The organism is Microbacterium sp. NPDC055502 (assembly GCF_053643635.1).
This window is the reverse complement of record NZ_JBSHKJ010000001.1, coordinates 1279290-1730630: the sequence shown is the minus strand read 5'-3', so window position 1 is coordinate 1730630 and position 451341 is coordinate 1279290. Positions and strand designations below refer to the sequence as shown.

At 71.6% G+C, this 451341-nt stretch carries 422 protein-coding genes, 6 tRNA genes and 1 pseudogene (2 of these 429 running past the window's edge); 178 read left to right on the top strand and 251 right to left on the bottom strand.

All coding sequences use genetic code 11. The features are described from left to right. A protein-coding gene (locus tag ACWH95_RS08455; RefSeq protein ID WP_454120523.1) for an L-serine ammonia-lyase, iron-sulfur-dependent, subunit alpha crosses the window boundary here: on the bottom strand, positions 1-928 show its 5' portion. The gene continues 569 nt to the left of window position 1, outside the view; the window shows 928 of its 1497 coding nt (coding positions 1-928); the start codon lies at positions 926-928; the stop codon falls past the left edge of the window. Positions 929-1076: 148 nt separating this feature from the next. Here ACWH95_RS08455 and ACWH95_RS08450 point away from each other — a divergent pair, with 148 nt between their 5' ends. Continuing rightward, complete coding sequence (locus tag ACWH95_RS08450; RefSeq protein WP_136028985.1) at positions 1077-1436, top strand: hypothetical protein; 360 nt, start codon at positions 1077-1079, stop codon at positions 1434-1436. 63 nt (positions 1437-1499) lie between these two features. Here ACWH95_RS08450 and ACWH95_RS08445 read toward each other — a convergent pair whose 3' ends face one another. After that, the gene (locus ACWH95_RS08445) at positions 1500-3230 is read right to left on the bottom strand and encodes an L-aspartate oxidase (protein WP_136045092.1); all 1731 of its coding nucleotides are present in this window, start codon (positions 3228-3230) and stop codon (positions 1500-1502) included. A 71-nt stretch (positions 3231-3301) separates the two neighbouring features. Between ACWH95_RS08445 and ACWH95_RS08440 the strand changes: the two genes are divergently transcribed. Beyond that, entirely contained in the window at positions 3302-4246 is a 945-nt protein-coding gene (locus ACWH95_RS08440) for a LysR family transcriptional regulator (RefSeq protein ID WP_372490570.1), read from the top strand. Between the two features lie 71 nt (positions 4247-4317). Here ACWH95_RS08440 and ACWH95_RS08435 read toward each other — a convergent pair. Beyond that, positions 4318-4390: transfer RNA gene (locus tag ACWH95_RS08435), tRNA-Arg, on the bottom strand. 64 nt (positions 4391-4454) lie between these two features. After that, positions 4455-5039, bottom strand: coding sequence for an asparagine synthase (locus ACWH95_RS08430; RefSeq protein ID WP_136028978.1), 585 nt, complete (start codon positions 5037-5039; stop codon positions 4455-4457). A gap of 133 nt (positions 5040-5172) precedes the next feature. On the opposite strand from ACWH95_RS08430, the gene ACWH95_RS08425 reads away from it, so the two are divergent. Beyond that, a complete protein-coding gene (locus ACWH95_RS08425; protein ID WP_136028976.1) occupies positions 5173-6012 on the top strand; it encodes an SDR family NAD(P)-dependent oxidoreductase in 840 nt (279 codons plus the stop codon). A gap of 8 nt (positions 6013-6020) precedes the next feature. Here ACWH95_RS08425 and ACWH95_RS08420 read toward each other — a convergent pair whose 3' ends face one another. The 9 genes from ACWH95_RS08420 to ACWH95_RS08380 form a co-directional block, all read right to left on the bottom strand. Then, positions 6021-6884 (bottom strand): hypothetical protein, encoded by an 864-nt coding sequence (locus ACWH95_RS08420; RefSeq protein ID WP_454120522.1) that lies wholly within the window; start codon positions 6882-6884, stop codon positions 6021-6023. Continuing rightward, positions 6881-7126: a hypothetical protein gene (locus ACWH95_RS08415; RefSeq protein ID WP_136028972.1), complete on the bottom strand. Its 246-nt coding sequence runs from the start codon at positions 7124-7126 to the stop codon at positions 6881-6883. The genes ACWH95_RS08420 and ACWH95_RS08415 overlap by 4 nt, the downstream gene beginning before the upstream one ends. A gap of 94 nt (positions 7127-7220) precedes the next feature. Further along, positions 7221-7883: a GntR family transcriptional regulator gene (locus tag ACWH95_RS08410; RefSeq protein ID WP_136028970.1), complete on the bottom strand. Its 663-nt coding sequence runs from the start codon at positions 7881-7883 to the stop codon at positions 7221-7223. A 79-nt stretch (positions 7884-7962) separates the two neighbouring features. Continuing rightward, a complete protein-coding gene (locus ACWH95_RS08405; RefSeq protein ID WP_136028968.1) occupies positions 7963-8604 on the bottom strand; it encodes an NADPH-dependent F420 reductase in 642 nt (213 codons plus the stop codon). A 58-nt stretch (positions 8605-8662) separates the two neighbouring features. Beyond that, positions 8663-9097, bottom strand: a complete 435-nt coding sequence (gene sufU, locus ACWH95_RS08400) for a Fe-S cluster assembly sulfur transfer protein SufU (protein ID WP_136028966.1) — start codon at positions 9095-9097, stop codon at positions 8663-8665. Next, entirely contained in the window at positions 9094-10401 is a 1308-nt protein-coding gene (locus ACWH95_RS08395) for an aminotransferase class V-fold PLP-dependent enzyme (protein ID WP_454120521.1), read from the bottom strand. Before ACWH95_RS08395 ends, sufU begins: the two co-directional genes overlap by 4 nt. A gap of 48 nt (positions 10402-10449) precedes the next feature. After that, a complete protein-coding gene (locus ACWH95_RS08390) occupies positions 10450-11253 on the bottom strand; it encodes a DUF1206 domain-containing protein (RefSeq protein WP_454120520.1) in 804 nt (267 codons plus the stop codon). 67 nt (positions 11254-11320) lie between these two features. Continuing rightward, entirely contained in the window at positions 11321-11956 is a 636-nt protein-coding gene (locus ACWH95_RS08385) for a GyrI-like domain-containing protein (RefSeq protein ID WP_454120519.1), read from the bottom strand. Between the two features lie 96 nt (positions 11957-12052). After that, positions 12053-12916 (bottom strand): AraC family transcriptional regulator, encoded by an 864-nt coding sequence (locus ACWH95_RS08380; RefSeq protein WP_454120518.1) that lies wholly within the window; start codon positions 12914-12916, stop codon positions 12053-12055. A 183-nt stretch (positions 12917-13099) separates the two neighbouring features. Here ACWH95_RS08380 and ACWH95_RS08375 point away from each other — a divergent pair, with 183 nt between their 5' ends. Next, complete coding sequence (locus ACWH95_RS08375) at positions 13100-13612, top strand: hypothetical protein (RefSeq protein ID WP_454120517.1); 513 nt, start codon at positions 13100-13102, stop codon at positions 13610-13612. A 94-nt stretch (positions 13613-13706) separates the two neighbouring features. On the opposite strand, the gene ACWH95_RS08370 is transcribed toward ACWH95_RS08375, so the two are convergent. Beyond that, positions 13707-13798, bottom strand: a tRNA-Ser gene (locus ACWH95_RS08370). A gap of 158 nt (positions 13799-13956) precedes the next feature. Between ACWH95_RS08370 and ACWH95_RS08365 the strand changes: the two genes are divergently transcribed. Beyond that, positions 13957-14661 (top strand): potassium channel family protein, encoded by a 705-nt coding sequence (locus ACWH95_RS08365; RefSeq protein ID WP_136028680.1) that lies wholly within the window; start codon positions 13957-13959, stop codon positions 14659-14661. 17 nt (positions 14662-14678) lie between these two features. Here the strand turns inward: ACWH95_RS08365 and ACWH95_RS08360 are convergent, their stop codons facing one another. Then, positions 14679-15683: a LacI family DNA-binding transcriptional regulator gene (locus tag ACWH95_RS08360; protein ID WP_247638345.1), complete on the bottom strand. Its 1005-nt coding sequence runs from the start codon at positions 15681-15683 to the stop codon at positions 14679-14681. 147 nt (positions 15684-15830) lie between these two features. On the opposite strand from ACWH95_RS08360, the gene ACWH95_RS08355 reads away from it, so the two are divergent. From ACWH95_RS08355 to ACWH95_RS08325, 7 genes and pseudogenes are all read left to right on the top strand, one after another. Next, positions 15831-17348 carry a sugar ABC transporter ATP-binding protein gene (locus tag ACWH95_RS08355; protein ID WP_454120516.1) on the top strand — a complete coding sequence of 506 codons (1518 nt, stop codon included), beginning with the start codon at positions 15831-15833 and terminating at the stop codon, positions 17346-17348. After that, positions 17345-18364, top strand: a complete 1020-nt coding sequence (locus ACWH95_RS08350) for an ABC transporter permease (RefSeq protein WP_206251788.1) — start codon at positions 17345-17347, stop codon at positions 18362-18364. The genes ACWH95_RS08355 and ACWH95_RS08350 overlap by 4 nt, the downstream gene beginning before the upstream one ends. Beyond that, positions 18361-19470, top strand: coding sequence for an ABC transporter permease (locus ACWH95_RS08345; RefSeq protein WP_136036640.1), 1110 nt, complete (start codon positions 18361-18363; stop codon positions 19468-19470). The genes ACWH95_RS08350 and ACWH95_RS08345 overlap by 4 nt, the downstream gene beginning before the upstream one ends. Then, positions 19467-20501, top strand: a pseudogene (rhaS, locus tag ACWH95_RS08340) (rhamnose ABC transporter substrate-binding protein). Before ACWH95_RS08345 ends, rhaS begins: the two are co-directional and overlap by 4 nt. A 54-nt stretch (positions 20502-20555) precedes the next feature. Continuing rightward, a complete protein-coding gene (locus tag ACWH95_RS08335; protein ID WP_454120515.1) occupies positions 20556-20939 on the top strand; it encodes an L-rhamnose mutarotase in 384 nt (127 codons plus the stop codon). Beyond that, a complete protein-coding gene (gene rhaI / locus ACWH95_RS08330; protein ID WP_454120513.1) occupies positions 20936-22102 on the top strand; it encodes an L-rhamnose isomerase in 1167 nt (388 codons plus the stop codon). The genes ACWH95_RS08335 and rhaI overlap by 4 nt, the downstream gene beginning before the upstream one ends. A gap of 148 nt (positions 22103-22250) precedes the next feature. After that, positions 22251-23102 carry an alpha/beta hydrolase fold domain-containing protein gene (locus ACWH95_RS08325; protein ID WP_454120512.1) on the top strand — a complete coding sequence of 284 codons (852 nt, stop codon included), beginning with the start codon at positions 22251-22253 and terminating at the stop codon, positions 23100-23102. 22 nt (positions 23103-23124) lie between these two features. On the opposite strand, the gene ACWH95_RS08320 is transcribed toward ACWH95_RS08325, so the two are convergent. Further along, complete coding sequence (locus ACWH95_RS08320) at positions 23125-23853, bottom strand: SDR family oxidoreductase (protein ID WP_136028673.1); 729 nt, start codon at positions 23851-23853, stop codon at positions 23125-23127. Positions 23854-23999: 146 nt separating this feature from the next. On the opposite strand from ACWH95_RS08320, the gene ACWH95_RS08315 reads away from it, so the two are divergent. Continuing rightward, complete coding sequence (locus ACWH95_RS08315) at positions 24000-26150, top strand: nucleoside/nucleotide kinase family protein (protein ID WP_454120511.1); 2151 nt, start codon at positions 24000-24002, stop codon at positions 26148-26150. Between the two features lie 17 nt (positions 26151-26167). On the opposite strand, the gene ACWH95_RS08310 is transcribed toward ACWH95_RS08315, so the two are convergent. Beyond that, positions 26168-27151: a LacI family DNA-binding transcriptional regulator gene (locus ACWH95_RS08310; protein ID WP_454120660.1), complete on the bottom strand. Its 984-nt coding sequence runs from the start codon at positions 27149-27151 to the stop codon at positions 26168-26170. A gap of 69 nt (positions 27152-27220) precedes the next feature. Beyond that, entirely contained in the window at positions 27221-28129 is a 909-nt protein-coding gene (locus tag ACWH95_RS08305) for a hypothetical protein (RefSeq protein ID WP_454120510.1), read from the bottom strand. Positions 28130-28213: 84 nt separating this feature from the next. Between ACWH95_RS08305 and ACWH95_RS08300 the strand changes: the two genes are divergently transcribed. Next, on the top strand, positions 28214-29428 hold the full coding sequence (locus ACWH95_RS08300) for an HAD-IA family hydrolase (protein WP_452313475.1): 1215 nt from the start codon (positions 28214-28216) through the stop codon (positions 29426-29428). 18 nt (positions 29429-29446) lie between these two features. Here ACWH95_RS08300 and ACWH95_RS08295 read toward each other — a convergent pair whose 3' ends face one another. The 12 genes from ACWH95_RS08295 to ACWH95_RS08240 form a co-directional block, all read right to left on the bottom strand. Beyond that, complete coding sequence (locus tag ACWH95_RS08295; protein WP_454120508.1) at positions 29447-30460, bottom strand: 1-phosphofructokinase family hexose kinase; 1014 nt, start codon at positions 30458-30460, stop codon at positions 29447-29449. Positions 30461-30476: 16 nt separating this feature from the next. After that, positions 30477-31211 carry an SDR family oxidoreductase gene (locus ACWH95_RS08290; protein WP_136036972.1) on the bottom strand — a complete coding sequence of 245 codons (735 nt, stop codon included), beginning with the start codon at positions 31209-31211 and terminating at the stop codon, positions 30477-30479. Then, positions 31208-31963, bottom strand: a complete 756-nt coding sequence (locus ACWH95_RS08285) for a class II aldolase/adducin family protein (RefSeq protein WP_452313478.1) — start codon at positions 31961-31963, stop codon at positions 31208-31210. The genes ACWH95_RS08290 and ACWH95_RS08285 overlap by 4 nt, the downstream gene beginning before the upstream one ends. Further along, the gene (locus ACWH95_RS08280; protein WP_247638337.1) at positions 31950-33434 is read right to left on the bottom strand and encodes a rhamnulokinase; all 1485 of its coding nucleotides are present in this window, start codon (positions 33432-33434) and stop codon (positions 31950-31952) included. The genes ACWH95_RS08285 and ACWH95_RS08280 overlap by 14 nt, the downstream gene beginning before the upstream one ends. Position 33435: 1 nt before the next feature. Then, entirely contained in the window at positions 33436-34203 is a 768-nt protein-coding gene (locus ACWH95_RS08275; protein WP_454120507.1) for an SDR family oxidoreductase, read from the bottom strand. Positions 34204-34262: 59 nt separating this feature from the next. Next, positions 34263-35261 carry an ABC transporter substrate-binding protein gene (locus tag ACWH95_RS08270; RefSeq protein WP_136028622.1) on the bottom strand — a complete coding sequence of 333 codons (999 nt, stop codon included), beginning with the start codon at positions 35259-35261 and terminating at the stop codon, positions 34263-34265. A 51-nt stretch (positions 35262-35312) separates the two neighbouring features. Next, positions 35313-36395, bottom strand: a complete 1083-nt coding sequence (locus ACWH95_RS08265) for an ABC transporter permease (RefSeq protein ID WP_136028609.1) — start codon at positions 36393-36395, stop codon at positions 35313-35315. Continuing rightward, positions 36392-37237, bottom strand: coding sequence for an ATP-binding cassette domain-containing protein (locus ACWH95_RS08260; RefSeq protein WP_136037227.1), 846 nt, complete (start codon positions 37235-37237; stop codon positions 36392-36394). Before ACWH95_RS08260 ends, ACWH95_RS08265 begins: the two co-directional genes overlap by 4 nt. Positions 37238-37240: 3 nt before the next feature. Continuing rightward, positions 37241-38650, bottom strand: a complete 1410-nt coding sequence (locus tag ACWH95_RS08255) for an FGGY-family carbohydrate kinase (protein ID WP_454120506.1) — start codon at positions 38648-38650, stop codon at positions 37241-37243. Next, entirely contained in the window at positions 38647-39693 is a 1047-nt protein-coding gene (locus ACWH95_RS08250; protein ID WP_378822456.1) for a class I mannose-6-phosphate isomerase, read from the bottom strand. Before ACWH95_RS08250 ends, ACWH95_RS08255 begins: the two co-directional genes overlap by 4 nt. Beyond that, a complete protein-coding gene (locus ACWH95_RS08245; protein WP_206251804.1) occupies positions 39690-40766 on the bottom strand; it encodes a LacI family DNA-binding transcriptional regulator in 1077 nt (358 codons plus the stop codon). Before ACWH95_RS08245 ends, ACWH95_RS08250 begins: the two co-directional genes overlap by 4 nt. A 124-nt stretch (positions 40767-40890) precedes the next feature. Continuing rightward, positions 40891-41898, bottom strand: a complete 1008-nt coding sequence (locus tag ACWH95_RS08240; protein ID WP_454120505.1) for an aldose 1-epimerase family protein — start codon at positions 41896-41898, stop codon at positions 40891-40893. Positions 41899-42050: 152 nt separating this feature from the next. Here ACWH95_RS08240 and ACWH95_RS08235 point away from each other — a divergent pair, with 152 nt between their 5' ends. From ACWH95_RS08235 to ACWH95_RS08205, 7 genes are all read left to right on the top strand, one after another. Then, on the top strand, positions 42051-42890 hold the full coding sequence (locus ACWH95_RS08235) for a class I fructose-bisphosphate aldolase (RefSeq protein WP_136028615.1): 840 nt from the start codon (positions 42051-42053) through the stop codon (positions 42888-42890). After that, positions 42887-44041 (top strand): Gfo/Idh/MocA family protein, encoded by a 1155-nt coding sequence (locus ACWH95_RS08230; protein WP_454120504.1) that lies wholly within the window; start codon positions 42887-42889, stop codon positions 44039-44041. The genes ACWH95_RS08235 and ACWH95_RS08230 overlap by 4 nt, the downstream gene beginning before the upstream one ends. A gap of 31 nt (positions 44042-44072) precedes the next feature. Then, positions 44073-45101, top strand: a complete 1029-nt coding sequence (locus tag ACWH95_RS08225) for a LacI family DNA-binding transcriptional regulator (RefSeq protein ID WP_240753285.1) — start codon at positions 44073-44075, stop codon at positions 45099-45101. A 9-nt stretch (positions 45102-45110) separates the two neighbouring features. Further along, positions 45111-45872 (top strand): DeoR/GlpR family DNA-binding transcription regulator, encoded by a 762-nt coding sequence (locus ACWH95_RS08220; RefSeq protein WP_454120503.1) that lies wholly within the window; start codon positions 45111-45113, stop codon positions 45870-45872. 84 nt (positions 45873-45956) lie between these two features. Continuing rightward, entirely contained in the window at positions 45957-47993 is a 2037-nt protein-coding gene (locus ACWH95_RS08215) for a bifunctional aldolase/short-chain dehydrogenase (RefSeq protein ID WP_247638329.1), read from the top strand. A 13-nt stretch (positions 47994-48006) separates the two neighbouring features. Beyond that, entirely contained in the window at positions 48007-49416 is a 1410-nt protein-coding gene (locus tag ACWH95_RS08210) for a rhamnulokinase (RefSeq protein ID WP_247638328.1), read from the top strand. 200 nt (positions 49417-49616) lie between these two features. Beyond that, the gene (locus tag ACWH95_RS08205) at positions 49617-51143 is read left to right on the top strand and encodes an Ig-like domain-containing protein (RefSeq protein ID WP_454120502.1); all 1527 of its coding nucleotides are present in this window, start codon (positions 49617-49619) and stop codon (positions 51141-51143) included. Positions 51144-51287: 144 nt separating this feature from the next. On the opposite strand, the gene ACWH95_RS08200 is transcribed toward ACWH95_RS08205, so the two are convergent. From ACWH95_RS08200 to serS, 4 genes are all read right to left on the bottom strand, one after another. Beyond that, positions 51288-52517 carry an LCP family protein gene (locus tag ACWH95_RS08200; protein ID WP_454120501.1) on the bottom strand — a complete coding sequence of 410 codons (1230 nt, stop codon included), beginning with the start codon at positions 52515-52517 and terminating at the stop codon, positions 51288-51290. A 52-nt stretch (positions 52518-52569) separates the two neighbouring features. Next, positions 52570-52654, bottom strand: a tRNA-Ser gene (locus ACWH95_RS08195). Positions 52655-52696: 42 nt separating this feature from the next. Beyond that, the gene (locus tag ACWH95_RS08190; RefSeq protein ID WP_136036384.1) at positions 52697-53518 is read right to left on the bottom strand and encodes an HAD family hydrolase; all 822 of its coding nucleotides are present in this window, start codon (positions 53516-53518) and stop codon (positions 52697-52699) included. Further along, the gene (gene serS, locus ACWH95_RS08185; RefSeq protein WP_454120500.1) at positions 53515-54819 is read right to left on the bottom strand and encodes a serine--tRNA ligase; all 1305 of its coding nucleotides are present in this window, start codon (positions 54817-54819) and stop codon (positions 53515-53517) included. The genes ACWH95_RS08190 and serS overlap by 4 nt, the downstream gene beginning before the upstream one ends. Before the next feature lie 56 nt (positions 54820-54875). On the opposite strand from serS, the gene ACWH95_RS08180 reads away from it, so the two are divergent. Continuing rightward, on the top strand, positions 54876-55874 hold the full coding sequence (locus ACWH95_RS08180) for a diacylglycerol/lipid kinase family protein (protein ID WP_241115050.1): 999 nt from the start codon (positions 54876-54878) through the stop codon (positions 55872-55874). 25 nt (positions 55875-55899) lie between these two features. On the opposite strand, the gene ACWH95_RS08175 is transcribed toward ACWH95_RS08180, so the two are convergent. Beyond that, a complete protein-coding gene (locus ACWH95_RS08175; protein WP_136036068.1) occupies positions 55900-56559 on the bottom strand; it encodes a TetR/AcrR family transcriptional regulator in 660 nt (219 codons plus the stop codon). Positions 56560-56712: 153 nt separating this feature from the next. Between ACWH95_RS08175 and ACWH95_RS08170 the strand changes: the two genes are divergently transcribed. Beyond that, entirely contained in the window at positions 56713-57156 is a 444-nt protein-coding gene (locus ACWH95_RS08170) for a hypothetical protein (RefSeq protein ID WP_136036069.1), read from the top strand. A 596-nt stretch (positions 57157-57752) separates the two neighbouring features. Here the strand turns inward: ACWH95_RS08170 and ACWH95_RS08165 are convergent. From ACWH95_RS08165 to ACWH95_RS08155, 3 genes are all read right to left on the bottom strand, one after another. Beyond that, positions 57753-58499 (bottom strand): hypothetical protein, encoded by a 747-nt coding sequence (locus ACWH95_RS08165; RefSeq protein WP_454120499.1) that lies wholly within the window; start codon positions 58497-58499, stop codon positions 57753-57755. A 58-nt stretch (positions 58500-58557) separates the two neighbouring features. Continuing rightward, on the bottom strand, positions 58558-60018 hold the full coding sequence (gene cls, locus ACWH95_RS08160; protein ID WP_136029579.1) for a cardiolipin synthase: 1461 nt from the start codon (positions 60016-60018) through the stop codon (positions 58558-58560). An 86-nt stretch (positions 60019-60104) separates the two neighbouring features. Then, positions 60105-60278 carry a hypothetical protein gene (locus ACWH95_RS08155; protein WP_168387235.1) on the bottom strand — a complete coding sequence of 58 codons (174 nt, stop codon included), beginning with the start codon at positions 60276-60278 and terminating at the stop codon, positions 60105-60107. Positions 60279-60388: 110 nt separating this feature from the next. Between ACWH95_RS08155 and ACWH95_RS08150 the strand changes: the two genes are divergently transcribed. After that, positions 60389-61501, top strand: coding sequence for a DUF4192 family protein (locus ACWH95_RS08150; protein ID WP_247638324.1), 1113 nt, complete (start codon positions 60389-60391; stop codon positions 61499-61501). Positions 61502-61512: 11 nt separating this feature from the next. Here the strand turns inward: ACWH95_RS08150 and lysS are convergent, their stop codons facing one another. After that, positions 61513-63045 (bottom strand): lysine--tRNA ligase, encoded by a 1533-nt coding sequence (gene lysS / locus ACWH95_RS08145; protein ID WP_136029575.1) that lies wholly within the window; start codon positions 63043-63045, stop codon positions 61513-61515. Between the two features lie 80 nt (positions 63046-63125). Here lysS and ACWH95_RS08140 point away from each other — a divergent pair, with 80 nt between their 5' ends. After that, positions 63126-65039, top strand: coding sequence for a DUF2207 domain-containing protein (locus tag ACWH95_RS08140; RefSeq protein WP_247638323.1), 1914 nt, complete (start codon positions 63126-63128; stop codon positions 65037-65039). A gap of 6 nt (positions 65040-65045) precedes the next feature. On the opposite strand, the gene ACWH95_RS08135 is transcribed toward ACWH95_RS08140, so the two are convergent. From ACWH95_RS08135 to ACWH95_RS08075, 13 genes are all read right to left on the bottom strand, one after another. After that, on the bottom strand, positions 65046-65744 hold the full coding sequence (locus ACWH95_RS08135; RefSeq protein WP_206251817.1) for a DUF2520 domain-containing protein: 699 nt from the start codon (positions 65742-65744) through the stop codon (positions 65046-65048). Then, a complete protein-coding gene (locus ACWH95_RS08130; protein ID WP_378803349.1) occupies positions 65741-67894 on the bottom strand; it encodes a PH domain-containing protein in 2154 nt (717 codons plus the stop codon). The genes ACWH95_RS08135 and ACWH95_RS08130 overlap by 4 nt, the downstream gene beginning before the upstream one ends. Next, positions 67891-68472: a PH domain-containing protein gene (locus ACWH95_RS08125; RefSeq protein WP_136028521.1), complete on the bottom strand. Its 582-nt coding sequence runs from the start codon at positions 68470-68472 to the stop codon at positions 67891-67893. Before ACWH95_RS08125 ends, ACWH95_RS08130 begins: the two co-directional genes overlap by 4 nt. Further along, positions 68423-68905, bottom strand: a complete 483-nt coding sequence (locus ACWH95_RS08120; protein WP_136037237.1) for a DUF3180 family protein — start codon at positions 68903-68905, stop codon at positions 68423-68425. Before ACWH95_RS08120 ends, ACWH95_RS08125 begins: the two co-directional genes overlap by 50 nt. After that, positions 68902-69441, bottom strand: coding sequence for a 2-amino-4-hydroxy-6-hydroxymethyldihydropteridine diphosphokinase (gene folK / locus ACWH95_RS08115; RefSeq protein ID WP_206251820.1), 540 nt, complete (start codon positions 69439-69441; stop codon positions 68902-68904). Before folK ends, ACWH95_RS08120 begins: the two co-directional genes overlap by 4 nt. Beyond that, on the bottom strand, positions 69438-69833 hold the full coding sequence (gene folB / locus ACWH95_RS08110) for a dihydroneopterin aldolase (RefSeq protein WP_136028524.1): 396 nt from the start codon (positions 69831-69833) through the stop codon (positions 69438-69440). Before folB ends, folK begins: the two co-directional genes overlap by 4 nt. A gap of 33 nt (positions 69834-69866) precedes the next feature. Further along, positions 69867-70676, bottom strand: a complete 810-nt coding sequence (gene folP / locus ACWH95_RS08105; RefSeq protein WP_206251821.1) for a dihydropteroate synthase — start codon at positions 70674-70676, stop codon at positions 69867-69869. Continuing rightward, entirely contained in the window at positions 70676-71281 is a 606-nt protein-coding gene (folE, locus tag ACWH95_RS08100) for a GTP cyclohydrolase I (protein ID WP_168387203.1), read from the bottom strand. Before folE ends, folP begins: the two co-directional genes overlap by 1 nt. 1 nt (position 71282) lies before the next feature. Then, complete coding sequence (gene ftsH, locus ACWH95_RS08095) at positions 71283-73283, bottom strand: ATP-dependent zinc metalloprotease FtsH (protein WP_454120498.1); 2001 nt, start codon at positions 73281-73283, stop codon at positions 71283-71285. Between the two features lie 94 nt (positions 73284-73377). After that, the gene (gene hpt / locus ACWH95_RS08090) at positions 73378-73929 is read right to left on the bottom strand and encodes a hypoxanthine phosphoribosyltransferase (protein ID WP_136037241.1); all 552 of its coding nucleotides are present in this window, start codon (positions 73927-73929) and stop codon (positions 73378-73380) included. 56 nt (positions 73930-73985) lie between these two features. Further along, positions 73986-74513: a hypothetical protein gene (locus tag ACWH95_RS08085; protein ID WP_378803347.1), complete on the bottom strand. Its 528-nt coding sequence runs from the start codon at positions 74511-74513 to the stop codon at positions 73986-73988. After that, positions 74510-76447: an alpha/beta hydrolase gene (locus tag ACWH95_RS08080; RefSeq protein ID WP_454120497.1), complete on the bottom strand. Its 1938-nt coding sequence runs from the start codon at positions 76445-76447 to the stop codon at positions 74510-74512. Before ACWH95_RS08080 ends, ACWH95_RS08085 begins: the two co-directional genes overlap by 4 nt. Continuing rightward, a complete protein-coding gene (locus tag ACWH95_RS08075) occupies positions 76444-76710 on the bottom strand; it encodes a hypothetical protein (protein WP_136028531.1) in 267 nt (88 codons plus the stop codon). The genes ACWH95_RS08080 and ACWH95_RS08075 overlap by 4 nt, the downstream gene beginning before the upstream one ends. 134 nt (positions 76711-76844) lie before the next feature. Between ACWH95_RS08075 and ACWH95_RS08070 the strand changes: the two genes are divergently transcribed. Then, positions 76845-77441, top strand: a complete 597-nt coding sequence (locus ACWH95_RS08070) for a DUF937 domain-containing protein (protein WP_136028532.1) — start codon at positions 76845-76847, stop codon at positions 77439-77441. A 29-nt stretch (positions 77442-77470) separates the two neighbouring features. Here the strand turns inward: ACWH95_RS08070 and tilS are convergent, their stop codons facing one another. After that, complete coding sequence (gene tilS, locus ACWH95_RS08065) at positions 77471-78463, bottom strand: tRNA lysidine(34) synthetase TilS (protein ID WP_378803345.1); 993 nt, start codon at positions 78461-78463, stop codon at positions 77471-77473. Positions 78464-78537: 74 nt separating this feature from the next. Here tilS and ACWH95_RS08060 point away from each other — a divergent pair, with 74 nt between their 5' ends. Both ACWH95_RS08060 and ppa read left to right on the top strand, forming a co-directional pair. Beyond that, the gene (locus tag ACWH95_RS08060) at positions 78538-79194 is read left to right on the top strand and encodes a TMEM175 family protein (RefSeq protein ID WP_136028534.1); all 657 of its coding nucleotides are present in this window, start codon (positions 78538-78540) and stop codon (positions 79192-79194) included. Between the two features lie 43 nt (positions 79195-79237). Next, entirely contained in the window at positions 79238-79729 is a 492-nt protein-coding gene (gene ppa / locus ACWH95_RS08055) for an inorganic diphosphatase (RefSeq protein ID WP_096713254.1), read from the top strand. A gap of 60 nt (positions 79730-79789) precedes the next feature. On the opposite strand, the gene ACWH95_RS08050 is transcribed toward ppa, so the two are convergent. Then, positions 79790-81139, bottom strand: coding sequence for a M23 family metallopeptidase (locus ACWH95_RS08050; RefSeq protein WP_136028535.1), 1350 nt, complete (start codon positions 81137-81139; stop codon positions 79790-79792). A 211-nt stretch (positions 81140-81350) separates the two neighbouring features. Here ACWH95_RS08050 and ACWH95_RS08045 point away from each other — a divergent pair. The 3 genes from ACWH95_RS08045 to ACWH95_RS08035 all read left to right on the top strand — a co-directional run bounded on the left by ACWH95_RS08045 (position 81351) and on the right by ACWH95_RS08035 (position 81669). Further along, positions 81351-81423, top strand: a tRNA-Glu gene (locus ACWH95_RS08045). Between the two features lie 31 nt (positions 81424-81454). Then, positions 81455-81528, top strand: a tRNA-Asp gene (locus ACWH95_RS08040). Between the two features lie 68 nt (positions 81529-81596). Further along, positions 81597-81669: transfer RNA gene (locus ACWH95_RS08035), tRNA-Phe, on the top strand. Between the two features lie 44 nt (positions 81670-81713). Here ACWH95_RS08035 and ACWH95_RS08030 read toward each other — a convergent pair. Further along, on the bottom strand, positions 81714-82760 hold the full coding sequence (locus ACWH95_RS08030) for an alpha/beta fold hydrolase (RefSeq protein ID WP_378803344.1): 1047 nt from the start codon (positions 82758-82760) through the stop codon (positions 81714-81716). 149 nt (positions 82761-82909) lie between these two features. Between ACWH95_RS08030 and ACWH95_RS08025 the strand changes: the two genes are divergently transcribed. Beyond that, positions 82910-83500 carry an anthrone oxygenase family protein gene (locus ACWH95_RS08025; RefSeq protein ID WP_378803851.1) on the top strand — a complete coding sequence of 197 codons (591 nt, stop codon included), beginning with the start codon at positions 82910-82912 and terminating at the stop codon, positions 83498-83500. Here the strand turns inward: ACWH95_RS08025 and ACWH95_RS08020 are convergent. From ACWH95_RS08020 to ACWH95_RS08005, 4 genes are all read right to left on the bottom strand, one after another. Then, the gene (locus ACWH95_RS08020) at positions 83400-83816 is read right to left on the bottom strand and encodes a hypothetical protein (protein ID WP_454120496.1); all 417 of its coding nucleotides are present in this window, start codon (positions 83814-83816) and stop codon (positions 83400-83402) included. The genes ACWH95_RS08025 and ACWH95_RS08020 overlap by 101 nt on opposite strands. A 60-nt stretch (positions 83817-83876) precedes the next feature. After that, complete coding sequence (locus ACWH95_RS08015) at positions 83877-84722, bottom strand: transposase (protein ID WP_247638313.1); 846 nt, start codon at positions 84720-84722, stop codon at positions 83877-83879. A 26-nt stretch (positions 84723-84748) separates the two neighbouring features. Next, positions 84749-86074, bottom strand: coding sequence for an FG-GAP-like repeat-containing protein (locus ACWH95_RS08010; RefSeq protein ID WP_378803341.1), 1326 nt, complete (start codon positions 86072-86074; stop codon positions 84749-84751). A gap of 138 nt (positions 86075-86212) precedes the next feature. Further along, positions 86213-86473: a hypothetical protein gene (locus tag ACWH95_RS08005; protein ID WP_136029385.1), complete on the bottom strand. Its 261-nt coding sequence runs from the start codon at positions 86471-86473 to the stop codon at positions 86213-86215. Positions 86474-86642: 169 nt separating this feature from the next. On the opposite strand from ACWH95_RS08005, the gene ACWH95_RS08000 reads away from it, so the two are divergent. From ACWH95_RS08000 to ACWH95_RS07990, 3 genes are all read left to right on the top strand, one after another. After that, complete coding sequence (locus ACWH95_RS08000; RefSeq protein WP_136029383.1) at positions 86643-86948, top strand: DUF7882 family protein; 306 nt, start codon at positions 86643-86645, stop codon at positions 86946-86948. Between the two features lie 32 nt (positions 86949-86980). Next, positions 86981-87499 (top strand): hypothetical protein, encoded by a 519-nt coding sequence (locus ACWH95_RS07995; protein WP_378803339.1) that lies wholly within the window; start codon positions 86981-86983, stop codon positions 87497-87499. Positions 87500-87709: 210 nt separating this feature from the next. Next, entirely contained in the window at positions 87710-89113 is a 1404-nt protein-coding gene (locus ACWH95_RS07990; RefSeq protein ID WP_454120495.1) for a DivIVA domain-containing protein, read from the top strand. Between the two features lie 63 nt (positions 89114-89176). On the opposite strand, the gene ACWH95_RS07985 is transcribed toward ACWH95_RS07990, so the two are convergent. Then, positions 89177-89455 carry a hypothetical protein gene (locus ACWH95_RS07985; RefSeq protein WP_136029378.1) on the bottom strand — a complete coding sequence of 93 codons (279 nt, stop codon included), beginning with the start codon at positions 89453-89455 and terminating at the stop codon, positions 89177-89179. A gap of 477 nt (positions 89456-89932) precedes the next feature. Between ACWH95_RS07985 and ACWH95_RS07980 the strand changes: the two genes are divergently transcribed. Continuing rightward, entirely contained in the window at positions 89933-90547 is a 615-nt protein-coding gene (locus tag ACWH95_RS07980; protein WP_378803337.1) for a TetR/AcrR family transcriptional regulator, read from the top strand. Positions 90548-90559: 12 nt separating this feature from the next. On the opposite strand, the gene ACWH95_RS07975 is transcribed toward ACWH95_RS07980, so the two are convergent. Beyond that, positions 90560-91708 (bottom strand): low temperature requirement protein A, encoded by a 1149-nt coding sequence (locus ACWH95_RS07975; RefSeq protein ID WP_378803335.1) that lies wholly within the window; start codon positions 91706-91708, stop codon positions 90560-90562. A gap of 363 nt (positions 91709-92071) precedes the next feature. On the opposite strand from ACWH95_RS07975, the gene ACWH95_RS07970 reads away from it, so the two are divergent. The 6 genes from ACWH95_RS07970 to ACWH95_RS07945 all read left to right on the top strand — a co-directional run bounded on the left by ACWH95_RS07970 (position 92072) and on the right by ACWH95_RS07945 (position 101663). Further along, entirely contained in the window at positions 92072-93598 is a 1527-nt protein-coding gene (locus ACWH95_RS07970) for a sugar transferase (RefSeq protein ID WP_136029372.1), read from the top strand. Further along, positions 93598-94287, top strand: coding sequence for a hypothetical protein (locus ACWH95_RS07965; RefSeq protein WP_136044643.1), 690 nt, complete (start codon positions 93598-93600; stop codon positions 94285-94287). The genes ACWH95_RS07970 and ACWH95_RS07965 overlap by 1 nt, the downstream gene beginning before the upstream one ends. A 121-nt stretch (positions 94288-94408) precedes the next feature. Continuing rightward, on the top strand, positions 94409-98104 hold the full coding sequence (locus tag ACWH95_RS07960) for a fibrinogen-like YCDxxxxGGGW domain-containing protein (RefSeq protein ID WP_247638309.1): 3696 nt from the start codon (positions 94409-94411) through the stop codon (positions 98102-98104). Next, positions 98101-98805: a CDP-alcohol phosphatidyltransferase family protein gene (locus tag ACWH95_RS07955; RefSeq protein ID WP_247638308.1), complete on the top strand. Its 705-nt coding sequence runs from the start codon at positions 98101-98103 to the stop codon at positions 98803-98805. The genes ACWH95_RS07960 and ACWH95_RS07955 overlap by 4 nt, the downstream gene beginning before the upstream one ends. A gap of 16 nt (positions 98806-98821) precedes the next feature. After that, positions 98822-100162: an O-antigen ligase family protein gene (locus tag ACWH95_RS07950; protein WP_136029364.1), complete on the top strand. Its 1341-nt coding sequence runs from the start codon at positions 98822-98824 to the stop codon at positions 100160-100162. Further along, positions 100152-101663, top strand: coding sequence for a lipopolysaccharide biosynthesis protein (locus ACWH95_RS07945; RefSeq protein ID WP_454120494.1), 1512 nt, complete (start codon positions 100152-100154; stop codon positions 101661-101663). Before ACWH95_RS07950 ends, ACWH95_RS07945 begins: the two co-directional genes overlap by 11 nt. Positions 101664-101684: 21 nt before the next feature. Here the strand turns inward: ACWH95_RS07945 and ACWH95_RS07940 are convergent, their stop codons facing one another. From ACWH95_RS07940 to ACWH95_RS07930, 3 genes are read right to left on the bottom strand one after another with little or no spacing between them, the layout of a single operon-like run. Then, positions 101685-102251, bottom strand: coding sequence for a glycosyltransferase (locus ACWH95_RS07940; protein ID WP_247638306.1), 567 nt, complete (start codon positions 102249-102251; stop codon positions 101685-101687). Further along, positions 102248-102697, bottom strand: a complete 450-nt coding sequence (locus ACWH95_RS07935) for a glycosyltransferase family 28 protein (RefSeq protein WP_136029358.1) — start codon at positions 102695-102697, stop codon at positions 102248-102250. Before ACWH95_RS07935 ends, ACWH95_RS07940 begins: the two co-directional genes overlap by 4 nt. Positions 102698-102701: 4 nt before the next feature. Next, the gene (locus tag ACWH95_RS07930) at positions 102702-103613 is read right to left on the bottom strand and encodes a glycosyltransferase family 2 protein (RefSeq protein ID WP_168387168.1); all 912 of its coding nucleotides are present in this window, start codon (positions 103611-103613) and stop codon (positions 102702-102704) included. Positions 103614-103807: 194 nt separating this feature from the next. On the opposite strand from ACWH95_RS07930, the gene ACWH95_RS07925 reads away from it, so the two are divergent. From ACWH95_RS07925 to ACWH95_RS07915, 3 genes are all read left to right on the top strand, one after another. Continuing rightward, a complete protein-coding gene (locus tag ACWH95_RS07925) occupies positions 103808-104935 on the top strand; it encodes a Gfo/Idh/MocA family protein (protein WP_205814420.1) in 1128 nt (375 codons plus the stop codon). Beyond that, entirely contained in the window at positions 104932-105828 is an 897-nt protein-coding gene (locus ACWH95_RS07920) for a hypothetical protein (RefSeq protein WP_206251847.1), read from the top strand. The genes ACWH95_RS07925 and ACWH95_RS07920 overlap by 4 nt, the downstream gene beginning before the upstream one ends. A 119-nt stretch (positions 105829-105947) precedes the next feature. Then, positions 105948-107549, top strand: coding sequence for a family 16 glycosylhydrolase (locus ACWH95_RS07915; protein WP_454120493.1), 1602 nt, complete (start codon positions 105948-105950; stop codon positions 107547-107549). Positions 107550-107614: 65 nt separating this feature from the next. On the opposite strand, the gene ACWH95_RS07910 is transcribed toward ACWH95_RS07915, so the two are convergent. From ACWH95_RS07910 to ACWH95_RS07900, 3 genes are all read right to left on the bottom strand, one after another. After that, the gene (locus tag ACWH95_RS07910) at positions 107615-108541 is read right to left on the bottom strand and encodes a YveK family protein (protein WP_136044637.1); all 927 of its coding nucleotides are present in this window, start codon (positions 108539-108541) and stop codon (positions 107615-107617) included. Positions 108542-108640: 99 nt separating this feature from the next. Continuing rightward, positions 108641-109969 (bottom strand): phenylacetate--CoA ligase family protein, encoded by a 1329-nt coding sequence (locus ACWH95_RS07905; protein ID WP_168443160.1) that lies wholly within the window; start codon positions 109967-109969, stop codon positions 108641-108643. Positions 109970-110024: 55 nt separating this feature from the next. After that, positions 110025-111197: a glycosyltransferase gene (locus tag ACWH95_RS07900; protein ID WP_136037106.1), complete on the bottom strand. Its 1173-nt coding sequence runs from the start codon at positions 111195-111197 to the stop codon at positions 110025-110027. A gap of 167 nt (positions 111198-111364) precedes the next feature. Between ACWH95_RS07900 and ACWH95_RS07895 the strand changes: the two genes are divergently transcribed. The 3 genes from ACWH95_RS07895 to ACWH95_RS07885 all read left to right on the top strand — a co-directional run bounded on the left by ACWH95_RS07895 (position 111365) and on the right by ACWH95_RS07885 (position 119582). Further along, the gene (locus ACWH95_RS07895) at positions 111365-111820 is read left to right on the top strand and encodes an adenylyltransferase/cytidyltransferase family protein (protein WP_136029343.1); all 456 of its coding nucleotides are present in this window, start codon (positions 111365-111367) and stop codon (positions 111818-111820) included. A 237-nt stretch (positions 111821-112057) separates the two neighbouring features. Next, complete coding sequence (locus ACWH95_RS07890) at positions 112058-115675, top strand: fibrinogen-like YCDxxxxGGGW domain-containing protein (protein ID WP_454120492.1); 3618 nt, start codon at positions 112058-112060, stop codon at positions 115673-115675. Between the two features lie 40 nt (positions 115676-115715). Continuing rightward, positions 115716-119582, top strand: a complete 3867-nt coding sequence (locus ACWH95_RS07885; protein WP_454120491.1) for a fibrinogen-like YCDxxxxGGGW domain-containing protein — start codon at positions 115716-115718, stop codon at positions 119580-119582. A gap of 61 nt (positions 119583-119643) precedes the next feature. Here ACWH95_RS07885 and ACWH95_RS07880 read toward each other — a convergent pair whose 3' ends face one another. Continuing rightward, positions 119644-120036 (bottom strand): SIP domain-containing protein, encoded by a 393-nt coding sequence (locus ACWH95_RS07880; protein ID WP_136044633.1) that lies wholly within the window; start codon positions 120034-120036, stop codon positions 119644-119646. A gap of 115 nt (positions 120037-120151) precedes the next feature. On the opposite strand from ACWH95_RS07880, the gene ACWH95_RS07875 reads away from it, so the two are divergent. Genes ACWH95_RS07875 through ACWH95_RS07850 form a run of 6 tightly spaced genes read left to right on the top strand, consistent with a single transcriptional unit; the run spans position 120152 to position 126040 of the window. Further along, entirely contained in the window at positions 120152-120655 is a 504-nt protein-coding gene (locus tag ACWH95_RS07875; protein ID WP_247982738.1) for a type 2 periplasmic-binding domain-containing protein, read from the top strand. Beyond that, positions 120652-121629, top strand: coding sequence for a cation transporter (locus ACWH95_RS07870; protein ID WP_136029334.1), 978 nt, complete (start codon positions 120652-120654; stop codon positions 121627-121629). The genes ACWH95_RS07875 and ACWH95_RS07870 overlap by 4 nt, the downstream gene beginning before the upstream one ends. After that, entirely contained in the window at positions 121626-122525 is a 900-nt protein-coding gene (locus ACWH95_RS07865; protein WP_454120489.1) for an alpha/beta fold hydrolase, read from the top strand. The genes ACWH95_RS07870 and ACWH95_RS07865 overlap by 4 nt, the downstream gene beginning before the upstream one ends. 9 nt (positions 122526-122534) lie before the next feature. Continuing rightward, complete coding sequence (locus tag ACWH95_RS07860) at positions 122535-122798, top strand: glutaredoxin family protein (RefSeq protein WP_136029330.1); 264 nt, start codon at positions 122535-122537, stop codon at positions 122796-122798. A gap of 30 nt (positions 122799-122828) precedes the next feature. After that, positions 122829-124220, top strand: a complete 1392-nt coding sequence (locus tag ACWH95_RS07855; RefSeq protein WP_454120488.1) for an MFS transporter — start codon at positions 122829-122831, stop codon at positions 124218-124220. Between the two features lie 26 nt (positions 124221-124246). Next, positions 124247-126040 (top strand): aldehyde dehydrogenase family protein, encoded by a 1794-nt coding sequence (locus ACWH95_RS07850; protein WP_454120487.1) that lies wholly within the window; start codon positions 124247-124249, stop codon positions 126038-126040. A gap of 10 nt (positions 126041-126050) precedes the next feature. Here the strand turns inward: ACWH95_RS07850 and pip are convergent, their stop codons facing one another. Both pip and ypfJ read right to left on the bottom strand, forming a co-directional pair. After that, positions 126051-127025, bottom strand: coding sequence for a prolyl aminopeptidase (gene pip, locus ACWH95_RS07845; protein WP_378803324.1), 975 nt, complete (start codon positions 127023-127025; stop codon positions 126051-126053). A gap of 68 nt (positions 127026-127093) precedes the next feature. Further along, the gene (gene ypfJ, locus ACWH95_RS07840; RefSeq protein ID WP_447652706.1) at positions 127094-127978 is read right to left on the bottom strand and encodes a KPN_02809 family neutral zinc metallopeptidase; all 885 of its coding nucleotides are present in this window, start codon (positions 127976-127978) and stop codon (positions 127094-127096) included. A 51-nt stretch (positions 127979-128029) separates the two neighbouring features. Here ypfJ and ACWH95_RS07835 point away from each other — a divergent pair, with 51 nt between their 5' ends. The 4 genes from ACWH95_RS07835 to ACWH95_RS07820 all read left to right on the top strand — a co-directional run bounded on the left by ACWH95_RS07835 (position 128030) and on the right by ACWH95_RS07820 (position 131859). Continuing rightward, positions 128030-129019 carry a malate dehydrogenase gene (locus tag ACWH95_RS07835; RefSeq protein ID WP_136037099.1) on the top strand — a complete coding sequence of 330 codons (990 nt, stop codon included), beginning with the start codon at positions 128030-128032 and terminating at the stop codon, positions 129017-129019. A gap of 97 nt (positions 129020-129116) precedes the next feature. After that, positions 129117-131405, top strand: a complete 2289-nt coding sequence (locus ACWH95_RS07830) for a hypothetical protein (protein ID WP_136029320.1) — start codon at positions 129117-129119, stop codon at positions 131403-131405. Continuing rightward, positions 131405-131578, top strand: coding sequence for a hypothetical protein (locus ACWH95_RS07825; RefSeq protein WP_454120486.1), 174 nt, complete (start codon positions 131405-131407; stop codon positions 131576-131578). Before ACWH95_RS07830 ends, ACWH95_RS07825 begins: the two co-directional genes overlap by 1 nt. Further along, a complete protein-coding gene (locus ACWH95_RS07820; protein ID WP_136029318.1) occupies positions 131578-131859 on the top strand; it encodes a hypothetical protein in 282 nt (93 codons plus the stop codon). Before ACWH95_RS07825 ends, ACWH95_RS07820 begins: the two co-directional genes overlap by 1 nt. 18 nt (positions 131860-131877) lie before the next feature. On the opposite strand, the gene ACWH95_RS07815 is transcribed toward ACWH95_RS07820, so the two are convergent. Continuing rightward, the gene (locus ACWH95_RS07815; RefSeq protein WP_136044626.1) at positions 131878-132444 is read right to left on the bottom strand and encodes a hypothetical protein; all 567 of its coding nucleotides are present in this window, start codon (positions 132442-132444) and stop codon (positions 131878-131880) included. Positions 132445-132557: 113 nt separating this feature from the next. Between ACWH95_RS07815 and ACWH95_RS07810 the strand changes: the two genes are divergently transcribed. Next, positions 132558-133034 carry a dehydrogenase gene (locus tag ACWH95_RS07810; protein ID WP_454120485.1) on the top strand — a complete coding sequence of 159 codons (477 nt, stop codon included), beginning with the start codon at positions 132558-132560 and terminating at the stop codon, positions 133032-133034. 116 nt (positions 133035-133150) lie between these two features. Here the strand turns inward: ACWH95_RS07810 and ACWH95_RS07805 are convergent, their stop codons facing one another. From ACWH95_RS07805 to recQ, 17 genes are all read right to left on the bottom strand, one after another. Further along, positions 133151-133543 (bottom strand): hypothetical protein, encoded by a 393-nt coding sequence (locus ACWH95_RS07805; RefSeq protein WP_136037097.1) that lies wholly within the window; start codon positions 133541-133543, stop codon positions 133151-133153. Between the two features lie 239 nt (positions 133544-133782). Continuing rightward, positions 133783-134079, bottom strand: a complete 297-nt coding sequence (locus tag ACWH95_RS07800) for a WXG100 family type VII secretion target (protein ID WP_017204355.1) — start codon at positions 134077-134079, stop codon at positions 133783-133785. 98 nt (positions 134080-134177) lie between these two features. Beyond that, on the bottom strand, positions 134178-135143 hold the full coding sequence (locus tag ACWH95_RS07795) for an intradiol ring-cleavage dioxygenase (RefSeq protein ID WP_454120484.1): 966 nt from the start codon (positions 135141-135143) through the stop codon (positions 134178-134180). 104 nt (positions 135144-135247) lie between these two features. Then, complete coding sequence (locus ACWH95_RS07790; RefSeq protein WP_454120483.1) at positions 135248-139720, bottom strand: FtsK/SpoIIIE domain-containing protein; 4473 nt, start codon at positions 139718-139720, stop codon at positions 135248-135250. Next, a complete protein-coding gene (locus tag ACWH95_RS07785; RefSeq protein WP_372490605.1) occupies positions 139717-140433 on the bottom strand; it encodes a hypothetical protein in 717 nt (238 codons plus the stop codon). The genes ACWH95_RS07790 and ACWH95_RS07785 overlap by 4 nt, the downstream gene beginning before the upstream one ends. Positions 140434-140438: 5 nt before the next feature. Beyond that, positions 140439-142151 (bottom strand): serine/threonine-protein kinase, encoded by a 1713-nt coding sequence (locus ACWH95_RS07780; RefSeq protein WP_454120482.1) that lies wholly within the window; start codon positions 142149-142151, stop codon positions 140439-140441. After that, positions 142148-143551, bottom strand: a complete 1404-nt coding sequence (locus tag ACWH95_RS07775) for an FHA domain-containing protein (RefSeq protein WP_454120481.1) — start codon at positions 143549-143551, stop codon at positions 142148-142150. The genes ACWH95_RS07780 and ACWH95_RS07775 overlap by 4 nt, the downstream gene beginning before the upstream one ends. Further along, entirely contained in the window at positions 143551-144369 is an 819-nt protein-coding gene (locus ACWH95_RS07770; RefSeq protein WP_136031075.1) for a PP2C family protein-serine/threonine phosphatase, read from the bottom strand. Before ACWH95_RS07770 ends, ACWH95_RS07775 begins: the two co-directional genes overlap by 1 nt. Beyond that, a complete protein-coding gene (locus ACWH95_RS07765) occupies positions 144366-145727 on the bottom strand; it encodes an RDD family protein (RefSeq protein ID WP_454120480.1) in 1362 nt (453 codons plus the stop codon). Before ACWH95_RS07765 ends, ACWH95_RS07770 begins: the two co-directional genes overlap by 4 nt. Further along, entirely contained in the window at positions 145724-148135 is a 2412-nt protein-coding gene (locus ACWH95_RS07760) for a transglutaminase family protein (protein WP_136030102.1), read from the bottom strand. The genes ACWH95_RS07765 and ACWH95_RS07760 overlap by 4 nt, the downstream gene beginning before the upstream one ends. After that, a complete protein-coding gene (locus ACWH95_RS07755) occupies positions 148132-149394 on the bottom strand; it encodes a DUF58 domain-containing protein (RefSeq protein ID WP_247982729.1) in 1263 nt (420 codons plus the stop codon). The genes ACWH95_RS07760 and ACWH95_RS07755 overlap by 4 nt, the downstream gene beginning before the upstream one ends. Continuing rightward, a complete protein-coding gene (locus ACWH95_RS07750) occupies positions 149394-150365 on the bottom strand; it encodes an AAA family ATPase (RefSeq protein ID WP_136030098.1) in 972 nt (323 codons plus the stop codon). The genes ACWH95_RS07755 and ACWH95_RS07750 overlap by 1 nt, the downstream gene beginning before the upstream one ends. A gap of 37 nt (positions 150366-150402) precedes the next feature. Next, positions 150403-156453, bottom strand: a complete 6051-nt coding sequence (locus ACWH95_RS07745; RefSeq protein WP_447652696.1) for an Ig-like domain-containing protein — start codon at positions 156451-156453, stop codon at positions 150403-150405. A gap of 144 nt (positions 156454-156597) precedes the next feature. Further along, a complete protein-coding gene (locus ACWH95_RS07740) occupies positions 156598-157167 on the bottom strand; it encodes a DNA-3-methyladenine glycosylase I (RefSeq protein ID WP_136030094.1) in 570 nt (189 codons plus the stop codon). A 129-nt stretch (positions 157168-157296) separates the two neighbouring features. After that, positions 157297-158343 (bottom strand): NAD(P)-dependent alcohol dehydrogenase, encoded by a 1047-nt coding sequence (locus ACWH95_RS07735; RefSeq protein ID WP_136030092.1) that lies wholly within the window; start codon positions 158341-158343, stop codon positions 157297-157299. A gap of 134 nt (positions 158344-158477) precedes the next feature. After that, positions 158478-160544 (bottom strand): acyl-CoA dehydrogenase family protein, encoded by a 2067-nt coding sequence (locus ACWH95_RS07730; protein ID WP_136044762.1) that lies wholly within the window; start codon positions 160542-160544, stop codon positions 158478-158480. 137 nt (positions 160545-160681) lie between these two features. Then, positions 160682-162709: a DNA helicase RecQ gene (recQ, locus tag ACWH95_RS07725; RefSeq protein WP_454120479.1), complete on the bottom strand. Its 2028-nt coding sequence runs from the start codon at positions 162707-162709 to the stop codon at positions 160682-160684. 95 nt (positions 162710-162804) lie between these two features. On the opposite strand from recQ, the gene ACWH95_RS07720 reads away from it, so the two are divergent. Both ACWH95_RS07720 and ACWH95_RS07715 read left to right on the top strand, forming a co-directional pair. Then, positions 162805-163236: a GNAT family N-acetyltransferase gene (locus ACWH95_RS07720; protein WP_454120478.1), complete on the top strand. Its 432-nt coding sequence runs from the start codon at positions 162805-162807 to the stop codon at positions 163234-163236. Further along, complete coding sequence (locus ACWH95_RS07715) at positions 163233-164150, top strand: pirin family protein (protein WP_136036071.1); 918 nt, start codon at positions 163233-163235, stop codon at positions 164148-164150. Before ACWH95_RS07720 ends, ACWH95_RS07715 begins: the two co-directional genes overlap by 4 nt. 139 nt (positions 164151-164289) lie before the next feature. Here the strand turns inward: ACWH95_RS07715 and ACWH95_RS07710 are convergent, their stop codons facing one another. From ACWH95_RS07710 to ACWH95_RS07680, 7 genes are all read right to left on the bottom strand, one after another. Then, a complete protein-coding gene (locus ACWH95_RS07710; RefSeq protein ID WP_454120477.1) occupies positions 164290-165747 on the bottom strand; it encodes a sodium/solute symporter in 1458 nt (485 codons plus the stop codon). After that, entirely contained in the window at positions 165744-166166 is a 423-nt protein-coding gene (locus ACWH95_RS07705; protein WP_452313118.1) for a heavy metal transporter, read from the bottom strand. Before ACWH95_RS07705 ends, ACWH95_RS07710 begins: the two co-directional genes overlap by 4 nt. Next, complete coding sequence (locus ACWH95_RS07700) at positions 166163-166882, bottom strand: LytR/AlgR family response regulator transcription factor (protein ID WP_136030081.1); 720 nt, start codon at positions 166880-166882, stop codon at positions 166163-166165. The genes ACWH95_RS07705 and ACWH95_RS07700 overlap by 4 nt, the downstream gene beginning before the upstream one ends. A gap of 9 nt (positions 166883-166891) precedes the next feature. Beyond that, positions 166892-168088, bottom strand: coding sequence for a sensor histidine kinase (locus tag ACWH95_RS07695; protein WP_447652689.1), 1197 nt, complete (start codon positions 168086-168088; stop codon positions 166892-166894). A gap of 32 nt (positions 168089-168120) precedes the next feature. Further along, positions 168121-168366: a YbdD/YjiX family protein gene (locus ACWH95_RS07690; RefSeq protein WP_205812761.1), complete on the bottom strand. Its 246-nt coding sequence runs from the start codon at positions 168364-168366 to the stop codon at positions 168121-168123. Position 168367: 1 nt separating this feature from the next. Next, positions 168368-170653 carry a carbon starvation CstA family protein gene (locus tag ACWH95_RS07685; protein WP_136036760.1) on the bottom strand — a complete coding sequence of 762 codons (2286 nt, stop codon included), beginning with the start codon at positions 170651-170653 and terminating at the stop codon, positions 168368-168370. Between the two features lie 223 nt (positions 170654-170876). Beyond that, entirely contained in the window at positions 170877-174053 is a 3177-nt protein-coding gene (locus ACWH95_RS07680; protein ID WP_454120476.1) for a S8 family peptidase, read from the bottom strand. A 189-nt stretch (positions 174054-174242) separates the two neighbouring features. Between ACWH95_RS07680 and ACWH95_RS07675 the strand changes: the two genes are divergently transcribed. From ACWH95_RS07675 to ACWH95_RS07655, 5 genes are all read left to right on the top strand, one after another. Continuing rightward, the gene (locus ACWH95_RS07675; RefSeq protein ID WP_454120475.1) at positions 174243-174788 is read left to right on the top strand and encodes an ECF transporter S component; all 546 of its coding nucleotides are present in this window, start codon (positions 174243-174245) and stop codon (positions 174786-174788) included. Between the two features lie 78 nt (positions 174789-174866). Next, positions 174867-176666, top strand: a complete 1800-nt coding sequence (locus tag ACWH95_RS07670) for an ABC transporter ATP-binding protein (protein ID WP_454120474.1) — start codon at positions 174867-174869, stop codon at positions 176664-176666. Next, the gene (locus tag ACWH95_RS07665; RefSeq protein ID WP_206251874.1) at positions 176663-177496 is read left to right on the top strand and encodes an energy-coupling factor transporter transmembrane component T; all 834 of its coding nucleotides are present in this window, start codon (positions 176663-176665) and stop codon (positions 177494-177496) included. The genes ACWH95_RS07670 and ACWH95_RS07665 overlap by 4 nt, the downstream gene beginning before the upstream one ends. Before the next feature lie 10 nt (positions 177497-177506). After that, on the top strand, positions 177507-178382 hold the full coding sequence (locus ACWH95_RS07660) for a siderophore-interacting protein (protein WP_454120473.1): 876 nt from the start codon (positions 177507-177509) through the stop codon (positions 178380-178382). A gap of 152 nt (positions 178383-178534) precedes the next feature. Beyond that, complete coding sequence (locus tag ACWH95_RS07655) at positions 178535-179107, top strand: ECF transporter S component (protein ID WP_136033986.1); 573 nt, start codon at positions 178535-178537, stop codon at positions 179105-179107. Positions 179108-179154: 47 nt separating this feature from the next. Here ACWH95_RS07655 and ACWH95_RS07650 read toward each other — a convergent pair whose 3' ends face one another. Further along, positions 179155-180525, bottom strand: coding sequence for a DUF222 domain-containing protein (locus ACWH95_RS07650; RefSeq protein ID WP_454120472.1), 1371 nt, complete (start codon positions 180523-180525; stop codon positions 179155-179157). Positions 180526-180893: 368 nt separating this feature from the next. Between ACWH95_RS07650 and ACWH95_RS07645 the strand changes: the two genes are divergently transcribed. Beyond that, the gene (locus tag ACWH95_RS07645) at positions 180894-181784 is read left to right on the top strand and encodes a DUF1254 domain-containing protein (RefSeq protein ID WP_240745399.1); all 891 of its coding nucleotides are present in this window, start codon (positions 180894-180896) and stop codon (positions 181782-181784) included. Positions 181785-181808: 24 nt separating this feature from the next. Here the strand turns inward: ACWH95_RS07645 and ACWH95_RS07640 are convergent, their stop codons facing one another. The 11 genes from ACWH95_RS07640 to ACWH95_RS07590 all read right to left on the bottom strand — a co-directional run bounded on the left by ACWH95_RS07640 (position 181809) and on the right by ACWH95_RS07590 (position 192121). Beyond that, positions 181809-182744: a carbohydrate ABC transporter permease gene (locus ACWH95_RS07640; protein WP_136036765.1), complete on the bottom strand. Its 936-nt coding sequence runs from the start codon at positions 182742-182744 to the stop codon at positions 181809-181811. A 1-nt stretch (position 182745) separates the two neighbouring features. Continuing rightward, on the bottom strand, positions 182746-183651 hold the full coding sequence (locus ACWH95_RS07635) for a carbohydrate ABC transporter permease (protein WP_136033990.1): 906 nt from the start codon (positions 183649-183651) through the stop codon (positions 182746-182748). Between the two features lie 29 nt (positions 183652-183680). Next, positions 183681-185006: an ABC transporter substrate-binding protein gene (locus ACWH95_RS07630; RefSeq protein WP_136033993.1), complete on the bottom strand. Its 1326-nt coding sequence runs from the start codon at positions 185004-185006 to the stop codon at positions 183681-183683. A gap of 74 nt (positions 185007-185080) precedes the next feature. Further along, entirely contained in the window at positions 185081-185443 is a 363-nt protein-coding gene (locus ACWH95_RS07625) for a cupin domain-containing protein (RefSeq protein ID WP_136033995.1), read from the bottom strand. Beyond that, on the bottom strand, positions 185440-186330 hold the full coding sequence (lsrF, locus tag ACWH95_RS07620) for a 3-hydroxy-5-phosphonooxypentane-2,4-dione thiolase (protein ID WP_378803302.1): 891 nt from the start codon (positions 186328-186330) through the stop codon (positions 185440-185442). Before lsrF ends, ACWH95_RS07625 begins: the two co-directional genes overlap by 4 nt. A gap of 38 nt (positions 186331-186368) precedes the next feature. Then, positions 186369-187973 (bottom strand): FGGY family carbohydrate kinase, encoded by a 1605-nt coding sequence (locus ACWH95_RS07615; protein ID WP_454120471.1) that lies wholly within the window; start codon positions 187971-187973, stop codon positions 186369-186371. Further along, a complete protein-coding gene (locus tag ACWH95_RS07610; protein ID WP_454120470.1) occupies positions 187961-188980 on the bottom strand; it encodes an NAD(P)-dependent oxidoreductase in 1020 nt (339 codons plus the stop codon). Before ACWH95_RS07610 ends, ACWH95_RS07615 begins: the two co-directional genes overlap by 13 nt. A gap of 39 nt (positions 188981-189019) precedes the next feature. Then, positions 189020-189835 (bottom strand): GntR family transcriptional regulator, encoded by an 816-nt coding sequence (locus ACWH95_RS07605; RefSeq protein ID WP_168442883.1) that lies wholly within the window; start codon positions 189833-189835, stop codon positions 189020-189022. Positions 189836-190150: 315 nt separating this feature from the next. Next, entirely contained in the window at positions 190151-190522 is a 372-nt protein-coding gene (locus ACWH95_RS07600) for a type II toxin-antitoxin system PemK/MazF family toxin (protein ID WP_275090590.1), read from the bottom strand. Next, entirely contained in the window at positions 190519-190740 is a 222-nt protein-coding gene (locus tag ACWH95_RS07595; protein WP_136034005.1) for a ribbon-helix-helix domain-containing protein, read from the bottom strand. Before ACWH95_RS07595 ends, ACWH95_RS07600 begins: the two co-directional genes overlap by 4 nt. Positions 190741-190957: 217 nt before the next feature. Continuing rightward, positions 190958-192121, bottom strand: a complete 1164-nt coding sequence (locus ACWH95_RS07590) for an acyl-CoA dehydrogenase family protein (RefSeq protein WP_136036768.1) — start codon at positions 192119-192121, stop codon at positions 190958-190960. Between the two features lie 190 nt (positions 192122-192311). On the opposite strand from ACWH95_RS07590, the gene ACWH95_RS07585 reads away from it, so the two are divergent. Then, positions 192312-192494: a hypothetical protein gene (locus ACWH95_RS07585; RefSeq protein ID WP_136034009.1), complete on the top strand. Its 183-nt coding sequence runs from the start codon at positions 192312-192314 to the stop codon at positions 192492-192494. Between the two features lie 13 nt (positions 192495-192507). Here the strand turns inward: ACWH95_RS07585 and ACWH95_RS07580 are convergent, their stop codons facing one another. Next, positions 192508-193440, bottom strand: coding sequence for a M15 family metallopeptidase (locus tag ACWH95_RS07580; RefSeq protein ID WP_136034011.1), 933 nt, complete (start codon positions 193438-193440; stop codon positions 192508-192510). Positions 193441-193514: 74 nt separating this feature from the next. On the opposite strand from ACWH95_RS07580, the gene ACWH95_RS07575 reads away from it, so the two are divergent. Together ACWH95_RS07575 and ACWH95_RS07570 are read left to right on the top strand one after the other, a co-directional pair. After that, positions 193515-194603 carry an Rv2578c family radical SAM protein gene (locus ACWH95_RS07575; RefSeq protein WP_454120469.1) on the top strand — a complete coding sequence of 363 codons (1089 nt, stop codon included), beginning with the start codon at positions 193515-193517 and terminating at the stop codon, positions 194601-194603. 46 nt (positions 194604-194649) lie between these two features. Continuing rightward, complete coding sequence (locus tag ACWH95_RS07570; RefSeq protein ID WP_136034015.1) at positions 194650-195189, top strand: YaeQ family protein; 540 nt, start codon at positions 194650-194652, stop codon at positions 195187-195189. Between the two features lie 81 nt (positions 195190-195270). Here ACWH95_RS07570 and ACWH95_RS07565 read toward each other — a convergent pair whose 3' ends face one another. Continuing rightward, positions 195271-197538, bottom strand: coding sequence for a DEAD/DEAH box helicase (locus tag ACWH95_RS07565; RefSeq protein WP_454120468.1), 2268 nt, complete (start codon positions 197536-197538; stop codon positions 195271-195273). A gap of 264 nt (positions 197539-197802) precedes the next feature. On the opposite strand from ACWH95_RS07565, the gene ACWH95_RS07560 reads away from it, so the two are divergent. After that, on the top strand, positions 197803-198699 hold the full coding sequence (locus ACWH95_RS07560; RefSeq protein WP_136035254.1) for an aldose 1-epimerase family protein: 897 nt from the start codon (positions 197803-197805) through the stop codon (positions 198697-198699). A 93-nt stretch (positions 198700-198792) separates the two neighbouring features. On the opposite strand, the gene ACWH95_RS07555 is transcribed toward ACWH95_RS07560, so the two are convergent. The 9 genes from ACWH95_RS07555 to ACWH95_RS07515 all read right to left on the bottom strand — a co-directional run bounded on the left by ACWH95_RS07555 (position 198793) and on the right by ACWH95_RS07515 (position 208927). Then, entirely contained in the window at positions 198793-202002 is a 3210-nt protein-coding gene (locus ACWH95_RS07555; protein WP_136035253.1) for an efflux RND transporter permease subunit, read from the bottom strand. A gap of 16 nt (positions 202003-202018) precedes the next feature. After that, on the bottom strand, positions 202019-202606 hold the full coding sequence (locus ACWH95_RS07550; protein WP_136035252.1) for a TetR/AcrR family transcriptional regulator: 588 nt from the start codon (positions 202604-202606) through the stop codon (positions 202019-202021). A gap of 84 nt (positions 202607-202690) precedes the next feature. Further along, a complete protein-coding gene (locus ACWH95_RS07545; protein WP_205814302.1) occupies positions 202691-203872 on the bottom strand; it encodes a Gfo/Idh/MocA family protein in 1182 nt (393 codons plus the stop codon). Between the two features lie 42 nt (positions 203873-203914). Next, on the bottom strand, positions 203915-204970 hold the full coding sequence (locus tag ACWH95_RS07540) for a LacI family DNA-binding transcriptional regulator (protein WP_136031394.1): 1056 nt from the start codon (positions 204968-204970) through the stop codon (positions 203915-203917). A 3-nt stretch (positions 204971-204973) separates the two neighbouring features. Continuing rightward, positions 204974-205864: a carbohydrate ABC transporter permease gene (locus tag ACWH95_RS07535; RefSeq protein WP_205814301.1), complete on the bottom strand. Its 891-nt coding sequence runs from the start codon at positions 205862-205864 to the stop codon at positions 204974-204976. Then, entirely contained in the window at positions 205857-206819 is a 963-nt protein-coding gene (locus tag ACWH95_RS07530) for a carbohydrate ABC transporter permease (RefSeq protein ID WP_136031392.1), read from the bottom strand. The genes ACWH95_RS07535 and ACWH95_RS07530 overlap by 8 nt, the downstream gene beginning before the upstream one ends. A gap of 4 nt (positions 206820-206823) precedes the next feature. Beyond that, the gene (locus ACWH95_RS07525; RefSeq protein WP_454120467.1) at positions 206824-208086 is read right to left on the bottom strand and encodes an ABC transporter substrate-binding protein; all 1263 of its coding nucleotides are present in this window, start codon (positions 208084-208086) and stop codon (positions 206824-206826) included. Positions 208087-208196: 110 nt separating this feature from the next. Beyond that, positions 208197-208556, bottom strand: coding sequence for a fluoride efflux transporter FluC (locus ACWH95_RS07520; RefSeq protein WP_247638267.1), 360 nt, complete (start codon positions 208554-208556; stop codon positions 208197-208199). Continuing rightward, on the bottom strand, positions 208553-208927 hold the full coding sequence (locus tag ACWH95_RS07515; protein ID WP_378822414.1) for a CrcB family protein: 375 nt from the start codon (positions 208925-208927) through the stop codon (positions 208553-208555). The genes ACWH95_RS07520 and ACWH95_RS07515 overlap by 4 nt, the downstream gene beginning before the upstream one ends. A gap of 86 nt (positions 208928-209013) precedes the next feature. Here ACWH95_RS07515 and ACWH95_RS07510 point away from each other — a divergent pair, with 86 nt between their 5' ends. Continuing rightward, on the top strand, positions 209014-210540 hold the full coding sequence (locus ACWH95_RS07510) for an FAD-dependent oxidoreductase (RefSeq protein ID WP_136035249.1): 1527 nt from the start codon (positions 209014-209016) through the stop codon (positions 210538-210540). 3 nt (positions 210541-210543) lie between these two features. On the opposite strand, the gene ACWH95_RS07505 is transcribed toward ACWH95_RS07510, so the two are convergent. Both ACWH95_RS07505 and ACWH95_RS07500 read right to left on the bottom strand, forming a co-directional pair. Beyond that, positions 210544-211344, bottom strand: coding sequence for a nitroreductase family protein (locus tag ACWH95_RS07505; RefSeq protein WP_136031382.1), 801 nt, complete (start codon positions 211342-211344; stop codon positions 210544-210546). Positions 211345-211348: 4 nt separating this feature from the next. Then, the gene (locus ACWH95_RS07500) at positions 211349-211720 is read right to left on the bottom strand and encodes a hypothetical protein (RefSeq protein ID WP_378822413.1); all 372 of its coding nucleotides are present in this window, start codon (positions 211718-211720) and stop codon (positions 211349-211351) included. A gap of 229 nt (positions 211721-211949) precedes the next feature. On the opposite strand from ACWH95_RS07500, the gene ACWH95_RS07495 reads away from it, so the two are divergent. After that, positions 211950-212711 (top strand): dienelactone hydrolase family protein, encoded by a 762-nt coding sequence (locus ACWH95_RS07495; protein ID WP_447652670.1) that lies wholly within the window; start codon positions 211950-211952, stop codon positions 212709-212711. 56 nt (positions 212712-212767) lie between these two features. Here ACWH95_RS07495 and ACWH95_RS07490 read toward each other — a convergent pair whose 3' ends face one another. Then, positions 212768-213553, bottom strand: a complete 786-nt coding sequence (locus ACWH95_RS07490) for a MerR family transcriptional regulator (protein WP_136036066.1) — start codon at positions 213551-213553, stop codon at positions 212768-212770. A 150-nt stretch (positions 213554-213703) separates the two neighbouring features. On the opposite strand from ACWH95_RS07490, the gene ACWH95_RS07485 reads away from it, so the two are divergent. Continuing rightward, entirely contained in the window at positions 213704-214546 is an 843-nt protein-coding gene (locus ACWH95_RS07485; RefSeq protein WP_136029189.1) for a DUF4097 family beta strand repeat-containing protein, read from the top strand. Next, on the top strand, positions 214543-215169 hold the full coding sequence (locus tag ACWH95_RS07480; protein WP_136029187.1) for a PadR family transcriptional regulator: 627 nt from the start codon (positions 214543-214545) through the stop codon (positions 215167-215169). The genes ACWH95_RS07485 and ACWH95_RS07480 overlap by 4 nt, the downstream gene beginning before the upstream one ends. 205 nt (positions 215170-215374) lie before the next feature. Here the strand turns inward: ACWH95_RS07480 and ACWH95_RS07475 are convergent, their stop codons facing one another. Continuing rightward, the gene (locus ACWH95_RS07475; protein ID WP_447652669.1) at positions 215375-215917 is read right to left on the bottom strand and encodes a universal stress protein; all 543 of its coding nucleotides are present in this window, start codon (positions 215915-215917) and stop codon (positions 215375-215377) included. Positions 215918-216066: 149 nt separating this feature from the next. On the opposite strand from ACWH95_RS07475, the gene ACWH95_RS07470 reads away from it, so the two are divergent. Beyond that, positions 216067-216258, top strand: a complete 192-nt coding sequence (locus ACWH95_RS07470; protein WP_136029183.1) for a DUF3073 domain-containing protein — start codon at positions 216067-216069, stop codon at positions 216256-216258. Positions 216259-216313: 55 nt separating this feature from the next. Here ACWH95_RS07470 and ACWH95_RS07465 read toward each other — a convergent pair whose 3' ends face one another. Continuing rightward, positions 216314-216613: a hypothetical protein gene (locus ACWH95_RS07465; RefSeq protein WP_378822411.1), complete on the bottom strand. Its 300-nt coding sequence runs from the start codon at positions 216611-216613 to the stop codon at positions 216314-216316. 195 nt (positions 216614-216808) lie between these two features. Here ACWH95_RS07465 and ACWH95_RS07460 point away from each other — a divergent pair, with 195 nt between their 5' ends. Next, positions 216809-217081, top strand: coding sequence for a hypothetical protein (locus ACWH95_RS07460; protein ID WP_454120466.1), 273 nt, complete (start codon positions 216809-216811; stop codon positions 217079-217081). Between the two features lie 5 nt (positions 217082-217086). On the opposite strand, the gene ACWH95_RS07455 is transcribed toward ACWH95_RS07460, so the two are convergent. From ACWH95_RS07455 to ACWH95_RS07415, 9 genes are all read right to left on the bottom strand, one after another. Continuing rightward, the gene (locus ACWH95_RS07455; protein WP_454120465.1) at positions 217087-218400 is read right to left on the bottom strand and encodes an MFS transporter; all 1314 of its coding nucleotides are present in this window, start codon (positions 218398-218400) and stop codon (positions 217087-217089) included. Beyond that, positions 218397-219869 carry an amidophosphoribosyltransferase gene (purF, locus tag ACWH95_RS07450; RefSeq protein WP_136036062.1) on the bottom strand — a complete coding sequence of 491 codons (1473 nt, stop codon included), beginning with the start codon at positions 219867-219869 and terminating at the stop codon, positions 218397-218399. The genes ACWH95_RS07455 and purF overlap by 4 nt, the downstream gene beginning before the upstream one ends. Before the next feature lie 6 nt (positions 219870-219875). After that, positions 219876-220991, bottom strand: coding sequence for a phosphoribosylformylglycinamidine cyclo-ligase (gene purM, locus ACWH95_RS07445; protein ID WP_136036061.1), 1116 nt, complete (start codon positions 220989-220991; stop codon positions 219876-219878). 24 nt (positions 220992-221015) lie between these two features. Continuing rightward, positions 221016-221480, bottom strand: coding sequence for a BLUF domain-containing protein (locus ACWH95_RS07440; RefSeq protein ID WP_205812864.1), 465 nt, complete (start codon positions 221478-221480; stop codon positions 221016-221018). Further along, complete coding sequence (locus tag ACWH95_RS07435) at positions 221477-221746, bottom strand: hypothetical protein (RefSeq protein WP_136036060.1); 270 nt, start codon at positions 221744-221746, stop codon at positions 221477-221479. Before ACWH95_RS07435 ends, ACWH95_RS07440 begins: the two co-directional genes overlap by 4 nt. Before the next feature lies 1 nt (position 221747). Then, positions 221748-222089: a hypothetical protein gene (locus tag ACWH95_RS07430; protein WP_136029170.1), complete on the bottom strand. Its 342-nt coding sequence runs from the start codon at positions 222087-222089 to the stop codon at positions 221748-221750. Positions 222090-222215: 126 nt separating this feature from the next. Further along, on the bottom strand, positions 222216-222779 hold the full coding sequence (locus tag ACWH95_RS07425) for a DUF3618 domain-containing protein (RefSeq protein WP_136029167.1): 564 nt from the start codon (positions 222777-222779) through the stop codon (positions 222216-222218). Further along, a complete protein-coding gene (locus tag ACWH95_RS07420) occupies positions 222776-223198 on the bottom strand; it encodes a phage holin family protein (protein WP_454120464.1) in 423 nt (140 codons plus the stop codon). Before ACWH95_RS07420 ends, ACWH95_RS07425 begins: the two co-directional genes overlap by 4 nt. Beyond that, positions 223195-224067: a hypothetical protein gene (locus ACWH95_RS07415; protein ID WP_454120463.1), complete on the bottom strand. Its 873-nt coding sequence runs from the start codon at positions 224065-224067 to the stop codon at positions 223195-223197. Before ACWH95_RS07415 ends, ACWH95_RS07420 begins: the two co-directional genes overlap by 4 nt. Positions 224068-224219: 152 nt before the next feature. Here ACWH95_RS07415 and ACWH95_RS07410 point away from each other — a divergent pair, with 152 nt between their 5' ends. Continuing rightward, positions 224220-224825 (top strand): zinc-binding alcohol dehydrogenase, encoded by a 606-nt coding sequence (locus ACWH95_RS07410; RefSeq protein ID WP_136045920.1) that lies wholly within the window; start codon positions 224220-224222, stop codon positions 224823-224825. Positions 224826-224827: 2 nt separating this feature from the next. Here the strand turns inward: ACWH95_RS07410 and ACWH95_RS07405 are convergent, their stop codons facing one another. Next, on the bottom strand, positions 224828-225145 hold the full coding sequence (locus ACWH95_RS07405; RefSeq protein WP_136036057.1) for a potassium transporter Trk: 318 nt from the start codon (positions 225143-225145) through the stop codon (positions 224828-224830). Positions 225146-225242: 97 nt separating this feature from the next. Next, positions 225243-228362 (bottom strand): HtaA domain-containing protein, encoded by a 3120-nt coding sequence (locus tag ACWH95_RS07400; protein ID WP_454120462.1) that lies wholly within the window; start codon positions 228360-228362, stop codon positions 225243-225245. Positions 228363-228523: 161 nt separating this feature from the next. On the opposite strand from ACWH95_RS07400, the gene ACWH95_RS07395 reads away from it, so the two are divergent. The 3 genes from ACWH95_RS07395 to ACWH95_RS07385 are packed head-to-tail and all read left to right on the top strand — an operon-like array spanning position 228524 to position 231467. After that, complete coding sequence (locus tag ACWH95_RS07395; protein WP_454120461.1) at positions 228524-229624, top strand: heme/hemin ABC transporter substrate-binding protein; 1101 nt, start codon at positions 228524-228526, stop codon at positions 229622-229624. Continuing rightward, complete coding sequence (locus tag ACWH95_RS07390) at positions 229621-230694, top strand: FecCD family ABC transporter permease (protein WP_454120460.1); 1074 nt, start codon at positions 229621-229623, stop codon at positions 230692-230694. The genes ACWH95_RS07395 and ACWH95_RS07390 overlap by 4 nt, the downstream gene beginning before the upstream one ends. Next, positions 230691-231467 carry a heme ABC transporter ATP-binding protein gene (locus tag ACWH95_RS07385; protein ID WP_454120459.1) on the top strand — a complete coding sequence of 259 codons (777 nt, stop codon included), beginning with the start codon at positions 230691-230693 and terminating at the stop codon, positions 231465-231467. Before ACWH95_RS07390 ends, ACWH95_RS07385 begins: the two co-directional genes overlap by 4 nt. Here ACWH95_RS07385 and ACWH95_RS07380 read toward each other — a convergent pair. Then, on the bottom strand, positions 231464-231832 hold the full coding sequence (locus tag ACWH95_RS07380) for a sterol carrier family protein (protein WP_136032839.1): 369 nt from the start codon (positions 231830-231832) through the stop codon (positions 231464-231466). The two genes, ACWH95_RS07385 and ACWH95_RS07380, sit on opposite strands and share 4 nt — an antisense overlap. A gap of 53 nt (positions 231833-231885) precedes the next feature. Here ACWH95_RS07380 and ACWH95_RS07375 point away from each other — a divergent pair, with 53 nt between their 5' ends. From ACWH95_RS07375 to ACWH95_RS07360, 4 genes are all read left to right on the top strand, one after another. Then, a complete protein-coding gene (locus ACWH95_RS07375) occupies positions 231886-232560 on the top strand; it encodes an NUDIX hydrolase (protein WP_454120458.1) in 675 nt (224 codons plus the stop codon). A gap of 48 nt (positions 232561-232608) precedes the next feature. Further along, positions 232609-233886 carry a phosphoribosylamine--glycine ligase gene (gene purD / locus ACWH95_RS07370; RefSeq protein ID WP_247638243.1) on the top strand — a complete coding sequence of 426 codons (1278 nt, stop codon included), beginning with the start codon at positions 232609-232611 and terminating at the stop codon, positions 233884-233886. A 105-nt stretch (positions 233887-233991) separates the two neighbouring features. Continuing rightward, positions 233992-234471, top strand: coding sequence for a winged helix-turn-helix transcriptional regulator (locus ACWH95_RS07365; protein ID WP_454120457.1), 480 nt, complete (start codon positions 233992-233994; stop codon positions 234469-234471). Next, complete coding sequence (locus tag ACWH95_RS07360) at positions 234468-235775, top strand: MFS transporter (RefSeq protein WP_136037308.1); 1308 nt, start codon at positions 234468-234470, stop codon at positions 235773-235775. The genes ACWH95_RS07365 and ACWH95_RS07360 overlap by 4 nt, the downstream gene beginning before the upstream one ends. A gap of 36 nt (positions 235776-235811) precedes the next feature. Here ACWH95_RS07360 and ACWH95_RS07355 read toward each other — a convergent pair whose 3' ends face one another. From ACWH95_RS07355 to ACWH95_RS07325, 7 genes are all read right to left on the bottom strand, one after another. Next, positions 235812-236540 carry an amino acid ABC transporter ATP-binding protein gene (locus ACWH95_RS07355; protein ID WP_136032829.1) on the bottom strand — a complete coding sequence of 243 codons (729 nt, stop codon included), beginning with the start codon at positions 236538-236540 and terminating at the stop codon, positions 235812-235814. Further along, positions 236537-238015, bottom strand: coding sequence for an amino acid ABC transporter substrate-binding protein/permease (locus tag ACWH95_RS07350; RefSeq protein WP_136032827.1), 1479 nt, complete (start codon positions 238013-238015; stop codon positions 236537-236539). The genes ACWH95_RS07355 and ACWH95_RS07350 overlap by 4 nt, the downstream gene beginning before the upstream one ends. Before the next feature lie 120 nt (positions 238016-238135). Next, positions 238136-239221: an ABC transporter ATP-binding protein gene (locus tag ACWH95_RS07345; protein ID WP_378803272.1), complete on the bottom strand. Its 1086-nt coding sequence runs from the start codon at positions 239219-239221 to the stop codon at positions 238136-238138. A gap of 2 nt (positions 239222-239223) precedes the next feature. Then, entirely contained in the window at positions 239224-240117 is an 894-nt protein-coding gene (locus ACWH95_RS07340; RefSeq protein ID WP_136037310.1) for a carbohydrate ABC transporter permease, read from the bottom strand. Continuing rightward, entirely contained in the window at positions 240110-241036 is a 927-nt protein-coding gene (locus tag ACWH95_RS07335) for a carbohydrate ABC transporter permease (RefSeq protein ID WP_136037311.1), read from the bottom strand. The genes ACWH95_RS07340 and ACWH95_RS07335 overlap by 8 nt, the downstream gene beginning before the upstream one ends. A 10-nt stretch (positions 241037-241046) precedes the next feature. Further along, a complete protein-coding gene (locus tag ACWH95_RS07330; RefSeq protein WP_454120456.1) occupies positions 241047-242378 on the bottom strand; it encodes an ABC transporter substrate-binding protein in 1332 nt (443 codons plus the stop codon). Between the two features lie 75 nt (positions 242379-242453). Further along, positions 242454-243482, bottom strand: a complete 1029-nt coding sequence (locus ACWH95_RS07325) for a Gfo/Idh/MocA family protein (RefSeq protein ID WP_247638236.1) — start codon at positions 243480-243482, stop codon at positions 242454-242456. A gap of 134 nt (positions 243483-243616) precedes the next feature. Here ACWH95_RS07325 and ACWH95_RS07320 point away from each other — a divergent pair, with 134 nt between their 5' ends. Further along, a complete protein-coding gene (locus tag ACWH95_RS07320; RefSeq protein ID WP_136037314.1) occupies positions 243617-244834 on the top strand; it encodes an ROK family protein in 1218 nt (405 codons plus the stop codon). A 46-nt stretch (positions 244835-244880) separates the two neighbouring features. Here ACWH95_RS07320 and ACWH95_RS07315 read toward each other — a convergent pair whose 3' ends face one another. The 3 genes from ACWH95_RS07315 to ACWH95_RS07305 all read right to left on the bottom strand — a co-directional run bounded on the left by ACWH95_RS07315 (position 244881) and on the right by ACWH95_RS07305 (position 247351). Continuing rightward, positions 244881-246428 carry a DHA2 family efflux MFS transporter permease subunit gene (locus tag ACWH95_RS07315; protein ID WP_136032822.1) on the bottom strand — a complete coding sequence of 516 codons (1548 nt, stop codon included), beginning with the start codon at positions 246426-246428 and terminating at the stop codon, positions 244881-244883. Continuing rightward, positions 246425-247051, bottom strand: coding sequence for a PadR family transcriptional regulator (locus tag ACWH95_RS07310; RefSeq protein WP_136036709.1), 627 nt, complete (start codon positions 247049-247051; stop codon positions 246425-246427). The genes ACWH95_RS07315 and ACWH95_RS07310 overlap by 4 nt, the downstream gene beginning before the upstream one ends. Positions 247052-247138: 87 nt before the next feature. Beyond that, positions 247139-247351, bottom strand: coding sequence for a hypervirulence associated TUDOR domain-containing protein (locus ACWH95_RS07305; protein WP_136032818.1), 213 nt, complete (start codon positions 247349-247351; stop codon positions 247139-247141). A 104-nt stretch (positions 247352-247455) separates the two neighbouring features. On the opposite strand from ACWH95_RS07305, the gene ACWH95_RS07300 reads away from it, so the two are divergent. Beyond that, positions 247456-248331 carry a phosphoribosylaminoimidazolesuccinocarboxamide synthase gene (locus ACWH95_RS07300; protein ID WP_454120455.1) on the top strand — a complete coding sequence of 292 codons (876 nt, stop codon included), beginning with the start codon at positions 247456-247458 and terminating at the stop codon, positions 248329-248331. A gap of 149 nt (positions 248332-248480) precedes the next feature. Further along, positions 248481-249836 (top strand): uracil-xanthine permease family protein, encoded by a 1356-nt coding sequence (locus tag ACWH95_RS07295; RefSeq protein WP_136032815.1) that lies wholly within the window; start codon positions 248481-248483, stop codon positions 249834-249836. A 268-nt stretch (positions 249837-250104) separates the two neighbouring features. Here the strand turns inward: ACWH95_RS07295 and ACWH95_RS07290 are convergent, their stop codons facing one another. From ACWH95_RS07290 to ACWH95_RS07270, 5 genes are read right to left on the bottom strand one after another with little or no spacing between them, the layout of a single operon-like run. Next, positions 250105-251817, bottom strand: coding sequence for an acetyl/propionyl/methylcrotonyl-CoA carboxylase subunit alpha (locus tag ACWH95_RS07290; protein WP_454120454.1), 1713 nt, complete (start codon positions 251815-251817; stop codon positions 250105-250107). Then, on the bottom strand, positions 251814-253394 hold the full coding sequence (locus ACWH95_RS07285) for a 5-oxoprolinase subunit B/C family protein (protein ID WP_454120453.1): 1581 nt from the start codon (positions 253392-253394) through the stop codon (positions 251814-251816). Before ACWH95_RS07285 ends, ACWH95_RS07290 begins: the two co-directional genes overlap by 4 nt. Further along, the gene (locus ACWH95_RS07280; RefSeq protein ID WP_136036120.1) at positions 253394-254194 is read right to left on the bottom strand and encodes a putative hydro-lyase; all 801 of its coding nucleotides are present in this window, start codon (positions 254192-254194) and stop codon (positions 253394-253396) included. Before ACWH95_RS07280 ends, ACWH95_RS07285 begins: the two co-directional genes overlap by 1 nt. A gap of 1 nt (position 254195) precedes the next feature. Continuing rightward, positions 254196-254960 carry a LamB/YcsF family protein gene (locus ACWH95_RS07275; RefSeq protein ID WP_136032807.1) on the bottom strand — a complete coding sequence of 255 codons (765 nt, stop codon included), beginning with the start codon at positions 254958-254960 and terminating at the stop codon, positions 254196-254198. A gap of 4 nt (positions 254961-254964) precedes the next feature. Continuing rightward, the gene (locus ACWH95_RS07270; RefSeq protein ID WP_136036121.1) at positions 254965-256242 is read right to left on the bottom strand and encodes an NRAMP family divalent metal transporter; all 1278 of its coding nucleotides are present in this window, start codon (positions 256240-256242) and stop codon (positions 254965-254967) included. A 172-nt stretch (positions 256243-256414) separates the two neighbouring features. Here ACWH95_RS07270 and ACWH95_RS07265 point away from each other — a divergent pair, with 172 nt between their 5' ends. Continuing rightward, the gene (locus ACWH95_RS07265) at positions 256415-257071 is read left to right on the top strand and encodes a GntR family transcriptional regulator (protein WP_247638232.1); all 657 of its coding nucleotides are present in this window, start codon (positions 256415-256417) and stop codon (positions 257069-257071) included. 17 nt (positions 257072-257088) lie between these two features. Here ACWH95_RS07265 and ACWH95_RS07260 read toward each other — a convergent pair whose 3' ends face one another. The 6 genes from ACWH95_RS07260 to ACWH95_RS07235 form a co-directional block, all read right to left on the bottom strand. Next, positions 257089-257760, bottom strand: a complete 672-nt coding sequence (locus ACWH95_RS07260) for a TetR/AcrR family transcriptional regulator (RefSeq protein WP_247638231.1) — start codon at positions 257758-257760, stop codon at positions 257089-257091. A 158-nt stretch (positions 257761-257918) separates the two neighbouring features. Next, positions 257919-258917 carry a LacI family DNA-binding transcriptional regulator gene (locus ACWH95_RS07255; RefSeq protein ID WP_308194340.1) on the bottom strand — a complete coding sequence of 333 codons (999 nt, stop codon included), beginning with the start codon at positions 258915-258917 and terminating at the stop codon, positions 257919-257921. A 91-nt stretch (positions 258918-259008) separates the two neighbouring features. Continuing rightward, positions 259009-260475 carry a GH1 family beta-glucosidase gene (locus ACWH95_RS07250; RefSeq protein ID WP_247638229.1) on the bottom strand — a complete coding sequence of 489 codons (1467 nt, stop codon included), beginning with the start codon at positions 260473-260475 and terminating at the stop codon, positions 259009-259011. Between the two features lie 5 nt (positions 260476-260480). After that, positions 260481-261371: a carbohydrate ABC transporter permease gene (locus ACWH95_RS07245; RefSeq protein WP_136032796.1), complete on the bottom strand. Its 891-nt coding sequence runs from the start codon at positions 261369-261371 to the stop codon at positions 260481-260483. Next, a complete protein-coding gene (locus ACWH95_RS07240; protein ID WP_136036124.1) occupies positions 261368-262411 on the bottom strand; it encodes a carbohydrate ABC transporter permease in 1044 nt (347 codons plus the stop codon). Before ACWH95_RS07240 ends, ACWH95_RS07245 begins: the two co-directional genes overlap by 4 nt. Before the next feature lie 115 nt (positions 262412-262526). Continuing rightward, the gene (locus ACWH95_RS07235) at positions 262527-263837 is read right to left on the bottom strand and encodes an ABC transporter substrate-binding protein (protein ID WP_247638228.1); all 1311 of its coding nucleotides are present in this window, start codon (positions 263835-263837) and stop codon (positions 262527-262529) included. Positions 263838-263982: 145 nt separating this feature from the next. On the opposite strand from ACWH95_RS07235, the gene ACWH95_RS07230 reads away from it, so the two are divergent. From ACWH95_RS07230 to purQ, 3 genes are all read left to right on the top strand, one after another. Next, complete coding sequence (locus ACWH95_RS07230) at positions 263983-264516, top strand: adenine phosphoribosyltransferase (protein ID WP_136032790.1); 534 nt, start codon at positions 263983-263985, stop codon at positions 264514-264516. 71 nt (positions 264517-264587) lie between these two features. Continuing rightward, positions 264588-264836: a phosphoribosylformylglycinamidine synthase subunit PurS gene (gene purS / locus ACWH95_RS07225; RefSeq protein ID WP_136045686.1), complete on the top strand. Its 249-nt coding sequence runs from the start codon at positions 264588-264590 to the stop codon at positions 264834-264836. After that, complete coding sequence (gene purQ, locus ACWH95_RS07220; RefSeq protein WP_136032786.1) at positions 264833-265540, top strand: phosphoribosylformylglycinamidine synthase subunit PurQ; 708 nt, start codon at positions 264833-264835, stop codon at positions 265538-265540. Before purS ends, purQ begins: the two co-directional genes overlap by 4 nt. A gap of 72 nt (positions 265541-265612) precedes the next feature. On the opposite strand, the gene ACWH95_RS07215 is transcribed toward purQ, so the two are convergent. Next, entirely contained in the window at positions 265613-266899 is a 1287-nt protein-coding gene (locus tag ACWH95_RS07215) for a hypothetical protein (protein WP_240745333.1), read from the bottom strand. A gap of 230 nt (positions 266900-267129) precedes the next feature. Here ACWH95_RS07215 and ACWH95_RS07210 point away from each other — a divergent pair, with 230 nt between their 5' ends. The 4 genes from ACWH95_RS07210 (at position 267130) to ACWH95_RS07195 (ending at position 273369) form a co-directional block, all read left to right on the top strand. Continuing rightward, positions 267130-268026 (top strand): SDR family oxidoreductase, encoded by an 897-nt coding sequence (locus tag ACWH95_RS07210; protein WP_136032784.1) that lies wholly within the window; start codon positions 267130-267132, stop codon positions 268024-268026. 146 nt (positions 268027-268172) lie between these two features. Then, positions 268173-269837, top strand: coding sequence for a glycoside hydrolase family 13 protein (locus tag ACWH95_RS07205; RefSeq protein WP_136032782.1), 1665 nt, complete (start codon positions 268173-268175; stop codon positions 269835-269837). Between the two features lie 77 nt (positions 269838-269914). Further along, entirely contained in the window at positions 269915-270922 is a 1008-nt protein-coding gene (locus ACWH95_RS07200; protein ID WP_454120452.1) for a LacI family DNA-binding transcriptional regulator, read from the top strand. Between the two features lie 125 nt (positions 270923-271047). Then, positions 271048-273369 carry an arylsulfatase gene (locus tag ACWH95_RS07195; RefSeq protein ID WP_247638225.1) on the top strand — a complete coding sequence of 774 codons (2322 nt, stop codon included), beginning with the start codon at positions 271048-271050 and terminating at the stop codon, positions 273367-273369. A gap of 20 nt (positions 273370-273389) precedes the next feature. On the opposite strand, the gene ACWH95_RS07190 is transcribed toward ACWH95_RS07195, so the two are convergent. Then, positions 273390-275021, bottom strand: a complete 1632-nt coding sequence (locus ACWH95_RS07190) for an FAD-dependent oxidoreductase (RefSeq protein ID WP_454120451.1) — start codon at positions 275019-275021, stop codon at positions 273390-273392. Between the two features lie 250 nt (positions 275022-275271). Between ACWH95_RS07190 and ACWH95_RS07185 the strand changes: the two genes are divergently transcribed. Next, the gene (locus tag ACWH95_RS07185; RefSeq protein WP_136036129.1) at positions 275272-275538 is read left to right on the top strand and encodes a metal-sensitive transcriptional regulator; all 267 of its coding nucleotides are present in this window, start codon (positions 275272-275274) and stop codon (positions 275536-275538) included. A 32-nt stretch (positions 275539-275570) separates the two neighbouring features. On the opposite strand, the gene ACWH95_RS07180 is transcribed toward ACWH95_RS07185, so the two are convergent. From ACWH95_RS07180 to ACWH95_RS07150, 7 genes are all read right to left on the bottom strand, one after another. Next, the gene (locus tag ACWH95_RS07180) at positions 275571-276101 is read right to left on the bottom strand and encodes a flavin reductase family protein (RefSeq protein ID WP_454120450.1); all 531 of its coding nucleotides are present in this window, start codon (positions 276099-276101) and stop codon (positions 275571-275573) included. 78 nt (positions 276102-276179) lie between these two features. After that, positions 276180-278426 carry an exo-beta-d-1,3/1,6-glucosidase gene (locus ACWH95_RS07175; RefSeq protein ID WP_454120449.1) on the bottom strand — a complete coding sequence of 749 codons (2247 nt, stop codon included), beginning with the start codon at positions 278424-278426 and terminating at the stop codon, positions 276180-276182. Beyond that, positions 278426-279511, bottom strand: a complete 1086-nt coding sequence (locus ACWH95_RS07170) for an ABC transporter permease (RefSeq protein ID WP_447652663.1) — start codon at positions 279509-279511, stop codon at positions 278426-278428. The genes ACWH95_RS07175 and ACWH95_RS07170 overlap by 1 nt, the downstream gene beginning before the upstream one ends. A gap of 1 nt (position 279512) precedes the next feature. Next, positions 279513-280601 (bottom strand): ABC transporter permease, encoded by a 1089-nt coding sequence (locus tag ACWH95_RS07165; protein ID WP_378803265.1) that lies wholly within the window; start codon positions 280599-280601, stop codon positions 279513-279515. Then, positions 280598-281401 carry an ABC transporter ATP-binding protein gene (locus ACWH95_RS07160; RefSeq protein WP_136036133.1) on the bottom strand — a complete coding sequence of 268 codons (804 nt, stop codon included), beginning with the start codon at positions 281399-281401 and terminating at the stop codon, positions 280598-280600. The genes ACWH95_RS07165 and ACWH95_RS07160 overlap by 4 nt, the downstream gene beginning before the upstream one ends. Then, positions 281398-282222, bottom strand: a complete 825-nt coding sequence (locus ACWH95_RS07155) for an ABC transporter ATP-binding protein (RefSeq protein ID WP_378803263.1) — start codon at positions 282220-282222, stop codon at positions 281398-281400. The genes ACWH95_RS07160 and ACWH95_RS07155 overlap by 4 nt, the downstream gene beginning before the upstream one ends. Positions 282223-282331: 109 nt before the next feature. Further along, positions 282332-283993, bottom strand: a complete 1662-nt coding sequence (locus ACWH95_RS07150; protein WP_378803262.1) for an ABC transporter substrate-binding protein — start codon at positions 283991-283993, stop codon at positions 282332-282334. Between the two features lie 125 nt (positions 283994-284118). Here ACWH95_RS07150 and ACWH95_RS07145 point away from each other — a divergent pair, with 125 nt between their 5' ends. Together ACWH95_RS07145 and ACWH95_RS07140 are read left to right on the top strand one after the other, a co-directional pair. Then, the gene (locus ACWH95_RS07145; RefSeq protein WP_136045515.1) at positions 284119-284763 is read left to right on the top strand and encodes a TetR/AcrR family transcriptional regulator; all 645 of its coding nucleotides are present in this window, start codon (positions 284119-284121) and stop codon (positions 284761-284763) included. A 20-nt stretch (positions 284764-284783) separates the two neighbouring features. Next, positions 284784-286001, top strand: a complete 1218-nt coding sequence (locus ACWH95_RS07140) for an amidohydrolase (protein ID WP_136032758.1) — start codon at positions 284784-284786, stop codon at positions 285999-286001. Positions 286002-286059: 58 nt separating this feature from the next. On the opposite strand, the gene ACWH95_RS07135 is transcribed toward ACWH95_RS07140, so the two are convergent. From ACWH95_RS07135 to ACWH95_RS07125, 3 genes are read right to left on the bottom strand one after another with little or no spacing between them, the layout of a single operon-like run. Beyond that, entirely contained in the window at positions 286060-286386 is a 327-nt protein-coding gene (locus ACWH95_RS07135; RefSeq protein ID WP_378803261.1) for a hypothetical protein, read from the bottom strand. Between the two features lie 39 nt (positions 286387-286425). Further along, positions 286426-287130, bottom strand: coding sequence for a GTP pyrophosphokinase (locus tag ACWH95_RS07130; RefSeq protein WP_247638218.1), 705 nt, complete (start codon positions 287128-287130; stop codon positions 286426-286428). Between the two features lie 50 nt (positions 287131-287180). After that, complete coding sequence (locus ACWH95_RS07125) at positions 287181-287879, bottom strand: response regulator transcription factor (RefSeq protein ID WP_247638217.1); 699 nt, start codon at positions 287877-287879, stop codon at positions 287181-287183. A 418-nt stretch (positions 287880-288297) separates the two neighbouring features. Between ACWH95_RS07125 and ACWH95_RS07120 the strand changes: the two genes are divergently transcribed. After that, positions 288298-290196 carry a sensor histidine kinase gene (locus ACWH95_RS07120; protein ID WP_247638216.1) on the top strand — a complete coding sequence of 633 codons (1899 nt, stop codon included), beginning with the start codon at positions 288298-288300 and terminating at the stop codon, positions 290194-290196. Continuing rightward, complete coding sequence (locus ACWH95_RS07115; protein WP_247638215.1) at positions 290193-292250, top strand: ATP-binding protein; 2058 nt, start codon at positions 290193-290195, stop codon at positions 292248-292250. The genes ACWH95_RS07120 and ACWH95_RS07115 overlap by 4 nt, the downstream gene beginning before the upstream one ends. Positions 292251-292259: 9 nt before the next feature. Here ACWH95_RS07115 and ACWH95_RS07110 read toward each other — a convergent pair whose 3' ends face one another. Both ACWH95_RS07110 and ACWH95_RS07105 read right to left on the bottom strand, forming a co-directional pair. After that, positions 292260-293021, bottom strand: coding sequence for a hypothetical protein (locus ACWH95_RS07110; RefSeq protein ID WP_247638214.1), 762 nt, complete (start codon positions 293019-293021; stop codon positions 292260-292262). A gap of 130 nt (positions 293022-293151) precedes the next feature. After that, a complete protein-coding gene (locus ACWH95_RS07105) occupies positions 293152-294228 on the bottom strand; it encodes a VanZ family protein (protein WP_247638213.1) in 1077 nt (358 codons plus the stop codon). A 225-nt stretch (positions 294229-294453) separates the two neighbouring features. Here ACWH95_RS07105 and ACWH95_RS07100 point away from each other — a divergent pair, with 225 nt between their 5' ends. Then, the gene (locus tag ACWH95_RS07100; protein WP_378803850.1) at positions 294454-296409 is read left to right on the top strand and encodes an APC family permease; all 1956 of its coding nucleotides are present in this window, start codon (positions 294454-294456) and stop codon (positions 296407-296409) included. 156 nt (positions 296410-296565) lie between these two features. Next, a complete protein-coding gene (locus tag ACWH95_RS07095) occupies positions 296566-296736 on the top strand; it encodes a hypothetical protein (protein WP_168443057.1) in 171 nt (56 codons plus the stop codon). Between the two features lie 4 nt (positions 296737-296740). On the opposite strand, the gene ACWH95_RS07090 is transcribed toward ACWH95_RS07095, so the two are convergent. Beyond that, positions 296741-298147 (bottom strand): aminotransferase-like domain-containing protein, encoded by a 1407-nt coding sequence (locus tag ACWH95_RS07090; RefSeq protein WP_378803260.1) that lies wholly within the window; start codon positions 298145-298147, stop codon positions 296741-296743. Between ACWH95_RS07090 and ACWH95_RS07085 the strand changes: the two genes are divergently transcribed. Further along, positions 298146-299096, top strand: a complete 951-nt coding sequence (locus tag ACWH95_RS07085) for a DMT family transporter (protein ID WP_378803259.1) — start codon at positions 298146-298148, stop codon at positions 299094-299096. The two genes, ACWH95_RS07090 and ACWH95_RS07085, sit on opposite strands and share 2 nt — an antisense overlap. Then, positions 299093-299680 carry a GNAT family N-acetyltransferase gene (locus ACWH95_RS07080; protein ID WP_136032747.1) on the top strand — a complete coding sequence of 196 codons (588 nt, stop codon included), beginning with the start codon at positions 299093-299095 and terminating at the stop codon, positions 299678-299680. Before ACWH95_RS07085 ends, ACWH95_RS07080 begins: the two co-directional genes overlap by 4 nt. 9 nt (positions 299681-299689) lie before the next feature. On the opposite strand, the gene ACWH95_RS07075 is transcribed toward ACWH95_RS07080, so the two are convergent. Beyond that, positions 299690-300865 (bottom strand): SLC13 family permease, encoded by a 1176-nt coding sequence (locus ACWH95_RS07075; protein ID WP_454120448.1) that lies wholly within the window; start codon positions 300863-300865, stop codon positions 299690-299692. Positions 300866-301055: 190 nt separating this feature from the next. Between ACWH95_RS07075 and ACWH95_RS07070 the strand changes: the two genes are divergently transcribed. The 6 genes from ACWH95_RS07070 to ACWH95_RS07045 are packed head-to-tail and all read left to right on the top strand — an operon-like array spanning position 301056 to position 308808. Next, a complete protein-coding gene (locus tag ACWH95_RS07070; RefSeq protein ID WP_136032743.1) occupies positions 301056-301145 on the top strand; it encodes a potassium-transporting ATPase subunit F in 90 nt (29 codons plus the stop codon). Then, positions 301145-302821: a potassium-transporting ATPase subunit KdpA gene (gene kdpA / locus ACWH95_RS07065; RefSeq protein ID WP_136035460.1), complete on the top strand. Its 1677-nt coding sequence runs from the start codon at positions 301145-301147 to the stop codon at positions 302819-302821. The genes ACWH95_RS07070 and kdpA overlap by 1 nt, the downstream gene beginning before the upstream one ends. Position 302822: 1 nt before the next feature. Continuing rightward, positions 302823-304961 (top strand): potassium-transporting ATPase subunit KdpB, encoded by a 2139-nt coding sequence (gene kdpB / locus ACWH95_RS07060; RefSeq protein WP_454120447.1) that lies wholly within the window; start codon positions 302823-302825, stop codon positions 304959-304961. A 21-nt stretch (positions 304962-304982) separates the two neighbouring features. After that, positions 304983-305588, top strand: a complete 606-nt coding sequence (gene kdpC, locus ACWH95_RS07055; protein ID WP_247982668.1) for a potassium-transporting ATPase subunit KdpC — start codon at positions 304983-304985, stop codon at positions 305586-305588. Beyond that, a complete protein-coding gene (locus tag ACWH95_RS07050; protein ID WP_454120446.1) occupies positions 305585-308140 on the top strand; it encodes an ATP-binding protein in 2556 nt (851 codons plus the stop codon). The genes kdpC and ACWH95_RS07050 overlap by 4 nt, the downstream gene beginning before the upstream one ends. Further along, entirely contained in the window at positions 308137-308808 is a 672-nt protein-coding gene (locus tag ACWH95_RS07045; protein WP_136032732.1) for a response regulator, read from the top strand. The genes ACWH95_RS07050 and ACWH95_RS07045 overlap by 4 nt, the downstream gene beginning before the upstream one ends. Here the strand turns inward: ACWH95_RS07045 and ACWH95_RS07040 are convergent. Next, the gene (locus ACWH95_RS07040; protein ID WP_206251938.1) at positions 308790-309608 is read right to left on the bottom strand and encodes a tryptophan-rich sensory protein; all 819 of its coding nucleotides are present in this window, start codon (positions 309606-309608) and stop codon (positions 308790-308792) included. The genes ACWH95_RS07045 and ACWH95_RS07040 overlap by 19 nt on opposite strands. A gap of 163 nt (positions 309609-309771) precedes the next feature. On the opposite strand from ACWH95_RS07040, the gene ACWH95_RS07035 reads away from it, so the two are divergent. Beyond that, entirely contained in the window at positions 309772-311013 is a 1242-nt protein-coding gene (locus tag ACWH95_RS07035) for a glycosyltransferase family 4 protein (RefSeq protein ID WP_247638206.1), read from the top strand. A gap of 16 nt (positions 311014-311029) precedes the next feature. Here ACWH95_RS07035 and ACWH95_RS07030 read toward each other — a convergent pair whose 3' ends face one another. Then, entirely contained in the window at positions 311030-311596 is a 567-nt protein-coding gene (locus ACWH95_RS07030; protein ID WP_136032725.1) for a TetR/AcrR family transcriptional regulator, read from the bottom strand. Between the two features lie 96 nt (positions 311597-311692). On the opposite strand from ACWH95_RS07030, the gene ACWH95_RS07025 reads away from it, so the two are divergent. Further along, positions 311693-312535 (top strand): alpha/beta fold hydrolase, encoded by an 843-nt coding sequence (locus tag ACWH95_RS07025; protein ID WP_136032723.1) that lies wholly within the window; start codon positions 311693-311695, stop codon positions 312533-312535. Positions 312536-312662: 127 nt separating this feature from the next. On the opposite strand, the gene ACWH95_RS07020 is transcribed toward ACWH95_RS07025, so the two are convergent. The 12 genes from ACWH95_RS07020 to ACWH95_RS06965 all read right to left on the bottom strand — a co-directional run bounded on the left by ACWH95_RS07020 (position 312663) and on the right by ACWH95_RS06965 (position 325979). Next, positions 312663-314750, bottom strand: a complete 2088-nt coding sequence (locus tag ACWH95_RS07020; protein ID WP_454120444.1) for an iron ABC transporter permease — start codon at positions 314748-314750, stop codon at positions 312663-312665. Then, the gene (locus ACWH95_RS07015) at positions 314747-315778 is read right to left on the bottom strand and encodes an ABC transporter substrate-binding protein (protein ID WP_454120443.1); all 1032 of its coding nucleotides are present in this window, start codon (positions 315776-315778) and stop codon (positions 314747-314749) included. The genes ACWH95_RS07020 and ACWH95_RS07015 overlap by 4 nt, the downstream gene beginning before the upstream one ends. A 28-nt stretch (positions 315779-315806) precedes the next feature. Then, the gene (locus ACWH95_RS07010) at positions 315807-316646 is read right to left on the bottom strand and encodes an ABC transporter ATP-binding protein (RefSeq protein WP_136032718.1); all 840 of its coding nucleotides are present in this window, start codon (positions 316644-316646) and stop codon (positions 315807-315809) included. A 1-nt stretch (position 316647) separates the two neighbouring features. Then, the gene (locus ACWH95_RS07005) at positions 316648-317607 is read right to left on the bottom strand and encodes a siderophore-interacting protein (RefSeq protein WP_454120442.1); all 960 of its coding nucleotides are present in this window, start codon (positions 317605-317607) and stop codon (positions 316648-316650) included. Beyond that, positions 317597-318397: an ABC transporter ATP-binding protein gene (locus ACWH95_RS07000; protein WP_136032714.1), complete on the bottom strand. Its 801-nt coding sequence runs from the start codon at positions 318395-318397 to the stop codon at positions 317597-317599. Before ACWH95_RS07000 ends, ACWH95_RS07005 begins: the two co-directional genes overlap by 11 nt. Beyond that, entirely contained in the window at positions 318394-319467 is a 1074-nt protein-coding gene (locus ACWH95_RS06995; RefSeq protein WP_136032712.1) for a FecCD family ABC transporter permease, read from the bottom strand. The genes ACWH95_RS07000 and ACWH95_RS06995 overlap by 4 nt, the downstream gene beginning before the upstream one ends. Next, the gene (locus ACWH95_RS06990) at positions 319464-320507 is read right to left on the bottom strand and encodes a FecCD family ABC transporter permease (protein WP_454120441.1); all 1044 of its coding nucleotides are present in this window, start codon (positions 320505-320507) and stop codon (positions 319464-319466) included. Before ACWH95_RS06990 ends, ACWH95_RS06995 begins: the two co-directional genes overlap by 4 nt. 28 nt (positions 320508-320535) lie before the next feature. Beyond that, positions 320536-321561 (bottom strand): iron-siderophore ABC transporter substrate-binding protein, encoded by a 1026-nt coding sequence (locus ACWH95_RS06985; RefSeq protein ID WP_136032707.1) that lies wholly within the window; start codon positions 321559-321561, stop codon positions 320536-320538. A 188-nt stretch (positions 321562-321749) separates the two neighbouring features. Next, positions 321750-321953, bottom strand: a complete 204-nt coding sequence (locus ACWH95_RS06980; RefSeq protein WP_025104028.1) for a cold-shock protein — start codon at positions 321951-321953, stop codon at positions 321750-321752. Between the two features lie 75 nt (positions 321954-322028). Then, complete coding sequence (locus ACWH95_RS06975) at positions 322029-325007, bottom strand: helix-turn-helix transcriptional regulator (protein WP_454120440.1); 2979 nt, start codon at positions 325005-325007, stop codon at positions 322029-322031. Then, entirely contained in the window at positions 324974-325204 is a 231-nt protein-coding gene (locus tag ACWH95_RS06970) for a hypothetical protein (protein ID WP_454120439.1), read from the bottom strand. Before ACWH95_RS06970 ends, ACWH95_RS06975 begins: the two co-directional genes overlap by 34 nt. A gap of 163 nt (positions 325205-325367) precedes the next feature. Next, positions 325368-325979, bottom strand: a complete 612-nt coding sequence (locus tag ACWH95_RS06965; protein WP_454120438.1) for a TetR/AcrR family transcriptional regulator — start codon at positions 325977-325979, stop codon at positions 325368-325370. A gap of 94 nt (positions 325980-326073) precedes the next feature. Here ACWH95_RS06965 and ACWH95_RS06960 point away from each other — a divergent pair, with 94 nt between their 5' ends. Next, the gene (locus tag ACWH95_RS06960) at positions 326074-326715 is read left to right on the top strand and encodes a hypothetical protein (protein ID WP_454120437.1); all 642 of its coding nucleotides are present in this window, start codon (positions 326074-326076) and stop codon (positions 326713-326715) included. A gap of 21 nt (positions 326716-326736) precedes the next feature. Next, positions 326737-328344: an alpha/beta hydrolase gene (locus ACWH95_RS06955; RefSeq protein WP_454120436.1), complete on the top strand. Its 1608-nt coding sequence runs from the start codon at positions 326737-326739 to the stop codon at positions 328342-328344. Between the two features lie 68 nt (positions 328345-328412). On the opposite strand, the gene ACWH95_RS06950 is transcribed toward ACWH95_RS06955, so the two are convergent. Beyond that, on the bottom strand, positions 328413-329357 hold the full coding sequence (locus ACWH95_RS06950; RefSeq protein ID WP_454120435.1) for an alpha/beta hydrolase family protein: 945 nt from the start codon (positions 329355-329357) through the stop codon (positions 328413-328415). Between the two features lie 123 nt (positions 329358-329480). Here ACWH95_RS06950 and ACWH95_RS06945 point away from each other — a divergent pair, with 123 nt between their 5' ends. Continuing rightward, a complete protein-coding gene (locus ACWH95_RS06945; RefSeq protein WP_454120434.1) occupies positions 329481-330080 on the top strand; it encodes a TetR/AcrR family transcriptional regulator in 600 nt (199 codons plus the stop codon). A gap of 19 nt (positions 330081-330099) precedes the next feature. On the opposite strand, the gene ACWH95_RS06940 is transcribed toward ACWH95_RS06945, so the two are convergent. From ACWH95_RS06940 to ACWH95_RS06930, 3 genes are all read right to left on the bottom strand, one after another. Further along, a complete protein-coding gene (locus ACWH95_RS06940) occupies positions 330100-331149 on the bottom strand; it encodes a DUF998 domain-containing protein (RefSeq protein WP_454120433.1) in 1050 nt (349 codons plus the stop codon). 142 nt (positions 331150-331291) lie between these two features. Then, a complete protein-coding gene (locus ACWH95_RS06935) occupies positions 331292-331747 on the bottom strand; it encodes an SRPBCC family protein (RefSeq protein ID WP_136036678.1) in 456 nt (151 codons plus the stop codon). 102 nt (positions 331748-331849) lie between these two features. Further along, the gene (locus ACWH95_RS06930; protein WP_454120659.1) at positions 331850-332806 is read right to left on the bottom strand and encodes a manganese catalase family protein; all 957 of its coding nucleotides are present in this window, start codon (positions 332804-332806) and stop codon (positions 331850-331852) included. A gap of 135 nt (positions 332807-332941) precedes the next feature. Here ACWH95_RS06930 and ACWH95_RS06925 point away from each other — a divergent pair, with 135 nt between their 5' ends. The 6 genes from ACWH95_RS06925 (at position 332942) to ACWH95_RS06900 (ending at position 338867) form a co-directional block, all read left to right on the top strand. Then, positions 332942-333979 (top strand): FUSC family protein, encoded by a 1038-nt coding sequence (locus tag ACWH95_RS06925; protein ID WP_136032684.1) that lies wholly within the window; start codon positions 332942-332944, stop codon positions 333977-333979. A 19-nt stretch (positions 333980-333998) separates the two neighbouring features. After that, positions 333999-334667, top strand: coding sequence for a DNA alkylation repair protein (locus ACWH95_RS06920; RefSeq protein WP_454120432.1), 669 nt, complete (start codon positions 333999-334001; stop codon positions 334665-334667). 140 nt (positions 334668-334807) lie between these two features. Beyond that, positions 334808-335179: a hypothetical protein gene (locus tag ACWH95_RS06915; RefSeq protein ID WP_454120431.1), complete on the top strand. Its 372-nt coding sequence runs from the start codon at positions 334808-334810 to the stop codon at positions 335177-335179. 98 nt (positions 335180-335277) lie between these two features. After that, entirely contained in the window at positions 335278-335814 is a 537-nt protein-coding gene (locus ACWH95_RS06910; protein WP_136036682.1) for a GTP-binding protein, read from the top strand. Next, a complete protein-coding gene (locus ACWH95_RS06905) occupies positions 335814-336308 on the top strand; it encodes a roadblock/LC7 domain-containing protein (protein ID WP_136036683.1) in 495 nt (164 codons plus the stop codon). The genes ACWH95_RS06910 and ACWH95_RS06905 overlap by 1 nt, the downstream gene beginning before the upstream one ends. A 24-nt stretch (positions 336309-336332) precedes the next feature. Next, positions 336333-338867 carry a DEAD/DEAH box helicase gene (locus ACWH95_RS06900; RefSeq protein ID WP_454120429.1) on the top strand — a complete coding sequence of 845 codons (2535 nt, stop codon included), beginning with the start codon at positions 336333-336335 and terminating at the stop codon, positions 338865-338867. A 22-nt stretch (positions 338868-338889) separates the two neighbouring features. On the opposite strand, the gene ACWH95_RS06895 is transcribed toward ACWH95_RS06900, so the two are convergent. The 4 genes from ACWH95_RS06895 to ACWH95_RS06880 all read right to left on the bottom strand — a co-directional run bounded on the left by ACWH95_RS06895 (position 338890) and on the right by ACWH95_RS06880 (position 342285). After that, entirely contained in the window at positions 338890-339279 is a 390-nt protein-coding gene (locus ACWH95_RS06895) for a VOC family protein (protein WP_136032671.1), read from the bottom strand. A 41-nt stretch (positions 339280-339320) separates the two neighbouring features. Continuing rightward, positions 339321-340271 (bottom strand): D-alanine--D-alanine ligase family protein, encoded by a 951-nt coding sequence (locus tag ACWH95_RS06890; protein WP_136036692.1) that lies wholly within the window; start codon positions 340269-340271, stop codon positions 339321-339323. Then, entirely contained in the window at positions 340268-341314 is a 1047-nt protein-coding gene (alr, locus tag ACWH95_RS06885; protein WP_247638188.1) for an alanine racemase, read from the bottom strand. Before alr ends, ACWH95_RS06890 begins: the two co-directional genes overlap by 4 nt. Positions 341315-341631: 317 nt before the next feature. Then, positions 341632-342285: a M15 family metallopeptidase gene (locus tag ACWH95_RS06880; RefSeq protein ID WP_454120428.1), complete on the bottom strand. Its 654-nt coding sequence runs from the start codon at positions 342283-342285 to the stop codon at positions 341632-341634. Between the two features lie 87 nt (positions 342286-342372). Here ACWH95_RS06880 and ACWH95_RS06875 point away from each other — a divergent pair, with 87 nt between their 5' ends. From ACWH95_RS06875 to ACWH95_RS06865, 3 genes are read left to right on the top strand one after another with little or no spacing between them, the layout of a single operon-like run. Beyond that, positions 342373-343044, top strand: a complete 672-nt coding sequence (locus tag ACWH95_RS06875; protein ID WP_136035238.1) for a response regulator transcription factor — start codon at positions 342373-342375, stop codon at positions 343042-343044. A 10-nt stretch (positions 343045-343054) separates the two neighbouring features. Continuing rightward, positions 343055-344119 (top strand): sensor histidine kinase, encoded by a 1065-nt coding sequence (locus ACWH95_RS06870; protein WP_136033940.1) that lies wholly within the window; start codon positions 343055-343057, stop codon positions 344117-344119. A 53-nt stretch (positions 344120-344172) separates the two neighbouring features. Continuing rightward, positions 344173-344592, top strand: a complete 420-nt coding sequence (locus ACWH95_RS06865; protein WP_136035237.1) for a hypothetical protein — start codon at positions 344173-344175, stop codon at positions 344590-344592. Between the two features lie 13 nt (positions 344593-344605). Here ACWH95_RS06865 and ACWH95_RS06860 read toward each other — a convergent pair whose 3' ends face one another. The 6 genes from ACWH95_RS06860 to ACWH95_RS06835 form a co-directional block, all read right to left on the bottom strand. Next, positions 344606-346123 (bottom strand): SDR family NAD(P)-dependent oxidoreductase, encoded by a 1518-nt coding sequence (locus ACWH95_RS06860; protein ID WP_454120427.1) that lies wholly within the window; start codon positions 346121-346123, stop codon positions 344606-344608. A gap of 62 nt (positions 346124-346185) precedes the next feature. Further along, positions 346186-346944 (bottom strand): SDR family NAD(P)-dependent oxidoreductase, encoded by a 759-nt coding sequence (locus tag ACWH95_RS06855; RefSeq protein WP_136033934.1) that lies wholly within the window; start codon positions 346942-346944, stop codon positions 346186-346188. A gap of 18 nt (positions 346945-346962) precedes the next feature. Continuing rightward, positions 346963-348189: an ATP-NAD kinase family protein gene (locus ACWH95_RS06850; RefSeq protein ID WP_378803233.1), complete on the bottom strand. Its 1227-nt coding sequence runs from the start codon at positions 348187-348189 to the stop codon at positions 346963-346965. Continuing rightward, positions 348186-349769, bottom strand: coding sequence for an aminomethyl-transferring glycine dehydrogenase subunit GcvPB (gcvPB, locus tag ACWH95_RS06845; RefSeq protein ID WP_378803232.1), 1584 nt, complete (start codon positions 349767-349769; stop codon positions 348186-348188). The genes ACWH95_RS06850 and gcvPB overlap by 4 nt, the downstream gene beginning before the upstream one ends. After that, positions 349766-351148 (bottom strand): aminomethyl-transferring glycine dehydrogenase subunit GcvPA, encoded by a 1383-nt coding sequence (gene gcvPA, locus ACWH95_RS06840; RefSeq protein WP_136032989.1) that lies wholly within the window; start codon positions 351146-351148, stop codon positions 349766-349768. Before gcvPA ends, gcvPB begins: the two co-directional genes overlap by 4 nt. After that, positions 351145-353226 carry a beta-galactosidase gene (locus ACWH95_RS06835; RefSeq protein WP_454120426.1) on the bottom strand — a complete coding sequence of 694 codons (2082 nt, stop codon included), beginning with the start codon at positions 353224-353226 and terminating at the stop codon, positions 351145-351147. Before ACWH95_RS06835 ends, gcvPA begins: the two co-directional genes overlap by 4 nt. Positions 353227-353373: 147 nt before the next feature. Here ACWH95_RS06835 and ACWH95_RS06830 point away from each other — a divergent pair, with 147 nt between their 5' ends. Beyond that, a complete protein-coding gene (locus ACWH95_RS06830; protein WP_136036827.1) occupies positions 353374-354030 on the top strand; it encodes a GntR family transcriptional regulator in 657 nt (218 codons plus the stop codon). Between the two features lie 12 nt (positions 354031-354042). Here ACWH95_RS06830 and ACWH95_RS06825 read toward each other — a convergent pair whose 3' ends face one another. The 6 genes from ACWH95_RS06825 to ACWH95_RS06800 form a co-directional block, all read right to left on the bottom strand. Next, positions 354043-355734, bottom strand: a complete 1692-nt coding sequence (locus ACWH95_RS06825) for an amylo-alpha-1,6-glucosidase (protein WP_454120425.1) — start codon at positions 355732-355734, stop codon at positions 354043-354045. Continuing rightward, positions 355731-356678 (bottom strand): carbohydrate ABC transporter permease, encoded by a 948-nt coding sequence (locus ACWH95_RS06820; RefSeq protein WP_454120424.1) that lies wholly within the window; start codon positions 356676-356678, stop codon positions 355731-355733. The genes ACWH95_RS06825 and ACWH95_RS06820 overlap by 4 nt, the downstream gene beginning before the upstream one ends. After that, positions 356675-357637 (bottom strand): carbohydrate ABC transporter permease, encoded by a 963-nt coding sequence (locus ACWH95_RS06815; protein ID WP_136036830.1) that lies wholly within the window; start codon positions 357635-357637, stop codon positions 356675-356677. The genes ACWH95_RS06820 and ACWH95_RS06815 overlap by 4 nt, the downstream gene beginning before the upstream one ends. Positions 357638-357641: 4 nt before the next feature. Then, positions 357642-358949 carry an ABC transporter substrate-binding protein gene (locus ACWH95_RS06810; protein ID WP_454120423.1) on the bottom strand — a complete coding sequence of 436 codons (1308 nt, stop codon included), beginning with the start codon at positions 358947-358949 and terminating at the stop codon, positions 357642-357644. Between the two features lie 155 nt (positions 358950-359104). Continuing rightward, a complete protein-coding gene (locus tag ACWH95_RS06805) occupies positions 359105-360313 on the bottom strand; it encodes a hypothetical protein (RefSeq protein WP_136036832.1) in 1209 nt (402 codons plus the stop codon). 67 nt (positions 360314-360380) lie between these two features. Then, a complete protein-coding gene (locus ACWH95_RS06800) occupies positions 360381-361589 on the bottom strand; it encodes a hypothetical protein (RefSeq protein ID WP_454120421.1) in 1209 nt (402 codons plus the stop codon). A 124-nt stretch (positions 361590-361713) separates the two neighbouring features. Between ACWH95_RS06800 and ACWH95_RS06795 the strand changes: the two genes are divergently transcribed. From ACWH95_RS06795 to ACWH95_RS06775, 5 genes are all read left to right on the top strand, one after another. Continuing rightward, the gene (locus ACWH95_RS06795) at positions 361714-362787 is read left to right on the top strand and encodes a M4 family metallopeptidase (protein ID WP_136036834.1); all 1074 of its coding nucleotides are present in this window, start codon (positions 361714-361716) and stop codon (positions 362785-362787) included. Beyond that, positions 362759-363079 carry a protealysin inhibitor emfourin gene (locus ACWH95_RS06790; protein WP_206251976.1) on the top strand — a complete coding sequence of 107 codons (321 nt, stop codon included), beginning with the start codon at positions 362759-362761 and terminating at the stop codon, positions 363077-363079. The genes ACWH95_RS06795 and ACWH95_RS06790 overlap by 29 nt, the downstream gene beginning before the upstream one ends. Positions 363080-363155: 76 nt before the next feature. Continuing rightward, on the top strand, positions 363156-363377 hold the full coding sequence (locus ACWH95_RS06785; protein WP_136032966.1) for a hypothetical protein: 222 nt from the start codon (positions 363156-363158) through the stop codon (positions 363375-363377). Between the two features lie 52 nt (positions 363378-363429). Further along, complete coding sequence (locus tag ACWH95_RS06780; RefSeq protein WP_454120420.1) at positions 363430-364266, top strand: ribonuclease H family protein; 837 nt, start codon at positions 363430-363432, stop codon at positions 364264-364266. A gap of 87 nt (positions 364267-364353) precedes the next feature. Continuing rightward, positions 364354-365091: a Pr6Pr family membrane protein gene (locus tag ACWH95_RS06775; RefSeq protein ID WP_240744618.1), complete on the top strand. Its 738-nt coding sequence runs from the start codon at positions 364354-364356 to the stop codon at positions 365089-365091. Here ACWH95_RS06775 and ACWH95_RS06770 read toward each other — a convergent pair. From ACWH95_RS06770 to ACWH95_RS06760, 3 genes are all read right to left on the bottom strand, one after another. Further along, entirely contained in the window at positions 365082-366434 is a 1353-nt protein-coding gene (locus ACWH95_RS06770; RefSeq protein ID WP_136036836.1) for a flavin monoamine oxidase family protein, read from the bottom strand. The genes ACWH95_RS06775 and ACWH95_RS06770 overlap by 10 nt on opposite strands. A gap of 154 nt (positions 366435-366588) precedes the next feature. After that, complete coding sequence (locus ACWH95_RS06765; RefSeq protein ID WP_454120419.1) at positions 366589-367566, bottom strand: SRPBCC family protein; 978 nt, start codon at positions 367564-367566, stop codon at positions 366589-366591. Position 367567: 1 nt separating this feature from the next. Continuing rightward, positions 367568-367960 (bottom strand): ArsR/SmtB family transcription factor, encoded by a 393-nt coding sequence (locus ACWH95_RS06760; protein ID WP_206251981.1) that lies wholly within the window; start codon positions 367958-367960, stop codon positions 367568-367570. Positions 367961-368342: 382 nt separating this feature from the next. On the opposite strand from ACWH95_RS06760, the gene ACWH95_RS06755 reads away from it, so the two are divergent. Beyond that, positions 368343-369941 carry an ABC-F family ATP-binding cassette domain-containing protein gene (locus tag ACWH95_RS06755; RefSeq protein ID WP_454120418.1) on the top strand — a complete coding sequence of 533 codons (1599 nt, stop codon included), beginning with the start codon at positions 368343-368345 and terminating at the stop codon, positions 369939-369941. A 3-nt stretch (positions 369942-369944) separates the two neighbouring features. Here ACWH95_RS06755 and ACWH95_RS06750 read toward each other — a convergent pair whose 3' ends face one another. After that, positions 369945-370502: a CGNR zinc finger domain-containing protein gene (locus ACWH95_RS06750; RefSeq protein WP_136036862.1), complete on the bottom strand. Its 558-nt coding sequence runs from the start codon at positions 370500-370502 to the stop codon at positions 369945-369947. Between the two features lie 112 nt (positions 370503-370614). On the opposite strand from ACWH95_RS06750, the gene ACWH95_RS06745 reads away from it, so the two are divergent. The 6 genes from ACWH95_RS06745 (at position 370615) to ACWH95_RS06720 (ending at position 373976) form a co-directional block, all read left to right on the top strand. After that, positions 370615-371043, top strand: a complete 429-nt coding sequence (locus ACWH95_RS06745) for an SRPBCC family protein (protein WP_247638173.1) — start codon at positions 370615-370617, stop codon at positions 371041-371043. A gap of 33 nt (positions 371044-371076) precedes the next feature. After that, entirely contained in the window at positions 371077-371520 is a 444-nt protein-coding gene (locus ACWH95_RS06740) for a VOC family protein (protein ID WP_454120417.1), read from the top strand. Positions 371521-371522: 2 nt separating this feature from the next. Next, the gene (locus tag ACWH95_RS06735) at positions 371523-371711 is read left to right on the top strand and encodes a hypothetical protein (RefSeq protein WP_454120416.1); all 189 of its coding nucleotides are present in this window, start codon (positions 371523-371525) and stop codon (positions 371709-371711) included. Positions 371712-372008: 297 nt separating this feature from the next. Then, complete coding sequence (locus ACWH95_RS06730) at positions 372009-373271, top strand: RNA polymerase sigma factor (protein WP_454120415.1); 1263 nt, start codon at positions 372009-372011, stop codon at positions 373269-373271. Then, entirely contained in the window at positions 373268-373624 is a 357-nt protein-coding gene (locus tag ACWH95_RS06725; protein ID WP_136036844.1) for a YciI family protein, read from the top strand. The genes ACWH95_RS06730 and ACWH95_RS06725 overlap by 4 nt, the downstream gene beginning before the upstream one ends. A gap of 1 nt (position 373625) precedes the next feature. Next, positions 373626-373976 (top strand): YciI family protein, encoded by a 351-nt coding sequence (locus ACWH95_RS06720; RefSeq protein ID WP_447652631.1) that lies wholly within the window; start codon positions 373626-373628, stop codon positions 373974-373976. A gap of 69 nt (positions 373977-374045) precedes the next feature. Here the strand turns inward: ACWH95_RS06720 and ACWH95_RS06715 are convergent, their stop codons facing one another. Further along, positions 374046-374684 (bottom strand): TetR/AcrR family transcriptional regulator, encoded by a 639-nt coding sequence (locus ACWH95_RS06715; RefSeq protein WP_136036846.1) that lies wholly within the window; start codon positions 374682-374684, stop codon positions 374046-374048. 99 nt (positions 374685-374783) lie between these two features. On the opposite strand from ACWH95_RS06715, the gene ACWH95_RS06710 reads away from it, so the two are divergent. Continuing rightward, positions 374784-375326 (top strand): dihydrofolate reductase family protein, encoded by a 543-nt coding sequence (locus tag ACWH95_RS06710; protein ID WP_452312195.1) that lies wholly within the window; start codon positions 374784-374786, stop codon positions 375324-375326. A gap of 109 nt (positions 375327-375435) precedes the next feature. After that, positions 375436-376188, top strand: coding sequence for an SDR family NAD(P)-dependent oxidoreductase (locus tag ACWH95_RS06705; protein ID WP_447652629.1), 753 nt, complete (start codon positions 375436-375438; stop codon positions 376186-376188). 171 nt (positions 376189-376359) lie between these two features. Here the strand turns inward: ACWH95_RS06705 and ACWH95_RS06700 are convergent, their stop codons facing one another. Both ACWH95_RS06700 and ACWH95_RS06695 read right to left on the bottom strand, forming a co-directional pair. After that, entirely contained in the window at positions 376360-376686 is a 327-nt protein-coding gene (locus ACWH95_RS06700; protein ID WP_136032939.1) for a DUF7882 family protein, read from the bottom strand. Between the two features lie 67 nt (positions 376687-376753). Next, positions 376754-377200, bottom strand: coding sequence for a MarR family winged helix-turn-helix transcriptional regulator (locus ACWH95_RS06695; RefSeq protein WP_136032937.1), 447 nt, complete (start codon positions 377198-377200; stop codon positions 376754-376756). Positions 377201-377328: 128 nt separating this feature from the next. Between ACWH95_RS06695 and ACWH95_RS06690 the strand changes: the two genes are divergently transcribed. Then, positions 377329-377565 (top strand): hypothetical protein, encoded by a 237-nt coding sequence (locus ACWH95_RS06690; RefSeq protein ID WP_136032935.1) that lies wholly within the window; start codon positions 377329-377331, stop codon positions 377563-377565. Next, positions 377562-378107, top strand: coding sequence for a MarR family winged helix-turn-helix transcriptional regulator (locus ACWH95_RS06685; protein WP_206251996.1), 546 nt, complete (start codon positions 377562-377564; stop codon positions 378105-378107). Before ACWH95_RS06690 ends, ACWH95_RS06685 begins: the two co-directional genes overlap by 4 nt. On the opposite strand, the gene ACWH95_RS06680 is transcribed toward ACWH95_RS06685, so the two are convergent. The 3 genes from ACWH95_RS06680 to ACWH95_RS06670 form a co-directional block, all read right to left on the bottom strand. Next, complete coding sequence (locus ACWH95_RS06680; protein ID WP_168442859.1) at positions 378104-378421, bottom strand: ArsR/SmtB family transcription factor; 318 nt, start codon at positions 378419-378421, stop codon at positions 378104-378106. The two genes, ACWH95_RS06685 and ACWH95_RS06680, sit on opposite strands and share 4 nt — an antisense overlap. Beyond that, positions 378418-378891 carry an SRPBCC domain-containing protein gene (locus tag ACWH95_RS06675; protein WP_240744617.1) on the bottom strand — a complete coding sequence of 158 codons (474 nt, stop codon included), beginning with the start codon at positions 378889-378891 and terminating at the stop codon, positions 378418-378420. Before ACWH95_RS06675 ends, ACWH95_RS06680 begins: the two co-directional genes overlap by 4 nt. Positions 378892-378993: 102 nt before the next feature. Then, the gene (locus ACWH95_RS06670; protein WP_454120658.1) at positions 378994-380205 is read right to left on the bottom strand and encodes an MFS transporter; all 1212 of its coding nucleotides are present in this window, start codon (positions 380203-380205) and stop codon (positions 378994-378996) included. Positions 380206-380361: 156 nt separating this feature from the next. Between ACWH95_RS06670 and ACWH95_RS06665 the strand changes: the two genes are divergently transcribed. Further along, positions 380362-381975 carry an SDR family oxidoreductase gene (locus ACWH95_RS06665; protein ID WP_454120414.1) on the top strand — a complete coding sequence of 538 codons (1614 nt, stop codon included), beginning with the start codon at positions 380362-380364 and terminating at the stop codon, positions 381973-381975. 78 nt (positions 381976-382053) lie between these two features. Here the strand turns inward: ACWH95_RS06665 and ACWH95_RS06660 are convergent, their stop codons facing one another. The 8 genes from ACWH95_RS06660 to ACWH95_RS06625 all read right to left on the bottom strand — a co-directional run bounded on the left by ACWH95_RS06660 (position 382054) and on the right by ACWH95_RS06625 (position 391257). Then, entirely contained in the window at positions 382054-384024 is a 1971-nt protein-coding gene (locus ACWH95_RS06660; protein ID WP_240744665.1) for a BCCT family transporter, read from the bottom strand. A gap of 82 nt (positions 384025-384106) precedes the next feature. Beyond that, positions 384107-385786: an ABC1 kinase family protein gene (locus tag ACWH95_RS06655; protein WP_454120413.1), complete on the bottom strand. Its 1680-nt coding sequence runs from the start codon at positions 385784-385786 to the stop codon at positions 384107-384109. A 45-nt stretch (positions 385787-385831) separates the two neighbouring features. Then, positions 385832-386464: a PadR family transcriptional regulator gene (locus ACWH95_RS06650; protein ID WP_247638164.1), complete on the bottom strand. Its 633-nt coding sequence runs from the start codon at positions 386462-386464 to the stop codon at positions 385832-385834. A 41-nt stretch (positions 386465-386505) separates the two neighbouring features. Further along, on the bottom strand, positions 386506-387441 hold the full coding sequence (locus ACWH95_RS06645) for an ROK family protein (RefSeq protein ID WP_454120412.1): 936 nt from the start codon (positions 387439-387441) through the stop codon (positions 386506-386508). Then, complete coding sequence (locus ACWH95_RS06640; protein WP_205814397.1) at positions 387438-388121, bottom strand: N-acetylmannosamine-6-phosphate 2-epimerase; 684 nt, start codon at positions 388119-388121, stop codon at positions 387438-387440. The genes ACWH95_RS06645 and ACWH95_RS06640 overlap by 4 nt, the downstream gene beginning before the upstream one ends. After that, a complete protein-coding gene (locus tag ACWH95_RS06635) occupies positions 388118-388984 on the bottom strand; it encodes a carbohydrate ABC transporter permease (protein ID WP_136044185.1) in 867 nt (288 codons plus the stop codon). Before ACWH95_RS06635 ends, ACWH95_RS06640 begins: the two co-directional genes overlap by 4 nt. Continuing rightward, positions 388971-389939 carry a carbohydrate ABC transporter permease gene (locus ACWH95_RS06630; RefSeq protein WP_247638162.1) on the bottom strand — a complete coding sequence of 323 codons (969 nt, stop codon included), beginning with the start codon at positions 389937-389939 and terminating at the stop codon, positions 388971-388973. Before ACWH95_RS06630 ends, ACWH95_RS06635 begins: the two co-directional genes overlap by 14 nt. A 10-nt stretch (positions 389940-389949) precedes the next feature. Next, positions 389950-391257: an ABC transporter substrate-binding protein gene (locus ACWH95_RS06625; protein ID WP_168387117.1), complete on the bottom strand. Its 1308-nt coding sequence runs from the start codon at positions 391255-391257 to the stop codon at positions 389950-389952. Between the two features lie 112 nt (positions 391258-391369). On the opposite strand from ACWH95_RS06625, the gene ACWH95_RS06620 reads away from it, so the two are divergent. The 4 genes from ACWH95_RS06620 to ACWH95_RS06605 all read left to right on the top strand — a co-directional run bounded on the left by ACWH95_RS06620 (position 391370) and on the right by ACWH95_RS06605 (position 394430). Next, entirely contained in the window at positions 391370-392083 is a 714-nt protein-coding gene (locus ACWH95_RS06620) for a GntR family transcriptional regulator (RefSeq protein ID WP_136034445.1), read from the top strand. 48 nt (positions 392084-392131) lie between these two features. Further along, positions 392132-393634 carry a DUF4127 family protein gene (locus ACWH95_RS06615; RefSeq protein WP_454120411.1) on the top strand — a complete coding sequence of 501 codons (1503 nt, stop codon included), beginning with the start codon at positions 392132-392134 and terminating at the stop codon, positions 393632-393634. Positions 393635-393714: 80 nt separating this feature from the next. After that, positions 393715-394203: a DUF2975 domain-containing protein gene (locus ACWH95_RS06610; RefSeq protein WP_136034449.1), complete on the top strand. Its 489-nt coding sequence runs from the start codon at positions 393715-393717 to the stop codon at positions 394201-394203. Beyond that, positions 394203-394430: a helix-turn-helix domain-containing protein gene (locus ACWH95_RS06605; protein WP_136034451.1), complete on the top strand. Its 228-nt coding sequence runs from the start codon at positions 394203-394205 to the stop codon at positions 394428-394430. Before ACWH95_RS06610 ends, ACWH95_RS06605 begins: the two co-directional genes overlap by 1 nt. Here ACWH95_RS06605 and ACWH95_RS06600 read toward each other — a convergent pair. Continuing rightward, positions 394427-394732, bottom strand: a complete 306-nt coding sequence (locus ACWH95_RS06600) for an ArsR/SmtB family transcription factor (RefSeq protein ID WP_247638159.1) — start codon at positions 394730-394732, stop codon at positions 394427-394429. The two genes, ACWH95_RS06605 and ACWH95_RS06600, sit on opposite strands and share 4 nt — an antisense overlap. A gap of 82 nt (positions 394733-394814) precedes the next feature. On the opposite strand from ACWH95_RS06600, the gene ACWH95_RS06595 reads away from it, so the two are divergent. Continuing rightward, positions 394815-396047: an MFS transporter gene (locus ACWH95_RS06595; RefSeq protein ID WP_454120410.1), complete on the top strand. Its 1233-nt coding sequence runs from the start codon at positions 394815-394817 to the stop codon at positions 396045-396047. Between the two features lie 9 nt (positions 396048-396056). Here the strand turns inward: ACWH95_RS06595 and ACWH95_RS06590 are convergent, their stop codons facing one another. From ACWH95_RS06590 to ACWH95_RS06580, 3 genes are all read right to left on the bottom strand, one after another. Beyond that, positions 396057-396572, bottom strand: a complete 516-nt coding sequence (locus ACWH95_RS06590) for a hypothetical protein (protein ID WP_454120409.1) — start codon at positions 396570-396572, stop codon at positions 396057-396059. 123 nt (positions 396573-396695) lie between these two features. Next, on the bottom strand, positions 396696-398117 hold the full coding sequence (locus ACWH95_RS06585) for an MFS transporter (protein WP_454120408.1): 1422 nt from the start codon (positions 398115-398117) through the stop codon (positions 396696-396698). A gap of 101 nt (positions 398118-398218) precedes the next feature. Continuing rightward, positions 398219-398785 carry a TetR/AcrR family transcriptional regulator gene (locus ACWH95_RS06580; protein ID WP_136037209.1) on the bottom strand — a complete coding sequence of 189 codons (567 nt, stop codon included), beginning with the start codon at positions 398783-398785 and terminating at the stop codon, positions 398219-398221. 155 nt (positions 398786-398940) lie between these two features. On the opposite strand from ACWH95_RS06580, the gene ACWH95_RS06575 reads away from it, so the two are divergent. The 4 genes from ACWH95_RS06575 to ACWH95_RS06560 all read left to right on the top strand — a co-directional run bounded on the left by ACWH95_RS06575 (position 398941) and on the right by ACWH95_RS06560 (position 403797). Then, complete coding sequence (locus ACWH95_RS06575; protein WP_454120407.1) at positions 398941-400437, top strand: SulP family inorganic anion transporter; 1497 nt, start codon at positions 398941-398943, stop codon at positions 400435-400437. A 205-nt stretch (positions 400438-400642) separates the two neighbouring features. Next, positions 400643-401575, top strand: a complete 933-nt coding sequence (locus tag ACWH95_RS06570; protein WP_136034462.1) for a G5 domain-containing protein — start codon at positions 400643-400645, stop codon at positions 401573-401575. Positions 401576-401725: 150 nt separating this feature from the next. Next, positions 401726-402061 carry a nucleotide pyrophosphohydrolase gene (locus tag ACWH95_RS06565; protein ID WP_378822339.1) on the top strand — a complete coding sequence of 112 codons (336 nt, stop codon included), beginning with the start codon at positions 401726-401728 and terminating at the stop codon, positions 402059-402061. Further along, positions 402058-403797 carry a DNA/RNA helicase domain-containing protein gene (locus tag ACWH95_RS06560; RefSeq protein ID WP_454120406.1) on the top strand — a complete coding sequence of 580 codons (1740 nt, stop codon included), beginning with the start codon at positions 402058-402060 and terminating at the stop codon, positions 403795-403797. The genes ACWH95_RS06565 and ACWH95_RS06560 overlap by 4 nt, the downstream gene beginning before the upstream one ends. Here ACWH95_RS06560 and ACWH95_RS06555 read toward each other — a convergent pair. Further along, a complete protein-coding gene (locus ACWH95_RS06555; protein ID WP_378822337.1) occupies positions 403787-404398 on the bottom strand; it encodes a MerR family transcriptional regulator in 612 nt (203 codons plus the stop codon). The two genes, ACWH95_RS06560 and ACWH95_RS06555, sit on opposite strands and share 11 nt — an antisense overlap. A gap of 71 nt (positions 404399-404469) precedes the next feature. Between ACWH95_RS06555 and ACWH95_RS06550 the strand changes: the two genes are divergently transcribed. From ACWH95_RS06550 to ACWH95_RS06535, 4 genes are all read left to right on the top strand, one after another. Further along, entirely contained in the window at positions 404470-404985 is a 516-nt protein-coding gene (locus ACWH95_RS06550) for a DUF4188 domain-containing protein (RefSeq protein ID WP_378803199.1), read from the top strand. After that, positions 404975-405403, top strand: coding sequence for a phosphatase domain-containing protein (locus tag ACWH95_RS06545; RefSeq protein WP_454120405.1), 429 nt, complete (start codon positions 404975-404977; stop codon positions 405401-405403). The genes ACWH95_RS06550 and ACWH95_RS06545 overlap by 11 nt, the downstream gene beginning before the upstream one ends. A 180-nt stretch (positions 405404-405583) precedes the next feature. Beyond that, a complete protein-coding gene (locus ACWH95_RS06540) occupies positions 405584-407035 on the top strand; it encodes an amino acid permease (protein ID WP_136045476.1) in 1452 nt (483 codons plus the stop codon). Further along, positions 407032-407229 carry a hypothetical protein gene (locus ACWH95_RS06535; RefSeq protein WP_378822334.1) on the top strand — a complete coding sequence of 66 codons (198 nt, stop codon included), beginning with the start codon at positions 407032-407034 and terminating at the stop codon, positions 407227-407229. Before ACWH95_RS06540 ends, ACWH95_RS06535 begins: the two co-directional genes overlap by 4 nt. A 38-nt stretch (positions 407230-407267) precedes the next feature. Here the strand turns inward: ACWH95_RS06535 and ACWH95_RS06530 are convergent, their stop codons facing one another. Continuing rightward, entirely contained in the window at positions 407268-407663 is a 396-nt protein-coding gene (locus ACWH95_RS06530; protein WP_454120404.1) for a hypothetical protein, read from the bottom strand. 168 nt (positions 407664-407831) lie between these two features. Continuing rightward, a complete protein-coding gene (locus tag ACWH95_RS06525; RefSeq protein WP_454120403.1) occupies positions 407832-408404 on the bottom strand; it encodes a TetR/AcrR family transcriptional regulator in 573 nt (190 codons plus the stop codon). A gap of 75 nt (positions 408405-408479) precedes the next feature. Between ACWH95_RS06525 and ACWH95_RS06520 the strand changes: the two genes are divergently transcribed. Then, complete coding sequence (locus ACWH95_RS06520) at positions 408480-409481, top strand: SDR family NAD(P)-dependent oxidoreductase (RefSeq protein ID WP_454120402.1); 1002 nt, start codon at positions 408480-408482, stop codon at positions 409479-409481. Between the two features lie 133 nt (positions 409482-409614). Then, positions 409615-410304: a nucleotidyltransferase domain-containing protein gene (locus tag ACWH95_RS06515; protein WP_454120401.1), complete on the top strand. Its 690-nt coding sequence runs from the start codon at positions 409615-409617 to the stop codon at positions 410302-410304. A gap of 3 nt (positions 410305-410307) precedes the next feature. Here the strand turns inward: ACWH95_RS06515 and ACWH95_RS06510 are convergent, their stop codons facing one another. Beyond that, on the bottom strand, positions 410308-411177 hold the full coding sequence (locus ACWH95_RS06510; protein ID WP_378803192.1) for an NmrA family NAD(P)-binding protein: 870 nt from the start codon (positions 411175-411177) through the stop codon (positions 410308-410310). Positions 411178-411260: 83 nt separating this feature from the next. On the opposite strand from ACWH95_RS06510, the gene ACWH95_RS06505 reads away from it, so the two are divergent. Both ACWH95_RS06505 and ACWH95_RS06500 read left to right on the top strand, forming a co-directional pair. Further along, a complete protein-coding gene (locus ACWH95_RS06505; RefSeq protein ID WP_454120400.1) occupies positions 411261-411992 on the top strand; it encodes a helix-turn-helix transcriptional regulator in 732 nt (243 codons plus the stop codon). Positions 411993-412171: 179 nt separating this feature from the next. Beyond that, complete coding sequence (locus tag ACWH95_RS06500; protein WP_136045473.1) at positions 412172-412546, top strand: VOC family protein; 375 nt, start codon at positions 412172-412174, stop codon at positions 412544-412546. A 175-nt stretch (positions 412547-412721) separates the two neighbouring features. Here ACWH95_RS06500 and ACWH95_RS06495 read toward each other — a convergent pair whose 3' ends face one another. After that, positions 412722-413456: a 3-keto-5-aminohexanoate cleavage protein gene (locus tag ACWH95_RS06495; protein ID WP_240744669.1), complete on the bottom strand. Its 735-nt coding sequence runs from the start codon at positions 413454-413456 to the stop codon at positions 412722-412724. Then, positions 413453-413680 (bottom strand): hypothetical protein, encoded by a 228-nt coding sequence (locus ACWH95_RS06490; protein ID WP_136034486.1) that lies wholly within the window; start codon positions 413678-413680, stop codon positions 413453-413455. Before ACWH95_RS06490 ends, ACWH95_RS06495 begins: the two co-directional genes overlap by 4 nt. A 206-nt stretch (positions 413681-413886) precedes the next feature. On the opposite strand from ACWH95_RS06490, the gene ACWH95_RS06485 reads away from it, so the two are divergent. From ACWH95_RS06485 to ACWH95_RS06445, 9 genes are all read left to right on the top strand, one after another. Beyond that, positions 413887-414909 carry a LacI family DNA-binding transcriptional regulator gene (locus ACWH95_RS06485; protein ID WP_136034488.1) on the top strand — a complete coding sequence of 341 codons (1023 nt, stop codon included), beginning with the start codon at positions 413887-413889 and terminating at the stop codon, positions 414907-414909. Positions 414910-414983: 74 nt separating this feature from the next. After that, positions 414984-415952, top strand: coding sequence for an ROK family protein (locus tag ACWH95_RS06480; protein ID WP_454120399.1), 969 nt, complete (start codon positions 414984-414986; stop codon positions 415950-415952). Next, complete coding sequence (locus ACWH95_RS06475; protein WP_454120398.1) at positions 415949-417787, top strand: class I mannose-6-phosphate isomerase; 1839 nt, start codon at positions 415949-415951, stop codon at positions 417785-417787. The genes ACWH95_RS06480 and ACWH95_RS06475 overlap by 4 nt, the downstream gene beginning before the upstream one ends. A 136-nt stretch (positions 417788-417923) precedes the next feature. Continuing rightward, a complete protein-coding gene (locus ACWH95_RS06470) occupies positions 417924-419198 on the top strand; it encodes an ABC transporter substrate-binding protein (RefSeq protein ID WP_136031438.1) in 1275 nt (424 codons plus the stop codon). An 8-nt stretch (positions 419199-419206) separates the two neighbouring features. After that, positions 419207-420082 carry a carbohydrate ABC transporter permease gene (locus ACWH95_RS06465; protein WP_136031436.1) on the top strand — a complete coding sequence of 292 codons (876 nt, stop codon included), beginning with the start codon at positions 419207-419209 and terminating at the stop codon, positions 420080-420082. Further along, the gene (locus ACWH95_RS06460) at positions 420082-420894 is read left to right on the top strand and encodes a carbohydrate ABC transporter permease (RefSeq protein ID WP_454120397.1); all 813 of its coding nucleotides are present in this window, start codon (positions 420082-420084) and stop codon (positions 420892-420894) included. The genes ACWH95_RS06465 and ACWH95_RS06460 overlap by 1 nt, the downstream gene beginning before the upstream one ends. Positions 420895-420918: 24 nt before the next feature. Then, the gene (locus tag ACWH95_RS06455) at positions 420919-423039 is read left to right on the top strand and encodes a hypothetical protein (RefSeq protein ID WP_454120396.1); all 2121 of its coding nucleotides are present in this window, start codon (positions 420919-420921) and stop codon (positions 423037-423039) included. A 106-nt stretch (positions 423040-423145) separates the two neighbouring features. Then, positions 423146-424315 carry a DUF4185 domain-containing protein gene (locus tag ACWH95_RS06450; RefSeq protein WP_454120395.1) on the top strand — a complete coding sequence of 390 codons (1170 nt, stop codon included), beginning with the start codon at positions 423146-423148 and terminating at the stop codon, positions 424313-424315. Next, a complete protein-coding gene (locus tag ACWH95_RS06445; RefSeq protein ID WP_136031427.1) occupies positions 424312-425058 on the top strand; it encodes an SGNH/GDSL hydrolase family protein in 747 nt (248 codons plus the stop codon). Before ACWH95_RS06450 ends, ACWH95_RS06445 begins: the two co-directional genes overlap by 4 nt. Positions 425059-425274: 216 nt before the next feature. On the opposite strand, the gene ACWH95_RS06440 is transcribed toward ACWH95_RS06445, so the two are convergent. Continuing rightward, complete coding sequence (locus tag ACWH95_RS06440; RefSeq protein ID WP_454120394.1) at positions 425275-425724, bottom strand: VOC family protein; 450 nt, start codon at positions 425722-425724, stop codon at positions 425275-425277. A 103-nt stretch (positions 425725-425827) separates the two neighbouring features. On the opposite strand from ACWH95_RS06440, the gene ACWH95_RS06435 reads away from it, so the two are divergent. From ACWH95_RS06435 to ACWH95_RS06425, 3 genes are all read left to right on the top strand, one after another. After that, positions 425828-426781: a helix-turn-helix transcriptional regulator gene (locus ACWH95_RS06435; protein WP_454120393.1), complete on the top strand. Its 954-nt coding sequence runs from the start codon at positions 425828-425830 to the stop codon at positions 426779-426781. A gap of 176 nt (positions 426782-426957) precedes the next feature. Then, complete coding sequence (gene purL, locus ACWH95_RS06430) at positions 426958-429288, top strand: phosphoribosylformylglycinamidine synthase subunit PurL (RefSeq protein ID WP_247638130.1); 2331 nt, start codon at positions 426958-426960, stop codon at positions 429286-429288. Further along, entirely contained in the window at positions 429285-429425 is a 141-nt protein-coding gene (locus ACWH95_RS06425) for a hypothetical protein (protein ID WP_168387183.1), read from the top strand. Before purL ends, ACWH95_RS06425 begins: the two co-directional genes overlap by 4 nt. A 56-nt stretch (positions 429426-429481) precedes the next feature. On the opposite strand, the gene ACWH95_RS06420 is transcribed toward ACWH95_RS06425, so the two are convergent. Continuing rightward, positions 429482-430051, bottom strand: a complete 570-nt coding sequence (locus tag ACWH95_RS06420; RefSeq protein ID WP_136031414.1) for a TetR/AcrR family transcriptional regulator — start codon at positions 430049-430051, stop codon at positions 429482-429484. A gap of 68 nt (positions 430052-430119) precedes the next feature. Between ACWH95_RS06420 and ACWH95_RS06415 the strand changes: the two genes are divergently transcribed. Genes ACWH95_RS06415 through ACWH95_RS06405 form a run of 3 tightly spaced genes read left to right on the top strand, consistent with a single transcriptional unit; the run spans position 430120 to position 433554 of the window. Beyond that, entirely contained in the window at positions 430120-432672 is a 2553-nt protein-coding gene (locus ACWH95_RS06415) for an MMPL family transporter (protein WP_136035863.1), read from the top strand. 51 nt (positions 432673-432723) lie between these two features. After that, complete coding sequence (locus tag ACWH95_RS06410) at positions 432724-433074, top strand: TraR/DksA family transcriptional regulator (RefSeq protein WP_136031410.1); 351 nt, start codon at positions 432724-432726, stop codon at positions 433072-433074. 42 nt (positions 433075-433116) lie between these two features. Continuing rightward, positions 433117-433554, top strand: a complete 438-nt coding sequence (locus ACWH95_RS06405) for a VOC family protein (protein ID WP_206252034.1) — start codon at positions 433117-433119, stop codon at positions 433552-433554. 93 nt (positions 433555-433647) lie between these two features. Here the strand turns inward: ACWH95_RS06405 and ACWH95_RS06400 are convergent, their stop codons facing one another. Next, positions 433648-434496: a Gfo/Idh/MocA family oxidoreductase gene (locus ACWH95_RS06400; protein WP_454120392.1), complete on the bottom strand. Its 849-nt coding sequence runs from the start codon at positions 434494-434496 to the stop codon at positions 433648-433650. Between the two features lie 180 nt (positions 434497-434676). Here ACWH95_RS06400 and ACWH95_RS06395 point away from each other — a divergent pair, with 180 nt between their 5' ends. Then, entirely contained in the window at positions 434677-435528 is an 852-nt protein-coding gene (locus ACWH95_RS06395) for a hypothetical protein (protein ID WP_454120391.1), read from the top strand. A gap of 87 nt (positions 435529-435615) precedes the next feature. Here ACWH95_RS06395 and ACWH95_RS06390 read toward each other — a convergent pair whose 3' ends face one another. Both ACWH95_RS06390 and ACWH95_RS06385 read right to left on the bottom strand, forming a co-directional pair. Then, entirely contained in the window at positions 435616-436473 is an 858-nt protein-coding gene (locus tag ACWH95_RS06390) for a fumarylacetoacetate hydrolase family protein (protein ID WP_247638126.1), read from the bottom strand. A 14-nt stretch (positions 436474-436487) separates the two neighbouring features. Then, positions 436488-437462 carry a C-terminal binding protein gene (locus ACWH95_RS06385; RefSeq protein ID WP_454120390.1) on the bottom strand — a complete coding sequence of 325 codons (975 nt, stop codon included), beginning with the start codon at positions 437460-437462 and terminating at the stop codon, positions 436488-436490. Between the two features lie 76 nt (positions 437463-437538). On the opposite strand from ACWH95_RS06385, the gene ACWH95_RS06380 reads away from it, so the two are divergent. After that, the gene (locus ACWH95_RS06380; protein WP_136030038.1) at positions 437539-438288 is read left to right on the top strand and encodes an SDR family NAD(P)-dependent oxidoreductase; all 750 of its coding nucleotides are present in this window, start codon (positions 437539-437541) and stop codon (positions 438286-438288) included. Beyond that, on the top strand, positions 438281-438631 hold the full coding sequence (locus tag ACWH95_RS06375) for a nuclear transport factor 2 family protein (protein WP_136030040.1): 351 nt from the start codon (positions 438281-438283) through the stop codon (positions 438629-438631). The genes ACWH95_RS06380 and ACWH95_RS06375 overlap by 8 nt, the downstream gene beginning before the upstream one ends. A gap of 178 nt (positions 438632-438809) precedes the next feature. Here the strand turns inward: ACWH95_RS06375 and ACWH95_RS06370 are convergent, their stop codons facing one another. The 12 genes from ACWH95_RS06370 to ACWH95_RS06315 all read right to left on the bottom strand — a co-directional run. After that, positions 438810-439088: a type II toxin-antitoxin system RelE family toxin gene (locus tag ACWH95_RS06370; protein WP_454120389.1), complete on the bottom strand. Its 279-nt coding sequence runs from the start codon at positions 439086-439088 to the stop codon at positions 438810-438812. After that, positions 439085-439360 (bottom strand): type II toxin-antitoxin system Phd/YefM family antitoxin, encoded by a 276-nt coding sequence (locus ACWH95_RS06365; protein ID WP_452312164.1) that lies wholly within the window; start codon positions 439358-439360, stop codon positions 439085-439087. Before ACWH95_RS06365 ends, ACWH95_RS06370 begins: the two co-directional genes overlap by 4 nt. A gap of 79 nt (positions 439361-439439) precedes the next feature. Further along, entirely contained in the window at positions 439440-440636 is a 1197-nt protein-coding gene (gene dinB / locus ACWH95_RS06360; RefSeq protein ID WP_454120388.1) for a DNA polymerase IV, read from the bottom strand. Between the two features lie 160 nt (positions 440637-440796). Beyond that, a complete protein-coding gene (locus ACWH95_RS06355; protein ID WP_454120387.1) occupies positions 440797-441588 on the bottom strand; it encodes an SDR family NAD(P)-dependent oxidoreductase in 792 nt (263 codons plus the stop codon). 1 nt (position 441589) lies between these two features. Further along, on the bottom strand, positions 441590-442666 hold the full coding sequence (locus tag ACWH95_RS06350) for an enolase C-terminal domain-like protein (RefSeq protein ID WP_454120386.1): 1077 nt from the start codon (positions 442664-442666) through the stop codon (positions 441590-441592). Beyond that, positions 442663-443424: an SDR family NAD(P)-dependent oxidoreductase gene (locus ACWH95_RS06345; RefSeq protein ID WP_136035568.1), complete on the bottom strand. Its 762-nt coding sequence runs from the start codon at positions 443422-443424 to the stop codon at positions 442663-442665. Before ACWH95_RS06345 ends, ACWH95_RS06350 begins: the two co-directional genes overlap by 4 nt. A 50-nt stretch (positions 443425-443474) precedes the next feature. Beyond that, positions 443475-444866, bottom strand: a complete 1392-nt coding sequence (locus ACWH95_RS06340) for a hypothetical protein (protein WP_454120385.1) — start codon at positions 444864-444866, stop codon at positions 443475-443477. Between the two features lie 35 nt (positions 444867-444901). Continuing rightward, positions 444902-447088: a DUF4148 domain-containing protein gene (locus ACWH95_RS06335; protein WP_454120384.1), complete on the bottom strand. Its 2187-nt coding sequence runs from the start codon at positions 447086-447088 to the stop codon at positions 444902-444904. A gap of 51 nt (positions 447089-447139) precedes the next feature. Then, entirely contained in the window at positions 447140-448963 is a 1824-nt protein-coding gene (locus ACWH95_RS06330; RefSeq protein WP_454120383.1) for a dipeptide ABC transporter ATP-binding protein, read from the bottom strand. Beyond that, positions 448960-449808, bottom strand: a complete 849-nt coding sequence (locus tag ACWH95_RS06325; protein ID WP_205814303.1) for an ABC transporter permease — start codon at positions 449806-449808, stop codon at positions 448960-448962. The genes ACWH95_RS06330 and ACWH95_RS06325 overlap by 4 nt, the downstream gene beginning before the upstream one ends. Further along, positions 449801-450763, bottom strand: coding sequence for an ABC transporter permease (locus ACWH95_RS06320; protein ID WP_136035265.1), 963 nt, complete (start codon positions 450761-450763; stop codon positions 449801-449803). Before ACWH95_RS06320 ends, ACWH95_RS06325 begins: the two co-directional genes overlap by 8 nt. Before the next feature lies 1 nt (position 450764). Beyond that, on the bottom strand, positions 450765-451341 hold the 3' portion of the coding sequence (locus ACWH95_RS06315) for an ABC transporter substrate-binding protein (protein WP_136030061.1). Its footprint extends 959 nt past the window's final position; only the last 577 of its 1536 coding nucleotides appear in the window; the start codon falls outside the window, past its right edge — the gene reads right to left on this strand; the stop codon is at positions 450765-450767.

The window sequence follows — 451341 nt, the reverse complement described above, 5'->3', positions numbered from 1 at the left end:
CGAGACCGGAGTCCGCCAGGAACCGCCACCAGTACATCGCCACGGCCGGAAGGATCCCCGCGGCGCCGTTCGTCGGTGCCGTCACGACGCGGCCGCCCGCCGCGTTCTCCTCGTTCACCGCGAGCGCGAACGCCCCGAGCCACTCGCCCGGGAGCTCGCGGTGCCCCTCGGCCTCGACCGCCTCGAGCTGGCCGCGGATCGTGCCCGCCCGTCGCTTGACCTTGAGGATCCCCGGCAGCACACCGTCGGCGTGCAGCCCCGCATCGACGCACCCCGACATCGCATCCCAGATGGCGTCGAGCCCGGCCGCCACCTCCGCTTCGCTGCGCAGCGCCATCTCGTTGCGGCGCGCGACCTCCGCGATCGACAGGCCCTCCTCGTCGCACAGCGCCAGGAGCGACGCGGCATCGGCGTACGGGTAGGGGAACGCGCCCGTCGAGATCTTCGCCGCTTCGCCGTCGCGCCGGATGAACCCGCCGCCGATGGAGTAGTAGGTGTCCTCGGCCACCACGGCGCCGTCCGCGGCGGTGGCGGTCAGGGTCATGGCGTTGGGGTGACCGGGCAGACGCGTGCGCGGCGCGAACACGATGTCGTCCTTCGCGAACGCCACGTCGTGGACCCCGCCGAGGCGCAGGGCGGCGCCGTCGGGGAACTCCTGCCACGCGGCCCGCACGGCGGCCGGGTCGCACGTCTCGGGGCGGAGGCCGCGGAGCCCGGCGACCACCGCGTCGGGGGTGCCGTGTCCGATGCCGGTCGCGCCGAGGGAGCCGTACAGCGTGCAGCCGACGCGGGTGACGCGGCCCAGCTCGCCCGACGCCGTGAGCCGCTGCGCGAAGTCGACGGCCGCGCGCATGGGGCCGACGGTGTGCGAGCTCGACGGCCCCACTCCGATGGAGAACAGGTCGAAGGCCGAGACGTACGCAGTCACCCCTCCAGGCTACGCCGGGTTCCGGCATCTCGGTTCATCGTGGTTAACCCGAGCGCGTCGGGGACCCGGCCGCCCGCCCGTCAAGCCCCTTCAGCTCGGCCGCTCGGCGGGGCACGCTGGAGGCACGACAGCGCAGGAAGGGACGATCATGACCACCAGCACTCCCGAACCCGAAGCCCCCGAGCCGGAGTCCACGGACGAGCTCTCGGCCGAGGCGCAGACGCCCACCCCGACCCCGGCGTCGGAGGGCCAGACCACGCACGCCCCCACCGCCGACGCGGACGAGGGCGAGGCGAGCACTCCGCCGGAGGCCGAGTCGCCGGAGGACGCCGACCCGTCCGAGGTGCCGAGCACGGAGGAGCTCGAAGAGCCGAGCACCGAGAAGGCCCCGGGCCAGGAGCCGAAGGCACCGGAGCGGAAGGGCGACCCCGAACCCGACCACGAGGCGGTCGGCATCGGCGTGATCGGACAGCCCCAGGTCGGCGAGAACGACCCCGCGGGGCAGTGACACCCCCGTCGCTCCTCCCTGGATCGCTCTGACGAACGACGGGAGGAGCGACGGGCCGGAGGGTTACTCCACGAGCTTCCCGGCGGTGTCGACGTCGCGCATCAGTTCGGCGATCTCGGCGGGGACGGGCGGGATCTCCTCGCGGGTGACGCCGGTCGCGGGCGACCACACCAGGTTGACCTGCAGCGTCGGATCGGTGTCGGGGTAGTCGCTGCGGTTGTGGCAGCCACGCGTCTCGCGCCGTTCCCGCGCCGCCTCCAGCGTGGCACGGGCGGCGAGCGCGGAGGCCTTCAGATCGAACGCGTGGGCGAGGTCCTGGAACCCGGCGATGTCCGGGTGGATGCCGATGTCCTCCATGCGCCCTTCGATCAGGTCGAGGTCGGCGAGCCCGGCCCGCAGCCCCTCCTCCGAGCGCACCACGCCGGCGTACTCGGTCATGAGGTTGCGGATCGCGCGCTGCAGGGCGCGCACGTTCTCGCGCCCTTCGGCCGCGAGCAGGTCGTCGATCTCGGCGCGGGCCGCCGCGACCGCCTCCGCCGACCGCCGCTGGGCGTCGAGCCCCGCGGCGTGCGCCATCGCCGCCTGACCGACGATCCGCCCGTACACGAGCAGCTCGATCAGCGAGTTGCCGCCCAGCCGGTTCGCACCGTGCAGCCCGCTCGACGCCTCGCCGATCGCGTAGAGGCCCTCGACATCGGTGCCGTGGTCCTCGGACCGCACCCAGACGCCGCCCATCGAATAGTGCGCGGTGGGGGCGATCTCGATCGGGTCGGTCGTGATGTCGAGCATCTGCAGCTCCATCATCGTCTGGTAGACGCGCGGCAGCCGGGTCATGATCGTCTCGCGCGGCAGGTGCGACACGTCGAGCCACACGCCGCCGTTCTCGGTGCCGCGCCCCTCCTGGATCTCGGTGTACGCGGCGAGCGCGACGCGGTCGCGCGTGGAGAGCTCCTTCCGCTCGGGGTCGTAGCGCTCCATGAATCGCTCGCCGAGCGCGTTGCGCAGGATGCCGCCCTCGCCGCGCGCCGCCTCGGAGATGAGCGTCCCTGCCGCGTTCTCCGGCTCGATGATGCCGGAGGGGTGGAACTGCACGAGCTCGGGATCGCGCAGTCGCGCGCCCGCGTCGACGGCGAGACGGAAGGAGTCGCCCGTGTTCTCGTCGCGTCGGGAGGAGGTGCGCCGCCAGATGCGGTTGTGGCCTCCGGCCGCGAGGATCACGGCGTCGGCGTGGATGAGATAGCGGGTGCCGTCGGCCTGGTCGAAGCCGTACGCGCCGAACACGACGTTGTCGCGCACGAGCAGGCGGGTGATGTAGACGTTGTCGAGGATCGGGACGTCGAGCTGCTCGGCCCTGCGGACCAGGGTGCGCTGGATCTCGAGCCCCGTGTAGTCGCCCGAGAACGCGGTGCGACGGTAGGTGTGCGCGCCGAAGAACCGCTGGGAGATGCGACCATCGTCCTCGCGGGCGAAGTCCATGCCCCAGCGCTCGAGGTCGCGGATGCCGCGCTCGGCGCCGCGCGTCACCACCTCGACGGTGTGCGGGTTGGCCAGGAGGTAGCTCTCCTTGATGGTGTCGGCGGCGTGCTGCTGCCAGCTGTCGTCGGCGTCCATCGTGCCGAGGGCCGCGTTGATGCCGCCCGCCGCGAGGGAGGTGTGGGCGTCCTGACGGGGGCGTTTGCCCACGGCGAGCACGTCGACGCCGTGTTCGGCGACCTCGATCGCCGCCCGCAGGCCGGAGCCGCCGGTGCCGATCACGAGGACCGTGGTGGAGATCTGTCGTTCGGGTGCAGTCATGGTCTCGACGCTAGTTAGGACAACCTAATAACTCCAATGCATAGTTCGAGTGGAAACCATACGGGTAGGCTATGGCCATGAACCTCGAGCAACTCCGCGGGTTCGTCGAAGTCGCCCGCCTCGGACACTTCACCCGCGCCTCCGAGCACCTGCACCTGGCCCAGCCCTCGCTGAGCCGACAGATCTCCACGCTCGAACGCGAACTCGGCGCCGAGCTGTTCCACCGCGCCCGTGGCCACATCGCGCTGACGGCGGCCGGGGAGACACTGCTCCCCCGCGCCCAGCGCATGCTCGCCGAAGCCGACGCCATCCGCGACGAGATGGGCGAACTCGCGGGGCTCCGGCGCGGCCGTGTGCGGCTCGGGGCACCGCCCACGCTGTGCATCAGCCTCGTCGCCGAAGCCCTCAGCTCGTTCCACGACTCCTACCCCGAGGTCGACCTCCACCTGATCGAGGGCGGCTCCCGCCTCCTGGTCGAGCAGCTCGCGGTCGGCGCCGTCGACATGGCCCTCATCACCCAGTCCGACGGTCCGCCGCCGGCCGGGGTCAGCCTCACCCGCACGCCGTTGCTCGCGGAGGAACTGGTCGTGGTCTCCTCCGCCGCCCGCCCGCCGGTCGCGCGCACCCCCGCGATCCCGCTCAGCCACCTGGCGACCCTGCCGCTCATCGCGTTCGACGAGAGCTACGAGCTGCGGGCCACGACCGATGCCGCCTTCCGCGCCGCCGACCTCACGCCGAACCTGGTGCTGGAGGGCGGCGAGATGGACTCCGTGCTGCGCTTCGTCGAACGAGGGCTCGGCGTCGCCGTGGTGCCCGCGATGGTCCTGTTCGACCGGCCGACGCTGCGGTCCGTGCGGCTCGCCCACCCCGCCATGACCCGCACCGTCAGCCTGGCCCACCGGTCCGACGTCAGCCCCGCCGTCGCGGTCGCCGCCATGCGGCAGGTCATCCTGACCACGGCGTCCGACGTCGCCCGCCGCGACCCCGCGATCACGAGCCTGCTCGACACGGACTGAGACATCCGTCCGGGATGCAGAAACGGCCCCCGCCGAAGCGGAGGCCGTATCGTCACTGTCTCAACACAGTGTGCGCCCGAAGGGACTCGAACCCCTAACCTTCTGATCCGTAGTCAGATGCTCTATCCATTGAGCTACGGGCGCCCAGCCCGCTCAGCGGGCCGTAGAACAGCCTACAACAGTCGCGAGACGAAAGCGAAACGAGGGGTCAGTCGCCCTTCGCTGCCGCCTTCTCCTGCTTCTTGCGGCGCTTCTCCTTCGCCCGCTGCGCCGACGACAGCGCCTGCAGGTCCACAAGGCGCAGCGCCTGCATCCGGGCCTCGCGCATCCGCGCGTAGTCGGGGTCCTGCTCCGGTCGCATGCCCTCCACGCGCAGCCGCCGGTCGAGGTTGTGGCGGACGTCGGCCCATGCCGCGGCCCTCGCCTCCTCGACGATCGCCTCGAGCTGCTGCCGGTCGTCCATCATCTCCCGCAGCCGCTGGGCCACCCCGGTCGACTGCTTCGCGCGGCGACGGAGGTTGCGCACATCGCGGTCGCGGTAGTCGTGCGTGCCGACCGGATCGGAGTGCCGCCCCCTGGCCCGCTTGCGCAGCGCCGTGACGGTGGCCGCCGCCTCCTCCGACTCCTCGGCCATCGCGCGCAGGGCCTCGCGCGCGTCGTCGACGTAGCGGTCGAGATCGAACACGCCGCCCTCTGCGATGGTGCCGATGAGGATGTGGTTCTTCACGGCGAGGCGCGCGGCGGCCGTCGCGATCGCGACGCCTTCGGCGATGGCATCCGCAGTCCGTCCCACCGGCACCTCCTCTCCACGAGCGTACCGGTATCGATGCGGCCCGGTCTCGGCCAGAATGGTTCGGCATCCAGCATCTCGCAGGCGTCCGACATCGGTCGGCGACCGCCCGGATCGCACGCGCAGGGAGGCGGCGATGAAGCATCTCGACCTGGTCGGCAGCACCACCGTCATCACAGGCGCCGCGAACGGCATGGGGGCCGAGATCGCGAGGCTGCTCGCTCCCCGCGGCGTGCACCTGGCCCTCCTCGACCACGACCGTGCCGCGCTCGACGCCCTCGCGACCGAGCTGGCCGGCACCACCGTGACGACGCACGTGGTCGACCTCCGCGACGACGACGCGGTCTTCGCGACCGCCGCGCAGATCGCCGCCGTGCATCCGCGGATCACCGCCCTGATCACGTGCGCCGGCTCGTCCATGCTCGGCGACCTCGACCAGCTGACCATGGAGGAGATGCGCTGGCTGACCGACGTGAACCTCTGGGGCACGGTGTCGATCACCAAGGCCCTGCTGCCGTCGCTCCGTGCCGCGCCGGCCGCCCACATCACGCACCTGGCGAGCGTGTACGCCCTGGCCGCTCCCGCCGGCCGCATCCCGTACGCGCTGAGCAAGTTCGCCGTCCGCGGCTTCTCCGAGGCGCTGCGCCACGAGCTCGAGGGCACGACCGTCTCGGTCGGCGCGGTCTACCCGGCGGGTGTGCGCACCGGCATCATCCTGCACGGGCGGTACGCCGCCGCGATCGACCCCGCGGTGGCCGCCCGCGCTGCCGCCGCGCAGGCCGCGATGTACCACACCGACCCCGCCGACGCGGCTGCGCGCATCGTCCGCGCCACCGAGCGCCGGGCCGCCCGCACGATGGTCGGACGGGAGGCACGACTGATCGACGCGCTCGTGCGGCTCGCCCCGACCGCCTACTGGCGGGCCATGCGCCGGCCGCTGCGTGCCGCGATCGACACCAGGACCCCGGTCGACTGAGCGGAGCCTCAGCGCACCGCGCCCACCCAGATGCCCGACGCCCAGGCCTGCTGCTCGCCGTTGCAGCCCACCGATCCGGGGAAGCCGCGCACCACGGCCATGCAGTTGGCGAGGAACTCCGGGTCGTTGCCGAACAGCGCCCCGTAGGAGCCCGACGAGGTGAGGGCGCCCCACACGCGGAACTGGTAGATGTGCGCCAGCTCGTGCGCCATCGCCCAGTTCAGGCGGCCGGTGCTCCAGCCCGCGATGTCGGCGCGGTACTTGATGTACCCGTTGCTGTTCGCGCACGCGGGGGCGTTGCCGCCGGCACACGACGACGACTCGTACAGCCCCACGCCGCCACCGCCCACGCGGTCGAGGGCGGCGCGCACGCGCGCGTAGCCGTCCGGCCCGCTCGTGCTCCAGGCGGGGCCGCCCGGGCCCGGGTTCTGCGACGCCTGCCACGACGCGACCTCGGTGCCGATCTTGGCCGTGATCGCATGGATCGTGGCCGTGGCCGCGACCACCGTGGCGGGGTCGTCGTCTTCGGCGAGCACGGTCTGCTGCACCGACAGCGCCGAAGCGCGATGCGTGGCCGTGTCGACCTTGCCGTCGGCGCCCTGCAGGGCGGTGTTCAGCGCCGCGAGCTCGGTGAGGAACGCCGGGCGCACCTCCAGCACCGCTGCCCGATCGGACGTCGTCTGCTCGGCGCTTTCGATCGAGGCGGCCAGATAGTCGGTGCGCTGGGTGGCATCGCGGTACTGCCCGGTGAGGGCGCGCAGCTCGGCGATCGCGTCGAGCCGCTCGTGCTCCAGTGCGTCGGCGCGGGCGAGCACGCCGACGGCGAGCAGCACGGCGGCAGACAGGGTGACCGCGAGCACGCGCCGGATCACTTCAGGAACCCCGTGGTGTCGGCGATCTTCGCATCCTGCTCCGCGATCTGGGCGCGCAGGGCCGTGAGCTGCGCGGCCAGCTCCAGGTTGTCTCCGCGCGACGCCTCCAGCGCATCCTCGACGCGCGCGATCTCCGCCTTCACCGCGGCGACGGAGGCGGCGCGCTCCTGATCGGCGACGACCACGAGCGCGGCACCGCCCAGCAGCAGCAGGCCCCCGATGACGACAGCAAGACGGCGCATCCCGCTCCCCAGACAGCGACAGTGACCGGACCGGTTCCGACCGCACCAATATACAGCCGCGGTCCCGCGCTTCGTGGGCCGGTCGCGCGACGGATCAGAGTGCGACGTCGGCGCGGAACAGCCGCCGCTCGGCGGCCGCCTGCCCGCTGGCCAGGTGCGCGGGCAGAAGCGTGCGCAGCCGTTCGACGTCGCGCGCGGCGACGGCTTCCAGGATCACCCGGTGCTCCTCGGCCATCGCGACCAGGTCGTCGTGCTGCCCGAACAGCCAGCGCAGCCGGGTGAGGAACACCGCGATGAGCTCGCCGAGCATCTCGTTCCCGGCCAGGTCCACCGCGACCTCGTGGAACTCGGCGGCCGTGCGGCGCGCGGTCTCCGCGTCACCGTCTCGGGCCGCCGCCGCCTCCCGCTCATACGTGTGACGCAGCCGGGCGAGGCCGACCTCGTCGTGACGCTCCGCCGCGAACACGAAGATGAGGGTCTCGATGGCCTCTCGCACCTCGGCGAACGCGCGGATGTCGTCGTGCGTGAACTCCCGCACCACCGCCCACGAACGCGGTCGAGCGGTCACGACGCCCTCCGCGACCAGGGTACGGATGGCCTCGCGGACGGGAAGCCGCGAGACGTGCAGCTCGGCCGCGATGTCGCGTTCCACGAGCCGGGCGCCGGGGGGTCGCCGGCCCAGCACGATGTCGTCGCGCAGGATCCTCGTGACCCTGACCGACTCGAGCTCGCCGCCCGCCCCCATAGCCCCCGCCATCCGGGCATTGTCCCACCCCGGCCGGGGTTCCTCAACTTTTGGTATCCCAGCCGGGGTGGACGGGCTCGCCCGCGGCGACTCAGGGCAGGCGGTTCGCCTTCGCCAGGTTCGCCGTCAGCTCCTCGGCGTTCTGGCGCGTGACGTACGCGGGACGGTCGCGCTCGACCCGCCACGACTCGCTCAGCGGGCCGATGTTCACGGTGTCGAAGCCCGCCTGGTCGTAGAACCGGGTGACGAACGCCACCGCCTCGGCGTCGTCACCCGCGGTCGCCAGCGCGCGACGGTCCGGGGTGCCGGCCGGGGTGCCGCCGGTCGTGATGTCGCTCGCGTAGATGTGGTTGAACGCCTTGGCGATCTTCGAGGTCGGCAGCTGCTGCTGCAGCAGCTCGGACGTGGTCGTCTCGCCCCGGTCGAGAGCCTCGATGTGACCGTCACGCTCGAAGTAGTAGTTGTTGGTGTCGAGCACGATCTTGCCCGCCAGCTGCTCGGTCGGCAGCTGGTCGATCGCGTGCAGCGGCACGGTGACCACCGCCACGTCGGCGGCCGCCGCCGCCTCCTCCGCGGTCGCCGCCCGCGCCTTCGGCCCCAGCTCCGCGACGAGGTCGGCCAGCGTCTCCGGGCCGCGCGAGTTCGCGATCACCACGTCGTAGCCGTTCGCCACCGCGACGCGCGCGACCTGGCTGCCGATGTTGCCTGCACCGATGATTCCGAGAGTAGTCATGTTCGGCCCAACGCCGAGCGGGCGACTCTATTCCCGTGAATCGGTCATCGGGGACGGCTCACAGGCGCGTCAGTGCGTCCTCGGTCGCCACCCACGCGAGCATCGCGCACTTCACGCGCGCGACGTACTTCGAGACCCCGCCGAGCGCGGCCGCGTCGCCGAGCAGCTCCTCGTCGGGTGCGATCGTGCCGCGCGAGCGCATGGCGTCGCGGAACGCCGCGATGCGCACCTCGAGCTCCGGCACGCTGAGCCCCTCGGCGAGCTCGGCCAGCAGCGACGCGGACGCCTGCGAGATCGCGCACCCGTGCCCCTCCCACGCGATGGCATCGATCGTCCCGTCGTCGCCCCGGTGCACCTGCAGGGTGATCTCGTCACCGCACGTCGGGTTGAGCTGGTGCGACTGCGCCGGGATCTCGTCGCGCAGCCCGTAGCCGTGCGGCGTGCGCGAGTGGTCGAGGATCAGTTCCTGGTACAGGCTCTGCAGGTCGCTCATGCGCCCCTCCGGAAGAAGTCGATCGCCCCGGCGACACCCGCGATCACGGCGTCGACCTCGGCCTCGGTCGTGTACAGGTACGTGCTGGCCCTTGTCGACGACGTGACCCCGAGCCGCCGGTGCAGCGGCTGCGCGCAGTGGTGCCCGACACGCACCGCGATGCCCAGGTCGTCGAGGAACTGTCCGACGTCGTGCGCGTGGATGCCCGCCACGTCGAAGCTCGCGAGTCCCACGCGCGGCAGATCGATGCCGGCTCCGAGCACGCGCACGCCGTCGATCGCGCGGAGCCCGTCCACCAGGCGCCGGCCGAAGGCGGCCTCGTGCGCGGCGATGCGCGACATGCCCACCTCGTCCAGGTAGCCGACCGCCGCGGCGAGCGCGATCGCCTGCGACACCCGCTGCGTGCCCGCCTCGAAGCGCTGCGGCGGCGGCAGGTACTCGGCCTCGGTCGTGGTGACGGTCGTGATCATCGAGCCGCCCGTGAGGAACGGGGGCATCGCGGCCAGCACCTCGCGCCGGCCGTACAGCGCACCGATGCCCGTCGGCCCCAGCATCTTGTGGCCGGAGAGCACCGCGAAGTCCACGCCCAGCGCCCGCACGTCGAGCGGCAGGTGCGGGGCGGACTGGCACGCGTCGAGGAGCGTCAGGGCACCGACCCCGCGGGCGAGCGCGACCAGCTCGTCGACCGGGTTGATCACGCCGAGCACGTTGGACACGTGCGTGAAGGCGATCAGTTTCGTGCGGTCGGTGACGAGCTCGGCGGCCACGTCGAGCCGGAGGGCGCCGTCGTCGTCGAGCGGGATCACCCGCAGCGTGGCGCCCGTGCGCGCCGCGAGCTCCTGCCACGGGATGAGGTTGGCGTGGTGCTCCATCTCGGTGGTGACGATCTCGTCTCCCTCGCGGAGGCGCAGGCGCTCCGCGGCCGCGCCGCCGCGTCCGAGCGAGGCGTTCGAGAGGGAGTAGGCGACGAGGTTGATCGCCTCGGTCGCGTTCGAGGTCCACACGATCTCGTCGTCGTCGGCACCGACGAAGCGGGCGACGGCGGCCCGCGCATCCTCGAACAGCTCGGTCGCCTCGGCCGCCAGCGTGTGCGCACCCCGGTGCACCGCGGCGTTCATCGTGGTCGCGTAGTCGCGCTCGGCGTCGAGCACGGCGTCCGGTCGCTGCGACGTCGCGCCGGAGTCGAGGTACACCAGCGGATGGCCGTTCACCTGCGCGCGCAGGATCGGGAAGTCCCCGCGGATCCGCTGCACCTCGGTCTCGGTCAGCGGTGCGATCACGTCGACTCCGGGAGAAGCGCTCATCGTTCCAGTCTCCCATCTTCCGGACGCGGCCGGCGCGGGGGTCTGGGGCTACGACATGCGCGCGAGCCGGGCCCTGGCCATGCAGAACACGCCGTACAGAGCGAACCCCACCCCGACCGCGCCGAGCACCAGCCCGCCCAGCGGCAGCGCGAGCAGACTGTGCAGCGCCGCATCCAGTCCCGCCGCCTTCTCCGGGTCCTGGGTGACCGCGGCGACCACGAAAAGCACCCCCGTCACGGCGACCGCGACGCCCTTGCCGAGGTAGCCCGCCACCCCGAGCACCACGATGCCCGCGCGCCCCGCGCCGGTCGGCAGCTCGATCAGCTTCTCGAACGACCGCGTGATGCCGCTGCCGATGAAGCCGAGGCCCACGCCGACCACCGACAGGCCGAGGATCACCAGCAGCGCCACGCCACCGGGCGCCGACAGCACGATCTCGCTGAGCGTGCGCGACGCGTCCTCCGACTCGGCACGACCGCCCACCGCGTAGATGATCGCGAGGACCGCGACCACGAGATAGGAGCCCGAGATCCCGGCGAGCTTGATACGACGGCCCCACTTCTTCGTCTCCGCGGGGTCGGCGGCGAGGAAGGCGCTGGCGATCTGCCAGGCGGCGAGCGCGATGAGCCCCACCGCGATCGACAGCAGCAGCAACCCGCCGATGGGGTTGTCGCGGATGCGCGCCATCGCCCCGTCCTGGTCGGCGTCGCCCGAACCGCCCACCGCGATGCTGAGGGCGATCGCGCCGATCACGACGTGGATGAGCCCCAGCACGACGAAGCCGACACGGGCGGTCCTCCGGAACGCGGTCGAGTCCTTCGCCGCGCGCGCCGCATGCTTCACGCTGCTCATGGGGGAAGCGTATCGCTCGGCATCCGAGCCGAAGAGGGGGTTGCTTTCGTCCGCGCCCGCGGTGAACTCACTCGACCCGCGCGACCGGCTGCCGCAGAATCGTGCGGAGTTTCGCGGGGTCGGTGCGGCGGATGTCGCTCAGGTACACCTCGTGGTGCCGACCGGTCATGCGCAGTCCGTGCTCCGGGATGAAGCGGTGGTGCAGCTCATCGAGCACCGGGGCCTCGTCGTCGAAGGGGCCGACGTGGAGCGTCTGCACGCACAGCCCCTCGTGCAGGGTCTCCAGCCGCACGGAGCGCAGGGCCGGCAAGGGCTCGCGCTTCTTCGCGCTCTTCGCCTCGACGATGTCGACCGCCCGCGCGAAGAGGTCGGGGGTCACGTGGTCGCCCACCAGGAGAAGCAGCGTCCACTCCCACTGCGACTTGTCCCGGCGCGACGTGAACGACTCCATGTCGGCCGCGTGCCACAGCCCCTCGAGCGGCATCACGACGGTGTCGATGCCGAGCTCTTCACGGCTCGCGAACTTGAGCGTGTACGCCAGGGGGAACAGCGCCGCCACGGCCTGCGCATACACGGGCGAGGTGTTGGGGTCTCCCGCGCCGTCGATCATGAGGTACCGCAGCGGCGGCACCTCGAGCACGCGGAACTCTCCGCGTCGTGCGCGGTAGGAGTCGAGGGTCTTCTTGGGGTCGATGGCCGCCATCGTCTGCCTCTCCGGGTGGGACTGCTGGGTGCGGCACAGTGTGCCAGGGGCCTCCGACACCGGGGCGGGACGACTCGGCCGCCCCGCCCCGGTGACTCACTCCGCTTCCACGGGCAGCCACAGCTCGCACGAGGCCGTGTCCCCACGGAACTCGCGGTACCGCACCATCGACGGACCGGGGCGCAGTCGCCACGGGTTCGACGGGAACCACTCGGTCGCGGTGGCCGCCCACAGGTCCTGCAGGGTCTGCGGGAACGGGCCGTCGGCGGCGAACACGGCCCAGGTGCCCGCCTCGAGCCGCAGCACGTCGAGATCCTCCGGCACCGGGGTCGTCTCCTCCAGCGCGACGCCGTGGAGATACGTGAGCGGTGTGCCCTCGGGCGCGTCCGGCTCCACGTCGGCAGTCACGGCGAGGATGCCCGACGGCTCCGCGTCGTTCAGACGCTTGAGCCGCGCGTGCTCCTCCGCCGGGATGGCCGCGATGTGCTGCTGGATGTGCGGATTCTCACCGCGGTGGATCAGCGGGACCTGCGTGGCATGACCGACCAGCTGGAGGGCGGGTCGGGGGGTGATGGTGACGTCCATCGGGGTGCTCCCTTCGACGCTCAGGCGGAACCGGAGCGTGGGTTGTGTACGGAGAGGACCCCCGTCACGGCGCGCCTCGGCCGGACCGATGCCGTGCACGGCGCGGAACGCCCTGCCGAACGCCTCGACCGAGCCGTAGCCGTGCCGCACGGCCACGTCGAGCAGGCTCGGCGCACCGCCGACCAGTTCCGCGGCGGCGATCGTCATCCGACGACGGCGCACGTACTCCGACACGGGCATGCCCGCGAGGGCGGAGAACATCCGCCGCAGGTGGTACTCGGTCGTGCCGTGTGCACGCGCGACGGCCGCGACGTCGAGCTCCTCGTCCGGCGCGGCTTCGACGCGGCCGATCAGGGCGTTGAGGGTGCCGATCATGGGTTCCTCCTTTCCCCACCAGCGTGTCCGTCCGTCCGGGTGCGGCACCCGATCATTCTGGTCCGTTCCGGTCGTGTGCCGCCGCTCCCCCGCAGCGTTCACACCCCGTTTGACTGCACTGTGAACACGCATCCCGTATCGTCGGAGTTTCTGGGGGAGCACGGGGAGCGAGTCGGCATGCAGGTGAGAGACCTCCTTTTCGGCGTCCCCTCCGGCCTCCCGCCGCTCGCAGACACCGAGGATCCGTTCGCCGACGCCCTGGCTCTCGTGGACGCCCAGGTCACGCACGTGATCGTCGACATCCCGGCCGGTGTGGTCGGGGTGCTGCTGGAACTGCGCCAGTCGACCCGGCTCCGCGGCACGACGGCCCTGCTGCGGGTGACCGGGGCGGTGCGACAGGAGTGGACGGGCTCCGCGTCGGCCAACCGCTTCACGGCGTGGTCGATCACGGACGCTGCGGTCGACCGCGACCTCACCGCGATCCGCATCGCCCTGCACTGCCTGCCGGCGGGGTCGCTGCACCTGACGGGGACCGCGGCGGACTTCGTGCTGCTCTCCGCGCGACCCGATCGGACGCCGCCCTCCTCGACCGATCCCGCCGCCCTGCTCCGGTTCGGCGTGGTCGACGAGTCCACCGTGTGCGACCCGCTCGGCGCCGCGCACCTGCGCTCCTCGGCACCGTTCCCGCGCCGCTGAGCGGCGACCGCACGGGCGGACCGCAGGCGACTCGTGCTGCGCGATCGCTCGAGATCGAGCGCCGTACCGTGATCGCGGTTCGAGGGGGAAGAACTGGCGGAGACGAGGGGATTTGAACCCCTGGTCCCCGTAAGGGGACTCCACCTTAGCAGGGTGGTGCACTAGGCCGGACTATGCGACGTCTCCAGGCATCCGGCCCGAGAGCGCGGATGCACTCGACCAGTGTAACGGGTTCGACGCGCCCTGACGAACCGCGGCCACGGCCGCGCCTCCCGACCCGCGCGCGACCGGCTGGGATACTGGCCGCGCGCGGGAGTCACACCACCGCGACGGAGAGGATCGCCATGAATCCGCACCCGCACGTCGGCGCTTCCCTGGGCACCGAGGACAGCGCCTGGAGCTACCGGGCGGTCGGCTACGCGATCGTGCTGCTGCTCTTGGGCGTCTCGTACGGCCTGTGCGCCGCGCAGCCGAGCGCCGACCCGAGCCCGTGGGCGTTCCTGGTCATGCTCGCGACGGTCGCGATCGTGTTCCGCGTGACGGGCGCCCGTGCGCTCGTGCAGCGGGTGACGTGGGTCGTGCTGTCCACCGCGGGCGCGGCGGCCCTGCTGGCGACCTTCTTCGGCACCGGCAGTCCCGCCCTGGCGGTCGGGCTGTCCGCGGCCTCGATGGTGGCACTGCTCGTCGCACCGTGGGCGATCATCGCGCATCAGGTCACGCGACGCGGGCTCGACATCGAGGCGCTGCTCGCCGCGGTGACGGCGTACATCCTGGTGGGGATGTTCTTCGCCTTCGCGTACAACCTCGCCTCGCAGTTCCTGTCGCAACCGCTCTTCATCGGAGCGGAGACCGACTCGCTCGGCGATCAGCTGTTCTTCTCCTTCACCGCCCTCACCACGACCGGCTACGGCAACCTCATCCCCCGGGGCGCCGGCATGCAGGCCGTCGCGGTGGCCGAGGGCATCACGGGGCAGCTGTTCCTGATCACGGCGGTCGCCCGCATCATGCGCGGCGCGAGCGCCCAGCACCGGTCGTCGGCCTCAGCCTGACGGCATCGGCGGCGGGGTCACGCGCCGGTCGTGGAGCGCCGCGCCACCAGCTCGGGGCGGAACAGCACGTGCTCGGGCTCCGGCGCCCGCTCCCCCTGACCCTGCAGCAGCAGATCGACCGCGGTGGAGCCGATCAGGGCGGCGGGCTGACGCACCGAGCTGAGCGGGATCACGGCGGCCGCGGCGAAGTCGATGTCGTCGTAGCCGATGATCGCGATGTCGTCGGGCACCCGGGCGTCTCCGGTCATCACGAGGCTCTGCAGCAGGCCGAGCGCGACGAGGTCGTTCGCCGCGAACACGGCATCCGGACGATCCGCCGGGGCGCGGCCGAGGATCCGCGACCCCGCCTGCCTCCCCTCCTCGACCGTGAGAGCGGCAGTCGCGAGGAACTCCAGGGCGACCCCGGCGTCGGCGGCCGCGGCCTGTGCCCCGCTGAGCCGGTCGGACACCTGCCGCAGTGACACGGGCCCCCCGACGAAGGCGATCCGCCGACGGCCGACCGCGAGCAGATGCTCCATGGCGATCCGGCCGCCCTCCACGTCGTCCACGGCGACCGAGGCGAAGCGCTCGTCCTGCGACTCCCGGTCGACGAGCACCGCGTGCGTGCCGCGCTCGTGCATGCGCGCCAGGCGCGGCAGCGACTCGGCCACGGGCGTCACCAGCACGCCCGTCACCCGCTGCTCCTCGAACAGGTCGAGGTGCATGGCCTCGCGCTCCTGCTTCTCGTCGCTGTTGGCCACCAGCACCGAGAGCCCGTGCTGATCGGCGCGCTCCTCGGCGCCGCGGATCACCTCAGCGAAGAAGGGGTTGCGGATGTCGAGCACGACCAGTCCGATGGTGCGGCTGCGTCCGGCGCGGAGCTGCCTGGCCGCGTCGTTGCGCACGAAGCCGAGCCGATCGATCGACGCCTGGACCCTGGCCACCGTCTCGGCGGCCACCTTCTCCGGCCGGTTGAGGACGTTCGACACCGTGCCGACCGAGACACCCGCGTCCTCCGCGACCTCGCGCACGCTGACCGCCATCCGCGACCTCCCGTCCTCCGGCGTGTGAAACGACTCACATTCCGCTCGGGACTCACACTCTCATGCCGTCTTGACAGCAGTCAACACATCGCCTAATCTCATCTCCGACAGGGTTTGAAACGATTCATTCCCTCAATGGAGAGAGAAATGATGTCCTCACCCGCGACGGCGCCCGTGCTCGAGCTCGCCGGCGTCCAGAAGGCCTTCGGCTCGGTGATCGCCCTGCGCTCCGGCACGATCACGGTCGACCCCGGCTCCATCCACGCGCTCGTCGGCGAGAACGGTGCCGGGAAGTCCACGCTCGTGAAGATCGTCGCCGGCCTCTACCAGCGCGACGCCGGAACGTTCCGCCTGAACGGGGCCGGCGTGGACTTCACCTCCACCGCCCAGTCCAAGGCAGCCGGTGTCGCCGTCATCTACCAGGAGCCGACGCTCTTCCCCGACCTGTCGGTGACCGAGAACATCTTCATGGGCCGCCAGCCCCTCGGACGCTTCGGCCGCATCGACCGGAAGGCCATGCGGCACGAGGTCGAGCGGCTCTTCACCCGCCTCGGCGTCACCATCGACCCCGACCGCCCCGCGGAGGGGCTCTCGATCGCCGACCAGCAGGTGATCGAGATCGCCAAGGCCGTCTCCCTCGACGCGGCACTGCTCATCATGGACGAGCCCACCGCCGCCCTGTCCGGCGTGGAGGTCGAGCGCCTGTTCGCGATCGCGCGCAGCCTGCGCGACGAGGGGCGCGGCCTCATCTTCATCTCGCACCGCTTCGACGAGGTGTTCGCCCTCTGCGACACCGTCACCGTGATGCGTGACGGCGCGTACATCGCCACCTCCGCCGTGGCCGACACCACGGTCGACGAGCTCGTGCGCCAGATGGTGGGCCGCGAGGTCGCCGAGCTGTTCCCCAAGCAGGAGGCCGCGATCGGCGAACCGCTGCTCGAGGTGGAGGGCCTCACCAGCCCAGGACTCTTCCACGACATCTCCTTCACCGTGCGCGCGGGCGAGATCGTCGGACTCGCCGGGCTCGTTGGCGCGGGACGCAGCGAGGTCGCCCGGGCCGTGTTCGGCGTGGACGGCTACCGCGAGGGCACGGTCCGCATGACCGGCCGGCGCATCCCGCCGCGGCGCCCCGTCGACGCCATGCGGGCGGGACTCGCGCTCGTCCCCGAGGACCGTCGCAAGCAGGGCCTCGTGATCGAGTCCGGCGTGGGCGGCAACATCACCCTCGCGATCCGCCGGCGTCTGGCCCGGCTCGGCCTGCTGACGACCGCGATGGAGAACCGGGCCGCCCGTGAGTGGGCCTCGCGCCTCGAGGTGAAGACGCACGCGCTTGACACGGTCGCCGCCACCCTCTCCGGCGGCAACCAGCAGAAGGTCGTCCTGGCGAAGTGGCTCGCGACGCAGCCCCGGGTGCTGCTGATCGACGAGCCCACCCGCGGCATCGACGTCGGCACCAAGTCCGAGGTGCACCGGCTGCTCTCCCAGCTCGCCGGCCAGGGCATGGGCATCCTCATGATCTCGTCGGAGCTGCCCGAAGTGCTCGGCATGGCCGACCGGGTGCTGGTGATGCGCGAGGGCCGCATCACCGCCGAGATCCCCCGCTCGGAGGCCACCTCCGAGAACGTCATGTTCGCCGCGACGCACGCATCGGAGCTCTCCTCGTGACCACCGCCATCCCCGTCTCCGCGCTCACCACGCGCATCTCCGGCATCGGCAGGGCGCGCGAGTTCGGCATCCTGCTCGCCCTGGTGCTCGTGATCACCGCCGCGACCCTCAACAACCCGAAGTTCCTGTTCAGCGCCGACGGCTGGCGCGACCTGCTGCTCACGCCCTCGATCCTCGTGCTCGTCGCGGTGGGTCAGGCCATCGTGCTCATCACCCGCAACGTCGACCTCTCCGTCGGCTCGGTCATGGGCCTCACGGCCTACCTCACCGGACGGCTCTTCATCGACGTGCCCGGCATCCCCATCGTGCTCGTCGTGATCGCCGCCGTCGTGCTCGGCGCCCTCCTCGGACTCGTCAACGGCGCCCTCGTCGCCTACGCGAAGGTGCCCGCCATGGTCATCACGCTCGGCACGCTCTACGCCTACCGGGGCATCAACGTGCTGTGGACCGGCAGCGACCGCGTCAACGCCTCCGACCTCCCCCGCGACTTCCTGGCGCTGGGCACCGGACAGCTCCTGGGCATCCCGATCCTCGCGGTCGTCGCGGTGATCGTGCTCGCCGCGGCCGCCTGGTACCTGAAGAACACGCGCGGCGGGCGGGAGTTCTACGCGATCGGCTCCGACCCCGCAGCCGCCGAGCTGTACGGCCTGCGCGTCACGCGCCGCGTGCTGACCGCGTTCGTCCTGTCGGGTGCGCTCGCCGGGCTCGCCGGGGTGTTCTACGCGGCACGCTACGGCACCATCAACTCCCAGGCCGGAGCCGGATGGGAGCTCGACGCGGTCGGCGCCGCGGTGATCGGCGGCGTCGCCATCACGGGCGGCATCGGCTCGGTCTGGGGTGCGGCGATCGGAGCCGTGCTGCTGCTCACCATCAACCGTGCCCTGCCGATCCTCGGCATCCCCGACTTCTGGCAGCGCGCCGTCGTCGGCCTGCTCATCATCGGCGCCATCGTGCTCGACCGCGTGCTCGCGGTCCGGCAGAGACGGCGGCTCATCGAGGCGAGGGACCAGTCATGACCACCGCGACCACCACCACCGCGAGCGCGCGCGTCATCCGCGACTACGACAAGCCGCTGTGGCGCCGGCTGCTCCTCACGCGCGAGGCCGCGATCGTCGGGCTGCTGATCGTCGTGGCCGTCGTGGCCGCCACGAGCATCCGCGGCTTCGGTCAGCCGATCACCCTCACCTACCTGCTGCTCGACATCGCCCCGATCCTGCTGATCGCGCTGCCGATGACGCTGATCATGATCACGGGCGAGATCGACCTCTCGGTCGGCAGCATGGTCGGACTGTCCAGCGTGGTCACCGGAGCGCTCGTGCAGGGCGGCCTCCCGTTCGAGATCGCCGCGCTCGCCGCGCTCGCGGTCGGCATCGTCGGCGGCGCGTTCAACGGCTTCCTGGTAACCGTCGTCGGGCTCCCCTCGCTCGCGGTCACGATCGGCACGCTCGCGCTCTACCGCGGCCTCGCGGTGGGCCTGCTCGGCACGGCCGCCGTCACCGACTTCCCGGAGTTCTGGAGCGACCTCGCGAAAGCCAAGATCGCCGGCACGCCCATCCCCGTCATCACCATCCCGTTCCTGGTGCTGGTGGCCGTGTTCGCGGTCCTGCTGCACTTCACCCCGTTCGGTCGCGGCGTGTACGCGGTGGGACTGTCGAAGGACGCGGCGCACTTCTCCGGCGTGCACGTCGAGCGCACCAAGCTCGTGCTCTTCGTGCTCTCCGGCGCGGTCGCCGCCTTCGCCGGCATCTTCTACACGCTCCGCTACGGCAGCGCCCGCGGCGACAACGCCACCGGCCTCGAGCTCCAGGTGATCGCCGCCGTCGTCCTCGGCGGGGTGTCCGTCTTCGGCGGTCGCGGCAAGATCTACGGCGTCATCGCCGCCGCCTTCCTCATCGGGGCGCTCGCGAGCGCGCTCCGCCTGGTGAACGTCACCTCCGACGTCATCAACATCATCACCGGCACGCTCCTCGTGATCTCGGTGGTGGCCGCAAGCGTCCTGGCCTGGCTGCAGAGAGCACGCCGCCGACCGGGCAGAACCCCCGCCGGTGCCGGCACCACAGCGCCAGGGGCACCGATGGACGCCGCGACCGCGGCATCCCCCGACGAAAGGAACGAACAATGACGTTTGCACGCAAGCGCGTGACCGCCTTCGCCGCCCTCGCGGTGGCCGCGGCGGTCGCCCTCACCGGCTGCGCCGGATCCGGCGACGGCGGCAGCGGCAGCGGCGGAGAAGGCGGCGGCGACGCCTCGATCACCTTCCTGCCCAAGAACCTCGGCAACCCGTACTTCGACACGTCCAGCGAGGGCGGCAAGAAGGCCGTCGAGGAGTTCGGCGGCACGTTCTCCGAGGTGGGACCGGCCGAGGCCACGCCCGACGCCCAGGTCAGCTACATCAACACCGCCACGTAGCAGGGCGTCGGCGCGCTCGTCGTCTCGGCGAACGACCCCAAGGCCATCTGCGACGCCCTGAACGAGGCCCGCGACGCGGGTGTCAAGGTCGTCACGTTCGACTCCGACACCAACACCGAGTGCCGCGACCTGTTCATCAACCAGGCCGACTCCGAGGGCATCGCGAAGGTGCAGATCGACCAGATCGCCGAGCAGATCGGCGGCGCGGGCGAGATCGCGATCCTCTCCGCCTCGGCCAACGCGACCAACCAGAACGCCTGGATCGACCTGATGAAGGAGTACGTCGCGAGCGACTACCCCGACATCACGATCGTCGAGACCGTGTACGGCGACGACGACGACCAGACGTCCTTCGACAAGACCGCGGCACTGCTGCAGAGCCACCCCGACCTGAAGGGCATCGTGTCGCCCACCACGGTCGGCATCGCGGCCGCCGCGCGCTACCTCTCCACGTCCGACTACAAGGGCACCGTGGCCCTCACCGGGCTCGGCACCCCGAACCAGATGCGCGAGTACGTGGAGGACGGCACCGTCACGTCGTTCGCGCTGTGGAACCCGGAAGACCTCGGCTACCTCGCCGCGTTCGCCGCCCACGCCCTCATCGCCGGCGACATCACCGGCAAGGAAGGCGACACGTTCGACGCGGGCGACCTCGGCGAGTACACGGTCGGCGCCGACGGCGTCGTGCTGCTGGGCGACCCGTTCGTGTTCGACGCCGACAACATCGGCGACTTCGACTTCTGAGTCGCCCGTCCGGCCGGTGCCGCGTGGCACCGGCCGGACACCGAAAGGACCCTCATGACCCGCGTGGCCTTCCAGCTCCAGGTGCGCCCCGAGCTGCTCGACGAGTACGTGGCCAGGCACTCCCCCGTGCGGCAGGAGATGCTGGCGGAGATCGCCGCCGCCGGACGACGCGACTACAGCCTGTTCCTCGGCGCCGGCGGCACGCTCTTCGGCTACTACGAGACCGACGACGACCGGGCGGCCCAGGCGTACCTCGCCGAGTCGCCCGTCGCCGCGCGGTGGGAGGCCGAGATGAGCCGCTTCTTCGTGGGCCTCGACGGCCGCCCCGATCAGGCCGCCACCTCCCTCACCGAGGTGTTCCACCTCGAAGACCAGCTCGCCGCGGCGAGCGCCACCGACTCCTCCGCCACCACCGACACCGAAGGCCGTGCATCGTGAGCATCCTCACCCCCGACATCCTCGCCGCGCTCGAGAAGCAGAGCATCGAGCTGCCCAGCTGGGCCTTCGGCAACTCCGGCACCCGGTTCAAGGTGTTCGGCACGCCGGGCACCCCGCGCGACCCGTACGAGAAGATCGCCGACGCCGCCCAGGTGCACGCGCACACCGCCCTCGCGCCGACCGTGGCGCTGCACATCCCGTGGGACCTGGTCGACTCCTTCGACGACCTGCGCCGTCACGCCGAAGACCACGGCGTGACGCTCGGCACCGTCAACTCCAACACCTTCCAGGACGACGACTACAAGTTCGGCGCGCTCACGCACGAGGACGCCGCGATCCGCCGCAAGGCCATCGACCACCACCTCGCGTGCATCGAGGTCATGGACGCCACGGGCAGCCGCGACCTGAAGATCTGGCTCGCCGAGGGCTCCAACTACCCCGGGCAGGCCGATCTGCGCGGTCGTCAGGACCGCCTGCACGACTCGCTGCAGCAGATCTACGCGCGCCTCGGCGACGACCAGCGGCTCGTGCTCGAGTACAAGTTCTTCGAGCCCGCGTTCTACCACACCGATGTGCCGGACTGGGGAACGTCGTACGCCCAGGTGAGCGCGCTCGGCGACAAGGCCCTCGTGTGCCTCGACACCGGTCACCACGCGCCGGGCACGAACATCGAGTTCATCGTGATGCAGCTGCTGCGGCTCGGCAAGCTCGGCTCGTTCGACTTCAACTCCCGCTTCTACGCCGACGACGACCTCATCGTGGGCGCGGCCGATCCGTTCCAGCTGTTCCGCATCCTGTTCGAGGTGATCCGCGGTGGCGGCCTGAACAATCCCGACGTCGCCTTCATGCTGGACCAGTGCCACAACGTCGAGGACAAGATCCCCGGGCAGATCCGTTCCGTGCTGAACGTGCAGGAGATGACCGCGCGTGCCCTGCTGGTGGACCGCGAGGCACTGTCTGCCGCGCAGCGCTCGGGCGACGTGCTGACGGCGAACGCCGTGTTCATGGATGCGTTCTCGACCGACGTGCGCCCGGCGCTCGCGGAGTGGCGCGAGTCGCGCGGCCTGCCTGCCGACCCGATGGCCGCCTACGCGGCGTCCGGGTACCAGCAGCGCATCGCGGAGGAGCGCGTGGGCGGCGTGCAGGCCGGCTGGGGAGCCTGACCCACCGGCGCGAACCGTCGCTCGTCTGCCATGCTCGACGCATGTCCTCCCCCGACGAGAAGCCCTCCCGCCGCGGCGCGATCATCGGTCTGCTGTTCTTCGTGATCGGCACCCCGCTCGCGGTCTGGCTGCTGTACACGGTGCTGCCGTGAGCGCGGACCTCCACATCGCCGACCGGGTGCTGGACGGACCGCACGGAGCGCTGCGCGTACGCCTCTACACCCCGGCGTCGCCGACCGGCGCGGGTCTCGTCTGGGCGCACGGCGGAGGCTTCGCGGGCGGCGACCTCGACATGCCGGAGGCGGATGCGGTGGCGCGGGCCTTCGCGGCGCACGGCATCGTCGTCGTGAGCGTGGACTACCGCCTGGCGCCGATGACGCCGGACTGGACGAGCCGCCTGGGCTCGCCGGAGCGCGGCGGCATCCACTACCCGGTGCCGCACGACGAGATGGTCGCCGCGTTCCGCTGGGCCGTGTCCTCCGGGATCGCCGCGCGGGGATGGGCGATCGGCGGCGCGAGTGCGGGCGGCAACCTCGCCGCCGGCGCCGCCCTGCGACTGACCCACGACGGCGGACCGGTCCCGGGCCTCGCGGTCCTGGCCTATCCGACGCTCCAGGCCGTTCAGGACGCCCCCACCCGCGAGCTGCGCGCCCTGCTGGACGCGCAGCCGGACGCCGACGTCTTCACCGCCGCGTTCGTGCGCGGCATGTACGAGAACTATCTGGGCGGACCGCTGGACCGCGCCGACGTCTACGCGATCCCGGGGACCGCCGCGCCCGCGCAGCTCGCGGGCTTCCCCCCGACGATCATGGTCAACGACGAGACGGACGAGCTGCGCATGTCGGGAGAGGCCTTCGCGCGCGCCCTCTCGGCCGCCGGCGTCGACGTGGACGTGTCGACCGAGCCGGGCACCACCCACGGGCACCTCAACCGCCCGGACGCCCCGGCGTTCGCGGCCACCGTCGAGCGCTTCGCCGAGCGCCTGCGACAGCTTCCCTGAGGTGCCGGGCGCCGTGGCCGCCTCAGCGGCTGGTGTAGCCGCCGTCGATGGGGAGCGAGACGCCCGAGATCATCGCGGCGCCGTCGCCCAGCAGGAAGACGATGGGGGCGGCGATGTCGTCTTCGGTGGCCCACCGGTGCAGAGGCATCGCGTCGAGGAAGGGACCCTCGATCTCGGGGCGTCCCCAGTACCAGGCCGACATCGGCGTCATCACCACGGTCGGGTTGACGCTGTTGACCCGGATGCCGTGGCCGCCCAGCTCGAGTGCCGAGACGCGCGTGATGTTGTCGAGCGCCGCCTTGGACGAGCCGTAGGAGATGTGCCCGGCGAGGGCGACGAGGCTCGCCTGGCTCGACACGTTCACGATCGCGCCGCCCTTGCCCCCGCGGATCATCTCGCGCGAGGCGTACTTGGTCACCAGCAGGGCCCCGCGCGCGTTGATGCTCATGACCCGGTCGAACACCGAGATGTCGGTGTCCATGGGGGTGGCGATCTCGCCGCCCCAGCCGCCGCAGTTGACGACGCCGTAGAGGTCGCGGCCCTCGATCGCCGCGCGGATCTCGCCCTCGTCCTCGAGGTCGAAGGCGAGCGGCGTGGCGCCGGTCTCGCGTGCGATGTCGGCGACGCTCTCCGCGGTGCGGCCCGCGGCGAGCACGTCGGCCCCGGCCGCGACGAGGTGGCGGACGGTCGCGCCGCCGATGCCGCCGCCGGCGCCGGTGACGAGGATGGTGCGGCCCTGGAATTCGGTCATGCGCGTCTCTCTCCATCGAGGGGTGTTGTCCGGTGCCCCGGGTCGCTTGACACCGGTGACATGGCCAGCGTAGCGTGCTCCGCAGTCGCCCACATCGTCCCTCGCCCTCCGATGCCCCGCGTCGACCACAGGAAGACCACGAAGCCGTGATCCAGACCCCGCCGCCCGCGCCCGACTCCGACGTCGCGCTCTCCGATCTCGTGGAACGGGCGCGGCGTCTCATCGCCGACGGCCGCCGCCGCATCCTCGGGATCGCCGGCACCCCCGGCGCCGGGAAGTCGACGGTGAGCGCCGCCCTCCTCGACGCGCTCGGGCCGCAGGCGGTGGTCGTGGGCATGGACGGCTTCCACCTCGCGAACGCCGAGCTCGTGCGCCTCCATCGCCGCGACCGCAAGGGCGCCCCCGACACCTTCGACGTCGACGGCTACCTCGCCCTGCTGCGGCGGCTCCGGGCCCCGGCCGACGGCGTCGTGTACGCCCCCGCGTTCGACCGCGGGCTGGAGGAGCCGATCGCCTCCGCGATCCCGGTCCCCGCCGACGTGCCGCTGATCATCACCGAGGGCAACTACCTCCTGCACACCGGACACGGATGGGAGCGGGTGCGCGAGCTGCTCGACGAGAGCTGGTTCCTCGACATCGAGCCGGACACGCGCCGGCGGCGGCTGGTGGCACGACGTCGCAGCCACGGCCATCCCCTCGACGAGGCGACCGCGTGGGTGCGCGACGTGGACGAGGCGAACGCCGCCGTGGTCGAGGGGAGCCGCGCGCGCGCCGACCTCGTCGTGCGGCTCTCGTCACCCGCCGCCCCGGTCGCCCCGATCGCCCTCGCGGCCGGGACGCTGCAGCGGCCGCCCGCCGCCGTCGCCCGCCCCGCCTACGACCGGGCCCGCGTGCGACCCGGCATCGTGCACCTCGGCGTCGGCAACTTCCACCGCGCGCACGAGGCCATGTTCGTCGACCGGCTCCTGGCCGCGGGAGACGCGGACTGGGGCATCTCCGGCGTCGGCCTGCTGCCCCACGACGCCGCCATGCGCGACGCCCTCGCCGCGCAGGACGGGCTGTACACGCTCGTGACCGTGACGCCCGACGGCACGGAGTCGGCCCGCGTGATCGGTGCGCTCACGGAGTATCTCTTCGCGCCCGACGACCCCGAGGCCGTCCAGGCGCGCCTGAGCGACCCCGCCACGCGCATCGTCTCGCTCACGATCACCGAGGGCGGCTACGGGATCGACGAGCGCACCGGCGCCTTCGTGCCGCAGGACGCCGCGACCCTCGCCGACCTCGACGACGCCGCGCACGGGCGCGGTACCCCGCCCCGGAGTGCTCTCGGACACCTCGCCGCCGCCCTCGCCCGCCGCCGCGCGGCCGGGGTCGCGCCGTTCACCGTCCTGTCGTGCGACAACATCCCCGGCAACGGCGGCGTCGCCCGCACGGCTCTCAGCGGCTTCGCCGACCGGCTCGACCCGGAACTCGGGGCCTGGATCCGCACGAACGTGGCGTTCCCCCATTCGATGGTCGACCGCATCACCCCGGTGACCACCGACGAGACCCGCGCGCTCGTCCGGGAGCGCTTCGGCGTGGACGACCGGTGGCCGGTGCGCTCCGAGGACTTCGTGCAGTGGGTGCTCGAGGACCGTTTCCCGCTCGGCCGCCCGGCGTTCGACACGGTCGGCGTGCAGCTCGTCGACGACGTCGAGCCGTACGAGCTCATGAAGCTCCGGCTGCTGAACGCCTCGCACCAGGCGATGAGCTACCTCGGCATCCTCGCCGGGGCGACCATGGTGCACGAGGTGTGCGCTGACCCGCTCTTCCGCACCTTCCTGCGCGGGTACATGCAGCAAGAGGCCGTGCCCACCCTGCGACCCGTACCGGGCATCGACCTCGACGCGTACGGGGAGCAGCTGCTCGCCCGGTTCGGCAGCACGGCCGTGCGCGACACCCTCGCCCGGCAGGTCGTGGACGGCTCCGACCGCATCCCCACCTTCCTGCTCCCGGTCGTGCGGGAGCGGCTCGCCACGGGCGGCTCGATCGCGCACGCCGTGCTCGTGCTCGCGGCCTGGAGCGTCTTCCTCGAGGGTGTCGCGGAAGACGGGACGCCGACCCCGGTGTCCGACCGCCGGCTCGCCCTGCTGCGCGCGGCGGTGGCCGCCGAGGCCGCGGAACCCGGCGCGTTCCTGGACTGCACGGAGGTCTTCGGCGATCTGGGGCGCGACGCACGGCTGCGGGCGGAGTTCGTCGCCGCGCGCGCCTCGCTCCGCACGCTCGGGGCCCGCGCGAGCATCGCCGCCCTGGGCTGACCCGCGGGTCGAGGGGCTCAGACCGGGGCGGCCCCGGTGCGGCACGACTCGCGCTCGACCAGGTCGACGTCGATCACAGCGACCGCCGGCCCTGCGGGCTCCGCACCGCCGAGCCGGTCGAAGATGCGCTCCGCGGCGAGCGTGCCCAGGCGATGCGGGTCCTGGTCGATCACGGTGAGCGCCGGCGTCAGAACGTCGGCCATCGGGAAGTCGCCGAAGCCGACGATCGCGAGGGGCTCGTCGCGCAGCGCCGCGGCGAGCGCCATCGAGCACCGCGCGTTGGCCGAGAAGAGGGCGGTGGGCGGGTCGTCGAGGGCCCGCAGCTGCGCCACCGCCTGCCGCGCCGCCTCCCGATCCGAGACGCCGGACCGCACCAGCCCCTCGTCGGCCGTGATCCCCGCCTCCGCGAGCCCGCGTCGCCAGCCCTCCAGCCGGTTCGCCTCGGTGGACAGGTGCACGGCGTCGCCGACGTAGGCGATCCGCCGGTGCCCGTGGCCGATCAGGTGCTGCACCGCCGCCACGGCCCCGCGCTCGTCGGCCTCGACGAACGTGTCGGCGTCGAGGCCGACGGGCGCCCGGTCGACGAACACGATCGGCGTGTGCTCGCGCCACCGCTCCAGCCAGGAGTGGTCGACCCCGACCGGGGCGATCACCAGTCCCGACAGCTGCCGGCCGAGCATCGACTCGATCGCCGGACGCTCCCCCTCCGGGTCGGACCCCAGACTCGTGACGAGCGTGGACAGTCCGCGCCCGCGCGCGACGTCTTCGATGGCGCGGGCGATCGAGGCGAAGAACGGGTCGACGATGTCGGGCACCGCGACGCCGATGACCGAGGTCCGCCCGGCGCGGAAGGTGGTCGCCAGCACGTTGGGGACGTAGTTGAGCTCGCGCATGGCCTGCTCGACCAGGGCCCTGGTGTGCGGCAGCACGTGCGGGTCGTCGTTGAACACGCGCGAGACCGTCTTGGTGCTCACGCCCGCGCGCGCGGCGACGTCACGCATGGTCGTCACAGGTACCTCCTCGCCCCCGGGGCGGGGCAGCCTCCGGCCACCCTACCGGCCGCGCCGCGCTCAGCCGCGCCCGTCGACCGCGGCGGCCAGCTCGCGAAGTCGCGGCAGCGCGCGGGTCGTCAGCAGTTCCTCGCGGCGGGCAGCGTCGTACGAGAGGCTGTCCTTCCACAGCGAGCGTCCGGCCATCGCTCCCGCCGCCCCGTTCGCGACCGCCGTGGCGACCTGACCGATGAAGGTCTCGTGGTCGACCCCGGCCGACAGCACCGCCCACGGCACCCCCTGGGCCGCCTCGGTCACCGCGGCGCTGGCCTCGGCGGATCCCGGGTACTGCAGCTTGAGGATCTTCGCACCGGCCGCGACGGCGAGCGCAGCCCCCTCGGCGACGAGCGCCGGGAAGGCGTCCGCGTACTCCTCCTCGGTCTCGTCGTCGAGGCGGTAGGTGAGCAGCTCGACGATCAGCAGGAGTCCCTCCGCCTCGCACTCGGCGACGAGCGCGCGCATCTCGTCGGCGACGCGGGAGTCGCGCCCCTGCCGGTCGGGCCGCGTGTAGTAGAGCATCTTGGCGACCCCGCCGCCGAGCTCGCGCACCGTGCGCGGGGTGACGCCGGGCACGAAGCGGGTGTAGCGCAGACCGTCGACGGTCTCGAAGCCGGACGCGTCGAGGCCCACCACGAGGGCGGTGTCGCGGTCGAGCACGCCGTCGTCGACGACGGCCGGCAGGGCGACCTCGGGGTCGAGCAGGATGGCCGGCGCGTGCACGGCCAGGTGGCGCACGAGGTCGGCCTTCACCGCCGACAGCTCTTCGCGGGTGATGGCGTCGGGGCCGCCCGGTGCGTCGGGGATGGCGGCCTTCATGCCGTTGCGCTGGTCGGCGGCGACGATGAGCATGCCGCCGTCGGGGGTGGAGAGGGACTGCAGGGCACGGCGTTCGAGCGTCGTGAGCGGGTTGGCGACGGTGCGGGTGAGCATGGGGTCCTCTTCTCGTGGGCAGAAACCGATGATCCGCGGAAAATCAACCATGACACCGGTGTCTTTCTCTTCTATGGTGGGGGTATGACCGAGACCTGTCAACCGTCGGACGCCCACGTGGTCGTCGTGGCCGGGGTCGCGGGAAGCGGCAAGACCACCCTCGGCCGCGCCCTCGCCGCTGAGCTCGGCGTCCCGCTCCTCGACCTCGACGCCGTCACGACCCCCCTCCTCGACGCGCTCCCGCCCGAGCTCTGGGACGGCCACTGGCTGCGCGGGCCGCACGCCGCCGCCGTACGCGAGGGTCGCTACGCCGCGCTGCGGGCCGTGGCCGCCGACGCCGTCGCCACCGCGGGCGGGGCCGTGCTCGTGGCGCCCTTCACGCGCGAGCTGCAGGGCGGAGCGGCGTGGGAGCTGCTCCGCGCCGCGGTGGCTCCGGCGACCCCGCACGTGCTCCACCTCACAGGCGACCCCGACCTGCTCGCCGCGCGACGCGCCGAACGGGCGACCCCGAGAGACCTCCACCGCGCCGACGAGACCCCGCCGCCCCCGGCGATCCCGGTGACCCGGATCGACGCCGACCTGTCGACCGCGCAGCAGCTCGCGCGCGTGCGCGTCGTCGTCGGGCCGCGTCCGTCGCTCGACCCCGACGCCGTGGTCTTCCGCCGGACGTTCGACGCGGTGCTGTTCGACCTCGACGGCACCCTCGTCGACTCCACCGCCTCGGTCATCCGGTCGTGGCGCCGCTTCGCCGCCCACTACGGCGTCTCGGCCGAGGCCCTGCACGAGAACCACGGGCAGCCCGCTCGCGTGCTCGTGTCGCGGCTGCTCGCCCCCGCGCAGCACACCGAGGGCCTCGACCGCATCCTCGACCTGGAGCTCTCCGACGCGGTCGACCTGCCGAGCGTGCCGGGAGCGCGGGCCCTCTACGACGCGGTACCCGCGCACCGGCGCGCCATCGTCACCTCGGGAGCCGCACCCCTGGCCGCCGCGCGACTGGCGGCCGCCGGGTTCGCGGCACCGGGGGTGTTCGTCACCGCCGACGACGTCACCCGCGGCAAGCCCGACCCCGAGCCGTTCCGCACCGCGGCGACACGCCTGGGGGTGGACCCCGCGCGCTGCCTCGTGGTGGAGGACGCGGCCGCGGGGATCGCGGCCGCCCGGGCCGCCGGCTGCACGGTGCTCGCGGTCACCGGCACGGTCGACGCCGAGGCGCTGCCCGCCGACCTGGTCGTGGACGGCCTCGACCGCGTCGCGCTCACCGCCGACGCCGACGGCCTGCACCTGCGCCCGCTCGGCTGACGGGCGCCCGGGGCGGGGTCAGACCGCCGGTTCGGTCAACCGCGTCGCCGGGTCGGGCTCGTCCGTGACGACCGCGCGCGGCGCCGCCTCCACCGCGTCGAGCAGCGTGGTCGGACGGCTCACGGCGAGCGCCCCCCAGGAGGCCGCGGTCGCCGCCGCCGTCGTCAGCGCCGCCCGTCCCCCGGACGCGCCGCCGAGACCGTGCAGGAAGCCGGCGAGAGAAGCATCGCCCGCGCCCGCCGTGTTCACGACGGCCGGAGCGACCGCCCGCGCGTGGATCACCGCCGCATCCGTCACGACCAGCACGCCGTCGGCCCCCATGCTCGTGTACACCGTGGCGACACCGCGGGCGACCAGCTCGCGCGCGGCCGCCGTCACCTCGCCGACCGTGCGCAGCGGACGCCCCACGAGCTCGGCGAGCTCGTGCGTGTTCGGCTTCAGCAGCGCCACCTCCGTGGGGTCGGCCACCAGCTCCGCGAGCGCGGCGCCGCTGGTGTCCACGGCCACGCGCACCCCGGCGCCGCGCACCGCGCGTACGACGTCGGCGATCCGGGCCTCGGCGCCGGTCACCTCCGGGAGCGTGCCCGACACCACCAGCCACGAGGCGGCGAGCGCGCGGCACGCCCCTACCACGGCGGACCGCGTCTCCTCCCAGGCCGCCGGTGTGAGCGGCGGCGTCGGCGCGTTGACCTTCGTGGTGGCACCGCCCGCATCGATGATCGACGTGTTGACCCGGGTGGCCCCCGGCACGGTCACGATCCGCAGCACGTCGGCCAGCGGCGACTGCGCCGCGAACGCCACGTCGTCCGCCCCGAGCACCACCACGGCCGCGGTGGTGACGCCGGCCGCCCGCAGCGCAGCCGACACGTTCACGCCCTTGCCGCTGACCTCCCGCTCCCAGCCGGACGCGCGCACGAAGGCTCCGCGCTCGAGGGGGACGGGCAGCCGGTACGTGGCATCGATCGCCCCGGCCGCCGTCAGCGTCACGACGGGCCCGGCGGTCCCCTCCGGCAGCGCACGCGGCTCGGTCACGGCTGATCCCCCTCGCTCAGATCGGCTGCCCGGTCGGCAGCAGCACCAGGTCGCGCACGACCACGTGCGCCGGCCTGGTCAGCATGAACAGCATCGCATCCGCCACGTCCGACGACCGGATACCCGTGCCCTCGGCGATGCGCTCCGCCTCTTCGGGCGAGCCGTGCGCGAAGCCCCACAGCGGATTGAGGACGACCCCGGGCGCGATCGCCCCGATGCGCACCCCGCTGTCGGCGTACTGACGACGCACCGTGTGCACGAACGACTGCACGGCGTGCTTGCTGGCGGAGTACACCGGCTCCCACTCGATGTCCTGGTGCCCCGACACCGAGCTCGTGACGAGGATGTCGCCGCTGCCCTGCGCCAGCAGCGGGGGAAGCGCCGCGCGCACCAGCGCCATCACACCGGTGACGTTGGTGGCCACCACCGCTGCGATCTGAGCGACCGTCGCATCGGCGAGATCGCCGCCGAGATAGATCCCCGCGTTGGGCAGCACGATGTCGAGGCGGCCGTGGCGGCGCAGGGTCTCGGCCACGACGTCCTCGGCGCTCTGCGGCTCCGACACATCGGCGGCGATCGTCGTGACCCGCTCCGGATGCTCCGCGGCGAGCGCCGCGAGCCGCTGCTCGTCGCGCGCCACGGCGACCACGTGGCAGCCGGCTGCCGCGAGCGCCTGCGCGGTCGCCAGCCCGATGCCCGAGCTCGCCCCGGTCAGCAGCGCCACCCGGTCCTTCACCGACACACCGCTCATCGTTCCCCTCCTTCTGCGAGCAGCGCCCGCCGGTAGATCTCATCGGGCCGGGTGTCGATGCGCCGCACCTCGTCGGCCGGCATGAACCGCACCCCGCCCAGCGTCTCGGCACCGATGATCGCCCGCGCGCACTTCTGCGCCATCGCGGTCATCCCGATGACCTGGTCGGCCGTCGCGCCGGTCGCGAACATCCCGTGGTTCTGCAGGTACACGGTGACGGGCGGTGAGCCGTGGGCGTCGATGTACGCCGCGAGCCGGGCCCGCACCTCCCGCGCGAGGGCGAGACCCGGATCGATGTAGGGCACCAGCAGCGGGGTCGCTCCGAGCACCACGATCTGGTCGGGGAAGAGCGCACCCTCCACCAGCAGCTCGGGTCGCTGCGAGCACAGCACGGCGTTCACCGCGGTGGGATGCGCGTGGGCGATCACCCGCGCCGGCGTCTGGTCGTAGAGCACCACGTGCAGCAGCGCCTCGACCGAGGGCCGTCGTCCCTCCGCCTCCGCGACCCGGTCGAAGTAGCGGTCGACATCGGCGCCCGTCGCGCGCTCGTCGTCGATGAGCTCGCGCGCCTCGGCGAGCACCAGCGGCACGAAGTCCTCCGGGCGGGCGGCCCCGAGCACGGCGCCCGAGGCCTTGACCAGCATCGTGTCGCCCTCGCGCATCGAGGTGTTGCCCTCGCCGAGGACGGCCGCGTCGAGGGCGGGGTCGCCGAGGCGGCGGCTGAGGGCGGCGAGCAGCTCACGCGAGGTCATGCAGGGGCTCCGATCGGGTGGGGGCGGGGTGGTGGACGCGCGGCGGGCCGTCGCCGTCGTCGACCGGGAGGGCACGGGCGGTCGCGGCGTCGGGCAGGTCGCCGGCGGCGAGCGCGACCTGCAGCAGCACACCGCGGACGGATGCCTCGACGGGTCCGGCGATGACGGGAAGCCCGCTGCGGGCGGCGGTGCGGGCGCACAGCAGGGCGTTGCGCGCGCCGCCGCCGACGATGCGGATGCGCTCCAGGGTGCGTCCGCTCCGGCGGGCGGCGAGCGCGACGGTGTCGGCGTAGGCGACGGCGAGGCTGTCCACGATGGCGCGGACGAGGTCGGCCCTGGTGGACGGCGGCTCGGCCCCGCCCTCGACGCACGCCCGCACCAACCGCGCGACCAGGTCGTCCGGGGCCTGCAGCGCGGGGTCGGCGGGATCGAAGAGACCGGGGTACGACGACCGGGCCGCCGCGTCGAGCAGCGCGGTGAGCATGTCGAGCGACGGCTCGGCCTCGCCGTCGGCGGCGGCCCACTCGCGCAGCGTCTGCTGCAGCAGCCACATGCCGCTGAGGTTCTTCACCAGCAGGGTGTCGCCCCCGGCGCCGATCTCCTGGGTGAAGCCGTCGCGGCGGGCGCGGTCGTCGCGCAGCAGCGCGGGCAGGGCCACCCCGGCCACCCCCCAGCTCCCGCTGGAGACGACACCGGTCCCCTCGTCGTCGGCGGCGGTCACGGCCATGAATGCGGCGGCGGTGTCGTGCGCCGTCACCGCGAAGACGGGCACGGGGTGCGCGGCGCCGATCGCCGCGGTGACCCGGGCGGTGGTGGGCCCGGCCGACGATCCCGTCGGCACCACGGGAGGGAGCCGGGCGGGAAGACCCGCGGCGAGCGCGGCCGACCAGTCCCCGGTCGCCCGGTCGAGCAGCGCGGTGGTCGAGGCGAGCGAGGGCTCGGCCCCCACCCGCCCGGTGAGCAGGTGCACGACGATGTCGGCGGTCAGCAGGATCGTGTCGTCGGGGTCGCCGATGCCCGCGGACTGGTCCTGCCGCAGCTGATGGGCCGTGTTGATGGCCTGGTCGAGCACCCCGGTGACGGCGTAGTCGGCGGCGAGGTCGCGGCCGGCGGAGGTGCGGGCGGCGAGGTCCGGGTCGGCAGCGCGGTGGTGCCGCACGAACGGACGCAGGGTGCCGTCGACGGTGAGCCGGGCGTAGTCCACGCCCCACGCGTCCACGCCGATGCCGCGCAGCTCCGCTCCCTCCTCCGCGGCGATCGCGACGCCCGCGCGGAGTCCGGCGAGCACGCCGTCGAAGAGCGCAGGCACGTCCCACCCGAGCCCCTCGGCGCGCGGCACCGGGGTGTTGGGGAACCGGGCGGCCTCCCGGACCGCCATCCGGGGCCCGTCCGGCGCGTCGGGGCGCAGCAGGCCGACCATGACGCGCAGGCTCGACGAGCCCAGGTCGACGGCGAGGTAGGCGGCCGTCATGTCAGATCGCGGTGTAGCCGCCGTCGATCACCAGCGTCTGCCCGGTGAGGTACGACGAGGCCGACGAGGCGAGCAGCAGGAGCAGGCCGTCGAGGTCGGCGGGCACGCCCATGCGGCCGGCCGGGATCATCGACACCCAGTCGGCGGCCAGCTCGGGGTTGGCCTCGGTGAACTGGCGGGTCATGTCGGAGAGGATGTAGCCGGGCGCGATGGCGTTGACCCGGATCGCGGGCGCCCACTCCACGGCGAGCGACTTCGCCAGCTGGTCGACGGCGGCCTTCGACGCGTTGTACGACGCCTGATGCTGGGGCACGTTGACCACCCGGCCCGACATCGACGATATGAGGATCGCGGACCCCTCGCGGCCCTCCGCCCGCAGCGGTCGGGCGAAGGCCTGCGTGCAGTAGAACGTGCCGCTGAGGTTCACGTCGACGACCTTCGCCCACGTGCCGGGATCGACCTCGGTCGAGTCGCCCCAGATGGTGATGCCGGCCGCGGTCACCAGCAGGTCGGCGACGCCGAGCTCCTCGCGCACGGCCGCGAAGGCGCGCTCGACCGAGTCGGCATCGGTGACGTCGACCAGGGCGGCGGCGGTGCGGGCTCCGGTCTCGGATGCCAGCCGCGCGGCGGACTCCTTGACCTCGGGCAGCAGGTCCAGCAGCGCCACGCGCACACCGGCGCGGGCGAGGGCGGTGGCGAGCGAGTAGCCGATGCCGCGGGCGCCTCCGGTGACGACGGCGACCTTTCCGGCGAGATCAGGGAAGCTCATGGGGTCCTCTCGGGGGTGACTCCGGCGACCGGGGGATCCCCCGGTCGCCGGAGGGGGTGTCAGCAGGTCGACTTGTAGACGGCGTCGGCGCCGTCGGTGTCGATGTTCTCCTTGGTGATGACCGTGAACCCGGTCTGGATCTTCTCCTCGGTGGCGTCTCCCTCGAGGGCGGCGAGCGCCTGGGCGACGCCGTCCTTGCCGATGGTGGCCGGCTCCTGGGCGACGAGCGCCTGGACGACGTCGTTGCGGAGCGCCTCGACCTGCGCGGGTCCGGCGTCGAAGCCGACCACGGTCACCTCGCCCTGCTTGCCGGCCTGCTGGATGCCGGTCGCGGTGCCCTCGGCGGCGAACAGGTTGGCGGCGAAGATGCCGACGATGTCCGGGTTGGCCTGCAGCGCGGCGGTCACGATGCGGGCGGCCTCCGCGGGCTCGTTGTGCGAGTACTCGATGCCCAGCGACTCGAACTTCGAGTCCTCGGCGACGGCCTTCTCGAAGCCCTCACCGCGCGCGTCCGACGTGGAGATGCCGGGGTCGATCGAGACCACGAGCACCTTGCCGCCCTCGGGGTGCGCCTTCTGGATGGCCTCGAACGCCGCGGCGCCACCGCCCTCGTTGTCCGACGCGATCTGGGAGACCGCCATCGACGGGTCCTCCAGGGTGGTGTCGACGAGGACGACCTTGATGCCGGCGTCGGCTGCGGCCTGGATGGGCGCCTGCATCGCGGTCACGTCGGTCGGGGCGATGAGCAGCGCGTCGGGCTTGGAGGCGACGAGTGCGTCGACGATCGGCTTCTGCAGCGTCGGGTCGAACTTCTCCGGGCCCTGCACCTGCACCGTCGCTCCGGCCTCCTTGGCCGCTTCTTCGATGCCGCACTGCATGGAGATGTAGAACTCGTCTCCGGCCACGCCCTGCACGAACGCGATGTTGTAGCCGTCGTCGCCGCCGCCGGATCCGCCGTCGCCGCCCGCGTCTCCGCCCCCGCCTGCGCAACCGGCGAGGATGAGCGTCGCGGACGCGCCGAGTGCGGCGATGCTGATCGCTTTCCTGTTCCACTTCATTGTGATCACCGTTCTTCTCTTGACTGTGTGTGGATGGTGGTGGGCCGGGCGTCAGGTACGCCGGCCCCCGCTGACGAACTTGCGCCAGAGGCTCTGGGAGTTGCCGCGCATGGCGGCCGAGCGGCGGACCTGGTCGACGTAGACGGCGGTGATGAGCACCGCGCCGACGGCGACCTGCTGCCAGAACGGCGGCACGCCGGTGATGACGAAGCCGTTCTGCAGCACCGCGGGGATGAACAGGCCCACGACGGTGCCGACGATGGTGCCGACGCCGCCGAAGAGGCTCGTGCCGCCGATGACGACCGCGGCGATCACGTTGAGGTTGGTCTGCGACTGCCCGGCGATCGCGGTGGTGGAGAACTGCGACAGCGAGAGGATGCCCGCGACGCCGGCGAGACCGCCGGAGAGGGTGTAGATCGCGATGAGGTGGCGGTCCACCTTCACGCCCACCCGTCGCGCGGCGAGCTCGCTCGATCCGACCGCGTAGGTGTGCAGGCCGAAACGGGTGAAGTGCAGCACCACTCCGCCGATCACGATGATTACGAGGGCGATGACCGAGATGGTGGGGATCGTGCCGAGCACGTTGCCGTAGCCGATGGTGGTGGTCAGCACGGCGGGCACCTCACGGATGTCGACGCCGCCGGTGAGGATCTGCGCGAGGCCGAGCGACATGCCCAGCGTGCCGAGCGTGACGATCAGCGGCGGGATCTTCGCCTTGGCGATGAGGAACCCGTTGAGCAGTCCCCACCCGATGCCGCAGGCGATCGCGACGAGGATGCCGACCACGGCCGTGCCCCAGCCCGCCCCGCCGATGGCGCGCATGACCATGGCCGAGACGACGCCGGAGAACACCAGCACCGAGCCGATCGACAGGTCGATGCCTGCCGTGATGATCACGTAGGTCATGCCGACGGCGAGCACGGCGAGGATCGAGGCGTTCTGGATGATCAGCCGGAAGTTCGACCACTGCGCGAAAGTGTCGGGTGCCAGCAGGCTGAACACGACGACGATCGCGATCAGCACGAGCAGGATCTGGAAGGCCTGGGCGCGGAGCAGGTTGCGGAAGTAGCCGTTCTTCGGCTCCTCGAGGGTGCCGATCGCCACGGTCTCCGTGGGGGGCTTCGTCGTGCTCATCGGTTCGGCTCCTTGTCAGCGGCGGAGGTCTCGGCGACGTCGCCTTCGGGGGCGACGTCGGCCACGGGCGGGGCGGCGTCGCGGGTCACGGCGCCGGTCATGAGGCCGACGAGCTCCTCCATGGAGGTGTCGGCGGCGGGGATGTTGGCGACGCGCGTGCCCAGGCGCAGTACCTGGATGCGGTCGGAGACCTCCATGACGTGCGGCATGGAGTGCGAGATGAACACCACGGCGATGCCCTTGTCGCGCACCCGGCGGATCGTCTCGAGCACGTTCTGCGTCTGCCGCACGCCCAGCGCCGCGGTGGGCTCGTCGAGGAACACCACGCGCGAGGCCCAGTGCACGGCGCGGGCGATGGCGATGGCCTGCCGCTGGCCGCCCGACATCTCCCCCACCGGTGAGGTGAGCGAGCGCACGGTGGCGCCCAGCTCGTCGAAGGCGGCCCGCGACTGGGCGCGCATCTCCTTGGTCTTCATGAAGCCGAGGGCGCCGGCGACGCCGCTCTGGCGCAGCTCGCGGCCGAGGTACATGTTCTGCACCGGGTCGAGGTGGGGCGCGAGTGCGAGGTCCTGGTAGACGGTCTCGACGCCGAGCGCGCTCACCGCGGACGGCGTGGACATGTCGGCCTCTTCGCCGTCGAACAGGATCGTGCCGGAGTCGACGGCGAGGTTGCCCGAGAGCGCCTTGACGAGCGTCGACTTGCCGGCGCCGTTGTCGCCGATGAGGGCCGTCACCTCCCCCGGATACACCTCGAAGTCGACGTCGTTCAGCGCGCGCACGTGGCCGAACTGGCGCGAGAGTCCGCGCGCCTGGAGAACCGGAACCGTAGAACTGAGCGACATGGGTCAGCTCCTTCCCTTGCTGTTGTCGTGATCGGAGTGGCCGGAGCGGAACGCCGCGGCCACGCTCTCGAAGTCGGTGCGGGTGCTCGCGGCGAACGCGGCGAACAGCGCGGCTCCGTAGGCGGTGGCCTCGTCGTGCGTGGCGACCGTGACATCGGGCAGCACGAGTCGGCGCGCGCGGACGACGCTCGCCATGCTCGACCAGCCCCCGGTCAGCACGGTCGAGGTGGGCGGCGCGACCTCGCGGTCCATGACCTCCATGAGCTCGGCGCACATGTCGTTGCCGTGCAGCAGCGTCGCGGTGAACAGTTCCGCCGGGTCGAGGCCGTCGCCGTTCGCGACGATCTTCAGCTCGCCGTCGTCGTTGCGGGCACCGCTGACCGCGAGGGCCCCGTCGGCGAGCGTGCCGGTGACGGGCAGCGCCATCACGGCTTCATCGATCCGCGCCCGGCCGGCGGCGTCGGCGATGCCCAGCAGCTGCAGCACGCGCCGCATGAGCAGACCGGACTTCGTGCCGGCGAGCAGCACGTATTTGCCCGGCAGCACATGACGCACGGTGTTGATGCCGGCGAGGGCGAGCCGTTCGCGCGCGTCGAACGGCAGCGGGCCGTCGAGCACCCGCACCAGCGCCTCGGCCGTGCCCATCGAGTCGTACAGCTGTCCGCTGTGGACGGCGCCCACCGCGACGGCGGAGACGAGGTGGTCGTGGCCGGCGACGGTGAGCACGGCGCCGCGGAAGCCGTCGGGCATGGCGTCGTCCGAGAGGATGCCCACGGCGCTGCCCGCGCCGACGCGCTCCGCGAGCAGGTCGTCGCCCACGCCGAGCACCTCGAAGGCGGCGTCCCACGGGGTGCTGTCGTCCTGGTCGAGCAGCCCGGTGCGCGATGCCAGGGAGTACTCGGCGACGCGGGGGCCGCCGAGGGCGTGCACCACCAGCTCCGGCACGGTGAGGAAGGTGCGTCCGCGCAGGTCCACCCCGGACTCGCGCAGGTGCAGGATCTTGGCGATGGAGGCCAGCGGGCCCACCGGCAGTCCGGTCCGTCCGAGGAACTCCGCGCGGAAGGCGTCGGGGGTCGCGAGGATCTCGGCGGCACCGCGCGGGTCGAACCAGGCCATGACGGGCGCCGCGGGCTCTCCGGCGGCGTCCAGCAGCACGCCGGCCTCGGCCATGCCCGACACCCCGAGCGCGAGCACGCGGTAGGGGCCGTGCACGCGCAGCAGGACGTCGGCCTCGTGGGCGAGCTCGCGGACGGTGTCGACGGCGACCGCGGCGGGCATCTCGGCGCGGCCGTGCTCACGGCTCGTCCACGGCGACCGGCGGCTCGCGACGAGCACCTGGCGTCCGTCGGTGTCGGCGACGAGGAGCTTGATGCTGGTCGATCCCATGTCGACGCCGACGACGTAGCCGTTCATCGGATCCCGGTCCCGGTGAGCGTGGTCGGCCATCCCGCGCCCGGCTCGGCGACGAGCACGCGCGCGTCACCCGCGAGATGCCAGGCGCCGAAGGCGTGCGGCACGGCGAAGGCCTGGCCGTGCGAGACGGCGATCCGGCCGGACGCGCCGACCAGCTCGCCCTCCCCCTCCTGCACCAGCACGACGCCGAAGCCGGCAGGGCGCTCGGTCGAGACGTCCCCGGAGACGGCCGCGTCCCAGAGGCGGAAGAAGGGGTCGGCGGCGGCGGGCAGGAGCGAGCGGAAGCGCGGGCCGGCGGGCGTCGTGCCCGCGTCGCTGATCAGTGCGGCGAGCTGCTCGGGGGCGAGGCGGTCGGCCGAGACGGCGGGCATCACGGCGTCGAAGCCGAGGTCCAGGTGCGACTCCTCGCGGGTCGAGGTGGTGACCGACCACTCCAGCAGGATGGAGAAGTCGGTGGGCTCCTGCACCTCGGCGACGAAGATGCCGCCGTCGATGGCGTGCGCGGTGCCGGCGGGCACGAGGATGCCCGTGCCCTCGCGCACGACGACGCGGTTCATGTGCGCGAGCATCCACTCGCTGTCCTGGGCGTCGCGGCGGCGGTCCAGCTCGGCCCGGTCGAGGTCGGTGTTCCAGCCGAGGTGCACGGCGCTGTCGGGCTCGGTGTCGAGCACGAACCACGCCTCCGTCTTGCCGTACGGGCAGTCCAGGTGGCTCGTGGCGAACGCCCGGTCGGGGTGCACGTGCACGGGGAGGCGCTGGCGGGCGTCGAGCAGCTTGACCAGCAGTCCCACGTCGCCCGCGTCGGCTCCGCTCCCCGGGCCGGTCCAGGCCGCGGGGTCGGCGGTCACGAGGTCGCGCAGCAGGGCGCCGTCGGCGGTGACGGCGAGACCGGTGTCCGGCGTGCCGAACCGCGACACCGTCGCGCCCAGCCACTCCTCGGGCTGGTGGTCGGTCTCCGGCTCGATCCCGCGCAGCGCCGCGATGCGGTCGCCGCCGCGGTAGAAGTGCTGGACGGGGTTGGGCGGCAGCAGGACCGGGTTCATCGCAGGTCTCCGATCGGGCGGGCCGATGCGTCGCGCTCGGGGGCCATCTCGCCCGAGCCGCGGGCGATGAGGCGGGTGGGGACGACGATGTGCTCCGGCTCGGCCTGGGGGTCGGCGCCGAGCTGCATCAGCCGCCGGAACGTCGCCTCGCCGATCAGCCGGGGGTCCTGGTCGACGCAGGTGATGCCGGGGGTGAACACGTCGGCGAACTGGAAGTCGCCGAACGAGATCAGCGCGGGCATCGGCACGCGGTCGGCACTGAGCACGTGGATGGTCGCGATGGCGGCGGGGCTGGTGGCGCAGAAGAGGGCCGTCGGCGCGTCGGGGCGGGCGAGCAGCTCGCTGATCGACCGCTCTTCGCGGTGGCGGCCCTGCGCGATGATCAGGCTCTCGTCCACCTCGACCCCGGCCTCGGCGTGGGCGTCGCGGTAGGCGCTCAGGCGCTCGAACACGGTGGGGTACGGGATCTCCTCGCCGATGAAGCCGATGCGGCGGTGCCCGCGGGAGAGGAAGCCGCGGACGGCTTCGAGCGTGGCGCCGTAGTCGTCGACGACGATCGAGTCGATGCCTTCGCGCGAACGGTCGACGCAGATCACCGGGAACCGCTGCCGCAGCGCCGCCAGCTCGGCGGACTCGATCGCGAAAGGCGAGATGATGAGCCCGCGCAGGCGGTCGCCGGTGAGACGTTCGAGCTGTTCGCGCTCCTGTGCGGCGTCGTGCACGGTGCTGGCGAAGAGCACGTTGAGGCCCTCGGCGACGGCGAGCTCCTCGACGGCGCTGACGAACGCGGCGAAGAACGGGTCGGAGATGGCGTCGATGAGGATGCCGATGGTGTCGGTGTCGCCGCGCTTGAGCGACCGGGCGCGACGGTCGGGCACGAAGCCGAGCTCGAGCACCGCGGCGGCGACGCGTTCGCGGGTCTCGGGAAGCACGCCGCTCTCGCCGTTGACGACGCGCGAGACGGTCTTGATGCTCACGCCGGCGAGCTGCGCCACGTCGGTGATGCGCGCCCGGCGGCGCCCGTCACGCTGGGTGCCCACCGTCGCGCTCGACTCGTCGCGCTCGTGCTCCATTGCCACCTCGACATCGTTGTCATCGTTGAATCCGCGGCCATCGCGAGTTCGATGGGAACATCATGCGACCGGGTCGACAACGTTGTCAAGCGCCGATTCGATCGCAGCCCACCGCTGCGAGCGGTCACCCGCCGGGCGCCACCTCGACGTCGACGCCCAGTTCGAGCACCCCGCCGGGCGCCAGCGGGCGCAGCAGTCCGCGAGCCCGCGCATCGGCCCGGCCGAGGATCGTCGGCACGGTCGCCGGCTCGATCCCCAGGACGACGTGGCCGCGCTCCTCGGCGACGCGCCACTGGAACAGCGCCGGCAGGCGTGCGGTGTCGACGGCGATGCGGACCGCCGCCCCGCGCGGGCTCTCGACGACGATGTCGACCCGCTCCCGAAGCGGCAGCTCGTGGCGGAACACCTGCTCGGGATACGACTCCGCCGGGGCCGGGAAGCGGTCCCACGAGCCGAGGCCCGCCCGCGCCTGCGCGTCCCGGGGCTCGACAGCGGTCGCCGGCGAGTGCAGCACGGTCCCCTCGTCGACCAGCGGCCAGCCGAGGTTGAGGTGGTAGAGCACCATGGGCTCCACGGCGGCCGCCCCGCGGTTGACCACGAGGTCCTGCACCCGGACCAGGCGCGACCCGATCGGCGTGCTGATGCGGCGCCGGAGTTCGAGGTGCACCCCGAAGACCTCGACCTCGCGGACCGTGCCCTCGACCACGACCTCGCGGTCGGTCACCTCGGTGCGCGTGACCTCGGCGCGCAGCGACGAGTATCGGCCGTGCAGCGGATGCGCCTCACCCTCGTCGACGGACGGCGCTCCGAAGCTGCGCAGTCCGCAGGTCGTCAGCAGCCCGCCCCCGAACGACCGGAGCCAGCCGTCGTCGTCCGGCCCGGGGACGATCGGGGGGAATCCGGTCACCGAGGTCCACGCGAAGGGCATGCCCGCGACCCGCAGCTGCCCCAGGTCGAGGCCGCGATCGGGCAGGATCTCGAGGTCGAGGTCGCCGTTGACGACCCGGATCCGACGGCTCCCCGCGTCCGGTCCGTCGGTCCGCAGCGACGACTCCACCGTCACGGCCTGCCCGCGGTGTCCGAGCCGTCGCCAGGCCTCGTCGATCGGCGCCCCGTACAGCTCCGCCACCATCGCCCGCCCTTCTCCCGCGCCGTCCTGGCGCGCGTGCGGCCACCGTAGCAGGCGCCCGCGCAGCCCGGATCGTCGCGATTGACAACGTTGTCTCGTCTCTGCATACTGATCGTGCGCATCGCCGCGCCACCCTCACGCAGAGAGCACCATCGATGACGAAGCCTCGCCTCCACCGCCTGTTCCACGCCCGCTCCGGTCGCGCCCTCGACGTGGCCGTCGACCACGGGGCCTTCCACGAGCACTCGTTCCTCACCGGCATCGAGGACATGGCCGCGACCGTCCGCACCCTCGTCGACGCGGGCCCGGATGCGATCCAGCTGACGCTCGGCCAGGCCCCGCTGCTGCAGTCCGTCCCCGGCAAGCAGAAGCCCGGCCTCGTGCTGCGCACCGACATCGCCAACGTCTACAACGACCCGCTGGAGTCGCCTCTGCACTCGATCCACGTGCCCGACGCGATCGAGGTGGCGGTGCGGCTCGACGCGGTCGCCGTGTGCGTGAACCTGCTCGACCTCCCCGGCCACCCCGAGGTGCGCGAGCAGTGCATCCGGTCGATCCTCGCGCTGCGCACCGACGCCGAGCGTTACGGCATGCCCCTGATGATCGAGCCGCTGGTGATGCAGACCCGGGCGGGCGCGGGGGGTTATGCGGTGGACGGCGACACCGCCAAGATCGTCACGCTCGTGCGGCAGGCCAGGGAGCTCGGGGCCGACCTCATCAAGGCCGATCCCACCGACGAGATCTCCGACTACCACCGCGTCATCCAGGCCGCCGGCGACACCCCGGTCCTGGTGCGCGGCGGCGGACGCGTCGACGATCGCACGCTCCTCGAGCGCACGGTCGCCGTCCTCGCGCAGGGTGCCCGCGGCATCGTGTACGGCCGCAACGTCATCCAGCACGACGACCCCCGGGGCATCACCGCAGCCCTGATGGCCGTGGTGCACGACGACGCCTCGGTCGACGACGCGCTCCGCCTGATCGGAGCGACGCGATGAGCGGGCGCCGCGTGAACGTCGGCATCATCGGCGGGGGTCTGATGGGCCGAGAGATCGCGGCGGCCCTGCGCCGCTGGCCCGCGCTCGTCGACCACCCCGCCGACCCGCAGCTCGTCGCGGTGTGCGACATCAACCCCGCGGCCCTGGAGTGGTTCGCCGGGATCGACACCGTGCGCCTCACCACCACCGACCATCACGAACTGCTGGCCGATCCCGACATCGACGTGGTCTACATCGCCGTCCGCCACGACCTGCATGAGCAGCTCTACGTCGACACGATCCGGGCGGGCAAGGCCCTGCTGGCCGAGAAGCCCTTCGGCATCGACGGGGCCGCCGCCGACGCGATCCTCCGGGCGATCGACGAGACCCCCGGGTCGTTCGTACGGGTGTCGAGTGAGATGCCGTACTTCCCCGGCGCCCAGTGGGCGGTCGACTACGTGCGCTCCGGGGCGCTCGGTCGCATCGTCGAGGCGCGCTGCGCGTTCCTGCACGCCAGCGACCTCGATACGGCGAAGCCGCTGAACTGGAAGCGCCAGCAGCGGTTCTGCGGCGAGGCCGGGGTGCTCAACGACCTCGGCATGCACACCTGGCACGTGCCGCTGCGCCTCGGCTGGATGCCCGAGACCGTCAGCGGCGTGCTGCAGGACATCGTCACCGAACGGCCGGGACCCGACGGCACCCCGCAGCCGTGCGACACCTGGGACAACGCCGTCCTGCACTCGTGGGCGACGCACGACGGGGCGCGGTTCCCGCTCACGACCGAGACCAAGCGGATCGCCCCCGGCGAGAAGAACACCTGGGAGTTCGAGGCGATCGGCATGGAGGGCGCCGTGCGCTTCAGCACCAAGAACCCCAAGGAGGTGCAGGTGTTCGCGCTGATCGACGTGCCGGGGGTCGGGCGCGAGCAGAGCTGGCAGCGCATCGACGCCGGCAGCCAGTCGGTGTGGCCCACGGTGACCGGGCCGAACTTCGAGTCGGGCTTCTCGGATGCGATCCTGCAGATGTGGGCGGCGTTCCTCGCCGAGCATCAGGGGCTCCTCGGCGACGGCTTCGGCACCGTGCGACCGGAGGAGGCGGCCGCGACGCATCGGATCTTCGCGGCGGCCATCGCCTCGCATCAGTCGGGCGCGGCCGTCGCGCCGCGCGGGTGAACGGCGCGCACGCTCCTATCGTGGAGAGGTGGTGAGCGGAGGGCGCACGATGCGCGGCAGCGGCAGGCCGACGATGAACGACGTGGCCGCCGCGGCGGGGGTCAGTCTGAAGACCGTCTCGCGCGTCATCAACGCGGAGCCCAACGTCGACCCCGCCCTGGCCGACCGCGTGCGCGAGGCCATCGACCGCCTCGGATACCACCGCAACGCCCTCGCGGCGAGCCTGCGCTCCGGCACCAACGACACCATCGGGTTCCTCGCCGCCGACCTCTCCAACTCCTTCTCGATGGGGATCGCCGCGGCCGTGTCGGCCGTCGCGTCACAGCGGGGTCTGCACGTCCTGATGGCCTCCAGCGAGGAGGATCCCGCCGTCGAGCGCCGCCTCGCCCTCGACCTCTGCCAGCGCCGGGTGGGCGGCCTGATCCTGGTCCCCGCCGCGACCGATCACGGCTACCTGGCGCCCGAGGTCGCCCACGGCACGCCGGTCGTGTTCCTCGACCGCCCGGGCGACGGCATCCCCGCCGACACCGTGCTGCTCGACAACCGCGGCGGTGCACGCGCGGCGGTCGCCGAACTGCTGGGCGGGCATGAGCGGATCGGGCTCCTGCTCGACGCGACGGAGATCTACACGATGCGCGAGCGGCTGGCCGGGGCCGAGGAGGCGTTCGCCGCCGCGGGCCGCGCGCTCGATCCGTCGCTCCTCGTCACGGGCATCCACACCCCGCAGGACGCCGCGGCTGCCACGGCGCGCCTCCTCGACGGCCCCCGCCCGCCGACGGCCCTGTTCTGCGGCAACAACCGCGCGACGGTCGGAGCCCTCGAAGAGCTCACGCGGCGTGACGCCGACGTCGCGGTGACCGGCTTCGACGACTTCGAGCTGTCGTGGATGCTGCCGCGGCCGCTGCGCGTGGTGGCTTACGACGTCGCCGCACTGGGCGCCCTGGCCGCCACCACCCTGCTCGACCGCATCGCGGGGGACGCCGCCGCGCCACCCGCCCTCCACCTCGTGCCGACCACGCTCGTCGATCGCGGCGGTCGGCAGCGCACGCCCACCGGCTAGATTCCCGGTATGGCTCTTTCCGGAAACCTCGACGCTCAGCGCCGCCGCGACGAGCTGGTCGCGATGGCCGAAGGCCCCGAGGGCGTCTCGATCGACGGGGCAGCGGAGCTGTTCGCGGTGTCGTCGATGACGATCCGGCGCGACCTCCTCGAACTCGAGGCCGAGGGGCGGGTGCGACGGGTGCGCGGCGGGGCGACAGCGGCTCCCCGCGCCCGGCCCTTCGACGCCCGGCGCAGCATGCGGGCGAGCGCCAAGAGGGTGATCGCCGAGAAGGCGCTGCACCTGGTGCCGGCCGCCGGGACGGTGGCCCTCGACGCGTCGACGACGATCAGCACGCTCGCCGCGGTGCTCGGAACGCGCGACGCACTCGCCGTGTACACCAACGCCGTCGAGACCTTCCAGCTGCTGCAGCCGCGGGAGGGGGTGACCGCGGTGCTGTCGGGCGGCACCGCCGAGCCGACCACGGGCAGCCTGATCGGACCCCTCGCCCTCCGCAGCCTGCAGGCGGTGTACTTCGACGTGTTCTTCGCCTCGGCCGATGCCCTCGACGAGATCGACGGCTCTTCCGAGGTGTCGGTGGAGGAGGCCGAGGTCAAGCGGGCGCTGGCCGCGCAGGCGAGCACCACGGTGCTCTGCGTCGATGCGACCAAGCTGGGTCGTCGGTCGGTCGCCCGCGCCCTCGAGCCCGCGCAGGTGGACGTGCTGATCACCGATCTCGATCCGGCGGATGAGCGCCTCGACCCCTTCCGGGGGATCGCCGAGGTGCGCTGACCCTTGGCGCTAGCGTCAGATCGTGTTATCTTTCACAGGACTTAACAGCGCTCCGGCGCTCCCCCGATGGTGCAGGAGATCCTCATGACCAACCCGACCGCCGCCGAGCTGATCGCGCGGAGCAACCGTCTGGGCGCAGACCCGAAGAACACCAACTACGCCGGGGGCAACACCTCGGCCAAGGGCACCGAGATCGATCCCGTCACCGGGCAGCCCGTCGAACTGCTGTGGGTCAAGGGCTCGGGCGGCGACCTGGGCACCCTCACCGAGAGCGGCCTCGCCGTGCTGCGCCTCGACCGGATGCGGGCGCTCGTCGACGTGTATCCCGGAATCGACCGCGAAGACGAGATGGTCGCCGCGTTCGATTACTGCCTGCACGGCAAGGGCGGGGCAGCCCCCTCGATCGACACGGCCATGCACGGACTCGTCGACGCGGCACACGTCGACCACCTGCACCCTGACTCGGGCATCGCGATCGCGACCGCCGCCGACGGCGAGGCCCTGACGACCGCGATCTTCGGCGACCGCGTGGTGTGGGTGCCGTGGCGGCGCCCTGGTTTCCAGCTCGGACTCGACATCGCCGCCATCAAGGCGGAGAACCCCGCCGCGATCGGCTGCATCCTCGGCGGGCACGGCATCACGGCGTGGGGCGACACCTCCGACGAGGCCGAGGCGAACTCCCTCTGGATCATCGACACCGCGGCGGCGTACCTCGCCGACCACGGCCGCGCCGAGCCGTTCGGTCCCGTCCGCCCGGGGTTCGAGGCGCTCCCCGAGGCCGACCGTCGCCGTCGGGCCGCGGCCCTCGCCGGCACCATCCGCGGCATCGCCTCGACCGACAAGCCGATGGTGGGGCACTTCACGGACGACGCCGTCGTGCTCGACTTCCTCGCAGCCGAGAAGGCGCCCGCCCTCGCGGCCCTGGGCACCAGCTGCCCCGATCACTTCCTGCGCACCAAGGTGAAGCCGCTGATCCTCGACCTGCCCCCCACGGCGACCGTCGACGAGCAGATCGCGCGTCTGCACGAGCTGCACACGCAGTACCGCGCCGACTACCGGGCCTACTACGACGCGCACGCCACCCCCGACTCCCCCGCCATCCGCGGCGCCGACCCGCTCATCGTGCTCGTGCCCGGCGTGGGCATGTTCTCCTACGGCGCGAACAAGCAGACCGCGCGCGTCGCCGGCGAGTTCTATGTCAACGCGATCAACGTCATGCGCGGCGCCGAGGCCGTGTCGAGCTACGCCCCGATCTCCGACGCCGAGAAGTTCCGCATCGAGTACTGGGCGCTGGAGGAGGCCAAGCTCCAGCGGCTGCCGAAGCCGAAGACCCACCAGGGTCGCATCGCGTTCGTCACCGGCGCCGCCTCCGGCATCGGCAAGGCGATCGCGACCCGATTGGCCGCCGAGGGCGCCTGCGTGGTCGTGGCCGATCTCGATCTCGAGAAGGCGCAGGCCGCGGCCGCCGAGCTCGGGAACACCGACGTCGCGATCGGCGTCGCCGCGAACGTGGCGGATGCCGAGGCCGTGCGGGCCGCGCTCGACGAGGCCCTGCTCGCGTTCGGCGGCGTCGACCTGGTCGTCAACAACGCGGGGCTCTCCCTGTCGAAGCCGCTGCTGGAGACGACCGAGAAGGACTGGGACCTGCAGCACGACGTCATGGCCAAGGGCTCGTTCCTGGTGTCGAAGGCCGCGGCCCGTGTGCTGATCGATCAGAAGCTCGGCGGCGACATCATCTACATCTCGTCGAAGAACTCCGTGTTCGCGGGCCCGAACAACATCGCCTATTCCGCGACCAAGGCCGACCAGGCCCACCAGGTGCGGCTGCTCGCGGTCGAGCTCGGCGAGCACGGCGTGCGGGTCAACGGCATCAACCCCGACGGCGTCGTGCGCGGCTCCGGCATCTTCGCGTCGGGCTGGGGCGCCAACCGTGCCGCCACGTACGGTGTCAAGGAAGAGGACCTCGGCCAGTTCTACGCCAACCGCACGATCCTCAAGCGCGAGGTCGTGCCGGAGAACGTCGCCGATGCCGTCTACGTGCTCACCGGACCGGAGCTGAGCCGCACCACCGGCCTGCACATCCCCGTCGACTCCGGCGTCGCCGCCGCGTTCCTGCGATGAGGGTCACCGGCCGATGAACGACACGAGGGTCAGGGCGGTGGCGGCGGTCGACCTGGGCGCGACCAGCGGCCGGGTCATGATCGGGCGCATCGGCCCCGGGGTGCTCGACCTGGAACCCGTCTCGCGGTTCCCGCACGGAGCGGTGGAGCGTGCCGACGGACTGCACTGGGACTTCGCCGCCCTGTACGAGCACGTGGTGGACGGGCTCGCCGAGGCCGTCCGCCGCGAGCCGTCCATCGAGAGCATCGGGATCGACTCCTGGGCGGTGGACTACGGGCTGCTGCGCGACGGCGAGCTGCTCGGGGAGCCGTTCCACTACCGCGACCGCCGCACCGCCCGTGGCGTGGCCGAGGTGCATGGCGAGGTGCCCTTCGCGGAGCTGTACGAGCGCAACGGCCTGCAGTTCCTGCCGTTCACCACGCTGTACCAGTTCCGTGCCGACCCGCGTCTCACGGAGGCGGACACGGCTCTACTCATCCCCGACCTCCTCGCGTACCTCCTCACGGGCCGGCGCGTGGCGGAGCGCACGAACGCCTCCACCACCGGCCTGCTCGGGGTGCGGTCGGGCGAATGGGACACCGAGCTCGCGGTCAGGGCGGGGATCCCGCCACGGCTCCTGCCCGAACTCGTCGACGCCGGCACGGTCGTCGGCACGCTGACCCCCGGGGTCGCGGCACGCATCGGTGCGAGCCTGCCCGTGGTGGCGGTGGCCTCGCACGACACCGCGTCCGCCGTCGTCGCCGTTCCGCTGGAGTCGTCCTCGTCCGCGTTCATCTCGTGCGGGACCTGGGGCCTGGTGGGCGTCGAGCTGCGCGCACCCGTGCTCACCGACGACGCGCGGGAGGCGAACTTCACGCACGAGCGCGGAGCCGACGGCCGGTATCGCTTCCTGCACAACGTCACGGGGCTCTGGCTGCTCAGTGAGACGGTGCGCGCGTGGGAGGCCGAGGACGGTGCGCCGATCGCACTGCCGGAACTGCTGGCCGTGGCGTCGGCCGTCACCGACCAGGTCCCGGTGTTCGACGCGAACGACCCGTCGCTGAGCGCGCCGGGGGACATGCCCGCCCGGATCGCCGCCCTGCTGCCGCAACCTTCACCGTCGACGCGTGCGGCATTCGTGCGCTCGATCATCGAGTCCATCGCCGCGGCGTTCGCCGAGGCGGTGCACACGGCCGCCGAGCTCTCCGGCCGCAGTCTCGACCGCATCCACCTGGTCGGGGGCGGCGCGCTCAACGACCTGCTCTGCCAGGCGACCGCCGACCGCTCGGGCCTCCCGGTCCTCGCGGGCCCGGTCGAGGCGACCGCCCTGGGGAACGTCCTGATCCAGGGCCGCGCACGCGGTGCGACCCTCGGCACGCTGGAAGACCTTCGCGCCCTCGTCGCCGCCACGCATCCCCCGAAGGTCTTCGCGCCCGGCGCCTGATCCGAACGGCGAAAAGGGGCGGTTCCTTTCCCGTCGGAGAGGAACCGCCCCTTGTTCGTCGCACCGCTGGTGCTTTCGCGCCTGCCGAGCTCGGCCCCTCCGCGAGCTCGACGGGCTCGACCCTCCCAGCCATAGGGTAACATGCTACGCGTTAGTGTCACCACTCGCCTCTCCGGGGCAGCGCTCACGAAGGACAATCAATGACGAAGACCAGATACTCGCGCGCACTCGCCGCCACCGGCGCCTCCACCGCACTGCTCGCGTGCTCTCTCGCTGCGGCGTCGGCCGCCTCCGCGGCGACCATCGACGGAGCCATCACCAGCGTGGAGGTGGTGCAGAGCAGCGCCGACGCCGGATCGGACGTGCAGATCGACCTCGCGTGGAGCGTCCCCGACGACTCCCGCGCGGGCGACACGTTCACGCTGCAGCTCCCACCCGAACTGCTCGCGCTCACCCAGGGGTTCGCCCTGACCGACACCGATGGCGCCGAGGTCGCGGAGGCGTCCCTCTCCCCCGAGGGGCTCGCGACCTTCACCCTCACCGACTACGTCACCACGCACCCGCTCTCCGTGCACGGCACGGCGCACTTCTGGGCCGAGTTCCAGACCACGCAGACCGGCACGACCGTGCCGATCACGTTCACGGGTGACGGGGGCGTCACGTTCGACGATGGCATCGAGGCCACGGGCGTTCCGGGCATCGACCGCACCGCCCCCAGCAAGGCCGGCGCCTGGACCGACCTCGCCGATCAGGGCACGACCCACCCGCAGGGTGCCCTCCAATGGACCGTGGCCTCACCCCGCGGCCCGTTCTCCTCCCTCGTGTTCGACGACCCGGCACAGCCCGGCCAAGAGGTCGATTGCACGTCGCCGATCCTCGTGCGGCACACCTCGACGGCGGATGCCGACGGCTTCCTCACCGATCTCGTGCCGGTGGACGCCGGCGACTACACGGTCGACTGCACCGCCCAGCAGCTCACGGTCACGATGGGCCGCGCCGTGGCCGACGGCGAGATCGTGCAGGTCAAGTTCCGGAACAGCGTGACCGACCCGTCGCTCGACGTGTACCGCAACACCCTGTCGGTCACGGCGGACGGCGAGTCCTGGAGCACGCCCGGATCGGTCCGTCGCCTGAGCGCCGGCGGCGAGGGCGCCGGCACCGGGGTGGGACAGCTGGCGATCACCAAGAGGGTCGAGGGAGCCGGGACGCCGACGGGGCCGTTCGCCGTCGTCGTCGACTGCCAGTGGGCGGGGGAGTCGGCACCCGACTATCCCCGCACCCTGACCTTCACCGGTGCCGAGACGCAGACCCTCACGGCACCGGTCTCCAGCGTGTGCACCGCCACCGAGACGGAGAACGGCGGCGCGGCGAGCGTCGCCGTCGGCCCAGCGGCGACCGTCACGGATGAGGCCGCGGGTACGGCGGAGATCGTCGTCACCAACACCTTCCCGGCGGCCCCGCCGGTGGACCCGGCCGACCCCGGCGCCCCGGCCGACCCCGGCGCCCCGGCCGACCCCGGCACCCCGGCTGACCCCGGCACGCCGGGCACGCCCGCGCACCCGGCGGCTCCGGCGGCTCCGGCGGCTCCGGCCGATCCGAGCGCCGGATCGCTCGCGACCACCGGCGGCAGCACGTCGCCCTGGGTCCTGACCGGCGGAACGGTGCTCGCGCTCATCGGCGCCGGGCTCGTGGCAGCGCACGTCGCGCGCACACGTCGCGCGCGCTGACGCCGGGCACCGCCCCACGCACAGAGGGCGGGCACGAGGTCGTGAGACCTCGCCCCCGCCCTCCGTGCGTGCCGGCTGGAGCCTCGATCGCTCTGGGGCGGACGGGTCCACGCCCGGCCGCGCGCAGAGACGACGCCTGGCGCGTCAGCGCACGTTGCCGTTGGAGCAGGTCTGCTGTGCGGCCGAGTTGCCCTTGATGCTGTCGGGCAGCGCCACCACGTCGCTCGGCGTCGCGTTGGGATCGGGCGTCGCCTCCACGGGGGTGGTGGGCTCCGCCACGATCACCCCGTCGTTGCTCGTGTTCTGATGCGTGACCTGGAGCTGGGCGTTCTTCTCGATCGCATCCCACATCACGTCAGCCGCCTGCGTGTTCGGAACCACCTTGTTGGGGTCGGCGCTGTCCTGGTTCGTCGGGTACTGGAGGAACACGATGTCCTCGAAGGGAACGGACTTCACGGCGAGCGCGATCTGCGCGATCTTCATCGGATCGGCGAGCGACGTGCTGGTCTCGAGGTTCTGGAGGCCGATGTTGGCGAGCTTCAGCATGACCGGGACGTTGCCGAGGGTGTCGCTGCTGATCAGCGCGCGCGCGAGGCTCGACATGTACTGCTGCTGGTTGCCGATGCGTCCCAGGTCGCTGCCGTCGCCGACGCCGTGCCGGGTGCGCAGGAACTGCAGCGCCTCGAGGCCCTGGAGCCAGTGCGTGCCCGCCTCCATGTCGAGGCCCGTGTAGCGGTCCTTGATCGGGTTGGCCAGGCAGACCTCCACACCACCGATCGCGTTGGTGATCTCGATCACGCCGCCGAACGTGACGGATGCCGCGAACTGCACCTCCTGGTCGGTCAGCTGCGAGATCGTCTGGACGACGCAGTTGAGGCCGCCGTCGGTGTAGGCGGTGTTGAGCGGCTGCTTGCTCATGGCGGAGTGGACGTTGCCGTCCTCGTCCTTGCACTCGGGGATCGGCACCATGAGGTCACGCGGGAAGCTGACCACCGTGATCCGCCGGGGTTCCTGCGAGACGTGGACCAGCAGGTTCACATCGTTGAGCGTGCCCCCCGCGTCGCGACCCGTGCAGCGATCGCCGAAGAGGTCCTTGTACTTCTCCTCGCACGTGTCGACGCCCGTGAGAACGAGGTTGAAACCACCCTTGTACTCGCCGATGTCCGGCGGAACGTCTTCCTGACCGTCGAGATCGACCGCGTTCGCGGAGACCGTGCTGGAGAAGTCATAGAAGATGTAGGTGCCGACACCGATGCCACTGACCAGCACCACGGCCAGGCCGATCGCGATGAACTTCATCAGCTGACCCAGGGTGCCGGGGGTGTGCTGCTGACCGTGTCGCGCGAGGGTATGACGGCGTCGGTTGTCGCTCACTCGGGCCCTTTCGGATTCGGCACGGCGCGGTGGGTTCGCCGTGCTCGGTATGCGGAGGGTGTGGGATTCGAACCCACGAGACATCTCTGCCCACTGGTTTTCAAGACCAGCTCCATCGGCCGCTCGGACAACCCTCCCGACAGATACGTCTGCCGACCAGGCGTGAGTCTAGCCGAACTCTATTCTCGTGCGTCGACCTGGGCGGGCGCTGGAAGCGTGTCGAGCGCGGTCGCGAGGCCCCCCGTTTCGACGTCGGTCGTGACCTCTCCCGCGGCGTCCTTCACCTCGTCCGGCGCCTGCCCCATCGCCACCGCACGGCCCCCGCCCGCGAGGGCCCAGCCGAACATCCCGATGTCGTTGCGACCATCCCCCGCGACCAGCACGCGGTCGCGCTGCAGTCCGAGCTCGTCGCGCACCCGCTCCAGCGCCGTTCCCTTGTCGACGCCCTGCGGAGCGATGTCGAGCCAGGCGGTCCAGCCGATCGCGTACGACACCTCGTTGAGCCCCGCGTCGGCCACGAGCCGGTGGAAGTCGTCCTCGTCGTGATCCGGCGAGACGACCACGATGCGCGACACCGGGAGATCGCCGAGCCGGTCGAAGTCGACCTGCCGTCCGCCGTCGAGCGTCCAGTCGTCGAGCTGCTCGGTGAAGAGCCGCTGTCCGGAGCCGAGCTCGACCATGTACCGCGCGTCCGGGAGGCGGTCACGGAGCAGAGCCAGCGCGGGAGTCGGGTCGAAGGTCTCGACGTGCCAGCGCTCCCACCGGTCGCCCACGCGCCGCATCGTCACTGCGCCGTTCGAGCAGACGACGAGATCCGCCGTGAGACCCAGCTCCTCCACGTAGCGCTGCGTCCCCATCCAACTGCGCCCCGTCGCGATCGTGACCAGGTGTCCGGCGTCGCGCACGCGGGCGATCGCCTCCGGCACACCGGGGCTCATGGTCTCGTCCTGGAGCAGGATCGTGCCGTCGACGTCGAGGCCGACCAGCCAGGGCGCGCTCACCGGGCGGCCTGCGCGTCGGCGAGCGGGCGGATCACCTCGAGTCCGCCGAGGTAGGGGCGCAGCACCTCGGGCACCCGCACGGAGCCGTCCGCCTGCTGGTGCGTCTCGAGCAGGGCGACGATCCACCGGGTGGTCGCGAGCGTGCCGTTGAGCGTGGCCACGTGCTGCGTCTTCGGCGCGGACGCCCCCTCCTCCACCGGCGGCCGGTACCGCACGTCGAGGCGCCGGGCCTGGTAGGTCGTGCAGTTCGAGGTCGAGGTGAGCTCGCGGAACGCACCCTGGGTGGGCACCCACGCCTCGATGTCGTACTTGCGCGCGGCGCTCGAACCGAGGTCGCCCGCGGCGACATCGATCACGCGATACGCGAGGCCGAGCGCGGTGAGCATCTGCTCCTGCAGCGCGACCAGCCGCAGGTGCTCGGCCTCCGCGTCCTCGGCCGAGGTGTAGACGAACATCTCGAGCTTGTTGAACTGGTGCACGCGGATGATGCCGCGGGTGTCCTTGCCGTGCGATCCCGCCTCGCGGCGGTAGCACGTGGACCAGCCCGCGTAGCGGAGGGCGCCGTCGGACAGGTCGACGATCTCGTCCTTGTGGTAGCCGGCGAGCGCGACTTCGCTCGTGCCGACCAGGTACAGGTCGTCGTCCTTGTCGAGGTGGTACACCTCGTCCGCGTGCTCGCCGAGGAAGCCGGTGCCCTGCATGATCTCCGGCCGCACGAGCGTGGGCGTGATCATCGGCACGAAGCCGTTCTGCAGCGCCGTGTCGAGCGCGAGGTTCATGAGGGCGATCTCGAGCCGCGCGCCGATCCCGCGCAGGAAGTAGAAGCGCGCGCCGGAGACCTTCGCGCCGCGCTCCATGTCGATCGCGCCGAGCAGCTCCCCGAGCTCGAGGTGGTCTCGGGGCTCGAAGTCGAACGCCGGGACGTCGCCCACCCGCCGCAGCTCGACGAAGTCCTCCTCGCCCCCCGCCGGTACACCGTCGATCACGACGTTCTCGATGCGCGCGAGGGCCGCGGCCGCGTGCTCCGAGGCTTCGTTCGCGGCGTGCTGCGCCTGCTTCACGCGGTCGGCGAGGTCCTTCGCCTGGGCGACGAGCGCCGCCTTCTCCTCCTTAGGGGCCTTGGCGACCTGCTTGCCGAAGGCGTTCTGCTCGGCACGCAGCTCTTCGAACGTGGCGAGCGCGGCCCTGCGCGATCGATCGGCCTCGAGTGCGACGTCGACGGTGCTCTGGTCGTTGCCACGGGCAGCCTGCGAACGGCGGACGATCTCCGGGTTTTCGCGGAGGAGTGCGAGGTCGATCATTCCGCAAGTCTACGAGGTGCGGCGGAGCCCCTCGGCTGCCGGTCTAGAGTAGCGCCATGCGCACGAGCCCCCCTGTCACCTCGCAGGCGGCACTCGTGTACAACCCGGTGAAAGTGGACGGGAAGCGGCTGCGGGCGCAGGTTCGAGACCTGTGCCGCGAGGCGGGCTGGCAGCACCCGGCGTTCTACCCGACGACGGTCGACGACGCCGGGCAGGGAGCCACGGCCGAGGCGCTCGCCCGTGGTGTGGACGTGGTGCTGGTGGCGGGCGGCGATGGCACGGTGCGCGCGGTCGCGGAGGCCATCGCCGGCACCGGGGTGCCGCTCGCGATCCTGCCGAGCGGCACCGGCAACCTCCTCGCGCGCAACCTGGGACTGCCGCTGACCGACCCCGCCGAGATGATCCGTGCCGCTCTGGGCGACTTCCGCCACCCGATCGACATCGGCTGGGCACGGCTCACCCGCGCGGACGGCGAGGAGGTCGAGCATGCCTTCGTGGTGCTCGCCGGCATCGGCCTGGACGCCGACATGATCGCGAACACGCGCTCCGACCTGAAGCGATCAGTCGGGTGGATCGCGTACGTCGACGGTGCTGCGCGATCGCTCCCCCGGGCCCAGCCGTTCCGCGCCGTCTACCAGATCGGTGAGGGGCGCCTGCACTCCACCAAGGTCCACAGCATCCTGTTCGCGAACTGCGGCACGCTGCCCGCCGGCATCTCGCTGATCCCCGACGCGTCGATCACCGATGCCGCACTCGACGTCGCCGTGATCCAGCCGACCGGTGTGCTCGGCTGGCTGGGTGTGTGGCGCAAGATCTGGTGGGACAACTCGGTGCTGCGCCGATTCCGCGCGGGACGCCTCGTGCTGGAGCGCCGCGGCACGGACGCCTCGGTGCACTACTTCCGCGGCGCGGCGGCCGAGGCGGCGGCGCCCGCTCCCACGCCCGTCGAGCTCGACGGCGACGAGTTCGGCGAGGCCGTGCGGGTGGTGTGCCGCGCCGACCCGGGCGCTCTGCTGCTGGCGCTGCCCGCCGGCCACCCCGTGCACATCCTCTGACGGGTAGCGGCGCGGTCAGCGCACCCTACGCGCGAAGCTCACGCGCCCGCGGGCCGACGACGATGTGAGCGAGCCGGTCGCGAGTGAGCAGCACAGCGTCTTCGACAAGCCGCAGGTAGGCGCCGCTGTCCCTTGCCAACTCGGCAAGTCCGATGATGCCAGATAGGAGGTACTTCGCCTCTCTTGGCGGATCGGCATCCGGAGCGATCAGCTCTTTCCGTTGCGCTTCTTCGAGGTAGTCGGTCAAGCGCGCGAGCCACCCGCTGAACTTGGGACTTGCGGGCGGCGAGCCGTCGGTCCTCCGATCCATCAGCATGAGCGACACTCGCGCCAGCGGGTCGTGCAGGAGGCTGTCGGTCACTTGCTCCGCTACGGCGACGATCGCATCGAGCGGGTCATCATCCGTGCGTTTGGTTCCCATGAAGACGCCGCCGGGGAAGGCGAGATCGACGATGGTCCCAACCAAGGCCTGTTTGGTTGGGAAGAAGTAGGTGACGAGGGACTTCGAGGTTCCCGCAACCTCCGCAATGCGACGGAAACTCGTGCCCTCATAACCGAACTCGTCGAACACACGCACGGCTGCCTCGATGATCTCGGGTGCCGCGTTCAAGTCCGGGCTCATCACCGAGCGGGCATTGAGCGCCCTCAAAGCCGTTGTGCGCGCGCCGTTCCGTTTTGCGCTCATCGCTCCACCTCCTCGTGGCCACTGTGAGTGACCCTACGCACTGGACAGCCGGTCAGGAGGTGGCGCGTAATACTTCAGTTCCCTAACCGATTGGTCAGTTCATAGCTTCCCGGACATCGCGGCGCTCACCGCGATCGAGAAGGGAAGAACATCATGAAGAGAAGTGCCGTAACCCTGTGTGCCGCCGCGTGCATCGCCATCGCAGCGGCTGTGGCTCCGCAAGCAGCGAGCGCGGCCACAAGCGCACAGACCGAAGTACGCGCGGCCAGCCCCATCGGCTCCGCAACGATGAGCACGGGTCAGTACGAGTACATCTGCATCGGCTCGGACGGAAGCAGTTGGTCGCTGCGCGTCGGAGAGCCAACCACGGACTGCCACGGCAGCTTCCTACACAAGTACATCAACGGAGTGATGGTGGCGAACTACAAGTTGTCGGTGACAGGAACCGTGATTGATCACCCAAAGCCGGACCCGATCGGGTGTCTGATGTCCATCGTCAGCGGCGTCTTCGGCGTACTTAGCGCAGACGGATCGCTCATCTGGATTTCCGCGCTCGGCTTCACCGGAATGGGAGGAATCATGACCTGCCTCGCGTAACGCTCATTGATCAGAGGGGGCGACGGTGAGCCGGCGTCCCCTCGCCCTGCGAGGGCAACTGAAGGAGTACGAGCAAGCAGGTGGTGACAATCATGAGCACGAAAGTCGCCGCGGGCACGTACCACGTGACCCAAGGTCGCAGAGGGACCCCCAAAGACCGCAATGGAATCACGATCCCCAGCATCGCTGGGATGAGAATCGCCGCGAACGAGAAACTCCTTGCGTCCCATGCCCTCTGACGCCTACCGCGACTTCGCCGATCAGAGGCTTGTGCCGCAGTTCGGCTGGATGCGCCGAGGATCACGAGAGCAATCGGCCAGACCCAGAAGTCGCCGACCAGAAGTAACAGAGCCCCGACTGCGGCGAACAAAGCCGCGACCACCACGCGGGCAAAAACTTCCCACCTCCACCGGGCAGTGATGCCAGTCGGTAACACTTCACTTTCGCGCATGTCTGCGAGCATACGCCCGTCGAGCTCGACGGCGACGAATTCGGCGAGGCCGTGCGGGTGGTGTGCCGCGCCGACCCGGGCGCTCTGCTGCTGGCGCTGCCCGCCGGCCACCCCGTACACATCCTCTGACGGGGCGGCGCCGGGGTCAGCGCACCTGCACCGTGCCGTCGAGTCCGCCGCCCACGAGCGTGAGGGTGAACGGCGCGTCGTCGTCCACGTCGTCCTCGGGGAACTCGATCACGGTCGCACGCGGCGCCATGTCCATCGTGCACACCTGGGTGTCGTCGGTGACGAAGGTGACCGTGCCCGCGGAGCCCGAGCCCTCGGCCGATTCCACGACGGGCGGGCATCCGGACGAGCCCCACGTCAGCAGCACCAGCCCGCCGTCGTCGAACCATCCCGCGGACGGCTCGTACGACGTCGGGTCGCCGGGGGCGCCGGTCGCGTCCGGGTCGCCGTCGAGGTCGATGTCATCGGAAACGTCCCCGTAGGTCACCTGGAGGGTGATGTCCTTGGTCGGATCCACGCCCTCCGGCAGCGCGCCGACGCTCGCGCGGGGAGCGAGATCCGCCGTGCACGCTTTCTCCGTCGCGCCGTCACCCTCGGGTTCGACCAGCGTGACCGACACCGTCTGGCCCTCCGCGGAGACCTGGTCGACCTGGGGCAGGCACGTGGAGGAGCCCCAGCTGACGACCGCGAACATGCGCCCGTCGTCGAGCAGTGCGCCCTCCAGGTCGCCCGAATCGTCACCGCCGCCCGCGTTGCCCGGACCGCTCGACGGCTCCGATGTCGAGTTCGGGGCGGTGTTGCCCGGACCCACCGTGCACCCGGCGAGGAGCAGGGCCGCGGCGAGCGCGGAGGACGCGACGAGGAGGAGCCGGCGAGGAGTCATGCCCTCAGGGTACTCGCGGCATCCTCCCCTGCCTACGGGGCTCGGCGCGCGGGGCCGGTCACTGCAGCGCCGAGGTGAGCCGCGCCAGGTTGTCGAGCACGGTGGACCGCAGCGGCTGCTGCATCCACTCCTCGAGCGTGAGCTCGCGGCTGAGCGACCGGTACTTGTCCTCCACCTCGCGCATCTCCCTGACGAACTCCTCGCCACGGACGAGCATCGACACCTCGAGGTTGAGGCCGAACGAGCGCATGTCCATGTTGCTCGAGCCGATCACCGCCACCTCGTCGTCGATCGTGAGGCTCTTGGTGTGCAGGATGTAGGGCTTGCGGTACATCCAGATGCGCACCCCCGCCCGCAACAGCACCTCGTAGTAGCTGCGCTGGGCGTGGTAGACCATCGCCTGGTCGCCCTCCTCCGAGACGAACAGCTCGACCTGGACGCCGCGATCGACCGCTGCGGTGACGGCCAGCAGCAGCGCCTCGTCCGGGACGAAGTACGGGCTGATGATCATGATCTGCTTCTTCGCCGCGTACAGCAGCGCGAGGAAGAGCCGGAGGTTGTTCTCCACCTCGAACCCCGGACCGGACGGCACGACCTGGCAGTCCAGATCGCCGGAGCCGATGTTGGCGTGCGCGATGTCGATCTCCTGGAGGACCACATCGGTCTCGCTGTACCAGTCGCTCAGGAAGATGGCGTTCACGCTCAGCACGACCGGCCCGTCGAGGCGCACCATGAGGTCGACCCAGTGCAGTCCGCGGCGGATGTTCTTGCGCAGGTTGTAGGTCGAGTCGGTGATGTTCTGCGACCCGAGGAACGCGATGTTCCCGTCGACGACGAGCAGCTTGCGGTGGTTGCGCAGGTCGGGGCGCTGCATCTTCCCCTTGAGCGGCTGCACGGGCAGCATCAGGTGCCAGTCGGCCCCCATCGCGTTGAGTCGTGCGACGGTCTGGCGGTAGCGCGGCTTGCCCCGGTTGGCCCAGTGGTCGAGCAGGACGCGCACCGCGACCCCGCGTGCCGCGACCTCTTCGAGCGCGCGGAAGAAGTTGTCGGTCGATTCGTCGGACTGCAGGATGTAGAACTCGACGTGCACGTAGTCCTGGGCGGTGCGGATCGCCTCCGCCATCTCGTCGAGCGACTCCTGGTAGTCGGAGATCAGGTGCGCGCCGTTGTCACCGGAGAGCGGGAGGGCTCCGAGGCGCTGGTTCATCTGCACGATCGGTCCGAACCACGCGGGGGCGTTCGGACGCAGCGTGCCGAAGTGCAGGTGCTCGCTGGTCTCGGCGATGTACTCGTTGATCTGGTCCTGCTTGCGGCGGCGGGCCCGCGGCAGTCGCGGGTTGCCGATGAGGAGGAAGAGGAACACGCCGACGAAGGGGATGAAGAACACCGCCAGCAGCCACGCCATCGCTGCCGTGGGACGCCGGTTGCGCGGGATCACGATGATGGCGGTGACGCGGATCGTGATGTCGAGGAGCAGGAGGAAGACCGCGAACCACCAGCCCCAGGTCCAGGCTGTCATCGCACCCCCTCGCCCGCATCAGGGGTCATGACCCCGGTGCGCGCCAGACCAGGCACGCTCGCTTCACAGTAGCGGATGGGTCGGACTCAGGTGCGCGGCGGGAGTCCGCGCGCGGCGCGTTCCTCGGCCTCGATCTGGGCGTGCACCTTCCGCTCGGTGCGGTCGAAGCGCAGGATGCCGCGGAGGACGACGACGAACACGATGCTGACTCCGATGGTCGGCAGGAGCGACCATGCCGCGGCGAGCCAGAAGTTGTCCATGACTCCATGGTACGCGAGGGTCTCCTCCACAGAGCCCGGTTCCCACGAATGCTCCCCCGACTGCGGGTTCGCGGCCCGCCACGCGATGCCGACCGGGCGATGCTCTCGGGATGACCACCGTGCTCAACGCCTCCGACTCCGCCCAGTTCCTGGGCATCGTGCCCACCCTCGCCGGGTTCACTCCGCGCCGGAGCATCGTGCTCCTGCCGTTCCGCGGCTCCCGCACCGACGGGGCGATGCGGCTCGACCCGCCCGACGACGCGATGCCCCCCGGCCGCTACGCCGCCTCGGCCGTGCGGCTCCTGCAGCGCGTCCGCGGCACGGACGGCGCCGCCGTCGTCGTGTACACGGACGAGGAGAGCGTCACGACGGCGGACGGCCTGGTGCTGCCCGGCGCCGTGGTGGTGGATCATCTTCTCGCCGGCCTGCGCGGTGCGGGCATGCGAGTGATGGATGCTCTCTGCGTGACGCCGGGCGGGTGGAGCAGCTACCTCGACCGGAAGCCGACGCTGAAGCCGCTCGCCGAGATCGGCCCCACGCCCGCACACCCCTCGATCGGCGACGTGTCCGGCGACCAGCTCGCGGGAGCCCGGGTTCCGCGCGTGGGGGCGCCCGAGCGCCAGCGCGTCGAGCGCGCGCTGACCGGGCTCCGCGGCGCGCTGGACGGGAAGGGCCGCGTGTCCGGTCGGGAGGATCCGCAGGCGCTCGCCGCGCTCGCGCTGCTGGACGACCTCCCCGGGCTCTTCGAAGCGGTGCTGAAAGGCCCGGACACGATCCCGCCCTTCGCCTGGGCGGCGCTGCTCTGGTGCCTTCAGCGCCCCGCGCTCCGCGACGCCGCCCTTGCGCAGTGGGCGAGCGATCGAGAGGGCGGTATCCGTGCGCTCCAGGCGCAGCTCGCCTTCACCGCCTCGGGCAGCCCAATTCCCGACGAGCTCGGGCGGGTGTTCGTCGGCCGCGGACCCACACCCGATCCGAATCGGCTCCGCAGCGCGTTGGAGGTGGTGCGTCATGCCGCAGCGAGGGCACCACGCACGGCACGACCCGCGCCCCTCACCGCAGCGGCGTGGCTGTCGTGGGCACTCGGCCGCGCCACGCACGCCGGTCGCTACGTCGAGCTCGCGCGCGACATCGATCGGGAGTACAGCCTCGCCATGCTCCTCGAGAGGCTGATCGCCGAGGAGGCGCTACCCGACTGGGCCTTCCGCGGACGGACCCGCCGATGAACGGGTGCCGGTCACTTCACGAGGGGGAAGAGGATGGTCTCGCGGATGCCCAGGCCGGTGATGGCCATCAGCAGACGGTCGATCCCCATCCCCATGCCGCCGGACGGCGGCATGCCGTGCTCGAGTGCCCGCAGGAACTCCTGATCGATCGGCATCGCCTCGACATCGCCACGGGCCGCGAGCTTCGCCTGCTCCTCGAACCGCTCCCGCTGGATGACAGGGTCGACCAGCTCCGAGTACCCCGTCGCGAGCTCGAACCCGCGGATGTAGAGGTCCCACTTCTCCACGACGCCCGCGATCGAGCGGTGCTCGCGCACGAGGGGCGAGGTGTCGACGGGGAAGTCCATCACGAAGGTCGGGCGCACCAGGTCGCCCTTCACGAAGTGCTCCCAGAGCTCCTCCACCAGCTTGCCGTGCGTGGCCTGCGGTGGCACGTCCACACCGTGGGCCTGCGCGAACGAGATCAGGTCCTCCACCGCGTCCTGCGGCGTCACCGTGCGGCCCGACGCCGCCGACAGCGACTCGTACATGGAGATGCGGTCCCACTCGCCGCCGAGGTCGTACTCGGTGCCGTCCGCCCAGGTCACGGTCGTCGAGCCGGAGACCGCGATCGCCGCCTGCTGCACGAGCTCCTGCGTGAGGGCGGCCATCTGGTTGTAGTCCCCGTAGGCCTGGTAGGCCTCGAGCATCGCGAACTCGGGGCTGTGCGTCGAGTCGGCGCCCTCGTTGCGGAAGTTGCGGTTGATCTCGAACACGCGCTCGATCCCGCCGACCACGGCCCGCTTGAGGTACAGCTCCGGAGCGATGCGCAGGTAGAGCTCGGTGTCGAACGCATTCGAGTGCGTGACGAACGGACGCGCCGATGCCCCACCGTGCTGCACCTGCAGCATCGGGGTCTCGACCTCGAGGTAGTCGTGGCTCGCGAACGTCGCCCGCAGGCTGGCGTTCACGGCGGCGCGCGCCCGGACGGTCGTGCGGGCCTGCTCGCGCACGATCAGGTCGAGGTAGCGGCTGCGCACGCGGCCCTCCTCGCTGAGCTCCGCATAGGCGTTCGGCAGCGGCAGGATGGCCTTCGACGCGATCGCCCAGTCGTCCGCCATGATCGACAGCTCTCCGCGGCGGCTCGAGATGACCTCGCCGTGCACGAACACGTGGTCGCCGAGGTCGACGTATTCCTTCCAGTCGGCCAGCGACTCCTCGCCCACGTTCGCGAGCGAGACCATCGCCTGGATGCGGCTGCCGTCGCCGGCCTGCAGCGTCGCGAAACAGAGCTTGCCGGTGTTGCGGCTGAAGACCACGCGGCCAGCCACCCCGACCACGACACCGGTCTCCGCGCCCGCCTCCAGCTCGCCGTACTCCGCACGCAGGGCGGGGATCGAGTGGGTCACCGGCACGCCCACGGGGAACGCGCCGCCCCCCGCATCCGAGCGTCGGGCGATCAGGCGCTCGCGCTTGGCGAGTCGCACCGCCTTCTGCTCGTGGACGTCGTCCTCGGGGGAAGAGTCGGTCGTGGCCGATTCGGGCGCGGCGGACGCGTCAGTCATGTGCGGGGCTCCTTGAAAGTCTCCCCCAGTTTACCGAGGCGCGATGCGGGCCCGCGGCCGTCGCTGGGTAGCCTCGGTGCATGGCCCTCTCCAGGATCGCCCGCGCTTCCGCCGCCCTCGTCCTCGCCGCCGGCGCCATCGTCCTCCCCGTCGCCTCGGCCTCCGCCGCTCCGGCACTCACCTCCGCCCGGTCGGACCGCGCTGCGGTCGCGCCGGCAGCCGCGGCCGCCACGGGCACCGCGGGCACCGCGGCGCGTACGGTCGCCGCCGACGTGGACGACTTCTCGTACGCGTCGTGGGACGCCACCTACGACCTGAGTCTCGTCGACGGTCGCGCTCGCCTCCACGTGACCGAGACCCTCGTGGCACGGTTCCCTGAGTTCGACCAGAACCGCGGGATCGTCCGGGGCCTCGCGACCTCGTACGAGAACGCCCGCATCGACACCCGCGTGCTGTCCGTCACCGACGGCGAAGGGCGCGACGTCCCGTTCGAGACCGACGACGAGGACGGACTGCTGCTGGTGCTCACCGGCGACGACCAGTACGCGCGCGGCCTGACGACGTATGTGATCGAGTACGAGATGAGCGATGTCGTCTTGGCCACGTCGCCGAGAGACTCCGCGACGCCCGCGGTCGACGAGTTCTACTGGAACCTCCTTCCGCTGGACAGCACGCAGCCGATCGAGCGGTTCGACGCCGAAGTCCACGTGGACGCTGCGCTGGCCGCGAGGCTCACCGGTTCGACCCGCTGCTACCAGGGGCCGGCGGGATCCACGACCGCGTGCACGCTCGACGGTCCAGACCCCACGGGCGACGGCGCCACGTTCCGCACGTCGGCGGCGGACCTTGCGGCCGGGGACGGCGTGACGGTCGCGATCGGGTTCGAGGCGGGCACCGTCCAGCAGCCGCCGGCCCGCACGCCCGACCCGGTCGCGGACGTCGGGCCGCTGATAGCGGCGATCGGCGCGGTCGGCGTCGCGGTCGCGGGGTGGCTCGCCGTTGCAGGTTTCACCCGACGTCGCCGCCGCGCGACGGGGATCGTCGTCGCCCAGTACGACGTGCCCGAGACGCTGCCGCCGCTCGTCGCCGCCGCGGTCATCCCGAAGGCGCAGGACGTCATCCCCGCGGAGATCGTGCACCTCGCGGTCCGCGGAGCGCTGCGCATCGAGGAGGGGGACAGCCCCGAGCAACCCCGACTTCGCCGTCTTCCTGCTGGTTCCGCACCGGACGAGCTCGACGCGGCCGCCCTCGACGCCCTGTTCCACGGCGCCGACGCGGAAGGCGTGGTCGACCTGCCGACCGCGAGCGAGAGCTTCGCCGCCCGCATGTCGGCGCTCACCACCGCCGGGGCCACGGCCGCCGCCACGCGGGGCCTCACGGAGCGGGCCCGGAGTCGCGGCGCCGTCGTCGTGCAGTGGTGTGCCATCGCGATCGCGCTGGCGGGCCTCGGGGTGGGCATCTGGGCCGTGGCGAGCGGGCGGCTGGCCGCGATCCCGGCGCTCGTCGCCGCGGCGTTCGCCGTGGTACTGGTCGGCATCGCCGCCTTCTACTCGTTCTCGAAGCACACCGTGCTCACCCCGGAGGGTGCCCGGACGCTCGAGTACCTCCAGGGCGTGCGCGAGTTCATCCGCGTGGCCGAGGAGGACCGCCTGCGCATGCTGCAGTCGTACACCGGTGCGGAACGCCGTGAGGTCGATGGTGCCGAGGTGATCCACGTGTATGAGCGACTGCTGCCGTACGCGATGCTGTTCGGGATGGAGGACGAGTGGGGCGAGGTCCTCGAACGCGCCTACACCCGAGAGCAGCGCGGCGCGGCCTGGATCGGCGATCCCACCTCGCTCGCGCTGCGCGTGCAGCTCGCGGCGTTCATGTCGTCGTCGCAGTCGGCGGCGACGTACACGGCGCCGACGACCGGGTCCTCGTCGAGCGGCGGATCGTTCGGCGGCGGCTTCTCGGGCGGCGGGGGCGGCGGCGGCTTCTCGGGCGGACGGTGAGCGCCGTCAGATCAGGGGTGGCGGCTCGGACGATTCGCGCAGCGCCCGCTCCACCGTGGACTGCACGAGCGCAGACAGGTACCCCCCGGGATTGTCGACGCCGATCTCCCGCAGCCGGGACGTGGACTGCCCGATGATCGACCGCGAGAACTCGGTCACGGTCGCGATCGCATCCGCGTACGCGGGCCGGTCCGCGTCCGCGATCACCACCGGTTCGCAGCCCATCTCCACGGCCAGCGCCTGCGCGATGGGAAGGACGGCCGCGGGAGCGGTCACCGCGGCATAGCCGGCCTGCAACTGACGGAGATCGATCGATGTCCCGGTGAACGTGATCGCCGGGTGCACCGCCAGCGGGATCGCTCCGCGCTCAGCGGCAGGACGGAGCACCTCGATGCCGTGCGCCGCATCGGTGTGCAGCACCAGCTGACCCACCTGCCACCCGCCCACTTCGGCGATGCCGGCGACAAGCGCCGGGAGCTGCTCGGAGGGCACGGCGAGGATCACGAGCTCGGCCCGGCGGACGACCTCCTGCGTCTCGAGCACGGGCACACCGGGGAGCACGGCCGAGGCTCGTTCGTCGTCGGATCCACTGGTCATACCGACGACGGCGTGACCTGCACCGGCGAGCGCAGCGCCCAGCACGGGCCCGACGCGACCTGCACCGACGATGCCGACGCCCAGCCGGCCGTCCCGCATGGCGCTCATTCCTCGGTCGGAGCCGGCCTCGACGACCGACGGGTCGGCGGAACCACGGGCGGCTGCACGGGGGGCGTCGGCGGCGGCTGCACCGCGGGAGGCTGCACCGGCGGCACCGGCGGCGGCTGCACCGCAGGCGGCGGCACCGTAGGCGCCGCGGACGGCTGCACGGCGGGCGGCTGCACCGGAGGCACCGCGGGCGGCTGCACCGGAGGCACCGCGGCGGGCGACCCCACCGGAGGCACCGCGGGAGGCTGCACCGGAGGCGGCGACACCGTAGGCTGCACCGCGGGCGCCGCGGGAGGCTGCACGGCGGGCGGCTGCACCGGAGGCACCGCGACGGGCGGCACCGCGGCGGGCGGCACCGGAGGCACCGCGGGAGGCTGCACCGCGGGCGACCCCACCGGCGGCACCGCGGGCGACCCCACGGGTGGGGCGAAGGGCGCGGGCCGTGCACCCGGAGGTGGCGGCGGACCGGTGAACGCCGGGGGCTCCGGTGCGACCGCGTGCTCGCTCCACCGGTGCGTGCGGTCGCGCGACGCCGCCTCAGCGGCCGCGCGGCTGACGTCGTCCAGCAGAGCGAGGGCGTCCGCGCGCTCCAGCCCCGCGAGGATCCCGGTGATCGGGCCGGGGACGGTGTGCACCTGCGCGCCGGACACCCGCTGCGCCCGATCGATCGGCCCCTGGTTCAGCGACACGCCCTGCAGTCGGGCCAGCGGGAACACCGCGAGCTTGCGCCAGACGATGCCCCGCCGCAGCAGCAGCCCGTCCGCGGTCACCGCGTAGCCGTGGCGTCTCCAGGAGAAGGGCCGCCGCCACCACGCGCGCTGCGGCATCGTGCGGTAGGGGTCGTCCGCGGCGGGACCCACGACGCCCTGCTCCCACAACAGCGGGATGCTCGCGGGCGGAAGGTCGGGAAGCACCAGCGCGAGCACCCGCTCGACATCGGCGCGCTTGCCCACCGGCAGCACCACGTTGAACTGCTGGCCGCTGCCGGAGGACTGCTGCGCCGCGCTCTTGCCGCTCATCCGGTTGATCTTGATGGTCCACCAGCCGAATGGACGCCACAGCAGCGACTGCGACACCTCGACCGCGAAGATGCGGCCGGGCGGAAGCGTCTCGGTGACGGTGGTGAGCAGCCCGTAGGTGATGCGCACGCCGTCCGGCGTCGGCGCGATCGAGTAGCGCAGCGACTTGGAGATCTGCGCCCAGGTGATACCGACGACGGCCACCACCATCGGCACGCCCATGCCGAGCCCGATCCCGAGCAGCACGATGCCGCCGTCCGGATCACCGTCGACGAGGACCCCGATGATCGTGCTGCCGATCGCGATCGCGAAGATCGCACCGAAGAACACGAGCCACAGCAGACCCGAGATCACCTGCGAGCCGATCAGACGCCCCGTGGGGATCTTCACGACGCTCTCCGGCACCACGTCTTCCAGATCGACGCCCGCGATGAGGCCGGTGACCCCCTGGTTCATCGAGCCGACGAGCTGCGACCGTGCCGACACCCGCTCCCCCGGCACCTCCGCACCCGGGTTCATGGCGGCGTGCCGGGCGGCCCGTGCACCCGACGCCAGACGCAGGATCTCCGCGCGCACGCCCTCCGCCCGCGGCGTGGCCAGGTATTCGAGCTCGACGTTGGCGTCATTGCCCGCCCCGACCACCTCCAGCTTCGCGAGGCCGATGATCCGCGCGGGGAAGGGGCGCGTCAGGTTCACGCCCTGCACCCGGTCGAGCGGCGCACGCCGGTGCGACCGGAAGATGATGCCCTTGCGCACCTCCACGTGGTCGCCCGTGATGCGGAACTGCTGGAAGCGCCACACGAACCAGAAGATCGCCACGAGCACGACGACGAGCACCAGCACGCCGAGCAGCGCCACGAGCGCCAGGTTGTTCGAGAGCACCCAGTCCACCGGATCGCCGCCGGTGTAGTCGCCGTAGTGCGCTTCCTCCGGCGTGAACATGCCGACGAGCCATGCGATCACACGATCGCGCATGTTGGCGATCACGATGCCGGCCACGATGATCAGCGCCAGGCCGCCCTTGAACAGCGGCGTGAGCGGATGCATGCGGTGCCACTCGCCGTCGGCGAGGTTCGTCGACGGCGCCGCGGCCTGACCGACCGCGGAGCCGGGGAGCTGCGCCTCGCTCACAGGCCGGTCCGGCGGGTCTCGGCCACCTGGATGAGCGTGTCGCGCAGGGCCTCGGCCGCCGCCTGGGTGAGTCCGGGGATCTGCACGCCCGTCGTCGCCGCCGCCGTCACCATCTTCAGCTGGGACACGCCGAACGCCCGGTCGAGCGGGCCCTGCGTGATGTCGACCAGCTGCATGCGCCCGTACGGCACGGCGATCATGCGCTGCCACAGGATCCCCTTGCGGAACACGATGTCGTCCGCGCGCAGCATGTAGCCGATCGCGCGCGCCTGCCGCGGGAGGATCACGAGCGTGATCAGGGTGATCAGGATGATCGCGCCCGCGGGGATCCAGACCCAGTCCTGCTCGAGCACGACGTTCAGCACCACCGCGGCGACGGCGACGATCACCAGGAAGATGACGTTCTGCACGATCTGCGACACGACGTACCGCGGCGAGATCTGGTGCCACGTGCCGTCGAGCTCGAGGCGCGCCTCGTTGCGCGCCGTGCGCAACTGCGTGTACGTGCCGCGGTCCAGCGCGTCGAGGTCAGTGCCCTCCGCCGGGTTCAGGGGCGCGGTCTCTGGGTTCTGAGTCATCAGGATCCTTCGGGAGGGTACAGAACTGTTCAGCGATGAGGGCGGCCACGACGAGCACGACTGCACTCGCGATCAGCGCGGCCATCGCCACTGTCGACCCTACCGGCGGATCGATCGGCCTCGTCAGAAGGAAGAGCAGCAGTCCTGCGCCGAAGCCGGCCATGATCGCGCCGAGCAGGCTCGACGCCCGCGCCAGTGTCGCGGCACGAAGCGCGCGGAACGGGTCGATACGCGTTCCGGAGCGGACGCTGCGGCGCACCGGCCAGGCGACTCCGAGCGCCGCGATCGCGATGAGCACGAGCAGCACGGGCAGCAGCAGCGACGGCGTGAACGTGGCCCGCCCTCCCGCGGTCAGCATCTGGTCGAGCGCGAACCCCACGGCGCCCCCGAGGAGGGCGAGCACGGCGAGCAGCCCGACGGACGTGCGCTTCATGCGTCGCCCCGCGCCCGCAGCCCCGCCACGAGGTCGTCGACGCGTCCGTGTCCGACCAGTGCGGCGCCGGGGTCGACGTCGAGCCACGGCTCCAGCACGAACAGGCGCTCGGCCGCGCGCGGATGCGGCAGCTCCAGCCGCGGGTCGTCCGATTCGACATCGCCGTACGCGATGAGGTCGAGGTCGAGCGTGCGGTCGCCCCACCGTTCCTCTCGCACGCGCCCGTTCTCGTCCTCGATCGCGTGCAGCATGCCCAGCAGGATCTCCGGCGCCAGCCGCGTGGTGACGAGCGCGACTGCGTTGACGTAGCCCGGGGCGTCGGGGTCGGGACCGTCGAGGCGCACCGCCACCGTCTCGAACAGCCGCGAGACGCGCACGTCGCTCACCAGCGGCAGCCGACGGATGCGCTCGACGGCCGCGCGGATCGTCTTCTGCCGGTCGCCCAGGTTCGCCCCGAGCGCCACGACCGCGACCGTCTCCGGGCGACCCGGGCGCGGGGCGGGAACGTCGGGCGGGCGCGTGAGATTGCGGCTCATACCGTGATGTCCTCCAGGGTCTCCGGCGCCCGGGTGCGGTGCACCGTGACGGCCACATCGGCGAACTCCAGCGGGATGGGCGCGTGCGGCTTGTGCACCGTGACGGTGACGCCCTGCACGCGACGGTCGTCGAGGGCGACCGCGGCGATGCGCTCCGCCAGGGTCTCGATGAGGTTGACCGGCTCGCCGGCGACCACCGCGGCCACGCGTTCCGCCAGTTCGCCGTAGTGCACCGTGTCGGCCACGTCGTCCGATCCGGCGGCCTGCTCCAGCGAGAGCCGCAGACGCAGGTCGATCGTGAACTCCTGCCCCTCCTCGCGCTCGTGCGCGTAGACCCCGTGGCGGCCGAACACCGTCAGCCCTGTCAGCACGATCTCGTCGAGGAAGTCCATGCCTCTAGCGTACGGCGCGGCTCCGACGCCGCCTCAGCCGCGCCAGGCTTTCGCGACCGCGAGCGCGTCGCGCGTCGCGGCGACGTCGTGCACCCGGACGGCCCAGACCCCGGCCTGCGCGGCGAGGGCGCTCGTGACGGCGGTCGCCAGATCGCGCCGCGCCTGCGTCACCTCGCCGTCTTCGGGCCGTGCACCCTGCAGCACCTCGGCGAGGAACCGCTTGCGCGAGGTGCCGATGAGCACGCGCGGGCCGAGCGCGACGATCTCGTCGAGGCCGCGCAGCACGTCCCAGTTCTGTGCCCCGGCCTTCGCGAAGCCGATCCCGGGGTCGAGGATCACTCGCGACGGGGCGATGCCGGCGGCGGCGGCCTCCCCCAGCCGCTCCTGCAGCTCGCCCGCGACGTCGCGCGCCACCCTGCGGTACTCCGCCCTCGCGTACATGTCGTCCGAGAAGCCGCGCCAGTGGCCGATCGCGTAGTCGGCACCCGACTCCGCGACGGCCGCACGCATGTCCGGATCGGCGAGGCCGCCCGACACGTCGTTCACGATCCGGGCGCCCGCGCGCACGGCCGCCGCGGCCGTGGCGGCGTTCAGCGTGTCCACGCTCACCGGCGCACCGGCCGCCGCGAGCTGCTCGATCACGGGGAGCACGCGACGCTGCTCCTCGTCTGCACCGACACGCTCCGCGCCCGGCCTGGTCGACTCCCCGCCGACGTCGAGCACGGTCGCGCCGTCTGCCCGCAACCGCAGACCGTGCTCCACCGCGCGCTCCACGTCGAAGTAGCGGCCGCCGTCGCTGAACGAGTCGGGCGTGACATTGACGATGCCCCAGATGCCGGTCATCAGCGCGCGCCGGCGGACGGGACGGACATGCCGATCAGGGTCACGAGCTCGGCCCTGGCGACGGCGTCGGTGTACTCCCCGCGCGCGGCGATCGTGAGGGTCGACGCCTCGGTCTGCCGTCCGCCGCGCATCGTGACGCAGCCGTGGCTCGCATCGAGCACCACCAGCACGCCCCGCGTGTCGAGGTGCTCGGCGATCGTGTCGGCGATCTGCTCACCGAGCCGCTCCTGCACCTGCGGCCGCGCCGCGAGGATCTCGACCACGCGCACCAGCGCCCCGAGGCCGACGACCTGCTCGCCCGGAAGGTAGGCGATGTGCGCGTGCCCGGCGAACGGCAGCAGGTGGTGCTCGCACACCGAGCGGAACCGGATGTCGCGCAGCAGCACCGCACCGGACGGCAGGGTGTCGGGGGCAGGACCGCGCGTCACGCTGATCGTGTGCGCGAGGGGCGCTCCGGGGTCCTCCCCCACGCCGGAGAAGAACTCCGCGTAGAGCTCCGCCATTCGCGCCGGGGTCTGCTTGATGCCCGGTCGGTCCGGGTCCTCGCCGATCGCCTCCAGCAGCTCGCGGGTGAGCCGCTCGACGCGCTCCCTGTCGACCGTCACGTCACGCCGTCGCGGGGCGGGGGTTGCCTGCTCCTGCCGATCCCTGCTGCGCACGCGGCGCAGCGGACGGCGCCTCGACGGAGGCCGCGAGCGACACGTCCTTCTTCGGGACCTCGATCGGCGGGCGCTCCGACACCGGACGGTCTTCGCTCGACAGCCACAGCGGGCGCTCGGGCAGCTTCTTGACCTCGGTGAAGATCTCGGCGATGCGGTTGTGGTCGAGGGTCTCCTCCTCGAGCAGCGCCAGCGCGAGACGGTCGAGGATGTCGCGGTTCTCGCTGATCACCGCGTACGCCTCGTTGTGCGCCTGCTCGATGAGGGCGCGCACCTCGGCGTCGACCCGCTCCGCCACCTTCTCGGAGTACTCGCGACCGCGGCCCATGTCCATGGCCACGAACATGTCGCCGCCCTCGGTGCCGAGCTTGACCGGGCCGACCTGCGTGGTCATGCCGTACTCGATGACCATCTTGCGGGCGATCGAGGTCGCCTTCTCGATGTCGTTCGATGCCCCGGTGGTCGGGTCGTGGAAGACGATCTCCTCCGCGACGCGGCCGCCCATCGCGTAGGTCAGCTGATCCTGCAGCTCGTTGCGGGTGACGGAGTACTTGTCGTCGATCGGCAGCACCATCGTGTAGCCGAGGGCCTTTCCGCGCGGGAGGATCGTGATCTTGGTCACCGGGTCGGTGTAGTTCATCGCGGCGGCGGCGAGCGCGTGACCACCCTCGTGGTACGCCGTGATGAGCTTCTCCTTGTCCTTCATCACGCGGGTGCGGCGCTGCGGGCCGGCGATCACGCGGTCGATGGCCTCGTCGAGGGCGCGGTTGTCGATCAGCTGCGCGTTCGACCGCGCGGTGAGCAGAGCGGCCTCGTTGAGCACGTTCGCGAGATCGGCGCCGGTGAACCCCGGGGTCTTGCGGGCGACGACCTCGAGGTCGACGCTCTTCGACAGCGGCTTGCCCTTGCTGTGCACCTCGAGGATCTTCTGCCTGCCCTTGAGGTCGGGCGCGTCCACGCCGATCTGGCGGTCGAAGCGACCGGGGCGCAGCAGCGCGGGGTCGAGGATGTCGGGGCGGTTGGTGGCCGCGATCACGATGACGTTCGCGTTCGGGTCGAAGCCGTCCATCTCGACGAGCATCTGGTTCAGCGTCTGCTCGCGCTCGTCGTTGCCGCCGCCCATGCCGGCGCCGCGGTGGCGGCCGACGGCGTCGATCTCGTCGATGAAGATGATCGCGGGGGCGTTCTCCTTCGCCTGGCTGAACAGGTCGCGCACGCGCGAGGCGCCGACGCCGACGAACATCTCGACGAAGTCCGAGCCGGAGATCGAGTAGAAGGGGGCGCCGGCCTCCCCGGCGACGGCACGGGCGAGGAGCGTCTTGCCGGTTCCGGGAGGGCCGTACAGCAGCACGCCCTTCGGGATGCGGGCGCCGATCGCCTGGAACTTCGCCGGGTCCTGCAGGAACTCCTTGATCTCGTGGAGCTCCTCGATCGCCTCGTCGGCACCGGCGACGTCGGCGAACGTGACGGTGGGCGTCTCCTTGTTGACGAGCTTGGCCTTGGACTTGCCGAACTGCATGACCTTGCCGCCACCGCCCTGCATCGACGACAGCAGCCACCAGAACAGCAGGCCGAGGAGCACGAGCGGGAGGAGGAGCGAGAGGAAGCCGTCGAACCAGGTCGCGCGCGGTACCGCGTCGTTGAAGCCGTCCTTCGGGGCGGCGGCGTCGATCGCGGAGACGACCTCGTCCGCCCGCGCCTCGACGTAGTAGAACTGCACGTTCTCGGAACCCTCGAACGGCTTCGACAGGGTCATGTCGACGCGCTGGTCGCCGTCGGTCGTGACGACCTCGGTGACGGTCTTGCCCGAGAGGAGCTCGAGGCCCTGCTGCGTCGTGATCTGCTTCGGCGCACCCAGGTTCGAGATCAGCAGGAATCCGCCGAAGAGCAGCACGCCGATCAGTGCGACGTAGATCAGCGGGTTGCGGGTGAGCTTCTTCACATCCATGGTCGGATCAGCGTATCGCCTCCCCGCTAGGGGGCCGCTGTGCGTTCACCCACGGCGCAACGGTTCCGCGGCGTGCGCGGAGGTGTGCGGAGGCTCAGCTGTAGACGTGCGGCGCGAGGACCGCGACGTCGCGGAGGTTGCGGTAGCGCTCGGCGTAGTCGAGGCCGTAGCCCACCACGAACTCGACCGGGATGTCGAAGCCGACGTACTTGCAGTCGATCTCGACCTTCGCGGCCTCGGGCTTGCGCAGCAGCGCCAGCACCTCGATCGACTCGGCGCCGCGCGACTCGAAGTTCTCCAGCAGCCAGCTCAGGGTGAGGCCGGAGTCGATGATGTCCTCCACGATGAGCACGTGCTTGCCGTGCAGGTCGGTGTCGAGGTCCTTGCGGATCTGCACCACGCCGCTGGACTTGGTGCTGGCGCCATAGCTCGACACCGCCATCCAGTCCATCGGGGCGTGGAACGGCAGAGCCCGCGCGAAGTCGGCCATGACCATGACCGCCCCCTTGAGCACGCCCACCAGCAGGAGGTCTTTGCCCTGGTAGTCGGCCGCGACGCGCGCGGCGAGCTCTTCCAGCTTCGCGGTGATCTCCTCCTCGGTGACGAGGATCTGTGCAAGGTCGTCCTGGATCTCCGCGGCGCGCATGGATCGATTTTAGGCGACGTCGCCGGATGCTCCGACCCCGGCGGGCGGCATCGGCGTCAGGAGCGGATCTCGTCGTGGTCGCCGCGGGTCGTGCGAGGGCTGAGGACCGAGAGCTCGACGGTCTCGAACTTGCCCTCCTCCGTGCGCACCCAGGTCACCTCGACGTACCAGTCGTCCTTCGCGTAGGCGTCCGCGGTCCGCCGGCCCTCTCCGGTCTCGCGCGCATCGGTGTGCTCCCACCCGTCGTCGAGCAGACCCGCCGCGATCGCCTTCGCCGCGTCCTCGGAGGCTGCGGCGCGCTGCACCGGCTCGACGTAGACGTCCACCTGCCACCACACCTGGTCGTCGGGCGAGGGGTCGGCGGAGACCGGGTTCTGCACCATGCGTCCGCGCGACTCGACGTCGGGAGCGGTCGTCGGGGCCAGCTCCGCCGGGATCATGCCGACCATCTCGTCGGCCAGCGCCTCGGCCTCTGTCCGGTATTCGTCGAGTCGACTCTCGTCGGTGGTCATGGTGCATCCTCCCAGCGTCAGGGCTACGAGGACGCCGGCCATCAGCGCGATGGCACGTGCGGTCCTGGTCATCCCTCGATCCTCGCGTACTCCGGCACGAAGTCCGGCTTGTCGATGCCGTCGGTGCGCACCGGGGCCTGGACGATCGGGGCGCCACCCGGCACCACGATCGGCCGCGGGTTGTAGACGTCGTCCGGTGCGAACAGCATCGCGTCGCCGCCGGTGATCACGGCGATGATGTTGTCGAAGGCCACGGAGCGCGGGTCGTACACCGAGCTGTGGCTGTCGATACCGCGCGGTGTGCCGTTCCCCTCGACGTTGTAGTCCTCCAGGTCGACGACGCGTCCGCCGCGCTCGTCCTGGATCCACCCGGTCTCCAGGCGCGTCACGCCGTCGGCCGTGAGCGGCGACTGCCCGTGCATCTGGCCGGCACCGTTGCCCTGGATGAGACCGACGACGAGATCGCCGCGCGCCATCATCGAGTAGTGCGGCACGCCCGAGGTGTGCGGAAAGTCCTCGACGCCGCTCACTCCCGCCCCCATCCCGGCCGCCGAGACGTAGAGGATGCGGTCGGCGACGAGCCCGGCCTTCTCCGCGAGGCCCACGGTCGCGCCGCCGTAGCTGTGCCCCAGCACGGTCAGGGTCGAACCGCTCGGCTTGTCGATCCCGGCGACGAAGTCCACGAGCTTCGGGGCGAGGTCGCGCGAGTAGGAGGCATCGGTCGGACCGGGGAGCTCCAGCTGCGGGAACGTGCCGCCGGCCCACTGGAACACGGCCGTGTCGGGTCCCGCCGAGCGGTACAGCTGCGCGCCGGTGCCGTCGCCGAAGCTGGTCATCGTGGTCGTGGTGCCCGGCACCGACACGGCGCCGTTGCGGATCCAGGCGGGGATGTCGCCGGTCGTCGGGTCGATGGGGCCGTGGTAGGTGCCCACCGCGTCGGCACCAGGGTCGAACACGACGACGCGCGCACCGGCGCCCTTGTCGGTGTGCTTGCGTTCGCTCTCGTCCCACCACGTGTAGTCCTGGTCGAGCAGGCTCTGCCAGTAGTCGATCGGCTCGCGCAGCTTCGCGATCTCGTCGAGGTAGCCCTTCGCCTCCCACGCGTCCGCGCGGTCGCCCGTCTTGAGGCTGTCCACGAGCGCCTGCAGCCGGGCGATCTCAGCCTCGCGTCGCGCGATCTCGTCGCGGATGTTCTTGTGGTTCGCGGTGACGCGGTCGCGGATCGGGATGCCGTTGAGGTTGCCGAGCAGGAGGGAGGATGCCGCCAGGAGCGCCGTGCGGGTCTCCTCGTCCATCGCGTTCCACGTCTCGCGGATGATGCCGGGGTCGCCCAGCCCGGCGAGCGACTCCGCCGTGATGCCGTTGACGTCGCCGGCCCAGATGAGCCCGGCGGCCGAGAAGCCGCCCGGGCCGACCTTCCCGCCCTGGGTCACGGCGACGACCAGGGGCACCGCGGCGAGCGCGGTCGCGGCGCGCTGATCGATCGTCGCACGCTCGTCGGCCAGCGCGTTGTAGGAGGAACGGGCGGCGTGGTACGCGTCGATCGCCGCCTGCCAGCGGTGCAGGTAGCCCGGGTCGTCCAGGTACATCCACGACGGCAGCACCGCGTCCCAGGGCAGCGCCCACCCGGTGACGAACTCGCTGGCGGCGTTGAGCGCCTCGGCGCGGCGGACGAAGATGTGGTCGTAGGCGTTCTGCGCGGTCCTGAGTCGACGGGCGGCCTCGCCCTTCAGCGCCTCGAGGTCGGTGGCGTACGTCGTGATCGCGGCGGAGATGCCGTCGAGGCCCTCCGCGGCCTCCCCGAACCGCTGCGCGAGGAGCAGGACGCGTGCACCGAGGGCGTCGGACGCGGAGGCGGTCATCGACGTCAGACCCGCGAGCGCGGTGTCGGCGTCACCCTTGCGTGCGCGGGCGGAGGTCGCGCGGGTGGTGAACGCGGTGGCCGCACCGGTCACCGCACCCACGTCGCCGCGGGCGGGGTCGTCGATCAGTCCGGGCAGGCTCATCGTGCCGCCTGCGCGAGCGTGTCGTCCGACGCGGTGAAGGTGCTCGCCGCCGCAGCCGCGTCGGAGGCCGAGTTGGCCGCCGTCTGCGCGAGGGCCGAGAGGGCCTGCGACACGAGCGACTCGATCTCGCCGAGCGCCGCCTCCACCGTCGGCGAACCGGTACCGGCGAAGGACAGGCACGAGGTGACGACCGGCGCACCCGCCGCGGTCAGTCGCGCTCGGGCCGCCTCCAGCGTCTCGCCCTGCACATCGAGGTCCGTCATCGATGCTCCTTCCCCCCGTGCCTTCACGATAGGAGCAGGCCCCGGTCGCGGTCGATGGGGACATCTCCCCATCCGCGCACGAGCGCACTACTGTGAGCGGGACACGGGCGGACGCCCCCGACGGAAGGATCCCCATGGCCCTCGACGACATCCTCAGCCAGGTTCCGATCGACGACATCGCGAAGAAGCTCGGCGTCTCGCACGACGAGGCGAAGACCGCGGTCGAGCAGGGCGGCGCGGTGCTGCTCGGCGGGCTGGCGAAGAACGCGGAGACCCCCGAGGGCTCCGACGCGATCCAGAAGGCGCTCAAGAAGCACGAGGGCGCGACGGGCGCCGCCTCGGTCGACGACATCGACCAGGCCGACGGCGGCAAGATCGTCGCGCACATCCTCGGGTCGAAGGAGAAGGAGGTCACCACGCAGCTCACCGAGTCGAAGGCGACCCCGGGCATCGACTTCGGCAAGCTCCTGCCGATCCTCGCCCCCATCGTGATGGGGCTGATCGCGAACGCGACGAAGGACAAGACGGCGAAGACGGAGCCGACGGCCGAGGGCTCCGGAGGGATCGGCGATGTGATCGGCGGCATCCTCGGCGGCGGCGGTCAGAGCGGCTCGGGCTCGGGCGGCGGCCTGGGCGACGTGCTGGGCGGCCTGCTCGGCGGCGGCAGTGGCTCGGGCGGCGGGATCGACCTGGGCGGCATCCTGGGCGGGCTGTTCGGCGGCAAGAAGTAACGCTCGCCCGACGTGCCGCGCCCGGCGACTCAGCGCCCGGCGGCGGTAAACACGAGGCGCCCACCCTGGCGCCGCGCCGAGCAGCCGGGCAGGTCGATGGGGCCCTGTCCGCTCCAGTCGGTGACCAGGCGGGCGACCTCGACCGTCTGGGTGCGGGTCAGGCTCACGCCGAACTCGCTGTCCACCACGAGGCGGATGATGCGGTTGCGCAGCGCGGCGGGGTTGGCGGCGAGGGCGGCGACGCTCACGGAGATGCCGGCCTCGGCGTGCTCGACGATGTCCTCGATGGTCTCGTGGATCATCTCGTCGAACGCCTCCGCGTCCTCGCGCAGCTGCTCGGCCGTGCGGGCCAGGGCCTCCGCGATCCCGGGGCCGAGCTCGGCCTCCAGCACCGGCAGCACGCGGTCGCGCACCCGGACACGGCTGTACCGGTCGTCGCTGTTGTGCGGGTCGTCCCACGGGTCGAGCCCGGCCGCCGCGCAGAACGCCCGGGTGGTCGCACGGCGCACGCCGAGCAGCGGCCGAAGCCACCGCACACCGTCGTCGTCGGCACGCTCGACGGCCATGCCCTGCAGGCTCGCGGCGCCGGAACCCCGGGCGAGCCCGAGCAGCACGGTCTCCGCCTGATCGTCGAGCGTGTGGCCGAGCAGCACCGCCGCGGCCCGGAGGTCGTTCGCCGCGTCGCGCAGCACGCGGTACCTCGCGTCGCGGGCGGCCGCCTCCGGTCCGCCATCGCCCGACACCTCGACCCGAACGACGAGGGGGTCGAGGCCCAGGTCCGCAGCGGTTCGCGCGGCCCGCTCGGCCACCGCGGCGGAGTCGTCCTGCAGCCCGTGGTCGACCGTGACGGCGGCGACGCGGAGACCTCGCTTGGCGGCCTCGAACGCGGTGGCGGCGGCGAGCGAGAGGGAGTCGGCACCGCCCGACAGCGCGACGACCACGGTGCTCCCTTCGGGGAGGTCGGCGAGCGCGGTGCGCACGGCGAGGCGGATCTCGGCGACGGCGGGATCGAGCGACGGCATCACTCCACGCTAGGGCACCGCCAGCGCCTCGCGACCCCCTGGCTCCCGCCCACCCTCGCCGATATTCTGGCGCGGTGACCGAGAACGCGAGGCCGTACCTGTATCGGACCGAGCGGTTCACGGCCTTCGTCGACGCGGTCGTCGCGATCGCCATGACGCTGCTCATCCTCCCGCTGCTGGAAGCCGTCTCCGACACGGCGGCGGGGAATCGGAGCACGGCCGAGTTCTTCACGGAGCACTCCGGCCAGCTGCTGAGCTTCGCGCTGAGCTTCCTCCTCATCGCGGTGTTCTGGATGGGGCATCACAGCCAGTACCGCGACGTCGAGCGGATCACCCCGGCGCTGCTGTGGATCAACGTGGGCTGGATGGCCACGATCGTGTGGCTGCCGGTGCCGACGGCGATGCTCGGCCAGCTCGACTCCGATCCGCTGCAGGCGGTCGTGTACATCGGGACACTGATCGGCACGCAGGTCACGACCCTCGGCGGCTGGCTCTACCTGCTGCGCCACCCGCAGCTCACCACGGCGTCCGCGTCGGTGCTCCGCGCGGGCGTCGTCGGCGACCTCGCCGCGATCATCCTGTTCGCGATCGCCCTGGTCATCGCCGCGCTCGCCGCGCCGAACGGCTACGCCGCGCTCCTGCTCCTGCTGCTGAACGGGCCGCTCGCGCGCCTGCTGAACCGGCGCGCACGCGGTCACCGCACGGACGTCGAGCCGCCGGCCCGCGAGTAGGCTGGTCGGCGGCATCCAACCGAACTTTCTGAGGAGCACACGCATGGGCGCACACGACGCCGTCATCGAGATCCCGCGCGGCAGCCGCGTGAAGTACGAGGTCGACCACGAGACGGGGCGCGTGCACCTCGACCGCGTGCTGTACACGACCTTCGGCTACCCGGCCGACTACGGCTACTTCGACAACACGCTCGGCGAAGACGGCGATCCGCTCGACGTGCTGGTGCTGCTCGACCACGCGATCTACCCCGGTGTCGTCGTCGAGGTCCGCCCCGTCGCGGTGCTCAAGATGAGCGACGAGGCCGGCGGCGACGACAAGCTGGTCGCGGTCCTGTCGAAGGACCCGCGCTGGGCCCACATCCAGGACATCGACGACATCGCCGAGTACACGAAGAAGGAGATCGCCCACTTCTTCGAGCACTACAAGGACCTGGAGCCCAACAAGTGGGTCAAGGTCGACGAGTGGGGGAACGCCGCCGAGGCGCAGCGCATCCTCGACGAGGCGATCGCCCGGTTCGGCGAGCAGGGCCACTGAGCTGATGCAGAAGACCCCCGGAGCACGGCGCTCCGGGGCTCTTCTGCTGCGCGACCGATCTCAGACGGAGATGCCCCGGTCGGCCATGAAGTTGATGGGGTTCGTGTAGCGGCCGTTGATGTACACCTCGAAGTGCAGGTGGCAGCCGAACGAGCCGCCTGTGTTGCCGGCGTAGGCGATGACCTGTCCGGCCTCGACCCACTGGCCGTTGCGGACCGCGAAACCACCCGGCTTGATGTGCGCGTAGCCCGTGGCGACACCGCCGCCGTGCTGGATGCGCACGTAGTTGCCGTACCCGCCGTTGTAGAAGGCCGCGTCGACGGTGCCCGAGTGCGCCGCGTAGATCGCCGCCCCGCAGCCGTTCGCGAGGTCGACCCCGTAGTGCCAGCTGGACGAGCAGCCGCGGGAGTTGCACTGCTGCGAACGGGGACCGTAGCCGGAGCTGCGGTAGCCGCCGTGCGGACGGACCCATCCCCCGGAGCCCGGAGTTCCTCCTCCACCGCTGTTGCCCCCCGCGTTCGCGGCGGCCTCCTCGGCGGCACGGCGCTCGGCCTCCTTGCGGGCGGCCTCGACGCCGGCCTGGTACTGCGCGACGGTGGTGGCGGTGGTGTCCTTGAGCGCGGCGAGCTGCGCCTGCATGGTCGCCAGGTTCGCGGACTGCTCGTCGAGGGCGGCCTGCGCCGCATCGGCCGCCTGCTGCGCGGCGACCATCTTCTCCTCGGCGATCTTCTGCAACCGGTCGCGCTCGTCCCGCGCGACGACGGCCTGGTCGCTGAGCGACTGCGCGGCGTTGCGGGCGGCGACGGCGTCGTCGTACACCGAGCGGTTGTACTCGAGCAGCTTGTCCATCGAGCCCAGTCGCGCAAGGAGCTCATCGGCGTTGCTGGCCGATCCGGCGAAGAACAGCTCGAGCGAGGTGTTGTCGCCGCCGTTGCGATACAGCTGCGCGGCGACCTGCCCGGCCTTGCGGGCGGACTCGTCGGCCGCGGCGGCCTGGGCGTCGGCCTTCTCCTGCAGCGCGTCGGCTTCGGCGATCGCGGCGAAGTAGGCCTGCTGGGCGTTGTAGAACTCGTTGGACGCAGCCTCGGCGGCGGCCTGGGTCTCGGCGACCTTCTGCGTCAGCGACTGGATGAGGCCTTCGATCCGCGAGACCTCGGCCGCCTTGGCGGCTTCGTTCTGCTTGGCGCGCTGCACGTCGTCCCAGCTCGGGTACGACGCGGCATAGGCGGCGGAGACGCCCGACGAGATGCCGAAGGCGCTGAGGGCGACCACGCTGAGGGCGCCGAGGCCGATGGCCCCGCGACGGCTGATGCCCGCCTTCCAGAACGCATGGCTCTCGGCCGGGCTGGGCGCGCAGCCACACTCCGCGGAGGCGGCGGAGGCAGCATCCACCGGATTCTTGTCGTTCACGCGGCCCCTTCCGCCGGTTTCACAGATGTCACACTAACAACAACATTCACATCCGCACCAGCGAAATGGCACGGCCCCCGCAGCACCATCGTGACCTCCATGGTCCTCCCGAAACACGCCCGGGGGAAGACGCATCGCCCTCGATTCGCGATTTGCTCGCGTCATCCCTTATGCTTGAGCGTCGGCAAGGAAGTCCTCCCGGGACTGACTCGGCCCCATCGTTTAGCGGCCTAGGACGCCGCCCTTTCACGGCGGTAGCACGGGTTCGAATCCCGTTGGGGTCACTCCATCCGATACAATTGAAAACACCAGTATGGCCCTGTAGCGCAGTTGGTTAGCGTGCCGCCCTGTCACGGCGGAGGTCGCGGGTTCAAGTCCCGTCAGGGTCGCTCCGTGCGACGAGCTCTTTCTTCGGAGAGGGCTCTTCGTCTAGGACGCGGCAGCACCATCGCCGCGCGGCTCTGTAGCTCAGTTGGTAGAGCGTTCGACTGAAAATCGAAAGGTCACCGGATCGATGCCGGTCGGAGCCACAAGGCTGATCATTACAATCAGCCCAGAAACCCTCGCCTAGCTTCTACATGGCGGGGGTTTTGCTTTGCCCGCCCACCGGCATCGCGTCGACCGCATGGGGCAGCGCGCGGGTGACGAGACTCACGAGGAACTTGCCCGGCTCCTCGAGCATGCACAGATGCGCCGAGTTCTCGAACCAGACGACGTGCGACGACGGTGCCGTCACGTGCTCGAGCCAGCGCACGACGGGGCCCGTAGGCGTCGTCCAGTCGTGGCGTCCGAGGAACTGCAGCATCGGCACCTCGAACGCCGTCTGATCGCGGGCGTCGAAGCCGAGCAGGGCCGGGAGCACCGCGGTCATGGTCACCTGCTGCCCGACGCCGATCAACCCCAGGTCGGCATCGGTGTAATACGGAGACAGCTCCTGCGACTCCGTGAAGTATGCGAAGTCGGACCGATACGCGGACAGCCCCCCGTAGTGCTGGGCCCACCTCCGGCAGGTCACGATGCGTTCGACGGTCAACGGCTCCGCGCCGGGATACTCCCCGAGCGACTGCAGCTCCGCGACCGCCCGCTCATTCCCATCCGCGACGGCACTCCGCATCGCGTGACCGAAGCTCTCGACCTCGTTCTCGGGACCGCAGATGACCTGGCCGACGCCGATGTACGCCCACAGCAGGTCGGGTCGCTGCCTGGCCACAGTGAGGCCGATGATCGTCCCCCAGCTGTGGCCGAGCACCCCGACCTTCCGGACGCCGAGCTCGGCCTGCACCCACGCGATCAGCTCCACGAGATCGTCGACATACCTCTCGACACGGAGATCCAGCCCGTCGGACACGGTCGCCACGGACTTGCCACTGGCGCGCTGGTCGTAGTTGACGACGGTGAAGTACTCCTCGACCCCGCGCTGCCAGATCCACGACGACGGCAACGACGGGAGCGCCGGACCGCCGTGGCACACGACGAGCACCGGGTTCGCCCTGCTGCGGCCGCGGATCGAGACGAACTGCTCGACGCCGCCGAGCTCGACGAACGCCGTGCGGTCGATCGCCTCGGGGTTGGGAAGGCGGCACAGATCCGCGATGACGGTGCGGCCGAGGTCGTCACTCATGTCGGTCAGCCTAGGAGGGCCGCGCATCCGCGGCGACGCGACGATGTCGTAGAGTGCCCGACGTGGAGCTCACAGACGCACTCGCCGCCGTCGGCCTCGTCCTTCTCGCGCTCGGAGGCGGCACGTTCTGGTCCTTCTCGACCGGGGTCATGCCGGGCCTCGGGCGCACGGACGACCCGACCTTCGTCACCTCGATGCGCGCCATCAACCGCGCGGTGGTGAATCCGCTGTTCCTCCTGCCGATCTTCCTGCCCCCGGTGTTCCTGGTGTGGGCGGGCCTGCTCGCGCTGGACTCTGCGCGCGGGTGGCTGCTCGCCGCCGGCGGGGTCGTGTTCTTCCTCGGCGCTGTCGTCGTCACCGTGGCCGGCAACGTCCCGCTGAACAACGCGTTGGACGGCTCGACGACTTCTGCCACGACCACACGCGCCGCGTTCGAACGCCGATGGAACGCGCTGAACGGCGTGCGCTCGGTGGCGTCCGTCGTCGCGATCGCGGGTCGCGGTGTGGGCTCTGCTCGTCTAGCTGCGCGCCCGCTCCGCACTGCGGGTACTGATGGGGCTCACCGAGGCGTCGCCCTCGACACCTCTCTGCCCGATCACGGCCTGACCCTGGCGCTGCCCCGGACGCAGACGCTCACCCTCACCCCGCCGGCACGAACACGTTGTCGAACAGCCGCTCGGTCCCCTCGGGGGCGGGCGAGCCGTCCGGCGCGACCTCGTACGTGCCCAGCTCGCCGCTGAGGCGCACCCAGGTCCCGTTGTCGGCACAGCCCGTGGCGTACGCGTCATCGCTCTCATACGCGACCACGCAGATCCCGCTGCCGGACGCGGGTCGTGCAAGCCACAGCGACACGTCGCCGTCCTTCCCCACGAACCGGGCGGTGTCCGGCGCGACGACGCCGTCGTTGTCGTCGACCGCGGCATCCGGCAGGGCGTCAGCCGCCTGAGGCTCCTTCTCGAGCACGGCGAAGTCCGCCCCGCCCATGCATCCGGACAACACGGTGGCCATGACCACCGCGGCCACGCCCACAGCGCCGACCCTCGTGCTCCGCTTCACGGTGCCCCCTCGCCTCTCCGTATGCCAGCCATCGTCGCACACGTGCCGCGCCGACCGGGGTCAGAGCGCATCGAGTGCCCGCTGCGCCGCCTCGCGATCCCGCGCCGCCTCGTCGCGCGACGCCACGGCCTCCTCCTGACGCTCGGTCGCCCCCGGCAGCTCTCCCGCGATGCGCTCGGCCTCCGTGCGCAGCTGTGCGAGCTGCGCCTCGAGGTCGGCGATGTCGTCGTCGAGCTCCTCGGCGCGCGCGCGAAGCGTCCGCAGCACATCGTCCTGTTTCGCCACTGCACGCTCCGCCGCCGCGAGCTCCTTCTCCGCCGCGGTCACGCGCCGTTCGGCCTCGCGTCGAGCCCGCCGCGCGGAGAGCTCATCCGCGCGGCGCGGCGCGGCGGGCGCGAGTGTCGGCACCTCCCCCGCCACGGCCTCGCGGACGTCGTCGCCCGACGCGTTCGGCTCCAGGGCGCGCAGGAGTCGCCCCGACGCCACCGCCGCCGCCGCGTCGGGGTCGAAGAAGGCGGCGGAGATCGTCTGCTCGACCGCGTCCAGCGTCGCCGTCGTCACGCGTTCCCCGCGCGACTGCGCGAGCTGTCCCGCCGCCTGCGCCAGCCGTCGCGTGAGGGCGCGCCGCTCACGTCCGAGCTTCGCCAGCGCTGCGGCGTCGAGGTCCGCCTGCGCCTCCCGCAGCTCGGCGGCCAGGCTCAGCGCCTCCCCCAGCTGCTCCGCCCTCTCCCGAGCGAACACGTTCACGACCCACGCCGCGACCGAGGGCTTGCGCAGCTCTCGCACGGCCGCGGCGGTGGCGGCATCCGCGGTGTCCTTCGCACGAGCGGTGCGAGCCGCCACGAAGTCGCCCGGCGACGCCGCGTACAGGTCCGCGACGATCTCGTCGAACGTGGAAGCCGCCATGCGCCCACGATACGCGGCGCCAGGCCCTACTCGATCGTGAGGTGTCCGCCCCAGTCGGAGCCCACGAGCGTCTTGGTCCCGAAGGTCCCGTCGCCGAGACCGCTATACAGGTAGACCTCGCCCGCAGGGGTGCGTCCGAGGAGGTCCGCCCGGCGGTCGCCGTTGTAGTCGACCCCGCCCGTGAGCGCCGTGAACTCGATCCACCCTTCGCCGACGACCCGAGCCGTCTGGAAGCCGTAGTTCGCGCCACGGTAGAAGTAGAGCGTCCCGGTGTCCGACGCGGCGATCAGGTCGCCCTTGCCGTCGTTGTCGAAGTCGCCGCCCACGATGAAGTGGAAGCCCTCCCACCCGACGCCGAGTGTGGTCACGCGCCCGGTGAAGCCGCCGGAGCCGTTGCCTTCGTACAGCGACATCGCCCCGTTGGGGGCGACGCCGATCACGTCCTGTCTGCCGTCGCCGGTGAAGTCGGCGCCGGAGACGATGTGCAGCAGGCCGTACCAGCCGTTCCCGATCGCGGTCCCGGCCGCGAATCCTCCCGCACCGTTCCCGGCGTAGAACTCGAGCGTGCCGTCGGATCTCGCCGCGATCAGGTCGGCCTTCGTATCGCCGTTGAAGTCGGCGTGGGTGACGTGGCGACGGCTGCCGCCCCAGAGTCCGAGGGCCGTGGTCGCCGCGGCGAACGACCCCTGGCCGTTGCCGGTGCGCAGACGCAGGTCGCCGTTGCCGGCGACCACGAGCACGTCGGCGTTGCCGTCGCCCGTGTAGTCCGCGGAGGCGACGGTGCCCGAGCCGGTGCCGAGACCGGGGAAGAACAGCGGGATGGTGGCACCGCGCGTGACGTTCGACAGGCACGTGAAACCGTTGTTGATCTGCGAGTAGACGCGGCCGTTCAGCCAGACCTCGAAGTGCAGGTGGTAGGCGGCGGAGTTGCCGGTGTTGCCGACCACGCCGATCTGCTGGCCCCGCAGCACGCGGGTCCCCGGCGGGTACCACGCGGTGCTGGCCATGTGGGCGTAGCGGGTGACGTAGCCGCCCGCGTGCTCGATGTCGGTGTAGTTGCCGTATCCGCCGTTCGACGTGCGCGTGCGGACGACGCCGTCGTAGGCCGCCAGGATCGGGGTGCCGCCGTTGCGTGAGATGTCGATGCCGTCGTGGGCGCGGTAGTTGCCCAGACAGCCGTCACCGACCTTGGACTGGATGTTGCCAGACGCCGGGTAGACCATGTAGCCGTCGGGCGCGGCGGCCGCGGCCGGGTCGCCCGAGGTGAACGCGGGAGCCAGGGTGCCGAGCATCACCGCGAGCACGGCGACGATCCCGATGCGGCCAAGGCGCAAGCGGGACGTGCGCTTCATCGTGACGTTCTCTCTTGCTCAGCGGCCCCAGGGACATCATGTCCACCGCGGTCACCGTACCAAGCGCGGAGCGCGATACCCGTCAGCGCCACCCCGCGGGCGACGGATCGGTCGGGGCGGGTTCCGGCGCTGTCCGCGTCAGAGCAGCTCGTGGTCGAAGAAGTCGCCTCGGGGGAAGATCGCGACCGGAGGCTCATCGGGTTCGGCGTCGTGCGGTTCGACCGAGATCACGACGTGACTCATCGGGGAGACGAGCACGTTCACCCGCGAACCGTCCGCCACGGTGAACGCGACGAACCCGCCTCCCGCCCGGACCGCGGCGTCGATCTCCTGCTTCATCCCGTCCGCCGACTCACCGGGTGCGAGCACGAAGCCGACATCGTTCACGACGATCCGCACGCGCGCCGTCCTCTTCGCCTCATGTGTCACTGCCGTCACCTGTCCCGTCTGCGCGTTTCCGAGGCCCGCCTGTTCGGCGACAATAGGCCTCCGGTTCCTCGCACCGAAGGGGGTTGCGCCGATCAGGGATGAGAGGCAGAGGGCCTCGGAGCGGTGTACGGTCAGCACTATGGGCAGACTCCGCTACGACGGTCATTCCGACCCGATTCTCATCGAGGATGAGACCCTGGCGCACCTGAAAATCGTGATCTCCACGAAGCTCCGTCGACAGGAGAGCTTCATGATGACCTGGCTGCCCGTCGCAGCCGGGGTGGACAAGCGCGCGACGATCTGGATCCACCCGGCCATCCCGCTCCAGTTCGGCTTCGACGCGGCGGAGCCGCCCCGCATCGACCCGCACCGCGTGCAGGAGATCATGCAGGCGCTCAACTCCTCCGGCGAGCTCGTGCTGGACGCGCTCACCGCGCCCCGCTGAACGGACCGCCGTTCCGCCCACACGGATCAGTCGTGGTTCCCACTCTCCTTCTCTTCGGACTGCTCATCCTGGCGATCATCGTCGGGGCCGCCTTCCTGCGCCCGTGGCTGAACCGCAGCACCGCGGCCGCAGGACGCCGCGCGGGCGACCGCTTCGCGCGAGACCAGCTCGACAAGGCCCTCGCCGAGTTCGGTCGCACGCTGCGGATCCACGCGCCCGCCCCGGAGGCACGGGAGCTCCTGACGATGGCAGCGGCTGCGGGCAAGGACTTCCTCCCGCTGGAAGACGGCGCCATCGGCATCCGCTTCGTCGACCCCGACGACACCGTCGTGCGCGTGACCGCCGACCCGATGGGCGCGGTGCTGCGCGTCGAGACCTTCCGCGAGTACATGGGGTTCCCGCAGACCACGGCGCTGTGGACCGAGCTGCGCTCCCGCGTCGCGGCGGCGGCGGGGGCGCGGGGCATCACGGTGTCCGACGGGCCGCCGGTCTCGTACGTCCGTGGCGCGCTGCTCGACGATCGCAATGCCCGCTGGTCGCGCTCCGGATGAACCGTCCGTCGGCACCGCCCTCCCCGGTGTGAAGAGGGGCTCACGATCCACAGCCGGCGCAACTAGGCTAGGACCGCGTCGCGCCCGGCACAGCGTCCGCTGAGGACACGGTCGCGACGTGCGCCGGGCGGCCTCCTCGTCCGTGCGTGCGATCCCGTTCGGCGGTCGGAGCCCCCGCTCCGCGTCCGGACACGCCAGAAAGGCCCAACCATGAGCGACTCCCCGGACGGCTCCCGCGACGAGCGGTCGCCGGACTTCTTCGACCAGCTGATCGAGACGGCACCGCGCGACCAGCAGTCGTCGTCGGCGTCGAACGCCGCGTTCACGATCGGCTTCCGCGGCTACGACAAGGGCGAGGTCGACGCGGCGCTCGCCTCCCTGCGGGCGCAGGTGCAGCAGCTGTCCGACCAGCTCGCCGAGACGCAGACCAGGGAGACCGAGTCGGTCGAGGCCATCCGCGCGGAGGAGCGTGAGGCGCGCGAGGCGCTGGAGAGCGAGCTCGCCGCCGCGAACGCCAAGGCCGCCGACGCCGAGCAGCAGGTCGCCACGCTGACCTCCGAGCTCGTCGACACCCCGCAGCCCGAGGGCGAGGAGGCGCCGTCTCGTCAGCAGTTCGAGGCGATCCTGCGCGTCGCGGAGGAGCAGGCGAACGTGCTGATCCAGAACGCCGCCGTGCAGGCCGACCGGCTCATGGCGGCGGCGCGCGAAGAGGTCGCTGCGCAGCGCGCCGAGGCCGAGGCCGACGCCGATCGCATCACTTCGCAGGCCCAGCGGGACGCCGACCAGGTGCGCCTGAAGATGGAGACCGAGTACACGGCCCACGAGGCGCGCATCGAGCGGGAGGCGTCGCACGCCGCCGAGAAGGTGAACCAGGCGTCGCAGGAGGCCACCGCGATCCGCACGGAGGCCGAGAAGGGCGCGGCGGCGCTGCGTTCGCTCGTCACGAGGGAGACCACGCAGCTGCGGGCGGATGCGGAGCGCGAGGTGCGCGAGATGAACGCCCGCGTGCTCGAGTTCGAGGAGACGCTGACCCGTCGCCAGGACGACGCGCAGCAGGAGTTCCTGGTGCTGCACAACCAGGCCGTCGCGCACGCGGAGCGCATCACGACCGATGCCAACGAGCAGGTCACCGCTTCCCTGGAGCACGCGCAGCGGATCTCCGCGAAGGCGGACGACTACGAGCGGCTCATGCGGTCGCAGGCGCAGGCGATCGAGGCGGACGCGCAGGTGCGCGCGAGGGAGATCCTCGACCGCGCCAGGGTGAAGTCGCAGAAGATCGTCGATGCGGTCACCGGTCACACGACCGCGGTGCTGCACGACGCCGAGGACCGCACGCGGCAGCTGCGCTGGCAGCAGCAGCAGCTGTCGAGCTTCATGGCCGAGGTGCGCGAGCTCATCCGCCCCGACGGCATCTTCAGCGACGATGCGCTGCCCTCGTCGATCGCGGTCGCCGAGGCCACGATCGACGACGAGGACGAGTCGGGTTCGGAGGCGACCGAGACGGTCGTGGAGACGTTCCTGGGCGACGAGGTGCTGGACGACGAGCTCGACGGCGACAGCCCGCTCGAGAAGATCACGATCGACGTGGTGGAGACCGACGACAGCAAGCGGTAGAGCCGGACACGACGAAGGCGCGAGCAGCTCTCTGCTCGCGCCTTCGTCGTGTCGTCGGTGTGGTCAGGCCCTGGCCCGGCGTACGCGGCGGCGTCCGGAGCGCGGCACGGACCGGAGCCCGGAGCGCGGTGCGGGCCGGGTCGCAGCGTCGAGTGCGTCGCAGGCGTCGTCGAGCGAGGCGTAGGTACCGAGGTCGGTACCGCGCTCGTCGCGCAGCACGTGTGCGGCGCCGTCGAACTCGACGAAGCCGGCGAACTCGCCGCCGCGGGTGGCGACGTGCACGTCGATGTCGGCCTGCTTCCAGGTGAGGGGGTCGGACGGAGGGACGGTGGTGGTGCTCATGGTGATGCTCATTGCTATGTGGCGGGCACGCAGGGCGGTCCGCAAGTGAGGAGATCGAAGGCGGCGTCGCGCGCGTCGATGTGCGCGAACCGTGGATGGGCCCTGATCAGTGGCGACGCGGCGGCCGAGAGGGGCGAAACGCACACGTTGCATCGTCAGTCTAGCAGAGATGCCGTGACGACGGGTTCGGGGGCGCGACGGAGGAGGTGGGGACATCGCTCCGCCGCGCACGCTGCCGAGCGAGAGTTCGTCAGGCAGCGGTTGCCGGGGCGACGGGGAATCGCGCGCGCGGCGTGGTCGACGATCGGGCGCTGGGGACGCTCACGATCGCGATCCATCCAGTGCATCACGGGATTGGTCAAGTGTCAAGTTTTTCTTGGATGAGTGTCCAGTTTTTACTTGACGACTGTTCAAATCCGCGACGGTGCCCACTAGCATGACCGATACCGAACGCAGGGACGGAGTCGAGACGAGACGATGAACACAGCGATCAAGAGGGCCGAGCGCGCCGGGACCGACAAGTTCGCCCTCCGTCGACGGAGCCTGGCGGAGGCCGCGCTGGAGGCGATCGCCGAACGCGGGTTCGCCCGCACGGGGCTGCGCGAGATCGCCCAGCACTCCGAGCTCTCTCACGGCTCGCTGCACTACTACTTCACCGACAAGAACGACCTCATCGCGGAGGCCGTCCGCATCTCGCGCGGCCAGCCGGCCGAGCGCTACGCCGCCATCATCGAGACGGCGACCACCCCCGACGAGCTCGCCGGGCGCGTGGCCGACGAGATGGCCAGGAGCCTGAAGGACGACGCGTCGCTGCACCGCCTCTGGTACGACCTGCGCAATCAGGCACTGTTCGAGTCCGGCTTCGGCGACACGATCGAGCAGATCGAGCAGATGCTGCAGGAGGCGATCGGCGAGGTGCTCGCGCGCTACGCGGAACTCGCCGGGAAACCGTGTCGCTTCGACGCCACCCTGGCGTACGCCCTGACCGACGGCATGCTCCAGAACGCCCTCATCCGCCATCTGCGCGGCGACACGGAGGCGATCTCGCGACTGCGTCAGGAGTGCCTCGACCTGTTCGCCGCCTGCGTCTGAGCGGCGCGGCGCCTACGTCCCCACCGGAGCCTCGGCCTCGCGCGTGACCGGCGGTCGGAGCACGAGCACGACCACGACGGCTGCCAGGATCAGTGCGGTGAGCGTCACCGGGACCGGCAGCACCGGATCCAACAGCACGAGTGCCGCTCCGGTCGGCACCACCGTGTTGACCACACGGTCGGCGTTCTCCTTGATCGCGATCCACCAGACGCCGAGGAGGAACACCGCGATGGGGACGGTCACGGTGAACGAAGCGGCCATGCTCGACAGGTGGCTCTCACCGGTGAGCACGTCCAGCTCCACCTCGATGCCTGCCGAGAAGGCGGCGGCCGCCGCGAACACGAAGTAGTGCGTGTAGCCGTACCGCAGCGACCGGCGGAACGAGGTGATCGCGCGGTGATGCGGCGGCCAGAAGTAGATCCACCAGAGCGAGGCGGTGACCACCAGCGTGAGCACCGAGATCGCGATCAGCGGCCCGAGCGCCTCGACCTCGTCGAGCGCGTCGATGATCGCGTTCGCCGAGGCGAGCAGGCTCTCCCCCAGCACGATGAGAGTGAACAGCCCGTAGCGCTCTGTGATGTGGTGCCGGTGCCACGGGGTCTGCCGGCGGTATTCGGCGAACACCGGAACGGAGATCTCGATGAGGGCGAACACCACGAACGCCACGAGCTGGGCGGGCCCCGTCGGGATCAGGAGGAACAGCACCCAGAGCACCTGCACCCCGGCGATGCCCGCCGCGTACCGGCGGGTGGCGGAGCGCAGCGCACCGGCCGACCGTGAGGCCCTGAGCCACTGCGCGACCATGGCCACCCGCATCACGACGTACCCGATGACCGGCACGGTGAAGTCGCCCTCGTCGAAGGCCCGCGGCACACCGGCCGCGAGGATGAGCACCCCGCCCATCTGCACGAACGTCGTCACGCGATAGAGCCAGTCGTCCGTGTCGAACGAGGTGGCGAACCACGTGAAGTTCATCCACGCCCACCAGATCGCGAAGAACACCATCGCGTACGACGGGATGCCGTGGACGAAGTCCCCGTGCGAGAGGGCGTGGTGCAGCTGCGACGAGGCGATGCTCACGGCCACGACGAACACCAGGTCGAAGAACAGCTCGAGGGTGCTCGCGGTGCGATGCGGCTGCGCCGGGTCACGGGGCAGCATGGTGCGCAGGCGAGAACGAGGAGAGGGTGGGGGCGCCATCACCGCGTCAGGATAGCGCCCGGGCCGCGCCCGACCGCGCACCACCCGCGATGGGGTTTCATCCATTCCCCGGATTTGTCTTCCGTTTCATAGCCGGTTCCGCTACAGTGTTCCAGGTCTGCAGCGCCTGCTGCACGAAGCCGCCGGTTGGGACGGCGCCTTCGACTCCGAGATGTGGGATCACGGAGTTCCAGCAGGACCCGAGGGGTCGGGACGCAGACGACTGCCGTGAACGTGGGGTTCACGGTCTGGGGATATCAAACTGGGGAAATCAATGTCGCACTGGGGAATTCTGCGTACATTCACGGCTCAAGGGGCCTCGGCATGACGTCCGTCGAGGATGCTCTGAGCATCTCTCGCACGGGATTCGTTCCGGCCACCGCTCCGCGGGCCACCACGTCGTCCACGCGCCCGGCGACCACGCCGCGCGCTTCGGCGACGCTGGAACGGCGTCGGCAGTGGGAACGTCACTATCGGATGCGGCTGCGGATCACGGATGCGGCTGTCATCCTGATCGCCGTCGCTCTGACGGTCGCGGTCCAGCTGACCTCCGGCGTCGTGGCGATCGAGGCGGGGCGCAACGCTGCTCTGCTCGGCCTCGCCTGGTATCTGATGCTGTCGGCGCTCAACACCCGCGACGCCGCCATCTTCGGTTCCGGGGCCACGGAATACCGCCGCGTGGCACACGCCAGCGGCCTGGCATTCGGCATCACCGCTATCGCGGGCGTCCTGCTGGCGTGGGAGGGACTGCAGCCGCTGTTCCTCGTCGCGCTCCCTGTCGGGACGTTCGGGCTGCTCGGCGCGCGCTGGGCCTGGAGACGGTGGCTGCAGCGCCGCCGGATCCGGGGCCAGTACGCGTCGCGCACCCTGGTGGTCGGCGCGACCGAAGACGTCGAGTATGTGATCACGTCTCTGCAGAAGGGCGCAGAGAACGGCTACCACGTCGTGGGGACGACGCTGGTGGATCGCAAGGCCGGCGCGTTCGCGATCGGGGAGAGCATCTACCCGGTCGTCGGCGATCTCGACAGCGTCGCCGCCGCGGCAGCCCAGCTCGGGGCGGACACGATCATCGTGGCGAGCCGTCCCGATGGGGACCCCGACTTCGTCAAGCAGCTCAGCTGGCAGCTCGAGGGCACCGCCGCCGAGCTCGTGCTCTCGAGCCGACTGACCGACGTCGCCGGTCCTCGCATCTCGCTGCGTCAGGTCGACGGCCTGCCGCTGATCCAGGTGAAGATCCCGACGTACGAGGGCGGGGTGCACGTGCTCAAGCGGGCGCTCGACATCTTCGTCGCGACGGTCGCGCTGATCCCGATCGCCCTCCTCACCCCGGTGCTGATGGCGCTCATCAAGCTCGACTCGCCCGGACCCGCGTTCTTCTTCCAGGAGCGCGTCGGCCGCGACGGCCGCCGCTTCAAGATGGTGAAGTTCCGCTCGATGAAGACCGACGCCGAGCAGCAGCTCGCCGCCCTCAAGGCGCAGAACGACGGCGCCGGTCTTCTGTTCAAGATGAAGGACGACCCCCGCGTCACCCGCGTGGGAAAGGTGCTGCGCAAGCTGTCGCTCGACGAGCTGCCGCAGTTCTGGAACGTCCTCACCGGCGACATGAGTGTCGTCGGGCCTCGTCCGCCGCTTCCCAGCGAGGTCACGGCGTACGACGGCACCGTGTTCCGCCGCCTGTACATCAAGCCCGGCATCACGGGCCTGTGGCAGGTGTCCGGGCGCAGCGACCTGTCGTGGGACGAGAGCGTGCGCCTCGACCTGCGGTACGTCGAGAACTGGTCGGTCATGAATGATCTGCAAATCATGTGGCGGACCGCGAAGGTGATGATCCAGCCGAAGGGGGCTTACTGATGAATGACGAAGGACAGGTGATCGAGGGCGAGAAGGCGCCCGCGACGCACCGCAGACGATGGATCGCGATCGGTGCCGTGGCACTGCTCGCGCTGGGCGCCGCAGGGGTTGGCGTCGCCCTCGTGACGAACAACGGCGGAGCGCCGTCGGCCTCGTCCACCCACAAGCCCGTCGACGACGGCGACGAGGACAAGGCGGCATCCGAAGATCCGCTGAAGTCCGTCCCGAAGGTGGTCGACGGCCCGATGAGCGATGACCAGGACGCCGAGGTCAAGCGGGCGACCGCGGCCGCCGACGCCGTGGTCGCCGCCCTCGACGAGGTCAGCCAGCGCGGCGACGGCTCGGCGGTCGGCGTCGACGCGGTCGCGACCGGCTGGGTGCTCGGCGAGGTGCAGTCCCACGCACGGGAGCAGATGGACCTGGGCTACACGCAGACGGGCAAGGCGGTCGTCACGAGCGTCACCCCGACGGCGGTGGACCTGGCGTCCTCCCCCGCGACCATCACCCTCAAGGTGTGCGTCGACGTGTCCGACATCGACGTGAAGGACGCGGCGGGCAACTCGCTCAAGGACTCGCTGTACAACCCCGGCCACCCCGTGGCCCACATCTACGGAGCCGTCTTCGAGGACGACACCTGGAAGATCTCGTCGCACGAGATCCCCGACGTTCAGGACTGCCCCGCAGCCTGACCTCCCCCACACCCCCCGGGGGATCGCCGATCTCTCGAACACCCGAACGTGGCTCACCCGCACCTGGAGCGACTCACCCCCGAGTCGCTCCAGGCGAGCCTCACACCCGAAGAAGGACTCCATGAACACTGCAGCACCCGCGCGGAGAGTGAAGGCGACCCGCGCAGCCGCTGGCGCCATGATCGCCGCGGCCGTCCTGGTGGGCTCACTGCTCACCCCGCTCGCGGCGAACGCCGCACCCCCGGCACTGCCGGACGGCCTCTCTCAGGAGACCGCCGCCGCGTCGTGCTGGGAGATCAAGCAGAACTACCCGCAGTCCACCGACGGCGTGTACTGGCTGGTCACCCCGGCGCTCGTCGCGCCGGAGCAGTTCTACTGCGACCAGACCACGTCCGGCGGCGGCTGGGTGCTCATCGGCCGAGGCCGCGAAGGCTGGAAGGAGGGGTACAACGGTTTGCGCACCGCAGCCCAGATCCGCAACACCCCGACCGGCACCGACGCGTTCCAGCCGGCACAGCTGCCGGCGGCGACGGTCGACGGACTCCTGAACAACGGCCGCGTCGACGCGCTGGCCGACGGCATCCGCCTGCGCCGCGCCACCAACACGGCCGGCACCACGTGGCAGGAGGGCCGGTTCACGTTCACGCAGCGCGATCGCTGGGTGTGGACCTTCGGCGCCGAGCACCGCGTGAAGAACTACAACTTCGACGGCTCGACCGGCACCGGCGGTCAGACCAACAACTTCGGCAACAACAACCAGCTGCGCCGCGTCGTGTTCAGTGAGCAGGCGTCGCACAACTACATCAACGGCTGGGCGTTCGGCTCGAGCATCGGCGGCAGCACCGCGGCCACCTCGTACCTGTGGGCCCCGTCGGGCCAGGGCTACGCGCGGCCGTTCACGCAGGTCTTCCTGCGGCCGCAGCTGAAGCTCGCGAACCTCGACTTCGGCGCCGTGCCCGCCTCGGGCACGCCCGCCTCCACGGTCGCGGCCATCCCGGAGAGCAACGCCATGACCACCGTCTGGGGTGTCTCCGGCTTCGCCAACGGCAGCAGCGGCGAGCTCAACACCGAGGTGGCCGAGTTCGGCGAGGTCGCCGGCAAGGTCTTCGTCGGCGGCAACTTCCGCTACGTGCAGCGCAACGAGGGCGGCACCGGTCAGGTCGAGCAGCCGTACCTCGCGGCCTTCGACGTGAACACGGGCGAGTGGGTCTCCACGTTCCGTCCGCAGCTCAACGGTCAGGTCAAGGCCATCGCCGGTCTGCCCGACGGCCGCGTCGCGATCGGTGGACAGTTCTCCACGGTCAACGGCACCCCGCAGGCGGGCATCGCGATCCTCGACCCCACGACCGGGCAGCTCTCGGGCTGGCAGGTCAACGCGGAGCACCGGGCGACCGGCAGCGTGCCCTACGTGCGCGACCTCGACGTGCAGGGCGACTTCCTGTACGTCGCCGGTGCCATGACGCACCTCACCGCGGTCGGCTCCACCATCAGCGCGAGCACCTGGAACGGCGGTCGCATCAACCTGACGACGGGTCGTCCCGACACCAACTGGAACGCGTTCCTCAACGGCAGCTCGATCGCCGTCGACGCCTCCGACCAGGGCGACCGCACCTACTTCTCCGGCTACTTCAAGATGAAGCAGACCACGTCCACCCCGAGCGCGGCCGCCATCCAGACCGCCGCGGGCGCCCCGCTGGTCGACCCGCTGTGGGTGCCGAAGTTCAGCAAGGCCACGCTCAACGCGGACGGCTCCTACTCCGGCAACATCTGGCAGCTCGGCGTGACCGAGGCCGGTGGGAAGGTGTGGCTCGGCGGCTCGGAGCACTCGCTCTTCGCCTACGACCGGAACACGTTCGAGCGCGTCAGCGGGTCGATCACGAAGGTCGGCGGCGACTTCCAGACGGTCGAGCACAACGCGAACCTCGTGATCGGCGGCTGCCACTGCGGCCACTGGGTCTACCAGGACGCGTACTCGTGGAGTGACGTGGGCACCGGCTGGACGCAGGCCGACAAGATGAACCTGATGGGTGCGTGGGACGCGCAGACCGGCAAGTTCGTGGCCGCCTGGTCGCCCGTCGTGCAGGCTCGCGCCGGCTACGGCGCCTGGGGCACGTTCTTCGACAGCACCGGCGTCCTGTGGGCGGGCGGCGACTTCAGCCGCTCGGTCAGGGCGGGCGAGGTCAACCAGTGGTCGGGCGGGTACATCCGCTTCGCCCCGCGCGACACCACCGCTCCCACGACGCCGGGCGCGATCACGGCGACCCCCGGCAACGGCGGCACCGAGGCGACGCTCACCTGGGCGGCCTCGACCGACACCGGAGGCGTGACCTACGAGGTGCTGCGCGACAACAGGGTGATCGCGTCGACGACGTCGGCCACCTACACCGTGCCGATCACGGAGACCCCGACGAACTACTTCGTCCGGGCACGCGACGCCGCGGGCAACCGTTCCGCGAGCACGGCGGCCTACGTCGCGCAGCCCGCACCGGCCTCGGCGCTCACGTTCATCGAGAACGGCTCGACCTGGTCGTGGCGGTACTCGTCCGACGCGCTGCCGTCCGACTGGAACACGCTCGCGTTCGACGACGCGTCGTGGAACACCGGCAAGGGCCTGTTCGCCCGCGGGGTGGCATCGGCGACGACCAACATCGACCCGACGAACCTCGCGACGAAGCCGCTGAGCGCGCAGTTCCGCAACGAGTTCCAGGTCACGAACGCGCTGAGCGTCGTGAACGGCAGCATCTCGGTCATCGCGAACGACGGCGTGGTGCTGTACCTCAACGGCGTCGAGCTCGGACGGGTGCGGATGCCCGCGGGCACCCTCACGCAGAACTCCTACGCGAACGGCGTCGTGTCGCACACGACCGCCGCCGCGAACCGGGTCGTGTTCGAGGTGCCGCAGGGCGTGCTCGTGGACGGGACGAACGTGCTGGCCGCCTCGGTGCACGCGAACTACCGCACCACTCCGGACCTGAGCTTCGACCTCGCCTTCACGGCGGAGCGCGGCCAGGCACCGGCGGCTCCGAACCCGGTCACGGGTCTCTCGGGGACCACCACTCTCGATTCCGCCACGCTCACCTGGACCGCTCCCGCGAGCGGCACCACCCCGCAGTCCTATGTGATCAGCCGGGGCGGCCAGCAGGTCGGCACGACGGACGCCGCGACGACGACGTTCACCGAGAGCGGCCTGACCGCCGCCACGGCGTACGACTACAGCGTGGTCGCGGTCGGGATCGGCGGTCTCGCGTCGACTCCCGCGACGGTCCAGGTGACGACGGCGACTCCGCCGTCGGACAACGAGCTGCCGGTCAGCGTGCCGAGCGGTTCGGCCTGGTCGTGGCGCTACTCGGCCGATCCGCTGCCGGCGGACTGGAACGCGGTGGCGTTCGACGCCTCCTCGTGGGCGAGCGGCTCGGCCGTCCTCGCCCGCGGGGTCGCGACGGCGGCGACGAACATCGACCCGACGAACCTCGCAACCAAGCCGCTCAGCGCGCAGTTCCGGCACTCCGTCACGGTGACGGACGCCGCGAGCGTCGCGAACGGCACGGTCACGGTTACGGCGGACGACGGTGTCGTGGTATACCTCAACGGGGTGGAGCTCGGGCGGGCGAACCTCGGGGCGGGGACCCTGACGCAGAATTCGTATGCCACGGCGGCACCGCGGGCGACCACGGCTGCGGCCAACAAGGTCACCTTCGCGGTGCCCGCCAATCTGCTCGTGGAAGGGACGAACGTGATCGCGGCGTCTGTGCACGCCAACTATCGCGGAACTCCCGACCTGAGCTTCGATCTCGCATTGGACATGCCTCGTAAATGACGAAAATCTCCTACGCAGAAGCGCGTCGAGCGCTCGCCTCCGCACAGAAAGCGGGGGCGGGCGTTCCCGCGTACCTGCGCTGGATCAATCGACCGCTCGGCGGCAGGGCCGCCGTGGTCGCCGCCACCTGGGGCGCCAGCCCCAACGGGGTCACGGCGGTCAGCGCGTTGTTCGGCCTCGCGGCCGTCGTCGTGCTGGCCGGCGTCACCGCGTGGTGGGCGGGGCCGCTCGCGGCCGTGCTCCTCCTGATCGGGTACATCCTGGACTCTGCCGACGGCCAGCTCGCGCGCATCCAGAAGCGCGGCGGCCCCGCCGGCGAATGGCTCGATCATGTGGTCGACGGTGTGCGGGCCCCGCTCGTGCACATCGCCGTCGCGGTGCACCTGCTCCGCACGGACGCGTGGCCGTGGTTGGTGCTGGTCGCCGGCCTGTTCTCGGTGCTCGTGTCCGGCTGGTTCCTCTCCCAGCTCCTCGCCGAGAAGCTCCTCCCCAAGACTCCCCCTTCCCCGGACGACGGACGCCGTGGCATCCTGGAGTCGTTCGTCAAGCAGCCTCAGGATCCCTCCACGACGTATGTCGTCCTGGCGTTCATCGGACTGCCGTTCGCGTTCGCGGTGCTCTACACCGCACTGTTCGTCTGGCACGTGCTGATCTTCGCCGGCTCGCTCCGCCGCAAGTACACGCAGCTGACCGCACTCTGAACCTGGACGCATCCGCATGGCACTCATCTCTTCACCGAGCCGTTCGCTGATCGCAGCGACCGGTCAAGACCCCAGCCTGGAGGTCGAGCCGAGATCGCTGCCCGCCTGGCCGGTGCTGACCGTGCTGTGGGGCTACCCGCTGTTCTGGCTCCTCGGGATGCTGCCCTTCGCGTCGGTGATCATGGCGGTGCCCATGGTGGCGCTGCTGATCATGCGGCGGCGCATCCTCATCGTCCCCGGCATCCTGCCGTGGATCGGGTTCGTGCTGTGGATGATCCCCTCGGCGCTCATGATCGATCAGCTCGGTCGCGGCGTCGGCCTCGGCGTACGCATCAGCCAGTTCCTCGCGCTGGCGATCATCATGGTCTACATCGTCAACGCGCGCAGCTCGCTCACGCCCAAGCGCATCTTCAACGGGCTGACCTTCATCTGGCTGTTCGTCATCGTGGGTGGCTACCTGGGGATGCTGTTCCCCGAGGTGCAGCTGACCATGACGATCGGTCGGCTGCTGCCGGACGCGATCTCGAGCAACGACTACGTGTCGGAGCTCGTGTTCCCGACCCTCGCCGAGATCCAGACGCCGTGGGGAGCTGCCGAGCCGTTCGTCCGCCCGTCGGCACCGTTCTCGTACACGAACGGCTGGGGAGCGGCGATGGCGGTGCTCACCCCCATCGCGATCGGCACGGCGATCGGCCACCGCACGGCGCGCGCCATGTGGTTCCTGGTGATCGCCCTCGTCGCGGCGATCCCGCCGGCGATCGCGACCACGAACCGCGGCCTGTTCCTCGGCATCGCGGGCGCGATCGTCTACGTCCTGTTCTGCCTGCTGATCCGCGGACGCTTCCTCGCCTTCTTCTGGGTCACGGTGCTGGGTATCGCCGCGGCCGTCATCCTCTTCCTCTCCGGGTTCCTCGACGGCATCGTGGCCCGCCAGGAGACGGTCGACACGACCGAGGGGCGCGGCAATCTCTACGCCGAGACCTGGGAGCGGACGCTGCAATCGCCGGTCATCGGGTGGGGGGCTCCACGACCGAGCACCTGGAGCGAGATCTACGTCGGCACGCAGGGCGCGATCTGGAACGCCATGTTCTGCTTCGGGCTGGTCGGCCTCGTCCTGTTCCTCGGGATGATCGTGATGGGCGCGGTGCGCACGTTCGACGCGCCGAACCTGTCGGCGGTGTGGATCCACGCCAGTGTGGTCGTGGCGGTCGGTCTGTCGATCTTCTACGGCCTGGACAGGCAGCTGGTGTTCGTCGGCATCGCCCTCGCGGTGCTGCTGCGGGAGAAGTATCTCGGCAAGTCCTCGTACTGGACACCACAGCCGACGCCGTTCGCGAAGGCGGCGAATGAAGAGTGAGGGGCTGGCGAAGAGTGGTCTGATCAGCCTGTTCGGCTCCGCTTTCGCCGCCCTCGCCGCCCTGCTGCTCACCGCGATCGTCGGTAACACCCTCGGTGCCGACGGGACCGGTCTGTTCTTCCAGGCCATGGGGATCTTCACGATCCTCACCCAGGTGCTCCGGCTCGGGACCAACAGCGGCATCGTCCGCTACATCGCCGAGCAGCGCGCCTTCCACCGCGCCGGGGCGGAGTGGCGCATCGTGATGTTCGCGGTCGGCCCGGTCGCGGTGGTTTCCGGTCTCGTGTCGCTCGCGATCTGGCTGCTGGCGGATGCGCTCGGAGAGTGGCTGGCCGCGCCGCGCGACGCAGCGGCGATGGCCGATCTGATGCGTGCGATGGTGCCGTATGTCGTGGTGGGCGCCCTGATCGGCGTCCTGCAGATCGCGGCGCGCATGCTTCGGGGCGTCACTGCCTTCACGCTGCTGCAGAGCATCCTGCTCCCGGCCAGCCGGCTGCTGACCGTGCTGCTCGCGGTCTCGGTCGCCGGGGTCGGCGCGTGGGGAGCGTTCGAGGCGTGGCTGCTGCCGCAGCCGTTCTGGCTGGTCGTGACGCTCGTGGTGATCGCGGCGCCGTTCGTGCGCGACTTCCGCCGTCGCCGGGAGAGCACGCCGGGCACGCGACCCACGATGGGCGAGTTCTGGCGGTTCAACGCCCCGCGCACGGTGAGCTCTGGCCTGGAGACCGCGCTCGAGTGGTCGGACGTGCTCATCATCGCCGCCCTCGCCTCGCCCTCCGCCGCGGGCGTGTACGCGGTCATCACCCGTGCCGTGCGCGCGGGCGGCGTGGTCGACAAGGCGATGCGCGTGGCGGTGTCCCCGACGATCTCCGCTCTCCTTGCCCGCGAGAACTACGCCGAGTCCACACGGCTGCACACCAAGGTCGTGCGGGCGATGATCCTGATGAACTGGCCGTTCTACATGCTGCTCATCTCGATGGGTCCCGCGGTCCTCGGTATCTTCGGCTCGGAGTTCCGCTCCGGCTGGGGTCCCATGGTGCTGCTGGCTCTGGCGATGATGTTCCAGACCGCGTGCGGCATGCTGCAGAGCATCCTCCTGCAGGGCGGGAAGAGCACGTGGCAGATGTACAACAAGGCGATCGCGCTGGCTGTGAGCATCGGAGGCAACCTCGCCCTCGTGCCGCTCCTGGGGGTCTGGGGTGCCGCGATCACCTGGGTCATCGTGATGCTGGCCGACAACCTCATCGCCGCCGTGCAGGTGCACCGCCTGATGCATGTGGACCTGCAGCCCTCGAAGCTGCTCGTGCCGATGCTGCCGCCCGTCTTGATCTTCGGCGGGGGCGGACTCCTGTTCACGTGGTTCGCGGGGTCGAGTCTGCTCGTGCTGCTGGTGGCCGGTGTCGTGCTGTGCGCGGTGTACGCCGCCGTGCTGTGGCTGTTCCGGCACGCCCTGCACATCGAGACGCTGTGGCGCCGGATCCCGTTCCTCGGCCGCTGGGCCTGACGGGAGTCCGGCGCCCGAGCGTCAGCGCCGCAGCTTGGTCGCGATGATCGCAGCCCCGCTGCGGAACAGGCGCGGGACGAAGGCGAACCACGGCGCGCGGCGGACCGGCTGCTCGAGCAGGGCGCGCACGGTGTCCGCCCCCGGCGTGGCGATCGTCCCGGGGGCTTCCGCGCCGCCGGAGAGCGCACGGTCGAGCTGGGCGGCGAGTTCAGCGGAGGACAGGGCGCGCCGGATGATCCCGAGCTCGGCCATCTCCGCGCTGAACACGAGCTGGTGATCGTCGACCACCTCGCCGTCTCCGGGCACGCGCGGCACGACGATCGGCACGATGCCGAGGGCACGCATGTCCATCACGCCGCCGGCGCCGCCCTGGAGCACGACCGCGTCGGCCTCCCGGCACAGCGTCAGGAGTTCGGTGTAGGGCAGGATCTCGACGTTCTCGGCGCCGTCGACCGGAGCGGACGGGCCGTGCTGCATCACGAGGCGCACGCCGGGGTTCCGGTGCAGCCACTCCTCCACCCACTGCGAGAGCCGGTCGAAGGGCAGGTGGTACGTGCCGGCGGAGACGACGACCAGCGGCGCGCTCACAGCACGACCCCCACGTTGCGCGACCCGGGGTAGAACCGGCGCATCCGCTCCCACTGCACGAGGAACTCGTCCGCGAACGGGTAGACGAGTCGCCCGCTGAGGCCGGGTGAGGTGATGCGATCGACGGGCTCCAGGTACACCGTCCGCGCCCCGAAGAACCGCGCCTGGGTGAAGAACGGCAGGGCGATGGCCGCGCCGGTCGAGAACACGATGTCGGGCCGCTCCTCGGCCAGCACGCGTCGGGCGAGACCGAAGTTGCGCAGCAGATTCGGCACGTTCCGCACGGTCGGGTAGTGGATCTCGTACACCTTCTCGTCGGCGAGGCGCGAGCGCGCATCCTCCACCGGGAACGTGGCCCAGCACCGCTCGTGCTCGCCCCACCAGTCCCGCAGCGCCAGAGCCTGGGTGAGATGCCCGCCGGAGGAACAGGCGATGAGGATCTTCATGGCGTCAGATCCCCCGGCCGAGCTTCTGGACGACCTTCGTGATCGCCTGCGGTGTCACGAGCTTCCACGAGATGGCGATCGCGAGCGCCGCCTTGACCTGCTTCGGGTTGTGGCGGAGCGCGCGCCAGGCCCACGAGCGGGCCTCCTTGCCCTGCCCGGCCGAGGCCAGGGAGAACGCGACCTGGGCCTCGATGCGACCGAGGGCCGCGGGGATGGTCGCGAAGTCGGGGTGCTTGCGCAGGAGGTACTGCAGGGCCTCGGCGTACGCGGCCCACTTCCCGAAGTAGTACGACTGCCCCGTCCACAGCACGCGCACCAGCGGCTCGTTCACCACGGTCACGAGCCCGAGGGAGGAACCGCGCAACAGGATGTCGTAGTCCTCGCCGTAGCTGCGCGGAAGCTCCTCGTCGATCAGTCCGAGCTCGCCCAGGAGCACCTCGCGCCGGAACATCAGGCTCGACGAGTGCAGGCCGGGGTTGCGGTTGCGCAGGAAGTCCTCGTGAGTGAGGTCATCGGATGGCACACGGCGGACGATGCGGTTGGTGCCGTCGTCGACGACCATGGCGGTGCCGACGATGATCGCCTCCGGCTTCTCCTCGAAGCGGCGCAGCTGCGCGGCGAGCTTGCCGGGCAGCCACTCGTCGTCGTCGTCGAGGAAGGCCACCAGCCGCCCCTCCGCGGCCAGGATCCCCGAGTTGCGCGCGCCGGCGAGTCCGCGGGTGCGGGTGTTCGAGATGCCGCGCACCGTCCACCCTTCCGGCACCTCGACGTCCGGCACCTCGATCGGGCAGGCGTCGAACACGATGACGACCTCTCCCGTGGCCGAGGTCTTCTGCGCGAGCACGCTCTCGACGCCGAGCTTCATCAGCTCCGGTCGGTTGTGTGTCGGCAGGACGACAGAAACATCCAACTGCATGGTCACTCCCCTTGTGTGACGCGTCCGACCCACGCCGTCGGCGTGCGTCGGAATCCCCTGAGATGCACCGGGCCCCATCCCGGCGCGAAGTTCGCACTGCCATCAGCGCGGACTTCGGGTTAGTATAGCGGCTGGCGTCTCTACGGGGAGAGGCGCTTCTGAAGGGGAAACCAACTGGGGAAGGGGATTTCGTCGTGCCAGAAAACACTGACACACGACGTGTTCGGGTCGGAGTCGTCGGCGTGGGGAAGATGGGGCTCTCCCATCTGTCCATCGTCCGGGCTCTGCACAACGTGGAGCTGGTGGGCGTCGTCGACGCCACGGACTACCTGCTCGACGTGCTGAACAAGTACACGGGGGCGCCGACGTACTCGACGCTCGACAAGATGCTCGACGACGCGGCACCGGAGGCGGTGATCATCGCCACGCCGAACGCCTCGCACGCTGCACTCGTCCGCAGCGCGCTCGAGCGCGGTGTGCACGTCTTCTGCGAGAAGCCGCTCACGCTGAGCGCGGCCGAATCGCTCGAGCTCGCCGCGTTGGCCGCCGAGCGGGGGCTCATCGCACAGGTGGGCTTCCACAACCGCTTCATCGCGACGTTCCAGGAGGTCAAGCGCCTGCTCGACGCCGGAGCGCTCGGTCGTGTGACGCACGTCCTGGCCGAGGCCTACGGGCCCGTCGTGCTCAAGCCGAAGGGCTCGACCTGGCGCACCAAGCGGTCGACGGGAGGCGGGTGCGTCTACGACTACGCGGCACATCCGCTCAACCTCGTCAACTGGTACCTGGGCACGCCGGAGCGCGTCCGCGGATCGGTGCTGAACAGCATCTTCTCCGCCGACATCGACGACGAGGTCTATTCCACGCTCGACTACCCCGACGGCCTGAGCGTGCAGCTCTCGGTCAACTGGTCCGACGAGTCCTTCCGGAAGATGTCGACCTCGGTCACGATCTCCGGCTCGCAGGGCCGCATCATCGCCGACCGCCAGGAGTTGCGCGTCTACCTCCGCGAGGGGGCGACGATCCCGGCGGGCTACCGTGCGGGGTGGAACATCTCCTACACGACCGACCTCACCGAGCAGGTCGCCTTCTACCTCCGGGGCGAGGAGTACAGCGCGCAGCTGGCATCGTTCGTCGACGCCATCGCGGCGGGCGAGACGGAGGCGCGGGAGAACGGCTTCGCCGGAGCGGCCGAGACGGACCGCGTCATCGAGTGGATCCTGCAGGATTCCGCTGCCGCTGCGGAGTCCGCACCGGCACCTGCCGTGGTCGCCGCGGCACCCGCGGCGAAACGCGGACTGTTCGGACGCGGGAGGAAGGCATGAGCGAGATGACGACGACGACCATGGACCGGCTGCTGCTGGGCGACAACCAGTTCTTCGGCATCAACCACATGTCGGAGGAGAAGGCGCGGGCGCAGGCCATCCGCTTCCAGGACACCCAGGCGATCATCGACGTGGTCGACATCGCCCTCGACAACGGCATCCGCACCCTCATGTGCACCACGCACGAGCGCATCGCCGAGGTCTGCGATCACATGCGCGCGAACCCGCAGCGGTACGCCGACTACCGCTTCTACCCGTGCATGCCCTACGCGCACAAGTACGCCAACGCGGTGACCGACAACGGCATGCTCGGCGCGCTGAAGCAGTTCCTCCCGGAGGAGGGTCTGCTCAACGCGGCGGTGCGCGGCGGCAAGTCGTTCATGAAGAAGGACATCGAGGGCATCATCACGCTGCTCGTCGACGCGGAGATGAAGATGTTCCAGGGCCTCAACACCCCAGTGGTCTTCCTCCAGAACGTCGTGGTCGACCTGATGCTGGGACTCGGCTTCGACGAGGCCTTCGCGATCTTCGATCGTCACGTGCGCGAGCGCTACAACGCGGAGCCCGGCTTCATCACGATGAACCTGCCGATGCTGCTCGACACGCTCGACCGCGTCGGAGTGAAGAACCCGATCGTGTGCGCGAACATCAACGAGATCGGCTTCCGGATGTCCGGCGGCATCGAGGCGTACGAGCAGGCTCTGCGTGAGCGCCCGTTCCGCCCCGTGGCCATGTCGGTGTTCGCGTCCGGGGCCATCCCGCCGCGGCGCGCCCTGGAGTGGATCCACGACCACGCGAACGTCGAGTCGATCGTGTTCGGCGCGTCGTCGCGGTCGTCGATCGAGAGCACCACGGGAATTGTCAGGGAGCTTTGGGGGAGCGACGCCGTATAGTAGGCGGACAACACCCGTCCACAGGATGCATCGAGGGGGAATGCTCGGCCCGCATCCGCAACCCGGACGGTGCTGTGCGAGCGACCGGTTTGCACAGCACCGTTTCGCTCCCCCTCGAGATGAAACTGAAGACACACACCCGAACCCCCATCCATCGCATCCTCTTCGCCTTCGTCGCCGCGCTCGCGGTCGTCGGGGCATCCGTCGTCGCCAGCGGGCCCGCCGTGGCCGCTGACACCACGATCACCTCGGTGATCCCCCGCGGCTCCGCGGGGTGGTCCTACTACCGGGCCGCGACGCCTCCGCCTGCCGGGTGGCAGACGGCCGCCAACACCTGGAAGACGGGCACGGCACCGCTCGGTGCCGGCACCGGTGTCGGCACCATCGGCACGCTCATCCCCCGCACGTCGGGTCAGCAGCCGATCGCCACGTACGCCACCAAGACCTTCACGCTCACTTCCGATATGCCGGAATGGGCGTGGGTGAACACGTGGGCCGACGACGGCATCGTCATCTGGATCAACGGCGTCGAGATCGGCCGCAAGAACGCCCCCACCGGGCGCATCACCGACAAGAGCTACGCGACCGCCGCTCCGTCGTCCACCGCCGCCCGCAAGAACCCGGTCTCGTTCTCCATCCCGAGCCGACTGTTCCGCACCGGCACCAACACCATCGCCGTGCAGGTGCTCTCCAACTGGCGAGAGACCCACAACATCAGCTTCGACGCCCACCTCGTGCGCGAGGACAAGCCGGCCGTGACACCGCCGCCGAAGCCCACGCCGACTCCGACGCCGACTCCCACGACAACACCGAGCCCGACGCCGAAGCCGACCACCCCGCCGGCGCAGCCGCAGAAGCCGACGACGCCTCCCGCATCGGACGGCAGTGTCCCGGGCTGGGGCGCCCCCACCTGGCGTGACGAGTTCACCTACCGCGACTCCTCCGGCAGCCCCGCGGTCGACCCCGCGAAGTGGAACGTCCGCGGCCAGGACGACCTCGGCCTCCTCTTCGACGCGGCCGTCCCCTCCCGCGACCAGGTGTCGGTGGACGGGAGCGGCGTCCTCCACATCCGCGCCGATTGGCGGACCACCCCCGCGATCCGCCCCTCCACGCAGAGCGGCCCCCGCGAGCTCTGGCACAACACCGGATACCTGGACCAGCGCCGCCTCCAGTCGGATGACGTCAGCATGAGCCAGCAGTACGGTCGGTGGGAGATCCGCGCCAAGACGCCGAGCGGCCCGAACACGTTCGGTTCGCTGGCCGCCTTCTGGCTGCGCAACAACCAGTCCGGAGAGATCGACATCATGGAGGCGTGGGGCTACGACGACGCCGCGGTCCGCGACCAGCGGATCGACACCGCCACGACGACGGTCCACACGCACACCTCGACGCCCTCGGCCAACCAGCGCTACATCTGGCATCACGCCGACTACGGCGCCGCGACACCGGTGTGGAAGGACTTCCACACGTACGCGTTCGAGTTCACGCCGACGTACGCGGCCGTGATCGTCGACGGGAAGCAGCTGCTGCGCGCGACCCCCGCGACCCACCCGAACCTGTGGAACCCGAACTACTTCGGCTCACCGCTGCACATGCGGTTGAACCTCCACGTGGGTCCGTCGACGACCTACTGGGGCCTCCCCAACCCGGCCGACAAGGCGGCGACCCAGAACCTCGACTTCCAGGTCGACTACGTGCGGGTCTGGAGCTACGCCGGCTGACGGGACAAGCGAAGAGGGCACCGGGTCGTCATGACCCGGTGCCCTCTTCGTCTTCTGGTGGCGTTTCAGCGCCGCGAGGTCGTGTGCCCGCGTTTCGGAGCTCCGATCGGACGCGAGACCGGCAGCCCCGCGTCTTCCGGCTCCAGCAGCCGGTCGTCCTCATCGAGGGCGACGTCGTCGTGCTCCGGCACCTCTTCGGTGTCGTCGGCATCGTCGGCGTCGACCTCGTCAGCGACACTGCGCTTGTAGCTGGCGCCCGGTCCGTTGCGCACGCGCGACACGATGAGCGCAGCGATGGCGCCGACGAGGATGCCGAGGAAGAGACCCGCGGCGATGAAGACCAGCACCGAGGGCCGGTTCGACTTCTGCGGCGGATCGGCCGGCGTCACGAGCGTGCCCGAGTAGAACGGCGTCGCGGTGATCCGCGCCTGCTGGTCGAGCAGACCCTGCAGCTGGAGCTGCGTGGCAGCCCGCTCGCTGCTGTCGATGGGCTGCGAGTCGACGACGGCCTGCAGCTGCGCGATGGAGTCCCCCAACTCCGCCGTGGTCTGCTCGACGACGGCACGCGCGTTGTCGGTGCGCTGAGCACCGTACGCCTCAGCGAGCGCGTTCGCCCGGTCGGCCGCCTCCTGCGGCGTGTTCGCGGTCACCTGGAAGCTCAGCACCTGCGAGTTCCGCGGCACGTCGATCACGGTGTTGTTGCGCAGCGCCTCGATCGACGTGTCGTCGAGGTCTTCCACGGCGCGCTTGAGCACGGCCGTCGAGGTCGCCACGACCTTCTCGGTCTCCATGTTCACCGTGTTGAAGCTCGATCCGGTCGAGAGCACGCTGATCGGCTCGACCGTGTGCTGCGCTTCCGCCGTGTACTTCTGCGGATAGATCAGGAAGATCCCGAAACCGACCAACGCGAACGCGACGATCGTCCCCACCAGGACCATCCACGACTGCATGACCCCTCGATAGAGGTCTTCCAATGTCCAGTGTGTTGCCACTTGTGCACTCCCCCAATGCGGCGCCCGACACGTCGTCGGGCGCAGAACGGCGTAAGTCTAGTACTCGGTCCTGTTCAGGAGCCGTGAGCGTTACGCGCCTCAGGGGGCGTCGGGAGCGTGCGAGATCACGAGCCGAGCCTTGCCGCCCTGGCTCTCGATGCTCTCGACCTCCATCGCCGACACCGCGACGGCGTCATCATCGAGCAGCGTGCGCAGGGCACGCACCGCTGTCGCGGCGGCATCGCGCGCCCCTCCCGGCGTCGTCGGGACGTAGCGGATCGTGACCGCGTAGTCCGCCGCCTGCACGACCTGCATCTGCCGGATGGCTCCGGGGTCGCCGAGGAACAGCCCGCTCAGGCCTCCCGTGATGCGGCGCCCCGACGGGGTTCGCACCACATCGGCCAGTCGTCCCTGCACGGGGGCGATCCGGGGGAAGACCCGCCCGCACGCGCACGCGCCGTCGAGTCGCCGTGATCGGTCCCCCATCTCGTACCGCACGAGCGGGAACACCTCGTTGCTGAAGTCCGTGACGACGACCGAGCCCTCGGTCCCCGCATCCACCGCACGCCCCGCGTCGTCGACGATCTCCACCAGGCGCTGATCGCCCGCGACGTGGAGTCCCTCGTGCTGCTCGCACTCGGCCGCGATCCAGGGGATCTCCGCCGAGCGGTAGGTGTCGAACACGGGAGCACGGAACACCGACTCGAGCAGGGCGCGCTGCCCCGGCTGCAGCATCGCCGCCGTGACGGAGACGGCCGACGTGGGCAGCGTGCGCCCCGTCCGCGCCAGGTGCGTCGCGACGGCCGTCGCGCCCTCGACATAGGCGACGAGCAGCCGCGGACGCACCCGCTGCCAGTCGCGGACGAACGTCTCGATCGCGTCGTCCGTGATCGCCCGCGCATCGAGGTGCAGGTGGCGACTCGGCCACCACTGCGCGGCGTACACCAGCGCCTCCCTGCCCTGCCGGAGGCGTCGATAGATGAAGGCCATGTCGTCCGCGGGATGCACGCCCCACCAGCGGTAGATCCGCCACCACATCGCCGCGGTCGGGGCGGCCTGGTCGTTGCGCACCCGCAACGGCGACCCGGTGCTGCCACCCGTCTGCGACACCAGCGCGCGCGAGGAGGGCACCGTCGTGGAGAGCACGGCATCCCCCGCATCGCGCAGCGCGGCCTTGGTCACCACCGGCAGCGCGGAGAAGTTGCCCGCTTCCGCGACGTCCTCCCGACCGAACCCCGCCCCCGCGTACAGCTCGCGATAGAACGGCGACGAGTCGAACGCGTGCAGCGCGATGCGGGTCGCCGCGCCCCGCGACAGCTCCTCGAAGGCCGCGCCCCCCAGACGTTCATTGCGGACCATCACCTCGAAGGCGCGTCGGTCGTTCCGCATCAGCAGACGCGTCTTGGCGTCGAAGATCGCTCTTTTCACCACTCCCCCAGCAGCCCGGCCCCCTGCCGGTCAGGTCCATGGTAGAGCGCCGGCCTCAGAGCTCGCCCGGTTTCATCACCTCGACGTCGATCGCGCGGATCACGCGCTGCGCCGCGGTGTCGGTCTCGGGCTCCGCGCTCTCGCCACGACGGCGACGCTGCGGCGCGTACACGACGAGCGAATGGAAGAGGAAGCGCGCGAAGAACGCCACGATCAGCGACAGGGCCGTGGCCAGCACGCTGGAGATGTGCCAGGTCTCGACCATGAGCGCCATGACGGGGATGCGCAGCGCCGCCTCGACGTTGTTGAACGCGAAGGAGCTCGCGAAGCGGATGCCGAGCGCTCGGGCGTCCGTGCGCATGTCGGCGAACACGAAGCGCTCCTGCAAGAGGAAGTTGCCGATGATGGTGACCTCGGCGCCGATGATCGCCGCCCAGACGTACGGCACGCCCGCGGCCGTCAGCGCCCACATGATGCCGAGGTTCGCCACGGCCCCGATGACGCCGATCAGCGCGAAGAGCGACATCTTCCCGAAGCGCAGCCGAGCGAGATGGGCGATGAACGTGGCGCCCTGGCGGATACTCGCCTTCGACGTCCCGTGCCGCCGCTCGGCGAACTCCATCGGCACTTCGGCGATGCGCAGGTCGTTGCGCGCCAGGATCTCCAGCAGGATCTTGAACCCCTGCGGCTTCAAGCCGTCGAGGTCGAGGCGCGACCGGTCCACGAGGAAGAAGCCCGTCATGGGGTCGGTGCTGCGGGCCAGCCGGATGGGGAACATGGCCCTGGTCAGCCACGTGGCCGCGCGGGACACCCCGAAGCGCAGCGCCGTGCCGAGGCCGCTGGTGTCGCCGCCGCCGATGTAGCGCGATGCCGCGACCACGTCCGCCCCGCCCTCGGCGTGCCGGTCGAGGAGCGCGGGCAGCAGCTCGGGCGGGTGCTGGAGGTCGCCATCCATCACGATGCAGAGGTCAGCGGCTGCGGCGTGCAACCCGAGCACGACGGCACCGCCGAGCCCGCCGGTGTTCTCGGCGCGATGGATCACCCGCACCGGGAGCGGCGCGTCGACGGCCACGCGTTCGACCTCTGCGACGGTGTCGTCCGAGCTGTCGTCCACGAACAGGATCTCCGCCTGCCGCCCGGCAAGCGCCGCCGCCGTGCGCGCCACGAGCTCGGCGACGTTGTCGCGCTCGTTGAACGTCGGCACGATGACCGTGACGGCTGGCCCCACTCGAGTCCCCTTCGCTCGGCAGGCACCGCGCCTGCGCGCTCCATCGTTTCACGCCGACCTATGGGCGGGGAAACCCGCGTCTGATAGACTCTGGCAGCGCGGCTGTGGGAGTCGCATTAAGTGGGTGGGGATCCGCTTAACTGGGGATTTAGTGATCTGGGGAGATCATGGGGACGCGTATCGGCTATGCCGTCGGAGCATTCGACCTTTTCCATGTGGGGCATCTGAATCTGCTCCGGCATGCCAAGCAGCACTGCGACATCCTGATCGCGGGCGTCGTGAGCGACGAGATGCTGCGGCAGGTCAAGGGCATCGAGCCGGTCATCCCGACCGCCGAGCGCGCAGAGATCGTCAAGCACATCTCGTTCGTGGACGACGTCTACATCGAGACCACGCCCTCGAAGATGGACTCCTGGAGAGACGTGCAGTTCACGCACTTCTTCAAGGGCGACGACTGGCGAGGCACCGACAAGGGCCTGCGCCTCGAGCGCGAGTTCGCCGAGGTCGGCGTCGAGGTCGTCTACTTCCCGTACACCGCGCACACGTCGAGCTCCGCGCTCCGTCGTGCGCTCGACGCCATCACCGCCAACGCGGCCGGCGCCGCTACGGCGTCCACGCGCTGACGCGACGCGACCCTTCGGGGGCGGACACCGGCGTCCGCCCCCGAAGCGCGCCACTCGTGCCATGAACCGAGGAGTGCGCAGGACTCCGAGCGTGCCGGCGGCATGCTCGGACGCAGCGACCTAGGCGCCGTCCGACCCGGGACCCCCACCGGGAGCGACGCCGAGCCCGCGCTCCGCCGCGGATCACTCCGGAAGGACACGATGCGAACCGACGCGATTCGGTGGGGGAACAGATCTGTGCGCACGCTGGTGGCGCTGGCCGCCGCGGCCACGCTGGTCGGCTCTCTGCTCGCACCCCTGTCGGCGCCCTCCGCGCGCGCCGCCGGGACCGGGAGCGCAGCTCCCGACGGACGCACCGCCGAGACCGCCGCCGCATCGTGCTGGGAGATCAAGCAGAACGACCCCGATTCGGACGACGGCGTCTACTGGCTGGTCACGCCGACGCTCGTCGCTCCGCAGCAGTTCTACTGCGCTCAGGAGGAGTACGGCGGCGGATGGGTGATGATCGGGCGTGGCCGCGAGGGGTGGAGCGAGGACTACGCCGGGCAGGGCGCACCGACGCAGCTCGCCGAGACGCCGGACGGCCCCGGCGCCTTCACCCCGATCCAGCTTCCGGCGAAGACCGTGGACGGCCTCCTCGACGGGGGCCGGGTCGACAAGCTCGCAGACGGCGTGCGGGTGCACCGCGCCTCCTCGATCGACGGGACCTACGGTCAGGAGGTGCGCTTCCGCATCCAGCAGCGCGACCGCTGGACCTGGGCGCTGGGCGGCGCCAACCCCGTGCGCGACTGGGTGTTCGACGGCACGAGCGGCACCGGTGGGAGCACCCGGACCTTCGGGGAGGGTGACGGGTGGCATGTCTCGTCGTTCGTCCGCCGCTCGACGCACAAGAAGAAGGCGGGGTGGGCGTACGGCCGCACGGTGACCGGAACCGGCGACAGCTCGTCGTACCTGTGGGCTCCGGCGGGCGAGGGCTACGCGATCCCGTTCGCGCAGGTCTTCGTCCGCCCGAAGCTCCGGCTGTCCGATCTCTCGTTCCCGACGGCACCCGTCACCGGCACGCCCGCCGCAGCCGTGCGCGCCCTCCCCCGCAGCACCGCGATGAAGACGCAGTGGGGTGTGGCCCAGTCGGCGGAGGACGAGGACCGGAGTGCCGCCGTGCGCGCCTTCGGGCAGGCGGGCGCGAGCGTGTTCGTCGGCGGCGACTTCCGGTACGTGCAGCGCACCGAGTCGGGGATCGGTCGTGCGGAGCAGCCGTACCTCGCGGCCTTCGATGTGACGACGGGCGAATGGCTCCCGCGATTCCGACCGGACCTGGACGGCGAGGTGACCGCCATGACCACCCTGCCCGACGGTCGCCTGGCGATCGGCGGCCGGTTCACGACCGTCGACGGCGCGCCGCAACCGGGGCTCGCCCTGCTCGACCCGAGCACCGGCCGCCTGGCCGGCCCCCAGGTGACGGTGGAGCAGCGCGAGACCGCGCGCACACCGGCGGTGCTCGGCCTCGACGTGCACGGCGACGAGCTCTACCTCGCAGGGTCGTTCACCCACCTGTCCGCCGCGGACGCCGACGCCGCGACGCCCGCGCACAACGGCGGACGGATCGACCTCGCCACCGGTCTCCCCGACCCGGAGTGGAACCCCGGTCTGAACGGCACCGCGCTGGCGATCGACGCGTCCGACCTCGGCGACCGCGCCTACGTCGCCGGGTACTTCACGGCGACGCGCACCACCCCGACCCGGAGCGCGGCGGCGCTGACGACCGCGCCGGGTGCCGCTCCGGTGTCTCCCCTGTGGGCACCGGCGTTCAGCGCGACCGGAGTCCCTGCACGCGCCGTGGTGGAGACGGGCGGGCGCGTCTACCTCGGTTCCACGCGCCGCTCGATCGCCGCGTACGACCACGCCACCTTTCGCGTGCTCACCGGGTCGACGGCCTCGGGCGGCTCCGACATCCGGAGCATCCTCGCCGCCGGAACGGTGGTGATCGGCGGCTGCGCGTGCGGGCGCTACACCTACCAGTACCAGGGTGAGACGCTGAAGCGGAAGACGCGCAAGATGCGGGCGAGGGCGCTCCAGGTCGATCGCCTCGACGGCCTGGGCGCCTGGGATGGGGCTACCGGCGTCTTCCTCCCCGACTGGGCGCCGCGGCTCGGCTTCGCGGGTCACCTCGGCGTGCAGCGCAGCTTCGTCGACAGCGCGGGAGCGCTGTGGGTCGGCGGTGACCTCGACCGCTCGGTCCGCGCCGGCGGATCGACGCAGTGGTCGGGTGGCTTCGCCCGGTTCGCCCCGGGGGACAGCACGCCGCCCACCACACCGGGGCCGATCACCTCCACCCCGGTCGCGGGCGGCGAGCAGGCCGTGCTCACCTGGGGCGCGTCGACCGACACCACGGACGTCGTCTACGAGGTGCTGCGCGGGGACCGTGTGGTCGCCACCACCACGGCATCGACCTACACCGTGCCGATCACCGCCGACCCCACCGCGTACCAGGTCAGAGCGCGTGACACCGCGGGCAACCGATCGGCGGGCACCGCGGCCTTCGTCGTGCAGCCCCCCTCCCCGGCCGACCTCACGTTCATCGGCGACCGCGACACCTGGGCGTGGCGCTCCTCGGCGACCGCCCCTCCCTCCGACTGGACGACGCCGGGCTTCGACGACTCCTCCTGGCACACCGGGTCCGGACTGTTCGGCGCCGGGGTGCGGGGTGCAGCCACCACGCTCAGCCGTGGGGGCGGGCGACCGCTGAGCGCGCAGTTCCGCAAGTCGTTCGAGGTGCAGAACGCTGCCACCGTCACGAACGCACGCGTCTCCGTGATCGCCGACGACGGCGCCGTGCTCACACTCAACGGCACCGAACTCGGACGCATCCGCATGCCGGACGGACAGGTCACCGCGGACACGCTCGCGACGCAGGCCGTCTCACCGCCCGAGGCGGCCGGGGGAAGGGTCGTGATCCCGATCCCCGCGGACGCCCTGATCGAGGGCACGAACGTGCTCGCCGTCTCGGTGCACACCGCCGACCGTGCACGGCCCGCCCTCGGATTCGACCTGGCCCTCATCGGCGAGCGCGCTGCCCCACCGCAGCCCGTCGCCGGCCTGTCCGCGACGAGCACCGCCGACACGATCGCCCTCACGTGGCGCGCCCCGGCCGGGGGCACGGCCCCGGCGTCGTACGTGATCCGCCGTGACGGGAAGCAGGTGGGCATCGTCGCCGCGCCGACCGTCGCGTTCTCCGACGGAGACCTCGCCGCCTCGGCGGGACACCGCTACACCGTGGTCGCCGTCGCGGCCGACGGACAGGCCTCGACCGCGGCGACCCTTCAGGCCAGCACCACGGCGGACGCGCCCATCGCGATCGCGAACGGTTCCGCGTGGTCATGGCGGTACACGAACGCCGCCCTCCCCGCCGGATGGAACACGCTCGGCTTCGACGCCTCGGGATGGGCGACGGGCGCGGCGCTGCTCGGCCGGGGTGCGCGCGTCGCGACCGACATCGATCCCGGCCATCAGTCGACCTCGCCGATCAGCGCCCAGTTCCGCCACGAGTTCACCGTCACCCACCCCGCCACCGTGCGAGACGGCACGGTCACGGTGATCGCCGACGACGGCGTGGTCGTGTATCTCAACGGCGTCGAGCTCGGCCGGGCGCGCATGCCGGGCGGCGCGATCGGCCAGAACACGTTCGCCTCGGCGTCGGCGGCTGCTCGGGGCGCCTCGGCACGCCGCGTCTCGTTCGTCGTTCCCGCCCGCCTGCTGGTGAAGGGCACGAACGTGCTCGCCGCCTCGGTGCACGCCAACTACCGCACCACACCGGATCTGAGCTTCGACCTCGCCATGACCATGGCTCGCGGCTGACCTCACGCCGCACCCCGCCCCCCATCAGGAAGGAACAACAATGACCAGAAGCACGCAGAGGGGCTCCGCCCGCGCGGGCGCCCTCGTGGGGATCGCGACGGTCGCGGTCCTGGCGGGCTCGCTCCTGGCGCCACTCGGCGCCTCAGCGACCGAGAACGCGCTCGACGCGAACGCGCCCGTCGGGAACGCGGCGACCGAGAACGCGCCGACCGAGAACGCTCCGGTGGCGGGCGCCAGCGCACCGGACGGGCTCACCCCGGAGACCGCGGCCGCCTCCTGCTGGGAGATCAAGCAGAACAACCCCGGGTCGGCGGACGGGGTGTACTGGTTGGTCACGCCCACGCTCGTGGACCCGCAGCAGTTCTACTGCGACCAGACCACCCTCGGCGGAGGCTGGGTCATGATCGGCCGCGGACGCGAGGGGTGGAAGGAGAACTACAACGGCGTGGGAACGCCCGAGCAGATCACCACGACACCCTCGGGGACGGCCGCTTTCGCGCCGGCACAGCTGCCGGCCAAGACCGTCGACGGGCTCCTCGACGGCGCCCGTCCCGACCAGCTCCCTCCGGACAGCATCCGCGTGCACCGCGCATCGGCCGTCGACGGCAGCCGGTGGCAGGAGGTTCGCTTCAGCCTCGCGCGCCGCGACCGCTGGAACTGGACCATGGCCGGCGGCAACCCGATCAAGGACTGGATCATCGGCGGCTTCACCGGCACCGGCGGCTGGACGGGTGCCGTCGGCTGGGGCGGCCCCTCACAGTCGGGCTTCGGGCACGACACGGGATGGAACGGCTCCTACTTCGCCCAGCGGCAGTCGCACCGGTACCTGATGGGCTGGTCGTACGGCGCCGAGATCACCGGACAGGACACCCCGACGTCGTACCTGTGGGCCCCGGCGGGCGCCGGCTTCGCGATCCCCTTCGCGCAGATGTTCGTACGGCCGCAGCTGAAGCTCGCCGATCTCGACTTCGGTACCGTGCCCGCCACGGGCACGGCCGCCTCGACGCTGCGCTCGATCCCCGACAGCAACGCCCAACGCACCGTGTGGGGTGTCTCCGGCCTCGCCAACGGCAAGGACGGGGAGCTCAACGTCGAGGTCGCGGAGTTCGGCCAGGTCGGGAACACCGTGTTCGCCGGAGGGAACTTCCGGTATGTGCAGCAGTCACGAGACGGCGCCGGACGGGTCGAGCAGCCGTACCTCGCGGGCTTCGACGTGAACAGCGGACAGTGGGTGTCGACGTTCCGGCCGCAGCTCAACGGACAGGTCAAGGCGATCGCCGCACTGCCGGACGGACGCGTGGCCATCGGCGGCCAGTTCACCCAGGTCGACGGCACCCCTCAGGTCGGCCTCGCGTTCCTCGACCCGGCGACCGGCCGGCTCTCCGGGCCGCAGGTGGCCGTGCAGAGCCGCGCCGTCGGTGCCGTGCCCTCGGTGCACGACCTGGACGTGAAGAACGGCTACCTCTACGTCGCCGGGGCCATGACGCATCTCACGGCCGTGGGCTCGGGAAAGAGCGCGAGCGCCTGGAACGGCGGTCGCATCCTCCTGTCCACCAGCACCCCGGACACGAACTGGAACGCGAACCTGAACGGCACGGCCATCGCGGTAGACGCCTCGGATCGCGGTGACCGGACGTACTTCTCCGGCTACTTCACGCGGAAGCAGACGACGTCGACGCCGAGCGCCGTCGCGCTGCAGACCGTGGCCGGCGCTCCGCTGGTATCGCCGCTGTGGGTCCCGACGTTCAGCGAGGCGACCATCGACGCGAACGGCAACTATCAGGGCTACATCTGGCAGAACGGGGTGACCGAGGTCGGCGACCGCGTGTATCTCGGCGGTTCGCAGCACTCGCTGTTCTCCTACGACCGCTCCACCTTCCAGCTGGTCGGCGGCTCGATCGCGCACGAGGGCGGCGACATGCAGACCGTCGACGACAACGGGTCGGTGGTCATCGCGGGCTGCCACTGCGGCGACGAGGTCTACCAGGACAAGTACCTCAAGCGGGAGATCACGGAACCCTGGACAGAGGTCGACAAGATCAACCTCGCCGGAGCCTGGGACGCGGCGACCGGACACTACATCCCCGACTGGTCCCCCGTGGTCCGTTCGCGTGCGGGGCAGGGCGTGTGGGGCTCGTTCTTCGACAGCACCGGGACGCTGTGGGTCGGCGGCGACCTGACCGACTCGATGCGGGCGGGTGGCGTGAACCAGTGGTCGGGCGGCTTCATCCGCTTCGCCCCCCGCGACAGCACCGCGCCGACGACACCCGGTCCGATCTCCGCGACGCCCACGGCGAGCGGGGATCAGCAGGTGCTCACGTGGGGCGGCTCCACAGACGCCGGTGGCGGGCTCGTGTACGAGGTGCTGCGCGGCAACCGCGTCGTGGCGACCACCACGGCCGCGACCTATACGGCACCCGTCACCGCCGAGCCGACGAACTGGTTCGTGCGGGCGCGCGACGCGGTGGGCAACCGGTCGGCCAGCACGGCCGCGTTCACGGTCCAACCCGCTCCAGCGTCGGCGCTGACCCTGATCGGCAACGGCGACACGTGGTCGTGGCGGTCATCCACGGACCCGCTCCCGTCGACCTGGTCGGAGGCCGACTTCGACGACGCGGACTGGACGGTCGGCCGGGCACTGTTCGGCCGCGGCATCAGCGGCGCCACCACCGACCTCGATCCGTCCGACGCCGCGACGAAGCCGGTGAGCGCGCAGTTCCGGAAGAGCTTCGCGGTGCAGGACGCCGCCTCGGTGGTCGACGGCACCGTCTCGGTCATCGCGAACGACGGCGTGATCCTCTACCTGAACGGGAAGGAGCTGGGGCGCGTGCGGATGCCGGACGGCACCCCGACGCAGAACACGACGGCGACCGCGGTGGTCTCGCAGAAGACCGCGTCGGGAGCGAGGTCCGTGTTCTCGGTACCGGCGGGCACCCTCGTCGACGGCACCAACGTGCTCGCGGCGTCGGTCCACGCCAACTACCGGGCGACACCGGACCTCGGCTTCGACCTCGCCTTCACGGCACGGCGCTCCACCGCGCCGGGCCCCGTGACCGACCTCACGGCCACCGCCACCGCGGATTCGGCGACACTGTCGTGGACGGCGCCGGCGAGCGCGAACACGGCCGCGTCGTATGTGATCACGCGGGGCGGGGACCAGGTCGGAACCGTCGCCGCGCCGGAGACGGCGTTCACGGAGACGGACCTCGCGGCCTCGACGGCGTACGAGTACGGTGTGACGGCGGTCGGCGCGGACGGCGAAGCCTCACCGGTCACCGCCGTCACCGCCACGACGACCGCGACGGCCCCCGACCCTGTTCCGGATCCCGACGCGGGCGGCGACCAGAAGGCCGATCCCGATCAGGACGCCGCTCCCGACGCCGATCCGGCGGCCGACGCGGTGACCGTCGCCGAGGGCTCCACCTGGTCGTGGCGCTCCTCGACCGAGGCGCTCCCGGCCGACTGGAACGCCGTCGGGTTCGACGACTCGGGCTGGAGCACGGGTGAGGCGCTGTTCGGCCGGGGCGTGACCTCCGCGACCACCGACCTCGGCGCGGGCGGTGACACCGCACCGCTGAGCGCCCAGTTCCGGCACACCTTCACCGTGGACGACCCGGCGGCGGTGCACGACGGCTCGGTCACGGTGGTCGCGGACGACGGGGTCGTGCTCTACCTGAACGGGGTCGAGCTCGGGCGGAGCAATCTTCCCGACGGCGCGATCACCGCGGAGACGTACGCCACGGCGGCGCCCCGGGCGACGACCGCGGCGGCCCACCGCGTCACCTTCACCGTTCCGGCGAAGCTCCTCGCGAAGGGAGAGAACGTGCTCGCGGCATCCGTGCACGCCAACTTCCATCTCTCCCCGGACCTGAGCTTCGATCTCGGACTGACCATGCCGCGCGGCTGAGGTCAGGTCAGGACCAGAGGGCGTCCTTCCCGATCCGATCGGGGAGGGCGCCCTCGTCCGCTCAGTTCGCGACGCCGAGCAGGCTGCGTGCCATCCGGGCCACGTGCGGCGGGGTGTGCGGACCGAGCCAGACCGTCCAGTGCTCGGGCGGCTCCGTGCAGGTCCATTCGACGCACCACGCATGCACGGCACGGGCCAGCCGCTCGCCGCGCGCGTGAGCCCTGATCCCCTCGTCGCGGACGAGCCAGCGCACGGAGACACCGGCGGGGGCATCGATGTGCCGGCGCGGAAGATGAGCGGCGGCCTCCAGCAGGATGACGCCCTGCGCGTCCCCCGGCAGCCGCGCCGCGATCCCGGCGATGACGCCCGCGTCCGCCGCATCGCCGGCCACGAGCACCACCCCCACGAGGTCGTCCCAGTCGGGGTCGTCCCGGTGCTCGCACGCGCTGCTCATGAGACCACCATAGGTAAGGATACCCTTACCTATCAAGACCCCACCGGGCTAGCGCGCACAGCCATCGCCGTCAACAGTGTTGTCGGCCGTCGTGGACCCCGCGAGGCTGAGCGCCGTGAGTAGGAGTTCCTCGGATCGACCCGCCCGCGCCGGGCGCACCGCCGCGGCCGTCGCCGGGCTGCTGATCGCGGCACTGCTGTCGGGCTGCGGGATCACGGTGCCCAGCGACCCCGACGGCACGTTGAACGCCGTGACGGGCGGCGAGCTGCGCGTCGGGACCTCCCCCGACGGAGACCTCGTCGAGTTGTCCGGCGACGAACCCCGAGGACCCGTCGTCGACCTCGTCGACGGCTTCGCGGCGCACCTCGATGCCGAGACGACCTGGACCGTCGCGTCGGAGGAGACCCTCGTGCGCATGCTCGAGCAGGGCGACCTCGACCTCATCGCCGGCGCCCTCACCCCGGACACCCCGTGGATCGACAAAGCAGGAGTCACGCGCGGCTACCCCGGCATCGACGGCGCCGGCGACCGCGAGCTCGTGATGCTCGTGCCGCTCGGGGAGAACGCCTTCCTCTCGGCGCTCGAGTCGTACCTCGACCGGAAGGTGGGGTCGCCATGACGACGACCGGGCAGTTCGGACGGACGACCCTCCCGGACGAGCAGCAGCGCGCGATCCGGAAGGCGGTGCGGTGGGAGGTCTTCACGATCGTCTACACCTCGGTGACGATCGCCGTGATCGCCCTCGTGGTGGGCGAGTCGCAGGCCATGCGCACCGCGTGGATCGAGGACATGCTCTCCCTCATCCCGCAGGTGGCGTTCCTCACCGCGCTGCTCTTCGTGCGCCGCCGCCCCACGCGGAAGCACCCGTACGGGCTGCACAGGGCGATGGGTGTCGGTCACCTCGTCGCGGGTGTCGCCCTCCTCGCCGTGGGCCTCAACCTGGCGATCGAGGCGGTCACGGGGCTCATCTCCGGCGAGCACCCCACCATCGGCACGGTGCAGCTGTTCGGGCAGACCATCTGGCTGGGCTGGCTCATGGTCGCGGTCATGGTCGTCGTGATCGTCGGACCCGTGTTCTTCTACGGACCGGCGAAGTCGAAGCTGGCGCCCGTGCTGCACAACAAGCTGCTCTACGCCGACGCCGACATGGCGAAGGCCGACTGGCAGACGACGGTCGCCTCGATCGTCGGCGTGCTGGGGGTGGGCATCGGCATCTGGTGGCTGGACGGCGCTGCCGCCCTGTTCATCTCGCTCGGCATCATCTGGGACGGCTTCCGCAACACCAGGACCGCGATCGTGGATCTGATGGACCAGCGCGCCCGCACGTACGACAGCAAGAACCCGCACCCGCTCGCGGGCGACATCGTGTCGTATCTGCGCAGTCGTCCGTGGGTCGCCGAAGCCGCCGTGCGCATGCGCGATCAGGGTCAGGTGTTCCACATCGAGGCCTTCGTCGTGCCGCGCCGGGGCAAGGTCACCACGCACGACCTGTCCGCCGCGGCCGCCGGCATCACCGATCTCGACTGGAAGGTGCAGGACGTCGTGATCGCCCCGGTGGAGAAGCTGCCGGACGAGGCGGACCCCGGGCGATGACGGACGGCGAGCTGTTCCCGGGGTTCACCGAGGAGGTCGTGCGCACCGGCGCCTCCGACCTCTTCGTGCGGCACGGCGGCTCCGGGCCCCCCGTCGTCCTGCTGCACGGTCACCCGCGGACCTCCGCAACCTGGCATCGCGTGGCCCCGCTCCTGGTCGAGCAGGGGTTCACCGTGATCTGCCCCGACCTGCGCGGTTACGGTCGCTCGCGCGGACCCGCGCCCACGCCCGACCACTCCGCCCACTCGAAGCGGGCGGTGGCGGAGGACGTCCGCGGCGTCGTACGCCACCTCGGCCACGAGCGCTTCCACCTCGCGGGGCACGACCGGGGCAGCTACGTCGCGCTGCGTCTCGCCCTCGACTCCCCGGAGGCGGTCGAACGCGTCGCGCTGCTGGACTGCCTCCCGCTCACGGAGCACCTCCGGCGCGCCGACGCCCGCTTCGCGACGCGGTGGTGGCACTGGTTCTTCTTCGCGCAGCCCGACATCCCCGAGCGCGTGATCGGGGCCGACCCGGAGGCGTGGTACGCGCCCAAGGCGGATCCGGAGACCATGGGGGCCGCGAATCATGCGGAACTCGTCCGCGCCGTGCACGACCCGTCCGTCGTGCGCGCGATGCTCGAGGACTACCGAGCCGGCCTCACGATCGACCGCGCGCACGAGGAGGCGGACGCCGCCGCGGGGCACCGCCTGCGGATGCCCGCGCTCGTGCTGTGGTCGACGCGCGACGACCTGGAGGACCTCTACGGCGACCCGGTCCGCATCTGGCGGGACTGGGCCGACGACGTGCGCGGGCACGGCATCGAGAGCGGCCACCACATGGCGGAGGAGGCCCCGGCACCCCTCGCCGCGGCGCTGGCCGCCTTCTTCGGCGCCACCCCCGCGGCGCGGACGTAGGCTGGAGGCATGACCTCACCCGTCTCCGACACCATCACCATGTTCGGCGCCGACTGGTGCCGCGACTGCATCCGCACCAAGAAGCAGCTCGACGAGCTGGGCGTCGCGTACACGTACGTCGACCTGGTCGCCGACCCCGCTGCCGCGGACATCGCGAAGGACATCTCGGGTCGCACCAACATCCCCGTCGTGGTGTACCCCGACTCGACCCACCACGTCGAGCCGTCGAACGCCGACGTGGAGTCGAAGCTGCGCGAGCTCTCGCTCATCTGACCGGCCCCATCGCGCCGCTACACTGGCGCGATGAGCACCGAGGCTCGACCCGACCGCGACCCCGCCCGGCTGTCCCCCCGCACGATCGCGCTGTACGCCGTGGGCTCCGTCGGCACCGGCGGCTACGCGACGCTTCCCGGCCTGGTGCTGACCTACTTCCTCACCGACAACCTCGGCGTCGCCGCCCTCGCGGCCGGCCTGATCGTCACGCTCGCGAAGGTGTGGGACGTGCTGATCGATCCGCTGATCGGTGCCGCGTCCGACCGGCAACTCGCCCGCACCGGCTCTCGCCGCGGGTTCATGGTGGTCGGCGCCGTCACGCTCCCGGTGTTCTTCGCCCTCACCTTCGCGGTGCCGCCCGCCTGGGGTCCCGTGGCCGGGGCGCTCTGCGTGCTCCTGGCCTTCCTCGCGACGGCGACCGCGTTCAGCCTGTTCCAGGTGCCCTACGTCGCGCTGCCCGCCGAGCTGACGTCCGGCTACGACGAGCGCACGCGACTGCTGGGCTGGCGCGTGGTGGTGCTGACGGCCGCGATCCTGCTGTTCGGTGCCGGTGGTCCCGCACTCCGGACGGCCGCGCCCGACCCGGTCGCCGGGTATCTGCTGATGGGCGTCGCGGCGGGACTCGCGATCGGCGTCGGCATGCTCATCGCCTCGCGCACCGCCGCCGCGACCGGCGACGACCCCGCACGGCCGCGGGACCCGGAGGCATCGTCGGCGTGGCGGGAGCAGTACCTGTCCGGGTTCCGGGCGCTGCGCCGCAGTCAGCCGTTCCGCGCCCTCCTCGCCACGTTCCTGCTGCAGGCGCTCGCGACCGGCACGATGCTGGCCGGGGCCCAGTACGTGGCGACGTGGGTCCTGCGCTCGGAGGACGCGGTCACTCTCGTGTTCGTCGCCCTGGTCGGCCCGGCACTGCTGGCGACGCCCGCGTGGACGGTGGTCGCGCGGCGCCTCGGCAAGGAGCGGGCTTTCGCGATCGCCAGCTGCCTGTTCCTGCTGGCCGCGCTCTCCCTCGTCGCCGCGGTGTGGTCGCCCGGCGGGTGGATGTACGCCGCGGTCGCCGTGGCCGGCATCGCGTACGCGGGCCTGCAGTCGCTGCCGATGGCGATGCTGCCCGACGTGATCTCGCACGACGAGCGGTCGAGCCGCCCCGGACAGGCCGGCACGTTCACCGGCATCTGGACCGCGGGCGAGACGGTGGGCTTCGCGCTCGGAGCCACCGCCGTCTCGCTCACTCTGGCCGCGACGGGATACGTCTCGACCGTCGCCGGGGAGGCGGTCGTGCAGCCGCCCGCCGCGATCACCGGCATCGTGCTGAGCTTCAGCGTGCTGCCCGCCGCACTCATGGCCGCGAGCCTGGCGACCCTCCGGCGCTACCGGCTGCGCCGGGAGGACATCGAGGCGCTGCAGACCACCGACGCCTAAGCTGGGACCGTCCGAAGGAGACGCCGATGACCCCTGCGCGCACGACAACGCCCGACTCCGACGCCACCGCCGCGACGGCCCCCGCCTCTCCCCCGCTGGGTGAGGGCGAGCAGGAGCGATTCGACACCGCGATCGAGGAGCTGCGCACCGGGACGCAGCTGTGGGCCGCGCTCACGATCGCCCAGCGCGCGACGCTGCTGCGACAGGTGCGCACGAGCGTCGCCGCGACCGCGGAGGACTGGGCGCGCACCGCCGCCGCCTCCAAGGGCCTCGACGCCCGGCACCCGCTGCGCGGCGAGGAGTGGCTCAGCGGTCCGTACAGCGTGCTCGGCGCGCTCGACGCCTCCATCGCCACGCTGACCCGCCTGGCCGATGGACGCAACCCGCTCGACGGCGTGAAGGTCGACCGCGCGCCGGGCGGCCGCGCCCGCGTGCACGCGTTCCCGCTCACGGGGATCGACCGCTTCCTGCTGTCGGGCTTCACGGGCGAGGTGTGGCTGCGGCCGGGCACAACGCCGAACGCCGCGCGGGCCAGGGCGGGACTGGCGCAGCGCACGCCGGCGCTGTCCGGCGGCGTGGGGCTCGTGCTCGGCGCCGGCAACGTGACCTCGATCCCCGTGCTCGACGTGCTGTACGAGCTGCTGGCGCACAACCGCACGGCCCTGCTCAAGGTCAATCCCACGCAGGACCCGCTGGTGCCGGTGTACAAGCGCGCGCTCGCCCCGCTGATCGAGCCCGGCTTCCTGCGGATCATGCGCGGCGGCCCGGCGGCGGGCGCCTACCTCACGCAGCACCCCGGGATCGCGCACGTGCACATCACCGGATCGGCCGCGACCTTCGACACGATCGTGTGGGGCCCCTCCTCGGGCGAGGGCGCCGCGGCGACGAAGCGGCGGCGGCGTGAGAACCGCCCGCTGCTGAAGAAGCCCATCACGGCCGAGCTCGGCGGCGTCTCCCCCATCATCGTGGTGCCCGGCCCGTGGACCGATGCCGACATCGCGTATCAGGCCGAGCACATCGCCACCATGCGGCTGCAGAACAGCGGGCACAACTGCATCGCCGGTCAGGTCGTGATCCTGTCCGCGGACTGGGATCGCGCTGACGCGTTCCGTGCCGCCCTGCGCCGCGCGTACGCCAACGCACCGGAACGCCCGACCTGGTACCCGGGTTCGGCGTCGCGGATGCAGACCGCCACCGACGCCTACCCCGACGCGCTCGTGCTCGGCGACCGCCTGCTCGTCGAGGTCGACGGCGACGACGACGCCACGGCGCTGGAGAACACCGAGTACTTCGCCCCCGTGCTGGGCGTGGTGAGCCTGCCGGGCACGGGACAGGCGTTCCTGGACGCGGCGGTCGCGCACGCCAACGAGAAGCTGCAGGGCACGCTCGGCGCCAATCTGCTGATCGACCCGGCGACCGAGAAGGCGCTCGGCAGCGGGTTCGACCGGGCGCTCACCGCGCTGCACTACGGCTCGATCGCGATCAACGGCTGGACGGCGTTCGGCTTCATCACACCGACCCTCACGTGGGGGGCGTTCCCCGGCAGCACGATCGACGACGTGGGCAGCGGCATCGGCGTGGTGCACAACGCGCTGCTGCTCGACGACGTGGAGCGCTCGGTGCTGCGCGGCCCGTTCCGCCCGTTCCCCCGCTCCCTGCCGGTCCTGAACGGTGGCGGACGAGCGACCATCCTCCCGAAGCCGCCGTGGTTCGTGTCGGCCCGCACGGGCGCCGAGGTGAGCGAGGGTCTCACCCGGCATCGCGCGAACGGCGGTGTCGGCGGGCTGCTGGCGACGCTGACGAAGGCCCTGCGCGCCTGACGCCGCGGGGTCAGGCCTCCGCGCGGAACCGGTCGGTCGCGGCGCGGAGCGCGGCGCTGATCCCGGGCTCCGTGGCCGCGTGACCCGCATCGTCGACCACCACGAACTCGGCCTCCGGCCACGCGCGGTGCAGATCCCACGCGGTCATCATGGGCGTCGCGACGTCGTGCCGACCCTGCACGATCACGGCCGGGATGTGCCGGATCGCGTCGACGCCCGCGATCAGCTGTCCCTCGTCCCACCAGCCGCCGTGCACGAAGAAGTGGTTCTCGATGCGCGCGAACGCGGTCGCCCGGCGCGGATCCGACATCGCCGCGATCTGCTCGGGGTCGGGGCGCAGCGTCACGGTCGCGGCCTCCCAGGTCGACCACGCGATCGCGGCGGGCACGTGCACCGCGGGGTCGGGGTCGAACAGCCGCCGGTGGTACGCCTCGATGAGCCGCGAGCGCTCCAGCACCGGGATCGGGGCGATGAACCGCTCCCACAGGTCGGGGAAGAGCGCCGCAGCCCCGCCCTCGTAGAACCACTCGAGCTCCGCGCGGCGCAGGGTGAAGATGCCGCGCAGGACGAGCTCGGTCACCACCTCCGGATGCGCCTGGGCGTAGGCGAGGGCGAGGGCGCTGCCCCACGAGCCCCCGAACACCTGCCACCGCGGGACGCCGAGGTTCTTGCGCAGCAGCTCGAGGTCGGCGATCAGGTGGGCCGTCGTGACGTGCCGAAGATCGGCGTCGGGCTCGCTCGCCGACGGGGTGCTGCGTCCGCACCCGCGCTGGTCGAGCAGCACGATGCGGTAGGCGTCGGGGTCGAAGAACCGGCGCTGCCACGGCGACGTGCCACTGCCGGGGCCGCCGTGCAGGAAGACCACCGGCTTGCCGTCGGGGTTGCCGCTGACCTCCCAGTACACGCGGTGGCCGTCGCCGACGAGCAGCTCGCCCGTGTCGTACGGCTCGATCGCGGGATAGAGTCCCTCGGTGTTCGTCATCATCGGCCCCCCAGCCGGTCGTGCAGTCGTGCGATCTCCACGGTAGCGGAGCGGTCGCCGCCGCCCGGGATCTACGGGTCGAGCTGGTCGGCGGGCAGCGTGAAGACCTGCCCGCACGCCTCGAGTCCGTTGGCGTAGCCCTCCGCGAACCAGCGCTGCCGCTGCTCGCTCGAGCCGTGCGTCCAGCTCTCCGGGTTCACGAAGCCGGACTGCTCCTGGATGTGGTCGTCACCGACAGCGAACGCCGCGTTGAGGGCGTCGACGCGCTGCTCCTCGGTCGACGGCTGCAGGTACGGCACCCCGTTGGGATCCGTGCTCTTCGACATCTGTCCGATCCACGCCCCCGCGTAGCAGTCGGCCTGCAGCTCGGTGCGCACCCCGTTGCTGCCGGGACCCGTGCCGTTGTTCGGGTACTGGTCCATGACCCCGGTGATGTACTGGATGTGGTGGCCCCACTCGTGGCCGACGATGTAGAGCTGCGCGAGGTTGCCGGCGGTCGCCCCGAACTGCTGCTGCATGAGCTGGAAGAACGTGGGGTCGATGTAGACCGTCTCGTCGCCCGGGCAGAAGAAGGGGCCGACGGCGTTCGACGCGGTGCCGCAGGCCGTGGCGGTCGAGCCGTCGACGACGATGAGCTGCGGGGCACGGTACCCCTCGACGTGGTCCTTCCAGAACGCATCGAGCGCGAGCTGCGATCCGGCCATGCGGCAGTCGACGTCGGCGTTGGCGTCGGCCCCCGTGTCGCAGTTCTCGATCACCGACCCCTCGGCGGGACCGCCGCCGCCGCTCGGTGCCCCTCCGCCGACGAGTCCGGACAGGTCGATCCCCAGCAGCGGACCGGCGATGAGGGCGAGCAGGCCGAGGACGCCGATACCGGTGCCACCGGCGATCGCAGCCGTGCGTCCGCGACGGCGCGTGGTGTTGCCGGAGAGGTCGGCATCGGGATTGAACGTCATGCGTCGAGGGTACTCCGCGCACCCCCGCGCCGACGGTCGTAGGCTCGGGTCATGACCACGACGATCACCATCACGGGCGCGGGCGGACAGATCGGCTACGCGCTGCTGTTCCGCATCGCGGCGGGCGACCTCCTGGGTCCCGACGAGCGGGTGCGGCTGCGGCTCCTGGAGATCCCGCAGGGCCTCGGCGCTGCGGAGGGAGCCGCCCTCGAACTGCAGGACGGCGCGTTCGACCTGCTCGAGCACGTGGAGGTGACGGACGACGCGGCGGTCGGGTTCGACGGCTGCGACCTCGCGCTGCTCGTCGGCGCGCGCCCCCGCGGCCCCGGCATGGAGCGCGGCGACCTGCTGGCGGCGAACGGCGGCATCTTCGGCCCGCAGGGAGCGGCCATCGCCGCGAACGCCTCGCCGGACGTGCGGGTCACGGTGGTGGGCAACCCCGCCAACACCAACGCGCTGATCGCCGCGGCGGCCGCGGACGGGGTGCCGGCCGAACGCTTCACGGCGCTCACCCGGCTCGACGAGAACCGGGCGAGGGCGCAGCTCGCACAGACCCTCGGCACGCCCGTGCGCACGGTCCGGCGCGTGCCGATCTGGGGCAACCACTCGGCCACGCAGTTCCCCGACGTGTCGCACGCGACGGTCGGCGGGGAGCCGGTGCAGGAGGCGCTGGCGCAGATCGTCGGGGACGTGCCGACCTGGCTGGAGCAGACGTTCATCCCGCGGGTCGCGAAGCGCGGTGCGGAGATCATCGAGGTGCGCGGCTCCTCCTCCGTGGCCTCCGCGGCGAGCGCGACCATCGACCACGTGCGCGACTGGGTGCGCGGCACCGACGACTGGACCTCCGCCGCGGTGGTGTCGCACGGCGAGTACGGCGTGCCGGAGGGGCTCGTGTCGTCGTTCCCCGTGCGATCGGTCGACGGCGAGTGGCGGATCGTCGAGGGTCTGGAGCTGAGCGACTGGGCGCGGCGCCGGATCGACGCCTCGGTCGCCGAGCTGCAGGAGGAGCGCGAGGCGGTGCGGGCGCTCGGGCTGCTCTGACGGCCCTGGGGCGCATGGGGAGTTCTGCCCATCGCCGCGTTCGTGCCGCCCCGGTAGATTTGCTGCGGACGGGACACCGTCGAGGAGGGGCGACGACATGGCACAGTGGGACGATCTGCATCCGGGGCGCGGGGTCACGAGCGCGGTGAACGACGCGGCGACGCGCGTGAGCAACCGCAGCACCGGGACCGAGACGGTGCGCTCGGCGCTGGCGAACGCCGCGACGAGCACCACCGACGAGGTGTGGGCGGGTGACGCCGGTGCGGCCTTCCGGACCTCGCTCACCAAGCCGCAGAACCTGTGCACCGAGCTGACCACCGAGTTCGCGGCCGTGCAGTCGGCGCTCACGGCCTACGCCGCCGAGGTCGACCGCATCCGCGCCGCGACCGCCGCCGCCCACCAGGCGTATGCGAACGGCTATGCGACGTGGAAGGCCGCCGAGGCCGAGGAGAGCCCGTTCCCACTCTCGACCTACACGTTCAACGCCCCCAGCCCCACGCTGCAGCCGGGCCTCTGGGTGCCGAGCGGCACCACCGCGGGCCTCGCCGACATGCGGCAGGCCGCGAACCAGCTCAAGGCCCTCGCCACGCAGCGCGAGACCGCCGACAGCACCCTGGTGGCCGCTCTCGCCCCGCCGGCCTCTCCGCGCTGGGACGCCATGCAGTCGGCTCTGAGCTTCGCGGGCATCGACGACATCGACGACCTGAACTACGACAACCTCGGCGACGCGTTCGCGAACGTGGCGGACGAGATCGCCGAGGGCGACATCACCGACGAGAACCTGCAGGCGATGCAGGACTTCTTCGACGTGTGGGGCGACGACACGTTCGTCATGTCGCAGTTCTTCCTGGAGGTCGGCGGCGAGAACACCGTCTCGATGATCGACAACCTCGGCGACGCCGTCATGGTGGACGGCCTGGCCGGTGCGACGGCGCTCGCCCTGGCGACGTCGATCCGCGGCGGCCTGTCGACCGGATCCCAGATCTGGATGGAGTCGACGTCGAAGGACTTCGCCGAGAGCATGCTCACCGGCGCCTCGTCGAGCGTCGGCGGCGCGGTCGCCGCGATCGGCTTCCTGTTCTCCGACGAGAAGAACCACCCGCTCGGGGTGAACCTCACGGTGGCGATGGCCGACGAGATCGATCGCATCGAGCGCGACCCCGCCAGCATGCTCTACGGGGGCTGGACCGACTTCTCCCCGAACGCGGGCGGCCGCACCCTGGCGTTCCTGGAGGGCGAGCAGACCGGACTCGACGGCAACCGCGTCGACGATCTGGCCGGGCGCATCTTCTCCACCCTCGGCACCTACCCCGACGCGGCCCTCGACTGGCTCACCTCCACCGAGAACGACCCGTTCGGCGACGGCGACCTCGGCGACGGCCGCATCGAGTACTGGTTCGGTGAGCGCGATTGGAGCGCGAACTCGTCCGGCGACGGCTTCGAAGGGCCCGGAGCTCTGTGGGCCGGCGCGCAGCAGGCCGCGGGAGGCCCGGCCGATGCGACCCACACGTACAACCCCGAGACGTGGCAGCGCGTGGCGGAACTCACCACCCAGGTCGTGCGCGAGCTCACCGGCAACGAATCGTTCCTGCCGGAGAACCTCACGAGCATCGGCCAGGTGCGCGTCGCCGAGGGCATCTCGGTCGCGATGCCCTACTTCTCCGAGGCCATCAGCGAGAGCGACCCGGCCGCGGGAACCCGTCCGTACTTCGAGAACCTGCTGATCGGGACGGACGACCCGCGCGCGATCCCCGATGTCACGCAGGCGCAGCTCGCGCAGCTTCTCGGCACGGCCGCCTGGAGCGACGGGGAGACGCCGTCCGCCGGTGCCGCGGTCATCGCCCAGTCGGTGCAGCAGTACCAGGACGCGCTCATCGCGATCGCCGACCTGGCGCCCGCCGACAGCGCCTTCAAGGCCGACGCCCTGGAGCGTGTCGTGGAGCTGCAGGGCTGGCTCGACGGCTCCCCGGCCGGAGCCGCCCTCGGCGAGGCGACCCGTCACGACGAAGCGGTCCAGGCCGCGATCGACGGAGTGGGCACCGTGGTCGGCCTGATCCCGATCCCGGCCGTGGGCGACGTTCTCGTGGCCGGCGGGAGCGTGGTGATCGATGTGGCGCAGAGCGCCGTGATCGGCGGCGTCTCCGACTGGGGCTCCGGACAGGCGACGGCGGCGTGGGCGAACTCGCACGAGGCGCTGCTGGAGGCTCAGGCCGACGCGGCGAACGGCCGCGAGATCGCGACCATGGAGACCATCGAGCAGATGCTCGTCGACCTGGGAATGACCGAGGGCCTCTCGGCGGGGCAGGTCGACGACCTTGCCCGCGAGATGTTCGCCGACTACCAGCGCGGTGTCGAGGCCAACACCTCGTGGGCGGAGGGCACCTGATGCGGCGGTCCGGCGGCTGGGCGCTCATCCTGATCGGCGGGATCGCGCTCGTCGGCTGCACGCCCGCCGCAGCCGCTCCGCGCGCCGTCGCCGCGGAGCCGTCGGCACCCTCCGGCGACCCCCGACGCGACCCCACCGAGACCTACTCCCCCGACGATGTGAAGGTGCCGTGATGACCGATCTCCAGTTCGACTCCGAAGCCGTCGGCGCGACCGGCGGCACGCTGCAGAGCACCGCATGGGCCATGAGCCTCGACGTGGACCTCGCACTCGGCGCGTGCGGCAGCTCCGCCGTCTCCGCGGCCGCCGACACCTGGGCGATGTGGGCCAAGGGCACGCTGCTGCAGCTGCAGAGCATGACCGCCGGTGCGGGCGTGGTCGCCCGCGATGCCGCGACCGCGTTCGAGACGCAGGAGGCCGAGATCACCAGTGCCGCGAACGGCGGAACCCCGTAACCTGCGGGGCGCGTTCGCTCAGCGCCAGCGGATCGCCTGATCCGCGTCACCGCCGCTGGAGGTCCACAGCTCCTGCAGTTCGGTCTTCCACTCGTCCGCGACACCCGCCGACTCGGCGCTCGCCGTGAGCTCCACGACCTGGTCGTCGTTCCGCGTCACCTTCAGCTCGACGCTGCTCACGGGAGCATCGGCGGCGGTGACGCCGTCCCACCCGGCGAGAGACGCGAGGAACGCCGCCTGCTGGTCGAACCCGTCCGCGGCGATCGCGCCGAGGCCCCAGTCACCGGTCCACGAGCTCTCGCCCTGTCCGTAGAACCAGACGGCGACGGAGGTGTAGTCCTCGGCGTCGTCCTGCGCGAGCACGAGATCGCGCACGCCCTGCAGCACCTCCGCGGAGTCGTCCTCGGACAGCCCCGGTTCGGTCGCGACCACGACCTCGACGCTGTCCACGCGCGCGGTGTCCACGCCGTCGATGCCCTCCAGTTCGGCCGCGAGGTCGCCGCGCCGCTCGTCCTCCGATGGGGCGCATCCGGCCAGCAGGAGGAGCGAGGCGGACGCGAGAAGGACAGCGGTGAGGCGACGCATGACCCCTATTCTGGTCGGGCTCCCGCCACGGGTGCAAAGCCGGACGCCCGGCAGGCGCCCGCAGGGCACAGATCGGGTCGCGGACAGGGCACAATGGAGGACGGAGGTGCGCGATGAGCGAGACGATCGAACCCACGACGGCGGCATCCGTCGACGAGGCCCTGACGAGCCCGCTGCATCTGCCGCACGCGGCCGCCGAGTGCCCCAAGTGCTTCACCGAGCTGCAGGCGAACCGCAACTTCTGGCTCGCCCGGCCCGATGGCTCCCGCCTGGTCGGCCTCGTCGTCTCCCGCGACGACATGCCCTCGGTCGTGGAGCAGCGCGCCGACCTCACCCGCTTCGGCGTGCCCATCGAGGGCTTCCGCCATCCGGCCCCGGACATCCTGGAGAGCTGGAGCGACCGGATCGCCCGTCTCATCGGCACCCTGCACGCCGGTGACGTGCTGGTCGTCGCGACGATCGCCGCGCTCGGCCGCGACAGCGAGGGGGGCGCCCGCACGGTCGCCGAGCTGCGCCGCCACGGCATCATCGTGAAGGTGCTCAACCACAACGCCCGGCATCTGGCCGACGCGGCCGCGGCCCTCCGCTGAGCAGACCTCGACCCCTGGACGTCCGGACGTCCAGGGGTCGAACTCTGCGCGGTGGGGGCCGCCGACGCGGTCAGGAACTCGTGCTCACCGCTGCGCGACCGAAACGCGACGAGCGTTCAGCGCCACCACGACGAGAACAGGCTGTTGCCCCACGAGGAGACCTGCTGCGGCGAGTATCCCGAGTTCTGCACGCTGGGCGCTCCGGCCCAGGAGTTGCCCTGCAGCACGTTCTGCACGACGTCGTTCGACGCCCACCAGTTCGACGATCCGTTGGGCTGACCCCACCCGTCGCCGTAGGAGCTGCCGTAGCCGTAGCCGCCGTCGTACCCCTGGCCCCAGCTGTACGTGTTGCCGGAGCCGAAGTCGTAGCCTCCGTAGCCGTCATCGGCCGAGGCGGGAGCCGCGAACGCGATCCCGCAGGCGACCGCGACGGCTCCCGACGCCACTGCCAGCTTTCCCCAGCGCGCGAACCGCCGTCCCTTGTCGTTGCTCTTCATCGTCGTCTCCATGATCTCTTCCTTTCCCGCTGCGGGCAGGATGAAGCCTCGAAACGATGGTGCTTTCCGAAACGCCAGCCCCCCGTCAGCGTGTTTCGGAAGTCACGGTATGCACGGGTCATGCGCATGGCAATATGCCGACGCGGGTGACGCGGAGCGTGCCGCATCCGTCCTCGTGCGGGGTCGGGGACAGCGCCCGGAGACGCAGAAGAGGGGATGCCGGATCGGCATCCCCTCTTCTCGCTGAGGCGTTACTGGCGGATCTGCGCCGCGAGCTGCTCGTCGGTCGACTGCAGCGACTGGGCCGCCACGTCGAGGAAGCGGGCCATGCCCTCGATGCCCGCGATGGTCGCGGTGGCACCCTGGTTGAACTGCGCGTACGAGGCGTCGAACGCACCCGAGGCGGACGTGGTCACGAAGCCGCCCGAGACGAGCTGCGACACGTAGGCGCGCAGGTTCTTGAGCTGGGTCTCGATGTCCTGCTGGCCCGTGCGGAGACGGCCAGCAGCGTCCTTCATGTCGGCGTAGCTGACTTTGAGGTTCGTCATTGGTGTTACCTTCCGGTCGCCCCGGCCGGTGCCGGAGGTGTTCTTGTTCTTCGAGAGTAACGAAGGGCACCCGCCACGCAAATGGGGAGAAGTCCCCATCAGCTCCCCGGCGGTCGCCCACCCGCGCCGGGACCACCCTGCGGGGCGCCGCCGGCGCTCGGCGTCGTCGTGGTGTCGACGCCCACCATGAGCGATGCGCGGTAACCGGTGCCGGTGTCGCCGGCGATGCTCGCGAGCTGCAGCGCACCGCCGTCATCGCCGAACACCATGTCGGCGTCGAGCGAGGTCTGCGCGAGGTTCCCGGCCGAGCCGTCGTAGGCCGGCAGCGCGTACACGGCCGTGCACGCGGCTTCGGGCAGCGCCAGCTGCGAGGTCGCGATGGCAGCCGTCGAGTCGGTGATCGCGGAGACGTCGGGGTACACCTCGAAATGGATGTGCGGCCACCGTCCCGAGTAGCAGCCGGGGAAGATCGACGTGAAGGAGACACGGCCGTCCGCATCCGCGACCTGCACGCCGCGGAGGTAGGTCACGTCTTCCAGGCCCGAGGAGTACATCGAGTACTCCCCCTGCGCCGTGCAGTGCCACGCGTACACGGCGACCCCGGCGAAGGGCACCCCGCCGTTCGCGAGGTCGAGCACCGTGAGCTCGAACGTCAGCGGCACCCCTTCGGCCGTCGCGCCCCCGTCGATGCTCGAGCGGATGTCGCGCCGGACGATCCCGGACTCCTCCAGCACGTCGGGGCCGTTCGAGCCGTCGCCCGGATAGGGGCCGGCCGTCTCGTCGGGGATCTCGCCGTCCACGCCCGTCGCCGCGGTGCCGTCGCTCCCCGGGTCGGCCGTGGGTGCGGCGGTCGCGCCGGCTCCGGACGACAGCGGCGCGCAGGCCGCGAGCGCCGCGGACGCAGCCCCCAGTCCCACCAGCCCGAGCACGCCGCGCCGGCTGAACAGCGTGCCCAGGTCGAACGCGGCCCCCTGATCGACGACCTCTTCCTCGGTACGCGGCAGCAGTCGCCCCTCGTAGGCGGGGCCCCGCGGTGTGGGCGTGGGTTCGGGACTCGGGCTCATGGCGGCTCCTTCGGGGGCGTCGGGAGTCACCATGGTGCCCGCCCCGATGATCAGGAGCCTCTGGCGGGGCTATGGCTTTCGTATGGGCGGCGGAGGGCCGCCGGTCAGACGGTCTCGGGGACCACGAGCGGGAACTGCACCCGCACGATCTTGCCGCGCTGCGCCAGCACCGCCCGGCCGACCGGGAACTCGCCGCGGCCGATGCGGGGCAGGGGCGCCTTGAGCACGAGCTCGCCGTCGATCGTCTCCGGCTGGAGCACCACACCGCGCCGCGCCTGCTTGATCTCGCCGAGCAGCCCGAAGTTGCTGGTCCACTCGCTCGTGTCGCCCGTGAACAGCAGCAGCAGCTCGCCGCGCGTCGCGCGCTTGACCAGGTCGGACAGCGGCATCTCGAGCAGCGACGACGCGAACTCCGCGACGCCCTCCACCGCCACGACCGGCTTCAGGCCCTGCTCGGCCTTCTCCACGATCTCGGCCACGGCCGCGGTGCCGCTGATGCCGTCCGCCGCCGTCGCGGTCCACGACACCGCGTGGCGCGCCGGGGAGCGGGTCGACCCGAGGAACAGCGTCGGCGTGCCCGGTCGCGCCCGCAGCACCTGCTGCGTGATCGCGGCCAGCGCGTTGCTCTTGCCGCTCGCGGGCGGACCGGCGATCACGAACGTGCCGGTCGGCTCGATGCCGAACGGACCGAGGTCGCTGTCCGCCAGACCCACCACGAGCTGGTCGCCGACCGTCGCCGGCACCTCCTCCAGCCCGTAGCTGAGCGGCAGCGCACGCACCGGCGGCGCGTCGGGCACGCCGCGGCGCGACATCGACGCGGCCATCCGCTCGATCGCCAGCGACTGCTCCTTCATGCTGCGCGTACCGCCGATGATCGCGATCTGCGCCTCGTTCTCGCCCACGATCGCGCGCCCCGGCACCGATTCCGGCGTGAGCACGTCCTTGGGCACGTTGAGGATGTTGTACGCGTCGGTGTCGGCCATGCGCAGCACCACGCGGCGCTGGATCATCGCGTTCAGCGCGCTCGGGATGCTCTGGAACCGGTCGGCCGAGAGCACCACGTGGATGCCGACCGCACGGCCGTCGGACAGCACCTCCTGCAGCGCGTTGTACGTGTCGGTGCGGCCGATCACGGCCTCGTAGTCGTTGCGGAACGCCGCGAACCCGTCGATCAGCACCACGATGCGCGGCTCGTCGCTCTTGCCCGACAGCTGCCGGTACTCGGTGAGGGTCGCCGCGCCCACCGCCGAATACGCGTCGCCGCGGCGGTCGAGCTCCTGACGCAGCGTCGCGAACAGCCGGGCGACCCGCTCGGCGTCGTCGCCCGAGATGACCGAACCCACGTGGGGCAGGGGCTCCAGCATGCGCAGCGCGCCCGAGCCGAAGTCGAGACCGTACACGTGCACGGGTCCGCCGCGCGGCGTGATGCCCGCCGACACCGCGAGCGTCCGCAGGGCCGCGGACTTGCCGGAGCCGCTGGTGCCGTAGATGACCATGTGGCCCTCGGTGTCGGGCAGGAAGTGGAACGGCACCTGCTCCTGACGCTCGGGCTCGTCGATCACGCCGAGCAGCAGGGCCGCATCGGTGCGCTGCGGCAGCTTGAGCTGGTCGAACGTCGGTGCCAGCTCGTCGAGCCACGGGCGCCGCGGCTGCGCGACCTGCGCGGCCTGCGCCGCGAGCACCATCGTGCTCACCAGACGCTGCTGGTCGTTCGGGCCGAGGTCGTCGTCGACCACGACCGCGTTCTCGTCGATCGGCAGCTCCCACGGGCCCTGGTCCGTCGAGCCGAACGCGGCGATGGAGACGTCGGTGCCCTCGTCTTCTCCCAGGCTCCAGCCGCCCGAGTACGCCGACTGGAACAGCGTCATGCGACCGGGACCCGTCTTCGCGATGCCGCGGCCGGGCGTGCCCGGATCGAACAGCGCCGCGTCCTTCGTGCCGATCACGTCGTTGCTGTCGGTCTCGTCGGCCATGCGCAGGGCGACCCGGAGGTTCGTGTTCGCGCGCAGGTTGTCCTTGATGACACCGGCCGGACGCTGCGTAGCCATGATGAGGTGGATGCCGAGGGAGCGCCCGCGCTGGGCGATGTCGATCACGCCGTCGACGAACTCCGGCACCTCCTTCGCCAGCGCCGCGAACTCGTCGATCACGAGCACCAGGGCGGGCGGCGCCTGCGGGTCGCCCGCGCGCTCCAGCTCCAGGATGTCCTTCGCCTTCTTGCGGTTGAACAGGTGCTCCCGGTAGTGCAGCTCGGCGCGGAGGCTGACCAGCACGCGGCGCACCAGGTGCTCGTTCAGGTCGGTCACGATGCCCACGCAGTGCGGCAGGCTCACGCAGTCCGCGAACGCCGAGCCGCCCTTGTAGTCCACGAAGAGGAACGTCAGGCGCTCCGGGCTGTACTCGGTCGCCATGCCGAGCACCCAGGCCTGCAGGAACTCGCTCTTGCCGGAACCGGTGGTCCCGCCCACGAGCGCGTGCGGGCCCTGCTGCCGGAGGTCGAGCTGCAGGGCGCCCTCCGCCCCTGCGCCGACCAGGGCGCGCAGCTTCGGCTGGTACCGGCGCGCGGAGCCGACCTTGCGCCGGGAGTGCAGCGAGTCGTTCTGCGTCCACCGGTCGATCACGCTCTCCGGCTGCGTGGCCATGTCCCGGCCGAGCAGGTGCAGCATCGAGATCGTGCGCGGCACGTCGCTGCGGTCCAGGGCGACCTCGCCCGCGTCGGTCAGACGCGCCAGAGCGCGCGCGAACACCGCGAACTGCTCCCGCGTGAGCTCGTCGACGGACAGGTCGTCGATCACCTCGCCGAGCCGGACGAAGTGCGCGCTGTCGGTCGACCCGAGCTCGACGAACGTGCGGCACGACGCGGGCAGGGCGGCCGCGTCCTCCGTGAGCCAGACCGGGAAGATGCCGCGGGTGGCCGCACGCTCGGACAGCTGGATCAGGCGGCCGCGGTCGACCGGGGCGTCCGGCGCGATCAGCACGACGATCGCGGGCTTGGGCACCGCGTCATGACGGCTGCGGGAGTCCTCGCCGACCTTCGAGCCGCTGTTCGTCGCGGCCTTCTCGGCCTCCAGCGCCCCGAGCTCCACCGCGTCGCCGCTGCGGGTCGAGCGCTGCGCGATCAGCTCCTCCAGGCGCGCGACGATCTGTCCAGCGGAGGTGGGACCGTCGCCGATCGGCTGCACACCCAGCACGGCCTGCGCCGACCACGCGTGCGGCAGCCACTTCGCATCGGCCAGCTGAGCGCCCCAGCGCGGACCCCACAGGCCCACCACCCCGACATCGGCGGGGGCGTGCAGCCCCGCGAGCTGCGCGAGCAGGGCCCTGGCGTATCCGGTCGAGCGGCCGCCGAGGCCCGCGATGCCGAGCGCGCCGACGTCGGTCAGGTCCTCCAGGATCGGCACCTGCGGCACGATCCTGGTCGCCTCGACGACCGCGTCCAGGCGGTCGACGTACTCCGGGATCGCGCGGTCGCGGCCGTTGGAGTCCTTCACCGAGCTGCGCGAGGCGGTGTCGCCGATCCCGAGTCGCACGTGCAGGAACGACCAGTGCTCGGTGCGGCGCGTCCACACCAGCGGACCGGCGGTGAGCGCGGCGTCGCTGATCTCGCGCAGCAGCGGCACCTCGCGGCGGCGCACGTCGATCTCCCGGTCGCGCTCGCTCTGCAGCCGCGCGTCCAGGCGCTCCAGCTGCTCCTCGAAGCGCTTCTTGTCCTCTTCCAGCTCACGCTTCTGCTGGTTCTTCGTGGTGAGCCACGTGCCGATCATCAGCAGCGGCGACAGCGCCACGAACATGATCGACAGCAGGTTCTGCGTGAACGCGTACATCGCGCCGCCCATGAGCAGCGGGGCGACGAGCGTCAGCAGCGGGAACGGCTGCTTGCGGGCGGGCACGGGGAGGTCGGTGCCGTCGAGCTCCTCGCCCAGGTACCTCTCCTCGACGCGCGGCGAGCGCACGAACTCGACCTGGCGGATGGAGGCCTCCGCGGGCGACGGCGTCGTGGCACCCGCCTCGACCTTGACGCGCACGGGGGTGTCGCCCAGCACGACCGACAGCTCGCCCTCCGCCGCCACCAGGCGCACGACCGAGGCGCCGTCGACGAGGATGCCGTTCGCGGAGTTCAGGTCGATCAGCTCGACGCGGTCGCCGATCTCCAGTCGCGCGTGCTTCTTCGACACCAGCGGATCATCGATCACCACGTCGCACGACTCGTCGCGACCGAGCACGATCGTGCCGCGGGTCAGCGCGATCGAGCGCGCACCGGGGCCCGCACCGACCTCCATGCGGCCGACCACGGGACGCTGCTCGTACGACGCGGGGACCACACGGACCGTGGCGCCGTGCGCCAGCCCGACGTGCGCGAACGTGGACTCCGGCGCGAGCAGGTCGCCCGCCCCCGACACCACCGAGCTGTACGCCTCCAGGGTCACGGCGGTCGGGTCGGCGTGCGCGAAGGAGCCCAGCGGATCGGCGCGCACGATCATCGCGGCGATCTCGCCGATCGTCGCCGTGCTCTCCGCCGTGACCTCGATGTCGCTGGATGCCGCGCCCTGACGCAGCAGGGTCAGCCGTACCTTCACTCGTTGTCTCCCTCTGCCTCGCTCGGCTGCGGGGCGTCCAGCAGCGGGAGGTCGTCCTTCGTGACGAGACGCGACGCGATCACGTGCTCCACCAGACGCGCACGGCGGTTGGTCGCGAAGCTGCGCTGACCGCCGCGCATGCCGGGCACGCCGACGCGGTCGAACTTGTCGCACACGTTGTCGAGCTTGCGGTTGAACCGCGTGACCGTCCACCCGAGCCGCTCGGCCGCCTTGGCCGACGACGGGATCTCGCTCATGCCCGTGCCGTCGCGACGCAGCTGCGGCTCGGCGAGCGCCAGGATCAGCAGCTTCTGGCTCAGCGTGAGCGGCACGTCGCCGATCGTGGACATGCCGTCGTCGTCGTAGTCGCGCTTGGTGGCACGGAACGCGGGCTCCGCGGCGTGCAGCACCAGCTCGTACGTGGTCGGTCCCGCGCTGAAGACCACCGTGGTGGTCTCGAACACGAGCGGCAGCCGCGCCCCCGGCGCGAGCCACGCCTGCACACCGCCGGCCGAATCGGTGACGGTGGCGGTGAGGCGGGTGCCGATGTTCGTCAGCCACCACAGGCCGTCGCCCTCGCTGATCTCCAGGAAGTGCCGGTGCAGGAACAGGTTGTCGTCGAGGGCCAGGTCGCCCTCGCGCCCGACCACGAACCGGTTCCCGTGGTCGATCGGGTAGTACTCGCCCGCGAACTCGACCGTGACCCCCGCCACGGCGCTCACTCCACGCACCCCGTCACGGGCTCGGACGCCCTGCCGTCGCCGCGGCGCAGCATGACCTCGATGCACACCTCGCCGGCCGACGCCGGGGCGAACGTGACGGTCGGCTCCGCCACCTGCTTCACGGCTCCGTCGGCCGCGCTGCCGGTCTCGGTCCAGATGAAGCTGTCGTCCTCCTGCGGGTCGGGGTTCTGCCACGTGAACGTGACCTGCTCCCCGGCCCGGGTGCCCGCGAGCTCGGTGACCTTGGGCACCGCGTCGGACACCGGGTCCTGCGGGTCGACCGCGGACTCGGTGCTCTCCGGCGCCGGGTCGGGCGTGAGCCCGGACACCAGCACGTTGAGACCTACGATGCCGCCGACGACCACGACCACCGCGGCCGCGGCGAGCCCGATCCACAGCCCGCGGCGCGACCGCGGGGCGGACGGCTCCGCGTCGGCCGGTGCCTGGACGGCCGGAGCGGCCGGCTCGGGAGCGCGCACGGGCGCGGGGGCCTCGGGCTGCACGACCTGCGGCGGCCGCAGGATCGTGCGGTCGTCGCGGTCGGGGCCGGGCGCGGCGGGGCTCGAGGGGGCGGAGGCCGCGGCGGCGGGGGTGCCGGCGGTGCCGGCGGCGGGTGCAGCGGCGGCGGTCGCGGCGGTGTCGCGACGCTGCGTCTGCTCCACGTCGGGCTCCGGCCGCGGCGGGGAGTCGAACCGCGGGGCATCGGGCACCACGACCGACGGACCCTTGGGCTGCGTGGCCGCCGACGGCCGCGTGGAGGTGGACATGCCGGGGTCGATGCTGACGATCTCCCGCACCCGGGTCAGGCCGTCGTTGTCGTCCTCCAGGTCTTCCGCGGGCGGGTGGTCGTCGACGATGTCGATCGGCGTGACCGAGTGCGACAGCTCGATCTGCACCTTCTGCAGCGCCCGGGCGAAGGCGACCGCGCTCGGGAAGCGGTCGTCGGGGTTCTTGGCCATCGCCCGCTCCAGCAGCCGCTGCAGGCTCTCGGGCGAGTCGGGACGGCCGAGCGGGGGCAGCGCCGCCCGTTCGATGCGCTCGATCAGGTCGGCGCTGGAGTTGCGCTCCCCCGGGCGCTCGAACGGCGAACGCCCCGCGAGCAGCGTGTACAGCGTGGCACCCAGCGCCCACACGTCGGTGCGCGGTCCGCTCTGCGGCGGCTCGGCGAACGACTCCGGCGGCGACCACGGGATCGACATGCCCGACGCCTCGCCCGTCGCGCCCGTGGTGGACGCGATGCCGAAGTCGGTCAGCGCCGGACGGTTGTACTCCGTGACGAGGATGTTCGCCGGCTTGATGTCGCGGTGCAGCACGCCCGCACGATGCGCGGTCTCCACGGCCCCCGCGACCTGGACGCCGACACGCAGCGCCTCGGCCACCGAGAACGGCTCCTTGCGCGAGCGCAGCTGCAGGTTCGGCCGCGGGCAGTACTCCATCACCAGGTACGGGCGCCCGTCCCCCGCGACACCCGCCTGATAGATCGTGACGATCGCGGGGTGCGTGGACAGCATCGCCATCACGTTCGCCTCGTCGGCGAACTCCTGCGCCGCCCCGCTGGAGATGCGGTCGGCGAGCAGCACCTTCACCGCGACCCGGCGCCGCGGCATCTCCTGCTCGTACAGGAAGACGTCGGCGAAGCCGCCCGTGCCCAGCGGCTCCACATAGGTGAAGCCGGGCAGGGCGGGCGGCGGGGAGGGGCGACGACTCACGGCAGGTCCTCGAACGCGACGGTCACGCCGTCGCCGAGGTCCACCACGTCGCCGGACAGCACGAGCGTCTGCTCGCCGGGGTGCAGCCGCACCGGGTCGGCACCGGGGCGCAGCAGCGTCGAGCCGTTCGTCGTGTGCAGGTCGATGACCACCACGGTGTCGCCCTCGGGACGCACCTCGAGGTGGCTGCGCGAGATGTCCTGCTGCGGGCTCTCGACCGCGATCAGGTGCGGCATGTTCGCCCCGCTGGCCCTGGTCGAGCGCGGGCGACGGCCGATGATGACCGTGCGGTCGAGCGTGACCACCTGTCCGGTCGAGACGCGGATGCGTCCGGTCGACACCGCGGCGGGCGCGGCGACCGGGATGACCTCGGTGGGGGCGTCGGGCGCCGCCGCGGGCTGCTGCCGCAGGTCGCGCAGCTCGGCGGCGGAGATGGTGGAGCCGTCGTGGTCGCCCGCGGCGGGCGGCGGGACCGGAGCGGACTCGGGCTCCTCGCTCGGACGCACCGCGGCGGCCTCGATCGGCGTGTGCACGGTCGCGCCCCACAGGTGGTCGAACTCGTCCACGGGCGGCGCGAGCGTGGCCTCGGTGGGCACGAGCGTCGCATCGGGCGCCGCGTCGTCGGCGGGGCGGGCGTCGTCGGCGGTCGCGGCGTCGTCGGTGGTCGCGGCGTCGTCTGCGGTCGCGGGGGGCTGCTCGGCCTCCTGCGGCTCGTCGGCCGCGGTGGGGCCCTCGTCGGCGGCGGCCACCGCAGCGGCGTCGGCCGCGGCATCCTCCGACGCGAAGCCCCCGGGCACCGGAAGGCCGGACGGCGGCGGCGGGAGCGGCACCGCGGTGCCCGCGACCGGGGCGGCCGGGGCGGTGCCGGACGGTACGGCGGAGGCGGAGGCGGCGGGGCGCGGCGCCTCAGCGAGCACGGGTGCCGGACCCGCGGAGCCCCCGAGGGCCTCGGCGTCGGCCGGCTCCAGCTCGGCGCTGACCGCGGCGGCCAGGACGATCCCGGTGTGCACGGGCAGGGCGGTGCCGGCGCCGTCGTCGTCCACCGTGATCTCGACCGCCGACGCACCGGGGACGAATCGCTCGCTCCACGTAGTCACGTCGGCACCGGAGAACGACGCGGTCTCGCTGTCCGCGCCGGTCACGCGCACCGTGAGGGCACCGCGCACGGCCACGCGGGCGTCGGACCCCTCCAGCACGGCCGCGACGAACGGCGGCATCGCGGAGAACGAACCGCCGGCCTGCGTCGTGAGCACGTCGATGACCGTGGCGAGGCTGCGCTCCGCGGGCAGGCGCTCCCAGAGCGTCGTCACGGTCGCGCCGGGCACGTCGGGCGGCAGCGCCACCAGGGCGCCGGGGATCACGATCAGGTACCACGGTCCCGGTCGGTAGATCGTCTGCATCAGCGAACCCCTCCTGCTGCGGCCTCGCGCGGGCGCGTGTCGGCGTCGATGTCGGTGTCGTCGGACAGCAGCAGCGTGCCCGGTCGCGACGCGACCGACACCGCGTCGACGACGACCACGGTGATGTTGTCCCGGCCACCGGCCTGCACGGCCTCGTCGACCAGGAGGTCGGCGGCGCGCTGCGGATCAGGCTCCGCGCCGAGGATCTGGGTGATGCGGGCGTCGGGCACCTCGGTCGTGAGCCCGTCGGAGCAGATGAGCATGCGGTCGCCGAGCTCGGCCGGGAACAGCCAGTAGTCCGCGTCGCCCGTGCTGCTCGCGCCGATCGCGCGGGTGATGATGTTGCGGCGGCGGTCGTGCGCGGCCTCTTCGATCGTCAGCTCGCCCGACTCGATGAGCTCCTGCACCACCGAGTGGTCGACGCTGATCTGCTCCAGCTCGCCGTCCGCGAAGCGGTAGGTGCGCGAGTCGCCGATGTTGACCGTGAGCCAGTAGCCCATGCCCTCGACCGAGGCGACGACCACGCCGCTGAGAGTGGTGCCCGCGCGGCCGTTGCCGGTCGTGGACAGCTCCTCGACGGCCGTGCGCGCCCGCGCCAGCGCCTCGAGCAGGTCGTCGAGCTCCAGGTCGGTGCGACCGATGAAGCGCGCGAACTCGTCGATCACCGCGGCGCTCGCGCGCTCCCCCGCCTCGTGGCCGCCCATGCCGTCGGCGACCAGGAACAGGGGGGAGCTGGCCATGTAGGCGTCTTCGTTGAGCGGGCGGCGCAGACCCGAGTGGGTCGCAGCCCCCGTGGACACCACGAGCGGGGCGGTCATGCGTAACCTCCGACCATCACCACGCGGTCGCCGATCTCGATCACGTCGCCGAGCCGGATCGGCACGCGCTGGCCGGCCGGGCACGCGATGCGCTGACCGTCGCGCACGATCGTGAGGCCGTTCGTGGAGTGCCGGTCGAGCACCCAGCCACCCGAGGCCTCGGACGCCGCCTCGAAGTGCGTCTTCGACAGCGACAGCGTCTCGTCGCGCACGGGCACGATCACCGCGCCCTCCTCGACCGCGGGGTTGCGGCCGAACACCGTGCGCCGCGAGACCGGGACGCGGGTGCCGTCGTCCCACGTGAAGACCAGCCGGTGCCCGGGGATGCTGATGCGCGTCTCCTCCAGGTCGTCGGTCACGGGCGCGACGACGGCGGGGGCAGGCGCGGCGGGCGCGGAGGCGGCGGGCGCGGATGCGGCGGGCGCGGATGCGGCGGGCGCGGATGCGGGGGCGGGTGGGGTCGGGGTGCCGGTTGCCGGCGCGACCGGAGCCGGAGGGGCCGCCGGGGGAGCCACCGCGGGAGCCGGAGTCGCCGCCGCGGGCGCAGCCGAGTCCGCGGGAGCCGGAGCCGCCGCGGGAGCCGTAGGCGCCACCGGAGCCGCAGCCGCCGGAGCCGCAGGAGCCGCAGCCGCAGGTGCCGCAGGCCGCGCCGGGCGGGAGTCCTGCGTGATGCCGGGGACGTACGCGATCATCCCGGAGTCCTGCGCGGGAAGAGCGGGCGCGGGTGCCGCGGGCGTCACCGGCTCCACGGCCGAAACCGCCGACACCGCGGGCTCGGGTGCTGCGGGCGCACCGGCGGGCGCGAACCCGGGCATGGGTGCCGGGGGCAGCCGCTCGAACGACGGGGCGGGCAGCAGCGGCGGGGCCTCGACCACGGGCTCCGGCTCCGGCTCGGGCTCGGGTGCCGCGACCCGCGCGTCGAGCATCAGCGACCCGACGGCCTTGTCATGCCAGCCCTGGAAGCGTCCGGAGCCGTCGAACAGCGGGCTGAAGTAGCCCACCACGATCGCACCGGCCAGACCGAAGACGATGTTGCGCAGCAGGGCACGACCGAAGCCCAGCGGGGCACCGTCCGCCGCGGTGGCCAGGCGCAGACCCTGCGCGCGCATGCCGATCGAGCCCTTTCCGGCCTGCATCACGGTGTAGACGACGAACCACGCCAGCAGCACGAGGCTCACGATCGGCCCACCGATCAGCAGCGTCAGGAGCGAGGCCTCCAGGCCGCCCGACAGCGAGGTGGCCACCAGCAGACCGCCGCCGAGCAGGATGCCGAGGCCCGCCGCGATCGCGGCGTCGATGACGTAGGCGATCACCCGGCGGGAGATCGGCGCGATCTGCGTGAGCGCGGGCGGCGTCATGGGGTCTCACTCTCGGTCGACGGCGGGGGCGTCTCGTCGTTGCTCTTGATGGTGCCAGGTTCGCGGCGCACGCGCGCGGCCGCCGCCTCCTTCAGACTCTGGAAGCCCTGCGACACCGCGGTGCCGCCGAGCAGCGAGCGCAGGCTCAGCCGTGCCTTGACGCGCTTCCAGAACCCGGCCTGCTCGCCGAGGCCGCCGACGATCTCGTCGACCTCGCTCCAGAAGGCGTCCACGTCCTGCGCCGTCGGCTCCGTCGGCCCGAACACCTCGGCGTCGGCGCGCTCGGCGAGGGTCGTGACCTGCGGCACCGTCAGCGTCGACGCGACCACGGCCGCCTCCTCGCCGCGGGTGCCGCCCGGGGCGAGCCGCGCGCCGTAGTCGACCGCGCGGTCGGTGAGCTCATCCCATCCGCCGCTGATGCGGTCGGCGGTGCGCGCGGCCGATCGCCGCGCCCGGCGCCTCGCGGCCTTCCACGCCCCGATCACGATGAACGGCGACATGAGCAGCGCGATCACGGCCAGCGAGATCCCGCCGATCAGCAGGATCGCGCCGATGATGCCCGCGAGGTTGAGGCTCTCGTCCTCCGACTCGCGGTCGTCCGGCAGGGTCGGCGGCAGGTCGACCGGCTCCTGCGGCGGGGGCGGCGGCTGCAGCACCTGCGGCTTCGGGTCGACGCGCGGCTTGGTGTTCTGGTCGTTCGGCACCTGGTCCTCGGGCGGCGTGGGGTTGAACGTCACCCACCCGATCCCGTCGAAGTTCACCTCGACCCAGGCGTGCACGGTGTCGCCGGTCGCCTCGAACACGGCCTCGCCCGCCTGCTCCTCGTCGGGGTAGTACCCCATCACGACGCGCGCCGGGATGTCGAGCTGTCCGGCCAGCAGCGCCATCGCCACCGCGTACTGCTCGTCGTCGCCGATCATCTGCTCGCCGCCGATGAGGGTCGAGATGCGCTCGGCCGTGTGACCGGCGCGCGACAGCACCTCGCCCTCCAGGCCGTGGCTGAAGAACCCGCCCTCGGAGAGGAAGTTCTCCAGCGCCCGCACCTGCTCGATCGGGCTCTCCGCCCCCGACACGGTCTCGGCCGCGAGCGCGGTGAGCTCCTCGGGCACGTTGCTGGGCTTCGGCATGGTCACGCGACCGAACGGCACCTCGGCGAGCTGCTCGTCGTCGGGCTGCGTCGGGATCACGGCGTCGACGGCGTACTCGTCGCCCTTCTCCAGCGTCGGGGTGGCGACCGCGGTCCCGGTCGAGGTGTTGACGTAGGTGCCGCGGCGCAGGTCCTCCGCGCGGTCACCGTCGAACCGGATCTCGTCGAGCTGCCCGGCCGTGGGCATCCACACCCCGCGGTAGCCGTCGATCGCGATCTTGAGCGTCACCGGGACGCCCTCCGCCTCGGGCGCCATCGCCGAGCGCAGCGGGGCGAAGGCGCTCGACGACGTGGGTCCGCCATCGGTGACGTTGTAGACCATGCCGTCGAACTGGTCCATCACGGCCGTGCGGATGCGGGCGCCCTTGGGCAGCCCCTGCACCGTGAACAGCGTCTCGTCGGCCTCGTCGCGCACGTTCTTGCGGAACGCCTGCAGCGGGCTGGGGTAGTCGCGGATGTCGAACGGCGGGATGATCACGTCGCGGAACACGTGCCGCGGCTGCGCGGGCGCGGCGAGGGCGCTCGTGGCCACGCCCGCCCCGCCGGCCACCGCGAGCACGGCGACACCGGCCAGCAGCCGCCGCATCCGCATGTGCGCGGCACGGGCGGGGTCGACCTCGCTCACCGACACGGCCATGTTCTGCGGCGCCCACAGCTGCCGCAGCGCCAGCCAGGCCATGCTGACCAGCGCGAACACCAGGCCCTGCACGAGCGGGAACGCGGGTTCGGGCGTGCCGAGCGCGATCACCAGCATCAGCAGCACGCCGGCCGGGATCAGCGCCCACGCGACCGACCGCAGCCGCAGCGCGAGCGAGGCCGTGAGGGTCGTGGTCACCAGCGCCAGCAGGAACGGTGCCACCAGGTGGCCGTCGGCGGCCGCGACCGGGGCGACCGTGGTGAGCAGCTGCTTCCACGATGTGACGGTGCCGAGCGCGAGCTTCTGCAGCGTCTCCAGCGACGGCACCACCCCGAGCAGTGCCGTGTGCGGAAGCGCGAGGGCCCCGCCGAACACGAAGTACGCCGCGACCGTGAGGCCCGCGACGATCAGGATGCCCCAGCGGCGCCACGCCGACACGGCCGCGATCGCGAGGCCCAGCACGACCCCGCCGACCACGGCGGGCAGGAACGAGGGCCCGGCGAACGTGGGCCAGAAGCCGACGAGCGCCGTGAGCACCAGCAGCGCGGTCGCCCCGAGGTCGAGGATCCAGCGGCGCAGCGGCAGCGCGACCGGGGCAGGGGCGGCGGTGGCGGGCGCGGTCATGCGAGCACCTTCTGCAGGGCGAGGGGGATCTGTGCCAGCGCGCCGACCGTCACCACGTCGGCGTCGCCGATGCGGCGCAGCGCCGGGGTGTCCACCGAGGTGTCGGCGACGACGGCGAGCACGCGGGCGCCGAACGGCAGGCGCGAGCAGGCGAGCCGCAGGTCGTCCGCGCGCACGCGCGACCCGCACACGAGCACCACCACGCTCGCGAGCGGCATGGTCGCGGCGACCACCCCCGCGAGCTCGGCGATGCCGCCCTCCTTGGGCTTGCTGCCCTCGACGGCCGAGAGCGAGTCGAGCAGCTGCTTGCCGGTGCCGGAGGGGAGCTCGCGCCCCTGCACGCGCATGTCGACGCGCTGCGAGTCGCGCAGCGCCCGCAGGCCGATCGATCCCGCCGCCGAGATCGCCAGCTCGAAGTCGTCGTCGGTCGCGTACTCCGCCGTCGAGCGCGACAGCCCGATCACGAAGTGCGAGCGGCGCGTCTCCTCGTACTGGCGCACCATCATGGTGCCGGTGCGGGCCGTGGAGCGCCAGTGCACGTGGCGCAGGTCGTCGCCCGGCTGATACTCCAGCAGCGCGTGGAACGACACGTCGTCGCGCGACAGGTCGGCGGCGGGCAGGCCCTCCAGGTCGCGCAGGTAGCCGAGCGACTGCCCGTCGAACAGCACCGTGCGGGGGTGCACGAACAGGTCGACCGGCTCGTCGCGGCGGTGCGCACGCTCGAACAGGCCGAGCGGGTCGCCGCGCACCACGCTCACCGGCCCGACCTTCACCACGCCGCGCTTGTGCGTGGGGATCGCGAACAGCTCCTCCGCCTCCTCGCCCGGCGCGAGGCGCTGGATGCCGAACTCGCCGCGGCCGGAGCCGACGGGCAGCACCACGCGCGACGGGAGGATGGCGCGCGAGCCCCGGTTCGCGAGCGTGAGGGCGCCCACGGCCCGCTCCCCCACCACGACGCGGGTGCGGGCGAGGTCGAGCGAGACGTCGTAGGCCGTGCGACCGATCAGGAACAGCGCGCACACGGCGACGGCCATCGCGATCACGATCGCGGCGATCGTGAACTCCGCCCACCCCGCGACCTGCCCGAGGATCCAGAACCCGACGGCGAGGCCCATCAGCACCCACGCCAGAGGGCGCACGGCCGCGGCCATGAGGCGGAGGCGCGACAGGGCGCGCGCGCCGAGGACCGCCGCGATGTCCCGCCAGCCGGCGTCGCGGTCGGTCGGCGCGGGCGGCGCCTGCAGAGCCTCCGCCGTCATCAGGCCGCCGCTCGGGCCTGGGGGGCTGCGACGCCGTCGAGCACGCGGGCGATCACGGTGTCGCTGCTGGTGCCGGCGAACTCGGCCTCGGCGTCGAGCAGCAGACGGTGCTGCCACACGGGGCGGGCGAGCGCCTTGATGTCGTCGGGCAGCACGTAGTGCCGGCCCTGCGCCGCCGCCCACACCTTGGCGATGCGCACCATCGCGATCGCACCGCGCACCGAGACGCCGAGCCGGATCGCGCCGTCGGCACGGGTGGCCTCGGCGAGCTCGGCCACGTAGCGCAGCACCGCGGGCTCGACGTGCACGGTCGCGGCCAGGTCGGCCATGTCGGCCACGGCGCTCGTGGTGATGATGGCCGACAGCCCGGCCGACGGGTTGCGGTCCGACGCCCCGGCGAGGATGCTCTCGGTCACCGCGAGGTCGGGGTATCCGATCGAGGTCTTGATCAGGAAGCGGTCGAGCTGCGCCTCCGGCAGCTTGTACGTTCCCGCCTGCTCGACCGGGTTCTGCGTGGCGATCACGAGGAACGGGCGGCCCGTCTCGTGCGTCACGCCGTCGACCGTGACCCGCGACTCCTCCATGACCTCCAGCAGCGCGGACTGCGTCTTCGGCGAGGCGCGGTTGATCTCGTCGGCGAGCACGATCGACGCGAAGATCGGGCCCTTGTGGAACTCGAAGCGGTGCGACTGCTGGTCGTAGATCGTCACACCCGTCACGTCGGAGGGCAGCAGGTCGGGCGTGAACTGGATGCGCGCGCTGGTGCCCTGCACGGTCGCGGCGAGCGCCTTCGCGAGGCTCGTCTTGCCGGTGCCGGGGGCATCCTCCAGCAGCACGTGGCCCTCGGCCAGCATCGAGGCGAGCACGAGCCCGACGATCTCGCGCTTGCCCTGCACCGCCTTGTCGACGTTCTCCACCAGGCGCGTGAAGGTGCCGTGGAACCAGGCGGCCTGCTCGGGGGTCATTGTCATGGGTTGTCCTGTGCTCTCTCGGGGGAAGGGGTGCCCGCTACCAGGGGCGTCGTTCGTAGTCGGTGCCGCCGATCGTGACCCACACCTCGTAGCCGCGGCCGCCCGCACCGTGGAAGCAGCCGAGCTCGACCGCGCCGTTGGCGGGGATGTACCAGCTGCTGCCGCCGGCGAACCGCGGTCCCGCGGTGGGCGCGTTGCTGTTGCACCACACCTGGTAGGTGCCGGCGGGGAAGTTCTGGGTGTTGACGACGAACTTGGCGCACGTGCCGTCGGTGCACTGCCCCGGCCAGTAGCCGGCGGTGCCTCGGCTGACCCAGGCGCGCGGCGCGGGCGGCGGGCCGGAGCTCGCCGATGCCGAGTTCTCGGGCGTCCACTGCCCCGCGGCGTCCTGCGCACGCACGCGGATGCTGTGGCCCTGGTTGTAGCCGTTGCCGACCGTGCGCGAACCGGAGATGCCGACGTTCTCCCAGCCGCCGCCGTCGATGCTGATCTGCACGACCTTGATGTCGCGGCCGTTCGGGGAGCCGCTGGCGTTCCACCGCAGCTCCACCTGGGTCGCGCCACCGATGGCGTCCACGGCGGGTTGGCGCGGTGCACCGTACGGGTTCCCTGTCGCGGAGTTCGACACGGCCCCGGCGTACGTGACGCCGTCGACGGTCGCGACCGCCCGCACCTCGATGCGGTAGTTCTGGCCGTTCGTGAGACCGCCGATGCGGGTGCCGGAGAGGGTGTTCCAGTTGCCGCCGTTGAGCCGGTACTGGTACGTGACCTCGCTCTCCTTGGCGCCGTTGCGCGAGCCCTGGCGGTAGGAGATGTCGAGCGCCCTGTCGAGCTCGGCCGTGACCGTCAGGCTGGTCGGCGCTCCGGGCGCGATCACACCGCGGCGCGGGGCCGACGGCGCACTCCACTCGCCCCAGCCGGCCTTGTTGTAGGCGCGGATGCGGTACGTGTACGCGGACTCCGACGTCGGCACGGTCACGGCCTGGCTGTTCGCCTGCGCGCCCGGCGTGAGGGTGCGGACCGTCTGGCCGCCGGAGATCACCTGGAGCTCGTACCCGCGGATCGCGTCGCCGTTCTTGTCCGGCGGGTTCCAGCTCACGAGCATTTGCGCCTGGCCCGACACCGGCTCGAGCTCCTTCGTGGAGGGAGCGCCGGCCGCGAGCGGGGGTCCCGCGGGGATCTCGGAGGCCGACCAGCCGCTCCAGCTCGACGGGTCGGGGGCGCGGTTGTGCGCCTGCACGCGCACCTGGTAGTTCGAGCCGTTCTCCAGCCCCTCCCACGTGAGCGAGTTGCCCGTGGCCTCCTTCTGCGTGATGCCGGAGGGCGGCGCGGGGGAGATCTCGAGCGTGTACCGCTCGACGGGAGAGCCGGGGGTCGTCGGCGTCGTCCACGCGACCTTGAGCGACTTGTCGCCGAAGTCGAGGGTCGGCGGGTTCGGGGTGTCCGGCCGGGCGTCGGGACGCGCGACCTCGGAGACGCCCGACGGCTCGGACTCGCCGACGCGGTTCGTCGCGGTCACCTGGAACGTGTACTCGACGTTGTTGGTCAGGCCGTCCAGCGTGCAGGTGGTGGAGGCGCACTCCTTCGAGTACGCGCCGCCGCCGACCGACTTCACGGTGTACTTCGTGATCTCGGCGCCGTTGTTCGACGGGGCCGAGTACGACACCACCACGGTGCGGTCCTGCACGCTCGTCACGACCGGGGTGCCCGGGGCCGCCGGCACGTCCTGCACCGTGACCACGATCTGTCCGTTCACCTCGCGGTCCACGTCTTCCGTCGCGTCCTGCACGCGGTAGCGCACCACCAGCGTGCCGACGAAGCCCTCGGCCGGGGTCACGCGCACCTCGTCCTCGGTGAACGAGGCCTCGCCGCGGCCGGACTCGGTCACCGCGCCGACGATCTTCAGCGGGGTCTCCGGGAACGGGTTGAAGTCGTTCGCGAGCGCCGGCACCGTGATGGTCTTCCCGGCGTCGGCCTCGGAGATCGTGTCGGTGTTGGCGGCGGGCATCGCCCGTGTGGAGGCCGTGACGGTCGCGGTCACGGTGCCTTCGATCGGCTCGGTCTCGCCGTCGGATACGCGGATCGTGAGCGAGGCGCTGGTGCCCTTCTTGGCGTTCGACGACGCCTCGACCAGCAGCCGGTCGCCGTCGATGCGCGCCGAGATGCCCTTGCCGTCTCCGCCGACGAGGGAGTACTCGTGCTTGCCCTCGTCCTCCGGGTCGGGGTCGTCGGTGAGGGCGGCGAGGTCGAGCGGGGTCGCGTCCTCACCCGGGGCGACGTTGACCTGACCGCCGATGAACGTGGGCTGCTGGTTCTCCGGCGGCAGCACGTTGATCGGGATGCTCAGCGTGGCCTTGCGCCCCTCGGGGTCGTCCGGTCCGTCGCCGTCGGTCACCTCGAACGTGAGCGCGTCGGGGCCGAAGTAGCCGGGCGCCGAGGTGTAGACCAGGGTGCTCGCGTCCTTGAGCAGATCCGAGCCGTCCGCGTTGTTGGCGCTGATCTTCGCCTTCTCGGTGATGCGCACGTCACCGCCGCCCGCGACCGTGACGTACTCCGACAGGGGCAGGTCCTTGGTCTCGCCGCTGACGACCTCGACCGGCTTGGTGGAGGTGAGGGTCGGGCGCAGGCCGTCGCGTGACGGCACGAAGATGAACGCGGACGCCTGGAGGCCGTCCGGGTCGGTGAGGGTGTAGCGGATCAGCTGCAGCTCGTCGGTGACGGTGACGCGCACCTTGCCGTTCTCCAGCAGCGTGCCGCCCGCGCCCACCTCCACGTCGAGCCGGTCCTTGGTGCCGTCCGGGTCTTCGTCGTTCTTGAGGATCTCGAGGTCGGCCGAGAGCCCGCCGTCCTTCAGGTCGGACGGCTGGAGCCGGTCGTCGCGGGCGACGGGCGCCTGCAGCGGCACGTCCTCGTCGACCGTGATCTGCAGGGTCGCGGTGGCCGTGGCGCCCCGGGCGTCGCTCACCGTGTACTGCAGCGACGTCTCCATCTCGCGGTCGGGCACCTTCACGATCACGCGGTCGCCCGAGACGCGGCCCTCCAGGCCCTCCGGCACCTCGAGCCCGTCCTTCACGAGCGAGACCTTGTCGCCCTCGGGGTCGGAGTCGTTGGCGAGCACCGGGACGGCGATCTCGCGGCCGGGCCGCACGACCACGGCGTCCTTCACGGCGTACGGGGGCTGGTTGATCTGCTCGGCCGGAGCGACGCCCACGCGGATCGTCGCGACGCCCTCCTTGCCCAGGCGGTCGCGCACCCGGTAGGTGAACGTGTCCACCCCCGACGACTCGGAGCCGGCCTCGTAGGTGAAGTAGTTGGGTCCGACGGTCGTGATGCGGCCCTTGCGCGGGCTCGAATCGATGCCCAGCAGCTCGACCGAGTCGCCGTCGGCGTCGATGCCGTCGAGCGGCACCGCGATGTTCACCTCGCTGCCGGCGAGCGCACGGGCCGTGAGGTCCTGCGGACGCGGGGCGGCGTTCTTCTCCACATCCACCGGGAGGATCTGGATCGTGACGTAGCCGGCGGCCTTCTGCTGACGCGAGTCGGCCACCTCGTACGTGAGGTAGACGGTCTTCGGCTCGGTGCCCGCCTTGAAGCGCACCTCGTCCTGCGACACGAAGGCCTCGCCGTCCTCCGGGTCGACCGTCTCGACCAGCTCCGGCTCGACGTGCATCACGTCGTCGCTCGGGTGGGAGTCGTTGTCGAGCACGGGGATCGTCACGACGTCGCCCGCGCGCACGGTCGCCGTGTCGGGGTTGGCGATCGGGGGCAGGATCTCGTCGGGTGCGGGGATCGGGATGACCACGACCTCGCCGTCGGCCGACTTCGAGCCGTTCGAGATGCGGTAGCCGATGCGCACCGGCTCGTCGAGCGCGCCCTGGTCGGTGATGCGCAGGGTCTCGTGGTTCAGCACCGACACCGAGATGCCCGTGCTGGGGTCCATCGACACGGACTGCACCACGAGGATGCCGCCCGCGGGGTCGGTGTCGTTGTTGAGCACGCCCAGCAGCACGTCGCCGCCGGTGGGCAGCAGTGCCACGTCGCGCACGGCGACCGGCGGCAGGTCGGTCTCAGACTCGGGCATCACGTCGACGCGCACGAGCCCCTCGCCGTTCTTCGGCCCCGTCGTCACCTGGTACTGCACGTAGTAGACGCCCGGGTTCTGGGCCAGGAACGTGAAGGTCTTGTTGGGGAAGTCGGGCTGGATCGTGGCGCCCGCGGTGTCGAGCACGCGGCTCAGGCGCAGCTGCTCCCGGCTCGTGCTGGTGTCGTTCGTGAGCGGGGCGACCGTGATCTGCTCCCCCGCGCGGGTCACCACGTGGTCGGCGTTGGTCTTCGGGTTGGTCGAGCCCTGCGGGCGCACGTCGAGCGCGATCGTGGCGGACGTGGACTCGCCGGTCGCATCGGCGACCGTCACCATCACGTCCTTGCGGCCCTGCAGGCTCGCGGTCGCCTTGTACGTCATCTGCCCGTCGCGGCTGAAGTCGACCTCGTCGCCCGGCGCGGGGATGACCTCCTTGAGGTAGATGTCGTCGCCGTCGGGGTCGATCCAGTCGGGGAGGATGTTGTACGAGATCGTGCCGCCGGTCTCCACCGCCAGCGAGGTCTTCCGCTTGGGCTCCGGCGCGGCGTTCTCGCTCCAGTCGCGCACGGTCAGGGTGACGACCGCGGTGTCCTTGCCCTTGCGGCCGTCGTCGACCTCGTACGTGAAGCTGGCCGTGCCCGACGCCTTCTCGTCGACCGCGATCTGCAGCGCCCCGCCGTTGTTGATGGGCTGCACCGTGCCGATGCCCGGCTGCGCCTCGGCCAGCGCGGCGACCAGCACGTCGCCGTCGGGGTCGTTGTCGTTGTCGAGCACCGGCAGCAGCGTGGTCGCGCCGGGTCGCACGCCGTAGGAGTCGTCCTCCGCGATGGGCGGGGTGTTCTCCTCGCTGCGCTCGGGCAGCGTGGTCTCGACCGTCTCCTCCGTGGAGTCGTCCTGGTTCTCGGTCTCGCCCTCGGGCGGGGTCAGGTCGTTCCAGTTGTCGACGCGCTGCAGGCTCTCGTTCGCGAGCCAGGCGGCGCCGCCGACCGCGTCGTTGAGGATGATCACGTCGCGGTTGACGCGGAACGTGAGGCTCGACGAGTCCTCCGCGCCGTCGATGGGGGCGTTGACGTCGTTGCCATCGCCCGGGCACTCGCGGATGAACGTGGCCGAGCCCGCCCACGCGCCATACGTGCAGCCGCGGAGCCACACGGGGGCCGCGGCCGTGCCGTCGGCTCCCGCCGAGGTCTCCTCGGGCTCTCCGCCGTCGAACGGCACGCGCACCAGCGCGGAGGGCGTGGCGAGGGCGACCGCGTCGGTCTCGGCGGAGGCGTGCTGCAGCACGGCGTCGGCGGCGCCCGGAACCTCGGTGCGGAAGCCGCCCGGGCTCGTCACGACGCCGGCGGCCGCATCGAGCACGACCGGGGTGCGGCCGACCGCCGTGATCGACGGACGCTCGGACAGGTCGAGCTCGCCCACCGACGCGGCGGACGGGTCGAGCGGCGCGCCCTCGGGGTCGACCGGGACCGTGACGACCTCGCCGCGCTCGCCCGACAGCCCGAACACGGTGCCGTCCTGGGCGACCGTCACGTCGGAGTCGTCGCCGAGCTCGACCACGGGCTCCGCGGCCTCGATCTCGAACGCGTTGATGCCCCGGACCGGCACGACCCACAGGTCGCCCGAGTCCTGGTCGAGGATCGCCGCGGTGTTCGCGCCGAGCGCGACCTTCGCGGTGGAGGGGATGAGGGCGGAGTCGCCGAGCGAGACGCGCGCCGGGTCGACCGCGGTCACGGTGGACGCGCTCTCGTCGACGACCAGCACGTTCGCCGCGTCCTGCAGGATGTCGTAGTCCTCGCTGGTGGTGCGCAGCCCGCCGTCGAGGATCGTGGACTCGTGGTTGAAGTGCCCGACGAGCAGGCTCGAGGTCTTGGTGATCCAGACGCCGCCGTCGTTCAGGTCGACCTTGGTGGTGGGGAAGCCCTCATACGTGAAGGCCATCGTGGTGAGGGCGATCACACCCACCGTGACCCCGGCGGCGGACGCCAGCGTCTTGGGTCGCGCGCGCATCCACGACAACGCCTTCATACCCGGTTCCCCCCCAGGGTCGTCTCACACTGACTCCACCGCGGCACGACGGCCCACGGAACACTGCTACATCCTAACCACGTCGCAGAATATCGCTCGATGGGGAGATCTCCCCACTCGGCGGCGCTAGGCCCGCCAGCACCCCGCGATGTGGTCGTCGACCATCCCGGCGGACTGCATCAGGGCGTACATCGTGGTCGGTCCGACGAACCGGAAGCCCCGGCGCCGCAGCTCCTTGCTCAGCGCGGTCGACTCCGGCGTCACCGCCGGGACCTCGGCGAACGAGCTCGGCCGGGCGCCGGTCGCCGGCGGGGCGAACGACCACATGAGCGCATCGAGCTCCCCCTCCGCCATCGCACGGACGAGGCGCGCATTGCCGATCGTGGCCTCGATCTTGGCGCGGTTGCGGATGATGCCGGCGTCGCCCATCAGCCGCTCGACATCGGACTCGTCGAACGCGGCGACCGCCTCCGGCTCGAACCCCGCGAACACCTCGCGGAACCGCGGACGCTTGCGCAGGATCGTGATCCAGGAGAGCCCGGCCTGGAACCCCTCCAGCGCCATCTTCTCGAACAGCGCCCGGTCGCCGTGCAGCGCGGTGCCCCACTCCTCGTCGTGGTAGCGGCGGTACTCGGGGTCGTCGCCCACCCACGCGCAGCGCGCGCGGAGGTCGGGGCCGATCAGGAGGGAGGTCATGACTCGACGCTACCGGCGACCGCCGACACGCACCCGCGCCGGATGCGGGATCGGAAGCGGGCCTCCCCGACCCCTCCGCGGCGCGGTTCCCGATCCCGCACGGAGCTGTCGCGCGGGATCGGGAGGCGGTCAGGCGGCGAAGGTGGCGGCGTCGATCACGAAGCGGTAGCGGACGTCGGAGGCGAGCACGCGCTCGTACGCCTCGTTGATCGCCGACGCGGGGATGACCTCGATCTGCGCGGTGATGCCGTGCTCGGCGCAGAAGTCGAGCATCTCCTGCGTCTCCCTGATGCCGCCGATGTTCGACCCGGCGATCGAGCGACGCCCCGCGATGAGCGAGCCCGCGTTCACCGACAGGGCCTCCGGCGGCGCACCCACGCACACCAGCGTGCCGTCCACGTCGAGCAGCCCCAGGTAGGAGCGCAGGTCGATCGCGGCGCTCACGGTGTTGAGGATCACGTCGAACGACCCGCGCAGCTCGCGGAACGTCTCGCGGTCGCTCGTGGCGAAGTAGCGGTCGGCGCCGAGCCGCAGGCCGTCGTCCTGCTTCGACAGGGTCTGCGACAGCACGGTCACCTCGGCACCCAGCGCGTGCGCGATCTGCACCCCCATGTGCCCGAGTCCGCCCATGCCCACCACTGCCACGCGCGTGCCGGGGCCGACCTTCCAGTGCCGCAGCGGCGAATAGGTGGTGATGCCCGCGCACAGCAGCGGCGCCGCGGCGTCGAGCGGCAGCGCGTCGGGGATGCGCAGCACGAAGCCCTCGGTCACCACGACCTGCTGCGCGTAGCCGCCCTGGGTGATCGTGCCGTCGCGGTCCACCGCGCCGTAGGTGCCGATGGCGCCGTTCTCGCAGTACTGCTCCTCGCCGCGGCGGCACTGCCGGCACTCGCCGCAGGAGTTCACCAGGCACCCCACGCCCACGCGGTCGCCCACGGCGTGACGCGTGACCTCGGAGCCCACCGCCGCGACCGTGCCGGTGATCTCGTGCCCGGGCGCGAGCGGGTACTGCTGCGGGCCCCAGTCGCCGCGCACGGTGTGGATGTCGGAGTGGCAGATGCCCGCGAACGCGATGTCGATGAGGATGTCGTGCGGCCCCAGCTCCCGCCGCTCGATCACGGTCTTCTCGAGCGGGGCGGCCTCGGCGGGGGCGGCGTAGGCGATGACGGACGACATGGTGCTCCTCTGGTCGGTACCTGCCGAGACTACGCCCGTTCCCACCTCCTCAGAACACGGCGCCGGACGCGACGATCCCGCCCGGATCGCGGCGGATCCGGGCGGGATCGAGGGGTGGTGAACGGCGAACCGCGTCAGCGCTTCTGCTTCTTCAGCGCCTTCTCCTGGATCGGCGCCCGACCAGACGCCGCGAGATCGGCGTAGTAGGCACGGGCCTCGTCCTGACGCTGCTTCTCGGCCCCGCTCGCGATCGGCGCGCGCACGTGCTCGGGCTCGTACCCGAACGCGTCGACGAGGTCGAGCGCGTGCGGCCGCAGCCGGGCGCACAGCCGGTCGATGTAGCTGGACACGGCGGCGGCGCGCTGCGTCGACAGGCGTCCGTGGATGAGGTGCCACGCCAGGTGCTTCTCGATCAGCTGCAGACCGAAGAGGTCGCGCAGCCACGTGAGCACCTTCCGCGTCTCCGGGTCGTCGATCGCGTGGACAGCGTCGGTGAACGCCTCCCACTGCAGCAGCTCGCCGTGCGCCCTGGCGGCCTCGATCAGCTCGGTCTGGTTCTGGTTGAACAGCTCGGCGCCGAGCGTCTTGTCCTTCCCGGCGGCGCGCAGCCGCCCGGCGATGTCCGCGACCATCTGCTGCACGCGACCGGCGAGCAGGTCGTGCTGCTGCTCCTCGCGCAGCCCGCGCTCCACCGAACGGGCGACCTGTCCGAAGTCGCTCACGGCCTGGCCGAGCTGGCGCAGGCCCGCACCGTGGAACACCTTCCCCGCGGTCATGCCCACGGCGTACCGGGCGAGGTACGCCGCGTCCTTGCCCTGGAACTGCTTGGCGTAGTCGGTCAGTAGCCGCTTGCCGACGAGCTGCAGGAGCACGTTGTTGTCGCCCTCGAAGGTGACGTAGATGTCGAGGTCCTGCCGCAGGCCGACGAGCCGGTTCTCGAACATGAAGCCCGCCCCGCCGCACGCCTCGCGCGCCTCCTGGAGCGTGTCGAGCGCGTGCCAGGTCGACAGCGGCTTGAGGGCCGCGGCGAGCGTCTCCAGGTCTTCCCGGTCGCCCGGGGTGTCGGTGCGCCCGGAGAACACGCCGTCGAACTTCTGCAGGAACTCGTCGTGCGCGAAGATCTGCGCGTACGTGGTCGCGAGCCGCGGGAGCAGGCGGCGCTGGTGCTTGCCGTAGTCGAGCAGCACGACCTCCTGGCCGTCCGCCCCGTCGAACTGGCGGCGCTGGGTGGCGTAGGTGACCGCGATGTACAGGCCGAGCGCCGACGCCCAGGACGCGGCGCCGTCGAGCGACACGCGCCCCTGCACCAGGGTGCCGAGCATCGTGAAGAAGCGGCGGCCGGGGCTGTCGATGGCGCTGGTGTACGTGCCGTCCGCGGCCACGTCGCCGTACCGGTTCAGCAGGTTCGTGCGCGGGATGCGCACCCGGTCGAACGAGAGCCGTCCGTTGTCGATGCCGTTCAGCCCGCCCTTGAGACCGTCGTCCTCGCGGCCGATGCCCGGCAGGTCTTTTCCGTCGTCCCCGCGCAGCGGCACGTAGAAGCAGTGCACGCCGTGGTTCACGCCGTTCGTGATGAGCTGCGCGAACACGGTCGCCGCGATGCCGTGCAGGGCCGCGTTGCCGAGGTACTCCTTGGTCGCGCCGCGGAACGGCGTGTGGATGACGAACTCCTCCGTCTCCGGGTCGTAGGTCGCGGTGGTGCCGACCGCCGCGACGTCGGAGCCGTGGCCGATCTCGGTCATCGCGAACGCGCCGGGGATCGACAGATCCATCACGCCGGGCAGCCACTTCTCGTGGTGCTCCGCCGTGCCGAGCTGCAGGATGGCCGAGCCGAACAGACCCCACTGCACGCCCGACTTGATCTGCAGGCTGGGGTCGGCGGCGACGAGCTCCTCGAAGCCGGCGATGTTGCCGCCGTTGTTCTCCTCGCCGCCGAAGCGCTTCGGGAACGCGCGGTGCACGGCCTTGTTCTCCACCAGCAGGTGCAGCTGGCTGAGCACGCGCTCGCGGTGCTCGTCCTTGCCCAGCTCGTCCTGACGCCAGAACGCCGGGTCCTTGATCATCTCGCGGGCCTCGCGGCGCACGTCGGCCCAGGTGCCCATCAGGGCGTCGGTGACGGCGGCGACATCGATGCGCGGAGCTTCCGTCTCGCGACGGGGCTCGTCGGGGGCGGTGGAAGGACGGACGGCAGCGTCGACCATGGGGGTTCCTCCTCGGAGAAGTGACGGTGCCTCCATGGTAGGTGTGCCACAAACCGGGGAGAACTCCGCTGTCCTCTTCCTCCAAGAGCCTCGGGGGTCGCGCCCCGTCCGGCTTGTCGGCTCGCGACAGCCGGGCCTCAATTCGCGGCGATGACCGCGAGCACCCCGTCGCCGTAGGCCTCGCGCTTCTTCGCGCCGATGCCGGTGATGCCCTCCAGGTCAGCGGCGGACGCCGGGCGGTGCTCGGCCAGGGCGCGCAGCGTGGCGTCGCCGAACACGATGTACGCCGGCACCCCCTGCTCGCGTGCGGTCTCGGCCCGCCACGCCCGCAGCGCCTCGAACAGCTCCCGGTCGCCCGCATCGAGGGCGTCCGCCGAGCTGGCCTTTCGGGCGCGCGGGGTCGAGGTCGCGCGGCCGATCGTGTCCTTGCGCAGCGGCACCGGGGTCTCGCCGCGCAGCACCCCGGCCGCGGCCTCTCCCGGCGCGAGCGTGCCGTAGTCGCCCTGCGCCACGAGGATGCCGCGGGCGAGCAGCTGCCGCACGACGCTGCGCCAGTCCTGGTCGGACAGATCGCCGCCGATGCCGTACGTGGCGAGGCGGTCGTGCCCCTGCTGGCGGATGCGCTCGGTCGAGGCGCCGCGCAGGATGTCGATCAGGTGCCCGGCGCCGAACGCCTGATTGCGCTCGCGCTGGAGGCGCACGATCGTCGACAGCAGCTTCTGCGCGGGGATCAGCCCGTCGAACGTCTCGGTGTCGTCGAGGCACGTGTCGCAGTTGCCGCACGGCTGCGACTCCTGGCCGAAGTACCCGAGCAGGTTCTGCCGTCGGCACTCGACCGTCTCGCACAGCGCGAGCATCGCGTCGAGGTGCTGCCCCATGCGCATCTTGAACGTGCGGTCGCCGGGGCTCTGGTCGATCAGCCGGCGCTGCTGCACGACGTCGCCGAGGCCGTACGCCATCCACGCCACCGACGGCTCGCCGTCGCGACCCGCGCGACCCGTCTCCTGGTAGTAGCCCTCCACCGACTTGGGCAGGTCGATGTGCGCCACGAAGCGCACGTCGGGCTTGTCGATGCCCATGCCGAACGCGATGGTCGCGACCATCACCACGCCGTCCTCCCGCAGGAAGCGCGACTGGTTCGCGGCCCGCACCTCGGCCGGCAGCCCCGCGTGGTACGGCAGCGCGTCGATGCCCTTCCCCGCCAGCGCGGTCGCGGTCTGCTCGACCGACTTGCGGCTCAGCGCGTACACGATGCCCGCCGCACCCTCGGGCTGCGAACGGATGAACTGCACGAGCTGCGTGCGGGGGTCGACCTTCGGGACGATGCGGTACTGGATGTTCGGGCGGTCGAAGCTCGCGACGAAGTGCTGCGCGCGGTCGAGGTGCAGCCGCTCGGTGAGCTCCTTGTGCGTGGCCCGGGTCGCGGTGGCCGTGAGCGCCATGCGCGGCACGCCGGGGAATCGGTCGCCCAGGTCGCCCAGCGCGAGGTAGTCGGGGCGGAAGTCGTGGCCCCACTGCGACACGCAGTGCGCCTCGTCGATCGCGATCACGCTGAGGGTGCCGCGCTGCAGCAGGGCCGTGGTGTTCGCGTTCGACAGCCGCTCGGGGGCGACGTAGATCAGGTCGAGCTCGCCCGCGACGTAGGCCCGCTCGACCTCGCGGCGCTCGTCGATCGACTGCGTGGAGTTGAGGTACGCGGCCTTGACGCCGTTGGCGCGCAGCGCGTCGACCTGGTCGTGCATGAGGGCGATGAGCGGGCTGATCACGAGGCCCGTGCCCTCGCGCACGAGCGCGGGAACCTGGTAGGTGATGCTCTTGCCGCCACCGGTGGGCATGAGCACGACCGCGTCGCCGCCGCCGATGACCTGCTCGACGATCGCGGCCTGATCGCCGCGGAAGTCGTCGTAGCCGAACACCGTGTGCAGCGCCTCGCGGGCGGTCGGGAAGCGGCTCGGCGTCGCGCGGCGCACGGCCGGCGCGGCCGGCGCACGGGACGCGGTCACCGGCGTGGTGGGACCGGGGCCCCAGTCGAGCGGCGGCTCGAACCCCGCGCCCTGCGGCTCCCAGTCCATCGGCTCCGGCGGCGCGGACGGCTCCCATCCGTCGCCCCAGGGCGCGTCGGCGTAGGGCAGATCCTCGTACGGGTCACGGGGAGTCTGCGGCATGCCTCCAGCGTAACGACCCCGGCCGACACGGGCAGCGGCCGTCCCCACCACCGCGACCGGGGTTAGGTTGGACCCAGACCCCGAAGGAGCACCCGATGACCGACATCTCCGTGACCCGCAACGACGAGGCCTCCCGCTACGAGATCCGCTCCGACGACGTGCTCGCCGGGTTCGCCGAGTTCCAGCTGAGGCCGGGCGCCATCCGCTTCATCCACACCGAGATCGACCCGGCGTTCCAGGGCCAGGGGCTCGCCGGGAAGCTCGCCGCCAAGGCCCTGGCCGACGCGGCGAGGCGTGGCGACGCGATCGTGCCGCTGTGCCCCTACATCGCGAAGTACCTGCAGACGCACGAGGTGCCCGGCGCCGAGATCCGCTGGCCGCAGCGTCCCGCCGAGGTCCAGGGCGCGGCGGCACCGGACGCCGCAGTGCAGGACGAGTCGGCGCAGGAGAAGTCGGCGCAGCACGAGTCGGCTCCGCGGGAGTCCGCCGGCGGCTCCGACGACGATCCCACCGGACGGGCGGAATGATCGGGCAGCGCCGCCTCGTCCTCGAGCCCCGCGACGTGCCGCTCGGGGGTGTGCGCGGCATGACGGTGCTGCGCGTGCTCCCGCACCGCAACCTGCCGACCATCGGCGCCTGGTGCTTCCTCGACCGCTTCGGACCAGCCGACACCCGCATGCGCGTCGAACCCCATCCGCACATCGGACTGCAGACGGTGACCTGGCCCCTCGTCGGCGAGATCCGTCACCGCGACTCGCTCGGCAGCGACGCCGACCTGCGCCGCGGGCAGCTGAACCTGATGACGGCCGGCAACGGCATCTCCCACTCCGAGTACTCCGTCGGCGACGACCCGATCCCGCTCGACGCGCTGCAGTTCTGGGTCGTGCTGCCCGAGTCGGCGCGGCACGGCGATGGCGGCTTCGAACGCCACACCGACCTGCCGACCGTCCAGCTGCCCGCGACCGAGGGGCCCGACGCCACGGCGACCGTCGTGCTCGGCGAGTTCGCCGCGACGCGCTCCCCCGCGACCGTGCACACCCCGATCGTGGGCGCCGAGGTCGTGCTGCCCGCCGGGTCGACCGTGCGCCTGCCGCTGCGGTCCGAGTGGGAGCACGCGCTGCTGCTGGTCGAGGGCGAGGCCGCGCTGTCCGAGCACGCCATGCAGCGCAACGCCCTGGTGTACCTCGGCGATTCGCGCACGGAGGTCGAGGTGACCAGCACCGAGGGCGCCCTGCTGTTCCTGCTCGGCGGCGAGCCGTTCGAGTCGGACATCGTGATGTGGTGGAACTTCGCCGGCCGCACGCACGACGAGATCGCGGCCGCCCGCGAGGACTGGGAGGCCGCGGCCCCGCGGTTCGGGACGGTCGAGGGGCACGACGTGCGCATCCCCGCGCCGCCGCTCCCGCCCGTCCGGCTCCTGCCGCGCACCCGCACCGTCTGACCCGCACCCTCTGACCCGCACCCTCTGACCCGCACCCTCTGACCCGCACGGACTGACCCGCACGGGCGCGCTCGGACTCAGGCGCTCGCGCGGACCCCCGGCCACCACGGCGTGATCCCGCACGTCCTCGGCCCTCCGGTCAGCCGCGTTCGGGGGTGTGCACGCGGGCGAGGAAGCGGTCCGTGCGCGGCGACGGGCCGCGCGGATCGAGCAGCGACACCGCGACCGTCACGGTCGTGGCCAGCGGGATCGTCCACGCCGCGGGCTGCGCGAGGTACGGCGCCGCGACCCCGACCCCGTCGATCACGGCGTGCACGAGCAGCGCCAGCCCGGTCGCGACGCCGCCGCACACCATCCCCGCCACCGCCCCGCGGGCCGTGAGCCCGCGCCACCACACGCCCAGCAGCACCACGGGCGACAGCGTCGATGCGGCCACCACGAACACCACGCCCACGCTCGACACGAGCCCCGCGGGCGCCGTGAGCAGCGCGACCCCGAGCGGCACGAGCGCGCACAGCACCGCGGAGAGACGGAACGAGCGGACGGACCCGGAGAACACGTCCTGGCTGATCACTCCCGCGAGCGACACCACGAGCCCGGCCGAGGTCGCCAGGAACGCCGCGAACGCGCCCGAGACGATGAGCGCCGTGAGCAGCTCTCCGCCCGGTCCGGGGAACACGCGCGAGGGCAGTTGCAGCACCACCGTGTCGGCCACCCCCGGCACCGCGAGGTCGGGAGCGGCGATGCGGGCGAGCAGCCCCATCGCGCTCGACACGGCGTAGAAGGCGCTGACCATCGCGATCACGATCACGGTCGTCCGCCGCGCCGACGCCCCGGTCGGGCTCGTGTAGAAACGGACCAGCACGTGCGGCAGTCCCATCGTGCCCAGCAGCAGCGCGAGCAGCAGCGACGCGGTCTCGTACGCGTCGAAGCCGGACGGGCCCGCCTCGCTGGGGAACACGAGCGCCGGGTCGAACGCGTGCGGTCCGCCGCCGAGCGCGAAGGCGATGCACACCACCGGCACCAGCAGCGCCGTGAGCTTGAGCCAGTACTGGAACGCCTGCACGAAGGTGATCGCGCGCATCCCGCCCGCCGCGACCGACGCCGCCACGAGCACCGCGACCGTCACGGCGCCCACCCACTCCGGCAACCCCGCGACCACGACCAGCGTGATGCCGGCGCCGTGCAGCTGCGGCACGATGTACAGCCACCCGATCACCAGCACCGCGAGGCTCGTGACGCGTCGCGCCGAGGCCGACCCGAGCCGCGCCTCCACGAAGTCCGGGATCGTGTAGGCCCCGCTGCGCCGGAGCGGGGCCGCGACGAACACCAGCACCAGCAGGTACCCGGCCGCGTACCCGATCGGGAACCAGAAGCCGCGCGCGCCGTCGAGCAGCACGAGTCCGGAGAGCCCGAGGAAGGTGCCGGCCGACAGGTACTCGCCGCTGATGGCCGAGGCGTTCCACACCGGCCGGACGGTGCGCGACGCCACGAAGAAGTCGCTCGTCGTGCGCGACACCCGCAGACCGTACACGCCGATCAGCAGCGTGGCGATCACCACCAGCGCGACCCCGAGCAGGTCGAGCAGCGCGTTCATTCGCGGTCCCGGAGGGCGCGGTAGCGGCGCTCGTTGCGGACGGCCGTGCGCAGATACAGCAGCGCGAACACCACGATGACCGGGTAGAACGCGAACGCCTGCAGCAGCCACGACAGCGGAAGGCCCCACAGCACGACCCGGTCGATCTCGGGCACGAGCGCGATCGCCAGGGTCATCGCGACCACGACCACCACGAACCCGGCGACCGTGCCGAGCGCGAGCCGCAGCTGACTGCGCTGGAGCGCCCTGGCGTACACCGCATCGGCCTCGTCGACCGGTGCCCCGGGCAGCGCGATGCCGCGCGTGAGAGCCGCAGGGCCGCGAGGCGGGAGGTCGGCCGTGACCCGCACGCGCTTCGCGGGCTCCCCCGCACCGCGCGCCGCGGGCTCCGGAGCCCGACGCTCGGGAGACCCGGTCATGCCGGCGCCTCACCGCGCACGAGCGCCTCCCGCACCGCGGGCACGAGCCGTCTGCTCACCGGGAGGGCCGTGCGGCCGACCACCACCGTCGGCTCTCCCCCGGACAGCCGCGCCTCGGTCACGGCGGCCGTGCGCACGAGCGTCGAGCGGTGGATGCGCAGGAACCCCGCGTCGGCCCACCGCGCCTCGAGCTCCGCCATGGGGATCCGCACGAGCTGGCCGGGGTCGTCGTCGTCGGTGTGCAGTCGCGCGTAGTCGCCCTGCGCCCGCACCCACCGCACCTCGCTGCGCCGCACGAACCGCACGGTCGACCCGACCGTGACCGACAGCACCTCGTCGTCGCCCTTCGTCGGATCGGCGGCCTGATCCACGCGGTCGATCGCGCCGCGCAGCCGCTCCCGCCGCACCGGCTTGAGGAGGTAGTCGACCGCGCGCAGCTCGAACGCCTCCACCGCGCGGGCCTCGTCGGCCGTGACGAACACCACCGCCGGGGGCTCCGCGAGCCCGAGGAGGGCGCGGGCCAGGTCGGTGCCGAGCAGGCCGGGCATGTGGATGTCGAGGAACGCGAGACGCACGGCGCGCTGCGACAGCTGCCGCAGGGCGTCGGCTCCGCTCGTCGCGGTGAGGATCTCGCCGATGCGCGGGTCGGAGCGCAGCAGGTGCACCAGCTCGTCGAGGGCGGGCTGCTCGTCGTCGGCGACGAGGACATCGATCATCCGGGCTCCTCAGTCGTCGTCCGGGTCGTGCAGGGGCTGCGATTTCGGGACTCGCATGCGCACCAGGGTACCCGCGCCCGTGTTGGTCTCCACGACCAGTCCGCCGCTGCTGCCGTACAGCTGTCGCAGGCGCGTGTCGACGTTGCGCAGCCCCACGTGGGAGCCGTCCTCGCGCGCCGTGAGCAGCGACCGCAGCCCGTCGGGGTCCATGCCGACGCCGTCGTCCTCCACGAGGATCTCGGTGTGGGTGCCGTCGTCGCGCGAGGTGAGGCGGATCTCGCCGCCGCCCTCCCCCGGCTCGAGCCCGTGCCGCACCGCGTTCTCCACGAGGGGCTGCACCGACAGGAACGGGATGACCGTGGCGAGGGTCTCCGGCGCGATCTGCAGCGTGACCCGCAGCCGGTCGCCGAAGCGGGCCCGCTCGAGCTCCAGGTACGAGTGGATGCTGCCGAGCTCCTCCGCGAGGGTCGTGAACTCCCCCTGGCGGCGGAAGGAGTAGCGCGTGAAGTCGGCGAACTCCAGCACGAGGTCGCGCGCGCGGTCGGGGTCGGTCGTGATGAACGAGGCGATCGCGGTGAGGGCGTTGTAGATGAAGTGCGGGGAGATCTGCGCCCGCAGCGACCGCAGCTCCGCCTCGGCCAGCTGCGCGCGGGAGGCGTCGAGCCCGCCGAGCTCGACCTGCGCGGCGCACCAGTCGGCGACCTCCTCGGCGGCGCGCACGAGCGCCGCGCGCACGGGCGACGCGAAGGCCACGATCACGCCGATCGTTCGCCCGTCCACGACGATCGGGGCGCCCACCGCCTCCAGGTCGTCGGTCTTCGCCGGGGCGGGGAACACCTGCCGCCGGCCGCTCGCCCGCACCCGCTCGGCGATGCGGCGCGCGGCCGACTCCAAGCCGTCCGAGGCGCCGTCGAAGGACACGACGCCAGACTCCTCGCCGCCGTCGGTGCCCACGATCGCGACCGCGGCGCTGCCCAGCAGCACCCGCAGGTGCCGCGCCGCCTTCACCGCATCGGGCCCGGCGAGCCCGCCGCGCAGGTGCGGGGCGGCGAGGCTCGCCTGGTGCAGCGCCCGCAGGGCCCCCTGCTCGGCGTCACTGCCGAGGTCGGTGGCACCCCGCGCGAACCGGCGGGCGAGCAGCAGCAGCACGGTGAGCGCGATGCCGCCGAGCACCCCCAGCACCGCGGCGAGGACGACGTCGTTCATTCGTTCAGCCTAGGGACGCGAGACGAAGGGCGTCAGCAGCAGCGGGCACCGGGGTTGCGGTCCTGGTCGTCCATGCGCTGCCGCCAGAACTGCCTCTCGGTCAATGGTTCCTCGTCGGGGTGGTGACGGCGGTGATGGGCGACATAGGTCGCGTACGCGGTGTCGCCCATCAGCGTCGTCATGTACCAGCGGATGCCGCGCCCGGCCCGGCCGAGGGCGCTCCACAGCGCCCGCAGCGGGGTGGTCGCGGCATCCGTCCGATGCACGGTGTCGGTCATCTCAGTGCCGCGCGGCCGCGCGCTCCTCGGCGAGGATCGGCTCCCACTGCTTCTCCAGCTCGCGCTCCTCCGCGTCGGGGAGGAAGCCCGCGGGGGCGAAGCGCCGGGAGGCCACGGGGGCGTCCTCGGTGTTCTCTCCGCCGCCGTGGCGGATGGCCTTCACGGTCGCGATCACGGCCATGACGATCACGACGATCGCGAGCACCACGAAGATGATCGACAGCGTGCCCTGCACCGCGGTGTTGCGGATCACCGCCTCCAGCACCTGCGGCTCTCCGAGCGCGGTGTCTCCCGAGCTCAGCGCCTCCCGGTAGCGGAAGTGGTTCGCCCAGTATCCGATCGCCGGGACCGGCGAGAAGATCTTGTAGAGCGAGGCCGTGATGGTGACGACCGCGGTGAACGCGAGCGGCAGCGCGATGATCCACAGCCACCGGAAGTAGCTGCGGCCGCGCTTGGCGACGATCGCGAGCACCACGGCGAGCGCGATCGCGGCGAGCAGCTGATTGGCGATGCCGAACAGCGGGAAGAACGTGTTGATGCCGCCGAGCGGGTCGGTCACGCCGAGGATGAGGATCGCTCCCCAGCCGGCGACCATGATCGCGGTGCAGATCCACACCCCGGGGCGCCACGACACGTCACGGAACTTCGGGAACCAGGCGCCGATCGAGTCCTGCAGCATGAACCGGGCCACGCGGGTGCCGGCGTCGACCGCGGTGAGGATGAACAGCGCCTCGAACATGATCGCGAAGTGGTACCAGAACGCCATGAGCGCCTGACCGCCGAGGGCCTGCTGCATGATGTGCGCGAGGCCCAGCGCGAGCGTCGGCGCGCCACCGGTGCGGGACACGATCGACTCCTCGCCGACCGCGGCGGCCGTGCCGGTGAGCATGTCGGGGGTGAGGTTCACGCCCGTCAGCCCGAGCGAGTTCACGAACGCGACAGCGCCCTCGACCGTGCCGCCGGTCGCCGCGGATGGCGCGTTCATGGCGAAGTAGATGCCCTGGTCGATGGAGATCGCGGCGACGAGGGCCATGATCGCGACGAACGACTCCATGAGCATGCCGCCGTAGCCGATGAAGCGCGTCTGCCGCTCCTTCTCCACGAGCTTGGGCGTGGTGCCGGAGGCGATCAGCGCATGGAAGCCGGACAGGGCTCCGCACGCGATCGTCACGAACAGGAACGGGAAGAGCGGACCTGCGAACACCGGGCCCATGCCGTTCTCACCGAACACGCTGATCGCGGGGACCGAGATCTCGGGGCGCACCAGCACGATGGCGCCGGCGAGCATCACGATCACGCCGATCTTCATGAACGTGGAGAGGTAGTCGCGCGGCGCGAGCAGCAGCCACACCGGCAGCACCGCGGCGATGAAGCCGTAGACGATGATGCCCCACGCGATCGTGGTGCGGTCGAGGTGGAAGATCGCCTGCCCCCACTCGGTGCCGGCGACCCAGCCGCCGCCGATGATCGCGAACATGAGCAGCACGAAGCCGATGATCGACACCTCGGTCACCTTGCCGGGGCGCAGGTAGCGCAGGTACACGCCCATGAACAGCGCGATCGGGATGGTCATCGCGACGGAGAAGACGCCCCACGGGCTCTCCCCGAGGGCGTTGACGACGACGAGCGCGAGGATCGCGACGATGATCAGCATGATGAGCAGCGACGCGATGATCGCCGCGGTGCCGCCGATCTTGCCGAGCTCCTGCCGCGCCATCTGGCCGATCGTGCGACCGCCACGGCGCATGGAGAAGAAGAGCACCGTGTAGTCCTGCACGGCGCCCGCGAGCACGACGCCCACGATGATCCAGATGGTGCCGGGGAGGTAGCCCATCTGCGCCGCGAGCACGGGGCCCACGAGCGGACCGGCGCCGGCGATCGCGGCGAAGTGGTGGCCGTACAGCACGCGGCGGTCGGTGGGGACGTAGTCCTTGCCGTCCTGCTTGACCTCGGCCGGGGTCGCACGGCGGTCGTCGGGGCGGGTGATGTACCGCTCGATGACCTTGGAGTAGAAGCGGTAGCCGATCAGGTAGGTGCAGACGGCGGCGAACACGAACCAGATCGCGTTCACGGTCTCGCCGCGGACGATGGCGAGCATCACCCAGGCGACGCCGCCGAGCAGGGCGATCGCCGTCCAGAGCAGGATCTTCGGCAGGGTCCAGCGGCGGCTCTTCGCCTCGTGCTCGGCGGAGAGGGCGACGGGTGGGAGGGTCGGGTCGGTCTCGATGACGGGTTCGTCGTCGACGAGCCCGGCGCCGTCGCGGCGGCGCGACGAAGGTGCGGTCATGGGGTTCTCCTCGGTGGACGCATCATTGCGTCTTCCCACGCTAGGAAGCCCGCCCCGCGGTCGCGCGCCGATCGGCGGACGGTGCGACGAGCGGTGTCGATCACGCGATGAACGGACGCCCGCGGTACCCCGGCGGGCGATGGGCCGCAACGACGGCACGGCCGCACGACGGGTGTCCGTCGTGCGGCCGTGTGTCACGCGTCCGTGTCCGGCGCTCCCCCGCTCACCCGGGAGCGTCGGTCGCCGGGGGCGGGGTCGGCGTCGGCTCCGGGTCCGGCGTCGGGGTGGGATCCGGCGTCGGAGTGGGGTCCGGGGTCGGCTCCGGGGTCGGCGTCGGCTCCGGGGTCGGAGCCGGTGCCGGGGCGACGTCGGCCGGGGTGGTGACGGTCACCACCGTGCGCACGGCGGAGTCGCCGTACTGGACGAGACCGAGGTAGCGGGTGCCGGCGGTCAGGCCGGTCCAGCTCAGCTCATAGCTCGTCTTCTCCCCGCGCACGGCGGCGATGGGGTTCGGCGTCGCCGTGAACGCGCCCTGGTCACCGGGGAGCACCGTGGCGTAGGTCATGTCCCACGTCATCGGTCCGGTCGTCGCATACACGTTCGCCACCACGAGGTAGGTGCCGGCGGTCGGCGTGGGCACCGTGACCTGCTCGTCGGCCGAGCCCGTCGCCGACTGCCAGCGCTCGTAGTAGCGCAGGTCGTCCGGCGCGACCACCCGGTAGACGGTGAGGTCGAGATCACTGCCCTCGTCGTCGGAGGAGTCGAGGTCGAACCGCGAGAGCGTGCCGCCCTCCGGCACGTCGACGATCCACGCCACGTCCTTATTCGCGTCGCCCGAGTTCTCGTTCCCGGAGTGCCCCTCGACCGGGTTGTCCGGATCGGTGAGGAGCTGGAACGGGGTGAGGCCCGAGAGGTTCAGTGCCAGATCGCCGTCGAGGCCGGGGATGATGTCGACCGTCGTGCTCCCGTCGACGCCACTGCCGGTGACCTCTCCCGGAGCATCCGCCGTGACCGGATACACCGCGATCGGCGAGCGCACCGTGTTCTTCGCGCTCGTCCAGGTGAGCGAACCGGTGGCCCACTGCTCGACCGGGGCGCTGGTGCTGTCGAACGTGACCGTGAAGGTCTTCGACTGCCCCGGCTTGTCGAACGTGAGCTGAGACGGCGTGACGGTGACGTTCACTCCCGGCACGGAGGCCTTCGCGGTGAACACGCCCTTCTCCGTCGAGGTGACCGTGCGGGTGACGGTCTGCGCGCTGGCCAGCGACCCGATCGAGATCGACGCCTGGTTCAGGTCGCTGCCGTCGATGGGCTCGATGCCGGGGAAGTCCGACAGCCCCTTCCCGTCGAGGAAGGCCGCCCAGTCCCGGAACCCGTTGAGGTACAGCAGACCCGGGTTCAGGTATCGCCGCGCGTCGACCTGCCCCGCGCCCTGCTCGAACGGGTCGGTGTTCTTCGAGCCGTCGGGGAGCACGGTGTCGGAGGCGGTGGTCATCATCGCCGAACGGATCTCCGCCGGCGTCGCCCGCGGATGCTCGCCCAGGTACAGCGCACCGAGGCCCGCGATGTGCGGGGAGGCCATCGACGTGCCGGAGAGGATGCCGAACGTCGGCTGCTCGCCCGGCGCGTTGTGCGTGGCAGCGAGGATGGCGACGCCGGGAGCGGCGACGTCGGGCTTGAGCACGTCGTTGCCGTCGGCCAGGACCGGCCCGCGGCTGGAGAAGCCCGCGATCTGCGGGGTCGGCGTGGTCACGCCGGTGGTGTTCTCGCCGACGAGGGTGATCGGACGGTCGACTCCGCCCCGCACATACGCGAGGACCGCGTCGCGGTGCACGGCGTTCAGGTGCACGGTCGGCACGGCGTGGAAGTCGTTGTCGAGCGAGTCGGCACCGCCGGGCACGTTCACCAGGACCATGCCGATGCCACCCGCGTCCTTCACCACCTGCGACTTCTCGGCGCGCGCGTTGCCGCCGCGGTCGCAGACCACGATGTGTCCGGCGACCTTCGCCGGGTCGAGGGTGCCGGGCAGGCACAGCGTCGCGTCCACCGCTCCGGGTGCCGCGGCATCCTGTGCCGCGATGGAGGGCCCGGAGACGCTCTCACCGAACGGCACGCTCACCGAGGCGCCGGCCTGCGCGAAGCCGTCGAACTGCACGGTGCCCTCCCACGTGGGGATGGTGGAGGCCGCGACCGTGGTGTACCACGGCGACGCGTGGTCGGCCGTGACCGGGTCGGGACCGTCGTTGCCGGCACTGGTCGCGACGAACACACCGGCGGCCGCCGCGTTGAGGAACGCCAGGTCCTCTGGTGCCATCACGGTGCTCGCCGCACCGCCGCCGATCGAGTAGTTGATCACGTCGACGCCGTCGGCGACGGCCTGGTCGATCGCGGCGACGAGGTCGCTCAGCGCGCAGATGTCGTCCGTGGTCACTGTCGTGTCGGGCCCGACGTAGCAGGCCTTGTATGCGGCGACCTTCGCGCCGGGCGCGACGCCGGAGATCGTCCCGAAGTCGACGCCCTCGATCGCGGCCTCCACCCCGAACTCACCCGCCGCCGTGCTCGCCGTGTGCGAGCCGTGGCCGTCGCCGTCCCGCGGCGAGAGGTAGTCGTACCGGAAGTCGAAGCCGGCGGCCTGGGCTCCCGCGAAGAAGTACTGCCCGCCGATGAGCTTGGTCGAGTAGTCGCTCGTGTCCCAGTCCTGGCCCTCGACCATCGCGCCGCGGAACTGCCCGCCGTCGGACTTGTCGAAGTACACGTAGGTGCCGTCGGTGTAGGGCTGCTGGCCCTTGTGCCGGGCGTTCTGCTTCTTCTGCTGCTTGAGCTTCTTGCCCTCGAACGACGGGTGCTCCGGGGCGATGCCGGTGTCGATCACACCCACGACGACGCCCTCTCCGGCCTTCTTCACGCCGCCGGTCTGCTGCCACACCCCGCCGCGGCCCTTGCGGTCGTCGCCGAGGCCGAGGTAGTCGGTGGAGGTCAGCGCGTCGGGGTGACGGATCTCGTCGGGGAACACCCCGAGAACGTCCTTCGAGGCCCGGAGCTGATCCACCTGCTCGCCCGTGAGGTCGGCGCTGAACCCGTTGAGCACGACCTGGTACGTCGTGTCCGGCGTCACGCCGACATCGTTGATGAGGGTGGACTGCTCGGACTCGAGGTGCTTCACGTAGCGCTGCGCGTCCTGCGACTGCGTCTCGAGCTGTTCGCCCTCGGCCGGCTTCGTCGCCTTGAGTCCCTTGACGTCGCCCTCGTAGCTGGCGAGGGGATCGGCCTTCATGACCACGATGTAGTGCCCGGGGGTTCCCGCGACCGGAACGGGGTGTGTCACCTCCCCGGTCGCTGCGTGGCCGGCGGTTGCCGTCGATGCGATGAACAGCGTGGCCAGGGTGGCGGCCGCTGCCATCCGGAGGGGTGTTCGACCCATATCTCGCTCCCGATGATCACGGTGCGGCGTCGTTGCCGCACCGCGGATCACGATAACCCCGCTCCTCGGCGCCGGATCGAGAACTGAACGATGGTCATCCCCGGTCGTGCCGATCGGCCAGGGTGCGCGACGGCCGGGTCGGGCGAAGGTCGCCGGTAGGCTGGAGGGGTGGCCCGACCCCCCGTCCTCACGACCCGCGTGCTGCTCGTCTGCGCCGCGATCGGTGTCGCGACGGGCCTCCTCGGCGGGATCGCCGGGTGGGTCACGCCGGTGCTGCTGGCGAGCCCGCTGCTGTTCCTCTACGGGCTCGTGCTCGGGTCGCACGTGCTGCCGGGCATCATCGCGCAGGAGGTGCTGCGGCTGCCGCTCGTCGCGCTCATCACGCACGTGTTCGCGGCGCTCATCGCGAGCGCGTTCAATCCGGCGTGGGCGCTGCGTTTCATCGGCACCGCGCTGCTGTTCGGGCTCATCCAGGAGGGGGTCGCCGCGCTCACGCGGTACCGCTCCTGGGGCGCCTGGCGCTTCTTCGTCTCGGCCGCGATCATCGGCGTGATCGTCGCGGTCGTGGTGTTCTTCGCCGCCCACCTGTCGGTGATGCCGGTGTGGGCGCAGATCCTCTACCTCGCGATCTCGGTGCTCGGCCCGATCGCCTGGACCGCGATCGGCCTCGCGGTCGGCACGTCGCTGCGCCGGGCCGGGGTCGCCCGCCGCTAGCCCCGGAGCCTCGCTGGATAACACAGGTAAGGCTCAGCTAAGTTAGAGGCACACCCTCCGTCGAGCCCGGGACCTGCCGTGCGCCCATCCGCGCCCCTCCTCCGCGTGCGCGAGCTCTCGCTCACCCACGCCGGTGCCGCGCACCCCTCCCCGCGCGATGTGTCGTTCGACATCCGGCCCGGCGAGGTCGTGCTGCTGCTCGGTCCGTCCGGCTCCGGGAAGTCCACGCTCACCCTGGCGCTCAACGGCCTCATCCCGCACGCCCTCCCGGCGACCATGACCGGCACGGTCGAGGCGGGCGGGCTCGACACCGCGGACACCGCGACCGCGACGCTCAGCACGCACGTGGCCATGGTGTTCCAGGACCCGGACGCGCAGATCGTCACGGGCACCGTGTACGACGAGGTGGCGTTCGGTCCGGAGAACCTGCTGCTCCCCGTCGAGGTGGTGCGGGAGCGCGTCGCGGAGTCGCTGCGGCGCGTGGGCCTGTGGGACCGCCGCGACGACAACCCCGACCACCTGTCCGGCGGCGGGCGGCAGCGGCTCGCGATCGCCTGCGCCCTCGCGATGGGGTCGCCGCTGATCGTGCTGGACGAGCCCACCGCGAACCTCGATCCGCAGGGCATCGACGACGTGTACGCCGCGCTCGCGGAGGTGGTGGCCGCTGGCGATCGCGCGATCCTGCTCGTGGAGCACAACCTCGACGCCGCGATGGCCTTCGTGACCCGCACGATCGTGCTCGACGGGGAGGGGCGGGTCGCGTTCGACGGACCGGCCGCGGAGACGATCAGGGCGCACGCGGACGAGCTGCTCGCGATGGGCGTGTGGCTGCCGGGGGCCACCCTCGCGGCGCTGCGCCTGCGGGAGCGGGGGCACCGGTTCGATCCGCTGCCGCTGACCCCGGACGAGCTCGCGACGGCGCTCGCTGTGCGCGACGCCGTGCCCGGTGGATCCGGCGTATCCGGCGTATCCGGTGCATCCGGCGCATCCCGCGAATCCCGCGAATCCGGCGCCGCCGCGAACCGGCCCGGCGAGTCGATCATCCGCACGCGAGGGCTCACGGTGAAGCGACGGCGCACCGAGATCCTGCACGGGGTGGACCTCGATCTGCCCGCGGGCAGCCTCACCGCGATCGTCGGGGCGAACGGGGCGGGCAAGACCACGCTCATCCAGGCGCTCGCCGGTGTGGTGCCGCCGCCGAAGGGGCAGGTGTCGGTCGACGGCATCGATCCGGGCACCGCCTCCCCGCGGGATCTCGCCGCCCGCATCGGCTTCGTGTTCCAGAACCCGGAGCACCAGTTCATCGCGGCGACCGTGTTCGACGAGCTCGCCCACGGCCTGCGGCTGCGGCACGTGACGGACGACGAGATCGCGGCGCGGGTCGCCGAGATGCTCGACCGATTCGGGCTGACGCACAAGGCCGACGTGCACCCGTTCCTGCTGTCGGGCGGCGAGAAGCGGCGGCTGTCGGTCGGCACCGCCCTGATCACACGGCCCCGGGTGCTCGCCCTCGACGAGCCCACGTTCGGCCAGGATCGCGCGCGCGCCACTGAACTGCTCGCGCTGCTGCGGACCCTGCGCGCGGAGGGCACCACGATCGTGCTGGTCACGCACGACCTCTCGCTGGTCGCCGAGCACACCACGCACACGGTCGTGCTCGCGGACGGCCGGGTGCACGCCGCCGGGCCGACCGCGGAGCTGTTCGCCGACCCCGCGGTGTTCACCGACGCGGGCCTGCGCCTCCCCGACGTGCAGCGCGTGCTCGCCGTCGCGGGTCTCGCCACGGAGTCCCCCGCACGCACCGCCGCGTCCGGACTCGCCCCCGCATCCGCCCCCGCACCCCGATCCCCCGCTCCGGACCAGGAGGCGTCGTCGTGAGCGGCAGCACCGGCACCGCGTTCGACCCGTACGCGCGTCTCACCGCGACGGCGCCGCACCAGTTCTTGTATGCGCTCAACCCGCTCGCGAAGGTCGCGGGGTTCGCGCCCGCGATGGTGCTGCTCGTGTTCGTGCGCGATCTCGCGACGCCCGCCGCGTTCCTCGCGCTCGCGTACGTGCTGATCCTGTCCGGAGCCAGGGTCACCGGGCGGCTGCTCGCGCTGCTGCTGCTCGGCCTGCCGTTGGGGATGCTCGCGGTCACCGTCGGGTTCTCGCTGTGGGTCGATGCCGCACGGGTCGACGGCACCCCGGCGCTGCTCTCGGTGGGCGACTGGACGCTGTACAGCGGCGCGCTCACGATCGGTGCGGCCACGGCCCTGCGGTTGGGGGCGATCGTCGCGCTGGCGCTGGTGGGCGGCCTCACCACCAGCGGCTCCGACCTGGTGCGGGCGAGCGTGCAGCAGCTGCGGGTGCCGTACCGCATCGGGTACACGGCTCTGGCGGCCTTCCGCTTCGTGCCGCGGTTCGGGCACGAGCTGGCGGTGATCCGCGCGGCGCACCGGGTGCGCGGCTATCACGGCGGGCGCGGTCCCCTCTCCCGCATCGCCCGAGGCTGGGGGTACATCGTGCCGCTGCTCGCCGGGGCCATCCGGCATGCCGAGCGCGTGGCCCTGGCGATGGATTCCCGGGCGTTCGGCGCGCATCCGACGCGGACCGAGCGGCACCTGGTGCCGTTCCGCGTGCGCGACACCGTGTTCACCGTGGCGATGCTCCTCACCTCGGCGGCGATCTTCCTCGTCTTCTTCCCCTGGCAGCTCCCCCTCTCCTGAAAGGCACTCCATGGCATTCAGCAAGATGGTCAAGCCCGAGACGACCGAACTCCTGCACCTCACCGTGCTGCGCTCTGAACGGCTCTCGTCGCACTGGATCCGTGTGACGCTCGGCGCCGGTGAGATCGACCGGTTCCGCCCGATGGGGTACGACCAGTGGTTCCGGCTGTTCCTGCCCATCGGCGGCGAGGCCGGCCTCGACCGGGTGCCGGCGAAGGCGAACAAGATGTTCGGCTACCTCAAGTTCCTGCGCATCCCCGACGGCGAGCGGCCCGTGATGCGCAACTACACGGTGCGCGCCTTCCGGACGGCGACCTCCGAGGCGGGGGCGGAGATCGACGTGGACTTCGTGTTGCACGGTTCTGCGGCCGACGGCACGGCGGGCCCGGCGTCGCGGTGGGCGGAGACCTGCGAGCCCGGCGAGCACGTGCTCATCATCGACGAGGGCCTCACGTTCAACCCGCAGCGGGGGACCGATCGCGTGGTGCTCGTCGGCGATGAGACCGCACTGCCCGCGATCGCCGGGATCGCCGCCTCGCTGCCGGCGCACGCCACCGGTACCGCGATCGTCGAGGTGCCGGCCGAGGACGACGCCCTGGACTTCCCGCGCCCTCCGGGGCTCGACGTGGTCTGGATCGTGCGCCCCCACGACGCGGCGCCCGGTGCTCTCGCCCTGGAGGCGCTGGGCCGGAGCGAGCTTCCGAGCGCGCCCTTCCACGCCTATGCGGCCGGGGAGCAGTCGCTGGCCTCCGGTGCCCGCAGGCTCCTCGTGGGCGAGCGCGGGGTCGACAAGAACGCCGTGAGCTTCTGCGGGTACTGGAAGGTCGGCGCGGCGTCGCCCGCGTCGAAGGCGGCCCGCGAGGCCGCGTCGGAACCCCTCGCATGAGCGCTCAGGATACGGCCGACGGCCCACCCGATCACGCGAAAGCGCCGGAAACTACGGACGGCGCACCCGATCACACGAGCGCGCCGGAAGCTACGGATGGCGGACCCGATCACACGAACGCGCCGGAACCCGCGGACCTCGGTACCCCTCGCATGAGCGCGCCGCACGGCGGGGTCTCCGGCAGACGACGGCGCTTCCGGTTCCCGACGGCGCTGCTGCTGACGTGCGCCGCGCTGGGCGTGGCCGGCGGGCTGCTGCTCGCTCCCGCGAACTGGGTGTCGACGATCCTGTTCCCGGGGCTGCCGTTCGTGAGCGTCGCTCTCGCCGGCCTGTGGCTGCTGCCGTCGGTGATCGCCCTGCGCCTGCTGCGCGCGCCGCTCGTGGGTCTGCTGGTCGGGTTGCTGGCCGGGCTCGTGATCGTGCCGTTCTCCGGGTACGGCTTCGGCAGTGTGGCGACGAACCTGTGGTGGGCGGCCTTCACCGAGCTGCCGTTCCTGTTCGTGATGTGGCGCTACTGGGGCACGTGGCTGCACTACGTCGGGGCCGTGGTGGTGGGGGTCGTGTATCCCCTGCTCGCGTGGGCGTCGTTCGACCTGGGCGGTTTCACCCTTCCGGTGCAGCTGCTCTTCTTCGCGATCACACTCGCGAGCTGTGTCGCCGCCACCGCCCTCGGCATCCTGATCGCTGATCGCCTGCGCGCCGCCGGAGTCGGCCGCAGCCGCTGACCCCGGCTCGACGCGACTCGAGCCCACCCCCACCACCCGTCCACCCGTCAGGCGGCGATGTCGAAGCGGGCCCGCCCACCGAGCCGAGGTGCGCGTGCGGGGTCGATGTACTGCGGAGGCACGAACCACACCCTCGCCATCCCGCCGCCGCTACCACCGCCATCACTGCCGCGTTCTCCGCTGTCGATGTGGATGTCCCACCCGTTGTCGTGGATGCGATGGTGACACGTCTCGCACAGCAGCACCCCGTTGGACAGATCCGTCGGCCCGCGGTCGCGCGACCACCACCGGATGTGATGCGCCTTCGTCATCTCCGGCGGCAACCCGCACATCGCACACCCCCCGTCCCGCTCCACCAGCGCCAGCCGCTGCGCCCGGGTGAACAACCGCTTCTCCCGCCCCCAGTCCAACACCTCACTGCCCCCGCCGAGCACACACGGGATCACCCCGCCGCCCGCCGCCATCCGCCGCACCGCCCCGACGCTCACCGGCTGATCGATCCCGTCCACCTGCGCCGACCCCGACCCGGCCTCCAGATCCCCCAGGCCCACCCGCACCACCACCGTCGCCCCGGCCAGCGGCAACCGCGCCGCACACCCGAGCACGTGCCCCGCGAACGCCGCCAACGCATCCGCCTGGATCATCGGCACCGTACGACGGTCCGCATCCGGCGCCCCCGCATCCGGCGCCTCGTGACGCGCCGCGAACGCTGCCGACACGAACCCCCGGATCGCCGCCACCACCGGCGCCGCCGTCTCCGCATCCAGCACCGCGTTCAGATGCACCATCCCGTCACGCTCGAACAGCGTCAACGACCGACGCGAGCGCTGCTCCTCCGCCCGCGGCTCCACCCCATCCGGATCGACCCACGCCTCCGCCCGCACCACCAACCGCCGCACCTCATCCACCGACAACCCCGCCGCCTGCTCCACCAGCACCCGCTCGGCCTCCGCCACCCGAGCAGCACCCACGGCCACGCGGCACCGGTCGAGCATCGCGACGATCAGCGCGGCCGCCGGCGCACCGAGCGCACCCGCGGCCAACGCCTCCCGCACGGACGGGTACTTCGCCGGCAGTCGCTGCCCCAGGAGGTCGGCGCGCGGGGCCGTGGCCTCGCCCACCGCCACCAGTCGCGCCGCCTCTCCCGTCGAGACTCCGGTCGTCCTGGCGATCAGCCTCGCCGGGTTCCGATAGCCCTGCTGCTTCGCCAGGCTGCGGGCACCGAGCTCAGGCCGCGACTCCCGCGCGATGCCCGCTCCCACCGACACGTGCACCGCGTCGAGACGTCTCCGCAGCACGCCGATCGCGTCGTTCACCGCGATCAACTGCTCGCGGTTCAGGTCGGTCGGATCGCCCGCGCCACCCCACGCGGCGTCGAGGCGGGACATCGCCTCGTGCAAACCGGAGAGTGTGGACATGCCCCGATTCTACCGTCGACGGGTGCGAGTTTCGTATCTTTGTTCGAATCGAGAACCGGGATATCGGGGGCGTGAGGGCCACCGACGACCTGCATGGCCCGCATGGTGGTGCCCGACGGAACGAGCTCGGTCAGCACGATGCCGAGCGCCCGAGCACCCGGGGGAGCCTCCGACGTACGGGTCGGAGCGCCGTGCGGACGGAGCCCGCGGACGGGAGGCGACAGGACACGAGCCGCCCGCGTCGATCCCCCTGTCGAACGGGGGCGGCTCCCCGCTACCCTGACGACACATGCCCTTCGAGCGAGAGTGAGTCTGCCGTGGCGGTCGCAGTGAACGTGGACAATTTCACCCGGGTCGAGACGGATACGATGATCGACCGGATACTGCCTCTGGTCGGCGGGATCGGGATCTTCCATCACGACCGGGAACTCGCCCCGCTCGACCAGCAGCCGGTGATCCGGCAGAACCGGGACACCCTCTACTCGGTTGCCGTCGTCGATCTCAGCGGCGGAGATGCCGTCCTCACCGTGCCGGAGGTCGGCGATCGCTACATCTCCGTAATGGTGATCAACCAGGACCACTACATCAACCACGTCTACCACCGCCCCGGCACCTACACGCTGACGACGAGCGAGTTCGAGACGGACTACGTCATCGTCGCCGCACGGATCCTGTTCAATCCCGCCGACACCGCCGACCTCGACGCCGTGCACGACCTGCAGGACGCGCTCACCATCACGACAGCCGGCGATCGCACCTTCACGCATCCCGACTACGACCCCGCAAGCTACACACAGGTCCGTGAGGCGCTGCTCACTCTGGGGAGGGCGATCGGCGGCCTGGGCGGAAGCTTCGGCCGCAAAGCGGAGGTGGATCCCATCCATCACCTCATCGCCACCGCGTCCGCCTGGGGCGGACTCCCCGACGCCGAAGCCTCCTACCTCAACATCACGCCGAACCTTCCGCAGGGTCGCTACACGATGACCTTCACCACGGTCCCCGCCGATGCGTTCTGGTCCGTGAGCGTCTACAACGCCGACGGCTACTTCGAGCCGGACGCGACCGGCAGGACCAACATCAACTCCGTCTTCGCCGAGACCGACGCGGACGGGTCGACCACCATCCATCTCGGCGACTTCCCGAGCGACACCCCCAACCAGATCCCCCTCCCCGACGGCTGGAACCTCCTCATCCGCCTCTATCGGCCACGCCTCGCCGAACTCGCGACCTGGGAGGCACCCGCGATCCGCGCCGCCTGACGGACGGACCACCGCGTCCTCGGGCTACTTCACACTCCCCTGGGTGAGCCCGCCGACGAGCCACTTCTGCAGGAACAGCGCGAGCAGGTAGATCGGGATGAGGCCGGCGAGGCTGGCTGCGGCCATCTGCCCGAACATCACCTCGCGGCCGCCCTGCATGAGCGCGATGCCGACCGGGAGGGTCTGCGAGTCGATGCTCTGCGTGAGCAGCAGCGGGATGAGGAAGTCGTTGTACGCGAGGATGAACACGATGATCGACACGGCCACGATGCCGGGCGCGGTGAGCGGGAGGATGACCGCCCAGAGGGTGCGCAGCGGTCCGCAGCCGTCGATCTGCGCGGCCTCGTCGACCTCGAACGGGATCGCGCGGAAGAACCCGTCCAGCAGCCACACGGCGACCGGGGTGAGCAGCAGGCCCTCCACGATGCCGAGCCCGATCACGGAGTCCATCAGCCCGGCGGTGCGCACCAGCACGAACAGCGGGATGATGGCGACGATCGGCGGGGCGACGTAGGCGGAGACGATCAGCCCGAGGGTCTGCTTCCCGCCCGCGCGGAGCCGCGCCATGGCGTAGTTGGCGGGGATCGAGACGACGAGCGACACCAGCACCGCCACGAGCGCGGCACCGAGGGAGTTGCGCAGGTAGGTGAGGATGGGCCAGTTCTCGAACGCGCCGACCCAGTTCTCGAACGCGAGACGCGAGGGCAAGATGCGGGTGGACAGGATGTCGTCCGGGCTCTTGAACGACATGCCCACCATGTACAGCACGGGCAGCAGGGCGAGCACGATCGCGACGAGGATCACGACCCACTTCACGACGGTGACGAGCACGGACGGGCGACCGGGGCGCGAGATGCTCGAGGTGCGGCTGCGGCGACGACGGCGGCGCGCGTCCGGCACGACCAGCGTGACGGTCGCGCTGTCGGAGGCGTGGTCGGAGGTGCGGAGTGTGAGCGACATGTCAGCTCTCCCTGTGCAGGCGCTGCCGGACGGCGTTGAGCGGCAGGATGACGATGGTGACCAGCACCAGGAACGCGATGGTCTGCGCGGCGGCAGCCCCCACGTCGAAGGTCTGCAACCCGGTGCGGTAGATCTCGAAGCTGCTGACGGTGGTGTCGAAGCCGGGTCCGCCGCCGGTCATGATGAACACCAGGTCGAACACCTTGAACGACACCACGAGCTTGAGCAGCAGCACGGTGACCAGGCTCGGCAGCACGAGCGGGAACGTGATGCGCCAGAACGTCTGCCACACCCCGGCGCCGTCGACCTGCGAGGCCTCGTACACCTCGGTCGGCAGGGTCTGCAGCGCGGCGAACACGAGCAGCACGCAGAAGGGCGTCCACTGCCACGCGTCGACCACGATCAGCGAGACCATCGCCGCCGGGCTCGAGCCGAGGAACAGGAACGGCTCGGCGCCCGGGCTGAACGACTGACCGATGTTGTTGAGCAGCCCGCCGGTGGGGGCGAGCATGAGCTTCCAGATCACGCCCGCCATCACCGGCGGCGTCATCAGCGGCAGCAGGAGCAGCACCCGGATGATCCGTCCGCCCTTGACGGCCGCGTCGAGTGACAGGGCCACCACGAGACCGGCGACGAGGGCGATCAGGGCGGACGGGATCGCGAAGAGCAGCGACCTGCCGAGGGACGGGAGGGTGACCCCGTCCCCCAGCAGTGCCGCGAAGTTGTCGAACCCGACCCAGTCCGCGAACGGACGCCCCAGCGACGAGTCGGAGAACGACGCGGCGACGATGTAGGCGAGCGGGTAGATCGCGATGATCACGATCGCGAGGATGGCGGGCGCCAGCAGGGCGCGGCCCGTCCACGACGCGCGTCGGGCGCGGCGCCGGGAGGTGACGGGTTGCGACATGAGCTGTCCTTTCGGGTTCGACGAGGCGATCAGTCGGCCAGGGACTGCCAGGTGTCCCAGGTCTGCTGCATCGCCTCTTCCGCGGTCAGGCTGCCCTGCAGCATGAGCGCGAGGTTGTCGCTGAGCGACTGGATCATCTCGGGGGCCTGCGGCGAGGTCGGCCAGGACTGCGCGTTGGGCAGCACCTGGGCGGCGACGGCCGACACCTCCGGCGCGAACTCGATGTACTCCGGGCTCTCCAGGGTGGAGGTGCGCGTGGGGTCGACACCGGAACCGGTCGTGGTGATCAGCTTCTCGTTCGTCTCCTTCGACGAGGCGAACGCGACGAACTGCTTCGCGAGGTCCTCGTCGCTGGCGTTCGGGCTGATGCCCATCGCCCAGCCGGCGTTCAGCGCTCCGGAGACCTTGCCCTCGGGTCCGACCGGCAGCGGCGCGACGCCCCAGCCGTCGACGATCTTCGACTGCTCCGGGTCCTGCGCGAACACGCCCAGGTCGGTCCAGAACTCGATCATGCCGACGGAGCCGGAGAGGAACTGCGGCAGCGCCTGCTCGAACCCGATCTCCAGCGGGCTGGGCAGCGCCGAACCGGAGGCATCGAGCATCGACTGTGCCGCGGCCACCGCGTACTCGGTGTCGAGCTGCGGCATCTGCGGGTCGATCGGGTCGGGCGACATGGTGGCGAGGCGGTTGAAGAAGGTCGAGCCGATGTTGAACGCGCTCTTCGAGCCGAGCAGGGCGTTGCCGTACACGCCGTTCGCCTTCTCGGCGTCGGTGATCTTCTGCGACACCTCGACGTACTCGTCCCACGTGGTCGGGACCTCGACGCCGTTCCGTTCGAAGATCGCCTTGTTGTAGAACAGCACGTGCGTGTCGCCGTCGATCGGCAGCCCGTAGGTCGCGTCCTCGTACTGCGAGTAGGGGCCGAAGATCGCCTCGATGAAGTCGCCCGAGTCGATGTCCTCGTCGGACTCCACCCAGTCGGTGATGTCGGCGAGGGCCCCGGCGTCGGCGAGCGCACCGACCGACGTGTACCAGTACTGGATGACGTCGTAGTTGTTGGTGCCGGACTGCGCGTCGAGGATCGCCTTGGTCTGGATCTGGTCGTAGGGCACGACCTCGACCTCGACCTCGACGCCGGTGGAGGCCTCGAAGTCCTCCTCGAGGATCTTGCCCGCACCCTCCTGCGGGGCGGCGATGAGGACCTTGAGGGTCTTGTCGCCGCCGTCGCCGCCGGAGCCCCCCGCGTCGCCGGAGCAGCCGGCGAGCACGAGGCCCGCGACGGACGCCAGGGCGATGACGGGCAGGGCACGGCGCGTCAGCCGCGCGGGGGATGAGGAGCGTCGTTGCACACTCATGGTGCTGTCCTTTCGATGGTCTTTCTCGGGTGAGGGGTTCGTGCTCGGGTGAGGGTGGTGCGGGTTCAGGGCGCTCAGGCGTCGGGCGTCCAGGGGCGGTCGACCTTGTCGCCGTCGACCCAGGGGGTCTTCACGAACACGGCGCGGAAGGTCTCGTCGAACGGGTTCCGCACGAAGTGCTCCTCGTGCGGTGCGGCGCGCAGCACGTCGCCGGTCTCGACGACGCGACGGGTGTCGCGGTCGAGCCAGATCTCGGCGCGCCCCTCGATCACCACGAACGACTCGGTGTGGTGCTCGTGGAGGTGGTTGGCGAACTCGTCGCCGGGCCGCAGCACGACCACGCCGAACGCCGCGTCGTCGCCCTGCGCGAGGTAGCCGGGGCCCCAGTCGCCGAACCGGAGGGCGGCCTCGGCGCTGCGCAGCACGTCGGCGCTCATGCGAGCACCCGCGTCTCGGTGGCCTCGCGGAACAGCTCGTAGGCGTCGGCGGGGTCGGTGTCGTCGTGCACCACGGCCCGCACGGCCTGCATCATGGCCGCGGGGTGGGCGCTCTGGAAGATGTTGCGGCCCATGTCCACTCCGGCGGCCCCCGCGCGCACGGCGTTCGAGGCCATCGTGAGGGCGTCCAGCTCGGGCAGCTTCTTGCCTCCGGCCATGATGACGGGCACCGGGCACCCCGCGACCACGTCCTCGAAGCCCTCCTCGCAGTAGTACGTCTTCACGAGCTGGGCGCCGAGCTCCGCGATGATGCGGGTCGCGAGACCGAGGTAGCGGGCGTCGCGCACGAGCTCCTTGCCGACCGCGGTCACGCCGAGCACCGGGATGCCCGCGTCGTAGCCCTGGTCGACGAGCGTGGTGAGGTTGCGGATGCTGCGGCTCTCGTGCTCGCCGCCGACGAACACCTGCACGGCCACGGCGTCGGCGTGGAGGCGCACCGCATCCTGCATCGCCATCGCGATGTACTCGTCGGAGAGGTCCTTGAGGATCGACGGGCCGCCCGAGGCGCGCAGCACGAGTCCGGCCCTGGTCGCCGGCGGGATCGAGGTGCGCAGGGCTCCGCGGGTGCCCATGAGGGCGTCGGCGTGCGCGGCCAGCGGCGCGATGTTCAGGTCGATGCGCTCCAGCCCCGAGGTGGGTCCCTGGAAGTAGCCGTGGTCGAACGCGAGCATCACGGTGCGCCCGGTCTGCGGGTCGAGGATGCGGGACAGGCGGTTCTGCATGCCCCAGTCGAGGTTCGCCGCTCCCCGGATGTTCTGCGTGAAGCGGACGGCGGGCTGGTCGGCGTGGAACTGCTTCGCGGAGGCGTTGCCTTCGAGGTCTGCCATGGGGTGTCTCCTTCGGTGTCGGGTGGTCGTCGTGGTCGTCAGCCGGCGTGACCGGCGGTCGAGAGTCGGGCGGGGGTCGGGTCGAGGGGGCCGCGGGCGGCGCCGGGCGGCGTGAACAGCGGAGGCAGGTCGGTGCCCGAGATCGACATCACGTCGCGGTAGACGCGGTGCCAGCGGGCGGTCACGGCGCGGTACCGCTCGTGCTCGGCGGGGTCGACGCGCTCGATGCGGTCGGGCTCGCCCATCGGCGGGAGTTCTGCGCCGACACCTCGGGCGGCCAGCCGGGCGGCACCGTACGAGGTGGCCTCGGGTGCGGGTGTGACGCGGGTGTCGAGCCCGGTGACGCCCGCGATGACCCGCGGCCACAGGGCGCCCGCGCTGGATCCCCCGGTGAACGTGACGGCGCCCTCGGCGACCGCGCGCCCGGCGGTGAGCGACGACAGGATCTCGAGGTGCGCGCTGGCGACGATCGCCGCGGACTCCTCGATCGCCCGGATGAACGCGCCGCGCGAGGAGCGGGCCGCGTCGTTGATGTCGAAGCCGACGAACGCGGGGGCCGCGTGGTGCCAGGCGTCGGCCTGCATCACGTTCGCCATGGTCGCGACCACGCCGTTCGCCCCCGCGGGGACCTCGGCCGCCCACTGCTCCATCACGGCGAATGCGGAGGTGCCGGACACGCGACCGAGCTCGGCGGCGTCGGGGCACATCGCGTCGCGGAACCACCGCATCGCGAGGCCGGAGAGGAAGCCGATGCCCTCGACCATCCAGGTGCCCGGATCGACGTGGCACAGGGTGCGCAGGCGCCGCTCCGGGTCGATCAGCGGCTCCGCGGTCACGGCCGTGGTCTGCCAGAAGGTGCCGGCGACGATCGTCGGCAGCCCCTCGCGCGCCGCGATGCCGTGCAGCGCGAGCTGCGTGTCGGCGCCGCCCGCGACCACCGGCGTCCCCGCGGGCAGCCCGGTCGCGGCCGAGGCCTCCGCGGTCACGGCACCGACGACCTGCCCGCACTCGACCACGGGCGGCAGGATGCGACGGTCGATGCCGACGAGTCCGGCGAGCTCGTCCGACCAGTCGCGCGCCCGCAGGTCGAACAGGGCCGAGCTGGAGCCGCTGGTGGGCTCGGTCACGAACGCCCCGGTGAGCCGCGTGGTGACCCAGTCGCTGAGCATCCCGAAGTGGCGGGCGGCGGCGAGCACGTCGGGCTGGTGGCGGGCGATCCACCGCAGCCGGGCGGGGGCCGTGATCGACACCCAGTCGCCCGCGGTGCGGTACACCTCGTCGGCCACACCCTCGGCCACCAGCTCCTCGGCCTCGGCGCGCGCCCGGCCGTCGGTGTTGGGGCACGCCCACAGCTCGCGCCCCTCGGCGTCGGACAGCACGAAGCCCTCGCGCATGCTCGACGCGGCGACCGCGGCCACGCGTCGCTCGCCCAGCCGCGCGACCACCTCGGACACGGCGCCCGCGATGGCCGTCCAGCCGCCATCGGTGTCGAACACGGTGCCGCCGGGGTGACCGGGCACGGCGACGTGGGTCCACTCGCGGGCGGCCTGAGTGACCAGGCGACCCTCGATGTCGAAGGCGAGGGCACGCGCGGAACCGGTGCCCGCGTCGATCGCGAGGAAAACGTCGCTCAGCGCTCCCATCGCAGCTCACCTCCCGCGAGGAACCGCTCGATCTCGGCGGCGAGCATGTCGGCGCCGCGGGCGAGGGTCTGGTGGGTGGCGCCGGCGAGGTGCGGGGTGAGGATGAGGTTCGGCTGGGCGACCAGGTCGCGCCACGGACCGTCGGGCTCGTTCACGTCGAGCGCGACACCGGCGAGGTGTCCGTTGCGCAGCCCGTCGAGCAGCGCCTGCTCGTCGACGAGCGACTCCCGGGCCGTGTTGATCAGGAACGACCCCTGCGGCATGCGGGCGATCTGCTCGGCGCCGATCAGGTGGCGGTTGTCGGCGGTCGCCCTGGCGTGCACGCTCACGACGTCGCTGCCGGCGAGCAGCGCGTCCAGGTCGGACACGATGGTCGCATCGGTCACCGTCGCCGGATCGACGTAGGGGTCGTACGCCGCGATGGTGGCGCCGAGCGCCCTGGCCCGCGCGGCGACGAGCCGGGCGACGTTGCCGTAGCCGATCAGCCCGAGGCGCAGGCCCTTCACCTCGCGCCCGAACCACCTCGCACCCTCGAACGTCGACTCCGCGAGCGGCCGCCCCTCGGCCACGCGCTCGTCGACGTCGCGCAGCGATGCGGGCACGTTCCGCACGATCGAGATGAGGAACCCGATCGTGAGGTCGGCCACGGCGTCGGCGTTCTTACCCGGCGTGGTGGTCACGCGCACGCCGCGCTCGCGGGCCGCGGCGAGGTCGACGTTGACGGGTCCGCCGCGCGCGCAGCCGAGCAGCCGCAGCCCGGGGAGCGCGGCGAGCACGTCGGCTGTGAACGGCGCGGCATGGAACGCGACCACGTCGTACCCCTGCGCGAGCCGCGCGACCTCGGCCGGGTCGCCCTCGAACTCGTGGATCGACGAGGCGTCCCACGTCGGCTCCGCGATCGTCATGGTGGCCGTGTCCACGGGGATCCCCCGCTGCGCGAACGCGCGGGTGAACACCTCGGCGGTCATGTAGCTGTCGCCGATGACGAGGATGCGGTGGTCGGTCATGTGCGGGTCTCCCGGTGGGGTCGGTGGGGCGGGTGCGGGTCAGCGGAGGGCGGCGGGGTAGCGGCCGGACGCGGTCTCGTTCGAGATGCCGGCGGCGTCGAACCCGGTGTCGACGCTCACGCGCAGACGGTCGGTGCGCACGGATGCGCGGGAGAAGTCGATGGGCTGTCCGCCCTGGTCGTACGCGACGGCCTCGACGACGACGATCGGGTGTCCCGGCTCCACTTCGAGCAGCCCGGCCAGCATGCGGTCGGCGGACACGGCCTCGATCGTGCGGTGCATGCGCGCGATGCGCACCCCGGTGACCCGGGTGATGGCGGCGTACAGGCTCGCGCGCGGGTCCCGCAGGTCGGGCAGCACCCCGGCGAACCGCGTCGGGAGGTAGTTGATCACGTGCACGGCCGTGCGGGCGCCGACGGCACGCACGCGCTCCAGCACGAAGCCCATGCCGTCGGCGGAGTCGCGTCCGACGACCGCGGCCGCCCACGACGGCAGCGGCTCGATGCCCGCGCGGAGGATCTCCGAGCTCAGGGCGCTGCGGCCGTCTTCGCTGTATTCGCCCAGCAGGCTGGGGGCCGAGGGCAGCGTCCAGGCGGAGGGGCCCTGCGCACGCTCGACGAAGGCACCCTTGCCCTGCTGGCGGGAGATGATCCCGGCGGTCTCCAGTCGCGACAGCGCGTCGCGGACCGAGGTGCGGGAGGCGGCGAAGTGGGCGCGCAGCTCGTTCTCGCTGGGCAGGCGGTCGCCCGGACCCCAGGTGCCGTCGGCGATCTGCGCCTCGACGGCGCGCATGATCTGGAACCAGATGGGTGCCGTCGACGTGCGGTCGAGCGGCGGCAGGGTGAGCGGGGACATTCCGGCCTCTTCGGTGAGCGGGTGCGGAGACCTCGGCGTCTCCGAGCCGGACGACTCCTGTCCGGACATGTATCGATCATCGCGGAGCACATGTCTCCTCTGAAGAGACAAGTCAGAACTTCGCCGCCGCGATCCCCTCCCGGCTCTTTATACGGGCGCGATCAGGCTTTTCCTTGCGTCACCCTGTATCGACGACCGCGTTCGTCCCGCCCGGCCCCGCCCACTCGACCCTCCCCGTCGATACAAGTCCTCCCCCGTCCGCGTCTCGTCACCCCCCGGGGACCCCCGCCCCCCTCCCGTGAGGCGGGATCGGGGTCAGAGCGCGAGGTGAAGTCGCAGCGCCTCGTCGAGCGCGCCCATCAGCTCCGCAGGCACCCAGCCGACGGGGCGCACGATGCGGGCCACGGCGATGGTGCGCACCTGCTCGGCCTGCGCCTTGCTGTCTCGGTCGAGGCCCGTCGCGGCTGCGGGCAGCAGCACCTGGAAGGGCCACACGCGCTCCGTCGCCGTCGTGAGCGGCACCACGGTGACCGTGGCGCCCGGGCGACGGATCGCCACCGCGTTGGCGGTGTTGTTGCTCACCACGACCGCCGGCCGCGTCTTGCGCGCCTCGGAACCGACGCCCGGGTCGAACGAGGCGAGGACGATCTGCCCACGGCGGAGCAGCGCGACCGCGACGTCACTCACGCCGAAGCCAGGCCATCGTCGGCGGCGGAGTCCCACTCCTCGTCGTACCCCTCGCCGTAGGCCTCGGCATAGGCGTCGGCGAGCCGGCTCTCGCGGAGGAGCCGAACCGCGTCCTGGATCGCCGCCGACCGGGACGGGTAGCGGCCCTCGAGCGTCTGCGCGTCGAGGAAGGCGAGGTCGCCGTCCGGCAGACTCAGGCTGATCTTCGCGGTGCTCACGCGGTCATCCTACCCCGGTAGCACCACGGGTACCACCGCCCCCATGCCCGGTGCGGGACGGAAAACGCACCCCCCGGCGCCTTCCGGGGCGCACTTTCGATCCCGGACGCGCACCCCCGGCCCGCCGCCCGGATGCGGGATGGAAAACGCACCCCCGAATGGCTCCGGAGGTGCGTTCTCGATCCCGCGCGGGGGCGCAAGCGGGCGTGGGGTGGGGTCAGCGCTTGCCGGCGATCTGACGGCCGACGATCTCGCGCATGATCTCGTTCGTCCCGCCGTAGATGCGGTGCACGCGCGCGTCGAGGAACGCCCGCGCGATGGGGTACTCGGTGATGTAGCCGTAGCCGCCGTGCAGCTGCACCCCGGCGTCGAGCACCTCCCACTCGCGCTCGGTCGCCCAGAACTTGACCTTCGCGGCCTCCTCGGCCGACAGCTTGCCGTCCTTGTAGGCCAGCAGCGCGCGGTCGATGTAGGCCCACAGCGCGTCGACCGTGGTGGCCATGTCGGCGATCTGGAAGCGGCTGTTCTGGAAGTCGATGATCCGCTCGCCGAACGCCTCGCGGTCGCGGGTGTACGCCACGGTCCAGTCGAGCGCGGCCTGCGCGGCTGCGGCTCCGGCGACCCCGATCGACAGGCGCTCGAGCGGCAGGTTCATCATCAGCTGGATGAAGCCCTTGCCCTCGACGCCGCCGATGAGGTTCTCCTCCGGCACGAACACGTCGCTGAACGACAGCTCGGCGGTGTCGTGCCCGTGGAAGCCCATCTTGCTGAGCTTCTTGCCGTGCTCGAAGCCCTCCATGCCGTCTTCGATCAGCACGAGGCTGAAGGCGTCGGGGCGGTTGCCCTCGCCGGTCTTGACGAACGTGACGACCAGGTCGGCCGTGGCGCCGGACGAGATGAACGTCTTCGCGCCGTTCACGAGGTACCCGCCGTCGACCTTCTTGGCGGTGGTCTTGATGCCGCGCAGGTCGGAGCCGGCGCCCGGCTCGGTCATGGCGAGCGCACCGACGACCTCGCCGGTGGCCATGCGCGGCAGCCACTTCTGCTTCTGCTCCTGCGTGCCCATGTGCACGAGGTACGGCACGGCCAGGTCGTCCTGGATGCCGAAGGCTCCGGCGAGAGAGCCGGCGCCGGCGGCGATGACCTCTTCGTTCACGATCGCGCGGAAGCGGTAGTCCTGCAGCATGCCCGCGCCGCCGAACTCCTCGGGGACCGACAGGCCGATGATGCCCGCCTCACCCGCGGCGCGCATGGTGTCGCGGTCGACCTCTCCCGCGGCGTCCCACTTCTCGATCGCCTCGCCCGTCACGTGGCGCTTGACGAAATCCTTGACGAGGTCCCGGAAAGCCTCGTGGTCCTCTTCGTAGATGTCGCGTTCCATGCCGTCCTCCCGAACGTGTCGTGCCTCATTGCTCCGGCGATTCTACGGCCGATGGCGGGCCCGGCAGGGGACATTGTGAGAATGCATCCCACGGATCGTGACACTCGGTACCGGGGTTGTGGGAAGCCTCAATCGGCTCATCGACGGCGCGCCGGGACGCGGCGGGATCGCCGGCCGGGAGACTCGGGGCATGCAGGAAGTCTGGCCGTACATCACCGCCCTGTGGTTCACCGTCGCGCTCCTCGCCGGAGGATTCGCCCGCACGCGGGGGCGCTCGGCGTGGGTGTGGTTCCTGCTGACGCTGTTCACCGGACCGATCGCGGCGTTCCTCCTCGTCGTCTGGCCATCCGTCGAGACGCGCAGCCCGCGCTGAGGGCAGCCGGGCGTCAGTGCGCGTAGTCGGGCGCCGCGGGCAGCCCGAAGAACTCCTCGAGCGTGTGATACCCGCCCTCGTGGTACGCCGCCGCGAGGTCGACGCCGACGTACCGCAGGTGCCACGGCTCGGGTGCGTAGCCGGTCACGGGCGTGCCGACGTCTTCGTAGCGCACGATGAAGCCGAACTCCCAGGCGTGCGCGGCGACCCAGTCGCTCTGGCCCGTGCCGCCGAACCCGTCGAGGCCGCCGCAGCCCGCATCGCACGCCACCACATCCAGCGCCAGGCCGGTCTGGTGCTCGCTGTGCCCGGGGCGCGCCGAGCCGGCGTCGGCCTCGGCCTGCCCCTGGGCACGGACGTGCGAGTCGTAGGTCGAGACCTGGAGCCCGTACGAGCGGTAGCCGTTGTTCGCGCCCAGCCGCCCGACGCCTGCCGCCTGAGCGGCATCGGCCATCGCGCCGACGGCGGCGGCCACATCGGGGCGCACGAGGCCGGAGGGCGTGGTCATCTGCAGGGGCACGGCGTCGAGGAGCGCCGGCTCGTAGTCGGCCGGGGTCAGCGGAAGACCCTTGTTCACGACGACCCAGACACGGGCGGGGTCGGTCAGCGAGATGCACGGCGCGTTGCCTGCCACCACCGCCTCGCGGAACGCCGCACCGCCACCGAACCCGGCGATCGTCGCCGCGTCGTCACCGTTCGCGATGGCCTGCTGCACCCCGGGCTCGGCGCACGGGTCGGCCGCGGGGATCGCCGCCGTCCGCACCGCCGGCACCTGCGCGACGGCGACGGGCCGCGGCATCGCGTCGGCCGCCGACGAGGGGAGCACGGGCGTCGAGGCGATCGAGAAGAGCACGCCGAGCGCGGCGACGGCCAGTCCCACGGGCAGCGCGGGACCGGAGATCGGGGAGCGCGGAGCCGCATGCTGGGCAAGCGGCGGAACGGTCATTGCCTCATTCTCTCATTCGAAGATCTCTGCGACGCCCGCTTGTGCTTTCTTCGTCTTTCTGTTCGAATGGGGGGATGCGGTGGCAGGGGCAGAAGCTGGGCGACGTCGACGAGGCGGCGCTGCCCGGGCTGGAGGAGCGCCGCGGCGTGCTGCGCACCGTGAAGACCCCGGCGTTCGAGGGCATGACCTTCCATGAGGTGCTGTCGAAGTCGGCTCTCAACCACGTGCCCGGCGCCTCGCGCATGCCGTTCGCCTGGACCATCAACCCCTACCGCGGCTGCTCTCATGCCTGCACTTACTGTTTCGCCCGCGGCACGCACGAGTACCTCGACCTCGACGGCGGCGCCGACTTCGACTCGCAGATCGTGGTCAAGGTCAACGTGGTCGAGGTGCTGGAGCGAGAGCTGCGGCGGGGCAGCTGGAACCACGAGACCGTGGCGCTCGGCACGAACACCGATCCGTACCAGCGCGCGGAGGGCCGCTACGCTCTCATGCCCGGCATCATCCAGGCGCTCGCGACCTCGGGCACGCCGATCTCGATCCTCACCAAGGGCACGCTGATCCGCCGCGACATCCCCCTGCTGGTGAAGGCGGCCGAGCGGGTGCCGGTCGACGTGCAGATGTCGATCGCGATGTACGACGACGCCCTGCAGAAGGCGATCGAGCCGGGAGCACCCACCACCCAGGCGCGGCTCGACACGGTGCGCGCCCTGGCCGATGCCGGGTTCCCCGTGACCGTGTTCCTCATGCCGATCCTGCCGCACCTCACCGACTCGGTGGAGGCGATCGACACCGGCCTCCGCCGCATCAAGGAGTCGGGGGCACGCACCGTCATCTACGGGGCGCTGCATCTGCGGCCGGGGGTCAAGCCGTGGTTCTTCGAGTGGCTCGAGCGCACGCGCCCCGACCTCGTGTCGTCGTACCGCGGGCTGTACCCCGGCGCGTCGGTCGAAGCCCCCAAGCCGTACCGCCAGTGGCTGGCACGGCGGGTGCGACCGCTCATCCGCCTGCACGGCCTCGACGCCCGGCACGAAGACGACTACCCCCGCCGCGGGTTCCGGCCGGGGCAGGGGCACACCGCGTCGAGCACGCCACCGGCCGGCCCGGTCGCCTTCCGACAGACCGGGCCCGCCGCGACACCCCCGCAGCCGATGCTGTTCTGAGCCGTCCGGTCGGGAGGGCCTCCGGGGCCGCGTAGGCTCGGGGATCATGGCGATCGGTTCCACCCTCCACACGTTCGACGTGCAGCTCGCCGACACCGATCGCGGGGTCTACGACGACTACTCGCTGCGGGTGGCGCGGCACCCCTCCGAGACCGACGCCTACATGCTCACGCGGGTGCTGGCGTACGGGCTCGAGTTCGGCGAGGGCATCGCGTTCGGCGGCAGCGTGTCCGACACCGAGGAGCCCGCGGTGCTCGTGCGCGACCTCACCGGGCGGATCGTCACCTGGATCGAGGTCGGCGCGCCCGACGCGGAGCGCCTGCACCACGCCAGCCGTCTCGCCGAGCGCACCGTGGTGTACACGCACCGCGACCCCGCGAAGGTGATGGCGCCGTGGGCGGACAAACGCATCCACCGCGCCGAGGACATCCGCGTCCACAGCTTCGACCCCGGGTTCATCGACACCGCGACGCCGCACCTGGAGCGCCGCAACACCCTGACCCTCACCGTGACGGAGCGCGTGCTCTACCTCGACCTCAACGGCACGAGCCTGGCGACCGCGCTGCACGAGCACGAGCTCGGCTGACACCCCGGGTGATACCGGGGTGCGAAGCGCGGAAAGGCCCCGGAGACCGAGGTCTCCGGGGCCTTTCCGATCCGAAGGCGATCAGGCGGTGAGGTCGGCCGTCGACGGCTGACGCCCGGCGATCTCCTCGATCACGTCGTCGTCCAGGCGGGCGTTCTCGAACGGCGCCTCGATCTCGGCACGCTCCAGCAGCTCGTTCATGCGACGCTGGCGCTGACGCGTGATCAGCGTCACCACGCGACCCGAGCGACCGGCGCGGCCCGTGCGACCCGACCGGTGCAGGTAGGTCTTGTACTCGTCGGGGGCGTCGGCCTGCACGACCAGGTCGATGTCGTCGACGTGGATGCCGCGCGCCGCGACGTCGGTCGCCACGAGCACGTTCACGCGACCCGAGGTGAGCTTCTCCAGGTTGCGCGTGCGCTTGGCCTGGTTCAGGTCGCCGTGCAGCGACACCGCGGGGATGCCGGCGTCGTCGAACTGCTCCGCCAGCATCTCGGCGTAGGCGCGGGTGCGGGCGAACACGAGCGTCTTGCCCTCGCGGTCGACGAGCGACGTGAGGATGTCGGCCTTGTCGCGGTGCTCGATCACCAGCACCCGGTGCTCGATCGTGCTCGACTCCTGGTCCTCCCCGGCGACCTCGTACACGGCCGGGTCCACGAGGAACTCGTCGACGAGCGCGGCCACCTCGCGGTCGAGCGTCGCAGAGAACAGCAGCTTCTGGCTGCCCTCGGCGGTGCGGCGGAGGATGCGCTGCACGGGCTCGACGAACCCGAGCTCGCACATGTGGTCGGCCTCGTCCAGCACCGCGATGCGGCAGTCGGACAGGTCGAGCTTGCCCTGGTTCATCAGGTCCTCGACGCGTCCGGGCGTGCCGATCACGATGTCGACGCCCTTCTTGAGCGCACCCACCTGGCGGCCCTGCGGCACGCCGCCGTAGATCTGCGTGGTGAACAGTCCGACGCTGCGGGCGATCGGCTGGATCGTGCGGTCGATCTGCAGCGCGAGCTCGCGCGTCGGGGCGAGGATGATCGCGCGCGGGGCACGACCGAACTCGCGGCGCTTGCCCGCCTGCGACTGGAGCACGCGCTCCACGAGCGGCGCGCCGAACGCGATGGTCTTGCCGGAGCCGGTGCGACCGCGGGCGAGCACGTCGCGCCCCTCCAGCACGGCCGGGATGCTGGCCGCCTGGATCGGGAAGGGCGTCTCGGCGCCGAGGTTCTTCAGCGTCTCGGTGATGTTCGAGCCGAGCCCGAGGTCGGCGAAGGTCACGTTCTCGACCTCGACGGCCTGCACGGCCTGCGCTTCGAGGCGCTCGTGCACCACGTCGGCGCCCGGGGTGAAGGCGTCCTTGGGCTTGGCGTTCCAGTCGCTGCGGCTGGGGCGCTCCTCCCGGCGCGGACGCTCGGTGCGGTAGGCGCCACCGGTCGAGGCGCGGGGACGCTCCCGCTCCCCGTCGAACGCGCGCTGCGTGCGGTCGCGGTCGAAGGCCCGGCGGGCGCGGTCGGCGTCGTACGAGCGCTCGGGGCGCGAGGGACCGCGGTCGTTCGAGCGGCCCCGGTCGTCGCGGTCGTCGCGGCGCGGACGCTCGTCGCGGTCGAACCGCGGGCGGTCCGCACCCCGGTCGGCGTAGCGCGGACGGTCGCCGCGACGGTCGTCGAACCGCCCGGCGCCGCGGTCGTCACGGCGGTCGGTCGAGCGGGCCCGGTCGTCGCGGTCGTACCGGGGACGGTCGCCGCGGTCGGTCGAGCGGGCCCGGTCGTCGCGGTCGTACCGCGGACGGTCGCCGCGGTCGGTCGAGCGGGCCCGGTCGTCGCGGTCGTACCGCGGACGGTCGCCGCGGCGGTCGTCGAACCGCGGGCGCCCGCCGTCACGGTGGTCGTTGTCGCGGAAGCCCTGGCGCTGCTGGCCGCCGCGGTCGTCACGGCGGTCGTCGAAGCGGCCCGCACCGCGGTCGTCGCGGTAGGTGCCGGGACCGGTGGGGCGCTGGCCGCCGCGGTCGTCACGGCGATGCGGCGCCTCGCGGCGACCGGACTCGGCGCGGTTGCGGATTCCGCGGGCCTCGTCGCGGCCCGCGCGCTCCTGCGAGGTCCAGCGGCGCTTGGGCGCACCCGACTCGGTCTCCTCCGGGCGGTAGCCGCGGTGGTTGGGGCTGCGGCTGCCGGGGCGACGGTCGTAGCCGGCGGTCGAGCGGCGGTCGCCCGCGTCGGCCCTGGTACCGCGCTCGTCGCGCGCACCGTCACGGGCGGGCGCACCGCGGTGCCGCTCGTGGAAGGAGGTCTTCTTGGCGCCGTAGCGCGGCTCGAAGTTGGCGGCGGCGCGGCCGCCCTTGGGCTTCTTGTTCTTGGGCATGCGGGGGGTGTCCTTCTGCGTTCTCGCACGAGAACAGCGCTGCGCACGCGCGCGAGCACTCCGACGGATGCGGAGTTCCGGACGATCTGCGGCCGGGGCCATTCCTGTGATGGTTGATTCACGTCGATCGACGTTCACCATCGGCCCCTGGACTCACACTTCACACACTGAAAAACGTCCGCGCCCTGCGCGGGTGTCCGAAGCCGACCATGCCAGTGTACCGGCCGACCCTGGGAGCGACCCGCGCCCCACTACGATGACGGGGTGACCCCCGTCTCCCCCACCGGCCTCCAGGTGCACCTCGGACTCGGCGAGGTGACAGCGCAGATCGCCCAGGTCGGCGCGTCGCTGCGCTCCCTCCGCATCGGCGAGGTCGACCTCGTGCCCCCGTATCCGCTCGACACCCCCACCCCGTCGTGCTCCGGCGTCGTGCTCGTCCCCTGGCCCAACCGCATCCGCGACGGCCGCTGGGACGACGAGGGCACGGTCCGCCAGCTCACGGTCTCCGAGCCCAAGACGGCCAATGCCAGCCACGGCCTGCTCCGCTTCACGCCGTACGCGGTCGAGCAGACCGACGCCGCGGCGACCCTGCGCGCCACGGTGTATCCGCAGACGGGTTACCCGTATCTGCTCGAGACCTCGGTCGCCTACGTGCTCACCGCCGACGGCATCGAGGTCACGCACACCATCACGAACTGGTCGGAGAACGCGGCGCCGGTCGCGCTCGGCACGCACCCGTTCGTCACGATCGGCGACGTCGACCCGCACGAGCTGGTGCTGCGGGTTCCCGCGCAGACCGCCTTCGAGACCGACGACCGCCTGCTGCCGGTCGGCACCCGGCCCGCCGATCCGGCGCTGCGCACGGGGCTGCGCCTGGGCGATGCGACGCTCGACACCGGGCTGACCGATCTGGACCGCGACGCCGACGGCCGCGTGCGCCACACCCTCACCGCGCCCGACGGCCGCACCGTCACGCTGTGGCAGGGCGAGGGCTTCGACGTCGCCCAGGTGTACACGGCGCGGAACTACCCCGGCACGCCGCTCGCCGTCGCGATCGAACCGATGACGGCCCCCGCCGACGCGTTCAACAGCGGGATCGGGCTGCGCCGCCTGGCTCAGGGCGAGACCTGGACGCTGGAGTGGGGCATCACGTTCGGCTGAGGCCGACGCACCTCCTCCGATCCGCGCGCGAAGGGCCCCGATCCCCATCGTCTGATGCGCATCGGGGCCCCTTCCGCGGAGTCGTGGCGCGCTCTACTCGCCGTGGTGATCGCGCAGCTCGCGGCGACTGACCGGCGTGCCGTCCGCGTGGACCGTGGCTCCCGCGATGACGGGCTGCGCGGCCGCTCCGGTGGGCGCGACGGGTGACGCCGGGGCGTCCGGGCCGGAACCGTCGTCGCCCGTGCCGCCGTCGCCCCGCCGTGCGCGGCGCCGCTCCTTCGCGCCCTCGACGAGGTTGTACAGCGTCGGCAGCACGATGAGCGTGAGCACGGTCGAGGAGATGAGTCCGCCGATCACGACGATCGCGAGCGGCTGCGAGATGAACCCGCCGTGACCCGTGATGCCGAGCGCCATCGGCGTCAGCGCGAGGATCGTGGCGAGCGCGGTCATCAGGATGGGGCGCAGACGCTTCTCGCCTCCCGCCATCACCGCGTCAGCGGTCGACAGCCCCTTCTCTCGGTACTGGTTGACGAGGTCGACCAGCACGATCGCGTTCGTGACCACGATGCCGATCAGCATCAGCACGCCGATCAGCGAGGCCACGCCCAGGGGCACGCCCGTCACGATCTGCAGCAGGATGGCGCCGGTCGCCGCGAACGGCACCGACACGAGCAGCAGCAGCGGCTGGCGCAGCGACTTGAAGGTCGCGACCATCACCACGTACACGATCAGGATGGCCGCGAGCATCGCGAGACCCAGCTGCGAGAACGAGTCGGCCTGCTGCGAGGCGACACCGCCGACCTCGGCCGAAGCACCGTCGGGCAGGTCGACCGCGGCGATGGCGGCGCTCACCGACTGCGTGGCCACCGCGAGGTTGTCCGACGCGGGCGGGACCGTGACCGTCGCGGTCCGGCGGCCCTGCTCGGTCGTGATCGAGGTGGGGCCGTTGCGCTGCTCGACCGTCGCGATGTCCTGCAGGGGCACGATGCCCGCGGCGGTCGGGATGGCGAGCTGCTGCAGCGCCTCCACGGTCGTCGGCGGCGCGGGGTTCACGAGGTACACCGTGAGAGCGGTGTCGTCGATCTCGACCGACCCGATCTGCTGCGGGCGCATCGTGTTCGACACGATCGAGCCCACCGCGACCTCCGACAGCCCGACCTGGGCCGCGGCCTCCCGGTCGACCACGACCGCGATGTAGGGCAGCGCCTCGGCGAGGTTGTCGGTCACCTGGCCGATGCCGTCGCGCCCGTCGAGCTCCTCCACCAGCGCCGAGGTGGCGGTGGCGAGGTCGTCGCCGTTCGAGGCGGTGACGGTGATCTCGATGTCGCTGGAGCCGAAGCCGGCGGAGGAGGCCACGGTGACGTCTCCGACCTCGTCGCCGAGGCCGTCGATCGCGTCCTGCACCTCGGCGCGCAGCTTCTCCTGGTCGGCGTCGCCGTCGGTGAGCACCGAGTAGGTGATGCCGGCGCCGCCGGAGAAGGCGTCGCGCAGGGCGGAGCCGCTCGACCCGATCGAGGCCTGCACGTGCTCGATGCCGTCGATGTCGAGCAGCGCCTCCTCCACGGGCGCGGCCGCGTCGGACTTGGCCTCCAGGCTCGCGGTCGGCCCGAGATCCTGCGTCACCGTCATGGTGTTCTGCCCGGAGTCGCTGAGGAAGTTCACCTTCATGAGCGGGGCCGCGGCGAGCGTCGCGCCGAGCACGACCACCGCGAGGACCACCGTGAGTCCGGAGTGCTTCAGCGTCCAGCCGAGGATCGGCCGGTAGCCGCGCTGCAGCGCCGTCGGCGGGGCGTCGGGGTGCTCGGGGTCGATCGCGTTCCCGTGCTCGTCGAGCAGCGGCTTGCCGGGCTTGAGGAACCAGTACGCGAGCACCGGCACGATCGTGAGCGCGACCAGCAGCGACGCCACCATCGCGATCGTCACGGTCATCGCGAACGGCCGGAACAGCTCGCCGACCATGTCGCCGACGAACACGATCGGCAGGAACACCGCCACGGTCGTGATCGTCGACGCGGTGATCGCCGCGGCGACCTCCCGCACCGCGAGCCGGATCGCATCGCCCTTGTCGGCGTCGCCGACGTAGTGCCTCTTGATGTTCTCGATCACCACGATCGAGTCGTCGACCACACGGCCGATCGCGATCGTCAGCGCCCCGAGGGTCAGCACGTTGAGCGAGTAGCCGAACGCCTGCAGCCCGATGAACGTGATGAGCACGGAGGTCGGGATCGAGATCGCCGTGACCAGGGTCGAGCGCACCGAGAGCAGGAACACGAGGATCACGAGCACGGCCATCACGAGGCCGAGCAGGCCCTCGGTGGCGAGCGTGTCGATGGACTGCACGATGAACGGCGCCTGGTCGAACACGACCGTGAACTCCGCGTCGGGCAGTGCCTTGCCGATCTCGTCGAGCGCGGCAATCACGCCCTGCGACACCTCGACCGTGTTGGCGGCGGGCAGCTTGGTGATCGAGATCGACAGCGCATCCTTCCCGTCCACGCGGGAGATCGAGGTGACCGGGTCGGACGCCTGGGTGACGGTCGCGACGTCGCCGATCGTGAGGGAGGTGCCGACGAGGGGCAGCGCGGCGATCTCGTCGACCGAGGTGATCTTGGCCCCGGTCTGCACGGTCAGCGTCTCGCCGTTCTCGGTGATATCACCGCCGGGGAACAGCGTGCCGTTCTGCTGCAGGGCCGAGCTGATCGCCTGCGTGCTCTGCCCCTCCGCGGCCAGGCGGCCCACGTCGGGCGTGATGGTGATGCGCTGGCCGACCCCGCCGACGATCTCGGCTGCGTTGACGCCGTCCACGTCCTCCAGGTCGGGGATGGCGACGCTCTCGAGCTGGGCCTGCGCGTTGTCGGCGTCGTCGAAGCCGGTCACGGCCACCTGGATCACCGGGAAGTCGTCGATCGACACCGACAGCACCTGCGGCGTGACGTCCTCCGGCAGCTGCGAGGAGATGCGGTTGATCGCCTGCTGGATCTTCTGTTCGGCCGTGGCGAGGTTCGTCCCGTACGCGAACATCGCCTGCACGATCGACGCATTGGTCGTGCTGGTCGCGGTGGTCGACTCCAGGTCGGGCACGCCCTGGATCGCGGACTCGATCGGGGTGGAGACGTCGTTCTCGACCACCTCGGGCGAGGCGCCGGGGTACGTCGTCATGACCACGAGCGCGGGCAGCTCGAGCGAGGGGATCAGCTCCTGCTTGAGGTTGGTGAGCGCGAGCCCGCCGAACACGGCCGCGACGATCGTCACGAGCGCGATGAGGGCGCGGTTCTTCAGGCTGAGGATGGCGAGTTTCGACAAGGCGTGTTCCTCGGTGTCAGGGGGTGGCTGTCGCAGCGGAGGGGGTGGAGAGGGGCTCTCCGAGGATCCGCGCCAGTGCGGTCTCGAGGAAGGACTGATCGAGGCGGTCGTCGCGGATGTGCGTGCTCCACATGACCCCGTCGATGAAGATCATCGCCGCTTTGGCGCGGTCGGCGCCATAGGTCGGCTCGAGCAGGTCGACCAGGCGGTCCGACAGGTGGCGGGCGAGTTCGCGCAGTCGCGGGTCGTGCACGGCCGCGGTGACCACGGCGCGGTCGGCCTGCACGGCGTGGCCGTCTTCGGCGCTCCGGCACACGAGGGCCGCGATCACCCCGGGCCCCGCTCCCTGCTCGGCGAGGGTCTGCCGCACGCCGTCGAGCCGGGACTCGATCTCGTCGGCGAGGGCGCGGAACGCGGCGCCGCGGAGGTCGTCGAGCGTGGCGAAGTACTGCGTCGTGGCGCCGAGCGGCACCCCCGCCCTGGCGGCGACCATGCGGTGCGTGATGGCCTCGGCGCCGACCTCGACGATCAGCTCGGCCGCGGCGGTCACGATCTCCCGGCGGCGCGCTTCGGGGTCGCGCCGTCGACGCCCGCTCTCCGCCATCCCGCACCTCCCGCACACCCGTACATGTACGTTTGTACATTCGCTCCGGTGTGAGGAGCCTGAGAGCCGCGGCTCCGCGTCGGCTCAGGCCGCGGCGGTCTCGACCTGTCCGCGCTCGAAGTAGGCCACGAGGTCGGGGTCGAGCGGCGGCACCGCGATCGCCGAGCCGTCTCCGCGCAGCGACGCGGTCGCGAGGATCCCGGCCGCCACGGCCTCGCGCGCTGCAACCGGCGAGGTCGCGGTGAGCCCGCCGTGTCGCACGAACCGGAGGAACTCGGCGACGAGCAGGGCGTCCGCCCCGTCGTGGCCCGCGTCCGGCACCTCCGGAACGATGAAGGTCTCGTCGGCCGGGGCCGCTCCCGCGTGCCGCCGGTTCCACAGCCGCACCTCGCTGCCGGCCACGTCGCCGAGGTTCTCGATGCGGCCCTCGGTGCCGATCACCGTGTAGTTGCGCCAGTAGTCCGGCGTGAAGTGGCACTGCTGGTACGACGCGAGGATCCCGCCCTCGAGCTGCAGGTTCACCATCGAGATGTCCTCCACGTCGACCACGGGGTGCAGCCCGGTGAGCGCCGTGGGCGGCCAGTTGTCCATGCTGAACCAGTCGGGCATCCGCTCCCCCGTGCGGTCGCGGCGGTCGGTGATGTCGCCGTACACGCTCAGCCCGCCCATCGCCGCGACCCGCTCCGTGTAGGCGCCGGCGAGCCAGTGGATGATGTCGAGGTCGTGGGCGCCCTTCTGCAGCAGCAGCCCGGTGGTGCGGCTGCGGTCGGCGTGCCAGTCCTTGAAGTAGAAGTCGCCGCCGTGGCCGACGAAGTGCCGCACCCACACGGCCTTGACCTGGCCGATGCGCCCCTGCCGGATCAGGTCGCGCATCAGGGTGATCACGGGCATGTGACGCATGTTGTGCCCGATGTAGAGACGGGTGCCGGTGCGCCGCGCGGTGGCGAGCATGCGGTCGGCGTCGGCGAGGTCGATCGCGAGCGGCTTCTCGCAGAACACGGGCACCCCGGCCTCCAGCGCCCGGATCGTCAGGGCGGCGTGGGTGTCGTCCGGTGTGAGCACCATGACCGCGTCGACGCCCGAGGCGAGCAGGTCGTCGAGCGAGCCGGTGATGAGGGCGTCGGGCACGAGCGCGCGGGCGTCGTCCCTGGCGCGGGGCGAGAGGTCGCACACCGCCGTGATGCGGGAGCCGTGACCCGGGCGGTGCACCTCCTCGTGGAGGGTGGAGCGCGCGCCGAAGCCGATGATGCCGATGTGGAGGTCCAACAGAAGTCCTTCGTGAAAGTCGATGCAGAGAGGGGTGGCGGCTCAGCGGGCGCGCGGGGCGGGGGCGTCGAGGTCGGTCGAGCCGCCGGGGACGAGCGACCACGGGAACTCGTGCAGGGTTCCCGGCGACGGATCGCTCTCGAGGGCGCGGTCGACGATGATGCGCGCCTGCCGCTCGTAGAAGTCGGTGGGGCCGACCGTGGTCAGCGTCGGGGCGATGAGCCGGGCGTCGGGGGTGTTGCCGACGCCGATCACCGCGACGTCGTGCGGCACCCGCAGCCCGAGCATGTGGGCGGCGTTGATCGCGGCGATCGCGGCGAAGTCGGTCGTGGCGTAGACGGCGTCGGGGCGATCGTCCCGCGACAGCAGCTCGATGGCCGCGGTGAACGCGCTCGCCTGGGTCTCCGCGTAGGTCACGGTCCACTCCGGCGTGCGCTCGATCCCGGCCGCCGCGAGCTTCTCGACGTAGGGCGTGTACCGCGTCACCTGCGTCCCCGCGAGGCGCACGGCCCCCTCCGCGGCGATGCAGCCGATGGCGGTGTGCCGTTCCAGGAGGTGGTCCATCGCGAGCTCGCACCCGGGGATCGCGTCGGAGCGGATCACGTCGAAGCCGTCCGGCTCCAGGTGCTCCGAGAACACGACGAGCCGCTGTCCGCGCTTGACGAGGTCGCCCAGCCGCCGGGCGTCCTCCTCGTCCAGGCCCACCCCGTCGAGGTAGGCCACGTCGCTCTCCACGCGGTCGAGCGCGGCGTGCCAGTCGCCGTCGGCGAGGATCAGCGTGGTCAGGCCGTGCTTGTTGGCCTCGGCGTTCACGGCGTCGGCCACCGCGAGCGACCACGGGTCGCTGAGCATGTGCAGGGAGAGCTGCACCATGCCGCTGCGCCCGGTGCGGATGGCGCGCGCCGCGGTGTTCGGGCGGTAGTTCAGCTCCTCCGCCGCGGCGAGCACCCGGGCGGCCGTGGCCTCGGCGACACCGGCGCCGCTGGCACCCGCGCGTCCGGAGAACACGTACGACACGGTCGCGGTCGACACCCCGGCGCGCTCGGCGACCATCCGCAGGGTCGGGCGGCGGGCCGGGACGTGTTCACGCTGTGCCATGACTCAGCCCTTCGTCCCGCTGAACGCGATGCCCTGGATGAACTGCCGCTGCAGGATCATGAAGGTCACCAGCATGGGCAGCGTCGCGAGCAGGGCGCCCGCCATCAGCACCGGGTAGTCGGTGCCGTGGATGCCGACGAGCTGGGAGAGCCCCACCGACAGCGGCATCTTCGCGGGGTCGGTGGTCACGATCAGCGGCCACAGCAGATCGTTCCAGGACCACAGCACGGTGAACACCACAAGTGCGATGATGCCAGGCTTCGCGAGCGGAACCATGATCCGCCAGAAGGTCTGCCACGGATTCGCGCCGTCGATGCGCGCCGCCTCCTCCAGCTCGGCGGGCATCGACAGGAAGAACTGCCGCATCAGGAAGGTGCCGAAGGCGCTGAAGATGCCGGGCACGATGAGCGCCTGGAGCGTGTTGAGCCAGCCGAGCGACTGGATGATCTCGTACTGCGGCAGCAGGTAGAGCTGCGACGGCACCATCAGCACCGACAGGAACACGACGAACAGCGCGTTGCGGCCGGGGAACGGGATGCGCGCGAAGGCGTAGCCCGCCATGGTGCACAGCGCGACCTGCCCCACGGTGCGGCCGACCGTCAGCAGCACCGAGTTGAGGAACATCTGGCCGAACGGCATCGAGTCGAACACCTCGGCGAAGTTCGTGAACACCCACTCGCGCGGCAGGAACGAGGGCGGCACCTGCACCGAGTCGGACAGCGTCTTGAACGAGGTCAGCAGCTGCCAGACGAACGGGAACACCATGAGCACGGCGCCGAGGATCAGCACCACGTGCACGATCCACAGCCCGCGGTTGCGGGGGCGTCCGGCGCCGCGCGAGCGCGTGGACGCGGCGCCGACCACGGCCCGGGTGTCGAGGGAGACGTCACTCATAGTGCACCCACTTCTTCTGGAGCCGGAACTGCACGATGGTCAGCACGAGGATGATGAGCAGCAGCAGGAACGCGACGGCGGCCGCGTAGCCGCGGTCGTTGTCGAGGAATCCCGCTTCGTAGAACAGGTAGACGACCGTGCGGGTGTTCGGCATCGCGGGGTTGCTGCGGCCGAGCATCATGTAGACGAGGTCGAACACCTGGAGCGCGCCGATCACGCTGATCACGCTCACGAAGAAGATCGACGGCGACAGCAGCGGGATGGTGATCGAGAAGAACTTCCGCACGGGTCCGGCGCCGTCGAGGTCGGCCGCCTCCATGATCGTGTCGGGGATGCCCTGCAGCCCGGCGAGGAAGATGACGATGTTGGTTCCGAGTCCGGCCCAGATGCCGACCACGGCGATCGCGACGAGCGCGGTGTTCGGGTCGGTCAGCCAGCTGCGTCCCTCGATGCCCACCGCGGCGAGCGCGGCGTTGAGCACGCCGTAGTCGCCGTTGTAGATCATGCGCCACACCAGCGCGATGGCGGCGGGCATGGTCACGACGGGGATGAAGTAGAGCGTGCGGTAGGCGCTGCGCCCCTTCAGGCCGGTGGTGTTGAGCAGGGCGGCGATGCCGACGGCGATCGGGATGCCGATCAGGGCGATCACGGTGTAGACGGCGGTGTTGCGCAGCGCGCCGAGCAGCTCGGGGTCCTGGAGGAGTCGCGCGTAGTTGTCGAAGCCGATCCACTCGGAGCCGCCGAACGGGCCCGACTTGGTGAACGAGATGATGAGCGTGCGCACGGTCGGCCACAGGTAGAACACGGCCAGGCCGAGGGCGGTGGGGCCGAGGAACACCAGGGCCCACCAGGGCGAGGCGCCGGGGGTGCGGCGCCGGCGGCGGACACCGGAGGGACGGGCCTCCGGCGTCCGCTCGGCCGTCGGCGCGACCGCGCGGGGCGCGATGACGGTCATGCGCTCACTCCTGCTCGGCGTCCAGCGCGGTCTGCATCTGTGCGGCGAGGTCCTTCAGGCCGTCCTTCGGGGTGACGGCACCCGACCACACCTGCGACAGCACCTCGCTCTCGATGTTGGTCCACGCCGAGGTGTTCTTCGACACGGGGTAGGGCACGGCGGTGTCGAGCGCGTCGATGTACACCTGGAGGTCGTACTGCGGGAGGGCGTCGACCCAGGCCTGCTGGGTGCCGTTGAACGCGGGGATCACGGTGCCGGTCTCGGCCTGGATCTTCGCGGCCTGCTCCCCGCTGGCGAAGGCGGCGAAGTCCCGGGCGGCGGCGAGGTGCGGGCTCTTGGCGTTGGCGACGTTGCCGACGCCGTGGATCACGCTCTGGTTGCCCTCGGGCCCAGCCGGCAGCGGGGCGACGTCGACCGTGCCGCCGATGTCGGCGTTGTCGGCGTAGGCGATGGCGGCCCAGGAGCCGTTCTGGAACATGGCGACCTTGCCGGAGAGGAAGAAGTCCTCCGGGTTGGTGTCGGTCATCTGCTGCGCGGTGGGTGAGGACCCGTCCGCGATGAGGTTCGTCCACAGCTCGATGCCCTCCAGCGCCTCGGGCGAGCCGTAGCCGCTCTCGGTCCCGTCGGCGGAGATGACCTCGCCGCCGGCCTGGGCGATCGAGTTGTAGAAGTTCTCCTGGCCGTACTGGCTGGCGGCGATGCCGTACTGGCCCGTGGCGGGGTCGGTGAGCTTCGCGGCCGCGGCGGTGAAGTCGTCCCACGTCCAGCCGGCGCTGGGATACTCCACGCCCGCGGCGTCGAACAGCGCCTTGTTGTACCAGAGGGCGACGGTGTCGAAGTCCTTCGGGGCGCCGTAGAGCTTTCCGTCGTAGGTGTACAGGTCGACGAGACCCTGCGGGTAGTCGGAGGCGTCGACCCCGTCGAGCGGGGCGAGCTGGCCGTTGGAGGCGTAGAGCTGGAAGTTGGGGCCGTTCATCCAGAAGACGTCGGCGGCGGATCCTCCGGTGACGGCGGTCTGGAGCTTGGTGAAGTACTCCTTGTAGGGCGTGACCTGGATCTCGATCGTGACGTTCGGGTGCTCCTCGGTGTAGGCGGCGGCGATGTCCTCCATGGCCGGCTTCTGGTTCTCGTCCCAGATGGCGTAGCTGAGGGTGATGTCGCCGTCGGACGACTCCCCGGTGGCGGAGGAGGAGCAGGCCGACAGCGCGAGGACGGCGGCCGCCGAGGCGGCGAGGGCGCCGAGGGCGCGACGGGTGGTGCGGGGCATCGAGGTCTCCTTTGACGGGTGCACGAGCGGGTGGAAAGCAGTGTTAACCGTTTAGCGTTAAACGATTAGCACGAGAGTAGCGGCGCCCACCGGCACTGCGCAAGGGCGGATCAGAGAAGCGCGCCGAGGCCCAGGCCGAGCACGGCCGCGAGCAGCCCGAGCAGCAGCATGCCGACCGCGTCGAACACCGCCGCGGGCTTCGCGCCGTCGCGCCACAGGGCCACCGCGTCGAGCATGGCCGTGCTGAACGTGGTGTAGCCGCCCAGCAGCCCCGCCCCCAGCACGAACGCCTGCTCGGGGAGCGCGGCCGTCACGAGGCCGAGCGCGAACGACCCGCTCAGATTCACCGCCAGGATGCCCCACGGGAAGCGGCGCCCCGCGAGCCGTGCCACCCCGAGGTCGAGCAGGTAGCGCAGCACCGCGCCGACGCCGCCCGCGAGCGCCGCCGCGAGGAACAGCAGCGGGCTCACGACGCCCCTCCCCGCCGGGGTCGTCCGAGCCGCAGGCCGAGCGCGGCGGCCGCGAGCCCGAGCACCAGGCTCCCGGCGGCGTAGGCGGCCGCGAGCAGCGGGGCCGTTTCCCACAGCGCGACCGTCCCGGTCATGAAGGCGCTGTAGGTCGTGAAGCCGCCCAGCACCCCGGTGCCGAGCAGCAGCCGCAGGTCGGCCGAGGCGGGGAGCCGTGCCGCCACCACCCCGATCAGCAGCGCCCCGAGGAGGTTGGCGAGCAGCACCGCGAGCGGGAATCCCCCGGGGTCGGGCAGCGCGAGGCCGAGCGCCAGCCGCGCCGCCGTGCCGACCGTGCCGCCCAGGGCGACGAGCAGCACGCGGCGGAGGTTCACGTTGGCCACTGTACTGCCGCATGACAGCGCGACCGTCCGTTGTCAAGCCGCTGGGAGCCCGGCCGCCGCCGTCGTTCACTGGTCGCATGATGCCTCTCTGGAAGGTCGACCAGGCCGCGCCCCTCGGCACCCCCTTCGACCCGGGTGCACGGCACGACGTGATCATCGTCGGCGCGGGACTCACCGGGCTCTCCACCGCGGTCATGCTCACGCGCGCCGGTCTCGATGTCGCGGTGCTCGAGTCGGGCGCGATCGCCGAACTGGCGTCCGGCGGGAACACCGGCAAGCTGTCGCTGCTGCAGGGGAAACAGCTCGCCACGATTCGGCAGCACCACAGCGCCTCGCTCGTGCAGGCCTACGTCGACGCGAACCGCGCCGGCATGGACTGGCTCACGGGCTTCGCCGACAGCGCCGGGGTGTCGTACACGCAGCGCACCGACCACACGTACGCGCAGAGCGCCGAGGGCATGGAGTCGGTACGCGACCAGCACGCCGCAGCGCGCGAGGCCGGACTGCCGACGCGGCTGCTCACACCGCACGAGCTGTCGACGCCGTTCCCGGTCGCGGGCGCGGTCGCTCTCGATCACCAGGTCACGATCGACCCGGTCGCCGTGGCCGACGCCCTGGCGAAGGAGTTCGTGGCGAACGGCGGCACCCTCCACACGGGCGTCCGGGTCACCGGGGCGCATGCCCTCCCCGACCCGCGGGTCGAGACCGCCGCCGGGCCGATGTTCGCGGAGCACATCGTCCTCGCCACCGGAACCCCGATCCTGGACCGAGGTCTGTACTTCTCCAAGGTGGCCGGGATGCGCTCGTACTGCGTATCGTTCCGGGTCTCCGGGGGCGTGCCGGAGGGCACGTTCATCTCGGCGGACAGTCCCACGCGGTCGATCCGGCCGGTGTCGCACGCCGACGGCCCCGGGGGCACGGCGCAGCTCGTCGTGGGCGGCAACGGCCACCCGGTGGGGCGCTCGGACGGCGAGACCGCGGCCATCGACGACCTCGTGTCGTGGACGCGGCTGCACTTCCCCGACGCGGAGGAGACGCATCGCTGGTCGGCGCAGGACTACCAGTCGCACAACCTCATCCCGTTCGTGGGGGCGCTGCCCCGCGGACTCGGCCGCATCCGGTTCGCGACGGGGTACGCCAAGTGGGGGCTGTCGAACGCCCCGGCCGCAGCGCTGCGGCTCACCGAGGAGGTCATCGGCACGAAGCGCAGCGAGCGTCCGTCGTGGATGATCCGCATCGGCACGCGGCTGACCGTTCCCGCCGATCTGGCGCGGGGCGCGGTCGAGGGTGCCAAGGTGGCCGCGGCGGCGACCAAGGGCTGGGTGGATGCGGAGGCCACGCCCGTGCCGGTGCCGCAGCCGGCGGAGGGCGAGGGCGTCGTGGCGAACCGGGGCGGGCGACCCGTGGCGATCTCGACGGTCGACGGCGTCACCCGTGCAGTGAGCGCCGTGTGCACGCACCTCGGCGGGGTGCTCGACTGGAACGACGCGGAGTGCACGTGGGACTGCCCGCTGCACGCCTCCCGCTTCGCCGCGGACGGCACGCGCATCGAGGGGCCGGCGCTGGAGGACCTGCGGTCGTTCCCGCGCACGACCGAGCCCTGAGCGTCAGCGCAGCGGCTCGTCCCACCCCTGCTGCGGGGTGTCGCAGCTCTCGCGGAACACGTACTGCGACGCGAGCTTGCGCTGGCTGCTCGACCAGTCGATCGCCGGGCGCCGCTGCTCGGGCGGCAGGTACCCCAGCCGGTACACGGCCATGAGCTCCAGGTCGTCGGGCACGCGCAGCAGTGACACGATCTCGTCCCAGCGCCCCGGCACCTCCATCGGGAAGGAGATGAACTGGATGCCCATCCCGAGCTCGACCGTGGTGAGCCACACGTTCTCCATCGCGGCCCCCATGCTGAACACGGAGTAGAACGACGACAGCTGTCCCGGCCGGTATTCGCTGCGGTCGAGCATCACCCCGAGAAGCAGCGGCGACCCTGCCACGAGCTTGCGGTTCTCCGAGCCGAGCGTCTTCGGCACCCCGAACGTGTTCATGAGCGTCTGGCCCCGCTTCGTGAACACCTGCGAGGTGAACGGCCGCAGCGGAGCGGGGAGCTTGTCGAACAGCATCCCGCTGCGCTTCTGCTCCATCTCCTCCTCGCTGAACCGGAAGTACGGCTTGTAGCGCTCGAAGAAGGTGCCGTTCGACATCGCCTCGGTCATGCTCTCGCCCGAGATGCGCGCGATCTGCTCGATGGTGTCGCGGTTCTCGATCACCACGAAGCGCCACGGCTGGCTGTTCAGCTGCGACGGCGCCCGCCCTGCCGCCTCCAGCAGGATGCGCTGGTGCTCCTCCGACACGGGGTCGGGCAGGAACGGGCCGTTGGTGGTCTTGCGGCGGCGGATGGCGTCGAGGAGTTCCATGCGTTCACTTCCGGTCGGCGGAGCGGGAGAGCAGCAGTCCCGCGAGGACGAAGGGCGCGGCGGCCAGCGCCACGAGCGGGTGGCGGCGCGTGTGCGTGCCGAGGTACGGGATCGCGGCGAGCGGCGCGGCCGCGGGGAGCAGGGCGAGGGCGGCGCGGCGGCTGGGGCGACGCGGCTCGCCCCACAGCCCGGCGCTGGCGGCGAGCGCCGCGGTCGCGCAGGTGGCGATGTAGAGCGCGTGGTGCAGCCACCGGAAGTCGCGGGTGTCGACCAGGCGGAGGGCGACCGAGGCGCCGAGGGCGCAGTTCGCCGTGTAGGCGGCGGCCGCGGCGACGAACAGCGGCGCGGCGTTCGAGCGCCGACGTCGGTGGACCATGACCCGACCCTACGCCCGGGCGTCGCCGCGGAGCGCCCCCTTGCGCGCCGCCGTACGGATTCGGTACGGCGTCCGCCCTCGACCGCGCGGTAGCCTGGGAGCCCGTGCCCGAGGCGAGGAGGTGGTGTCCGTGTTCACAACGACGTCGGTGCTCCTCCGAGGAGTCGCGGTCGGGCGATAGGTCGCCCGGGAGTGCCGCAGTTCTGCCGCATTCCCGAAAGGTACGACCATGACCATGCACTTCACCTCGGCGCCGCGTCTCAGCGACGGCGTCATCGAACGCGAGTTCGTCGTCGGGGGCGTCCCCGGCGTGCTCTGGACCCCCGTCTCCGCCTCTCCCGACACCCCCGTTCCGCTCGTCCTGCTGGGCCAGCCCGGCGGCTTCGGCCTGCAGCGAATGCGCTCCCGTCTCGCCGGCCGGGCGCGGGCGTGTGCCGCGCAGGGGTTCGCCGCCGTCGCGATCGAGCTTCCCGGTGCGGGCGAGCGCACACCGCTCGCCGGTGCCGCCGAGGCCCGCGCAGACCTGGTCCGCGCACTCGACGAAGCGCGCGCGCCAAGCGACGAGCTGATCGATCGGCTGATCCTGCCGCTCGTCGACGCGGCGGTGCCCGAGTGGCAGCGGACCATGGACGCGGTGCTCGCGCTGCCGGAGATCGGCGCGCGCGTCGGGATCTCGGGCGGGGTGATCGCGGTCGCGACGCGCCTGGCCGCTGTCGACCCGCGGATCGTCGCCGCGGGCCTGTTCGCCGGGAGCTACGTGCCGCGCGCGACCTTCGCCGAGGCCCGACGGATCACGATCCCGGTGCACGTGCTGCTGCAGTGGGACGACGAGGGCAACGACCGCGCGATGGCGCTCGAGCTGTTCGACGCGTTCGCCTCCTCGGAGAAGACGCTGCAGGCCAACCTGGGCGGCCACACCGGGGTGCCGGCCTTCGCTGCGGACGACGCCGCTCGCTTCTTCGCCCGTCACCTCGGCGCGGCGTCCGGCTGAGCTTGCGCCTGTCGCCCCGCTCCCGGTGACAGGAGCGGGGCGACGGGCCGGACCCGCTAGAGGTTGCCGTCCGCGTAGATGCGGAGGGCGTCGCGCACGAACTCGGCGCCGCGGGTGCCGCCGTCCGAGGTGGCGTAGTTCGCGCCGAAGCGCGGGTCGGCGACGTACATCTCGCCGAGCCCGGTCACGTACGCCTTCACGTCGCCGCCGGGCGCCGCGGCGGGTGTGCCGGGGATGCCCGTGAGCCACTCGACGTGACGTCGCGCGAGCTCCTGCGCCTCGGGGGACGCGGGGTCGGCACCGCTCTCGGCCGTGGCGACCCAGTCGCGTCCGAGGTCGGACACGCGCTGCTGCCAGTCGGCACGCTCGGCGTCGGTCATCCCGCGCCACCAGCGGTCGCTGTCGGCGTAGGCCTGACGACCCCAGCGCTCCTCGACCTCCTCCTTGTACTGGGTGTGGTCGAAGCCGTCGAACATGTTCTCTGCCATGAGGTTCTCACCTCCTCTCAATGCCGTGATGGTGGATTCGACCGACGCGATCTGCCGCGCCAGCCGGTTCTGCTCCGCGCGCAGCAGCGCGAGGTGGGTCTCGAGGGCTGCGGCCTCGGTCGGTGCGGCGTCAGCGCGCAGCACGTCGGCGATCTGCGGCAGTCCGAGTCCGAGCTCGCGCAGCAGCAGGATGCGCTGCAGCCGCACGAGCGCCTCGCCGTCGTAGTGCCGGTAGCCGTTCGCGGCGATGCGCGAGGGCGGGAGCAGGCCGATGTCGTCGTAGTGACGCAGCGTCCTGCTCGTGGTGCCCGCGAGCCGTGCGATCTCCTGGATCGACCAGTCCGCCTTCGTCATGTCTCCTCCTCTCGGTGTGATGTCTCCACGGTAGAAGTTGACGCAACGTCAATGTCAAGCGGTCGTGGCGGTCACCCTTGACACATCGAGATATATCGTGTTCACTGAGGGACACACGATATATCGTGATTCCGACTCAAGGAGAAGCACATGACCGAGAAGTGGCTCATCGCCCCCGGCGAGGAACGCGTCATCGACATCGAGTCGGCCACCCGGCTCAAGATCGGCCTGGTCGGCGGACAGGTCGACGTCATCGCCCACGACGAACCGGGCATCCGCATCGAGGTGCACGGCGTCACCACGAAGGACCTCCGCATCGAGTCCCACGACGGCGAGGTCGAGATCGACCACCCGCAGCTCGGCTGGGACAACTTCCTCGAGGTGTTCCGCAACTTCGGCTCGGGCGGCCCGCGCGCCGAGGTCAGCGTCGCCGTCCCCCGGTCGATCGCCCTCACCCTCGGCGTCGTCAGCGCCGGCGCCCTCGTCTCCGGCATCCGCAACGACGCCCGCCTCAACACCGTCTCGGGCGACATCATCGTCGACACCCTCATCGGCGACCTCAGCGTCAACTCCGTCTCCGGCGACGTGCAGGTGCGCGGCCTCACCGGCTCCATCAACGCCAACAGCGTCTCGGGCGACGTCGCGGTGACCGGCACCGTGCGCAAGGCGGTCGTCGACATCGTCTCCGGCTCCACGACGATCGACGCCGCGGGCGACGTGAACACCATCACCGTCAACTCGGTGTCGGGCGGCACCACCGTGCGCCTCGACGAGTCGCTCGCCGCGAACTACGTGATCCGCTCGCTCAGCGGCCGCCTCCTGATCGACGGCGTCGAGCGCAGCTCGTCCGGTCCGAGCAACTACACCGGCACCACGGGCGAGCTCGCCGGGCGCTTCGTCGACCTGCGCGCCAACTCCGTCTCCGGCGGGGTCACGGTGCTGCGCCGCACTCCGGCCTCGATCGCCGACGACCCCGAATGGGAGGAAGCATGACTCCCGCGGTCTTCTCGCACGGCGACCTGCGGCTGTATCTGCTGTCGCTGCTGGCCGAGTCGCCGCAGCACGGCTACGGCATCATCCAGTCGCTCACCGATCGCACGGGCGGCACCTACACGCCCAGCGCCGGGACCATCTACCCGCGCCTCGCGAAGCTGGAGGAGGAGGGCCTCGTGACCAAGACCGTCGACGGCCGCACCACGATCTACGCGATCACCGAGGCCGGACGCGCCGAGCTCGCCTCGCGCGAGGCCGACCTCGCGGGTATCGAGGCGGGCATCACCGACTCGGTGCGCCTGATCGCCAACGAGGTGCGCCAGAGCGTGCAGGAGGCGATGAAGAGCCTGCGGGCCGACCTCGCGACCGCGGCGAAGGACGACAGGGCCGCGGCGAAGAGCCGCCCCCGGACGGAGACCGACGACGCGCGCCTCACGAGCCGCGACGAGCTCCACCGCGCGGATGCGATCATCAACGCGTTCCGGGCACGCGTCCGCACCGACCTGCGCACGCACGTGGCGAAGGGCGGGCTGCTCCCCGCGACGATCGTCACCGAGCTCGAGAACGCCCTCGACGAGGCCGCGCGCGGCGTCACCGCGGGCCTGAGCCGGTCGGGATCGTGAACGCCCCGCCGCCGGTGGACCCGCCCGCGCGTCCGACACCGGCGGCGGATCGGTCCGCTCCGCAGCTCCCGGCGCCCACGACCGCGTCAACGGCATCCCCGCCGGAGCGCCCCCTCGCACCGGCACGCGGCATCGTCATCCACACGGGCTGACGCGAGAGGGCCCCGCCGACAACGGTCGACGGGGCCCTCTCGCGTCTGTCCGGCTACTCGGGCCAGATCTCCTTCTGGTCGTCGGGCACGAGCTCGCCCAGCGGCACCACGAGCACCGAGCGATGCTGGCGATGCGTGAGACGTGCCGCCACCGAGCCGGTGAAGAACTCCCGGATGGACTCGCCGAGGCCGCGCTTGCGCGTGCCGACCACGATCAACTGCGCATCGAGCTTGTTCGCGAGCTGCTTGATCGCCAGCGCCGGATCGCCGACGAGCTGACGGGCGGTCCAGGTGATGCCGCGGTCGCGCAGCTGGGTGGCAGCGGCAGCCTCGACCGCTTCGAACTCCGCCGCTCCCGCGTCGAAGTTGATGTCGATCGGCGCCGAGTGCACGTAGCCGTCGGGGTCCTCGTAGGTCACGAAGCGGGTGACGTCGACGTGCGCGACCACCAGCGGCGCGTTCAGCAGGCGGGCGAAGCGGACGGCCTCGTCGAGCACGCGCGGATCCTGATCCACCTGGATGCCCACGATCACCGCCCTCTGCAGCGCTGCGTTCTGCGTGGCCTCATCGGAGGGGTTCGAGGTGCTGTCGGTCATGAAGATTGCTCCCTTCGGCGGCCCGGCATCGGCCAGGGCGTGTTCCCCGCATGCTATTCTGAATGCTACTCTTACCGGCCGCGAGCCGGTGTCGTGAATGACTCGGGCGCCCGTCTGCCCGCAGCTTAACTCGTGAGGGGGTCTCAGGCATGGGCCGTGGCCGTCAGAAGGCGAAACACACAAAGATCGCCCGCGAACTCAAGGCGTACAGTCCGTCGGTGAACTACTCGGCGCTGGAGCGCGAGCTCGGGCATTCGAGCGACTCCGACGAAGACGCCTACGTCGACAAGTGGGCCGATGAGTACGCGGACGAAGACGAAGACGAACTAGAGAAGGCCTAGCCTCCCGGTTCGAAACACCCGCACCTCGTGCGGGTGTTTCGTCGTGTCCGGGCGGTTACGGATGCAGAAGCGCGGTCAGGGTGCCGGTGAGCACGAGCACCGCCAGCAGCACCACCCAGCCGAGCAGGACCACGAGGTTGAGCGCGATGCCCCACGCCGCGATCGCATGTCCGCGCGGCTCGCGCTGCCGACCGAGGAGCCCGGCGATCACCCCGACCAGCGGCGGGAACAGGGCGAAGCCGCACACGAGGGAGACGACCGCGATGACGACGCTGGCGATGCTGAGGAAGCGCTCACCGGGTTCGTCGGGCTGCGGGGTCGCCGCACCGGTCCTGACTCGGGATGGTGATGTCATGTCCATCGGGCACACTGCTTTCCGGCGGCCACAGACCGCGCTGCACAACGAGAGGTAACACGTTAGATTACCCCTTCGCCCCGCTCCTCCGCTTCCCTGTGCTGACGCCGGCTCGCGCAGACCAGCCGACGCGTCAGAGCCCCGCGGGTTTCCCAGGGCGGGGACGAGGACTCACGAGCAGTAAAGTTTTACATCGTGGAGCGCGCGCGATTGCACTGGTGGATCTTGGCCGGGGCGGCGGGTGGCGCTCTTCTCGGCCTCTTCAGCCCCTGGGCCTTTCTCATCGAAGGCGCCCTGCTCATCCTGGTGATCCATCGCCTCACACGGCGGCCGCCTCGATCAGAAGCGGCCGTTCTCATCGCAGCCGGCGTCATTCTCACCCTCGTCCTGGTGACGTTCGCGGCGATCGGCATCGCTACCTACTTCTACGAGGGGGTCTCCCACGGGACCTCGGTGCCGATCCGCTAGCGGCGTCACCAGTGGCCGTGCCGGCGCTCCCACTCGTCTTCGATCGTGCGGCGGCGACCGGCGACGATACCCGCGGGGATCGACACCACGAGCACCGCGGCGACGACCAGCAGCGGCACCTGCCACCCGCCGGTCGTCTCGTGCAGCAGCCCCACCAGCAGCGGGAAGACGGCCGCGATCGCATAGCCGATGCTCTGCACGAAGCCGCTCAGCGCGACGGCGCTCTCGGGCGTGCGGGCACGGATGCTCAGCAGCACCAGGCTCAGCGGGAACATGATGGCCGTGAGGCCGAAGATCGCCACCCACAGCGGCAGCGCCACGGTCGGCAGGAGCAGCAGCCCGAGCAGCCCCACCAGTCCCGCCGCGACCGCCACCAGGAACAGCGGCCGCGTCGCCTGGAACCGCACCACGAGCACGGGCACCAGCATCGAGCAGGGCAGCCCGACCAGCGCGAACAGCGACAGCAGGAAGCCCGCGGTCGCCGGGCTGACGCCACCCAGGTCGACCAGGATCGTCGGCAGCCACGCGAACGCCACGTACGCCATGGTCGACGAGGTGCCGAACACGAGCGCGAGGGCCCACGCCAGCGGCAACCGCCAGAGCCGCCCGAACACGCGCGGGCTCGCCGACTGGGTCGTGATCGGTCCGGTCGATGCGGCGACCGCGTCGCGCACGTCGTCGACGCCGTCGGTCGGGTCGGGCACCAGCAGTTCAGTGGGGATCGGACGATCGCGCTCCCCGCGCGTGCGCACCAGCAGCGTGACCCAGGGCACCAGCGCCAGCGCCGCCACCACGCCCCACATGCCGAGGGAGATGCGCCAGCCGAGCGAGTCGGCCACGGGCACCGCGACCAGCGGCGGCAGGAACGTGGAGACCGCGAGCGTGGTCGAGTACGCGGTCATCATGACGCCGAGACGGTCGGCGAAGTACTTCTTCACCAGCGGCGGCAGCAGCACGTTGCCCGAACCGACCCCCGCGAACACCACGGCCGTCGCCGCGAGCAGGCTCCACGAGTCCGGGGCCAGACCACGCAGCAGCATCCCGGCCGCCATCAGCACGATCGCCACGACGGCCATCCGCTCCAGGCCGAACCGACGCTCGAACAGCGGCGTCAGCAGGCCGAACAGCGCGAAGCACACCGGCGGCGCCGCGCCGATCAGCCCCACGATCACGGACGAGACCGGGAAGTCCTCCGCGACGTGGTCGAGCACGGGAGACAGCGAGGCGACCGCCGATCGCAGCGAGAACGCGACCAGCACGATCCCGACCAGCGCGAGAGCCCGACCCTTCCAGAGCGGTCGCGCGCTCGGCGCCGTCATGAGGTCTGCGACCCCTCCACCCAGGCGAGGTATTCGTCGGTGACGGTGCCGGTGACGTACCGGCCGTCGAAGCAGCTCATGTCGAGATCCTCCAGCACGGAGCCCTCGGTGATCGCGGCCTTCAGGTCGTCGACCTCCTGGTACACCAGGTGGTCGCAGCCCAGCTCCTCCGCGATCTCGGGGATCGTGCGGCCGTGCGCGATCAGCTCGTGCCGCGACGGCATGTTGATGCCGTACACGTGCGGGTGCCGCACGGGCGGGGCCGCCGAGGCGAAGGTCACCGAGGAGGCGCCGGCGTCGCGGGCCATCTGGATGATCTCCTTCGACGTGGTGCCGCGCACGATCGAGTCGTCGATCAGCAGCACGTTCTTGCCCTGGAACTCGGCCGACATCGCGTTGAGCTTCTGGCGCACGCTCTTCTTGCGCACCGCCTGCCCCGGCATGATGAACGTGCGGCCCACATAGCGGTTCTTGTAGAAGCCCTCGCGGTACTCGATGCCGAGCTTGCGGGCCACCTCCATCGCGGCCGGGCGCGAGGAGTCGGGGATGGGCATGACCACGTCGATCTTGTCCATCGGCACGTGCTTGGCGATCGTATCGGCCAGCTTGTCGCCCATGCGCAGGCGCGACTCGTAGACCGAGATGCCGTTCATGATCGAGTCGGGGCGGGCGAGGTACACGTACTCGAACGCGCACGGCGCGAGATGCGTCTCCGTGGCGCACTGCCGCGTGAACAGCTCGCCGTCGTTCGTGATGAACACGGCCTCGCCGGGCTCGACCTCGCGCACGACCTCGTAGTCGCCGTTCTCCAGCACCAGCGACTCGCTCGCGACGACCCACTCGTCGCGTCCCTCCGCGCCGGGCACGGTCGACGGACGGCGGCCCAGGATCAGCGGCCGGATGCCGAACGGGTCGCGGAACGCCAGCAGACCGTAGCCCGCGATCACCGCGATCACCGCATACGCGCCCTCGATGCGCTCGTGGGTGCGGGCGACCGCCTCGAAGATGCGCTCCGGGTCGAGGTCGACCGTCGACGTGGTGGCCTGCAGCTCGCCCGCGAGCACATTGAGCAGCAGCTCGGTGTCGCTCGACGAGTTCAAGTGGCGGCGGTCGCGCTTCGCCATCTCGGCCGTGAGCTCACGGGTGTTCGTGAGGTTGCCGTTGTGGATGAGGATGATGCCGTACGGCGCGTTCACGTAGAACGGCTGCATCTCCTCCTCGCTCGACGCGGTGCCCTTGGTGGCGTAGCGCACGTGGCCGAGGCCGACGTTGCCGAGCAGCGCGCGCATGTCGCGGGTGCGGAACGCCTCGCGCACCATGCCCTGCGCCTTCGCGTTGTGCATCACGCCGTTGGCCTCCGCCGTGGCGATGCCCGTCGCGTCCTGCCCGCGATGCTGCAGCAGCAGGAGCGCGTCGTAGATGTCCTGATTGACCGGGGCTGTCCCCACCATTCCGACGATGCCGCACATGGGGTGTTACTTCGCTCCGTCCGCGTAGGCGCCAACCAGGCGCACCGCTCCACCGTCGACGCCCTTGGCGCCCTGCTCGAACTCGCCGGTCGGCCGCGGGCCGAAGCCGACGGTGCCGACCTGCCACGCGGGCATGCCCTCGGCGTCCAGCGCCGCGATCGCCGCGTCTTTCTTGTCGCCGGCGACCACCGCGAGGAAGCCGACGCCCAGGTTCCAGGTGCCCTCGGCCGACTCCAGCGTCGACCCGGCGATGTCGCTCAGCACGCGGAACACCGGGCTGGGCGACCACGTGCCGCGGTCGACCTCGGCCCAGCTGCCCTGCGGGAGCACGCGCGCGAGGTTCGCCGCGATGCCGCCGCCGGTCACGTGGCTCAGGGCGTGCACGCCGCCCGCGAGCTGCTCGATCAGGCGCAGCAGCGGCAGCGTGTACAGGCGGGTGGGCTCCAGCAGGGCCTCGCCCCACGTGGTGCCGAAGTCGGCGGCGGTGTCGGCGTACGAGATGCCGGCGCCCGTGATGATGTGACGCACGAGCGAGTAGCCGTTGGAGTGCAGGCCGCTGGAGGCGACCGCGATCACCGCATCACCGTCCTGCACGCGCTCGGCGCCGAGGATCGCATCCGCCTCGACCACGCCGGTCGCGGCTCCCGCCACGTCGTAGTCGCGCGGTCCGAGCAGTCCGGGGTGCTCGGCCGTCTCGCCACCGACCAGCGCGGTGCCGGTGGCCGCGCACGCCCCGGCGATGCCGCGGACGATGTCGGCGATGCGCTCGGGCACGACCTTGCCGCACGCGATGTAGTCGGTCATGAAGAGGGGCTTGGCACCCACCACGACGATGTCGTCGACGACCATGCCGACCAGGTCCTGCCCGATCGTGTCGTGCTTGTCGATGGCCTGCGCGATCGCGACCTTGGTGCCGACGCCGTCGGTGCTGGTCGCCAGCAGCGGACGCCGGAAGTCGCGCAGCGCGCTCGCGTCGAAGAGGCCGGCGAAACCGCCGACGCCGCCGAGCACTTCGGGTCCGTGCGTCGCGCGCACGGACGACTTCATCAGCTCGACCGCGAGATCGCCGGCAGCAGTGTCGACACCGGCTTCGGAATAGGGGTTGGTGGGGGAGGCAGCCACGCGAACAGCCTACCGCCCGCAGCCCTACCGGATCTCCAGAGCCTCGGCCCGCTGCGCGGCCTGCCGCACGCGGAACCACATCGTGAGCTCCATGAGCGCCCGGCCGATCATGTCGTGGTCGCCGACGCGCAGATCGTCGAACGAGTCGCGGTACCCCTCGGCCAGGCGCGGCTCGGCGGCCACCATCGGCTGATACCCCATCGTCCAGTCCGCGAACCGGCGCTCGTGCAGCGGTTCGCGCAGGAGCACCCGCACGTCGTGGTGACGCGGATCCTCGGAGATGCGGGTCATGAGCGCCTCGACCACGCCCTCCTCGCCCTCGAGGATCTGCACGAACTCGCCCTCGCGGTACAGCAGGAGACCGGTGATCTCCCGCGCCTGGTTCGCCGCGCGGCTCGAGGCGAGCAGGGCCTCGAGCTCGTCGTCGTCGAACGCGCGGGTGGCGGTGCTGCAGTAGACGAGCGAGAGCAGCGCGTGGTCGATCGTCATCCGAGGTGTCCCCCTGCAGCGGTGTCGTCCGTCATGGCCTCGGTCACCGCGGCGATGGCCGTGTGATGGTCGGTGAAGTCGCCGATGATCTGCGAGGCGGAGTCGAAGGCGCGCCACAGGCCCCCGGGCTGGCGGTCGACGTAGCCGAGGAAGGTTCCGGCGTGGCTGCCCACGTAGAACCCGTCCGCGACCGACGCCCACAGCGCCTTCGACGGTGTGTGCGCGGCGCCCTCCTCGGGCACGTCGAGCGTCTGCGGATGCGACACGTCAGACTCCGCGGTCCAGGTCGAGGTCGATCGCCGGCAGTCCGTCGTCGTCGACATCCCCGTCCTCGGCCGTCGGCTTCGGGTAGAAACGGTGCTCGCGCAGGGCTGCCGCGTCCGCGGAGAAGTCCGGGTCGTCGCCGTTCGACGACTGCGGACCGACCAGGAGGTCGTTCCCGACGCCGACGATCAGGTCGGCGCTGTCCTTCTCCCCGTCCACGTGGATCGGGATCTGCACGGCCGCGGACTCGCCCTCGCTGGCGAGGGAGGCGGCCAGGGTGACCAGGGCGTCCGCCACGTCGTCCGTCGTGACGACCTGCTGCCCGGCGTAGGAGACGAGTTTCATGATCATGACCCTGTCATGACGGAGCCGGTCGGAGAACGGGCTTGCGCCCGGAGCCCCCGACCGGCTACAGAGCCCGGGGGTCCGGTGCCGTGCCGCGGCATCGGACCCCCGGGGAGCGCTCGCCGATCAGCTTCCGGTGACGGTGTCGCGGGCGTCCTGCGCACTGCCCTTGACCTCGTCCACCGCGTGGGTCGCGTCATCGCGGATGTGCTCGGCGGCACCGGCGGCCTCGTCTTTCACGGCCGCGAACGCCTCCTGCGCCGGCTCCTTGAGATCCTCGCCCACGGTCTTCGCGACCTCGGTGACCTCGTCGACCAGCGGCTGGGCCTTCTCCTTCAGCTCGCCCGCCAGCTCCTTCTCCTTCGTGGAGGACGGGATGACGGCGGCGACCACGAGCCCGGCGGCGAAGGCCATGAGCCCCACCGCGAGCGGGTTGCCCTGCGCCTTCGCCACGGCGTGCCGGCCGGCATCCGCCACCGAGGACGACGCGTCGCCGACGTGACTGCCCGCGTCGTCGGCCACGCCCATGACGCGGTCGACCACGGAGCGCGCGGCACCCTTCATCTTCTGCGTCTGCCGGTGCACGACCTTCGAGGGGGTGACCTTGTCGGCGAGCGCGTCGACGTCCCTGCCGAACTCCGCCCTGGTCCGCTCGATGTCCGCGCGGATCGCGTCGGGTGAATCGCTCATTTGTTCTCCTCATTCCTCTTCACGGCATCGGGGATCCGCTTGAGGCTGTCCACCGTGCGCGGCGCCCCCTCGATGCTCTTCAACTGCGTGCGTCCCGCCAGGAACAGGACCAGGGCGACCAGCGCCCAGATGACCGCGACGGTCACGGCCGACCAGCCGAGACCGGTCACGTAGTAGCCGAGACCCCACCACAGCGCGACGGAGAGGAAGAAGACGGCCATCATCGCGCCGTAGCCCGCCCCGCCGAGCATGCCCGCTCCGCGGCCGGCCCGCGTCGCGGACTGCTTGAGTTCCGCCTTCGCGAGTTCCAGTTCCTGTCGCATCAGCGTGGACAGGTCGCTCGTGACCTCGCTGAGCAGGTCGCCCAGTGAGGTGGTCTCCGCCTTCTGCTCCGAAGGCGTCGGGGTGGCGTCGGTCATGGTCGCTCCTCGTCACCCGGTGCGCGGTTGGCCGCGTCCGTCCTGTCGTAGAGCGGGGTGTCGCCGCGGTCCTCGTCACGGGTCACACCCCACGGCGCGGTACCCGCATCGATGCCGCTCATCCCATCGGGGGCGCCGGGCACCGTGCCGTCGGTCGGCAGCGGCGGCTGGCCGAGCGTGGTGCTGCCGCCCGTGTCCGTGGCTCCGGCTGCACCGACACCGGCACCCGCGCCCACGCCCGCGCTCGTCGTGGAACCGGGAACCGCCGCCGGCGTCGTCGCCGCCGGGTCGAGGTTCGGAGTGGCCCCCGCTCCCGAGAGCCCGGAGGCGGTCGTCGTCGACGTGCCGGAACCCGACTCCGCCGCCCCCTCGGACAGCGCCCGGGTCAGGCGTCCCACGACGAGTCCGGCCACGGCGGCGACCGCGATGAACGTGCCCGGCTTGGCCCGCGCGTACGACTTCACCTCGGTCAGCAGCGACCCCGGGTCACGGTCGCCGATCCAGCCGGCGATGCCCTGGATGCGGGTGGAGGCCTGACGGACCAGATCCGCCGCCACCCCGCCCTCGGCGTTCTGCGCCATCGACCCGAGCTCCCCGCCGACCGACCGCAGCCCGTCCGCGACGCGACGCTGCTGGATCGCCGCCTGCTCCGACAGCTCGGCCGTGGTCTGGTGGTACAGGTCGCGGATCTGGTCCTTCGCCTCGTGCGCGACAGCGCCGGCCTCGGCCTTCGCGGTCTCGACGACCCCCGCGGCCTCGTCCTTCGCGGTACCGGCGACCCCGGCCGCCTCGTGCGCGGCGGTCTTCACGGTCCCCGGCGACTCGTCCGTGCCGCCGCCGGCGACACCCTGTGCATTGCTCTGCGACATCGTTCTTCCTCTCGACTCCGCGCCGACGGCCGCCGACGTGCAGGCAGGTCTACTCCCCCCTCCGGGTATCACGGCGAGGGTTGACGCGGCTCGTCCAGGGGTTTACCTTGCGAGGACGCCGAGCCCGGTGCACCGCCCCCTACGATGGGCGCATGGCCGACAAGCCGCAGTGGCTCATCCGCGAGGACGCGAGCGTCCCCGTGCTGGTCGCGCTCGCCCTGCGGCAGCTGCTGGGCATCCGCGCGCCGGAGGACCTGCCCACCCTCCGGGAGCTCCCCGTGCGAGCACCGGATGCCGTGGACGCCTCGCCCGCCATCGAGGCGCAGTGGCGCGACTACTGGGACATGACGGTCGAGCCGCGGGCGCATCACTCCGGGGTGCCGCTCGAGCTCATCGACGGGTTCGAGACGCTCGTCGCGCTGCCCGCGACCGGGGCAGACGAGCTCGCCGCGGCGATCCGGCCGCACGCCGCGACCGCCCTGCGCTTCGCCCACGCGGCGCACGACCGCTACGTCGGCGCCATGACCAGCCACACCGGCGGCGACGCCTACCGCGCCTATGCGAGCGCGATCGCGGAGTTCGAGCGGGAGATCGGTCGGCGCGCCCACTCGTTCGAGCTGAACGTGCAGGTGCTGCCGCTGTCACAGCGGGGCATCTGGTGGATCGGGGCGCTGTCGGTCGCGGTGACCGACGGCCTGCGGCGTGACGTGGTGGCGTTCGACGCGGCCATCCGGCCCGTGATCGCCGAGCTGGCCTGAGCTCAGTCCTCGCCGTCGACGACGGTCTCGCGGTCGACCTTCACGACGCGGTCGTGGCGCCGCGCGACCCGCTCCAGCACGAGCCCGGCGACCCCGCCGAGCGCGAGACCGATCGGCACGGTCCACAGCAGCAGGAACCCGAACACCTGACCGGGGGGATACACCACGTCGAGCGCCTGCGACTCGTCGTAGCTGCCCATCATCGTGAGGACGCCCGCGACGACGACCCCGAGCACGACCCCGATGCCCATGAGCACGCCGTACCGCGGCACACGGCGCACGGTCGCTTCGACGGTCTGGTGGGAATCCTGGGGGGCCATGTCTCCATTGTCCCACCGTCCGGGCGGGTCGGGCACCCGGCCCCCTGCGCACCCGCCCTCCCCCGGTCGTCCGGGAGAGGGCGGGTGCGTCCGCGGCTCAGACCTCGGTGGTCTCCGGCGCGGCCTGTGCCGTGCGGCTGCGGCGGGCGATCAGCACGCCTCCCCCGGCGGCGAGCGCCACGACGACGAGGCCGCCGACGATCCACGGCCAGACCGGTGCACCCTCCGTGTCGGCCGGCTCCGTCACCGCGGTGACCGCCGCGCTCGCCTCCGCGTCCGCCTCCGGCTCCTCCGCCACGGCCGTGCCGCACGCGGTGTCGACGGGGATCACGGCGGTCACCGGGTCGAGCTGCTCCCCCGCCTGATACGTGCCGAAGGCCGCGGCCCCCGCCTCGGTGAGCGTCGTGGCCACCGCGTCCAGCCGGAGCGCGCCGTCGACGACCGCGGCGTCCGCGAGCGGGAACTCCGCGAGTCGCACGCCCTGCTGGTCGACGCTCTCCCCGGCCTGCGTGGTGCCGGTCACGTCGAACACGAGGTAGCCGGTGTCGCCCGCGAACTCGACCCTGGCGTTCCCGAGCGTGGTGTTCAGCGCACCGTCGTGGCCCGTGAACGCGATGCTGCCGCCGTAGGTGACGAGCCCGGTGAGCGCGGTGCCGTCGAGCGAGCCCGCACCGTTCTCCCACACGAAGTCGGGGTAACGGTAGGCCACGTCGGTCAGGGTCCAGCCACCCTTCGCAATGCCCTCGATGTAGGTGCGGAACGACTCCTTGTACCCCCAGTTCAGCGTCGCCGCCTCGACCGTGCACGTGCCGATGGCGGCGGTCGCGCGAGCGAGGGTGAACGCGAGACCGCGGTCGACCGACCCCTGGAACGTGAGCGTGTGCGCGCCGTCCTCGAGCGCGGCGGGCAGGGCGCCCGACCAGGTCGCGACACCCGAGGCATCGGCGGTCACGGTGTCGAGCAGCACGGGCGTGGAGTACACCACGACCTTGATGCCCTCCTCGTTGGGGCGGAACCCGGAGGCGGTGACGGTGGCCGGCTGCCCGGACGCGAGCGCGGCGAGGTTCTGCTCGTCGACATCGATGCCCTCGCTCGCCGGCGGGGTCGCGGGGAGCGCTGCCCGCTTCACGACCGCGGCGGCGGCGACGGTGCCGGTCGACCCCGAGGGTGCCGCGGCGGCCGAGCCGATCGTGAACGTGACCGGGTCGAGCGTGGTGGAGTAGCCCGAGAGCACGCGGTCACGACCGGCGGCCGTCAGCGTGGCGGGGGCGCCCGAGTAGGTCACGGCTCCGTTCGCCGTGATCCGGGCCGCGCGCGTCAGGTCGAGCGTCGCGAACGGCACCTGGGCGCCGCCGCTGGTCACGTACACCGTCGCTGCTCCCGCCGAGGTCACCCGCACCACGGGGTCGGAGACCGTGACGTCGAGCACGCCGTGGTGACCGGTGAAGCGCACGGCGCCGCGGTAGACCACACTGCCGAGGCCGCTGCTCGCGTCGTAGTCGCCGCCGACGGTCTGCCCGAACTGGAACTGTCCGCCGGAGCGCGTCGCGCCGCCGGACACCTGGATGGCGCCCTGCGCGATGGGACCGGCGACGTAGTTCGCGAACGACGTGGAGATGGCCCAGCGCAGCGAGCCGCCCGGCACGCTCACCGGCGGCGTCGTCGGCGTCACGGGCGGCTTCGGCTCCGTCGGCTCCTCCGGCTCGTCGCCGAGCAGCGCCGTCCACTGCGCGTCGGTGATCGTGACCGCGGCGCGCGCGTGGATCGTGGCGTCGTTCGGCATCGTGTGCTGCTTCCACACGATCACCTCGTAGGTCTGGGTGCGGTCGAGGTTCTTCGCGGCGGTGTTCAGGTCGACCGTGAACGCACCGGCGTCGATGTTCCGCACGTACTGCATCGCGAGGAAGCCGCCGCCGGCCGTGACGTCGGCCTCGGTCCCCGCCTCGATGAGCGCCACGTAGGCGCCGGTGACCGCGCCGAGCTTCGCCGCAGCTGCCGTGACGGTCAGGCCGTCCTTCGCGGTGGCGGACTCCACCGACGCGGTGAGCGTGGGGGCGATGCGGTAGTCCAGGGCGACGCTGCGCTCCTGGTCGGCGTTGCGCACACCGCCTGCCGCATAGGTGTAGACGCCGTAGGAGCCGGGAGTCGCGGGCGTGTCCTTCAGGGTGAGCGTCACCTGGAACGAGCCGTCGGCGGAGATGTCGACCCACTGCGCACGGATCGCGCCCTGATACTGCGCGGGCACCTGGTCCAGCACACCCTCGGCGAGCGCCCAGGCCTGGGCACCGACGGAGCGTGTCGACGATGCGGCGCCCGTGGACGGCTGCCAGTCCGCGCCGAAGTTGCCGAACACCACGTAGGTGCCCTGCGGCAGGTGCGCGGGGATGGGCACGCCGCGCCCGCCGACGTTCGCGGTCGGGTCGTAGCCGCTGCCCTTCACGACGATCCGGTCACCGGCGCTGAGCGCGACACCGGTCGCAGGGGTCACGCCGTCGGCGAGGAACACCTCGATCGCCGCGGACGGCTCGCCCTCTCCGGGATCGGTGCCCGGGTCGGTACCCGGATCCGTCTCGCCCGGGTCGGTCTCGCCCGGGTCGGTCTCGCCGGGGTCGGTCTCGCCGGGGTCGGTGCCCGGGTCGGTCTCACCGGGGTCCGTCTCTCCCGGATCGGTCTCACCGGGATCGGTGCCCGGGTCGGTCTCCCCCGGATCGGTGCCCGGGTCGGTCTCGCCGGGATCGGTCGGCGTGGTGCCGAACAGGGCATCCCACTGTGCCGCCGAGATCGCCACGTCACCGCGGCCGTAGATGGTCGTCTCGTTCGGGTTGGAGTGCTGCTGCCATACGAGCACCTCGTACGCCTTCGTGCGGTCGAGCGATCCCACGGCGGCGGTGAGGGCGAAGCTGCTTGCGCCGCCCTCCACGCGCGGGAACGGCAGCGCGAACGCGGCGTAGCCGCCGGACCCGGTCAGACCGCTCTCGGTGCCCTTCACGATGAGCGCGGCGTAGGCGCCGGTCACGTCGGGCAGACCGCTCGCCTGCACCTGCACGGTGAGACCGGCGGTGTCTGCGGAGGTGACGGTGGGGGTCACGGTTCCGCCGGCGGCGTGCGCGGGTGGGACGATCACCGCCCCGGCGGCGATGAGGAGGACGGAGATCAGGGCGGCGAGCAGGGCGCGCAGGCGCGGGCTCCCGGGGGATGCGATGGCTGTGTCGTTCACGATTCTCCACGGCCGCCGGGCGCGCTCGTGAGCGCTCCGGCGAGGCCGCACGGGCAGTCGGGCGAGGATGGAATATTGGTTAGGCTCAGCTAAGTAAGCCGTCGATCCCGAGCGTAGGGCGCTCGCCACGACAGCGTCAAGTTTTAGGATAGCCTTGCCTAATGCGACGCCTCTCCGCCCTCGTCCTGGCTGCCGCTCTCGCCGTCGGACTCGCCGCCTGCGCCGACGCCACCGCCGCGGCCCCGCCGGCCGTCGACGACACCTGCCCTCAGGCCTCGGTCCCCCTCACCGAGCTCGACCTCGTGGACGACGTCCGCACCGCCACGGGTCCCGCGACCGCCTGCCTCGCCAGCCACGCGATCACCCCGGTCGACGACCGCACCGCGCCCCAGCTGCCCGTGACGGTGACCGACAGCGAGGGCCGGACGGTCGAGGTGACCGACGTCGACCGCATCCTCCCGATCGACATCTCCGGCACCATCGCGTCCACGGTGTTCGCGCTCGGCCTGGGCGACCAGGTGGTCGGCCGCGACTCCTCGACGCTGTTCCCCGGCACCGAGGAGCTGCCCGTGGTCACGAAGACCGGCCACACGCTCAACCCCGAGGCGATCCTCGGGCTCGCTCCCACCGTCATCCTCACCGACACCACGATCGGCCCGAAGGAAGTCCGCCAGCAGCTCCGGGACGCCGGGATCGCGGTCGTCGTCATCTCGGGCGACCGTCGCCTCGACACCACCGATGCGCTCGTCACCGAGATCGCCGCCGCGCTCGGGGTGCCCAGCCGCGGCGCCGAGCTGATCGAGCGCCTCGATGCGCGGGTGGCGTCCGTGCTCGGCGAGATCGCGCAGGTGACCCCGGCCACACCGGAGGACCGCGCCCGCATGCTGTTCCTCTACGTGCGCGGCAGCGCCAACGTCTACTACATCTTCGGCGCGGACTCGGGGGCGGACTCGCTCATCGATGCGGTCGGCGGTGTCGACGTCGCCTCCGAGATCGGCTGGGAGGGCATGAAGCCGATGACCGCGGAGGCCCTGGTCGCCGCGCAGCCGGACGTGCTCGTCATGATGACCGACGGCCTGGAGTCCGTGGGAGGCATCGACGGGCTGATCGAACGGATCCCCGCCGTGGCACAGACCCCGGCCGGGGCGAACCGCCGGGTGATCGACATGGCCGACGCGGAGATCCTGAGCTTCGGTCCCCGGTCGGCCGACGTGATCGGCGCCCTCGCCCGCGCGCTGTACACCGCCGAGCCGCCCCAGTGAGCGGCGAGGTCGTCACCCCTACGCCGGCGCGGCACCGCGGACTGCGCTTCGGGCTGGTCGTCACGGGGCTCCTCGTCGCCCTCGCCGTCACGTGCGTCGTCTCGATCACCAGCGGTCAGTACGACCTGTCGCCCACGGCGTTGCTGGGCGTGCTGCTGCGGGGCCTCGGCATCGACACCGCCTGGGCGCCGGACGCCGCCACGGACTACGGCGTGATCTACACCCTGCGACTGCCGCGCCTGGTGCTCGGCCTGCTCGTGGGCGCCGCGCTCGCGGTGTCCGGCGTGCTCATGCAGGCGATCTTCGGCAACCCCCTCGCCGACGCGGGCGTGGTGGGCGTCTCGTCGGGCGCGGCGCTCGGTGCGGCGGCCAGCATCACGTTCGGCCTCGCCACGTTCGGCATGTGGACCACCCCCGCGTTCGCGTTCCTGGGCGGGCTGGTCGCGGTCTTCTCCGTGTACCTCCTCAGCCGCTCGGGCGGCCGCACCGAGGTCGTGACCCTGCTGCTCACCGGCATCGCCATCAACGCGATCGCCGGGGCGGGCATGGCGTTCTTCACCTTCCTCGGCACCACGTCGACGCGCGAGCAGATCGTGTTCTGGCAGCTCGGGTCGCTCAACGGGGCCCTCTGGTCGAACATCCAGCTCGTGGCGCCGCTCGTCGCGATCGGCGTCGTGGTCGCCCTGATCGTCGCGCGGAGCCTCGACCTCTTCGCCCTCGGCGAGCGCACCGCCCGGCACCTCGGCGTGCGCGTGGAGCTGCTGCGCCTCGTGGTCATCGTGACCGTCGCACTGCTGGTGTGCGCCGCGGTCGCATTCGCCGGGATCATCGGTTTCGCCGGCCTCGTCGTGCCGCACCTCATGCGCATGATGATCGGACCCGCACACCTGCCCCTCGTGATCGCCTCGGCCCTCGGCGGCGCGCTGCTCATCGCGGTCGCCGACCTCGTCGCCCGCACGGCCGTCCCCCTGGCCGACCTCCCGATCGGCATGATCACCTCCCTCGTGGGCGGGCCGTTCTTCCTCTGGCTGCTGGTGCGCACGCGCCGTCGCTCGGGAGGGTGGGCATGATGCCGCGGCTGCAGGGCACCGGGCTCACGGTGCGCGTGGGCGAGGGACGCACCATCCTCCACGACGCCTCGATCGACGTGCACGCGGGCGAGGTGCACGCGCTCGTCGGACCGAACGGCGCGGGCAAGTCCACCCTGTTCGGCGTGCTGGCGGGCGACGTCGCCCCGGCCTCCGGGGTGGTGCTCCTCGACGGCCGCCCGCTGCGAGACCTGCGGCCGCGTGCCCTCGCGCAGCAGCGGGCCGTGCTGCTGCAGGAGAACACGGTCACCTTTCCGTTCACCGCGGAACAGGTCGTGCGCATGGGCCGCACCCCGTGGGCGCGCACCCCCGCGGCCGACGACGACGACGACCGGATCGTCGCGGACGCCATGACGCAGACCGAGGTCACGGCGCTCGGGCCCCGCGCGGTGCCCTCCCTCTCCGGCGGCGAGCGCGCCCGCGTGGCCCTGGCCCGGGTGATCGCCCAGAGCACCGGCGTGCTGCTGCTGGACGAGCCCACCGCGGCCCTCGACCTCAAGCACCACGAAGACGTCATGCGGCTCCTCCGCGCCCGCGCCGCCGAGGGGGCCGCGGTGGCCATCGTGCTGCACGACCTGAATGCCGCGCTCGCGCACGCCGACCGCGTGACCCTGCTCGCGGACGGCCGCGTCACCGCCAGCGGAGCCCCGGCCGAGGTGCTCACGGCCTCCCGGATCGAGCGGATCTACGGGCAACCCGTCGACGTGTTCCCCCACCCGGCCACGGGCGTGCCCCTCGTGGTCGCGCGACGCTAGGGCCGCAGCGGCAGCACCCCGGCGAGGTCGGCCCTGGTGCCGGAGGCGTGCACCCGACCGGACTCGGCCGCGGCGGTCCAGGCCTCGGCGCCCGTGGCGACCGCGATCCAGGTCGCCGCGTCCATCTCCACGACGTTCGGCGGGGTGCCCCTGGTGTGCCGCGGGCCCTGGATCACCTGCACGGCCCCGAACGGCGGCACCCGCACCTCGACGCTGTTGCCCGGTGCCTTCTCGTCGAGCAGCTGCAGCAGATACCGCACCGCGGTCGCGAGCGACGTGCGCGGGGGCCTCTCGCCCGCCGCCTCCGCCGCCCGGACGGCGTCGAGCGCCGCACGACCGTCGATGATGTCGATCTTCCTCGCCATGGCTCCACCCTAGAACCGCGGCCCCCCACCCGGCCGCGGCCTAAGCTCGGGGTATGAGCATGCACCCCCAGGGCGCGCGCGCCGAGCTGCTCGCCGCCGCCACGGATCACACCTGGGGCGTGCCGATCCCGCCGCTCGCCGACCCGCGCACCGCGCACGACGCCGCCGTGCTCATCCTGTTCGGCGTGCTCGACCGCACCCCGGCCCCCGCCGCCGACACCGCGGTCTCGCGCGACCTCGACGTGCTGCTGCAGCGCCGCGCCCCCACGCTGTCGTCGCACCCCGGGCAGGTGTCGTTCCCCGGTGGTCGCGTCGAGCCGACCGACGCGGATGCCGTGGCCACCGCGCTGCGCGAGGCCGAGGAGGAGACGGGACTCGACCCCGCGGGGGTCGAGGTACTGTCGACCCTCCCGGTCATCCCGCTCGCCGCGAGCAACCACCTCGTCACGCCCGTGCTCGCGTGGTGGCAGTCGCCGTCGCGGGTCGTCGCCGTCGATCATGCGGAGACCGTCGAGGTGTTCCGCGTGCCGGTGGCCCAGCTGCTCGACCCCGCGACCCGGTTCACCTCGACGCTGTCGCGGATGGGCCGCACGTTCCGCGGCCCGGCGTTCGACGTGGACGGCACCATCGTGTGGGGGTTCACGGCCATGGTGCTCGATGCCCTGTTCGACGCCACCGGCTGGACGGTGCCGTGGGATGCGACCGTGGAGCGGCCCATCGAGCTGTGACGCGCGGACGGCCGAAACCCGCCGTACCGGCCTCGGTAGGCTGGACGGGTGAAGATCCTCGTCCTCGGTTCCGGTGCCCGTGAGCACGCGATCATCCTCGCCCTGCGCGCAGAGGAGGTGGAGCACGAGATCGTCGTCGCCCCGGGCAACGCCGGCATCGCGCACGACGCGACGCCCGTGTCGGTCGACCCGCTCGACGCGGCCGCAGTCACGGCGTTCGCGAACGAGCACGCGGTCGACCTCGTCGTGATCGGGCCGGAGGCGCCGCTGGTCGCCGGTGTCGCCGACGAGCTCCGCGAGCGCGGCATCCCCGTGTTCGGACCGGGCAGGGCCGCGGCGCAGCTGGAGGGGTCGAAGTCGTTCGCCAAGCGGGTCATGGACGCCGCGGGCGTGCCGACCGGGCGGGCCGTGCGTGCCGCGACGACCGCCGAGGTCGAGGCCGCGTTCGACGACCTGGGCGCCCCGTACGTGGTCAAGGCCGACGGGCTCGCCGCGGGCAAGGGCGTGATCGTGACGGACGACCGCGCCGAGGCGCTCGCGCACGCCGCGCAGTATCTTCCCGCCGGGCCCGTGCTCGTGGAGGAGTTCCTGTCCGGTCCCGAGGTGTCGCTGTTCTTCCTGAGCGACGGCGACACCGTGCGGGCGCTCAGCCCCGCGCAGGACTTCAAGCGGGCGTACGACGGCGACGCCGGTCCCAACACGGGCGGCATGGGCGCGTACTCCCCGCTGCCGTGGCTCGCGGAGCAGTTCGGCAGCGAGCAGGCCTTCGTCGAGGAGGTCACGCGCGACGTGGCGCTCCCCGTGGTCCGGCAGCTCGACGCGGAGGGCACGCCGTTCATCGGGCTGCTGTACGCCGGGCTCATCCTCACCCCGAACGGCGTGCGGGTGATCGAGTTCAACGCGCGCTTCGGCGACCCCGAGACGCAGGTCGTGCTGCCGCGGCTGCAGACCCCGCTGTCGCAGTTGCTGTTCGCCGCGGCCTCGGGCACGCTCGAGGATCAGCCGGAGCCGGAGTTCCGTGACGACGCCGCCATCACCGTGGTGCTCGCGAGCGAGGGCTACCCGGAGTCGCCGCAGACCGGCCGTCCGATCGAGGGCCTGGACGCGGCGGCCGAGGTCGAGGGTGTGCGCCTGGTGCACGCCGCGACCGCGAGCCCCGACGCGCCCGGAGGCTCCCTCATCGCCACGGGCGGCCGCGTGCTGAACGTGGTCGCCGTCGCCCCGGACTTCCGCACGGCGCGCGACCGCGCGTACGACGCGATCGCGCGCATCCGACTCGAGGGCGCGCACTTCCGCAGCGACATCGCCGCCCGCGTCGCCGAGTAGCGCGCGGCCCGACGGGAGCGGGCGTTTGCGACAGGGGTCGCGCGAATCCTGCCGTTCTGCGGGGATCGGCTTGACAGCGTCGACTTTCTTCAAGAAAGTGACGGCATGCCCCTCCGTTCCGACTGGTCGTCCGCGACCTGCCCGATCGCCCGCTCGGCCGACGTGCTCGCCGACCCCTGGGTGCTGCTCCTGCTGCGCGAGCTGTTCTCCGGCCGCACCCGCTTCGACGAGCTGCGCGCGGCCACGGGTGCCGCCGACTCCGTGCTGTCTCGCCGGCTCACCGCCATGCACGACGCCGGGCTCCTGACCCGCGAAGACCCGAGCGAGGCTCGCAGCGGCTACCGCCTGACCGACGCCGGACTCGCGACACTGCCGATCCTCCACGCGTACGCCCACTTCAGCCGCACGACCGACCCGGACGGCCCCTGGGGGCTCGAGGTCTCGTGCGCGCGCTGCGGTGACACCGCCGTCTCCGTGGACTGGTGCGCGCACTGCGGCGCCCCGCTCGACGCGCACAGCACTCGGTGGGCCCGGCGCAGCATGGGCGGCGAGCCGTTCGCGCTGCACACCGGGGCGAACGCATGACCGCCGAGTCCGTCGACGAGCCCGTACAGGACCCACCCGCACGCCGTCGCCGCCTCCACCCCGCCTGGACGGTCGCGCTCGTCGCCCTCATCGCCCTGATCGGCGCCGCGGGGTTCCGGGCGGCGCCGGGCGTGCTCATGGTGCCACTGGAGGAGGAGTTCGGCTGGACGACGGCCGAGCTGTCGCTCGCGGTCTCCGTCAACCTGCTGCTGTACGGGCTGATCGCCCCCTTCGCGGCCGCGCTCATGCAACGCTTCGGCATCCGCGCGGTCACCGTCACCGCCCTGTTCGTGATCGGTGCGGGCGCCGCCCTGAGCGTGCTCGTCGCCACCCCCGCCCAGCTCATCCTCACGTGGGGCGTGCTGATCGGACTCGGCACCGGGTCGATGGCGCTCGTGTTCGCTGCGACCATCACCGACACCTGGTTCGCGACGCGCCGCGGTCTCGTGTCCGGCGTGCTCACCGCGGGCAGCGCCACCGGACAGCTGATCTTCCTGCCGGTCATCGCGGCCGCGGCGGAGGACATCGGCTGGCGAGGGGCGTCGTTCATCATCGCGGGCGGCGCGCTCGCGGTCGCGCCCCTGGTGTGGATCTTCGTGCGCAACCGCCCGAGCGACCTCGGCGTCGGACGGTACGGCGAGCCCGCGCCCGCCTCCCCACCGGCACCCCTGCCCCGAGGCAACGCCTGGGGTGCCGCCGCCCTCGCCATCCGCACGCTCCGCGAGGCCGCCCGCACCAAGACGTTCTGGGCCCTCGCGATCGGCTTCGCGATCTGCGGCGCGACCACCAACGGCCTGATCGGCACGCACTTCATCCCCAGCGCGCACGACCACGGCATGCCGACCACGACCGCCGCCGGACTCCTGGCCGTGGTCGGGATCTTCGACATCGCGGGCACCGTGTTCTCCGGCTGGCTGACCGACCGCGTCAACCCGCGCATCCTGCTCGCCGCGTACTACGCCCTGCGCGGGGTGAGCCTGCTGTTCCTGCCCAGCCTGCTGTCGGCCGAGGTGCAGCCCAGCATCATCGTGTTCATCGTGATCTACGGCCTCGACTGGGTCGCCACGGTGCCGCCGACGATCGCGCTGTGCCGCGAGGTGTTCGGCGACCGCGGCCCGCTGGTGTTCGGCTGGGTGTTCGCCGCCCATCAGATCGGTGCGGGCATCGCCTCGATCCTCGCGGGGCTCGTGCGCGACCACACCGGTCAGTACACGGTCGCGTGGTTCGCCGCGGCCGGCCTCTGCGCCGTCGCGGCGCTGGTCAGCGCAACCATCCGTCGCCACCCCGCACCCGTCCGCGAGTAGCCCGCTCCTTTCGCGGAACGACGCGGATGCGTACGGTCAGAGCACCTTCGACAGGAAGTCCTGCAGGCGCTCGTTCTTGGGGGAGCCGAACAGCTCGGCCGGCGCAGCCTCCTCGACCACGACACCGCCGTCCATGAACACCGTGCGGTCGGACACCTCGCGCGCGAAGCCCATCTCGTGCGTGACCAGCACCATGGTCATGCCGCCCTCAGCCAGGTCGCGGATCACCTGCAGCACCTCGCCGACCATCTCCGGGTCGAGCGCGCTGGTGGCCTCGTCGAACAGCATGATCTCGGGGTCCATCGCGAGCGCACGGGCGATGGCGACCCGCTGCTTCTGGCCGCCGGAGAGCGAGGCGGGCTTGGCGTCCGCCTTCTCCGACAGCCCGACGCGCTCCAGCAGCGACAGCGCCCGCTCGCGCGCCTGGGCCTTGGTCATGCGGCCGAGCTCGACCGGCGCGAGGGTGATGTTCTCCAGCACGGTCATGTGCGGGAACAGGTTGAAGTGCTGGAAGACCATGCCGATGCGCTGGCGCACCTCGTCGAGCTTGACGCTCTTGTCGGTGAGGTCGACGCCGTCGATGACGACGTGCCCCGAGGTCGGCTCCTCGAGCTTGTTGAGGCAGCGCAGCAGCGTGGACTTGCCCGAGCCGGAGGGCCCGATCACCGCGACGACCTCGCCGTCGTCGACCGTGAGGTCGATGCCCTTCAGGACCTCGTTGTCGCCGAACGACTTGTGCAGGTTCCTGACGTCGATCTTGCTCATGCGTTGAGCGTCCTCTCCAGGCGGTTCGCGAGCAGCGTCAGCAGCGTGATCACGACGAAGTAGATGATGGCGACGATGGTGAGCACCTGCGCCGACAGGTAGGTGGAGGCGATGATCTGGCGCGACACGAAGGTCAGCTCCGCGAGGCCGATCACGCTGATGAGCGAGGTGTCCTTGAGGGTGATGATGCCCTGGTTCACGAACGAGGGGATCATGATGCGGAACGCCTGCGGCAGCACGACCTTGCGCATCGTCTTCCAGTGGCTCAGGCCCAGCGAACGCGAGGCCTCGGCCTGACCGGGGTCGACCGCCTGGATGCCGCCGCGGATGATCTCGGTCATGTAGGCACCGGTGTTGAGCGACAGCGTGATCGCGCCGGCCACAAACGGGTCGAACTTCAGGTCGGGGATCAGCTGCGGGATCGCGAAGAAGACGAAGAACGCCTGGATCAGGATCGGGGTGCCGCGGAACACGTACACGTAGGCCGTGGCGACCCAGCGGAACGGCGCGAACTTCGAGATGCGCCCGAAGCCGAAGATGATGCCGAGGATGAAGGCCGCGACCACCGCGACGATCGTGGCGAGGATCGTGAGCCACAGACCCTGCATGAGCGCGGGCCAGTACTTCACCGCGACGGAGATGATGTCGGTGGGCTGCGCGCTCGGCTCGCCCTCACCCGAGGCGAGGTACGTGTCGACGATCTCGTCGTACTCGCCCGAGTCCTGGAGGTTCGCGAGCCCCGCGTTGAACATCTCCAGCAGCTCGGCGTTCTGCCCCTTGTTGACCGCGAAGCCGTACTCGCCGCCGAGCTCCGGATCGCCGATCAGCCGGAAGCCCGACCCCTGCTGGATGCCGTACGCGAGCACCGGGAAGTCCTCGAAGTAGCCGACCGCCTGCCCGGCCTTCACGGCGTCGACCATGTCGGTCGTGTCCTGGTACGGCGTGATGCGGAAGCCGTACTTCTCCTGGTTCTCCTCGGCGAAGGTCTGGCCCTGCGTGCCGGTCTTGACCGCGACCGCCTTGCCGTCGAGGTCGTCGAGCGACTCGATGTCGCTGGACTCCAGCACCCCCAGCTGCACCCCGCTGGTGAAGTACGGATCGCTGAAGTCGAACGTCTGCTGGCGCTCCTCGGTGATCGACATGCCGGCCATCACCGCGTCGACCTGGTTGGACTGGAGGGCCTGCACGGCGGCGTCGAAGCCCAGCTGGCGGATCTCGACCTCGAAGCCCTGGTCCTTCGCGATCGCGCGCAGCAGGTCCATGTCGATGCCGACGAGCTCGCCGTTCGCGTCCGTGAACTCGAACGGGGCGAACGTGGTGTCGGTGCCGATCACGTAGGTCTCGCCCTCGGCCGCGGCGGGCGCGGCTCCGGCGAGGAGCGCACCGGCGGCGACGAGCGCGGCGAGCGCGGACGCGGTCGCCGTCCGGGCGAAGCGGCGCAGGCGGCGCGCCGTGGAGGATGGATTTCGGCTCACGTCGAGTGCTCCTCGGAGGTTCGGATGGGGCGACCCGGCGGCCGCCGACCATCCACCCTAACCCTGTGAACCCGCTGAACCGGAACGCGGGAGTCCGCGGAACCCGCGCGAAGAACCGGCTCACGACACGGCGAGGCGCCTCCCGGTCTCGGGGTCGAAGCAGTGCAGGCGCGCGCGGGTCAGGTCGACCACCACCGCGTCGCCGACACCGTAGGAGCCGAACCCGGGCACGCGCACGAGGAACTCGACGTCGCCCATCGTGAGGTGCACGTCGGAGACGTTGCCGAGCGGCTCCACCGCGACGACGGTGCCGTGCGGCTGCTCACCGGCCAGCGGTCGCCGCAGGTCGCACTCCTCCGGGCGCAGTCCGACGCGGATCTCCTCGGGCAGCGCACCCGACTCCACACCGAACGCGGTCCCCGGGAGCACGTGCCTGCCACGCTCGCCCCGCTTCGCCGTGAACAGGTTCATGCGCGGTTTGCCCACGAACGACGCCACGAACTCGGTCGCCGGCTCGTGGTACACCTCGTACGGGCTGCCGTACTGCTCCAGCCGCCCGCGGCTCATCACGGCGATCCGGTCGGAGAGCGTCATGGCCTCCTCCTGGTCGTGCGTGACGTAGACGCTGGTCGCGCCGAGCTCGCGGTGCAGCACCTTGAGCTCGCTGCGGGTCTGGTCGCGCAGCAGTGCGTCGAGGTTCGACAGCGGCTCGTCGAACAGGAACACCGCGGGGCGCCGGGCGATGGCGCGGGCGAGGGCCACGCGCTGCCGCTGTCCACCCGACAGGCTCTTGGGCTTCACGTCGAGCACGTGGGCGATGTCGAGCCGTCGGGCGGCGTCGCGCACCCGGCGGTCGATCTCGTCCTTGGCGACCTTGCGCATGCGCAGCCCGAACGCGATGTTCTCGTAGACGCTCATGTGCGGATACAGCGCGTAGTCCTGGAACACGAACGCCAGGTCGCGCTTGTCGGGGTCGAGGTCGTCGACCCGCCGCCCGTCGATGAGGATCTCCCCGCCCGAGATGTCCTCCAGTCCGGCGATCATGTTGAGCGTGGTGGTCTTGCCGCAGCCGGAGGGACCGAGCAGCGACACGAAGTGCCCGTCCTCGATCACGTAGCTGAGGTCGGAGACCGCCTTGCGGGCCTCGTGCCCGCGCCTCGGGCGTCCGTACGACTTCTCGACGCCCACCAGTTCGATCTGTGCCATGATCAGCCTTTCACCGCACCCTCGGTCATACCGCGGATGATCCATTTCTGTGCCACGAGGGTGAGGATCAGGACCGGGATGGCCGTGATCACTCCCGCCGTCGCCGCGGACGTGTAGTCCATCGCGAACAGCCCCTGGAACGCCGCGGTCTTCACCGGCAGGGTCACGGCGTTGTTCGACGTCAGCACCTTCGCCAGGAAGAAGTCGCTCCAGCTGGTGATGAACGCCAGGATCGCGGTCGCCGCCATGCCGGGCGCGGCGAGCGGGAAGGCGATCCGGTACATGATCTGGAACCGGTTGCACCCGTCGATGCGGGCGGCGCGTTCCAGGCTCGGCGGGATGTCCTCGAAGAACCCGACCAGCATCCAGATCACGAGCGGCAGGATGAACGCCGTGTACGTCGCGATCAGCCCGAGCAGCTGGTCGTAGAGGCCGACCGAGCGCAGCAGGATGAACAGGGGCACCGCGAGCACGATCACGGGGATCGCCTGCACGGTCATCATGCTCAGCAGCAGGGGCTGGCGACCGCGGAACTTGAAGCGGGCGATCGCGTAGGCGCAGGCCGCGCCCACGGTCATGCAGATGATCGTGGTGGAGATGCCGACGATCGCGGAGTTCGCCATCGGGGTGAGGAAGCTGCCGTCCGACAGCAGGCGCACGTAGGACTCCACGGTCAGCAGGGACGGCGACAGGTCGGGGGTACGGCCCTGCAGCGCGCTCGACGGATACACGCTGAACACGAACATCCACAGGAACGGCGCCAGGAAGAACGCCATCACGAGCACGAGCAGCACCGCGCACACGACGGCCGTGAGGCGGCGCCGTCCGCGTCGCGACACCCGGCGCCCGCGCGGGCGGGCGGTGGTGACGAGGGCGGTGGTGGTCAGGTCAGGCATGCGCCTCTCCCCTCTTGCGACGGAACCCGCCGAACAGCAGGATCCAGAACACGGCCACCACGAGCACGAGGATCATGATCCCGACCGCCATCGCCGAGCCGTAGCCGCGGTCCAGGTTGCTGAAGTTCACCAGGTACGCGAGGAAGTTGATGGTGGTGGTGCCCTCGGCTGGGCCGCCGGAGCCGCCCGTGAGCACGTAGATGGTGTCGAACACCTTGAGCGACCACATCGACTGCACGATCAGCGCGAACATCAGGGCGCCGCGCATGTTGGGCAGGGTGATGCGCCAGAAGGCCCGCCACGGTCCCGCGCCGTCGATCGCCGCCGCCCGGTACAGGTTCGACGGGATGCCCTGCAGCGCCGCGAGCATCAGCAGACACAGGAACGGCAGCAGCTTCCACATCTCCGCGAACACCAGGATGTTCATCGCGAGCGCGGGGTCGGACAGCCACTGCACGTTCTCCTCCGTGAGACCGAGTCCGCGCAGGATCGTGTTGGCGATGCCGGTGCTGCCGTCGAAGATCAGCTTCCACATGATGCCGTTCACGACGGGCGGCACGGCCCACGGCACGAGCAGCAGCACCCGGGCGAGCGTGCGTCCGCGGAACTCCCGGTTCAGCAGCACCGCGATCGCCACGGCCAGCGCGACCCCGCCGATCACGGTGATCACCGAGAAGTACGCCGTGCGCTCCATCGCCCGGTGCACCGCGGGGTCGGTCAGCAGCTGCCCGTAGTTCTCCAGCCCGATGAAGGGGTGCTCCATGCCCAGCTTGTCGTTCCACTGGTGGAACGACATGAACACGGCGTAGCCCATCGGGTAGCCGAGCAGCATCGCGATGATCAGCACCGCCGGCGCGATCAGCAGGAGGCCGAAACGCAGATCCCGCCGGCGGCTCCTCTCCAGGAGGTTGACGCCCATTCCCCGATCCCTACTTCAGGTACTTCTTCACGAGGTCCTCCGCCGTCTTCTGCGCCGACTCCAGCGCCTCCTTGGGGGAGGTCTTGCCGTTCATGGCGTTGATGAGCTGCACGGAGAGCGCCTGGTCGAGCTCGTTCGACCAGGGCGTGCCGTAGCGCTTGGTGACGTACTCGGTGGACTGCTCGTAGGTGGACAGGATGGGCAGCGCCTCCCGCGCGGCGGGCTCGGCCAGCACCGTCTGCGAGACGGGGAACCAGCCCTCCTTCTCGACGATGTCGGTCTGCACCTTCCCGGTGGTGACGAACTGCAGCCATGCCAGGGCCGCTTCCTTGTTCTTCGAGAACTTGCTGATCGCGAAGCCCTCGGAGCCGTCGATCGACGCCGACCGCACCGACATGCCGGGGAGCAGGCCGTTACCCACCGTCGCGGCCGAGGTCGCGGCGCCGGCGGCCGTGGCGACCGCGTACTGGAACGGCCAGTTGAACACCATGCCGGTGCTGCCGCGGGCGAAGAGGTCGGCGAGGTCGGACGCGTTGGTGATCTGCAGCGAGGAGGGGTCCATCACCTTGTGCACCTGCAGCAGCTCGACCATCTTCGACAGCGCCTCGACGCCCGCGTCACTCGCGAAGGTGGGCTTGTAGTCGGCGTCGTAGAACTCCCCGCCGTTGAGCAGCAGCGCGCGCAGGAAGTTCTGGTAGGCGCCGGCGGGGTTGCCCATGTCGCACGCATAGCCGTACTGCCCGCCGCCGGTGAGGGCCTTGGCCGCCGCGACGAACTCGTCCCAGTTCGCCGGGCCCGTCTCGGGGTCGAGCCCGGCCCCCGCGAACAGGCCCTTGTTCCAGAACATGGTCTGCGCGCTGACGAACTTCGGCAGGCCGTACACCTTGCCCCGCCACGACACCGCGTCGAGCGCCGGCTGGATGAGGTGGTCCGGCACGGCGGAGGGGTCGAGCTCCTCCAGCCATCCGGCCTGCCCGAACTCGGCCGACCAGCCGGCCCACGTCATCACGACGTCGAACGACGAGTCCTGCGCCGCGAACATCGTGGCCATCTTGTCGTGCAGGTCGTTGAAGTTGCCCTGCTGGTAGGTGACGACCTTGATGCCGGTCTGCTTCTCGAACTCGGCGATGGCCCAGTCCTTGAAGATGCTGTTGGTGTTGTCGTCGAGGATGCTGATCTGGCCGGAGGGCTTCCCGGAGCCGGCCGTGAGCGGTCCGGTGCTCTGCTGCCCTCCGCCTCCGGGGGTGCAGCTCGCCAGGGCCATGGCCCCGACGGCGAGGCCACCGAGCTGGAAGATCTGACGCCGGGAGAAGCCCCGGCTCATCGACGGTGATGCGTTCATTTCCTTGCTCCTTCGTGCAGTTCCGGACGGGTGTCGCGTGGTTTCGGGTCTCGCGGTGGTGCAGGTGAAGCGGGGTCAGACGGAGATGGAGACGACGTCGCCGGTCTCGAGGGCGGTGTGCACCGCCTCGATCGCGGCGGTGATGAGGAGGCCGTCGCGGGCGTCCGGCACGTCGACGGGCTCCCCGCGGAGGAGGCGGACGAAGTCGCCGACCATGTCGATGGGCACCCCGTGGATGCGGCCGGCGCGCTCGTGCACGGCCGACTGCACAAGCTGCCCGCGCTGCGCGTCGTAGACGATCACACCGTCGTCGGCGCCGTCGATGTGCACGACCTGACCGGCGGACTGGATCTCGTAGCGGAAGTCGAACACCGACGGCATCGACTCGGGCAGCACCCACGACGAGTTGAGCGCGACGTGCGAGCCGTCGGCCATCGTGAACACGGCGTTGACGCGGTCCCACGTGTCGATGCCGGCCTCGGTGAGGCGGTCGCGCGCGCCGACCGCGTACACCGATACCGGGTGCGTGCGGCCGATCCAGCACGCGAGGTCGAGCGAGTGCGGCATGAGGAACCACGCGGGCGAGCTCTTCGAGGACCACGACAGCATCTCGGTCGGCACGAAGATCGTGTCGTTGAGGTTGATGATCTGGGCGCTGATCCTCGGGTCTCCGTCGGCGCCGAGACGGGTGCGCACCGCCGAGTACCGCACGTTCCAGCGGTTCTCGAAGCCGACCATGACGCGCACCCCGGCGGCGTCGGCGGCCTCGAGGATCGCCCGCGCGTCGTCGACCTCGGTGGCCAGCGGCTTCTCGATCATCAGGTCGAGACCGGCCTGGGCGCAGAGCACCGCCGCCTCGCGGTGGGCGAAGTCGGGGGTTGCGATCACGACGCCGTCGAGGTCGGGGTGGGCGGCGAGCAGCTCCTCGGTGCTCGCATAGCCCGGAACGCCCAGCTGCGCGACCATCGCGGACAGCACGCCGGGGCTGCGGTCGCAGATCGCGACGAGCTCGGACTGGGGGTTCTCCTGCAGCGCTCTGGCGAACATGCCGCCGCGGATCCCGCCGCCGATGACTCCGACTCGTGCCGACCTGCTGTGGTTCACTGCCTACCCCACTTCGTCATGGATGCCCGCGCGCCGCGAGGTATGTATGACACTAAACCATACATTCTTCCTTGTAAACTGATCCGCAGACGGAGCCATCGCCGCCACCCGTCGCGACCGGAAAGGCAGGTGCCATGGCACCGTCAGGCAAACCGCAGGCCGACCTGGTGTTCTCCGACCAGAGCTCGCGCCGTCCGCTCATCACCACGAGCGCGATCGGAGCCGCGAACCGCCGACGCGTGCTGGAGACCCTGCACCGCCTCGGCCCCTCCAGCCGCGCGCAACTGGCCCGCTCGCTCGGCGTGAACCGAGCCACGATCGCCACGATCCTGCAGCCCCTGCTCGACTCCGCCACCCTCGTCGAAGGCGACCCCGTCGCGCCGTCCGAGGCCGGAGGCAAGCCGGCCCGACCGCTCTGGTTCCGCGGCGACGGCCCGTGGCTCGGCGCCGTGCACCTCTCCCCCGACTTCGTCGTGGCCGCCCGCATCGCCTTCGACGGCACGATCCACGAGATGCACCACGCGGCGTACAGCCGCGACGCGTCGACCGACGAGATCACCGCGTGCCTGCACCAGGTGACCGACGGCTGCTTCGCGGGAGAAGCCCTCGTCGGCATCGGCGTCGCCGCGGCGGGCATGGTCGACACGAGCACGGGCAGCGTCATCTCGATGCACCTCACCCCTGGGCTCAACGGCCTCCCGGTCGTCGCGCTGCTGGAGAAGCGCTTCGGCGCCACCACCCTCGTCGACCACCACCCGCGCGTCCAGGCACTGGGCGACCGGTGGTTCGGGCTGGGGCGGGAGATCCAGGACTTCGCATCCGTGTACACCGGTGAGGCGCTGGGCTTCGGGATCGTGCACGGCGGCGAGGTGCTCCGCGGCGAGAACGGTGCCGGGGGCGAGTCCGGCCACACCATCGTGCAGCTCGACGGCGACGAGTGCCGGTGCGGACGGCGCGGCTGCTGGGAGACGGTCGCCACGCTGGGCTGGCTGCGCGACCGGGCCGCGGCCGTCGGCCTCCCGCACGCCGACACCCTCGACTCCCGCAGCCTCGCCGCCCTCGTGGCGGACGGCTCGGACGACGCCGCGGCGCTGCTCGACCTGTACGCCCGCAACCTCGCGATCGGCATCGCGAACAACGAGCAGATCCTCGCGCCAGGGCACTACATCATGCACGGCGACGCCTGCACGGGCGGCGAGGCGCTGCGCACGGCCCTGCAGACCTGGGTCACCCGGCTGGCACCCGAGCGCGGACAGCCGCCGACGGTGTTCTTCGCGGAGGACCCGGATCAGATCACGCTGCTCGGGGGCGCCGGGCTCGTGCTGTCCTCGGTCTTCAGCACTCAGGCCTGACCCGGGGGCGCAGCCGGAACGGGGGAGGGCGCGACCCTCCCCCGGCTCACGCGGGAGGGGCGGGGGCCGCGGTGGCCGGAGCCGCCGCGTCGTCACGGTCGTAGCGACCGAGGAACAGCGCGGCCACGAGCGCGACGACGATCACGGCCGCGGGCAGCAGCAGCGCCTGCGCCATACCTGCCGCGAAGCCCTCCGCCACCTGCGGCGGCAGCGACCCGCCCCCGCTGATGCCCGCCGGCGCGTCCGACAGTCCGGGCAGGTTCGCCTCCAGCCGCGACTGCATGAACGCGGCGATCGACGCCGAACCGATCACCGAGCCGATCGTCCTGGTCGTGTTGTAGATGCCCGCGCCGGCACCGGCCTGCCGCGGCGGCAGCTTGCGCGTGGCCGTGGTCGCGAGCGGACCCCACATGCCCGCGTTGCCGATGCCCATCAGGGCCGACGGCAGCAGGAACATCAGGATCGGGGTGTCCATGGTCGTCAGCGCCGAGTACCAGAGCAGCGCCCCACCCACGCAGAGCAGTCCGGGGATGAGGATCACCCGCGGGTCGACGCGGTCGAGGATCTTGCCGGCTACCGGAGCCAGCACTCCCGACAGCACCGCCATCGGGATGAGCAGCATGGCCGCCTCGGTCGGGGTGAGCCCGCGGGCCGTCTGCAGGAAGAACATCATCGGCAGCGACATGCTGGTGACCGTGAAGCCGACCGCGGCGATCGCGACGTTCGCGCCCGAGAAGTTGCGGTCGCGGAACAGCCCGAGCGGCACGAGCGGCTCACTCCGGGTGCGGGCCTGCTGCACGATGAACAGCGCCAGCACCACGACGCCGGCGATGATCAGGCTCCACACCGAGATCGGACCCCAGATCACACCCCAGTCGAACTTCTCGCCCTCCTGCAGCCCGAACACGATCAGGAACAGGGCCACGGCGCTCAGCACGACACCGACGAGGTCGAAGCGGTGCGGGTGCGTCTTCAGCCTCGGCACCAGGATCCACGCGAGCACGAACGCCACGACACCCACGGGCAGGTTCACGAAGAAGATCCACTCCCAGCCGAGGCCGTCCACCAGCAGGCCGCCCGCGAGCGGACCGACGAGCGTGGCCACGCCGGCGGTCGCCCCCCACAGCCCCATCGCCGCACCGCGCCGCTCCGGCGGGAAGGTGCGCGTGATGACGGCCATGGTCTGCGGCGTCATGAAGGCGGCGCCGAGGCCCTGCACGGCACGCGCCGCGATCAGGCCCTCGAGGGTGGTGGACAGCCCGCACCACAGCGACGCGAGCGTGAACACCGCGAGCCCGATCAGGTAGATGTTCTTCGGGCCGAAGCGGTCACCGAGGCGTCCGGTGATCAGCAGCGGCACCGCGTAGGCCAGCAGGTAGGCGCTGGTGACCCACACGACGTTGTCGAGGTTGTTGGTCTGCGGGTCGAGCGCGGCCTTGATGGCCGGGTTCGCGACCGACACGATCGTGGTGTCGACGAGGATCATGAAGAAGCCGATGACGAGCGCCCACAGGGCGGGCCACGGGCTCTTCGGCGCGTGACCGGCCGCGAACGGGCCGGTCTGAGGCCCTGCGGCCTGGCGGGATTCGGTCATTGCTGTGCAGCCTTTCGCTGAGCGCGGTAGCGGTCGGAGTCGTCGAAGGCGTCCGGCCCCCAGGGGAGATCGTCGCCGTCGAGGCGGGTGAGCAGGGAGTCGAGCCAGCGCAGCTCCGCGTCGAGCAGCGCCTCCTGTCGCTCGATCTCGACGAGGACCTGGGCGGGGACGCCCTTGGTGCGGGCGCCGCGGAGCCCGTCATGGTGCAGCGCGTGCGAGTCCCGGAGGGCGGCGCGGCGGTCGTGGAGCAGCGCGACGACATCGGTGCGTTCGAGGTTGTGGGCCTCGGCGAGCGCGACCCGGGCGTCGACCTCGCGATCGATGCGGGGCAGGGCGCGACGCACCCAGGAGACCACCGTCTCGCGCCCCGCGTCGGTGAGCGTGTAGGTCGTGCGCTCCGGCCGCTTTCCGTCGCGGTCGGTCCCGACCTCGGCGAGCAGCCCCGCCCGCTGCAGCCGGGCGACCGTGTGGTACAGCGTGCCGTTGGTGACGGTGATGAGCCGATCGTCGTGCCGAGCGCGCAGCAGCCGGACCATCTCGTAGGGGTGCATGTCGCTCTCGCGCAGCAGCGCGAGCACCATCACGCCGAGCGGCGTGAGCGCGTCCACCGGGTCCTTCGCCATGCCCCCACCTCGATTAGTCCATGTGGACTATACGCCCGATCAGGCTCCCGCGCCACGTCGCGCGCGGCGATACCGGTTCCGGGCGTCTCACCCCAGCCGACGCAGAGCGGAGCCCTTGTGCGCCGCACGATCGCCGCTCTTCTCCGACTCCACGAGATACGCCGGCTCCTCGTCCGAGGCGGTGAAGTGCTGCCCCGCGAACGTGAAGTCCTTCGTCCGCTTCTCGACCACCGTGCCGCGCGTGCGCCCCTGCGACGTGTTCCAGCTCACCCGATCGCCTTTCGCGAGATCCTTCGTCATACCCGCTCCCTTCGATGCGGCGATCCTCGCCCCGGGAGCACGCGGCCCGCGCTCCCCTTGACTTCTGTGCGGGCGCCGCCACGGGAGACCGGGATAATGGGCGGGTGAGCACACCCACGGCAGGCACCGCGCAGAGCATCCCCGGTTGGCGACACCTCTACTCCGGCAAGGTCCGCGACCTCTACGCCTCGGAGGACCCGGCCGACACCCGCATCCTCGTCGTCGCCTCCGACCGGGTGAGCGCCTTCGACGTGGTGCTGTCGCCCGGCATCACCGACAAGGGGGCCCTGCTCACCCGCCTCAGCCGCTGGTGGTTCGCCCAGCTCGACGTGCCGAACCACCTGGCCCCGGGCGAGCTGCCCGAGGAGGTCGCCGACCGCGCGATGCTCGCCCAGTCGCTGGAGATGCTCCCGATCGAGTGCGTCGTGCGCGGCTACATCACCGGCTCCGGCTGGGCCGAGTATCAGGAGCACGGCACGGTGTGCGGCATCACCCTCCCGGACGGCCTGCACAACGGCGACCGGCTGCCCGAACCGCTGTTCACCCCCGCGTACAAGGCGCCGATGGGCGAGCACGACGAGAACATCACGTTCGACCGCGTCGTCGAGCTGGTCGGTGCCGAGCGAGCGGCCGAGCTGCGCGACATCTCCCTGGCCGTGTACGCGAAGGCGGCGGCGATCGCCGAGGAGCGGGGCCTGATCCTGGCCGACACCAAGTTCGAGTTCGGCACCGATGCCGACGGCACCCTGCGCCTCGCCGACGAGGTGCTCACCAGCGACTCCTCGCGGTACTGGGACGCCGAGGCCTGGCGCACCGGCACCACCCCGGCCGAGCGGATGGCGAGCTTCGACAAGCAGATCGTGCGCGACTGGCTCGCCGCGAACTGGGACAAGCAGGGCGAGCCGCCCGCGCTGCCCGACGAGGTCGTCGCCCGGACGACCGCGCGCTACCGCGAACTCATCGACCGCCTGGGCGCCTGAGCCGGACTACTCCACACGTCGCACGTCGGTGGGGCTGACGTCGTCACCCGCGTAGAGGAGCGGCTGGCCGATCGGCGCTCAGGCAACACTCAGGAATCGGTAGTGTTTCTTCAGCACTCACGCCACCCCCGAACCCCTGAGGAGCCCGCATGGCCCTGTGGAAGCTGCACGGAAACGGACGCACCGTCGAGGCCGGCGCGGTCGTCCGTCCCGACGAGCGCCTGAGTTGGTCCGCCACCGTCGCGATCGGACTCCAGCACGTCGTCGCGATGTTCGGCGCCACCTTCCTCGTGCCGACGCTGACGGGCTTCCCGGTCTCGACGACCCTGCTGTTCAGCGGCCTCGGCACCCTCATCTTCCTGCTCATCACGAAGAACCAGCTGCCCAGCTACCTCGGCTCCTCGTTCGCGTTCATCGCCCCGATCACGGCCGCCGTCGCCGCGGGTGGCACCGGCTCGGCGCTCGCGGGCGTCGTCGCGGTCGGCGTGCTCCTCGCCGTCGTCGGGCTCGTCGTGCAGTTCGCCGGGCTGCGATGGGTCGACGCACTCATGCCCCCGGTCGTCGCGGGGGCCATCGTCGCCCTGATCGGATTCAACCTCGCCCCCACCGCGTGGAGCAACTTCCAGCTCGACCCGGTGACCGCGACCATCACCCTCGTCGCGATCATCCTGTTCGCGGTGCTGTTCCGCGGCTTCCTCGGCCGCATCTCGATCTTCCTCGGCGTCGCGGTCGGCTTCATCTGGGCCGCGTTCACCGGCTCGTTCGACGTGCCCAACGCCCTCCGCGGCGGCAAGACACCGGCCGAGCTCATCGCCGAGGCACCCTGGGTCGGCCTGCCGCACTTCCAGCTCCCCGACTTCGTCGAGCCGGGCACGTGGTCGACCATCGCGATGTTCCTGCCGGTCGTGCTCGTGCTCATCGCCGAGAACGTCGGCCACGTGCGCGGCGTCGCGACCATGACCGAGGACCCGTCGATCAACAAGCACACCGGCCGCGCACTGATCGCCGACGGCGTCGCGACCACGATCGCGGGCGGCTTCGGCGGCTCGGGCACCACGACCTACGGCGAGAACATCGGCGTGATGGCCGCGACCCGCGTGTACTCGACCGCCGTCTACTGGGTGGCCGGCCTCTTCGCGATCCTGCTCGCGTTCTCCCCCAAGGTCGGTGAGGTGTTCAACTCGATCCCCGCCGGCGTGCTGGGCGGTGCGACCACGGCCCTGTACGGCCTGATCGGCATCATCGGCATCAAGATCTGGGTCGACAGCCGCGTGGACTTCTCGCGCCCGGTCAACCAGTACACGGCCGCGGTGTCGCTCGTGATCGGCATCGCCGGGTTCTCGATGCAGCTCGGCGACTTCGCGTTCGGCGGCATCGTCCTCGGCACCGTCGCGGCGCTGCTCATCTACCACCTGGGCAACCTGATCGCCCGCGCCCGCAAGACCGGCGCCGACGACCCGAAGCCCCTCGAGCCCGTCGGCCCCCTGGGCGGCGACCCCGCGTAACGCCCGGGGTCCCGTCCCGCCGGATCGAAAACGCACCTCCCCGACACGTCGGAGGTGCGTTTTCGCATTCCCACAGCGGGAGCAGTCCGGGGCGTGCGGGGTCGAGAACGGGCGTCCCGGGGGCGGGGGAGGTGCGTTTTTCGCACTCCCACGGGCAGGGGCGTGCCGGGCCACCGGTGCGGGATCGAAAAGGGGCGTTGCGGGGGTGCGGGAGGTGCGTTTTCGCACTCCGACGGGGCGCGGGCGGGACGGCCGGGCCGGACGGGGGTCAGGCGATCGTGGCGAGGACGGCGTCGGGCGCGACGCTCGCGCCGGTCTCCGCGCGGCGGGTGAGAGTGCCGGGGCGGTGCGCGGTGACCGTCGTCTCCATCTTCATCGCGTCGAGCACGGCCACCGGGTCGCCCGCCGCGACCTCTGCGCCGTCGTCGAGCAGCCACCGCACGAGCGTGCCCGGCGCGGGAGTCCGGAGCTCGGACGCGTCCGCCGCAGGCTCCGATGCCGCCTCCGTCGCCGGACGGCCGATCCCCGCCAGCAGCTCCGCGGGCAGCCCGAGCACGACCCGGCGGCCATCGACCTCCACGGGGAACCGCTGCAGCCCGGACACCGGTGCGACCGCCGGTCGCGGCTGCGCGTCGAGCGCGGGCAGCAGCACCGTCTCTATCCACTGCGTGTGCACCCCGAAGGTGTCGGTCGCGAACGCGGGGTCGTCGATCGCGCGGAGGTCGAACGGGATCACGGTCGCCGGGCCGTCGACGGCGAGCTCGCGCAGCGCCCGGCGTGCTCGCACGAGGGCGGCCTCCCGGGTGTCCGCGTGCACGATGAGCTTGGCGATCAGGGAGTCGAACGCGGGCTGCACCACGTCGCCCGCCTCGATGCCGCTGTCCCATCGCACGCCGGGGCCGCCGGGGATGCGCAGCGCCTCGACCCGCCCCGGGCTGGGAAGGAACCCGCGACCGGGGTCTTCCGCGTTGATGCGGAACTCGAACGCGTGACCCGACGGCCGCGGGGTCTCGGTGAACGACGGCCCCTCGCCGAACGCGATGCGGAACTGCTCGCGCACGAGGTCGGTGCCCGTGACCTCCTCCGTCACCGGATGCTCGACCTGGAGGCGGGTGTTGACCTCGAGGAACGAGATCGTGCCGTCGGCCGCGAGCAGGAACTCCACGGTGCCCGCCCCGCGGTACTGCACCTCGGCGCAGATCGCCCGCGCCGCCTCGTGGATCGCCGACCGCTGCTCCGGAGCGAGTGCGGGCGCCGGTGCCTCCTCGATCAGCTTCTGGTTGCGCCGCTGCATCGAGCAGTCGCGATCGCCCACCACGACCACGCCGCCGCGGCCGTCGCCCAGCACCTGCACCTCGATGTGCCGGGGGCGCTCCAGGAACCGCTCCACGAAGCACTCGCCGCGACCGAACGCGGCCACGGCCTCCCGCGTCGCCGCCTCGAACGCCGCCGCCACCTCGGACAGCTCCCGCACGACCTTGAGGCCGCGGCCTCCCCCGCCGAACGCGGCCTTGATGGCGATCGGCAGCCCGTGCTCCTCGGCGAAGGCCACGGCCTCCTCCGGGCCGGAGAGCGGCTCGTCGGTGCCGGCCGCGAGGGGTGCGCCGACCCGCTGGGCGATGCGCCGCGCGGTCATCTTGTCGCCGAGGGCGTCGATGCTCTCCGGCGACGGGCCGATCCACACCAGCCCCGCGCCCTCGACAGCCCGCGCGAACGCCGCGCTCTCGGAGAGGAAGCCGTAGCCGGGGTGCACCGCGTCGGCCCCGCTGCGGCGCGCGGCGTCGATCAGCGCCTCGACCGACAGGTAGGTGCTCGCGGCCGTGTCACCGCCCAGGCCGACGGCCTCGTCGGCGAGCCGCACGTGCAGCGCATCCGCATCCTGATCGGCGTACACGGCGACCGACGTGTATCCGGCCTCGGCGCAGGCGCGGATCACGCGCACCGCGATCTCGCCGCGGTTGGCGATGAGCACACGGGTCATGGGGTCTCCTTCACGATGAAGCGCACGTGCACCCCCGGGGGGAGCTGCGCGGCGAGGTCGAGGCTGCGGTCGGTGAGTGCGCCGATGATGGGGTAGCCGCCCGTGAGCGGATGATCGGGGAGGAACAGCACGGGCTGACCGTCCGGCGGCACCTGGATCGCGCCGGTCACCGCGCCCTCGCTGGGCAGCTCCCCGCCCACGGCACGCTCCAGCGGCACCTCGCCGTGCAGCCGGATGCCGACGCGGTCGGAGCGCGGCGTCACCGTCCATTCCTGACCGGTGAGCGCGGCGACCCCGGCCGCGGTGAACCAGTCGTCGCGCGGGCCGAGCGTGATCTCGAGCGCCACGGTGTCGCCCGGGGCGGGAAGGTCGCGCGGCAGGACGACCGGATCCACCGAGGTCACCGGGGCCGTGCCGATCGGCACGACATCGCCCGCCGCGAGGGGCCGCGGGCCGAGCCCGGCGAGGGTGTCGCTGGCGCGGCTGCCGAGCGCCGGGGCGACGTCGATCCCCCCGCGCACGGCGATCACGAAGCGCAGCCCGCGCTCGGGGTGACCGAGGGTGAGCTCGTCGCCGTCGACCGTGGCGAACGGTGCCCCGGGGGCGATGTCGCGCGGCACGCCGGCGGCGTCCGTGAGGGTGAGATCCCCGGTCGCTCCGGCCACCGCGGCCACCCCGGCTCCGTGGAACCGCAGCACCGCACCGCCCACGCACTCCAGGACGGCAGCGGCGGAGGGGTTGCCGACCGCGCGGTTGGCGTCGCGCAGGGCCACCCGGTCCGCGATGCCGGAGGCCGAGACGCCCAGGGCGGCATAGCCCGCGCGACCCTCGTCCTGCACGAGCAGCTGCAGCGACGAGCGCACGACCTCCACCGCGGGGGCTCCGGGAGCGCGCGGCCCCTGGGTCGCGGAGGCTTCTCCGCCGCGCGGATCCGCGCCGCCGGCGCTCTCGGCCGACGCGACGACCGCGGCCCGCTCGGCCCGCACGAACCGCACCCGCCGCCCGGGTGCGAACAGTGCGGGAGGGTCGCGGTCGATGTCCCACATGGCCAGGTCGGTGCGGCCGATCAGCTGCCAGCCGCCGGGGCTCTCGCGGGGGTAGACGCCGCTGAAGGCTCCGGCGACCGCGACCGAGCCCGCGGGCACGCGCGTGCGCGGCGACGAGCGGCGCGGCACGTCGAACAGCGCGTCGTCGCTCACCGCATAGCCGAAGCCGGGCGCGAAGCCCGAGAACGCGACCCGCCAGTCGGCCGCGAGGTGACGCGCGACGAGCTCTTCCGCCGACACCCCGAGCAGCGTCGCCGTCTCGTCGAGGTCTTCCCCGTCGTAGCGCACCGGCACCTCGACCTCGCCCGCATCGGGGAGCTCGGCGGCGTCGACCTCGGTCGCGGCGAGCACCCCGGCGAGCGCGGCGGCCGTGGTGCGCAGCGGGTCGTAGCGCACCAGCACCGTGCGCGCGCCGGGGATGCGCTCGACCACGCCGGGCACGCCGTCCCACGCGAGGTTGAGTCGCATGGCCTGTTCGAGGTCGTCCGCCTCGACCAGGAGCGCGCCGTCGGAGGCCGTGAGGATGCGCATCAGACCCGGTACTCCGCATCCGGCACGTCGGTCACGAACATGTAACCGGGAGCGTGTGTCACGGCGAACGGCGGCTTCGACGCCATGATCGCCGCCTGCGGGGTCACACCGCAGGCCCAGAACACGGGGATCTCGCCGTCGCGCAGCTCGGGGGCGTCGCCGAAGTCCGGGGTCGACAGGTCGGTGATGCCCAGCGAGGCCGGGTCGCCGATGTGCACGGGTGCGCCGTGCACGGCCGGCGTGCGGGCGGAGATCTGCACGGCGTCGGCCACGCGGTCCGCGGGGATCGGGCGCATCGACACGACCATCTCGCCGCGCAGCCGTCCGGCCGGCGCGCAGTCCACGGCCGTGCGGTACATCGGCACGTTGCGCCCGAGCTCCTGGTGACGGATGGGGATGCCCGCCTCGACGAGACCGGTCTCGAACGTGAAGCTGCAGCCGATGAGGAACGCGACGAGGTCGGGCTGCTCGGCCCACGCGGCCGTCGCGTCGGTCACCTCCTCCGCGAGCTCGCCGTCGCGCCAGATGCGGTAACGGCCGATGTCGGTGCGGATGTCGCTGCCCGGCGCCAGCCGTGACTCCACCTGGCCCTGCTCGATCACCTCGAGCACGGGGCAGGGCTTCGGGTTGCGCTGCGCGTACAGCAGCGTCTCGAACGCCCAGTCGGCCGGCACGGCGATGAGGTTCGCCTGCGTCAGTCCCGGCGCGACGCCGCTGGTGGGCGCGGAGTGTCCCGCCCGGTGCGCGGCGCGGGCGGCGCGCGCAGCGGTGAGCTGGTCGGTGGTGGCGAGCACGGACATGTCAGACTCCGGCGAACGGGGCGATCGTGATGCCCTCGGCCTGCAGCAGGCGCTTCGTCTCGGCGGCCATCGCGACCGAGCCGGGGCTGTCGCCGTGCACGCAGATGGACTGGGCGGACACCGCGACGTCGGTGCCGTCGATCGCCCGGATCACGCCGTCGGCGGCGAGGCGCACCATGCGCTCGGCGACCGCGGTCGGGTCGTGCAGCACGGCGCCCTCCTCGGTGCGCGACACGAGCTGTCCGTCCGGCTGGTAGGCGCGGTCGGCGAAGGCCTCAGCGGCCACCGCGAGCCCCGCCCGCTGTGCGACGTCGAGCACCACGCCTCCCGCGAGCCCGAGCAGCACGAGCGAGGGGTCGACCGCACGGATCGCCGCCACCACGTCTTTCGACTGCCGCTCGTCGCGGGCGATCGTGTTGTAGAGCGCGCCGTGGGGTTTGACGTACGAGACCCGACCGCCCACCGCGGCCGCGAGCCCCAGGAGTGCGCCGAGCTGGTACTCGACGTGGGCCTGGAGCGTCGCGGAGTCGATGTCGACCTTCGTGCGCCCGAAGTTCTCGTAGTCGCGGTAGCCGGGGTGCGCGCCGATCACGACGCCTCCCGCCACGGCCGCAGCGAGCGTCTCGCGGATGCCCTCGGGGCTGCCGGCGTGGAAACCGCACGACACGTTCGCACTCGTGACGATGCGCAGCATGCTGGCGTCGTCGCTGACGATCCGGTCGGGGACGTTCTCACCGAGGTCCGAGTTCAGGTCGATGGTCGCCATGTCGTCACGCTCCGATTCCGAGGAAGGCGAAGATGGGGCCGATCGAGACGGCACCCATGTACCAGGTGAGGGCGGTCACGACGGTACCGGCGATCAGCAGCCACATCGGGTACTTCCGGTCGCCGAGCAGGTCGCGCCGGAACCAGCCGATGTACATGAACACCGTGAGGCCGATCGGCAGGATCAGGCCGTTGAAGCCGCCGACGAACACGAGGATCGCCGCGGGGGCCGTGCCGATCGCGAGGTAGACCCCGAGCGAGACGACGATGAAGGCGACGGTCGCGAGCTGCAGGGGCCAGCCGCCGTGCAGCTTCGCGGTGAACGTCGACAGGAACGTGGCCGAGGTGTAGGCGGCGCCGATCACGGAGCTGATTGCGGCGGCCCAGAAGATCGCGCCGAAGATGCGCAGACCCGCGTCGCCCAGCACGGCGCCGAACGCCTGCCCGGCCGGGTTCGCGGCCTGCGACGAGAGGTCGAGTGCCACACCGGAGGCGACGACCCCGAGGATGGCGAGGAACAGCACGTACCGCATGATGCCGGTGACGAGGATGCCGTTGGCCGCGGCGCGCATGACGGGCTTCGCGTACTGCGGGCCGACGTGGCCGGAGTCGAGGTAGCGGTGCGCACCGGAGTAGGTGATGTAGCCGCCGACGGTGCCGCCGACGATGGTGGTGATGGTGGCGAAGTTGAGCTGGTCGGGCACGAACGTCTGCCGCAGCGCGTCGCCGATGGGCGGCTGGGCGATCAGGGCGACGACCACGGTCATCACGATCATGCCGATGCCGAGGACGATGAGCACGACGTCCATCACCTTGCCGGCCTTCTTCACCAGGAAGATGATGATCGCGAGCGCCGCGGTGAGTGCGCCGCCGATCTTCGGGTCGATGCCGAGCAGGGCGTTGAGACCGAGGCCACCCCCGGCGATGTTGCCGATGTTGAACGCGAGGCCGCCGATCACCACGAGCACGGCGATGACGTGCCCGGAGAACGGGATGGCGCTGTTGGCGAGCTCGCCGGCGCGCTTGCCCGAGGAGGTGATCATGCGCCAGATGTTCAGCTGCACCGCGATGTCGACCAGGATCGACACCAGGATCGCGAACGCGAACGCGGCCCCCATCTGCGCCGTGAAGGTGGCGGTCTGCGTGATGAAGCCGGGCCCGATGGCGCTCGTGGCCATGAGGAAGATGGCGCCGATGACGGCACTGCGTCCCGCGCGCTTCTTCGCGTGGGCGGCGCGGGCCTCGTCCTCCGGGGAGAGGGCGGCGGTGGACTGCTCGGACATAGGGGGGTCCCATCGTCGTTGGTGGGTGTCGGATCGATACCCAGTGTAGAACGGACAGACACCGATTGTTCAACAATCATGTTTCCGTCGTGCTACAGCGCGATTGCCGTCGTGTGATTCCCGCCGAGACCCGATCCCGGCCCGCCGCCCGCCCCGCACCTACGATGAAGGCATGAACCAGCAGGGCCCGCTCGCCGACGTGCTCCGTCAGCTCATCATCGACGGCGACGTCGCCCCCGGCTCCCGCCTGTCGGAGTCCGCCCTCGCCGAGCGCTTCGACGTGTCGCGCAACACGCTCCGCGAGGCGTTCCGGGTGCTCGCGGAGCAGGGCCTGGTCGAGCACGTCCCGCACCGTGGGGTCTCCGTGGCTTCCCCGTCGATCGCCGACGTGATCGACATCTATCGCGCCCGCCGCATCATCGAGTGCACGGCCCTGCGCCAGTCCGAGCCGGAGCACCCCGCCGTGCAGCGCATGAGGGAGGCGGTCGCGGCCGCCGAGGCCGCCGTGGCCGACGTCTCCCGCGACGACGCCGCCGCGTGGCGCACGGTCGGCAGCGCGAACATGGCGTTCCACGTGGCGCTGGTCGACCTCGCCGACAGTCCGCGCCTGGCTCGCACGTACCGCAACGTCGCGGCCGAGCTGCGTCTGGCCTTCTTGAAGATCGACGACCCGCGGGCGCTGCACGAGCCGTTCGTGCGCAAGAACCGCGCCGTGCTCGACACCTTCCTCAGCAGGGGCGCCGAGGCGGGCGCCGCCGAGCTCGAGCGCTACCTGGTGCAGTCCGAACGGGTGGTGCTCGGCGCGTTCGCACGCATGCACCTGGACTGACGCACCGGGCGCCGAGGTCAGGCGTTCGGGTCGGGCCGGAGCGCCCAGGTGGCCCGGGGCCGGGGCTCGCCGGTCCCCGGCGGCACGTCGAGGGGCATCGGGGCCGCCGGTTCCGGCAGTCCGTAGCGCCGGTGCAGCCAGCGCCGCGCCTCCTCCAGCGGATACGTGTCTCCGAAGACGCAGTACTTCACGAACACGCCCTCGAGGGTGCTGCGGAGCATGACCTCCTCCAGCGCGGGGTCGTCGGCTCCGCGCGCGCGGAACACCTCGCGCACAGCGTCCTCCGCCGCGGTCGCCGCCTCGGCGTGACGCTGCTCCGATTCCGCGAAGAGCCGGTGCGTGGAGGGCTGCTGCTGCATCGCGAGCACGGCGCGCTGGAGCGGCATCGCGAACGCGGTGGCCATGAGGGCGCCGTCGATGATCGCGGCCAGCATCTCGTCTGGGGTGCCGTCCACCCGCGCGAGCCCGAGCACGGTCTCGAACCAGCGGTCGATCACCGCGGCGACCAGCTGCTCCTTGCCGCCGAAGTGGTAGTTGACCAGGCCCTGGGCGACGCCGGCTCGCGAGGTGATCTGGGCGATGCTGGCACCGGCGACTCCGCGCTCGCTGAAGACCGCGATCGCCGCCTGCAGGATGTTCTCGCGGGCGCGCTCGCGCGCCTGGCGGTTCTGCTCGTCGGTTCGGGCCATGCGGCGACCACCTCCCGGGGTCACAAGAATATCGCCGCTCCGTGTAGCGTGTACGTTGAACGTCTGTTCAGTTCATGCGTTCGCGGGGTTCGCCCCCACCCGACGCACGGGTGCATCCCTGGCCATGAGGGGGCGTCAGGGCCGCACCCGTGCGCGCGTCAGGCCGAGCCGCGCACCACGAGCTCGGTGGGCAGGATCGTCGTCTGCGGCGGGTCCTCCCCCGCCAGCCGCGACAGCAGTACGCGGGCCATGGTCTCGCCCTGCGCATACATCGGCTGGCGCACCGTGGTGAGGGCCGGATCGGTGCTGACCGCCACCGAGGAGTCGTCGAAGCCGACCAGGGCGATGTCCTCCGGCACCCGCACCCCCGCCGCGCGCAGCGCCGTGAGCGCTCCGCGTGCCATCAGGTCGCTCGCCACGAAGATCGCGTCGGGACGACCGGACGCGAGCAGCCGACGAGCCGCCTCCGCACCACTCGCCTCACTGTAGTCGCCCTCCTCCTCGGCGCACGGCGCGAGACCCGCATCCACGAGCGCATCCCGGAAGCCCTGCACGCGGTCGGTCGAGGAGATCATCGACAGCGGACCGGAGATCGTGGCGATCCTGGAACGCCCGATGTCGATGAGCCGCTGCGTGGCCACGCGCGCCCCGGCCACGTTGTCGACATCGACCACGTAGTCGCCCGCGCTGCGGCGCACCGGCCGCCCGCCGAACACGACCGGGACCGCATCGGCGATCCGGTCAACAAAGCCGTCGCTCGCATGGTGCGACACGATGAGGGCGCCGTCGACGCCACCGTTGCGCACGAAGCTCGTCATCTTGTCGCCGGGGTCATCGCTCGCGATCAACAGGTTGAGCAGGTAGTCGGAGCTGCCGAGCGCGCCGGTGATCCCGGCGACGATGGCCGCGAAGAACGGGTCGCCGAAGAACCGCGTCGTGTCTTCCGGCACGATCAGCGCGATCGCGTGCGTCTGTCGCGAGGCGAGAGAGCGGGCCGCCCGGTTGGGCACGTAGTTGAGGTCGTCGATCGCGGCGCGCACGGCCGCGAGGGCCTCGGGGCTCACCGCCGTCGAGCCGTTCACGACCCGCGACACGGTCGAGCGGGAGACACCCGCCGCGGCCGCGACCTCTTCGATGGTCGCCCTGGGCGACATCACCGCACGCTCTCTTCCATGGCCCTATTGTCGACCACGCGATGCCCCGCCGGAGACCACGGATCGCCGGGCGACGCCGCGCCGCCCGCCCCGATCAGGCCCTGGCCGGCTCACCGGGGACGGGCACCAGCTCCCTGGCCGCGATGATGCGACGGTACTCGTGGGCCGAGTCCTTCAGCGTGCGCTCCTGGGTGTCGTAGTCGACGCGCACGATGCCGAACCTCTTGTCGTAGCCCCACGCCCACTCGAAGTTGTCGAACAGCGACCAGTAGAAGTAGCCGCGCACATCCACGCCCGCCTCGACCGCATCGAGCACCGCGTCCAGGTGCAGGCGCAGGAACTCGGTGCGGTCGGCATCGTGCACGCGCGTCTCACCGTCCTCCACCACGGGCTCGTCGTCGTAGGCGGCGCCGTTCTCCGTGACGTACAGCACGACCCCGGCGGGATCGGCGTACTCGGCCCACACGCGCTGCAGCAGTCGCGTGAGCCCCTCCGGCTGCACCTCCCAGTGCTGCGCCGTGCGGGGCAGCCCGCGCTCGACCGCGTGGATACCGTCGCTCGACGGGTACGGGCTGCGCGTGGGCCGGGAGGTCGCCGGGCCGCCCTCCTCGGCGGTCGCGGTCGTCGCGGGCACCGTGCCGGAGACGAGGTCGCCGTGGTAGTAGTTCACGCCCTGCGTGTCGATGGGCTGCGCGATGGTCTCGAGGTCGCCGTCGCGCACCGCGGCCTCGAACCGCGCGACCGCCTCGGGGTCGACCGCGCGGATGTCCTCGACGACGTCCGCCGGGTAGGAGCCGCGGTAGATCGGGTCGAGGAACCAGCGGTTGAACTGCCCGTCCAGGCGCCGGGCGGCATCCACGTCGGCGGGGTTCTGCGGGTCGGCGGGGTCGGCGACGGTGTGGTTCAGCGTGATGCCGAGGTTGAGCGACGAGTCGCGCCCGCGCAGCTCCTTCACCGTGGCGCCGTGGGCGAGCAGCAGGTGGTGCGACGCGAGCAGCCCCTCCGCGATGCTGGTGTGCCCCGGCGCGTGCTCGCCGCCCGTATAGGAGAGGAACGACGAGCACCACGGCTCGTTCAGCGTCGTCCACACGTTCACGCGGTCGCCCAGCGCGTCGTGCACGGTGCCCGCGTACTCCAGGAAGCGGTCGACGACGTCGCGGTTCGTCCAGCCCCCGCCCTCCTGCAGCGCCTGCGGCAGGTCCCAGTGGTACAGCGTGAGCCAGGGCAGGATGTCGGCCGCGAGCAGCTCGTCGACCAGGCGGCTGTAGAAGTCGACGCCCGCCCGGTTCACGGCCCCGCCGTCGGGCCGCACGCGCGACCACGACGTGGAGAACCGGTACGTCTGCAACCCGAGGTCCTTCATGAGCGCGACGTCCTGCGGGTACCGGTGGTAGTGGTCGCACGCCACATCCCCGTTGTCGCCGCCGACCACCGCGCCGGGCTCGCGCGCGAACGCATCCCAGATGGAGGCGGTGCGTCCGTCCTCGAAGGCGGCGCCCTCGATCTGGTAGGCCGCCGTCGCCGCGCCGAAGAGGAAGTCCGAGGGGAAGGCACGCGTCATAGGGGTCATCCTTTCACCGCGCCCGCCATGATGCCACTGACCAGCTGCCGCCCCGCCGCCACGAAGAGCACGAGGAGCGGGAGGGTCGCGAGCACCGCACCGGCGAGCACGATCGAGTAGTCGATGTAGTAGCCCGACTGCAGCTGGCTGAGGGCCGTCTGCAGCGTGGGGTTCTGGGGGGAGAGCACGATCAGGGGCCACAGGTAGTCGGTCCACGCGGTCATGAACGTGAACAGGCCGAGGATCGCCATGGCCGGACGGGCGGCGGGCACCCCGACCGTCAGGAACGTGCGGAACTGTCCGGCGCCGTCCATGCGGGCCGCCTCGATGAGCTCGTCCGGGATCACGTCCACCAGGTACTGCCGCATGAAGAACACCCCGAACGCGGTCACCAGGGTCGGCACGATCACCGCGCCGATGGACCCGGTCCACCCGAGCTCGCGCATCAGCATGAACAGGGGGATGATGCCGAGCTGCGTCGGGATCGCCATGGTCGCGATCACGAACACCATCAGCCCGTCGCGTCCCCGGAACCGCAGCTTCGCGAAGGCGTAGCCGGCGAGGGTGGAGAAGGTGACGACCGAGAGCGTGATGATCGAGGAGATCAGGACCGAGTTGCCCAGCGCGAGCCAGAACGGGATCGCGTCGAACACCTTGGCCGCGTTGGCGAGGAAGTTCCCGCCCGGGATCAGCGGCAGCGTCTCCCCCCTGGTCGCGTTGGTGCCGCTGGCGACCACGAACGACCACCACAGGGGGTAGGCGCTGCCGAGCACGAAGGCCGCGAGCAGCCCGTAGGTGAGGAATCCCGGGCGGCTGCCGATGCCGGCGGTGCCGGATGCGGCGCCCCGACGGCGGCGGATGCGCTCCGGGACGCTGAGGGCCTGCGTGGCGGTCATCGCGCCTCCTCCTTGCTGGTGCGGGCGCGACGGCGGGCCGCGCGGTTCTTCGGGGCGTCGCCGGTGGAGATGCGCCGCGAGACGAGGAAGTTGATCAGGCCGATGCCCACGATGAGCAGGAACAGCAGGATCGCGACCGCGGAGGCCTCGCCCAGGTTGCGCCGGAAGAAGGCCAGCTCCCACAGGAACAGCACCGTGGTCTGGAACTGCCGGTCGCTGCCGCCGATGCCGCCCGCGGTGGAGACGTCGAACAGCCGCGGTTCCGCGAAGATCTGCAGGCCGCCGATCGTGGCCGTGATGATCACGAAGATCAGGGTGGGGCGGATGGTCGGGATCGTGATGGAGAAGAAGCGCCGCGCAGATCCGGCGCCGTCGAGCGCGGCCGACTCGTACAGGTCCCGCGGCACGGCCTGCATCGCGGCGAGGAGGATGAGGGCGTTGTAGCCGGTCCACCGGAAGTTCACCATCACCGCGATCGCGATGTGCGACAGGACCGTGTCGTGCTTCCACTGCTGATCCGCGATGCCGATCAGGTTCAGCAGGTTGTTGGCCAGGCCGTCCGCCTCGTTGAAGATGCTCGAGAAGATGATGGCCACGGCGACCGGGGTCACCACGAACGGGATGAGCACGCTCATGCGCCAGAACGTCGGGGCGCGCAGACCGCGGTCCAGCAGGTAGGCGATCAGCAGGGCGACCGCGAGCTGCGGGATCGCGGAGAGCAGGAAGATGCTGAGCGTGTTGCGGATCGAGTTCCAGAACATGCCGTCGCCGAGGATCTCGACGAAGTTGCCGAGCCCGACGAAGTCGCCCTCGCCCTTCAGCAGGTCCCACTCGTGCACGGCCACCCACACCGTGTACAGCAGGGGGAAGAGGCCGACCAGTCCGAACAGCAGGAAGAACGGCGAGATGTAGAAGTACGGCGACGCGTTCTGGTCGAAGCGGGAGAGGCGGTGCCGCCAGGGCCGCTTCGCACCGGTGTCGGCGGGCGGACGCTGCGACGACGCGGGCACCGTGTCGGGGCGGTCGTGCGTGAGTGTCATGGGGTGTCCTCGTTCGGTGGGGGCGCCCTTCGTCTCGCTCGGCTCGCTCAGGAACCGGAGGCACCGGTTCCTGAGCGAGGAGCGCCGGCGACGAGACGAAGGACGCCCCGGGTGATCAGCCGACCAGCTCGTTCAGCAGGCCGATGGCCTGGTCCCACGCGCCCTGGGTGTCGGTCTCGCCGCGGTCGAGGCTGCTGAGCGCCGGACCGAACACGTTCTCCTGGATCACGGAGTCGTCGGCGCCCTTGAACTGCGCGACGACGCCCTTGGCACGCTCGGCGAGGATCGCCCCGGTCGGCGCGTCGTTGAAGAACGCGTTGGGGGTGGCGTCTGCGGCGAGGGTCTCCTGCGCCTTCACGGTCGAGGGGAAGTTGCCCGCGGCGGCGGACTGCTTCACCTGCTGCTCGGGCTGCGTGAGCCAGTCGGCGAGCTCGGCCGCCGCCTTCTTGTGCTGCGAGGTCTCCGGGATGGAGAGGAACGCACCACCCCAGTTGGCCGCGCCACCGGGGAACACGTCGGCGAAGTCCCAGCCGGTCGAGGCGTCGCCGCCGCCGGCCTCGATCTGCCCCTGCACCACGCCGAGCATCCAGCCCGGGCACACGAACGTCGCGAAGGTGCCGTCGACGAACGACTTGCCGCCGTTCCAATCCCACGCGGTCTGCGCGGCGGACTGGCCGCCCTCGGTCGCGGCGCCCAGCAGCTCGAAGCGCTTCTTCAGCTCGTCGTTGCCCTCCACGTTGAGCTCGCCGTCGGCGGTGTAGTAGCCCTCGTCGAGCTGGTTGACCATGGCGTTCCACACGAAGCCGGAGTGGTCGTACCAGGCCTTGCCGGTCTTGGCCGTGTAGTCGGCGCCCACCTGGAAGTAGTTGTCCCAGTCGCCGTTCAGCAGCTCGGCGACGGACTCGCGGTCGCTCGGCAGACCAGCGGCCTCGAACGCGGCACCGTTGTAGCAGATGCCGCTCGGGCCGATGTCGGTGCCGTAGCCGATGACGCGGCCCTCGGCGTCGGTGGCCTGGCCGTACTTCCAGTCCACCCAGTCGTCCTTGCGGTCCTCGATGCCGTAGTCGCGCAGGTCGACGAACGTGTCGGACACGTCCATGATCGCGCCGAGCCAGCCCTCCTCGATCGCCACGATGTCGCTGAGGCCGGAGCCGGCGGCGATCTTGGTGAACGCGTCGGTGCGGGCGTTGCCGCCGGTGTCGATGTTGGTGGCCTCGATCTTCACGTTCGGGTGCGCCTTCTCGTACTCGTCGTAGAGGTCGTCGTAGCCGAAGGTGCCGAACGTGGTGACGGTCAGCGTGATCTCCTCGTCGGCGCTGCCGGCGTCACCGCCGCCGTTGCCGCCGGAGCAGCCGGCGAGGGCGAGGGCGGCGACGGATGCCAGGGCGACGGGCGCCAGGATCCGGGTGCGGGCACGTGTGTTCACAGTTCACTCCTTTGTGGGTGGTCGTGCGGTGTGGTGCATCGGGATGGCATGGGAGCGCTCCCACGGCCATGGTGTGCAACCATATGGGAGCGCTCCCACAGTGTCAAGCGCGGAAGCACCCGGGAAGGCGGCGTACCCTTGACCGGTGCCCGAAGCCACGCTCTCCCCTGCCCTCATCCGCGCCGAGTCGCTCATCCGCAGCATCCCCGACTACCCCGAGCCCGGGATCGTCTTCCGCGACATCACCCCCCTCCTGGCCGACGCCGAGGCACTGCGGGTCACGACCGAGGCGATCATCGAGCCCTTCGCCGGGCAGTTCGACGTGGTCGCGGGCATCGAGGCGCGCGGCTTCATCCTCGCCGGCGCCGCCGCCATCGCCGCCGGGGTCGGGCTCATCCCCATCCGCAAGGCCGGCAAGCTCCCGCGTCCCGCCGCCTCGGTCGACTACGCCCTGGAGTACGGCACCGCCACGATCGAGATGCACGACGACCTCCCGGCGGGCTCCCGCGTGCTGCTCATCGACGACGTGCTCGCCACCGGAGGCACCCTCGCCGCGGGCCGACAGCTCGTCGAGCGTCTGGGCAGCCACGTCGCCGGGATCTCCGTGCTGTTCGAGATCGACGGCCTCGGCGGCCGCGACGCGATCGGCGACCTGCACACCGTCTTCCACTCCGCCTGACCCCGCGGGGAGCGCCGGTGCGAGGGCAGTAGACTGGGGACGCCCGTCCACCCGCGACTCCTGGAGCCGTCATGCCCACCATCGTCGTCGACGTCATGCCCAAGCCCGAACTGCTCGACCCCCAGGGGAAGGCCGTCTCCGGCGCTTTCGCCCGCCTGGGCGTGGACGGCTTCACCGACGTGCGCATCGGCAAGCGCTTCGAGCTCACCGTCGATGGCGAGGTCACCGAGGAGGTGCTCGCCGAGGCGAAGCGCCTCGCCGACGAGGTGCTCTCCAACGCCGTGATCGAAGACGTCGTCGGCATCGAGGTGGCCGAGTGACCACGCGCATCGGGGTCGTCACCTTCCCCGGCTCGCTCGACGACGTCGACGCACAGCGCGCCGTCCGCCTCGCGGGCGCCGAACCCGTCGCCCTGTGGCACGGCGCACACGACCTCGAGGGCGTCGACGCCCTCGTGCTGCCGGGCGGTTTCAGCTACGGCGACTACCTGCGCGCCGGGGCCATCGCCGCCCTCTCCCCGATCATGACCGAGGTCAAGGAGGCCGCCGCGAAGGGCCTGCCCGTGCTCGGCATCTGCAACGGCTTCCAGATGCTGGTCGAGGCGCACCTGCTGCCCGGCGGACTGATCCGCAACAACCACCAGCACTTCGTGCGCCGCGACCAGCGCCTCACCGTCGAGAACGCCGACACCGCGTGGACGAACGCCTTCCGCACCGGCCAGGAGATCGTCATCCCGCTGAAGAACGCCGACGGCGGCTACATCGCCGACGAGCAGACGCTCGACCGCATCGAGGGCGAGGGCCTGGTGGCGTTCCGCTATGCGGGCGTGAACCCGAACGGCTCGCTGCGCGACATCGCCGGGCTCACCAACGAGGCGGGCAACGTCGTGGGGCTCATGCCGCACCCCGAGCACGCCACCGAGCCGGGCTTCGGCCCCGACACGACCGCGGCCATGCGCAGCGGCGTCGACGGCCTGGGCTTCTTCGCGAGCGCGATCGCCGCGGTCGCCCGCGTCGCCGCCTGACGCACGGGCGCACGCCGAAGCCTCAGCCGCGCGACCTCTGACGCACGGGCGCCCCGCAGGTCGGCCGCGGCGTCACTCGCCCGAGGACGCGGCGGCCGCGGGAAGCGCGAACGGGTTGTCGGCGGCCGCCGCCAGCAGGTACCACGCGGTCGTGCCCGTGTGCAGGCTCGCGTAGTAGAGGTCGCCGAAGCCGGAGTCGAGTCCGTCGGTCGAGGTCGCCACGATGCCCTTGCCGTCGCCGTTCACCGCATCGCGCTGCGCCAGGCGGATGTCCGCGAGCAGCTCGTCGGCCTGGGCGGCGTCGCCCGCGGCATCGCGCAGCCGGAGGGCCAGGGCCAGGTGCCCGCTGCCCTCGAACCACGCCTTGGACACGTCCACATCGCTGATCGAGGGGCCGCGGTACGGGCCGTCCGTGGCCATCAGGTGCCCGAGCGTCCAGTCCAGGGCGGCACCGTAGCGGGCGTCCCCCGTGCCGAGCGCGCTCCAGGTCTGCGCATCGAGCGGGACGGGACGGGTGTTGACCGTGCTGCCGTCGAGCAGGGTGCCGGTGTCGACGTGGCCGTCCGCGCTCTGCATCGCGGCGACGAATCCGGCGGCGACGGCCGAGCGCTGCGCCCACACGGCGTCGCCCGTGAGCTGGGCGAGCTGGGCGAAGAAGCCCGCGACGTCGGTGTTGTGCTCCGTCGACTTCCACTCCAGCGAGGCCCCGGTGTCGGTCTGGCCTCCCGTGTAGCCGTACGGCGCCCTGGTCATGTCGGCGGTGTTGTCCTGGATCCAGTTCGCGGTGCGCAGCGCGCCGTCGAGGTACCGCTGCTCGCCCGTCGCGTGGAAGAGGCGCGCGAGGGCCATGCCCACCCAGGCCTGGTTGCCGGTGAAGCTGCCGGGCCCGGTGATCTCGACGCGCCCCTGACGGATGCCGTGGGGCTCGTAGGAGGCGCGCGTGCGCCCGTCGCCGATCGGGTCCTCCTCCTGCACGAACAGCAGGGTGTCGCCGATCGCGCGGGCGCGGCGCAGGTCGTCCGGCAGGCCGCGGGCCGTGTAGGCGATCACGACCAGCGCGTCGTCGTACACGAACGAGGGGGTGAAGTCCCACGTCGGGGTGGTGAAGAAGCCGCCCTGATAGCTGCGCGGGAGGCAGTGGCCCGCGCCGTCGCAGAACTCGTCCACCCGGGCGTCGAGGAACTCGTAGGCGAGTGCGACGGATGCCGCGGGGTCGGCCGTCACGTCGGTTCCGGTCTCGGCGCGCGGCGCACGACTGTCCGACATCGCGGGCGCGGCGCCGAGCAGGACCACGGCGGCGACGAGCGCGGCGACGGCGCTGATCGGGGCGGAGCGGCGCACGGCGACCAGGGGCGACACGACACGAGCGGTGCCCGGTCGGCGCGGGGGACGGGACGGAGCGGGGGGCACGGTACCGAATGTGCCAGATCGCGACACGCCGCTGAAGAGCCTTTCGTCCACATCTCCCGTGCGATATGGCGAGGGCCCGCGCGTGTAGCAAAGCCGACCCGGGGGTGCAAGGCGTTTGCGGCCTCTCGGCAACGATCCGACGATGGGAGCCAGTCCACGATCCCCCGGAAAGGACGACCATGTCCCGCGACCAGTACACCTTCACGAACCCCGCCGAGCTCTACGCCGACATCCAGCCGCAGAAGCAGCACATGCCGGAGCCGGGCCTCGACGCCGACCTGACCCCGAAGGCCGACCTCGGCGAGGACACCTACCGCGGCACGGGCCGTCTCACCGGACGCAAGGCCCTGATCACCGGGGGCGACTCCGGCATCGGCGCGGCCACCGCGATCGCGTTCGCCAGGGAGGGCGCCGACGTGGCGATCTCCTACCTGCCCGAGGAGGAGGCGGACGCGAGCCGCATCGCCGGGCTCCTCCGCGACGCCGGAGCGACGGTCGCCACGATCCCCGGCGACCTGCGCGACCCGGAGTACTGCCGCACGCTCGTGGCCGAGGCCGTGGCCGCCCTGGGCGGGCTCGACATCCTCGTCAACAACGGCGGCAAGCAGGTGTACCGCGAGTCGCTGACCGACCTGACCGACGAGCAGTTCGACGACACGTTCAAGACCAACGTGTACGCCATGTTCTGGATCACGAAGGCCGCGCTCCCGCACCTGCCCGCCGGGTCGACCATCATCAACACCACGTCCATCCAGGCGTACTCGCCGTCGGACATCCTGGTCGACTACGCCTCCACGAAGTCCACGATCAACGCGTTCACGAAGGGTCTCGCCCAGCAGCTCGCGCCGAAGGGCATCCGCGTGAACGCGGTGGCGCCGGGCCCGATCTGGACGCCGCTGCAGCCCAGCGACGGACAGCCCCAGGAGAAGATCGAGAAGTTCGGCGAGGACACGCCCCTCGGCCGCATGGGGCAGCCGGCCGAGCTCGCGCCGGCATATGTGTTCCTCGCGTCGCCGGAGTCGAGCTACGTGATCGGCGAGACGCTGAACGTGAACGGCGGCATGCCCACGCCGTGACCGTGCCCCCATCGCCCGGCCACTGTCGGCGACGGGAGCCGCCGGGCGATGGAAACAGCACGCCACCGACCGGGTACGCGGACTGCTCCGAACCGATTCGATCCGCGTGGTGGTGAGAGTGTAAGCGTTTGCAGTAGCCTGTTCGCATGGCACAGCTCGAACAGTTCGCAGCCCCCGGTACCGAGTGGTGGCGCAGCGCCGTCATCTACCAGATCTACCCCCGCTCCTTCGCGGACGCGTCGGGCGACGGCATCGGCGACCTGCCGGGGATCACGCGCCGGCTCGACTCCCTGCAGGAGCTCGGCGTCGATGCGATCTGGCTCAGCCCGTTCATGACGAGCCCGCAGCGCGACGCCGGCTACGACGTGGCCGACTACCGCGACGTCGACCCGCTGTTCGGCACCCTCTCCGACTTCGACGACATGCTCGCCGCCGCACACGACCGCGGCATCCGCGTGATCGTCGACCTGGTGCCCAACCACTCGTCCGACCAGCACCCGTGGTTCCAGGCGGCCCTCGCCGCGGGACCGGGCAGCCCGGAGCGCGCGCGCTACATCTTCCGCGACGGCAGGGGCGAGAACGGCGAGCTGCCGCCCAACAACTGGGAGTCGGTCTTCGGCGGCGGCATGTGGCAGCGCGTGACCGAGGCCGACGGCACGCCCGGCCAGTGGTACCTGCACATCTTCGACGCCACGCAGCCCGACTTCGACTGGAACAACGAGGAGGTGCAGGAGGAGTTCCGCTCCATCCTGCGCTTCTGGCTCGACCGTGGGGTCGACGGCTTCCGGGTCGACGTGGCCCACGGCATGATCAAGACCGAGGGGCTGCCCGACTACACGCCCCCCACCGACGCCGACTCCATGGGCGGTGGCGAGTCGAACGTGCCGTACTGGGGCCAGGACGGCGTGCACGAGATCTACCGCGACTGGCACCGCGTGCTGGCCGAGTACGACGGCGACCGCGCGCTGTGCGGCGAGGCCTGGATGCCGACGCTCAAGGAGACCGCGCTGTGGGTGCGGCCCGACGAGATGCACCAGACCTTCAACTTCCCGTACCTCATGACCGAGTGGGACGCGAAGGCCCTGGGCGATGTGATCCGCGAGTCGCTCGACGAGTTCGGCGCGGTCGGCGCCCCCAGCACCTGGGTGCTGTCGAACCACGACGTCGTGCGCCACGCCTCGCGCCTCGCCCTCACGTCCGAGAACCCGCAGGGCGAGGGCATCGGGCCGAACACGCCCGACAAGCCCGACACCGCGATCGGCCTGGCGCGCGCCCGCGCCGCCACGACCCTGATGCTGGCCCTCCCCGGCTCGGCGTACCTGTACCAGGGCGAGGAGCTCGGGCTGCCCGAGGCCATGGAGATCCCGGACGAGTTCCGGCAGGACCCCACGTGGTTCCGCACCAACGGCGAGCGCTACGGCCGCGACGGCTGCCGCGTGCCGCTGCCCTGGGAGGCCGAGGCCCCCGCGTTCGGCTTCAACGACACCGGGCTGTCGTGGCTCCCGCAGCCCGCGGACTGGGCGGCCCATGCGCGCGACGTGGAGGAGGTCGACCCCGCGTCGACCCTCGCCCTGTACAAGCGCCTGCTCGCCGGGCGCCGCGAACACGGCTTCGGCACCGGCTCCCTCGTGTGGGAGGACGCGGGGCCCGACGCGGTCGCGTTCCGCCGCGGCGAGGTGCACGTGCTCGCCAACCTCGGCACCGCCCCGCTCCCGCTGCCGGACGGCGCCCTGATCGTGCTGCGCAGCCAGCCCTTCGACGGCCCCGACCTGCCGGTCGACACCGCCGTCTGGTACACCACCGCGGCCTGACCCGCCCGTTCCCGTCGCGGTCGCAGACGCTGCCCGCAGCGCGCGACCGCGACGGAACAGGAACCCCAGGAGGACCCATGGCGAGCATCGACGAGGTCGCCCGGCTCGCCGGCGTCTCCACCGCGACCGTCTCCCGCGCGCTGAGCGGACGAGGGCAGGTCTCGGAGTCGGCGCGCGAGCGCGTGCGCGCGGCCGCGCAGTCGCTCGGCTACGTGGTGTCGTCGCGGGCCTCGAGCCTCGCCTCCGGCCGCACCCGCAACATCGGCGTGGTGGTGCCGTTCCTCGACCGGTGGTTCTTCAGCACGGTGCTGTCGGGGGTGTCCGCCGCGCTCATGCGAGCCGGCTACGACATCACGCTCTACAACATCACCGCCGACGAGGACGTGCGCCGCGATGTGTTCGACACGTTCCTGCGGCGGCAGCGCGTGGACGCGGTGATCGCCGTGTCGATCGAGCTCGACGAGGACGAGACGCAGCAGCTGCTCGACCTCGGACTGCCGGTGATCGCGATCGGCGGCCCGAACCCGAAGCTCGACACGCTCACGGTCGACGACGTCGCGGTCGCGCAGCTCGCCACGGAGCACCTCATCGGACTCGGCCACACCCAGATCGCGCACATCGGCGCGAACCCCGAGTTCGACCTCGACTTCCACATCCCCACCAACCGCCGACTCGGGTTCGAGCGGGCCCTCGCGACCGCCGGGATCCCGCTGCAGCCGGCGTTCCTCGAGCCCGCCGACTTCACAGTCGAGGGCGGCTACCGGGCCGCGAAGCAGCTGCTGGGCCGCCCCGGCCCGCGCCCGACCGCGGTGTTCGCCGCCTCGGACGAGATGGCGATCGGGGCGCTCCTCGCCGCCCGCGACCTCGGGTTCCGCGTGCCGGAGGACCTGTCGATCGTGGGCATCGACGGCCACGAGCTCGGCGAGTTCTTCCGCCTCACCACGGTCGACCAGTTCCCCCTCGGGCAGGGCGAGCGCGCGGCGGACGCCGTCCTGGCGAAGCTCGCCGATCCCGAGGCCGTACGGCCTCCGGCCGCGCTGCCGTACGAGCTCAACGTGCGCGGTACGACCGCCCGCCTGGTCTGACCCGCCGCGGCCGAGACGGCCCCCGCGGGAATCACCCTGGTGATCCTGCGAGAGCCACCTGTCCCCCCCTTTGCGCCCTCGATACCGTGCCGAGCAGACACGTGTTTCGACCGGAGGGAGACATCATGGCTCGGGAGTTCCAGGGGAAGATCGAACTCGACATCCGCGACTCGACGCCTGACTGGGGGGCGTACGAGCTCACCAAGGCGCCGGAGGGTGCGCCGAACGTGCTGGTGATCCTGTTCGACGACACGGGTCTCGCGGCGTGGGAGCCGTACGGCGGGCGCATCCACATGCCCACGCTCCAGCGCCTCGCCGACAACGGCCTCACCTATTCGCAGTGGCACACGACCGCCCTGTGCTCGCCCACCCGGTCGACGTTCCTCACCGGACGCACGCACCACCAGAACGGCTACGCCACGATCTCCGAGACCTCAACGGGGTTCCCTGGCTACAACGGGCACATCCCGAAGTCGAACGCGCCGCTCGCGCGCATCCTCCGCGACAACGGCTGGTCCACGTACTGGGTCGGCAAGAACCACAACGTGCCGATCAACGCGATCTCCAGCGGCTCGGACCGCAGCGAATGGCCGCTCGGGCACGGCTTCGACCGGTTCTACGGCTTCATCGGCGGCGAGACCAACCAGTGGTACCCCGATCTGGCCGTCGACAACCACTACATCGACCAGCCCTCCCAGCCCGAGGACGGGTATCACCTGTCCAAGGACCTCGCGGATCAGGCGATCCGGATGCTGCGCGACACGAAGCAGTCGAACCCGGACAAGCCGTGGTACCTGTGGTTCTGCCCCGGCGCGAACCACGCCCCGCACCACGCCCCGCAGGAGTACATCGACAAGTACAGGGGCATGTTCGACGACGGCTACGAGGCGTACCGCGAGTGGGTGCTGCCGCGCATGATCGAGCGCGGCATCCTGCCGGAGGGCACGCAGCTGACCGACATGAACCCGATGACGCCCGGCACGTTCGCCGAGGTCGACAGCGTGCGTCCGTGGGCGGAGCTGACCGACGAGGAGAAGGCGCTGTTCTCGCGGACCGCGGAGGTGTACGCGGGGTTCAGCGAATACACCGATGCGCAGGTCGGCCGCATCATCGAGCACCTGGAGAAGTCGGGACAGCTCGACAACACGCTCATCATCTACGCGGCAGACAACGGCGCCTCCGGCGAGGGCAGCCCGAACGGCTCGATCAACGAGAACCTGTTCTTCAACGGCTACCCCGAAGACGTCGCACGCAACCTGACGATGATCGACAAGCTCGGCGGGCCCGACGCCTACAACCACTACCCGACCGGCTGGGCGATGGCGTTCTCCACGCCGTTCCGCATGTTCAAGCGCTACTCCTACGCGGGCGGCTCGGCGGACCCGCTGATCATCCACTGGCCCGCGGGGATCACGGCGCGCGGCGAGGTGCGCAGCCAGTACCACCACTGCACCGACATCGTGCCGACGATCCTGGAGGCGTGCGGCGTCGAGGCGCCGACCGTCGTGGACGGCGTGGAGCAGACGCCGATGCCCGGGGTGCCGATGAACTACTCCTTCGACGCCGCGGACGCCCCCACCACCAAGCAGACGCAGTACTACGAGATGCTCGGCACGCGCGGTATCTGGAGCAAGGGGTGGAAGGCCGTCGCCGAGCACGGCCCCGTCCCGATCGGCCTGGGGCACTTCGACGAGGACCGCTGGCAGCTGTTCCACGTCGACGAGGACAGGGCGGAGGCCGTGGACCTCGCCGAGCAGTACCCCGAGAAGCTGGAGGAGCTCACGGCGCTCTGGCTCGAAGAGGCCAAGAAGTACGACGTGCTGCCCCTGAACGACCTGGGCGTCGCCGACTTCATCAAATACGAGTACCACCTGCCGGTGCCCGCCGACGGCCGCTTCACCTACTACCCGGAGACGACCGAGGTGCAGGAGCAGCTCGCCGCGCGCACGCAGCAGGTGTCGTTCAAGATCCTCGCCGACGTGGACTTCACCGCGGCGACCGAGGGCGTGATCGTCGCCCAGGGCTCGCGCTTCGGCGGCTACAGCCTGTACGTGCAGGACGGCACGCTGTCGTTCGTGTACAACTTCCTCGGCATCCCGCCCGAGCAGCGGGTCGGCACCGCCGCGCCGACCGAGGGCCGCCACATCGTCGGCGTCGGCTTCGAGAAGGAGGGCAGCGGCGACCACGGCGAAGCGCTCGGCACGCTCACGCTCTACGTCGACGACGAGGCCGTCGAGTCGATCCCGATCCGCACCCAGCTCGGCCGCTACGCCCTCACGGGCGAGGGACTGAGCGTCGGCTACGACTCGGGCGACACCGTGACCACCGCCTACCCCAACCGCTTCGCCTTCACGGGCGGTGAGATCCACCAGGTGGTCTACGACGTGGCCGACGACCACTACGTCGACGTGGAACGGGAGTTCGCCGCGAAGCTCGCCAGCGACTGAGGCCCCGCGACTCCGGCGCGCTACCGCACCGTGCCGTCACGCCAGGTGCGGTAGCCGCCGTCGAGGTTGCGCACGTCGCGTCCGTGCTGCCGCAGCAGCCGCGTCGCGATGTGACCGCGGAGCCCCACCTGGCAGTGGACGACCAGCGGCCCCGCCGGCAGCTCGTCGAGGCGGTCGCGCAACTCGTCCAGCGGGACGTTGAGCGCGCCGGGGATCGCGCCGGCCGCGTGCTCCGCGGGGGAGCGCACATCGATGAGCACGGCCCCGGCGCGCACGGCGTCGTCGAGCCCGTGCCACTGCACGGTGGGGGTGGTGCCGGTGCGCGTGTTCTCGGCCACGTAGCCGAGCATGTTGACCGGGTCCTTCGCCGAGCCGAACTGCGGCGCATAGGCGAGCTCGAGCCGGGCGAGACCCGCGGCCGTGACGCCCGCCTGCATCGCGGTGGCGATCACGTCGATGCGCTTGTCGACCCCGTCGCGACCCACCACCTGCGCGCCGAGGATGCGGTCGCTCGCCGGGTCGGCCAGGAGCTTCATCGACAGCGTCTCCGCACCGGGGTAGTAGCCCGCGTGCGAGCCCGGGTGCACGTGCACGACGTAGAACTCACGACCGGCGGCGCGGAGCTGCCGTTCGCTCCAGCCGGTCTTGGCGAGCGCGAGCCCGAACACGCCCACGATGCCGGTGCCGACGGCCGGTGACGCAGCCTCGACCCGGCCCGCGATGAGGTCGGCCACCATCCGGCCGTGCCGATTCGCGAGTCCCGCCATCGTGATGAGTGCGGGGCCGCCGCCCACCAGGTCGCTCTTCTCGACACCGTCGCCCACCGCGAACACGTCGGGGGCGCTGGTGCGGCAGGCGTCGTCCACCGCGATCCCGCCGGTCTCGCCGATCCGGATGCCCGCGTCCCGCGCGAGCCCGACCTCGGGCACCACTCCCGACGCGTCCACCACGAACTCGGCGGCCACGACGGTCCCGTCGCTCAGGGTCACGGCACCCGGCGCGGACGCGGTGACCTCGACGCCGAGCCGTACGTCCACCCCGCGCACCCGCAGCTCCTCGGCGAGCGGTGCGGCCATCTCGGGGTCGAGCGGGGAGAGCAGCTGGGGCCCGCGCTGCACGAGCGTGACTGCGGCGCCACGGGCGACGAGGTTCTCGACGGCCCCCAGCCCCGTGTAACCGCCGCCGACCACGACCGCGGGCAGGCCGGGTCGTGCCGCGGCGTGGATCGCGTCGGCATCGTCGACCGTGCGCAGGCTGCGCACGGGCGGTCCCGCGTCGGGCTCGTCGCGGCGCGGGCGAGCGCCGGTGGCGAGCACGAGGCGGTCGTACGGCTGGCGCATCCGCTGCCCGTCGGGCCCTTCGACCTCGACGACGCGGCGGTCGGTGTCGATGTGCACGACCTCGTGGCGCACGCGCACGTCGAGCCGGAAGCGGCGGTGCAGCGACTCGGGGGTCTGCAGCAGCAGCGCCTCGCGGTCCTGGATCACCCCGCCCACGTAGTACGGGAGGCCGCAGTTGGCGTATGACACCTCCGGCCCGCGCTCGAAGACGACGATGTGCGCGGACTCGTCCAGTCGGCGCAGTCGGGTGGCGGCGGACATCCCGCCAGCGACCCCGCCGACGATCACGACCGTGAGGGGCGCGGCGCTCATCGGCCGAACAACCGCGACAGGAAGCCGCCGGTGGGCTGCTCGTCGGCGTGTCCGCCGCACCAGTCCGACCTCGGTACGGTCTGGCGGACGGCGTCGACGTGCTGACCACATCCCGCCCAGGTGGTCTTTCCGCAGGTTCGGCAACGGACGGCTCGGCACATGGGTGACTCCTCTCGATACCCCGGTGGGTATCCATCACTATACCCCCGGGGGTATGATGGAGTTCTCAGCCGACGATCAGGGAGCCGCCATGTCCACCACCGATGCCGAGACGCAACGCAAGATCGCCAACCGCCTCAAGCGCGCACAGGGTCAGCTCGGCGCCGTGATCGCGGCCGTCGAGGCCGGCAGCGACTGCCGAGCGGTCGTCACGCAGCTCTCCGCCGTCACCTCCGCGCTCGACAAGGCGGGCTTCCAGATCATCGCCACCGCAATGAGGGACTGCCTCGACGGCCCGGAAGAGGAGGACGGCGTCTCCCTGCCCGAGCTCGAGAAGCTGTTCCTCTCGCTCGCCTGACGGCAGGCCGGACCGCCGCCGGGCGGTCGGGGTCAGACGGCGGGGACGTGCGGCAGGGCGTGGAACCGGCGGTCCACATACACCAGCGGGCGGGCGGGTCGCCCCGGCAGCACCTCCAGGACCTCCGCGATCACGACCGTCGAGGAGCCGACGGGCACGGTGTGCAGCGGGCGGCAGCGCAGCGCGACCCTCGCCTCCGGGAGGTGCGGCTCGCCGGTCGGCAGCGTCGTCCAGCCCTGCCGCGACGTGAACCGCTCGGCACCGCTCACGGCGAAGCTCTGCGCGAGGTCGGAGTGCTCGTCGTCGATCAGGTGCACCACGAAGCTCGGCGCGGACAGGATCGCCCCGGCGCTCCCGGTCGCCCGCGTGACGGAGAACATGATCGCGGCGGGATCGACCGCCACGGACGACACGCTGGAGGCGGTGAGGCCCACCGGACCGTCGGGGCCCTGGGCCGTGATGATCGCGACACCGGCGGGGTGCGCGCGGAACGCGGCCTTGAGTCCCTCGCCGACGGCGGACGGGACGGGGGCGGCGGGGTGGGGGCGGGGGTCGATGGTCATGCGGGGAACTTCCGGGTCACCCTTCCACCGTAAGACCTCAAGCGCGCTTGAGCTCAAATCGAGCGACTTCCGTCCGCCTCAGCCGATGCGGAACCCCGCCGCCCGCAGCACCTCCTCGCGCGAGCTCGGGCCGACCAGCAGCGTGAACGCGCCGGGCTCCACCCGGCGCACACCCGCCGCATCGACGATCGTGCACTCGGCGGCGGGCACCTCCACCCGCACCCGCACCGACTCCCCCGGCGCCACGTCCACCTGGCGGTACGCCTTGAGCTCCCGATCGGTCCAGCTCACGCTCGTGACCTCGTCGCGCACGTACACCTGCACGGTCTCGCGCGCGGGCCGGGCTCCCGTGTTCGTCACGGTCACGTGACCCACGACCGTGTCGTCCGGGGTGAGAGCCTCCGCCTCCAGCTCCAGGTCGGAGTACTCGACCGTGGTGTACGAGCGCCCCTCGCCGAACGCCCAGGCGGGCGACTGGGTGAGGTCGGCGTACCGGTCGCCGTGCTGTCCGCGGATCTGGTTGTAGTAGGTCGGCTGCTGCCCCACGTGGCGCGCGAACGAGATCGGCAGTCGGCCGGACGGCTCGACCAGGCCCGCCATGACCTCGGCGAGCGCGCGACCACCCTGCATCCCGGGGTTGGCCGCCCAGATCACGGCCGCCGCGCGCTGCGCCGACGCCGGGAGCACGAGCGGCTTCGACGCGAGCAGCACGATCACGACCGGCGTGCCGGTGTCGATCAGCGCGTCCAGCAGCGCGTTCTGGCCGCCGATGAGCTCGAGCGTGGCCGTCGAGCGGCCCTCACCCACGAGCTCGATCCGGTCGCCGACCACCGCGACCACGACGTCGGCGGCCTCGGCGTCGGCCACGGCCTCCGCGATCAGCGCCGCGTCGGGCGCACACGGCCGCACCACCGGCGGCCGCGGCTGCTTGTCGGGGAAGTGCGTGCCCCGCGGGTCGTCCTCGAGGGTGAGGATGTCGGCGCCGCGCGTGTGCGTCACCCGCCAGCCGTCCACCGCGCGCAGCCCGTCGAGCACGGTCGTGATCATGTCGCGCGGCTGCCCGTCGAGCCACCCCGCCTGACCCGAACCTCCCGCCCAGTCGCCCAGCTGCGTCTGCGCGTCGTCGGCCAGGGGTCCCGTCACGGCGATGCGCAGCGGGGCCGCGGGGTCGAGCGGCAGCACGCCGTCGTTCTCCAGCAGCACGAGGGAGCGTCGCGCCGTCTCCAGGTTCAGCTCGGCGTGCGCGGCGCTGCCCACCACGGACGACAGGTCTGCGCGCGGCAGTCGCGGATCCTCGAACAGCCCGAGCTCGAACTTGAGCGTGAGGATGCGGGCGACCGCGTCGTCGAACGCGTCGTCGGGCAGCAGCCCCTGCGCCACCGCGTCGAGCGCGCCCTCGAAGAATCCGGGCGTGGTCATGACCATGTCGTTGCCCGCCCGCACCGCGGCCGCGGCCGCCTGGGTCAGGTCGGGCTGGATGCGCTGCTCCCACACCATGCGCCCGACGTTGTCCCAGTCGGTGATGAGGGTGCCGGTGTAGCCCCACTCGTCGCGCAGTACGTCGCTGAGCAGCCAGTCGTTCAGGGTGATCGGCACGCCGTCGGTGGTCTGGTAGCCGAGCATGAACGTGCGGCAGCCCTCGCGGGCCACGCGCTCGAACGGCGGCAGGAACCAGGAGCGCAGCTTGCGGCGCGAGATGTCGGCCTCGCTCGCGTCCCGTCCGCCCTGCGTCTCGGAGTACCCCGCGAAGTGCTTGGCGGTCGCGAGGATCGCGGTCGGGTCGTCGAGCCCGTCGCCCTGGTAGCCGCGCACCATGGCGCTCGCGAGCTCGCCGATCAGGAACGGGTCCTCGCCGAACGTCTCGTTGATCCGGCCCCACCGCAGGTCGCGCGCGATGCACAGCACGGGAGAGAAGGTCCAGTGGATGCCGGTGACCGCGACCTCCTCCGCGGTGGCCCGCGCGACGCGCTCCAGCAGCCCGGCGTCCCACGTCGCTGCCATGCCCAGCTGGGTGGGGTAGATCGTCGCACCCGGCCAGAACGAGTGGCCGTGGATGCAGTCCTCGCCCACGAGCAGGGGGATGCGCAGGCGGGTCTGCGCCGTGAGCTCGTTCGCCCGCACGATGCGCTCGGGAGACGTGTGCAGGATCGAGCCGACGTGACGCCGCAGCACGTGGTCGTCGAGATCGTCGCGGGCGTCGAGCTGCAGCATCTGCCCGACCTTCTCCTCCACGCTCATGCGGGAGAGGAGGTCGGCGACGCGCTCGGGGATCGGCAGGGAGGGGTTCTGGTACGGGAGGGTGGTCGTCGGGAGCAGAGAGGTCATCACTTCGTGTTCTGTGTCGTCGTATCGGTGGTGTCGGTCGTCGGCAGGGGGACGGAGCGCACGGCCGTGACCGGCGCGTTCACGTCGAGCCCCTTCTTCTTCATGGCCCGTGCGCGCTCTCCGGCGGAACGCAACCGCGGGTTCACATACTCGTCGATCCCGAAGTTGATCAGCGACAGGGCCACGCCGATGATGGCGATGCAGAGCCCCGCGGGCACGTACCACCACCACAACCGGGGGAAGGCGCCGTTCTGCTGCGCCCAGAACAGGATCGTGCCCCAGTTGAGGTTGCTCACCGGAATCACCCCGATGAACGCGAGCGTCGTGAGGCCGAGGATCGCGGCGGTCACGGTGCCGACGAAGCTCGACGCGATGAGCGCCATCAGGTTCGGCAGCATCTCGACCGTGATGATGCGGCGCAGCGGCTCGCCGTTGGCGCGGGCGGCCTGGATGAAGTCGCGGTTGCGCAGCGACATGGTCTGCGCCCGGAGCACGCGCGCACCCCACGCCCACCCGGTGAGCCCGAGCACGGCGGCGATCACGATCAGCGGCGGGTTGTCGAACTGCGACGCGATGATGATGATCAGCGGGATGCCGGGGATCACGAGGAAGACGTTCGTCAGCGCCGACAGCGACTCGCTCTTCCAGCCGCGCACGTACCCGGCGATCACGCCGACCGTGATGGCGATGATGGTGGCGATGAACGCGGCGAGGAAGCCGACGACGATCACCCCGCGCGTGCCGTAGATGATCTGGCTCAGCACGTCCTCCCCCATGTGCGTCGTCCCGAGCCAGTGCTCCCACGACGGCGGCTGGCGGAGCGCGGAGCGGTCCTTCTGGGTGGGTCCGTACGGGGCGATCCACGGGGCCAGGATCGCGACGAGCACGAAGATCCCGAGGATGATGAGCCCGGCCAGAGACTTGGGGTTGCGGAACATCGCGAACGCCTGGCCGAGCTGCGACCGGAACGTCGCGCGGTGCGGGTCGCCCGACGGCGCGGTGCGCAGGGTCGCGGTCTCCGGCATGCCCGAGGCGACCGGCGAGCCGTCGGGGGCGGTGCCTGCGGCGGTGGTGGGAACGGTCATGTCAGGCCTCCGTCTGGCGGGTGCGCGGGTCGAGGTAGGCGTAGACCACGTCGGCGAGGATGTTGGCCACGAGCACCGACAGCGTGATCACCAGGAACACGCCCTGCATGAGCGCGAAGTCCTTGGCGTTGGTGGCGTCGAGCAGCAGCTTGCCGACACCGGGATAGCTGAACACCATCTCCATGACGATGGTGCCGCCCACGATGAAGCCGATCGACAGCGCGAAGCTCTGGATCTGCGGGAGCACGGCGTTGCGGGCGGCGTAGGCCCACAGCACGCGCCGGTTCGGCATGCCCTTCGCCTGCGCGACCGTGATGTAGTCGTCGTCGAGCACGGTCAGCATCATGTTGCGCATGCCGAGCACCCAGCCACCCAGCGAAGCCACCACGATGGTGAGCGCGGGCAGGGTGCCGTGCATGATCACCTGCCCGATGAAGTCCAGGCTCCACTCCGGCGACTGCCCCTTGTCGTAGGCGTGCGACGACGGGAACCACTTGAGCGTCGACGAGAAGACGGCGATCGCGATGAGCCCGAGCCAGAAATACGGGATCGTGTTGAAGAAGGTGGTCACCGGGATGATCGCGTCGAGCTTGCTGCCCCGCTTCCATCCCACGATGGCCCCGGCGACCGTGCCGATCGCGAACGAGATGATCGTCGCGATGCCGACCAGCCCGAGCGTCCACGGGAGGGCGGAGGCGAGCACCTCGGCGACCGGACGCAGACCGTGCAGCGTGGAGATGCCCAGGTCGCCGCGCAGCAGCATGCCCCAGTACTCGACGTACTGCTGCCACACCGATTTGTCGGAGTCGATGCCGAGCAGGATGCGCAGGGCGTCGGCGGCCTCCGGGCTCACGTTGGGGTTGCGCGCGAGATACGAGCTCACCGCGTCGCCCTTCATGAGCCGGGGCAGGAAGAAGTTGATCGTGATCGCCGCCCACAGGGTGAAGAGGTAGAAGCCCGCGCGCCCGGCGAAGAAGCGCCACGGCACGCGACGCCGGCCACGGTCGACCGCCGTCGCGGTGGTGCCGACCTCGAGGGCGTCGCTCGCGACGAGGTCGTTGTCGTCCAGCTGGGGGAAGGCGGTACTCACCGCGCACCTCCGTTCGTGGTGGCGGCGAAGTGCTTCTCCGGGTCGGGAGAGGCGGCGCGCAGCTCGCGGGTGTAGGGGTCCTGCGGGTTCAGGATGACGTCGTCGGCGGTGCCGTACTCGACCACGCGGCCCTGGTTGAGCACCATGATCTCGTCGCTGAAGTGGCGGGCGGTGGCCAGGTCGTGCGTGATGTAGAGCACGCCGAGTCCCTCGTCACGCTGCAGCTCGGCGAGCAGGCTCAGCACGCCGAGACGGATCGACACGTCGAGCATCGACACGGGCTCGTCCGCCACGAGCAGCGACGGGCGGGAGGCGAGGGCGCGGGCGATGGCCACACGCTGCCGCTGGCCGCCCGACAGTTCGTGCGGGCGGCGGTCGATCACGGCGTCGGCGTCGAGCCGCACGCGGGCGAGCAGGCGCCGCACCTCGGCATCGGTGTCCTTCTTCGGCACGACGTCGTCGAGGCGGATGGGCCGCTCCAGGTGGTAGCGGATGGAGTGGGAGGGGTTGAGCGAGGCGAACGGATCCTGGAACACCATGCGCAGCTGCTGGCGGTAGCTCCGCAGCCCCCTGCCGCGCCGTGGGATCGGGGTGCCGTCGAGCAGCACCTCCCCACTGGTGGGGGTCTCGAGCTGGGTGAGGATCTTCGCGATCGTGGACTTGCCGCTGCCGGACTGCCCGACGAGTCCGATCGTGCGGCCGGACTCGAGGGTGAAGCTCACGTCGTCGAGGGCCTTGATCTGGCCGGCGCCGCGCACGGTGTAGCTCTTGGTGACGTGTCGGAACTCGAGCGTGGTCATCGCACCAGCACCCCTCTCTCGCCGGTCAGCCGGGGGAACGACGACAGCAGCCGCCGCGTGTACTCGTGCTGCGGCGCGTTCCAGATGCGCTCGGCCGTGTCGAGCTCGACGATCTCGCCCTCGCGCATGATCGCGATGCGGTCGCTGATCTCGAGCAGCAGCGGCAGGTCGTGGGTGATGAAGACGACCGAGAACCCGAACTCGCGCCGCAGCTGCGAGATCTGCTTCAGGATCTCGCGCTGCACCAGCACGTCGAGCGCCGTGGTGGGCTCGTCCATCACCATCAGCTGCGGGCGCAGGGCGAGCGCCATCGCGATCATCACGCGCTGGCGCATGCCGCCCGACAGCTCGTGCGGGAAAGACCGGTGGCGCTGGCGGCCGACCTTCACGATCTCGAGCAGCTCCTCCGCCTCGGTCCTGCGCTGGCGGCGGTTCATGTCGGGACGGTGGATCTCGAACACGTCCTCCAGTTGCGAGCCGACCGTGGCGACCGGGTTGAGGGCGTTCATCGCGCCCTGGAACACCATCGACACCTTGTCCCAGCGGAATCGCTGCATCGCGTCGACGTCGAGCGCGTTGATGTCGATGTCCGCTCCGGAGGCATCGTGGAAGGTCACACTGCCTCCGGTGATGACGGCGGGAGCACGCAGCAGCCGCTGCACGCCGTAGGCGAGCGTGGTCTTGCCGCAGCCGCTCTCCCCGGCGAGCCCGAGGATCTCGCCGCGCTGGAGTTCGAGGGTCACGTCCTTCACCGCCGCGACGGGCGGATCGACGTCGTACACGACCGAGAAGTCGCGCACGGTGAGCAGGGGGTCTGGCATGGGGTGTCCTTCATGGGAGGCGTCCGTCGTCTCGTCGCTCCGCTTCTCGCTCAGGAACCGGTCGCCGAGGGCGAACCGGTCCCTGAGCGGTCGGAGCGAGACGACGGGTCTACTCGGCGGGCTTCAGCTTCGTGAGGATCTGCACGATGTTCGGCTGCGTGGGGTCGGCCGACGCGTACGTGTCGGTCTCCGACGGCCAGCCGACGTAGTTGCGCGTGTTGAACTCGCCCAGCAGCGGGTGGGCGCCCAGCGGGATGGCCGGCACCTGCTCCGAGAAGATCGTCTGCAGCGTGTCGATCGCGGCGGTGCGCTCCTCGTCGGACGACGCGTTCGCGTACGTGTTCAGCGCCGTCGTCGCCGCGGGGTCGTCGAAGCGGCCGAAGTTGAAGCCGGCCTTACCCTCGGGGGAGATCCACCGCGGGTCCATGGTCGAGGTGTACAGGCCGTAGGCGGTGCCGCTGTCCTCCAGCCAGTGGATGATCGCGGAGAAGGTGCCGTTGTCGCGGGGGTCGGCCCAGCCGCCCCAGTCGGGCATGTCGATCTTGACCTCGGCGCCGATGCCGTCCTTCACGTCTTCGGCGATGAGCTCCTGCGCGGTGTTCCAGTCGCTCCAGCCGGACGGGACGGAGAGAGTGAACGACACGGGCGTGCCGTCCGGGTCGATCAGGGCGTCGTCCTTCCAGGTGTACCCGGCGGTCTCGAGCAGGTCGCGCGCCTTGTCGGCGTCGACCTTGTAGTCCACGCCCTGGAACTCGGGCTGGATCTCGTCCTCGAGGATCGACGACAGGCCGGTGACCGACCAGACGGGCTCACTGGCGCCTTCGCGGGCGATGTCGACGTAGGCGTCGCGGTCGATCACCCAGGCGAGCGCCTGCCGGAAGGCCGGGTCGTCGAACGGCTTCTGCTGCAGGTTCATGAACAGCGTGGCGGAGCCGGTGGTCGGGGAGGCGAGGAACTGGTTGTGCTCGGGGTCGGCCGAGAGGAACTGCTCCTCGATCTGCGGGATGAACGCCTGGGCCCAGTCGGCGTCGCCATTGGCGAGAGCCGTGGTGAGGGCGGTGTTGTCGCCGTAGGAGACGTAGTGCAGCTCGGGCACGGCGAGGTCGCCGCCCCAGTAGTCGTCGCGGGCGTCGAGCGTGACCGACTCGGTCGACCAGTTCGCCATCGCGTAGGGGCCGGTGCCGACGAGGTCGTCGCCCTTGACGGGGTCGGTGGCGGGGTCGTCGAACTTCTCCCAGATGTGCTTCGGCACGATCGGCACGTGCAGCACGCGCGCCTGGTTGACGTACTTGGAGTCGCCGAAGCTCAGCACGACCGTGTCGCCGTCGACCTCGGCTCCCTCGTACTTGAGGCCGGCGGTGTCGAGCGCGGGGATCGAGGCGGTCTCGAAGGAGAAGACGATGTCGTCGGCGGTGAACGGCTCGCCGTCGCTCCAGGTGACGCCCTCGCGGGGGACGACCGTGAGCTGCGTGTAGTCGTCGTTCCACTCGAGGCTCTCGGCGAGCCACGGCGTGGTTCCGCGGTCTCCCGTCTGGTTCACCAGGGCCAGGGTCTCGAACACGACCTTGGCGTAGCCGTACTTCGACGCGGCGGAGTCGCCGACGAACGGGTTGTTCGACTCGGTGGTGATGGCGCCGTCCGGCTTGGCGATGGTGAGGGCGGCGCCGCCGGCTGCGGCGTCGTCCGACCCTCCGGACGAGCATCCGGCGAGGGCCGAGACCCCGAGTGCGGTGATCGCGGTAGCGGCGATCAGAGACGTTCTGAGCTTCATTGCTTCTCCTTGGGCACGGTCGTTGTGCGGCGGCGGTTTGCTTACTGTCGAGAAAGTAAGCTGAGGTGAGGTTACCGAGGAGTAAGTTGGTTGGCAAGCGGGGCCGGTTGAGGAGAGGACGACGCATGTCGGAGAGCGATCACGCCGTGCGGGTGCGCCCGGCGACGCGGGAGAAGCGCGAGCAGATCCTCAAGGCGGCCATCGAGATCTTCGGCAACAAGGGCTCGACCAACGGCACCCTCGCCGACGTCGCCGAGCAGGTCGGCATCACGCACGCCGGGGTGCTGCACCACTTCGGCTCGAAGCAGAAGCTGCTGCTCGAGGTGCTGGCCTACCGCGACCAGGACGACGTCGCCGGGCTCGCCCAGAAGCACATCCCCGACGGTCCCGAGCTGTTCCTGCACCTCGTGCGCACGGCCCTCACGAACGAGAAGCGCCCAGGCATCGTGCAGGCGTACACCGTGCTCTCGGCGGAATCGGTGACCGACGACCACCCCTCCCGCCCCTACTTCGAGGACCGCTACACCACCCTCCGCCGCGAGGTCGCCGCCGCCTTCGGCGAGCTCTGCGCGCAGGAGGGTGTGACCGAGCCCGACACGATCGCGGCGGCGTCGGCCGCGATCCTCGCCGTGATGGACGGCCTGCAGCTGCAGTGGCTGCTGCACCCGGACGCGGTCGACCTGGCCGACGCGAGCGCCTTCGCGATCCGCGCGATCGTGAACGGCGTGCTCCACCCCGGGCCGGAACTCGAGTCCTACGCCCGGCCCTGACCGCGGGCTAGGCTCGGCCCATGGCCATCGATCTCGAAGCGCTCTACATCGACCTCCATCAGCACCCCGAGCTCTCGTTCCAGGAGACGCGCACCGCGGGCATCGCCGCCCAGCACCTGCGTGATCTCGGGCTCGACGTGGAGGAAGGCGTCGGCGTGACCGGCGTCGTCGGCGTGCTGCGCAACGGCGACGGCCCCGTGGTGTGGGTGCGCGCCGACATGGACGCCCTGCCCGTGGAGGAGCAGACCGGCCGCGCGTACGCGAGCACCGCCAAGGGCGTCGACCCGTCCGGCACCACCGTGCCCGTCATGCACGCGTGCGGCCACGACATGCACGTGACCGCGATGATCGGCGCGGTCGAGAAGCTGGTGGCGGAGCGCGAGGACTGGTCGGGCACGCTCGTGGTGCTCATCCAGCCCGCGGAGGAATACGGTGCCGGCGCCAGGGCCATGCTCGACGACGGCCTGCTCGCCCGGTACCCGAAGCCCGACGTGGTGCTCGGCCAGCACGTGACCCCGCTCCCCGCGGGCGTGATCGGGGTGCGCAGCGGCACGCAGATGGCCGCGTCGGACGGCCTCACCGTCACCCTCCACGGCCGCGGCGGCCACGGCTCCCGGCCGCACGCCACGATCGACCCCGTCGTGATGGCGGCCGCCACGGTGATGCGCCTGCAGACCATCGTCTCGCGCGAGATCGACCCGCAGGGGGTGGCCGTGGTCACGGTCGGATCGATCCACGCCGGCCTCAAGAACAACATCATCCCGGCCGAGGCGAAGCTCGAGCTCAGCCTCCGCTACCCGAACGACCAGGTGCGCGAGAAGGTGCTCGCGAGCGTGGAGCGCATCGTGCGCGCCGAGGCCACCGCATCCGGCGCCGAGCGGGAGCCCGAGATCCGCACCGACCACACCCTGCCCGCCACGATCAACGACGAGGAGGCGACCGAGCGCGTCACGACGGCACTCCAGCGTGCGCTCGGCGAGACCGCCGTGATCGACCCCGGGATGTTCACCGGCAGCGAGGACGTCTCCTGGTTCGCGCGGGACGCGGGCGTGCCGCTCGTGTTCTGGTTCTGGGGTGGCGTGGATCCCGCACGGTTCGCCGAGGCCCTCGCCGCCGGCCGCCTGGAGCAGGACATCCCCACCAACCACTCGCCGTTCTTCGCCCCCGAGATCCACCCCACGATCGAGGTCGGCGTCACGGCCATGTCGGCCGCCGCGCGCGAGTTCCTGGGCGCGTAGCGGGGCGACACCCGAGCTGGGTGGCTCCGGAGCGGCGACGCGGATCAGTGGCCGCGGATCAGATCCCGCGCACTGTCACGCGCTCGCGGCCGAGCTGGCTGCTGCGGTTATTGAGGCACCGCGTGCACAGCAGCTCCACGCGGCGCGGGTGCCCGCCACCGCAGACGCACTCGGTCGTCACCCGCCACGCGGCCGCCCTGCCGCACGACACCGGGGCGTCGCGACCGGTGTCGACGGCGGTGTGAGGGGTGTCGGACCCGGTGTGCGGACACTCGCAGCGCGGACCCTCGTCGAGGTCGGGCAGGAGCGCCGGGTCGGTGTGCGGACGGTCGTCCGTCGCGGGCGACGTGCGGGCGGGCGAGGCGGCGGAGGTCATCGCCGTCATGCTCCCACGATCCGCGGCACGGCGCGACGGGTGCCCGGGTCACACGCCCACGATGCGCGGAGCCGGCGGGGGCGGCGGGGCGAGCTGCCGGCGCGGGACGCCGTGCGCCTCGCGGTGCAGGCGCTCCATGCGGCTGTCGAGCTCGGCGGCCGCATCCGCCGCATCGGTCAGGCTCTGCACGAGGTGCGAGGGCACCTGGTTGGAGAACTTGTAGTAGATCTTGTGCTCCAGGCTCGCCCAGAAGTCCATCGCGATCGTGCGGAACTGCACCTCCACCGGCACCGAGAGCGCGCCGGTCGACAGGAACACGGGCACCTCGATGATCGCGTGCAGGCTCTTGTAGCCGTTCGCCTTCGGCTGCGCGATGTAGTCCTTCACGGTGCGCACGGTCACGTCGTCCTGCGCGGTGAGCAGGTCGAACAGCCGGTACACGTCGGCGACGAAACTGCACGTGACCCGCACCCCGGCGATGTCGGTGATCTCGGCGCGGATGCGCTCGAAGTCGGGCTCGTCGATCCCCTTGCGCGCGAGCTTCTCCACGATGCTGTCCGGCGACTTCAGGCGGCTCTTCACGTGCTCGATCGGGTTGTAGGCGTGGTCGTGCGTGAACTCGTCGCGCAGGATCGAGATCTTCGTCTCCACCTCCCGCATGCCGAACTCGTACTCGCGCAGGAAGCGCTGCAGCTGATCGCGCAGCTCCTTGGCCTCGCTGATCATGGCTTCGTCGACCGGGATCACGCTCATGGGATCGACGTTATCGATCCGTGATCGGAAAGCGCTGTGGATTATCACGGTCACGCGGGAGCGTCCGGCGCGTCCCGACCGAGCCCGGCCTCCCTCGCACGCACGATCAGCGCGCTGCGATCGGGCACCGCGAGCTTCGCGAGGATGCCGGACAGGTAGTTGCGCACGGTCTTCGACGACAGCACGAGCCGCCGGGCCACCGCCTGGTTGTCGAGGCCGCGGGCGATGAGGTCGAGCACCTCGCGCTCGCGGTGCGTCAGCTCGGGGAACACCACGGGCCCGGTCGTGCGCGCGCCCGACAGCAGGTCGATCGCGCGGCGCCCCACCTCGGCCGTGAGCAGCACGTCACCCGACGCCACGGCGCGCAGCCCCCGCTCGATCTCGTCCGGCAGCGCGCTCTTGAGCAGGTAGCCCCTGGCTCCGGCGCGGAGGGCGGCGAACACCGAGTCGTCATCGCCGAGCATCGTCACGATGAGCACGCCGATGCCCGGGGCCACCCGCACGATGCGCCGCGTCGCCTCGATGCCGGATCCCGCCCCGAGATCCACGTCCATGAGCACCACGTCGGGCTGCGCGGCCAGCACACCGTCGACCGCCTCGTCCTCGGTGCCGGCCCTGCCCACGACCCGGAACCCCTCGATCGACTCCAGGAAGCTCGACATGCCGAAGGCGAAGACCGGGTGGTCGTCCACCACGAAGATGCGCACGGCACTGTCCGCCGCGTCCACCGCGCTGGACTCCTCTGGCATGCCGCTCACGCTAGCGCTCCCGCCCCGCGGCGCACCACCGCGGGCCCACGCTGCTCCGGGGGGCGACGTGCGGGGAGGGACACCCGGCGGGAGCAGCCCCCGCTCCCGCCGAGTCCGCCGTGCGAGCCCGCAGCCCGCCGGCGGTCGCCTCGCCCGCACCGGTCCCCATGATCCCGCTGCGGCGACCGCGACCCGGTCCCCTCGTGCGCTCGTCGACCCGATCGACCGCGCATGGTCCCCTCCTCCTGCCGACCCGCGTCGGCACGGTGTCCTCCACCGCCACCGACGCTAGGGGTCCCTGCGTCCCGGCTCCGAGGGCACCGTGTCCCGACCGCCCGGGAGATCCGCCCCGGGACGCCCCGCGACCCTGGTCAGGCCGCGCCCCCTCCGGCACACTGAGGCTCGGAGAGGAGCGCCGATGAGCGGAGCCGCCGCCCCCACGGCGCGAGCGCACGGACCCTCGCGCGTGCTCGGAGTGGCGACGACGGCTGCGCTCCTGCTGGCGTCGTGGGGTCCCGCGCTGATCGGTGCGCTGCTGTGCCTGCACTCGTCCGGCGGCATCGAGGCCGTCGGCACGCTCAGCGCCGCCCTGGCGTTCGGCGGTGCGGCCGCACTCCTGCCCGTCCGCGGCGGTCACGGCGGTCGCGGCGGCCCCCTGCTCCCGCTCACCCTCGCCACGACGGGGGTGGGCGGTGGGGCGGCCACGCTTGCGGCGGGACTGCGCGCGGCCGGGGTCGACGGCGGGCTGTGGCTCGACCTGCTGGGCGTGGCGTGGATGCCCGGTGGTCTCACGGTCGCCGGGGCGCTGGGGGCGGCGGTGCTGCTCCACGCCCGTACGCTGCTCGCGGCGGGCGCCGCACTGTCCACGGCCCTCGCGGTGTCGAGCGCCGTGGAGCTGGACCGCGGGACGCCGCTTCCGTTCACGGCCGCCCTGTGGATCGTCTGGCTGGCGCTGGCGCTGTGGTCGGGTGCGACGATCCTGTGGGTCGCCCGGCGACGCTCCTCCCCCGACCGGGAGGCGGCCGTATGGCTCGCGATCGCCCACTTCGCCCTGCTGCTGTGCGGCGTGGGCGGCTTCACGGTCGCGACGGACGGCGGCGGCTCCCTGCTCGGCACCGCGTTCGCCGCGGCCGTGCTGCCCGCGTGCGTGCTGTTCGCTGCGGCCTCGTTCGTGCTCACCGCGATCGCCCGCGCCCCCGACGCCGTGGAGCCGGCGCGGGCCCGGTTCGCGGTCGGAGTGCTCCTGGTGTCCGCCCTGCTGGCCGCCTACGGTGCGGTCGCCGCGACGATCGCGCAGCTCGCGCCACTGCCGCCCACGAGCGCGGGCATGGTCGCCGTCGTGCTGATCGCGGTCGGCGCGGAGCCCGTGCGCCGCGGCGTGCAGCGCGCCGTTGACCAGCTGCTGTACGGCCGCTCCGCCGAGCCGCGTGCACTGCTGCGCACCGTGAGCACGGAGGCGGGCGGCGGCAGCGGCCGCGCGTCGCTGGAGGTGCTGGCCGAAGCGCTGCGCCGGTCGCTCCGCCTCGGCGGGGTCGCGATCGCCTCCTCCGGCCCCGAGCACTCCCACGGACAGGCCGGCACGCTCGATCCCGCAACGCGGGAGGTGGTCGCCCTGCTCGCGGCCGGCGGCGCGTGCGGGACGGTGGAGGTGAGCGGCACCTCCGGTCGGCGCGTGGAGCCGCGCAGCCTCGCCGCGCTGCGCCGCATCGGCGGGGTGCTGAGCGTGGCGGTGCTGCTGGCCGACGCCGACGAGGGTCTGCGCGTGGCCAGAGACGGCGCGCGGCGGATCGCGGCCAGCGAGCGGCGGTTCGCGCGGGCCGAGATCGAGGCAGGACTCGAGCCCGTGCTCGCCCGGGTGCGCCGGGCCCTGCGCGCGCTCCCGGACTCTCCGCGACCCGACCTCGTGCTGCGTGATGCCTCGGCCGCACTGCAGGCGGCGACCACCGAGGTGCGCGACCTCGCCCGCACCCTGCTGCCCGGGGCGCTCGACGCCGGCGACCTGACCGGCGCGCTGAGCGAACTCGCCGCGCGCTTTCCGGAGCCGGCGCTGCACGCCGAGGTGCGGCGGGCGCCCGAACACCCCGAGCACCTGTACCACCTGGTCGCTGAGGCGATGCTGCGTGCCCGCCGGGAGGGCGGGGTCGAGCGGATCGAGGTCACGGTGGGCCCCGCCGACCGCGCGGTGCTGCGGGTGGTAGGGGCCGCGGTGCGGGTCGACCCGATCGTGCGGGCGCTGCACGCCAGGGTCGCCGAGCGCGTGCCCGGGGAGGAGCCGACCGGGCGCCGCGCGGTCACGGTGACGGCGGTGCCCGCATGACAGGCGGCGGTGCTCGGCGCCTCGCGGGGGTCGCGGTGCTCGCGAGCGCCTGGGGTCTGGCGGCCGCGTCGATCCTGCTGGCGTGGCGGTTCGAGCTCCCGGCGGCCCCCGTCGCCGGCACCTTCCTCTCTCCGGCCCCGCCGGCCGCGCAGGCCCGGTTCGACGACATCGGCCTCACGGTCGCGGCGGTGTACGCGCCCCTGGCCGCGGTGCTCCTGGTGCGTCGTCCGCAGCCGGTCGCCGTGCTGCTCGCGGTGCACGCCGTGGGCTCGGGGCTCGCCGCGTTCGGCGTGCAGTACGGCCTCTTGGCGGTGGAGAGCGGCGGGCTGCCCGGGGGCGCACTGCTCGCCTACGCGGGCGGCTGGGCGTTCGTCCCCGGCACCTTCCTGACCGCGGTCGTGCCGCTGCTGCTGCTCCCCGGCCGGCGCGCCGCCCTCGACCGTGGGCTGCTGTGTCTCGTGGTGACGGCGGCCGGCGTGGCCACCGTCGCGTCCCTCACCCAGCAGGGCGCCGGACCGCTCGACAACCCGCTCGCCCCGGACTGGCCGTGGTACCAGGCGATGCTGCCCGGCGCCTACGGGGCCGCGGCCGCCGTGACGCTGTGCGCCTCGACCGCGGTCGCCGTGATCGTGCTGAAGCGGGCACTCCGGTCACCGCGGTCGCAGCGGTACGCCCTGATCTGGCTGCTGGTCGGGCATGTGTTCCTGACTGCCTCCTACGTGGTCACGGTGCTGCCCGCCTCGCTCCAGCTCGCAGCCCCGCTGTGGGTGTTCGGCACCATCGCGCCCATCGTCGGGCAGATCTTCTATCCATCGGCGGTGCTCGTGATGGGTCTGCAGCATCGGCTGCGCGGCGTCGACGTGACAGTGAGCACGGTGCTCACGACCAGCATCCTGGCGGTGCTCGCCGCGACGGGCTACCTGCTGATCGTGACAGCGATGGAGACGGTCGGCCCTCCGACGCCACTGGCCGTGTTCGCCACCGCGGCGCTGGTCGCGATCGGGCTGCTGCCGATGCGGCGCCTCATCCGCCGGCGGGTCGACCGCCTCGTGTACGGCGACGCCGGGGCGCCCGAGCGGCTCGTGGACACGCTGGGGGCGGAGGTGGGCGAGATCGCCACCGGCGCGGACGGCCTGCGCGCCCTGGCGACGGCGCTGCGGGCCACGCTGCGCCTCGGTTCGGTGCGCCTCCGGGTCGCGGCGGACGACGCGGGCGGTGACGGCGAGCACCTCGGCACCACGGACGTCGTGGTGGGGGATCCCCGCGGCACGACCACGGCCTTCGCGGTGGACGGCGACCCCGGTGTCGTGCTGGAGGTGACCGGGGAGGTCGACGGGGTGCCCGTCGGGCGCAGGACCACCGAGGCGATCGCGGATCTGGGCCCGGTGATCGGCGTGGTCGTGCGGCTCGCGGAGGCATCGACCGCCCTCGCCGAGGCACGGCGGACGGCGGCGGAGGCGCAGCACGCGGAACGACGGGCGCTGCGCCGGGAGCTGCACGACGGGCTCGGGCCCGCGCTGTCCGGAGCGGGGTTCTCGCTCGCCGCGGCCACCAACCTGCTCGCACGGGGTGACCGGGCGGCGGCGGAGGAGACGGCCGCCCGCGTCGCCGAGCTGCTGGAGGCGCAGACGGCGACCCTCGCCCGGCTCGCCCGCGGCGGCACGACCCCGGTGCACGACCTCGACGGCGAGCTGCGGCGCCTGGTGTCCGCACTGGGCGCGGCGGGGGCGGCCGTGCGTCTCGTTCCGGGTGCCGACCCCGATCTCGACCCCGCCCGTGCGGGCATCCTGCTGCGCATCGCCGCGGAGGCACTGCTCAACGCCGTGCGGCACGCCGGCGCGCGCGAGGTGGTGGTCACGCTCGGCGGCCCCGGCGAGCGGCTGCTGTGCGTGCAGGACGACGGCCGCGGGCTCCCCGATCGTCGAGGGGCCGGCGTGGGGCTCGCGTCGATGCGGGAGTGGGCGGACGAGGCGGGGTTCCGCGTGGGCTGGGACCGACCGCCGGGCGGCGGCACCCGGGTGAGCGTGCACGCCGCCGCGGTCAGCCCCGGCTGAGGCCCGCCGTCACGACCTGCCGGGCAGCGGGGTGCCGGTGGCAGCCGCCCGGTCCGTCGCGGTGTCCCCGGACGAGACCCCGCGGCGCCCCAGCAGCATCCACAGCGAGGCGAACGCGAGCCCGAGGCCACCGACCGGCCCGGCGAGCCCCGGGACGCCGGTGAGGATGTACCCCGCCGCGATCAGCAGCACCAGGGCACCCAACAGCGTCCCGAGGACCCGCGAGGCCGATCGCTCGAACCAGGCCATGGCGGCGAGCGCGGCCAGTGACACGAGCACACCGAACCACGGGATGAACGCGCCGAAGTCGGTGAGCGCGTAGAACACCAGCAGACCCTCGTCGCCGAAGCTGCCGAACTCCGGGCCGCCGTGGCCATACAGCCCGAGCGTCCCCTTCCACGCGTAGCCGAACGTGAGCCCGGCGGCCGAGGTCACGAGTCCCGCGGAGAACACGCGCGCCGCGACCGAGGTGGATCCCCGTTCCACTCGCACGCGCCAGGCTCCGTGCAGCACCAGGAGGCACGCCACGGCTGCGAAGCCGAGCAGAAAGCCGATCTTGTTGCCCACGGGGTCGAGCGCCGGCATGTCTTCGGCCGCCGCGGAGAGGATGCCGCCGCGGGCGTAGTCGGCCTCCGACCACGGTCGCACGTCGAACACCACGGTGGCGGTGACCCCGAGCAGGCCGGCGGCCACACCCCAGAGCAGCCACAGTCGGCCGCCGCGGCGGGTGGGTGGTCGGTGTCCGCGGGGGCGGGTGGCGGTGTCGGTCATGGGTGGCTCCTGTTCGCTCAAGGCGCCCGGACGGACGCACCGTCACTCTGCGCCGTCCCGCGTCCCGGGAACGAGGGTCGTCGATCACGGATCCGCGGGCGATCGACCGGGCGGCGGGGAGGGCGACCGGTCAGGCCGACGCGGCGGGCGCCGACGCCTGCCGCTCCCGCGCGTCCTCCACGTCCTGCCCGGAGAGGAGCCCGGGGAGCCCGCGGCCGCGACGCGTGGTGAACAGCAGCACGACCGCGACCGGGTAGAGCACCGAAGAGATCAGGTCGAACGGGAAGCCGAGCAGGGCGAGCGCGCCGATGCCGCCGATGCCGCCCGCCCACCGCAGCAGGCGCGCGAGCATCATCGGCAGGCGCGAGCCGGTGTAGCGCAGCTGCACCGCGACATCGCCGACCGAGCGACCGGTGACGAGGATCAGAACGAGCCACAGGCCCGAGGCGGCCACCGTGCTCACCAGCTCCGACGCAGCGCCGTCGAGCACCGCCGCCCGGTCGTCCACGACGTACGCGAGCCAGAGCTGCACGGTCACGGCGACGACAGCGCTCACGAAGAAGTACGCCAGACCGTCGCACAGCATCGCCAGGGCCCGGCGTCCGCGCGTGACCGCGCGCGGCTGATCCGCATCCGCGGCGGCGCGCGAGCCGCGCAGGGCGCGCGGCACGACGAGTGCGAGCGTGCAGCCCACGACCGCGCCGATCGTGTTGGTCATCAGGTCGCCGACGTCGAAGAACCGGTACGCGCACGGGTACAGTCCCCACACGCCGGTCAGCTGCGTGGTCTCGACCAGCAGCGAGAGCCCGAGACCGGCGAGCAGGGCGACCACGACCCCGCGGCCGGCCAGCACCCGCACGAACGTCCCGAGCGGGAGGAACAGCAGCACGTTGAAGGCGAGCTGCAGGAACGCCGGGTGACGCAACGGCTGGGGAGACGCGAACGCGCGCTGCAGATCGTGCACGACCGACATCGGGTCGATGATCGCGCCGACGCAGCGGATCGCGTCGGGGTCGGGCAGAGGCAGCAGCGTGTACGTCCAGATCGCCCAGAAGTAGATCAGGGCGGCGAGCCACAGCATCGTCCGTCCGAAGCTGAGCCTCCCGCGGCGGCGGTAGCTGATCGCGACGAACGGCACGAACAGCACGATGCCGACGGCCATTCCGATCGCGATCGCGATGACACCCAGAACGACCTGCTCCCCCATGGAGAACAAGGCTACGCGGTGCCCGTAAGGATTCCGTCAGGGTGCGGAATGCGACCGTAGGGATTCCGTAAGGATCTTGTGAGGGCGCCGCGCGCGGGCGTAGTGTCGCCGGACGTGTCAGAAGAAACCCGACTCGGCGCGGACGCGCCGCCGCGAGCGAAGCGCATCCTCATCGGCGACCCGCTGACGAGCGAGCAGGTCGACGAGCAGCTGCTCCCCAAGCGCATGGCGCTGCCGATCTTCGCCTCCGACGCACTGAGCTCGGTGGCCTACGCGCCGCAGGAGCTCGTGATGATCCTGCTGATCGGCGGGCTCACGTTCCTGTCGTTCACGCCGCTCGTCGCGATCGCCGTCGTGGTGCTGCTGCTCGTGGTGGTGCTCAGCTACCGTCAGCTCATCAAGGCCTACCCCTCGGGCGGCGGCGACTACGAGGTCGCGTCGAAGAACCTCGGCGAGATCCCCGGCGTGATCGTCGCGGCGGCACTCCTGGTCGACTACGTGCTGACCGTCGCGGTGTCGGTCGCCTCGGGCGTGGACAACATCATCTCGGCCGTGCCGGGGCTCGACCCCTTCCGCGTCGAGCTCGCGGTGGGCTTCGTGATCCTCATCATCATCGTGAACCTGCGCGGCGTGCGCGAGGCGTCGCTGGTGTTCGCGATCCCGACGTACGTGTTCATCGGCTCGGTCGGCATCATGATCGTCACGGGCCTGATCCGCACGGTCTTCGGCGACGCCCCCGTCGCGTCCAGCGCGGACTTCAGCGTGCAGGCGGAGAGCCTGAGCCAGGCGGCCGTCATCCTCCTCATCCTGCGCGCGTTCTCGAGCGGATGCTCCGCGCTCACCGGCGTCGAGGCCGTGTCGAACGGCGTGCCCGCGTTCCGGGCGCCCAAGGTGCGCAACGCCCAGTCCACGCTCGTGCTCATGGGCACCATCGCGATCTGCCTGTTCTCCGGCCTCACCGCCCTCGCGCTCATCACGGGCGTGCACTACGCCGAGAACCCGTGCGACCTGATCGGCTTCGACTGCACCACGCCGCAGCCGAGCCTGATGGCGCAGATCGCGGCCGCGACGTTCGGCGGCGGCAGCATCCCCTTCTTCATCGTGCAGGCGGCGACCGCGTGCGTGCTGCTGCTCGCGGCGAACACGGCCTTCAACGGCTTCCCGCTGCTGGGCGCGGTGCTCGCGCGCGACGGCTACGCCCCCAAGTCGCTCAACACCCGCGGCGACCGCCTGGTGTTCTCGAACGGCATGATCCTGCTCGGCATCGCGGCGATCGCGGTGCTGGTGGTGTTCCAGGCCCGGCTGACGACACTGATCCAGCTGTACATCATCGGCGTGTTCGTGTCGTTCTCGCTCGGGCAGATCGGCATGGTGCGCCACTGGCGACGCGTGCTGCGAGAACCGGCCGCGGGACCGCGAGACGGCGCAGCGGCGACCGACCGCCGCTCGGCGAAGGTGGGCCTGCTGATCAACTCGGCCGGGGCGACCCTCACGGTGCTGGTGCTGGTCATCGTGACCATCACCAAGTTCACGCACGGCGCCTACCTGGTGTTCTTCGCGATCCCGGTGCTCGCGTTCCTCATGATCGGCGTGAAGCGGTACTACCGCGACGTGGAGCACGAGATCGCGATCGACGACACCACCCGCTTCGGGGCGTCGGGCGACGTCGCGATCGTGCTCGTGAACCACCTGCAGAAGCCTGTCATGAAGGCCATCGACTACGCGATCGCCGCGAAGCACGACAAGACCCTCGCGGTGCACGTGGCGGTGTCGGCCGACGACGCGGCGGCGCTGCAGCGCGAGTGGGCGGAGCACCTCGTGCCGGTGCCCCTCGTGATCGTCGAGTCGCCGTACCGTTCGTTCGCGCAGCCGGTGACGCAGTTCATCCGCCAGTACCGCGAGAAGCACGGCTCTTCGGTCGTGACCGTCTATCTTCCGCAGTACATCGTGGGCCACTGGTGGGAGTCGTTCCTGCACAATCGGCGGGCCCGACGCCTGGCCAACCAGCTCATGCTGGTGCACGGCGTCTCGATCACCCTGGTGCCGTGGCTGCTCGACTCGTCCGAGCTCATCTACGGTCGCCGCTCCCGCCCGCTTCCCGGCCAGGAGCGCGCCGGCCGCCCGGTCGTGGTGTCGGGCCGCCGCGCCCACCGCCCCGCCGGTCCCCCCTCGACGGACTGAGTCCGGCGGGTTCCGCGCGCGCCGGCTCAACCGAGAGCGCCGGGTCGAGGCCGCACCTACCATGCTCCATGGCAGTCATTTCGGATCACACTGTCGTCATATGAGGTAGTCTGGAGGGGTGAAATGAGCGCGCGCACTGCCCACGGGAGAAGAACGATGTATCTCGTGCTGGCTCTCGCCGTGATCAGCGCCGCCGGGAACGCGGTGGTCTACGAGTTCCTCTCCGGGGAGAATCCGATCTTCCTGCTCAACGTCGCGATCTCCCTGCTCGTCGCGGTCGCCCTGCTGTTCCCCGCGCTGCGCCGGAAGCTCTGGCCGCGGAAGTGAGGAGTCAGGACCCGTCGACGACGGCGCCGAGGATGCCCGCGGCCTCGGCGTACCGGGAGGGATCGGCGTTCGCGTAGGTGAGTCGCACGTACGCGCCAGCGGGCTCCGCCGGGAACCACTCTCCGCCCGGGGCGATGAGCAGGCCGCGGAGCTCGCACTCCCGCACGACCCGGCCGACGTCCGTCCCCTCCGGCAGCCGCGCCCACAGGTTCAGGCCGCCCGCCGGCACGTTCTCCACCGTCACCGCGGGCGCGTGCGCTGCGAGGCTCGACACCAGCAGGTCACGGCGCGTGCGCAGCTGTTCGCGGAATCCGCGCAGGTGCGTGCGCCAGGCCGGCTGCGTCACCACGTCGAGCGCCGCGGCCTGCAGCAGCCCGCTCACGTACATGCCCTCGGCAGCCCGGTCCACGAGGATCCGCTCGCGCGCCGGGCCTCGGGCGATCACCGCCGCCACGCGCAGCGCGGGCGAGACGCTCTTGGTGAGCGAGCGCACGTACACCACGTGTCCGTCGTCGTCGGCCGCGGCGAGGGGATGCGCGTCGGCGTCGATGCCGAGGTCGTGCGCCCAGTCGTCCTCGATGAGGAACGCCCCGTGCCGCCGCACGATCTCGAGCACCGCCTCCCCCGTCGCCACGGACCAGCGTGCGCCGCTCGGATTCGCGAACGTCGGCTGGGCGTAGAACGCCCGCGCTCCCGTCCGCGCGAACGCCCGCTCCACCTCGTCCGGATCGGGGCCGGCGGGTCCGGAAGAGATCGGCACCAGTGCGACCCCCGCCTGCTCCGCCGCGAGCAGCGCACCCCAATACGTGGGCGACTCGATCAGCAGCGGCCGCCCGGTGCCCACGACGGCCCGGAAGATCGAGCTGAGACCGCTCTGGCTGCCGGCCACGACCAGCGCGTCCCTGGGTGAGGGTGCCGCGATGCCGGAGGGGACGGTCGCCGCCAGCTCCGCGGCGAACCATGCCTGGAGCTCGGGGAGACCGGCGGCCGGGGAGCGCGTCACCGCGGCGGGGGTGCGCGACGCCCGGACGAGCGCTTGCCGAACCAGGCGCTCCGGCAGCAGCTCGGGCGAGGGATAGCCCGAGTGCAGGCCGATGACGTCCGGGGCGGCGGTGCGCTGCGTCGCGGAGAGGCCAGAGGAGCGCATGGGGGCGGGGCCGAGCGCGGCGGTCTGCCAGCTGTGGTCCAGCGCTCTGGGGGCCCGCGCGGCCCGGACGAACGTGCCGACCCCCGGCCGCGTGTCGATCAGACCGCTGCGCGCGAGCTGCTGCACGGCGCGCTGCACCGTGACCGGGCTCGCCCCGTACTCGGCGACGAGCGCACGACTGGACGGGAGCCGGGCACCGGGGGCGGCCGACGCCACCCAGGCTCGCAGTCCGCGGACGATGCGCTCGGTGCTATCCTGACCCATGACAGAACAGAGTAGCGCTACTGCCCTTCGTCCGACAGTGCTATCCGGATACGCCGGCCCCGCCTGGGGGCTTCTCGGGGTCATCGCCTTCTCGTTCACGCTGCCCCTCACCCGCGTCGCGATCGGCGGGTTGTCGCCCCTGTTCATCGGGTCGGCGCGCGCCGTGGTCGCGGCCGTCCTCGCCGCGGGCGTGCTCACTCTCGCGCGGTCCCGCACACCCACGGCCCGACAGTGGGCACGCCTCGCGGTCGTCGCGGGCGGCGTGGTCGTCGGCTTCCCGATCCTCACCTCCTTCGCCCTCACCACGACGCCCGGAAGTCACGCCGCGGTCGTGATCGGCCTGCTCCCCGCCGCCACCGCCGTCGCCGTCGTGGTGCGCACGGGAGAGAGGCCGGCGCGGTCGTTCTGGGTCTTCGCGGCCGCCGGCGCCGCGTGTGCCGTCGTGTTCGCCGTGGCACAGGGCGGGGGACTCGGCACCCTCCACGTCGCCGACCTGCTGCTCTTCGGGGCCGTGCTCGCCGCGGCCGTCGGCTACGCGGAGGGCGGCCTGCTCGCGCGCGAGCTCGGGTCGTGGCAGACGATCTCCTGGGCGCTCGTGCTCGCCGCTCCCCTGATGGCCGCGCTCGCTGTCGTCGCCGCGGTCGCGCAGCCACCCGCCGCGACGCCCGTGCAGTGGCTCGCGTTCGCGTACCTCGCCGCGGTCAGCATGTTCCTCGGCTTCTTCGCCTGGTACCGCGGACTCGCGATCGGGCCGATGGCGCAGGTGAGCCAGATCCAGCTCGTGCAGCCGGTGATGGGTATCGCGTGGGCGGGGTTGCTGCTGCACGAGCAGATCGGCTGGCCCACGGTCGCGGGAGGACTCGCCGTGATCGCCTGCGCGGCCCTCGCCGTACGCACCCGGCAGTCCGGGGCCGCGCGGCGCGGAGCCCGCCCTAGGCTGAGGGCATGACCGAAGGCGTTCCCTGGCCCGTCCGCACCCCCCGGCTGCAGCTGCGTCCGTGCACCCCCGACGATCTCGACGCGATGTGGGGGTGGCGACGCCTGCCCGAGGTGAACCGCTGGTTGGGCCTCGCGCCCGACACGATCGAGGCGTTCCGCGAGCGCCACCTCGAGCCCGCCCGACTGGCGTCGCTGTACCTGATCGAGCGCCTGCCCGAGCACGAGGGTGACGCCCCCACCCCCATCGGCGACCTCATGATCCGCATCGAGGACGCCTGGGCGCAGCTTGAGGTCGCCGAGCGCGCGAAGGGCGTGGAGGCCGAGCTCGGCTGGGTGCTCGACCCCGCCTCCACGGGCCGCGGCTATGCGACCGAGGCGGTGCGGGCGGCGATCGAGGTGTGCTTCGGCCCGCTCGGCCTGCGCCGCGTGCACGCCGGCTGCTTCGCCGACAACGAGCCCTCCTGGCGGCTCATGGAGCGGCTCGGCATGCGCCGCGAGGAGCACAGCCGCAAGACCGCCCTGCACCGCTCGGGCGAGTGGCTCGACGGCATGAACTACGGTCTGCTCGCCGAGGAGTGGCCGGTAGGGAGCTGACCCCCGGCACTAGCCGGCGACGAGGGCCAGCACGGCGACCGCGGCGATCACCGTGGGCACCGCCGCCACCGTCCCCCACGCCATGAAGCGGCTCCAGCGGATCTCCACGCCGAGCGCGGTGATGCGGTGGTGCCACAGCAGCGTCGCGAGCGAGGCCCACGGCGTGATCAGCGGGCCGAGGTTCACGCCGATCAGCAGCGCCATGAGCGCGACGGGGTCGCCCGCCGCGGGCTCGAGCACGAGGTAGGCGGGGAGGTTGTTGATGGCGTTGGCGCTCACGGCACCGAGCGCCGCGAGCCGCAGGAGGTCACCGAACCCGTCGCCCGCGATCGGCGCGGTGAGCACGTCGAGCGCTCCCCGCGCGTGCAGCGTCTCCACCAGCACGAACAGCGCGGCGGCCAGCGCGACCGCCTGCCAGGGCACCAGTCCCCACCGCAGAGCCCTGCGCCGCCGCACCGCGAACACCGCCACGAGCGCGACCGCGGCGACCGTCGCCGGGATCCACACGTCGTGGCTCAGGGCGAGCGCGGGCATGAGCACCACGAGCACGCCCGTCGCGGTCCAGAACAGCACCGGATCGGCGGGGCGCCGGGGCGGGGGCGTGCGGTAGCGCGAGAACACGGTGCGCCGGTGCACGAGGGTGAGCAGCAGCACGGGGACGAGGATGCCGACGAGGGTCGGCGCCCAGCTCAGCGCGACGAACGCGGCGGGCCCGTCGCCGATCTGACGCGCCGCGAGCAGGTTCGTGAGGTTCGACACCGGGAGGGCCAGCGAGGCCGTGTTCGCGAGCCAGACGGTCGCCAGCGCGAACGGGATCGGCGGGACACCGATGCTCTGCGCGAGCACCACCACCACGGGCGTGACGATCACCGCCGTCGTGTCGAGCGACAGGAAGACCGTGCTCACCACGGCGAGCGCGATCACCAGCAGCCACAGCAGCGCCACCCTGCCCCGACCCCACCGGGCGAGCCGCTGCGAGACCACGTCGAACACCGCCGCGTCCCGCGCGAGCTCCGCGACGATCGTGATCGCGACGACGAAGCCCAGCACCGGAGCGGTCCGCAGCCCGAGCGCCTCGGCGTCGGCGCTCGGCAGGAACCCGGTGACGACGCAGACCGCCGCGACCGCGACGAGGGCGAGCACCAGCACGGCCCCTGGCCTGATCCGGTGCGCGCGCGTCCCCACCTCGCGAGCATAGGGCCCACCGTGAGAAAGCCGCATGCATCGGCGGACGTGGCGTAGGGGAACCGTGAGGATCGACGGAGGCGGCGACGCCCGGGAGTTGGATCGGGGTCGTGCTCGACATCATCTACCTCGCGCTGACCCTCGCGCTGTTCGCCCTCGTGTCCCTCGTCGCGAAGGCGGTGGACCGCGCATGATCGTGTTCGAGATCATCGCCGCGGTGCTGGCCGTCGCCGCGATCGTGTACCTCGTCGTCGCCCTGGTCGCCCCGGAGCGGTTCTGATGGACGCGACGATCCTGTTCGGGGTGCTCCAGGTCGCGGCCGTCGTGGTCGTGCTCGTGCTGCTCTACCGCCCCCTCGGCGACTACATCGCCCACGTCTACACCTCCGCGAAGGACCTGCGGGTGGAGCGCGGGCTGTACCGCGTGATCGGGGTCGACCCGCGCTCGGAGCAGACCTGGCGCGCGTACGCCCGGAGCGTGCTGCTGTTCTCGCTCGTGGGCCTCGTGCTCGTCTACGCGCTGCAGCGGCTGCAGGCGTTCCTGCCGGAGTCGCTCGGGCTCCCCGCCGTGCCCGAGGGCCTCGCGTTCAACACGGCCGCGTCGTTCGTCGCGAACACGAACTGGCAGTCGTACTCGCCCGAGCAGACCATGGGCTACACCGTGCAGCTGGCCGGCCTCACGGTGCAGAACTTCGTGTCGGCGGCGGTCGGCCTCACGGTCGCGATCGCGCTGGTGCGGGGTCTGTCCCGCCGCGGCTCCGCGACGATCGGCAACTTCTGGGTCGACCTGACCCGCGGGCTCGGGCGGCTGCTGCTGCCGCTCGCCCTGATCGGCGCGGTCGCCCTGCTGGCCGGCGGCGTGATCCAGAACTTCGCGGGCTTCACCGACGTGACCACGGTGTCCGGGGGCGCGCAGACGATCCCCGGCGGACCCGTCGCGTCGCAGGAGGCCATCAAGCTGCTCGGCACGAACGGCGGCGGCTTCTTCAACGCGAACTCCGCCCACCCGTTCGAGAACCCCACCGGGTGGACGAACCTGATCGAGGTGCTGCTGATCCTGGTGATCCCGTTCGCGCTGCCGCGCACCTATGGCCGCCTGGTGGGCGACCACCGCCAGGGCTACGCGATCGTCGCCGTGATGGGCACGATCTTCCTCGCCTCGACGGTCGCCCTCTCGGCACTGGAGCTCGCCGGCCGGGGCGCCGCACCCGAGCTCGCCGGAGCCGCGATGGAGGGCAAGGAGCAGCGCTTCGGGATCCTCAGTTCGACGCTGTTCGGCAGTGCCAGCACGCTCACCTCGACGGGCGCCGTCAACTCGATGCACGACTCGTACACGGCGCTCGGCGGCATGATGCCGATGCTGAACATGATGCTCGGCGAGGTCGCCCCCGGCGGGGTGGGCTCGGGGCTGTACGGCATGCTCGTGCTCGCGATCGTCGCGGTCTTCGTGGGCGGGCTGCTCGTCGGCCGCACGCCGGAGTGGCTCGGCAAGCGCATCGGCCCGCGGGAGATGACGCTCGCGAGCCTGTACATCCTCGTGGTCCCGGCGCTCGTGCTCGGCGGCACGGCCCTGAGCTTCGCGATCCCCGGCATCCGGGACGACGTGGAGTCCACGAGCATCCTCAACCCGGGCGTGCACGGCATGAGCGAGGTGCTGTACGCCTTCACCTCGGCCGCGAACAACAACGGCTCCGCCTTCGCCGGGCTCACCGCGAACACCCCGTGGTTCAACACGGCCCTGGGCGTGGCGATGCTGCTCGGCCGCTTCCTGCCGATCGTGCTGGTGCTCGCGCTCGCCGGGTCGTTCGCGGCGCAGGAGCGCATCCCCGCCACGACCGGGACCCTGCCCACCCACCGGCCGCAGTTCGTCGGCCTGCTCCTCACGGTGACCGTCGTGGTCACCGCCCTCACCTACTTCCCCGTGCTCGCACTGGGACCGCTCGCCGAAGGACTCTGACATGACCCTCCTCACCACGCCGTCCGCGCCCGAGAGCGCCACGGCCCCCGCCCCCGCTGCGACACCGCGGTCGTTCGGCTGGTCGCAGCTCGTGCAGGCGCTGCCCGGCGCCGTCCGCAAGCTCAACCCCGCCACGCTCGTGCGCAACCCCGTGATGCTGCTCGTCTGGGTGGGTGCGGCCTTCACGACCGTGCTCGCGATCGCGGAGCCCTTCCTGGGCGGACCGGCCGACTCCGGTGGCTCGCCCGTGCCGCTCGCGTTCACGTGGGGCATCGCGGTGTGGCTGTGGCTCACGGTGCTGTTCGCGAACGTGGCCGAGTCGGTCGCGGAGGGCCGGGGCAAGGCGCAGGCCGCGAGCCTGCGCAAGACCCGCACCAGCACGATGGCCCGCCGCGTGGTGCGCCACGATCCCGCGGCGGATCCCGCGGCCGAGCGCGCCGAGACCGCGGAGGTGTCGTCGGCGGAGCTGCAGCGCGACGACGTCGTGATCGTGACCGCGGGCGAGCTGATCCCGGGCGACGGCGACATCGTGGCGGGGATCGCGACCGTCGACGAGTCGGCGATCACGGGCGAGAGCGCCCCGGTCATCCGCGAGTCCGGCGGCGACCGCAGCGCCGTCACCGGCGGCACCCGGGTGCTGTCCGACCGCATCGTGGTGCGCATCACGTCGAAGCCCGGCGAGACCTTCGTCGACCGGATGATCGCGCTGGTCGAGGGCGCGAGCCGTCAGCGCACCCCGAACGAGATCGCGTTGAACATCCTGCTCGCGAGCCTGTCGATCGTGTTCGTCGTGGTGGTGCTGGCGCTGAACCCGATCGCCTCGTACGCCGCCTCCCCGGTGAGCATCCCGGTGCTGATCGCTCTGCTCGTCTGCCTCATCCCGACCACGATCGGCGCGCTGCTGTCGGCCATCGGCATCGCCGGGATGGACCGCCTCGTGCAGCGCAACGTGCTGGCGATGTCGGGCCGCGCGGTCGAGGCCGCGGGAGACGTGACCACGCTGCTGCTCGACAAGACGGGCACGATCACGTACGGCAACCGGCGCGCGCACGAGGTGCTGCCGCTGACGGGCGTCGACGCGGAGGAGCTGCTGCGGGTCGCCGCACTGTCGTCCCTGGCCGACCCCACGCCCGAGGGCGCCTCGATCGTCGAGCTGGCCACCGCGCGCGGCCTCCGGGTGGAGGCGCCGGAGGACGCCGTGGTCGTGCCGTTCACCGCGCAGACCCGCATGAGCGGACTCGACCTCGCCGACGGCACCGAGATCCGCAAGGGGGCCGGCTCCGCGGTGTCGGCCTGGCTGGGCCGCGGGACCGACGCCGAGCTGACCTCCCTCACCGACGGGGTCGCGAGCAGCGGCGGCACACCCCTGGTCGTGGCGGTGCGCGCCACCGGCGAGGACGGGCGCGTGCTGGGCGTCGTGCACCTCAAGGACATCGTGAAGGACGGCCTGCGCGAGCGCTTCGACGAGCTGCGCAGCATGGGCATCCGCACGGTCATGATCACCGGAGACAACCCGCTCACCGCGCAGGCCATCGCCGCGGAGGCCGGGGTCGACGACTTCCTCGCCGAGGCCACCCCCGAGGACAAGCTCGATCTCATCCGCCGCGAGCAGCAGGGCGGGCGGCTGGTCGCGATGACCGGCGACGGCACCAACGACGCCCCCGCGCTGGCACAGGCCGACGTGGGCGTGGCGATGAACACGGGCACGTCGGCGGCGAAGGAGGCGGGGAACATGGTCGACCTGGACTCCGACCCGACCAAGCTCATCGACATCGTGCGGATCGGCAAGCAGCTCCTCATCACGCGCGGCGCGCTGACCACATTCTCGCTCGCGAACGACATCGCCAAGTACTTCGCGATCATCCCGGCGATGTTCATGGGAGTGTTCCCGGGGCTCGCAGCGCTCAACATCATGCAGCTGCACTCGCCCGCGTCTGCGGTCACGAGCGCGATCATCTTCAACGCGATCGTGATCGTCTTCCTCATCCCGCTCGCCCTGCGCGGGGTGGCCTACCGCCCCGCGAGCGCCTCGCAGATCCTGCAGCGCAACCTGCTCGTCTACGGCCTCGGCGGCGTGATCGCGCCGTTCCTCGGCATCAAGCTCATCGACCTCGTCGTGAGCCTCCTCCCCGGCTTCTGACCCCCGCGCGAAAGGCACACCATGTCCTCCACCACCCGCACCACGATGCGCACCGCCGGGGTCGCCGTCCGCGCGATGCTCGTGCTCACCCTCGTCCTCGGCGTCGGCTACACCCTGCTCGTCACCGGCATCGGTCAGCTGCTGCTCCCCGCACAGGCGAACGGCTCGATGCTGCCCGACGACCGCGGCAGCGCCCTGATCGGACAGTCCTTCACCGACGCCGACGGCGAAGCCCTGCCGCAGTACTTCCAGTCGCGCCCGTCCGCGGCGGGCGACGGCTACGACGGCACCGCCTCGGGCGGCAGCAACCTCGGACCGGAGAACCCCGACCTGGTCGCGACGATCGCCGAGCGCACGGCCGAGGTCGCGGAGCGCGAGGGTGTCGACCCGTCCCTGGTGCCCGCCGACGCCGTGACCGCCTCCGGCTCCGGTCTCGACCCGCACATCAGCGTCGCCTACGCCCTGCTGCAGGTGCCGCGGGTGGCCGCCGCGCGCGACCTGCCCGAGGACGAGGTGCGTGCGCTCGTGGAGTCTAGGATTCAAGGGCGGGACCTGGGGTTCCTCGGCGAGGAGCGGATCAACGTCGCCGAACTCAACCTCGCACTGGACGACCGGGAGGGTGAATGAGCGCAGCGCGCACGGATCGCCCGCCGGAGCACCAGCGCCGGGGGCGCCTGCGCGTGCTCCTGGGCGCCGCCCCCGGGGTGGGCAAGACGTTCGAGATGCTCGCGGAGGGGCGGCGCCTGTTCGACGAGGGCCGCGACGTGGTGATCGCGGTCGTGGAGACCCACGGCCGGGCGGCCACCGCGGCCCTCACCGCCGGGCTCCCCGAGGTTCCGCGACGCGTGGACGAGCACCGCGGGGTGGTGCTGACCGAGCTCGACCTGGACGCCGTGCTCGACCGCGCACCGGAGATCGCCCTGGTCGACGAGCTCGCGCACACGAACATCCCCGGTTCGCGCCACCCCAAGCGCTGGCAGGACGTGGAGGAGCTGCTGCGGGCGGGCATCGACGTGGTGACCACCGTCAACGTGCAGCACATCGAGTCGCTGAACGCCGTGGTGGAGAAGATCACCGGCATCGCGCAGCAGGAGACCATCCCGGATGCCGTGGTGCGTGCAGCCGACGAGGTCGAGGTGGTCGACCTCGCCCCGCAGACCCTGCGCGACCGGCTGTCGGCGGGCCTGGTGTATCCCGCGGAGCGGATCGACGCGGCACTGTCGAACTACTTCCGTCTGGGCAACCTCACCGCGCTGCGCGAACTCGCACTGCTGTGGCTCGCCGACGAGGTCGACAGCGCGCTGCGCAGCTACCGCGCCGAGCAGGGCATCGAGGGCTCCTGGCAGGCGCGCGAGCGGGTGGTCGTCGCGCTGACGGGCGGCCCGGAGGGCGAGACGCTGCTGCGCCGCGGAGCCCGCATCGCCGCACGGTCGGCCGGGGGCGAGCTGCTCGCGGTGCACGTGACCGCCCAGGACGGCCTGCGCGGCGAGACCCCGGGCGCCCTGGCCGCACAGCGCGCGCTCGTGGAGTCCCTCGGCGGCACGTACCACCAGGTGGTCGGCGACGACATCCCCGGCACGCTCGTGGAGTTCGCCCAGGGTGCCGACGCCACGCAGCTCGTGATCGGCGTGAGCCGCCGCGGCCGCCTGACGGCCGCGCTGACCGGACCGGGCATCGGCTCCGAGGTGATCCGGCGTTCGGGTGACATCGACGTGCACATCGTGACCCACGCGGCCGCGGGCGGGCGACTCGCGCTGCCCCGCATCACCGGCGGGGCACTGGGATGGCGGCGCCAGGCGCTCGGTTTCGGCGTCGCGCTCGTGTTCGGCCCCCTGCTGTCGTGGCTCATGTTCACCTTCCGCAGCCCGGAGTCGATCACCGCCGAGGTGCTCGCGTATCAGCTGCTCGTGGTCGTTGTGGCGCTGATCGGCGGCATCCGCCCCGCGGTGTTCGCCGCCGTGCTGTCGGGCATCACGCTCGACTTCCTGTTCGTGGCGCCGCTGTTCACGATCACGATCGCGCACCCGCTGCACGCCCTCGCGCTCACGCTCTACGTGGTCATCGCGATCCTGGTGAGCATCATCGTGGATCAGGCCGCCCGCCGGGCGAGGACGGCGCAGCGCGCGACGGCCGAGGCGGAGCTGCTGGCGGCGGTCGCGGGCAACGTGCTCCGCGGCGACAACGCCGTGCTGGCGCTCGTGAGCCGCACACGGGAGGCCTTCGGGCTCAGCGGCGTCCGGCTGCTCACGCCCGACGGGCAGGTGCTCGCCAGCGACGGCGAACCGGTGCCGGACGGCCGCGCCACGACCATCCCCGTGGGGGCAGCGGGCGGCGGGCCCCGCGCCCTGCTGGAGCTGAACGGCGAGCCCCTCGCGGGTCCGGAGCGCCGGCTGCTCGACGCGATCGTGGCGCAGCTCGCCGCGGCGATCGAGCACACCGACCTGCGGGCGACCGCGCGCGAGGCGGAGGCGCTGGCCGAGACCGACCAGGTGCGCAGCGCCCTGCTCTCGGCGGTGAGCCACGACCTGCGCCGGCCCCTGGCGTCGGCGGTCGCGGCGATCGGCGGTCTCCGGGCCGCGCAGGGCCTGTCGGCGACCGACCGCGCGGAGCTCCTCGCCACCGCCGACGAGAGCCTCGCGACCCTGTCGACCCTGGTGACCGACCTGCTCGACGTGAGCCGGGTGGAGGCGGGCGTGCTCGCGGTCTCGGCCTCGCGCGTGGACGCGGCCGGTCCCGTGCTCGCGGCGGTCGACGAGCTCGGTCTCGGGCCGTCCGAGGTCGACCTCGCGCTCGACCCCGCCCTGCCCGCGCTGTTCGCCGACCCGGTGCTGCTGCAGCGCGTGCTGGTGAACGTGATCGCGAACGCCCACCGTCACGCCCCCGAGGGCAGCCGGGTGCTGGTCACCACCAGCCGTCTGGGTGAGCGCGCGGAGATCCGCATCGTCGACCGGGGCGCGGGCGTGGCGCCCGAGCGCCGCGACCGCATCTTCCAGCCGTTCCAGCGCTTCGGCGACACCGACAACACGACCGGCCTCGGCCTCGGGCTCGCGCTGTCGCGCGGGTTCACCGAGGGCATGGGCGGTACCCTGACACCCGAGGACACGCCGGGTGGCGGACTCACGATGGTCATCTCCCTGCCGCTCGCCGCAGGGCCTGCCGACACGGAGGGCACGGAGTGAAGCTCCTCATCGCCGACGACGACCCCCAGATGGTGCGGGCGCTGCGCATCACGCTCGCCGCGCACGGCTACGAGGTGGTCGTCGCCGCGGACGGCGCCGCCGCGATCGCCGCCGCGGCGCAGTCGCACCCCGACCTCATCATGCTCGACCTCGGGATGCCGCGGCTCGACGGCATCGAGGTGATCCAGGCGCTGCGGGGGTGGACGACCGTGCCGATCATCGTCGTCTCCGGTCGCACGGGTTCCGCCGACAAGGTCGAGGCGCTCGACGCCGGGGCCGACGACTTCGTCACCAAGCCGTTCCAGGTGGACGAGCTGCTGGCGCGACTGCGCGCGCTCTCCCGCCGCGCGGTGGCCGCCAACGGCGAGTCGGTCGTGGCCTTCGGCGACGTGGTGGTGGATCTGGCGACCAAGACGGTCACCCGCTCCGGTACCCGCGTGCACCTGACGCCGACCGAGTGGCGCATGCTGGAGCACCTGGCACGGCACCCGGGGGCGCTAGTCACCCGGCAGGATCTGCTGAAGGAGATCTGGGGCAGCGCGCAGGTGTCCGACTCCGGCTACCTGCGCCTGTACATGTCGCAGTTGCGCAAGAAGCTCGAGAGCGAGCCCTCCTCGCCCGTGCACCTGCTGACCGAGGCGGGCATGGGCTACCGGCTGGTGCTCTGAGGCGCGAGGGTCGCCGGGGTCGCTCGACGCCGGCGCACGACGGCCACGACCCCCACGAGCACCAGGACCGCGGCCACCACGATCGCGGCGATGGCGGTCGGCGTGCTCTGCGGCTCGCCGGTCAGACGACCGACCGCGAGCCAGGCGAGCCCCCACGCGGTGGCGAGGGCGGGCGCGAGACGCCCGGTGAACCACGCGCTCGCGGCACCGATGAGCAGCACCACGGCGAGCACCGCGATGGCCCACACCTCCGCCTGCTGCTCCGCGCTCTCCGGGACGGTCTGCGTGAGCCAGGCGGCGGTGTTGGCGACGGTGGCGATCGTGACCCAGCCGAAGTGGAGCCCGTTGGCGCCGTCGGTGAGCACGCGGTCGACGGCGCTGCGGGCGGGGAATCGTCCCAGCAGCACGATCACACGCGCGAGCACGGCGAGCAGCAGCGCGATCACGAGCACCGTGAGCCACAGCGTGAGGTAGCGGGCGGTCACGAGCCACAGGCCGTTGAGCACCATCGACAGGGCGATCCAGCCGCCGACGGCCTCCTGCCGGGGGTCCTGGCGGCGGGCGGGGAGGGCCTGCCACGCCGTGTAGGCGAGCAGGCCGAGGTAGATGAGCGACCAGATCGAGAACGCCGGTCCGGCGGGCGCGAGATACGAGCCCTGAGCGGACAGCGCACCGTTCTGCAGTTCGTCGACCGAGGTGCCGCCGAATGCGCCGGCACCGATGGCGGCGGCGATCAGCATGAACACGGCCGCCGCGATCACCAGGCTCTGGCGGAGGATGCCTTTCGTCGAAGTCTCCATGCCGCGACTCTAGGGTGACGGCACCTCCGCCGCAGTGCCCTTGACAGCCCCTCCCCCGATCGCTAACCAGGTAAGAGACTTGTGCCACCCCGCGTCATTCACCCGGCGAGTAAGATGTTACGTTTGACAGCACTCTGTTCCGCACGACCTGGGGGTGACCGCCGTGAGGATCGCACTCGTCTGCGACTACGCACTCGACCGCATCGGAGATGCGCAGGCCGTCGTCCTGCGCGAGGCGGAGCTGCTGCGCTCCGCGGGCGACGAGGTGGTGGTCATCGGCGCCGCGCAGCCGGGAAGCGCGCCACGCCCCGTGCCGCCGGGGGAGGCACCGATCCTGATGGCCGCCGCGTGGGTCATCCCCGGCGTCGAGATGCCGGCGATCCGCAACAGTCGTGCCCTGCGAGCGCGGCTGCGGCGCCTGTTCCGGGAGCGGTCGATCGACGTGGTGCACGTGCACTCGGAGTTCGGCCTCACCGCCGCGGCGATCCGGGTGGCCCAGGAGCAGGGCATCCCCGTCGTCCACACGGTGCACACCTTCTTCTGGCAGGGACCGGACCTGCGACGATTCGACCGGGTCGCGGCGGCGGCCGTCCGCGGACTGGCCCGCGTGCTGCGCGGACGCCCTCCTCGCACCGCCCTCGCCGACACCCCCCGCGCGATCGATGCCGCGGTGCGCAGCGTCACGCTCGACGCCGCACTGGAGGCCGACGCCGTGATCTCGCCCTCGGCGCATCAGGCCGAGGCGCTGCGGATCGCCGGGCTGCCGGAGGTGGAGGTGGTGCCGAACCCGATGCCACCGCGCGCGATCCCCGGGGTGCCGCTCCAGGCGGTCGAGCTGCCGCTGCAGGTGCTGTGGGTGGGCCGGCTCACCCTCGAGTCGGGGATCCTGGAGTTCGTGCGCGCGGTGCGACGGGCCGGGGAGGACCTGCCGCCGGGGTCACTCGTGGCGCGGATCGCGGGAGACGGACCGCTGTACGCCGAGGCGCGCGAGGTCGCGGGGACCGCGGCGCCAGACAGCGGCAGCAGCATCCAGTTCCTCGGTCGCGTCGAGCCGGAGAGCATCCAGCCCCTTCTGCGTGACTCGCACCTGCTGGCCGTCACGTCGTTCGGGCTCGACCCGCAGCCGGTCGTGGTCGCGGAGGCGTTCCGGGCGGCGCGGAGCGTGCTGTACGTCGACCCTCGGCTGCGGGAGGGCCTGGCCGAGGCGGGGATCCTGTGCGGCTCACCCGATGCGAAGGGCATGGCGGCGATGCTGCGCGAGCTCGTGCACCACCCCGGGATCGTGGTCGAGCGCTCGCTGCGCACCGTGACGGCGTCGCACCCGTTCCAGCCGGAGCAGCACCTGCGGGGCGTGCGCGAGGCCTGGGATACGGCGGCTCGGCGGGCGGCCGACGACGACACCTGACGAGAGGTGCCGAAGCTCAGGCGGTGGCGAACGCCGCGTCGATGAGCACCTCGGCTGCCCGGCGCGCGTGCACCGCCGCCTGCGGGTCGGCCGAGATCGCCGCGGTGCTCTGCGCCCCCTCGGCGAGGATCGAGAGCTGGGCGGCCAGCGCGGCCGGGGCACCGGTGTCCGCGACCAGCGCGGCCATGTACTCCTGGAACGAGGCCTTGTGCGCGCGGACGATGGAGGCGACCTCGGGGTTCGTCCCGCCGAGCTCGCCGAATGCGTTGATGAACGCGCAGCCGCGGAAGCCGTCGCTGCAGAACCAGTCCTCCAGGTAGCCGTAGACGGCGAGCAGCCGCGCGCGGGGCCCGTCGCCCGCGGCGGCGACAGCGGCGGAGAGACCCGACTCCCACTCGGTGTGCCTGCGGGCGAGGACCGCCGAGACGATATCGGTCTTGGCGGGGAAGAGCGAGTAGAGGCGACGCAGCGACACGCCGGCGGCCGTGCGCAGCTCGTCCATGCCGACGGCCGCGTATCCCTTGCGGTAGTAGAGCTCCTCCGCGGCGGAGAGGATGCGCTCGCGAGCGTCGTCTTCGGTCATGTGCAGAAGTCTACTTGACATGAGAACGCTCGTTCTCTAGATTGGACACATCGAGCGAGAACGATCGTTCTCACCGGAACCGAAAGGACCAGGATCATGGGCTACATCACCGTCGGGAACGAGAACAGCACCCCGATCGAGCTGTACTACGAGGACCAGGGATCCGGGCAGCCCGTCGTGCTGATCCACGGCTACCCGCTCAACGGGCACAGCTGGGAGCGCCAGACGCGTGAGCTGCTCGCCCAGGGCTACCGCGTGATCACGTACGACCGCCGCGGCTTCGGCCAGTCCTCCAAGGTGGGCAGCGGTTACGACTACGACACCTTCGCCGCCGACCTCAACACCGTGCTCGAGACCCTCGACCTGCGCGACGTCGTGCTCGTCGGCTTCTCGATGGGCACCGGCGAGCTCGCCCGCTACGTCGGCCGCTACGGGCACGAGCGCGTCGCCAAGCTCGCCTTCCTCGCCTCGCTCGAGCCGTTCCTCGTGCAGCGCGACGACAACCCCGAGGGCGTGCCGCAGGACGTGTTCGACGGGATCGAGGCCGCCGCCAAGGGCGACCGCTACGCCTGGTTCACCGAGTTCTACAAGAACTTCTACAACCTCGACGAGAACCTCGGCACCCGCATCAGCCAGCAGGTCGTCGACGCCAACTGGAACCTCTCGGTCACCAGCGCCCCGGTCGCCGCCTACGCGGTCGTGCCGACGTGGATCGAGGACTTCCGCGGCGACGTCGAGGCCGTGCGCGCGGCCGGCAAGCCCACGCTCATCCTGCACGGCACGAAGGACAACATCCTGCCGATCGACGCGACCGCCCGCCGCTTCCACCAGGCCGTCCCCGAGGCGACGTACATCGAGGTCGAGGGCGCGCCGCACGGCCTGCTCTGGACCCACGCCGACGAGGTCAACGCCGCCCTGAAGGACTTCCTCGCGAAGTAACCCCCCCCCTCCCCGCTCTCCCCACCCACCCCGGCTCGGAGATCGAAAACGCACCTCCGGACGCCCCCGGGGGTGCGTTTTCGATCCCGCCACGGGACGAACGGACAGGGCGGGCCGGGGAGCGGGGTCAGGCGTCGCGCGAGCGCCAGAGCAGCCAGACGAAGTACGGGGCGCCGACCAGCGCGACCACCAGGCCGGCCGGCAGCTGCGCGGGCGCGATGACCGTGCGACCGATCGTGTCGGCCACCGCGACCAGCAGCCCGCCCAGCAGCACGGCGACCGGGATCACCCGCGCATGCCGCGCCCCCACCAGCGCCCGGGCGGCGTGCGGCGCCACGAGCCCCACGAAGCCGATCACCCCGATCGCCGTGACGCTCAGCGCGGCGAGCACGGCCGCCACCGCGAGCAGCAGCAGGCGCACCGGCTCCAGCCGGATGCCCACCAGCCGCGGCGTGTCCTCGTCGAGCGACAGGACGTCGAGCTCGCGGCGGCTCGACACCACGAACGGCAGTGCGATGACCAGCACGATCACCAGCGGGAGGATCTGCTCCCACGCGCGACCGTACGTCGTGCCGGACAGCCACGTGTAGATCCGCGGGGTGTCCCACGGGTTCGACCGCAGCAGGAAGAACGTCGTGAGCGAGACCGTGAGGTACGACACCCCGATACCCACGAGCAGGAACCGGTCCGCGCTCAGACCTCCTCGCCACGACAGGAGGTAGACCAGGGCGAACGCGAGCAGCGAGCCCGTCACGGCACCCGCGATCATGCCGCCCGTCGACGACGCCGCGCTCGTGATCACCAGCACGGCCCCCAGCCCGCCGCCACCGGTGACCCCGAGGATGCTGGGGTCGGCGAGCGGGTTGCGGCTCACCCCCTGGATCAGCGTGCCGGAGAGGGCGAGCGCGCCTCCCGCCACGACCGCGGCCACGACCCGCGGGGCCCGCTCGTCCAGCGCGAACGCGATCGGCGGGGCCGCCTGCCCCTGCAGCCACAGGGCGATGTCGCCCGTCAGCAGCCACGTGTGACCGGCGAGCAGCCCGAGCAGCAGCACCCCGGCCACCCCGAGCGCCACGACCACCAGGGTCACGCGGAAGCGCACGCGGCTGCGCACACCGAAGCGCACGCGCGGCGGCTCGCGGGTGGGGCCGGCGTCGCGCAGCCGTCGGGCCATGAGCACCAGCACGATCGCGCCCAGCAGCGTCGTCGCGACCCCCGTCGGGATGAGGATCGCGGCCTCGGCGCCGATCAGCGCCCGCAGCAGGGCGTCGGCCAGGATCACCACGATCGCGCCGAGCAGCCCCGCGGCCGGGATCAGCAGCAGGTGCCGGTTCAGGCTGGGCACCACGCGGGACAGCAGCCGCGCGAGCACCGGCGCGCACAGTCCGACGAAGCCCATCGGTCCCGCGAGCGTGACCGACACGGCCGTCAGCGTGACCGCGAGGAGGATGCCGATCGCCCGCGTGGAACGGATCGGCACCCCGAGCGACGAGGCCGTGTCGTCGCCGAGCGCCAGGATGTCGAGGCGTCGGGCGAGCACCAGCGCCAGCACGGTGACGACCACCACGACCGGGGCCGCCTGGAGGAACGCGGTCAGCCCGAGCTGCGACAGGCTCCCGCTCCCCCACGCGAGCAGCCCGGTGGTCTCCTCGTCGAACAGGATCAGCAGGGTCGAGGTGCCCGCCTGGAAGGCCAGCGCCAGGGCCGTGCCGGCGAGGATGAGGCGCGTGGTGGACGAGCCGGCACCGCCCGCGAGCCCGAGCACGATCCCGGCCGCCACGAGCCCGCCCGCGAACGCCACCGCTCCGGACGCCCACACGGGCACGGCGATCCCGAACGCGGCGAGCGCCGTGACCGCGAGGTACGCTCCCGCGGTCACCCCCAGCGTGTCGGGCGAGGCGAGCGCGTTGCGGGCGAGCGACTGCAGCAGGATCCCCGCCACGCCCAGGGCGACCCCGACCGCGACGCCCGCGGCCAGGCGCGGGATCCGCGAGCCCCACAGCACGTCGGCCGGGGGCAGCACGGCCCCGCTCGTGCCCTGCGTGAGATGCCAGCCGGCGACCGCGACCAGCAGCACCGCGAGCAGGACGAGCACCCCGACCCCCGTCAGGAGGGCCTTCGGCCCGCGGCCCTCCGCCTCGACGGAGACGACGGTCGCGCGACGCTCCGGCGCCGCGGGATCCGTCGTGTCGTCGAGGCGGAGGGTCTCGGTCACTTCGAGAGCACCTCGACGAAGCCGTCGACGATCTGCGCGGTCGAGCGGGGGCCGCCGAACGTCCAGATGCCCGCGGGGAACGCGGTCAGGCGGCCGTCGGCCACGGCGGGCAGCGAGGTCCAGGCCGGGTTGTCGGCGAGGGCATCCATGATGTTCTCCGAGTCGGGGTCTTCCGTACCGGTGTAGAACAGGTTGGCGTCGCCGACCGTGGTCATGCCCTCCACGTCGGTCTGCCCCAGGCCGTACACCGGGTCGACCGTCCCGGTCCAGGCGTTCACGAGTCCGAGCTGCTCGCCGACCTCGCCGACGAGCGAGCCCTGGCCGAACGGCCGCAGGGCGACGTTGCCGCCGTCGACCCAGCCGTCGAAGAACACGAAGTCGCGTGTCGCGAGCTCGCGGTCCGCCAGCTCGGCCTTCGCGTCGTCGAGGTGCTGCTGGAACTCCGCGGCCACGTCGTCGGCGCGCTCCTCACGACCCGTGACCTGCGCGATCAGGTCGAGCGTGTTCAGCATCTTCGCGATGGGGTCCTTCGCATCGGCGCCCACCGTCGCGAGCACCGGCACGTCGTACTCCTCGAGCTGGGCCACGATCGGGTCGTCCGTCCCGCGCACCTCGACGATCACCAGGTCGGGGTCGGTGCCGAACAGGGTCTCCAGGTTCGGCTCCTGCCGCGTGCCCACATCCACCACGTCGTCCGGCAGCTTCTCCGCCGACACCCACGTGGAGTAGCCCTCGGCGTCGGCGACGGCGACCGGGGCCACACACAGCGTCAGCGCGTCCTCGATCTGCTGCCACTCCAGCACCGCGATGCGCTCGGCCGGCCGGTCGAGCTCGACCGTGCGGCCCAGGTCGTCCGTCACCGAGACGGCACCGGTCGAGGTCGCGGTCGCGTCGTCCGCGCAGCCCTCGCTGGTCGAGACGGGCGCTGCGGCGTCCGAGGCGGACGGCGTCTGCGTGGTGCCGCACCCGGCGAGCGCGAGGGTCAGCGCACCACCGAGGGCGAGCACGGCCAGGGGGGTCTTCTTCATCGGGTGTTCCTCCAGGGGTGGGGGTGGATCAGAGTGCGGTGCCGGCGCGATGCCGGGCGTGATGGCGGCCGCGCGGTCGCACGCGCACCAGCCCGGTCTCGTCGTCGACGACGGTGTCGATGCGCAGCCCGTAGACCTCCGACAGGTTCTCGCCCGTGAGCACCTCGACGGGGGTCCCGGCGGCGTGCACGCGCCCGCGATGCAGCAGCACCACGTCGTCGGCCACCGAGGCCGCGTGGTCGAGGTCGTGCAGCACCACGCCGAGGGCGGTGCCGTGGTCGTCGGCGAGCTCGCGCACCAGGTCGAGCGTCTCCACCTGGTAGCGCAGGTCGAGGTGGTTGGTCGGCTCGTCGAGCAGCAGCACCCCGGTGTCCTGGGCCAGCGCGGTCGCCAGCCACACGCGCTGCAGCTCTCCGCCCGACAACTGGTCGACCGGGCGGGCGGCCATGTCGGACAGCCCGGTGAGCGCGAGCGCGCGGGCCACGGCTGCCCGGTCGGCCTCGGTGATGCCGGCGAAGCGACCGCGGTGGGGGTGCCGCCCGTACGCGACCACGTCGGACACCTCGATGCCGGACGGGTGGGGACGCGACTGCGACAGCATCGCCACGGTCTTCGCGAACTCCTTCGCCGACAGGGCGGCCGCATCCCGCGGCTCGTCCCCGCCGACGCGCACCGTGCCGCCGTCGATGCGGTGCAGGCGGGCGAGGGCGCGCAGCACGGTCGACTTGCCGCTGCCGTTCGGGCCGATCAGCGCCGTCACCCGCCCGGGGGCGAGGCGCAGCGACACGTCGTGCACCACGCGGGAGCGGCCGTAGCCGAGCACCAGGGAGTCGCCCTGCAGGGCGGGCCGCCCGTCGGTCGCGGTCACGTCAGCCCCGCATCGCCACGCCGCGGCGCCAGTAGCCCATGAACGCGACCTGGCGGCGGTCGATGCCGAGGTCCTTCACCAGGTGCCGGCGCAGGGTCGTGACCACGCCGCTCTCCCCCGCGATCCAGAAGTAGCGCTCCACCGGGGTCGCGGTCGCGGGGTCGATGTCCTCGCCGAGACCCGAGTACTCCGGCGTCTCCCACAGCAGGTCTTCCGTCTCGACGTCCTTCACCCGGATCTCGTCGGTCGCGTCGGCGTCTCCGAGGTAGCCGAGCACCGCGGGGATGAGCCGGAGGCCGTGCGGCTCGCCCACGTCGCGGGGCAGCCAGTGCACCTCCACCCCGGCGGGCGGGTCGATGCGCAGCACGTCGGCCGGCGACGGCACCTCGATGAACGCGACACCGCGGAGGTCGCGCGGAGCGTCCTCCAGGATGCGGGCGATCGCGGGGGCGGCCGTCTCGTCGCCCGCCAGCACCACGGAGTCGGCGCGCCCAGGGCGGTACTCGGCACCGCCGTGCGGAACGACCCCGCGCCGCGGACCGACGAGCCACAGCTCCTGCCCCACGGCCGCCGTGCTCGCCCACCGCGATGCGGGCCCGGTGAGCCCCGGCTCCAGGTGCAGCACGAAGTCCACGTCCACCTCGGTCGTGTCGTCGGCGGCCACCCGCAGCTCGCGCACCGAGTACGTGCGCATCGCGCCGCGCTCGGCCTCGGGCACCGCGAGGTAGGAGCCCCACCAGTCGTCCGTGGAGCGGTCGATCTCGGGCAGCACCCCGGACGCGGGCGGGAACACGAGCTTGATGCGACTGTCGAACACCGCGCCGGGGGTGCCCAGTTCACGCAGGTCGTCCCCGCCGAGGGTCACCCGCACGAACGAGGGCGACACGCGTTCCACGGCGCGCACCTCGGCGCGGGTGAGGAGGTAGGTCGGGCGTTCGGTCGTGGTCGTCTCAGCGGACATGATGCCTTCCGATGGGGGTGACCATCGGCTTCCCGGAGACCGGGTCGACGGTGATCTGGTTGGGCAGCCCGAAGACCTCTTCCACGAGCTCGGCGGTCACCACGTCCTGCGGCGACCCCGTGGCGTGCACGCGGCCGTCCTTCATGGCGACGAGCTCGTCGGCGTAGCGGGCGGCGAGGTTGAGGTCGTGCAGCACCATCACGATCGTGGTGCCGCGGGCGACGCTCAGGTCGGTGAGCAGGTCGAGAACCTCGACCTGGTGGGCGACGTCGAGGAACGTGGTCGGCTCGTCGAGCAGCAGGATGTCGGTCTCCTGCGCGAGGGCCATCGCGATCCACACGCGCTGACGCTGTCCGCCGGAGAGCTCGTCGACGCTGCGGTCGGCGAGGTCGCTGATGCCCGTGGCGTCGAGCGCATCGGCGACGACCTCGTAGTCGTGCGCGCTCCAGCGCGACAGCGCCCGCTGGTGCGGGTGGCGTCCGCGCCCGACGAGGTCGGCCACCGCGATGCCCTCCGGGGCCACGGGCGACTGCGGGAGCAGCCCGAGGATGCGCGCGACCTCCCTGGTCGGGCGGGTGTGCACGGACGTGCCGTCGAGCACCACCTGGCCGGCCACGGGCGACAGCAGCCGGGCGAGGGCGCGCAGCAGGGTGGACTTGCCGCAGCCGTTCGCGCCGACGATGGTCGTGATCTTGCCCGGGGCGATCTGCAGGTCGAGCCCCTCGACCACGGTGCGGTCGCCGTAGGAGAGCGTCACGCCCTCGGCGGACAGGGTGTGGGCGGCGGTCACAGGGAGCCTCCGGTGCGGTTGGTGCGGATGAGGAGGTAGATCAGGTACGGCGCGCCCACGACCCCGGTGACGACGCCGACGGGGTAGCGCGTGCCGAGCGCGAACTGGCCGATGAGGTCGCCCGCCAGCACCAGCACCGCGCCGACGAGACCGCTGGGCAGCAGCAGGGTCGCGCCCGGTCCGGTGAGCCGGGCGGCGATCGGTCCCGCCATGAAGGCGACGAACGCGATGGGGCCGGTGGCGGCGGTCGCGACGGCGAGCAGCGCGACGGCACCGAGGATGAACACCACGCGGGTGACGCCGACGCGCACGCCGAGGCCGGCCGCGGAGTCGTCGCCCAGCTGGAGCGCGCCCAGGGCCCGCCCCTGCGTCAGCAGCAGCGGCACCAGCACGACCGCGGCGATCGCCATCGGCAGCACCCGCTCCCACGAGGCGTTGTTGAGGCTGCCGGTGATCCACTGCATGGCGGTCTGGATGTCCCAGTTCGCGGCGCGGGAGAGCAGGTAGGCGATGACGCTCTGCAGCATCGCCGCGACCCCGATCCCGATCAGGATCAGTCGGGCGCCGGCGAAGCCGCCCTTGATCGCGAGCAGGTAGATCGCGAGCGCGGTGACGAGGGCGCCGGCGAGTGCGAGCAGCGACACCATCGGGCCGTTGAGCGAGAGCACGACGATCCCGAAGACCGCGGCCGCCCCGGCGCCGTGCGAGATCCCGATGATGTCGGGGGAGGCGAGCGGGTTGCGCAGCATGGTCTGGAAGGTGACGCCGGCCATGCCGAACGCGAGCCCCGCGAGGATGGCGAGGATCGCCCGTGGCAGCCGCAGGTCGCCCACGGTGAACGACGCCCCCGGCACGGTCTCGCCCAGGATCACGCGGATCACCTCGTCGAGCGGATAGAACGTGTTGCCCACCATGAGCGCGACCGTGAACAGGGCGAGCACGACCACGGCCAGCGCGACCGTGACGAGCGCGTGCCGGCGGTGACGGGCCCGGCGTCCGGCGATCACCCTGGCCGTGCGGGCGGCCGCGGACTCCTCCGCGCGGACGAGCGTGTGCTCCGTGGCGCTCACAGCTCCCTCACCCTCTGTCGGCGGACGATCCAGATGAAGAACGGCGCCCCGATGATCGCGGTGATGATGCCGACCTGGATCTCGTCCGACGACGGCGAGATCACCCGGCCGACGATGTCGCTCGCGGTCAGCAGGGCCGCTCCCGCGAGGGCCGAGAAGGGCAGCAGCCAGCGGTGGTCGGTGCCCACGAGCAGGCGGCACAGGTGCGGCACGATGAGCCCGACGAAGCCGATGGGCCCGGCGATCGCGGTCGCGGCTCCGGCCAGGATCACCGAGCCGAGCGCCGAGACCGCGCGCGTGCGCGCCACGTGCTCGCCGAGCCCCGTGGCCATGTCGTCGCCGAGTGCGAGGGAGTTCATGCCGCGGGCGGTCAGGAAGCACAGCAGCGCGCCGACCGCGAGCACGGGGGCGGTGATCGCGATGCGCGGCCACTCGGCTCCCCCGACCCCGCCGATCTGCCACGACTGGAAAGTCTGCAGCAGATCGACCCGCGGCAGCATGACCGCGCTGATGAGCGAGGCGAACGCGGCCGAGGTCGCCGCGCCCGCCAGGGCGAGCTTGAGCGGGGTGGCGCCGCCGCGGCCGAGCGACCCGACGGCGTAGACGAACACCGCGGCCGCCGCGGCGCCGGCGATCGCGAACGCCATCTGGCCGTACGGGTTGCTCAGCCCGAAGAACGCGATGCCGAGCACGACCGCGAACGACGCCCCGTTCGAGATGCCGAGGATGCCGGGCTCGGCGATGGGGTTGCGGGTCACGGCCTGCATGGTCGCCCCGGCAAGCGCGAGCGCGGCGCCCACGAGCAGCGCGAGCACCGTGCGCGGGAGGCGCTTGATCACCGCGGCCTGCCCGATCGTGTCGGACTGTCCGCCCAGTGCGGCGAGGATGTCGTCGAGGGTGACCGCGCGCGCCCCGAACGACACCGAGAGCACCGCCAGCACCAGCAGCACCACGACCCCGGCGCACAGCCAGAGGGTGCGCGCCAGCACCGGGCGCCGCAGGGCGGCGGCGTCCGGTGCGAGCACGGGTGCGGAGATCACGGTGACTCTCGGCGGTGGTGCGACGCGGTTACGGCGCGAGCGGTGCGGCCAGGATCGCCAGGTAGTCGTCGAGGCCCCACGGGATGGACAGCGGCGACGGGTTCGCCGAGGCGGCGATGGGCGTGGCGTTGGGCAGGATCGCGACGCGGCCCTCGGCGATCGCGGGGATCTTCGACAGCAGCGGGTCGGCCTGCAGCGTGGCGAGGGTCGTGTCGTCGCCGTAGGTGACCAGCACGTCGACGTCGTCGAACTTCTGCGCCTCCTCGGCGCTCACCTCGAGGTTGAACTTGTCGCTGCCCACGCTCTCCTCCACGATCGCGGGGAACGGCAGACCGAGGGAGTGGAGGTACCCGGGGCGCGTGTCCGCGGCCGTGTAGTAGCCGATGGTGCTGAGGTCGCTCGGGTCGAAGTAGGCGAACAGCACCTTCTTGTCCTTCAGCACGCTGTGGGCCTCGAGCGCGGTGTCGGCGTCGGCGTGCAGCTCATCGATCAGTGCCTCGCCCTCGTCCTTCAGCCCGAGCGCGGTGGCGTTCATCTCGATCATGTCGTCGACCGACGTGCCCCACTGGACCTCGGGGTAGGCCACGACCGGCGCGATCTTGGAGAGCGTGTCGTACTCCTCCTGCGTCAGCCCGGAGTAGGCCGCGAGGATCACGTCGGGCTCGGTGTCGGCCACGGCCTCGTAGTCGATGCCGTCGGTCTCGTCGAACAGAGCCGGGGTGTCGCCGCCGAGCTCGTCGAGCTTCTCCTCGACCCAGGGGAGGATGCCGTTGTCGTCGTCGTCTCCCCAGGTGGCCTTGCTCATGCCGACCGGGACGATGCCGAGCGCGAGCGGGACCTCGTGGTTGGCCCAGGCGACCGTGGCCACGCGCTCGGGCTTCTCGGTGATCGTGGTCTCGCCGAAGGCGTGCTCGATCGTGACGGGGAACGCGTCGTCGGAGGCGGGGTTGCCGCCCGAGGAGGAGGTCGACTCGGGGGCCGAGGACGAGCAGGCGGCGAGCGACACGGCGAGCGCGGCGGCCGCGCCGATGGCGAGCAGGCGAGAGATGCGCACAGGCGTTCCCTTCGGGATGGGAGGAGGGGTGGCGGCACGAGAACGCGCCCGGCCTTTGGTAAGCCTCGCCTAATCTAACCCGAAGTTAGGTCATCCTCAATTCGATGACACCGCACGGAGGTCCGGAGGGATGCGAAAAGCCGGTCGGATCCGATGGATCCGACCGGCTTCAGGAAGTCAGCGCACGCTCAGAGAGCGCGGATGTTCGCCGCCTGCATGCCCTTGGGGCCACGCTCAGCGTCGAATTCGACCTTCTGGTTCTCGCGGAGCTCCTTGAAACCGGAGCCGGCGATAGCCGAGTAGTGGGCGAAGAGGTCTTCCGTGCCGTCATCAGGAGCGATGAAGCCGAAGCCCTTCTCCGCGTTGAACCATTTCACAGTGCCAGTGGCCATGTGTTTTCTACTTTCTGTTAAGCCGGCCGCTGACGCGGCCTGCACCGCACCGGAAGATCCGACACGCGTGCTCGGTCACGCTACCACGGCGGACCTGCCCGACGTCGGGTCGAGGGCCTGCCGTGTGAGCGCCGCCTCCGTGCGCGTGCTGACCCCGAGCTTGCGCAGCACCGCCGACACGTGCACGCTCACCGTCTTCACGCTGATGAACAGGCGCTCCCCGATCTGACGGTTGCTGAGCCCCTCCGCGATGAGGTCGAGCACCTGCTGCTCCCTGGCGGTCAGCAGTTCCGCGTCGGCGGGCGCTGCCCCGGCACGCAGGCCCGCGGCGTCGGCGAACCGTGCGATGGCGGCCCGCAGCGGGGCATGGTCCCACTCCTCCGCGAGCGCGACGGCCTCGGCGACCACGGCGGAGGCGGCCGCGCGCTCGCCGTCTCGCACGTGCACCTGCGCGCGCTCCAGGCGGAGCACCGCGCGGAAGGTCACCGGCACGTCGTCGCCGTCAGCGCGGCGCAGCGCCTCCTCCACCTTCTCCGGTCGCGGGTCGAGCAGGGCATCGAGAATCAGCCCCCAGGCGTCGTGCTGCAGCTGGTCGGGCTGCGCCAGCCAGGCGTCGCGGATCGTGGCCGAGGCCGCCTCGACGTCGACCCCACGGGACCGCAGCTCCGCGATGATCGCCCCGCCCTCCAGCAGCAGCCGGCGCTGATGCAGCAGCGCCGGCTTCTCGTCGTGCACCATCGCGAGGATCGCGTCGAGCGCACCGGTGAGGTCGCCCTCGCTCTGCGCCACCGCGACCGTCATCGTCACGAGGTCGTACCAGATCTGGCGCTCAGAGCCGCCGGTCTCCTCGAACGCCGGCCGCCACTCGCGCAGCATCTCCGCCGCCTCGGTCGACCGGCCGCGCCACGCCAGCACCCGCACGCGCGTCATGCTCATGTACATGCGGAACACCCGCAGCGTGCCCTGCACGAAGTCGCGCGACAGCATCTCCTCGACGCGGTCGATCTCGCCGAGCTCGAGCAGCGGGACGATCATGTTCTGCGCCATGATCGTGCCCGACGTGCGCTCGACGCGCAGCTCCCGCGCGCGGCGCAGCCCGGCTTCGGCCACCGCGACCGCCTCCCGGTACCGGCCGAGCAGCGTCAACAGGTCGGAGTAGTTCACGCGGTAGCGCATCTCGGCGGTCGAGCCGTCTGCCAGCACCCTCGCCCGTTCGAACTCCCGCACGCCCGCCTCGACGGCGCCGAGGTGCGTCAGTGAGCCGCCGCGCATGTTCGCTGCGATCGACTGCTGGTCGCGCGACCCCGCGGCCGCGGCCCGGCGCTCGGCCTCGTCGGCGAGCCGGATCGCATCCTCCCGGTCGCCCGCGATCATCAGGCGACCGGCGAGCTGGTTGAGCAGCTCGGCGCGGAACGCCTCGTCGGGCACGTACTCCTCTGCGATGGCCAGCGCCTCGCGGAGCAGCGGCACGGCCCCGAGCCGCCCCAGGTTCACCAGGTACAGCGCCTTGTTGCGCAGCAGGCGGGCGTGCAGTCGCGGGTCGACCGTCGTCGCATCGACCTCGGCGAGCGCGACGTTGGCCACCGCGAGAGCGCGCTCCCCATCGCCCGCGTTGCGCAGCACCGACCCGAGCACGTGCAGCAGTTCCAGGCGCCCGAACCCCGTCGCGGCGGCGGCGTCGGGCACGAGCGGCCACAGCTCGAGCACGAGCTCGCCGAAGCGCGCAGCACTCGCGAAGGCATACTGCGCCTTGGCCTGCCGCATGGCCTCGGCGGCGGCCGTGATCGCGCGACGGTCGTCTTGCGCGAGCTGCCAGTGATACGCGAGCGCGGCGGCATCGCCCCGGTCGGCGGCCCCCTCGCTCTGCTCCTCCAGCGCCTCGGCGTAGGCGCGGTGCAGGCGGGCGCGCTCCCCCGGGAGCAGATCGTCGTGCACGGCCTCGCGCAGCAGCGCGTGCCGGAACCGGTAGTCGTCGTCTTCCACCACGATGATGCCGCTGCGGGCGGCCTCGCGCAGGGCCTCGTCGAGACGCTCCTCGGGCAGCCCGGCCAGGCGCGTGACGAGCGGGTGGCTCAGGGGACGCTCGGCGCCGGAGATGACCCGCACCACACGCCCTGCGTCGTCGCCGAGACGGTCGAAGCGTGCCAGCAGCAGGTCGCGCAGGCTGTCCGGCAGCGGGCCCTGGGAGCACCCGGCGATCTCCTCCACGAAGAACGGCACGCCCTCGGCGCGCACCTGCAGCCGCTCGAGCGCGGACGGCGACGGCGCGCGCCCGGTGATCTGCTCGACCAGCTCGCGGACGGCCTCGTCTTCCAGACGCGACACCGTCAGCCGCTCCAGCAGCCGCGCCCTTGTGGCCTCGCCGATGAAACGGCTCACCGCGTCGCCGCGACGCACGTCGTCGGTGCGGCAGGTGATGAGCAGCAGGATGCGACCGCGGTTCCACGCCCGCAGCAGGAACGACAGGATGGCCAGGGTCGAGTCGTCGGCCCAGTGCAGATCTTCCACCACGAGCACCTGCGGCGACTCCTCCGCCGCGGCCTCGACCAGTGACGCCACGGCGTCGCGCAGGCGCTCCGGGCTCGTGCGCTCGCGGTCGGCGGGGGCGTCGACGAGCTCGGGCAGCAGCATCCCGAGCGCCTCGATGCCCACGCCGACGACCGCTCGCACGCGCTCGACGCCCATCCGCGCCACGATCGACCGGAGGATGCCGGTGAGAGGGCCGAACGGCATGCGCGACGCGCCCAGGTCGAGGCACCATCCGACATGCACGTCGGCGGCGTTCGCGACCTCGGCGCCGAACTCGCGCGCCAGGCGGGACTTGCCGATCCCGGCCTCGCCCTCCACCAGCACGGCCGCGGGCACGCCGTCGCGCGCTCCGTCGAACAGACGGCGCACCTCGGCGAGCTCGGCGTCTCGCCCGACCATCGCGGCGCTGGGGGCTGGGGCCATGCCTCCATCGTCCCACCCACCGCCGACATCGGGGTCGCGGTGCGGGAACGGCAGCAGGACCGCGTCGGTCACCGGGCGACCGCGGGCTCGCACGGTCGGCACTCGCGCTCCGCGACAGTCGCGCGCGAGACGACCCCGCGCTGCACGAGGCGACGCAGCAGCCGCCGCACGGGCCGGTCCGCCCGCGGCACGATCTGGTCCGCGTGCTCGATCAGGCGGCGGCGCTGCTCGACGGCCGTCGCGATGCGCTCCTGCTCGTGAGCGGTCACCTGCTGGGTCAGATAGGGGTGCTCGAACATGATCTCTCCTCGGCGGTTCGGTGTATCCCTACACTCCGCTCTGAGGCCCCACCGCCACATCGGACGGATGCCCTATCTTCCGCGCGCCCCGGCGAGACACCCGCCTAGGGAGTGGCGACGACGGAGGCGGTCCGCGCGACGGGCATGCCGTCGAAGGGAGAACTCATGCGGCGGGCGGCCCGCTCATGACCGCGTGGACGGCGAGACGCAGGGTCTCCTTCTCGGCATCGACGCGCACCGTCTCGGAGGGCAGCGCGCGTTCAGTCGCGATGCCCGACGTCACGGTGGCGAGGAACCGCGCGCGCTCCTCGATCCCACCCGCAGCGATCGCACCCTCGTCGACCAGGGTCCTCAGCCACTGCTCGATGCGGTGGCGCCCCATCCGTTCGAGCGCGAGGTAGGTCGCGGCTTCGTCCTCGGAGGGAGGCGTGGCGACGTACGCCTCGTAGAGCGCTCCCCACTGCTGCCTGGCGCGTTCGCCCACGCCCACGTGGGAGAGAAGCAACTGCAGGCACGCGGTCAGGCGCTCTTCGGGCGTGAGGGAGCGATCGTCGATGGGGTCGTCGGGAATCTCAAGGTCGTACATCCCCGCGACCACCGTCTCGATGAGCTCCCGCTGGGTGGGGAAGAAGTGCCGCAGCGAGCCGGTGCTCACCTGGGCACGCGCGGCCACGCCCCGCACGCTCAGTCGAGCCGTGGGGTTCTCGCCGAGCATCGTCGCCGCCGCGATGAGGATCTTCGAGCGGGTCCCCGGCTCCTTCGATTCAGCGCCCATGCCCGCCTTCCGCAAACCATCGATCTATCACAGTGTGATAGCTTAGCCCCTCGTTCACTAGCACGCTGTACTAATCGAGACGAGGACCGCGACGATGGGAATCGCGAACTGGCGCAACCGCCGCGTCCGCCACGGGTCAGGAGAACCACTGCGGCGGTACCGCTGGTGGCAGATGTTCAGCCGATCGCTGCGCTCGATCACCCTGGCGTCACCGGACGGCACGGCATCCATCTACACCGTCGACGTGCGCCACGGGGGTGACATGACCGACGGGGAGGTCCGCGCCCGCCTCTACGTCGACGGCGCACTGCGGTCGTACGCGAAGATGCCCACCCGCTTCGCGGTGCCCGGCGGCCACATCGAGGTCGCGATCACCGGCTTCGGGCTCAAGCGGTGCCACTACGTGCGCACAGACGGCACCGAAGAACAGCTGTCACCCGATCCGCGATCGGCCGAGGGGCGCCGCGCCCGCCTGCACCACCGGCATCCCCGGGCGAGCCGTGCGATCGGCCTCATCTCCCTCACCCTCGTCGTCGTCGGACTCTGCGTCGAGGTTCCCCAGATCATCGAGGCTCTTTCGCAGATACCGCTGATCGCCGCATCGGTGGGCACCTTCACGTCCCCCATCCAGCTCCCCCTGCACATCAATCTGCTCATCGGGCTCGCGGCCGTCGCCGGCAGCACGGAGCGGGCCCTGCGGATGCGATCGAGCTGGATCGATGAACTCGCCAGTTGAGACCCCACGAAAGGAAACACCATGAGGAACCGCTCGCCGATCCGCAGCCGACGGAGGAACGATCATCGACGGCGATGGGTGGCACCGGTCGCCGCTGTCACCGCGGTCGCATCGCTGCTGCTGGCCGGCTGCACCGCCGCGACGCAGGACGACCGGGACGCCGCGCCGGAATCGGAAGCCCTGCAGGACTCGGACCTCGAGCGGTACAGGGGGCAGGAGCTCGACTTCGGTGCCTGTGACCCCGCGCTCGTGAGGTCGCAACCCGCCGTCCCTCAGGTCATCGATGCGGCGGAGAGCGCCGAGTGCGCGATGCTCACGGTGCCCCTGGATTACGGGGACCCCGCGGGTGAGACCATCGAGTTGGCGGTGGCCCGCATCGCAGCCACCGGCGAGGACCGCATCGGCTCGGTCGTGCTGAATCCCGGCGGACCAGGCGCGGCGGCGACGACGTTCGCCCCTCTGGTGGCCGCCCTGTGGTCGGGCGGGCCCCTCACCGACCGCTTCGACATCGTGGGCTTCGACACCCGGGGGGTCGGCCTCAGCCGCCCCGCCGTCGATTGCTACACCGACGACGAGCGAGACGCCGACGCTCCCCTCGCGGCACTCGGAGAGTGGACGGACGATTCCGCCCGCGAGATCGTCGAGAAGTGCGCCGATGGCACGGGCCGAGGCGATGTGCTCGCGCACCTCGGAACCCGCGATACCGCTCGCGACATGGACATCCTCCGAGCCGCGCTCGGCGACGAGAAGCTCACCTTCGCGGGTGTGAGCTACGGCACGCGCCTCGGAGCGGTCTATGCCGAGATGTTCCCGCAGAACGTCCGCGCCCTCGTCCTCGACGGCGCGGTCGACCCGCTCAAGAACACCCGGGAGCGTCGGATCCACCTCAGCGAGGGGCTGCAGGCGTCCTTCCAGCGCTTCGCCGACTTCTGTGCGGCCCAGGCCGATTGCCCTCTCGGCGCCGATCCCGCACGGGCGACGAGCGAGGCGCAGCGGCTCCTGCGGCCGCTTGTCGATGAGCCGCTGATCGCCGCCGATGGCCGCGAGGTCGGCTTCCTCGCCGCCGGCGAAGGCATCGTCGCCGGGCTGTACTCCGAGGCGAGTTGGCCCGCGATCGTGGCAGGGCTGGCGGAGCTGAAGGCAGGTCGGCCGGATGCCCTGCTCGCGCTGCGCGACGGGTCATACGGCCGCTCCGAGAGCGGCGAGTACACGAACTCGTACGAGGCGCTCTTCGCGATCAACTGCCTGGACGAAGAACGCTTCACCGCCGAGGAGATGGCGAGGCTCGGCGAAGACCTCAACGATGCCGTGCCGTTCCTCGACCCGGGGACCGCTCCCCCCACCCAGGACGGCTGCGAGTACTGGCCGTCCGAACCGACACTCGGCTACCCCTACGCGACGGACATCGACGGGCTTCCCGAGGTGCTCGTGGTGTCGGCCACGGGAGATCCGGTGACCCCTCACGACGGAGGCATCAGCCTCGCCGACACCCTCGGCGCACGACTGCTCACCGTCGACGGCAACCAGCACGGCACCATCGTCTCCCGCAACGAGTGCATCGACGAGATCGTCGCCGACTACCTCGTCGACCTCGAACTCCCCGAGGACGGAGCGCGCTGCGCGCTGTGATCTCCTCCCTTGCGACGCCTGGTCCCTCGCCTGCTGCTCGCGCACGGCGAGGGACACGGGCACACCTCTCACTTGCTGTCGATGTGACCGATCGGATGGCCGCCCTCCGTGAACGCGGCGCGAGCAGCGGGCCAGCTGGTGTCGTCGACGTGCAGAGCGGTCCGCAGGTAGGCGGTGCTCATCCGCTGGATGACGGCGACCCGCTCGGGGTGCTCGTCGGTGGTCTCGGCGACGTCGTACCCCACGATGCCGCCGAGGGAGTGCTCGGCACCGTGGAGCGTGAGGAGATCCGTCGCACCGGGGCTGTGCGTATAGGCATCGGTGAACCAGTCCGGTCCGCGGCTGGACATCGCGGACTGGTCGTGGTCTCCGGCGACGACGAGGGTCGGCGTGCGAAGCTCCGCGAAGGACGGACGCATGAAGGGGAAGTTCGTCCGTGCGAAAGGGTGAAGGTGGTCGCCGCCGACACCGGTCGCCGCGAACAGGATGCCTGCGGTGACGCGTCCGTCGGACATGTCGTCGCCGACCGTGCCCGAGTCGTTGAGGATCCGCGCCCCGAGCACGGACTGCGCGGTCTGTCCGCCCCAGGAATGACCGGTCGCGGCGACGCGCGTGCGATCGATGCGGCCGGAGAGACCGGGAACGGCGGCCTCGATGGTGTCGAGCTGGTCGAGGATGCGAGTGAGATCCGTGATCCGTTCGGTCCAGATCGTGGGGAACACCGGGTGCTCGAACCCGAACCCGTTGCGGCGCGAGTCCAGATGCGTCGGCTGGATCACGACGAACCCGCGGGAGGCCCAGAACGCGGTGAGCGGCGCATACCCATCGAGGTTCCAGCCGTTGCCGTGGGAGAACAGCACGACGGGAAGGTTCGATCCCGTCGCGGGAGCGGACACCCGCACGTCGAGGGGAACCGCTCGGCCGGGCGCGGACAACGCCACGGGAGCGACGGAGACGACCCTGCGTCCGGCACCGATGATGCCGTCCAGCGTGTCGACGATGGATGAGGTCACGGCGAGTTCCTTTCCGAGGGGTGCAGCGCTCTGCGATAGTGGATATCGGAGCGCTGTTCCGCAACATTACGGAACAATGCTCCGTAATGCAAGTGAGCGCCGTCGAGAGAACCGGAGCAGGACATGAGCGAGGTCGAGAGCGAGCCGTCGCACGATGCGCGGCCGCAGCGAGCGGGTCGCCCGCGCCGGAGCGAGCAGGCTCTGCTCGAGGCGGCGGCAGCAGTGTTCGTGACGTCCGGGGTCGATGCTCCGGTCCGAGAGATCGCAGCGAAGGCGGGAGTCGGCGTCGGGACGATCTATCGTCACTTTCCGACGCGTTCCGAGCTGGTGGTCGCGGTGTACCGGCACCAGGTCGAAGCGTGCGCCGACGCCGGTCCCCGCCTTCTTGCGGAGAGCGCGACCCCCGAAGCTGCCTTGCGTGCGTGGGTCGCCCTGTTCGTGGAGTTCCTGGTCACCAAGCATGGCCTGCCCGGCGCACTGCAGGGCGACAGCGCCGGATCCGACGCCCTGCACACCTCCTTCGTCGACCGTCTCGTCCCGGTGTGCGCCTCGCTCCTGGAGGCAGCGCGCGGGTCCGCGGAGGCGACGCCCGCGATCGATGCGTACACCGTGCTCCGAGGCATCGGGAACCTCTGCATCGGCGCGACCGGCGACGCGCGGTACCGGGCTGCCGACCTGGTGCAACTGCTCATCTCCGGCGTGCTCGCACCCGAAGCTCGCTGACCCCCTCGTCGAGCCGGCGTCAGCCCGCGCGCAGCGGCGAGCGCCGGGCCGAGGGACGCGACGCCTCCGGCACCAGGATCGCCAGCACGCGCACGAGCGTCGTCAGCCACAGCAGCCCCAGCCCGACCACGATCGCCTCGAGCGCCGTGACCGCGTACAGCCCGAACGGCAGCCACAGCACGACCGCCACCACCACGAGCACGCCCACCGCGATCGACGTCGCCACGAGCGCCGTCGGTCGCCCCGGTACCGCGACCGTGGTCAGTGCCGCGGCGGCCAGGAACAGCACGAGCGCCGCGAAGGCCGCGATGTCGTGCGGCAGGGGTGCCCGGTACAGGGGCAGCAGCCCCACGGCGGCGAGCGCCGCACCCGCGGCCGCCCACAGGCCCACGATCACGGCGATGCGCGGCAGGGCGTCGTCGCCCTGCAGGCGGTGCAGGTCACGGCCGATGTACGCGCCGACCGTGGCGACGAGCAGCCCGGCGACCACGAGCGTGCCGTTGAACGCCCACCCCACGCCGAGCTGCGAGAAGTTCTCCTCCCACCACCGCGGGTCGACCGCCGTCACCATCGCGAACAGCGTGCCGATCACCAGGAAGCCGAACAGGAGCCCGGCGAGGTCGGCCGTGCGCAGCCCGACCCCTGCCCCGAACGCGAACCGGCCGCCCACGGCCGCCGCGACCCCGGCGAGCAGACCGCCGCCCACCGCCCCGAGCTCGAGCCCGCGCAGCCCGACGGCCAGCACCTCCGCTGTGAGCAGCACGCCCATCACGGTCACGGCGCCGAACGCGAGCGTGAGTGCGCCTGCCGAGAGGTGCGACACGATCACCTGCCATCGCGGCATCCCGGTGGTCTCGCCGCGACGGTGCCGCAGTGTGCTCACCGCGAAGGCCCCCGCGGCGATCACCCCGGCGACCACGGCGACCGGCATCGCCAGACCCGTCTCGCCGGTCAGCGGCCTGGACGCCCCGCGCAGCACGACGAGTCCCGCGCCGACGCCGAGCACGAAGCACACGGCGGTCGCCGCGACCGCTGCAGCCTCGGCGCGCAGCCTCCGGTCCCTCTCCATGCGCTCATGCAAGCACGGGGCGCCGACGTGCGCACCCCCGACTCCGCGCACGCCGGACACGCGACGAGGCCCGGAGCCCCGCGTGCTGCGGTGCTCCGGGCCTCGTCGATCTCCGGTCGCGCGCCCTCCGGTCGCCCGCGGATCAGGCGTCGACGTCGCCGCGCCAGGCGCCCGTCTCGACGCCGCGCCCCTCGATGAACTCCTTGAAGTTCTTGAGGTCCTTCTTAACGGCGTGCGAGCCGGCGCCGACGAGCGCGCCCACCTTCTCCAGCAGCCCCTCCGGCTCCCAGTCGAGCTGCACCGTGACGCGGGTCGACGTGTCGTCGAGCTTGTGGAAGGTCACCACGCCCGCGTGCTCGGTCTCGCCGCCGACGCTGTTCCAGGCGACGCGCTCATCCGGGTGCTGCTCGGTGATCTCGGCGTCGAACTCGCGCTCCGCTCCACCCACGTTCACCTTCCAGTGCGTGTGGGTGTCGTCGGTCTGCGTGATGGACACGACCTCGTCGAGGAACTTCGGGAAGCTCTCGAACTGCGTCCACTGGTTGTATGCCGTGCGGACGGGAACGTCGACGTCGATGGTCTCGATGATCTGCACCATGGGATGCTCCTCTGCTGTTCGTCGTTCGTGTGCTTCCATTCAGGCGTCACGAGCCGGTATCGGCCACGGGGTTGACATCGCAGCGCGGATCGACGACGGTCCTCAGCTCGACGTCATCCGGCCGAAGGTCGCCTCGATGTCGGCCATCTCCATCTCGGCGGTGGCCTGGATGAGCGCCTGCAGCTCGGCGTCCGCACCCGGCGCGAACTCCTCGGGGCGCTCCAGCGCGATGACGGACGGCACGCCCTCCGGCGCCTGCTGGTCGGCGATCAGCTCGGTGCCGTCGCCCGACGGCGACATCCCCCGGAAGATGCGCCCGGCCTCGGAACGGTCGTCCAGGTCGAACGAGTACTGCTTGCTCTGCAGACCGAGGTCGAGCAGCCGCTTCACCTCGGGGAAGCTCTCGGCGTTCGTCTTGGGGATCGGCAGGCTCGTGCGCCAGTTCACCCCCAGGGTCTCGAGCGCCTTCGCATAGGCGTTCTCGTGCGCCTGGTCGCGCACGATGAGGTACGAGATCGTGGAGCGCGCCGTCTTGTTCGCCGTCATCTCGTACAGGCGGCACTTCTGCAGCCTGCCGGTCGACTCGAGCATGAGGTTGTAGAGCAGGTCGAGCACGAGGTTGCCGGAGTTGTACACGTAGCTGCCCATCCACGGGTTCCCCGCCGCGTCCACCGGCAGGGCGCCCTGCGCGCCGACCAGGTAGTGGTGGATGTTGCTGTGGTCGAGCGCGATCTCGAGCGGCACCGCGCCGCCGGCTCCCGGTGCATCTACCGGGGCGTCCTTCTTGCCCTGATACGCCGGAGAGCCGTCGAGCAGCCGGGAGATGGTCGTGCCGATCAGCTCGACGTGGCTGATCTCCTCGGTGCCGATGCCCTGGATGAGGTCGCGATACGGCTTGCCCGCTGGACCACGGAAGTTGATGCTCTGGAACAGGTACTGCATCATCGTGCGCATCTCGCCGAACTGGCCGCCCAGACCCTCCTGCAGCGCGTTGGCCGCCGCGGGGTCCGGTTCGTCGACCTCGATGTCGTTGATGAGCTGCTGCAGGTGGAAGTACATGTCGGCCTCCTCGCCGGGTCGCTTGTCGCTGGGGTGGCCCACTCTCCGCCTGGCCGGCGGATCGGTCACCCCGATGGACGGGTCCGCAGTCGGCGCGTATCATCCCGCGCCCGCGGGCGCACTAGCGTGGAGGCCATGCGCATCCCCGCCGCGATCCGCGCCTCCCAGCGGTCACCGCTGCTGCAGGTCGTGAAGTCGGCCGCCGCCACGATCGCGGCCTGGCTGATCGCGGGCTGGGCCTTCCCGGGCCAGCTGCCCGTGTTCGCGGCGATCGCGGCCCTGCTGGTGGTGCAGCCGAGCGTCAACCAGTCGCTGTCCAAGGCGCTGGAGCGCAGCATCGGCGTGATCGTGGGGGTGGTGATCGCCGTCGCGCTGGGGCTCCTCCTCGGCTCACCGAGCTGGATCGTGCTGCTCGCGATCGTGGTGGCGATGCTCGTCGCCTGGATCTTCCGGGCCTCGCCGGGCACCGGCAACCAGGTGGCGATCTCGGCGATGCTCGTGCTGGCCCTGGGGTCGTCGAGCCCGGAGTATGCGATCGCCCGCATCGCCGAGACGCTGATCGGCGTGGTGATCGGCATCGTGGTGAACGCCCTGATCGTGCCGCCCGTGCTGGTCGAGCCGGCGCGACGCGATGTCGGGCTCCTCGGGCGCGAGCTCGCGGCGAGCCTGGACCGCCTCGCCGATGCCCTCCCCGAGCCGCAGACCCCCGCGCGACTCCAGGAGCTGATGCTCGAGGTGCGGCTGCTCCGCCCGATGAAAGACGCCGCCGAGGCCGCGATCGCCGCCGGGGAGGAGTCGCTCACCCTCAACCCGCGCCGCTCGACCCACCGGGCCGACCTGGCGGAACTGCGGCAGCTGCTCGACCGCCTGTCCCCCATCGTCACGCAGACCATCGGGATGACCCGCGCCTACTTCGACCACTACGACGACCGTCTGGGCGAGGAGCCGGCGGTGGCCGCGATCGCCGAGCAGCTGCGGCGGGCGGGGCACGACGTGCGGCTCGCGGTGCAGTCGTCCGCCCCGGCGCCCGAGCCCGAGGCGCTGACCTCGGCGATCCCGGCCCTCACGGCGCCGCTGGTGGTCCGTCCGCCGTCGTCGCAGCACTGGATCCTCGTCGGGTCGCTCATGGAGGACCTGCGGCGGATCCGCGGGGAGCTGCTCGACGAGGAGTGACCGCGCGTACCCTGTGAGCATGGCCGGTATGACCGTGGACGCCGCCGTGGCCGAGCTCGCGGCGCTCGAAGATCCGAAGCAGCGCGCGGCGAACGAGAAGCGCGGCGACGACCACGGCATCAACCTCAGCCGGATGCGCGCCCTGGCCAAGCGGATCGGGACCGACCAGGCGCTCGCGACCGCGCTGTGGGCGACCGGCGACACCGCCGCCCGACTCCTGGCGATCCTGGTCTGCCGGCCGCGGGACTTCACCGCCGACGAGTTGGACGCCCTGCTGCGCGACACGCGTCCACCGAAGGTCAACGACTGGTTCGTGAACTACGTCGTGAAGAAGTCGCCGCTCACGGAGGAGCTCCGCACCCGCTGGTTCGACGACCCGGATCCCACCGTGGCCGCGGCCGCCTGGTCGCTCACGACCGTGCGCGTCGCGAAAGACCCCGACGGGCTCGATCTCGACGCGCTGCTCGACCGCATCGAGCGCGACCTCGCCGACGCGCCGCCGCGCTTGCAGTGGGCGATGAACGAGACGCTCGCGACGATCGGCATCTTCCACCGGGAGCACCGCGCCAGGGCCATCGACATCGGCGAGCGCCTGCGGGTGCTGGCGGACTACCCCACCGCTCCCGGCTGCACCTCGCCGTTCGCCCCGCTGTGGATCGCCGAGATCGTGCGGCGCCGGGAGGGCTGACGCTCTGGCGCGGCGTGGCGGGACCCGGTTCGCGCAGTGGCGGGTAACGTTATACACTTTTCTGATCGCGTGCACTCTGGGGGTGACCGCACTGGGCGGTCTCTGGTGCGCGCGGTGAAAACCACACACTGGGGAGAACCATGGCCACGCAGGATGAGCTGAACCAGCTGATCGACGACATCGCCCACGACATCAACGGCTTCAACGGCGCGTCGATCGTCGACCTGGAGTCGGGGCTGCCGATCACGTCGAGCTCGACCCGACCGGACTTCGATCTCGATGTCGCGAGCGCCTTCAACGCCGAGATCGTGAAGAACAAGAACCGCACCATCGAGGCGCTCGGGCTCGACGCCCACCTGGAGGACATGCTGCTCACGCTCGACACGCAGCTGCACCTCCTCAAGCTCATCGACGGCGGCATGTTCCTGTACATCGCGGCCGATCGGCAGGCGACGAACCTGGCGATGCTGCGCTCGTCGGTGAACCGCCACGTCACGGCGCTCGCCGCTTGACCGAGGAGGCCGTCGGGAGCGGCCTCGGAAGCTCGCGGCCACGCAGGGCACACTCCTCGGAGAAGCCGCTGAGGCGCTCTCGTTGGCGACGAGCAGACATGCCGACCCGATATCGCATGATCTTCGCGGGGCCCGTCGGCGCCGGCAAGACCACCGCGGTGCGCGCTCTGAGCGACGTGCCGCCGGTCGACACCGACGTGCCGATGAGCGCCACCGCGGCCCAGGGCGAGGACAAGACGACGACCACGGTCGGGCTCGACTTCGGCACGTGGCGGCCGACACCCGAGGTCTCTGTCGCGCTCATCGGCGTACCGGGGCAGCGCCGGTTCGCCGCAGCACGACCGAACGTGTCGCTGCCCGGCACCCGCATCCTGCTCTGGGTGCGGGGCGATCAGCCCACCATGACCTCCGACACGGCGGAGTGGTTGCGACTGTTCCCCGCCGAGCTGCATCGGCTGATCATCGTCGTCAGCCACAGCGACCACCGATCGATCGGCTCGATCCGTCGGGCTCTCGCCGACGTGCTGCAGCAGTACGCGGTGCCACCCTCGCGCGTGCTCGCGGCCGACGCCCGCGACCGCGACAGCGTGATGCGCGTCGCCAGCGCTGCGCTCGACCTTCCGGAGGAGAACTGATGAGACCACACGGTGACGCGGAGGCCGCTCCGCACGACCCGTCGCGCATGCACCCCGACATCGCCGGCAACTGGGCGCTCTGGTCGGGCATCGTGAACCAGTCCGCCATCACCCGGCTGGAGCAGCTGAAGAGCCGCTTCCCCGAGCTGACCTCGGCCGTCCTCGGCACCGCCGACGGCCTGCACATCGCGTCGATCGGACTCGACCCGCAGTCGGGCGAGCACCTCGCGGCCATGAACGGTTCGCTGTTCGGCGTGGCCCGCGCCGAGGCGGAGATCATCTCGGGCGGTACCGAACCCACGCTGTCCGCGATCGTCTCGCTGTCGGTGGAAGACAGCCAGATGGCGCTGCTGAGCTTCATCCTCGCGCCATACGGGCAGCTGCTGCTGTCGGTGTCGGCCGCGGAATCGCAGCTCGGCGCGGTCATCGTGCACGCGCGGTCCACGGCCTACGAGCTGCTGACCGCACTGGGGGTGACGGGAACGGGAGTCTGATGCAGATGCGATGATCGAGGGACCATGACTTCACCGCCGCGGCTCGAGCCCGCCACCGTTCCCGACGCGGCCGATCCGGACGCCGTGTACCTGACGTTCGTGGAGTGGGTGGAGTCGACGGGCATCCGGCTCTACCCCGCCCAGGACGAGGCGCTCATCGAGATCGTCTCGGGGAACAACCTGATCCTCTCGACGCCCACCGGAACCGGCAAGTCGCTGGTTGCGGTGGGGGCGCACTTCGCCGCGCTCGTCGGCGACCGTCGGAGCTTCTACACGGCGCCGATCAAGGCGCTCGTGAGCGAGAAGTTCTTCGCCCTGGTCGACGTCTTCGGCGCCGAGAACGTCGGCATGATCACGGGTGACTCCTCGGTCAACGCGGACGCTCCCATCATCTGCTGCACCGCCGAGATCCTCGCCAACCTCGCCCTGCGGCACGGCAGCGACGCCGACGTGGGGCTGGTCGTGATGGATGAGTTCCACTTCTACGCCGACCCGGAGCGCGGGTGGGCGTGGCAGGTGCCGTTGCTGGAGCTGCCGCAGGCGCAGTTCGTGCTCATGTCGGCGACCCTCGGCGACGTGACCGCGCTCGCTGCCGACCTGACCCGACGCACGGGCAGGGAGACCGCGACGGTCACGGGTGTCGAGCGCCCGGTGCCGCTGCACTTCTTCTACGAGACGACGCCCATCCACGAGACGATCGACGATCTGCTCGCCACCGGGCAGGCGCCGGTCTACATCGTGCACTTCTCGCAGTCGGCGGCCATGGAGCGCGCCCAGGCGCTGTCGAGCACGAAGGTCGCGTCGCGCGAGCAGCGCGACGAGATCGCGGCCCTGATCGCCGAGTTCCGCTTCACCACGGCGTTCGGCAAGACGCTGTCGCGGTTCCTGCGCGCCGGCATCGGCGTGCATCACGCGGGCATGCTCCCGAAGTACCGCCGCCTGGTCGAGCAACTCGCCCAGCGCGGACTGCTGCGGGTGATCTGCGGCACCGACACGCTGGGGGTCGGCATCAACGTGCCCATCCGCACGGTGCTGCTGACGGCGCTGACGAAGTTCGACGGCACGCGGATGCGGCAGCTCAACGCGCGCGAGTTCCACCAGATCGCCGGGCGGGCGGGGCGGGCGGGTTTCGACACCGCGGGCACCGTCGTGGCCCAGGCCCCGGAGCACGAGACCGAGAACCTCGCCGCGATCCGCAAGGCCGGAGACGACCCGAAGAAGAAGCGGAAGATCATCCGCAAGAAGGCGCCCGACGGGTTCGTGTCGTGGGGCGAGCCGTCGTTCCGCAAGCTCATCGACGCGACACCCGAGACGCTGACCTCGCACATGCAGATCACCAGCGCCATGATGCTCAACGTGATCGCGCGCGGCGGCGACGTGTTCGCCCACATGCGCCGCCTGGTCTACGACAACCACGAGACCCGCGTCCGACAGCGGGAGCTGGCGCTCCGGGCGATCGGCATCTTCCGCACGCTGCGGGAGTCGGGAGTCGTGCAGCGCACCGCCGACGGCGACATCCGCCTCACGGTCGACCTGCCGCCGAACTTCGCCCTCAACCAGCCCCTGTCGCCGTTCGCCCTCGCCGCGTTCGACCTGCTCGACCCCGACCCGTCCGCGGGGACCGGCACGGGCTCGTACGCGCTCGACATGATCTCGATCGTGGAGTCGACGCTCGACGACCCGCGCGCCGTGCTCAGCCAGCAGGAGTTCCTCGCCCGCGGCGAGGCGGTCGCGGCGATGAAGGCGGAGGGGATCGAGTACGACGAGCGGATGGAGCTGCTGGAGCAGATCACCTACCCGCGCCCGCTCGACGAGCTGCTGGACGCCGCGTTCGAGACGTTCAGCGCCGCGCAGCCGTGGATCCGCGACTTCTCCCTCCGCCCCAAGTCGGTCGTGCGCGACATGTACGAGCGGGCCATGTCGTTCGGGGAATACGTCGCGTTCTACAAGATCGCCCGGTCGGAGGGCGTGGTGCTGCGCTACCTGTCCGACGCCTACCGCGCGGCATCGCAGACGATCCCCGAGGAGCGCAAGGACGAGGACCTCCGCGACCTCATCGCGTGGCTGGGCGAGCTCGTGCGCCAGATCGACTCCAGCCTGCTCGACGAGTGGACCGAGCTCGCGACGGGCACCGACAACGGCCGCTTCGACCCGCACGCGCCGGACGAGCCGATCGTGCCGCCCGCCCCGAAGCGCCTCACCGCCAACACCCGGGCGTTCCGCATCCTGGTGCGCAACGAGCTGTTCCGTCGCGTGCAGCTGGCCGCGCGGGAGGACGTGGCGGCGCTCGCCGAGCTCGACCCCGGCTTCGGCGCCGACGCCTGGTCGGACGCGCTCGACGGCTACTTCGCCGAGCACGACGAGATCCTGACCGGTGCCGACGCCCGCAGCTCCCGGCTGCTGCTGCTCACCGAGGGCCCGACGGCCTGGACCGCGCGGCAGATCCTCGACGACCCCGCGGGCGACCACGACTGGGGCATCAGCGCCACGATCGACCTCGCCGCCTCAGACGAGGCCGGCGAGGCGGTCGTCACCGTGACCGCGGTCGACCGGCTCTGAGCCGGCGCGGGACCGACGGGCGTCAGGCCTGCATCACCGCGAGCACGTTGCCCGCCGGGTCGCGGAACCACGCGATGTCGGGCCCGCGTCCGTCGCCGCGCACGATCCCGCGGTCGTCCGAGGGGAACACGTCGTCGGGGTAGATCTTCGTCTCGACCCCCTTGGCGCGCAGCTCGTCGACCGCGGCATCCACATCAGCCACCGGGAAGTTCAGGATCGTGAAGCTCGCCGGCTCGTGGTTCGGTTTGTCGTACACGAGGATGCTGCCGCCGCTGGCGAGCCGCAGCTCGAGGAAGCCCATCGCATTCCGGGCGACCTCGAGCCCGAGGGTCTCGCCGTAGAACCGTTGCGCCGCGTCGAGGTCGTCGACACTGAAACCGCTGAACGCATCGTGCACCGTGAACGCCGTCATGTTCCCAGGATCCGCCGTCGCAGGATCCCTGTCGACCCCCTTCACGACGCAGCGCGCACCAGTCGCGTCACGAGATCGACGTAGGGCACGCCCGCGGCGGCGAACATGCGCGGCACCTGTGACGCCGCGGTCATGCCCGGCATGGTGTTGACCTCGTTCAGCACGGGCCCCCGCTCCGTGAGGAAGAAGTCCATGCGGGCCACGCCGTCGCAGCCGAGGGCGTCGAACACGGCCACCGCCGCCCGCTGCAGGGCGCTCGTCTGCGCGGGATCCAGCTGCGCGGGAACCGTGAAGCGGGCCGAGCCGTCGTACTTGGTCGCGGTGTCGAACAGTCCGGGCGCGTGGATCTCCAGGGGCGGGGCCGCCCACCGCACGCCGCCTCTCTCGCGGATCACGGCCACGTCCACCTCCCGGCCGCGCACGACCTCCTCGACGAGGATCCGCCGGTCGAAGCGCGCGGCCTCCCGCAGCGCCCCCAGCAGCTCGCCCTCCGCCGACACCAGGCTCACACCGTGGCTCGACCCGGCCGAGACGGGCTTCACCACCACGGGCTCGTCGAACTCCGCGTCGCCGAGGTCGGCCGCCCCCACCAGTCGCCCCCGCGCGGTGCCGATGCCGACCGCCTGGGCCACGAGCTTCGTGGTCCACTTGTCCATGCCGATCGCGCCCGCCCGCAGCCCGGAGCCGACCACGCGCACCCCGGCGAGTGCGCACAGGGCCGCGAGCGCACCGTCCTCCCCGAGCACCCCGTGCACGGCGGGGAACACGACGTCGACCGTGGCCAGGAGCCCGAGCGCCTGCTGCAGTGACTCTGCCGCGCTCCCGGCCGTGGGCAGCGCGTCGGACCGCCACACGCCGTCGCGGCCGATGGTCGCACACACCACCTCGTGGTCGCCGAGTCGCAGCGCTGCGGCGACCGCGGCCGCCGACGCCAGCGACACGTCGTGCTCGGAGTTCTGCCCCCCGCCGATCACCAGCACCCTGGTCGTCATGCGATCCCCCTCTCCACGCGCGGGCCGATGCCGGTGACGATGGTGTGCGGGATGGTGCCCGCCCACCTCGCCCAGTCCTGCACCGACGGCACCGCGCCGCCCTCCGGTCCGAACACGGTCGCGACGGCCCCGCGGGGCACCGCGGTCGCTCCCGTGTCGATCACGATCTGGTCCATCGACACCCGCCCGACGACGGGGTGCCTGCCGCCGTCGAGCTCCACGCCAGCACCGGGCGCGAGCTCGCGCGGGATGCCGTCGGCGTATCCGACGCCCACGACCGCGAGGTGGGTCGCCCGATCCGTCACGTGCGCGCCGCCGTACCCGACCGCGGTGCCCGCCGGCACGAACGCGCTGTGCACCACCGCGGCGGTGAACCGCGCCGCACCGGTCAGCACGGTGGTGAGCGACGGATCGATGCCGACGAGCCCGGCCCCCACGCGCACCAGGTCGAAGTGCGTCGCCGGATCGGTCAGCGCGCCGGAGGTCGCGGCGAGGTGCACGAGCACCGGACCGAAGCCGGCGCGGAGCACCGCGTCGCGGCCGTGCCGCATCCGCAGCACCGCCGCGGCGTTGGCGGCCGGATCGGCCTCATCCGCGCGCGGCAGATGCCCCATCACCCCGACCACCTCGACGCGGCCGCGCGCCGCCCTGGCCAGCCGCAGCAGCTCCGGCCAGTCGGCGAGCGGGCAGCCCCCTCGCGCCATCCCGGTGTCGAGGTGCAGGTGCACCCGCACCGGGGCGACCGCGTCCGCGATCAGCGCCCGCAGCTCGTCGACGGAGCCCACCGCCACGTCGATCCGGTCGAGCGCGGCCGCGACCGCGTCGATCCCGCCCGGGTTCAGCCACGACAGGATCGGGACGGCCAGGCCGGCCGCTCGCAGCGCACGGCCCTCGGCGACGTCGGTCACCCCGAGCCACGTCGCACCCGCGGCGACGGCAGCCTCGGCGACCGCGACCGCCCCGTGCCCGTAGCCGTCGGCCTTGACCACGGCCATGATCTGCGCGGACGTCGACTGCCGCACGCGCGACACGTTCTGCGCCACGGCCTCCGGGAGCGTACACAACCGCGGGCGCGAGAGGCGGGACGGCGGCGTGGAACGGACACCGGAGGGGACGGAGACGGGCGCGGCATCGCGCCTGGGCCGGGCAGGCGCAGGGCGGACGGGCGCGGGATGGGCGGGCGCAGGAACGGCCGGCGCGGATGCGACAGACGCGGACGCGACAGACGCGGACGCGACAGGCGCGGGCGCGACAGGCGCGGGCGCGACAGGCGCGGGCGCGACAGACGCGGGCGCGACCGACGCGGGCGCGGAAGCAGCGGCGACGGCGGGATCGCGCAGGCCCCGGGCCGTCACCCGGGTCACGAGCGCATCCTCGGGTCTTCGGTGGGATCGGCATACATCTGCGGGCAGCCGTCCGCCGCAGCGTCGGGGCGCAGCTCGTAGTGCCAGGACTCGTTCGCATAGGTCTGGCACAGGCCGTAGCGCCAGCCGCGCTGCGCCAGCCAGTCGAGTGCGGGCAGCGGTCCCAGGTCGACCGCGTCACCGGACACGTGCGCGGAGGTCTGCGGCGTCGCGACCCAGCGGCGCGCCTCCGCCTCCGAGCCGTACTCGGCGATCGCGTCCTGCAGCATCCGCTCCTGCAGCTCGGCGGAACGCCAGCCGCTGTTCACGCGGAACCCGACGCCGTCGACCTCGGCATCGCTCGCGGCCCGCTGCAGGGCGGCGAGCAGATCGGGGTCGAGGTTGCCGACGCTCGGCCGCTCCACGTCGAACACGGTCGGCTGGTCACCGTCGGCGATCGTGCCGTCCGCATCGCCGTGGTCGGTCCCCGCGCCGCCGGAAGACAGATCGGGGAACGGGGTCGGCGCCGGAGACGGGACGGTCCGTCCGGCGGCGGCCAGCGACTGCTGCACCGCGAGCGCGCCGAGGACGACGAGGGCCAGCGCCAGCAGCGCCGCACCGAGACGACGGCGACGCGACCGCGGTGGTCGGGGGTTCGTGCGGGTGTTCATGGTTCCAGTGAAGGAAGCGCGCGGTTGCGAAGGCGTATGCGCTTTTGCATACGTTCGCGATATACCGCGGTGCGTAGGATCACAGCCATGCGTGTGCTGATCGTCGAGGACGAGCCCTACCTCGCCGAGGCCGTCCGCGACGGGCTGCGCCTGGAGGCCATCGCGGCCGACATCGCGGGCGACGGCGACACCGCTCTGGAACTGTTGAGCATCAACTCGTACGACATCGCCGTGCTCGACCGCGACGTGCCCGGCCCCTCCGGCGACGACATCGCGCGGTGGATCGTCGCGTCCGACAGCGGCATCCCGATCCTCATGCTCACCGCCGCCGACCGGCTCGACGACAAGGCCACCGGATTCGAGATCGGCGCGGACGACTACCTCACCAAGCCGTTCGAGCTGCGGGAGCTGGTGCTGCGCCTGCGGGCCCTCGACCGCCGCCGCCAGCGCTCCCGGCCGCCCGTGCTCGAGGTCGCTGGCCTCCGGCTCGACCCGTTCCGCCGCGAGGTGTACCGCGACGACCGGTACGTGGCCCTCACCCGCAAGCAGTTCGCGGTGCTCGAGGTGCTCGTCGACGCACAGGGCGGCGTGGTCAGCGCCGAGGAGCTGCTGGAGCGCGCGTGGGACGAGAACGCAGACCCGTTCACGAACGCCGTGCGCATCACGGTGTCGTCGCTGCGCAAGCGTCTGGGCGAGCCCGGCATCATCCGCACCGTTCCCGGCGTGGGGTACCGGATCGAGGCGGACGCTGATGCCTAGGCGCCGGGGGATGAGCGCCCGGCTGAAGCTGACCCTCAGCTACGCCGGGATCGTCGTGGTGTCCGGGGTGCTGCTGCTCGCGGCCGTCGCGCTGTACCTGCTGCGGTACATCCCCGACGTGCAGATCATCGCCGACATCCGCGTGCCCAACCGCTCCGACCTCATCCGCGCGTTCGTGCCGGTGGCGATCGCGGTCATGGTCGCCCTGCTCGCGATCGGGCTCGGCGGCGGCTGGCTGCTCGCCGGACGCATGCTGGCGCCCCTCGAACGCATCAGCGACGCCGCCCGCCTCGCCGCCCAGGGGTCGCTGTCGCATCGGGTGCGCCTGGAGGGGCCGCGCGACGAGTTCCGCGACCTCGCCGACGTGTTCGACGGCATGCTCGAGCAGCTCGAGGCGCACGTGGCCGAGCAGCAGCGGTTCGCGGCGAACGCCTCGCACGAACTGCGCACGCCCCTCGCGATCTCGCAGACGCTGCTCGAGGTCGCCCGCGACGACCCCGACCGCGACGCGGAGGAGCTGATCGCCCGCCTGCGCGAGGTGAACACGCGCGCGATCGCGCTGACCGAGGCGCTGCTGCTACTCAGCCGTGCGGAGCAGCGCACGTTCCCGCGGCAGCTGGTCGACCTGTCGCTGCTGGCCGAGGAGGCGGTGGAGGCGCTGCTGCCCCTGGCCGACCGCCGCGGGGTCGCGGTCGAGGTGGGTGGGGCCGCCGCGCCGATGCTCGGGTCGTCCGCCCTGCTGCCCCAGCTCGTCACGAACCTGGTGCTCAACGCGATCGTGCACAACCTGCCCAGCGGCGGGGCGGTGGCCGTGCGCACGCACATGATGCCGCAGGCCGTCGCGCTCGTCGTGGAGAACACGGGCGAGCGCCTGTCGGAGCACCGGATCGCGACGCTGGTGGAGCCGTTCCAGCGCGGGTCCGAGCGCACGCGCGACGACCACGCCGGTGCGGGGCTCGGGCTGGCGATCGTGCAGCGCATCACCGAGACGCACGGCGGCACCCTGGTGCTGACGCCGCGCGCGGAGGGCGGCCTCGTCGTGACGGTGTGGTTCCCCCTCCCGTACCCGCGCTGACCGCCGGGCCGCGGCGATCTCGCTGCACCGCGTCTGCACGATAGTGTTTCGCCATGATGCCCGAAAAGCCGCGCGAACGCGGTGCTCTCTCCCGCCGCACGATCGTCCACGCGGCGTGGATCGCACCGGTCATCGCGTTCTCTGCCGCTGCTCCCGCCGCAGCCGCCTCGCTCGGCACCCCGGAGCTGACGCTCAGCGCCTTCGCCCTCGACGCGAACTACGCCTGGGGCACGGTCACCCTCTCCCGCCCCGGCACCGCCGATCTGACGCAGACGTTCGACTTCCAGGGCGACGGAGCCTCCGGCTGGGAAACGATCTACACGGGACAGTCGACGAACTCGTCGGGCTACTACGCCAGCACGCTCCCGCGGTCCGTGATCGGCGCGTACACGCAGCTCCGCGCGGTCGCCAGCGTCACCGGGTACGGCCCGGTCTCGAGCGCCCCCGTCGCCCTCTCCGACATCTGGGCCTGAGCCGTCCGGAGGGTCACCAGGGGCTGGGCTCGTAGTCCTTCAGGAAGACGCCGTGGATGTCCTCGCCCGCCTCGCCGCGCACGATCGGGTCGTACACGCGGGCGGCGCCGTCGACCAGGTCCAGCGGCGCGTGGAAGCCCTCTTCGGCCAGCCGGACCTTCGTGTAATGCGGACGCTCGTCGGTGATCCAGCCGGTGTCGACGGCGGTCATGAGGATGCCGTCCTTCTCGAGCATCTCCCCCGCGCTGGTGCGGGTGAGCATGTTCAGCGCGGCCTTCGCCATGTTCGTGTGCGGATGGCCCGGTCCCTTGTAGCGGCGGGAGAACTGCCCCTCCATCGCCGACACGTTCACCAAGTACTTCCGGTGCGCGGACGACGCGGCCATCGAGGCGCGCAGACGGCTGATCAGCAGGAACGGCGCCGTCGTGTTGGCGAGCTGCACCTCCAGCATTTCCAGCGGATCCACCTGGTCGACCGACTGCACCCAGCTGTTGACGCGGTTCACGTCGGGCACGAGCCCGCCCGCGTCGATCGCCGTGCCGTCCGCGTGCTTCTCCAGCGACGACGAGCCGGGGGCCATCGCGAGCCGGGCGAGGTCTTCGGCCGTCAGCGCCTGCCCGCCCTGCTCCGCGACCGTGCCGCCGAGCGCCGCGACCGACAGCAGCGGGTGCGCATCCACCGATGCCTGCAGCGCCTGCGGATGCGGATCGGCGGTGTGGCCGAAGGTCTCCATCTCCGGCAGCGGCCCGTCGGGCAGGGGCTGCAGCTCCGCGTCGGCGAGCAGCGAGTACGCGCCCGGTGAGCGGCGCACGGTCTGCGCGGCGTTGTTGATGAGGATGTCGAGCGGGCCCTGAGCGGCGACCGAGTCGGCGAGCCCGATCACCTGGGCAGGGTCGCGCAGGTCGATGCCGACCACGCGCAGGCGGTGCAGCCAGTCGCTCGCGTCGGGCAGGGCCGAGAAGCGGCGCACGGCATCGCGCGGGAACCGGGTCGTGATGGTCGTGTGCGCCCCGTCGCGCAGCAGCCGCAGCGCGATGTGCATGCCGATCTTGGCGCGACCGCCCGTGAGCAGGGCGCGCTTCCCGGTGAGGTCGGTGCGGGCGTTGCGCTTGCCGTGGCTGAAGCGCGCGCAGTCCGGGCACAGCTGGTGGTAGAACGCGTCGACCAGCGTGTACGGCTGCTTGCAGATGTAGCAGTTGCGCGGCTTGAGCAGCTCCCCCGCGATCGGGGCGTCGACCACGCTCGACGCGAGGTCGTTGCCGCGGGTCTCGTCGTCGATGCGGTCGGGAGCGCCCGTGGCGGTGCGGGCGACCACGGCCTTGTCGGCCTCGGCGATCGCATCGCGGATCTGCTTGCGGCGCACGCGCTTGACGTCTTTGAACATCGCGGCGGTCGCCTGGCGCACGGCGATGAAGTCGGGGTGCTCGTTGTCGATCGTGTGCAGCTCGCGGAGCACCCGCAGCGTCGTGGCGAGGTCGTCGGGGTCGATGCCGGGGCCCAGGTCGGGGGTGGCGTCGGGGGCATCGGTCATTGTGCCGATTTTACGCGAGTCGCCTGGGTGCCGACCCCGCGCCTCCGACGCCCTCCCGGCGCTCAGGCGATGCCGCCGCCGTCGACCACGAGGGCTGCGCCCGTGACGTAGGAGGAGTCGTCGCTCGCGAGCCACACCACGGCCTGCGCGACCTCCTCTGGCTCGCCCATGCGGCGCAGCGGGCGGTCGGCGGCCTCGGCCAGGAAGGAGTCCGCGTCCTGCGCGAGCTGGCGCGCCTCGTCCCGCAGCATGCCCGTGTTCACGTCGCCCGGGTTGACCGAGTTCACGCGGATGCCGGCGGGCCCGTGGTCGATCGCGAGCGCACGGGTCATGTTCACCACGGCGCCCTTGGACGCGCAGTACGACAGGGCGCGGCCGCCGCCCTTCAGACCCCAGCCCGAACCGGTGTTGACGATCGAGCCACCGCCCGCGGCCTCCATGATCGGCACGACGTGCTTGCACATGAGGAAGATGGCGCGCACGTTCACGCCGAACACAAGGTCCCACTCGTCGACCTCGATCTCGACCGCGGTCTGGCGGCGGATGATGCCGGCGTTGTTGAACACCACGTCGACCCCGCCGAACTCCTGCACGGCGGTCGCGACGACCCGCTCGATGTCGGGCTCGCGGGACACGTCGGCGGCGACCGCGACCGCCGTGCCACCGGCATCGCGGATCTCGGCGGCCACGGCCTCGGCCGCCTCGGCGTTCAGGTCGACCACGGCGACGGCGGCACCCTCCGCCGCGAGCGCGAGGCAGGTGGCACGGCCGATGCCGCCCGCGCCGCCGGTGACGATGGCCTTCTTGTTCTGGAGTCGCATGGGGGGTCCTTTCGGGGGTCAGACGGGGGAGAGTTCGGGTGCGGTCACAGGGTAGAGACTGCTCGTGCCGACGCCGGTGACGACGCGGATGTGCCCGGCGAGCCGGGCGTCGAGCACGGGATCGCCCGTGTCGACGAGCAGGGGCCGGCCGTGCAGGTCGACGAGCTTCTGCTCGGGCGCGACGACCAGCAGGGGGTCGTCGCCGAGCGCACGGAGCACGGCCGCGGAGAGCTGCTGGTTGCCTCGGCCGAGCAGGAACCCCTGTCCGCCGATCACGGTCACCACGGCCTGCGCGGCGCCGAGCGCGAGTTCGTCCCGCAGCTGCCGTTCGCTCGCGCCGCGGACGAGGAGCCGCCCGTCGAGCACGACGTCGACCCCGAGGGGCGTGCCGTCGAGGCCGAGCTGCCGCGCGATCTCGGCCGTGGTGCCGCCGGGGCCGAGCAGGTAGCGCACGCCGGGCTGCATCCGGGCGACCGCGCCGCGCGCTGCGGCCTCGACGGCGGCGGCCTCGGTCGCGGGGGTCGGGGCCTTGCGCGCCTGCGTGCGACCGGCGTGCACGGGCACCCGCACGAGTCCGTACAGCGTCGGCTCGACCCTGGCCCGGCGCATCGCGGCCTCGTCGATGTCGAGCACCTCGCGCTCCGCCGTCGGGAGCCCTCCGTGGTCGATCCAGTCGGCCGCGAGGGCTCCGGCCGCGCGCGGGCTCACCGCGAACACGGGCGAGTACATCTTCACGCCCGCGGGCACCCCGAGCACGGCCGGGGTGCCCGCGCGACTGCGGAGTTCGGTCGAGGTCCGGCCGGGAGCGGGAGCCACGGTCGCGCGACCGTCAGTTTTCTCCGGAGTTGTGAGCGCCGCAGCGAGGTCGAGCGCCGCGACCGCATCGCGCAGTGTGCCGTCACCCCCGACGACGAGGATCAGCTCGACCCCGTCCGCCGCGAGGGCCGCGACCGCCCGGGACGTGTCGGCGGCCTCGGTCCGGACAGCCTCCGCGGGGGTGGAGAGCACGCGGGGCCGGAGCCCGGCGGCGCGCACCGCGTCGGCACCCAGGACTCCTGCGGCCGTGGCCACCTCGAGCCCCGGGTGCCGCGCGGCCAGGGTCGTCAACGCCGAGGCCGCGCGCTCCTGCACACGCGAGCGCGCTCCGCGCTCGACGGCGAGGCGCTGCACCTCCGGGCCGTCGGAGCCCGCGAGACCCGCGGGTCCGCCGACGCCGGCGACGGGGTTGACGACGAGACCGATCACGACGCGGCGGCCTCCGCGGCGAAGTACTTGCGGCGGTACGCGCGCCACGTGACGGCCCAGCGCTCCGGGTCGTCGAGGTCGTCGTGGTGCGTGTGGTGCACGGTCTGGTTGTGCGGGGCGGTGCGCACGACCTCGGGGTTCTCCCTGGCCTCGCGCGCGACCTCGGCCAGCGTCGCGGCGTACTCGTCGAGCTCGCTCATGGAGTACGACTCGGTGGGCTCGAGCGTGAACGGCTGCGGCACCACGTAGGGGTGGTGGCTCGTCCAGTAGTGCATGCCGAAGTCGGTCATGCGCACGCCGATCTCCTCCGACGACACACCGGTCTCCCGGTAGAGCTCCTCCCACGAGTACCGCACCTGCTCGATGCGGCGGCGGCCGGCCGCGTACGGCGCCGAGGCCCCGGGGATCGCGAGCACCTTCGCCATCAGGTAGTTGTTGTTGAGCACCGCGGTCTCGGCGGCGGCGAGCAGCCCGTCCGCGCCGAGCGCCATGATCCACGAGTAGGCCTTCACGAGCGCGGGGATCACGCCGAAGAACGGCCCGACCGCGCCGATGGACCGCTCGCCCGCCTCGGCGACCGCGAACGTCCCGTCGTCCTCGCGCACCACGCGGGGGCCCGGGAGGAACGGGGCGAGGGCCGCGCTCACGGCGTTGGCGCCCGATCCCGGGCCGCCGCAGCCGTGCGGGGTGCCGAACGTCTTGTGCAGGTTGAAGTGGCACACGTCGAACCCGGCGTCGCGAGCCCGGGTGATGCCGAGGATGCCGTTCGCGTTCGCCTGGTCGTACGAGGCGAGGGCGCCCACGGCGTGCGCGGCGTCGACCCACTCGCGGATCGCGGGGTTGTAGATGCCCGTGTCCTCGGGGTTCGTGACCATGATGGCCGCCGTGCGCGGGGACAGCGCCGCCTTGAGCGCGTCGAGCGACGGGTAGCCGTCGGCGTCGGGATACACCGTGATGACCTCGTAGCCGGCGGCCTTCGCGGCTGCCGCGTTCGAGGGGTGGCTGAAGATCGTGGTGATGACCTCCCGGCGCTGCTCCGCCTCGCCGTTCGCCTCGTGGTAGGCGCGGATCATCGCGATGTTCGACCAGATCGCCGCGGAGCCGCCCTGCGTGTGCAGCGAGACCTCGTCCATGCCGGAGATCTCGGCGAGCATCCGCTCCAGCCGCCACACGATCTCCAGCACGCCCTGCGCGTCGGCCGGGTCCTGGTGCGGGTGCATCGCGGTCAGCTGCGGGGTGCCGGCGAGCTGGTCGTTGATCTTGGGCGCGTACTTCATGGTGCAGGTGCCCTGACCGATGTCGACGTTGAAGTCGGCGCCGAGGTTCTCCTGCGACAGGCGCAGGTAGTGCTTGAGCACGCGCATCTGCCCCATCTCGGGCAGCGCGGGAGCGGCGGGGCGGCGCAGGGCGGGCGGCAGGTCGGCGACCACGTCGCCCACGGCGCTGCGCACCTCGGGCTCCACGGCCGAGACGAGCACGCCGCGCTCGCCCGGGGTGGAGAGCTCGAAGACGATCGGCTCGTCCCATCGGGCCTGCTGGAAGCGGCGGAGTGCCGGCTTGGGGGCGACGGGGAGGCTCATCGGTTCTGCTCCTCTGCGAGCTCGGGGGCGACGACCGCGGCGAGCGCGGACGCGAGACGGTCGATGTCGGACTGGGACGTGAGCTCGGTCACGCAGACGAGAAGGCGGTGCTCGTCCACGACCACGCCGGGCTCGATGCCCTGGGCGCGGAGGGCGGACACGACCTCGGCGGCCGGCACGGGCAGCGTGACGGTGAACTCACGCAGGTGCACGGCGTCGTCGTCGAGCGTGACCCCGGGCAGCGCGGACAGGGACTGCTGCGCGTAGCGGGTGCGGGCGAGCAGCACCTCCCCCAGCTCGGCCATCCCGGCGGGTCCCATCAGCGACAGGTACACCCCGGCGGCGATGCCCCAGAGCGCGGCGGCCGTGCCGACCCACTCCTTCCCCTCCTCGCGGTGCGCGAACGAGGTGCGGTCGTAGGCGACGTCGCCGAACCCGTACTCTCCGGGCACGTCGGTGGTGGCGAGACCGAACAGGCGCGACGGCATCTCCATCACGAACCGGGGGTCGTCGTGCACCGCGATGAAGCCGCCGTGGGCTCCGCCGAACCACTGGTGCAGGCCGAGCGACTGGATGTCGCCCGTGACGATGTCGGCACCGGCGAGCGCGGGCGGCGCGAGCACGCCGTAGCCGATGGGGTCGGTGCCCACCACGAGCACGGCGCCCGCAGCGTGCGCGGCGTCGGCGATCTCGCGGAGCGCGGCCTCGACCGCGCCCGTGGCGCTGGGCGTCTCGACCCAGACCGCGGCCACGTCGTCGCCGAGGGCCGCGCGGACGGCGGCCACGTCGGCGGTACCGTTCACGGTGGGGAGGTGGTCGAGGGTCAGGTGCGCCCGGATGTAGTCGTGCACCTTCGAGGTCTTCGCGGGCAGCACGTCGCTGGCGACCAGCACGCGCGGGCGTCCCGTGAGGCGTCCGGCCATGGCGAGCCCGGTCGCGGTGGCCTGGTAGCCGTCGTAGGTCGGCACGTTCACGACGTCCATCTCCAGCAGCTCCGCCATGAGCGACTGGTACTGGAACAGCGCCTGGAAGCGGCCGTGGTCCTCGTACGGCTCTCCGGCGTAGGCGGTCAGGAACTCGCTGCGGCCGATCACCTCGTCCACGACCGCGGGCACGTAGTGGTTGTAGGTGCCCGCGCCGAGGAAGCTCAGGCGCTCCTGCGTGGAGCGGTTCTTCGCCAGGAGCCCCCGCACGTGCCGCGCGAGGTCCTGCTCGGCGACGAACGGCGCCGGCAGGTCGAGCGGGCGGCCGAGCCGCAGCGCCTCCGGCACGTCGGCGTAGAACTCGTCGACGGTCTCGGCGCCGACGGCCGCGAGCATCGCGGCGCGCGACTCGGGTGCGGTGTTGGGGATGTACGGATGCACGAACGGGGCGGTCATGCGTCCTCCTTCACGGGGATGGGGGTGGCGGTCGGGATGGTGTCGGCGCGGGGCGAGGCGAGCACGGCGACGCCGTAGCGGTCGAGGTCGAGCCGGTCGCTGTGCCGGGCGCCGGTGAGCAGGTCGACCCCGGGGCCGGGCAGCTCGACGGCGACGGGCGCGCGTCCGTGGTTGAGGTAGAAGGTGTAGTCGGTGGTGTCGTCCGCGCGGGTGACGACCTCCACGTCGAGGTCGACGTGGTCGCGCGCCGGAAGACCCGCGGTGCGCAGCACGTCACGGAACAGCGGCAGCATGCCGTCGTGGTCGATCATGGCGCTGACGTACCAGGCGGAGCCGCGGCCGACCGGGCGGCGGGTCACGGCGGGGAGCCCCGCGAGCTCTCCGCTCGCGTACGTGCCCCGGACCTCGACGTCGTCGTCGGCCTCGATCCACTCGCTCCAGCTCGGGACGGTCAGGGTCTCGCCCGCGTAGGCGATCTGCTCCGTCTCACCGTCCGCGAGCGGCCACTGCTCGTCCACCTCGATGCCGAGCAGCGTCCGCAGCGGGCCGGGCGCGCCACCGTCGTGCACCTTCTCGGTCGCGTCGACCACCCCGGAGAAGGGCCCGACGACGAGGTGGCCGCCGCGCTCCACGAAGGCCGCGAGCGCGTCGGCGTGCTCCTGCTCCGCGATGTACAGGTTCGGCACCACGACCACGTCGTAGCGGTCGAACGGACCGGCGGCACGCACCGCGTCGACGGGCTGGCCGAGGGCGTACAGGGCCCGGTGCCAGGCGCGGGCCTGCTGCGCCCACTGCAGCCGCTGCGAGGGGAGCGACTCCGCGGCGCTCGATCCCCACCAGGAGTCCCAGTCGACGACGAGGCCGACGCGGGAGCGCACCCGGGTGCCGCGCACGGCCTCCAGCTTCTGCAGTTCGAGGCCGAGGGCCTTGGTCTCGCGGAAGCTGCGCGACCTCTCGCCGCGGTGGCCGAGCATCGAGGAGTGGAACTTCTCCTGGCCGTACTTGGCCTGCCGCCACTGGAAGAACATCACGGCGTCGGAGCCGTGGGCCACGGCCTGCAGGCTCTCCACGCGGATCTTGCCGGGAGCCTTGGGCACGTTCACGTCGCGCCAGCTGGTGGCGCTCGCCGACGACTCCAGCAGCAGCCACGGCTGCCCGTCCTTGAGCGCCCGCATGAGGCCGTAGTTGAGGGCCGCACCCACGTGCGAGGTGGGGTCGGCGGGGTCGGGGTAGGCGTCGTCGGTCACGACGTCTTCCACCGCGGCGAAGTCCCAGTAGTCGAGGTCGCGGAACATGCTCATGAAGTTCGTGGTCACGGCGATGTCGGGGGTGACCTCGCGCAGCACGTCGATCTCGATCTGGAACAGCTCCAGCAGCGCGTCGGAGGAGAACCGTTCGAAGTCGAGCAGCTTGGTGGGGTTCACCGGTCCCGGCGCGCGCTTGGGGGTCTCGATGTGCTCCCACGACGTGTAGCGCTGGCCCCACACGTTCACGCCCCACGCCTCGTTGAGGCCGTCGAGGTCTCCGTAGCGCTCCTGCAGCCAGCGCCGGAAGTGGCGGGCCGACTCGGGGCACCAGCACCGCGAGGTGTGGTCGCCGTATTCGTTGGAGATGTGCCACATCGCCAGGCCGGGGTGCTCGCCGTAGCGTTCGGCCATGGCACGGGCCATGCGGGCGACGTTCTCGCGCCAGATGGGCGACGAGGGGCAGTAGGTCTGGCGGGACCCGAACTCGAGGCGGTGTCCGTCGGCGTCCCACGGCGCCATCTCCGGGTGGGCACGCAGCAGCCACGAGGGCGGGGTGGCGGTCGCGGTGGCGAGGTCGATCGCGATGCCCGCGTCCCACAGCAGGTCGATGATGCGGTCGAGCCACGCCCAGTCGTACACGCCGGGCTCGGGCTCGAGCTGCGGCCAGCTGAAGATCGGGAGGCTCACCATGTTCACGCCCGCTTCGCGCATCAGGCGGATGTCCTCGTGCCAGGTCTCCTCCGACCACTGGTCGGGGTTGTAGTCGCCGCCGAACGCGAGCGCATCCAGGCGCACGCGGCGGAGCGGCTGGTCGGCGCGGGGTCCGGACACGGAGGCTCCTCTCTGAGTCACGGGCCGCCGTGTCGGCGCTCTGGCGCATTCCGACGTCCCGCTGTATTCTGTATACAACACACTAGGTCGCCGTCCGGCCGGGCGTCAACCCATAGGCTGACGGGCAGGCGGCAGAAGGGGAAGGTCATGGCGATCGAACGCAAGAACCTGCGCTCGCAGGTGCGCGAGGAGCTGCTGACCCGTATGCGCGCCGGACTCGTGCAGCCGGGCGAGGGCATCAACGAGGTGCAGCTCGCGACCGAGCTCGGAGTCAGCCGCACACCGCTGCGCGAAGCCCTCATCGCCCTCGAGTCCGAGGGGCAGATCGAGAGCGAGAACGGCAAGGGCTTCCGGTTCGTGCCGCTCAGCGCATCGGAGTTCCGCGACCTCGCCCCCGTCATGGCCGCCCTCGAGAGCCTCGCGCTCGAGCTGAGCCCGCCCGACGAGCTGCGGACGATCGGCGCCCGGCTCAAGGAGATGGCCGACGCCTTCGCCGACGAGCTCGTGGAGCACCAGCTCGTCATCACGAAGGACGACGAGTGGCACAGCCTGATGCTCTCGGCGTGCCCCAACACCCGGCTCCTCGCGGTGATCGACAGCGTGCGCAGCTCGTTCCACCGCTACGAGTCGCTGCTCGTGCCGGAGGACGTGAAGGTCGAGCGCGTCGCCGCCGAGCACGCCGAGATCGCCCGGCACCTCGCGGCGGGCGACGTGCCCGCCGCCGTCCAGGCCCTCAAGCTGAACTGGACGAACGGCATGCAGCGCATCCTCGACAACGCCACCAGCAGCTACTTCACCGCCTGACCCGGTCACGGCTCACCGCGACAGCGTCACGGCGAGGTCGATGAACAGCGCCGCCGACCAGCCGAACGCGGTCGTGGCCGTGCGTGCCTTCTGACCCGTGCGCGGGTGGAAGTACTCGTGCGGGCCGCCGCCGTGGATCACGAGCGCCACGGTCTGCTCCCGCAGCTGCTGTGCGCGCTCGGCGAAGCCGGACGCCTCCAGGCCCTCCGCCACGAGAGCGGCCGTGTTGACCCACACCGGGCCGCGCCACATCCGCTCCTCCGAGAAGTCGGGGTCGGACGCGGCGACCGTCGGCAGGCCCCACGGCAGCGCGAACCGCTCCGGGTCGTCCACCGCGGCACGCAGCGCACCGGCGATCTGCTCCGGCAGGGTTCCGGTGAGCAGCGGCATCAGGCCCACGACGGTGTCGCTCGTGAGCGTCTCGCCGCCGCCGAACGCGAGGAAGCGTCCGCGCTCGGGGTCCCACATGCGCAGCAGCAGCTCCTGCGTCGCCTCGGCGCGCTCGCGGAACCGGCTCGCGTCGGCGCCGGGCTCGTATCGGGAGAGCAGGTCGGCGAGCTCGCGGTCCTGCCGCACGAGATAGGCGCCCAGGTCGGGGGCGGCCGTGGGAAGCGGGCCGTCGAAGATCGGGCTGTCGTCGAGACCCGAGGAATAGGGGTGTCCGTACTCGGGCATGCCGTCGTGGTCGAGGTCGCTGCCCGCGAACCACCAGTCCTGCGAGCGCACGACCGTGGCGAGCTGGCGCCGTGCCCAGTCCGGGGCGTCTTCCACCTCCAGCACCGCGCGCAGGGCCCATGCGGCGAGCGGCGGCTTGGTCAGCGGCACGGGCGCCGTGGGGTCGGCGATCTGCGAGCCCGCACGGCGCAGGTTCGCGCGGTCGCTCTCGGGCAGGTCGTCGCTCGTGGCGAGCACGCCCTCCTCGTGCACGACGTCGGGGAGCTGTCCGTCGGGCTGCGGGAACCGGAACGCGATGTCGAGCTGCTCGCGCGCGAGCGCAGGGTCGCCGTGGCGGAGGCCGACGGCGATGAAGTACGCGTCCCACTGCCACAGTCCCACGTAGCCGATCTTCGACGGCACGATCGCTCTGGCGTCGCCGAGGGAGGGCAGCTCGACGATGTTCGCGCCGAGCACCCACCAGCAGAAGGCGGTCATCTCCTGCAGGTCGTCGCGCACGCGCGGACACCGGGCGAACCAGTCGTCCCAGACGTGGGCCGTGGCGGCGAGGGCGGCCCGGTGATCGCCGGACTCGACCGTGACCGAGCGGTCGGGAGCGACGCGGAGGCGCAGTCCCTCTCCGAGCGCGTGCTCCTCGCTCCGGCCGTCCGGGCGCGTGAGCCGCACGCGCAGGCCGGGGTCGCCGCCGATGCTCAGCGTCGCCGGGTCGGCGAAGGTGAGCGTGGCACGCTGCGTCTCCGCACCCGCCCCCGGTTCCTGAGCGGGCGCAGCGAGACGAGGGGCCCCGAACGCGATCCTCTCGGGTCGCACGTCGGCCACCGGCAGCACGGCGCCGTCCGCGTCGAGCACCTCCACGAGGTCGAGCACGCGGCACTCCGACAGCCGCCGCTCGTACTCCGAGGTGTGCACGCGCACGCCGTCGACCTCGCCGAACACGAGCACCCGCGACCGGGGCAGCGTGAACGGCGCGGTGATCAGGTCGAGGTGCCGGCCGGCGAGCCCGGCGAGGTCGAGGTCGTCGGCCATCATCGCCCGCCCAGGCCCGACGCGGCCATGCTGTTGAGGATCTTCCGCTGCCCGATCACGAACACGATCAGCATCGGCACGGTCGCGATGGCCGAGGCCGCCATGACCAGCCCGTAGTTGATCGAGCCGAACTGCCCCTGGAACGAGGTGAGCAGCAGCGGCACCGTGAACAGGTCGGGGGTGTTGAGCAGCACGAGCGGGAACAGGAACGCGTTCCACACGCCGAGCGCCGTGATGATGCTGAGCGCGGCGAGTCCCGGCTTGAGGTTGGGCAGCACGATGCTCCAGAAGATGCGCCACCGGCCCGCGCCGTCGACCAGCGCCGCTTCCTCCAGCTCGCGCGGCAGGGCGAGCACGAACTGCCGCATCAGGAACACCGCGAACGGGTTCGCGATCATGCCGGGCACGATCAGCGCCAGGTGCGAGTCCACCCACCCGATCTGCGACATCAGCAGGTAGAAGGGGATGAGCGTGACCTGCGCGGGGATCATCTGTGTCGCCAGGAACACGATGAACAGCACCTTGCTGCCGCGGAAGCGGATACGCGCGAACGCGTAGCCCGCCATCGATGCGGTCAGCAGCGTGCCCACCACGACCAGCACCGCGATGTAGGCGCTGTTCAGATACGCCTGCCCGAACGGCACCGCGTTCCAGGCGTCGGCGTAGTTCTCCACCGTCCACGGGTTGGGGAGGAACTCGAGCGGGTTCTTCAGCAGCTGCGGCAGCGTCTTGAACGACGTCAGCAGCATCCACACGAACGGGAACACCATCGAGATGCCGGCGATCGTGAGCACCACGTGGAGCGCGGTGGCTCCGAGGCGACGGCGGGCGCGGTCGGCGCCGGGCCCTCCGAGACCGCGGCGACGGTAGCCGGGGGCCGTGAGGGCGACGGTCGAGTCGGTCGCGGGGGCGGCCGGCTCGATGAGCGAGGGCGTCTGGAGGGTCATGCCGGGTCATCCTCGTAGTGGACGAACTTCTTCTGCGCGCCGAACTGGATCGCGGTGATGACGAGGGTCAGCACGAGCAGGATCACGCTCGCGGCGCTCGACGGACCGAACTCGAACCGCCCGAAGCCCAGATCGAAGATGTGGTAGACGATCGTGCGGGTGGCGTTGTCCGGGCCGCCGCCGGAGACGAGCACGTACACCGTGTCGAACGTCTGCAGCGACGAGATGAACGCGATCACCGACGAGAAGAACACGATCGGGGAGAGCAGCGGCAGGCGGATGCCGGTGAACAGTCGCCAGGCGCCGGCGCCGTCGATGCGGGCGGCCTCGATGACCGAGGGCGAGATGTTCTGGAGCCCGGCGAGGAAGATCACCACGTTCAAGCCCATCGACGACCAGATCGTGACGATGCAGACCGCGAGGAGCGCGAGCTTGGGGTCCTGCAGCCAGTCGGGCGGGGTGATGCCGAACACGTTGGCGATGGTGGTGGACAGCAGGCCGTCCGCGCGGAACATCTGCTGCCAGATCATGGCGACCGCGACCGTCGACGTCACGACGGGCGCGAAGAACAGGATGAGGTAGAGCGTGCGGGTCTTGAGCCGTTCGAGCGCGACCGCGACGATCACGGCGAGCGTGAGGCCGATCGGCACGGTGATGACCGCGATCAGCAGGGTGTTGAGGATGGCGCGGCCGAGGAGCGGGTCGGTGAGCTGCTCGGCGAAGTTCGCGAAGCCCACCCACTCCAGGTCGCTCAGCCCGTCCCACTCCGCGAAGGCCAGCACCAGGCTGGCCCCGAACGGCAGGATGACGAACAGGGCCATGCCGAGCAGCTGCGGGGCGACGAACACGTAGCCCCAGCGGCGGTCGCGGCGACGCCACGCGGCCTCGGGGCGCAGGGGCGGGGCGGATGCCGCAGGCTCGGCCTGCGGCATCCGTCCGTTCTCGGTGAGAGTGGTCACCGGTCTACTTCTCCGACCGTTCCGCGACCACGTCGGCGATCGTGTCGAGCGTGGTCTGCGCGTCGACCTTGCCCTCGTAGAGCTTCTGGAACTCCTCCGCGATGGCGACGGGCAGCCCGGGGATGCGCGCCTCGGCGGGGTAGTCCTCGAAGCCGATGTCGCGCATGTCGAGGAAGGTCTGCGCGTGCGCGGGGTAGTTACCCTCCAGCACGACCTCGTCGGCGCCCTTGATGGACGGGACCGCGTTGCCGCCGCCCTCGAGGCGGAAGGTCTGTCCCTCGGCAGAGAGGAACTCGGTCCAGAACGTGAACGCGGCGTCCTTCACCTTGGTCTTGCCGTTGATCGCGAGGAACGACGTGGCGACGCCGGTCGGCGCTTCCGCACCGTCGGGGGTGGGCCAGCGCACGATGTCGTAGCCGTCCTGCTCGCCCGCCGCGCTCACGGTGCCGATCGTGTAGCGGCCCTGCACGAAGAACCCGGCCTTGTGCGTCACGAACACGCTGTCGGCACCGGCGCCGTCGGGGAGGGTGTCGGCGACCACGAAGGTGCCGTCCTGGAAGAGGTCGCCGAACTGCTGCATGGCCTCGACCGTGTCGGCGTCCTCGTTGGCGACGAACGTCCCCTTGTCGTCGTACGGGGCGTCGAGGCCCTGCGACGACAGCCAACTCCAGTGGGTGGCCCAGTAGTTCCAGTACATGGTGCCGGTGAGCCCCGCGTCGTGCAGGGCCGCGTTCATCTCGAGGAACTTGTCGGTGGTCCACTCGCCGTTCTCGGCCAGGGTCGCGGGGTCTTCGGTGATGCCGGCCGCGGCGAGCGCCTGCTTGTCGTACCAGAACACGTCGGGGTTGGAGTCGTTGGGCGCCGCGTAGACCTCGTCGTCCTTCTCGGCCGCACCGAACAGGCCGGGGAAGAAGTCGTCGTAGGCGGTCTTGCTGTCCTTCGAGTCCATCAGCTCGCGCAGCGGCATGAGCCGGTTCGAGTCGACGAACTGCCCGATCATGTCGTCGCCCACGTAGAACACATCGGGCGCGGTGTTGCTGGTCAGCTGGGCGAGCAGCTTGGAGTGGTAGTCGCCGTAGCCGGCCACGGGCTGCAGCTTGACGGTGATGTCGGGGTGGCGCTCCATGAAGTCCTTGTTGAACTCCTCGTAGCGGGTGAGCTCCTCCGGAGTGCCCCAGGTGGACCACACGACGGTGGCCTTGCCGTCGGCGTCGACGCTGCCGCCCCCGCCGCCACCGCTGCACGCGGCGAGTCCGAGTGCGAGCGCTCCGGCGGCGCCCAGGGCCAGATACCGTGTCGCAGCACGTGCCATCTCGCTACCTCTTTCATCGTTGAAGTTCGGGTCGGATCACCCCGCGGGGCTCTCCAGTATTCTGTATACAGAACGCAATCCTGTCAAGGGTGAGCCATCGCCGCACGACGAAGGGGCGGACCCCACCCGGATCCGCCCCTCCTGCCCCGTGGCGCTCAGTGCCCGGCGGCACCCACCACCACGAACTCGTTCGGGATCACGTCGAGCGTGGCCTCGGCCGCCACCTCGCCCGTGTGCAGGTCGACCGCGACGATGCGCTTCTTCGCCGGCTCGGTCACATAGGCGATGTCGCCCACCACCCGCAGGCCCGGGTGCGGGTCCTGCCACTCGGCCGGGCTCTCCCACGCGTCGATGACCGACCAGGAGTCCTGCACCGCACCGGACTCGTCGAGCACGGTGAGGCTGCCGTCGGCGCCCAGCACCACGATGTCGTCGTGGGCGCTGCGACCCACACCGCGCCACGTGTACTCGGCCGGGGCATCGACCACCGAGAGGCTCGCGGCCGCGGTGTCGACCAGCACCAGCTGCGACAGGAAGTAGCCCTCCTGGTCGGGATCCGTCTTGTAATCGCCGACCGCGACGGCGCTGGTGTCGGTCACGTAGGCGTTGCCGGTGCGCCCGAACTCGTCCGGGGCGTCGAGCTTGGTGAAGGCGCCGTCCGCGAAGAGCAGCACACCGTCCTCGCAGCCGAACATCACGACCTCCCCCTTCAGCGCGCCCTCCCCGTGCACGCTCGGGCACCGCTCGTCGCGCGCGAGCTCGGTGCCGTCCGCCGCCAGGTGCCGCACGCCGCTCCGGGCCTCCGCCGTGCCGATCGTGGACAGGACGGTGCCGTCGGACAGCTCGATGGCCACCCCGTGGTGCGCCGCCTCCGACGCGATGGTGTCGAACTCCGGCAGGGTGCCCGTGCCGACCGCGTCGGTGTCGAACACGCGCACCTCTCCGGTGCCGTCGTCGAACAGCGCGGTGCGGCCGGCGTGCGGGGTCGCGTGTCCGGCGGCCACCGCCTCGAACACCTCCCCGGTGAACTCGACGGCTCCGGAGGCGAGACCGGTGTCGAGCACGTGGAAGCCGTCCTCGGCCGTGACGAACACATGGCCGTCGTGGTCGCCCGCGCCGTTCACGCGCAGGAATCCGTCGAGCTCGGCCTCGCCGACGGTCTCGAGGGTGTCGCCGTCGAGCACGACCACGCCACCGTCGTAGGTGAGGGCGACGCGGGTCTCCGCCTCGTGATGGTCGTGCTGCTCCGGCGCGGCACCGGTGGTGTTCTCGGACGCGGGGGAGGCTCCGGCGCATCCGGTGAGGGCCACGGCGGCGATCGCGCCGAGGGCGCCCAGCGCGAGGCGTCTGCGGGGTCGGGACATGGGTTCGTCTCTCTTTCTTCTCAGGGTGCGCGGATGCGCGGCGGCGCGGGGCGCCGAGGACTCTGGATCAGCCGACGAGCTGGAGGAACACGGCCTCGAGGTCGCTGAAGGTACGGGTGATGCGCGCGTCGCCGTTGTCGATCTCGTAGACCGTTCCCGCGGCGGGATCGGCGACGTAGACGCGTCGTGCGGACACCCGCAGCTCCACGCGGTCTCGCAGCGCCGGGTCTGCGATGGTCGCCGCGAGCAGGGGCTCGGTGCGGGCCAGCACGGATCCGTCCGGCGCCAGCACGCGGAGCCGTCCCTCCGCGTCGACCGCGACCGTGCGACCGGCGTCGTCTCCGAGGGCGACGGCACGGATGAGCGGGACGTCGGAGGGGATTAGCGTCCAGGTGCGCTGACGCACGTCGAGCAGCCATGCACCCTCGTCACCGGCGACGCCGGCGAGGTCCGGCCGGTCGGCGCGACCGTCGAGCCGCGTCGCCGCGGGGGCTCCGGCCGGATACGGGATCGCCTCGCCGACGATCTCTCCGCCCACCTGCCGGGTGAAGAGCACCGCCCCTTCCGCGCACGCGAAGACCGCGCCGACGCGGGTGAGGTCGGCGTCGGAGACCGCGCCGCACGGTATCTCGGCCGCGGCGGCAGGGGCGCCCTCGCCGTCGACGATCCGGATGGTGCCGGAGGCGGTGGGCACGAGGAGCCGGTCGGCGAACGGGAGGACCGGGCCTGCGTGCGCCAGGTCGAGCCGGGCGGTGCCGAGTCCGCCGGCGAGGTCGTCGTGCGGGAGCACGACGACCTCCGCGCCGCCGAAGCCGATCGCCGTGCTCTGACCGGCCCCGCTCACCCGCACCTCTCCGTGGCCGTCCAGCGAGCCGAGCTGCCGCGGCTCGCCCTGGAACGAGTGCGTGTGGTCGCCGTGCGGCACGGTCCAGCGCCCGGTATCGACCACGTCCACGGTCGCGTCGTCGCCGTCGGTGCGGGCGAGGAACACGAGGCGCCCATCGCCCGACACCGCGGCCCTCCCGGCCCCGGCGTCAGTGAGGACGACGCGCTCCTCGGTGTCGAGATCGAGGAGGGTGAGGGCGCCCCGCTCGTCCGCGACGGCGAGGGCGAGGGCGGGCGCAGCGACCTCCGCGGCGCCGCCCGAGTCGATGCCGTGCGCATCGGGATCCGCCGTCGCAGCGGGCGCGACCGGGGAGGCGCACCCGGCGGCGGCGAGGAGGACGAGGAGGGCGGAGGGGGCGAGGGCTGCCCGCCGGAGGAGTGCGAGGTTCATGACTCTGTCACCCTATTGAGAACGATTCTCAATCTCAAGTCAGGGAGTGAGGGAGCCGACCTGTGGCCCGTCCGGTGCGACGAGCGAGCGGACGAACGTCCGAGGCGGGGCGTAGGGTCGCACCATGAGCAGCGCAGAACCCCTCCCGCGGCACGGCGTCATCCCCTCCTACCTGCTCGCGCGCCTCGCCGAGTCCGGCCGCTTCCCCAGGGCGGCAGCCGCCGCCCGGCAGACCCTCACGGCCGGTCGTCCACCGTTCCGCGCACGCATCGACCTCTCGATCGACGAGAACGGCGACCTCGTCGCCCAGCTGTCCGACGCGCCGAACCGCACGATCAGCGACGCCGGCAACACGCAGCAGCTGCCGGGCGCCGTGGTCCGCGGCGAAGACGACGCGCCGGTCGACGACCCCGCCGTGAACGAGGCCTTCGACGGCCTCGGCGCCACGTTCGAGATGCTGCTGGCCGCCTTCCAGCGCAACTCGCTCGACGACGCGGGGGCGCCGCTCGACGCGACCGTGCACTACGGCGTCGACTACGACAACGCGTTCTGGGACGGCGAGCGCATGGTGTTCGGCGACGGCGACGGCGAGGTGTTCCGCGGCTTCACCGGCTCGCTCACCGTGATCGGGCACGAGCTCGCACACGGGGTCGTGCAGCACACCGCGAACCTGGAGTACCAGGGCCAGCCCGGCGCCCTGAACGAATCGATCGCCGACGTCTTCGGCGCGCTCACCGAGCAGTACGCGCAGGGCCAGACCGCGGCGCAGGCGAGCTGGCTCATCGGCGCCGAGATCTTCACCGAGGCCGTGCAGGGCGCGGCGCTGCGGTCGATGATCGCCCCCGGCACGGCCTACGACGACGATGAGCTCGGCAAAGACCCGCAGCCCGACCACATGAGCGGCTTCGTCCGCACGACCGAGGACAACGGCGGCGTGCACATCAACTCGGGCATCCCCAACCGCGCGTTCGCCCTGTTCGCGCGCGACCTCGGCGGCAACGCCTGGGAGCGCGCGGGAACCGTCTGGTACCGGGCGCTCACGGGCGGGCTGTCGAGCACGGCCACGTTCACGGAGTTCGCCGACGCCACGGTGGCCGCGGCCGTCGCGGTCGACGAGGAGACGGCGGCCGCGGCTCGACGGGCGTGGAGCGCCGTGGGAGTCTATGAGCATGAGCGAGGACCCGGCACCTCCGAGTGACGCCCCCGTCGTGATCGCCGTCGTGCGATCGGGCGGCATCGCGGGCATCCGTCGCCAGTGGCGTGTGGAGGCGGAGCCGTCCGACGCGGACGAGTGGATCACGCTCATCGACCTCTGCCCGTGGGACCAGGACGCCGACGCGTCACCCGGGGCCGACCGCTTCATGTGGAGCATCCGCGCGCGCACGCCCTCCGAGCGCCGGGAGCGCGAGCTGCCCGACTCCGCGCTCGAGGGCCCCTGGCGGACGCTCGTCGAGGCCGTGCGCGCCGCCTCGACCCGCGACCCCGCCTGAGCCCGGCCCGCGGGCAAGCGATCAATCCCGTGTGAATGCGACCGCGGGTCGTGCGGCCGGGGTCATGATGGACTCCATGGGACTCTTCCAGCAGCGACCCGAAGAAGAAGAGCAGCAGTGGGCTCTGCCGTCCGAGCCGCTCGAACGCTCCGACGCCGACCTCCTCGACACGGCCCCCGCGGTGGACCCCCTCACGCTCGGCCTCGGCGCCCCGGCCTCCGTGAGCTCGATCGTGTTCCCGGTCGCACCGCCCGCGCCCGAGGCCGCGACGATCGAGAACAGCGACCCCGAGGACTGACCGCGCTGCCTTCTCGCGCGGCCGCGTCGGCCCCCACCGATACGGTGGAAGGATGACCATCACCGCCGCCGCAGACGGCTCCGCCCTGGGCAACCCCGGCCCGAACGGCTGGGCCTGGTACATCGACGACGCCAACTGGGCGGCCGGTGGTTCCCCGCACGGCACCAACAACCAGGGCGAGCTGCGGGCCGTGCTCGAGCTCCTCCGCGCGACCGCCGGCACCGACGAGAAGCTGCTGATCGAGTGCGACAGCCGCTACGTGATCGACTCCGTGACGAAGTGGATGCCGGGGTGGAAGCGCCGCGGATGGCGCAAGTCCGACGGCGGCCCCGTGCTCAACCGCGACCTGCTGGAGGGCATCGACGAGGCGATCCGCGGACGGGACGTGGAGTTCTCGTGGGTCAAGGGCCACGCGGGGCACCCCTTGAACGAGGCAGCGGACGAGCGCGCGAACGCGGCGGCGAAGGCGTACCAGCAGGGGCAGGAACCGCGCCGGGGCCCGGGCTTCACCCTCGCGACCGACGCCGGTGCCGCGGTCGCCGCCTCCGCCCCCGTCGCCGCGCATGCCGCGACCACCAGCTCTCCCGAGAGGACAGCCCCGGCCGCGAAGACCACCTCCGTCGCGACGGCGACCTCCGCTCCGGCCGCGGGTTCCGACCGCATCACCGGGGCGCCCACCGCCTCCGGCCCCGCCGCCACCCCCGTCTCCGAGTCGTACGCGGAACCGCTGTGGGCGGAGCCGTCCGACCTGCTCGACGGCCTCGACCGCCCCGACGACGACCCGATCGAACTGCGGATCCCGCTGTCGTCCGATGAGCACGCGCGCCTCCGCGACCGCGCCGAGGCCCAGGGCGTCTCGCTCGAAGAGGCCCTGCGTCGGCTGATCTGAGCGCACGGCGCAGCCCCCCGCGGCGCGGCGAGCGCTCGGGTGGACTCCGTAGACTCGGCGGATGATGGTGGGGACGGTGACGCGGCGGTGAGGACCCGTACGGTCTTCGGCCTGCTCCGTCTGAGCGCAGCCGCCATCTGCCTCGTCGCCCTCATCCACCGCATGGCCTGGGGCCTGGCGTCGCACACCATCGCGAGCCAGAACTTCTTCGCCTACCTGACGAACCAGTCCAACCTCGCGTTCGTGGTGCTGCTCTCGATCGCGGGGGTGCTCGCCCTGCGGCGTGCGCGAGACCCGCGGTGGCTCACGGTGGCGCTGGCGCTCGTGCTGACGTGGACGATCACGGCCGGCCTGGTGTTCGCGATCCTGGTGTGGCAGGCGGGCGTGCGCGGCATCCGCATCGACGTGCCGTGGTCGGATCAGGTGCTGCACTTCTACCTGCCGGCGGTCACGGTCGCGGCCTGGGCGCTGGCTCCGGGGCATCGGGCCGTGCCGTGGCGTGTGGTTCCGATCACCCTCGTGTATCCGGTGCTGTGGGGTGTCGCGACGCTCATCCGTGGCCCGCTGATCGGCTGGTATCCGTACTACTTCCTCGACCCGCGGCAGGTGAGCGGTCCGCCCGAGTTCGTGATCTCGTGCGCGGTGGCCCTGGCATCGTTCAGCATCGTCGCGACCGCCCTGGTGCTGATCAGCCGGATGCCGTTGCCGCGGCGGTTGCGCACCGACGCGGATCCCGGGCCCGACGATCCCCCGGACGACGACCGCGGCAGCCCGGCCGGTGCGGTCGATGCGCGCGAGCGGGTCGGCGCGTCGGCTCAGACGTAGACGGTCAGCGACGCCAGCGCCGCGTCGAACGCGTCGTCGTCGCTGAGCTCCGCGAACTCCGCGGCGGCCGCACCCCCGACGATGCCCACCAGCACGTTCTCGCCCGTGACGGGGCGCAGATTGATCCAGGTGGGGATGACCGCGTCGGTGCCGACCGCGTGCCACACGGCCTCGTCGTTCTCCCAGAAGGCCTCGTCCCACCGCAGCCACACGGTCTCGATGGACCCCATGCCGAGCGCCGAGATCGCGCCACGGTTGGCGAAGGGCAACGGCGGGTCGAACTCGATGCTGCGGTCCTGCAGCACCCCGAGCGGCACCGTCACCACCACCCGGTCGAACGACAGCGCCTCCCCGGTGCCGAGGCGCACGCTCACCCCGGTGTCGTCGTAGGCCAGGCGGGCAACCGGGGAGTTCAGGCCGACCTGCACTCCGTCGAGCGCGTGCTCCACGAACGGCACGAGGCTGTCGCGGGTGGCGGCCGGGTCGCCCGTGGGCAGCGGCGGCGCGAACCAGCTGGAGAGCTCGTCGGCTGCGGCACCCGTGCGCGCGGCGAGGATGTCGAGCAGGGCGGCGGTCGAGGGATCCGCGGGGTCGATGCCCGCGGCGGTCAGCGCGTCAGTGACCGAGACGTCTTCCGGGGCGGCCTGGGCGGCGGCGATGGCCGTGGTGACGGGCACGGGGTCGACCGGTTCGATGTCGCCGTCGGGGGTGCGCCACAGCGAGCCGGTGAGGTCGACGGTTCCCACGTCGCCGGCGCGCAGCCGGTCGAGCACCTCGGCGTCGTCCTCGCCGAACAGCCAGGCGCCGAGCTGCACCGGCACCGGCCAGGAGTCGTCGCTGCGGGTGAAGACGCGCCCGCCGACGCGGTCGCGCGCCTCGAACACGGTCACCTGCAGGCCCCGGTCGGCGAGGAGGGCGGCGGCGGTGGCTCCCGCGAGGCCCGCGCCGATCACGGCGACGCGCTCCCCCGATCCCGCGGCATCCATCAGCTCGTCGACCACGCGCTCACCCGAGGCGATGGCTCCGCGCACAGTGCCGGGGGCGTCTTCGTCGGTGGCCTCGCCCGCGAAGAAGAGGCGGTCGTCGACCGGGCGGCCGAGGGCGGCGCGGGCGTCGGCGAGCACTCCGACGGGGGTGAAGCTGGCAGCTCCCAGGGCGAACGGGTCGGTGGTCCAGGTGCTGCGGATGCTGCCGGCAGGGGCCGGGACGCCGGGCGGCGGCTCGGGCTCACGCGTGCGGGTGGGCGTCGGCGTGGGCTTCGGCTCCGGCGTGCAGGAGGCGAGAAGCACCGAGACGGCACCGGCTCCGGCGCCGAGGAGCAGGGTGCGGCGCGTGATCCTCATCGTGCCGCCACTTTATCCCGCTCCACCCCGGTCCGCGGCCGCGCCTCCGCGGCGGGCGGTCCACAACTCCCCGGAAACGGCGAGCAGGGACGCGGAATCGGCCGGATCCGCGACGGACCCGGCCGATTCCGAGGAGGTGTGGACGACGCGGCGGTCAGACCGCCAGCAGTTCGCGTTCCAGGCGGGCGAACGACGCCTCCATGCCGTCGGCCATGCCGGTGGCGAGGATCATGTCGCGTGTCTCCTTGTCGGGGTACTCGATGAGCACCGTGACGAGCGTGGCGCCGTCCTCCTCGTAGAGGCTCAGGTCGTTGACGGTCTCGGTGGGCATGCCCTGCATGCGCTCGGTGGTGACGGCGCGGCGCGGGGCGTCGATCAGCAGCGCCTCACCCTCGAACCCGAACGGCTCGCCCTCGGTGTCGCCGACCGGCGCCCAGGAGTTGCGGTACGACTGACCGACCTCGGTCGCCGCGACGCACTCGGTCATCTCCCACCCGTCCGGGCCGAGCATCCACTGGCGGATGAGCTCGGGCTCGAAGTGCGCGCGCCACACCAGCTCGCGCGGACCCTCGACGAGCCGGGTGATGCGCACGTGGGTGTCGTCGAGCAGCTCCACCCGGGTGCCCTTGCCCTGCGCGTAGTCGCGGAGGTCCTGCAGCACGGCGTCGAGCTGGCCCATCGCCATCGTGATGCCCTCGACCTGACCCATCTCGACGACCTGTTCGAGCGCGTCGACCGAGTCGAAGTGGCTCGTGGTGACCATGCGGGTGCCCTCGGGCGTGGAATCGAACGTGAAGCTCATGCGCTGCGCGGGGAAGCCGTCGAGGGGCTTTCCGTGCTCGTCGGCGAAGGAGTCGAGCACCTCGAAGCGGTGCGGCTCCTCGATGGCGAGGAACTCCCAGACGCCCGTCGACTTCTCGCCGCGAGGTCCGTTCATCGTGTAGACCGCGCGGCCGCCGACCGTGTGGTCCCACGCGGTGAAGGTGGCGGGCCAGCCGGGAGGACCCCAGAAGCGCTCGAGCTGGCGCGGATCGCTGTACGCGTTCCAGACCCGCTCGATGGGGGCGGCGAAGTCGGCCGTGACGGTCATCGTGAGGTCGTCGGCATCGGTGGTGACGTCGGTGACGGGCATGTCAGTCTCCTGGGTTCTCTCGTGCGTTGTCGGTGGTGTCGCTGTCGGGGCGACCGGCGGGCGTCTCGGCCAGCAGGTCGTCGAGCCGGGCGATGCGCGACCGCCACAGCTCTTCGTATCGGGCGAGGAGCGCCCTGGCGCGGGCGATCATCTCGGGGTTCGCGCGGACGAGCCGCTCGCGTCCCTCGGCGCGCTTGACGATGAGGTTCGCGGCCTCGAGCACGGCCACGTGCTTCTGGACAGCCGCGAACGACATCTCGTATTCGGCGGCGAGGGTCGAGACGGACTGCTCCCGCTCGATCGTCCGGCGCAGGATGTCGCGCCGGGTCGACGTCGCCAGTGCGTGGAACACACGGTCGACCTCCGCTTCGCTCAGTTCTGTTCGTGCAACCATTTGGTTGTACGTTATGCCTGGCGTGCGGGCGTGTCAAGAGGTATGTGTGGCGACGTCGCCCCGGGTCGGCGTCGCCGAGGAGGCGACGCTAGGATCGAGCCATGGAAATCGACGAGGTCGACAGAGCGTAGGCGCCGGCCACCTGGCCACTTCCCGCTGCGCCCCCTTCCGTCCCGCGACGAGCCGGGCCATCGCCCGGTCGTCGACCACCGCATCCGCCGCTGACGCGCATTCCGTTCGCGAGCACGGATGGGCATCGAACGTCCGCGTCGCGCGCCGTTTCGGTCGCACGGGGCCGCATCCCGCTGAATCCTCAGCGCGCCCATTTCCGACCCCGCTGACCCGTCAGCAGCCCGCACCGGGCAGAACACGAGAGATCCTCATGTCGACCTCATCCGTCATCACCCTTCAGAACGTCTCCTTCGAGTGGCCGGACGGCACGCTCGCGCTCGACGACGTGACCGGCAGCTTCACGGCGGGCCGAACCGGCCTCATCGGCAGGAACGGCGCCGGAAAGTCCACCCTCCTCCGCCTCATCGCCGGCGACCTGACGCCGTCGCGCGGTCGCATCCACACCGCCGGCGACGTCGGCTATCTCCCGCAGATGCTGACACTGGGACACGACGCGACCATCGCCGAGCTCCTCGGGGTGCACGACATCCTCGCTGCGATCCGTGCCATCGAGGGCGGCGACGTCGACGTGCGCCATTTCGACACCATCGGCGACGACTGGGACATCGAGCCGCGCGCGAACGAGGCCCTGAGCCAGCTGGGATTCGCCGACACCGCGCTGGATCGACGCGTCGGAGAACTGTCCGGCGGCGAAGCGATGTTGATCGCCATCTCAGGACTGCGTGTGCGACGTACGGCGATCACCCTGCTCGACGAGCCGACGAACAACCTCGACCGTCGGACCCGCGGGCGGTTGGCCGAACTCGTCGACCAGTGGCCGGGAACGCTCATCGTGGTGAGCCACGATGTGGAACTGCTCGAGCACATGGACGCGACCGCGGAGCTGCACGCCGGGAACCTCTCGGTCTTCGGCGGCCCGTACAGCGAGTTCACCGCGCACCTGGAGCTGGAGCAGGCGGCCGCGAGCCAGGCCGCACGGACCGCGCAGCAGGCGTTGAAGGTGGAGAAGAAGCAGCGCATCGAAGCGGAGACGAAGCTCGCCAGGCGTGAGCGCACCGGCAAGAAGACGCAGGCCAGCGGCGGCATCCCGAAGATCATGGCCGGCAACAGGGCGAGCAAGGCGCAGGCCGCCGCCGGATCGATGCGGACGACCCTGGACGACAAGGTGCGCAGCGCTCAGGCCGCCGTCGACGCGGCCGACGCACGCGTTCGCGCCGAGGAGCACATCCATCTCACCCTGCCTGACCCCGATGTTCCGCGTGCGCGCCGCATCGCCGAGCTCACCGACGGCGAGACGACGATCGTCATCCAGGGACCAGAGCGCGTCGCGCTCGTCGGGCCGAACGGGGCCGGCAAGTCGACGCTGCTGGAACGCCTTCTCCGCGGTGAGCCCGTCTCGGCGGGACGCCCGTCCGGGTCCCTGCTGACGGACCGGGTCGGCTACCTCCCGCAGCGACTCGACGGACTCGACGATGCGCAGTCCGCGTTCACGATCATTCAGCGTGCCGCTCCCGCCTCCGCGCCGGATACCGTGCGCAACCAGCTCGCGCGCCTCCTCATCCGTGGCGCGGCCGCCGACAGACCCGTCGGAACCCTGTCGGGCGGTGAGCGTTTCCGTGTCAGCCTGGCCCAGCTGCTCCTGGTCGAACCGCCGGCTCAGCTGCTCATCCTCGACGAGCCGACGAACAATCTCGACATCACGAGCGTGGATCAGCTCATCGAAGCGCTCGGAAGCTACCGCGGCGCCCTCCTGGTCGTGAGTCACGACGCCGACTTCCTGAGACGTCTCGGCATCGAGCTGGTGATCGGGATCGACGAGCAGGGCCGACTCCGTCGAGCGTCCCTGTGAAGCTCAGGCGGACGCGCTCGCGGGGGCGTCGCGGTGACGAGCCCGGAACTGCGCGACCTTGACGCGGTTGCCACAGGTGCGCATCGAGCACCATTCCCGGCGACCGCCCCGCGAACGGTCGACGTACACCTGCGTGCAGCCCGGCCGCCCGCACTCGCGGAGCAGCGCGGCGTCGTCACCACCGAAGAGCTCGACGGCGTTGCGCGCCACCGTCGCGAGCCCGTTCGCGGCCGATCCCTCTCGCCGGGTGGAGGCGTCGTCGAGCATCAGCCGCACGGGGGCGGAGCCGGCCCAGCGGTTGAGCACGCCGACGGCCACACTCGGCAGTCCGTGCCCCTGCAGTCGTGCGAGAGCGCAGTCGTAGATGGCTTCGCGCAGCTCGATCGCGCGCTCCAACTCCGTCCGGCTGGCCGCGGGCGCCTCGCCGATGACGCCCGCTTCGACGAACCAGGCGTCGAGCGCGGGCCCGTCGGCGAGCATCTCGCGCGGCTCCGGATCGCGGCGCGCGCGAAGCGTGCCCACGAAATCGAGAGCGAGAGTCCCACAGGGGAAGGCGTGCATCACGTAACCACTCTAACGGGTATCGAGCGGATCGGGGTAACCAGCTTGACAGGTTACTCGGGCACTGTCAGAGTGTAACCATTCCAAACGGTTACTCTCCGAAAGGCCCCCGATGTCCGTCACCCGTTTCCAGGTGTCCTCGCCGCTCTCCCCCACGGCCGCCATGGCCGTCCTCACCGACTTCAGCCCCGCTCGCACCGATGCCTGGTCGGGCATCGAGCCCGAGCACTTCCACGTGCACGACCGCGGAGCGAACTGGGCCGAGGTCACCGAAGGCAACGACGCCGCCTGGGAGCGCGGACGCTACGAGTGGGACACCGCCGCGGGCTCCGCGACGATGGTCACCCACGACTCCAAGCTGTTCGGCGCCGGCGGCGGCTGGGACTTCCGCTTCACCCCCGCGAGCGGCGGCACGCTCATCGACGTCACGCTGACCAGAACCCCTGCCGCCTTCGGCCCCCGGGTGCTCGCCGCGCTCCTGCCCCTCCTCGGCACCCCCGGCCTCAAGAAGTCGTTCACCTCCGCCTTCAGCGCCCGCTGACCGCCCCCACCCGCAAGAACAGGAACAAGCACCATGGAACTCGCCCTCGAAATCGTCGTCCTCCCCGTCTCCGACGTCGACCGCGCCAAGGATTTCTACACCAGAATCGGTTTCCGCGAGGACGCCGACTTCGCCACCGATCGCGGACTGCGCGTCGTGCAGTTCACCCCACCGGGATCGAGCGCCTCGATCATCTTCGGCGAACAGCTGACGTCGGCTCGTCCCGGCAGCGCACACGGGCTGCATCTGGTCACCCCCGACCTCGCGGGTGCCCGGCAGGAACTCGCCGACCGCGGGATCGACATCACCCCGATCTGGCACGACGCCGACGGCGTCTTCCACTGGGCCGACGGCCAGAACCGCGTCGACGGGCCGAACGAGGAGCACGACAGCTACGCGTCGTACGCCTCGTTCGACGACCCCGACGGCAACGAGTGGATCATCCAGCAGGTGATCGACCGACTCCCCGGGCGCTGATCATGGCCGAGTCGATCGACACCGAACGCGCAGCGGGCGTTCTCGAGGAACTGCTCCGCACGACCGCTGCGGCCCACGGCATCTACGAGCGCGAGCAGCTCGGCGGCGTCTACGACGAGCAGTGGCCCACCTGGTACGCGTCGTTCCTCGCGCAGGCGCTCGCGGAACACGGATACGCCCTGACGAGGTAACCAGGAGGACTGGAGCCTGTCTCGCCGGAGGTGTCGAAATGCGCGGGTGCCGTTCGTGGTGTCAGTATCCGGAGTCCTCGGGCTCCCCTCACCCCGGAAGGCGGCACCCGTGCATACTGATCCGATGATGGCGCTGCTGCTCCACGACACGGCAACGCACCAGGGGTCCGTCGCGTGGCAAAGGCGAGCGGCCCTCGCCGATCGCCGGATCGCCGTCCCGCCCGCGCCTCGCGGGAGCGGTGCACGACTCGCTCCGATCCGGCGCGTCTTCGCGGCCCTGTCGACGCGGAGGGCGTCATGACACCGACCCCCTCCCGCGCGGGGGATGCCATCACGCGGACGCATCGGGAGGAATGGACCCGGATCGTCGCCGGACTGGCGCGCCGCTTCGGCGACCTCGATCTGGCCGAGGAGATGGCCGCGGAGGCGTTCGCGGCAGCCGTGGAGCACTGGCCGGCGCACGGCATCCCGCCGAACCCGGCCGGCTGGGTGACGACCACGGCGAACCGCCGTGCGATCGATCGGCTCCGTCGCGAGGCTCGTCGCGACGAGAAGCACCGGGAGGCGATGATGCTGCACGACACAGACCCGCCGGCGTCCGCGGGCGTGGTGGAAGACGATCGACTGCGCCTGCTGTTCATCTGCTGCCACCCGACGCTGCCGCTGGAGGCCCGCGTCGCCCTGACACTGCGCATGGTGGGCGGCCTCAGCGTCGCGGAGATCGCCCACGCGTTCCTCGTGCAGGACACCACGATGGGCCAGCGCATCTCCCGGGCGAAGGCGAAGATCAAGGCCGCCCGGATCCCGTTCACGATCCCGCGCGCGGAGGACCTCCCCGCCCGCACCGACGCCGTCCTGACCGTGCTGTATCTCGTGTTCAACGAGGGGTATCTCGCGTCAGGCCCGGACTCGCCCCCGCTCCGGCGGGACCTGACCGCCGAGGCGATCCGCCTCACGAGACTCGCCCACGACCTCCTCCCCGACGACCCGGAGGTGACCGGGCTTCTCGCCCTCATGCTCCTCACCGAGGCGCGAGCCGCCGCACGCGTGTCCCCCGACGGCGAGCTCGTGCGGCTGGACGAACAGGACAGGACAGCGTGGGACCGGTCCGCCATTGCGGAGGGCCTGCAGCTCCTGCACTTCCGCGCCGACGAGCGGGAGGCCGGGCGTCCGGGACGGTATCTGCTGCTGGCCGCGATCAACGCGGTGCACGTCACCGCCGCCGACGCGCGGGACACCGACTGGGATCGGATCGTGTCGCTGTACACGCGGCTCGAGCAGATCGATCCGAGCCCCGTCATCACCCTCAACAAGGCGATCGCGGTCTCCGAGTTCGACTCCCCGCAGGTCGCCCTCGCGATGATCGAGCCGCTCGCCGAGAACCTCGACGGCCACCACGCCTTCCACGTCGCGCGTGCCGAGCTGCTGCGTGCGCTCGACCGACCGGCCGAGGCCCGCTCCGCCTACGACCGCGCGATCGCCCTCGGCGGCAACACCGCCGAGACCGCGCACCTCATCCGCCGCCGCACTCACCTCACAAGAAACGGAGACACCCCATGAGCAGCACCTACCTCGTCATCCACATGTCCGATTCCACCGGGACCCCGCTGGCCCGCGCGGAGGATCAGGAGATCCTCGAACGCTGGGCGACCGAGGGCGACGCGGCGGGGCGCCTCGGAGACGGTGGCCCGGTCGCCGGACCCGAACAGGCCAAGTCCGTCGCGGTCCGCGACGGGAAGACGATCATCACCGACGGCCCGTTCCCGGAGTTCAAGGAGTGGTTCGCGGGTTACGACCTCGTCACCGCCGACTCGATCGACGAGGCCGCCGCCTTCATGGCGAAGCATCCCGTCGCGATCGCGGGCCGGATCTACATCCTGCCGCTGGTGAAGCTCCCCTGGGACGAGTCCTGACGTGCCCCGGTTCGCGGTCCTGATCTACGCCGGCGACTCCCGACACGCCCACACGGCGACCCCGGAGGAGCTGCAGGAGTGCGACGAGCACTTCGACTCCCTGGTCGCGTCCGGCCGCATGCGGGCCGCGTACGCGCTGACCCCTCGGTCGATGGCGCGCACGCTGCGGGCGGACGGCCCGACCGACGGGCCCTACGGGTCGGGGGACGTCATCGCCGGGTTCTACATCCTGGATGCCGCCGACATCGATGAGGCCATCCATCTCGCTCGGAAGGACCCGTCGTTGCTGTCCGGCGGGGGCGTCGAGGTGCGTCCGGTGCACAGCGGCGGTCCCGTCACGCCCCCGGCGTGATCTCCGTTCACGGGGGTCCCCCTCCCTTCCCGAGCGACGCCTGGGCGACCGGGGCGACGAGCGGGGCGATCACTCAGCCGCCGCGGGCCGCGCCGCGTGGCGCGCGGCGATCGTGCGCGCGGCCTCCTCGACGACCCGTCGCTGCTCGGCGCCCGTGATCGACCAGGTGCCGTGCACGAGGCGCGGCCAGAAGACCTCGGAGGCGATCATCCCGAGGAACTGCGCCGAGGTGCGGTCCGGTTCGGGGATGTCCGCTGTGCCCGCCGCGTGCGATGCCCGAAGGAAGCGCCCCAGCGCCTCCAGCACGGGGAGCGTGCCGAAGTCGAAGGTCCGCTCCCGCACCTCGGGGAACTTCGGCGACTCGGCGATGACGGTCCGCATCAGGTCGACCATCTGCGCACGGGTCACCAGTTCCGCGTAGGCGTGCCCGAGCGCCACGAGCCCCTCCTCGAAGTCGTCCGTCGACACCTCCACGGGGTCTGGGTCGCGCGCTCCTCCGGCCGCGAGCACCGCCGCCTCGAACAGCGCCGCCTTGGTCGGGAACTGCTTGAACAGCGTGGCGGTGGAGACCCCTGCTCGCTCGGCGACGCGAGCCAGCGACGTGCGGTCATATCCGGATTCGAGGAACAGCGGTGTCGCGGCGGCGAGGATCGCCTCCCGGTTCGTCGCCGCCAGCGCTCGGTGATAGGAGGAGTCGCCGCGAGTCATGCCTCCAGTATCCCATAGTGGTGAGCGCATTGACTTCCCTCTCCAATCCACATACGGTTTGAGGCAAGTCACTCAACTCATCTCTTCGAAGGAGCACTCATGGCCACGGTGATCGTCCATGCCACCGTCACACTCGACGGATTCCTCGCCGATGCGGACGGCGGTGTCGACTGGATGTTCGGTCGACCATCCGCCCCCGAAGACGACACCGTCGTCGAGCGCGTCACGAGCCGCATCGGAGCCATCGTCGGCGGCGCGAACAGGACGCAGACGATCGACGACGGAGAGATCCCCTACGGCGGCATGCTCCGAGTGCCGGTCTTCCTCATGACGCACCACCCCCACGAGCCGATCGAGCGCGACGGCATCACCTACACGTTCGTCGTGGACGACATCGCCGAGGCCGTCGAGCGCGCCTCGCAGGCCGCCGGCGACGGGTGGGTGAGCCTGCTCGGCGGAAGCATCTCGCGCCAGTGCCTTCGCCTCGGGCTGGTCGACGAGCTCCATCTCGACGTGGCACCGGTACTGCTCGGCGACGGCATCTCCCTGTTCGCGGGCCTCGGGCAGCGCATCGAGCTGGAGAGGCTGGAGACGTCGGCGTTCGCGAGCGAGGCTCATCTGCGCTACCGCATCCTCCGCTGACTTCCATTCACGTGAATCCACCTCCGATATTCCGGCGTAGGCTGGAGGGAAGGACGGACCGTCCGAGAAGATCTCCCGGCACCGCGCCCGCCCGGAAGAGGAGTCTCTCGTGGCTCAGTACGACGTCTCGAACCGCTCGGCGATCGTGACGGGAGCAGGCAGCGGCATCGGCCGCTCGGTCGCGCTGCTGCTGGCGCAGAACGGCGCGTCGGTGGTCGTGAACGACCTGAACGCGGAGCACGCGCAGGCCGTGGTCGACGAGATCCGCGCCGCGGGCGGCACCGCCGAGGCCTCGGTCGGCGACGCGACCGACGCCGCCTGGATCGCCTCGTCGGTCGAGCTCGCGAACTCCCTCGCGCCTCTGCGCATCGGCGTCAACAACGCCGGCATCGGCGGCGCCACCGCCCCGACGGCCGACTACGAGGAGGAGGCCTGGGACAAGGTCATCGCGATCAACCTCAACGCCGTGTTCCGCAACATGAAGGCGCAGATCCCGTCGATCCTCGCGAACGGCGGCGGCTCGGTCGTGAACATCGCCTCGATCCTCGGCAGCGTCGGCTTCGCGGGATCGCCCGCCTACGTCACGGCCAAGCACGGCGTGGTCGGCATGACCAAGACGGCCGCACTGGAGTACTCGGCGCAGGGCGTGCGCGTGAACTCGGTGGGCCCCGGCTTCATCGACACCCCGCTGCTGGCGAACATGGGCGACGAAGCGAAGGAGTTCCTCGTGTCGAAGCACCCGATCGGCCGGCTCGGGCAGGCCGACGAGGTCGCGAACCTCGTGGTGTTCCTCGCGAGCGACGCCGCGAGCTTCATCACCGGCAGCTACCACCTGGTCGACGGCGGCTACACCGCCCTGTGACAGACGGAGCGGCATCCGGCGGCCGGGAACCCGAATCCCAGGCGGCCGGATGCCGCTCGATGGCGAGGCGGAGCCCCCGCTCCGTTCTCGCCGAGGCCATCACCGCGCGTGGTCCGAGAGCCCTTCGAGAGGACCACGACGGCCGGTGAGGCTGGCTTGCATCCTCCGTTTTCAGGCGGTCATCGCGTGCAGCTCACGCGATGCCAGCTCGAGCGACAGCTCGGAGTCGGTGAGGTCGAGGCCTCCGGTGGAGCTCGCGGCCTGCATCAGGCGCGCCAGGAGCGGCCGGTGCAGCTCGACCGTGGAGTCGAGGGCGAAGCGCACCGGGATGGACGCGTGCATCCACAGCGTCTCCGACTGTCCGTCTCCCGTGGGCACGGTGAGAGCGAACGGCTCGTTGCGGCGGAGCTTGGTGACGGTTGCGGCTCGGAGATGCGCGAGCACCTCGTCGTCGATCTCGATCGGAGCGGTGGCATTCGCGTACGTCAGGGTTCCCATGATCTCTCCTCGTGCAGAAAGCTGGACGAGGATAGTTTACTAGTTTAACTAGTTAAATCAAGTCGGGTCAGGGGAGGTCGCCGAGCTCGTCGGTCAGGCGCCGCAGGAACCGCGAGATCGCAGCCGCCTCCTGCTCGGTGAACTCGTCGGCGAGCGCCGCCACCCGCACCGACAGCTCGTCGCCCTGCGAATGGAGGTCGCGCAGGGAGGGACGCAGCACCTTGGACCGGGCATCCAGCGGATGCGGCGCGACCACGATCTGCCCGCGCTCCGACAGGCGGCGGATCACGCTCGTCACCGCCGCGGTGCTGATGCCGAGGAAGCCGGCGAGGTCGCGGGGGGTGAGGGGACGCTCGGCCGGCGCGGTGCCGATGAAGTGCATCGCGGCCCGGTCGGTGTCGTTGGGCTCGCGGCGGGCGGCGAGGCGGCGGTTGAGCTGGGCGTCGGCGCGACGGAAGTCGTCTACATCGCGCGCGAGCGACGACGTCGCCACATCCGTGCTGGTCTTCCCCATGCCGAGTACTCCTTCCCCGCAGCCCATGGTACCTCGACAGTCTGACAACGAGGCAGACTAGCGATTATTCCGCGCGATCGGGCACTTCCGGGATGCGATGATGGAGACATCGCCCCCGAAAGGATGCCATGCCCGAGCGATTCAGTCTCGAGGAGGCGTCGTACATCAGCTACGCCGATCTGCTCGAACGCCTGGAGGAGCGCTTCCCCTCCGTCACGCGACGCCGGATCGAGCAGATCATCGGCGCCGAGACCGACGCCATCACGGGTGGCCTCCTGCGCATCGTCCCGGCCGAGGTCGAGACGGGCGCGATGGAGATGCTCGAGCGGGAGGCCGGGTCGAGCGACGAGGGGGAGGTCGCGTGACCGACAGCAGAGGCGAGTTCCACGCCTCCGGATACTGGTACCCCGAGAGCGACACCGCCTCCACCGTCGACGTGCTGAACATGCTGCGCCGCTACCGCAGCGCCGAGACCGCCATGCGCGCCCGCACCCGCGCCTCGATGGGCATGAACGAGACCGACCTCGTGGCCCTGCGTTTCCTGCTCCGCGAACAGCGGGCCGGGCGCATCGTGCGACCGATCGACATCGCCCGGATGCTCGACATCTCCACGGCATCGACCACCACGCTGATCGACCGCCTGGAGCGCGGAGGTCACGCGCGCCGCGAGCCGCATCCGACCGACCGTCGCGCGGGCATCGTCGTCCCCACCGTCAGCAGCGATGAAGAGGTGCGCGCGACGCTCGGCGCCATGCACCGCCGGATGCTGAGCCTCGTCGATGAGCTGTCCGACGCCGAACGCGGTACCGTGATGCGCTTCCTGGTCGGCATGACGGCCGCGATCGAAGAGGCTGCGGAGGCCGACGGGGAGCATGGCGACGCCGAGGCCGCGAAGGAGATGGCCTAGAGCCCTTCCGCGATCTGCTTGATCGCGGCGAGGCGACGGTCCCACTCGCGGCCGATCGCGTCCAGCGCGGTGGCGGTGGCCGACAGCTCGGCGCCGATCACGCGGAACCGCACCTCGCGGCCCACGCGCACCGGTTCGACCAGCCCGACCTCCTGCAGCACGCCGAGGTGCTTCGCGATGGCCTGCCGCGAGACGGGCAGCCGCCCGGCGAGGGCGGACGCGGAGGCGTCGCCCTCACCGAGCGCGGTCAGGATGCTCCACCGCGTCTCGTCGGCGAGGGCCGAGAGCACGGGCAGAAGGGTCGGCGCCGTCACGTGCGGTCCTCGACCAGTGCGACGAGCTTGTCGAGCTCGAGCTCCCAGCCGGTGCGGTGCGACTCCAGGTTCGCGCGCGGGTCGGACGTGCGGTCGAACCCGCTCTCCACGACCGTGAGCTGCGTGCCGCCGTCGACCTCGTCGAGCGTGAAGGTGAAGACGGTGGAGGTCGCCTCGTCGATCCGCTCGGGCAGGCTGCCGAGCGCGTCGTCGTTGTTCCACCGGTAGGTGATGCGGCGCGGGGCGTCGAACTCCTCCACGCGCAGCGGGATCACGTCGTAGTCGGGGAACGTCATCGTCCCGGTCGCGCCCACCCCGGAGCCCGCGAGCTCTGTGCGACCGAACCAGCGCGACACGTGCTCCGGCTCGGCCACCGCCTGCCAGACCTTGCCGATGGGGGCGTCGATGCGGATGGTCCGACGGACGGAGAAGGCTTCCTCGTCGACCACCGCTGCGTCACTGCGAGTCATGTCCACCATGATGGTTCCTTTCTCGGGTCGGCGTCGGAATGACGACGACTGCAACTCTAGCGTTGCACAGCGCTCTCTCTCTTGCAACCCTTGTATTGCAGATCAGTCGCGCGGTCGCCGCCCGTCGAGGAAGCCCGACAGCAGCACCGCGACCAGGGCCGCCGCCGGGGCGACGATCAGACCGGCCGCCAGGCTCTGCGTCTCCGCGAGATATCCCACGAACGGCGGCGACAGCAGGAAGCCCAGGCGCAGCAGCCATGACACGAGCGTCAGCCCCACCCCCGGACGCAGTCCCGGCAGCTCGTCGGCCGCGTGCATGGCGGCCGGGATGAGCGTGGCGATCCCGAACCCCACGGCGGCGAACCCCAGGATCGTGCCGGGAACGCTCGGGAAGGCGAGCGCGAGCGTCATCCCGACCGCCGCGATCAGGCCACCGACCGCCGCCACCGCGCGCTGCCCGAACCGATCGGTCAGGGGGTCGCCCAGCAGCCGCCCGATGAACTGCGCACCGACGAGGGCGATGAAGCCGAGCGGGGCGATCGCGGCGGCAGCCCCCAGCGAGTCGCCCAGGTACAGCGTGGCCCACGAGTTGCCCGCATCCTCCGCGACCGCACCCGCCATCGCGATGAGGGTCAGCGCCACGATCGCGACGATCGTCCGCGGCGGCACACCTCGGCGCACCTGCCCCGCCAGCTCGCCCGGCTCGGCCGCGGCCTCCTCCGCGTCGTCGTCGCGACCAGGGAGGCAGAAGCCCAGCGCCACGAGCGCGACCGCGGCGAACAGCGCCGTCGAGATCCCCAGGCGCACGGCGAGCGGCAGGTGCAGCGCGATCGCCCCGGCGGCCATGACCCCGCCCAGCACGGCACCGATCGACCAGATCGCGTGGAAGCCGTTGATGATCGAGCGGCCGTAGCGCTTCTGCACGCGGAGGCCGTGCGCGTTCTGGGCGACATCGGTGATCGCGTCGGAGGCTCCGCCCAGCAGCAGCGCCAGGGCGAACAGCACTCCCGACGGCGCGAGGGCGGCCGACAGCAGCCCGAGGCTCGTGAGCACCGTGCCGATCACGGCGACGCGGGCCGAGCCGAACCGCCGGATCAGGACGGCCGCGAGCAGCCCTGCCGCGATGGCTCCCGCGGGGAAGGCCGCGATCGCGACGCCGTAGCCGAGGTTGTCCAGGCCGAGGGCCGACTTGATCTCCGGGTAGCGCGGGAGGATGTTTGCGAACAGGGCGCCGTTGGTGAGGAACAGCGCCGAGACGGCGATCCTGGCGCGGCGCGTCTGCCGGTCGGGCCGCGTGCGTCGAATCGATTCGATAAAAGTCACGAGTACGACTCGTACCCCGTCGGACGCCCCCTCGGCGACTGCCCCCGATCGAGGCCGCGAGCGAGGCCGCGAGCCGGACGGCTATCCGCGCACCGCGACCGCCGCAAGCCCGTTCCGATCGTCCGCTCCCCCGCCTACGCTCGGACCATGAGCGAGCTCACCCAGCCCACCGGGCGCGAAGAGATGCTGCGCGCCGTCCCCCGCGCCGACGGTTCCGCTCCCCGCGCCCTCGTCCTCGGCGCCACCGGCTACATCGGCGGCCGCCTCACCCCCCGCCTGCTCAACGCCGGCTACCGCGTGCGGGTGCTCGCCCGAGACGCCGCGCGCGCCGCGTCGTTCACCTGGGGGGACGACTGCGAGATCGTCGAGGGATCCGCCGACGACGCCGACGCCGTCGCCCGCGCGATGGACGACGTGGACGTCGTGTATTACCTGATCCACTCGATGTCCGCGGGCAAGGGCTTCGAGGAGAGCGACGAGCGGGCCGCGCACACGGTCGCCCGCGCCGCCGCCGCGGCGGGAGTGCGGCGCATCGTCTACCTCGGCGGACTGCACCCCGACGACGTGACGCTCTCCCCCCACCTGCGCTCCCGGGTGCGCGTCGGCGAGATCCTGCTCGACTCCGGCGTGCCGACCCTCGTGCTCCAGGCCGGGGTCGTGATCGGCTCCGGCTCCGCATCCTTCGAGATGATCCGCCACCTCACCGACGTGCTGCCCTACATGCCCGCGCCGAAATGGGTGCGCAACCGCATCCAGCCGATCTCCGTGCGCGACGTGCTGCACTACCTGCTCGGTGCCGCCCGCCTCGACCCCGACGTGAACCGCGCGGTCGACATCGGCGGCCCCGACGTGCTGCGCTACGGACAGATGATGAACGGCTACGCGGTCGAGGCGGGGCTCCGTCAGCGCGCGATCGCCGCGCTGCCCGTGCTCACGCCCGAGCTTGCCTCGCACTGGGTGAACCTCGTGACGCCGGTGCCACGATCGATCGCCCGACCGCTCGTGGCATCCCTGCAGAACGAGTGCATCATGAAGGACCACGCGATCGACGAGCTGATCCCTCGGCCGGACGGCGGCCTCACCCCGTACCGCCGCGCCGTCGCGCTCGCCCTCGGCCGCGTCGACGCCGACGCCATCGAGACCAGCTGGCAGGACGCGGAGGTGTCCGGCGCGCCCAGCGACCCGCTGCCGAGCGACCCCGACTGGGCCGGACGCACCGTGTTCACCGACGCCCGCTCGGTGCGCACGCACGCCTCCGTCGCGCAACTGTGGCGCGTGATCCTGGGCATCGGCGGCGAGAACGGCTGGTACTCCTCGCCGCTGCTGTGGGCCGTGCGTGGCTGGATGGACCGCGTGGTGGGCGGCGTCGGTCTGCGCCGCGGCCGCCGCAGCCGTACCGCCGCTCGGGTGGGCGATGCGATCGACTTCTGGCGCGTCGAGGCCGTGGAGCAGACCGACGCCGGGCACCTGCTGCGGCTGCGCGCCGAGATGAAGGTGCCGGGGGAGGCGTGGCTCGAGCTGCGGGCGGTGCCAGACGGCGCGGGCGCGCGGTATGAGCAGCGGGCGATCTTCTTCCCGCGCGGCCTCACCGGACGGCTGTACTGGCTGGCCGTGCTGCCGTTCCACGGCCTGATCTTCTCGGGCATGGCCGCCCGCATCACCGCCGCCGCAGAGACCCCGGCGGACGCGGAGACCCCGGCGAACGCGGAGACACAGGCGGACGCGGAGACACAGGCGGACGCGCCGCATCAGGCGTCCTGAGCCACGGCCGCCCTCACCCGCGCGGTCGCCTGAGCCGAGGGACCCGGGTGCCGTCGCGCGCCCGGGCCCTCCGCGGCGTCAGCGGACGGGCGGACCCTCGGCCCCGGGCTGCGCGGCCTCGTCGGGCTGATCCAGGGTCTCGTCCATCGCGGCGTCCACTGCGGCTTCGACGTCGGCCGGCGGGACGATGTCGATCGCCTCGGTCGCCGCCTCGTACACCTCGGCGAGGGTGTCGTCGACCGTGTCCTCGTCGATCCATGCCAGGTCGTCCTCCGAGTGGTCGTACTCGACGGGAACGAGCGCGAAGTCGTCGCCGTACTCCTCCAGTCCGGCCATCACGCTGTGCCGCACGGCGGCGCGGGCGTAGCGGTCGCGCAGGATCATCGGGTCGCGCCGCAGATCCTTCATGAACGCGATCATCATGAACGCCATGATGATGGCGAACGGCAGGGCCGCGATGATCGTCGCGTTCTGCAGCGACTGCAGGCCGCTGCCCTCCGCGCCGCTCACGAGCAGCACCGCGGCGATCACGCCGACCAGCACACCCCAGACCACCGCGACCCAGCGCGACGGCTCTGGGCGCCCCTGCTGGGAGAGCGTGCCCATCACGAGCGAGGCGGAGTCGGCGCCGGTGATGAAGAAGATCGCGATGAGCAGGATGAGCACGATGCTCGTGACCAGGGGGAACGGCAGGTTCTCCAGCACGCCGAACAGCACCTCCTCGGGCGGGTCGACCACGAGTCCGGCGCCGTTCATCTGCTGCTGGATCGCGGTGGTGCCGAAGATCGCGAACCACACGAGCGAGATTGCCGACGGCACGACGATGACCACCGACACGAACTGGCGCAGCGTGCGCCCGCGCGAGATCTTCGCGATGAACATGCCGACGAAGGGCGACCACGAGATCCACCACGCCCAGTAGAAGATCGTCCAGCTCGACAGGAACGCCTCCGCGGCCTCACCCTGCGAGGCCGAGCGGCCGATCATGGTCGGCAGGTCGCCGAGGAACTGCACCGCGACCGACGGGATGACGTTCAGGATGAGCAGCGTCGGCCCGACGAAGAACACGAAGAACGCCAGCAGGATCGCGACGACCGCGTTGATGTTCGACAGCGCGCGGATGCCCTTCGAGACCCCGGAGACGGCCGACGCGATGAAGCACGCCGTGAGCACGGCGATGACGGCGATCAGGATGCCGTTGCCGAGCGGGCCGATGCCGCTCACCAGCTCGACGCCGTGGCCGATCTGCAGCGCACCGAGCCCGAGAGACGCGGCCGTGCCGAACAGCGTCACGATGATGGAGAAGATGTCGATCGTGCGGCCGACCGGGCCCGTGGTGCGGTGCTCGCCGAGCAGCGGCGCGAAGATCGACGAGATCAGCGGGGTGCGACCGCGGCGGTAGGCGCCGTAGGCGATGGCCCCGCCGACGAGCGCATAGAACGCCCAGGCCTGCGGGCCCCAGTGGTAGAGCACCTGCGTCTGCGCGGTGTGCATGGCCTCGAGCGTGTTCGCCTCGACCGTTCCGGGTGGCGGGTTCTCGAAGAACGTCAGCGGCTCCGCGGCGCCCCAGAACACCAGCCCGATGCCCATGCCGGCCGCGAAGAGCATCGAGATCCACGAGAACATCGAGAACTCGGGCTCCTCGTCGTCACGACCCAGAGGGATGCGCCCGTAGCGGCTGAAGCCGACGAACAGCATGAACACGAGGATGATCGTCGCGATCGTGGTGAAGAAGAACCCGAAGTACTCCACGACCCATGCGAGCACGGTGCTGGTGGTGCCGGCGAGGTTGTCGCCCGCGAACACGCCCCACGCGATGAACCCGAGGGCGAACGCCGCCGCCACACCGAACACGAGCGGGTCGGTGCGGTAGGTGCGACCGGTCTCCTCGACCGAGACGCCCGGCACGAGCGCGGGGTGCACGCTGCGCGGCGGAACCGTGGTGATGTCGCGCACGATCTTGCGCGCGGCCTCTCCCGCAGTGCGGTGGGTGCCGGTGGGGGTCTGCGGACCGTCGGAGGGGGAGTGCTTCTCGACCGGGTTGTCCATGAGAACCCATCCTCCCATGCGGGCCGCCTCGGCCCGGGCCGCCTCCGCCGGAGCCGCCGCGTTCTCCTGCGGCCGGGCGGGTCTAGCGGCCGCGTCGCCCCGCGAAGAGCGCCCCGAGCAGAGGCAGCACGGAGACGCACAGCAGCGTGATCCCGAGCGGGGGCACCGGGGCGACCAGCAGCGCGCCGCCCACGAGCATCGCGGCGAACAGCACCCCGGAGGCGATGCGGCGCGCGATGCCCTCCAGCCGATCGAGGCGCCGCTCCAGTCGCGAGGTGTCGAACGACACGGTGCCGTCGTCGATGCGAGTGATGATGCGGTCGATGCGCCCAGGGAGGCGCCACGTGGTCGCGGCGTTCTCCATCGCCTGCTGGGCCATGTCCTGCATCAGGTTGCCGGACTCGTCGCGCAGCAGCCGAGCGGCGTAGGGCTCCGCCGCGTCCCACACGTTGAACGCGGGGTCGAGGCCGCTGCACATGCCCGAGGTGAGCGACACCGCCCGGATCAGCAGCAGCAGGTCTTCCGGCAGCTGGAGCGGGAGGCGGCGCACCATGTCGCCGAACTCGTCTGCGAAGTCGGTGAACTCGCGCGGGTCGACGCGGCTCAGCTCCGCGAAGCCCATGCCGCCGAAGCGGGCGAACAGGGCCGTCAGGGCGCGCTCGAGCTCGGCGGTGTCGGCGGTGGGCAGCAGCACCCCGATCTCCTTCGCGGCGGCCACGAGTCCGCGACTGTCGCGCGCGGTGACCGCGATCAGGAGCATCCGCAGCCCCTCGCGGAGGTTGTCGGGGACCTCGGCCATCATGCCGAAGTCGATGAACGTCAGACGGAAGCCCCCGTCCGTGGGAACCGGGGTGACGAAGATGTTGCCGGGATGCGGGTCGGCGTGCACGAAGCGATGCGTGAACACCTGGTCGAACATGACCTCGGCGAACGCGTCGGCGACGGCCCGCGGTTCGATGCCGGCCGCCCGCAGCGCCTCGGTGTCGTTGATCTTGATGGCGGTCACGTCGGACAGCGTCAGCACGCGGCGGGTCGTGCGCTCCCACACGATCTCGGGCGCCGCGACCCGCGGGTCGTCGGCGAAGTTCTCGCGGAACCGCTCGGCGCTGCGGGCCTCGTGCAGGTAGTCGATCTCCTCCAGGCTCGTGACGGCGAACTCCTCCACGAGGGCGGGCGCGTCCACCCGGTCGGCGACGATCCGCACCCGCGTGAGCCAGCGGGCGACCCGGCGGAGGGCGGCGAGGTCGACCGCGACGATCTCGTCGATGCCGGGGCGTTGCACCTTGACCACGACCTCGTCGAGCCCGGTGTCCTCCACGTCGAGGGCCGAGAGCCGCGCGCGATGCACCTGACCGAGCGAGGCCGCGGCGACCGGGGTGTCGTCGAACCAGGCGTAGGCGCGCTCCAGAGGGATGCCGAGCTCGGCCTCCGCGAGCGCCCGGATCTGCGGGGTGGGCACCGCGGGCACCTCGTCCTGCAGGCCCTCCAGCTCCTTCGTGATCTCGGGCGGGAGCACGTCGAGGCGCGACGACATGAACTGCCCGACCTTGATCATGAGTCCGCCGAGCTCGACCGCGAGGGTGTGGAAGCGCCGGGCGAAGCGCTGCATCCGGCGCGGGCGGGTGCGCTCCGCGACTGAGCCGAGCCCGAAGCGCGGAAGCACCAGCTCGAACCACCAGATCTTCACGAACTCGCGGCTCGCGAACGACAGGATGCGGCGGTACCTGGCGCGATGGACGCCCTGGGCTACCGCTTCCGTCATCGCGTCATCCTTCCGCCGTTCCGCGCCGGATGCCGCACGACGCGGTCAGTCCTGGGCAAGGATCGTGTACAGCCTACGGCGGGCGTCGTCGAGCACCTCGATCGCCTGCTGCACCTGCTCCGCCGAACCGCTGCGACCGACCTGCGCGGCCGCGGCGGCCAGGTCGACGCCGGCCTTGGGCAGCGCGCTGTAGCGGGGGTCGCGTCCGCGGTCCTTATCGGAGGTGGACACCCACGGCGCCGGGGTCTCGGTGGTCTCGTCGGCGACGGCACGACCGGCCTCGGTGAGCGCATAGGTCTTGCGGCCGTTCTGCTCCTCCGCCTCGATCAGCCCTTCGTCGGCGAGCAGCTGGAGCGTGGGGTACACGGAACCGGCGCTGGGCTTCCAGGTGCCGCCGCTGCGCTCGGCGATCTCGTTGATGATCTGGTAGCCGTGCATGGGACGCTCGGCGAGGAGCGTGAGCACGGCGGTGCGGACGTCGCCGCGCGCCATGCGGGAGCCGCCGGACGGGCGCGAGTCGAACGACTTGCGGAGCTGATCCATCGCCTCGAAGAGCGCGCCGGCCGGACCGTGGGGTCCGCCGAAGAGGTTGCCGAGGCCGGACGCGAAGTCACCGGCACCGCTGCCGCCGGTGTTCCCGGTTCCGCCGAACGGGTTGGAGGGGAATGCGTTGCTCATGATGACCTCCCAGTCGTGAACGATAGTTAACGATATATCGCTCACGCTGGGCGTGGGGTGGGAGTTTCGACCGGCGCGAGCAGGGCCGCGCCGGTCGCCGTCGCGTCCACCCCGAACTCGGCCGGAAGGACCCGGGCCAGCGCCGGGCCCGGCATCGCCACGGCCCGATAGGCCCGCGCCACCTCGTCCAGGTAGCGCTCACCGATGCCCGCGACACCCCCGCCCACCGCCACCACCTCGACGTCGAGCACCGCGTTGGCCGCGGCGAGAGCGCGCCCGAGGAACTGCGCCCCCTGCGCGATCACCTCCGCCGCCGTCCGGTCGCCCGCACGGGCCAGGGCATCCACCTCGCGCAACGGGAGCGGTGTCCCGGTGCGCTCCCGGTACGTCCGTTCGAGTCCGGGCCCCGACGCCACGGCCTCGACGTGCCCGGGCGCCCCGCAACCGCAGCGCCTCCCGGCGAGCTCGGCCGGCAGCGCCAGCTCGGTGTGCCCGACCGATCCCGCGGTGCCGGTCGCCCCGGTGCGGAGCCCGTCCGGGAGCACCACGGCCCCGCCGATGCCCGTGCCCACCGCGACCATCAGCAGCCCGCCCGCTCCGCGACCCGCTCCCTGGGCGGCCTCCGCGACCGCCGCCGCGTGCACGTCGTTCACGACCACGACCGCAACCCCCGTGGCGCGCTCGAGTGCCGAGCGCAGCGGGAACCCCGCCCACCCCCGGATCGCGTCCGTGGCCGAGGTGATGGATCCGTCGGGGGCGACCACGCCGGCCGTGCCGACACCGACCGCCGTCACGGGTTCGCCGTCGGCGACCGCGCGGACCGCCTCGACGACCGCCCGCACGATCGCGTCCCCGCCTTCGCGCGCCGGCGTCGCACAGCTGCGCACGGGCGTCACCCGGCGACGACCGCCCGCGGGATCGGGCTCGAATCCGGCGACCGCGATCTTGGTGCCGCCGATGTCGACCCCGACGATCACACCCGCTCCCCGGCTTTCGGGGTCGCCGCGACGAACCGGCGCGTGAGCGCGATCGGGTCGGTGATCGCCCCGCCGACGACCACGGCGAAGGCCCCCGCGTCGAAGGCCGCTCGCACCTGCTCCGGTGTCTGGTAGCGGCCCTCCGCGATGGTCGGGATGCCGGCCGCGGCGAGCGCGGCGACGAGATCGAGGTCGGGTCCGTCCTGCCGCGGCGAGTGCGGCGTGTAGCCGGAGAGGGTGGTACCGACCACGGCGGCGCCCGCCTCCCACGCCCTCCTGCCCTCCTCCGCGGTGGAGACGTCGGCCATCACCGGGAGCCCGGTGGCCTGCGCGATCCGGCCGAGCAGGCCGAAGTCCGTGCCGAGCTGCTCGGTCGTGGCGTCCACCGCGATGACGTCGGCCCCCGCCGCGGCGAGGCCCTCCGCAAGAGCGACGTCGGGCGTGATCACGTTGCGCACGCCGTTCCACACCTTGTGCAGTCCGATCAGCGGCACCGCCGTCGCCGACCGCACCCGGCGGAGGTCCTCCGGTCCGTTCAACCGCAGCCCGCTGGCACCGCCGAGCAGTGCCGACTCCGCGAGCGCGCCGATCACGTGGGTGTCGCGGGCCGGAGTGCCCGCTGACGCCTGGACCGAGGCGACGAGGCTGTCACGGAGCAGTTCGAGGGTGTCGTGTGTCACTTGATCGCTCCTGCGCTGACGCCGCCGATGAAGAACTTCTGGCCGATGAGGAAGATCACCACGGCCGGCAGCGTGAACATCACGCATGCCGCCATGAGCGGTCCCCACGCCACGTCGTTCTCCCCGAAGAAGGCGTACAGACCGATCGACAGCGTGTACGTCGACTGGTCGTTGAGATAGATGAGGGGATTGAGGAAGTCGGTCCACGCCCACACGAACTGGAAGATCGCCGCGGTGACGATGGCCGGGCGGGCCAGGGGCAGCACGATCGTCGCGTAGGTGCGGAACTCGGAGGCGCCGTCGAGGCGCGCGGCCTCGATCAGCTCGTCGGGCACCGCGAGCAGGAACTGCCGGATCATGAAGATGAAGAACGGCGTGCCCAGGAAGGCCGGCACGATCAGCGGCAGATAGGTGTTCGTCGCCTCGAGCCCGTTCCACACCAGGAACAGCGGGATGAGGGTCACCTGGGGCGGCAGCATCATCGTGGCCAGCACGAGGATGAGCAGCGGGCGGGCGCCGCGCCACTTCACCTTCGCCAGCGCATAGGCCACCAGCGGGCACGAGATGACCGTGCCCAGGATGCTCATGCCCGACACGAACAGCGTGTTGCCGAGGTAACGCCACACGGGGATCTGCGCGAACGCCTCGGCGAAGTTGTCCATGGTCCACTCGGCCGGAAGCAGCGTGGGCGGCGAGGAGAACACGTCGCCCGGCGTCTTGAACGCGGTCGACAGCATCACCAGCAGCGGGAAGAGGAACAGCAGCGCGAGCAGCGCCACCGACACCTGCTGCCGGACGCGGCGCAGCGTGCGGCGCGTGCGGCGGGGCCGACGGGCGGGGGTAGAGGTCTCAGCGTGTGCCATCGTGCACCCACTTCTTCGACGACGCGAGCACGATGAGGCTCACGATGAGCGTGACGATGAACAGCGTCCAGGCCATGGCCGAGGCGTAGCCCATCTTCAGGAACACGAACGCGTTCTGGTACAGGTACATCGCGTAGGAGAGCATCGACTGCCCGGGCCCGGAGCCGGCCTGATTGAGCCGCTCCTGCGACAGGATGTAGGGCTGCGTGAAGATCTGCAGGAAACCGATGATGCTCACGATCACCTGGAACAGCGTCACCGGAGACACCGTCGGCCAGGTGACGCTCGTGAACCGGCGCCAGACTCCCGCACCGTCGAGCTCGGCCGCCTCGTACAGCTCCTTCGGCACCTCCTGGAGGGCCGCGAGGTAGATGATCATGGTGCCGCCGACGGTCCACAGCGACATCATGATGATCGCAGGCTTGGTCCATTCCGGCTGCTGCAGCCACGCCGGCCCTTCGATGCCGAACCACGACAGGAAGTGGTTGATGAAGCCGTACTGGGCGTTGAGCAGCCAGCGCCACAGGTAGCCGCCGACCACCACGGGCACGATCGAGGGCAGGTACACCAGCGCGCGGTACAGCGGCTGGCCGCGGACGGGGGTGTTGAGCAGGTGGGCTCCGGCGAGCGCGATGCCGATCGCGAGCGGCACCCCGAACACGGTGAGCACGGCGGTGTTGGCGAGCGACTTCCAGAACACCCCGTCCGCGAACATCTGGGTGTAGTTGTCCAGGCCCACCCACTCGGGCGCCTGGAAGAGGTTGAAGTCGGTGAAGCTGTAGTACGCCGAGGCCACGATCGGGTAGGCGAACAGGAACAGGAAGCCGACGATGAACGGCGCGGCGAAGGCGAGGCCGATCAGCGTCGTGCGGCGGCTGCGGCGCCGCCGGACGGGGGCGCCGGGTCCGGCGGGAGTCGTCTCCCGCCGGACCCGGGGTGTGGTGGCCGTGGTCACGGAGCGCCGCTCACTTCGAGGAGTAGGAGGACATCCGCTCCTCGACGGTCGCGATCGCCTCCTCCGGGGTGGCCGTCAGCCGCACGACCTCGTCGAACGCGGTGGCCAGGTCGGTCGCGTACTCCGCGCTGTACGGGCGGCTCGCGAGGGACTTGGCGTTCGGCGAGGAGGCCGCCTCGGCCCAGACGCCGAAGTCCTGCAGCTCGTCGAAGGCCGCGCTGCCGGCGAGGGAGGAGCGGCCGGGGAGGTTGCCCAGCGCGACGGCGAACTTCTCCATCGGCTCGTCGCTGACGAGGTAGGCGAGGAACGTCGCCGCCTCTTCCTTGTGCTTCGAGTTGGCGGGGATGAACAGGGTGCTCGCGGTCACCTGCGTGCTGTTCTCCAGCTCGGGGGTGGCGGCGGGGATGGCGGTGACGCCCCATTCGAAGTCGGGGGCGATCTTGGCCGCGCTGGCCGAACGCCATTCGCCGTCGATGATCATGGCGACCTGGCCGCTGAAGAACGGGTCCTGCGCCGAGAGGTACTCGCCCTGACCGGAGACGAACGTGGCCATGGCGTCGGCGCCCACCGGCTCGATCACGTTGTCCTGGTACCACTGCAGCGCTTCGAGGTTGCCGTCCTCCGCCGGGGTCGGGCCGTCCTCTCCGTCCCAGCTGCCGCCGAACGCGTAGCCGAGAGTGGTGAGCGTGGTGCTGTCGTTGGCGGAGCCGAGGCCGAGCTGGGTGATCTTGCCCGAGGCGTCCTTCTTGGTGAGCTTGGGGATGGCGGCGGCGAGCTCGTCCATGGTGGTGGGCGGTGTCACACCCGCCTCCGCGAGCAGCTGGGGGTTGTAGAGCAGCTGGAAGCTGTGGATGGCGATGGGCAGCGAGTAGATCTTGCCGTCGTAGGTCATCTGCTCCATCGCGCTGGGCACGAAGTCGTCGACGTCGATGCCCTCCGCGGCGATCGCGTCGTCGAGCGGGGCGAGGATGCCCTTCGAGGCCCAGGCGCCGACGGTGTTCCCGAAGTTGTCGGAGATGTCGAACGAGCCGTTGGACGACGACATCGAGGTGAGCTGCTTCTGGGTGTCGGGGCTGGAGACGCCCTTGACGACGATGTCGTCCTGGCTGGCGTTGAAGTCGGCGATGATCGCCTCCAGGGCCTTGGCCTCCTCCCCTCCCCACAGGTACGAGAACGTGATCTCGGTGGGGCCGTCGGCGTCGCTGCCGCCTCCCGCGCATCCGCTGAGGGCCACGACCGTCGCTGTGGTCAGTCCGGCTGCGACCAGGGCGCGCCGGCGCATGTGCTGCTTCATGTGCATGGGGAGTTCTCCGCTCATCGTTGACCTTGCAAAAGGATTGGAATAGACCAATTCGGAACCGCTGAGAACAGACATTGACACACCTGGGGGCGGTCGTCAAGATTGGGTTAGTCCAAATGAGGGGGAAGCCATGACGATCGAGGGTGTGACGAAGCACGAGCGGGTGCGCCGGCATCTCGAGGAGGTCATCCAGCAGGGCCTGGCGCCGCACGAGAAGCTGCCGACCGAACGCGATCTCGCCGAGTCGCTCGAGGTCAACCGGCAGACGGTGCGCCGGGCGCTCGACGAGCTGGAGCGCGACGGGCTGGTCTACCGGCTTCAGGGCGCCGGCACCTTCGTCAGCGCCTCGCGCATCAGCAAGGCCTTCGAGCTCACGTCGTTCTCCGAGGACATGCTCGCCCGCAACATGCGGCCAGGATCGCTGTCGGTCGACGTGTCCACCGCCGCGGCGGGGCAGACCACCGGCTACGCCTTGAACCTCAGCCCGCAGTCGCCGGTGGTGCGGATCCGCCGCGTGCGCACCGCCGACGACATCCCCATCTGCCTGGAGGTGTGCTCGATCGCGGCCGACGCCGTGCCGGGGCTGGAGGAGGGCATCGTGGGCGACTCGCTCTACGAGGATCTGCGCACCCGGTTCGGCATCTCGGCCGTGCGCGCCGACCAGGAGATCCACGCGGTCGTGCTCGACGAGGAGCAGGCCGCAGCCCTGCAGACGCCCCCGTTCTCGCCCGCGTTCCTCGTCAAGCGCACCACCTACGACGCCCGTAGCCGCCCGCTGGAGTACGCCGAGTCGGTGTACCGGGGCGACCGCTACTCCTACCTCCTCTCGATCTCCCGCCCCTGAGCGTTCGCGCTCCCGACCGGCAATCCCTTCACCGACGAAAGGCTCCTCGTGTCCGACCCGACCCTCCGCCCGCGCATCGCCCTGCTCCCCCTCGACGACCGACCGGTGAACGTGAAGCTGCCCGGCGACGTCGCCGCGGTCGCGGGCGTGACGCTCGACGTGCCGCCCGCCGAGATCCTCCCCGCGTACCGGACGGCGGGCGACGCGGACGCGCTCGGCGCCTGGCTGCGGGAGCGCGCGGCCGACCCGGCGACCGTGCACCTCGTGGTGTCGGTCGACATGCTGCTCTACGGCGGACTCATCGCGAGCCGGACGAGCCACGACACGACGCGTGACGTGCTGGCGCGTCTCGACGTGCTGCGCGAGGTGCGGCGGATGCGCCCCGAGCTGCCGATCTCGGCCGTCTCCCTGGTCACGCGCGCCAGCAACTCGTACTCCGCGGCCGAGGAGCCGGAGTACTGGACGGCGCACGGCAAGGAGATCCACGCCCTCGGGGGCGACGCCCACCGGCTGCTCGGCGAGACCGACGTGCTGCCGCTGGAGGAGCTGACACCCGTGCCGGCCGATGTCGTGTCGGACTACGCGACGCGGCGCCTGCGCAACCACATCGTCAACCTCTCGACCCTCGGGCTGGTCGAGGACGAGACGCTCGACTTCCTCGCGATCACCGCCGACGACACCGCGCCGTTCGCGGCGGGAAGCGCCGAGCAGGTGTGGCTGCGGCACTGGATGCGGATGCTGCCGTCGGGCCGTCGCGTGCTCATGTACCCGGGCGCCGACGAGGTGGGGGCGGCACTCGTCGCCCGAGCTCTCGCGGGGAACGCCGGGGTGACGGTGTCGTTCGCGGTGGCGTGCGCCGACGCCGCGGGGATGGAGCGGATCCCGCCGTACGAGAACATGTCGCTGGCAGCCTCGGCGAGCCGGCAGATCCGCGCGGCCGGTGCCGTCGAGGTGGCGGCGGACGCCGACGTGACCCTGGTGCTGCACGCCCCCGACCCCGACCGGCACGACATGTTCCGCGGGCGGCCCGATGTGGTCGACACCGCGGCCGTCGCCGGCACCGTCGCCCTGGTGCGGGAGCGGCTGGAGGCGGGCGAGCGGGTCGCGCTGGCCGACGTGCGGTATCCGAACGGGGCGGACGAGGCGCTGGTGCGCGCGCTCGCCGACGCCGACCTGCTCGGGCGGCTGGAGGCGTTCGGCGGCTGGAACACGGCAGGGAACACGCTCGGCAGCGTGGTCGCGGTCGCGGCCGCCGCGGTGGTCGGCCGGGCCACGGGGTCGTTCGACGAGCGGGCGGCGCGGATCGCCCTGCTGACCCGGCTGCTGGACGACTTCGCGTATCAGGCCGTCGTGCGCACGGACTCCGGGCCGTCGCTGTTCCCCGACATCTACCCGATGGCGGACGACGCGCGGGTGGCCGAGGCGTCGCGGGTGATCCATGCGGAGCTGACGGCGCTGCTGGAGTCGATGCTCCCCGCCGACGGCGTGCGCATCGACGAGCTGACGCTGCCGTGGCGGCGGTCGTTCGAGATCGGCCTCGTGCTGCGGTAACTCAGGGCGGCCGGCGTTCGCGCTTGCCTCATCGAACGATTAACGATAGATTCCTGTTGTTTCTCGACGGGAGGTGGCGCATGGCCAAGGGAACGACGATCGCGCTGCAGGTGGTGATCGCCCTCGCCCTGCTCGGGTCGCTGGTGGTGCAGACGGTGATCGCGCCGCTCGTGTACGCCGACCTGGAGGGGGAGGCGACGTGGGCGCGCATCACGCTGGTCGCGATCCTGGTGCTGGGCGTCGCGACGATGCAGGTGTTCGGGGTGTGCGTGTGGATCCTGCTCCGGAAGGTGCGGCGGGGATCCCTCTTCTCGACATCCTCGTTCCGCTTCGTCGACACGATCATCGGGGCGATCCTGGCGGCGGCGGTGCTTGCGTGGGTGCTCGCGGCCCTGCTCGCCCCGGGCGAGATGGCGCCCGGCGTCGTCGCGCTGATCGGCGGTGCGGGAGTGGTGCTCGCCGGGATGGCCCTGCTCGTCGTGGTGATGAAGGCGCTGCTGCGGCAGGCGATCGACCGCGACGCGGAGGCGCGGGCCCTGCGGTCCGAGCTCGACGACGAGGTGATCTGATGCCGGTGGTCGTCGACATCGACGTGATGATGGCGCGCCGGAAGATCGGTGTCGGCGAGCTGGCGGAGCGCATCGGGATCACCCCCACCAACCTCGCCGTGCTGAAGAACGGCCGCGCGAAGGCGGTGCGGTTCACGACGCTCGATGCGCTGTGCGCGGCGCTGGACTGCCAGCCGGGCGACCTGCTGCGGTGGGTGCCGGACGACGACGGGGCGCCCGCGGACTAGCCCGGCAGCACGGAGTCGAGCAGCCCGGGGAAGCGGGCGTCGAGGTCGTCGCGGCGGAGGGTGAGGGTGCGGCGCCGCCCGTTGGGCTCGTTGCGGATGACGCCGGCCTCGCGCAGCACCTTCATGAAATGCGACTTGGTGGACTTCGGCAGGTTCGGGTCGGTCGCGTGGCAGGAGGCCATGTCGAGGGGACCGTCGGCGAGCTGGCGCGCGATGGCCAGTCGCTCGGGGTCGCTGAGCGCGAAGAGCACCTCGGTCAGCTGGATCTCGGAGCGCTCCGGGTGGGGCAGGTCGCCAGGCATGGTTCGAGAATAGTTGAACAATGGCGCGAGGGCGAGTACGCTCCGAGAGTTCGATGATTCTCGAACCGTCAAGGAGCCGCGCATGACCACCACCGAGCCCATCGTCACCGCCCCGCCCGCCGCGCCCCGGCACCCCCGCCCGACCGCGACGCGCACCCGGCTCGGGTTCGTGCTCGTCGTGGTCGCACAGATCCTGATGATGGCGGGAGCGAGCGCACCCTCGCCGTTCTATCCCGTGCTCGCGCACGACATCGGGTTCGCGCCGGTCGTGATCAGCGCGGTGTTCGCGGTGTACGCGGTCGCACTGCTCCTGACGCTCCTCACCGCCGGGTCGCTGTCGGACCACGTAGGGCGGCGACCTGTCGCGGTCGTGGGGTTCCTGCTGCTCGCGGGGAGCATGTTCCTGTTCTGGCACGCCGACGCCGTGTGGGTGCTGTTCGTGGCACGCATCCTCCAGGGCGTCGCGAGCGGGGCGCTGATCTCGGCGCTGTCGGCGACGGTGCTCGACTTCGCCCCCGGGGGTCGAGCGAAGACGGCCGCGCTGTGGAACGCGCTGAGCCCCGGCATCGGACTCGCGCTCGGCGCGCTCGTGTCGGCGGTCATGCTCGACCTCACCCGGGAGGCGCTGCTCGACGTGTTCGCCCCGCTCACCACGGTGTACGTGCTGCTCGCAGCGCTGTTCCTCGTCGTGCCGGAGACGGCTCCGCGGCGGCCGGGCGCGTGGGCGTCGCTGAGCTTCCGCCTGTCGATCCCCGCCGCGATCCGGGGCGACTTCTGGCGTGGAGCCCCGGCCGTCGTGGCGGGGTGGGCCACGGGCGGGCTGTTCCTGTCGCTCGGCGCGAACATCGTGGCGCGTGAGCTCGGCGGCGTCGCGCACCTGTGGCAGGGCCTCGGCGTGGTGCTGCTCGCCGGGGTCGGGGCGGTCACGGCGTTCGCGATGCGCGGGCGCTCGGCGCACACGAGCGTGCTGTTCGGCACCGCGGCGCTCGGCCTCGGCACGCTGCTGTCGCTCCTCGCGCTCGGGGTCGGATCGCTCCCCTTCTACCTGGGCGCGGCCGCGGTCACGGGCATGGGCTTCGGCACGGCGTTCTCCGGTGTGGTCGCGTCGCTCGCACCGCGCATTCCCCCGACCGAACGCGCCGACACCTTCGCGGTGCTGTACGTGCTCGCCTATCTCGCGTTCGGCGTGCCCGCCGTGGTCGCCGGGTCACTCGTCGGCGTGATCGGGCTGGAGGCGGTGTGCGTCGGGTACGGGGTGGTGGTGATCGGGCTCGCCGCGGTGGCGTTCACCCTCCGGGTGCGGGCGGGGCGGTAGCTCCGGGGGTCAGGGGGTCGTCATCGGGGTGGTCGACACGTCGATGATCCCGAGCGGGAAGGGGCTCACGACGGACCAGGACCCCGAGGTGAACTGCTCGAGATCGATCGACTGGAACCACACCTGCGACACCACGACGGCGATCACGACGAGCACGCCGGCTCCGTACATCGCGCGCTCCAGCGTCCGCAGTGCCGCACGCTCGTCGGCAGCCTTCGTCACGCGACCGAGCGCGATCAGGAAGATCGCTGCGAGGGCGACGTAGACCAGCACGTTGGACTGAAGCGCCATCGAGACGCAGACGGGGGCCTGGTCGACCGACCGACCCTCGGCATCGACGAAGCCGCCGCTGCCGTCGTAACCGCCCGGGCAGTAGCTCTTGCTGCCCGTCATGAAGGCGGAGTAGACGACGCCCGCGACCACCGTCCAGATCAGAGTTCGTCGAATGCCCGCGATCACCACGGCGCCCGGGAGTGCAGAGGCGGCGGTCTCGATGTGCTGCGACGGTGGCGGAGTGAGCGACACGGGGTCTCCTTCGCGGTCGGTCCCCTTCATCATGGCGGAGGTGGCGGCGGAGAGGAAGGGTCCAGGTGCGCACGCAGCGGCCCCGCGCGCCCGGAGGCGACGCGCGGGGCCGACTGCCGCACCTCAGCGGCGGCGCCAGACCGCGACGGTTCCCACGCCGATCACGGCGAGCGCGGCGGCACCGAGGAAGAGCCAGGAGAAGCCGCCCGTCATCGCCTCGGCGGCAGGCACGCCGGCGGCATCGAGCGCCGAGGTGCGCAGTCCCGCGATCGTTCCGAGGACCGCGAGGCCGACCGCACCTCCGATCTGCTGGCTGGTGTTGATGAGTCCGCCCGCGAGTCCCGCCTCTCCCCCGTCGACCCCGTCGACCGCGAGCTGGGTCGTGGCGACGAACGCGCCCCCGAGTCCGACGCCGATCAGCAGCGTCGGGCCGAGCAGGTGGACGAGGAAGACCGCGTCGGACGGAGCGAGCGCGAGCCACACGAGCCCACCGGCGAGCACGAGGAGCGAGGCGGCGAGCACGCGTCGAGCGCCGGCACGACCGATCAGCGCCGGGACGACGCCCGCCACGACGACCAGGGCACCGGCGAGCGGCAGCTGGGTGAGGCCGGTCGTGAGGGCGTCGTACCCGAGCACGGCCTGCATGAACACGGAGAGCGCGAAGAACAGCGCGACCATGGCGGCGCCGCCGAGCAGCATCACGACGTTGCCGAGGGCGAGGTCGCGGTTGCGGAACACCGCCAGCGGGAGGAGCGGCTCCGGCGCGCGACGCTCGATCAGGAGGAACACGGCGCCGAGCACGAGCGCGACGGCGAAGAGCCCGAGGGGCAGAGGGTGGACGAAGCCGAGCTGCTCGACCGCGCTGAACGCCCCGACGAGGGCGACAAGTGCCGCGGTCACGCTGATCGCACCGGCAGCGTCGAGGCGACCGGAGGCGCGGACCGTGTCGCGGGTGATGAGGAGCGGGACGGCGATGAGCACGACCGCCCCGACCGGGACGTTCACGAAGAACACCGACTGCCACCCGAGGGTCGCGGTGAGCACGCCGCCGAGGAGCACGCCGGCCGCGGAGCCGATGCCCGCGACGGCACCCCAGACGCCGAGCGCTCTGGTGCGTTCGGCGTCGTCGGGGAAGAGGTGCGTGAGCAGGGCGAGGGCCGCGGGGGCGAGCAGCGCGGCGGATGCCCCCTGGAGTGCGCGCGCGGCGAGGAGCATCTCGGGCACGACCGAGAGTCCCGCGAGGGCCGAGGCGACGACGAAACCCGCGGTGCCGAGCAGGAACACGCGGCGGTGGCCGTAGCGGTCGGCGAGCCGCCCGCCGAGGAGCAGGAGCCCACCGAACGCGAGCACGTAGGCGGTGATGACCCATGCGAGCGCGGCCGTGTCCATGCCGAGCTGCTGCCCGAGCACCGGAAGGGCGATGTTGACGATGGAGGCGTCGAGCACCACGAGGAACTGCGCGAGCGCGAGCACGCTCAGGGCGAGCCAACGGCGGGTGCTGCGCAGAGGGGCTGCGGCGGAGGTGAGCGGAGTGAGGGTGGTCATGGTTCTCTCTTCTCTGTCGTGTCGGTCGGTGTGGATGAGGGGAGAGTGATTACTCACTCACTCTCGCAGGCACGCGAAAGGGTGCGCCCGCGGGGGGGGTTTCATTCGGGGTGGGTGATACCCGCGGTCAGGAGGGCGACCCAGTCCTCGGGCCGTCCGTCGAGCTGCGTGGTGACGATGAGATGGCAGAGCTGCCCGTAGGCGATGAAGCGCTGCACGTCCTCGTCGCTGCCCCCGGAGCGGGACTGGACGTACGTGGTGATGCGCCCCAGCCCCGCGCGCAGCGCTTCACCGATCACCTCGATGTCGGCCACGGACTGCGCGTGCACCTGGAGCATGAGCAGCGTGCGGTCGGAGATGAGGTGCGCGTAGGCATCGCCCATCGCCTCGAGCACGCTGGCGGGCTTCTGGTCCCGCGCGGCGTCGGCACCCTCCTCGAGGGCGACGAGGATCGCGTCGAAGCACGCGTCGAGCGCGGCGACGAAGAGCGCCTCCTTGCCGGAGTACAGCTTGAACACGTAGGCCGGGGAGATCTTCGCCTCGCCCGCGACATCGGCCACGGTCGTGCCGTGGAAGCCCCGGCGCGCAAACGCACGCAGAGCCGCAGCAGCCACGAGCGGACGGCGGGCGTCGGCCGTGGAGAGGACGGAGCTTCGGGTGGCGGGCATGAGAGTGACTGTACACTCACTCTTGCGGGCGGGGCAAGAGGTGTGGTGATTGTGGGGGCTGAAGCGGCAGGGCGATGGGACTTCCGGGTCGGTGTGTCCGCATAGGCTGGATCGTCTGCCTCTTCCTCTGAGGCACCTTCCCCCTGGAGCCCCCATTGTCTGCAACGACGGCCATCGACCGCGCCCGCTATCGCGACCACCCGTCGGTGCTCACGGCGCTGAAGAACCCGCGGATGCTGACGCGCGAGGTGCTCGCCGGGCTCGTCGTGGGGCTGGCGCTGATCCCGGAGGCGATCGCGTTCTCGGTGATCGCGGGGGTGGACCCGAAGGTGGGACTGTTCTCGTCGTTCATCATGGCGGTGTCGATCGCGTTCCTCGGCGGGCGCCCGGCGATGGTGACCGCGGCGACCGGCGCCGTGGCGCTCGTGATCGCTCCGGTCGCGCCGACGTACGGGCTGGACTACTTCATCGCGACGGTCATCCTCGCCGGGATCCTCCAGGTCGTGCTCGGAGTGCTCGGGGTCGCGAAGCTCATGCGGTTCATCCCCCGCAGCGTCATGGTCGGGTTCGTGAACGCGCTGGCGATCTTCGTGTTCAGCTCGCAGTTCCCGCAGCTGATCGACGTGCCGTGGCTCGTGTATCCGCTGGTGGCGCTCGGGATCGTCGTGATGCTGGTGATGCCGAAGCTCACGAAGGTCGTGCCGGCGCCGCTCGTGTCGGTGATCATCGTCACCGGGGTGGTGCTCGCGTTCGGCATCACGGTTCCCACGGTCGGCGATCAGGGCGAACTGCCGCGCAGCCTGCCGGAGCTCTTCATCCCGAACGTGCCGCTCACGTGGGAGACGTTCACGATCATCGCGCCGTTCGCCCTCGGGGTGGCGCTGGTCGGGCTGATGGAGTCGCTGCTCACCGCGAAGCTCGTCGACGAGATCACCGACACCCACTCGAACAAGACGCGCGAGTCGTGGGCGCAGGGCGTCGCGAATGTGCTGTCGGGGATCTTCGGTGGCATGGGCGGCTGCGCCGTGATCGGTCAGACCATGATCAATGTGAAGGCCTCGGGCGCCAGGACCCGCATCTCCACGTTCTGCGCCGGGGTGTTCCTGTTCCTGCTGGTCGTGGTGTTCGGCGACTTCGTCGGGACCATTCCGATGGCGGCGCTCGTGGCCGTGATGATCATGGTGGCGATCGGGGCGTTCGACTGGCACTCGATCAAGCCGTCGACGCTGAAGCGGATGCCGAAGAGCGAGACGTTCGTGATGCTCGCCACGGTCGTGCTCGTGCTGATCACGCACAACCTGGCGGTGGGTGTTGTGGGCGGCGTGCTGGTCGCGTCCGTGCTGTTCGTCCGGCGGGTGGCGCATTTCGTGACGGTGACGCGTTCGGTTGCGGGCGACATGGTGACGTATGTCGTGCAGGGGGAGCTGTTCTTCGCGTCGAGCAACGACCTCACGACGCTGTTCTCCTACACGGACGACCCATCCCGCGTTGTTGTTGATCTGTCGGGATCGCACGTGTGGGATGCGTCGACCGTTGCCGCGTTGGACGCGATCGAGACGAAGTACGCCGCGTTGGGGAAGACGGTGGAGATCGTCGGAATGAATGACTCGAGCGGGACGATGCACGGGCGGTTGACGGGCGGGTTCGAGTAGAGGCCCCGCTCAATACCGGGAGGTAGGCGGGGCACTCGCATCGCGTTGCTCCTTCGCATCATGTACGGCCAGATCGCCTCCGGCGCTGTACAACGGGAGCCGATAGCCCTGCCGTTGATACGTCAGAATCAACTGCTCTTCCCGCGCGCACGACTCCCCGAAATATCGGTACTGTTCGGAATGAAATCCGAGCGTAAGGACGGCAATGATGCCCGAGACAACACCGCAAGGCTGGTACCCCGATCCCCACCAGCCCGAGCAGCAGCGCTGGTGGAACGGCACGGAGTGGACGACGCATACTGCCCCACTCAACCTCGCCCCTGCTGCGGCATCTCCCACCGCACCAGGCGAAACGAAGTCGTCGGGTCTGAAGATCGTCATCATCACGGCGGCCGTCGTCTTGGCTGTGGCGCTGCTCACGCGGAGTCTCGGCGTGATCTTGATGCTCGCAGGAGTCGTTCTGTTCTTCGTGGCGGTTTACGCAATCGCACGAGGGTCAGCCAGGTTCTTCCGTGTTCGCTCCCGCGGGGCCGGCTGGGCCGCGCTAGGCATCGCTTTCGTGCTGATGTTCGTCGGCACGGGAGCCAACGCCGCCCTCGGAGGCCCTGGATCCAATTCGACGAACGCAGATTCGACAAGCTCGGCTGCTAAGCCACTCGCCTCGTCCGCAACGGACGAGCCCACGCCCTCGGCGGTGCCCACAACCTTCGAAGAGGTCGATGTGTCGACTGTGATCCCGTTCGATCGCGCGACGGTCAATGACCCGCAGATCGATGTCGGCCAGACGGTCGTCACAACGGCAGGAGTTGCGGGAACGAAAGTCACCACTTTTCGCGTGAAGTACATCGACGGTGCAGAGGTCTCGCGCGAAGTCGTGAGCGAGACCATCACCGTGGCTCCCGTTTCGGAGATCACCTCGATCGGTACCCGTCAACCGGCACCTGCACCCGTGCCCCTGGTGCAGCCGGCCGCAGACTGCCACTCCAGCTACGCAGGCGTGTGCGTGCCGATCGCCTCAGACGTGGACTGCGACGGCGGGGGCGGAAACGGTCCCGCCTATGTCCGAGGACCGCTGCAGGTTGTCGGGCCCGATGTGTACGAACTCGACCGCGACGGCGATGGGATCGCCTGCGACTGAGTCGGCGTTGAGGAGGCTCGGCCCTTCGCTGCTCGCGCCGTCCCTCACGGCCGCCAGTTCGGGACGACTCATCGGTGATCATGGCGCGGAGGCGGCGAACCGCTCGTTCGCGCCCAGTCGCCCGAGTCCCTAACTGCTAGCGTCGCTCCCATGCCGAGCCAGGAGACCCTTGCCGCCCTTCGCGCCTTCGTCGCCGAGCGAGATTGGGATCAGTTCCACTCTCCGGAGAACCTGGCGAAGAGCATCTCGATCGAAGCGGGCGAGCTTCTCGAGTGCTTCCAGTGGTCTGCGGACTTCGACCGGGAGCAGGTGGAGGCCGAACTGGCAGACGTCATCACGTACTGCATCCACCTTGCGAACAAGCTTGGTGCCGACCTTGATGACATCGTCATGAAGAAGCTGGAGTCGACGAAGGCGAAGTACCCCGTGGAACTCGCGAAAGGGCGCATGACGAAGTACACCCAGCTGTCCGAGGCGCCCGAGTGACAGAGTTCAACATCCAGCGGCTCCCATTTCAACGCGACGCCGTCGATGCGTGGGCCCGTGACGACACCCGGCACACCAATTGGCCCGTCGTCTATGTGATCGAGGGGAGCACTCAGCGCACGTCGCCCGGGCTCTATGTCGGAGAAACGGTGAACGCCGCGAGCCGGATGCGACAGCACCTCGCGGGATCAAAGCGGCACGAGGCTCTCGAGTCGATCCGGGTCGTCGTTGACCACACCTTCAACAAGTCCGTGTGCCTCGACCTCGAGTCGCACCTTATTCGGTGGTTCTCCGGTGACGGCCGATATCGCATCCTCAACGGCAACGACGGCCTCACGGACGCGCAATACTACGATCGCGACCTCTACCGTGAGTCCTTCCGGGACGTGTTCGAGGCTCTCCGCGCCGAGGGGCTTTTCTCCCGAAGCATCCCGCAGATCGAGAACTCCGATCTCTTCAAGCTGTCGCCCTTTAAGGCCCTCACGGACGACCAGGGCGTCGCGATCATGGACATTCTCGAAGGCCTACTCGACGATCTTCACGATCCCTCCGCCCGGTCGACGCTCGTCGTTCAGGGCAACCCGGGAACGGGCAAGACGATCATCGCGATCTTCCTCATGAAGCTGCTCGCCGACATCCGCGACTACCAGGATCACGACGGCGTCGAGCCGGACTCGATGTTCTCCGAGTTCTTTGTTCCGGAAAATCGTGAGCTACTCAAGAGCCTTCGCATGGCTCTTGTGATTCCTCAGCAGTCGCTCAGGGAGTCCGTGAAGAAGGTGTTCAAGAAGACGCCGAAGCTCAACGCGGGAATGGTGATGTCACCGTTCCAACTGGGCGAATCGGATGACGAGTTCGACCTCGTACTCGTCGACGAGACTCATCGGTTGGGCCAGCGCGCGAACCAAGCATCGGGCGTGCAGAACAAGAAGTTCCGAGACATCAATGCAGCTCTGTTCGGCGAAGACGACCCCACTTACACACAGCTCGACTGGATCAAAGCTCGAAGCAGACATCAACTCCTGCTGGTGGATGGCGAACAAAGCGTGCGGCCGCATGATCTCGCGCCATCTGCACTCGATGCCGAGGTGAGAGCGGCGAAGGACGCGCACCGCTTTTTCCGTCTGACCACCCAGATGCGCGTACGGGCGGGAGCCGATTACGTCGAGTTCATCCGCGCGCTGCTGCGGGAGGAAGCGCCAGTGCTCCCCGACCTCGGCGAGTATGAACTCCGCCTCTTCGATGACCTCGGCGAGATGCGCGAAGCGATCCGATATAAGGACGCCGAAGTCGGTCTTTCGCGACTCGTCGCAGGCTACGCGTGGGAGTGGGTGTCCAAGAAGAACCCCGACGAGTTCGACATAGAGCTCGACGGCGAGCGCCTGCGGTGGAACGGAACAGATAAGGACTGGATCAATTCACCGGGAGCGCTCGAGGAGGTCGGGTCGATCCACACCGTCCAGGGATACGACCTCAACTACGCGGGCGTCATCATCGGGCCGGACCTCCGCGTAGACGCCACAACCGGCCGGATCGTTGCGGACCGCGAGAGTTATCGCGACAAGAAAGGCAAGGAGAACACCGGCCATCTCAGGAACTCGTTCGGCGACGACGACCTGCTGACCTTCATCCGCAACATCTATGGGGTGCTGCTCACGCGGGGGATGCGCGGGACGTACGTATATGTGTGTGACCCCGCGCTTCGCAAGCGCCTCGCCGCTGCATTCAGGAGCTAGCCCCGAACCGCTCCCCCGAGCTCACCTGCTGCGCCACCCGCCGTAGCGCCAACAGGAGCGGCTCCACCAGCACCGACCCCAACACCACGTACCGCACGGCCGCCTCCGCGGACTCCCCCGGCACCCCCGCGATCTCGGCATCCGCGATGCGTCGCGTCGACCGCAGGTATTCACGCATCACGGCCTTCGGCACGACGAAGCCCGCGCGCTCCAAGCCGCCCAAGGCCCGGGCGACCGCGTGCAGCACCGCCTCGTCGCACATCCCCGGCTTCCACCCGAGCCCCTCGACCAGGGCTTCAGCCTCCGCCAGATCGACAGACTCCTCCACCGGCGGAGTGATCGCGGCGTGGGCGGTCCCGAGCAGCGCGTTCGGACTGGCAGGCGGATCATCCAGCGCCCCGAGCACCCGGCGCGTCTCGGCGATGCTCACGCCGGCGTCGAGCAGCGCCCGGATCACCCGCAGCCGTTCGACGTGCTTCTCGCCGTACGTGGCCTGGGTCGGCGACGACCGCTCGCCCTCGGGGAGCAGCCCCTCGCGCAGGTAGTACTTGATCGTCGGCACGGTCACGCCGGTCTGCGCCGACAGTTCAGAAATCCTCATGGCCACCCCTTGACATCGATAGTAGCGCTATCCAGTATGGATAGTGACGCTATCCAATCGAAGGAGACACCATGTCCCAGGTCGTCACGGGTCGCATGACCCACCACCACGACGGCGAGCTCGTCGTGTTCCACATCGGCATGCAGATCAACCGCTGGTGGCGGCCCGACCTGTGGCTGCCTGCGTTCGTCGCGATGCCCCGGATGCTCCGCGAGCTCAGCACCGACCCCGACTCCGGCCTGCTCGGCTACCAGCTGCTCCTCGGCTCGGGCGGCCCCTACGTCGTGCAGTTCTGGTCGTCGGTCGAGAAGCTCTACGCCTACGCCTCGAACCCGAACCAGGAGCACCGCCCCGCGTGGACCGCCTTCAACCGCGCCGCCCGCAAGGCGCCCGGCGCGGTCGGGGTGTGGCACGAGACGTTCCTCGTCGACACCGCCGAGAGCGTCTACGTCTCCACCAAGCGCATGGGACTCGCCGCCGCCACGCAGCACGTCGAAGTGCCCCGCCGCCACGACCGCGCCCAGGCGCGCTTCACCGACGGACGGACGGAGGCGACGAAGCCGCTAGCCTCACCACATGCCCCATGAGCTGCCCCGCGTCTGGGTGTTCGACGTCGACGGAACCCTCGCCCTCCTCGGCGACCGCTCGCCCTACGACATGCGCAACGTCGCGATCGACACACCCCATCGTCCGGTCGTGATGGCTGCGCAGGCACTCGCGGCGCACCCCGAAGTCGACGCGCTCATCGTCGTGTCGGGGCGCGACGAGAGCGCCCGGCGCGCGACCGAATCGTGGCTCACCTTCAACGGCATCCCCTTCGACCGCCTGCTGCTGCGCCGGAAGGGCGACCAGCGCGCCGACAACATCGTCAAGGGCGAGATCCACGACACCGCCATCGCGCCGTACTTCTCCGTCATCGGCGTGGTGGACGACCGCCGCAGTGTCGTCGAGATGTGGCGCTCGCGCGGCCTGGTCTGCTTCCAGGTCGCCGATGGTGACTTCTGACCACATCCGTCCCTGCATATCGCCGCGCCTCCGTCGTTCGGGGTAGCGTGCCACTGGTCCCCTCGGCAGACAGGTGCTCCACCCGGCGCCGCCCCCGGCCGCGGACGACCCCGCGCGTGCACCCGCGCGCGGCACAGGACCTCGCGCAGCACCCTGTGCGAGCCCGACCGGAAGGCGATGATGCCCGACACCTCGAAGACCCCGTCCCACTCGGTCTGGCGGCGCAAGCCCGTCAGCGACATGACGGAGGAGGCCGCGCGCAGCGGCCTGCACAAGTCCCTCGGCCTGTGGCAGCTCACGGCGATCGGCGTCGGCGGCATCATCGGCGTCGGGATCTTCTCGCTCGCCGGACTCGTCGCACACGGCGACGCCGCCAACCCGGGTGTGGGACCGGCCGTGCTCATCTCGTTCCTCATCGCCGGGCTCGCGTCCGCGGCCGCCGCCCTCTCCTACGCCGAGTTCGCCGGCATGATCCCGCGCGCCGGCTCCGCCTACAGTTACGGCTACGTCGCGCTCGGCGAAGTCGTCGGCTGGTTCATCGGCTGGGACCTCCTGCTCGAATACGTCGCCATCGTCGCGGTGGTCGCCATCGGCATCTCCGGCTACCTCGACGCGTTCCTCTCCGGGTTCGGCATCCACCTGCCGCTCTCCGTCACCGAGACCGCCGACGTGCCGGGCGGCGCCGTCAACGTGCCCGCGATCGTCATCTGCCTGCTCGTGACGTTCCTCCTGAGCCGCGGCACCCAGACGTTCGGACGCTTCGAGCTCGTCGCCGTCGCCATCAAGATCGCCCTGATCCTCGGCATCGTCGGCCTCGGCATCTTCTACATCAACACCGAGAACTACGACCCCTTCATGCCCAGCGGCTTCGGCCCCGTCTTCACCGGCGCCGCCACCGTGTTCTTCGCCGTCTTCGGCTACGACGCCATGAGCACCGCCGCCGAAGAGGCCAAGGACGGCCGCAAGCACATGCCGAAGGCGATCATCCTGTCGCTCATCATCGCGATGCTGCTGTACGTCGCCGCGACCCTCGTGCTCACCGGCATGCAGAACTACACCGAGATCGACCCCAAGGCCGGCTTCGCCTCCGCGTTCACGGGCGTGGGCCTGCCCGTCGTGGCCGCCATCATCTCCGTGTTCGCGGTGCTGTCGATCCTCACCGTCATGCTCACCTTCCTCCTCGGCGCGACCCGCGTCTGGTTCTCGATGAGCCGCGACGGACTTCTCCCCGGCTGGTTCAGCAAGGTCGACCGTCGGGGCGTGCCGCAGCGCGTCACCTGGATCGCCGGCATCGCCTCCGCCTTCTTCGCCGGCGTCTTCCCCATCCGCGCGGTCGCCGACCTGACGAACATCGGCATCCTCGCCGCGTTCGTCGTGGTGTGCGTCGCGGTGATCGTGTTCCGCTACACGAAGCCCGACGCCCCGCGCACGTTCCGCCTGCCCTTCATGCCGGTGGTCCCGATCATCGGCGTCGGCTTCTCCCTGTTCCTCATCTCCCAGCTGCACTGGGAGACCTGGCTGCGCTTCGCCGTCTGGCTCGTGATCGGCCTGATCATCTACTTCCTCTACGGCCGCCGCCACTCCCTCATGAACCCCGACAGCCCCCGGCACCGCGCGGAGAAGAAGTCGTGAGCGGGAGCCCGCCCCGCGGAACCGCCCGGGAGCGGGGAACGGTCGTCGCGCTGGTGCTGCTCGGCACGGCGCTTCCGACGGTCGCGACCCTCCCGCTGTTCCACGACGTCGCGTGGGTCCTCTGGCTCGCTGCTCTGATACTTCTCGGAGTCGCGTTGGCTGTGGTGGGAAAGGTGCTCCGCAGACGCGGCTAGCCCGAAGCGATCACTCGTTCGTCTCCGAACCGCGGCCGCTATTCCGTCCCGGACGCGGATCCCATCCTGATCGCCGAGTTCAGGTACAACCCCGCCACGAGAACCAGCACGACACCTCCCACGAAGACGAGTGGCGGATTCGGGAACTGCCCCGCAGCGATCGACGCGCACACTCCCTGCGCGAAGAAGAACAGAGCAAGCGCGATGCTCATGCGGCGGGCGTACGTCATCCTCCACCACGGCCTCCTGGCGTCCGACTCTGCCGGCCCGCGAAACGTTCGCGCCGACACGATCGCCGCGGAAACGAGCGCCACGACGGCCCAGATGACGCCGAGCTCGAAGCTGACGGCGCTCAGAGGGACAAGGACAAGCGGAATTCCGATCACGACAACGAGGACATATCCGACCTGCCCCGAGGGCTCCTTGATGCGCATTGCTGTCTCCCTTCCCCCGACCGCGGTGAAGGGCGTGCTCGCGAAATCTGACGCGACGCATCCCCGCACAGCCCCCGCGATCGATTCGTCATGAACGCTGGCACAGGGATCGATGCGGAGTCCAGAAAGGTGCACACCCTCCGGCCGTTGTATATCGGTGGTGGAGGCTCAGCCCTGGGCGATCCCGCGGAGGAGCAGGAGCACCGTCTCCTCCACGCGCTCGGCGCTCAGGGGCTGACCGATCAGCGCGGCGTACGAGGCCATCGCGATGAACTGATCCGCGATCGCGGCGGCGTCCACGTCTGCCCGCACATCACCGGCCGCACGACCGCGCGCGATGCGGTCGCCGACCCACTCCCGGATCGGCGCCGCGAGCTTCTCGTTCAACACCAGCCCGAGCTCGGGGTCGGCCGCGGTGACCTCGATCAGCGCCCGCGCGAGCGCCACCCCCTGCGGCCGGGCGAGCCCCGCGGACACCGCCGTGAACCAGGCCCGCAGATCCGCGCCGAGGTCGTCGGCCATCGGTACCGCCACATCCGACCCGGGCAGGGTGCCCTCGAGCAGCGCCTCGCCGAGGATCGCGGCCTTCGTCTTCCACCACCGGTAGATGGTCTGCTTCGACACCCCGGCCGCCTCCGCCAGACCCTCGATCGTCACGGCCTCGTAGCCGTCCTCGGCGAGCGCGCGACGCATCGCGTCCAGCACGGACTGGCGGGCTTTCTCGCTGCGAGGACGGGGCACCCATCGAGCGTACAGAGGCGTACACTGGAACATAAGTAGACGCACCGTTGCGAAACCCGAGCAAGGAGAAAGAGCATGGCCCTCACCGCACACTCCACCATCGGCGACTGGATGAACGACCCGACCGGCGGCCCGCTCATCCGGGGACTCTTCGAGCAGACGGGCGCCGACCCCGGGCTTCTCACCCCCGTGCTCGGCCTGCCCCTGCAGCAGCTCGTCGCCATGAGCCAGGGCCAGCTCCCGCAGTCGGTCGTCGACGACCTGGTGCGCGCCGCCAACAACGGCGAGATCCCCGAAGACGACGCCTCCGAGGGGTGGACCGAGAAGGTCACCGCGGGCCGCTTCGCCGGCAAGACCGTGATCGTCACGGGCGCCGCCTCCGGCATCGGCAGGGCCACCGCCTCCCGCATCGCCCGCGAGGGCGGCCGTGTGATCGCGAGCGACATCGCCGCCGAGAAGCTCGACGCCCTCACGGCCGAGCTCCCGGAGGCCGACATCGTCACGGTCGCGGGCGACCTCACGAAGCAGGAGGCCATCGACGCCGTCCTCGCCGCCGCGGGCGACCGCATCGACGGCCTCGCCAACGTCGCCGGCATCAACGACGACTTCTCCCCCGCGGGCGAGACCCCCGACGCCGTCTGGGACCGCGTCATCGCGATCAACCTCACCGCCCCGTTCAAGCTCATGCGCGCGGTCATCCCCGTGATGGAGAAGGCCGGACACGGCGCGATCCTCAACGTGTCGAGCGAGGCCGGACTGCGCGGCAACGCCTCGGGCAACGCCTACACGGCCAGCAAGCACGGCATCATCGGCGTCACCAAGTCGGCAGCCTTCATGTACGGGCCGAAGGGCATCCGCGTGAACTCCGTCGCCCCCGGCGGTGTCGCCACCGGCATCCCGATGCCCCCGCACATGTCGGAGTACGGTTCCGGGCGCCTCGCCCCGTTCCAGCAGGCCATCCCCACCGTCGCGACCGCCGAGCACCTGGCCGCGTCGATCACGTTCCTGCTGTCGGACGACGCCGTGAACATCAACGGCGCCATCCTCGCCTCGGACGGCGGCTGGTCCGTCCAGTAACGCGACTCCCTGAGACCGACGCCCCCGCCGACCCGAACGGCGGGGGCGTTACTCGCGTGCGGGCGAGGGTCTGATGCGGCGGGTGAGAGCGGCCTGCGCCCGGGTCGAGGTGCACTGTCGTTACGATGCCCGGATGACGTACCTCGACCTGTGTGAGCGCTTCATCGAGCAGGAGTTCCCGGCGGCGGAGATCGCGGTGATCGGCGGCAGCACGGCCCGCGGCGACCGGACGGCCTCCAGCGACATCGACCTCCTCGTGATCGGCGACGCGCTGTTTCCGAACGGCGGGACGAGCCTGGCCGCGACCTACCGCTTCGAGGGAGAGATCTTCGAGGTGTTCGCGTACACGCACGACGGCTACCGGGAATGGGCGCGCGGCGGGATCGATCAGCACCGGCCCGTCATCGTCCACATGCTCGTCGAAGGCGAAGAGGTGCGCGGCGGCCAGGCCCTCACCGCCCTCCGCGAGGAGTGGGGCGCGCGACTCGCGGACGGCCCGACCGTGGACGAGCATGAACTCGCGCTGCGGCGCTACATGATCACCGACCTGCTCGACGATCTGCGCGACGCCACCGACGAGCTGGAGCGGAACGTCATCGCCTGGACGCTGTTCTCCCGGGTCGCGGAGCTCGTGCTGCTCACCGAACGGCACTGGATCGGAACGGGCAAGTACCTCCCGCGGCGGCTCCGCGACCTGGACCCCGCCCGCGCGGAGCGCCTCGCCGCACCCCTGCTCCACGGCGACCTCACCGCGTTCGCGGCACGCGCGGACGAGGAGCTCGCCCGTGCCGGCGGCCGCGTGCAGGACGGCTTCGTGCGCTGACCGCTACACCACGCCCACGAGCTCGTCCCGCACCCAGGACCGCAGGGTCGTGGGGGTCGTGGACACGAGCGAGCGCGGTTGCTCCGGGGTGAAGTCGTCGCGCAGCCCGGTGGACATGCCCAACACGGCCTCCGCCATCGCCTCCGGCATGCCCGCAGCCTTCAGGCCCTGACGCAGGTCGTCGTCGGCGATGCGCTCCACCGTGACCTCGCGGCCGAGCTCGTGCGTGAGGATGCCGGCGACCTGCGCCCAGCTCAGATCCTCCGGCCCGTGCACCGCCTGCACCCGCCGCCCGCTCCACTCGCGGTTGAGCAGGGTGAGCGCGGCGACCTCGGCGATGTCGCGCGGCGCCACCCACGGCATCGTCGAATCGAGCGGCAGCACCGTCGACAGCCGCCCGGCCCGCAGCGACTCCGCGTCGAGCAGCAGGTTGCTGAAGAAGTAGCCGCAGCGCAGATGGGTCACAGCGATGCCCAGAGCGTCGAGCGCCACCTCGGTCGCGGCGAGCCCATCGATCTCGCCCGCGCCGTGACGCCTCTCGGCACCGACGCTGCTCTGGAACACCACCCGCCCGATGCCGTTCCGCGCGACCGCGCCCACCAGGGCGTCCGTCGCCCGCGCGTAGTCGGCGAGCGGATCCTCCGACATCACCGACGGATCCACCCAGTACAGGGCGTCCACGCCCCGGGTCGCGGCGCTCACCTCCTCCGCGTTCTGCGAGTCGGCGCGGGCGATCTCGACGTGCGGCCGCAGCTCCGCCGCGATGCGATCGGGGGTGCGCGTGAGCAGGAGCGGACGGACGCCGGCGCGCACCAGCATCCGCGTCAGGTGCCGGCCGACATGGCCGTTCGGGGTCGTGACAGCGATGCGCATGAGGGATCCTCTCGTTCGATGTCCGCCCACGTTAGAACCAGATACGGCCTGATCCTGGCCGTATCTCGCGGGATCATGGAGGCGTGGACACTCCGTCGAACCGCACGCTCCGTCTCCTGTCCCTCCTGCAGACCGGCGGCGAGTGGAGCGTGCCCGAGCTCGCCGCACGCCTGGAGGTGAGTGCCCGGACCGTCCGCCGCGATGCGCAACGCCTTCGCGACCTCGGCTACGACGTGCACTCCCGACCCGGACCCGGCGCCGCCTACCGCCTGCGCCCCGGCACCCGCATCCCTCCGCTGCTGCTCGACGCGGACGAGGTCACCACGATCATCACGGCTCTGCTCGTGCTCGAGACCGGAGACCCCGCCGACCCCGCGCCCGCGGTCGCCCGCGCCAAACTCGAACAGACCCTGCCGCCCGCGCTGCGCCGCCGAGCCGCCGCCACCGCCCTGTCGGCGCAGATCCTCCAGCCGGAGACGGCCGCCGTGGACTGGGCACTCGTCGGCACCCTCGCCGACGCGGTCGCCCAGGGCTCGCGCCTCACCTTCGACTACACCGACCAGCACGGCACCGCCTCCGCGCGGACCATCGAGCCGCACCGCCACGTGCGGCGGACGTCGCGGTGGTACGTCGTGGCATTCGACCTCGATCGCGACGACTGGCGGCTGTTCCGCCTCGACCGGATGCGGCACGCGCGGATCCTTCCGGGCACGCACACCCGGCGCGACTTCCCCTTCGCGTCGGTGGAGGCGTGGCTCACGAGCGACTTCGGGCGGACGGACGCGGCGGCGCCGGGATCCGCAGGAGTGATGTGAGATGTGGTGAGCCGCGGTGCTCGGGCTGCGGGTGCGGGGTGCGGGCTACGGGTGCGGGTGCGGGGTGAGAAGGCGGAGTCTCGCGCGCAGACGCGCACGCCGCCCGGGTCCGCGGAGCGCCCCCGCATCGGTCCGCAAGGCCCTGTCCCCCCTCCCGAGCCGCCCGTACACTCCCGGGCATGCTGAAGATCGTGTCGATCGTGATCCGCGTGAACGACCTCCCGGCCCAGGCCGCGTTCTGGAAGGCCGCCCTCGACTATGTGGAGCGCGACCCCGCCGAGGACGACTGGCTCGTGCTGAAACCGCGCGACGCTGAGACGCCGTGCATCGCGCTCGACGCCCACCACTCCGAGCGGGTGCTGCCGCCGCGCATCCACCTCGACATCTACGCCGAAGACCAGGCCGCCGAGGTCCGGCGACTGGCCGAACTCGGGGCGCGCGAGGTGCACTGGGACGGCAGACCCGACGACGCGGACTACATCATCATGGAAGACCCCGAGGGCAACCGCTTCTGCATCGTCGACCGTCCGGACTGGCGCGGCTGGGAGTCCTGAGCCGGCCCGGATGCGGGCCGTGCGGGGTGGAAAACACACCGGAAGCCGCCCGGAGAGGAGCGATTCCGACCCCGCACGCCAACCGAGCCGCGGTCGCCCCCGTGCGGGGTGGGAAACGCACCGGAAGCCGCCCGGGGAGGAGCGGTTTCGACCCCGCACGCCACCGGGCGCGGGGTCACACCCCGGCGCCGCGGGCGCGAGCCGCCCGGACGAGGGCGGCGTTGCCGGGGGCATCGGTGCCGTCGGGAAGCAGCAGCACGTCCTCCAGGCCGATCCGCGTGTCGAGGCCGAGCTCCACGGCGAGGTCGAGCGCGGCCCAGGCCGACCGCTCCTCCCCGTGCAGCAGGATCGGCAGGTCGGGCTCCTCCTTGGCCACGTGCGCGACCAGGCCCTCCGCATGCGCGCGCACCACCTCGGCGGCCTCGTCGGGAAGCTCGACGAGCACCCGCACACAGTCCCCGCGCACCGGCGAGTGCCGCCACACCTCCAGGCCCGCCGCGTCCCAGATCCCCGCCTCCACGCCGATCCCGCGACGCCGCAGCAGGGCGGCCACCTCATCGGCCCCCGCCTCGTGCCAGTTCACCGAGGCGTAGTCGGGCAGCTCGGTCCACGACTCGATCGCGGCGAGCCGTCGCGACACGTCGGGCTCCGCCCATGCACCGGTCGTCACGCCCACGGGCACACCGGGGCATGCCGCGCGGACGGCCCCGAGCCACCGCTGCACGTCCCGCGAGTCGAGCGAATCGCGGCCCGACGCATCCTTCGGGTGCACGTGCACCTCCGCCGCACCGGCCTCGAGCGCCGCCGCGGCGTCTTGCGCGACCACCGTCTCGTCGGCGCTCAGCCAGGGATGCGACGCCACCTCGCGCGCGCCGTTCGCGCACACCTGCAGCAGCATCGGCGCGGTCACCACATCAGGTCGCGCGGGTGCGCCTCGTTCGGAGCGACATCCTCGGACGGCCCTTCCTCGGTGCGCACGAAGTGCTGCACCTGTCGCGCGACCGCCGCCCCGCGACCGACCTTCACCGCCTCGTCCATCGACTCGAAGCTGCTCCCGAGCGTGTGCGACTCGCCCTGGATGCGGTTGAACCAGATCCCGTTGCGCGAGAAGGTCTCGATGTCACCTGCGGCCATGCCCCTGCCTTTCGTCGTCCTTCCTTTCTACGTGGGGCGACCGACAGCGAAGAGGGCCTTGACACCGTGTTTCCGCCCACGGCGCCGGCCGCATCCGCGCACAACTCCTCCGATCCACGGCGGACCTCGCGCACCCTGACCGCCGCCCCGCGGCTTCGCTGATAACGTTCCCTTCAGATCGCGGACACCACGGCTCGGAGGCAGGAATGAGCGAGAGGGCGCACCGGCCGACCGTGAAGGAGGTCGCCCAGCGCGCGGGCGTCAGCCCCATGACGGTGTCACGCACGCTGTCCGGCGGCGTGAACGTGAAGCCCGAGGTGCAGCAGCGGGTGCTCGCCGCGGTCGCCGAGCTCGGGTATCACCGCAACGAGAACGCCCGCAGCATCCGCCCGGGTCACAGCAGCGGACTCATCGGCGTCGCGATCACCAACATCGCCAACCCGTACTACAGCACCTTCGCACTCGGCGTGGAGGAGGAGGCCGCTCTCACCGGCCGCCGCATCCTGCTCGGCAACACCTCGGAGGACGCCGCCCGCGAGGCCGAGCTCGTCGGCGACTTCCTCGGGCGTCGCGTCGACGGACTCATCGTGGTGCCCGCGAGCACCACCTCCACGCACCTCGCCCACTCGCAGAACCAGGGCGTGCCGGTGGTGCTGGCCTCGCGCCGCATCGACGGGCTCGCGGCCGACAGCGTGGTGCTCGCCGACGAAGACGGCGCGTTCCGCGGCACGACGGCCCTGATCGACGGCGGTCACACCCGCATCGGTTATCTCGGCAACGCCCTGTCGATCTTCACCGGCGAGCGCCGCCATGCCGGGTTCGTGCGGGCGATGGAGACGCGCGGCCTCCGGGTCGACCCGCACCTGGTCGCCACGAACCAGCAGACCGTCGAGCAGGCGCGCGATGCCACCCGCGCGCTGCTGCGGGCCAAGAACCCGCCGACGGCGATCTTCTGCGCCAACAACCGCAACGCGATCGGCGCGCTCAAGGAGATCAGCACACAGCTCGCCACGGGGCTTCGTGCTTCGGCCGACTTCCCCGAGCTGCTGAGCTTCGACGACTTCGAGCTCGCCGAGCTGTCGCCCGTGCCCATCAGCGTGATCGACCACGACCCGCGAGAGCTCGGTCGCACGGCCGCCCGCCTGCTGCTCGACCGTCTCGACGGCGGCGATCGCGAGGCGCCCGCCCGCGAGGTCGAGCTGCCGGTGTCGCTCCGCGGCGTGCGCTGAACCACCCCTCGCCGCGGATGTTGACACTCCTCGCCTGCGTTGATAACGTTACCAATCATCGACGAGGAGGCCGGATGGAGCTGTGCATCGATTTCGGGGGAACCGAGATCAAGCTGGCCGTCATCGACGGCGACCGCGTCCTCGCGTCGAACCGGCTCCCCGTGCGCGGCACCGCCGCCGACCTCGCCGACGCGGCCCTCGACGCCCGCCGTCTCCTGAGCGAACTCGGTGCCGAGGCCGACGCCGTGGGCATCGCCGTCCCCGGCGTGGTCGACCCCGCGACCGGGCGCATGCGGCACGCGAACGCCAAGTACGACTTCCTCCGCGACTTCGACCTCGGCACCTGGGCCCGCGCGGAGTTCGGGCTGCCCGCCGTGGTGGAGAACGACGCCCGCGCGGCGCTGATCGGCGAGACCTCCGCGGGCAGCGCCCTCGGCGAGCGCGACGCCGTGCTGGTCACACTGGGCACGGGCATCGGCACGGCCGCGCTCCTCGACGGGGTCGCGCTCCGCGGCCGCACGGGTCACGCGGGCATCCTCGGCGGACACCTCACGGTCGACCTCGACGGCCCCACCTGCCCGTGCGGCAACATCGGCTGCGGTGAGGCGCTCGCCAGCACCCGCGCCCTGCCGGCGGGCGTGAGCATGACCGAGGTCTTCACGACCGACGCGCACCCCGAGCTCCGTCACCGCTTCCTGCACGTCTGGGGCGCGGTCGTCACGAGCCTGGTGCACTCCTACGACCCGGCCGTGGTGATCCTCTCCGGGGGCATCCTCCGCGCGGGCGCCGCGATCAGCACGCCCGTCGACGAGTACCTGCGCGCACACCTGTGGCCGTCGCTCACGCCCCCGCGCCTCGTCGTGCCGCCCGAGCCGGAGCTCTCGGTCGCCCGCGGCCTCAGCGTCCTCGCCCGCGCCGCCGCGGCGGCCAGCCGGACCGCCGCCCCACCCGCACCCTCGAACCCCTCGTCGCGCCCGGCCCCATCGGGGACCCCGGAGCCGACGACCGCACCCCGCACCGCACCACCGCAGGAGGACCAGTGACCGCGCCGATCAGCGACATGCACGAAGGGCACACCACCCGGGGTCGCTACGACACCCAGCCGACCGTGGCGCTGCCGCCGGGCGAGCGCATCCTGCGCGGTGCCGAGGCGTGGGCCGCCGCCGCCGAGCTCGCCGAGGCCCGCGCCCGCGTGACCGGCACGGCGCCCGTGCTGCTGGTGGACACCTACCCCGGCGTCGACGTGCCCGCGCTCGCCGCCCAGCTGGAGGCCGCCCTTCCCGCCTGGACCCTCACCGACGTGGAGACCGCGGCGCGTCCGGTCGCCGAGGTCGAGCGGCTGATCGCCCCGAACCTCACCGACGACCGGGTCTTCGGCGTCATGAGCCACTTCACCCTGGACGACTTCTACGACGCCGAGCGCCTCGACGCCCTCGCGGCCGCGGTCACCGGAACCCCGACGGTCGTGGTCGGCTGGGGCGCGGCGCTGCTCGAGGACCGTCTGGCCGGAGCCTCCGCGACCGTGCTGGTCGACATGGCCCGCTGGGAGATCCAGCTGCGGCAGCGCCAGGGGGCCACGAACTGGCGCGCCGACAACCCCGGCGAGGACAACCTGCGCAAGTACAAGCGCGGGTTCTTCGTGGAGTGGCGGGTGGCCGACCGCCACAAGCGCACGCTGTTCGACACGCTCGACTTCGTGCTCGACGGCAACGCGATCGCCCCGGCCGAACCGCACCCCGACTCCCCCGACGCGGGCATGATCACGGGCACCGCCTTCCGGCAGGCCCTGAAGGATGCGGCGCACCGCCCGTTCCGCGTCGTGCCGTTCTTCGACCCCGGCGTGTGGGGCGGGCAGTGGATGAAGAACCTCATCGGGCTCGACCCCTCGAAGGACAACTACGCGTGGTGCTTCGACTGCGTGCCCGAGGAGAACTCGCTGCTGCTGGAGGGCGACGGCGGCGTGATCGAGCTGCCCGCGCTCGACCTGGTGTTCAGCCGCCCGGTCGATCTGCTCGGCGCCAAGACGTTCGCGCGCTTCGGGGCCGAGTTCCCCATCCGCTTCGACTTCCTCGACACGATGGACGGCGGCAACCTCAGCCTGCAGGTGCATCCGCTGACGGACTACATCCAGAACACGTTCGGCATGCACTACACGCAGGACGAGAGCTACTACATGCTCGACGTCGGCGACGACGCGGTCGTGTACCTGGGCACCAAGGAGGGCATCGACCCCGCCGAGATGCTGCAGGACCTGGCGACCGCGCAGGACGGCGAGCACCCGTTCCCCGCCGAGAAGTACGTCAACTCGTTCCCCGCCCGCAAGCACGACCACTTCCTGATCCCCGCGGGCACCGTGCACGCATCGGGGTCGAACTCGATGGTGCTGGAGATCTCGGCGACGCCGTTCATCTTCACGTTCAAGCTGTGGGACTGGGGCCGCGTGGGCCTCGACGGCATTCCCCGCCCCGTGCACCTCGACCACGGCGCCCGCAACATCCAGTGGGACCGCGACACCACCTGGGTGATGGAGAACCTGGTCGACCGCGTCGAGACCCTGCACACCGATGACGAGGTCACCGAGGAGCGCACGGGACTGCACGAGCTGGAGTTCATCGAGGTGCGCCGGCACTGGTTCGCGCAGGGCGCCGATCACGACACCGACGGCACGGTCAACGTGCTCAACCTGGTGGAGGGCGACGAGGTGCGCGTGGTCAGCCCCACCGCGGCGTTCGAGCCCTTCGTGATCCACTACGCCGAGACGTTCATCGTGCCGGCCGCGGTGGGCGCGTACCGGATCGAGCGCACCGAGAACTCGCGGAGCCCGCGCTTCGCGACCGTCAAGGCCTCCGTGCGCGGCACGCGCACGGGCGACAACTGAACATCGACACCCGACACACAGCACGAGGCATCACCGCGAGGATCCCACCCGGGAATCCCTTGCACCGCCGTCATCACCTCGGTATCGTGAGACCAGATTTCTGGTAACGATACCAATACGAACAAGGGAGTTCTGAATGATTTCGCGACGCACGATCGCCGCCGCCGCGGCCGGTCTCCTCCTCGGCACCCTGGCTCTCGCCGGCTGCTCCGGCGACTCCGGAGGCGGAGGCGCCGAGGGCGGAGAGGTCACCGGCACGCTCAACTTCTACACCGACAAGGCGGCGTGGAAGCCCGACTTCGAGTCGCTCAACGAGGTCAGCGGCGACGCCGTCGACATCACCCTCAAGACCACCGGCTACTCCGACGCCAACCAGTACGACGCCTTCATCAAGCAGTCGTTCCGCACCGACAAGTCGCCCGGCCTGTTCACGTGGCACACCGGCGACTCGCTCAAGCAGCTGGTCGACGAAGGCCTGGTCGCCGAGACCACCGACATCTGGAGCAAGGCCGTCGACGAGGGCTGGGTGAGCGAAGACCTGCGCGACAGCTACACGTTCGACGGCAAGCAGTACTGCGTGCCCATGAACATCGCCTACTGGATCATGTTCTACAACAAGGCCGCCTTCGCCGACAACGGCATCGAGGTGCCCACCACGTGGGACGAGCTGAACACCGCCGCCGAGACCCTGAAGGACGCCGGGGTCACCCCGTACTACCAGACCAGCGTGCTGTTCACCTTCCAGTGGTTCCAGCACCTCGTCGCCTCCACCGACCCCGACCTGTACGCCGGGCTCACCACGGGCGACGTGAAGTACACCGACCCCGAGATCGTCGACGTCATGAACGTGTGGCTCGAGGAGCAGGAGAACGGCTGGTTCAGCGACGCGGGCAGCACCACCGACCCCGCGGTCGGGCTCAAGCAGGGCGACTACGCCATGATCAACTTCGGCACGTTCTTCGCCGGCAACCTCGAAGGCGCCGGCATGACCACCGACGACTACGGAATGTTCGCGATCCCCGCGGTGAACGGCGACCTCGACACCACCCCGGTGGCCGTCGAGTCCGGCCCGATCTGCACAGCCGAGAACTCGAAGCAGCGCGACCTCGGACTCGCCTACGCCGAGTGGTGGATGTCGCCCGAGGCGCAGACCGCGTGGAACGACGCCCACGGCGACGTGGCGTTCAACCCGAAGGCCGAGGTCGCCGACCCCGCCCTGGCCGAGCTCGGCGAGCAGATCGCCGGCGACGACTACTCCCTCTACGACCGGTTCTTCGAGGCCATGCCCACCGAGATCGTGACCACCGCGATCGAGCAGTTCGGCGCCTTCAACGCCAACCCGGGCGACCCGATGCCGTTCCTGGAGAAGATCCAGGCGACGGCTGACAAGTACTGGGCAGAGCAGGAGTAAGCGAGCGGATGGCGCATCAGAAGACGCCGTACCAGTGGTCCGCCCGGGGCTTCGTCGCCCCGGGCGTGATCCTGGTGGCGGTCCTGCTCTACCTCCCGCTGCTGTGGACGGTGTTCCTCAGCTTCACGTCGTACAACGGCCTCGGCAGCCCCGACTGGATCGGGCTCGACAACTACGTCGAGATGTTCACCGACGCCGACTTCGTGGGCTCCGCGATGAACACCGTGCTCTGGGTGATCGGCACCCTGATCATCCCGGTCGGCATCGGCCTGGCGATCGCGCTGCTCACCTGGAACCTCGGCGGCGGCATCTGGCTGCGCCTCCCGTTCCTCATCCCCTACGCCCTCTCCGGCATCGGCGTCGGCGTGGTGTGGTCGTTCATCCTCTCCTCGGGCGGCGCGCTCGACCAGGCCCTCGCGGCGTTCGGGATCACCGACCCGCCCCGGTGGCTGCTCGACGCCCCGCTCAACACCGTCGTGATGATCATCGCCTCGTCGTGGCAGGGCGTCGGCGTGAACGCGCTGCTGTTCACGATCGGGCTCCAGGCCATCCCGAAGGAGCCCCTGGAGGCCGCGCGCATCGACGGCGCCGGCGGCGTCCGCCTCTTCACGAGCATCCTGTGGCCCATGCTGCGCCCGCTCACCGCCGTGGTCGTCGGACTCTCGATCGTCGCGAGCCTCAAGACCTTCGACATCGTGTGGGGCATGACCAAGGGCGGACCAGGCACCGTCTCCGAGACCCTCGCGCTGACGATGTACAAGGAGACGTTCGTGAACAGCGACTACGGCCTCGGCTCCGCGATCGCGGTGTTCCTGACCGTGATCACCCTCGTCGCCTCGGTGCTGTACCTGCGCCAGCAGCTCTCCCCGAAGAAGGAGATGTGATGTCGAAGATCATCCGCACCGCCGTGCTCCTCGTCCTCGGGATCGTGTGGCTGCTGCCCGCGTACCTGCTGGTCGTGAACGCGATGAAGGACCCGACCACCTTCACGTCGAAGGAGTCGTGGATCCCCACCGACTTCCACCTGTTCGAGAACTTCGGCCAGGCGCTCGAGCTCTCCGGCATCGGCGACAGCATCGTCAGCACCCTCATCTACTCGATCGTGTCGCCCACCATCGCCGTGCTCGTGGGTGCGGCGGCCGGCTTCGCGATCGTGGCCCTGCGCCTCAAGCGCGGCTTCCTGTGGTTCGTCGTGATCTTCGGCGGCACGGTGTTCCCGCTGCAGATGGTGCTGCTGCCCCTGTTCGACGCCTACTCCCGCACCGGACTCTTCGACACCCGGCTCGGCATGATCATGATCTACACCGTGATCTCGGTGCCGTTCTCGGCGTTCGTGATGCGCAACTTCTTCACCGGCGTCGCGCACAACGTGTTCGAGGCCGCGGTGCTCGACGGCGCCACCACCTGGCGCATCTTCACCCGGATGTACCTGCCGATGGCGTCGAGCGCGCTGGTCGCGATCTTCATCCTGCAGGCCACGTTCGTGTGGAACGACCTGCTGCTCGGCCTCACGCTCAGCCAGTCCGACGACATCCGCCCCATCATCACCACGCTGTCGGGCATGCAGAGCACCTACGGCGGCGCGCAGATGTCGGTCGTGCTCGCCGCAGCCGTGCTGGTGTCGCTGCCCACCGTCATCCTGTTCCTCTGCACCCAGCGGTTCTTCGCCAAGGGCCTCGCGCTCGGCCAGTACTGATCCCCCTCCGCCTCGAAAGGCATCATGAATCCCCTCATCCCCACCGTCGAGGATCTGGTCGCCGATGCGGTCACGCATCACTACGACGACATGATCGCGCCCACGGGCCTGACGAACATGCTCGGCACGGTGCGCGTCGATCATGACCTCACCGCGCTCAGCGCCGTGCAGTTCCCGCCCGTGTCGCAGGGGCTCACGCAGACCGCGGTGCTGTTCGTCGACGGCCGGCTGTTCGCGTCGTACGGCGTCGCCGTCACGCACGAGTGGCGGCCCGACCGGGTGGTGCGGCGGGCGACCGTGGGCGAGCTCGAGATCGAGACGACGACCGTGTGCGTGCCGGGGCGGACGGCGGTGGCCATCGACATCGCGATGCGCAACACCGGAGCGACCGACCGCGAGGTGCGCATCGGGCTCTCGGCCGCGGCACGCGTGACCCGCTCCGCCGACGCCTGGCTCGACGCCGAGTCGCCCTCCGAGCGCGACACCGCCACGGTCGACGGCGAGTGCCTCGTCTTCGCCTCGGCCGACGCCGCGGCGTGGAGCGTGCAGGGCCTCACCGGAGGATCCGCGGCGCTGAGCGGCGTGGCCGAGCTGCCCGACGCGTTCGACAGCGGCATCGGCGGCAACGGTCGCGGCGGCGAGCTGTCGGCCGTGCTCACCGTGCGGGCGGGCGCCGTCTCCCGCACGGCCTACGTGCAGGCGCTCGGCCTCTCGCGCGACGACGCCGCCCGCACGTACGCGCTCGTGTCGGCCGACGTGCCCGCGGCCCTGACCGCCGCGGCGGAGTTCTGGAACCGGCAGCTGCGGGCCGCGTTCGACCCCGCCGACACCGAGTTCTCGGGCGCCCTGCCGCTGCTCGACACCGCGTCCGAGCCGCTGCGGCGCCTGTACTGGTGGGCGGTGCTCGGGGTGATCTGGTTCCGCCGCGACTTCGCCGGCAACGTGCTCGGGCGGTCGTACGACACGCTGATGCCCAACTACTGGGGCACCACCACGTTCATCTGGGACTACAGCCTCAGCTCCGTCAGCCACGCCCTGCTCGACCCCGACGAGATGCGGGCGCAGGTGCGGCACTGGATCTCCCTCGACATCCACTCGCACTTCGGCACCTCCTCGCTCACGGGCGGCCCCGTCGGCCGCTGGTACTCGGTGAACGACTACGCCATGACCCGGCTCGTGCACGACTACGTGCGGTTCACCGGCGACGTGGCCTTCCTCGACGCGATCGTGGGGGATCAGACGGTCGCCCGGTCGGTGCGGGAGTGGGCGACGAACTGGAAGGAGTTACGGCGCGACACCGCGCTGGCCGACTACGGCGAGATCGACAACCTGCTGGAGTGCGTCAGCTCCTACACGCACGAGGTCGCGAGCCTCAACGCCGCGAACGTGTGGAGCATGCGCACGGCCGCCGACCTCGCCGCACTGCAGGGAGACGAGACCGCCGCGGCCGAGCTGCGCGCCGAGGCCGAGGCGCTGCTGCCCGCGGTGATCGAGCGGTATCTCCCCGGGACCGGTATCTTCGCCGCCGGGCAACCCGACGGCACGCTGCTGCCGGTGCGCCACTGCTACGACTTCAGCATCGTCGGCACCACCATCGCCGACGACCTGGCCCCGGGCGTGCGCGACGACATGGTCGCGTTCTTCCAGCGGGAGCTGCAGACCGACAACTGGATGCGGGCGCTCTCGCCCTGGGACCCCGACGCCAGCTACAGCCCGCGCCCCGACCACCAGTGGAACGGCGCCTACCCCGCCTGGCCCGCCGACGCCGGGCGCGCGCTCGCCGCCCTCGGAGCACCCGAGGTGCTGACGGCCTGGGTCGAGGGGCTCTCCCGCACCGCGAACCAGGGCCCGATGGGCCAGGCGCACTTCGTCGACGAGGCGGTGCCCGGCATCAACGGCGGCGCCCGCAAGGCCCCACCCCAGCTGCCGTACATCATCGACTGGGCGTGCTCGTCGTCGGGCGCCTGGATCGAGCTCGTGATCGAGGCGCTGTTCGGGGTGTCGGTCGCCGCGGACGGCACGGTGCGGGCCGCCGGCTGCGTGGCCGCCCTCGACCCGCACGCCGTGCTGCGCGGCCTGCGCGTCGGCGAGCGCGCGTACGACATCGACGCGGCCGGAGGGATCACCCGCACCCCTGGCCGATGACGCCCTTCCTCGCGCTCCGCTCTCTTGAGAGCCCGCGCAGCCGACGAGACGACGGGCCCCCAGCCGCACCACCCCCGCACCACCCGAACACGAAGGAGTGATCGATATGAGAAGACGCACGATCGCGGCAGGTCTCGCCGCCGCAGCCCTCGGCGCCGGAGCGCTGTTCGCCGCACCCGCGACGGCCGCCGTGCCCGCCGGCGGAGGACACGGCAGCGGCCCCGGCCAGTGCTCCCTGGTGGACAAGACGCTCACCGCCACCGCGAGCGTGAACCAGGGCCTCACCGACACGTTCACCACCTACGGCAACACGGGAGGCGAATGGACCGGCGGCGACAGCACCTACTCGCTGCCGCTCGGCAAGGGGAAGACCGGATGGTTCTTCTCCGACACGTTCCTCGGCACCGTGAACCCCGACGGCTCGCGGCCCACCGACTCCCCCTTCGTGAACAACTCCGTGGTGGTGCAGGACCGCCGGGGGAACCTGACCACGATCACCGGCGGTACCCCCGACGATCCGGCCGGCATCATCCCGCCCGAGCCCGACGGCAAGTGGTACTGGATCGGCGACCCGACCCCCGGCCGCGACGGGACCGTGCAGGTGCCGCTGCTGCAGTTCGCGCGCACCGGCACCGGCCAGTGGGACTTCGCGTGGACCGCGAACCGGCTGGCCACGCTCGACGGGCAGACGCTGCAGCTGGAGTCGATCGACGACCTCCCGTCCGCGACGGGCATCAACTGGGGCTCGTGGACGCTGGAGGAGCGCGGCACGACGTACGTCTACGGCATCGCCGACCCGGGCGGGGTGCGCTCCGCCTACGTCGCCCGCGTGCAGGACCGCGACGGCCTCACGGGCACCTGGACGTACTGGAACGGCACGGGATGGTCGGCCGCCGAGACCGACGCGGTGCCCGTGGTGCCGTACGTCGCGAACGAGTTCAGCGTCGCGCCCTACCGCGACGGCTACCTGCTCGTGACGCAGGACACCTCGGAGCTCTTCAGCACCCGCATCGTCGCGCGCACCTCGTGCTCGCCGATCGGCCCGTTCACCGACCCGGTCGAGCTGTACCGCACGCCCGAGACCGGAGCGCTGGGCAGCTACGGCGACCCCGACGTGTTCACCTACAACGCGCACGAGCACCCGAACCTGCGCCAGGGCAACCGCATCCTGGTGTCGTACAACGTGAACACGTTCGACAACGTGGGCGACGTGTACGACGACGCCTCGATCTACCGCCCGCGGTTCATCGACGTGCAGCTCAAGGTCACCGGATGACCGACGACCGCACGGCGCTCCGGGGGCTCCTGGCCTCCGGGGCGCCGGTCACCTGGGTGTGCACGGGCGACTCGATCACGCACGGCCTCATCCACACCCGCGGCGCCAGGAACTACGTCGAGCACCTGCACGAGCTGATCCGGGGCGACCGCGGGCGCGTGCAGGACACCGTGATCAACACGGCCATCACCGGCTGGCGCGCCGACCTGATCCTCGACGACTTCGAGCGCCGCGTGGCCCACTGGCGGCCCGACGTGGTGACGCTCATGATCGGCACGAACGACTGCACCACGCAGTGGCTCGACCCCGTGATCGAGGTCGCGGCGTTCGCGGACTCGATCGCGGAGTTCGTGCGACGCGTGCGCGACCTCGGCGCCGTGCCGGTGCTGCAGACCCCGCCCGCGGTCGACCTGCTCCATGCGCCCGACCGCGCCCGCATCGGCGACTTCGCGCAGGCGATCCGCGACGTCGCAGGGGCCGAGGGCGTGATCCTGGTCGACCAGCACGCCGCCTTCACCGCGTTCTCCGCGGGCACCGGTCCGGGCAACGAGGACATGCCGTGGGGGCTGCTCGACGACGCGTTCCACCCGAGCGCCGCCGGGCACGCCCTGCTCGCGCTCGGCCTCGCCGACGCCCTCGGCCTGTCCGACGCGGATGCCGCCGCGGGCACGGGCTCCCCGGTGCTCGCGGACCTCTCCGCCCGCGTGGCCGTGGCCCGCCACCCGCAGTGGCCCCCGGTCTGACGCGCGACGGCGCCCCCGGGGCGCTCGCGGGATCGAAAACGCTCCGCCGGAAGCCCCCGCGGGCGCCTTTTCGCACTCGCACCTTCAGCGAAGTCCCCCGCGACGCCTTCCGTGGGATCGGAAACGCTCCGCCGGGAGCCCCCGCGGGCGCCTTTTCAAACCCGCACCCCCGGCGAGACCCACGGCAGGACCCCCGGCGGGATCAGCGCCCGAACCTCAGCGGGCCACGTCGAGCACCCAGGTGACGCCGAAGCGGTCGGTCAGCATGCCGAAGCCGGGCGACCACGACGACGCGGCCAGCGGTTCGATCACGCTCGCCCCCTCCGTCAGCGCCTCCCAGTAGCCCTCGAGCTCGGGGAGGGTGTCCGCCCGCAGCGACTGGAAGAACGCGCGGTCGGTGAGGGTCGCGCCGTTCTCCCGCCGCGTCGAGCCCGCCGTGGTCGCCGAGTCGTCCAGCCCGGGGATGTCGTACGCCATGAGCCGGATCCCGTGGTCGCCGTCGAGCTGGCCGAACACGATCCGGTCCGCACCGGGCGCGTCCGCGGGCATGCCCACCTCGGCGTAGGTCGTGGCGTGCACGGTGCCACCGAACACCGAGCGGTAGAAGTCGAGCGCCTGCCGGGCCGTGCCGCGGAAGTTCAGGTGCGTGGTGGTGGTGAGGGACATGGGCTTCTCCTGGTTCTGCGGGCTGCCGTTCAGCGCCGCCGTGAGTCCACGATCACAGGGGTAGCGGTCGGTTTCTGTCCTCTCCCTCCCGCACAATGAAGGCATGACCGGAAGCTCCTCCCGCATGCTCGCGCTGCTGTCGCTGCTGCAGGCGACGCGCGACTGGCCGGGCCAGGAACTCGCCGACCGCCTCGGCGTCACACCCCGCACCGTCCGCCGCGACGTCGACCGGCTGCGCAACCTCGGCTACCGCATCGGATCGAGCAAGGGCCCGTACGGCGGCTACCGCCTCGAAGCCGGGTCCGAGCTGCCGCCGCTGCTGTTCGACGACGACCAGGCGGTCGCGATCGCGGTGGCACTGCAGGGCGCGAGCGCGAGCGGCGTCGATGTGACCGAGGCCGCGGAGCGTGCCCTCGCGACCGTGCGGCAGGTGATGCCGTCGCGGCTCCGGCACCGGATCGACGGCATCCGCTTCACCGGCGCGGCGGCCGAGGTGCGGGTGGACCCGGGGGTGCTGGAGGCGGCGAGCGCGGCGGTGCGCGACCGGCGGGTGCTGCGCTTCGACTACGGCGCGGCGGCGGACCGCCCCCCTCGGCGCACGGAACCCCATGCCGTCGTGGCGCGCGAGGGCCGGTGGTACCTGCTGGCGTGGGACCTGGAGGCGGCGGACTGGCGCACCTACCGGCTCGACCGGATGCGACCGCGGGTGCCGAGCGGGCCGTCGTTCACGCCGCGACCGCTTCCCGCGGAGGATGCCGCGACCTCCCTGGCGGCGCGGGCGAAGGGCTCGACCACGGAGGACCGCTGGCCGTGCGTCGGCGAGGTCGTGATCGAGCTTCCGGCGCGGGAGGTGGTGCCGCGGGTGGGCGACGGCGAGGTCGAGGAGCGGCCGGATGGGCGCTGCCGCGTGACGGTGGGTTCGTGGTCGTGGGTGGGCGTGCTCGCCGCGGTCGCCCGGTTCGATGCGCCCTTCACGGTGGTCGGACCGGAACCCCTGCGCGAGGCGGCGGAGACGCTCGCGGCCCGGTTCGCCACGGCAGCGGACCCGCCCTCCTGATCCAGGAGTACACGGACGATCGGGATACCGTGCGAGTCCATCGCGTGCTCCACACGAAGAGAGACATCGCTTCCGTCCTCACCGCCCGCATCTGACGCCCAACCCTCGCGGGAGAGCCGCCTCACCCGCGCCGGTAGACTGAAGACGCCCCGCCGGCCCCTTCCCTTGGAGTGCGCGTGACCACCCCCTCTGCACCTTCCCCCCAGCACGTCCCCGACTCGGTCGAGAACGCGATCGCGACGCCCGAGAAGGAGCAGCCGTACGGCGCGCTCGGGCTCAAGGACGACGAGTACGCGCGCATCAAGGAGATCCTCGGCCGCCGCCCCACCTCGGGCGAGCTGGCGATGTACTCGGTGATGTGGTCGGAGCACTGCTCCTACAAGTCGAGCAAGAACTACCTGCGCCGCTTCGGCCAGAAGGTCTCCGACGAGATGAAGGAACGCCTCATGGTCGGCATGGGGCAGAACGCGGGCGTCATCGACGTCGGCGAGGGCTGGGCCGTCACCTTCAAGGCGGAGTCGCACAACCACCCGAGCTTCATCGAGCCGTTCCAGGGTGCGGCCACCGGCGTCGGCGGCATCGTGCGCGACATCATCTCGATGGGTGCCCGCCCGGTCGCGGTCATGGATGCGCTGCGCTTCGGCGCGATCGACCACCCCGACACCGCCCGCGTGGTGCACGGCGTCACGAGCGGCATCAGCTTCTACGGCAACTGCCTCGGCCTGCCGAACATCGGCGGCGAGACCGTCTTCGACTCGGTGTACCAGGCGAACCCGCTCGTGAACGCGCTCGCCGTGGGCGTGCTGCGCCACGAAGACCTCAAGCTCGCCAACGCGACCGGCGTGGGCAACAAGGTCGTGCTGTTCGGCGCCCGCACGGGTGGCGACGGCATCGGCGGTGCGAGCATCCTCGCCTCCGACTCGTTCGACTCCACCGGCCCCACCAAGCGCCCCGCGGTGCAGGTGGGCGACCCGTTCGCCGAGAAGGTGCTCATCGAGTGCTGCCTCGAGCTGTACCGCGGCGAGCTGGTCGAGGCGATCCAGGACCTCGGCGCCGCCGGCATCTCCTGCGCGACCAGCGAGCTCGCGGCCAACGGCAACAGCGGAATGCACGTCTCGCTCGACAACGTGCTGCTGCGCGACCCCACGCTCACGGCCGAGGAGATCCTCATGTCGGAGTCGCAGGAGCGCATGATGGCGATCGTCGCGCCCGAGAAGCTCGACGCGTTCATGAAGGTCGTCGACAAGTGGGAGGTCGAGACCTCCGTGCTGGGCGAGGTCACCGGCGACGGGCGTCTCATCATCGACTGGCAGGGCGAGCGCATCGTCGACGTCGACCCGTCCACGGTCGCCGTCGACGGCCCCGTGTACGACCGCCCGGTCGCGTACCCCACCTGGATCGACGCCCTGCAGGCCGACGCCGCCGAGAACCTGCCGCGCGCCAACGACCCGGAGACGCTGCGCGAGCAGTTCCTGTCGCTCGTCGCGAGCCCGAACCTCGCCGACACCCGCTGGATCACCAACCAGTACGACTACTACGTGCTCGGCAACACCGCCCTCAGCTTCCCCGACGACGCGGGCATGATCCGGGTCGACGAGGAGTCGGGTCTCGGGTTCTCCATCGCGACCGACGCCAACGGCCGCTACTGCCAGCTCGACCCGTACGCGGGGGCGCAGCTCGCGCTCGCGGAGGCCTACCGCAACGTGGCCGTGACGGGCGCCACGCCCACCGCGATCACCGACTGCCTCAACTTCGGCTCCCCCGAGAACCCCGAGGTCATGTGGCAGTTCGGGCAGACGGTCGACGGCCTGGCCGACGGCTGCTACGAGCTGGGCACCCCGGTCACCGGCGGCAACGTCTCGTTCTACAACCAGACCGGCGACGTGCCGATCCACCCGACCCCGCTCGTCGGCGTGCTCGGCATCATCGACGACGTGTCCCGCCGCATCCCGTCGGGGTGGCAGGACGAGGGGCAGAACATCTACCTGCTCGGCACCACGCAGACCGAGCTGTCGGGCTCCGCGTGGGCCGAGGTCGTGCACCAGCACCTCGGCGGTCGCCCGCCGAAGGTCGACCTCGCGGGTGAGAAGCGCCTCGCGGGCCTGCTCGCTGCGGCCCGCGACGAGTGGCTGATCTCGTCCGCGCACGACCTGTCCGAGGGCGGCCTGGCGCAGGCGCTCGCGGAGGGCGTGATGCGCTTCGGCGTCGGCGCCCGCGTGTGGCTCACCGAGATCATGGACCGCGACGAGGTGGACGCCGCCACCGCGCTGTTCTCCGAGTCGACCGGTCGCGTGATCGTGACCGTGCCCCGCGAGGACGACGTGAAGTTCCGCGGGCTGTGCGAGGGCCGCGGCTACCCGGTGATGCGCATCGGTGTGACCGACAGCGAGCCGCAGCTCGAGGTGCAGGACGTGTTCACCGTGTCGGCCGCCGAGCTGCGCGAGCGCTCGCAGGCCACGCTGCCGTCGTACTTCGGCCCGACCGTGACGGAGCCGGTGGACGCATGAGCGACAACCTCAGCGAGGACTACGGCGACCTCGGCGAGAAGCGCAACCGGCGCATCCGCATCGTGGCGTGGACGGTCATCGTGGCGCTGATCCTCGGTGGCGGCGGCGCGACCGTGCTCACGATCCTCCTCGGCTGAGCCTTCATCTCACTGGCGCTCGCTCAGGAACCACGCCGGCGACAAGGCGACGGGCGTCAGCGGAAGAGGAAGCGCGTCAGGGCGACGACCGAGCCCGGGTCGTGGGCTTCGCGGCCGAGCGCCTCGACGATGATCGCCCCGAGGATGGCGCGACCGAGCTGCTCGACCGGGGCGTCGTCGGCGAGCTGCCCATCCCGGATGCCGCCGCGCAGCCGCTCGACGAGGTACTTCTCCACGCCGAGGCTCTCGCCCAGGTGCGCGCCGACCGAGGCGTCTTCGGTGGCGGCGGCGACGAGGGAGCGCAGCAGCACCCCGCCCTGCGGCTCCTCCAGGATCGCGAGGACGCTGCGCAGCCACGTCTCGACGTCGGCGGAGAGGTCTCCCGTGTCGGGCACGACGAAGTCGACCGGGACCAGGAGCCCTTCGGCCAGGCACTCGCCGATGAGAGCCCCCCGCGATGGCCACCAGCGGTAGATGGTCTGCTTGCCGACCCCGGCCTCTTTCGCGATGCCCTCGATCGTGAGCCGGTCGTAGCCCTGGTTGTGGAAGAGCCGAGCCGTGGCGGCGAGGATCGCCTCGCGGGCCGCGGTGCTGCGCACAGGGCCGCTGCGATGCACGTTCACCATGCGTTCAGGATAGCCACAGAACCCTAGACGAGACGTGCCGTATGATCTTTTCGTCTGAAGGAGATCACGTGGCCTCACTGCTGTTCCGTCTGGGTTCTTTCGCTGCGCGCAGGGCGTGGACGGTGATCGTCTCGTGGGTCGTGATCCTCGGCATCGGCGTCGGCGCCTTCCTCACCCTCGGCGGCACGCTGAGCAACAGCTTCGACATCCCCGGCACCGCGTCGGGCGCGGTCACCGACCAGCTCGCGAAGAAGCTGCCCGACACCGCGGGCGGCACCGGCACGGTCGTGTACCGCACCGACGACGGCGAGCCCTTCACCGACGAGCAGAAGCAGGCGATCTCCGACCTCGCCGCGAGCGCAGAAGACCTCGACGGCGTCGCCTCGGTGGTCGACCCGTTCGACGCCCAGCAGCAGCAGGCCGACCAGGCGCAGCAGCTCACCGACGGGCAGGCGCAGCTCGACAGCGGACGCGCCCAGCTCGACGCCGGACAGGCGCAGCTCGACGCAGGTCGCACCCAGCTCCAGGGCGGACTCGATCAGCTCACCGCGGCGCGGGCGCAGGCCGAAGCCGCCGGAGCGCCCGCGGAGCAGACCGCTGCCCTCGACGCGCAGCTCGCCGCCCTCAACGCGCAGCTCGCACAGCTGGAGGCGCAGCAGGCGACGATCGACGCGAACCGCACCGAGCTCGACGCGAACGCGGAGCAGGTCGAACTCGGCTCCCGCCTGCTCGACCTGACGGACGGCATCGGCGTCGTCTCGGAAGACGGCTCCACCGCGATCGTCAACGTGTCGTTCACCGACCCGCGCCTGGAGCTGTCCGAAGAGGTCAAGCAGGCCACCATCGCGCACTTCCAGGACGAGAAGATCGACGGGGTCACGGTCGACTTCGGCACCGACATCGCGCAGGGCGTGCCCGAGATCTTCGGCGTGGGCGAGGCCATCGGGCTCGCGTTCGCCGCGGTCGTGCTCATCGTGATGCTCGGCTCGCTGATCGGCGCCGCGCTGCCCATCGTCACGGCGGTCGTGGGAGTCGGGGTCGGCGTCACCGCCTCGCTCGCCTTCTCCGGCGTGGTCGACATGGCCTCGGTCACCCCCGTGCTCGGTGTGATGCTGGGTCTCGCGGTCGGCATCGACTACTCGCTCTTCATCGTCAACAGGCACCGCAAGCAGCTGCTCGCCGGGTCGCCCGTGCGCGAGTCGATCGGGCTCGCCACGGGCACCTCGGGCACGGCGGTCGTGTTCGCCGGTACGACCGTGATCGTCGCGCTGCTCGCGCTCAACGTCACCGGAGTGCCGTTCCTCGGGCTCATGGGCACGGTCGGCGCGGTGTGCGTCGCGGTCGCGGTCCTCGTGGCCATCACGCTCGCCCCCGCGATCCTCGGCCTCGTCGGCACGCGACTGCTGAGCCGCAAGGCGCGCGCGACGATCGGGCAGGAGCACGCGGCGGGCAAGCCCGTGCGCCGCATGTCGACCCTGCGTGCCGTGGTCACCGCGGTCGTCAGCATCGTCGCGCTGCTCATCATCGCGATCCCGTCGATGTCGATGCGCCTGGGGCTGCCGGACGGGTCGAGCGAACCGTCCGACTCCACCAGCTACCGCGCGTTCCAGGCGGTCGAGGAGCAGTTCGGCGAGGGCGCGAACGGTCCCCTCCTGGTGACCGCGACGCTGGACGACGCCGTGAGCGACGACGACCTGCTCGCCACCCAGGTGACGGTGGCGGAGAAGATCGCGGAGCAGGACGACGTGGCCGCCGTGGCACCCATCGCCACCTCCGACGACAACACGCTCCTCGCCTTCCAGGTGCTGCCGGAGGAGGGGCCGAACAGCGCCTCGACCGAGAAGCTCGTGCAGGACCTGCGTGCGCTGCCCGCGATCGACGGCGACATCACGCTCGGCGTCGCCGGTCAGGCCGCCATCAACATCGACATCTCCGAGGCCCTGGCGGCGGTGCTGCCGCTGTACCTCGTGGTGGTGGTCGGGCTGTCGCTGCTCATCATGATCGTGGTGTTCCGCTCGCTGCTCGTGCCGCTGATCGCGACCGGCGGCTTCGTGCTGTCGCTGTTCGCGACGTACGGCCTGATCGTCGCGGTGTTCCAGTGGGGCTGGGGCGCCGACCTGATCGGCCTGCACAGCACCGGGCCGATCCTGAGCTTCCTGCCGGTGATCCTCGTCGGCATCCTGTTCGGGCTCGCGATGGACTACCAGCTGTTCCTCGCCTCGGGCATGCGCGAGGCGTACGTGCACGGCGCCTCCGCACGAGATGCCGTCGCCCAGGGCTTCCGCGCGGGCCGCTCGGTCGTGATCGCCGCGGCGCTCATCATGGTGTCGGTGTTCGGCGGGTTCATCTTCTCCGAGTCGACCATCATCCGCTCGATCGGGTTCGGGCTGGCGTTCGGCGTGCTGCTCGACGCCTTCGTGGTGCGGATGCTGCTGATGCCCGCGCTCATGCATCTGCTCGGCCGTTCGGCGTGGTGGCTGCCGCGGTGGCTCGACCGTCTCATCCCGAACGTCGACATGGAGGGCGCGGCGCTGGAGCGCGACCACCCTGCCGTGCACACCGACTCCATCCCCGCGGTGCAGCCCCCGCGCACCAGGGCGGAGCGCCGCGCGCACGAGTGAGCCACGCGGCAGGCGCGCGCCGGTGTCGGAAGGCGCGCCTAGAGTGGGCGGATGAGTGAGGATCCGCGCGTGCTGCTGGAACGACTGCGCGCCGAGGCGGAAGGGCGGGTGCGCGCGACCGCGGCCACGCTCGACGAGCTCATGCACGACCGCGAGGGCTCGAACGACGACGACGAGCACGACCCCGAGGGTGTGACGCTGTCGTCGGAGTGGTCGCGGCTCACCGGGCTGGCCGAGGCTGCGGCGGTGGAGCTGCAGCAGGTGGACGACGCGCTGGCCCGTCTCGATGCGGGCACCTACGGCGTCTGCGCGAACTGCGGGAAACCCATCCCCGCCGGGCGGCTGGAGGTGCGACCGTTCGCCGAGTACTGCGTCGCGTGCGCGGAGAAGCTCGGCCGCTGACACCACGTCACGGCACGGCGTAGCACGGCGTAGCATCGCGGCATGCCCATCCACCTGGAGAACGTCGGGATCGCCGTGCGCGACCTGGAAGCCACGATCGCCTTCTTCACCGACCTCGGGCTGGAGGTGGTCGGGCGCGACGAGGTGAGCGGCGAGTGGGCGTCGACCGCGGTGGGGCTCGACGGCAACCACGCGAGGATCGCCGTGCTGCAGACGCCCGACGGCCAGGGGCAGCTCGAACTGTTCGAGTACCTCCACCCCGCCGCGATCGAGACCGAGCCCACACTGCCGAACGAGATCGGCATGCACCGCGTCGCCTTCTCCGTGGACGACATCGACGCGTCACTGGCCATCGCCGCCCGGCACGGCTGCCACCCGCTGCGCGGCGTCGCCACCTACCGGGACGTGTACAAGCTCACGTATCTACGCGGCCCGAGCGGCATCATCGTGATGCTCGCGCAAGACCTCACGAGGAGCTGAGATCGGCCGCGTGGTCACCGGTGCGGGCGTTCGATATCTGGCGCCCGAGGAGTCGCGCGGAGGAACGTCCCCCACCTCCGCGGCGCCGGAGCATCAGAGCGCGCGCGTGATCTGCTCCAGCACCGCGATGGGCTCGCGCAGCTGGGCGACCGGGACCGGGGGCTCACCGGTGAGCAGCATCCGCACGAACGCGTCGACCCCGGGCCGCACGTAGTCGGGGCCGACCTCGATGTCGCGCTCGACCGTGCCGCCCGTACCGACCGCCGTCACGTGGAACGGCACGGCCGCGTCCCCCTCGGGCCGCACGAAGTCCAGCACCACCGGCACGCCGCCGACGCGATAGCGCGCGACGACACGGCCGTCGGCCCGCTCGACCTCCACGCCCTCCGCCGCGCCGGGCAGCAGGTGCTGGGCGACGTCGGCGTGGTGGATGCCGTAGAAGAAGAGGCCGCCGTGCGGGCTGTCGGCGTCGGCCGGGCCCGAGACGGTGAGCGACTGGAGCGCGCCGACCCCGGCCACGGCGTCGGCGATCGCCGCGGTGTCGTCGAGCCAGCGGAGCGTCGAGAAGGAGGTGACGGTCGTGCCGCCACGCTCGGCCGCGGCGAGGATCGCGTCCGCGTCGTCGAGCGTCGTGGCCAGCGGCTTGTCGACCCAGACGGGAGTGCCGGCCTCGAGGAACGGCACGGCGAGCGCGCGGTGGAGCGCCCCGTCGCGGCTGGTCACGATGAGCGCGTCGACCGCGCCGTTGAGCTCCGACACCTCGGGGGCGATGCGGGTGATGGCTCCGAGCTCGGCGAGCTCCCTGGTGCGCTCCACCTCGCCCGCGACGAGGGCCGAGACCCGCACCGGGAGGTCGGCTGCATCCTCCCCGTTGAGGTGACGGACGATCTCGGTGGCATGAGTGTTCTCGATGCCGACGATCGCGACGTTCTTCGTCTCCATGCTGTCCTCCTCCACGGCGACCGGCGGAGGACGACGCTGCCGCGCGCCCGCCCGGCCGGCTCTGCGCCCACCCTAGCCGCGGTCTGCCTCGCGGCGCGGGTCCACCACCGCGGACGCTGCCGATCCGAGCCGACGGACGGCCGCCGGCGCCCGGCCCCTGCGCAGTAGGCTGAACCCATCATGGACGAGTTCATCCAGGGCTTCTGGACCTTCGCGGGGCACTACTGGTGGCTCGTCTTCCCGCTCATGGGCATGGCCGGAGGCGTGGCGAAGGCGTGGGAGCGCAGCTCGAAGCGCCGTCACGAACGCCGCCTGGAGACGCTGCGCATGAAGGCGCAGCTGAAGACCGCCGAGATCGAGGCCCGCGCCCTGGGCCGCGAGGCGAAGCGCCGCGGCCCGTCGGTGGTCGACACCACGGCCCCCGTGTCGACCGACGACCTGCTGACGCGGCTGTTCGCCGAGCACGACGAGATCACGGCCCGCTGGCTCGACTACGAGCTCGACGTGGCGAAGCTGATCGCCTTCCCCGCGATGAGCGACGGACGGCAACCGCTCACCGCCGCGTTCCTGCGCGCCAAGAAGACCGCCGACGCGCTGCGCCCCGCCTCGGCCGATGCGCCGCTGTCGGAGCACCAGATCGCGGAGTACCTGCAGGCCGTTGGCGACTACGCGGTGGCGTTCGAGATCGCCGAGAAGGATGCCCGCCGGCTGCGCGACTCCACCTTCACGGAGGCGGAGCGCAAGCGCCTCGACCGCGCCCAGCAGCTGCTGAAGGTCGCGGTCGACGAGTCGGCGACGCAGGCCGAGCGCAACGTGGCGTACAAGCGCGTGCGCGAAGAGCTCGACGGCCTGATCCTGCTGTCGGACGAGGCCGTGACGGTGCTGGAGAAGCAGGTCGCCCGCGAGCTCCCCGCCACTCCCGCCGCCCCCGCCGCGACGCCCGAGGCCCAGGCCGAACAGGAGCCCGAGCGCATCCCGGTCGCCGACCCCCTGCACCGCACCCCGCCGCAGCCGCCGCGCGACCTCGCCTGACCTCGCACACCCCCGACGGCCTCTGGCCGCGGCACGGCGCACTCAGCGAAAGGAGCCGTGCCGCGGACACAGGCCGCCGGGGTCGCGTCAGCTCAGGTGCACGCGCTCGGTCCGCTGCCGCTGCTGCCCGAGCCCCTCGATCTCGATCGTCATCTCATCGCCGTCCTGCAGATAGGGGAAGCGTCCGGAGAGCGCGACGCCCTGCGGGGTACCGGTGTTGATCACGTCGCCCGGCTCCAGCACCAGGTAGTGACTGAGCTCGTGCACCAGTTGCAGCACCGGGAAGATCATGTCGGCCGTGGAGGAGTCCTGCCGCGGCTCGCCGTTCACGAAGGAGCGGAGGCGCAGCGCCTGCGGGTCGACCTCGTCGGCGGGCACGAGCGCGGGGCCGAGGGGGTTGAACGTCTCGGAGCACTTCCCCTTCGACCACTGCCCGCCCGAGACGTCGAGCTGGTACGCCCGCTCCGACACGTCGTTGGAGATGGTGTACCCGGCGATCACGTCGCGGGCGGCCTCGGGCGACGGGAGGTAGCGGGCGGTCCTGCCGATCACCACCGCGAGCTCCACCTCCCAGTCGACCTTCTCCGCACCGGGCGGCAGCAGCACCACGTCGTTCGGGCCGACCACGGTGTTGGGGTGCTTGAAGAAGAGCACCGGGTGCGCGGGCGGCTCTGCGCCGGACTCGGCCGCGTGCGCGGCGTAGTTCTGGCCGATACACAGGACCGCGGTCGGGCGGGCGACGGGAGCGCCGAGGCGGAGGCCGTCGACGTGGGCGACGGGCAGCTCGTCGCGGCGCAGGGCCTCGCGGGTGCGGGCGATGCCGTCGGCGGCGAGGAACGCCCCGTCGATCTCGGCCGTGAGGGGCGCGAGGTCGCGGATCACCCCGGCGTCGTCGCGGACGTAGGGGCGTTCGTGGCCGGCGGGGCCGAGGCGCAGGAGTTCCATGTCGGGCTTTCGGGTCAGCGGGCGGCGGCGAACGACGGGTTGACGATCGGCACGGACTCGCCCGCGAACGACCGGATGATGTTCTGGGCCGCGTGCACCGGCAGGTCGGCGAGGGCCTCGGGGGAGTACCAGGCGGCGTGCGGGGTGAGCAGCACCTGGTCGAGGTCGCGGAGCGGGGAGTCGGCGGCGAGGGGTTCCCCCGCGAAGACGTCGAGCGCGGCGCCGCCGAGGTGTGCGTCGCGGAGGGAGGCGGCGAGCGCGTCCTCGTCGATGAGCGGTCCGCGGCAGGTGTTCACGATCACGGCGCCCTGCTTCATGGTGGCGAGGGCGGCCGCGTCGATCAGGTGCCGGGTGGCGTCGGTGAGCGGCACGTGGAGGGTGAGGATGTCGGCGCGGGCGATGGCGTCGGGGATCTCGACGGGCTCGCAGCCCGCCTCGCGCACGGCGTCGGCGGGGGCGTACGGGTCGGCGACGAGCACACGGAAGCCGAGGCCGCGGAGGCCGCGCGCGACGAGCGAGCCGATACGGCCGAAGCCCAGCACGGACACGGTGGTGGTGGAGGGGCGCACGGCGAGCGGTCGGGCGTCCACGGCCTTCCAGGTGCCGGCGCGCACGGCGCGGTCGTAGGCGGGGAGTCCGCGCGCCTGGGTCATGATCATGGCCACGGTGTGCGCGGCGACCTCTTCGATGCAGTAGCTGGGGGTGTTGGCGACGGCGATGCCGCGGGCGGTGGCGGCGTCGACGTCGATCATGTCGTACCCGATGCCGACGCGGCTGATGAGGCGCAGGTTGGGCATCCGGTCCATGAGGTCGCCGTCGATGCGTGCCCACTGCACCACGAGTCCCTCGGCCTCGGCGCCGAGCGCGGCGATGTCGTCGGGGCTGCCGGAGGCGGCGCGATCGGCGCGCAGGCCCGCGCCGCGGAGGGTGTCTTCGATGACGGTCCCTGGGAGGTCGCAGTCGGTGACGAGGATGAACGGCGCAGTCATGGGAGCGATGCTATAGCATCTAGCAAAGCGGTGTACAGCGGCTGACAGCGACCGGTTCTTGCTATAGCGTTTAGGCATGACTGTTCGCCGCGCACTCATCACCGGCGCGAGTTCCGGCATCGGAACCGCCGCCGCCCTCGAACTAGCCCGCGAGGGCGCCGCCCTCTGGATCACCTACACCGGGCGCGAGGCCGAGGCCGAGCGCGTCGCCGAGGAGTGCCGGGCGGCCGGTGCCGCCGAGGTGCTGGTGTCACGGCTCGACCTGCGCGACCCCGAATCGATCGACGCGCTCACCGACCGCATCACCGTCACCTGGGGCGAGCTGCACGTGCTCATCAACAACGGCGGAGTCTGCCCCTACACGCCCTACCCCGACATCGACATCGAGGAGTGGGACTTCGTCCTCGAGACCAACGCCCGCGGCACCTTCCTGCTCACCCGGGCGGCACTCCCCCTGCTGCGCGCCGCCGAGGGCGACCGGTCGGTGGTCAACATCGCCTCGATCGCCGGACAGGTCGGCGCCCTGCAGACCGGCATCCACTACGCCGCCAGCAAGGGGGCGCTGCTCGCCATCACCCGCAGCTTCGCGCGACACCTGGCCTCCGAGGGCATCCGCGTCAACGCCGTCACCCCCGGCCCTGTCGCCAGCGCCATCACCGACCAGCTCCAGGGCGAGGGGCGCGCGAAGCTCGAAGCCGGCATCCCCCTCGGCGCGTTCGGCCAGCCCGAGGACGTCGCCTGGATCATCGCGTCGCTCGCCTCGGAGCGCGCCCGCTTCATCACCGGAGCCACCTACGACGTCAACGGAGGAGTTCGCATTGACTGACCGCACCGCCCTCGACCGTTCCGCGCACGACACCGTGCAGGCACAGCTCGACGCGTTCAACGCCCACGACCTCGACGCGTTCGTCGCCACCTACGCCGACGACGCCGTCATCACCGGTGTCGCGCCCGAACCCATCGTCGGCGCCGAAGCCATCCGCGCGTTCTACGAACCCCGGCTGCAGAACCCCGAGCTCTCGTGCGTCATCGAGTCGAGCGTGCTCTTCGGCGCGCGGTGGGTCGTGGCGCAGGAGCAGGTGATCAACGCGGGTGTCGCGACCGAGACCATCGCGACCTTCGACGTGGTGGACGGCCGCATCGCGCGGGCGTCGATGCTCAAGGCCTGAGGCGCGGAGGCGGGGTCACCTGCGGCGGTACACGTCCGCACGGTGGGCGATGCGGCCGGTGGACGGCCGCACGGTGCGCAGGAGATCTCGCGTCATGAAGGAGCGGAGCTCCGGAGACCTCCTTCATCGCGTGAGATCTCCTTCGTTTCGAGGGGGGCGTGCAGGCCACCGGCCTCTGTCAGTCCCAGTGCGGAGCGGGCGGGCGGTACGCATCACGGCGGTGCCGGGCGCGCACGACCACGATCGTCTCTCGCGCGCCGAGGAAGAACAACACTCGGTAGTCCCCACGGCGTGCAGAGCGCAGGCCCTCGAACTCGTCGACGAGCGGCTTGCTCATGCGTTCCGGATTCTCGGGCAGGGTGAGGACAGCGAACTCGACGATGGCCTGTGCGATCTTCTGCGGCAACCGATCGAGGTCGCGCCAGGCGGAGTCAGCGAAAGCGGTGGTCCAGGTCACCGGGGCCGAACCCCGTAGCGCTCCATCGTCTCCTCCGCGCTGCGCAGCTCGCCGGCCTCACCCTGTCGCCGCGCATCGTCGACATCCTGTCGCGTGCCCGGCTCCGACAGCCAATGCAGCGTCTCGTACAGAGACTCCAGGGCGTCCTTACTCATCAACACTGCCGCGCCCCGGCCGTGGCGAGTGATCTCGATCGTCTCGTGCTCGCGCTCGACCTGGTCCACCAAGCGCGAGAGGTGGTCCTTGGCCTCGCTCAGCGGTACAGTCTGCATGCCCTCAGTGTAGCCCGACTTCTAGCCAGAAGGTGGGGTGAAGTCTGGCCTTAACCATGGCAGCCCTCGGCCGAGGCCGTCACTCGTGCTCGGGGAGGATCGGCGTGGACCAGCCGGGGTCGCGTCCGAGCTGTGCGGCCCGGGAGACGGAGGTCGCACCGTAGCGGTCGCGCAGGGTGTCGAGCACCGAGTCGAGTCGCGCCTCATCACCCCAGTCGATCGGGAGCTCCGGCTGCACGCGGTCGGCGCGGTCGAGCTGCGACAGGGAGAGGCCGAGCAGCGTGATGCCGCGGTCGGCGACCTCGGACTGCGCGGCGGCGAGCAGGGTGCGCGCCACCGTGAGGAGGATCGCGGTGCGGTCGGTCGGCGCGCCGAGCGTGCGGGAGCGGGTGGCCTTCGTGAAGTCGCCGAAGCGCAGTCGCAGCACCACCGTGCGGCACACGCGGTCGCCGTCGCGCAGCCGCCGGGCGAGCCGGTCGACGATCTGCGTGAGGATGAGGTCGAGCTCCTCCGCCGACCGCGGCCGCGAGCCGAGCGCGCGCTGCGAGCCGATCGACCCGCGCCGCCGTGTGGTGTCGACCGGGCGCGGATCCCGCAGTCGCGCGAGCGCGTGCACGTGCGCGCCCGTGGCCTTGCCGAGCATGCGCTCCGCCGTCGCCACCTCCAGCTCCGCGAGCTGGCCGACCGTGCGCACGCCGTAGCGGTGCAGCTTCTCGGCCGTCACCGCGCCCACACCCCACAGCCGCTCGACCGGCAGCGGCAGCAGGAACTGCTCCTCGCGCTCGGGCTCCACGACCAGCAGACCGTCGGGTTTGCTCACGGCGCTGGCGACCTTCGCGAGGAACTTGGTGCGCGCGACCCCGACCGAGATCGCGAGCCCGACCTCGCGTCGCACGCGCTCCCGCAGGCGCACGGCGATCTCCTCCGGCGTTCCCGCGATGCGCCGCAGCCCGCCGACCTCCAGGAACGCCTCGTCGATCGACAGCCCCTCGACCAGCGGCGTCGTGTCGCGGAAGATCGCGAAGACGTCTGTGCTCGCGGCGGAGTACGCCTCCATGCGCGGCGGCACCACGACGGCGTCGGGGCACAGCTCCCGCGCCTGGCGACCGCCCATCGCGGTGCGGACGCCGCGGGCCTTCGCCTCGTAGCTCGCCGCCAGCACGACCCCGCCGCCCACGATCACCGGTCGACCGCGCAGCTCGGGGGCGTCGCGCTGCTCGACCGACGCGTAGAAGGCGTCGAGGTCGGCGTGCAGCACGGTGGCTTCCCCACGCATCCGTTCTCCCGTCGACGAGCGGATCGTCGCACGGACCCCGGACATCGGTGCGGGCGCGTCGTCGCGCGGGGACCGCTCGGAAACCACACCGGCGACGAGACGAACGGCGCTCAGGCACCCCACCGGCGACGAGACGAACGGCGCTCAGGAATCGGCGGTGTCAGGCGTCGAAGCGGGCGCGGAGGGCGGGGTCGACGGCGATGTCGCCGAAGGACGCGGTCCAGGCGCCGTCGACCGCGATGGACTGACCGGAGAGGTACGGGGCCTCATCGGAGAGCAGGAATGCGGTGACGGCGGCGACCTCCTCCGCCCGGGCGATGCGTCCCATCGGCGGGCCCTCCGCGAGCGCGCGCTCCTCCGCAGCGGGGTCGGCCGCTCGGGCGATCTGCGCCTCCAGGTGCGGGGTGCGCACGCCGCCCGGCGCCACGGTGTTCGCACGTATGCCGAGACCGCCATATGTCACCGCGACACTGCGCGTGAGCGCATCGATGCCGCCCTTCGTGAACTCGTAGGCGGCGTGATCCACGAAGCTCGCCCGCCCGTGGATCGAGCCGATGTTCACGATCGCCCCCGGCACGCCCTGGTCCACGAACGCCGACACCGCGGTCGAGCAGCCCCACAGGTAGCCGAAGCCGTTGATGCCGATGATCTCCCGCACCACGGTCTCGTCGAGCTCGTGCAGGGGAGTGCGCCGAGTGATGCCGGCGTTGTTCACCCACCCGCCCAGTGGTGCGCGCGCACGGGCCGCGGTCGCCGCGCGCGCGTGCGCCTCGCGGTCGGACGCATCGCCGAGCACGACCTCCGCCAGCACGCCCGCCTCGACCGTGCCGGAGCCCGGGGAGCGTTCGAGCCCCACCACGATCCAGCCGTCGGCGGTCAGGCGGTCGGCGACCGCGCGGCCGATGCCCTTGCCGCTGCCGGTGACCACGACACTGCGCGGGGAGTCGGTCATGTCAGTCCCTCTCGAATCGGAACACGGCGGGGTCGAGCCCGAACCCGAGGCCCGGGGTATCGCTCGGTGTCACGGCGCCGTCGAACCGCGGGCCGCCCGTCACGAACGAGGGCGCGGGGTCGTACGGGTTCACGCCGCGCGCGAAGGTCTCGACCTGGATGCCGAGGTGTGCGGTCACCTCGGGGTAGACGTGGCCCGACACGGGTATGCGCCGCTCGGCCGCCCACGCGATCAGCTCCCGTGCGGGGGTGACTCCGCCGATCGCGACCACGTCGAGGCGCAGCGCGTCGACCTCGCCGACCTCCACCAGCGCCTTCAGCACCGCGGGGTCGGTCACCTCGTCGCCCACCGCGACCGGCAGCCCCGACTCGCGGCGGATCCGCGCGACACCGGCCGCGTCCTCCGGCAGCAGGGGATCCTCGAGCCACGTCAGGCGCGGGTCGCCCCACTGCGCGATCTCGGCGAGGGCCGTGTCGGCGTCGGGCCAGCCGAAGCCCACGTCGACCACCAGCCCGGTCGTGTCGGGCAGTTCTGCGTTCAGCAGCGCCAGCAGCTCGCGCATGTATGCCGGATCGGGAATGCGGGAGATCTTCACCTGCGACCACCCGTCCGCCTGGGCCAGCACCTCGTCCGCGACCTCCCGCGGCGTGCGCTGCGGTGATGGGTACGCGGCCACGAGCATCGCGTCGCGTGGAGCGTCGCCCGTGCCGAGCATGCGCCACAGCGGCACCCCGGCCCGCCGCGCGGCGATGTCCCACAGCGCGATGTCGACGAGCCCGATGGCCCGGCGCACGAGCCCGACCCGTCCGACGATCGCGCTCCCCCGCAGCATCCGCTCCCACGTGCTCGCCGGGTCGTCCGCGTCGGTGCCGACCGCGTGCGAAGCGACGAGCCGCTCCACGATCTCGGCCATCGGCGCCTCGCGCGACAGGCAGTACGCGACGCCGGTGGCGCCGTCACCCGCGGTCGCCCGCACCGCGGTGTACTCGCGGCGCGTGACCGTCATGGCCCCGAGCTGCAGGGGCGCGGGCAGCGGCAGCACCACCGTGGCGGTGTCGACGCGGGCGATCGCGCTCATTCGGGCTTCTTCGCGAGGGGCACGCCGTAGTCCACCATGAACCCGCCGTCGACGTACAGCGTCTGGCCGTTCATGTAGCGCGACTGGTCGGAGACGAGGAAGCTGACCGCGGCGGCGATCTCGCTCGCGTCGGCCAGGCGCTTCGCGGGGATGCGCGACAGGATCGTGTCGAGGCTCAGCGTGCCCTGCTCGACCCCCTGCCGGAAGACGCCCGTGTCGACGTAGCCCGGGGCGACCGCGTTCACGCGCACGCCCCGCGCCGCCCACTCGGCCCCGGCGGTGGAGGTGAGCCCGATCACGGCGGCCTTGGTCGTGGCGTAGGGCGCCCGGCCCGCGGAACCGCGTGAGGAGATGGACGAGATGTTGACGATGCGCCCCTCGCCGCGGTCGAGCATGCGGCGCCCGGCGGCCTGGAGGGCGGAGAACACCCCGTGCAGATTCACGTCGACCACTGCCGACCACTCGTCCCACGTGAGGTCTTCGATGCCGCGGTGCCGCTGGATGCCCGCGTTGTTCACGAGAACCTCGATGGGCCCGAGCTCGGCCTCGATCTCGCCGAACACCCGGTCGACCGCGGCGTGATCGGTCACGTCGAGCTCACGCCACAGGATGCCGGCGGGGTTGTCGCCCGCGGTGAGGCCGGGCACGCGGTCGGTCGCCACCACGCGGTACCCGTCGGCGGAGAGCCGCTGTCCGATCTCCCAGCCGATGCCGGCGGAGCCTCCGGTGACGATGGCGACGGGGCGCTGCGCGGTCATGTCTCTCCTCTACGACGGGGATTTGCTATAGCAAGTGTAGCGGCCGCGGGTCAGTCGTCGAGCAGGCTCGCGACGAGGGTCACCGCGTGCGCCTCCAGCAGCTCCAGGGCCCCGGCGGCCAGGGGGGTCTGCCAGGCCTGGTAGGCGCCGCGGTCGTAGGCCTCGCGCGTCGGGAGGTAGACGAAGCCCGGGCCGTTCGTCAGGTTCATCACCACGATGGGCGTCGTGGGGAACCGTTCCCGCAGCGTCGTCTGCAACCGGGAGTACGCCTCGCCGGGATGCCCCACGATCACCGCGTCGCCCCAGCGCCACGCCCACACCGGGTGCTGCACGGTGGGCCCGTCGATGTAGCCGTCGCGCAGGTTCCGCGCCCGGCCCAGACGCTCGTCGCGGGAGCGGGGGTCGATGTCCTTCCACTCCTCCGCCAGCTGGTCGAGCGTCGGCAGGTCGCGCAGGGGGAGCTCGACGGCCGCCACGACCCCGCGCGCCCCGTCTCCGCCGTCGACCGGCCGCCCCGCCCAGATCGCGAGCGGCGCGCCCGACTCGACCACACCGTCCAGCGTCAGCTCCTCACCGGGCAGCGGCAGGGCGTCGAGCGCGGCGAGGACCGCGTGTCCGAGCGAGCGTCCGTGCCGGTCGGCAACGGTCATGTCTCCCGTGTACTGCTCGCGCGGGGCCAGCTCGCCCGATGCCCCCTGCACGAACAGGCACGGCTCACCGGTCGCGGCCTCGACGATCTCGCGCATCGCCCCGACGTAGTCCGGCGACACCTCACGGCTCTGCCAGGCGAGCGTGGTCGGGTGGCAGGCGTAGTTCACCAGGGTCGCCCGCACCCGGCCGTCGACGCTGATGCGACCGATGGTCACGGTGTCATCGGCGGTGCCCTGCGGGTTGTAGCCCACGAGCGCCCGTCCGTCGAGGTCGAGCTCCCGTTCCGCGGCGAGGGTGCAGGTGCCCGTGGTCCACTCGATCAGTCCGGGGCGGGCGCCGTCGAGCGCTTCCCGTCCGGCCGCGACCCCGGCGGCGGACAGCGCCTCCAGGTAGCCGGGGATGAGCTCGCCCCCGGGCAGGTGCGCGTCGGCGGCGCACAGCACCGCGCCGGCGTGCGTGTGCGACAGCGACAGCATGAGCTGGTCGGGTTCCAGGCCGAGACCGTCGAGGATCGCGCCGCGCACCCCCTGCTCGTCGGCGACCCGGCGCCACCAGGTGCCGTCGACCGCGAGCAGCACGCGGAGGCGCTCGTCGGCCCCGATCACCGCGAGCGCGGTCAGCTCGAACGGGCGATGCGCCCCCTCGGAGCGCTCCCAGTCGGCGGGACCCCAGTTCTTGGCGCGGATGCCCACCGGGGGCGTGATGTCGCGCCGGGCCACACCGATGCGGGCGCGCGTGCGCGGAACGCGGATGCGGTCGCCGAGGCGCGTGGCAGCTGCCGTGTCGTTCACTCCAGGTCCTCCCTGTCGTCCATCATGGCCGTCGCTCACACGCTCAGCACGTCGGCGATCAGCACCCGGTCCCCGGCCTCGGGCACCGTGGTCTCGACCCCGCGCTCCACGGAGTCGCTGTAGAGCAGCGTGGACGGCTCCGCGAACCCGTCGGCCAGCCGCAACCGTCCCCCGACGAACTGGGAGCCGGTGATGCGCGCATGGTTCACGCCCGCGCCGATGTCGGCGTGCGCCGCACCGTTCGCGACCGTCGAGGTCACGCCGCTCAGGCGCCAGGTGACGACGCCGTCGCCGGCCGCCCGCGACAGCAGGGCGACGTCGGCCCGCTCGGTGCCGAGCTCCACGCCCTCCACGGCGATGAGCTGGTCGCGCACGGCGGTCGCCGACAGCAGCACGTCGCGCACGGTGCCACCGCGGATCGTGACCCGCGACGCGCCGAGCTCGAACGGCGCGCCGGAGGACGGGCCGCTCAGCCGGCAGTCGACGAACTCGACCGGTCCCGAGCCACGGGCCTTGGTCCCGTCGATGCCGCCGATGGTGCAGCGCACGAAGCTGACCGGGACCGTGACGGGCGTCTGCACGAGCACCTGGTCCTTCGGCAGCGCGAACGTGGAGTCCTCGATCGTCGTCGGCCGCGAGGACCGCGCCGACCGCTGCCCGATCGCCAGCAGCCCGGCGGTGCAGCCGCGCACCTGGGCCCCGTCGGCGTTGATGGTCATGGTCGCCTGCGGGTCGAACGTGGAGCGGCCGATCACCCGCACGTTCTCGAGCGTCAGGTCGCTGATCTTCGTTCCCGCGACGAACCACGAGCACACGTGGTCGCGCACCGTGATGCGCTTGGCGGCCGTGCCCCACTGCCCCCCGGAGTTGGCGATGTCCATCAGCCCGGAGTTGCCGATGAAGGTGAGGTCGTGCTCGTACTGGCCGTGCGTCGTGAACGGGTTGCCGCCCTGGTCGTCGCCGTCGCCGTGACAGTTCTCGACGATGCAGTACGCGCTCGCGGTGAGGTCGTTCAGGTGTCGCGCGTTCGACGACGTGCAGTCGGCGACCCGCCCGTAGAGGCTGTAGATCTGCTGCGTGAGGTACCCCGCGCCGCCGTAGAACACGGTGGGCGGGTTCTCGACCGAGCAGCGCTCGGTGGTGAAGTGGGTGTTCCACCGCCGCATGATCACCGGCCACCAGGTGCGGCTGGCGTGCACGTCGGCGACGTCGCAGTGGACGGCGTACTCGAAGGCGATCGGGTGCGACCCTGTGCGCTCGCGCGGATCGGGGAAGGACCCGTCGGTGGGTCCGTCGAACGGTCCGGCGCCGAGGAACCGCATGTTCGCGATGCGCACCCCGACGACCGGCTCCATCCGGCGCCAGGTGAGCCGGCGACCGGTGTCGAGCGGCCACCCGTTGAGGTAGTCGACGCGGATGTGCGTGGCGTCGAGCTGCTGCGTCACCTGCACGAACCGCTGCAGCTCGCGCTCGTCCCGCCCGCCACCGGCGACCTCGTCGCACTGCACCGCCCACCAGGTGTCGACGGCGAACGGGGTGGCGTCGGGCACCGCGACCGCGTCGGTCAGCTCCGCCCACGGCTCGGTCAGCCGGTGCTCGACGACCACGTCTGCCGCCACCCCGGTGAAGAACATGACCGCGCCGAACGGGTTGTCGGCGGTGTTCGGCTCGATCCCCTCCGTGGTGACCAGGTGCCCGCCGAAGTCGATCTCGATGTGCGAGCGGGTGAAGACGTGCCGCCGCTGGAACAGCAGGTCGGTCTGGGCCTCGATGCGCCGGACGGCGGGGTCGTTCACCAGCGCGTCGAGCGCGTCGTCGGCCGCCGTCTCGGGCCCGGTGATGCCGAAGACCCGGAAGTCGACCGTGCCGTCGTGGAGCAGCACCCACTTCGTGTGGCGCTTGCCGGCGACGACCGTGCCGCCGTTGACCGCGGTGTCGGCCTCACCGGCCCCCACGTACACGAGCAGGCCGGCGTCGCCGGGCGCGTGATACCCGGCGACGATCGCCAGCTCGCCCTCACGCGCCCGCAGCCCGGCCAGGTCGGCGACGGTCTCCGCCCTCGTGACGTCTTTCGAGCCCGCCGCGACGGGGGCCGCCTGCGCGGACGACGCGCCGACGACGGACCCGGCCGCACCGAGCGCGACGGCGCCGAGCCCGGTCATCAGGGCGCGACGCCCCGTCGAGCGCACACCCTGTTCGGTGCCGGTGGTGGTGTCGGACATGACGACTCCTTCGTTATCGACGGCGGGTCGGGACGTGGCGTCCCGTCGGTGTCATCCGCGCGCTCCCGCGGCTGTGGGGGCCGGGACGACCGCGGTGACCGCCCCCTGCGCCTGCCAGAGCGCCGCGGCCTCGGCCCGCCGGCGCCGCTCGAGCACCGGATCGGCCACCGGGATCGCGGCCATGAGGCTGCGCGTGTACTCGTGCTGCGGGTTCGCGAACAGGGCGTCGCGCGCGCCGACCTCCACGATCCGCCCGTGCTGCATCACGGCCACGGTCGACGACATGTACCGGATCACGGCGAGGTCGTGGCTGATGAAGAGGTACGTCAGGCCGAGCTCGGTCTGCAGGTCGCGCAACAGGTTCAGCACCTGCGCCTGGATCGACACGTCGAGCGCCGACACCGACTCGTCCAGCACCAGGAACTCCGGCTCCAGCACGAGCGACCGCGCGATCGACACCCGCTGGCACTGGCCGCCCGACATCGAGCGCGGGAGCCGGTGCGCGAACTCCTCGTCCAGCCGCACCCGGTGCATCGCCTCGCGCACCTTCTCGGCCCTGGTCGCCCGGGTGCCGATGCCGTGGGCGAGCAGCGGCGCCTCGATGATCTGCGCCACGGTCTGCCGGCGGTTGAGCGCCGAGAACGGGTCCTGGAACACCATCTGCATGCGGCGGCGCAGCCTGCGCAGCTCCTCGCCGCGCAGGTCGTGCGGACGCTGCCCGTCGAACACCACCGCACCGCCGTCGATGCCGCCGAGCGCGAGCACCGCCTTCGACACGGTCGACTTGCCCGACCCCGACTCGCCGACGAGCCCCACGGTCTCACCGCGGCGGATCTGGAACGACACGTCGTCGACCGCGGTCACGCGGCGTCCGGAGCCCAGCGTGAACACCTTCGTCACGCCCTGCACGTCGACCAGCACGTCGCCCGACTCCCGGGCCCGGTCGACCGCGCTGATCGTGTCGGCGGCGCCCTTCGTCTCGTCGAAGGGCCCCTCGCTCACGGACCGGGGGTGGGATGGCCCCGCACCGTGCGGTTCCGGGGTGGGCGGTGCGAGGTGAAGGGCGTCCACGGTCGGGATGGGCTGGTGCACGTCCACCGTGAGGTCGACCACGGCCCCCAGCAGCGCCTGCGTGTACGGGTGCTCGGGCGCGGCGTAGATCCGGTCGACGGGGCCCTCCTCGACCACGCGCCCGTGCCGCATCACGTGGATCCGCTCGCAGAAGCCGGCCGCGACGCCGAGGTCGTGCGTGATGAGCACGACCGCGGTGCCGTGGTCCTCCGCGAGACGGTCGAGCAGGTCGATGATGCGCGACTGCGTGGTCACGTCGAGGGCGGTGGTGGGCTCGTCGGCGATCAGCACCGCGGGCCGCGACGACATGGCCATCGCGATCATGACGCGCTGCCGCATGCCGCCGGAGAACTCGTGCGGGTACTGGCTCAGGCGCTCCTCGGGTAGCGGCACGCCGACCTCGGTCAGCAGCTCGACGGCCCTGGCACGCGCGGCCTGCCGCGACACCCGCTCGTGCAGCCGGATCGCCTCGACGAGCTGGTGCCCGATGGTGCGCACGGGGTTCAGCGACGACATCGGGTCCTGGTAGACCATCGCGATCTCGCCGCCGCGCACCTTCGTCATCTCGCGCGTGCGGAGAGTCAGCAGCTCGCGGTCGCGCAGCCGGATGCTGCCGCCGAGCTTCGCGCCGTCGTTGAGGCGCATGATCGACAGCGCGGTGAGCGACTTGCCGGAGCCGGACTCGCCGACCAGGCCGATCCGCTCGCCGGGGCGCACCGCGAAGGTGATGCCCTTCACGGGCGTCACGTCGCCGTAGGAGACGGTGAGGTCCTGCACCCGCAGGACGGGAGCGGCGTCGGTCATCGGCCCTTCCCCTTCCGGTCGCCGCCGAACTGGTCGGCAAGCACGTTGAGCAGCCAGATGGTCACGAAGATGAACAGCGCGGGGAACAGCACGTACCCGATCGACTGGTACATCTTCTGGTAGCCCTGCTGCACGAGGGTGCCCCAGGTGGCCTCGGGCGGCGCGATGCCGAGCCCGACGAAGCTCATCGACGCCTCCAGCAGGATCGCGTTCGCGGCGTTGATGGCGGCCTGCACCACGATCGGTCCCTTGGCGTTGGGCAGCACCTCCGCGAACAGCAGGCGGCTGCGCTTCGAGCCGAAGGCCACGGCCGCGGTGAAGTAGTCCTCCTGCAGCTCGCTCAGCACCGACGACCGCACCAGCCGCGCGGTCGTGGGGGTGAGCAGGATGCCGATGATGACGGCGAGCTTCACGGGGTCGGCGCCGAACGCCGAGATGAACACCAGCGCGAACAGGATCTGCGGGATCGCCATCACGGTGTCGGCCAGGCGCATGAGCAGCTCGTCGACCCAGCCGCGGGCGAACGCGGCGGCCATGCCCCAGGCGATGCCGAGCACCATCGCCACGAGCGTGGCACCGGCGGCGATGAACACGGTGAGCTGTCCGCCGTACAGCACGCGGCTGAACAGGTCGCGGCCGAGCTCGTCGGTGCCGAACAGGTGCACGGCCGAGGGCGCGGCGAAGCGGTCGGGCGACTGGGCCGCGGGGTCGAACGGCGCGATGACGGGCGCGAGCACGCAGGCCAGCACGATCAGGGCGAGCAGCGCGAGGGGGATCCACGAGGCGACGGCGAGCCGGCGGCGCGGACGGGTCGAGCGCAGGGCGAGGGTGAGGGTGTCAGCCACGGCTGCTCCTTGCACGAAGACGCGGGTCGAGCACGCCGTAGAGCAGGTCGACGACCAGCGTCGTGAGGATGAACATGGCGGAGATCAGCAGCACCACCGACTGCAGCACCGCGTAGTCGCGCTTGAACACGGCGTCGATCGCCAGCGAGCCGAGCCCGGGAACACCGAACACGTACTCCACGATCACGACCCCGCCGAGCGTGTACCCGACGATGAGGCCGAGCATGGTGAGCCCCGGGATCAGGGCGTTGCGCAGCGCGTGCCCGAGCACCACCCCGCTCGCCGACTGCCCCTTGCCGCGGGCGGTGCGGATGTAGGGGGCGTCGAGCACCTCGACCATCGACGCCCGCAGGAACCGCATCAGCAGCGGCGCGGCGGCGAAGGCGAGGGTGAGGGCGGGCAGGATCATGCGCACGAGGTTGTCGGCCGGGTCGTCCGCGAACGGCGTGTAGCCGCGGGCGGGCAGCCACTTCAGCTGCACGGCGAACACCACGATCAGCACGATGCCGATGAGGAACTGCGGCAGCGCCATGCCCGCGGTGGAGATGGCCGTGAGCACGCGGTCGACCACGCCGAGCGGGCGCAGCGAGGCGATCACGGCGGCCGGGGTCGCGATGAGCACGGCCAGCAGGATGCCGATCAGCGTGAGCTCGAGCGTGGCGGGCAGGCGCTGCGCGATGAGCTCGGTCACCGAGAACTGGTTGAAGTACGACTGTCCGAAGTCGCCCGTGACGACGCCGCCGATCCAGCGCAGGTACTGCTCGATGACCGGGGCGTCGAGCCCGGCCTCCTCGCGCAGACGCTGGAGCATCTCGGCGTCCACGCCCGGCGTCGAGCCGAGACGGGTGATCACGGGGTCGCCCGGCAGCAGCCGGAGCACCACGAACACGAGGAGCGAGGTGGCGATCAGCATCGCGATGCTGATCGCCACCCGCCGCAGGACGGAGAGGAGCACGTCAGCCCTTCAGCTGCGCGTTCTCGAGGTGCAGCTGCCCGCCGCCCTCGACCCACACGCCGTCGACCTTCGTGCTGGTCGCGGTGACCACGGTGGACTGCAGCGGCACGATCAGCGGCACCTGCTGGTTGATGATCGTCTGCACGGTGCCCCACTTCTCGGCACGCGCGGCCTGGTCGGGCTCGGCGACGGCGGCGGCGAAGGCCGACTGGAACTCCGGGTCGACCCAGTTGCACTCGCAGCGGCCCTCCAGATAGAAATTCAGCGAGTAGGCGGGCTCGGGCGGCGTGGACTGGAAGTTCGGCACGATGTAGCCGGGGAAGCTCTTGCCCGCCGGGTAGAACGAGTCGACCCAGGTGCCGACGTCGTTGTTGTCGATCTTCAGGGTGATGCCGATCTCCTTGAGGCTGGCCTGCAGGATCTCGCCGCTGGTGTTCCACTCCGGGTACTGTCCGGCGACGCCCCACCAGGTGAGGGTGCTGCCCTCGGTCACGCCGGCCTCGGCGAACAGCTCCTTGGCCTTGTCGAGGTCGTAGGAGTAGTCGGTCAGGTCGCCGCCGTACCAGGGGTTCACCTCG

Bases quoted from the DNA above. Each gene is read 5' to 3' on its own strand.
- ACWH95_RS06580 (WP_136037209.1), bottom strand. From the start codon at position 398,785: ATGCCCGCCACCCGAAGCTCCGTCCTCTCCACGGCCGACGCCCGCCGT.
- ACWH95_RS06900 (WP_454120429.1), top strand. From the start codon at position 336,333: ATGACTTCACCGCCGCGGCTCGAGCCCGCCACCGTTCCCGACGCGGCC.
- ACWH95_RS08380 (WP_454120518.1), bottom strand. From the start codon at position 12,916: ATGATCGGCACCCTCAACGCCCTGATCGGCCGCGTCGAAGCCGCGCCG.
- ACWH95_RS06570 (WP_136034462.1), top strand. From the start codon at position 400,643: ATGATGCCCGAGACAACACCGCAAGGCTGGTACCCCGATCCCCACCAG.
- ACWH95_RS07550 (WP_136035252.1), bottom strand. From the start codon at position 202,606: ATGGCGGAGAGCGGGCGTCGACGGCGCGACCCCGAAGCGCGCCGCCGG.
- ACWH95_RS06610 (WP_136034449.1), top strand. From the start codon at position 393,715: ATGGCCAAGGGAACGACGATCGCGCTGCAGGTGGTGATCGCCCTCGCC.
- ACWH95_RS07635 (WP_136033990.1), bottom strand. From the start codon at position 183,651: ATGTCGCAACCCGTCACCTCCCGGCGCCGCGCCCGACGCGCGTCGTGG.
- ACWH95_RS07275 (WP_136032807.1), bottom strand. From the start codon at position 254,960: ATGGCGACCATCGACCTGAACTCGGACCTCGGTGAGAACGTCCCCGAC.
- ACWH95_RS07145 (WP_136045515.1), top strand. From the start codon at position 284,119: ATGTCGGAGAGCGATCACGCCGTGCGGGTGCGCCCGGCGACGCGGGAG.
- ACWH95_RS07690 (WP_205812761.1), bottom strand. From the start codon at position 168,366: ATGACCGACACCGTGCATCGGACGGATGCCGCGACCACCCCGCTGCGG.
- ACWH95_RS07945 (WP_454120494.1), top strand. From the start codon at position 100,152: ATGAAGAGTGAGGGGCTGGCGAAGAGTGGTCTGATCAGCCTGTTCGGC.
- ACWH95_RS08000 (WP_136029383.1), top strand. From the start codon at position 86,643: ATGGGCAGACTCCGCTACGACGGTCATTCCGACCCGATTCTCATCGAG.
- ACWH95_RS06485 (WP_136034488.1), top strand. From the start codon at position 413,887: ATGAGCGAGAGGGCGCACCGGCCGACCGTGAAGGAGGTCGCCCAGCGC.
- ACWH95_RS06740 (WP_454120417.1), top strand. From the start codon at position 371,077: ATGGAACTCGCCCTCGAAATCGTCGTCCTCCCCGTCTCCGACGTCGAC.
- ypfJ (WP_447652706.1), bottom strand. From the start codon at position 127,978: ATGACGTTCAATCCCGATGCCGACCTCTCCGGCAACACCACGCGCCGT.
- ACWH95_RS07305 (WP_136032818.1), bottom strand. From the start codon at position 247,351: ATGACGAAGGATCTCGCGAAAGGCGATCGGGTGAGCTGGAACACGTCG.
- ACWH95_RS06805 (WP_136036832.1), bottom strand. From the start codon at position 360,313: ATGTCCCGACCCCGCAGACGCCTCGCGCTGGGCGCCCTCGGCGCGATC.
- ACWH95_RS07825 (WP_454120486.1), top strand. From the start codon at position 131,405: ATGCGGCGGTCCGGCGGCTGGGCGCTCATCCTGATCGGCGGGATCGCG.
- ACWH95_RS07930 (WP_168387168.1), bottom strand. From the start codon at position 103,613: ATGCAGTTGGATGTTTCTGTCGTCCTGCCGACACACAACCGACCGGAG.
- ACWH95_RS06410 (WP_136031410.1), top strand. From the start codon at position 432,724: ATGAGTGAGGATCCGCGCGTGCTGCTGGAACGACTGCGCGCCGAGGCG.
- ACWH95_RS06635 (WP_136044185.1), bottom strand. From the start codon at position 388,984: ATGGCACACGCTGAGACCTCTACCCCCGCCCGTCGGCCCCGCCGCACG.
- ACWH95_RS08310 (WP_454120660.1), bottom strand. From the start codon at position 27,151: ATGCGTGACGTCGCCGCGCGCGCGGGCGTGAGCACCAAGACGGTCTCG.
- ACWH95_RS07505 (WP_136031382.1), bottom strand. From the start codon at position 211,344: ATGGAACTCCTCGACGCCATCCGCCGCCGCAAGACCACCAACGGCCCG.
- ACWH95_RS07610 (WP_454120470.1), bottom strand. From the start codon at position 188,980: ATGACCGACCACCGCATCCTCGTCATCGGCGACAGCTACATGACCGCC.
- ACWH95_RS08410 (WP_136028970.1), bottom strand. From the start codon at position 7,883: ATGGCGGGGGCTATGGGGGCGGGCGGCGAGCTCGAGTCGGTCAGGGTC.
- ACWH95_RS06730 (WP_454120415.1), top strand. From the start codon at position 372,009: ATGACACCGACCCCCTCCCGCGCGGGGGATGCCATCACGCGGACGCAT.
- ACWH95_RS07815 (WP_136044626.1), bottom strand. From the start codon at position 132,444: ATGCGTCGCCTCACCGCTGTCCTTCTCGCGTCCGCCTCGCTCCTCCTG.
- ACWH95_RS08255 (WP_454120506.1), bottom strand. From the start codon at position 38,650: ATGAACGGCTACGTCGTCGGCGTCGACATGGGATCGACCAGCATCAAG.
- ACWH95_RS08220 (WP_454120503.1), top strand. From the start codon at position 45,111: ATGGCTCTTTCCGGAAACCTCGACGCTCAGCGCCGCCGCGACGAGCTG.
- ACWH95_RS06330 (WP_454120383.1), bottom strand. From the start codon at position 448,963: ATGACCGACGCCGCTCCCGTCCTGCGGGTGCAGGACCTCACCGTCTCC.
- ACWH95_RS07625 (WP_136033995.1), bottom strand. From the start codon at position 185,443: ATGAGCGCCGACGTGCTGCGCAGCGCCGAGGCCGCCCTCCGGTTCGGC.
- ACWH95_RS07950 (WP_136029364.1), top strand. From the start codon at position 98,822: ATGGCACTCATCTCTTCACCGAGCCGTTCGCTGATCGCAGCGACCGGT.
- ACWH95_RS06790 (WP_206251976.1), top strand. From the start codon at position 362,759: ATGAGCGAGGACCCGGCACCTCCGAGTGACGCCCCCGTCGTGATCGCC.
- ACWH95_RS06600 (WP_247638159.1), bottom strand. From the start codon at position 394,732: ATGCCTGGCGACCTGCCCCACCCGGAGCGCTCCGAGATCCAGCTGACC.
- ACWH95_RS08450 (WP_136028985.1), top strand. From the start codon at position 1,077: ATGACCACCAGCACTCCCGAACCCGAAGCCCCCGAGCCGGAGTCCACG.
- ACWH95_RS06625 (WP_168387117.1), bottom strand. From the start codon at position 391,257: ATGAGCGGAGAACTCCCCATGCACATGAAGCAGCACATGCGCCGGCGC.
- ACWH95_RS06960 (WP_454120437.1), top strand. From the start codon at position 326,074: ATGGGAATCGCGAACTGGCGCAACCGCCGCGTCCGCCACGGGTCAGGA.
- ACWH95_RS07270 (WP_136036121.1), bottom strand. From the start codon at position 256,242: ATGTCCGAGCAGTCCACCGCCGCCCTCTCCCCGGAGGACGAGGCCCGC.
- ACWH95_RS07585 (WP_136034009.1), top strand. From the start codon at position 192,312: ATGCAGGAAGTCTGGCCGTACATCACCGCCCTGTGGTTCACCGTCGCG.
- ACWH95_RS07755 (WP_247982729.1), bottom strand. From the start codon at position 149,394: ATGACGGCGGAGGCTCTGCAGGCGCCGCCCGCGCCGACCGACCGCGAC.
- ACWH95_RS06855 (WP_136033934.1), bottom strand. From the start codon at position 346,944: ATGCGACTCCAGAACAAGAAGGCCATCGTCACCGGCGGCGCGGGCGGC.
- ACWH95_RS06700 (WP_136032939.1), bottom strand. From the start codon at position 376,686: ATGGGAACCCTGACGTACGCGAATGCCACCGCTCCGATCGAGATCGAC.
- ACWH95_RS06745 (WP_247638173.1), top strand. From the start codon at position 370,615: ATGTCCGTCACCCGTTTCCAGGTGTCCTCGCCGCTCTCCCCCACGGCC.
- ACWH95_RS07280 (WP_136036120.1), bottom strand. From the start codon at position 254,194: ATGTCCGTGCTCGCCACCACCGACCAGCTCACCGCTGCGCGCGCCGCC.
- ACWH95_RS07580 (WP_136034011.1), bottom strand. From the start codon at position 193,440: ATGACCGTTCCGCCGCTTGCCCAGCATGCGGCTCCGCGCTCCCCGATC.
- lysS (WP_136029575.1), bottom strand. From the start codon at position 63,045: ATGACTGACGCGTCCGCCGCGCCCGAATCGGCCACGACCGACTCTTCC.
- ACWH95_RS07745 (WP_447652696.1), bottom strand. From the start codon at position 156,453: ATGCGCGCGCGACCCAAGACGCTGGCGTCCGCCGCCGGGGTCACGGTG.
- ACWH95_RS07865 (WP_454120489.1), top strand. From the start codon at position 121,626: ATGACGGACGGCGAGCTGTTCCCGGGGTTCACCGAGGAGGTCGTGCGC.
- ACWH95_RS07050 (WP_454120446.1), top strand. From the start codon at position 305,585: ATGAGCGCAGCGCGCACGGATCGCCCGCCGGAGCACCAGCGCCGGGGG.
- ACWH95_RS07420 (WP_454120464.1), bottom strand. From the start codon at position 223,198: ATGACCGACGCCACCCCGACGCCTTCGGAGCAGAAGGCGGAGACCACC.
- ACWH95_RS07410 (WP_136045920.1), top strand. From the start codon at position 224,220: ATGGCCGACAAGCCGCAGTGGCTCATCCGCGAGGACGCGAGCGTCCCC.
- ACWH95_RS07805 (WP_136037097.1), bottom strand. From the start codon at position 133,543: ATGGAGACGACGATGAAGAGCAACGACAAGGGACGGCGGTTCGCGCGC.
- ACWH95_RS06675 (WP_240744617.1), bottom strand. From the start codon at position 378,891: ATGACTCGCAGTGACGCAGCGGTGGTCGACGAGGAAGCCTTCTCCGTC.
- ACWH95_RS06810 (WP_454120423.1), bottom strand. From the start codon at position 358,949: ATGGCACGTGCTGCGACACGGTATCTGGCCCTGGGCGCCGCCGGAGCG.
- ACWH95_RS07870 (WP_136029334.1), top strand. From the start codon at position 120,652: ATGACGACGACCGGGCAGTTCGGACGGACGACCCTCCCGGACGAGCAG.
- ACWH95_RS08125 (WP_136028521.1), bottom strand. From the start codon at position 68,472: ATGACTCAGAACCCAGAGACCGCGCCCCTGAACCCGGCGGAGGGCACT.
- ACWH95_RS06920 (WP_454120432.1), top strand. From the start codon at position 333,999: ATGGCCGGTATGACCGTGGACGCCGCCGTGGCCGAGCTCGCGGCGCTC.
- ACWH95_RS07110 (WP_247638214.1), bottom strand. From the start codon at position 293,021: ATGACCGACACCGCCACCCGCCCCCGCGGACACCGACCACCCACCCGC.
- ACWH95_RS07590 (WP_136036768.1), bottom strand. From the start codon at position 192,121: ATGGAACGCGACATCTACGAAGAGGACCACGAGGCTTTCCGGGACCTC.
- ACWH95_RS06970 (WP_454120439.1), bottom strand. From the start codon at position 325,204: ATGTTCGAGCACCCCTATCTGACCCAGCAGGTGACCGCTCACGAGCAG.
- ACWH95_RS07700 (WP_136030081.1), bottom strand. From the start codon at position 166,882: ATGATCGATGTCCTCGTCGCCGACGACGAGCAGCCCGCCCTCGACGAG.
- ACWH95_RS08260 (WP_136037227.1), bottom strand. From the start codon at position 37,237: ATGTCGCTCAGTTCTACGGTTCCGGTTCTCCAGGCGCGCGGACTCTCG.
- ACWH95_RS08175 (WP_136036068.1), bottom strand. From the start codon at position 56,559: ATGAGCGCAAAACGGAACGGCGCGCGCACAACGGCTTTGAGGGCGCTC.
- ACWH95_RS07895 (WP_136029343.1), top strand. From the start codon at position 111,365: ATGGGGACGCGTATCGGCTATGCCGTCGGAGCATTCGACCTTTTCCAT.
- ACWH95_RS07385 (WP_454120459.1), top strand. From the start codon at position 230,691: ATGATGCCGCGGCTGCAGGGCACCGGGCTCACGGTGCGCGTGGGCGAG.
- hpt (WP_136037241.1), bottom strand. From the start codon at position 73,929: ATGCGCGCCGCGGAGATCCAGGACGACCTTGCACAGATCCTCGTCACC.
- ACWH95_RS07795 (WP_454120484.1), bottom strand. From the start codon at position 135,143: ATGAGCCCGAGTCCCGAACCCACGCCCACACCGCGGGGCCCCGCCTAC.
- ACWH95_RS08305 (WP_454120510.1), bottom strand. From the start codon at position 28,129: ATGCTCACCCGCACCGTCGCCAACCCGCTCACGACGCTCGAACGCCGT.
- ACWH95_RS07030 (WP_136032725.1), bottom strand. From the start codon at position 311,596: ATGACCGAAGACGACGCTCGCGAGCGCATCCTCTCCGCCGCGGAGGAG.
- ACWH95_RS07330 (WP_454120456.1), bottom strand. From the start codon at position 242,378: ATGAACGCATCACCGTCGATGAGCCGGGGCTTCTCCCGGCGTCAGATC.
- ACWH95_RS06665 (WP_454120414.1), top strand. From the start codon at position 380,362: ATGAGCGAGCTCACCCAGCCCACCGGGCGCGAAGAGATGCTGCGCGCC.
- ACWH95_RS07130 (WP_247638218.1), bottom strand. From the start codon at position 287,130: ATGAGCGTGATCCCGGTCGACGAAGCCATGATCAGCGAGGCCAAGGAG.
- ACWH95_RS07115 (WP_247638215.1), top strand. From the start codon at position 290,193: ATGACAGGCGGCGGTGCTCGGCGCCTCGCGGGGGTCGCGGTGCTCGCG.
- ACWH95_RS08360 (WP_247638345.1), bottom strand. From the start codon at position 15,683: ATGGCGGTCAGCGTGCGCGAGGTCGCGGAGGACGCGGGTGTCTCGGTC.
- ACWH95_RS08165 (WP_454120499.1), bottom strand. From the start codon at position 58,499: ATGACTCCTCGCCGGCTCCTCCTCGTCGCGTCCTCCGCGCTCGCCGCG.
- ACWH95_RS07025 (WP_136032723.1), top strand. From the start codon at position 311,693: ATGGGCTACATCACCGTCGGGAACGAGAACAGCACCCCGATCGAGCTG.
- ACWH95_RS07530 (WP_136031392.1), bottom strand. From the start codon at position 206,819: ATGACCGTCATCGCGCCCCGCGCGGTCGCGCCGACGGCCGAGCGGACG.
- ACWH95_RS07085 (WP_378803259.1), top strand. From the start codon at position 298,146: ATGACAGAACAGAGTAGCGCTACTGCCCTTCGTCCGACAGTGCTATCC.
- ACWH95_RS06930 (WP_454120659.1), bottom strand. From the start codon at position 332,806: ATGTACTTCCACCTGCAGCAGCTCATCAACGACATCGAGGTCGACGAA.
- ACWH95_RS07495 (WP_447652670.1), top strand. From the start codon at position 211,950: ATGACCATGCACTTCACCTCGGCGCCGCGTCTCAGCGACGGCGTCATC.
- ACWH95_RS08140 (WP_247638323.1), top strand. From the start codon at position 63,126: ATGGCCCTCTCCAGGATCGCCCGCGCTTCCGCCGCCCTCGTCCTCGCC.
- ACWH95_RS06760 (WP_206251981.1), bottom strand. From the start codon at position 367,960: ATGGTTGCACGAACAGAACTGAGCGAAGCGGAGGTCGACCGTGTGTTC.
- ACWH95_RS06765 (WP_454120419.1), bottom strand. From the start codon at position 367,566: ATGCCCGTCACCGACGTCACCACCGATGCCGACGACCTCACGATGACC.
- ACWH95_RS06445 (WP_136031427.1), top strand. From the start codon at position 424,312: ATGACCGACGACCGCACGGCGCTCCGGGGGCTCCTGGCCTCCGGGGCG.
- ACWH95_RS07830 (WP_136029320.1), top strand. From the start codon at position 129,117: ATGGCACAGTGGGACGATCTGCATCCGGGGCGCGGGGTCACGAGCGCG.
- ACWH95_RS08355 (WP_454120516.1), top strand. From the start codon at position 15,831: ATGATGTCCTCACCCGCGACGGCGCCCGTGCTCGAGCTCGCCGGCGTC.
- ACWH95_RS07345 (WP_378803272.1), bottom strand. From the start codon at position 239,221: ATGGCACAGATCGAACTGGTGGGCGTCGAGAAGTCGTACGGACGCCCG.
- tilS (WP_378803345.1), bottom strand. From the start codon at position 78,463: ATGCCGTCGCTCGATCCCGCCGTCGCCGAGATCCGCCTCGCCGTGCGC.
- ACWH95_RS07180 (WP_454120450.1), bottom strand. From the start codon at position 276,101: ATGACCATCGACCCCCGCCCCCACCCCGCCGCCCCCGTCCCGTCCGCC.
- ACWH95_RS06655 (WP_454120413.1), bottom strand. From the start codon at position 385,786: ATGACGGAAGCGGTAGCCCAGGGCGTCCATCGCGCCAGGTACCGCCGC.
- ACWH95_RS07475 (WP_447652669.1), bottom strand. From the start codon at position 215,917: ATGACCGACAGCACCTCGAACCCCTCCGATGAGGCCACGCAGAACGCA.
- ACWH95_RS08245 (WP_206251804.1), bottom strand. From the start codon at position 40,766: ATGGAGCACGAGCGCGACGAGTCGAGCGCGACGGTGGGCACCCAGCGT.
- ACWH95_RS07985 (WP_136029378.1), bottom strand. From the start codon at position 89,455: ATGAGCACCACCACCGTCCCTCCGTCCGACCCCCTCACCTGGAAGCAG.
- ACWH95_RS07005 (WP_454120442.1), bottom strand. From the start codon at position 317,607: ATGTCCGCTGAGACGACCACGACCGAACGCCCGACCTACCTCCTCACC.
- ACWH95_RS07850 (WP_454120487.1), top strand. From the start codon at position 124,247: ATGACCCCTGCGCGCACGACAACGCCCGACTCCGACGCCACCGCCGCG.
- ACWH95_RS07455 (WP_454120465.1), bottom strand. From the start codon at position 218,400: ATGACGGCGCCGAGCGCGCGACCGCTCTGGAAGGGTCGGGCTCTCGCG.
- ACWH95_RS06915 (WP_454120431.1), top strand. From the start codon at position 334,808: ATGGCCACGCAGGATGAGCTGAACCAGCTGATCGACGACATCGCCCAC.
- ACWH95_RS07500 (WP_378822413.1), bottom strand. From the start codon at position 211,720: ATGGTCCACCGACGTCGGCGCTCGAACGCCGCGCCGCTGTTCGTCGCC.
- ACWH95_RS07360 (WP_136037308.1), top strand. From the start codon at position 234,468: ATGACCGCCGAGTCCGTCGACGAGCCCGTACAGGACCCACCCGCACGC.
- ACWH95_RS07970 (WP_136029372.1), top strand. From the start codon at position 92,072: ATGACGTCCGTCGAGGATGCTCTGAGCATCTCTCGCACGGGATTCGTT.
- ACWH95_RS06785 (WP_136032966.1), top strand. From the start codon at position 363,156: ATGGGACTCTTCCAGCAGCGACCCGAAGAAGAAGAGCAGCAGTGGGCT.
- ACWH95_RS06565 (WP_378822339.1), top strand. From the start codon at position 401,726: ATGCCGAGCCAGGAGACCCTTGCCGCCCTTCGCGCCTTCGTCGCCGAG.
- ACWH95_RS07510 (WP_136035249.1), top strand. From the start codon at position 209,014: ATGATGCCTCTCTGGAAGGTCGACCAGGCCGCGCCCCTCGGCACCCCC.
- ACWH95_RS07800 (WP_017204355.1), bottom strand. From the start codon at position 134,079: ATGACGAACCTCAAAGTCAGCTACGCCGACATGAAGGACGCTGCTGGC.
- ACWH95_RS07090 (WP_378803260.1), bottom strand. From the start codon at position 298,147: ATGGGTCAGGATAGCACCGAGCGCATCGTCCGCGGACTGCGAGCCTGG.
- ACWH95_RS07430 (WP_136029170.1), bottom strand. From the start codon at position 222,089: ATGAAACTCGTCTCCTACGCCGGGCAGCAGGTCGTCACGACGGACGAC.
- ACWH95_RS08235 (WP_136028615.1), top strand. From the start codon at position 42,051: ATGACGAAGCCTCGCCTCCACCGCCTGTTCCACGCCCGCTCCGGTCGC.
- ACWH95_RS07335 (WP_136037311.1), bottom strand. From the start codon at position 241,036: ATGGGCGTCAACCTCCTGGAGAGGAGCCGCCGGCGGGATCTGCGTTTC.
- ACWH95_RS06470 (WP_136031438.1), top strand. From the start codon at position 417,924: ATGATTTCGCGACGCACGATCGCCGCCGCCGCGGCCGGTCTCCTCCTC.
- kdpB (WP_454120447.1), top strand. From the start codon at position 302,823: ATGACCCTCCTCACCACGCCGTCCGCGCCCGAGAGCGCCACGGCCCCC.
- ACWH95_RS06385 (WP_454120390.1), bottom strand. From the start codon at position 437,462: ATGACTGCGCCGTTCATCCTCGTCACCGACTGCGACCTCCCAGGGACC.
- ACWH95_RS07645 (WP_240745399.1), top strand. From the start codon at position 180,894: ATGATCGACCGGATACTGCCTCTGGTCGGCGGGATCGGGATCTTCCAT.
- ACWH95_RS07415 (WP_454120463.1), bottom strand. From the start codon at position 224,067: ATGTCGCAGAGCAATGCACAGGGTGTCGCCGGCGGCGGCACGGACGAG.
- ACWH95_RS06825 (WP_454120425.1), bottom strand. From the start codon at position 355,734: ATGATGGCCGACGACCTCGACCTCGCCGGGCTCGCCGGCCGGCACCTC.
- ACWH95_RS08135 (WP_206251817.1), bottom strand. From the start codon at position 65,744: ATGAGCGCCATGCGGGACGGCCGGCTGGGCGTCGGCATCGTCGGTGCA.
- ACWH95_RS06955 (WP_454120436.1), top strand. From the start codon at position 326,737: ATGAGGAACCGCTCGCCGATCCGCAGCCGACGGAGGAACGATCATCGA.
- ACWH95_RS06725 (WP_136036844.1), top strand. From the start codon at position 373,268: ATGAGCAGCACCTACCTCGTCATCCACATGTCCGATTCCACCGGGACC.
- ACWH95_RS07630 (WP_136033993.1), bottom strand. From the start codon at position 185,006: ATGAGTGTGCAACGACGCTCCTCATCCCCCGCGCGGCTGACGCGCCGT.
- folK (WP_206251820.1), bottom strand. From the start codon at position 69,441: ATGAGCCGCAATCTCACGCGCCCGCCCGACGTTCCCGCCCCGCGCCCG.
- ACWH95_RS07480 (WP_136029187.1), top strand. From the start codon at position 214,543: ATGACTCCCGCGGTCTTCTCGCACGGCGACCTGCGGCTGTATCTGCTG.
- ACWH95_RS08230 (WP_454120504.1), top strand. From the start codon at position 42,887: ATGAGCGGGCGCCGCGTGAACGTCGGCATCATCGGCGGGGGTCTGATG.
- ACWH95_RS06595 (WP_454120410.1), top strand. From the start codon at position 394,815: ATGACCACCACCGAGCCCATCGTCACCGCCCCGCCCGCCGCGCCCCGG.
- ACWH95_RS06890 (WP_136036692.1), bottom strand. From the start codon at position 340,271: ATGACGACCAGGGTGCTGGTGATCGGCGGGGGGCAGAACTCCGAGCAC.
- ACWH95_RS07375 (WP_454120458.1), top strand. From the start codon at position 231,886: ATGAGCATGCACCCCCAGGGCGCGCGCGCCGAGCTGCTCGCCGCCGCC.
- ACWH95_RS06695 (WP_136032937.1), bottom strand. From the start codon at position 377,200: ATGGGGAAGACCAGCACGGATGTGGCGACGTCGTCGCTCGCGCGCGAT.
- ACWH95_RS07775 (WP_454120481.1), bottom strand. From the start codon at position 143,551: ATGCAGACGATCTACCGACCGGGACCGTGGTACCTGATCGTGATCCCC.
- ACWH95_RS07185 (WP_136036129.1), top strand. From the start codon at position 275,272: ATGTCCACCACCGATGCCGAGACGCAACGCAAGATCGCCAACCGCCTC.
- ACWH95_RS07015 (WP_454120443.1), bottom strand. From the start codon at position 315,778: ATGAAGAAGACCCCCCTGGCCGTGCTCGCCCTCGGTGGTGCGCTGACC.
- ACWH95_RS08365 (WP_136028680.1), top strand. From the start codon at position 13,957: ATGAATCCGCACCCGCACGTCGGCGCTTCCCTGGGCACCGAGGACAGC.
- ACWH95_RS08415 (WP_136028972.1), bottom strand. From the start codon at position 7,126: ATGCGCCGTCTTGCTGTCGTCATCGGGGGCCTGCTGCTGCTGGGCGGT.
- ACWH95_RS06870 (WP_136033940.1), top strand. From the start codon at position 343,055: ATGAGCGCCCGGCTGAAGCTGACCCTCAGCTACGCCGGGATCGTCGTG.
- ACWH95_RS07240 (WP_136036124.1), bottom strand. From the start codon at position 262,411: ATGACACTCACGCACGACCGCCCCGACACGGTGCCCGCGTCGTCGCAG.
- ACWH95_RS06750 (WP_136036862.1), bottom strand. From the start codon at position 370,502: ATGCACGCCTTCCCCTGTGGGACTCTCGCTCTCGATTTCGTGGGCACG.
- ACWH95_RS06910 (WP_136036682.1), top strand. From the start codon at position 335,278: ATGCCGACCCGATATCGCATGATCTTCGCGGGGCCCGTCGGCGCCGGC.
- ACWH95_RS07160 (WP_136036133.1), bottom strand. From the start codon at position 281,401: ATGACCACGCTCGAGTTCCGACACGTCACCAAGAGCTACACCGTGCGC.
- ACWH95_RS06980 (WP_025104028.1), bottom strand. From the start codon at position 321,953: ATGGCCACTGGCACTGTGAAATGGTTCAACGCGGAGAAGGGCTTCGGC.
- ACWH95_RS06550 (WP_378803199.1), top strand. From the start codon at position 404,470: ATGTCCCAGGTCGTCACGGGTCGCATGACCCACCACCACGACGGCGAG.
- ACWH95_RS07170 (WP_447652663.1), bottom strand. From the start codon at position 279,511: ATGACCGTTCCCACCACCGCCGCAGGCACCGCCCCCGACGGCTCGCCG.
- ACWH95_RS06770 (WP_136036836.1), bottom strand. From the start codon at position 366,434: ATGAGGATCACGCGCCGCACCCTGCTCCTCGGCGCCGGAGCCGGTGCC.
- ACWH95_RS07040 (WP_206251938.1), bottom strand. From the start codon at position 309,608: ATGGAGACTTCGACGAAAGGCATCCTCCGCCAGAGCCTGGTGATCGCG.
- ACWH95_RS07100 (WP_378803850.1), top strand. From the start codon at position 294,454: ATGGCGCTGCCGATCTTCGCCTCCGACGCACTGAGCTCGGTGGCCTAC.
- ACWH95_RS06400 (WP_454120392.1), bottom strand. From the start codon at position 434,496: ATGGAGACGAAGAACGTCGCGATCGTCGGCATCGAGAACACTCATGCC.
- ACWH95_RS07655 (WP_136033986.1), top strand. From the start codon at position 178,535: ATGAGCGCGCCGCACGGCGGGGTCTCCGGCAGACGACGGCGCTTCCGG.
- ACWH95_RS06860 (WP_454120427.1), bottom strand. From the start codon at position 346,123: ATGACCGATGCCCCCGACGCCACCCCCGACCTGGGCCCCGGCATCGAC.
- ACWH95_RS07290 (WP_454120454.1), bottom strand. From the start codon at position 251,817: ATGACCCGTGTGCTCATCGCCAACCGCGGCGAGATCGCGGTGCGCGTG.
- ACWH95_RS06435 (WP_454120393.1), top strand. From the start codon at position 425,828: ATGACCGGAAGCTCCTCCCGCATGCTCGCGCTGCTGTCGCTGCTGCAG.
- ACWH95_RS06755 (WP_454120418.1), top strand. From the start codon at position 368,343: ATGTCGACCTCATCCGTCATCACCCTTCAGAACGTCTCCTTCGAGTGG.
- ACWH95_RS07320 (WP_136037314.1), top strand. From the start codon at position 243,617: ATGGCACCGTCAGGCAAACCGCAGGCCGACCTGGTGTTCTCCGACCAG.
- ACWH95_RS07955 (WP_247638308.1), top strand. From the start codon at position 98,101: ATGACGAAAATCTCCTACGCAGAAGCGCGTCGAGCGCTCGCCTCCGCA.
- ACWH95_RS07885 (WP_454120491.1), top strand. From the start codon at position 115,716: ATGACCAGAAGCACGCAGAGGGGCTCCGCCCGCGCGGGCGCCCTCGTG.
- ACWH95_RS07355 (WP_136032829.1), bottom strand. From the start codon at position 236,540: ATGAGCAAGATCGACGTCAGGAACCTGCACAAGTCGTTCGGCGACAAC.
- ACWH95_RS07365 (WP_454120457.1), top strand. From the start codon at position 233,992: ATGCCCCTCCGTTCCGACTGGTCGTCCGCGACCTGCCCGATCGCCCGC.
- ACWH95_RS07685 (WP_136036760.1), bottom strand. From the start codon at position 170,653: ATGACCGCACCTTCGTCGCGCCGCCGCGACGGCGCCGGGCTCGTCGAC.
- ACWH95_RS07680 (WP_454120476.1), bottom strand. From the start codon at position 174,053: ATGGCAGCGGCCGCCACCCTGGCCACGCTGTTCATCGCATCGACGGCA.
- ACWH95_RS07740 (WP_136030094.1), bottom strand. From the start codon at position 157,167: ATGACCTCCCTCCTGATCGGCCCCGACCTCCGCGCGCGCTGCGCGTGG.
- ACWH95_RS06925 (WP_136032684.1), top strand. From the start codon at position 332,942: ATGCGCATCCCCGCCGCGATCCGCGCCTCCCAGCGGTCACCGCTGCTG.
- ACWH95_RS07210 (WP_136032784.1), top strand. From the start codon at position 267,130: ATGTCCCGCGACCAGTACACCTTCACGAACCCCGCCGAGCTCTACGCC.
- serS (WP_454120500.1), bottom strand. From the start codon at position 54,819: ATGATCGACCTCGCACTCCTCCGCGAAAACCCGGAGATCGTCCGCCGT.
- ACWH95_RS08345 (WP_136036640.1), top strand. From the start codon at position 18,361: ATGACCACCGCGACCACCACCACCGCGAGCGCGCGCGTCATCCGCGAC.
- ACWH95_RS08285 (WP_452313478.1), bottom strand. From the start codon at position 31,963: ATGACCTCGCGTGAGCTGCTCGCCGCCCTCAGCCGCCGCCTCGGCGAC.
- ACWH95_RS06540 (WP_136045476.1), top strand. From the start codon at position 405,584: ATGCCCGACACCTCGAAGACCCCGTCCCACTCGGTCTGGCGGCGCAAG.
- ACWH95_RS08010 (WP_378803341.1), bottom strand. From the start codon at position 86,074: ATGAAGCGCACGTCCCGCTTGCGCCTTGGCCGCATCGGGATCGTCGCC.
- ACWH95_RS08445 (WP_136045092.1), bottom strand. From the start codon at position 3,230: ATGACTGCACCCGAACGACAGATCTCCACCACGGTCCTCGTGATCGGC.
- ACWH95_RS07310 (WP_136036709.1), bottom strand. From the start codon at position 247,051: ATGGCGAAGGACCCGGTGGACGCGCTCACGCCGCTCGGCGTGATGGTG.
- dinB (WP_454120388.1), bottom strand. From the start codon at position 440,636: ATGCGTGGGGAAGCCACCGTGCTGCACGCCGACCTCGACGCCTTCTAC.
- ACWH95_RS06350 (WP_454120386.1), bottom strand. From the start codon at position 442,666: ATGAGCGCGATCGCCCGCGTCGACACCGCCACGGTGGTGCTGCCGCTG.
- ACWH95_RS07730 (WP_136044762.1), bottom strand. From the start codon at position 160,544: ATGGTCGACGCTGCCGTCCGTCCTTCCACCGCCCCCGACGAGCCCCGT.
- ACWH95_RS06795 (WP_136036834.1), top strand. From the start codon at position 361,714: ATGAGCAGCGCAGAACCCCTCCCGCGGCACGGCGTCATCCCCTCCTAC.
- ACWH95_RS07760 (WP_136030102.1), bottom strand. From the start codon at position 148,135: ATGACCGCGCCCGCCACCGCCGCCCCTGCCCCGGTCGCGCTGCCGCTG.
- ACWH95_RS07765 (WP_454120480.1), bottom strand. From the start codon at position 145,727: ATGACGCCGCCCGCGCTCACGCAGATCGCGCCGATCTCCCGCCGGGTG.
- ACWH95_RS08085 (WP_378803347.1), bottom strand. From the start codon at position 74,513: ATGACCAGGACCGCACGTGCCATCGCGCTGATGGCCGGCGTCCTCGTA.
- ACWH95_RS06935 (WP_136036678.1), bottom strand. From the start codon at position 331,747: ATGGTGCAGATCATCGAGACCATCGACGTCGACGTTCCCGTCCGCACG.
- ACWH95_RS07735 (WP_136030092.1), bottom strand. From the start codon at position 158,343: ATGTCGTCCGTCATCGCCTACGCCGCCCCCGCCGAGGCCGCCCCGCTC.
- ACWH95_RS07615 (WP_454120471.1), bottom strand. From the start codon at position 187,973: ATGGGAGCGCTGAGCGACGTTTTCCTCGCGATCGACGCGGGCACCGGT.
- ACWH95_RS07705 (WP_452313118.1), bottom strand. From the start codon at position 166,166: ATGACCGGGTCTCCCGAGCGTCGGGCTCCGGAGCCCGCGGCGCGCGGT.
- ACWH95_RS06380 (WP_136030038.1), top strand. From the start codon at position 437,539: ATGACTGTTCGCCGCGCACTCATCACCGGCGCGAGTTCCGGCATCGGA.
- ACWH95_RS07175 (WP_454120449.1), bottom strand. From the start codon at position 278,426: ATGACCTCTCTGCTCCCGACGACCACCCTCCCGTACCAGAACCCCTCC.
- ACWH95_RS08395 (WP_454120521.1), bottom strand. From the start codon at position 10,401: ATGAGCGCTTCTCCCGGAGTCGACGTGATCGCACCGCTGACCGAGACC.
- ACWH95_RS07140 (WP_136032758.1), top strand. From the start codon at position 284,784: ATGGCCATCGATCTCGAAGCGCTCTACATCGACCTCCATCAGCACCCC.
- ACWH95_RS08180 (WP_241115050.1), top strand. From the start codon at position 54,876: ATGCGCACGAGCCCCCCTGTCACCTCGCAGGCGGCACTCGTGTACAAC.
- folP (WP_206251821.1), bottom strand. From the start codon at position 70,676: ATGACCGGCATCTGGGGCATCGTCAATGTCACGCCCGACTCGTTCAGC.
- ACWH95_RS07465 (WP_378822411.1), bottom strand. From the start codon at position 216,613: ATGACATCACCATCCCGAGTCAGGACCGGTGCGGCGACCCCGCAGCCC.
- ACWH95_RS07640 (WP_136036765.1), bottom strand. From the start codon at position 182,744: ATGTCGCTCACACTCCGCACCTCCGACCACGCCTCCGACAGCGCGACC.
- ACWH95_RS06605 (WP_136034451.1), top strand. From the start codon at position 394,203: ATGCCGGTGGTCGTCGACATCGACGTGATGATGGCGCGCCGGAAGATC.
- ACWH95_RS06405 (WP_206252034.1), top strand. From the start codon at position 433,117: ATGCCCATCCACCTGGAGAACGTCGGGATCGCCGTGCGCGACCTGGAA.
- ACWH95_RS07200 (WP_454120452.1), top strand. From the start codon at position 269,915: ATGGCGAGCATCGACGAGGTCGCCCGGCTCGCCGGCGTCTCCACCGCG.
- ACWH95_RS07980 (WP_378803337.1), top strand. From the start codon at position 89,933: ATGAACACAGCGATCAAGAGGGCCGAGCGCGCCGGGACCGACAAGTTC.
- ACWH95_RS06500 (WP_136045473.1), top strand. From the start codon at position 412,172: ATGCTGAAGATCGTGTCGATCGTGATCCGCGTGAACGACCTCCCGGCC.
- lsrF (WP_378803302.1), bottom strand. From the start codon at position 186,330: ATGGCAGACCTCGAAGGCAACGCCTCCGCGAAGCAGTTCCACGCCGAC.
- ACWH95_RS07575 (WP_454120469.1), top strand. From the start codon at position 193,515: ATGCGGTGGCAGGGGCAGAAGCTGGGCGACGTCGACGAGGCGGCGCTG.
- gcvPB (WP_378803232.1), bottom strand. From the start codon at position 349,769: ATGAGCCTCCCCGTCGCCCCCAAGCCGGCACTCCGCCGCTTCCAGCAG.
- ACWH95_RS08250 (WP_378822456.1), bottom strand. From the start codon at position 39,693: ATGAACCCGGTCCTGCTGCCGCCCAACCCCGTCCAGCACTTCTACCGC.
- ACWH95_RS06875 (WP_136035238.1), top strand. From the start codon at position 342,373: ATGCGTGTGCTGATCGTCGAGGACGAGCCCTACCTCGCCGAGGCCGTC.
- ACWH95_RS08390 (WP_454120520.1), bottom strand. From the start codon at position 11,253: ATGAGCAGCGTGAAGCATGCGGCGCGCGCGGCGAAGGACTCGACCGCG.
- ACWH95_RS06965 (WP_454120438.1), bottom strand. From the start codon at position 325,979: ATGGGCGCTGAATCGAAGGAGCCGGGGACCCGCTCGAAGATCCTCATC.
- ACWH95_RS06455 (WP_454120396.1), top strand. From the start codon at position 420,919: ATGAATCCCCTCATCCCCACCGTCGAGGATCTGGTCGCCGATGCGGTC.
- ACWH95_RS07810 (WP_454120485.1), top strand. From the start codon at position 132,558: ATGAGCGAGACGATCGAACCCACGACGGCGGCATCCGTCGACGAGGCC.
- ACWH95_RS06800 (WP_454120421.1), bottom strand. From the start codon at position 361,589: ATGAACCTCGCACTCCTCCGGCGGGCAGCCCTCGCCCCCTCCGCCCTC.
- cls (WP_136029579.1), bottom strand. From the start codon at position 60,018: ATGACAGCCTGGACCTGGGGCTGGTGGTTCGCGGTCTTCCTCCTGCTC.
- ACWH95_RS07080 (WP_136032747.1), top strand. From the start codon at position 299,093: ATGACCGAAGGCGTTCCCTGGCCCGTCCGCACCCCCCGGCTGCAGCTG.
- ACWH95_RS07880 (WP_136044633.1), bottom strand. From the start codon at position 120,036: ATGAGCAGCGCGTGCGAGCACCGGGACGACCCCGACTGGGACGACCTC.
- ACWH95_RS07965 (WP_136044643.1), top strand. From the start codon at position 93,598: ATGAATGACGAAGGACAGGTGATCGAGGGCGAGAAGGCGCCCGCGACG.
- ACWH95_RS06555 (WP_378822337.1), bottom strand. From the start codon at position 404,398: ATGAGGATTTCTGAACTGTCGGCGCAGACCGGCGTGACCGTGCCGACG.
- ACWH95_RS07070 (WP_136032743.1), top strand. From the start codon at position 301,056: ATGATCGTGTTCGAGATCATCGCCGCGGTGCTGGCCGTCGCCGCGATC.
- ACWH95_RS07935 (WP_136029358.1), bottom strand. From the start codon at position 102,697: ATGAAGATCCTCATCGCCTGTTCCTCCGGCGGGCATCTCACCCAGGCT.
- ACWH95_RS07860 (WP_136029330.1), top strand. From the start codon at position 122,535: ATGACCTCACCCGTCTCCGACACCATCACCATGTTCGGCGCCGACTGG.
- ACWH95_RS06515 (WP_454120401.1), top strand. From the start codon at position 409,615: ATGACGTACCTCGACCTGTGTGAGCGCTTCATCGAGCAGGAGTTCCCG.
- ACWH95_RS06530 (WP_454120404.1), bottom strand. From the start codon at position 407,663: ATGCGCATCAAGGAGCCCTCGGGGCAGGTCGGATATGTCCTCGTTGTC.
- ACWH95_RS06865 (WP_136035237.1), top strand. From the start codon at position 344,173: ATGATGCCCGAAAAGCCGCGCGAACGCGGTGCTCTCTCCCGCCGCACG.
- ACWH95_RS07650 (WP_454120472.1), bottom strand. From the start codon at position 180,525: ATGTCCACACTCTCCGGTTTGCACGAGGCGATGTCCCGCCTCGACGCC.
- kdpC (WP_247982668.1), top strand. From the start codon at position 304,983: ATGTCCTCCACCACCCGCACCACGATGCGCACCGCCGGGGTCGCCGTC.
- ACWH95_RS08025 (WP_378803851.1), top strand. From the start codon at position 82,910: ATGCCGGGCCTCGGGCGCACGGACGACCCGACCTTCGTCACCTCGATG.
- ACWH95_RS07920 (WP_206251847.1), top strand. From the start codon at position 104,932: ATGAGCGAGATGACGACGACGACCATGGACCGGCTGCTGCTGGGCGAC.
- ACWH95_RS08300 (WP_452313475.1), top strand. From the start codon at position 28,214: ATGACCGAGACCTGTCAACCGTCGGACGCCCACGTGGTCGTCGTGGCC.
- ACWH95_RS06440 (WP_454120394.1), bottom strand. From the start codon at position 425,724: ATGTCCCTCACCACCACCACGCACCTGAACTTCCGCGGCACGGCCCGG.
- ACWH95_RS07960 (WP_247638309.1), top strand. From the start codon at position 94,409: ATGAACACTGCAGCACCCGCGCGGAGAGTGAAGGCGACCCGCGCAGCC.
- ACWH95_RS07470 (WP_136029183.1), top strand. From the start codon at position 216,067: ATGGGCCGTGGCCGTCAGAAGGCGAAACACACAAAGATCGCCCGCGAA.
- ACWH95_RS06465 (WP_136031436.1), top strand. From the start codon at position 419,207: ATGGCGCATCAGAAGACGCCGTACCAGTGGTCCGCCCGGGGCTTCGTC.
- ACWH95_RS08320 (WP_136028673.1), bottom strand. From the start codon at position 23,853: ATGACCGAATTCCAGGGCCGCACCATCCTCGTCACCGGCGCCGGCGGC.
- ACWH95_RS07285 (WP_454120453.1), bottom strand. From the start codon at position 253,394: ATGCGCATCCTCACGGCCTCCGACGGCGCGCTCCTGGTCGAGGCGGAC.
- ACWH95_RS06585 (WP_454120408.1), bottom strand. From the start codon at position 398,117: ATGACCACCCTCACTCCGCTCACCTCCGCCGCAGCCCCTCTGCGCAGC.
- ACWH95_RS06895 (WP_136032671.1), bottom strand. From the start codon at position 339,279: ATGACGGCGTTCACGGTGCACGATGCGTTCAGCGGTTTCAGTGTCGAC.
- ACWH95_RS06460 (WP_454120397.1), top strand. From the start codon at position 420,082: ATGTCGAAGATCATCCGCACCGCCGTGCTCCTCGTCCTCGGGATCGTG.
- kdpA (WP_136035460.1), top strand. From the start codon at position 301,145: ATGGACGCGACGATCCTGTTCGGGGTGCTCCAGGTCGCGGCCGTCGTG.
- ACWH95_RS07915 (WP_454120493.1), top strand. From the start codon at position 105,948: ATGAAACTGAAGACACACACCCGAACCCCCATCCATCGCATCCTCTTC.
- ACWH95_RS06650 (WP_247638164.1), bottom strand. From the start codon at position 386,464: ATGAGCAACGCATTCCCCTCCAACCCGTTCGGCGGAACCGGGAACACC.
- ACWH95_RS08280 (WP_247638337.1), bottom strand. From the start codon at position 33,434: ATGACGGCCGCCTACCTCGCCGTCGACCTGGGCTCGTCGAGCCTGCGC.
- ACWH95_RS07265 (WP_247638232.1), top strand. From the start codon at position 256,415: ATGAACCAGCAGGGCCCGCTCGCCGACGTGCTCCGTCAGCTCATCATC.
- ACWH95_RS08170 (WP_136036069.1), top strand. From the start codon at position 56,713: ATGAAGAGAAGTGCCGTAACCCTGTGTGCCGCCGCGTGCATCGCCATC.
- ACWH95_RS07605 (WP_168442883.1), bottom strand. From the start codon at position 189,835: ATGTCCCCGCTCACCCTGCCGCCGCTCGACCGCACGTCGACGGCACCC.
- ACWH95_RS07395 (WP_454120461.1), top strand. From the start codon at position 228,524: ATGCGACGCCTCTCCGCCCTCGTCCTGGCTGCCGCTCTCGCCGTCGGA.
- ACWH95_RS07425 (WP_136029167.1), bottom strand. From the start codon at position 222,779: ATGAGCGATTCACCCGACGCGATCCGCGCGGACATCGAGCGGACCAGG.
- ACWH95_RS06510 (WP_378803192.1), bottom strand. From the start codon at position 411,177: ATGCGCATCGCTGTCACGACCCCGAACGGCCATGTCGGCCGGCACCTG.
- gcvPA (WP_136032989.1), bottom strand. From the start codon at position 351,148: ATGACCGCCCCGTTCGTGCATCCGTACATCCCCAACACCGCACCCGAG.
- ACWH95_RS06355 (WP_454120387.1), bottom strand. From the start codon at position 441,588: ATGACCGACTCCCCGCGCAGTGTCGTGGTCACCGGCAGCGGCAAGGGC.
- ACWH95_RS06820 (WP_454120424.1), bottom strand. From the start codon at position 356,678: ATGACCCTCCAGACGCCCTCGCTCATCGAGCCGGCCGCCCCCGCGACC.
- ACWH95_RS07095 (WP_168443057.1), top strand. From the start codon at position 296,566: ATGTATCTCGTGCTGGCTCTCGCCGTGATCAGCGCCGCCGGGAACGCG.
- ACWH95_RS08290 (WP_136036972.1), bottom strand. From the start codon at position 31,211: ATGAGCGGTGTGTCGGTGAAGGACCGGGTGGCGCTGCTGACCGGGGCG.
- ACWH95_RS08155 (WP_168387235.1), bottom strand. From the start codon at position 60,278: ATGGACAACTTCTGGCTCGCCGCGGCATGGTCGCTCCTGCCGACCATC.
- ACWH95_RS08030 (WP_378803344.1), bottom strand. From the start codon at position 82,760: ATGAGTGACGACCTCGGCCGCACCGTCATCGCGGATCTGTGCCGCCTT.
- ACWH95_RS08425 (WP_136028976.1), top strand. From the start codon at position 5,173: ATGAAGCATCTCGACCTGGTCGGCAGCACCACCGTCATCACAGGCGCC.
- ACWH95_RS08215 (WP_247638329.1), top strand. From the start codon at position 45,957: ATGACCAACCCGACCGCCGCCGAGCTGATCGCGCGGAGCAACCGTCTG.
- ACWH95_RS07565 (WP_454120468.1), bottom strand. From the start codon at position 197,538: ATGCCCAAGAACAAGAAGCCCAAGGGCGGCCGCGCCGCCGCCAACTTC.
- ACWH95_RS07820 (WP_136029318.1), top strand. From the start codon at position 131,578: ATGACCGATCTCCAGTTCGACTCCGAAGCCGTCGGCGCGACCGGCGGC.
- ACWH95_RS08150 (WP_247638324.1), top strand. From the start codon at position 60,389: ATGACCACCGTGCTCAACGCCTCCGACTCCGCCCAGTTCCTGGGCATC.
- ACWH95_RS07125 (WP_247638217.1), bottom strand. From the start codon at position 287,879: ATGCCAGAGGAGTCCAGCGCGGTGGACGCGGCGGACAGTGCCGTGCGC.
- ACWH95_RS07720 (WP_454120478.1), top strand. From the start codon at position 162,805: ATGACCGACATCTCCGTGACCCGCAACGACGAGGCCTCCCGCTACGAG.
- ACWH95_RS06390 (WP_247638126.1), bottom strand. From the start codon at position 436,473: ATGGAACTCCTGCGCCTCGGCCCCGCCGGCCACGAACGCCCCTACGTC.
- ACWH95_RS07380 (WP_136032839.1), bottom strand. From the start codon at position 231,832: ATGGCGAGGAAGATCGACATCATCGACGGTCGTGCGGCGCTCGACGCC.
- ACWH95_RS08275 (WP_454120507.1), bottom strand. From the start codon at position 34,203: ATGAGCTTCCCTGATCTCGCCGGAAAGGTCGCCGTCGTCACCGGAGGC.
- ACWH95_RS08440 (WP_372490570.1), top strand. From the start codon at position 3,302: ATGGCCATGAACCTCGAGCAACTCCGCGGGTTCGTCGAAGTCGCCCGC.
- ACWH95_RS06620 (WP_136034445.1), top strand. From the start codon at position 391,370: ATGACGATCGAGGGTGTGACGAAGCACGAGCGGGTGCGCCGGCATCTC.
- ACWH95_RS07150 (WP_378803262.1), bottom strand. From the start codon at position 283,993: ATGAAGCTCAGAACGTCTCTGATCGCCGCTACCGCGATCACCGCACTC.
- ACWH95_RS06450 (WP_454120395.1), top strand. From the start codon at position 423,146: ATGAGAAGACGCACGATCGCGGCAGGTCTCGCCGCCGCAGCCCTCGGC.
- ACWH95_RS06715 (WP_136036846.1), bottom strand. From the start codon at position 374,684: ATGACTCGCGGCGACTCCTCCTATCACCGAGCGCTGGCGGCGACGAAC.
- ACWH95_RS07195 (WP_247638225.1), top strand. From the start codon at position 271,048: ATGGCTCGGGAGTTCCAGGGGAAGATCGAACTCGACATCCGCGACTCG.
- ACWH95_RS08405 (WP_136028968.1), bottom strand. From the start codon at position 8,604: ATGACTACTCTCGGAATCATCGGTGCAGGCAACATCGGCAGCCAGGTC.
- ACWH95_RS07105 (WP_247638213.1), bottom strand. From the start codon at position 294,228: ATGGGGGAGCAGGTCGTTCTGGGTGTCATCGCGATCGCGATCGGAATG.
- ACWH95_RS08240 (WP_454120505.1), bottom strand. From the start codon at position 41,898: ATGGTGGCGGAGCTGTACGGGGCGCCGATCGACGAGGCCTGGCGACGG.
- ACWH95_RS07660 (WP_454120473.1), top strand. From the start codon at position 177,507: ATGGCATTCAGCAAGATGGTCAAGCCCGAGACGACCGAACTCCTGCAC.
- ACWH95_RS06780 (WP_454120420.1), top strand. From the start codon at position 363,430: ATGACCATCACCGCCGCCGCAGACGGCTCCGCCCTGGGCAACCCCGGC.
- ACWH95_RS06660 (WP_240744665.1), bottom strand. From the start codon at position 384,024: ATGGACAACCCGGTCGAGAAGCACTCCCCCTCCGACGGTCCGCAGACC.
- ACWH95_RS07135 (WP_378803261.1), bottom strand. From the start codon at position 286,386: ATGACGGCGATGACCTCCGCCGCCTCGCCCGCCCGCACGTCGCCCGCG.
- ACWH95_RS06490 (WP_136034486.1), bottom strand. From the start codon at position 413,680: ATGGCCGCAGGTGACATCGAGACCTTCTCGCGCAACGGGATCTGGTTC.
- ACWH95_RS07250 (WP_247638229.1), bottom strand. From the start codon at position 260,475: ATGACGCGTGCCTTCCCCTCGGACTTCCTCTTCGGCGCGGCGACGGCG.
- ACWH95_RS07835 (WP_136037099.1), top strand. From the start codon at position 128,030: ATGACCACGACGATCACCATCACGGGCGCGGGCGGACAGATCGGCTAC.
- ACWH95_RS07540 (WP_136031394.1), bottom strand. From the start codon at position 204,970: ATGGCACAGCGTGAACACGTCCCGGCCCGCCGCCCGACCCTGCGGATG.
- ACWH95_RS07260 (WP_247638231.1), bottom strand. From the start codon at position 257,760: ATGGCCCGAACCGACGAGCAGAACCGCCAGGCGCGCGAGCGCGCCCGC.
- ACWH95_RS06830 (WP_136036827.1), top strand. From the start codon at position 353,374: ATGGCGATCGAACGCAAGAACCTGCGCTCGCAGGTGCGCGAGGAGCTG.
- ACWH95_RS07340 (WP_136037310.1), bottom strand. From the start codon at position 240,117: ATGCCTGACCTGACCACCACCGCCCTCGTCACCACCGCCCGCCCGCGC.
- ACWH95_RS07295 (WP_136032815.1), top strand. From the start codon at position 248,481: ATGGCCCTGTGGAAGCTGCACGGAAACGGACGCACCGTCGAGGCCGGC.
- ACWH95_RS08335 (WP_454120515.1), top strand. From the start codon at position 20,556: ATGACCCGCGTGGCCTTCCAGCTCCAGGTGCGCCCCGAGCTGCTCGAC.
- ACWH95_RS08385 (WP_454120519.1), bottom strand. From the start codon at position 11,956: ATGGCGGCCATCGACCCCAAGAAGACCCTCGACTCCTACCGCGCACGA.
- ACWH95_RS08210 (WP_247638328.1), top strand. From the start codon at position 48,007: ATGAACGACACGAGGGTCAGGGCGGTGGCGGCGGTCGACCTGGGCGCG.
- ppa (WP_096713254.1), top strand. From the start codon at position 79,238: ATGGGCGCACACGACGCCGTCATCGAGATCCCGCGCGGCAGCCGCGTG.
- ACWH95_RS08205 (WP_454120502.1), top strand. From the start codon at position 49,617: ATGACGAAGACCAGATACTCGCGCGCACTCGCCGCCACCGGCGCCTCC.
- purS (WP_136045686.1), top strand. From the start codon at position 264,588: ATGCCCACCATCGTCGTCGACGTCATGCCCAAGCCCGAACTGCTCGAC.
- ftsH (WP_454120498.1), bottom strand. From the start codon at position 73,283: ATGGATGTGAAGAAGCTCACCCGCAACCCGCTGATCTACGTCGCACTG.
- ACWH95_RS06345 (WP_136035568.1), bottom strand. From the start codon at position 443,424: ATGACCGCGCAGCGCCCCGTCGCCATCGTCACCGGAGGCTCCGCCGGC.
- ACWH95_RS07205 (WP_136032782.1), top strand. From the start codon at position 268,173: ATGGCACAGCTCGAACAGTTCGCAGCCCCCGGTACCGAGTGGTGGCGC.
- ACWH95_RS06905 (WP_136036683.1), top strand. From the start codon at position 335,814: ATGAGACCACACGGTGACGCGGAGGCCGCTCCGCACGACCCGTCGCGC.
- sufU (WP_136028966.1), bottom strand. From the start codon at position 9,097: ATGAGCGACCTGCAGAGCCTGTACCAGGAACTGATCCTCGACCACTCG.
- ACWH95_RS07710 (WP_454120477.1), bottom strand. From the start codon at position 165,747: ATGAACGCGCTGCTCGACCTGCTCGGGGTCGCGCTGGTGGTGATCGCC.
- ACWH95_RS07245 (WP_136032796.1), bottom strand. From the start codon at position 261,371: ATGACCGCCACGCAGGCCCTCAGCGTCCCGGAGCGCATCCGCCGCCGT.
- ACWH95_RS07570 (WP_136034015.1), top strand. From the start codon at position 194,650: ATGGCGATCGGTTCCACCCTCCACACGTTCGACGTGCAGCTCGCCGAC.
- ACWH95_RS06425 (WP_168387183.1), top strand. From the start codon at position 429,285: ATGAGCGACAACCTCAGCGAGGACTACGGCGACCTCGGCGAGAAGCGC.
- ACWH95_RS07715 (WP_136036071.1), top strand. From the start codon at position 163,233: ATGATCGGGCAGCGCCGCCTCGTCCTCGAGCCCCGCGACGTGCCGCTC.
- folB (WP_136028524.1), bottom strand. From the start codon at position 69,833: ATGGACTTCCTCGACGAGATCGTGCTGACAGGGCTGACGGTGTTCGGC.
- pip (WP_378803324.1), bottom strand. From the start codon at position 127,025: ATGATGACGAACACCGAGGGACTCTATCCCGCGATCGAGCCGTACGAC.
- ACWH95_RS06420 (WP_136031414.1), bottom strand. From the start codon at position 430,051: ATGGTGAACGTGCATCGCAGCGGCCCTGTGCGCAGCACCGCGGCCCGC.
- ACWH95_RS08265 (WP_136028609.1), bottom strand. From the start codon at position 36,395: ATGAGCACGACGAAGCCCCCCACGGAGACCGTGGCGATCGGCACCCTC.
- ACWH95_RS06880 (WP_454120428.1), bottom strand. From the start codon at position 342,285: ATGAACACCCGCACGAACCCCCGACCACCGCGGTCGCGTCGCCGTCGT.
- ACWH95_RS07490 (WP_136036066.1), bottom strand. From the start codon at position 213,553: ATGACGAAGGCGGACTGGTCGATCCAGGAGATCGCACGGCTCGCGGGC.
- ACWH95_RS06480 (WP_454120399.1), top strand. From the start codon at position 414,984: ATGGAGCTGTGCATCGATTTCGGGGGAACCGAGATCAAGCTGGCCGTC.
- ACWH95_RS07525 (WP_454120467.1), bottom strand. From the start codon at position 208,086: ATGCCCCGCACCACCCGTCGCGCCCTCGGCGCCCTCGCCGCCTCGGCG.
- ACWH95_RS07120 (WP_247638216.1), top strand. From the start codon at position 288,298: ATGAGCGGAGCCGCCGCCCCCACGGCGCGAGCGCACGGACCCTCGCGC.
- ACWH95_RS07315 (WP_136032822.1), bottom strand. From the start codon at position 246,428: ATGACCGAATCCCGCCAGGCCGCAGGGCCTCAGACCGGCCCGTTCGCG.
- ACWH95_RS08270 (WP_136028622.1), bottom strand. From the start codon at position 35,261: ATGAAGTGGAACAGGAAAGCGATCAGCATCGCCGCACTCGGCGCGTCC.
- ACWH95_RS07975 (WP_378803335.1), bottom strand. From the start codon at position 91,708: ATGCTGCCCCGTGACCCGGCGCAGCCGCATCGCACCGCGAGCACCCTC.
- ACWH95_RS06395 (WP_454120391.1), top strand. From the start codon at position 434,677: ATGGACGAGTTCATCCAGGGCTTCTGGACCTTCGCGGGGCACTACTGG.
- ACWH95_RS06710 (WP_452312195.1), top strand. From the start codon at position 374,784: ATGGCCACGGTGATCGTCCATGCCACCGTCACACTCGACGGATTCCTC.
- ACWH95_RS07855 (WP_454120488.1), top strand. From the start codon at position 122,829: ATGAGCACCGAGGCTCGACCCGACCGCGACCCCGCCCGGCTGTCCCCC.
- ACWH95_RS07405 (WP_136036057.1), bottom strand. From the start codon at position 225,145: ATGGCCCCCCAGGATTCCCACCAGACCGTCGAAGCGACCGTGCGCCGT.
- ACWH95_RS06940 (WP_454120433.1), bottom strand. From the start codon at position 331,149: ATGGAGAGGGACCGGAGGCTGCGCGCCGAGGCTGCAGCGGTCGCGGCG.
- ACWH95_RS07155 (WP_378803263.1), bottom strand. From the start codon at position 282,222: ATGCCAGACCCCCTGCTCACCGTGCGCGACTTCTCGGTCGTGTACGAC.
- ACWH95_RS07695 (WP_447652689.1), bottom strand. From the start codon at position 168,088: ATGAACGACGTCGTCCTCGCCGCGGTGCTGGGGGTGCTCGGCGGCATC.
- ACWH95_RS08070 (WP_136028532.1), top strand. From the start codon at position 76,845: ATGGCCCTCGACGACATCCTCAGCCAGGTTCCGATCGACGACATCGCG.
- ACWH95_RS06690 (WP_136032935.1), top strand. From the start codon at position 377,329: ATGCCCGAGCGATTCAGTCTCGAGGAGGCGTCGTACATCAGCTACGCC.
- ACWH95_RS06335 (WP_454120384.1), bottom strand. From the start codon at position 447,088: ATGTCCGACACCACCACCGGCACCGAACAGGGTGTGCGCTCGACGGGG.
- ACWH95_RS07485 (WP_136029189.1), top strand. From the start codon at position 213,704: ATGACCGAGAAGTGGCTCATCGCCCCCGGCGAGGAACGCGTCATCGAC.
- ACWH95_RS08075 (WP_136028531.1), bottom strand. From the start codon at position 76,710: ATGACGGACCTCGATGTGCAGGGCGAGACGCTGGAGGCGGCCCGAGCG.
- ACWH95_RS06545 (WP_454120405.1), top strand. From the start codon at position 404,975: ATGCCCCATGAGCTGCCCCGCGTCTGGGTGTTCGACGTCGACGGAACC.
- ACWH95_RS06365 (WP_452312164.1), bottom strand. From the start codon at position 439,360: ATGCAGACTGTACCGCTGAGCGAGGCCAAGGACCACCTCTCGCGCTTG.
- recQ (WP_454120479.1), bottom strand. From the start codon at position 162,709: ATGCCGCAGACTCCCCGTGACCCGTACGAGGATCTGCCCTACGCCGAC.
- ACWH95_RS07750 (WP_136030098.1), bottom strand. From the start codon at position 150,365: ATGACAATGACCCCCGAGCAGGCCGCCTGGTTCCACGGCACCTTCACG.
- ACWH95_RS07990 (WP_454120495.1), top strand. From the start codon at position 87,710: ATGAGCGACTCCCCGGACGGCTCCCGCGACGAGCGGTCGCCGGACTTC.
- ACWH95_RS06945 (WP_454120434.1), top strand. From the start codon at position 329,481: ATGAGCGAGGTCGAGAGCGAGCCGTCGCACGATGCGCGGCCGCAGCGA.
- ACWH95_RS06520 (WP_454120402.1), top strand. From the start codon at position 408,480: ATGGCCCTCACCGCACACTCCACCATCGGCGACTGGATGAACGACCCG.
- ACWH95_RS07535 (WP_205814301.1), bottom strand. From the start codon at position 205,864: ATGAGTGACGTCTCCCTCGACACCCGGGCCGTGGTCGGCGCCGCGTCC.
- ACWH95_RS08080 (WP_454120497.1), bottom strand. From the start codon at position 76,447: ATGAGCCTGCCCGGACTGATCGACGACCCCGCCCGCGGCGACGTGGGT.
- ACWH95_RS07440 (WP_205812864.1), bottom strand. From the start codon at position 221,480: ATGACGATCGACCACGCGCTGCTCTCGCTCGTCTACTGCAGCACCGCC.
- ACWH95_RS08015 (WP_247638313.1), bottom strand. From the start codon at position 84,722: ATGGCGGCTTCCACGTTCGACGAGATCGTCGCGGACCTGTACGCGGCG.
- ACWH95_RS08120 (WP_136037237.1), bottom strand. From the start codon at position 68,905: ATGAAGCGCACGTCCGTCGGGCTGCTCGCCGTGCTCGCCCTCCTCGGG.
- ACWH95_RS07770 (WP_136031075.1), bottom strand. From the start codon at position 144,369: ATGACCGCCCCGCTCGTGGTGTCCACGGGGGCTGCGACCCACTCGGGT.
- ACWH95_RS07190 (WP_454120451.1), bottom strand. From the start codon at position 275,021: ATGAGCGCCGCGCCCCTCACGGTCGTGATCGTCGGCGGGGTCGCTGGC.
- ACWH95_RS06735 (WP_454120416.1), top strand. From the start codon at position 371,523: ATGGCCGAGTCGATCGACACCGAACGCGCAGCGGGCGTTCTCGAGGAA.
- purF (WP_136036062.1), bottom strand. From the start codon at position 219,869: ATGTGCGGCATCGTCGGAATGGTGGGGACAGCCCCGGTCAATCAGGAC.